This is a genomic window from Rhodococcus sp. D-6 (genome assembly GCF_040256695.1).
Taxonomy (GTDB): domain Bacteria; phylum Actinomycetota; class Actinomycetes; order Mycobacteriales; family Mycobacteriaceae; genus Rhodococcus; species Rhodococcus pyridinivorans.
The window spans coordinates 2983694-3445066 of sequence record NZ_CP132970.1 but is presented as its reverse complement, the minus strand read 5'-3'; the positions used below and the strand labels follow the sequence as shown (position 1 = coordinate 3445066).

Here is a 461373-nt window from a genome sequence, read left to right as displayed (position 1 = left end):
CAGTTCGTAGCGGTAGGCGTCCTGGTTGGGCAGATCGGCGAGCCGGTCACCGGGAGCGACGTCGATGCACACCAGCGCGCCGGGGATCCGTTCGCGGAGACGGGCGATGTCGGCTTCCGAAGGCACCGAGGTGACGATGCCGTCCTCGTAGTGCGGGATGATGCACTTCGCTGCGACGGCGTATTCGCCCTGCCGGTACGGCATGCGGGGCTGCCGGCCGAGGGCGATGTCGATGGCCACCTCGTGGTTGGAGCTGCCGTCGACCTTGGCGAACAATTCGCTGTGCGACTGGGAGATCCGGGTGTTGACCTCGATCAGCCAGAGCTTGTCGTTCTCCTCGTCCCACATGAACTCGGAGTTGAAGCAGCCGTTGTCGAAGCCGACGTGGCGCAGGTAGCGCTCGGTGATGTCGATCATGCGTGCCTGCACTTCTTCGGGCACGGTGCTCGCCGGGTAGTCGAGACGTTCGAAGCTGTGCCCGGCGGCGTCCTTGCGCATGTCGAACACGCCGTGGACGTTGAACTGTCCCTGGAACATCGTGCCCTCGGGGGCGGCCTGGATACCGCTGACGACCTGCTCGGCGAGGCAGGTGGTGCCCGAGCTCTTCCCGATCTCGTCGGGGAGGTCGACGCGGCGCAGGACCTCGTCGAAGGCGTTACCGACGAGTCCGATCTTCTCGCGGATCTCGACGAGGGCGTCGGCGAACTCCTGCTCGTTGTGGATCTCGAATCCGAGTTGCGACGAATGCGACTTCACCGGCTTGACCCAGAACGGGAAGTCGAGCTCGATGCTGTCGAGGGCGTTGTCGTCGAAGGGGTCGAACGAGTTGAACTGCGGGACGCACTCGGGAACCGATTCCTTCTGGGCGAGACGGCTCCAGTACTTGTGTTCGGTGGCGACGATGCTGCGCAGCGACGGCGAGGGGATGTTCCGTTCGGCGGCGAGGATCGGGGCGAGGACGCTCGTGGGGAAGTCCCAGTGGGCGATGATCCCGTCCACGCTGCCGGGGAAGTCGTCGAGTTCGCGCCGGCAGGCGTCGAGAAGATCGTCGAACACGTATTCGTCGGGCTCCACCAATGTTTCGTAGTCGAGGAGGCCGTGGAAGCTCAGCTGGTCGGCGCCGCGTACGGTCTCCAGTTCCTTGCGCTGGATGTCGGTGAGTCCGAGGACGAAAATGTTGGTGCTCATTGATGAAGCCTTCCCGCTCCCTCACGTCGCAAAACAAACCGGTAACGAAACAAACCGTCGAGAAGGTACTTTCACGCGCAACCGCCCCGGCTCACGGGGAGCCGGGGCGGTTGCATCGGAAGGAAGTATCAGGGATTGTCGGGGTCGAGGGCGTCCTTCATCTTGCCCATGAGTCCTTTCTCCGTTCCCATTGCGGCAGAACGGGGCTTGCCCTGCGATCCGTCGTAGCTCGCGTACAGCTTCGGGTCCGGCGGCGGTGCGCTCGCCACATCGCCCAGCGGGACCGGGTCGGCGAGGAACGACATGGGTGTCGTGCCGTCGGGACCGGTGCCGTGCGCCCAGCGACCCTGATCGGAGGCCGCGCCGTCGGACAGGTGCCACAGGCTCGATGCGTGCTCGGAGTGCTCCTCGTCGAACAACGCGTTCGGTGCGATCGGGCTGGGCTCGATACCGTCGGCCTTCAGTTCCTCGATGGCCGCGAGCCACAGGTTCTGGTGGTAGGTGTCGCGGGCGAGGTTGAACCGGAGCATGTCCTTGACGCCCGGATCGTCCGTCATGTTGTACAACCGGGCTGTCTGCACTCTGCCCTGCGCTTCGGCGGCGACGTTGGCGTGGAAATCGGCGAGAAGATTGCCGCTGGCCACGATGAAGCGGCCGTTCCAGGGCACACCGTTGCTGTCGGAGAGGGTGGGTCCGCCACCGGAGATGATGGCCTGCTGAGGATCCATGCCGCCGAGTACCGCTGCGACCACCGGATCGGCGGCGGCGTTCTTGGTGGACTCCGTGGCGGGTGCGCCTTCGAGGAGACGCGCCACCATGGTGGCGATCATTTCGACGTGCCCGATCTCCTCGGTGGCGACGTCCATGATCATGTCCTTGTACTTGCCGGGCATTCGACAGTTCCAGCCCTGGAACAGGTACTGCATGGTCACGGTCATCTCACCGTACGCGCCGCCGATCAGCTCCTGGAGTTTGCGGGCGTAGACGGGATCGGGCTTCTCCGGCTTGGCGTCGAACTGCAGATGGTCTGTGTGACGAAACATGTTGCTCCCTCGAATGCCGATTGTCGTGCGAAGACGTGTCGCGCGAGAAGGCGCGACTGTGCACACACCCCGTGACGCCTGGTCTCGACGCCGCCTCGGTTGGCTCGTGGTGCTATGTGCGGCTACCCCTGCTCGGGCAGCTCAAACGCCTGGGGATATCCACCGTTTGTCACCGGTTGTGTGTCAACGTGGAGGGATGGAGAACAGGCCCGAATCCACCCTCGACGACGTCGGGAAGGTGGCTCGCAGCAAGGGCGTGGCGCGGTTGCGGACCGCTGCGGCGGCCGTGCTCGTGATCGTGCTGGTGGCCGGAGTGCTGGGCTTTCTCGGCGTGCGGAGTTCGACGGCCACTGCGCAGGGCGGCGGGTACGAACTCGAACTGACCTATCCGCGCATCGCGCGCTCCGGTCTCGACGTTCCCTGGGAGGTGACGGTGCGCCGTGACGGTGGCTTCGACGGGGAGATCGTCCTGGCGATCGACACGTCCTACTTCGAGATCCTCGAGATGCGGGGCCGGCTGCCCGAGCCGTCCTCGGAGACCGCGGGGGAGGGGCTGGCGTACCTGACCTTCGACCCGCCACCCGGCGACGAGTTCACCTTCGCGCTCGACGTGCGGATCCGGGCCGGGAGGCAATGGGGCGAATCGGGCTCCGTCTCGGTGATGGACGGCGAGAAATCGGCAGTGACAATCTATTTCGATACCTGGCTGGTGCCCTGATGGAAATCGTGATCCGCGCGCTCGTCCTGTTCCTGTTCCTGTGGGGGATCACCCGCCTCGTCGGCCGATCGAGTGTCGGCGAACTGAGCACGTTCCAACTCGTGTTGTTCGTGGCCATGGGCGATCTCGTGCAGCAGGGGATCACCCAGGACGACGTGTCCATGACGAGTGCGGTCCTCACCATCGGTGTCTTCGCGGTGCTGACCCTGGCCCTGTCGATGATCAACGCCCGATTTCCGCGGATGCGCGGCATCACGCACGGGGTCCCCGTGGTGATCGTCCAGGACGGTGAACCCGACCTGCAGAACCTGAAACGGGAACGTCTGTCCCTCGACGACCTCATGGCCGCCGCGCGTCAACAGGGCATCCGGCGGTTCGCCGACATCGACCTCGCGGTGCTCGAGACGAACGGGAGGATCTCCTTCTTCGCCCGGACGAGCGCTCAGGACGGCGCGCCGGAGGAACCCGACCCGGCGTGACGGGGTGCCGCGCCGTCCTGACGCTCAGGTATTGCGTCCGGTCAGTGCGTCGCGCAGTCGGTCCACCATGCCGACCCCCGGTCCGACGGTCTTGTGGAACAGTTCGGAATGCGGCGCGGACGGATGCGGCCGGGTCGGGGCCAGCTTCTTGGCGGCCTGTACCTTGGTGCCGACCTCCACGAGGGTGTCCTGCCCGAGATGCGTCCTCAACGCCGGGAACTGGTCGGATTCTTCGTCGTTCGCGTGGTGGCGCAGAAGATCCTGCAACTTCTTCACCAACGTCGTGAACTCCGCACTCGATGCTTCCGCGCCCTCGAGTTGCTTCATCACCTGCACAATCTCGTCGTGCTCCTCCTTGTCGTGTTCGACGGCTTCCGTGCCACCGGGGAGGTGCTTCTCCATCTCGGGATAGACGAACATTTCCTCGGCGACCGAGTGCCTCATCACCTCGGCGATCGCCGCATCGGTGAGATCGCGGCGCTCCTCCGCGTCGAGCGTGGTCTCCGCTCGGCCCAGAAGCTCGAGCATCTCCCGATGGTCCTCGGTGAGGATGGTGACGACATCCGTGCCGCTGGAATTCGGTCCCTCGTGGGCGGTTTCGGTCATCGATGTCTCCTTCGAACGGTCAGGATCGTCCGGTATCGCCGGTCTCGTCCGGTTCGTCCTCGCCCTCCGCCTGGTCGGGCTGCTGCGGAGCCTTGGAGAGGAGGTTGTCGGGATCGGCGTCGGGATCTTCGGCTGCGTCGTACGGATCGGCAGAACCGTCTGTGCTGCTCATGTACCAAGGGGTTCACCACTACCGGCGAGGGCAAACACTCCGGCGACCGACGGGGATTCGCATCCTGCCGGGGTAGGTGGTTCGGGGAGCCGGGCGGGGGTAGTCCTAGGGAGACCGCCTTTCACCGAGAAATGTTCGGAGGAAGATCATGACCGGACCGCACGACACTCCCGATCTCGACGACGTGATCGACCCGACCGAGTCCGCGCCCAAGGATCGGCGCGAGCACGGCAAGTCGCCGGACCGCGTCGACGACGACTATCTCGAGTACCGCACGGAGCAGGAACGCATTGCCGCCGGCGTCGAGGACTACGACCCCGACCACGTCCCACCCGCAACCGAGTAGCCGCTGCGTTACAGACGGATTCTCGGCGAACCATCGGAAGGAGCAGAGAGATGGAACGAGGGAGCGACAAGCACGGTCCGAAGAAGGACGACGCGCTCGCAGAGGAAACCGAAGGAATGATCCGCGCCAACCGTCCGACCCGCGCCGACGAGGCACGCGATCCGGAGCCGCCGGCCGACGACGATCCGGATGTGCGGCCCTGGCACACCGAAGGTCCGGGCGGCGGAGCTTCGGAGGGCGGAGCTTCGGAGGGAGGGGGTCCGGAGGGCGGGGGTTCGGCGGGCTCTGCCTGAGTCGATGCGAGCGTGGCGCGTGGTGGAGCCCGGCCCCGTCGCCGGTCACCCTTTGCGGTTCGAATCCGTCCCGCTTCCCGAGACCGGACCGAACGATCTTCTGGTGCGCGTGCTGGCGTGCGGTGTGTGCCGCACCGACCTGCACGTCGCCGAGGGCGATCTCCCCGTCCACCGGGCGGGTGTCGTCCCGGGGCACGAGGTGGTCGGGGTAGTCCATCGAGCGGGGGAGGCGGTCGAAGGGTTCGCCGACGGCGACCGCGTCGGCGTGGCCTGGCTGCGTTCGACCTGTGGGCAGTGCCGCTACTGTCGTCGTGGCGACGAGAACCTGTGTCCGGATTCGAGATACACCGGTTGGGACGAGGACGGCGGGTACGCCGAGTTCGTCGCCGTACCGGCGGCGTACGCCCTCCCGCTGCCCGACGGATACGAGGACATCGAACTCGCTCCGCTCCTCTGTGCCGGCATCATCGGCTACCGCGCGCTGAAGCGCGCCTCGGTCCCCGACGGCGGCAAGCTCGGCATCTACGGCTTCGGCGGCAGCGCCCACATCGCGGCGCAGGTCGCCCTGGCGCGAGGTGCCGAGGTGCACGTCATGACGAGGAGTGAGGACGCGCGGAATCTCGCTCGCGAACTCGGGGCCGCGTCGGTGCAGGGCGCCGCGGACGCACCACCGGTGCCCCTCGACGCCGCCATCCTCTTCGCACCCGTCGGCGACCTCGTGCCGCCTGCACTCGAAGCACTCGACCGCGGCGGCATCCTCTCGATCGCCGGCATCCACCTGACCGACGTTCCGCAGCTGAACTACCAGCGGCACCTGTTCTACGAGCGCGAGATCCGGTCGGTGACCGCCAATACCCGTAAGGATTCCCGGGAGTTCCTCGCGTTCGCCGGGCAGCACCGCATCAGGGTCGCGACGATGCGATACGGGCTGGGCGACGCCGATCGCGCGCTGGCGGATCTCGCCGGCGACCGCGTGCGCGGCGCTGCCGTCCTCGTCCCCTGATGGTCCGGATCGATACGGTGCGCTCCGCCCGAGATCGCCAAGTCGGGACTTTCTACCCTACGGGAACATCCCGTCCGGGACGACGATAATGGTGTCGGACCCAGGAGGGCCCCTCGGACTTCTCACCCACGAGGAGATGAGGACAATGTCGACATCATCGGCTCATTCTGCAATGCACACCCATCCCGACATCGTCGAGATGCGCGAACGCTACGACCGGATGGGCGAACAGCCCACAGTCCAGGTCACCGACGGATTGATGATGGTTGCCGGTCTGTACGCGGCGGCATCCGCCTGGATCATCGGCTTCGCCGATCAGACGGCACTCGCCACCACCAATCTGATCTGCGGCCTCGCGGTCGCAGTGCTCGCCATGGCACTCGGTTCGGCCTACGGCCGCACCCACGGCCTGGCGTTCATCGCGCCTCTGCTCGGTCTGTGGCTGGTCGTTTCGCCGTGGCTGGTCAGCGGCGTCGATACCAGCACCTCCATGATCTGGTCCCACGTCATCGTGGGTGTGATCGTGTTCGTCCTGGGCGTGGCCACGGCCGCGATGGGAACCGGTCTGATGGACCGTTCACGCTGACCGGTTCGGTGCAGTAGCCCCGGGCGGTGCTGCCGGCTGCATGTCTGAACCGGCAGCACCTCACCGGGTGCGGCGTCCGGACACCGATTCCGGCTACCGAGGGCAATACCCCTCGGTCGAACGCTGCAACCCCGTCGCCGTTTCGATGCCACGATGCAGTATGGACACCGGTGAAGGCCGCGGCGCTCGTAGTGCGAACTCGGTGAGGTTCGAACGACAATTGCGAGAATCCATCGAGGAACTCGCTCGTGAGATGCACGACGACCGATGGCCCGCGTTCGCTTCCCGAGCGGCCCGTCTGGGTGCTCGCTCCATGCTTGCGGTCCGGCTGTACACGACGGACGACACGATCGGAGCCCTCAATCTGCACAGCTCGCAGGTGGGTGCGTTCGACGACGGCAGCGTCGACATCGCCTCGACCCTGGCGACGCATGCGGCCTTCGCCGCGGTGGCCGCGGTGCGCGAGGAGCAGTTCCGCGCGGCCCTGGCTTCGAGGGATGTCATCGGGCAGGCGAAGGGCGTTCTCATGGAACGCTTCGGCATCGACGCGGAGAGCGCATTCGAAATGCTGCGCAGGTTGTCCCAGGAGCGCAATCAACTCGTGCGCGACCTTGCCGTCGAGGTGGTCGAGACCGCCCGACCTCCGCGTGAACGGTAGAGCGAATCCTCCCCAGGCGGATGCGCCGGATCGTCCGGAACTGAGCACCGTGCGCATCCATCCAGTGTGTCGTGCATCACACCTAATCAAAATGATGCGCTGGAAAATCTTATGTTGACGAGTTCGCCTAGCTCAATCAACTATTGCTGTACCAAATGACGCGATCGAAGTGGCGCAGACACAATCGGACGCCGCGACGAAGGACGGGTGGTACGCAATGACCGAGACCGTAATCCGGGAGAGCGAACGACTTCCCTACGACCTCGACGACCGATATCGCTCGGGCTCCGGCACCGTGCTGCTCACCGGCGTCCAGGCCATCGCCCGGCTGTTCGTCGAACAGCAGGTACGGGCCATGCGGGACGGTCGCCGGGTGGCGATCTTCGTCTCCGGATATCAGGGCAGCCCCCTCGGTGGTCTCGACAAGATGCTCCACGGCATGCCGAAGGTCCTCGCCGAGCACGACATCACCTTCGTGCCCGGATTCAACGAGGAACTCGCCGCCACCGCGGTGTGGGGCAGCCAGGGACAGCTCGGCGCCGGCACACCGACTCACGACGGGGTCGTCGGCGTCTGGTACGGCAAGGGCCCCGGCCTCGACCGCGCCACCGACGCACTGCGTCACGCCAACATGTACGGCGTGAACCCGAACGGCGGCGTGCTGCTCATGGTGGGCGACGACCCCGCGTCGAAGTCGTCGACCGTGCCCGCCGTCAGCGAGCGATCCCTCGCCGCCCTCGGCATCCCAGTCCTGTTCCCGCGCAACGCCGCCGAGATCGTCACCCTGGGCCTGCACGGCGTCGCGCTGTCGCGTGCCTCGGGCTGCCTCGTCGCCCTCAAGATCGTCGCGGACGTCGCCGACGGCGCCTGGTCCGTCGACGGCTCTATCTCCGACCTGCCCATCACGGTCCCCGAGATCGAATGGGAAGGACGGCCGTTCGTCTACAAGCAGCGCCCCATGGCCGCGCCCGGCGACAGCGTCATCGCCGAGGCCGACCTCTACGGCCCGCGCTGGAAGATCGTCCAGGAATACGGTCGCCTCAACGGCCTCGACGTGATCGAGGTCGACCCGCCGCAGGCCCGCGTCGGCCTCGCCGCCACCGGCACCACCTTCGACGCCCTGCGCCAGGCCCTGCTCGACCTCGGTGTCGACGACGCCGCGCTGCACCGCGCCGGCATCCGCCTGCTGCGCATCGGCATGCCGTACCCCATCGGTCCCGAGATCGTCCGCGAATTCGCCCGCGGCCTCGACGAACTGATCGTGGTCGAGGACAAGACCGCCTTCGTCGAGACCCAGATCCGCGAGATCCTCTACGGCACCGCGAACGCCCCGCAGATCGTCGGCAAGAAGGACGCCGACGGCCGCCCGCTCGTGCCCGTCGACGGTGAGCTCACCGCCGGTCGCCTGCGCGGCCCGCTGCGTCGCGTGCTCCGCGGCCACGTCGAACTCGGCCCCGCACCGCTGCCGCAGTTGTCGCTCGAGGTGCTGTCGACCCAGCGCACCCCCTACTTCTGCAGCGGCTGCCCGCACAACCGATCCACCGCACTGCCGGAGGGTTCGATCGGCGGCGGCGGCATCGGCTGCCACACTCTCGTCACCCTGTCGGGCCGCAAGGACAGCGCCGTCACCGGCCTGACCCAGATGGGTGGCGAAGGTGCGCAGTGGATCGGCCAGGCGCCGTTCACCGACATCGGCCACATGTTCCAGAACCTCGGCGACGGAACTTATTTCCACTCCGGTCAGCTCGCCGTCCAGGCGTGCGTCGCCGCCGGCGTGAACATCACCTTCAAGCTGCTCTACAACGACGTCGTGGCGATGACCGGCGCGCAGGACGCCGAAGGCGCCCTGAAGATCCCGGCGCTGACCCACAAGCTCACCACCGAGGGTGTCCGCAAGATCATCGTCTGCTCCGACGAACCGAAGCGCCTCCGCAAGCGCACCCTTGCCCGCGGCACCGAGGTCTGGCACCGCGACCGGCTCGACGAGGCGCAGAAGCTGCTGCGCGAGATCGAGGGCGTCACCGTGCTCATCTACGACCAGCACTGCGCCGCCGACGCACGCCGTCAGCGCAAGCGTGGCACCCTGCCCGCCCGCACGACCCGCGTCGTCATCAACGAAGCGGTGTGCGAGGGCTGCGGCGACTGCGGCGTCAAGAGCAACTGCCTGTCGGTGCAGCCGGTCGACACCGAATTCGGTTCGAAGACCCGCATCGATCAGACCTCCTGCAACACCGACTACTCGTGTCTCGACGGCGACTGCCCGTCCTTCGTGACCGTCGAGACGTCGCCGGAGAAGCCCAAGCGCCGCAAGGCTCCGACCCCGCCGCGCATCCCGGACGCCGCCATCGACACCCCGAAGGGCACCCGCAACGTCTTCCTCGCGGGCATCGGCGGCACCGGCATCGTCACCGTCAACCAGGTGCTCGCCACGGCCGCGCTACGCGCCGGATTCGAGGTCGAGTCGCTCGACCAGATCGGCATGAGCCAGAAAGCCGGCCCGGTGGTCTCCCACCTGCGCTTCGCCGCCGACGGACTCGAGCCCGGCAACCGCGTCGGCCCGGGCGGTGCCACCGCTCTGCTCGCGCTCGACCTGCTCACCGCGACCGAGCCGAAGAACCTCGCCTACGCGAACCGTGAGGAGACCGTGGCAGTCGCGTCGACGAGCCGCGTCCCCACCGGCGACATGGTCTACGACCGCTCTGTCCGGCACCCCGACGAGCACGACCTGCTCGCCCGCCTCGACACCGCGACCCGCACGACCGTCTCGTTCGACGCCCTCGCCGCAGCCCAGGCGCTGTTCGGTGAGACCTCGGCCGCGAACTTCCTCGTCGTGGGCGCCGCCCACCAGCTCGGCGGACTCGAGATCCCCGCCGACGCCATCGAGGAGGCCATCGAGATCAACGGTGTGGCCGTCGCGACCAACATCGCCGCCTTCCGCTGGGGCCGGGTGGCCGTCGCGGATCCCGCGGCCTTCGCCGCCGCGACCGAACCGGCCCCCACGGAGCGCGCCGCCACCGTCGCACCGGAGCGTCTGTTCGCCGGCACCACCTTCACCGGCGAGGTCGAGCGGCTCGTGCGGATCCGCGCCGCGTCGCTGATCGACTTCCAGAGCGAAGCCCTCGCCGCCCGCTACATCGCGCAGGTGCAGGCAGCCTGGGAGGCGGAGCGCCGCGTCACGAACCGCACGGACTTCAGCGAGGCCGTCGCCCGCGGACTGTTCAAGTTCACCGCCTACAAGGACGAGTACGAGGTCGCCCGCATGCTCGTCGACCCGGCCTTCCTCGACGAGGTGCAGGGCCAGGTCCCCGGTGGGCGCAAGCTCACCTACCGCCTGCACCCGCCGGCGCTGCGCGCACTCGGCCGCGAGAAGAAGGTCGGCTTCGGACCGAAATCGCATGTCGCGCTGAAGGCTCTGGCCAAGGCGAAGCGTCTGCGCGGCACGAAGCTCGATCCCTTCGGCTACGCCCACGTCCGCCGCGTCGAGCGCGCTCTGCTCGCCCACTACACCGCCACGATCCAGCGGCTCGCCGCCGGCCTGGACGTCGACTCCTACGACCGCGCCGCCGAGATCGCGGCCCTGCCCGACATGGTGCGCGGCTACGAGGACGTCAAGCTCCGCTCCGTCGAGCAGTACCGGACCCGCCTCGCCGAGCTCGGCATCGACACCGACTTCTGACGCACGAACACCCTCTGCTGCAAAGGAACCCACCGATGACCACCTCTGCCCTCGACCTCCCCGAGTTCACCACGTCCGACGGCGTGTTCGGCCGCTCGGCCCGCCTGACCGACCGTCCGCACGAGCAGGTCGTCTTCCATCACGACGCGGCCACCGGCTTGCGCGCCATCGTCGCGATCCACTCCACCGCACTCGGACCCGCCCTCGGCGGCACCCGCTTCTACCCCTACGCGGACGAGATGTCGGCACTCGAGGACGTGCTGCGACTGTCGTGGGGCATGACCTACAAGGCCGCGGTGTCCGGTGTGAACCTCGGTGGCGGCAAGGCCGTCATCATCGGTGATCCGAAGATGGACAAGAACGACGAACTGCTCGCCGCCTACGGACGATTCGTCGAGTCACTCGGTGGTCGCTACATCACCGCCGCCGACGTGGGAACCCGCGCGGAGGACCTCGACGTGGTGGGTCGGCACACCGCCCACGCCGTGGGGCGCACCGTCGCCGCCGGCGGATCCGGTGACAGCTCGCCGCTGACCGCACTCGGTGTCTTCCAGGCCATGCGTGCCGGCGCTCGGACGGTCTGGGGCGAAACGACTCTCGCGGGTCGCTCGGTCGGTGTCGAGGGTCTCGGCAAGGTCGGCTACGAACTCGTGAAGCTGCTCGTCGCCGACGGTGCCGAGGTGATCGTCTCCGACGTGAACCCCGCCGCGGTCGCCCGCGTGGTCGACGAGTTCCCGGCGCAGGTCACCGACAACGTGGTCGCCTCGTCCGCCGACGTCTACGCCCCGTGCGCTCTCGGCGGCACGCTGACCTCGATCACCGCTGCCCACCTCGACGCACGTCTCGTGTGCGGTGCGGCCAACAACCAGCTCGCGCAGCCCGAGGTGGAGGGTCTGCTGGGCAAGCGCGGAATCGTCTGGGTACCCGACTATGTCGCGAACGCGGGCGGACTGATCCAGGTCGCCGGCGAGGTCGACGGATCCGCCGCCGACGTCGTCCGCACACGAGTGGAGTCGATCTTCGAGCGCACCGCCGAGATCTTCGACGTCTCCAGCACTCTCGGCGTCACGCCGGGCGCAGCGGCCAACCGGATCGCCGAGCGCCGCATCGATACTGCCTGATCCGCACAGGGGAACTGATCCGCACAGGGGAACTGATCCGCGCAGGGGAACTGATCCGCACAGGGGAACAAGGGGAGGCGCCGCGAGGTGCCTCCCCTTCTCGTGTCTTCAGGAGTTTCCGGCCGACGAGGAACGCCCGTGCCCCGCATTGCGGGTGATGTGCTCGACGAGTGGCTGCGTCCGGTACTCGATCGGCGTGGTGAGCGCGAGCGTCGTGGTGGTGTGCGCGACGCCCTCGATGGCGTGGAGCCGTTCGAGGACCAACAGGAGGTCCTCCTGGGACTGCGCCGCCATCCGGATCAGGAGATCCTCCCGGCCCGTTGTCGCGTGGACTTCCAATACCTCTGGGAATCGGCCTAATTGGGCGATCACATGCCCCATCTGTGCCTGGACGAGCTCGGCGCCGATGAACGCCTGCAGCGGCACACCCAGCTTCGGCAGGTCGACGACCGGTCGGTATCCGGTGACGGCACCGGACTCCTCGAGTTTTCTGATGCGCGACTGCACGGTGTTGCGGGCGATGCCGAGCTTCGCCGACAGGTCGACGATTCCTGCCCGGGGGTTGTGCGTGAGCTCTCCGAGGAGAGCTGCGTCGAGCCGGTCGAGACTGAACACGATGACACCCTTTCCGTTGTGATGCTCGTCACCACTCGAGCATAATGCTCAGCCGAACAGAAAGATATTGACACTTCACGAGCCAGTGCCATGATTGCTACATCAAATGCTCACGCAAACACTGCTTGCTGCAACGTAATGCGCGCGAAGTGAGCGACATGCCTACCCCTCGCCCGGACCGGGCGTGGCGGGCGCCGCAATCACCCCGAGGAGCACACAATGCCCGGAGTCGGCATCTGGCGGACCAAATCCGTCGAACAGTCGATCGCGGATACCGATGAACCCGGTTCGCGGCTACGACGAGAACTGACCGCCAAGGATCTGACCGTGTTCGGCGTCGCCGTCGTGGTCGGAGCCGGAATCTTCACCCTCACCGCCCGCACCGCCGGCAATCTCGCCGGACCGTCCATCTCGCTGGCGTTCGTCCTCGCCGCGATCGCGTGCGGTCTCGCCGCACTGTGTTACGCGGAGTTCGCCTCTGCGGTACCGGTCGCCGGCAGCGCCTACACCTTCTCCTACGCCACCTTCGGTGAGTTCGTCGCCTGGATCATCGGATGGGACCTGATCCTCGAGTTCGCCCTCGCCTCCGCGGTCGTCGCCAAGGGATGGTCGATGTATCTCGGGGGCATGTTCGGCGGGGACGCGTCGATCGACCTCGGACCGATCACGGTCGACTGGGGGTCGCTGCTCATCGTCGGCGCCATCACGATCATCCTCGCGATCGGCACCAAGGTCTCGTCGCGGGTCTCCGCCGTCGTCACCGCCATCAAGGTCGCGGTGGTCCTGCTCGTCATCGTCGTCGGCATCTTCTACATCGACAAGTCCAACTACTCGCCGTACGTCCCGCAGGCCGAAGAGGCGGAGAGCGCCGCATCCGGTCTGCATCAGTCGCTGTTCTCGGCGCTCACCGGCGCGGGCGGCAGCACCTACGGCTGGTACGGCCTCCTCGCCGCAGCGAGCCTGGTCTTCTTCGCCTTCATCGGCTTCGACGTCGTCGCCACCACCGCCGAGGAGACCAAGAACCCCCAGAAGGCCCTGCCCCGCGGCATCTTCGGTTCGCTGGCGATCGTCACCGTCCTCTACGTCGGCGTCACGCTCGTGCTCACCGGCATGGTGAAGTACACCGACCTGCGCACCGGCAGCGAGCTGGTCGGTGACGGCAGTGCCACGCTGGCCACGGCCTTCGAGGCACACGGCATCACCTGGGCGCAGATGGCCATCAACATCGGTGGCCTCGCCGGCCTCACCACCGTCGTGATGGTGATGATGCTCGGCCAGACCCGCGTGCTGTTCGCGATGTCCCGCGACGGACTCGTCACCCGCAAGCTCGCCGTCACGAACCACAAGGGTGTGCCCGTGCGCATCACCCTGATGGTCGGTGGTGTCGTGGCCGTCCTCGCCGCGGTGTTCCCGATGGGTGTGCTCGAGGAGATGGTCAACATCGGCACGCTGTTCGCCTTCGTCCTGGTCTGCGTCGGCGTGATGGTGCTCCGCCGTACCCGCCCCGACCTGCCCCGCGGATTCCGGGTGCCGCTCGTGCCGCTGGTCCCGATCCTCGCGGTCCTCGCCTGCGGCTGGCTCATGCTCAACCTCTCGGTCGAGACGTGGATCCGCTTCACCGTCTGGATGGTCCTGGGAGTGGCGATCTACTTCGTCTACGGCCGCCGCAAGTCGGTCCTCGGACAGCGCCTGAAGTTCGAAGCCGCGCAGCAGGAAGCCGCGAAGCACGAAGCGAAGGAACCGGAACCGGTATAGATCCGTCGCCTACGGGCCCGCCCGCGCCGATTCGGTGCGGGCGGGCCCGTGTGTTGCGGCGGTTGCGGGTACCCGACCGGGAGGAGACCGGACTCCGTCCGGTCGCGACGTCGGTAGAGGAGGAGAGTCATGGCCACCTGCGACACGTGCGGCAACGACTACGACAAGACCTTCACGCTCACGCGCGGGGACGTCTCGGGCACCTTCGACAGTTTCGAGTGCGCGGTCACCGCGATGGCACCACAGTGCGCCCACTGCCACTGCCGCATCCTCGGGCACGGGGTGGAGTCGGCGGATGCCGTCTACTGCTGCGCGCACTGTGCCCGTCAGGCCGGGCACACCGAGCTGACGGACCGTGCCTGACGGAAGGATGCGAAGCGCGCGAAAGCGGCAAAAAGGACTCTGCGAGTTGATCTTTCGGTGAACTCGAGAAAGATCTATGCACGCGAGTGAGCAGATTGCTCTATGCTGTGAACAGCGCCGCAGAGACGAAGGTCACAAGGGTTACCCGGCGTTTCGTCCGAACGCAGGACGAACCGGACATCGGGACCCGATTACCATTCGATCTGCCCCTGTCGTCGGGGAGGCCGACAGGGAAGGGCCCCCGCCAGCGATTCGAGGGGAGGAGCCGGCGGGGGCCTCGCGCTGTATCTCCTGTGTCGGGGAGGACTCTAGGGAGACACGGCCACCTACGCCGTGGCCGCTTTGGAGCTTAGGTGACGGCTGGGCACTCGTCCAGAGTCGATACTGAAACGAGACCTGGAAAATCTTCTCGGGGTCGAACCGGAACGCTCAGCCTGCTTTGCGGCGGATGGGGCCCGTTTCGACGTCGCTTCCCGCCGGAAAGACGGGGGTCGGCATGGCTCGGGACCCGTCGGGATGCCTGCGGTACGACGCCGGCCGCTGCGAACGCCGACGGCGCCGACGGTTCCGCGTCGTCCAGAAACCCCAGGCTGCGATGCACACGCCCACTCCCGAGAGCAGGTCGGCCTCGGTCAGTCCGTGGTTCGGCGTCACCGAGTGCAGCACACGACCCTCGAGAGGTCCGTTCATCAGCACCCAGAGCCCGGAGGCCACGAACGCGGCCGAGCTCGACAGCAGGTGGGGGCGCGAGAGGCACCACGTCGACGCGGCGAACAACGAACACATCGCGACGAGCGAGTAGAACACGGCGTTCTGCACGGTCGACTCCTCTCGCTCCTGCCGGATATCGATCAACTGTACTGGCGGAGGAGCCGGACCTACCGGGTCGCACGTGGTGACTCCGGCAACACGTGCATCAGGTCAACGGCAGGCGTCGCAGGGTGACCGTCGTCAGAGCAAGCACCTGATCGTCGGCTCCGGCGTCCACGAGACGCACGTCGACGACCGCGTGGTCCTTCGTCTCACGGACCACCGTGACGTGCGACCGCGCCGGCCCCACCTTCACCTGCGACAGATAGTGGGCCTGCATGTCGGTGGCCACGAAGCCCGGAAGAACGGTGTGCGCCGCCTGCTCGGCGAGCAGCGCCTGGGCGCCACCTTGGATGGTGCCGATCATGTTGGCCACGAATGGGGTGAGATCGAGTTCGAGTACGCCGGTGCGTGCGTCGAGGGTGCGCATCCCCAATCGGGAGTAGATCGATCCCTCGACATGCTCGCTCGGATATTCGCGGATGGTGCCCACCCATTCGCCGGGGTTGTAGTAATCCGAACCGGCCGCCGCGGTACGGGGAAGCCGCACGAAGGTGACGAGACCACGCCCCGCCGGTTGCAACGTGCCGTCGTCGAGGGCGGCGACGAGTTCCTCGAGGTCGGTGATGCCGCGCCCGTCGTAGATCTCCGCGGCGACGTGCACGGTCTTCTTGCCGACGCGCACCAGGTGTGTGTCGACGACGATCGGACCCTCGGTGAGCGGTTCCGCCGTGTGGATGGACAGGTCCTGGGTTGCCACCCAGTCCGGGCTGCACACGGCGAGTGGCGGGGTGGACGTGACGATGTCGACCACGGTGGTGAGCACCCCGAGTGCTGCGGCGCCGGCGTCGTTGCGCAGCTTGTCGTGCAGGTCGGCGCGCATGACCGCGCGTTCCTTGTTCAGTTGGAGCGACGTCAGGCCGAAGTCGGCGGTGAAGGTGTGCTGGCTCATCGTCACCGACGGCCGCTGGCTTGTGGAAATGCCATTCTCGCTCATGAGAGTGATATTGCCATTCTGTGGTCGACGACGGAAGGGTTACGTCGTTCGGAGGTTCACAACGCACAGGTGAGGTTCACAACCCTGATGGTCGACCATGGGCGTTGTGAGCCTCACTTCTCGGTTGTGAGCCTATTCGGGTCTCGGTGTCTCCGCGAACGAGTCGCGCTGCTGCACCATCCACACCGGAGCGATGAAGATGCCTTCCGCTTCCACGCAGATCCCCTCCGAGTCGGCGATGTGCCCCACGACGAACGCCTTACGTCCCTCGACGCGGTCGAGTTTCGCCTCCACACGCAGAGCGCCGAGGGGAGTGCGCTTGCGGTAGCGGATGGTGAGCGTGCCCGTCATCCCCGGATATCCCGAGATGCGCGCGGCGTCGCCGAGGATCTGGTCGAGCAGCAGTGCGGAGACCCCGCCGTGCACGTGTCCGGCCGGTCCTTCGTAGGCGGGACCGAGGTCGATGTCGGTCCACACGCGGCCGTCGTCCTCCTCGTGGATGTCGCCGATCGGCGCGATGGCGTTGCGCAGGCCTATTGCGGCGTTGCCCCAGTTGCGGAATCGGCCCGAGTCGTTGAACCGGGTGCCGTACGGGCCGTCCTCCCGGTCGCGTTCGAGGATCTCGCGCGCAGCTGCGAGATGTTCCCGCGCCCGCGCGACGTCGTCGGCATCCACACGCGTCTGCAGTGCGAGCTGGATCAGCTCGCGCACGTCCTCGGTGAGCGGACCGTAGGTGGCCCTCTGCTGATCGATTTCCTCGTCGGACAATCCGTCGTTGACGTAGAGCTCGAGGATGGAATCGGTCATCAGGGTTCTCCGGATCGTGAGCGTGGTGAAAGAAAGTAGTCGACCGCGCGCACTGTGGACGAGTCAAGTTCTGCTGCCGCTGTCCGGGATCGCCGCAAAATCCGTAAAACGGACCGTTCTGTACGAAAACGTGTGAACCGCGGCATAGACGGGAACCAATGAGTGAACCCCGTCGGCTCAACGAGGGGAGGGGCCGACGGGGTCCGTTCGTGCCGTGTCAAAGGGGAGGAGACACGGCACGCTTTGTTGCGAGGAGCAACAACGACTCCACGCTACCCACGATTCTTTCATCTGCCAACGTTGCCGACGGGTGATCGACGGGGTGAATTTGCCTATCTGCACCCATGGCGAGCGTGGTAATACAAGCGTACCGTTCGCTTCTGCGTGCGCGGGTATGCGCCGGACAGGAGTCGATGGTCGTGGCCGTAACCATCCACAAGGGCCGTGACAACATCACCAAACGGATGTTGCTGGGAAGGCCGCTGCGCAGCGACACCCTTGGCCACACCCTGTTGCCGAAACGCGTAGCCCTGCCGGTGTTCGCGTCCGACGCCCTGTCGTCCGTCGCCTATGCACCGGAGGAGATCTTCCTCGTGCTGTCGGTGGCGGGCCTGTCCGCCTACGCATTCTCCGGGTGGATCGGTCTCGCGGTCGCCGTCGTCCTCGTCGTAGTGGTCGCGAGCTACCGGCAGAACGTGCATGCCTATCCGTCGGGGGGCGGCGACTACGAGGTGGCGACGAAGAACCTCGGTGCGATCGCCGGCCTGACGGTGGGCAGCGCGCTGATCGTCGACTACGTGCTGACGGTCGCCGTGTCGATCTCGTCGGCCGCCCAGAACATCGGGTCGGCGATCCCCTTCGTCGAACACCACAAAGTGCTGTTCGCCATCACCGCGATCACACTCCTCACCGCGGTCAATCTGCGCGGACTCCGCGAAGCCGGAACAGCTTTCGCCATCCCCACCTACGCCTTCATGTTCTGCATCGGGGTGATGGTCGTCTGGGGCTTCGTGCGTCTCGTCGTGTCCGATGCCCCTCTGCGGGCCGAGTCGTCGCACTACGAACTCGCCGCTGAACAATCCCATCTGGCCGGACTGGCCTTCGCGTTCCTTCTCGCGCGCGCGTTCTCGTCGGGATGTGCGGCCCTGACAGGAGTAGAGGCCATCAGCAACGGGGTGCCGGCCTTCCGGAAACCGAAATCGCACAACGCCGCCACCACCCTGCTCATGCTGGGCGCCATCGCGATCACGCTGCTCATGGGCATCATCGTGCTCGCCGAGCGACTGGGCGTCGTCATCGCCGCAGACCCCGCGACGCAACTGCTCGGGGCACCGGAGGGATACCACCAGAAGACGCTGGTCGCACAGGTTGCCGAGACGGTCTTCGCCGGTTTCCCGCTCGGTTTCTACCTCGTCACCGCCGTGACCGCGTTGATCCTCGTCCTCGCCGCGAATACGGCATTCAACGGGTTCCCGGTTCTCGCGTCGGTACTCGCGCAGGACAAACACCTGCCGACCCAGCTGCGCACCCGGGGCGATCGGCTCGCGTTCAGCAACGGCATCGTCTTCCTGGCTCTCGGAGCGATCGTGCTGGTATGGGTGTTCGACGCCGAGGTCACCCATCTCATCCAGCTCTACATCGTCGGAGTGTTCGTCTCCTTCACGTTGAGCCAGACCGGAATGGTTCGTCACTGGACACGGCTGTTGGCCACCGAAACCGACTCGCGTCACCGCCGGAGAATGCAGCGTTCGCGCGTCGTCAACGGTGTGGGTCTGGCGATGACGGGGACCGTCCTGATCATCGTGCTCATCACGAAATTCCTCGCCGGCGCGTGGATCGCGATCCTCGCCATGGTGATCGTCTTCGTGACGATGCGGGCCGTCAACCACCACTACCGACGCGTGGCGGCCGAACTCGACGCCGGCAAATGGGACGGTCTGCTGCCCAGCCGCACGTATTCGATCGTGCTCGTGGCCAAGCTGCACCACCCGACACGTCGCGCGCTCGCGTACGCCTCGGCCACCCACCCCGACACCCTCGAAGCGATCACCGTCGACGTCGACGAGGAGGACACCCGCGCTCTCGTGCGCGAATGGGAAGCCAGCGACATCACGATTCCGTTGAAGGTGCTGGAGTCGCCGTACCGGGAGATCACGCGACCGGTACTCGACTACGTCAGGCGGGTGCGTGGCAACTCGCCGCGCGACGTGGTCACCGTCTTCATCCCCGAATACGTCGTGGGGCACTGGTGGGAGAATCTGCTCCACAATCAGAGCGCGCTGCGGCTCAAGAGTCGTCTGCTGTTCCAACCCGGGGTGATGGTGACGAGTGTGCCGTGGCGCTTGCACTCTTCGGATTCGAGTTAGGCGAGCGCGGAGTCCGGTTCCCGATCAGGTTCGCGATGTCTGCACCGGCCCGCAGCAACGCTTCGGACTGCACTGCGATGGCGTGCAGGCGCTCGTGGAGTGCGTCCCGAGCAGTATCGATGTCGTTGTCGGTTCCGATCGCTGCCATCGCCGCCCGGACCGCCGGGATGCGGTAGCCACCCGCGCGTAGTGCGGCAACGATCCGCGCATCCCGCGCCGCGGCGGGTGAGTACCTCCGCGCAGCGTTACGGTCGATCCGTTCGGGCGCGACCAATCCCTCCTTCTCCCAGAACCTCAGGGTGGACGATCGCACTCCGATGGCGTTCGCCAGCTCGGTGATGCTCAGGGCGTCGCCGGGTAGCGGAGGCGCGTCGTGGGCGGCCTCGTCGACGATGGTGTCGAGTGCGCGGAGCGCGGTGAGACTCTCGGCGCGTGCCCGCGCGAGCCCACTGTGGAGTTCGACGACACGAGCGAGTGCCTCGTCGTAGGGGAGTACCTGCACCTCGTGCATGACGCTGCGCGCCTCGACGGGGCCCACCGCGACAACCAGTGCGCGGTACGCATGCAGAGCCGTGACGTGTTCGGGGCCGAAGCTGCGATAGCCGTTGGGCATTCGTACGGCGGGAGGAACCACTCCGAGACGTTCGAGATCGCGCACCTGCTGCACGGAGTATCCGGCGGCTGCAGCCAGACGCCCCGTCGTCATCGTGTGCTCTACAGCCGAACCCTCCATAAGCACTTCAAGGTGACACTCGAAGTATGACCATGGAACAGATCCTTGCGGAGATCAGAAGTTTCGACGGTGTCCTCGAGCTCGCACCACAGGAGGGGAGTGGGCATCCCGAGGTCGCGTGGGGCGACCATTTCTTCTACTACGCCCCGGACGGCGAGATCCCACACAACCGGCAGCCCTACGCGACGATCGTGACGAAGAACTATCCGAACGATGGGGATTCACGCCTCGACGAGCCGGGCCGATGGCGCATGAACGTGCATGCGGGGTCGCAGCTGTTCACCGAGTTGCTCGGCTACCCGCCCCGGTCCGTCGACCCGACGATCGACTTCGCCGAGGCCGACGTCTTCATGCCGCACCCGCTCTACGGCGCACTGGGATGGGTCGCGGTCGTCGAACCCGGCGAGCGGACCACGCCGCGTCTGTTCGAAGTGCTGCGCGACGCCCACCTGGCCGATCGGCGTCGCGTCGAACGCAGGAACGCGCTGCGCGACACGGAGTGATCGTGCGAAAAAGCTTCTGCTGTCACCCATCCCGATCCGGATTGCTCTCGAAGAACGACGTCACGGTGTCGACGGTGAAGCGGTGACGCAGACGGCATGCCGAGTTCTGGTTCGCGAACAGGCCCGGGATGCGGAAGGCATCCTCGCGCGCGACGGTGTGCGCCCACTGCACCGGCACGATCCACTCGCGGTGGTCCTCGTGCGGGTTCGTGCCCTCGCTCTCGTGGGTGTACGGCGCCTTCAGGTCGAGGCTGCGGAACGGCACCGGGCGGCCGTCGACGACGAGCGTCGCCTCGTCGGCCGGAGCCGCAGGACCGGACACGACGCCGATGCCCACGTATCCGCTCTTCGGGATGTAGACGAAGACGCGGCCACCGACCGGCAACTCCTGCACGGAATCCGAATACCAACGGCCGCCGCCCGCGGCGAGGAAACCGTAGCGGCGGCCGTCGTCCCAATTCCGTGACGGGCTGCGCTCACCGAAGTTCACGTACCAATCCCGGCCGTTCCATTCGGACTCGGGACGATTCGACCCGGACGATTCCGCCACGCACACTCCTTCGTCGGGAACACCTCGTTCCACGGTAGGCGCGCGGCACCGTCGGTGTGATCAGTGCCAGTTGCTCTTCCTTCCGAGGGTCTCGACGGGAGTCGCGCCGGGCCGGGTCCACTGCGGCACCGGGCGGCTCGTCTCATCCCAGGTCGCGTTGCCGTCGGCATCGGCGCGCCAGAACCAGCACGGATCGTCTCCCTCCGGCCATCCCTCGGGTTTGTCCTCCCACCTCTCGCCGCGCCCGTAGGGGGTCATGTCGAGCAGGCCGGCAGAGCTGTTGGCCCGTTCGGTGCCGCGACCCGTCGTGGAGTAGGTGAGGAAGGTCCGGTCGCCGTCGCGGAGATAGGAGGTGAGGTAGCCCATCGCTCCGCCCACGGGTTCGTCGGCGTCGCGCACCGAGTACCAGGGCTGGGTGTAGCCCATGAACTCGACGAACGCTGACACCTCCTCCCAGGGGCCGGTGGTGACGAATGCGAGCGACACGCCGCGAGCATTGAGGTAGACGGCGTCGCGGACATGCCAGGCCGTGGTGGTGCAGCCCTCGCACTGGCCTTGCGGGGGTGCACCGTCGTACCACATGTGCTTGTAGACGACGAGTTCGTTGCGGCCCTGGAAGAGGTCGAGGAAGCGGACCGGGCCATCGGGCCCGACCACCTCGACCGTTCCGTCGAACTCCACCATCGGGAGTCGTCGGCGAGCCGCGGCGATGGCGTCGCCTTCCCTGGTGTGGGCTTTCTCGCGAACGAGGAGTTCGTCGCGCGCGGCCTGCCAGGTCGCGAGGTCGACCACGGGTGGACGGCCGGAATGCGGTTCGGGCATGGTGACCTCCGGAAGGCCGGAACCGCGACGCGCGCGGGAGCGGATCGGACGGGTTACACGCGGCTCGGTTGGAGCACGTCGCGGAGCACGGCGGCGAAAGCTCCGGGATCGCCGGACATACCCTCTGCGGCCCCCATGAAGCCACCGTGATCGCCGGGGAACAGCGTCGGAGTTGTGCCGAGCCGGTCGGCGAGCGCTGCCGAGGCGCGGCCGCACAGCTGGCGTACCGACTCGCGACCACCTGCGACGACGATGCGCGTGGACGCGTTCGCGAGAGCGTCGAGATCGGGGTGGTAGCCCGTGCACGACATCCAGTTCTGACCCAGCAGCACGTCGTCGCGGGTCCCGTCGTCCTCGCTGGGCAGTCCGAAGTCGGACGGGCTCGGAGCGGGCCGGCCGAGATAGTCGGAGTTCAGCTCACCTTCGTAGCTGACCAGGGCGATGAACTTCGCCATGGCCGGTCCGAGACCGCTGCGCTGATAGGTGTCGCGAATGTCGTCGCGCACCGCTTCGGCCCCGATGCGATCGGGCAACAGTTCCATGATCGGCGGTTCGTGCGCGACCAGCGTGCGCACCTGCTCGGGATGGCGCGAGACGAGTTCGAGGGCGTTGACTGCGCCGCCGCTGCTGGCGAAGACGTCGACGGGACCGAGATCGAGTTCGACGAGGATCCGGTGCAGGTCGTCGGCGTGCAGAGCGGGAGTGGACTGCATCGACGTGTCGGTGCGCGTACCGCGGCCCGTGCCGCGCGGGTCGTAGGTGATCACCGTCCGGTCGTCGAGGTAGGAGGCGAGGCTCGTGAAGCCGCTCGCGTCCATCGGGGATCCGGCGAGCAGCAGCGGGGTGGCGTCGCCGGGGACGGTGCGGACGTCGTAGACGAGAGTCGCGCCGGGGACGTCGATCGAGTGGGTGACGAATTCGGGCATGTCGGCTCCTTCTGGGGTCGGTGACCATACCGACTCGCGCCACCCGGAAAACTCATCGCACATACGACCGCGTCCGCACCCATCACGGATGCGGACGCGGTGTGCGCTGGCTCAGTGGGCGATGCCCGGTTTCGCAGGCAGTCCGCCGAGGAGCGCAAGAGATCCGAAGTGCATATGTGTTCCTCCTGTCGTTCGGTTATCCGGACTGCGTCCGCACCGGGACGCTGACCGAGGAGTACCCGCCGCCTCGGTGCGAAACACTGCCGCGGACCGAAAATTCACTTCGTTATGTTTTCGTGCCCTCGGGGAGTTTTCGCGCGGTCGGACCCGGCCGGGTCTGCGACTCGCTCGGCCGCAGCGGACCGTGGCCGTGGGCGCATTGCACGACCGCTTCGACCGGAGCGCCACAGTCGCGGTGTTCGATGAGCAGTGACGGGCCGTCGGGATCTGCACAGTATTTGTCCCCCCACTGGAGCAGGGCGACGAGGATCGGATAGAGATCGCGACCCTTGTCGGTGAGCCGGTACTCGTTGCGCGTGCGGCGGCCTTCCTCGCGGTAGGGGACGGTGTCGAGGATCCCGGCCTCGACGAGGGTGCGCAGTCGGGCGGACAGCACGGGGTCGGAGATGCCGGTGTGCCGGCGCATCTGCTCGAAACGTCGCACGCCGTTGAACACTTCGCGGAGAACGATCATCGTCCATTTCTCGCCGATGACGTCCATCGTGCGCTGGACCGAGCAGTTGTCGGTGCTGTAGTCGAGCCACTGCATGCCCACAGGGTAGCTGACTTAATCCTTGACAGTCAGCCTAGGCACTGGCTAACTGTGGATATCGAAGTCAGCGTGAACGAGGAGTTGTCATGACCGGAACTACCGAGGCCCGTCCGACCATCGAGGACTACAGCCAGAAGCCGCCGAGCCGATTCGTCGAGGCGAGCGGCTTCGTCGTCGAGGAAGCCACCGGAACGAAGGTCGCCGGATACGTCGACCTGGGCCCCGACCATCACACCCCGTGGGGAGTCGTGCACGGTGGGCTCTATGCGACCATCGTCGAAACTGCCGGCGGCATCGGCGCAAGCGCCGCGGTACTCGAGCGCGGCCAGTTCGCTGTCGGCGTCAACAACTCGACCGACTTCCTGCGTTCGACGACGGGATGCCGCGCGTCGGTCACGGCAGAACCGTTGCAGCAGGGGAGGACTCAGCAACTGTGGCTGGTGATCATCACCGACACTACGACCGGCAAGGTCCTCGCTCGCGGTCAGCTGCGACTGCAGAACGTTCCGTTGCCGGAGTAGTTGTTTGCGCGCATCGGTGTCGGGAATCCGTATCCATGGCAAGCATGGAACCGTTTCTCCCGATCAAGCACACCGGCTCCGACGAGATCGACGCGGCCGATCCCGGTCAGGGCGCACCGGCTACAGATCCCGGACCCGTCCCGGGTGAGGACGTCGACCCCGAGATGGCGCAGCGCGAGAAGGACGAACTCGAGAAGAGGATGTCCGAGAAGCGTAGTGAGGACACGGTTTTCCGGACGCCGGAAGTGAATCCGTCCGAATAGACCGAACCGCGCCCGCACGCAGGGGGTGGTGCGGGCGCGGAGTCGATCGTCCGGCCGTCAGAGAACGATGCCGAGGGCAACGAGCAGTCCACCGAGGGTCAGTGCGAGAGATCCGAGCAGCATAGGAATACCTCCATGTTGTTGTGGATGGGCACGCCCGCGAACGGACGCGGGAAGTGAAAGATCTGCAAGATCAATTCACTTCCGCCCCATACTTCGCGAAGGCCCCAAAGCCTGTTACCTGCCGTCACGAGTTGTTATGGTTCCGTGATAAATCTGTCCGATTAGACTGAAACACCCTTTTATCATGGGTGTTTCAGGACTTGGGGTTCACGGCGTTTTGGGACTTTCCACGTTCGATCACTGCCGCCCGCCTCTCGGCGACCCGCGACGGCGAGAACTCCCGCATCCACTCTTCCGAGGTCTGCTGCTCCACCCGTAGGGCCGGTTCGACGACGTGCTCCTCGGCCCGGCGGTACGACGCGAGCAACGCCCGCATACCGGATTGGTCGTTGCCGGCGATCGTCCGCGCGACCTCCACGGCCGTGCCGAGCAGTTCGTCATGCGCGACGACCTGCGTCACCAGACCCGCACGCAGCGCCTCCTCGGCACCCACGAAGTTGCCGGACAGGCTCATGCGACGCGCGAAGCCCGGACCCACCGCCGCGGGAAGGCGCTGGGTGAGTCCCCAACCCGGCAGGACGCCGACTCGCGCGTGGGTGTCGGCGAAGCGGGCGCGCTCGGACGCGATGAGGAAGTCGCACGCGAGTGCCATTTCGAGACCACCGGTGATGGCGGCGCCGTTCACCGCGCCGATGATCGGCTTGGAGATGGGCTTCCACGGATGACCGACGGGGAGGTCGGCGCCGGACACCAGCGACAGGTTGCCTCCCCCTTCCCCGAGTTCCTGCAGGTCGAGTCCGGCGCAAAAGGCCGGGTCGGTGCCGGTAAGGACCACGACGTTCGTCTCGTCGTCCGCCTCCGCTGCAGCGATCTCGGTGCGCAGGGCATCGATGAGCGCCGAGCTCAGCGCATTCCGCGCCTCCGAGCGGTTGAAGGTGAGAATGCGGACGGAATCGCGCTGCTCGACGAGCAGGATTTCTTCGGAAGTCATGGCCCGACAGTATCCGTAACTTCGGTGGATCCGACCTCGCTCAGCGGGGCTGAATCCACTGAACTTGTGCCTGCGTACGTTCCCCGATCCAGGAGCGCATCGAGTCGACGCTCTCCTGCAGCGCCTCGGCAGTGAGGCCGTCGGAGGGCGGCACCGACGCCGCCACCGCGTCGAGCACCTCGAGTGCCAGACCGTTGCCGTAGATCTGCTCGGACAGCTCCTGATACACCCGGTGGTAGATCTCTGTGAAGGCGTCGGAGTCGAGGAAACGGGTCTTCAAGGTATTACCGCCGCCTGGTCCGCGACTCTCACCTCCAGGCATTCCAGGTGGCATGGCCTGAGGCATCCCCTCCGGTAGCGCGGCGTCCGCCATGCCCTGCGGGCGACCGCCCGGTCCCATGCCGCCCATCATGGAGATGGAGTCGTCCGGGCCGGCGGAAGTATCACCCTGCATGGCCATGTTCAGATCCCACGAGACCACCGAGAGCTTCTTCGTGTCGAGGTCGTACCAGAGGTAGTAGTTCTGACCGGGTCCGGCCATGTCGTCGAAGTTGACGAGCAGGTTCTGTGTGGCGACGTACCGGGCGAAGGACTCGACGTCGACCCAGTCGGCGAGGTGCGCGTCGAACTCTGCGTCGTCGGCCGAGTCCATCCACTTCAGGAAGCTGATGATGGGTTGCAGCGTCCCGGAGTCGGCGGCATTGATCTCCTCGAACTGGTCGGCGTAGTCCGACTGGTCGTCGCCGACGTACTCGAACCGCGACGACGCATCGGCCTTGTAGAGATAGCCGGGGGAGTCGAACAGCGAGTTGGCGTACTGCTCATCGGGATGCTCGAGCACCAGTCGCGTCGCGGTGGCGCTGTCGTTGACCGAGTACACCGTGTACGCGTACCGCTGGGTCGGTTGATCGGTCTCGGCGGTGAGCGACAACGCCATCGCCTCATTGATCACCGGCGAGCCGGGCCGCACCGACAGTTCTGTCATGCCCTGATACGCGCGACCGTCGACGTACTCGTCGAAACGGATCAGCAAGGGCAACGAGGTCGGATCCTCCGGATCCACCTGAACCGTGCCCTCCATCCCGGGCGGGCCTTGCGCCTGATCGAAACCCTCGCCCTGCAGGCCGCGCAGCGTCGAGTTGCCCTTCAGGCGCACACCCACGTCGTCGATGCGGGTGCCGTCGATGACCACATCGGCGACCACCCACTCCTTGTCGCCGTCCTTCTCGTATGCGGAGATCATGTCGTCGTACTCGGCGTCGCCGATCTCGAGCGACAACTCGTGTGTGGCGGAGGTGTCGAACAGATCGACTGTGCCGGCGACGTTCTCGGTGATCTCCGAGGAGATGATCGTCGGGTCGCCTGTGATGTAGGGCCGCACGCGTGTCGCTCCGAATGCCGTGGCCACGATCGCGACGAACGCGATGAACGCCACTGGCAGTTTCCAGTGCCGCCGCAGCGAGGTCGGTATCCGGTGCCGCAGACGGCGCCGCGGGGTGGGTGCCGTCATCACAGGTCGGTCTGGTCGTATCCGGTCAGGACGCTCACCCGCTGGCCGGCATTGACGGCGCTCAGTGCCGCGATCAGGTCGTTCGAGCTCGTGCCCTTCTTCAGCTGCGCCGTGTAGTACAGCTCCACCAGAGCGCCGGCGCGGACGGATTCGGTGGACACCAACTCGTATTCACTGCAGTGCTTGATGAGAATGTCCTCGACGGTGCTGGTGTAGGCCGGCTCCGGCGGCACCTGCACCTTGACCACCTGACGCTGCACGTCGAGCGTGAACCAGTTGAACTTGTTCATGATCAGCAGTACGAGGCAGATCGCGACGGTCGCTGCGATGGCGAGCACGTAGAAGCGGGTACCGGTGGTCATGCCGATGGCCATCACCAGGAAGATGAACCCGACATCGCGAGTTTCTTTGATGGCGTTGCGGAATCGCACCACCGAGAGCGCGCCGACGAGAGCGAACGCCCGGGCGATGTTCGATCCGACCACCAGCATGATGAGCGCGATGACCATGCCGACCAGCACCAGCGTCTGTACGTAGGACTGGCTGTAGGAGACGTTCTTGTGCGTGTAGCGGTAGACCCACGCAATGACGCTCGACAGCACGAACGACAACGCCAGCGACACCACGATGTCGAAGGTCGTGAACGTGCCACTGAGATCTTGGAAATCGAAGTTCATATCCGTCCTTGTTTCGGAGAAGGGAAGGTCAGCGAGCCGGGATCGGTTCGGTGGACAGAAGATCGGTGGGTACCCGCGCGTCGGAGCCGTCCGGCGACACCAGTTCCGGTGCACCGAAACGGGACCTGGGTGCGAGCCCGAACGCTTCGACCGACTGGCAGTACTTCGACACCCGGATCACCGACATGTCCAGCCGGGCCGTCAAATCAGTCGCCCAGTAGGGCACCCGCTCGTTGGCCTTGAGCTCTACGACGGCCAGCTTCGGCGGGATGATGAAGCGGTTCTCTGCGCCGGACGCGAAGTGGAAGTCGCGGTCGCGGCCGTGCACCTTGTGGTCGATCGTCACGCGCAGGCCGAGGTCGGCGTCGCGTCCGACGAACGCCTCGCGCAGATAGCCGGTGGTCACGATCGGTCGCAGATCCAGATTCCCCACGAGACCGGAGACCTCGTCGACGAACGGCCGCTGCGAGTCGTCGCACTCGATGTCCTCGCGTCCGTTCAGCCATCGCAGGGCGACGCCGTACGGGAGGGCAGTGCGACGCTTCTGGGTCACCCGGTTGACGCGCTGCTTGATCTCGACCTGCACGGGAGAGTCGTCGGTGCATGCGGCCGGATCGCCGTACAGCCGCATGCGTACCTTGCGGCGGAACTTCAAGCCTTCGATCTTCTCCCAGTAGAACCGCAGATCCGGGGTGTCGTAGTACAGCGACGTCACCGGATAGCCCCCGTGTGGGGAGTACGGATCGGTGTCCATCCGGGCGGCGAGCTCGCGCCGTAGTTCGGGCACCTTCATCTCGTCGACGAAATACTTGATCTCGTACCGGTTGAACGCGTGCAGTCTGCTCGCGGTCTGTTGATAGCCGTTGTTCACCCCCACAGCACACACTCGTGATCTCGAGGTTCCGTGGAGTTCTCCTGGCAACTTCCTGACAATCGGAAAGCTCACAGGAACCTGCCAGGAAATCTCGAGCGCGGTGCCAGCCCTACCCGCGACAATCGAAGTCGTGACCGACCGGATTCCCGAAGCGCGCGTGCTCGTCGTCGACGACGAGCCGAGCATCGTCGAACTGCTGTCCGTGAGCCTGAAGTTCCAGGGCTTCGAGGTGGAGACCGCGAGCAACGGCGCCGAAGGACTGGACAAGGCGCGACGCTTCCGGCCCGACGCAGTGATCCTCGACGTGATGATGCCCGGGATGGACGGCATGGGCCTGCTGCGCCGCCTGCGCGCCGACGGCATCGACGCGCCCGTGCTGTTCCTGACCGCGAAAGACGCGGTGGAGGACAAGGTCGCGGGCCTGACGCTCGGCGCCGACGACTACGTCACCAAACCGTTCAGCCTCGAAGAGGTCATCGCCCGGCTGCGCACGATCCTGCGCCGCGCCGGCAAGGTGTCCGAGACCGAACGCAGTTCCCGCATCACCTTCGCCGACCTCGAACTCGACGAGGACACCCACGAGGTGTTCAAGGCCGGCAAGCCTGTGTCGCTGTCGCCGACCGAGTTCACGCTGCTGCGGTACTTCATGCTCAACGCCGGGACGGTGCTGAGCAAGCCCCGCATCCTCGAGCACGTGTGGAACTACGACTTCGGCGGTGAGGTCGGGGTTGTCGAGTCGTACGTGTCGTATCTGCGACGCAAGGTGGACATCGGCGACGTCCCCCTCATCCACACCGTTCGCGGGGTGGGCTACGTGATGCGGGAACCCCGCACATGAACCGGCTGCGGGCGCTGCCACTCCGTTGGACGCTGGTGGCCGCCCTGGTGCTCCTGGCCGGCATCGGTCTGCTCGCGTCGGGTGTTGCCGTCACCTCGGCTCTGCAGAACTCTCTGCTGTCGCGCGTCGACCGGGACCTCGAGGAGGCCGCACGGACCTGGGCGCGACCCGACCGACCCCCACTGACGCCACCGCTGGACGCCCCCACCTCCCGGCGACCGCCGAGCCCCTTCTACGTGCAGGTCGTCGACGCCGACGGACAAGTGCTGTTCGTCGTCAATGACGAGTCGACCGCACCGGATGTGCCTGAGGATCCGACGGGTAGGCCCGTCACCGTCGGATCCGTGGGCAACGACGGTCCGCACTGGCGGGTGATGAGCACCGAGAACGCGTCGGGTGTCGTGACCACCGTCGGGATGAGCCTGGCCGAGGCCGACGAGACGGTGGACAGCCTCGTCGTGCTGCAGACGGTGATCGGTGCGGTCGTGCTGGTCGCACTGGCGGTGGGCGGCGGTGTCGTCGTGCGGATGAGCCTGCGTCCCCTCGACGAGGTCGAGCGCACCGCCGCCGCGATCGCTGAAGGCGACCTCAGCGAGCGGGTGCCCGAGGGCGATCCCCGAACCGAGATCGGGCGGTTGTCGGTGACCTTCAACGCCATGCTCGGCAGGATCGAATCAGCCTTCGCAGCAACCGCAGCATCCGAGGAGTCGGCGCGACGCTCGGAGGAGAAGATGCGTCGCTTCGTCGCCGATGCCAGCCACGAACTCCGAACTCCGCTCACCACCATCCGCGGTTTCGCCGAGTTGTACCGGCAGGGCGCGAGTACCGACACCGGCATGCTCATGGACCGCATCGAACGCGAGGCCCGCCGCATGGGTCTGCTCGTCGAAGACCTACTCATGCTTGCGCGACTCGACGAACAACGCCCGCTCGACCGCTCCCCGGTGGACCTGCTCGCGGTCGCCGCCGACGCGGTGCACAACGCGCGTGCCGTCGCACCCGAACGGACCATTACCCTCGACATCATCGACGGCCCAGGCACTCCCGAGGTTCGCGGCGACGACGCCCGTCTGCGTCAGGTGTTGAGCAATCTCGTCACAAACGCCCTGACCCACACCTCACCAGACGCCGATGTCACGGTGCGGGTGGGTACCGCAGACACCGATGCGATCTTGGAAGTCGCCGACACCGGCCCCGGTCTCGATCCCGACGACCGCGAGCGCGTCTTCGAACGCTTCTACCGCGCCGACGCCTCCCGCACCCGCGCGTCGGGTGGGAGTGGTCTGGGTCTGTCGATTGTCGCTGCGCTGGTCGCGGCGCACGGCGGGAAGGTGGAGGTGGAGTCCGAGAAGGGTGTCGGCTCTACCTTCCGTGTCCGCATCCCCCGTCTACTTCCACGCGCCACTTCTCGATGAGGCGTGGTCAGTAGAGATCGTCGAGCTTGTCGAGATCGACGCCCTTCGTCTCGCGACTGGTGGCCACGGCGATCACGGTGATCGACATGGTAATCACCAGGTAGACGATGACTGCGGTGGCACTGAATCGGTCGACCAGCCACACCGCGATGAACGGGGCAGGCGCTCCGGCGATGATCGACGAGCCCTGGAACACCAGCGACGAACCGGCGAAGCGGTACTTGGTGGGGAACAGTTCCGTGATCCATGCGGCTTCCGGGCCGGCGAGCATGCCGTGCAGCAGCGCGCCGACGCACACACCCACACCGAGCGCGGTCATGTTCTCGGTGTGCACCAGGGAGAAGAAGATGGGCGCCCAGATGATGAGCGAGACGGCCGGGACGAGCATGGCGATCTTGCGTCCCACCCGGTCGGACCACCATCCGCCGCCGATCATTCCGAGGAACTGGCAGACCGATGCGAAGGCGACGGTGGTGACGATCGCGCCGCGGGTGTAGTCGAAATAGGTCGTGGCGTACGCGATGACGAAGATCGTGTAGACGTAGAACGCGATGTTCTCGCCCAGGCGCATGCCGAGGCCGTGGAGCAGCGGGCGCGGCTTACGCAGAGCCTCGATGATGCTGGACGATTCCTTGCGTGCAGCCTTGTTATCGGCGGACTCGGCCTTCTCCTGCGCGGCCCGGTAGACCGGAGATTCCTCGACGCCCCGACGGATCAGAAAGCCGATGACGAGCAACGGCACGGCGAGGAGGAAGGCGACGCGCCAGCCCCAGTCGTCGAATGCGTCCCCGGGGAAGACGACCGCGAGTATGCCCACCGTGACGGTGGCCAGGACGGTACCGGCCGGAGCTCCGGACTGCGGCCATGCCGCCCAGAATCCCCGGCGCTTGGGTTCGCCGTATTCGCTGACCAGGATCACTGCGGCGCCGAACTCGCCACCGAGGGCGAAGCCCTGGATCATGCGCAGGACGACCAGGGCGACGGTGGCCCAGATGCCGATCTGGCCGTAGGTGGGGAGCAGTCCGATCGCGGCGGTCGCGCCTCCCAGCATGAGGAACGTTGCAACCAGGATGGGCTTGCGTCCGAACTTGTCACCGAGATGACCGAAGACGATGCCGCCGAGAGGACGGGCGACGAACCCGAGTCCCTGTGTCGCAAGGGCCATCAACAAGGAGGCGACCGGGTTGCCGCTGGGGAAGAACAGAGGGCCGAGGACGGTCGCGGCGAGGATGCCGTAGATCGCGAAGTCGTACCACTCGAGGACGGCGCCGGCCATGCTGCCGGCCAGAACCCGTTTGAACGGCGTTCTGGTGGTCGGTGTGCCGGAGTCCGGTGGGACGGACGGCGTACCCGACTGCTCGATGGTGGTCATGTCGTGCCTTTCGGATCAGTTTCGAGGGTTGCTGTGTCACAGCTGGAGGGTCAGCTTGTCGCCGCATGCGCGGGAGCAGCAGGTCATCATGGTTTTTCCGGCTGCGCGCTCGGCCTTGGTGAGGACCAGGTCGCGGTGGTCGACCTCGCCGTCGAGGACAGGTACCTCGCATGCGCCGCAGATGCCTTCCTCACAATCGCTCTGGGCGTCGATGTTGGCGGCTCGAAGTGCCTGGAGCACTGTCTGATCGGCAGCGACCGGGACGGTGATGCCGGAATCCTTCAGCACCACCTCGAAGCCGTGCTCCTTGGACGGATCGAGTTCTTCGAGCGTGGAGGAGAAATGTTCGACGTGCAGGGTGTCGTCGGGCCAATGTGCGGTGGCCTCGCCGAGTGCGGAGAGCAGACGCTCGGGACCGCACGAGTACACCTGCGTGCCCTCTTCCGGGTCGGCGAAGAGAGCGGGAAGGTCCATGCGGGTGCCTTCGTCGCCGGGATAGAGCCGGACCCGATCGCCGTGGTCGCGTGCGAGACGGTCGAGAAATGCCATCGAGGTGCGTGAGCGGCCGGCGTAAAGGATCTCGTAGTCGACTTCGGCGGCCTTGACCTGATCGGCCATCGCGATTACCGGGGTGATGCCGATGCCACCGGCGACGAAGACATACCGTTTCGCGTCGGGGTCGAGCTTGAAGTGGTTGCGGGGACCCCGCACCCGAAGCGTGTCGCCGACGGACAGTTCGGTGTGGATCCACCGGGACCCACCTCGGCTCTCCTGATCGTGGAGAACGGCCACCTGGAAAGTGTTGCGGTCGTTCGGGTCACCGCACAGTGAGTACTGTCGCGACACTGCACCGCAGTCGACGTCGATATGCGACCCGGCGGACCATTTCGGCAGCGGCCGCCCGCTCGTGTCGCGCAGGGTGATCAGCAGGGTGTCGTCGGCAACGCGTTCGAGTCCGGAGACGGCCATGGTGCGAGCGATCGTGTTCTTCGACGGTTCGCCGATCTTGACCGGCTGCTGAAGGGACAGCAATTCCGGGTCGGCTCGTTCGGGGTTGCGTGTCGGATCCCAGCGAACCCACACATGATCGGGTCCGCGGAACGAGGTGTTGGGAAGGTAGGTGAATTCCTGATCCGGGACCAGCTCCATGTGTGGCAGGCGTCGGGTCAGTTCTTCGAGGAAGATCTGGATCTCCATGCGTGCGAGGTTTTTTCCCATGCACTGGTGGCTGCCGTACCCGAAGGTGAGATGGTCGCTGGCGTTGTCGCGCCGGATGTCGAAGTCGTCGGCCTGGTCGAAGTGGCGTTCGTCGTGGTTCGCGGACGAGTTGACGATCAGTAGCTTCGCCCCGGCAGGAATGGCGACACCGTTGATCGTGGTGTCCGCGGTGACGAGACGCCGCCACGCCGCTACCGATCCGGAATGACGCAGGCATTCTTCGACCGCGTTGGGGATCAGGCTCGGGTCGGCGCAGATCTCTTCCCACACGTCGCGATGTTCGAGCAACAGCCGCAAGGCATTCGCAGAGGCGTTGGCGGTCGTCTCGTGCGCGGCGACGATGCCGGCCATCATCATCGAGTGCAGGTAGGAGTCGGTGACGACGTCCGGCTGTTCCTGCTGAACGCGGATGCCGAAAGGCATCCAACCGTGCCCGCTGGGATCCTTCCGCATCTTGTCGAGAACGGTGCCCGCGAACTGCCAGAACTTCCCGACGGCATCGGCTACGGCGACCTGCTGCTCGGGAGCCGGACGTCCCCACGTGTTGACGGTGTGTGCGATCGAGTACTCGCGCAGGGTGTCCATGTCCTCCTCGGGCACACCGAGGAAGTGCAGTGCGACGGTGAGCGGAACCTCCCAGAGCATCTCGTCGACGAGGTCGACGTGACCGGCATCGATGAAACGATCGACGTATTCGCGGGTCAGTCGGCGCACCATCGGCTCGTGGTGGGCGAGCGCGGCGGGAGTGAAGGGCTCCATCAGCGCTCGCCGTCGCGGCATGTGTGCCGGTTCGTCCTCGTTGACGAGAGTGCGGTTCATGGCATAGCCGTATCGGGCCAGAACAGCGTTCGCCTCGTCGGAGGTCGGGGTGATCTTCTCGAGAGCGATCGAAGGCGAGAAGAGTTCGTTGTCGCGGAAGACGGCTTTGACGTCTTCATAGCGCGTGACCACCCAGTACCCGAGTTCGGGGCTGTAGAAGACGGGCTCTTCGTCACGCGACCAACGCAGAGATGCGGCGGGGTCCACCTGGTACGGCCCGGTGAAGGGATCGAACGATGCGGCGCGCGGGGAGACGGGGCAGCCGGTAGGGGAGGTGAAGGCGGTGTGGTCGATGGGGCAGCGGCTCTCCGCGGCGGGTTGCGGGGTGTCGAGGACGGTGCCGATCGACTGACTCGTCATAATGCTCTCCATCTGCGAACTGCGAATTTACTTTTATCGAACATATGTGTTCGTTGAACGCACATTCAGACGGTAACGGTGGTCACACTCGGCGTCAATGCCGGGGTTGGATCTCTGTGCTGAGGGCAAGAAAAGGACGCCCTCAGCGGGCGTCCTCGAGCGCGGCTGTACTCGTCAGGTATCGAGCAGGCTGTTGATCCGTGCGGCGGTCGCCACAACGGCGGTTGCCGCAGTGTCGGTATCGAGACCTTCGATCGCGACGACGCCGACGCTCGCCTCGAACCCCATCCCCTCATGGTCGACGGGAGAGCGCACGCCGGCTGCCACGCCGACAGCGCCGTGTTCGAGTTCGCCGGCGGTGATGCTGAAGCCGTCCTCGCGTGCGCGTCGGATCGCGTCGGTGTCGGACTCCGATGCGGGGCGACCGGCAAGGATGGCGATACCGGCCGCGCCCTTGGACACGGGATGTCTGGTGCCGACTCGGTAGCCCACTCGGAGGATGCCCGAATCGGGTTCGGCCACCGCGATCACTACGCACTCGTCGCCCTCGAGGGTCGACAGGAAAGCAGTGGCCGATGTCTGCTGAGCCAGGTCTCGCAGGAGCGGTTGCGTCACCTCGCGCAAGCGGGGACGGAAGCGCGAACCGAGTAGTGCGGCTCCCACCGCCAATCTGATCCGGCCGTCGTGCATTCGGGCTACGAGCGAGTGTGCTTCGAGAGTCGCGACGATTCGATAGCCGATGGCCCGAGCGACCTCCAGCTCGGCCGAGAGTTCCGCGATCGAGATTCCCCCTGGTCGCTGCGACACGATGTCCAGCGCGCGTAGACCGCGATCAAGGGTCTGGAGGGTGCTCAACAGTTCTCCTCGGGGCTCTCGCTAGCGATACCGAAGCCTATCCCGACCACATCTCCGGCTATCGGCATGGCGGTCGGGTTGCGCGGGCCGCGTGGTGTCCTCACCACCCGGCAGGGGGCGCTTGATGTTTCGGAAACTCGAAGTAACACTATTCGGCGCCCGGCCTTCTTCGATCTCGGGAAATCGATCGGGTCCCGGGTTGGAAAGAACGTCACATAAACGTGATTATCATCACTTACCGTATTCCCGCCGTTCGGACTACGCCCAGGTAGATGCACTCGAAGACCAAGGGATTCAACCGAACACACGACACGATCCCATGACCGGCTACCGAACAGGGTCTGGATTTCCCGGCTGATCTGCGACAAGACTTCGATTCACACGTAACGCTCAGTTATTTCTCAGGGATAGTTCGGGTAACGCTCGCTCGAGTCCGGTTCCAGCGCCGGGGCCGGATTCGTCGGGAAATAGTTTTGTCTCGGGGAGGAGACACATTCATGGGGAGGACTGCGGGATGACGACGGTCGATGATCGAGGGCTCGACCCGTCCGACGCTCCGCGGCGCGCACCTGACCGTGCGCCCGCGGACGCGTCGCCCGGCACCGGTGTCAACCGGTGGAAGTGGCAGAACGTGTACGTGAAGAGGCTGTGCCTCACGGACGCGATCACCGTGGTCCTCTCCGTGATCCTGGCGCAGACCGTCCGCTTCGGCTACGAGGATCTACTCCGCGCCGGAGGTGGCGGTCAGCTCGATTACACGGTGGTATCTGCCGTCCTCATCGTGGCCTGGCTGGGCGCGCTGAGTCTGTTCCGTTCGCGGTCGCGTCGCGTGATCGGCGCCGGCTACGACGAGTATCAGCGGGTCATCTCGGCGACGCTCGCCGTGTTCGGCACCATCGCCATCATCGCGCTCATCACCAACCAGCAGATCGCGCGTGGCTTCCTTGCTATCGCTTTGCCGGTGGGTCTTGCCGGTTTGCTGTTGTCGCGGTGGGTGTGGCGGAAGGTGATCGCGCGCAAGCGTGCTCGGGGCGACTTCCAGACGTCGGTGCTGGTGGTCGGTGGTGCTCGGGCGGTGCGGCACATGACCCGCACCTTTGCCCGTCAGGACGGGGAGGGCTATTGCGTCGTCGGCGTGTGCGTGCCGCGTTATTCGGGTGCGCCCGGTGATGTGATCGATGTCGACGGCCGGGAGATCACCGTCTACGGCGACGAACACTCCGTCGTCGAAGCGCTCGAGCTGTCGGGGGCGGACACGGTGGTGGTCACTGCCACCGAAACCTTGGGCAGTGAGGGTCTGCACGATCTGGTCTGGCAGCTCGAGCCGCTCGACACCGACCTGGTGGTCGCCACGGGTGTGGTGGATGTGGCCGGTCCGCGTATCGAGATGCGTCCGGTGGCCGGTCTGCCGCTGATCCACGTGGAAAAGCCCAGCTATCACGGGGCGAAGCGCTCGGGGAAGCGGATCTTCGATCTCGCCTTCGCCGGTGCGGCGCTGGTGGCGTTGGCTCCGGTGTTCGCGGTCGTCGCGCTGTTGATCAAACTCGAGGATCGGGGTCCGGTCTTCTACAAGGCGGAGCGCATCGGTATCGACGGCACGCCGTTCGGGATGATCAAGTTCCGGTCGATGGTGACCAATGCCGACACGATGGTCGACACGTTGCTGGCGCAGAACGAGGGCGCCGGCCCGCTGTTCAAGATGAAGGACGACCCGCGGGTCACTCGTATCGGCAAGGTGATGCGGCGGTTCAGCATCGACGAGTTGCCGCAGTTCATCAATGTCATTCGTGGCGAGATGAGTGTGGTGGGTCCGCGTCCGCCGTTGCGGCGTGAGGTCGAGGCCTATGACGGTCGGGTCAAGCGCCGGTTGTTGGTGCGCCCAGGGGTGACCGGGCTGTGGCAGGTCTCGGGCCGCTCGGATCTGTCCTGGGACGAGTCCGTGCGACTGGACCTGTCGTATGTGGAGAACTGGTCGATGGTGAGCGATGTGCTGATCATCGGCAAGACCGTCAAAGCCGTGCTCGCCAGCGACGGCGCCTACTGACACAAGCTCGAAAAAGAACGGCCTCGGGGTTTCGACTCCGGGGCCGTTCTCGATCTCCGACACCCAACCGTGATTTGACTTTCCGCTGTGATGACCCGCACAGTATGTACGCACAGCGTTCGTGACGTACGCAGTGCGTACGAATTTCGATTCCTTCGGAAGGAACCTCCGGTGTCACGACGCTCATTCGAATTCGGCCGACTCCGCACTGCGGCAATAGTGGGGTCGGGTGTGCTTGCGCTCGTCCTCGCAGGCTGCAGCACCGGAGAATCCGCTGCTCAGGAGACTGTGCAGGAAACGGCGGCGTCGGACGGTTCTGCCTCGGACTCCGCCCACCCCGCGGCCGACGCCCCTGCCGAGGGCGAAATGCGCGTGACGCTGCTCGGCACGGGCAGCCCGGTGCCGAGCACCGAGCGCTACGGCATGTCCACGCTGGTCCAGGCCAACGGCCTGAACCTCGTCTTCGATGCGGGACGCGGAGCCACGGTGCGCCTGACGCAGGCCGGCGTTCCGGTCGGTCAGGTCGATGCCGTCTTCCTCACCCACTTCCATTCCGACCACATCAACGGTCTGTCCGACCTCTGGATGAGCAGCTACGTCCCGGCACTCGGCGGGCGCGAGGGCGCCTTCCAGCTCTACGGACCCGTCGGCGTCCGGAACATCGGCGACGGAATGCAGAGCACCTACCGCAACGACATCGACGTGCGCGTCGCGGACAAGGAAGTCGATCCCGCGACCACGCCGATCGAATCGCACGAGTTCGCAGAAGACGGCGTCGTCTTCGACCAGGACGGCGTCACCGTCACGATGTTCACCGTGGAGCACGATCCGGTCGGTGCGATCCAGCCGGCGGTCGGCTATCGCGTCGACTATGCGGGCAAGTCGGTGCTCCTCAGCGGCGACACCGTTCCCACCGAGAACGTCCTGAAGTTCGGTGAAGGCGTCGACGTGCTGGTGCACGAGGTCGCCGACTTCGAGGATCCGTCGGCGCTCCCCAGCGTGTACGCGCATCACACGAACCCGCAGCAGGCAGGCGACATCTTCGAGCAGACCCAGCCGAAGATGGCGGTCTACAGCCACATCGTCAACGGCATCCCCGGCCGCGTCCCCGGCATCTCCGATGAGATGCTCGTCGAACGCACCCGCGAGAACTACGACGGCCCACTGACCGTCGGCACCGACCTGATGACCTTCCTCATCACCGACGACGAAGTGCGCGTCGACAACTGATCGACAGCACGGACCGAACCCCGCCGGCACCATCGGCGGGGTTTCGCCGTGCGGTATCCGGGGGCATCTGGTGGATGTACCGCGTTTCCGACGAGGAGGATCCGACATGGCGGCCAGCGTCTCCGACCGTTTCGACATCGACGCCACACCCGAGCAGGTGATGCGCGCCCTCGAGGATGTCGAGCGCATCCCCGAGTGGTCGTCGGCCCACAAGAGCGTCGAGGTGCTCACCCGTGACGACGACGGCCGGCCGCTCCGGATCCGCATGACCCTGTCGCTGCTCGGCTTCTCCGACACCCAGACGATCGAGCATTCGTGGACGGAGAGTTCGACGTCGTGGACGCTCGTCGAGAGTGGGATGCAGCGCAGCCAGGACGGGGAGTACGCCCTCGAACAGATTGCGCGCGGCACCCGGGTGCACGTCACCATGTCGCTCGAACCGAAGGTTCCGGTTCCCGGCTTCGTGCTGAAGCGCGGGCAGAAGCATGCGGTCGAAGCGGTCCGAAAGGGGCTGACCGAGTTCGTCCTGTCCAATTACGCCTGACTCGCCGTCGGCAGTTCCAGAGTGAACCGGGCTCCGCAGCCCGGTCCCTCACTGTGCGCGTGGATGCGACCATCGTGGGCTTCGACGAGTGCCCGCGCGATCGTCAGGCCGATGCCGCTGCCGCCGTGATTCCGGTCGCGGGCGGTGTCCGCGCGGTAGAACCGGTCGAAGAGGTGGTCGAGGTGATCGGGCGCGATGCCGGCGCCCGTGTCGGTCACGGTGATCTCCGTTCGGCCGCGGCCCAGGATGCGAGTGGCGACGGTGACGTTTCCTCCTGCCGGGGTGTGCCGTAGGGCGTTGTCCAGCAGGTTCGCCAGCACCTGTCCGAGCCGGTCGGGATCGACCGTCACCGGCGCAGATTCGACGACCTCGGCCTGCAACGTCACGCCTTTGCCGTCGTACTGCTCGCGCACCGCGTCGACCGCCGTGGCGACGAGGGTGCCGGTGGTAGTGGGCACCCGATGGATGCGGGTGAGGTGCTCTTCCGCCCGGGAGACCGCGGTGATGTCCTGTGCCAGGCGGTTCAGCCGGTGGGTGGCGGCTCGCAGAATCTGCCGGGTGTCGTCGTCGAGAGTGCGGACGCCGTCCTCGAGTGCTTCCAGATAGGAGTCGAGTGTGGCGATGGGGGTGCGCATTTCGTGCCCGAGGTCGGCGAGCATTCTGCGCCTTGTGATTTCGGTGGCTTCGAGGCGTCGTGCAAGCTCGTTGAAACTGGCTGCCAGTTCGTCGAATTCGTGACCGAGTCCGGGGCCGGGGACGCGGGTGTCGTAGCGACCTCCGGCGATCTGCGCGGTGGAGGTGGTCACCGTATCGAGCGAACGCTGGATCCGTCGCGCGATGTACCAACTGACCGCCGAGGCCAACAGCACCGCGATCGCGACCGCCAGACCCCACGCGAGGACGATGGCCCAGGTGAAGGCTTCTTCGACGTGAGCGGCCTGGCTCGAATCGTGATCGATCCCCGCTTGTCCGAGATGGTCGTGGAAGATCCCGGGAGCGAGAGCGGACGCGACGAGCCATGCGCTGACGGCACATCCGACGACGACGGCGACGAGCGCGAGGAACAGGCGGGTGCCGAAACTCGTCGCGCTGGGGGAGCCGGACGTCATCGCCCTGTTCCCATCCGGTAGCCGACGCCGCGGACGGTGCGCACGAAACGTCCCTGGTTCGCGTCGTCGCCGAGTTTGCGACGCAGATGCCCGATGTGCACGTCCACGAGGTGGTCGTCGCCCACCCAGTTCTGCCCCCAGACGGCCGCGATGAGCTGAGCACGGGTGAACACGACTCCCGGGTCCTGCGCCAGGGCAGCGAGGACGTCGAACTCGGTGCGGGTGAGTGCGACCGGCGTGCCGCGCACGGCGACCTCCCGTCCGTCGACGTCGAGGGACAGCTCCCCGAACGTCCGGGTCTGCCGACTCGCGGACGCTACGACCCGCGCGGTGGTCCGGGGACGACGCAGCATCGCTTGGATGCGGGCCATGAGTTCGCGCGGGCTGAACGGCTTCGTCAGGTAGTCGTCTGCCCCGACGGACAGACCGATCAGGGTGTCGACTTCCTCGGTGCGCGCGGTGAGCATCACGACGTACGCGTCGGAGAAGGTTCGCAGCTGCCGGCACACCTCGACACCGTCGAGTCCGGGTAGGCCGAGGTCGAGCACCAGGATGTCGGGGTCGACCTGCCGCGCGAGGGTCACGGCCTCGGATCCGTCGCCGGTGATCGTCACGTCGAAGCCGTCGCGTTCGAGATACGAACCCACGAGCTTCGCCAACGACCCCTCGTCCTCGACGACCATGGCTCGCATCCGGGCGGTCGAGCTCGGGACGGGTGCGGATCCGCCGGAAGGTCCCGTCACACGGGCAGAAGAAGGCATGGGATCCATCATCGTCACCCGCAGAGGTGCTGACGATGCGGCCGCAGATCTTGAGCAAATCTTCATGCGATCTCCATCGGATCCCGGGAGTACACCCGCGAGGGTGGACATCATGAACAAGAAGACTCTGGCTGCCGGTGCGATCGCGCTGGCGGTGACGTTCGCAGCGTCGGCGTGCAGTGATTCCGGTGGCGACGAAGCAACCACGGCGACCGCCACTTCGGCCCCGACATCCGCCGAGGCGAACTCCGCGCGGTTCGACCAGGACGATGTGATGTTCTCGCGCATGATGATTCCGCACCATGCGCAGGCCATCGAGATGAGCGACATGCTGCTGGCAAAGGACGGCATCCCGGAGCCGGTGAGGGCGCTGGCCGAGCAGATCAAGGCAGAGCAACAACCCGAGATCGAGCAGTTCGAGGCATGGCTCCAGGAATGGGGCATGCCCATGCGCGGTGACGACGCTCCTGGAATGAACGGCCACATGTCCGGCATGCCACCTGTCTCGGACATGCCGGGTATGGACGACATGCCGCACATGGACGGGATGATGAGCGAGCAGGACATGCAGGCACTGTCCGACGCGCAGGGCGTCGACGCTGCCCGCCTGTTCCTGGAGCAGATGATCGTCCACCATGAGGGAGCGATCGAGATGGCGCAGGACGAGATCGAGGACGGGCAGTATCCCGAGACCGTCGAGCTGGCCCGCACCATCGCCGACACGCAGCAGAAGGAAATCGACACGATGCGTCAGTTGTTGACCACTCTGTAGCCGATCCGCGTCGCGGGTTCGTCCCGTCGGCCGAGTCAGGAGCTGTCGATGTCCCAGCAGGTGCACGAACACACGCACGAGCACGAGCACGCCGGTCACGATCGTCACGCGGGACACGGCGCCCACGGCGAGATGTTCCGGCGACGGTTCTGGGTCAGTCTGATCCTGTCGGTGCCGGTCGTGGTCTTCAGCCACATGGTCGCCGAGCTCTTCGGCTACCACCTCCCGGATGTTCCGGGTACCGAGTGGATCCCACCGGTGCTGGGCACCGTCATCTTCTTCTATGGCGGCGTGCCGTTCCTGACCGGAGGCTGGGCCGAACTGCGTTCCCGCCAACCGGGGATGATGCTGCTGATCGCGATGGCCATCACGGTGGCCTTCGTCGCGTCGTGGGCCACGACTCTCGAGGTCGGCGGTTTCGACCTGGACTTCTGGTGGGAATTGGCGCTGCTGATCGTCATCATGCTGCTCGGTCACTGGCTCGAGATGCGGGCGCTGGGTTCGGCGTCCGGTGCACTCGAAGCACTGGCCGCGATGTTGCCGGACACCGCAGAGAAGGTCACCGACGATGGTGTCGTCGAGGTGCCGCTGCACGAAGTGTCCCTCGACGATGTGGTGCTCGTGCGTGCCGGAGCGCGCGTGCCCGCCGACGGCACCGTCATCGACGGGACCGCCGAGGTCGACGAGTCGATGGTCACCGGTGAATCCAAGACCGTCACCCGCGACGTCGGCGACACGGTGGTCGCGGGCACCGTCGCCACCGACAGCGCGCTCCGGGTGCGGATCACGGCGGTGGGAGAGGACACCGCATTGGCCGGCATCCAGCGCATGGTCGCCGATGCCCAGGCGTCCTCGTCCCGCGCGCAGGCTTTGGCGGATCGCGCCGCGGCCTTCCTCTTCTATTTCGCCGCAATCGCGGGTGCTCTCACCTTTGTCGTGTGGACGTTGCTCGGCAATCTCGACGAAGCCGTGGTGCGTACCGTGACCGTCCTGGTCATCGCCTGTCCCCATGCGCTGGGTCTGGCGATTCCGCTGGTGATCGCAATCTCGACCGAACGCGCGGCTCGCGCGGGTGTGCTCGTCAAGGATCGGCTGGCACTCGAACGCATGCGCACCGTCGACGCAGTGCTGTTCGACAAGACCGGCACCCTCACGCAGGGCAAGCATCAGGTCACCGGTGTCGTCGCGACGGCGGGAATCGACGAGGAACACCTAATCGCCCTGGCAGCTGCGGTCGAAGCCGACAGTGAGCACCCGGTCGCGCGAGCCATCGTGGCTGCCGCCGATGCCCGCGTCCCGTCGGCCGAGCGGATGGCGGTGACGGACTTCCGCTCGTTGCCCGGCCGCGGTGTGCGCGGACTGGTCGACGGGGCGGAGGTGACGATCGGCGGACCGTCCATGCTGAGCTCCCTGCAACTTTCGGTGCCCGACGACGTCGCCGCGGTCACCGACGGGTGGGTGCGACGTGGTGCATCGGTGCTGCACGTTGCCTCCGACGGTCGGGTGCTCGGAGCCGTGGCGCTCGAGGACACCGTGCGCGACGAATCGCGGCAGGCCGTCGACGCCCTGCACGCGCGGGGCGTGAAGGTCGCGATGATCACCGGTGATGCCCAGCAGGTGGCCGACGCCGTGGCCGCCGATCTCGGCATCGACGAAGTGTTCGCGGAAGTGCTCCCGGAACACAAGGACGCGAAGGTCGCCGAATTGCAGAAGCGCGGGCACACCGTCGCAATGGTCGGCGACGGGGTCAACGACGCGCCTGCCCTCGCGCGAGCCGACGTCGGTATCGCGATCGGAGCGGGCACGGACGTCGCGATCGAGTCGGCCGGTGTCGTCCTCGCCGCGAACGATCCGCGAGCAGTGCTGTCGATCATCAAGCTCTCGCACGCGAGTTACCGCAAGATGTGGCAGAACCTGCTGTGGGCAACCGGATACAACGTCGTCGCCGTTCCGTTGGCGGCCGGTGTGCTGGCCTTCGCCGGCATCGCGATCTCGCCGGCCGTGGCCGCGGTGCTCATGTCGGCGTCGACGATCGTCGTCGCGCTCAACGCGCAGACGCTCAGGCGCCTCGATCTCGACCCCGGGCACGCTACCGACGGACGAGTTTCCCGATAACTTCTCTTTTGTTGACGCGCGCGAGCGACACTTCTGTGAGACGATCTCAATCGCATAACGTATCGGAGTCGCTACGGAGGACGCGGCTTCGATATACGGGGTTGTCGACGTCCGAGTGCAGGGAGGTGCTCGAGCGTCGAAGCGTCTCGGGGAGGAGACACACTATGAGGGTTCTTTCGTCATGACCACAGTTCGTCACACGAACGACGATGCTGCACATGACCTTTCACTTATCGACACCAGTACCGGCGCTCCGGCCGGTACTCGGATGTCCACCAGGTGGAGCTGGCAGAAGTCCTACGTCAACACTCTGTTCGTCACCGACGCTCTGGTCGTCGTGCTTGCTATCGCGCTCGCGCATGTGATGCGGTTCGGGCAGGATTCGCTCGTCACCATGGACGGCGTCGGAACGCTGAGTTACACGCTGATCTCCGTTGCGTTCGGCGCGGCGTGGATCGCATTCCTTTCCCTGTTCCGTACCCGCTCCAGGCGGGTCATCGGCGCCGGCTTCGAGGAATATCAGCGCGTCGTTTCGGCGACGCTCAATCTTTTCGGTCTCGTTGCCATCGTGGCGCTCATCTTCCGGATGGAGCTTGCGCGCGGCTATCTCGCCATCGCTCTGCCCGTGGGTCTCGCGGGACTGCTGTTCTTCCGGTGGGTTTGGCGACGGGTCGTCGCACGTCGGCGCCGGAAGGGTGAGTTCACGACGTCGGTGCTGGTGGTGGGTGGCGCCCGCGCAGTTCGCCATATGGCCGGCACGTTCCAGCGCCGCAGTGGTGAGGGTTATCGCGTGGTGGGCGTGTGCGTGCCGCGGTATTCCGGTGTGCCGGGCGAGAGTATCGATGTGGACGGACGGAAGATCCCGATCCACGGCGACGAGAGCACCGTCGTCGAAGCGTTGCGTGCTTCGGGTGCCGACACCGTCGCGGTGACCGCCACCGAGACCCTCGGCCACGAAGGCATCCGCGACCTGCTGTGGCAGCTCGAACCCGAGCGCGCCGATCTGGTGGTGGCGACGGGCGTCGTCGATGTCGCCGGCCCGCGCATCGAGATGCGCCCGGTTGCCGGGTTGCCACTGATCCATGTGGAGAAGCCGAGCTATCACGGTGCGAAGCGCAGCGGGAAGCGTCTGTTCGACCTCGCGTTTTCCCTCGCCGCGTTGCTGTGCCTGGCCCCGGTCTTTGCTGTCGTTGCGCTGTTGATCAAGCTCGAGGACGGCGGCCCGATCTTCTACAAGTCCGAGCGCATCGGTATCGACGGCACCCCGTTCGGAATGATCAAGTTCCGCTCGATGGTGCAGAACGCCGACAAGCTGGTCGACCAATTGCTCGATCAGAACGAGGGCGCCGGCCTGCTCTTCAAGATGAAGGAGGACCCGCGCGTCACCCGTGTGGGCCGGGTCCTGCGCCGGTTCAGCATCGACGAGTTGCCGCAGTTCATCAACGTCGTGCGTGGGGAGATGAGCGTGGTGGGTCCGCGTCCGCCGCTGCGTCGCGAGGTCGAGAGTTATGACGGGCGGGTCAAGCGTCGTCTGCTGGTGCGTCCCGGCGTCACGGGCCTGTGGCAGGTCAGTGGCCGTTCGGATCTGTCGTGGGACGAGTCGGTGCGTCTGGACCTGTCGTATGTGGAGAACTGGTCCATGGTCTCCGACGTGCTGATCATCATGAAGACCGTGAAGGCGGTCGTCGCCAGCGAAGGCGCGTACTGACCTTCGATCGAGCGATTCTCGCCCCAAGATCAACTTCACGGTAGTGTCTCAGGCTGTCGCCGTCCCCTGCACGGTGACATCGAACCCCGCCGGAAGGTTACTCGCATGGCCTTCCGGCGGGGCTTCTGTTGTCTGTGGGCATACTTCCGCTGGTCCGGGGCAGGTCTATGCCTCGAGCGGCAGGGTGAATTCATCGGGTGATATCCGGCTCGTCAGGCTACGAAACACGAAGTTGGACCGTTGTCCAACTTGTGCAGTGGATTGTGTTCTTGCTCCTCGGTTGGGTTGTCGTGTCGATCGCCGTGGCCGTGATCTTCGGGCGAATCATTCGGGCTCGTGACCAGCGCGAGGTCCCGCCACCGTTTCCCGAAGACGGTGATACGCGATGGGAGGACGCCGGTTGAGCCGGTGATAGCTGCCTCGACGGTCTTCGGGCATCCGGGGGCGTTTGCGAGGCGGGTCCTGCGGGAAGCCGACTGTCAACGAGATCTGCACAGTTCGATGACTCCACCGATGTACAGGACGGTATTTCATGCCTGAGGAAGACGTACACACCACTAAGACCGATCAACTGAAGTTTCAGGATCCGACCACTCGCTACCCGTCCATCTCGCCTCCCAAGCAGGATCAGCCCGAGCCGGGCCTCGATGCCGACATGGTGCCCAAGGCCGACATCGGCGAGTTCTCGTATCGAGGCACGGGCCGGCTCGAAGGACGTAAGGCACTGATCACCGGTGGTGACTCGGGCATCGGTGCCGCCACGGCCATCGCATTCGCGCGGGAGGGTGCCGACGTCGCGATCTCGTACCTGCCGGATGAGGAGCCCGACGCCAAGAACGTCGCGCGCATCATCAGCGAGAGCGGTCGCAAAGCAGTCACTCTCCCCGGCGATCTGACGGACGCCTCGTTCTGCTCCGAGGTCGTGAACCAGGCGGTCGAACAGCTCGGCGGGTTGGACATCCTGGTCAACAATGCCGGCAAGCAGATCGCGGTCGAGGGATTGGACGACCTGCCCGACGATCAGCTCGAGCAGACCTTCCAGGTGAACATCCTCGCGATGTTCCGCACCACGCGTGCGGCGTTGAAGCATCTGCAGCCGGGTTCGACGATCATCAACACCACATCGATCGTGGCGTACCAGCCGTCACCCGCGTTGATCGACTACTCGTCGACGAAGGCTGCGATCAACAACTTCACGAAGAACATGGCGACCCAGCTGGCGGAGAAGGGCATCCGTGTGAACGCGGTTGCGCCCGGACCGATCTGGACGCCCCTCCAACCGTCGGACGGTCAGCCGAAGGAAGAGTTGCCCGAGTTCGGGCAGAACACCCCGCTCGGACGTGCGGGGCAGCCGACCGAGTTGGCGCCGGCCTACGTGTTCCTGGCGTCGCCCGAATCGAGCTATGTGGTGGGGGCGACGATCCACGTCAACGGCGGTATGCCCTCGCCGTAGAACGAGCCGAAATCAACGAGTCGTGCGCGCCAGTGAATCTCCACTGGCGCGCACGACTCGTTCTGGAGTTTCAGACTGCGCTGGATGCAGCGTGCCGGTAAGTGCTTCCCCGGGCTGTCGAGATCGGCACGACAGAAGCAACGTCGGCCGACGTTTCCGCCAGCGCTGCGAGGATCTGCTCGGGGCCGGCGCATGTGCTTGCGCATGTGATCCCACGAGCACGGAGCTTCTGAAGAATGAGAGCTTCGACGGCGGTGCAGTAGCCGTCGAGGATGTCCTCGGTGAGGATCGCGTAGTCCACTTCGCCTTCGAAAGCGGTGGTGGTCTCGATGCCTGCGAGGTCGAGGCGCTCCTGCAACTCTGTCCACCGGTCGAGTGCGACAGCGTTTGAGGGAGTGCCGAGGAAAAGTACCCGTGCCGGTCGGTCCGAAAGCGATGATGTCGTCACAGGCTGCTCCAGGGTGCGAGTAGGTCAGGTGAAACCGAATTGCCACTCCCGGTAGGGAGTTACACCTTCACCTGCGAAATGTGGTGTTTCACACTGTGTACAGCACCCGTTCACGCGCCGCTACCCAGGCAACCATCAGGAAACCCGAATGTGACAGAAGTGGTTACGATTCCGCCCGCGCATTCGGGACTTTCGTCCCGAAATTCTCCTCCAAACACGCGAAAGCGACAATCTCCCTCGTTGAACGTTCGGGACCTCTCGGGTCGGCTACTACCTACGGGGAGGCCCGAGCACGACCGCTCCGGGACCGATCCCGAGCGGTAGCGCAGCGAGAACCTCGATCACCGACCAAGCAGTGATCGCAGACGTGCGTCCACTCGACGCCGGGTCGATCGCGTTCTCGAGCGTCAGCTCGTACCGGCCGAGCGGCGACTCCCACTCGACGACGTGGCGCGTGTTTGCAGCGGCGGGGTCGGCAACGACCACCACCTCTACCCGATCGAGCCCGAGCGTCGCGAGGGCGAGAGCCACCGACGAGTTCGAGGTTCGCGGAAAGGCCAGGGCGGCTTCTCGCGCCGATCCTCGGAAAACGGTGCGTTCCGAGTCCAGACGTTCTTCGATGCGTAGTGCACTGGGTCGTTTGATCGTGGTGTGGGTCAGGCGTGCGTCGCGGGTTCCTGCTCGTGCCGCTGCGGCCAGAACATCGAAGCCGCCGATAGCGCCTGTCGGGAGCAGTACACGTCCCGGTCCGGAGCTGAACGACTCCACATCGAAGCCGCGCTCGGCGAATACGCCGCATGAACAGACGATGATGTCCGTTCCGCGTTTCACCACCTCGGGTACCAGGGCCCGAGCGGCGTCGACCGTGGCAGCTTCCACCACGATGTCGGCGGCGTCGAATGCGGCCGCGGTCTCCTCCGGGGTGCTTTGTGAGTCCAGCACGGCCGCGAGGCTCACATGCGGCACCACGTCGTCGCGCAGGGCGTCGATCACCGTCTGTCCGATCGCACCGGTCCCAACAACGCACACTGCTATCGGACGATGTTCGATTTCTTCGGGTGCCAGTTGCCTCACGTCCTCCGCGGCATGCCGCCGCTCGTTTCCACGAAATACGGCTCATGGTACCGAGAGAAGGGTTCGGCGATGTCTGATTCGCGACGTCGTCGTATCGCTCGCACTACCGTTCAAGGATCGGAATGTGTTGCTATGAGGGCAACTACGGCGCCAGTGCCCTGCCGACAGCGGTAAGTGCGCTCATGCTGCCAAGAGCATCGTCTCCTGAGGTGAAGTGGGAATCCTGTGCGACGACACTTGGCGGCATGGGCATCGCACTGCACGCCCGAGTTCGTCGTCGGGCAACCAGCCGTACTCGTCGCACCGACCGCATCGTGGCGGGAGTTTTGGGCGAGGTGGTTGCAGCGACTGCCAGAGCGGGATCCATGCCGCAGCGGAGCGAGCTGGGTCCCACGGTCGATGACGTTCGAGCGCGGCGCGGACGAGGGCATCTACGCCGTGAGTGTCGATCGATTGCTCGACGAGGGCACACTTCGCGGGCGTCAGGGTGTCGAACCGTGCAGACAAGCCGGCCCGGCGGCACGCCGTGGCCAGTCGGTCGATAGGGGATGGCTCCTGCGCACGTGTTGCATCGCGGGTGCGAATTGTCGGGCGGGGGAGTGCAGCAGGTTCATTTGTTGGTTCAAGGACGGTTCGGGTGACCGGGGTGTCACGCCGCTCGGTCGTTCCTGTCACCCCGGGGCGCTTCGTCTTGTCACCTCGTTCAGAGCTGCGGGGTGACGACGTGTCACCCCGCTTCATCGACAGGTTGTACAGGACGGGGCGGCGGTCTTCGCGAGGAATTGTCGCCGCGATCCGCTCTTGATCGCCTTTGGAAATGAGGCCGAGAGCGGCGAGCGCCTTCAAGCAACGCTGCACTTGGCGTTCGCTGATGCGGGCGTACCCTGCGAGCTTTCGCACGGACGGATACGCATCCGCACCATGTCGGGACGCATGGTTGGCCAGGCCGAGTAGCACCACTGTCAGCGCCGGTGCCGAGGGCATACCGGGAGGAGTGGGGGACGGAATGTCGGCGCGTTCGAGCGCCCAGGTGATCGCTTCTATGCTCACGACGTCACCTGCGCATAGGTATGCTGACGCATGTTCGACTCCCTATTAGTCGGACATCCGGCCCGTCGCGATGCCAGTCGCGGCGGGCCATCTGTTTTGATTTGTTCGCACACCCGTTCGGGTGTGGTTGCTCATCTTGGCACCGGGACCGAGGAGGCGTCAACGGTCTCCGCTATGGGCGACGCGTCTTAGGAAGGCGCAGATTGTCCCTCGTTCGGATGAAAGATGTGAGTGATTCAGCAAAATGACGTAACGGAAGAATCGGACACGGCGAAGATGCAGTGTCAGTGCATCTCCGATTGGAGTTCCATGAGTGAGCGTTCATTGGTCGACCACGCGGCCGATACGATCCAGTTCCAGCGCGTCGATGACCGTACGTTACGCCGCCACGCCCGTGCGTCTGTCGGGCTCGAGGTCGACGGTGAGGACCGGTTGCGATCGTCGGCCGGTCGTCCAGCTTCGAAGCGGGTCGTGTTCAAGGAGAGGAATGGCCCAAACTTGTGGCTTATCACCGCGATCGTGGCGTTGATGGCAGCAGTTGCGTTGTTTGTCGGAGGCGTGGCCGTGAATCAAGCTCGTGATTCGACACCGACGTATCAGTCTGTTTACGTTCCGGAGAACGTACTGGGCGGATCGCAGAAGTAGCTGCGCCAACGCCAAACGTAGCGAGACCCGCCGGCAAAGGGGAGGGGCCAGCGGGTCTCAGTTGCCGCCAATTCCCCGAAAGGGGAAGAGGCGTGTTGCGGGGAGGCAACACACTTGAGAGTTAACCAGAGCCGCTGCCATGCGGCACATCGAGGTAGGGACCTAAGTCCCATCGTTAGGGCTTGGCCGCATCTTGCTCAGTTGGCGCCTGAAGTATCCAGATCCAGCCGCTCTTGAAGCCACTTCCGGAGTCCATCGCCGTATTCCTCGCTGTCGAGTGCCGCATCGACGGCTGCGCGGAGGTAGCCACCCGGGTTCCCGAGATCGTGGCGGGTGCCTCGATGTACGACGACATGGACCGGATGCCCTTCCTCGATCAGCAGTGCGATCGCGTCGGTCAGTTGAAGCTCCCCGCCTGCGCCCGGCTTGATCCGACGCAGGGCATCAAAAATCTTGCGGTCCAACAAGTACCGGCCCGCGGCAGCAAGTGTGGACGGGGCGTCGGCAAGCGCCGGCTTCTCAACCATGCCGCGAACTCGCAGGACATCCGGATTTGCAACGTTGGGTACTTCCTCAACCTCGAATACGCCGTATGAGCTCACCTGGCTCTTCGGAACGTCGATGGCGCACAGCACCGTTCCCCCACGTTTGGCTCGGACACGAGCCATTGTTTCCAGGATTCCGCTCGGTTGCACGAGATCGTCCGGGAGAAGAACAGCGATCGCGTCTTCGTTCGGCTCCAGCGCAGCTTCCGCGCACCCGACAGCATGCCCCAGGCCGAGCGGCTTCTCTTGGACGACCGATTCGACCGTGAGCAGATTCGGTGCGCGACGTACCTTCTCGAGCAGCTTGAGCTTGCCCTTCGCCTCAAGGTGCTTCTCAAGGTCGAAGTCGTCTACGAAATGTGCAACGACTCCGTCCTTTCCGGGAGATGTCACGATGAGTAACCGTTGAGCTCCGGAACGGGCGGCTTCCGTCGCGACCAGTTCGATGCCCGGTGTGTCGACTACCGGCAGCAGCTCCTTCGGCACTGTCTTCGTGGCTGGCAAGAACCTGGTGCCCATCCCAGCGGCTGGTACAACAGCCGTCCGAAACGCTTTGCTCACTTCTACTTCCTTCATGGTCCTACCCCGCCTCCCCTGTCGAGCGCATGACCGCGCGGAGGTACCCGTAGCCGCTCGGCCCAAACATTGAACGCTCGGTGAGATACATCTCACCTCTGAAGTCTCGACCACCAGTTACTTCTCGAAAGGTGGTCGGTACGCGCAGTCTAGGGGGCTGTCTCCAGGTTCGCGAATCGAAAATGCACCGAAAGTGCAAGACAATAAGGGCCATTGCCCAAGTGGCGCCGCGACCGAGTAGGGACCGCGGCATGCTACTCAGTGGCATCTCCATCGGAAGCTGCATCCAAACTGGACGGACGTTCAAGCTGCCGCAGCTCGTAAGTAACGTTACAGTCTCAAAGAGCGTTTTCGCAGGGAAGCGATGCGCGCACAACTGGAGGAACTGCGCCCGACTGGGCACGCAATGGGCAGATCCGGCGACCGGGGAGGGTCTGCTGATCAGGTCCGGTGTTGCTTGTTCGTCGGAGCGCAGTATGTGTCTCGGGGAGGAGACAACCATGAGGGTGGTTGGGTTATGACTGCCGTCGGGGAGGCGAGTCGCGACGCACCCGATCCGCTCGTAGGCGAGGACGCCAATCCGGTTTGCGGGCAGCATCAACCATCGAGTTCGGCCAGTCGTCGAAAGTGGCAGCGGTCCTACATCAGCTGCTTATTCTGGTCCGACGCGATTGTCGTAGTACTGGCTGTGGTCCTAGCACACACAGTTCGTTTCGGTCAGAGCGATCTATTAATGACAGAGCCGGTGTCGGAGATCAGTTATGCGTTGATTTCAGCGGGGTTTGTGGGTCTCTGGTTGACCGCTCTCGTACTGTTTCGCACCCGGTCGAGTCGCATAGTGGGCGCAGGCCTGACCGAATACCAACGCGTGGTTACGAGTACCGCTCGGCTCTTCGGGTTCATCGCCATCATCGCGCTCATTTTCAGTCTGGAGTTGGCGCGTGGATACCTCGCTATCGCTTTGCCGGTGGGTCTTGCCGGTTTGCTGCTGTCGCGGTGGGTGTGGCGGAAGGTGATCGCGCGTAAGCGTGCTCGGGGCGACCTCCAGACGTCGGTACTCGTTGTGGGCGGCGCGCGGGCGGTGCGGCACATGACCCGCACCTTCTCCCGTCAGGACGGGGAAGGCTATTGCGTTGTCGGTGTCTGCGTGCCGCGCTATTCGGGTGCGCCCGGTGATGTGATCGATGTCGACGGCCGGGAGATCACCGTCTACGGCGACGAGCACTCCGTCGTCGAAGCGCTCGAGTTGTCGGGGGCGGACACGGTGGTGGTCACTGCCACCGAAACCTTGGGCAGCGACGGTTTGCACGATCTGGTCTGGCAGCTCGAGCCGCTCGACACCGACCTGGTCGTGGCGACGGGTGTGGTCGATGTGGCCGGCCCGCGGATCGAGATGCGTCCGGTGGCCGGTCTGCCGCTGATCCACGTGGAGAAGCCCAGTTATCACGGGGCGAAGCGGTCGGGGAAGCGGATCTTCGATCTCGTCTTCGCGAGCGCGGTACTGGTGGCGTTGGCGCCGGTGTTCGCGGTCATCGCGCTGCTGATCAAGCTCGAGGATCGGGGTCCGGTCTTCTACAAGGCGGAGCGCATCGGTATCGACGGCACGCCGTTCGGGATGATCAAGTTCCGGTCGATGGTGACCAATGCCGACACGATGGTCGACACGTTGCTGGCGCAGAACGAGGGCGCCGGCCCGTTGTTCAAGATGAAGGACGACCCGCGGGTCACTCGTATCGGCAAGGTAATGCGGCGGTTCAGCATCGACGAGTTGCCGCAGTTCATCAATGTCATTCGTGGCGAGATGAGCGTAGTCGGTCCGCGTCCGCCGTTGCGCCGTGAGGTCGAGGCCTACGACGGTCGGGTTCAGCGCCGGTTGTTGGTGCGCCCCGGAGTGACGGGCCTGTGGCAGGTCTCGGGCCGGTCGGATCTGTCGTGGGACGAGTCGGTGCGCGTGGACCTGTCGTATGTGGAGAACTGGTCGATGGTGTCGGATGTGCTGATCATCGGCAAGACCGTCAAGGCGGTCCTGGCCAGCGACGGCGCCTACTGAGATGAAAGTGCACACTGACCGGCTGATCGCTGGTGAGCGTCGCCAGCAACGAACTCCTTTTATCCGAGGAAATTGCAGCGTTGCCACCAAGCCGATCCGGATTGTCCCGTTCACCTCGCGGAAGAGGGCGAACTCAAGCAACACGCGATCGGCTGTGCGGAGCTGCCCGCTGCCAATGTCGGCACGAGGTAGGACTATTGGCAGCGAGCAGCAACAGGGTGCCAGTCACGTAGCACTAGGGAACAAGGCGCTCTCGGATTGCGTACGTTGCTTCGGTTTCCTGCTTCTGTGGCGTCCACCACTGCTCGTGGGCGCGGTACCAGTCGATGGTCGCGGCCAGCCCCTCACGGAAGTCGCGATAGCGGGGCGCCCAGCCCAGTTCGGTGCGCAGGCGGGTCGCGTCGATGGCGTAACGCAGGTCGTGGCCGGGGCGGTCGGTGACGAAATCGAACTCGTCACGGCCCTTGCCGCACAGCTCGAGGACGGTTTCGACGACGGTGCGGTTGTCGGTCTCCCCGTCGGCGCCGATCAGATAGGTCTCGCCGAGCCGGCCGTGTTCGATGATCGTCCACACGGCGCTGTTGTGGTCGTCGACGTGGATCCAATCCCGCACGTTGGTGCCGGTGCCGTAGAGCTTGGGGCGCACACCGGTGAGCACGTTGGTGATCTGGCGGGGGATGAACTTCTCCACGTGCTGATAGGGGCCGTAGTTGTTCGAGCAGTTGGAGATGGTCGCGCGGACGCCGAACGAACGCACCCAGGCGCGCACCAGCAGATCCGAGCCGGCCTTCGTCGACGAATAGGGGCTCGACGGATTGTAGGCGGTGGTCTCGGTGAACTTGATCGGATCGTTCAGCGGCAGGTCGCCATAGACCTCGTCGGTGGAGATGTGGTGATAACGCACGTCGTACTTGCGGACGGCCTCGAGCAGGGTGAAGGTGCCCACCAGGTTGGTCTGCACGAACGGCGCCGGGTTCGCCAGCGAGTTGTCGTTGTGGGATTCGGCGGCGAAGTGCACCACCAGATCGGTGTCGGCGACGAGCCGGTCGACCAGCTCGGCGTCGGCGACATCGCCCTGGACGAAGGTGATCGTGTCGGCGACGGGGTCGAGGGAGGCGCGGTTGCCGGCGTAGGTGAGCTTGTCGAGCACGGTGACCTGCGTGTCGGGTCGTTCCGCGACGGTCTGATGGACGAAGTTCGCGCCGATGAAACCGGCACCACCAGTCACAAGCACTTTCATATTCAAGACCTCCATCTATTTCTCAGCTCGTCATATCGATCGACAACGAAAGGCGCTTAGGTATGCGCGGCATCATTCTTGCTGGGGGAACCGGATCGAGACTTCATCCGATCACTCTTGGCGTCAGTAAGCAACTTGTACCGGTGTTCGACAAGCCGATGATCTACTATCCGTTGTCCACGCTGATGTTGGCTGGCATTCGCGACATCTTGATCATAACCACGCCTCAAGATTCCGAGCAGTTCCAGCGTCTACTCGGCGACGGATCTCGGTTCGGCGTCAGCCTGACCTACTGTGTCCAACATGAACCGAACGGTCTCGCGCAAGCGTTTGTTCTCGGTGCCGATCACATCGGAAACGATTCCGTCGCTCTTGTATTGGGCGACAATATCTTTTATGGACCAGGAATCGGATCACAGCTGGCTCGTTTCGAAACGATTGACGGGGGCGCCGTATTTGCCTACCGCGTATCAGATCCTAGCGCCTACGGAGTGATCGAATTCGACGACAGAGGTTATGCTATATCGCTTGAGGAAAAACCTGCAACGCCCAAGTCGTCGTATGCTGTGCCTGGGCTGTACTTCTATGACAATGACGTTGTCCAAATTGCGCGAAATTTGCGTCCATCGGACCGCGGGGAGTACGAAATCACTGATGTAAACCGCACCTACCTGGAGGCTGGAAAGCTGCAGGTGGAGGTTCTTCCGCGCGGGACAGCATGGCTCGACACGGGGACGTTCGATTCACTTTTGGATGCCTCAAACTATGTACGCACGATTGAGGACCGGCAGGGATTAAAGATCGGTGCGCCGGAAGAAGTTGCGTGGCGCCGAGGATTCATCGACGACCAACAATTGTCCGAAATTGCAAATCCCTTGCTCAAGTCAGGGTACGGGGACTATCTACTTGGTCTGCTCGAAGCGAAGAAGGGCGTTTAAAGATGGAATATCGAGAACTTAAAATTTCGGGCGCTTTTGAGATCTCTCCTCGGAAGTTTGGGGACGAGCGCGGAGAATTTCTTGAATGGTTCAAACAGGAGACGTTTACCGATGTTGTCGGGGCGAGTTTACCTATAGCCCAAGCAAATTGTTCGGTCTCCGAAGCTGGAGTATTGCGCGGAATTCACTACGCTGACGTGCCGCCCGGCCAAGCAAAATATGTTACTTGTGTGTCTGGCGCCGTATTCGACGTTGTGGTCGACCTGCGGGTCGGGTCGCCGACCTTCGGACAGTGGGACTCCGTAGTACTCGACACGAGCGATCGGCGGGCAGTCTTCTTGCCGGAAGGATTAGGCCACGGATTCTTGGCACTGGAGGAGCGATCGACCGTTATTTACATGTGCTCAACTTCGTACAACCCTGAGAATGAGCATGAGATCAACCCTCTGGACGAGACTATTGACATCGATTGGCCAATAATTAGTACGAGCGGCACTCCGCTTACGTACTTGCTTTCCGAAAAGGACCGGAATGCACCCAGTTTTATCGAGATGCGCGAGGCTGGGACCTTACCGCGATGGACCTTGTAGCGAACTGCACCGATCCGGGACTAAAGGAGATCGCCTAGCGTGAATGCGCACCATTGTGAGATCACGGACCCCCGGCTCGACCCGACAGGGCCGCCACCGGTACCAAAGGTAATACTGGCGACTTCAGTTTGGTCAACCAGCTGCCTAGCACGGCGCGCAGGTGTGACTTGCCGCACGTATCCGGTCGAATCGCCGGTCATGAGCGCCTACAGACTCGGATCGGGGATCAACGTCAGACACAAAGGGTGCGCGCGCGTCACGTATGGTCAAGGATGGTCAATTGCGGCTCGGCACGCGTTCAGCGCATTGCTATCTCCTGGGGAGGAAGATAGCCGAGTGCGTCGTGGAGGAGGACTGCTTTGCCTAGACAAAGGCGCAGTCAGAGGAGTTCGGGGAGGACTAATGGCGGCGAAGGACTCGGTCGTACGTTCAGTTCCTAGGCGTGGATGGACACACCAGTCGAAGGGCGCAGGACCCAGATTGCCGTTCGGCACTATTTCAGCGATGTGGCGGTCCCGCCTAAGAAGCCAGTAGACCAATAAATTGTGGACTCAACTGAGCGAATTATGAAATCAAATCCAAGTAGAGTTGGAGAATCTAATGGCGCGTCGAATTGCCGTCTTTGGTACAGGCTACCTGGGTGCTACCCACGCAGCGTGCATGGCTGAACTCGGACACGAGGTACTCGGTGTTGACGTTGATTCATCCAAACTTGCCAAACTCGCTGCCGGCCAGGTCCCCTTCTATGAACCCGGTCTGGAAGAACTACTGGTTAAGAACCTCGACAATGGACGCCTTCGATTTACCGATTCGTATGAGGAGGCAGCCGCCTTTGCAGACGTCCATTTCATCGGCGTAGGCACACCACAAAAACGGGGAGAATTCGCAGCAGACATCACCTTCGTCGACGCAGTCATTGAGACACTGGCGCCACTCTTGAGTGGCAATCACGTTATCTTTGGAAAGTCAACCGTTCCCGTTGGCACCGCTGAACGTCTCAGGAGGCGGGCACGACACCTAGCGGCTCCCGACGCCAATATCGAGCTTGCATGGAACCCGGAATTCCTACGAGAAGGATTCGCCGTTCAGGATACCTTGAGGCCCGATCGCCTCGTTCTGGGTGTCGCATCGGACGATCCCGGGAACGCGGAGTCCGCAGCGCGCGACGTGTACTGTGACCTCCTTCTGAACGAAACACCCTTCATCGTAACTGATTTGGCAACCTCCGAACTTGTAAAGACCGCAGCAAACGCCTTCTTGGCAACCAAAATCTCGTTCATAAACGCAATGGCAGAGGTCTGTGAAGTTGCAAATGCTGACGTTACGGTTCTTGCCGATGCGATCGGTCACGACAATCGGATCGGACGCCGATTTCTCAACGCCGGAATCGGATTTGGAGGGGGATGCCTCCCCAAGGATATCCGCGCGTTCATGGCGCGAGCAGGTGAGATTGGTGCCGATGAGGCACTTACATTCTTGCGCGAAGTCGACAACATAAATATGCGTAGGCGCGTTCGAACGGTTGAGATGGTTCGCGAGTTGGTGGGGGGATCTTTGCTGGGGACCCAAGTTGCAGTTCTCGGGGCAGCATTCAAGCCGGACTCAGACGACGTTCGCGACTCGCCTGCCCTAAGTATTGCCGGGCAGATTCAGCTACAGGGTGCGTCAGTGAACGTCTATGACCCGAAAGCGATCGAAAACTCCCGAAAAATTTTCCCCACACTTGGATACGCATCCAACATCGCAGATGCTTGTAAGCGAGCCGACGTTACGCTTGTTCTGACCGAATGGGACGAGTTTCGTAGCATGCAGCCGTCACTGTTGAATGAATTAGTTAATCAAAAGATTATCGTCGACGGTCGAAACTGCTTGGACCCTATTCAATGGCGCGCGCAAGGATGGACTTACAAGTCCCTCGGCCGGCGGTAGGCATCACGGGATCGTATCCCAAACAAATCGCAAAGGATTGTAGATGGGTAAATCCGTAGGAATTATCGGAACTCGAGGATATCCAAGTTACTATGGCGGCTTCGAAACAATGGTTCGAGAACTCGCGCCATATCTCGCCGATCGCGGCTGGGACGTGACAGTGTACGGTCGTCCCGGAGCGACCAGAGCCGACGACTCTCGCCGGGACGAACGTATTCGTACCTTAGTGACACCCGGACTAGAGACGAAGTCCCTCAGTACCTTGTCGTATGGATTGTCTTCCGCTATTCATTCGGCAGCTACACGTCCGGACGTAGCACTCGTTCTGAATGTTGCTAATGGCTATTGGCTTCCGCTTCTGAAAGCCAGGAATGTCCCAACGCTGGTCAACGTCGACGGAATCGAGTGGGAAAGGGCGAAATGGGGCAGGGCTGCGAAATTCGCATTCCGGGCCGGTGCACGCCTCACCGCGAAGTACGCGGACGACCTGGTCTTTGACTCTCATGCCATTGGGGATCGGTGGGCGGAGGAGTTCAATCGAAAAGGTCAATTTATTCCCTACGGTGCACACGCTCCTTTGTCGAGTCCGCCCCCAGATAAACTGCAGAGGGGGAAGTATATTCTCATCGTTGCTCGGTTTGTTCCGGAGAACACCGTAGTGGAGTTTTTCGACGCAGCGAAGAAACTAAGTCGCGATTGGGACGTCGTGATTGTGGGATCTAGTGGTTACGGTGGGGATTTAGATAATTGTGCGCAACAACTTTCTGAATCTGTAGAACGTATCCACTGGTACGGCCATGTTAGCGACGATGCTAAATTATTCGCTTTGTGGCAAAACGCCGGAGTATACTTCCACGGACATAGTGTTGGCGGCACTAATCCCGCGTTAGTGCAAGCGATGGCTTGTGGGATACCCATCATCGCCCGTGACACCGTATTTAACCGGGAGGTCCTCGGGCCTGATGGAGAATTTTTCCAGCCGTACCCAGAAGATATCGTCCGTTCGGTGAGTGCCGTCATGGCAGATCCGTCGAAGCGCGCCCGACTCAGCGCTACGGCCATAGCGCGCCAAAAAGCGGAGTACACCTGGGCTAGCGTTTGCTCTGCCTACCATGATGCGCTTGAAGGGTTGAAGAAGCAGTGAGGGCGGTGCGACAACCCAGTTGCTCGCTTTGCGGCGCGCCAGCCACCTCGCTTCATCCATCCCTAAGAAGTACGCGGATGATTATGGCTAACGCACAGGACGGTAGAACCATATGAACACAAAGGTTTTATATTGTCACCCTGGCGCGGAGCTATATGGTGCTGACCGAATGGCGCTGGTAACCGCTGAAGGGATTGCGCAATCAGGGAACGTCGTAAAGGTGGTGCTGCCGAACAGCGGACCGCTCGAATCCAAGATTCGAGACGTGGATATCGATATTGAGCTGGTGGATGTTCCGGTTTTGCGCAAGTCAGCTTTGACAATTACCGGGATGGCCAGGTTGTTCGCCGCTTCCGTAACGGGAGTTATCAAAGCTATCAGGACTATACGCGATTTCGATCCCGATGTCGTGTACGCAAATACGATAACCCAACCTATATGGTTTCTCGCAGCGAAAATATGCCGTCGCAAACTTGTGTGTCATGTGCGCGAATCAGAATCGGGCGCTCATCCGCTCATCCGAAAGGGCCTTCTATTACCTCTTGCGCTCGCGGACGACATAATCACGAACAGCATGGCAACACTGGAGTTCGTCAGACAATCGCTGTCATCTCGAGCGCATGTTGAGATGCACGTCGTATACAACGGAAAGGATTGGTCAAAATATTTCCGTAATGAACCCCGCCCGATACAGCAACCCGTGAGAATCCTGCTAGTGGGCAGAGTGAGTCCAAGGAAGGGTCAGGATGTCGCCCTACAAGCGGTCGGAATTCTCCGCCGCCGGGGTATTGATTGCACTCTTCGGCTAGCGGGGGACACGTTCCCTGGGTACGAGTGGTTCGAAGACGAATTGCTGGACATCGAGAGGCGCTTGGACCTCAGTACAAATGTGAAGCACGTCGGATTTGTGGATGACATCCCGAAAGAACTCGAATGGGCGGACATAGTACTTGTTCCATCTCGTCAAGAGCCATTCGGTACCGTCGCTGCGGAGGCGATGGCAGCGATGCGACCAGTGATCGTAAGCGGCGTCGAAGGGTTGACTGAGATCGTCGAGCAGGGACGAACAGGGCTCGTTGTACCGCCGGATAGCCCAGAAGAGCTTACACACGCGATTCTGCGTTTAGTCATGAACCCGTTAATCGCCGCGCAACTCGCGAAAAATGGTTACGAGCGCGTTAATCGAGACTTTTCACTGGCCAAGTACAAGCGCCAGATTGAGTCGGTTCTTATGTCCCGAAAGATCGGTGGGGACTGATAATGGGCAGCAAAGCGAGCGTTTTGAGCTTAACTGATCCGTATGCCTCAAGTCATGGAGGGACGATCCGCACTCGCGCGTTAATCAGGTCACTAGAGAATTCGGGGCTTGACACAGCAGTGTTGACGCCCTCCATGTCGCAACGGAATCCCAATCGATCCGGACCGGCAGGCGTCGCAAGCGAAGAATTGCGTCCATATGCACGCCTTGGGCGTCTCGCTGGAACGGTGAGTTCCCTCAAAAGACGCTTTCTTCCAATGCCGACCGAAGCCGGCGCCAGATCCGCCCATCTGCGCGATCAGGTCCTCGAAAGATCAGCGGACCTCATACTTGTCAGTATTATCGCGCACAGGCAATACGCACAGTTAGTGTCAAGTGTCGTCTGGCAAGACTACATGGATTTGTGGGGCCATTTCGGTAAACGTGAGGCAAGGAACAGGAGTGGGTTACCGAGGCTTACAGCGCAAGCCCAGGCAAGAATAATCGAAAAAAGAGAGATCCGCGCCGCCCGAGCCGCCGATATTGTGACGGTCACGGGTTGGAAGGACTGGGAATTCTTGTCGCAATATTCCGAGGCGAACTGGCTTCCGACTCCGCTTCCAGACGAGAGTTTTCGAACCGTCGACCGTGTTGGAACGGCGGACCAGGTGGCTGGTTTCATCGGAAACTTCGAGTACTGGCCAAATCGCGACGCCTACCGAATGCTCCTTGACTATTGGCTTCCCGCTTTGCGTTCTAAGGGATGGCGCATCGTCGTTGCGGGTCACCACACCGAAGTGCTGGGTACTCCTCCAGCTGGCGTTACATTGATGGGGTCGGTCGATGACGTCAATGACTTCTATCGCCAGCTCAACCTGTCTCTTGCCCCTATCCGTCTCGGTGGCGGTATGAAGGTCAAGGTTCTTGAGTCGCTCGCAAGGGGAATTCCCGTCGCCGGCACTTCAGAGGCTCTCGAAGGATTTTCACCCGAAGTAAAGAGTTTATGCATCGAATGGGGTGAAAGCGTGGACCTCCGCCAATTGGAGGATGTCCATCTGATCGATCCCACTTCGTCCGCGCTCGATCCATATAGGCAATCGTCATTCGAACGGACCGTTGAGGAGATCCTAAATGGCAAGTTCAAGTAATCGAGATTTTAAGAGCAGTCCATCGTCACGACTTCTACGCGTGGCACAAAGTTTGCTACGGTTATCGGGCAGAGACTACGAGATTTCTGCTGACCTCCCGGCTCGATATCTTGTCGGAGAAATGGCCTCTCGGGGGACTCAATTGCTCCGCGGATGCGTCCGTTTCCGCACATTTTCGTTTATTGGAAGTAGTGTAAAGATTCGGGGCATAGACCGCCTTCTTATAAAGCGTGGGGTTTCTATCGGCTCAGGCACGATAATTGATGCGCGTAGCAAGAATGGAGTTGTTCTGGGCGAAGGGAGCCGCCTCGGACGGCGAGGAATCATAACAACTACCAGCCATCTTTCACTCATGGGAGCTGGGGTGACGATGGGGGCGAGGTCAGGAATCGGAGACTACTTCCATTTGGGCGCGTCAGGCGGTATAACGATTGGCGAGAACGTCATTGTCGGCCCATTTTTTACTGTCCACTCGCAAGAGCATGTATTTTCTGATCCAAGTCGTCCTATTCGGGACCAAGGGACGCACGAATCGGCCGTCACTATCGGAGCCGACTGTTGGATTGGTTCGAGAGTAACTATTCTTGCCGGCGCAAAAATCGGTCCGAGAACCGTTATCGCTTCGGGCGCGGTGGTGCGAGGAGAGCATCCGGGTCACGAAATCCTGGCTGGTATTCCGGCGCGATCGATACGAGATTTGCGAGGAGTTCACGATGGTGGATAACGGTGGCAGATCGCCTGATGAAGATTACAGCAGGCTCAGTGGCATCGGGGCTGTGATTGTGCACTATCATCGCGAGAGGGATGCGCTTCGACTGGTGCGATCCCTTCAGGACATTGGTATCAGTTCGGCTCATATTGTATTTTGCAATAACGGTGCCACGCGAGAGTTTATCGACCATTTCAGCAGCGACTTCCCAGAAGTAAGGTTTTTGGATCTTAAGAACGTCGGATTTGGTGCTGCAATGAACGCCGGACTCCGCGCTCTTCCTGGCCGCGTCGAGTATGCGCTGTTACTCTCGCATGAAGTAGAACTGGAAGTATCGTGCTTGGACATACTCGTGTCCGAACTGCGCGACAACCCGACCACCGTCGCTGCCGGCCCGCGGCTGATGTCGAACGAAACCACCGTATGGTCTCTCGGTGGAGGCACAAGTCGATTCCTGCGTAAACCGGCAAATGTGGGGCGCGGTATGAGGATTGACGCCGTCACCGGGCCTACACGGCGCGAAGTAGACTGGCTTGACGGGTCGATCGTCCTTGTCGATCGCGCCAAATTAGCCGAGGTCGAGAACTATTCTGAATCGTATTTTCTTTACTTTGAGGATGTTGACCTCGGCTGGAAGATTCGCCAAGCAGGTGGGAAGGTTATCTGTCGAACAGATGCGCTTGCGTTCCAATCTCCAGGCGGTCACCTGAACCATCTCTATGCCGTGCGTAACCTTCTTTGGCTTCTGAGAAAGCAACGTTTCTACCTTGCTTACATCTCGTACATCTTCGAGAACATTTTTCGGCTCATGATCGGAGGCATTCTTAAACCCCGGGGTTATTGGAGTCGCGCAAGACTCCGTGCGAGCGGGCTGAAGCAAGGAATTTTTCCGGAGCCTTCCCAAGGAGAGAACTGAGCATTATGCCTCCCAATCAACGTCGACTGACGCCTCGATGGTCTTGGTCGCGTAGAGCGCCAGTCTGATATGCACGTGTCTTATTCGTACGGGAGGAGGGTAGACGTGGCGTCAAATGTGAAGCACCCCGCTACAGGGTTGGATCGCCAGATTGCGCCTCTGGCGTTATTACTCATGGGAGCGCAACTCCCAATAGCTCTTGGCGTCTCAACAATGACAGCGGTAGTTGTCGCACTTCTTCCCGTCACGCTACCCGTCGTCCTGTCCTCCAGGCCGGGGAGGGTTGCGACGCTACTAACGTTGCTTGCTGTCGGGAACGGGCTTTGGTTGTCGATGGTGTCCGATAGGCCGATTAACACATCGAACGCTGTGTTCATGGCAATCCTCCTGGTGAGTGGCTATGGCTTATACGCCACCGTGCTGTGGTCATCACGGGTGATTGGCACAGGGCGATCAGCAGTGTGGTTCTGTATCGGGCTCCTCGTACCACTCGTTGCGGGGATCATCACATTCGAAGAGAACGCGTGGAAGTACGGTTATTCGCTTCCTGTCGCCGCGCTCGTGTGTGTTCTTTTCTCGAGACAGCGTGCCATCGTGCAAGTGTTGGGTGTGCTCATCGTGGGTCTACTTGGAGCTTTCCTAGAGTCGCGGAGCTTCTTCGCGATATGTTTGGCGACTGTAGCCATCTACCTATACTCGTCTCGGAAAAAGGGCACGACGGGTAGATCCCGGGCTAATCGACTTCGTCCGATCCTCGTGCTTTCGTTTACTTTTGTGGGGATTTACATTGCCGGAACACGCCTGTTTTCCGGTGGATATCTTGGCGATGGAGCGCAAGCGGTCACGGCAGGGCAGCTCGCAGACGGGCGTTCATTGCTTGTTACCGCTCGACCCGAATGGTTCGCGACGTTTTCGCTAATGGAAGAATATCCTTGGGGCATGGGTATTGGGACTATCCCAACGCTTAAGGACTATCTAACAGCGGCGAAGGGTCTTGCCGATGTGGGGATCGACGCAGGCGGTCCGTACTATACTGACTATCTCTTTGGAGGTCATTTCAAGCTTCACTCGGTACTAGCTGACCTGTGGGTCAATTTTGGGGTTTTCGGACTCGTGACGGGTTTGACCATAACAGGCGTTATTCTGTTCGGTCTCCTTCGCGAGACGGCTGGAGGTCGACCGTCAACGCTCGCTATATTCGCATCACTGTCGGCGCTCTGGTTTGTATTCTTCGGGCCCATCATGTCGAACTTCGCCTGGGTCATGTTTGCCCTTGCCGTTGCTCATGCCCGTATTTCTGCAGAACACTCGCAAGACGGTGGAGAGCGATTGGGGCCCTATGATGCGCGAGACCCGTCCTTGGTTTCCGCTCGTAGTCGGTTGGACGGAGTTTGATGAAGACTAGCCGAGTGCTCGGTGGGATCTCAAGTAGCGCATTTGCTGGCGTTGCATTGATGATATCCGGGCTGCTTCTCATCCCGCTCAACATAAGCACGTTGGGTGCTGACGTATACGGTGTTTGGTTAACAATCAGCGTCACAGCGACCGTTCTGTATTATTCAGACTTAGGTATTGGGCTTGCCATAATCCATTATGGCTCGCAGTTCCGTGCGCGCTTGGTGACGCTGAGCTATTCTTCTCTGTTGTCCTGCGGAGTTGTGTGGGCCTTTGGGATCTGGCTTGTTGTCGGTGCTTGCTTCGCAGTCATTTCTGACCTTCTTCTCGACTCTCGATTCGAGGCGGCCGGAATTTCGACGTTTACAGCGGGCACGTTGATAGGGCTGGGGCTTCTACTTTTGGGCGCGCTGGTCATTAAGCCGTTCGAGTCGGTACTAATCAGCGCTGGGTACATAAACTATCAACGTCGAAGCCAAGTAGCGGGGGCGGTACTGCGGGTAGTTGGAACCGTTTTTGCCTGCGTCACTTTCGGAGATGTTGTTGCGGTTGCGGCGGCAGAGGTAGTAGCGATGTTGCTTCCGCCTGCTATTTCTGCCGGTCTTGTTCTGAAGTTTCGACTAGCTACTGTCAAATGGACTCTCGTGGACGTATCGACATTCCGTACGCTTTTCAGTTACAGTTTAAAATCTTTCGTTACTGGAATGGTCGGAGCGCTCGTTTTGCAGGCCGGAGCGATCGTCGCAGCAATCGTGGGATCACCAGCGGACGTAACGTACTTTACAGCGGCATTTCGCGTTTACAATAGCATCCGACAGATAATTTCATGGTTAACGGAACCTTTCCGGTCAATGATGAGTCGGCTCTGGCGACTCGACCCTGTCAGTGCCCAATCTTCGCTCGTTTTATTCCTATTTGTGACGTATAGCGTCACTATTACGGGATGTATTTCGATCGCCTTAGCTTCTGTCGATATTGTCTCGGTCTGGCTAGGAGAAAATGTCCCTATCGGAGCGGTGTCGCTCACGGTTTCGATTTTAGTCATGGGACTGGTTTTGAACGTTGTGCATATACCATTCATTCCCGCATTAGATGGTGCTGGCCGTCCGGGAATTTATTTTCCACTTCAGGTGCTGTGGCTGGTGATGTATCTAGCGGCCGCTATACCGCTAGGCAACCAGTATGGAATCGTTGGCATAGCAGTAGGTCTCTCAGCGCCCTTGATTTTGTTAGAGCCTCTCTACCTATGGAGGGCGCTCTCGGCCCTGGATCTGACCTTCGAAAGGTGGACGTGGGAGGCTTTGATCCCTACCGCTGCCGTTGTCGCCGCAGGCGCCTTGACCGTTGGCGCTCTCTCAGCCTTAGGTTTCATCTACGACTTTGATATCCAAGGATGGATCCTTGGGGGGGTGTTTGGGTTGGGAGCCGTTGCAGCTTTTGCCTGTGTTTCCAAGCGAATTGGCGTTGAAAGATTCCGAACCTTGCTAAGTGCAGAACTTTAAAGGGTACCGTCTCGCGGACAACTTGTATTTACGGGAGAATGTGTTGGACACCGTTAACGTTGTTTATCCTGCCCATGCCGGTAAAGAAGCATGGACTGAGCGACGAGAAAGCAATGGCGCTCCAGACCTCTGGCCTTACGGTCTAAATAGGCTGGGTAATTACGGGAAGAACGTGATTGCGTCTGATTTAGGGGTTGTCAGTCATTTCGAACGTATAAAAACTGTTTGTCGAGGCCGGTTGCCGGGACCAGGTGGTAATACCACTGCTATAGCATGGGATGAACGTACCGGGTTGCGAATGCTGAATTCTGTTCGTGCGGACCGCATGTATTGTGGCGTAATCTGGGCGACGGACAATCTAATGAGACGCGAGTCTCGTCTTAGCCTTATGGAATTAAGGCGTGCCCTGAAGACCTTCGATGGTGTTTGGTGCTTGTCGACGGGACAGGTCGCCTTGCTGCGGGACTGGTTAGGCTTCAGGGTCGATCAGGTAAGATATCTGCGTTTCGGCGTGGACGCGGACTTCTTTTCGTTCTCTTCCCTTCCAAACAACCGACCGCTCATTGTCTCTTTCGGCAACGATAGGGACCGAGACCCGAAGTCTTTATATGAAGCACTGGACATAGTGTTGAAAAGGATTCCTGATGCGCAGGCACTGGTGCAATGCGATACCTCCATGCCGGCACCAAAAGGCGTCAAAGTGATTGAACGCGTCAGCCATCAACGTCTTCGGGAAATCTACCGCCGGTCCTCTCTTGCTCTGATCGCAACGCGACCTAATTTGCATGCTTCGGGAATGACCGTTGCGCTGGAGGCGATGGCGACTGGTCGTCCAGTGGTAGTTACAGATACCCCCGGGATGTCAGATTATGTGCGGGAAGGTGAATCCGGTCATTTGGTACCGTGCGGGGACGTAGAGGGGTTGGCCTCCGCCGCAATCGCGGTGCTTGACTCTCCCGGTGTAGCGTCTGAGATGGGGTCAAAAGGCCGCAGATCGGTAGAAGAGATGTTTAATACCGAATCGATGGCGAAACGGATCAACGAAATCATTTCCTAGATGATTAAGTTTTGACTGGAGGATTTAAATGCTAGATAAGTTGGAAATGGTCCAGGAGCAGACGCTTTCGGTGCTTAGGTCGCATCTTGCTGTAGGCGAGCGCGTGGCCTTGCTGGATTTTCCCAATCATCAGAATTCTGGTGATTCACTGATCTGGCTCGGCGAACGGGAATACTTGGCCCAGGTTGGCGCGAGAATTGAGTTCGCCTGTGATATATTGAGATACGATCGTTCGTTCATAAATCGGCATGCTCCCGGAACAACGCTTCTGCTGCATGGCGGCGGAAACCTTGGGGATAGATGGACGGATTACCAAGAGTTTCGCGAGCGAGTGATTACGGATTTTCCGGATCGGAAAATTATTCAGCTGTCTCAGTCGATTGAGTTCTCTGAGGGAGATCGGCTTGATCGCGCAGTCGATACTTTTTCGGGCCATCCGAACTTTTCGCTGTTGTTACGGGACTCTGTCAGCATGGCGAAAGCAAGAAGGCTTTTTCCGGAAGTGTCGATCGATTTTTGTCCCGACCTGGCGCTGGGCTACGGACGACGTCAACCGTTCGGTCGTCCCGCTACTGAAGTGGTTGTCGTCAAACGTCGCGATAGCGAAGCAGTATTTTCTGGGGCGCTCTACGAGGGTGCGTTCTCGGAGACAGCGGAGTATTGGGACTGGGGATTGAGCGGATGGAAGCAGGGCGCATGGCGTGCGGTCCACGTTCCCGGGGGGGTGTGGCGCCGCATTCCCGCGTCGCGTCCGTTCTTGAAACCGGGGCTAGTGAAAATTTTTGACTTGCAAGCGAAGCTAAATGTCGGAAACGCGATCGGGATTCTCTCTCGGGGGCGTGTAGTGGTGACGGACCGATTGCATTCGGCCGTTCTGGCGATGCTGATGTCCAAACCTGTCGTTGTTTTGGACAACGCAAATGGCAAGATTTCTGCAATCTTCAAGGACTACCTCGGATCCATCGGCAGTGTTCGGTTTGCAAAGGATATATTCGAGGCCAGCGAGTTGGCGGACAATTTCGTGAATAATATGTGATAGTGATTTTGTTGTTCTGGTATTGCGGATCTTAATGGGAAGGTTTGGAATCGGCCCGCATTCGCGGATCGATCGCGATGGGTGCGGATGAAGAATCTCGACGTTCGTCTCCGGATCATACACAGTTTCGTACCCTTGCCGACCGAACGAGTTTGTCGGCAAACTTGAGCCGGGTGCCGTTATTCCGATTCGACTTGGGCCCGAGTTAGGTCATTACTGATGGATAGGTGACGCGGCGAGGCTGTGAGCTGCAGGTTCGCGACTGCGGTGGAGCGGATCGGGACACTAAGCAGGTAAGCTCGGGCGGTCGCATTCGTGCGGAAGGTGCGCACCGCGTCAGGGGGCTGTCGCGGTGCAGGTCGTGCGCAAATACCGCGGTCGGCACGAGATCATCGCTCATGTCGGGTCCGCGCACACGGACGCCGAGCTGGGCATTCTGCTCCAACGCGCCCGCCACCTGCTGCACGGCGATCAAGGCATGTTGGACCTGGATGTGCCGACGCCCGTCGAGCAAATCGCCGATGTGGCCGACTGGCGAACCGGTCAACTACCCGGCGCGACCACGAGCCCAGGGCGGGGAACGCGCCGGCCCGGGCCGGACCGTGCGCACCAGCGCCCGGTTGCTTTACGACGTGCTTGCTTCCGTCTACGACCGGCTCGGCTTCGACATTCTCGACGATGCAGTGTTCGAGCATCTGGTGATCGCCCGGATCGTGGAACCGATCTTAAAGGTCGACGCCCTACGCGTTCTCGACGATCTCGGTGCCCCGACTTAGGACATTTTTAGTACCCCGCGAAGTCGAGATCCGCGAGAATTCTTTGCTGAGCGGCTGGGATCTGCGGCGGGAACGACTCGGTGGCCCCGTTAATGACGATCGTGGAGGTCCGCAACGGCCGTAGCTGCTTGACGACATTGCCGATCGCCAGGCCGGTGTGGTCCTGGACTTCACGGGCGACGGCCAGCGCGGCGAACACGATGGTCAGGTGTGCCTCGATCGCATCGCGGGTGCAAGGCTGGTCAAACAACTCCGGCCGCTACGCACCTCCACCATTGCCATCAACGGTGCCGTCCAGGACTTCCCACCGCAGATCTCGGCCGCTGAACAGGAGATTCTCACCCGTCTCGGGTTCGAATCGGGGCACTAAGCCAAATGTCCTAGCTCGGGTAAAAAATCGGGGCTTTTATTGAGCGCATTTGAGTGTCGCGCTGCTTGCGATGGTGCGCATTTTCGTAATTATTTGGCTGCTACGCATGACAGTCAGAGACGACTAAAGAAACCAAGGAGATTTTGTGCGGGCGGCACGCCATCGATAATTTATGCTTGCATCCCGAGTGCCGATCGGTTTTGCGGGAACTCCTCCCACTAAAGTGTAAGGCTCGACATCCTCAGTCACGATTGCGCCAGCTGCCACGACTGCGCCCTCTCCAATAGTAACGCCCGGAAGGATAGTGCTGCGGAAACTAACCCAGGCTCGATCGCAAATTACGATCGGTCCTCCCTGAGTCGCAAAAGTCGGGCTGTTCAGGTCGTGCTGCATCGTCCAGAGGGCGACCTGGCTAGAAAGATTTACGCTATGTCCAATGGTGATACCGTTGCGGCCGTCGAGGATAGCGTCTGATCCGATAATTGTGCCGGCTCCAATACGAATGTTTCGGCCGCTACGGATCTCCCGCCATCGATATAGTTGTGCGGTCGGATCAATGGTCATTCTGAGTAAATGGGCGGCACTGGCTGTGCGAATGCGTTTGCTTGGTATCCTCCCAAGGAGTTCGGCTGAATAGATACTTGCTCCTGCTTTTGCTGCCCGAAGGTTTGACCAGATGTTTGTACTTTTGAGTCGATTTTTGATCAGATTCATAGTTCTCCCATCGCATCGCGTGGTTAGGTAAGGTGTTGGATAGGGTGTGTTTATCGCGACAATCTTCCTCGATCAATGTCGCAGCGATACCTATCGTTGGCATTTGTGGTCGGTTAGTATCGCAAAATCGAGTCCCTGCGAGGGGTGGTTTAGCGAAGATTCGGCGCAAACCTGAGAGAAAACGCACCCCCGACACCTCCGGCCAAAGTGAATATTTCTGGATGTCAGGGGCTTCCTCTGGAGAGGAGTGATGAGAATTGGGCGATGCCGGTCTCACCCAGATTCCATTTATCATTTGCATGCGGACAATTCGATATCCGGTGTTGGTGTGTCGATTAGCGGCTGCACCGGAACACGGGGGGCGCCCTTCGCTGCGGGTTCCGTTAGCTCGTAAATGATCTCAACGGTTTTTCCTTGCGGTATGGCAAGCTGTATGTTGAATAGCGGGTGGCCGCGTTCCTGGCTCGTGTACGCGAAGGTCGTTCTGCCGTCAACGGTAACTTTGCTCAACTTCGCGCCTTGGGTGGCGAGCAGCCCTACATCGGTGAGATTGGTGCCAATCGGCGCTCCAACCGGGTTGTCGAACATCCCTGCTACGTAGTTCGTGTAGTCGCCGGGCGGAAGTCCGTTAGTGAGCTGAACCGTCACAGTCGAGATGCGCGTTTCGTCGTCACATGATACTGCCTTGTACTCGATCTCCCGCTGGAGATAGTAGTCAAGCTTGTTACCGCCGAGATTGTTTATGACCACGTGGGCATAAGGAGCCGAATCATCAGGGACGACGTGGCCGAGAGGTGTTGTTCCAAGTACGTCTTGTTCCTCCGGAACGGAACTCCAGACCGCAAGTCGACCTTCACCCGCTGCGCGCCCCAGAGCCTCGAGCAATGCCCGCGGCTTGGAAATACTGCCGGTCAGCTTCTTCACCACGGTCTGCGCAACCGTTTCCAGATATGCCTTACGCGCCGCCTGGTCGTCGCCGAAAAGCGAGTAAGCGGTGGACTCGGTCAACTCCACCACATTCTCCGCGGTGATCTTTTCTCCACCCGGGAGCGTGACGTCACCGACCACCTCGAGGACATAGCTCAACGCCACCGGATCGGTCGCGATCGCACCGTCCACGCGCTGTCCTGTCTCCTGCTGCCACATCGACTGCCAAATCTGGCCCGCGTACGGGAAGTGCGGACTCACATTGCTGTTGCGGAAGTCCTGGGTGGGGCGGCTATGACCGTATGCGCGCTGAAAATCGGGGCCGAGGTCGATCGGGTCGTAGTCGAATCGGAATTCCCGATTGCTCGTGACGTCATCGACGGAGACTGCTCCGTCATTTGCTCGGATCACAGTGAAGCCGCCGAGCAGTCCACCGGTACCGCGTGCCTCTGCGTTCGTCTGGAAACCGACGAAATAGCTGCGCGGACCGTCTGCTCCGAGCATCGCCGGCGCGATCTGTGCTGCAAGCGAGGTGTTGTTCAACAGGCCGGACAACTCGGACACCTGCCCCTGCAGCTCGACCCGCGCGTCGTCGATCAATCCCAACCACGTGCTGTCGACATTCTGGGCTTGCTCGTCGAGGTCGCTGATCGCCGCGGAGGTCGTCTCGAGGACGGGCGCGGCATCGCGGAGAGCCGCAAGATTGATACGTGCACCGTCCAAAATCAACTGATCGGGAGACACGGCACTACCCGCGTCGACCGCGGGGAGGAGAACCTGCTCTGTGAGACCGCTCACAATGGTTGTCATCTGACGAGTGGAATCGAACGGACTCCCCAAGAATGGAACGGCGCCGGCAATACGCCACGGCACCGAGTCGACCGAACTCTGGGCGTCCTGGGCGTAACGATCGGCATCGCCCGCGGCGACGCGGGCCTTGTCGGTATCGCCTGCGAGCAGAGCGTCTTTCGCCTGCGTCGCGAAGTCCTGCGCCTTCTCCAGATTCGACTTCGCCTGCAAGCCTTCGTAACCCAGCCAGCCGATGAATCCGACGACAACGAGCGCGCCTACGCCGCAGCCGATCTGCACGCGCCGGCGCTTCCTGCGCTGAGCTGCGATCTCCTCGTCGGACAAGCGTCTGCGCACCTTACGTCGACGCGGTTCGGGCGAAACTGACTCACCGGTAACATCGTTCACGCCGCTTGTGCCCCCTTCGTGGTTTCCGCTCGAGACGATAACCCGATTTCGATCTGGCCGACCGTTCAAGTGGTGGGTAACCGTGACTGTAAGTAAACTTCTGCACGGTGATCGTGACCGTGGAGTTGGGAGGCTCCGTCCACGATCGCACGATAGGGGAGGATTCTGCACGTCCCCTGTCCTGAATTGTGTCGGGCGAGGGCGAGGGGAGCGTGGTGCATCTACTTCCGCTGTCCCCTAGTCAGCGGGGTCTCTGGTACGCGCAAGCACTCCATCCTGATGTGCCCTTCACGATCGCCCAGTACGTAGAACTTCGAGGCGAGCTCAATCACGACCTCGTTCGTAAGGCATGTGTGCAGGGTGCACGCGACGTGGAGTCCGGCTTCCTTTTCCTCGTCGAAAAGGAAGGGCTTCCAGAGCAGGTCGTCGATGTGGAGTTCGACGACGACGTCCCGTACGTGGATTTCCGTTCGTGCGACGACCCCGAAGCTGCGGCCCACCGGTGGATGAGCGAGCGGTTCTCGCGGCCCATCGATCCGCTGCGCGACCGATTGATCGCGACGGCGCTGCTCCATGTCGCCGACGGCCGGTACTTCCTGTCCAGCTATGTCCACCACATAGCTCTGGACGGGCACGGCGCGATGATCATGCTCAACCGCTCGGCCGAGCTCTACTCGGCGTGGATTGCGGGGGAGGAGACACCGCCCGTCACCTCGATGCCCGTCGAAAAGATCGTCGAGTTCGAGGTTGCATATACGGGGTCGAAACGTCAGACCGCCGATCGTGCCCACTGGCTCGAGCGGCTTTCCGACCTGCCCGAACCGATTTCGCTCGTCGATGGCGTCGCTCCGCCGAAGGTGCCGGCTCGCCATGCCGGTGCCGAGTTGCTGTCCGAGGTCGCCGACGCCGTGACGGCTCTGGCCCACGACGCGAATTCGACCGACGTCCCGATCGTCGTCGCCGCCTTCGCCGCGTTTCTGTCCCGCGCATGCGGCACCGACGATGTGGTGCTCACGCTTCCGGTCTCGGCCCGCACCACCGCGCCGTTGCGTCGCTCCGCCGGAGCCATCTCCAACGTCGTTCCGCTGCGGGTCCGCTTCGATCAGGCGGCGCCGGCCACCGATCTGATCCGCGACGTGCAGGTCGAACTCACCGGAGCCCTGCGTCATCAGCGCTACCGCTACGAAGACATGCTGGCCGACCTGCGCGAGATGGGCCGCGAGCACAGCGAGACCCGCAATGCGTTCGGTCCCGTCGTCAACCTGATGATGTTCCATCCGCAGATCGCGTTCGGCGACGTGATCGGTGATTACCACGTGCAGTCCACCGGACCGGTCGACGACCTGTCGGTCAACGTCTACCCGGGCGTCGCCGGCCGCACGATGCGCGTCGACTTCGAGGCCAACCCCAATCTCTACAGCGGCGAACACCTCTCGTCGCTGCACAGCCGTTTCCGCGGATTCCTGAAGGAGTTCGTGCAGAACGCGGGCGTCGCGGTGGGCGATCTCGCCCTCGCCGACCCGGCCGAACTCGACGGTCTGGCTCCCGCCCGCGGACGCACCGCGCCCGAGCCGGGACTGCTGCCCGACGTCCTCACCCGCCACGCCGCGAGCGACACCGTCGCCGTCGTGGACGGAAACGACAGCATCACCTACCGCGAACTCGACGCCCGCTCCGACGCGCTCGCTCATGCACTGGTCGCGGCGGGTGCCGGACCCGAAAAGCGCGTCGCGGTGCTGCTGCCTCGCTCGATCGATTCGGTGGTCGCACTGTGGGCCGTCGCCAAGACCGGTGCCGCCTACACCCCGCTCGACCCCGAACTTCCCGCCCGTCGCCTCGATCAGGTGCTGCGCGACGTGCGGATCGCCGTCGCCCACGACCACCCGGCGCTGCCCGAGCACGTCACCCGCATCGCGCCGCCTGCCGACGGTTCCGCTGAGACTTTCATCGCCGAGCATCGCCTGCGGCCGCTGCACGTCGACAACACGGTGTGGGTCATCCACACGTCCGGTTCCACCGGCACCCCGAAGGCCGTCGCGGTGGGCCACCGCGGTGTGTCGGCGCTCGTGTCGACGCTGCGCGATCGCTACCGCGCCGACGAGACGTCGCGCGTGCTGCACCTCGCGTCGCCGTCCTTCGACGCATCGCTGCAGGAACTGCTCCTGGCCTTCGACGCCGGCGCGACTCTGGTGATCTGCCCGCCCGACGCCGTCGGCGGACCGGCGCTGGCCACTCTGCTGCGCAGCGAAGGCGTCACCCACGCGATCACCGCACCGGCGATCCTCGCCGTCACCCCCGACGACGGCCTGCCCGACCTGCAGGTTCTCGACGCCGGGGGCGAAGCACTGCCGCAGGCCGTGGCCGATCGCTGGTCCACCGGCCGCACGATGCTCAATGCCTACGGGCCCACCGAGACCACGATTCTCGCGACCCTCAGCGACCCGCTGCAGCCCGGCGCGGGCGTGCCGATCGGCCGGCCGATCGACGGCACCACCGCCGTCGTCCTCGACTCCCGCCTGCATCCCGTGCCCGCCGGCGTGATCGGCGAGCTGTATCTCGGGGGACCGGGCGTCGCGCGCGGCTACCTCGGCGCGCCGGCCCTCACCGCCGAACGCTTCGTCGCCTCACCGTTCGGTGGGCGCATGTACCGCACGGGCGACCGCGCCCGCTGGACCACCGACGGCCACCTCGCATTCCTCGGCCGCGTGGACCAGCAGGTGAAGATCCGCGGTTATCGCATCGAACTCGGCGAGATCGAAGCCGCGCTCGTCTCCTTCGACGAGGTGCAGGCCGCGACCGTCACCGTCCACGGCGAGCACATCGCCGCCTACGTCGTGGGCGACGTCGACCCCGCCGATCTCACCGTCCGCCTCGCCGACGAACTGCCCACCTATCTGCGTCCGTCGTCGATCACCGTGCTCGAGGCGCTGCCGCTCACGCCGGGTGGCAAGGTCGACCGGCGTGCGCTGCCCGCACCCGAGCGTGCTGTGGCCGTCGGATCGCGGCCGCCCAACGGCCCGAGCGAGAAGATCGTCGCCGAGCTGTTCGCCGAGCTCACCGGCATCGACGACATCGGAGCCGACGACGACTTCTTCGCGCTCGGCGGTCACTCGCTCGGCGCCGCACAGCTCGCCGCCCGTCTCGGTGCCGCGCTGGGCCGCGACGTGCAGTTGCGCGACGTGTTCGCCCACCCGACCGTCGCCCGACTGGCGGCCGCTGCGGCGAAGCGACCCGAATCGGAATCGCGACCCGTCGCCACCCCCGACACCGGACCGTCGCCACTCGCTCCCGCGCAGCGCCGACTGTTCCTGCTCGCCCGGGCACACGGCGACCCTGCCGCCTACCACCTGCCCTTCGCGCTGCACCTCGACGGCGCCCTCGACCTGCCGGCGCTGCAGGCCGCGGTGGTGGACGTCCTCGACCGGCACGAAACCCTCCGCACACTGTTCCGCCTCGAGCTCGACGGCCCAGTGCAGGACGTACTGCCGCTCGAGCGTGCCGTCACCGGTCTCGCGCTCGAACCCGAAACGGCCGAGGGCGACGTCGAAGCGCTCATCACCGAGTGGGCAGCCGAACCGTTCGACCTCACCGCGCAGATCCCGTTCCGGATCCGCTTGCTGCGACTCGCCGACGACAAGCACGTGCTCGCCGTCGTCGCCCACCACATCGCACTCGACGGTGCGTCGTTCGTGCCGCTCACCGCCGACGTCGCCACCGCCTACCTCGCCCGCACCGCCGGGGAAGCGCCTGCGTGGACGCCGCTGCCGCTGCACTACCGGCACTACGCGCAGTGGCACCTCGACCGCCTCGGCGATCCGACAGCGCCCGACACCCGCGCCGGTCGCGAGATCGACTACTGGACACGCACACTCGACGGTCTCGCCGACGCGGCGCCGCTGCCCACCGACCGCCCCCGCAACGGCGGCTTCGGTCCCGCCGCGGCCGTGGACTTCACGGTGCCGGCCGAGCAGGTCGCGGCACTGCGGTCCGTTGCCGCCGCGCACGACGCCACCACCTTCATGGCCGTGCACGCCGCCGTCGCCGTGTGGCTGGCCGCCTGGACGTCCGGGCACGACATCGCCATCGGCACCGGAACGGCCGGTCGCGACCATCCCGACCTCGACGCGCTCGTCGGCATGTTCGTCGGCACCGTCACCCTGCGGACGAATGTCGACCCGGCGCAACCGTTCACGACGCTGCTCGCGCAGGCCCGCGACACCGACCTCGACGCCTTCGCGCACGCCACCGTGCCGTTCGACTACGTCGTCGACGCCCTCGGTTTCTCGCCCTTCCACGTGATGCTCGCCTACGACAACGTGGACGTGCCCGACCTCGAACTACCCGGCCTCACCGTGCGGCCGCAGGAGATCGCCTCGGCGCAGGCACGATTCGACCTCGAGATCTCGCTGCGCGAACTGCGCGACGGATCGCTCACCGGCCGCCTCGTCTACGACACGAAACTGTTCGACGACGACACCATTGCCCGCTGGGTGACCCGCCTGAGCGGAGTGCTCGAACAGGTTGCGCAGCATCCGTCGCTGCCCGTCGGCGATCTCGACCTCGGCACCCTCTCCGTCGAACCGGCCGAACCCGGGCCGGAAGCGACCTTCGCCGAGATCATCGACCGGTCGTCGGCCTGCGTGACCGAACCCGGGGGACAGGCCGTCGAGATCCGCACGGCGGCACGCCCGCTCGCGTGGACGCTGATCGAGCGGGGCATCGGGACGGAAGACCGGGTGGCCGTCGTGCTCTCGCGGTCGACGCGGTCGGTGCTCGCCGCCGCAGCCGTCGCGCTGAGCGGCGCGGCCTTCGTGCCCGTCGACCCCAACCAGCCCGCCGCACGCATCGCTCAGCTGCTCGGCGCATCCGGCGCGCGGTACGCGATCGTCGACGGCGACGTCGCGCTGCCCGCCGGGGTCGAGCCGATCACCTTCACCGTCGAGGGCGACACCCGCCCGATCACCGACGCCGATCGTGTGCGGCCGCTGCACGTCGACAACACCGCCTACGTCGTCTACACCTCGGGCTCCACCGGCCGGCCCAAGGGCGTGGTGGTCTCGCATCGCGGACTCGGCCCGCTCGCGCAGTCGTTCGTCGAGCGCTTCGACCTGCCCACCATCTCGGACACCGCAACCGACGCACGTGTGCTGCACTTCGCCACCCCCGCCTTCGACGGTGCGGTGCTCGAATACGTCCTGGCGCTCACCTCCGGCGGCACGCTGGTGGTCGCACCCGCCGACCTGTTTGGTGGCGACGAACTCGTGGAACTGCTTCGCACCGAGGGCATCACCCACTGGTTCTCGACGCCCTCGGTGCCCACACAGCTCGACCCCGCCGGACTCGACGCCCTGCGCACGATCGCGATCGGCGGCGAGGCGTGGCCGGTCGAGACCGCCGAACGCTGGGCACCCGGCCGCACCCTGCTCAACGTCTACGGACCCACTGAGACGACGGTGCTCGCCACGTCGAGCGAACCCTTCGCACCCGGCGACCGGCTCACCATCGGCACCGGCCTCGTCGGAGTCACCGCGGTGGTGCTGAGCGAACGCCTGCGGCCCGTGCCCGAGGGGGTGACCGGCGAGCTGTATCTCGGTGGACAGGGCGTCGCCCGCGGCTACCTCGACGCACCCGCGCTCACCGCCGACCGGTTCGTCGCCGACCCGTTCGGCACCGGACGTCTCTACCGCACAGGCGATCTCGTTCGCTGGACGGGACATGACGACGACCGCGCTCTCGAATTCGTCGGCCGCAGCGACCACCAGGTCAAGATCCGCGGTTTCCGCATCGAACTCGGCGAGATCGACGCGACCCTGCAGAACCACCCGGGTATCGGCACCGCCGTGACCGTGGTGCGCGGCGACACCCTCGCCACCTACGTGCACAGCCGCAACGGCCGCCTCGACCCGCACGAGATCCGCGAGTGGGCCGCCGAGCGTCTGCCGCGGCACATGGTGCCCGCGACCGTCACCGTGCTCGACGCGTTCCCACTCACCAGCACCGGCAAGATCGACCGCGCCGCACTGCCCGAGCCGGAGGTCACCGCGACCCGCACCGACGGATATCGCAGCGCCACCGAAGAACTCGTCGCCGGTGTCGTCGCCGACCTGCTCGACCTGCCGAGCGTCGCCGGATCCGACGACTTCTTCGCCGTCGGCGGCAACTCGCTGCTCGCGACCCAGCTCGCCGCGCGCCTGCGGGGAGTCGCGGGTCGCCGGGTGGGTGTGCGCGACATCTTCGAGCACCCCACCGTCGCCGAACTCGCGAACCTGCTCGCCGAGGAACCCACCGGCGAGCACCTGCCGCTCGTCCACATCGACGACGACAGCGACGCACCGCTCGCCCCCGCGCAGCAGCGCATGTGGCTGCTCAACCGGTTCGACGTGGCCGACGGCGTCGACGGTGGCGACCACATCGCCTTCGCGCTCGATCTCGACGCCGACACCGATCTCGACGCCGTGCGTGCGGCCGCCGCCACCGTGCTGTCTCGCCACGACTCGCTGCGCACGGTCTTCCCCGACAGTCCGTCCGGCCCGCGTCAGCACGTGCTGCCGTCGGTGACGCTCGACCTCGAGCCCGTCGACGCCGGCACCGACCTCGATGCGGAGCTGACCGACTTCGCTCGCGCGCGTTTCGATCTCACCGTCGACCCACCGATCCGCACCCGGCTGTATCGGACAAGCTCCGGCTACGTGCTCGCCGTGGTGATCGACCACATCGCCGCCGACGGCTTGTCGCTGCTGCCGCTCGGCCGCGACGCCGTCGCCGCTTACCGTTCCCACCGCGACGGGGAGACTCCGGAGCTGCCGGCACCGCCGGTCACCTACCGCGACTACGCGCGCTGGCACCGGGCCGCGCTCGGCGACGAGAACGACCCCGACAGCCTCGCGGCCCGACAACTCGCCTTCTGGAAGCAGACCCTCGACGATGCGCCGCCGCTGCTTGCGCTGCCCACCGACCGTCCCCGCACCGCGGCGACCACCGGTACCGCGGGTCGCGCGAGCTTCACGATCCCCGCCGAACTGCACGCCGCGATCGACAAGCTCGCCCGCGCCCACGACGTCACGCCGTTCATGGTGATGCACGCGGCCTTCGCGACGCTGCTGTCGGCGCTCGCCGCCACCGACGACGTCACCATCGGCACACCGGTCTCCGGACGCAGCGACGCCGCGGTCGACGACGTGGTGGGCATGTTCGTCGGCACCGTGCCGCTGCGGTTGCGGGTGCATCCGCGCCGCACCTTCGCCGACCTGCTCGCCGACACCCGTCGCGCCGACCTCGACGCCTTCGCCCACGCCGACGTGCCGTTCGATCGCATCGTCGACGCGGTGGGCGCCGGCACCGACGCGCACCACCCGTTGTTCCAGGTCATCCTGGCGTACGAGTCGTTCTCGCTCGACGAGTTCACGCTGCCCGGCAGCTCCACGACGATCCGCGAGATCCCGGTGGGCACGGCCCGCGTCGACCTCGAACTGACCGTGCGCGAACGCCGTTCCGAGACCGGTGTGCCCGCCGGTTTGGAAACGGTCCTCACGTACGCGGACGAACTTTTTGATTCGCACACGATTGTGCAGTGGCAGTCGTGGTTCGTGCGTATCCTCGATGCCGTTACCGCCGACCCGGCTGTGTCGGTCGGCGGTATCGAGTTGGGCGACGCCGACCTCACCCCCGTCGGCGTCGCCCAACAACTTTCGGCAGAGTCGCTGCCCGAGCTGGTCGCGCAACGCGTGGCCGACGATCCGGCGGCCGTCGCCGTGGTGGGGGACGGGTACTCCCTCAGCTACGGCGCGCTGTGGTCGCGCTCGGGCGCGCTCGCCAAACTCATCCGCGAACGCGGCGTCACCACCGAGGACGTCGTCGCCGTCGCGCTGCCGCGCACCCCCGAGCTCGTCGTCGCGATCCTCGCCGTCTCCCGCGCCGGCGGCATCTACCTGCCCGTCGACGTCACGCATCCCGCGACGCGCCTGCAGGCCCTGTTCGACGACGCGCAGCCCTCGCTGGTCGTCACCGACAGCGACTTCACCGACGTCCGCGTGCCGACGCTGCGACTCGACGACCCGGAGGTGGCCGGCCGCCTCGACGACGGGGCCCTGTTCGACTTCCCGCTCGTCGCGGATCTCGGCGCCTACATCGTCTACACCTCCGGCTCCACCGGAACCCCCAAGGGCGTGCAGGTCACGCACCGCAACGTGCTGTCGCTGCTCGCCGCGACCGTCGACGAATTCAGGCTGCGGGCCGACGACGTGTGGACGATGTTCCACTCGCCGGCCTTCGACTTCTCCGTGTGGGAGATGTGGGCACCGCTCGCCACCGGCGCTTCTGTGGTGGTGATCGACCACCTCACCGTGCGCGACCCGGCCGCCTTCGTGGACGTGCTCACCAGCAACCGGGTGACGGTGCTCAACCAGACCCCCACGGCCTTCTACCAGCTCGCCGCCACCGATCACGCGCCGCTCGAAGACCTGCGGCTGGTGATCTTCGGCGGCGAAGCCCTCGACCCGGAGCGCGTGCGCCCGTGGGCCGCAAGCCATCCGCATGTGCGGACGATCAACATGTTCGGCATCACCGAAACCACCGTGCACGTCACCTTCGGTGACGCCACCGCGACCGGCATCGGTGCGCCGCTGACCGGTCTCGCCGTGGATGTGCTCGACTCGTCGCTGCGACCCGCACTGCCCGGCGCGATCGGCGAACTGTACGTGCGCGGAGACCAACTCGCGCGCGGCTACCGCGGACGCCCCGGCCAGACCGCGACCCGCTTCGTCGCTGCTCCCGGTGGCACCCGCCGCTACCGCACCGGCGACCTCGGCCGCCGCGACACCAGCGGTGCCCTGCACTATCTCGGTCGCGCCGACCAGCAGATCGAACTGCGCGGCTACCGCATCGAACCCGGCGAGATCGAAGCCGCCCTGTTGCGCAGCGAAGGCGTGCGCCAGGCCGTCGTGCTGCTGCGCGACGACCGCCTCGTCGCCTATCTCGTCGGAGGCGACGCCATCGACGCCCTGCGCGACCTGCGACGCAGCCTGCCCGACTACCTCGTCCCGTCGGCCGCTGTGGTTCTCGACGCACTGCCGCTCACCGCCAACGGCAAACTCGACCGCGCCGCGCTGCCCACCCCCGACGTCACGGCCGGTGGGGGTGCGGCACCGCACGGACCGGTCGAGGAACTCGTCGCGGACGTGTGTGCCGAACTGCTCGGCATCACTGCCGGCACCCTCGGCGCCGACGACGACTTCTTCCACCTCGGCGGCAACTCGCTGCTCGCCACGCGCCTGGCCGGTCGCCTGTCGGACGTACTGGACACCGATGTCACCGTGAGAGACATCTTCGAGAACCGGACCATTACAGCCCTAACTTCACACATAACCAGTGGAAGCGATAAGCCCTCTCGCCGTGCGCGTCTCGTCGCCGACCCCGACGCACCCGCTCCGCTGTCGGCGGCGCAGCAACGCCTGTGGTTCATCAACCGCTTCGACCCGGCCTCCCCGAGCTACAACCTGCCCTTCGCGGTGCGGCTCGACGGGAACCTCGACCTCGACGCGCTCGCCGCCGCCGTGACCGACGTGCTCGAACGGCACCGCACACTGCGCACCGTCTACCCGGCCGCCGACGAGTACACCGTGCTGCCCGTCGCGCGCCCCGACCTCGACCCGGTGGCCGTGCCGGAGGACGCCCTCGACGAGTTCGTCCGCGACTACGCCACCACCGGCTTCGACCTCACCGTCGAACCCCCGGCCCGCATGCGGCTGTACCGGACGGCACCGGATCGGCACGTGCTGCTCGTCGTCCTGCACCACATCGCAGCCGACGGCTGGTCGCTGACGCCGCTGCTGCGCGACATCGCCGTCGCCTACGACGCCCGCCTCACCGGCGCGAGCCCCGAGCTGCCGGCGCTGCCCGTCCAGTACACCGACTACGCGCGGTGGCAGCGCAGCGTCGCCGACGAACAGATCCCGTACTGGCTGGGCGAACTCGCCGACCTGCCCGACGAGGTGACCCTGCCCGGCGACCGGCCGCGCCCCGCGCAACCCACCGGACACGGTGCCGCCCACACCGTCTCGCTCGACGTCGACCTCGTCCGCGGACTGCACACGCTGGCCCGTGAGGGTCGCGCGACGGTGTTCATGGTGCTGCACGCCGCACTCGCGGCGTTGCTCGCGCGGCACGGTGCCGGTCGCGACATCCCCATCGGCACCGCCGTCTCCGGTCGCGGCGACCCGCAGCTCGACGACGTCGTCGGCATGTTCGCCGGCACCCTCGTGCTGCGCACCGACGTCGACCCCGACGCCACCTTCACCGAGCTGCTCACGCAGGTGCACCGCCGCGACCTCGCCGCCTACGGCAACCCGGACGCACCGTTCGAGACGCTCGTCGAGAAGCTGCAGCCCGCCCGCAGCGAAGCACGGCACCCGCTGTTCCAGATCGCGCTGTCGCAGGCACGACCCGTTGCCTCCACCTTCGCGCTGCCCGGCCTGAACGTCACCGCCGCGCCTGTCGACACCGAAACGGTCAACGTCGACGTGCAGGTCACCGTCACCGAGCAGCAGGACGGCATCGACCTCGAATTCTTCTACAGCACAGACCTGTACGACGCCGACACCGTCGCCGCCTACGCCGACCGCCTGCGCACGATCCTGAGCGCCGCCGTCGCCGATCCGGGCGTGCGGGTCGGGGAGATCGACCTGCACGGCGACGCCGGCCTGCCCACCGTCGGTGCTGTGCCGGGTGCATCGCGGTCGCTGCGGCAGTGGCTCGCGCAGGGCGCGGCCGCCGGTGGCGAGGAACTCGCGATCGTCGACGGCGACCGCGAACTGTCGTATCCCGAACTGCTCTACTACTCCGACGCTCTCGCCGCGCGCCTCCAGCTCGCCGGGGTGCGTCCGGGCGATCCGGTGGCGTGCGCCTACCCGCGTTCGCTCGAATCGGTGCTCGCCGTGTGGGGCATCATCGGCGCCGGCGCCGCACCGATGCTCGTCGACCCCACCGCCCCCACCACGCGTCTGGGCGAGATGCTCGCCGACGTGCACGTGGGAGTCGGTGAAGCGCCGACACTTCCGGCGACCGTGCGGTGGCTCGAGGTGACCTCCGACGACGAGGAACCGCTCGCCGACGTCGTCGACCCCGCACCCGACGCACCCGCCTACTTCGTCTTCACCTCCGGCACCACCGGACACCCCAAGGCCGTCACCGTCACCCAGCGCGCCGCGAGCGCGTTCGCCGAGGACATCGGCGAATATCTCGCCGCCTTCCCGGGCGATCGCGTCCTGCACGTCGCGGCACCGTCGTTCGACGCCGCGATGCTCGAGATGCTCACCGCCGGCATCTCCGGCGCGACGCTCGTGGTGGCCGACGCCGACAGCTACGGCGGCGCTGCCCTCGGCGACCTGCTCGACAGTGCCGCGATCACCCACGCGGTGATGACGCCGTCGACGCTCGCGACCGTGCCGGTGCGCGACCTGCCGGCCCTGCGCACGCTCGTGCTCGGCGGTGACCGGCTCACTCGCGAGATCGTCGACCGCTGGGGAGACGGGCGCACCCTCGTCAACAGCTACGGCCCGGCCGAGGCCACGATGTTCGTCACCAACTCGCAGCCCCTGCGACCCGGCGACGACATCGTCATCGGCACCCCGGTCCGCGGCGTCACCGTCGAGGTCCTCGACGAGCGACTGCGTCCCGTGCCCGCCGGCGTGGTCGGGGAACTCTACGTCTCGGGACCGCGACTCGCGTCCGGCTACCGCGACGCCGCCGCGCGCACCGCGGCGCGGTTCGTCGCCGGACCCGACGGCCGCCGCTACCGCACCGGCGACCTCGTGCGCTGGACCCGCGCCGGTGCCCTCGAATTCGTCGGCCGCAGCGACAACCAGATCAAGCTGCGCGGCGTGCGCATCGAACCCGGCGAGATCGACACCGCGCTCACCGCTCTCGACGGTGTCGACCGAGCCGTGACCCTCGTGCGCAGCGGCCGCCTCATCTCCTACGTCACCGGTGAGAACCTCGACGGCGATAACCTGGACGACGCAGACCTGCGAGCCCAGCTGCGCACCCTCCTGCCCGCGCACCTCGTGCCCACCGCGATCGTGCCGCTCGCCGCGATCCCGCTCACCTCCCACGGCAAGGTCGACGCCGCCGCACTGCCCGAACCTGCCGCCGGGGAAGGCAGCGAACCCCGCACGGAGACCGAAGCCCTCGTCGCCCGCATCATCGGCGACGTCCTCGGCGACGGCACCGCCGTGGGACGCACCGACGACTTCTTCGCCGTCGGCGGCAACTCGCTGCTCGCCACCGTCCTCGTCGGCCGCCTGCGCGACGAGACCGGCACCGACGTGCCGCTGCGTACAGTCTTCGCGAACCCCACCGTCGACGCGCTCGCCGCCGCCCTCGACGCCGGTGGTTTCGACACCGACGCCGGACCCGTCGCGGTGTCGCCGCGACCGGAACGGATTCCGCTCAGCCGCGCCCAGCGTCGTCTGTGGGGATTGAGTTCGCTTGCCCCCGATGCCTACCGGCTGCGCAGCGTGGTCAACCTGAGCGGACCGCTCGACCTCGGTGCCCTGCAGGCCGCGCTCGGCGACGTCGCGCTGCGCCACGAGATCCTGCGCACCGACTACATCGTCGACGGCGACGGCGTGTACCAGCAGGTCCACGAGGCGCCGCGCAGCGACCGGTGGCGCGTGCGACTCGAACGCACCGGCCCCGACCAGCACGTGCTGCACCTCGACGTCGACCATTCGATCGCCGACGGCACGTCGCTGCGGCCGTTGCTGCGCGACCTCACCATCGCGTATCTCGCCCGCGTGAACGGTGCGACACCGCAGTGGGAACCGCTGCCGCTGCAGTACGCCGATTACGCCCTGTGGGAAGCCGAACGTGGCATCCCCGAGCACGATCTGGAGCACTGGCGACGCGCCCTCGACGGACTGACCGTCACCGAACTGCCCGCCGACGCCACCGGAATCGACACCGGTGCGCGCAGCGTCGGCTTCACCGTGCCCGCCGAGGTACGCGACGCGCTCGCCGACCTCGCCCGCGCACACGGCGCCACCGAGTTCATGGTGCTGCACGCCGCGCTGTCGGTGCTGCTCGCGCGACTCGGCGGCAGCGACGACATCGCCGTCGCCGCTGTTGTGGGCGGACGTCGCTGGGCGCAGCTCGAAGAGCTCGTCGGACCGTTCCTCGACACCCTCGTGCTGCGCGCCCGCGTGGCTCCGGACATGTCGTTCGCTGGGCTGCTCGGCCAGGTCCGCGATTTCGATGTCGCCGCCTTCGACCACGTCGCCGTGCCCTACGAGCAGTTGCTGTCGGAGCGGCAGAGCGGCGCACCGCAGGTCGCGTTGGCGTTGCAGGACTTCGGCTTCGACCCGATCAGCCTGGGAGAGCTCACCGTCGAGGCCCGCGAAGTCCTCGACGACACAACGAAGTTCGATCTGCAGTTCACGCTGGCCCCACGTCCCGACGGTTACACCGGCACGCTCGTGTTCGACGCCTCCCGCTTCGCCGGCCGCACCGCCGAACTGCTCGTCACCCGGTTCGTCGCGCTGCTCGGCAGCCTGGCGAGCGCACCCGACAGGGCCATCGGTGAAGTGGTCGTCGATGCCCCGGCCGCCGCCCTCGACAGCGGCGAACCGGCCCCGGCACGCACCCTCGCCGAGATGCTGCGCGCCACCGCCGCCGCCCATCCCGACCGGGAAGCCCTGCGCGGCGACGGCGAATCGCTCACCTACCGCGAACTCGACGCACAGTCCGACGCCCTCGCCGACGAACTGCGGGCCGACGGCGCGCGGGACGGGAAGATCGTGCGCATCGACGCACCGCGCAGCGTCGACTACATCCGCACCCTGTGGGCCATCACCAAGACCGGTGCGGCCTTCACACATTCGCGGCAGGCAGGGGAGACGTGCCTGCCCGGAACCGCCTACGTCGTGTCCACCTCCGGCTCCACCGGCACCCCGAAGCGGGTCGCGGTGACGCACCGCGGACTCGCCCCGCTCGCCGCCGAAGCGGCCGAGCGCTACCGGGTCGAGCCCGGAGACCGCGTGCTGCACGGCTATTCACCCGAGTTCGACGCCGCGCTGCTCGAACTGCTGCTCGCCCACACCACCGGCGCGACGCTCGTCGTCGCACCCCCGGACGTCTACGCCGGTCAGGACCTGCACCGCTACCTCACCGAACAGCGCATCACCCACTACCTGTCGACCCCCACGGTGCTCGGCACCCTCGACCCCGAGGGACTGCCCGACCTGAAGGTCGTCGCCTCCGGAGGCGAATCGCTGTCGCCGTCGCTCGCGGCGCGCTGGGCCGACGGCCGCGTGATGCTCGACGCCTACGGACCGACCGAGGCCACGATCGTCGCGACCCTCGTCGACATCGAACCCGGCACCCGCCCGAGCATCGGCAAGCCCGTGCCCGGCACCGTCGCCCACGTGCTCGACGCGCGCCTGCGTCCCGTGCCCGCCGGAGCCGTCGGCGAGCTGTACCTCGCCGGTGAAGGCCTCGCCGCCGGATATCTCGACGACCCCGCCCGCACCGCCGAACGCTTCGTCGCCGCCCCCGGTGGTGCCCGCATGTACCGGACCGGCGACCGCGTCCACCGCCGCGTCGACGACACCCTCGGCTATCTCGGCCGCACCGACCGCCAGCTCAAGGTGCGCGGCGTGCGCATCGAACCCGGCGAACTCGAAGCCACGCTGCTCGCCCAGCCCGGTATCCGGCAGGCAGCGGTGGTCGCGGTGAGCGGCACGCTCGTCGCGTTCGCGGCCGGACCGGACCTGTCGGCCGACGACATCACCGCGCGACTCGCGCTCGTCGTGCCGCCGCACCGCATGCCGACCCGCGTGCACGCGCTCGACCAGCTGCCCCTCACGTCCAACGGCAAGCTCGACGTCGCCGCCCTCGAACTGCACGACGCCGCCGCACTCGACGACGACGCCGCCCTCGACCGGCCGCTCACCGATGCCGAGGATCTCGTCGTGACCGTCGCCGAGGACGTGCTCGGTGCTCGCCCGGCCGCGCACCGGGGGTTCTTCACCGCCGGCGGCGATTCGCTGTCGGCCGTCGTGTTCGCCGCGCGACTCAGCGAGGCGTTCGGCACCGACGTGCCGGTGCGCGAAGTGCTCGCCGCCGCCACCCTCGCCGCGCTCGCTGCCCGCATCGAATCCGGCGACGACCAGCGTGTCGCGCTGCGGCACTACGACGATGACACCCCGGCACCGATCGCACCCGCGCAGCGCCGCCTCGGCATCGTCGCGCGGGCCGAGACCGGCACCGCCGGCTATGTCGTGCCGGTCGTGCTGACGCTGAGCGGCGACCTCGACGTCGACGCCCTCACCGCCGCGGTGGGTGATGTCGTCGACCGCCACCGCGTGCTGCGCACCGCCTTCACCGACGACGTGCAGGTACCCGTCGACCCGCCGGTGCTCGAACACTCCGCGCCGGTGGACGTCGCCGCGGCCGTGACCGCCACGATCACCACGCCCTTCGACATCACGACGCAGGCCCCGATGCGGATCCGGTTGTTCGACGTCGAACCCGGCCGCTGGGTGCTCGCTGCCGCCGTGCACCACATCGCGTTCGACGGCGCGTCCGTCGGTCCGCTGCTCACCGATCTCGCCGTCGGCTACGCCGCGCGTCGCGGGGCAGAAGCGCCGGTCTTCGAGTCGCTGCCCGTCACCTACGGCGACTACGCGCGCTGGCAGCACGAACTGCTCGGCGACGCCACCGACCCGAGTTCGCTCGCCGCGCGCCAACTCGACTATTGGACAACCACACTCGCCGGCCTGCCCGACAGCCCGCTTCCGCTGCCCGCCGACCGGCCGCGTCCCGCGCACCCGACCCACCGTGGCGCGCAGATCGTCTCGACCCTCGACACCGAGACCCACCGACGCCTCCGGGACGTCGCGCGCAGCCACGACGTCACCGTGTTCATGCTCGTCCACGCGGTGCTCGCCGCGATGCTCGCGCGTCGCAGCGGACGCACCGACATCGCCGTGGGCACGGCGATCGCGGGTCGCACGGATGCCCGCCTCGACCGGCTCGTCGGCATGTTCGTCGGCACCGTCGTGCTGCGCACCGCCGTCGACCCGTCGCGTCCGTTCACCGACCTGCTGCGCGACGTGCGGGCCACCGATCTCGGTGCGCTCGCGCACGCCGACGTGCCGTTCGACGAGGTCGTCGCCCGTCTCGCGCCGCGCCGCGACCCGTCGTACAGCCCGCTCTTCCAGGTGCTGCTCACGCACCGCGTCGAGGCCGGCGAGGTGCTGCCGCAACTGCCGGATGTGCAGATCGCCGAGACCGACGCCGGGGAACCGGCCGCGCAGTTCGACGTGGTCGTCGAACTCGTCGAGCGCGAGGCCGGACTCGACCTGCGCCTGGTCTATGCGACGGATCTGTTCGACGACACCACCGGCGACGCGATGCTCACCGACCTCGTCGCGATGCTCGCCGCCGCCCTCGCCGAACCCGACCGTGCCGTCGGCGATCTCGCCGTGCCGGTGCCCGCACCGCTGTCGGCTCCCGCCGTCGCACAGCGCACCCTGCCCGAGATCTTCGCGACCGCCGTCGAGCAGCATCGCGGACGCATCGCGGTGCGCTCCGGCACCGTCGCCTGGACGTACGGCGGACTCGACGCCCGCGCCGACGAGATCGCCTCCGTGCTCGCCTCCCACGGCGTGCGACGCGGCGACCTCGTCGCGATCGCCGTGCCGCGCAGCGAGTACTGGCCGCTCGCCGTATGGGCGATCACGAAACTCGGTGCGGCATGGGTGTCCGTCGACCTCACCCAGCCCGACGCGCGCAGCGCCGCGATCCTCACCGACTCCGGTGCCCGCATCGGCCTGACCGTCGGCTACCGCGAACTCGGCCACGTGACGTGGCTCGACCTCACCGCCGACCGCAGCATCGACTTCGACGCCGTCGAACCCCCGCGTCCCGCAGTCACATCCGACGACCTCGCCTACACGATCTACACGTCCGGCACCACGGGCACACCGAAGGGCGTCGACGTCACCCACCGTGGGCTCGCGGCGCTGCTCGACGTGCAGACCGCCCTGCTCGACCTCGGCCCGGAATCGCGCGTGCTGCAGGTCGCCTCGCACACCTTCGACGCCGCGGTCTTCGAACTGCTCTCCGCCCACGCGCACGGCGGCGCCCTCGTGATCGCCCCCGACCACACCTTCGCCGGGGAACCCCTGCAGGAGCTGATCGTCGACGAGCGCGTCACGCACCTCAACCTCACGCCCACCGTGCTCGGCACCCTCGACCCCGAGGCATTCGAGCCGACGACGATCGTCGCCGCGGGTGAGACCCTGCCCGGTGCACTGGTGGGCCGCTGGTCGCGGCACCGGATCGTCAACGGCTACGGACCCACCGAATTCACCGTCGCCGTCTCGTATTCCGCGCCGCTCACCGGCGACGAGAAGCCGAGCATCGGTGCGCCTGTCGCGGGAGCAACCGCCTACGTGCTCGACTCGCGTCTGCACCCCGTGCCGCGCGGTACCGTCGGCGAGCTCTACGTGACCGGTGACAGCACCGCCCGCGGTTACCGCTACGAATCCGGTCTCACCGCAACACGATTCGTCGCGAATCCGTTCGGCCACGGCGGGTCGCGGCTGTACCGCACGGGCGACCTGGTTCGGATCCTGCCGAACGGGGTACTGGATCACGTGGCCCGCATCGACGACCAGGTGAAGATCCACGGCATCCGCATCGAACCCGCCGAGGTCGACGCCGCGCTGCTGAACCGTCCGGGAGTCGCGGCGGCCGTGACCGTTCCGCATCCCGGACGTGACGGCGACACCGTGCTCGTCTCCTATATTCAGCCCGAGACCGGCACCGCACCCGACACGGCAGCGTTGGGTCGCGCGCTCGTCGCCGACCTGCCGCGTCACCTGCGGCCGGTGAGCATCACCGTCGTCGACGCACTGCCGCTGATGGCATCCGGCAAGGTCGACCGCGCGGCGCTGCCCGCCCACGACACCGCCGTCGACGAACCATATGTGGCGCCGCAGGGACACATCGCGCAGACCGTCGCCGCGGTGTTCGCCCGCCACCTCGACCGGCCGATCGACGAGATCTCCGCTGACCGAAGCTTTTTCGACCTCGGTGGCAGTTCCATCGCGGCCGTCACCGTCGCCGGTGAACTGCGCGACGAGCTCGGCGCCGACGTTCCCGTCGAGTGGCTGTTCACCAGCCCGGATCTCGCGTCGCTCGCCGGTCGCATCGACCACGGCCGCAGTAATGACGAACGCGACCCGCTCGGCAGCCTCGTCGAGATCGCCGGTCGCGGTGACGAGAAGCCGCCGTTGTTCTGCGTGCACCCCATCAGCGGACTCGCATGGATGTACGCCGGTTTCGCGCAGCATCTCGACGGCCGTACCCTCTACGGTCTCCAGGCAACGGGCTTCGACGACATTCCGGACAGCATCGGCGAACTCGCCGCGCGGTATGTGGCCGAAATCCGTAAGGTGAGGGCCGATGGTCCCTACCACCTGCTGGGCTGGTCGGTGGGCGGCACCATCGCACACGAGATGGCCGTGCAGCTCCGCGAGCACGGAGAGCAGGTCGGTGCGGTAGTGCTGCTCGACACGCTCACGCCCGAGACTGTGCCTGCCGAGCCCCACCCGACGGCAGAGAACGTACCCGACATCGCCGGGCTGCCCGAAGAACTCGTCGCCGAGATCCGGCGCCGCACCGACGCCGCCGCGCAGGCCGTCGAAGACGCGGTGCGCCGACACACCCTCAGCGAATACGACGGCGACATCGACCTGGTGGTCGCCGAACCCGATCTCGACCGGCACCCAGATATCGCCGCCACCTGGCAGCGATATGTGCGCGGTCTCGTCGTCGAACATCCGGTGCCGTTCACGCACTCGGAACTGGCCGATCCGGACGCGGTGCGTGCGATCGGCCCGGTGCTCGACAGCGTGCTCGAGCGCCACGACGACCCCCACACCGCGCCCGCCGGGTGCGCACGCAGTGTTACCGCAACGAGGGAGACGCCCTGATGGAAGTACATGATTACCTGCGAATTCTGCAGGCGAGGTGGAAGATCGTCGCCGTCACGACGGTGGTGGCGGTTCTCGCCGCCCTCGGCGCCTCCCTGCTGACCACGCCGCAGTACGAAGCCAAGACACGCCTGTTCGTGTCGACCTCGTCGGGCGCATCGGTGCAGGAGATCTACCAGGGCAACCTGTTCTCGCAGCAGCGAGTCACCTCCTACACCGAACTGCTCGAGGGCACCACCCTCGCGCAGCGCACCCTCGACAAGCTCGGACTGGACGATCTGTCGGCCGTCGATCTCGCCGGCAAGGTGACCGCCTCGTCGACCCCCGACACGGTGCTCATCGACACCGCCGTCACCGACGAGTCGCCCGAGCGTGCCCGCGACCTCGCCAACGCACTGTCGGACGAGTTCGTCGTCATGGCACGCGAGCTGGAGACCCCCGAGGACGGCGGCCCGCCGACCGCCCGCGTGGTGGTCGAGCAGTACGCGGCTACGCCGTCGGCGCCGGTGACGCCGAAGACCACACGGAACGTCGCGCTGGGTCTGGCCGTCGGTCTGCTGCTCGGCATCGCCCTCGCCGTGCTGCGCGATCGCCTCGACAACACCATCAAGGACCGCAACGCCGTCGAGGAGCTCGCCGGCACCGGTGTGGTGGGTGTGATCCCGCTCGACAAGGCCCGGCAGGAGGAGCCGGCGATCGTGTTCGCGGAAGCCAACAGCGGCGACGCCGAGGCCTACCGCGAGATGCGGACCAACCTGCAGTTCCTCGAGGTCGACAACCCGCCGCGCGCGATCGTTATCACCAGTTCCCTGCCCGGCGAGGGCAAGACCACCACGGCCGTCAACCTGGCCCTGGTGCTCGCCGAGGCCGGCCACTCCGTGGTGCTCGTCGAAGCCGACCTGCGCCGCCCGCGTGTGACCAAGTACCTCGGCACGCTCGGCGACGCCGGCCTGTCGAACGTGCTCGCACACACGGCTGCACTCGAGGACGTGCTCCAGCCGACGCGCTTCGACGGCATGTGGGTGCTCGCGGCCGGCGGTCTGCCGCCCAACCCGTCCGAGCTGCTCGGTTCCGCGCATGCGCGGGAGGTCGTCGAGGACCTGCGGTCGCGCTTCGACTACGTCATCATCGACGCGCCGCCGCTGCTGCCCGTCACCGACGCGGCGATCCTCACGAACATCGCCGACGGTGCGCTGCTCATCGCGCGTTACGGCAAGACCACCCGCGAGCAGTTCGCGCGGGCCGTCGGCAACCTGCGGGCGGTCAACGCGCCCGTGCTGGGCACGATCCTGGCGCTGACCCCGACCAAGGGACGCGGCACGGCCTACGAATACCGCTACTACTACAGCTCCGACAAGGACGGTGCTGCTCCGGCAGCCGCCCAGACGAGCACGCCGGCGACGCAGCGTGTCGGAGCGCCGGCACCGACCGCACCGGCCGCCCAGCCGGCTGCGCAGGCTCAGACGACCGCGTCGGCACCCGTCGAGGGACCGGCCCGGCCGCAGAACGGTCAGCATCATGTCGAGCCGCCGGCCACGCAGGCCCACCCGGCGCCGAGCAACGACGCCTACCACTACCGCGCTGCGGAGCAGTTCCCGCCGGCGCCGCAGCCGGCATCGGAGCGATACGGCAGCGAGCCCTACCAGGCGCCGCAGGCGTACTCCGCCGCCGAGCCGCTGTCGCGACCCGTGGTGCACGCACCGCGACGCCCGGTGAACGACTCAGGCTCGGAGAGCGGCGAGGAGAGGTAGCAACAGATCGGCGATCTCGGATCCGACCGTGACGAACGTCTCCTCGTCACGGCCGATCGGGTCGACGATGTCCTCCGGCCCGGGTGCAGACATCTGCGCCCGGGCCGTCGTCAGTTCTGCGATGGTCCGCGCACCGGTGGCGTTCTGCAGCCGGGCGGCCTCGCGCAGCGTGAACGTCACCCGCATCCTGCGCGGTGCGAGCTGGATGACCTTGGCGCGGTGCCGCTCGCTCATCGTGATGATCATGTCGGAGTCCTCCGCGATCGGCGGGGTGATCCGACGCGCAGCGAATCCGTCCGGATCGCCTCCGAGCTGCTGCAACACGAGTGCCGCGGTGGGTTCCATGCCGTAACCGACCATCGCCCGGGTGCCGGCGCTGTGCGCCGAAAGGTCCTCGCGACCGGCCTCGGCCGCGTATGCGGTGGTCAACCTCTCTGCGGTGGGTGATCGGCAGATGTTTCCGGTACACACATAGAGAATCCGCATTCGGCGATCCTATGGGAGACGCTATCCAGGCGCTCAGGAGCCATCTCCGGGGTGCTCGGTCCCGGCGTACGTCATACGAACGGCCCTCGTGACCCGCCGGTAACGTTCTGTACCATCGTCGGTGATTTCGGGCGCCGGGGGAAGCTGACGCGGCTGGCGCATCCAACGTCGAAGGCGGCTGATGAGTTCTATTCTCGGTGTGACCGTGGGGGAGAGCGCCGTTCGGGTGGTGCGGCCGGTGGATCGAACGACCCCGACGGCGGGGTTCCAGTTCCAAGTGGTCGAAACCGGTAAGGACGATCCGGCGCGGCTGGCGGCAGGCACCCTCGGGGTGCTCTTCCAGACCGGTGTGGCGGGCGATCCGATCGAGCGGGTGGGACTGGTCTATCGCGACCAGGCCCAGGGCGAGCGTCTGCGCGCGGCAATGGCCGTCGAGCACATCGACCGTTACCTGCTCGTCTCCGAACCCGAAGCCGCCGTCACCTATCTGCAGGCCACCGGCGAGCTCGGCAGCAACACCGCCGTCTTCTACGACCTCGGCGACGCCGGGCTCACCGTCACCGTCGTCGACCTCGTCTCCCGCGAGGTGCTCGCCGAACGCACCGACAGCATCGGCGGCCGCATCTTCGACAACGTGATCCGCGACCACCAGCTCGACACCAACGGTGTGTGGCGCCCCGACGACCCCGCCACCGACGACGAATTGTCGGCCCAGTGCCGCGAGGCCAAGGAGAAGCTCTCGCAGAGCGAGACCGTGGCCGTGCCGGGCGCGGCAGGGGTCGTGCTCATGTCGCGCGAGACCTTCGATCCGCTCATCGCGCAGTGCGTCGAGTCGTCGGCGCAATTCGTGCACCAGGTGATCTCCCGTGCCGGTCGCAACCCCGAGGCCGTGGTCCTGCTCGGCGGCGGCGCGCACATCCCGCTCGTGCAGGAGGTGCTGCGCTCCTGGCTCGGCCTGCCCCTGGTGGTGCCGCACGAGCCCGAACTCGTCCTCGCCAAGGGCGGGGCCCTGGCCGCCGCGCAACCGGCCACCTCGCAACCGGTGAGCACCCTCACGCGCATCGTGCCGGGTCAGCCCCCGTCGACGAGCGCCGACACCGAGCAGATCCCGGTCGTCGCCACCGCGGCCGCTGCGCCCACGGCTGCCGCCACCGGTGCGGAGTCCGCCGACGCGAAGAAGCCGTGGTGGTCGTCGCTGGCCGGTCGCGGTCCGTCGGTCAGCGGCAGGCAGATCTCCGGCGCCGGGATCGCGGGCACGGCTCTCGCGGTCGTCGCGGTCATCGGCGTGGCGCTGAGCACCGGCTTCACGAGTTCGTCGACCGACGAGACGAGCCCCACCCAGTCGTACATCCCGACGACCACCAACCCGCCGCGGCAGAACCCCGCGCCGGCGGTAGCGCCCACGCAGGTCACCACGACCACCACGGTCGAGCAGGAGCCGGCTCCGACCACCCATTCACCGCGCCCGGTTCCGCCGGCCCCCGAACCTCCGCCCGCTCCGCCTCCGACCATCCCGGGGCTGGGAGTGCCGGTCCCGACGCTGCCGCCGCTGCCGACGATCGAGCTGCCGCCGCTGCCGCAGATCCGGCTTCCCTGAGTCACCCGCTCACGCGCGTCGCGCGTGCCGGCCACCCGTCTGCTGTCCGGGGGCGTCGGTACGCGCGAGCACGGCGGCGATCGCCGTGGTGAGCGGCACCGACAACGTGAGCGCGATGCCGCCGACGCATGCGCGGACCAGCTCGATCGCCACGGCGTCGCTCGTGATCACATCGGTGATCGACCGCCCGGCCACCGAGAACAGCAGCAGGAGAGGCAGCGCGCCGCCCGCGTAGGCGAGGACGAGCGTGTAGACGGTGCTGGCGATGTGGTCGCGGCCCACGCGCATCGCCGCCGAGAAGATCTCACGACGCGACGACTCGGGATCGAGCCCGGCGAGTTCGAAGGCCGACGACGCCTGCGTGATGGTGACGTCGTTGAGCACACCGAGCGAGCCGATGATGAATCCCGCCAGCAGTAGGCCCGAGATCGACACGTGCCCGATGTACAGCTGCACGTCGGTGTTCTGTTCCTCCGACAGACCGGTCAGATGTGTCATGCGGATCGCGACGTAGGACAGCAGGGCCGCGACGACCATCGAGGCGAGCGTGCCGAGCAGCGCCGAACTGGTCCTCAGATTCACACCGTGCGCCAGATACAGCACCGCGTAGAGGATCAGTGCACCGCCGATCAGTGCGACCGGCACGGCGGGTTTGCCGTCCAGGAGCGCCGGGAGCATGAACACCACCAGCACACCGAACGCGACCACCAGGCCGATCAGGGCCCGCAGACCGCGCCAGCGGGCGATCGCGACCACCACGACAGCGAACACCGCGACCACCAGCGCGAGCGGGAAGCCGCGGGCGTAGTCGTAGAAGGAGTACTGGGTGGCGCCCGCCGGATCGGTCTGGCGGACGAGACGGATCTCGTCGCCGGCCTGTAGTTCGGGCTGACCCGGGCCGGGGATCACCTCGAGGAGGGTCCGGGCACCGTCGTCGGGACCGGATTCGATGGCGACGATGCTGCGTTCGCAGTCGAAGGCGTTGCTCGAGGGAGGGGACGGCTCACCGGTGAAGACGCGCCCGAAGGACGCGCTGCCGCACGGGCCGGTGTTCTGCTCGACGACCGTTCCGGCTTCGGTGACGACCGCGCCGCCGCTACTCGTCTGAAAGGGGGCGGGGATGTCCACGGCACGGCTGCTCGGCCATAACAGGGCGGTGCCGAAGAGCACCAGGAGACCGATCGCAGCCAGCAGGCCGACCACGATCTTCGCGGCGATGGGTCCGAGTGGGATGGGACTTTCGTCCTGCCCGTGGCCGTGTCCGTGGCCGAAATGGCCGTGTCCGTGATTCACCCGGACAGGCTAGCCAAGAGGCGAGATGGTTGGGGCTGGTGGTGGCGGGGAGCAGGGGGGGTGTCCCCGCCACCGTCACCTGATCTCGCACAGGGGGGATGGCGATCGATCAGGGAGCCCGGCACAGTGCGTAGTGCTTAGTGCCATAGCCAAATTACTGGTTCCGACCCGGGTTGGGGAGGGGTTGGCATGTGTCGATGGTCACGAAGCCGACAAACTGTCCGTTCGGGTAGGTCGACCGTGCCTCCAAACAGGGACTTTGGTCCCGAAAGGCACAACATAACTGTTCGGCAACGATTGCCAGCCCGGGGTCGGAAGCCCTGTTCCTACTGTTTGTAGGAGGACAGGAAGTTACCGATCCGCTCGATCGCCACCGCCAGGTCGCGTGCCCACGGCAGCGTGACGATGCGCAGATGGTCGTGGTTCGGCCAGTTGAAGCCCGTGCCCTGCGTGACGAGGATGCGCTCCTGCAGCAGCAGATCCTGCACGAGCTTCTCGTCGTCGTGGATGTCGTAGACCTCCGGATCCAGACGCGGGAAGGCGTAGAGCGCACCGCGCGGCTTCACGCAGCTCACGCCCGGGATGGCGTTGAGGCGCTCCCACGCGACGTCGCGCTGCTCGAGCAGGCGCCCACCGGGCCGTACCAGGTCCTCGATGCTCTGATAGCCGCCGAGCGCCACCTGGATGGCGTGCTGGGCCGGCACATTGGGGCACAAGCGGGTCGAGGCGAGCAGGTCGACGCCCTCGAGGAAGCCCTCTGCGTGATCCTTCGGGCCGGTGATGACCATCCAGCCCGACCGGTAGCCGGCGACCCGGTACGCCTTCGACAGGCCGTTGTAGGTCAGGCAGAGCAGGTCGGGGGCCAGCGACGCGAGGGAGACGTGCTTCGAATCGTCGTACAGGATCTTGTCGTAGATCTCGTCGGCGAGCAGCAGCAACTGGTGCTTGCGGGCGAGGCGCACGATCCCCTCGAGCACCTCGTGCGAGTACACGGCGCCCGTCGGGTTGTTCGGGTTGATCACCACGATCGCCTTGGTGCGGTCGGTGATCCGGGACTCGATGTCGTCGAGGTCCGGGTTCCAGTCGTTGGTCTCGTCGCACAGATAGTGCACGGGGGTGCCACCGGCGAGCGAGGTCATCGCCGTCCACAACGGATAGTCGGGTGCCGGGATGAGCACCTCGTCGCCGTCGTCGAGCAGGGCCTGCATGGTGATGGTGATGAGCTCGGAGACTCCGTTGCCCAGGTAGACATCGTTGATGTCGAACTTCGGGAAGCGCGGCACGAGCTCGTAGCGCGTGACGATCGCGCGACGGGCGGAGGCGATGCCCTTGGACTCCGAGTAGCCCTGCGCGTGGGGCAGCGCCGCGATCATGTCCTGCACGATCGTGTCGGGCGCCTCGAACCCGAACGGTGCGGGGTTGCCGATGTTGAGCTTGAGGATGCGATGCCCCTCGGCCTCGAGCCGCGCGGCGTGGGCGTGCACCGGCCCGCGGATCTCGTAGAGCACGTTCTGGAGCTTCGACGACTGCTCGAGCCGACGGCTGATGTGATGGTGAAGTTGGCCTTGCTCCTCGATAGTCACGGCTTACATCGTGCCACCGTGCCGCAACAGGATTTCATCCGCGTTTTGCCGGTTGCGGTAACGAGTTGGGAAACAAGGCGCGACGAATGTCCGGATCAATGCGATGATCGAGGTCCATCTAGGCCTCACGTCGGGGTGACGTGGGGGAATGCAAGGAGCAAGTGGTATGGCGCAGGGCACTGTCAAGTGGTTCAACGCGGAAAAGGGCTTCGGCTTCATCGAGCAGGATGGTGGGGGAGCAGACGTTTTCGTCCATTACTCCGAGATCCAGGGTTCGGGCTTCAAGACCCTGGACGAGGGGGCACGAGTCGAGTTCGAGATCGGCCAGGGGCAGAAAGGCCCGCAGGCTCAGGGTGTGCGCGCCATCTAGGTCGCACTCTTTCGAGAATTCCGCGTTCGACGGCGTCGCACTTCCGGTGCGGCGCCGTCGTCGTGTGCTCTCCGTCACAGCCGGGAGGCGTAGGCCTACCCGTCGGTAAGTACTGCTTGTAAGGTATATCCGGTTCGTGGGGGTAACAGTTTGTTTTCTCCGGTGCGGGGGGATTCGTACCGGACGGTTTTTCCTTCCTGGGGGATTGGTGTTTGTGGATTCGGCTACTCCTCGCAGTGCGACACACGATCGATGGACCGACCCCAAGAAACGCCTCTGGCTGTACGGACTCGTCGTCCCCCTGAGCCCCTTCATCGCCTACTTCCTCGTCGAATACCTCCACCTCGGCGTCTTCTGGGCCACCGGTGCACTGGTCATCGCCGTCGTCTGCCCGTTGGTCGACGCGTTCGCGAGGCTGGACACGAGCAATCCGCCCGAGAGCGTGATGCGGACGCTCGAGAACGACCGGTACTACCGCTACTGCACCTATCTCTATCTCCCACTGCAATACGCGGGCCTGACATTCGGGTGCTGGATGTGGGTGTCGCAGCCCATGGGCGGCGCCGAACGATTCGCGATGGCCGCCACACTCGGCATCGTCGGCGGTGTCGGCATCAACGCGGCGCACGAACTCGGACACAAGCGCACCACCATCGAGCGGCGCCTCGCGAAGATCGCGCTCGCCCAGTCGTTCTACGGCCACTTCTACGTCGAACACAATCGGGGGCACCACGCCCGTGTGGCGACCCCGGAGGACCCGGCCACCGCCCGCATGGGAGAGAGCTACTGGCGCTTCCTGCCCCGTTCGGTGTTCGGCAGCCTCCGTTCCGCGATCCGTTACGAGAAGGGCCGGCTCGAACGTCGCGGCACGTCGTTCTGGAATCTGCGGCACAACGACATCCTCAACGCATGGGCGCTGAGCGTCGTCCTCTACGCGGTGCTCATCGCCGTGTTCGGCTGGTCGATCGCCCCGTGGCTCGTCGTCCAGGCCGTAATGGCGATCATGTTCCTCGAAGGCGCCAACTATCTCGAGCACTACGGGCTGCTGCGCGAGAAGCGACCGGACGGCAGCTACGAACGCGTGCAGCCCCAGCACAGCTGGAACAGCAACCACGTGTGCTCCAACCTGTTCCTCTACAACCTGCAACGGCACAGCGACCATCACGCCAATCCGCTGCGCCGCTACCAGACCCTGCGGTCGATGCCGCAGGCGCCGCAGCTACCCGCCGGTTACGCGGTATTGATCATCCTGGCTCTGTTCCCGCCGCTGTGGCGGCGCATCATGGACCCGCGACTGCTCGAGCACTACAGTCACGATTTCTCGCGAATCAATATTGAGCCTGAGAAACGAAATGCGATTCAGGCACGATACGGTGGTCGCAGTTAGGCGCCATGTCGGGGAGACCGGCGACGGTTTCCCGCTCTCGTCGGCCCAACGCGGGATCTGGTTCGCCCAGCATCTGCTCGGCGACATTCCACTGACCATCGCCCAGTACGTCGACGTCCGAGGCGAATTCGATCCCGAGATCTTCGCCGACGCCGGCGCCGCCACCGCCCGCTTCTTCGGCAACCCGCTCAACATGTGGGGTCCGTTCGACGACCCCACCTGGGTCGCCAATGATCCCTACGTCAACGCCGAGAAACTGCGCGGCACCACCTTGTACCTGTCGTCGCGCACCGGCCTGCCCGGCCACTACGACAATCTCGAATCCGAGTGGATCAAGGACGAGGAAGACCTTACCGACGTGGTCATCAAGGGCGGACTCATCGAAGCCGCAGCGGCCGACTGCACCCGACGCATGGCGACGCGCCTCGACGAACTGGGCATCCCCGCCACCATCGACATCCACGACGACGGCACCCACAACTGGGGCTACTGGCAGGACGACCTGCACAACTCGTGGCCCGTCCTCGGCCCCGCGATCGGCGTCTCCTGACGGTTCATCCACAGGCGGTCGGTTCATCCACAGATCCGGCCGATTCGTCCTCGTAGGCACCTGCGGGCCCGGGGCGACGGGCGATGCTAGGCCCCATGGGGGAGTTACTCCTGCGGCGCGAGGCAAATGCGCGCGGCGTCACCGATGCGGAGATCCGACGTCTGGTGCGGAACGGAACGTGGACTCGGCTCGCGTCGGGAGTCTTCGTCCAGTCCGACCAATATGCGGGGGCCGACGATCACGCTCGACATGCTCTTCGGGCACGGGCGTTCATCGCCAATGCAGGACCGACCTCGGCGCTGAGCCACGTATCGGCCGCGGTGCTGCACGGGCTCGACGTCTGGCAGATCCCACTCGACGATGTGCACCTCACCCGCAACGCGCCGAGTGGAGCGCGGAGGACGCCCGGCCGCGCCATGCACGCGGCGCTCTTCCGTGAGGCGGACGTCGTGGATCGGAGGGGAGCGCGGGTGCTGTCGGTCGCACGGACGATCACGGATGTGGCCGCAACGGTGCCGGTGGAGCAGGCCGTCGTACTTGCCGACAGTGCGCTGCGAGCGGGGCTGGTTGCCTCCGACGAGCTGACCCGTGCCGTGGAACGGATGGGGAGTCATCCCCGCATCGCGCGAGCGCGTCGTGCCGTGCAGCTGTCGAGCGGGTGCAGCGACAGCGCCGGCGAGTCGCGGAGCAGGGTTCTGTTCGTCCGTGAGCAGATCCCGATGCCGCTCACGCAGGTGGACGTCTTCTGCGCCGACGGCAGGTGGCTCGCTCGCGTCGACTTCCTGTGGCCGGAGCACGGTGTGATCGGCGAGTTCGACGGTCGGATCAAGTACCGCCGCGACGGGGTCGCGACCACCGCCGCCGAGGACGTGGTCTACCGCGAGAAGCTGCGGGAGGACGCACTGCGTCACGCGGGGTGGACGGTGGTGCGGTGGACGTGGCAGGACCTCGGGACCCGCGGCGCCGTCGCAACGAAGGTGCGGGAGGCGTTCGCACGGGCGGCGCGGGGGAGTGGGCCGACGGGGAGGTACGCAACAAAGAAGTAAGGCTCGCAACGCCAGCAGTCACTGCCAGCGTTGCGAGCCTCAACCTCGCGTTGCGTACCTACTTGCGGCCAGGTGCCTTCGCTCCGGGCTTGAAGCCGAGCGCGCCCGGCTTCGCCTTCGGTGCCTCGACCTCCGGCTTCGCCGGGGTCGCGGGCGCCTCGGGCTCAGCCGGAGCCTCAACGACCGGCTCGGGTTCCGGCGTCGGCTCCGCCTTCGCCGGAGCGGCAGGCGCAGCCTTCTTCGCGCCCGGACCCTTCAGACCGCTCTTGAGCTGCAGTCCGCCCGGCTTCGCCTTCGGGATCACCGACTCCTTCGGCTGCTCCGCAGCAGGCGCCTCGGCCGTAGACGACTCCGCCGCGGGAGCCTCGGCAACAGGTGCCTCCTCGGCAGGTGCAGCCGGAGCTGCGGACGCCGCCGGAGCCGCATTCTTGGCGCCCGGTCCCTTCAGGCCGCTCTTGAGCTGCAGTCCGCCCGGCTTCGCCTTCGGCACCGCGGGTGCTTCGGCAGCGGGAGCGTCCGACGACTCGGCAGGAGCGGCGGGAGCAGCAGGTGCGGCCGGCTTCGCAGCGCCCGGGGCCTTCGCGCCCGGTGCCTTGAGACCGCCCTTCATCTGCAGCCCGCCCGGCTTCGCCTTCGGCGCTGCCGGTGCCTCGGTCTCAGGAGCAGAAGAAGCCTCGGACGACGCGGCCGGAGCCGCAGCCTTCTTCGCGCCCGGACCCTTCAGGCCGCCCTTCATCTGCAGGCCGCCCGGCTTAGCCTTCGGCGCTGCCGGCGCCTCGGCAGCTTCGGCAGCAGGAGCCTTCGCGCCCCCGGGAGCCTTCGGTCCGCCCGGAGCCTTCAGACCGCCCTTCATCTGCAGGCCGCCGGCCTTCGGGACACCGGTGGTCTTCGGAGCAGCCGGCGCTGCCGCTGCCGCCTCGACCTCCTCGACGCGCTCCTTCTCGACCTCTTCCGCGGTCTCCTCGACCTCGACCGGAGTCTTCGGCTGCTGGACCACCTTGAGGTTGTCGCTGAGCTTCGCGGCCTCGATGCGAGAGATCGACTCGAGCATGAGCTGCGCAACGTCGATGACCTCGACGCCCTCGCCCTTGCCCTCTTCCTGACGCGCCGTCACACCGTCGGTGAGCATGACGCGGCAGAACGGGCAGCCCGTCGCGATCTTGGCGGGATTCGTGGTGAGCGCTTCGTCGACACGGTCGATGTTGATGCGCTTACCGATCTTCTCCTCCATCCACATGCGGGCACCACCGGCACCACAGCACATGGACCGCTCGCCGTGACGCGGCATCTCGACGAGCTTCGCACCCGACGCCGCCATCAGCTCACGCGGAGCGTTGTAGACCTTGTTGTGCCGTCCGAGGAAGCACGGGTCGTGGTAGGTCACGTCCTGGCCGACGGCCTTGACCTGGACCAGCTTCTTCGCCCGCACCAGACGGTTGAGCAGCTGCGTGTGGTGGACGACCTCGTAGCTGCCACCCACCTGCGGGTACTCGTTGTTCAGCGCGTTGAAGCAGTGCGCACACGTCACGACGATCTTGCGCTTGCTCTGCTCGACGCCCTCGAACACACCGTTGAGGACCTCGATGTTCTGCTGCGCCAACTGCTGGAACAGGAACTCGTTGCCCGCGCGGCGAGCGGAGTCGCCGGTGCAAGTCTCCTCGGCGCCGAGGACCATGAACTTCACGCCGGCGGTCGCGAGGAGCTCGGCGACGGCCTTCGTGGTCTTCTTGGCGCGGTCCTCGTAGGCACCGGCACAGCCGACCCAGAAGAGGTACTCGTAGCCGTCGAAGCTGTCGGCATCCTGGCCGAAGACCGGGATGTCGAACTCCATCTCGTTGATCCAGTTGAGACGGTCCTTGGCGTTCTGCCCCCAGGGGTTGCCCTTGTTCTCGAGGTTCTTGAACAGACCCGCGAGCTCGGACGGGAAGTCCGACTCGATGAGCACCTGGTAGCGACGCATGTCGATGATGTGGTCGACGTGCTCGATGTCCACCGGGCACTGCTCGACGCACGCACCACAGTTGGTGCACGACCACAGGGTCTCGGTGTCGATGACGGGAGCGAGCTCGCCTGCTTCCAGCAGTCCCTCGGTCTCGCCGACGAGCTTGCGACCCGACTCCTCGCGAGCCGACGCCGGGATCTTCGCCAGCTTGGCCTCGTCGGGGTTGCCCTCGGCGTCGACCAGGCCGACCTCGTCGCCACCGAGATCGGTGCGACCACCGGCGAGCAGGTAGGGAGCCTTGGCGTAACCGTGGTCGCGCAGCGACGTGATGAGCAGCTTCGGCGACAGCGGCTTACCGGTGTTCCAGGCGGGGCACTGCGACTGGCAACGACCGCACTCGGTGCAGGTCGTGAAGTCCAGCCAGCCCTTCCACGTGAAGTCCTCGATGCGGCCGGCACCGAAGGTGTCCTTGTCCGGATCGGCGTCTTCCATATCGACGGGCTTGCCGCCGGACATCATCTGACGTGCGGCACCGAGGGCGGGACCGCCGTCGTCCTCACGCTTGAAGTAGATGTTGAAGAAGGCCGAGAAGCGGTGCCATGCGACACCCCACGTGATGTTGCGGCCGACGATGTAGAGCCACACCATGCCCGACATGAGCTTGATGAACGCGAAGACCGACACGAGTTCGGGGCTCTCCGGAAGGATCCGGGCGACCTGCATCGTGAAGAAGTCGGTGTAGGCGTTGTGGTGGTGGTAGGTGGCGATCTTGCCGGCCTTCACCAGGATCATGCCCAGGCCCTCGAGCAGCACGACCGCTTCGACGAAGTAGGCGGCCTTGAAGTTCGAGCCGCTGAAGCGCGACATCCGACCGGGCTGACGTGGATGATTGCGCTGGCGGATGTAGATCAGCGTCAGGATGCCGATCACCGTGCCGAGGCCGAGGATCTCGTCGATGAAGTGATAGACGACGGTGTCACCGATGAGGGGCCAGTGGAAGCTCGGGTCGAACGTCTGGCCGTAGGCCTCGAACCAGACGATCGCGCCGAGCATGAAGCCGACCATCACCAGCCAGTGCGCCCAGCCGACGGTCCGGAACTTGACCATCTTCGTGTGCGCGAGGAATTCGACGACCATCTGCTTGAAGCGCGGGAAGAACGGCCGCCAGCGGTCCGGGGCCGGCTGGCCGACCCGGATCGTGTTGACCATCTTCAATGCGCCGCTGATGAACGCGAACCAACACACGAGGCTCAGCAGCACGCCGATCGTGCCCAACGTAATCGTCAGGGCATTCATACGTGGCCTTTCGTGTCGGGGGCGGCGTCGTGCCGCCTGGTATGAGTCACCGCATCGTAACGCAAGCTAAGTTACCCACCGGTAACTTGGTCTGAACTGGAGTTACCCGCCAGTAGCAAAATCTGCGTCGAATCGGAGACCGTGTGCCCGGACACGCTAGAGGTCAAACGCGATACCGCCGTCGCGCAGGATGTCCTAACTCGCCCGAAACGAGGCGTATGTCACACGGAGGTCACGACACGCTCTACCGGCCACGATGCGGTGTCCATTCGGGCAAAGGGGTATAACGCTCCGGATGTGATGTCGGTTATGATTTGCCCGGTACGTGGGGTTCGCACGTGGGATGTACACGTCGGGGGACGTAGAACTCCAGGTCGATACAGCAGAATGGGGGCGTCTTAACAGGCGTGCGCCATGTCACAGAACGGAAAAAGATGAAGCTGAAGAAGCTTGCCGCTGTGGCGACGATGACGATCGCCGCCATGGGCATCACAGCCGGTACCTCGTACGCGGCGCCCGCTGCGCAGGACGAGATCAACTACGAGTCCAAGATCGAGGGCGACTCGGTGGTCACCGTCATCGACGCAGGCGAGTTCCAGGTCTCCGGTGACGGCGAGAGCGTCGAACTTCAGGACAACGCCGGCAACACTGTTCTCAGCCTGCCTCTGGCCATCCAGCTCGGCGATCTGCAGCTCCCCTTCGAGCGTCAGATCAGCGAGGACGGCAAGACCCTCACGCTGACCCCGGTCACCGACCTGTCGAAGGCCACCCCCGTCGACCCTGAGGACAAGGTCGGCGCGAGCCTCACGCCGGTCGCCCTGAAGCTGACCGATGTCGCTTCGCCGGACGAGAACCTGAAGGCTCAGCAGAACTTCGCGTCGCAGCTGGGTATCGCGACTGCGGTCGGCGGCCTGGCCGGAACCATCATCGGCGCCGTGGTGGGCGGTCTCGGCCTGCTCGGCGGCCCTGTGGGCCTGGCTTCGATCCCGCTGGGTGCCGGTATCGGCGGCGTCATCGGCACTATTGTCGCCGGTGGTCCGACGTTGATCATTGCAGGCATCGGTCTCATCCAGACCCTTGCCGCGCCCCCGGGCACCACGGTCTACGCCAACTGATTCCAGTCGGCTAGGCATTCGAACTCGAACGGCCGCTGTAAGGACGAGCTCCTTACAGCGGCCGTTCTCTGTCCGGGCGTCGGAACGCGCACAGAAAAGCCCTGTCCGGAAGTACGGACAGGGCTTTCAGCTCGAATTGGGTGTCTCTAGATGGACCCGATGAGTCGGCTGCCGTGGCGGATGATGTCCCAGACATAGCCAAGGATGTCGAAGCCGAGTTCGAGGCTGGTCATCAAGATCTCGCTGCTCAAGTGAAGTCCTTTCGAGGGATGGCGCTATCGGCCGGGGTGCGAGGATCGTAACCCACGCTAAACAGACATTCGGCGCAACATCCCGGACGTGGTCAGCTTCCTGGGAATCGTAGCTCGGAGACGTTTTACCATCAGGATTCAGGGCCATTCCGGGGCTTCCGCAAGCAGCCCCCGAGCCCGCGTCGACCGGCACGGCCGTACGCCCCGACGAACGACGAAGGTCCGCTCCCCGTGGGAAGCGGACCTTCGTGATGTTCTGGGGATTACCAGGTGCGGACCTTCAGGCCCGGGTTCTCGGCCAGGACCGTCTTGATCGGCGTGGCGAACAGTTCAGGGCTCTCACCGAGCAGGCCGCTGACGAACCCGGCGATCTCGCACATGCCGTACTGGCCGACGTTCGAGGCGCTGGAGATGCCGAGGGCGAGAGTGCCGGTGACGAGGGTGCCACCGCTGTCGCCCTGCAGGGCGCACAGGTTGGTGGAGATGCCGTTCTCGAGCACGCGGTGGCCGATCTCGACGTTCTGATTGGCGGCCGTCACGACACCGCAGCTGTAGCCGGTGCGCAGGCCCGACTTGCAGACCGGAGCGCCGACGACGGGATCCGCGACGCCCGTGATGGGCAGCGGAGCGGCGAACGGAACGCGCACGCCGTTGTTCTCGAAGCGACCCGCGGCAGCGGAGGCGGGGCGAATCAGCGCGTAGTCGCTGCGGTCGAGCACCGTCTTCTCGAACGAGCCGAGGTGCTGGCCGAGGTTGTCGCCGATGAGCTGGTGGACCTGGGACGCCCATCGCGTACCGGCCTGGGCGCGGTTGGGGTCGCAGTGGCCGGCGGTGATGTTCACGGGCTGTCCGCTGCCGTCCTCGGCGTTGAAGCCGAGCGAACAGCGGAGCCCTTCGCCGGCGCCGAGCGCGGCGTAGGCGTCGCCGCCGAAGAGCGCGTCGGGGGCGTCGAGGCCACCGGCGATGGGCTGCAGGTCGGTTGCGCCCTCCGGGGTCAGTTCGGCGGGAGCGAACAGCACGCGCACGCCGTCGAGGAAGTCGGGGAGCTCGACGCCGGACACGTTGTCGGTGCGCACGACGACATCGTTGTTGACCACGTCGATGGCGATGCCGCGGATGACGTCGGCGACGGCGGGCGGCTGGGTCTCGAGCCAGTCGCCCAGCGCGCCGAGCTGATCTTCGAGGGCGTCCTCGCTGCGCTCGGTCTCGGCGACGGTGAATCCGGCATCCTCGGCGGCCTTGCGGGCCTCCTCGAAGCCGTCACCTTCGGTGAGGCCGACGGTGGCGGTGCCCTGGTCGTCCAGCCACACACCGGCGAAGACGGCTTCGAACTGCTCCCGTGCCTTCTCGGCGAACGCGGCGAGATCCTGGCTGCGCTGCGCATCGGCGAGGAAGCGCTCGGCATCGATGTTCAGGTCGCGCTGCAACGCCTCGACGAGCTCGGCCGGCAGAGATGATGTCTGCGCCGGTTCGGTCTCGGGTTCGGCCTGCGCGATGGCAACGGCAGGGCCGAGGAGCAGCAGTGCGGTCGAACCGATGACGGCCGTCCGACGTGCGAAGGTGCGTCGCATGGATACCTTTCTCGTTCCTTCGCGCATGCACGCGCGAAGGCGCCGTTCCCCCGCGGATCGGCGTCCGTCCGATCCTAAGGGGTGATCGCGGAAGTACGTAGCTACTTCTCGGTTACGTATGAGACTCGTGTGACTGTTGTGACGAACGGCCCGGGTGTTCCGGGCATTATGACGGGTTCGCCGCAGTACGGACTCGGGCGCCGGTGGCGTTCTCGATCTCTTGGATCGGGATGCCGAGGCTGGAGGTGCCACCGTTGGGCGCGAGTACCAGATTCGCCTCGACGCAGTTCGGTGCGCCGGCGCTGTTCGATCCGCTGATCACGCCGAGGGCGAGGGTGCCGGTGACGATGGCACCACCGCTGTCACCCGCGAGGGTGCAGGCGGAGGTCGCGAAGCCGCGGATGGTGCTCGAGAAGCCCGAGTCGTAGGTCAGCTGGGTCTCGATGCGATCGGCGACGACGAGCCCGCACGTGAACGACGACGACTGTCCCGACTTGCAGACGGGCGCGCCGACGACCGGAACGGCCGTGCCGGTGACCGTGAGGGTCGAGCCGTTGCCGCCGCGAACCGCCGGGCGGTCCAGGCCCGCCTCGACGCCTGCCTTGTCGAGCGAGACGATGCCGTAGTCGAGGGTGCTGTCGGTACCGACCGTGGACTCGGTGAACTTGCCGATCCGGACGCTCTCGTCGATGTTGGCGCGATTGGGCAGGTAGACCGCCGAACCACCGTCGGAACGAGCCACCGCGTCGCAGTGACCGGCGGTGAGGTTGACTGCATTACCGTCGGCGTCGACACCGTTGAAGCCGAACGAGCAGATGCCGATGCGCTCGATGGGCGTGGCGCGGACGTCGCCGTCGGCGGTGATGTAGGTGTCGCCACCCATCGGGGCCGGATCGTTCGGCGGCATGCCCGGCGACAACTGGACCTGCACGTTCGCCACCAGCGACGGCAGGTTCAGCGCGCGCCCGATCGGGGAGTTCACGATGTCGAGGACGATCTGGTTGTTGAGCACATCGATCGACGCGGAGTTGATCTGCGACGACACCTCGCGCGGGAGCCCCGCCACCCAGCGGTTCAGTTCGGCGAGGGCCTGCTCGAGTCCGTCGGCCGAGACCGGCGCGACCGTCGCCCGGTAGCCGTCCTGGGCTGCCTTCTCTGCGGCCTCGGGGTTCGTGACGGCGATGACGGGCTTGCCGTCCTCGCCGAGCCAGGCGCCTGCGAACTCGGAGGGACGCTCGGAGCGGAAGTCGCGGGCGTAGTCACCGAGTTCCTGCGCCCGCGCGGCGCGATCGAGGTATTCCTCGGGCGTCAGACCCAGGTCGCGCTGGATCGCTTCGACGAGCTCGGCGGGAAGTTCAGCGGAAGGCAACTGTTCGGCGGGCGCGGCGTTCGCTGTGGCGCTCAGAGGCACAGCCAGCAGAACCGCGGAGGCCGCTGCGACTGCGACGCGGCGGGTGGTGGAACGGACTGCGGCGCGCGACGCCGACGAGAGACGCATGGAGGCCTTTCATGTGTGCTCGATGTGCTCTTGAACAGGTGCTTCGTGGAATCGGCGAGCCGACCCGCGGGACAGCCTACGGGACGGCCCGGCGACCGCCGATAGTGCCGTAGGTCACCACTCGGATACCCGCGCTGTCTAGCTGCCGGTCTCAGTCTCTGTCGTTTCCGGAATGTCCGTCGAGGGCGGTTCCTCAGAAGGGTCGGGATCGGTCGGGGCGGTCGTCGGCTGGGTCGTCGTGGTGGTGGTACTGCCACCGCTCCCGCCACTGCCACCGCTGCCGCGTCCGCCACCCGAGGAATCATCGGGCTGGTTCCGCCGCGACCAGCCGGTGCTCGAGGTGGTTGAGGACGTGCTCGAGGTGGTCGAGCCGGGCGACGACGACGAAGAGGACTGTTCGCTCGTGCCGGTGGTGGGATCGACCCAGGTCTGCTGCACGACCGGCGGGGCCACCGGGACCGCCTGCTCGGCGGTGGCCGGCTCGGTCGACTCCTCGGTGGTGGTCTCCTCGGTGCTGCGGGGAGCCGGCGGCTTGCTCGCCTTCGAGGGCGTCGTGGTTGCGGGAGCGGTCGGGGTCTCGGCGACCTGCGTGCCCGCGGTGGCCGTCGGGGAGTCCCGCAGCCCGAACACCAACGCGCCGACGCCTACCAGCAACGCGATCGCCGCAGCCGCCGCGATGGCCGTGACCTTCGACGAGCGACCCGAGGGCTTCTCGTCGGCGGCATCTCCGGCTGCGACGGCGGCGACCGTCGCCTTCGGCGTGTTCGCCGCGGCGGCAGCGGGCGTGGCGCCCGGAGGGGGAGTCGCGGTGATCTTCGAGATCACCGCGGTGATCTCGGGGTCGAGTTCGCTGCGTCGCGGTTCGGTGAGCTTGGCGGTGGGCAGGATCTGCGTCGAACCGAGGAGGTCGACCGAGCCGGCGGCCGCGGCGAGAGCGGCGCCCCGCACCATCGTCTGGTGCGGGGCGGGCGCCAAAGCACACCGCACACCGAGACCGGTCTTCACCGACTGTGCGACGAGCTGCGCGGCGCTCGGATCGACTGCTTCGTCGATCGTGACGACGATGGCGTCGAGGTTGCTCACGAGCCAGCCGAACGCGCCGAGCGCCGACGAGAGCTGCGCGGCGACCGACGGAGCGTCGTCCTCAGGGAATCGGAAGGCCTTACCCGCCGCGACTCCAGAGCGCACGAGCGTGACGGTCGAGCCCTGCGGGTCGATGTGGTAGACCGCGAGGAGCCGTCCGGTCTGGTGCGCGACCTGCGATTCGAACCATGCCGCGGCGGCCTCGGCGTCGGAGACGAGCGAGACGTGACGCAACCCGACGTAGTCGAGGGCGTTGCGCAGCACCGCGACCGTCGAGCTCGGCCAGTCGGTGGGATGCGTCGCCACAGCCGTGTACGGGGTGTCGCCGATGAGGGAGGCTGCGTCGGCGAGGAGACATTCCATGGCCGTTGCGACCAGGTCTTCGGCGCGGGAGAGTGACCCGTCGTTGGCGCGGACACCGCCGGAGTGGCCGAGGCGGTCGACGAAGCCGGTGAAGGAACTGGTGTGCCCGTCGACGACGTCGTGGTCGCCCAGCGTCGCGGTGCCGTCGGAATGCAGGTGGACGGCGGTGAACCGCTCGATCGGTGCGGGGTCCGGCCGTCCCGGCGTCGGTGAGGTGACCGCAACCGACGACACGGTGGTCCCCACCCTCAGGCCAACGCCTACGGACATGCCGGCTTTCCTCCATTCCGGTCGGAGTGCATGTGACGGGATACATCTGCGCCGTGCCCCATGGCTCGGAGCAGTGACAGGAGCTCCGAGCGGGAACCGGCACCGAGTCGGCGCCGGATACGGGCGACATGATGTTCCACGGTCTTCGCGGAAATGTACAGGTGGTTCCCGACTTCTCGGTAGGTGAGGCCCGAAACCACCAGGTCGGCCACCTGCGCCTCGCGCTCGGACAGTGCACCCGGTTTCTCCCGTGCGCCGAGGGGTGATTCGTCCGGAACGCTCGGGGGAGCGGCGAGGGCGACGTCGACCGGTGCGCGACCGGCCGGGCCGTCCTGCCGGATCGTCCGCGCGACCTGCAGCAATCCGGTGGCGACGGTGGTGTCGTCCGTCCGGAGCGCTGCTTCTCCCGCGAGCTTCGCGCCGTCCCACGGGAGACCCACGGACGCGAGGGACTCGGCCGCCTCGCGGATTCGCGTCGCGTCGACCTCACCGCGCAGCACCGAGAGCCATGCATGCCCGGCTCGCGCGAGCACCGCGGCGTAGGCAGTGGTCTCCGCGGCCAGGGCGAGCGCGCGGGCGTGCGGGACAAGGTCGGCCGGACGGTCCGCGGCGATCGCGGCCTGCACTCCGTACCAGTGCAGCGCCGCACCCCACAGCGGTGGCTCGCCGAGGGTGGTGAGCAGCGCACGGGCACCGACGACGAGGTGCGCGACCCGCGCGGACTCCCCGAGGCGGACGGCGGCCAGCCACAGTTCACCCAGGGGCAGCAATCCGAACAGGTCGACGGAGTACTCGGCGACGACCGCCTGCGCGGCCTGCCATCGCACCGTCAACGCTCCGAGGTCGGCGTTGCGTCGCGCCAGCCCGACCTGCAGGGCGTGGAAGAAGAGGAGATTGCGTTGCCCGGTCACCTCGGGAGCGACGGCTTCGGCGGTCGCCGCGGCGGCGGTGAGATCACCGCCGAGCATCTCGGTCCACGCCACCAGGATGCGATTGCGCACGGTGGGAGTCTCCGGACGGTCGAGGATCGCGCGTGCGTACCCGAGTTCGCCCGAGTGCAGACACAGCAGTGCGGCGACGGCGTCGACCGTGTCGGGCCAGGCGCGCAACGAACCGTCGGATCCGAGGCTCGTCAATGCGCGGGCGAGGTGATTCATCGCGATCCGGCCGTCGCCTCCGACGGATTCGCGCAGGCCCTCCTCGAGCAGTCGTGCGGCGGAGGCCGCAGAGGTCGGCGCACCCGAGACGGCGGCACCGCGGAGACGTTCTGCGGCCGAGGGGCGTCCGGCGGCGAGCAGCACTGTGGCGGCGAGAGGAGCGTCCGTACCGACCCGTTCGGGGCCGAGCCATTCGAACAGGTCGGCGCTGCGGTCGAGCATGCCGCGATGCGCGGCGATACTCGCGGAGATCCGGGTGGCGGCGCGCACGTCGTCGACGTCCACCGTGTCGGCGCGGTCGAGCAGCCGGTCGGTGACCTGCTCGGCTCGCTCGAGATCCCCTGCCGCAAAGGCGACTTCGGCGCGCCGCACTGCGAGGGCATCGGGATCGGCTCCCGCCGGTACCGCGGCGTCGAGAAGATCGGCGGCCTCGCGCGGCGTTGCGTCGACCGCGAACTCCACGAGCCGTCGGGCGAGATGCGGATCGGTGAGGCCGATCGTGGCGAGCCCCCGGGCGAGGTGCGGCGTGAGTGTTCCGGCGTCGATGCGTGTCGCGAGGAGGCGGCGGGCGACGGCGAACAGGTTGTGTCTCCCGAGGACCGCGGCGGGCACGCCGCTCGCTCCCGCAGTGAGACTCGCTGCATCGGCCCCGAGCAGACCGCTCGCGCGGGCCGCGTCGACGAGATCGAGGGCCCGCTCGGCGGGTACCTCGAGTACGGCGGAGAGTTCGCCGGGATCGAGAGCCGCACCGAGATCGACGAGCGCGAGGGCTGCGGTGAGATCGAGATCGGCGAGGAGTTGCCGGCCGATCCCCTCCTCGACGGCCTGCCGGACATCGGCCTCCGTCCGCACGGCTTCGAGGGCGATGTCGACGAGATGCGGTACGCCGCCCGTCAGGCGGTGCAGGGCACGCACCTGGGGTGGCGCGAGCCGAAGCTCGAACGATGCCGCGCGACCGGCGATCTCACGGGGCGTCCACGATCCCAGTTCCACCACTGTCCCGTTTCCCGCGAACGCTGCGGTCAGCGAACGCATCTCGGCTCGGTGGGGTCGAGCTTCGGTGGCCACGACGATTCCCGTCGGCGCATTCCGGACGTGGTCGACGAGCTCGTGCAGTTCCGCGGCGGTCATGCGGTGCGCGTCGTCGACGGTGCGGGTGTCGCCGAGATCGGTTCGGAGCGAAGCGAGTACGGCGGACTTCCCGCTTCCGGTGCCGCCGACGAGCAGCAGTCGCGGGGGAGCGGCCGCGGTCAGGGCACGCGTGACCTCCCGGGGGACCGGGCGTCGCGGAGGAGCGGGAGCGGACGTCATCGGGATCGGTCAGCGTCCGGTTCCGAGCAGTCCGCCGACGACCTGCCCCGTGCCGTCGAGGACACCCCCGACCACGTTGCCGGTGCCGTCGAGCACCCCGCCGACGCCGTTACCGACACCCTCGACGACCGCACCGGCACCCTGACCTGCGCCGGACAGGGCGTCGCCGACGCCGCTGCCACCCGTGCTCGGCGGGGTCGGTTGCGGCGCAGGCTGAGGGGCGGGCGCCGGGGCCGGAGCAGGAGCGGGTTGCGGCGCAGGCTGGGGTGCCTGCGGGCTTTGACCGGGTGCTACCGGCGCGGGTGCGGTCGGGTCCGGCGCAGGTACAGCGCCGGTGGGTGCGGCGCCGGAAGCGGGCGTCGCGGCGACCGGGACAGCGGTCACGGTGCCGTCCGGTCCCTGCACCCCGATCGGGACGGTGGTTCCCGCCTCGGACGGCTGCGCGCCGGTCGTGCCGGGAACGGTCGTACCGGGGACGGTCGCGGTGGTGGTCGAGTTGCCGGCCACGACCTCGCTCGACGGACCCACCTCCGAACCGGGTGTCTCGGCCTCCGACGACAGGGTGCCGATCGCCAGTCCACCCCCGGCGAGGACGACGACGGCAGCGACAGCGGCACCCACCAGCGCGAACGAGCGGGCACGGGCGCGTGAGGGTGTGCCGGACCCGGTGTCGACGACCGCAGGCCGATGCGCGGCGGCGACCGGCGGCGCCTCAGCGGCGGGCACCACCGGGAGCGCGACGGTCTCGGGCTCGTCGTCGACGACAGGTGCAGGAGGCGCCATCGGCACCGCGGCAGTCGGGGCACCGTCCGCGGCTGCCGCAAGCGCGGCCCCATGCGCTGCGGTGAAGGCCGGTCGCGCCGACGAGACGATCGGCAGACCCAGCTCCGACGAGATCAGTTCGGCGACGAGCGGGGTGGACGAGCCACCACCGATCAGCAGTACGCGTCCGATGTCCGCACGATCGAGCCCGGCCCCGCGGATCGCGTCCTGCACCACGGCGAGCGACGCCCCGAGCGGTTCCCGGGCGAGTTCCTCGAACTCGCTGCGCACCAGACGCAGGTCGCAGTGCAGGCCGGGCAGCGCGACCGGCACCACCGTCTCGGTGTCGCTGGACAGTGCCTCCTTCGCCGCGCGGCACCGACCGCGGAAGTCGGCGAGTGCCGCGACGGTCGCGGAATCGAACGGATCGAGGCCGGTCGAGTCCCCGCCGAGCGTTTCCAGCAGATAGGTCGTGACGAGATGGTCGAAATGGTCGCCGGAGACGTCGTCGCTGCTCAACGGGCGGCCCAGCAGCATGGGATGGGCGCCGCCCTGCACGACGGTGACGTCGAGGCTGCGCGCACCGAGGTCGTAGACCACCGTCACGTCGTCTCCCAGCGGCCCGTGTGTGGCGTCGAGCCAGCGCACCGCCGCGATCGGTTCGGGGATCGTCCGTGCGGTCACACCGGCGCGGACGAGTGCCGCCTGTAAGGTCTCGACGGTGTGAGCCGACCACGCGGCGGGATGTGCCAGCATCGTCGGCACATCGGAGGTGCCGGTGCGGTACTGCAGGCAGGCCACGGTCGACGCGACGAGATCCTCACCGAGATAGGTGGAGCCGTCGTCGGCGAGGATGCCGACCGGATCGCCGACCCGGGCCGCATAGCCGGAGAACACCTGCGCACCGGGGGCCGGGGTACCGGCGCCGAGGACGAAGGCTCCGCCCTCGGGGAGGTGGAGTTCGGTGGGGACCGACAGAACGCTGGGATCGCCGGCTCGGGGCTGGTCGAGCACGGTGAGGGCCACCGAGTTGACCGCCCCGATCGTGACGCCGAGTCCTGAATACATGCACGCTCCCGTGTTCTGGGCGGACATCGGTCCGCGATCTCGTTCCACCGTTCGGTCTCGATGAGCCTGTCGTTCGCGCCGCGCGGCCCGTTAGCGCCCACGCCGCCACCGGCCCGATCGTAGGGACTGTCCCCTAACGACCCCCACGCCCCCGAACCCCGATCCCCTAACGGGTGACGGCGGACAGGGGGCCGCACCCCCTGTGCCCGCGACCGGCCGTTTCGTAGCGTCGTCCGTAGATCCCGACGACTCAGGAGACACGCGATGGCCACCAACGCCGTACTCGACTTCATCCTCAGCCTGTTCCGTGACGAGAAGGAACTCGCCCGGTACTGCAACAACCCCGAGGCCGTCCTCGCCGAAGCCGGATTGGACAGCGTGTGCCACGCCGACATCGTCGCCGTCGCCCCGCTCGTTGCGGACAGTGGTCTGTTCGCCGGAACCGCCGCCGAACTGACCGCAGCGCTGAACGGTGCGGCGAACGTCGGGGCGTCGATCGCAGGCACCGCCGCAGCCGGTCTGGGCGGAGCAGCGGGCCTCGGTGGCGCAGTGGGCCTCGGTGGCGCCGCCGGCCTGGGCCTCGGTGGCGCCGCCGGCCTGGGCCTCGGTGTCGGAGCAGGCCTCGGTGGGGGCCTGGGTCTCGGTGGTGGACTTAACCTCGGCGGCGGACTGGACCTCGGCGGGACCGTCGGCGCGCAGACCGGGATCGTCGTCGACCTCGGTGCGCAGCTCGGAGCGGCGCTCGAAGCCGGTGGCGAACTCGGCGCTTCCCTGGGTGCAGCGCTCGGTGGTGCTCTCGACGCAGGCCTCGAACTCGGCGGATCCTTCGACGTCGGAGGTGCCGTGGCCGGAGCGCTCGAAGGTGGGCTCGGCCTGGGCGTCGGTGCCGCTGCAGACCTGGCCGCGGCGATCGACGCGGCCGTCGAGGCCTCGGGCGGCCTCGGCGCAGATCTCGCCACGACCCTCGAAGGAGCCTTGGGCATCGGCGGCACCCTCGGCGCCGACATCGGGCTTGCCCTCGGTGGCCTGCTGGAATCGGCCGTCGACGTCGGCGGCACCTTCTCGACCGAACTCACCGCGGCCCTCGAGGGCGGCGCCGAACTCGGTGCCGCACTCGGCACGACCCTCGGTGGCGTTCTCGGCGTGGGCACGGAACTGACCGGCGCGCTCGGCACGAGCCTGGGCGGCGTCCTCGGTGGTGTGGCCGATCTCGGCGCCGGACTGGGAACCGACCTTTCCGCCGGTCTCGACGCCGGTGTGGGCGCGACGCTCGGCCTCGGTGCGTCCCTCTCGGCCCTGCTCGGAGCGGGCGGTGGAGCTGCGGCCGATCTCGGCGCCGCGCTGGGGACCGTCATCGAGAACAGCGCGCAGGGCGGTCTGCTCGGCGGTGTCGACCTCGACGCGGTCCTCTCGGGTGGCGGTGAGATCGACGCTGAGGCCGGGGCGGGCGTCGAACTCGGCACGCTGGTCGGCGGGGTGCTCGGAGGTGCGCTCGGCCTCGAGACCACCGCGGCCACCGAACTGTCGTCGGCGCTGAACGTCGCCATCGGCTCGACCACCGGTATCGGCGCGACCGTCGATTCGACCGTGCAGGCGGGGACGAACCTCGGATCGGATCTGTCGTCAGTCCTCGGCTCGACCTTCGCGACCGGCGGCTCGGCCGGCGCCGAGCTCGGCCTGCAACTCGGCAGTGCACTCGAGACGGCCGCAGGGTCGGCGTCCCTCGATGCGGGGGCCGATCTCGGCACGCAGCTCGCGTCGACGATCGGCGGCAGCCTCGACGCCGGTGCCGAAGCCACCGGTCAGCTCGGCTACGCCCTCGACGGCGCACTGGACGCGGCGGCGGAACTCGGGGCCGGAGTGAACGTGGGAGCGGACCTCGGCGCGGCGATCGGCTCGGGGATCGGCGCGGCCGGTGGACTGGGAACGTCCGTCGATCTGGGTGCGGCCACCGATTTCGAGAACGGGTTGGATCTCGGTGGTGCAGCAGACCTGGGCGCGGCTGCCGACCTCGGTGTCTCCGGCGGTCTGGAGAGCGCAGCCGACCTCGGTGCCGAGCTGTCCACGCAGGTGGGGACGGCCCTGTCGGGCGGGGTCGATACGGCCCTGTCGGGCGGTGCGGACAGCTGGGCATCGGTCGGCGAGGACGTCTTCGGCTCTGCCTCGGGAGCTGCGGGCTTGTTCGGCGAGGGTGGTCTCACCGCGACCTCCGGTCTCGGCGGCGACTCCTCTCTCGGCGCCACCGATTCCACCGAGCTCGACGAACTGCTGCCCTGACCCGCAGCGGTGCGGGCTCCGGGACATAATGTCCGGAGCCCGCACCGACGGAAGGCGAGTCGACGCAGCCCATGCAGCATTCACCGGATACGCAGCATCCATCCGATCCTTCGAGACGCCGAGCGCTCCTCGACCTGATCGACTCCGCGATCGCGCGATCTCGCAGCGCCGGGCGCAACGATCTCACCGACCGGTTGACGGCCGCCCGCACGAAGGTCTCCGACCCGCGACTGCGGGTGGTCGTCGTCGGGGGTCTGAACCAGGGCAAGAGCCGGTTCGTGAACGCTCTGCTCGGCCTCGAGGTGTGTTCCGTCGGCGACGACGAGACCACCGCGGTCCCCACGCTCGTGCAACACGGGCAGGAGCCGTCCGCCGAACTCGTCCCGACCGGTTCGGCGCCGCGCATCGCCGTGCCCTTCGACGACCTGCAGCAGGTCGCGCCGCGCAGCGCCGGCCGGGACGTCGACCGGCTCGAGGTGAGTGTGCCGAGTCCGCTGCTCGCCGACGGACTCGTGTTCGTCGACACCCCGGGTGTGGGAGGCCACGGAAATCCGCACACAGCAGCCACCTTGACGCTCCTGGCCACCGCGGATGCGGTCTTCGTCGTCTCGGATGCGAGTCAGGAGTTCACCGCACCGGAGATGTCGTTCCTGCGACAGGTGCAGACGTTGTGCCCGGCGTCGGCGGTGCTCGTCACCAAGACGGACGTGTATCCGCACTGGCGCGCGATCGTCGACGCCGACCGCGAGCACCTGCAGCGAGCGGGGATCGACCTGCCGCTGCTGCCCGTCTCGTCCCTGCTGCGCGAGTACGCCCTGCGCACCGAAGACGCCTCGCTGCAGCAGGAATCCGGCTTCGACGCGATCTACGACTTCCTGCGCGAACAGGTGGTCGCGCGCAACGCCGACTCGGCGCGACTGTCGGTGGCGCACGACGTGAAGACCGTCGTCGACCATCTCGCGCTCGGATGCGAGAGCGAACTCGCCGCCCTGCGCGACCCCGACTCCGGGAACGCCGCGATCGAGGACTTGCACCGGGCACGCGCCGCGACCGAGGCATTGCGGACGCGGGCGGCGCGGTGGCAGATCACGTTGTCGGACGGCATCGCCGATCTCGCGGCCGACATCGACCACGACCTGCGCGACCGGCTGCGCACGGTGACCCGCGACGCCGAAGCGTCCGTGGACGACTGTGATCCGGGCAAGGAATGGCCGCGGCTGGGGCAGTGGCTCGCCGAACAGGTCGCCGAATCCGTCGGTGACAACTTCGTGTGGGCGCACGAACGCGCCGAGGCGCTCGCAGGCAAGGTCGCCGAGCACTTCGCACTCGACGACGACTCCTTGCCGTCGTTGCATCTCGGCGACCTGTCGAGACTGCTCGAGCCCGTCGAGAACCTGTCCGATCTTGAATCGGGCCGGATCGGTATCGGTCAGAAGGTACTCGTCGGCATGAAGGGTTCTTACGGTGGCGTGCTGATGTTCGGTCTCGTCACCACCCTGATGGGGATGGCGCTCGTGAACCCGATCTCGGTGGGAGCCGGCGTCGTCCTGGGTACCAAGGCGTATCGCGACGACAAGCAGGTGCGGCTCGCCAAGCGCCGCGTCGACGCGAAGAGCGCGATCCGCGCCTTCACCGACGACGTGAGCTTCCAGGTAGGCAAGGAATCGAAGGACCGGCTCCGGCTCATCCAGCGTCAGTTGCGCGATCACTTCACCGAGATCGCAGAGCAGACACTACGTTCGCTCGACGAGTCGCTCGAAGCGGCCCGCCAGGCCGCGACCGTGCAGGAACAGGAACGCCGCCGTCGGATCGGTGAACTCGACACGCAGGTCGCGGAACTGGGCCGATTGCGCGAGCGCGCCGCGGAACTCGCGGGAGTGTCGGCGTGACCCCGACTCTCTCGCGCGCCCGCGACCTGCTCGACCGGGCACGCGCGTCGTACGGCGGGAACCCGGCCGTCGCGGACCGGCTCGACCACTGCGCCGCGCGACTCGATCAGCCGTTGCGGATCGCGCTCGCCGGATCGCTCAAGGCTGGCAAGTCGACCCTACTCAATGCGCTTGTAGGACAGGACATCGCGCCCACCGACGCGACGGAGTGCACGCGCGTCGTCACCTGGTACCGCAACGGACCCGTGCCGTCGGTGAACGCCTGGTACGACGGGAACCGCCGCATGCCGGTGCCCGTGCAGCGTCCCGACGGCCGTTTGACCTTCGACCTCGGCGAACTCACCGCCGACCGCGTCGACTTCATCGACGTCGAATGGCCGGCCAGCGCGCTGGCGCAGACCACCATCATCGACACCCCGGGCACGTCGTCGTTGTCGCAGGACGTGTCGGCGCGGACCCTGGCGCTGCTCACCCCGGAGGAATCGGCCTCCGGTGCCGACGCCGTCGTCTACCTGATGCGTTCGCTCGGAGCCGCCGACGTCGAGTTCCTCGAACGGATCGGCCGGCACGTCGGCGGGGGATCGGGACCGCTCGGCATCGTCGGGGTGGTATCGCGCGCCGACGAGGTCGGTGCGGGTCGTGCCGACGCGATGATGTCGGCGAAGCAGGTCGCGGCGAGGTTCACCGACGAACTCGAACGCACCGGACTGTGCCAGGCGGTCGTGCCGGTCGCCGGCTTGCTCGCCCTCGCCGCACGGACCCTGCGGCAGAACGAGTTCGCGGCCTTCGAGGCGCTCGCACAGGTGCCGGTGGAACAACTGCAGGTCGCGATGCTGTCGGCCGACCGTTTCGCGCGGCCCGACGTCGACCTGCCCGTCGACCCCGGGATGCGGGCGCGTCTCGTCGACCGGTTCGGTCTGTTCGGCATCCGCACCGCAGTGCTGCTCGTGCAGCTCGGCGCGCGCGATTCACCGTCCCTCGCCGCCGAACTCGTCGCGCGCAGCGGGCTCGACGAGCTGCGTCAGGTCATCGACGTGCAGTTCGGTCAGCGTGCCGATCAGCTCAAGACCCATTCGGCGCTGCTGGCGCTCGAGCGGGTGTTGCACGCGTGCGGCGACCACGAGCTGCTGGGAGCCGTGCGACGCGAACTGGCCGACGACCACGGCTTCGCCGAACTCCGCCTGCTGGGCAGACTGCGGTCGTCGTCGGTGTCACTGCCCGACGAGGAGGTCCAGGCGCTGCAGCGCGTGGTCGGTGGATCCGGGATCGGCGCCACCCGGCGCCTCGGTCTCGCCGACGACGCGTCACCTGCCGAGATCCGCGCTGCGGCCGTCGATGCGGTGCGGCACTGGCGATCCCGCGCCGAACATCCGCTGCTCGATCCGTTCACTGCGAAAGCCGCAGCGGTGGCAGCGCGCAGTGCGGAAGGGCTGGTCGCAGGAGCCGGCCGACAGATGTGAGCTGTAGCCGAACGATTCGGCTTGCACCTCACGTAACGTGAGGTCATAACGTCGATCGTGCCGGCGCACGGAGTGCCGGTGGAAGTGGGTGGACGATGCCGGCGACTGGTTCCGGGCAGCAGACACGTTCCGGACAGCACTGGAAGGTGGGGCGTCTCGCAGCGGAGACAGGCCTGACCGTGCGGACCCTGCATCACTACGACGACATAGGCCTCGTGCGGCCGTCGGGTCGGACGGCGTCGGGCCATCGGCTGTACGAGGAGTCGGACGTCGAGAGGCTGTACCAGGTGCTGGCGCTGCGTCAGCTCGGGCTGTCACTGGACGCGATCGCCACGGTCACCGACGGCGACACCTCGCTGTCGGAGATCCTCGACGCGCACCGTGCCTACCTGGACGATCAGCTCGCGGCGACCCGCACGCTGCGTGCGCAGGTCGAGATGCTCTCCCGCACGGTCCGAACGTCGCCGGATGCATCGGTCGCCGACTTCCTTCAAGTGATCCGAGGAGTGATCGAAGTGGACGACATGTTCGAAAGGTATTTCGACAAGGGACAGATCGCAGACCTCGCGGAACGACGCGCGATGCTGGGCGACGACGTCATCACGGCGGCAGAGACGTCGTGGCAGGAACTCATCCCGCGTGTCGACGCTGCGCTGAGTTCGGGGATGGATCCGGCCTGTTCGGAGGCCCAGGAGATGGCACGGCAATGGATGGATCTGCTCGAGCAGTTCCACGGCGGCGACGAGGGCCTACGCGACAGCCTCTACCGCATGCACGAGGACAACGCGCAGCAGATCGAGCAGGAGTTCTGCGGGCCGAGTCGCGAACACATCGAGTTCATCACGAAGGCGAACGAGGCGCGATCTACGTAAGCACAGGGACGGATGCTCGATGTCGTCATCGAGCATCCGTCCCCGTGTGGTGCACCTACCGTCGGCGGGCTCTGCCGGCGGCGCGAACCAGGCGGGCGTGGACGGCCTCGAAGCGGAACAGATCCGCCCACGTCCATCGCACGACCTCGAAGCCCAGTGCCCGGATCGCATCCTCCCGCAGCTTCTCGCGATGGACGGTCTCGGCCGTCGCGCCGGGCTCGTCCGAACCGTACTTGCTCCTTCCGTCGAATTCCCCGACCACGCCTTCGTCCTCCCAGAGGAAGTCGGGACGAGCGACGAATGCTCCGGAAGGGGTCCGCAGCTCGTGCTGCAGCTTCGGCGCCGGTAACCCCGCCGACCGGATCCGTAATCGGCTGAGCGACTCGCCGGGACTTTCGCTGCGACCGTCGAGGAAAGCAACGGTCCGCCGGGCAGCGGCGATCCCGTGCCGCATGCCGGACGATGCCAGCGCATCGAGGAGCAGGGGCGCGATATGGGGATGCGCCCGCAGCGCCGCGTCGCCGGCGATGACTGCCGAGTCCACCGACAGTGTTCGTGCCAGGTCGACAACCGTCCGCGCGACGGTCGTGGTGCGCAGACCCGCGACGACGCAGACCTCGTCGGGTTGATAGGTGCACCTGTGTACATGGAGGGTCGGGGTGCGGCGTCCGCTCGACGGCCGTTCGCGGCTGATGTGCACCGGGGAGAGGTCGACGTCCCAGAGAGGCAGGCCGTGCAGCACCGCAGCGGAGACATGGCTGACGACGTCGTCCGGGGTGATCCGTCCTTGTCGCGCCAGTACGCGCGCATGGTGCAGGGTGAGCGGGTCGACGTCCCCGCCACCGTCGACGTACACACCGCGTGTGACGTTCCGTAGCCGTCCCGAGCGGACGGCCTGACGGATCTCGTCCGAGGTCGTCCCGCCGGCCAGCAGGTCGGAGCGCAGAAGGAAGTTCGGTTCGTCCATGCAGCGAGGGTCGTGTACGGCGACGACGGACCCGGAGCATCGAAGCCCTCGACCCGACCACCTGTGGATCGACGGGGTCCCTGTGGACAACCCGTCCTTGCGCACCGGTGCGGACAGTGGCGCGTTGTCGACATCGGGTATCGGTCCCCGAATCGAGCAGATGCGACCGATCGAAGTGATGTGCGCCACCCTCGGAACAAAAGTCCACGACCTGCCGTTGGATGAGTCAGACAACTTGAGCGCATAAGACTCAACTTCACTTGACGGCGTGGACCGCTCGGGTGCAGGCTTGAGTCGACCGCGCTCACCTGAGCCGAACGGGCTCAGGTCGGGCATGGAACGTTTTCGCGGCGCGCACGCGTCGCGGCAGGAACATTGGAGGAAAATTATGGCTCGTGCGGTCGGCATCGACCTCGGAACCACCAACTCGGTCGTTTCCGTTCTGGAAGGCGGCGAGCCCGTTGTGGTCGCCAACGCCGAGGGGTCCCGCACCACCCCGTCCGTCGTCGCATTCGCGAAGAACGGTGAGGTTCTGGTGGGTCAGCCCGCCAAGAACCAGGCGGTCACCAACGTCGACCGCACCATCCGTTCGGTCAAGCGCCACATCGGCACGGACTGGACCGTGGCCATCGACGACAAGAAGTACACGCCGCAGGAGATCAGCGCCCGCACGCTGATGAAGCTCAAGCGCGACGCGGAGGCCTACCTCGGTGAGGACATCACCGACGCGGTCATCACCGTCCCGGCGTACTTCAACGACGCCCAGCGTCAGGCCACGAAGGAAGCCGGCACCATCGCCGGTCTCAACGTCCTGCGCATCGTCAACGAGCCCACCGCGGCTGCCCTCGCCTACGGTCTCGACAAGGGCGAGAAGGAGCAGACCATCCTGGTCTTCGACCTCGGTGGCGGCACCTTCGACGTCTCCCTCCTCGAGATCGGCGACGGCGTCGTCGAGGTCCGCGCGACCTCCGGCGACAACCACCTCGGTGGCGACGACTGGGACGAGCGCATCGTCAACTGGCTCGTCGACAAGTTCAAGGCACAGCACGGCGTCGACCTGACCAAGGACAAGATGGCCATGCAGCGTCTGCGTGAGGCTGCCGAGAAGGCCAAGATCGAGCTGTCGTCCTCGCAGTCGACCTCGATCAACCTGCCGTACATCACCGTCGACGCGGACAAGAACCCGCTGTTCCTCGACGAGCAGCTCACCCGCTCGGAGTTCCAGAAGATCACCGGCGACCTCCTCGAGCGCACCCGCGCTCCCTTCCAGCAGGTCGTCAAGGACGCCGGCATTTCCGTCGGCGACATCGACCACGTCGTGCTGGTCGGCGGCTCGACCCGTATGCCCGCCGTCACCGACCTGGTGCGCGAGCTGACCGGTGGCCGCGAGCCCAACAAGGGCGTGAACCCCGACGAGGTCGTCGCCGTGGGTGCAGCCCTGCAGGCCGGCGTCCTCAAGGGCGAGGTCAAGGACGTGCTGCTGCTCGACGTCACCCCGCTGTCGCTGGGTATCGAGACCAAGGGCGGCGTGATGACCAAGCTCATCGAGCGCAACACCACGATCCCCACCAAGCGGTCGGAGACCTTCACCACCGCCGACGACAACCAGCCGTCGGTGCAGATCCAGGTCTTCCAGGGCGAGCGTGAGATCGCGGCGCACAACAAGCTGCTCGGCTCGTTCGAGCTCGGCGGCATCGCGCCGGCTCCGCGTGGCGTCCCGCAGATCGAGGTGACCTTCGACATCGACGCCAACGGCATCGTCCACGTCACCGCCCGCGACAAGGGCACCGGCAAGGAGAACACGATCAAGATCCAGGAAGGCTCCGGCCTGTCCCAGGAGGAGATCGACCGGATGGTCAAGGACGCCGAGGCGCACGCCGAGGAGGACCGCAAGCGTCGCGAGGAGGCCGAGGTCCGCAACCAGGCCGAGTCGCTCGTGCACCAGACCGAGAAGTTCATCAAGGAGAACGAGGACAAGGTCCCGGCCGACGTCAAGGAGAAGGTCGAGGCTGCGATCAAGGAAGCCAACGACGCCCTCGCCGGCTCCGACATCAACGCGGTCAAGGCCGCCGTCGAGAAGCTCGCGACCGAGTCGCAGGCCCTCGGCCAGGCCATCTACGAGGCGCAGGGCGCCGAGGGTGCCGCTGCCGGTGACGGCGCGGCCGCAGGTGCCGACGACGTCGTCGACGCCGAGGTCGTCGACGAGCCGAACGATTCGGAGAAGAAGTGAGTGCCGACAAGCCCGAGCAGGAACCGGTGACCGTCACCGACAAGCGACGGATCGACCCTGAGACCTTCGAGGTGCGCGACCCCGCCGAGGAGCCGCGCGCCGAGGAGGGCGAGGTGATCGAGTCGGTTCCTGCGGAGGGCGACGCCGAGAAGGCCGAGCGGACCGAAGGACAGTCGCAGGAGGCGAAGGAACTCGCCGAGCGCACCGCCGACCTGCAGCGCGTGAGCGCGGAGTACGCGAACTACCGTCGCCGCGCCGAGGCGCAGCGCACGGCGATCGCGGAGGAGGCCAAGGCCTCCGTCGCGGCGAAGTTCCTCGACGTCCTCGACGACCTCGACCGGGCACGCGCCCACGGCGACCTGGAGACGGGTCCGCTGAAGGCACTGTCCGGCAAGCTGACCGGTGTGTTCGACAGTGTCGGACTCGTCGCGTTCGGTGAGGAAGGCGACGCCTTCGATCCCGAGTTGCACGAGGCCGTCCAGATGGAAGGCGACGGTCACCACCCGGTGCTCGGGACGGTGCTCCGCAAGGGTTACCGCTTCGGCGACCGCATCCTGCGGCACGCGATGGTGACGGTCACCGACGGCGATCCGGCGGACACGCCGGGTGACGCGCGGTCGGCGGAGCCGGGCACAGAGTAAGAACAAGAAAACGCGAGAGGAGGAGACGCCCGGTGAGCCAGCGGGAGTGGATCGAGAAGGATTTCTACAAGGACCTGGGCGTCTCCCCCGACGCAACGCAGGACGAGATCAAGAAGGCCTACCGGAAACTGGCGCGGGACCTGCATCCCGACGCCAACCCCGGTGACGCCAAGGCCGAGGAACGCTTCAAGGCCGTCAGCGAGGCCAACGCCGTCCTGTCGGATCCCGCCAAGCGCAAGGAATACGACGAGACCCGGCGCCTGTTCGCCTCCGGCGGCATGCCGGGTGGCTTCCGTCCCGGCGCCGGCGGATTCTCCGGTGGTACCGGAGCGACCTTCGACATCGGCGACCTGTTCGGCGGTGGCGGCGACGGTGGGCTCGGCGACCTCTTCGGTGGCCTGTTCAACCGCGCCGGTGGCGGCACTGCTTCCACCGCCGGCCGGTCGCGTCCGCGCCGCGGATCCGATGTCGAGACCGAGACGACGCTCGACTTCCGCGATGCCGTCCAGGGCGTCACGGTTCCCCTGCGGATGACCAGCCCGGCGCCGTGCACCACCTGCCACGGCAGCGGTGCCCAGCCGGGAACGAGCCCGCGGGTCTGTCCGAACTGCAACGGAAGCGGTGTGGTCTCCCGTAACCAGGGCGCCTTCGGATTCTCGGAACCGTGCGACGACTGCCGGGGCAGCGGATCGATCATCGACAACCCCTGCAGCGACTGCCGCGGTACCGGCGTGCAGAACCGCACCCGCACCATCACCGTGCGGGTCCCCGCAGGCATCAAGGACGGTTCGCGCATCCGCCTCGCCGGTCAGGGCGAGGCCGGTCTGCGCGGCGCCCCGTCCGGCGACCTGTTCGTGACGGTGCACGTCCGTCCCGACCGCGTGTTCGGGCGTGAGGGCGACGATCTGACCCTCGTGCTGCCCGTCAGCTACGGCGAACTCGTCCTCGGCGGCACCGTCTCGGTGCCGACCCTCGACGGCCGCGTCGGGCTGAAGATTCCGCCGGGAACGGCCGACGGCCGGGTCCTGCGGGTCCGCGGACGCGGCGTCCCCAAGCGCGGGGGCGGCGCCGGTGACCTTCTCGTCACGGTGAAGGTCGCGATCCCGCAGAATCTCGACGAGAAGGCGACGGAAGCGCTGCACAACTATCTTCGTGCAGAAGAGGCAAGCGGTTTCGATCCTCGAGAGGGATGGGCAGGTGCGTGATGAGCGAGACGAGAATGCCACGGAATCTGTCACCGGATCCCGATGCGCGCGTCTACGTCATCTCGGTGGCAGCAGAACTCGCCGGGATGCATGCGCAGACGCTGCGTAACTACGACCGGCTCGGACTCGTCACCCCGCACCGCACCAGCGGCGGCGGCCGCCGGTACTCGCCGCGCGACGTCGAACTGCTGCGCGAAGTGCAGCGCCTCTCCCAGGACGAAGGTGTCAACCTCGCCGGGATCAAACGGATCATAGAGCTGACCAACCAGGTCGAGGCACTGCAGCAGCGCGTCGCCGAACTCAACGCCGAGGTCGCCCAGTTGCGTTCGACACGCGGCGATCTGGTGCCCATTCCGCGCAGCAACGCCCTCGTCGTGTGGAAGCCGCGCAACAGGCGCGACTGACCGCACCGCGGTCGAGCGCGACTGATCCGCCGGATCGGTCGAGAACGAAAATCTCCCGCCCAGCGAGACGATCGCCCTGTGGAGCCTCGACGTCTGCCTAGTGTGGCGTGTTCCACACGAACGGTCGACGGAAGGCAACAGTCATGGCGGAGTGGGCGGAAGAATGCGACGTCCTCGTGGTGGGGTCGGGAGCCGGAGGGTGCTGCGGTGCGTACACCGCTGCGCGCGAAGGACTGTCGGTAATCCTCGTCGAGGCATCCGAGTACTTCGGCGGCACCACGGCGTACTCCGGGGGCGGCGGCGTCTGGTTCCCCACCAACGCGGTCCTGCAGCGTGCCGGTGACGACGACACCCTCGAGGACGCACTGACCTACTACCACGCGGTCGTCGGCGACCGCACCCCGCGCGAACTGCAGGAGGCGTATGTCCGCGGCGGCGCCCCGCTGATCGACTACCTCGAGTCCGACGACGATCTCGAATTCATGGTCTACCCGTGGCCCGACTACTTCGGCAAGGCGCCCAAGGCCCGTGCCCAGGGACGTCACATCGTCCCGTCGCCGCTGCCCATCGCCGCCGATCCCGAGCTCAACGAGTCGATCCGCGGCCCGCTCGGCCGCGAACGCAACGGCGAACCCCTGCCCGACATGCTCATCGGAGGTCGCGCGCTCGTCGGACGATTCCTCATCGCCCTGCGCAAGTACCCGAACGTGGAGCTGTACCGGAACACCCCGCTCGAAGAACTGATCGTCGAGGACGGTGTGGTCGTGGGCGCGGTCGTCGGGAACGACGGCGAGCGACGGGCGATCCGCGCGCGCAAGGGTGTCGTCCTCGCCGCCGGTGGCTTCGATCGGAACGACGAGATGCGCAGCAAGTACGGGGTGCCCGGCGCCGCGCGGGACTCGATGGGCCCGTGGTCGAATCTCGGCAAGGCCCACGAGGCGGGCATCGCCGTCGGCGCCGACGTTGACTTGATGGATCAGGCCTGGTGGTCGCCGGGACTGACCCACCCGGACGGACGTTCGGCGTTCGCGCTGTGCTTCACGGGCGGCATCTTCGTCGACCAGGACGGTGCGCGGTTCACCAACGAGTACGCACCCTACGACCGTCTGGGCCGCGACGTCATCGCCCGCATGGAGCGCGGCGAGATGACGTTGCCGTTCTGGATGATCTACGACGACCGGAACGGTGAGGTCCCACCGGTCGGGGCGACGAATGTGCCGCTCGTCGAAACCGAGAAGTACGTCGACGCGGGACTGTGGAGGACCGCCGACACCCTCGAGGAACTCGCCGAGCAGATCGGTGTGCCAGCCGAATCCCTGAAAGCGACCGTCGCGCGGTGGAACGACCTGGCCGCGAAGGGAGTCGACGAGGACTTCGGCCGCGGGGACGAGCCCTACGATCTCGCCTTCACCGGCGATGGGTCCGCGCTGGTCCCGATCGAACAGGGCCCCTTCCACGCGGCGCAGTTCGGCATCTCCGACCTCGGCACCAAGGGCGGTCTGCGGACCGACACCGTCGGGCGGGTGCTCGACAGCGAGGGTGCTCCGATCCCCGGCCTGTACGCGGCGGGCAACACGATGGCCGCACCGAGCGGCACCGTCTACCCCGGCGGCGGCAATCCGATCGGCGCGAGCGCACTGTTCGCGCACCTGTCCGTGATGGACGCAGCGGGACGCTGACACACAGAGGCAGGACGCCGACGCACATACGAACCGGGCCCGGAGGATACGCAGGTATCCTCCGGGCCCGGTCCGTCGTCTCAGGGTCGGGTGACGGCGAAGTCCGCTGTCATGAACGGATATCCGTCCTCCACAGTGGTCGCGACCTCGAAGCCGTGCCGGTTGGCACCGCCGATGTGGGTGCCGTCGCCGTTCGCGACGCCCGTGCCGTAGTTGTTGGCCATGAGCGCCACGGTCGCGTCGCCGGGCATCGTGTAGTCGATCTGGATGCCGAACCCGCGCCGGTCGGCGCTGCTCGCCGAGACCGTCTCGGTGGAGCGGGCCGGCACCACGGTGGCCGGCTCGTCCACCCATGTTCCGTAAGGGTTCTCGGTCGACGTGAGCACCATCGGCGCATCGGTGTCGTTGTGGATCGTCAGCGTGATGGTGGGCCCGTCGGTGGGCAGGGAATCGGCGGCCGCAGTGGCGGGTGCGGTGATCGCCGCTGCAGCGGTCAGAACTGCCGCTGCGACAGCGCGGGTGCGGTACTTCATCGTGCTCCTGGCGGTTGACGACTCGTGGTTCTCAGCCGTGCCTGGCCGGCCGCTGAAGTGTACCCGCCGGTAGCCTGACGCGTAAGCCCTCGTCGATCAGGCCGGGACCAGGTCGCTGACCTGCGCAACAGGCTCCAGCGAACGCAGCCACGCGTCGCGTCCGGGAGCCGACGACACGACGATCAACTCGTCGGCCTGCGCGCGCTCGGTGAACCGGTCGAGGTAGTCGCGCACCTCCTGCGGCGTACCCACGGCGGTGTACCGAAGCATCTCGAGCACCTGCATGCCGGCGGGGGAGTCGAGCAGCATGTCGATCTCCTCCTCGCTGAACGTGCGCCCGCGTCCGACCATCTGGACGACCCGCGCCCGCTTGGTCGCCTCGAACAGCGACTGCGCCTCCTCGGCGGTATCGGCGGCGATCACACCGACACCCGCGATGACGTACGGCTCCGAGTGGTCGGGGGAGGGCTGGAACTCGCGGCGGTACAGCCGCACCGCGTCCTCGAGGGCCTGCGGCGCGAAGTGCGACGCGAAGGCGTACGGAAGACCGAGCAGAGCAGCGAGTTTCGCGCCGAACAGCGACGAGCCCAGGATGTACAGCGGCACATCGGTGCCCTTACCGGGGATCGCGTCGACTCCAGGGATCCGCGACTCACCCTTCAGGTAGGCCTGCAGTTCGAGGACGTCCTGCGGAAAACTGTCGGCCGACGTCGGGTCGCGGCGCAGCGCCCGCATGGTCTTCTGGTCGCTGCCGGGGGCGCGGCCGAGACCGAGGTCGATGCGGCCGGGATGCAGCGTGGCGAGAGTTCCGAACTGTTCGGCGATGGTCAGCGGCGAGTGGTTCGGCAGCATGATGCCGCCGGCGCCGAGACGGATCGACGAGGTGTGCGCAGCGACGTGCGCGATGAGCACGCTCGTCGCCGACGAGGCGATCGTCGGCATGTTGTGGTGTTCGGCGTACCAGATGCGCCGGTAACCCCACTGCTCGGCGAGCTGGGCCATCTTCACGCTGGCGTCGAAGCTCTCACGGGCGGTCTCGCCCTTGCCGATGTGTGCGAGGTCGAGGATGGAGAGGGGAACGGTCACCGGTAATCCTTCGCGTCGGGGCCCGGTATCGGCCGCCGGGCACACCTTCGGAGCAACCTCGACCGGTGACCGTCTATTCCCTCACCTGTCGTTCGGCGTCACCGCCGTTCGAAACCGCCGTAGGTGCCCTGGAAGAACAGGAGCGGACCGCGGGAGTGCAGCGACGTCAGCCCCGTGACCCGTGCCAGCACGATCGTGTGGTCGCCGGCCTCGTACTCGGTCTCCACGGTTGCCTCGACCCGCGCCAGGGCTCCCTCGATCGCCGGAGCGCCGTTGTCGCCCGGCTCCCAGCGCACCCCGCGGAACTTGTTTCCGCCGCTCACCGCGAACGCACCGCACAGGGTGCGCTGGCTCTCGGCCAGGACGTTGACGGCCAGGTTGCCGACCTCCCGGATCTTCGGCCAGGTCGTCGACGTGCGGGCGGGACAGAACGAGATGAGCGGCGGGTCCAGCGAGACCGACACGAACGACTGACAGGCGAATCCCAGCGGTTCGTCGCCGTCGAGCGCGGTGATCACCGTGACACCCGTGCAGAAGTTGCCCATCACGTCGCGGATCCGTCGGGGATCCAGTACCGCGTGTTCCGCTGTCATCGAAACTCCAATCGATCGGCGTTCGTTCCAGTGTCCGTCACCGACGACACAGTGTGCGAACCCTGTCCCGCCGACCGGTCAGCGAACACGCATGTCGCTGGGAGCCCAGACCGCCCGCATGCTGGTGATGCGTCCCTCGTCGTAGAACGTCATGACGTCGATGGGCTCGATCTCGTAGGTCTGCTCGCCCGCCTTCGTGACCACACGGAAGTGGAAGGCCGCGGTCGACCCGGCGATCCGGAGCGTGAGCAACTCGGTGGTGTTCTCGGTGGCCTCGACACCCTTGTAGAACTCGGCGATCGCTGCCCGGCCCACGCGAGGCTCGCTTCCGGCAGGATCCTCGAGGGTGGCGTCGTCGGCGTAGAGGGCGGCGATGTCGGCGGCCACGCCTGCGGCCACGGCATCGAGATAGGCATGCACGGTGGTGCGGATGCGCTGAGTGCGGGCGTCGGTGTCGGAAACGGTCACGGTCGCTCCTGTGTGGTGCGGGACGAAAGGTGTCGCGCCGACGCTGGCTAGCGACCCGCTGGCGCACCGCATCGCCGTTCTCCCGGCCAGCGGGAGATGCCGACCTCACCCCACCCCGAGATCGCCGAATTCCCTGCCGAACAGGTCGGCGAGGGCGACGAGCTGGTCGCAGTAGTGGTCGGCGGATCCGGCGTCCACACCGGCACCGACGATCGTCGCGCCCGCTGCGATCGCGCGGCCGAGTCGTCTGCGCGTCGCGTCGGGGTCACCGAGCGGGTCGAGCCGCGTCACCGACAGCACGACCTCGAAGCCGGGCGGCGGCTGCCTCTTCGCGAGCATCGTTTTCACGTCGTCGAAGGGGAGCCCGAAAGGTACCCAGCCGTCCCCGAACTCGCACGCGCGTCGCAGCGAACGCGGGGTGCGGCCGCCGATCCATAACGGAACTCGCGGCTGCACGGCGCAGGGATCGACCACCACATCCGAGTACTCGAAATGCTCTCCGTGATAGGAGGGTTCGCGTGTCGATAGAGATGCGCGCAGGGCGGCGAGAGCATCGTCGGCGCGTGCGCCGCGATCAGTGAAGGGGGCTTCGAGCAACGCGAACTCCTCCTCGAGCGAACCGACGCCGAGACCGAGGGTCAGGCGTCCACCGCTGACCGTGTCGAGCGTGCCGTAGCGCTTCGCGATCTCCAGAGGATGGTGGTAGCCGAGGACGAGAACCTGGGTGACCAGTCGGATCCGGTCGGTGCGCGCTGCCAGGAAGCCGAGGGTCGCCAGCGGATCCCAGTACGTCCCACCGCGCGTCGCGGCCACGGGCGCCGGTACGGCGACGTGTTCACTGCAGGTGAGGTGGTGGAATCCCGACCGATCCGCGGTGACCGCGATCTGCGACAGTTCCTCGATGCCCGCGCCGGCCTCCCAGTCGCCGGAGGCCCCGGGGACCCGGGTGACGACCGGGCTGGTGATCCCGATGCGTACTGCCGGCATGCGGTTCGATCCGTCGGTCATACGCTCTCCTTCGTCGATCGGTCCGTCAGGAGTGTGCTCTCGGACGGGCTCGCGGAGCACGTCCGGTCCCGCTCGCCGATACACGACCAGTGAGGTACACGATCTCGTCGTCGACGGACCGGGAGGCGGCCTCGCGTTGCGCCTCTACCGTCCCGAGTCCTCCGAGGCCGCGCGCCCGGTCGTCGTGTTCGCGCACGGTGGAGGGTTCGTCTTCTGCGATCTCGACAGTCACGACGAGTTCTGCCGGTCGATGGCGGAGGCTGTCGGGGCCGTCGTCGTGTCCGTCGATTACCGCCTCGCCGCCGAACACCCTGCCCCGGCCGCGCACGACGACCTGTACGCCGCGCTCGAATGGACGGCCGCGACCGTCGCGTCGTACGGGGGAGACCCGGCGCGCATCGTGCTTGCCGGCGACAGTGCCGGTGGAAACCTCGCCGTGACCGTCGCGATCGCCACCTGCGACAGGGGCGGACCGGCGGTGCTCGGTCAGGCGTTGTTCTATCCGGTGATCGACGACGACTTCGACACCGAGTCGTACCGGAAGTACGGGGTGGGCTACTACAACTCCGCCGCGGCGATGCGGTGGTACTGGGAGCAGTACGCACCGGACGGCACCGACGATCCCCGCCTGATCCCCACCCGCGCCGAGTCGCTCGCCGGGCTGCCCTCGGCGGTCGTCGCCACCGCCGAACTCGATCCGCCGTGTTCGTCCGGCGACGACTACGCCGACCGTCTCGCCGCGGCCGGGGTGTCCGTGCAGCACCGCAGATTCGACGGCCTGTTCCACGGATTCCTGACCTTCCCCGCGTTGTCGCTCAGCGAGCCGGCGCGGCAGGAGGTGTGGAAGATGGTGCGCGCCCTGGTCGACGGGCCGGATCTCCCGGTGACCGGGACGAGCGGCTTCGCGTCCTGAGCAACTGTCCTAGCGTCCCGCAGACAACGACGAGAAGGAGACTGTCGATGGCGCCGACATCCGTACCGCCCGTGGCACCCGCCCAGGACACCACCGTCGACCTGCTCGTGATCGGGTCCGGTACCGGCATGGCCGCCGCACTCACCGCGCACGAGGCGGGACTGTCCGCCCTCCTCGTGGAGAAGTCGGCCTACGTCGGCGGATCGACCGCCCGTTCCGGCGGTGCGTTCTGGGTGCCGGCCAATCCGGTACTCACCGCGGCGGGAAGCGGCGACACCGTCGAGCGCGGCCACACCTACGTGCGGACGGTCGTCGACGGCACGGCGCCGGTCGAACGGGGCGAGGCCTTCGTCGACAACGGTGTCGCCACCGTCGAGATGCTCCAGCGCACCACCCCCATGAAGCTGTTCTGGGCTGAGGGCTACTCCGACTATCACCCCGAACTGGCGGGTGGTTCGGCGGTCGGCCGCAGCTGCGAGTGCCTGCCCATGGACCTGTCGGTCCTCGGTGAGGAGCGGGGTCGACTGCGTCCCGGCCTCATGGAGGCGAGCCTGCCGATGCCTACCACCGGTGCCGACTACAAGTGGATGAACCTCATGTTGCGCGTGCCGCACAAGGGTTTTCCGCGTATCTTCAAGCGGCTCGCACAGGGGGTCGCCGGTCTCGCCGTCAAGCGTGAATACGTCGCCGGTGGGCAAGCGATCGCCGCCGGCCTGTTCGCGGGTGTGCTGAAGGCCGGTGTGCCGGTGTGGACCGAGACGTCGCTGGTGCGTCTGCTCACCGACGGGGATCGTGTCACCGGTGCCGTCGTAGCGCAGAACGGACGTGAGGTGACGGTGACCGCTCGTCGCGGGGTGGTGCTTGCCGCGGGTGGGTTCGACCACGACATGGAGATGCGGCGCAAGTTCCAGTCCGAGCGTCTGCTCGACCACGAGAGCCTCGGGGCGGAGACCAACACCGGCGACGCGATCAAGGCGGCCCAGGAGGTCGGTGCCGATCTCGCCCTCATGGATCAGGCATGGTGGTTCCCCGCCGTCGCGCCGACCCGTCCGGGCAAGCCTCCGATGGTCATGCTCGCCGAGCGTTCGCTGCCCGGCTCGTTCATCGTCGACCAGACGGGACGCCGGTTCACGAACGAGTCGTCCGACTACATGTCGTTCGGACAGTTGGTGCTCGAACGCGAGCGTGCCGGCGATCCGATCGAGTCGATGTGGATCGTCTTCGACCAGAAGTACCGCAACAGCTACGTGTTCGCGGCCGGGGTGTTCCCGCGCCGGCCGCTCCCGGAGGCCTGGTACGAGGCGGGCATCGCCCACCGCGGCACCACCGCTGCGGAACTCGCGGCGTCGATGGGCGTGCCGGTGGACACCTTCGCCGCGACGTTCGGAAGGTTCAACGAGGACGCCGCGGCGGGAACGGATTCCGAGTTCGGACGTGGCGGCAGTGCCTACGACCGCTACTACGGTGACCCGACCGTCCAGCCGAACCCGAACCTGCGACCCCTCACGCACGGCCCGCTCTACGCGGTGAAGATGACGCTGAGCGATCTCGGCACGTGCGGTGGCGTGCGCGCCGACGAGCGGGCGCGGGTCCTCCGCGAGGACGGCAGCCCCATCGCCGGTCTCTACGCCATCGGCAACACCGCGGCCAACGCGTTCGGCCACCGCTATCCCGGTGCCGGTGCCACCATCGGGCAGGGCCTGGTCTTCGGGTACATCGCGGCACGCGACGCAGCATCGTCGGACGCACCGGTCGCCTGAGTGGACGATCCGAAAGGTAGGGAGGGCATGTGACGATCACGAACGGGGACGTCCGTTCCCTCCCGACCGTGCTGTCCCTCTGGGGAGCCGGGCCCCGCCTCGAAGACGGCCCGGTGGACGAAGTGGACATCGTGTTCTTCGCGCCACCCACCACCGACGCGCTGGCCTGCCGGTCCCGCGACAACCGCGACGAGGCGTCCGGTCGGCTCGACCGGACACTCGGATACGTCGATGAGATCGGGCGGTTGGTCGCCGAGGTCTACGTGTCCGGATCGGCGCGTCCGGTCGGTGAGCACGGTGCGTCCGTCCCGCTCGCCGACGAACTGCTGCATTCGGTTGTCGAACGGTTCGACCTCGCCGATGTGCGGCGGCTCCGGATGCGGTTCTACGGACATTCCGCGGGTCCCGGATCACAGACCTGGTCGGTGACCGTGTTGCAGCGTTACCGCACCGATCACGAGGATGTCGAGGACGTCGCGCTCATCGGCACGGATCCTTCCGGATCCGTCGTCGCTCGTGCCTGGGTGACCGTCGCAGCCGATCGCTAGAGAGCCGGCCGGACGTCGGGCGCACTCAGTACGGGTCGTAGCGGATGTTTTCGACCGGGGTGCCGGTCTCGATCAGCCGCTGAGCGGTGGTGCGCACCATGGCCGCCGGGCCACACACGAGCACCTGGTGGTCGCCGAACGCACCGTAGGACGTGACGACCTCGTCGACGCTGCCCTCGAGCAGTTCGTCGGGGTCGGGTCCGAACTCGTCGATGCGCGGGGCGATGCGATCGAACCAGGGGTCGGGGATGTCGGGGATCTCGAGGGTCTCCACGACCGGCACCACCGTCAGCCACGGCAGCGCCTCGGACAGGAGCATGAGCATGTCGGCGGCGTACAGGTCGCGCGGGTTGCGGGCGCCCGTGAACAGGAAGGTGCGGGGCGGATCCGGGTGACGCGCCGTGTCGAGGATCAGCGACCGCAGCGGCGCGAGGCCCGTGCCGCCGGCCACCATGATGACGATGCGGCCGGTGTCGTCGATGTGGAGGTCGCCGCCGCGGGCGGCGCCGATCTGCCACACGTCGCCCGGTTGGGTGTCGGCGACGATCGCGCCGCTCACCCAGCCACCCGGGACCGTGCGCACGTGGAACTCGAGCTTGCCGTCCAGCGACGGTGGCAGCGCGGGGGAGAGGCGACGCGGCAGCGTGGGACGCTGCGGCACGGCCACGTCGACGTACTGCCCGGGGCGGAAATCGACGATCGCGTCGTCGCATTCGAGACGCACGACGGCGAGGTCGTGCCGGAGCCGATGATGTTCGACGACGGTTGCGGTGACTGCCGTTTCGGTCTCGCTCGGTGACGGCGTGGCCGACTGCATGCGTGATCCCCCGGTGGTGTGCTGTGACGTGCCCAAGACTCTAGGCGAGAAGTCGCCGAAAAGGCAGAGTGGAACGTGTTTCAGTTTTCGGTCTCGGGCGGTTATCGTGACGAACGGCAGGTGATGGTCACCACAGCGGAGAACGCCAACCGGTGACGTCACACAACGGACCGTCACAGCACACCGGAAGGACGACCATGCCCGAGGAGTACGCCGACCTCTACCGCCCCGCATTCACGCCCGATCTCCTCATCACCGCGCTCGACCGCAGCGCCGACCGGCCCGCCCTGCACCTCGGTGACGTCGTCCTCACCGGAGCCGAGATGCGCGCCGCCATCAGCCGGTTCCAGCAGGCGCTCGCGTCCGTCGGGGTCGGCCAGGGAACGGCGGTCGCGATGCTGTCCAAGAACCGGCCCGAGGTGCTCATCTCGATGGGCGCCACGATGGTCGCCGGCTGCCGCACCACGGCCCTGAACCCGATGGGCTCGCTCTCCGACCACCTGTACATCTCGACCGACGCCGAGATCGAGACCCTGATCTTCGATCCCCGCCACTTCGAGGAACGCGCAGCGGAGCTGCGCGAGCAGGTGCCGACCCTGAAGAACCTGTTCTCCCTCGGCCCGTCCTCGGTGGGCGCCGACATTCTTGCCCTGTCCGAGGAGTTCACCGAGCAGCGCCTCGTGTCCGCGCCCGTCGACATCGAGGACACCTCCTCCATCGTCTACACCGGCGGCACCACCGGGAAGCCGAAGGGCGTGATGGGCTCGTTCCGTTCGGGCGCGGCCCTGAACCAGATCCAGATGGCCGAGTGGCAGTGGCCCGAGCAGCCGCGCTTCCTCGTGTGCACCCCGCTCTCGCACGCCGGTGCGGCGTTCTTCGTTCCCACGCTCCTGCGCGGCGGATGCCTCTACGTGCTGCCGCACTTCGATCCTGCGCTCGTGCTCGAAGCGATCGAGAAGCATCGCATCAACGCGACCATGCTCGTGCCGACGATGATCTACATGCTGCTCGACCATCCCGATTTCGACAGCCGCGACCTGTCGAGCATCGAGACCCTGTTCTACGGTGCGTCGGCGATGTCGCCGTCCCGCCTGCGCGAAGGGATCGAGCGGCTCGGCCCGGTCTTCTTCCAATTCTACGGCCAGTCCGAATGCGGCATGACCATCTCGGTGCTGCGCAAGGAAGAACACCTCCCCGACGATCCGAGCCGCCTCGCGTCGTGCGGCCGCCCCGTGCCGTGGCTCGACGTCCGCCTGCTCGACGACGACCTGAACGAGGTGCCGCAGGGCGAACTCGGCGAGATCTGTGTGCGCGGCCCGCTCGTGATGAAGGGCTATCTGAACAAGCCGGAGGAGACCGCCGAGGCGCTGCGTGGCGGATGGCTGCACACCGGCGACGTCGCGCGCGCCGACAAGAACGGCTTCATGACGATCGTCGACCGCAAGAAGGACATGATCGTCACCGGCGGCTTCAACGTCTTCCCCCGCGAGATCGAGGACGTCATCTCGTCGCACCCGGCGGTCGCGTCCGTGGCCGTCGTCGGTGTGCCGGATACCAAGTGGGGCGAGGCCGTCAAGGCGTGTGTCGTGCTGCGCGACGGTCAGTCGGTGCCGGTCGAGGTACTGATCGAGAAGGTGCGTGCCGCAAAGGGTTCGGTGCACGCCCCCAAATCGGTCGACTTCCTCGACGCCCTGCCGTTGACGCCGCTGGGCAAGCTCGACAAGAAGACGCTGCGGGCGTCCTATCGCTGACCTCGTTCGCGTGGCGGTCGGTCCCGGCAACCGGTCGTGGTTGCCGGGGCCGGCTGTTTGTCACCAGGACTCGTGGATTCGGAATGCCGCTGTCCTGCCTCACCACTGGTGCGCGACGTCCAGCACCACCCGTGAACCGCTACCGGGACCGTCGAGGGTGAACACCCGGAACGGCAGCCGGGCCCGTACCCCGACACCGAGGGTGGTCTGGCCTTCGAAACTGTTGGCCCACGCCACCTGTCGCAGGGTGCGGTATCCGCTCACGTCGACGACCTCGCGCCGGTTCGCCGGTACGTGGTAGGCGGGCGCGAGGACGACCACCTGGAGGTAGGCGCCTCCGCGCAGCGGGACCTCGAACCCCGATCCGTCCTCGTGGACGGCGGGGACGTAGCCGACGCGGTAACCCGCGGCCGGCCCGGCGAGATCGACGACGATCCGGTCGAAGCACTCGTGCCGTCCTGCCCGCACGGCGGTGAACGGTGAGGCGACCATCGTCGGGTTCACCTTGTCCAGCGAACCCCAGTGGATGCCGCAATAGGGCGTTGCGGCCGACGCGGTCGGGCCCGTCAGCCCGATCCCCGCGATGACGACGATCATCGCGAGCCACACGTGAATCCTGCTCATGTCCGTTCCTCTGTGTGTGGCTGATGATGGATCATCGCGAGGAGTGTGATCCGCGTTACATTTGAGGGTCGGGACGCTCCTCGACGAGGTCCTCGAAGGTCGTCTCCTTCAGCGACTCGAAGACCGGGGCGACCAGACGGTCGAGCATCGACGAGAACACTTCTGTACCGGCGAGTTCCCGCACCCCCAGCTCACCCGACGTCACCTGCTCGACGAGCTTCGCGAAGGCCGGGTCGCCCGTGGCATCGGCGATCGACCGCAATGACGTGACGATCTCGCGGGACAGGGTGGCATCGCCGCGCGCGACGTCGACGACGATCTCGGATTCGTCCATGTCTTCTCGATTCCTGTGCGGCACCGTGGTGCCTAGACTGCGGGGAGGCCGGGGATCTCGATGTTCTCGATCTTCGCGAGATTTCCGGTGAGCACACCGATGAGGCCCTGGATGGACGTCCACACTGTGGTGTGGACGTCGATCGCCTTCCTCCACTGGTCGCTGATGATCACCAGGTCCACTACGGAGGACGCTGCAATGGCCGCCGAGCCCAGAACTCCGACACCGGTTGCGGCGGCGATACTCGTCGCCGCGATCCTGATCAGAACCCTGATGGCTGCATCGGTTATGACCGAGAGGATTTCGGCGAATGCTTGGTTCAGTTCGTACATCGACACGGCGATCTTCTCCAATTGCTCAGAGATCCCGTGAACGGCCCGGGCCTGTTCGTCGAGGGCGTTCTGCAGATCGGTGAGATAACGACCGGCGGCCCCGCCCGCCGATCCGTCCCACGGGGCAACCGTGCCGTGGACGTCGTCTACGGCCGTCGCGTACGCACGGTGGAAGGTGGCCAGCCTGTTCACGCCATCGCTCGTGCGCAGCACCGACTCCCAGTCGCCACCGCAGTGCTGGGCCGCGTACACCCACGGATCCGTGCCCACCACGAACTTGCAGAGTTCGGCGACGTAGAAGCTCGGGGAGAGGTAGTACATCCCCAGGGTGCGTTCGAGCAGGTCCGGTATGGGATCGGACGCGGTGGGTTCGACGAGCGCATCGTCCGGACGAGCGCTCACCAGCCGATGTCCGGACCGGTGCGCTCGAACTGTGCCGAAGTGCCCAGTTCGGTGTCCTCGTATGTCCGTGCGGATTCGGTCATCGCCGTCGCCGCTCGGCCGATCGCCACACCCAGCTCGTCGTAGAGAGCCGTCAGCCGGGCACGGGCCGTGTGCACCCGTTCGACGACATCGAAGTAGATCAGTCCCCCGGTCTCAGGAGGCGTCAGCCAGCGATCGGCGTAACGGCGTGCACCATCCGCCTGGTCGGCCAGATCGCGCAGATCATGTGTTGCAGCGCGCAGGTCGTCCGGGTCCACATACAGATTCGATCGTGTCAAGACATCCCCCAGTCGTGATCGGACGAGAGTGTAGGCCATCGCAACGGCGTTTGCGACGCCCGCTACAGTGCACGACGTGACAACCGGGGGGAACACGAAAAATGGTCTTGCGCATGTGCGTTTCGAGACACAGGACCGTGACGATGCGATACCGACACGACTGGGGGGCCGACCCGTCCAGCTGACGGTGAAGGATGAGCTTCCACCCGTGTGTCCTGTGCACGGGGTGCCGGAGGTCGAGCGCGTGCACACCTGGGTCACCACCTATCGCAAGATCCGGCACAGTCGCGCGCAGATCCGCATCATCGGTACCGAAGCTGCGGCGAAGGCCAGTACGTGGCGTGCACGTGCGCAGCACAAGCCACACGTGATCGCGTTCGATGTACCGATGTGTGCGCGGTGCGTCCGGATCGATCGGCTGACACGGTGGGCGATGTGGCTGTGCATGCTGGGCGGACTGGTCTGCCTGCTCGTCGCGGTGCAGATGGCGGCCCTCGGCTGGGCCCGCGAGTACATGGCCCTGTGGTCGCTGCTCGTGTTCGGAACCTTCCTCGTTCCGACCCCGGCGATCTTCGTCAGACAGATGCGTCAGGGCTGGTGGGGTTTCGAGGCTCCGATCGACGGGTCGGCCCTCGTTGTCGCGTACGCCCACCCGAACTTCGTGGCCGAGACGGAGAGGCGACGCGGCCGATAGATCCTCGGCTTTCACCGGGGAGTGCGGCCTGACATACTCCCTCGCATGGTGAACGGGGACGTCCAGCGGGTCGAGGTGCGGTTGGCAGTCGAATATCCGGGCTCGGGAGCGACGAGCACGCTCGGAGACGGTTCGATGCGACCGATCGATCCCATCCCCCCGATCTGCCCGCGCCACGGAGAGCCCGAGACCGGACGTGTCCGGGTGACGGTCGCGGCCGACGCATCGGAGCCCCGCCAGGGATCGAACCGGTTCGGTTCGGCGCTCGAGGCCGCCTACACGGTGCAGGTCGCCGCGGTGGACTGGCCCGTGTGTGCTCGCTGCGTCGCCGTCCGCACGCGCTGGCAGATCGCCGCCGCCGCGACCTGCACGGTCCTCGGCGTCATCTTCCTCGCGCTGGTGTTCGCGCTCGTGCAGGGCGCTCCCGAGATCTACGGTCTGGCGCTGCTCGGTGTCTTCGGTCTGTCGTTCCTCCCGATCTACGTCGCCTTGCGGGTGCTCGAGCCGAAGCGGGCCTCTCTGGGAATGTCCGTGGCCGAGGACGGTTCGGAACTCGTCATCTCGCAGGCGCATCCGGAGTTCGCGCGGGCGGTCGCGGCGCAGCGGATGTAACCACCGTTCCCTTCTCCTGCGGCGTTGACTTCTGGACCGGCCGGTTCATACTCGAACCGGGGGTCGATCGTCTCGTTTCACAGCAGGAGAAGTGCCGTGAAGATCGAACATTCCACTCCGGCGTCCACCCCGGAACTCGGATCCGAGGAGAAGAAATCTCTCGCCGTGCGGGCCCTGATGATGATGGCCGACGGTGATCGCAGCGTTTTCGGCGAGGTGCTGTCCGCGGACGCGGTCAATCGCGAAGCAAAGAGTGAACCGCCTCCCACCAGAGTCCACGGACCCGACGGTTTCTTCGCGACTGCACTGTGGTTGCGTGACGCCTTCGCAGATCTGAAGTTCGAGGTGAAGAACGTCGTGGAGCAGGACGATCTCGTCGTCCTCGACACCGTCATGTCGACGCGACACGAAGGACCCTTCGCCACCTACGACGAGCAGGGCCGCGTCGATCAGGTGTTCGCGCCGACGGGAAAGAGTTTCACGGTGCGTCAGGCCCATTGGATGCGGGTGGCCGACGGCAAGATCGTCGAGCATTGGGCCGTGCGCGACGACCTCGGAATGGCAAAGCAGGCGGGATGGGTGCCACCGAACCCGATCTCGCTGACGCGGAACGTTCTCGCAGCACGGAAGCTGCGCAAGCAGATCAGAGCGGGTCGAAGCTGATGTTCTGACGCGGGGTGCCTGCCGCCGACAGCGCGTACAGCGTCGTGCGGATCATCGACGGCGACCCGGCGATCTGGATCTGACGGTCGGCCCACGTGCCGAACTGCCCGGCGACCTTACCGAGCTTGCCGTACATCGGCCGGTTGAGGCCGGTGGGCGGTTCCTTCGCGGGAACCGGGTGCCACCAAGGGTTCTCCTTCTCCTCGAGCACCGGCACGATGGTCAGCCACGGGTTGGTCGTGGCGATCTGCCACAGGGTCTCGAGGTCGTACAGGTCGCACGGATACTTGCCCCCGTAGAACAGGTGGACGCGCGGGTTGTCGCCGCGCATCGCCATCTCCATGATCTGGGCGCGCATGGGTGCGAGACCGGTGCCGGACGCGATCATCAGCACGTCCCGGCCGCTCTCGCGGTCGACGTGCAGGCCACCGAGCGGTGGGCCGATCGTCCACCGGTCGCCGACCGCGGTCTCGCCGACGAGCGCGGGGCTCACCCATCCGGTGGAGACCCGTCGAACGTGGAATTCGATCTGCCCGTACGGATTCGGCGGGATCGCTGCCGACAGGTACCGCCACATGTGCGGGCGCTGCGGGATCTGCACGCTCATGTACTGGCCCGCGTAGTAGGGGATCGAGCTGTCGGCCTCGAGCCGGATGATGGCCAGATCGGGGAGCACGCGTTCGTGGCCGACGACGGTGGCCCCCCACGAGGCAGGCAGGTCGTCGGTGGCCGCGGCGGTCGCCATCGTCTCGACGACTCCGTCGACGACCTCGGCCCAGGTGCGTTCGAGCGCGGCCGTCCACAGGATCAGGGGAGTGCATTCGCGGACCGCGGCGAGCAGTGCGTTGCCCGCGACGCGGTAGTGCAGCGGCTCGACCCCGTACTTACGGTGGTCGCGCGCGAGCTGGGCGAGGAACCTGTCGACGGTGCCCGGTTCGTGGAGGCGGGCGACGACCCAGCCGACCGCGGTCGCGAACCGCTGTCGCATCGACTCCATGCCGGCGGGGAACAGTGAGCGGATGCTGGTGGACTCGCTCCACATGGCGTTGTAGAACGCCGTCGCGAACCGTTCGGCTCCGGTGGGGGTGGCGATGATCGACGCGAAGCTGAGCTGAACCCGGGCGATGGCGAAAGCCTCCACGCCATCCTCCCTGTATCCGTGCTGCGCGAACGCCGCCACTGTAGTCGGTTGCAGGGCGCCCGGCCACTGACCGCCGGGTCCGTCACAACCTGCGAGCGGTTTGTGAACAGAATCACTACACTCAGGAAAGTTGAGTGGAACAAACTCAACTTATGATCCGTTGAAGAATTCGACATCACCGAGACCTGTCCGAGGCAGGGAATCGGCTGCAGAATCGACATGGGGCACTCGCCTGCGCGGGGGGTGCACCGAGAAAGAAAGGGGCGCGCAGTGGACTCGTTCAATCCGACGACCAAGACCCAGGCCGCACTCACCGCTGCACTTCAGTCGGCGTCCGCTGCGGGCAACCCGGAGATCCGTCCGGCACACCTGCTCGTGGCACTGCTCGACCAGACCGACGGCATCGCCGGCCCGCTGCTCGAAGCGGTGGGCGTCGACCCGGCCGCGGTGCGCAGGGAAGCCGAGGACCTCGTCCGTCGTCTTCCGCAGACCAGCGGGGCGACCACCACACCGCAGCTCGGGCGTGAGGCGATCGCGGCCATGACCGCGGCACAGAAACTCGCCACCGAACTCACCGACGAATTCGTCTCCACCGAGCACGTCCTCGTCGGCCTCGCCGGTGGCGACTCCGATGTCGCGAAGCTCCTCGCCGGGCACGGCGCAACGCCGGCCGCCCTGCGCGACGCCTTCACGACCGTCCGCGGCAACCGCCGCGTGACCTCCGCCGATCCCGAGGCCAGCTATCAGGCCCTGGAGAAGTACTCCACCGATCTGACGGCGCGGGCGCGTGAAGGCAAGCTCGACCCGGTCATCGGTCGCGACAACGAGATCCGCCGTGTCGTCCAGGTGCTCTCCCGCAGGACCAAGAACAACCCGGTCCTCATCGGTGAGCCAGGCGTCGGTAAGACCGCCATCGTCGAGGGCCTCGCCCAGCGCATCGTCGCCGGGGACGTGCCCGAGTCGCTGCGCGGCAAGACCGTCATCTCGCTCGACCTCGGCTCGATGGTCGCGGGCGCGAAGTACCGCGGCGAGTTCGAGGAACGCCTCAAGGCCGTGCTCGACGAGATCAAGGAATCGGCCGGGCAGATCATCACCTTCATCGACGAGCTCCACACCATCGTCGGCGCCGGCGCGACCGGCGAGTCGGCGATGGACGCCGGCAACATGATCAAGCCGATGCTCGCCCGCGGTGAGCTGCGGTTGGTCGGTGCCACGACCCTCGACGAGTACCGCAAGTACATCGAGAAGGACGCGGCCCTCGAACGTCGTTTCCAGCAGGTCCTGGTGGGGGAGCCGAGTGTCGAGGACACCGTCGGCATCCTGCGCGGCCTCAAGGAGCGCTACGAGGTGCACCACGGCGTGCGCATCACCGACTCCGCGCTCGTCGCGGCGGCGACGCTGTCCGACCGGTACATCACCTCGCGCTTCCTACCCGACAAGGCGATCGACCTCGTCGACGAGGCAGCCTCGCGCCTGCGGATGGAGATCGACTCGCGTCCCGAGGAGATCGACACCGTCGAACGCGTCGTCCGTCGCCTCGAGATCGAGGAGATGGCGTTGCAGAAGGAGAGCGACGAGGCCTCGAAGGAACGCCTCGAGAAGCTGCGCGCCGAACTCGCCGACGAGCGGGAGAAGCTCAACCAGCTCACCACGCGCTGGCAGAACGAGAAGACCGCGATCGACTCCGTGCGGGAGATCAAAGAACAGCTCGAATCCCTGCGCGGTGAGGAAGAACGCGCCGAACGCGACGGCGACCTCGGCAAGGCCGCCGAGCTGCGCTACGGCCGCATCCCCGAGCTGGAGAAGAAGCTCGAGGCGGCCGCCGCCGCGTCGGGTACCACCGCCGGTGGCGACCTGATGCTCAAGGAGGAGGTCGGCCCGGACGACGTCGCCGACGTCGTCGCGGCATGGACCGGCATCCCCGCCGGCCGCATGCTCGAGGGCGAGACCTCCAAGTTGCTGCGGATGGAGGACGAACTGCGCAAGCGGGTCGTCGGCCAGGACGTCGCGGTGCAGGCCGTCTCCGACGCGGTGCGTCGTGCACGTGCCGGTGTCGCCGACCCGAACCGTCCGACGGGGTCCTTCCTGTTCCTCGGCCCGACCGGTGTCGGCAAGACGGAGCTGGCGAAGGCGCTCGCCGACTTCCTGTTCGACGACGAACGCGCCATGGTGCGGATCGACATGTCCGAGTACAGCGAGAAGCACTCGGTGGCACGCCTCGTCGGTGCGCCTCCGGGCTACGTCGGCTATGAGGCCGGCGGTCAGCTGACCGAGGCCGTGCGGCGCCGCCCCTACACGGTGGTGCTGTTCGACGAGGTCGAGAAGGCACACCCGGACGTCTTCGACACGCTGCTGCAGGTGCTCGACGACGGTCGTCTCACCGACGGCCAGGGCCGCACGGTCGACTTCCGCAACACCATCCTGATCCTCACATCGAACCTCGGTGCGGGTGGCGATCGGGAGCACATCATGGCGGCGGTGCGGGCGGCGTTCAAGCCGGAGTTCATCAACCGGCTCGACGACGTCGTGATCTTCGACCCGCTCTCGGAGGAGCAGCTCGAGAAGATCGTCGACATCCAGCTCGACCAGTTCGCCGACCGCATGTCGGCGCGGCGACTGACACTGGACGTCTCGAACACCGCGCGGTTCTGGCTGGCGGTGCGCGGCTACGACCCGCAGTACGGTGCACGTCCGTTGCGCCGCCTGATACAGCAGGCGGTCGGCGACCAGCTCGCCAAGAAGCTGCTCGCCGGTGAGATCAAGGACGGAGACACCGTCCACGTGGGCGTCAGCGAGGACGGCGACCACCTCGTGATCAGCGCCTGACGGCGCCCGTGCGCGGCCTCGGTGGCAGGAGCCGCCGGGGCCGCGCGCGCCTACTCTGGAAGGCGCTATGAAGAATCCCCAGGATCCGCGCACCCCGCAGGAACGGGCCTACGCACTCGACGAGTCGTCGAACGGGACGGACCCCGACGCGACCCGCGTGCTGCACACCGACGACGCGACCGAGGCGTACGGGCGGCCGGTCACCAACCCGACGGTCGCGTACACCCGCTACGAGCAGTGGGGCGCGCAGGGGAGCGAGTACCAGCCCACCCAGGCCTATCCCTCCCCGCAGGGTCCTCCGTCGCAACAGGGTTCTCCGTCGCAACAGGGTCCTCCGTCGCAACAGCCGTATCCGCCTCAGCCGGGCTACCCGCCCCCGCACGGCTATCAGCCCACACAGGTGCTCCCCGGATACGACCCCGGTAACCCGCAGACGGCGATGAACCCGGGACCGGGAACGCGGGGGCACGGAATCCCCGGGCAGCCACCCACGGGTCCGGCGCCCGGCACGGATGCCGGGAAGCCGCGCGGCCCGCGCTGGGGACTGATCACGCTCGCCGCGGTGGTCCTCATCGCGCTCGGCGGCACCATCGGGTTCCTGCTCAGCCGGCCCGACGACTCCACCTCGCGGGTCGCGTCGGATCGCGCCCCGGCCACCGTCGCGCCCCCGCCGACGGCGACTCTCCCGCCGGCACCCGAACCGACCACACCGGGACTGCCGCTCGACCGGATCCCCGGCGGACTCGGCGAGGTCATGGGCGACGCGGGCGCGGTCGTGGGCACGATCACCGCTAACGACGGCGGCAGCATCACCCTCGGCGTCATCGGTGGTTCGACGGTCACCGTCGTCCTCACCCCCGACACCGAGATCATCACCCTGACCGGCGACACCGCCGACAGCCTCGAGGTCGGAGCGACCGCCGTGGCGACCGGCAGTGCCGTCGAGCAGGGTCGGATGACCGCCGAGACCGTCGTCAGCGCGTCCCTCCCATCCTTCGGTGGTTCGGGCCGCTGACCCGCTAGGCTGACTCGACGATGACTGCCATGTGGTTCTCTCTGGCCGCGGTCGCACTGCTGGGTGCGGTCGCGCTGCTCTACGTCGACCGGACGCGGCGAGAACAGTCGGGTCGTATCCGGGAGATCTGGGCCAAAGCGCAGGGCTACAAGTACACCTCCGCCGAGGACCACCTGCCGTCCACCTGGCACCGCGCGGCGCTCGCCAAGCAGGAATATCTCGGCGCGATCGACATCGTCCGTGGGGTTCGCCGCGGCGAGGAGTTCGTCCTGTTCGACATCGAGGAGACCGCGACGATCATCGCGGTCCGGCGCAAGGTCGGCTCCGACGTCGACATCGATCTGCGGCTCAAGTCGACGCCGCCGCCGAAGGACCCCGACATGAACCTGCTCGGTTCGATCGGCCCGCGCATCGTCTTCGCCACCGACCTCGAGATCGCGCGACGCGTGTGCGACCAGCGGATGGTCGCGTTCACCGAGTCCATCCCCGACCACGTACAGATGCTGTGGAGCGAAGGCGAGTGGACGCTCGGCTCGATCCCCGTCGGCAGCTCCGGACGCGAATGGGACTCGGCCATCGAGACCGTCGCGCGTTTGTCGGGCATCCTCCACGTGCTGCCGCCCGTCGTGGAACCCGAGGAACTGGACCGGGGTTCGCAGGATCCGGGCCGGCCCTCCGCCCGTCACTGAGGCGGAACGCCGAGAATTGTCACTGAGGCGGAACGCCGAGAATTGTCACTGAGGCGAAACGCCGAGAATTGTCACTGAGGTGAAACGCCGAGAATTGTCACTGAGGTAGATCCTCGGGAGGTGGTCGCGCGCGTCGCGTGTCGTTAGTGTGGCGGCCATGACTTCCGTCCGCCCCGTCGCGCTCGTGACCGGACCCACCTCGGGAATCGGTGCGGGTTTCGCCCGCACCCTCGCGAGTCGCGGTTACGACCTCGTGCTCGTCGCCCGCACCCGTCCCGCCCTCGACGAACTCGCCGCCGAGCTGAAGCAGAAGTTCGGGGCGGCATCGGAGATCATCGTCGCCGATCTGGCGGCCGTCGACGGTCGCGATCTCGTCGTCGAACGCCTCGGTCGCGGTGTCGAGATGCTCGTCAACAACGCCGGCTTCGGCACGACCGGCGAGTTCTGGACCGCCGATCCGGGCCTGCTGCAGGCGCAGCTCGACGTCAACGTCACCTCGGTCGTCGCGTTCACCCGCGCCGCGCTCCCGTCGATGATCGAGGCGGGCAGGGGCGACATCGTCAACGTCGCGAGCGTGGCCGGTCTGCTGCCCGGTCGCGGTTCCACCTACTCCGGCAGCAAGGCCTATGTCGTGTCGTTCACCGAAGGGCTGGCCGGTGGCCTCGCCGGCACGGGCGTGCGGGTGCAGGCACTGTGCCCCGGCTTCGTGCGTACCGAGTTCCATCAGCGTGCCGGGATCGACATGTCGTCCACACCGAACCTGATGTGGCTCGACGTCGACGAGGTGGTGCGCACTTCGCTCGCCGACCTCGACAAGGGCAAGGTCCGCAGCATTCCGGGGCTGCAGTACAAGGTGCTCGCCACGGCGGGACGACTGGTGCCGCAGAACCTCGTGCGGAAGCTGACCAACACCTTCGGCAACGGTCGCGGCCGGACCTGATCGGCTGCGGCCGCGACAGCACCCGATCGCCACGGACGAACTGACGGCGGGCGTTGCCAGATCACGGTACGGATACACCGCGCAGGACACGCCGGGTGCAGTCTTCGACGCGATTCGTGCGCTCGGTACATTTCTGCGCGTGACGTCTGTGGCTGTGGTGCTCTGTGTTGCTGTCGTGGTTGCGGTGGTGCTGTGGTTGCGCGCAGGCGTGCGCCGTCTTCGGACGTTGCAGCAACGCCACCGGGAGAGCCTGCGCCTGCTCCTCCACGAACTCGACGACCGCTACGATCTCGTGCCCGCGCTCATCGCGGCGTCGGCCGGCGCCGGTGTAGAACGTGAGCGCATCCGGCCCGTCGTCGGCGCCCGCTCGCTCGCTATCGGTGTGCGCGACCAGCGCCTGGGTCTCACCGAACGCGCCGGTGCGGAGAACGCGCTGTCGGCGACGCTCCACGAGCTGATCGGTGGACTCGGAGGGGTCAACCACTGGCCGTTCATCCGGGTCGCCCGGGAACTGCAGACCCGCGAGCAGCGCATCGCCGGAGCCGTCCGCGTACACAACGACCTCGGTGGCGCACTGAACACCGCGGTCGGCGGATTCCCCACCTCGCTGTTCGCGAAGCTCGCGGCCGTCGGACCTGTCGTGCTGTTCGAGGCGCCCGCGCCCGTCGCCGCATCCGAGCCGGCCCGCAGGCACGAGACCGTCGATGCGGAGGTTGTCGAGAACGACGTCCGGTCGGAGTCCGAGGCGACCTCCGACACCGTCGCTGCCTGACCTGCGACCCGCAGCGACTAGGCTCGTTCCCCGACACGAGCGCGACCGCACCGGCGTCGCGCCGCCGAACGACGGGTGAGGACGCAATGAGTGACCGCGACGAACTGGCAGCACTGGTACGCGAGCTGGCGGTGGTACACGGCCGCGTGACCCTGTCGTCCGGTAAGGAAGCCGACTACTACGTCGACCTGCGCCGCGCGACCTTGCACCACAAGGCCGGCCCGCTCATCGGCACGCTCCTGCGCGAACTCGTCTCCGACTGGGACTTCGACGCCGTCGGAGGCCTGACCATGGGTGCCGACCCCGTCGCCCTCGCCGTCATGCACGCCCCCGGCCGGCCCATCGACGCCTTCGTCGTCCGCAAGGCCGCCAAGGCCCACGGCATGCAGCGGCAGATCGAGGGACCGGACGTCACCGGCAAGCGCGTGCTCGTCGTCGAGGACACCACCACCACCGGCAACTCGCCGCTCACCGCCGTCAAGGCGCTGCGCGATGCCGGCGCGATCGTCGTGGGTGTCGCGACCGTCGTCGACCGCGCGACCGGCGCCGACGAGGTCATCGCCGCCGAGGGCGTCGAGTACCGTTCCCTGCTCGGCCTCGCCGACCTGGGTCTGGACGACAAGTAGCCGCGTGGGGGCGCGGGTCCGGCAGACCGTCACGCATCTCGCGGACGGCCGGGAACTGATCTATTTCGACGACACCGAGCCGTTCGTCTCCGGTGCCGCGACCCGCGACCTCCACGACCGCCGCGACCTGCCGCCGGTCGCGGCGACCTCCGAGATGCGCGGCGACCCGCTGACGGGGGAGTGGGTCACCTTCGCGGCCCACCGCATGGACCGCACCTTCCTGCCGTCGGCCGTCGACTGCCCGCTGTGCCCGAGCAGGGCGGACGTGTGTACCGAGATCCCGGCCGACGACTACGACGTCGTCGTGTTCGAGAACCGTTTTCCGTCGCTCGGGGCGCCGTCGGCCGGTGAGGATCTCGTCGACGACGAAGGTCTGTGGCCGCGACGACCGGCGACCGGCCGCTGCGAGCTCGTCGCGTTCACCCCCGACCACGACGCCCGATTCGCCGACCTCTCCGTGCCGCGGGCGCGCACCGTCATCGATGCGCTCGCCGCCCGCACCGCCGCGCTGTCGAAGCAACCGGATGTCGAGCAGGTCTTCTGCTTCGAGAATCGTGGCGTGGAAATCGGTGTGACACTGCAACATCCACACGGGCAGATCTACGCCTACCCGTTCGTCCCACCGCGCTCACGCGCCCTGCTCGACCGCGCCCGTGAGTATCGGCAGCGGACCGGCAGGTCGCTGCAGGGCGCCATCCTCGACGCCGAACGACGCGCGGGCACCCGACTGGTGGTCTCCGGCGACGCGTGGTCGGCCTATGTCCCCGCCGCGGCACGCTGGCCCGTCGAGGTGCACCTCGTCCCGCACCGCGACATCCCGGATCTCGCCGCCCTCGACGAACACGAACGCGACGAACTCGCCGCCGTCCAGCGCGACCTTCTCGGCCGCGTCGACCGGTTCTTCCCCGGCGTCGACCGCGCCCCCTACATCGCCGCCTGGCACCAGGCTCCGGTCGGTGCACCTCGCGGGGACATGCGGCTGTTCTGCCAGATCTTCTCGTTGCGGCGGGCCCCGGACAAGCTGAAATATCTCGCAGGGTCCGAATCCGCGATGGGCGCGTGGATCAGCGACACCACCCCCGAACGGATCGCCGAACGCCTGCGTGAGGTGGCGCCATGACGCTCGCAGAGACCGCCCGCGCACTGTTCGCGACCGAGTTCGGCACCGAACCCGAGGGCTGCTGGTGCGCCCCCGGGCGCGTCAATCTCATCGGCGAGCACGTCGACTACGCCGGGGGTCTGTGTCTGCCGATGGCGATCCCGCAGATCACCGTCGTCGCGGTGCGTCGGCGCTCCGATCATGTACTGCGCGTGCGCAGTTCCGGTTTCGACGGCGTCGACCTGGATCTGCGCGACCGGCACGTCGACGGCTGGGCCGCCTACGTCGCCGGCGTGATCTGGACGCTCGACCCGCCGGGATTGACCGGTGCGGACATCGCGGTCGCGTCGGACGTGCCCGTCGGAGCGGGACTCTCGTCGTCCGCGGCGCTCGAGACGTCGGTCGCGGTGGCGCTCGCCGACCTGTGCGGGCTGCCCCTCGGCGACGACGGCCGTGATCGACTCGCCGCGGCGTGCGTGCGCGCGGAGAACGATTACGCCGGTGCCCCCACCGGTGGGCTCGACCAGCGGATCGCCCTCCACGCACGTCCGGGCCACGCGCTGCTCCTCGACTTCGCCGATGGCAGCAGCGAACACATCCCGTTCGACGCGGAAGCCCGCGGGCTGACCGTGCTGGTCGTCGACACCGGGACCGGACACGAGCTCGCCGACGGACAGTACGGACAGCGTCGCCGTGAGGTCGAGAACGCCACCCGGTTCCTCGGCGTGGAGAGCTTGCGCGACGCCTCGTCGGCGGACCTGATCGACGATCCCGTCCTACGTCGCCGCGCCCGGCACGTGATCGACGAGATCGCCCGCGTTCAGAAGGCTGCGGAGTTGCTGCGGGCAGGGCGGATCCGGGATCTCGGACCATTGCTCGATGCGTCGCACCGCTCGTTGCGCGACGACTTCGAGGTCAGCTGCCTCGAACTCGACACCGCAGTCGACGCGGCCGTCGCTGCCGGTGCACTCGGCGCCCGGATGGTGGGCGGCGGTTTCGGCGGGTCGGCGATCGCGCTGTGCGAGGACGACCGCGTGGACTCGGTGCGGAAGGCCGTCGCCGACGCCGCTGTGCAGCGCGACCTGCCGGCGCCGACCTTCCTGCGCGCCACGGCGTCCGGCGGTGCGCGCCGCTGCTGAAGCTTGCGGGACGATCGATGCAGCCGGGTACTGTGCGCGCATGGGTTGGTTCAGTCGCAAGAGGTGGGGCGTCGAGCACGCGGTGTTCGCGGCGGCGTCGGCCGCCACCGTCGTCGGGGGAGTGTCGGGGAACGAGAAGTTGCAGCAGATCGCCAAACCGCTCATCGCACCCGCGCTCGCCGTGCGGGTGCTGCGCCGCTCCCGCGACACCGATCGCGCCGACACCGCCCTGCTTGTCGCAGGTCTCGCAGCCGCCACCCTCGGTGACATCGCCATGATCCGCTCCGATGAGGACCGCCGGATCCTGAGCGGTGCAGCCTGTTTCGGTGTCATGCAGACCGCCTACTCGAGCATCCTCGTCCGGCGCGGTGCGCGGGTGTCGAAGCCGGTCGCGGTGCAGCGTGCCGGTGCCCTGGCCGGTGCGGCCGGTCTGCTCGCCGCCCGCAACCGCTCGGTGGCCGCGCCGCTGACCGGATACGGCGCCCTGCTCGCCACCACTGCGATCCTTGCCGGAGACCCCGCCCTCGCACCCGGTGCGCGAGTGCGCGCGGGTCTGGCCGTGCCGGGTGCCGACAGGCGCAGTCGGCTCGGTCTCGGCGGCCTGATCTTCACGCTGTCCGACGGATCGATCGTGGTGCGCCGCACCCTCCTGAAGGACGAGAAGATGCGCGCGGCAGCGGAAGGGTTCGTGCTCGCCACCTACACCGTGGCCCAGCTGTTACTCGTGGAAGGGCTCCTTGCTCTCACGAGCCGGAACAGTCAGGGATAGAGGACGATCCGGTCGCGGTCGAGCGGGTCCACCCAGATGCTCACGACCTCCCCGGGCGCGTAGCGCTGCAGGTTGCGACGGTCGACCTCGTAGACGACCGTGCCGCGATAGGACTCCGAGCCGGGCACCGTGAGCTCGAGATCGAGCCGGGTCAGCTGACCGGTCGAGGTCAGATCGAGCGGTGTCGCGGAACGGATGGTCGCCCATCCCTCGTACCCTTCGCGTTCGATACGGCGCATGACCTTCGAGCGGCGACCCGCGAGCGCCATCGACAGACCGAGCACGGTGCCGTACAGGCAGACGAGGAAGACCACCTGGAAGCCCTCGGTGCCGGGTTCGGAGATCGGCAGGAACAGGTGCATCCACAACGCGAGAACGACGACATATCCCACGGTGACGAACGCGACGGTGGCAACGATACGACGATTCACAGCTCCTCCGATCCCAGCCTATCCCCGCTGTGCGCCGTCGGCTCCCGCCCGTGACTAGGGTGATGCCATGTCTGCTCCCAGCGTGGTGATCACCGGAGCCGCCGCCGGTATCGGCCGCTCCACAGCCCTGTTCTTCGCCCGTCACGGTTACCGCGTCGGCGCCTTCGACATCGACACCGCGGGGCTCGCGAGCCTCGCCGAGGAGGGCGCCTCGGTCACCGCGGGGCAGATCGCCACCGGTGCCCTCGACGTCACCGACACCTCCGCGTGGACCCGCGTACTCGAGGAGTTCTGCACCGACGGCCGGCTCGACGTCCTCGTCAACAACGCCGGGCTGCTGTCGTCCGGGCCGTTCGAGGACACCCCGGCGAGCCGGCACCGGCAGCTCGTCGACGTCAACGTCACCGGTGTCGTCCTCGGCTGCCACGCGGCCTTCCCGTATCTCCGCGACACCCCCGGCGCGCACATCGTGAACATGTGCTCGGCGTCGGCGCTCTACGGACAGCCCGAGCTCGCCACCTACAGCGCCACCAAGTTCGCGGTGCGCGGCCTGACCGAAGCACTCGAACTCGAGTGGGCCCGCCATGACATCAAGGTGCAGGCGTTGTGGCCGCTGTTCGTCGACACGAACATGGTCGACGGGATGGACATCGGCTCGCGACGCTCCCTGGGCGTGAACCTCGGCGCCGACGACGTCGCCCGCGCGGTGTTCGACGCGACTCGTCCCACGCGGCGCTCGGGACGGGTGCATCGGCCCGTGGGCCGGCAGGCGACCGTGCTCGCCACGCTCGCCCAGGTGTCGCCCGGATGGATGAATCGCCTGGTGAACCGGCGCCTGACCGGCCACTGACGCCGCTCGATAGAGTGACACCCGCACGTCGTCGGGAAGGGTGTTGCGTGAGAATTCGGATGTGGCCGGTCGCAGTCGTCGCGGGTGTGGCACTGTTCGTCGCAGGATGCGGAGGCTCCGCGGACGGGCCGGAGGCCGACTCCGGAGCGACGTCGACGACGACCTCCGCGGCTGCCTCGACGACCCCCTCCACGACGGTCGCTGCGAGCACCACCGAGGAGGCGACCCCGTCGACGACCGAACCAGCTCCCGAGCCGGAGACCTCCCCGGAGGAACCGGCTCCGCTCGCGCAGGTCGAGTACCAGCGCAACGAGTCGTACTACTTCAGCAGCCCCGACGGCACCTTCGAATGCGGCATCGTCCGGCTGCCCACCCGCACCGAGGCGGGCTGCGAAGGACCGACCGATCCGATCCCGCCGCGCCCCGAGGACTGCATGGTCAACTGGGGACTCGGCATCCGCGTACAGGACTCCGGAGAAGGCGAGTTCGTGTGCTCGGGCGGACCGGTCTACCTCTCGCCCGACGGGGCGAGCCCCGTCCTGCCGCCGGGATCGTCGTTGTCGCAGCTCGGCTACACGTGCGCCACCACCGCAGCCGACGTGACCTGCACCAACGACGCCACCGGCCACGGTTTCCGTGTCGCAGCAGGTTCGAACGAGACGTTCTGACGGTGACCGACACGCATTCCGAACCGGCCGTCGAGAACGTGGCGGGCCCCACCGAATGGGGTGAGCACCCGCACGGCGTCGGACCGTGGATCGAGGAGTTCGGCACCGAGCCGCCCACCGACCCGCGCTACGACCCCGAGCTGCTCGCCCACGGCGACCGGCGCAACGTCGTCGACGCCTACCGCTACTGGACCCGCGAGGCGATCGTCGCGGACATCGACCGTCGCCGGCACCCGCTGCACGTCGCCATCGAGAACTTCGCCCACGACGCGAACATCGGGACGGTCGTTCGCACCGCCAACGCGTTCGCCGTGGGCACCGTGCACATCGTCGGGCGACGCCGATGGAATCGGCGCGGAGCGATGGTCACCGACCGCTACCAGCACCTGCTCCACCACTCGGATGTCGACGCGCTCGTCGCGTGGGCGGCCGAACAGGACCTCGAGATCGTCGCGGTGGACAACACCCCCGGCTCGGTCCGGTTGGAGACGGCGACCCTGCCGCGCCGCTGCCTGCTGCTGTTCGGGCAGGAGGGTCCCGGCGTCACCGAAGCGGCCCGCAACGTCGCCTCGATGACGGTCTCCATCGCCCAGTTCGGCTCCACGCGGTCCATCAACGCGGGTGTCGCCGCGGGGATCGCAATGCACGCGTGGATCCGGCAGCACGCCGATTTCTCGGACGCCTGGTAACACCTGCCCCGCAATCCGGGATGAAAGTCGCGCGGACCGTCGTCGGGGCGGCCGCCGGTCGGGCAGTGTGGAGGGTGATGAACACCGCAGCAGGACAGCGTTCGGACGGAGTCGAGGCCGCCCGGTGGTCGGAGCGGGCCGACGCCGCGGAGGGTGCGATCGTGTCTCGGCACATCCGTCGTCTCTGGGCACTGCCCGGCACCGCGCTCGGGGTGGTCGGATGGCCCGCCGTCCGACGTGAGCGACTGTTCCTCTCCTGGCACTACTGGTGGCAGGCGCACCTGATCGACGCCGCCGTCGACGCCGCCGAGCGCGACGCCACCCCGCGCCGCCGGCGCCGTGTCGTGCGGCTCGCACGCACCCACCGCATCCGCAACCTCACCGGCTGGACCAACAACTACTACGACGACATGGCGTGGCTCGGCCTGTCGCTCGAACGGGCCGAACGGCATCTCTACGTCGACCACCGCGGCGCGATCGCGACCCTCGTCGACGAGCTCGTCGACGCCTGGCAACCCGAGAGCGGCGGCGGCATCCCGTGGCGCCGGCGGGACACCTTCTTCAACGCCCCCGCGAACGGTCCGGCGGCGCTGCTGCTCGCCCGCACCGGCAAGGTCTACCGCGCCGAGGAGATGGCCGACTGGATCCACGACGTGCTGCTCGACCCCGAGACGGGCCTCGTCCTGGACGGCATCCGTGATGGCGTGCACGAACGCGCGATCTACAGCTACTGCCAGGGGGTGACGCTCGGCCTCGAGACCGAGCTCGCCCTGCAACTCGACGACTCCAGGCATCGCCGCAGGGTCCACGCGCTCGTCGCCGCGGTCGACGATCACCTCACCGAGCGCAGCGTCGTCACCGGCGGGGGAGGCGGCGACGGGGGACTGTTCAACGGGATCCTGGCCCGCTACCTCGCGATGGTCGCCACGACACTGCCCGTCGTCGACCGCGACGACATCCGCGCCCGCAACGTCGCGGCACGGATCGTGCTGGCGTCGGCGGAGGCCGCCTGGGAGAACCGGCTGCAGGTCGAGGAGCTGCCGGTCTTCGGCCGCGACTGGTCGCGGCAGGCGCGGCTGCCCGGCCTGGGCACCTCGGTCGCGCGGTTCGCGGGCGGCACCGTCCGAGAGTCGGCCGTCGCCGAACGTGACATGTCGGTGCAGCTCGGCGGGTGGATGCTCATGGAAGCGGCCTACGCTGTCGCGGCCTCGCGGTCCTGAAACGGAAGAAGGCGGATTCCGACCCGTTCGTTCGACGGGCGGAATCCACCTTCTGTGGTGCCAGGTTCGTTCCTACGTGCTCTCGATGCGGTTGATCGGCATCGTCGCGGCCTCGGCGGCCGGCGCCTCACCGTTCTTGGCCGCACGACGCGAGTTGAGCACGCGCTTGCCGACCTCCGTGATGATCGGGATCACCGAGACGAACACGATGCCCAGGAAGATGATGTCGATGTTGTCGGCGATGAAGCTGATCTGTCCCAGCAGGTAGCCGAGCAGCGTCACCCCGGCGCCCCACACGATGCCGCCGATGATGTTGTAGGTGATGAACACGCGGTAGGGCATCTTCGCGGCGCCCGCGACGAGCGGGGCGTAGGTGCGCACGATCGGCACGAAACGTGCCAGGAAGATCATCGCGGGTCCGTGGCGCAGGAAGAAGCGGTGCGCTTCGTCGATGTAGGCCTGCTTGAAGAGCTTCGAGTCCGGCTTGAACAGCCTGGTTCCGCCCTTCGCGCCGATGAGATAGCCGACCTGGTCGCCGAGGACCGCCGCGATGGGGATCGTCACCATCAGCACCCACAACGGGGCGAACGGTTCGACCTCCGCCGACTTGGCCGCCGCGATCAGGCCCGCGGTGAACAGCAGCGAGTCGCCGGGCAGCAGCGGGAACAGCAGACCGGATTCGATGAACACCACGAGCAGCAACCCGATGAGCATCCAGGTACCGAACGAATTGAGTAGATTGACAGGATCCAGAAACCCCGGTAGCAGGGCCAGATTGGTCACGGACTCCGAGGCTTCGAACACAGTCACGCGATCCAGGGTACCGGCGGCGTCCACCTCCCCCCGAATCCCGACACCCACCCCGGGCGGCCCGAGTATCGAACGGACGTGTCACTTGACATACTGCAAGGACAACCGGGCACCCACCACATCCCGGTGGGGTGCCGATCGACTCTCATCTGGAGGACAGCCGCTGTGCCTATCGCGACTCCCGAGGTCTACGCCGAGATGATCGCCCGCGCGAAGGAGCACTCCTTCGCGTTCCCGGCGATCAACTGCACGTCGTCCGAAACGATCAACGCCGCCATCAAGGGCTTTGCGGACGCCGGCAGCGACGGCATCATCCAGTTCTCGACCGGTGGCGCCGAGTTCGGCTCGGGCCTGGGTGTGAAGGACATGGTCACCGGCGCCGTGGCACTCGCCGAGTTCGCCCACGTCGTCGCCGAGAAGTACGACGTGACGATCGCTCTGCACACCGACCACTGCCCGAAGGACAAGCTCGACGGCTTCGTCCGCCCGCTCATCGCGATCTCGCAGGAGCGCGTGAACAACGGACAGAACCCGCTGTTCCAGTCGCACATGTGGGACGGCTCGGCCATCCCGATCGACGAGAACCTCGAGATCGCGCAGGAACTCCTCGCTGCCGCCAAGGCCGCGAAGATCATCCTCGAGATCGAGATCGGCGTCGTCGGCGGTGAAGAGGACGGCGTCGAGAACGCCATCAACGACAAGCTCTACACCACGGTCGAGGACTTCGAGAAGACCGTCGACGCGCTCGGCGCCGACAAGGGCCAGTACCTGCTCGCCGCTACCTTCGGCAACGTCCACGGCGTCTACAAGCCGGGCAACGTCAAGCTCAAGCCGTCCGTCCTCGCCGAGGGCCAGGCCGCCGCGTCGAAGAAGCTGGGTCTGCCCGAGGGTTCGAAGCCGTTCGACCTCGTCTTCCACGGCGGTTCGGGTTCGCTGAAGTCGGAGATCGACGAGGCGCTGAGCTACGGCGTCGTGAAGATGAACGTCGACACCGACACGCAGTACGCGTTCACCCGCCCGATCGCGGCACACATGTTCACCAACTACGACGGTGTGCTCAAGATCGACGGCGAGGTCGGCAACAAGAAGGCCTACGACCCGCGCAGCTACCTCAAGAAGGCCGAGGCGTCCATGACGCAGCGTGTCATCGAGGCCTGCAACGACCTCAAGTCGGCGGGACGCTCGGTCTCGGCCAAGTAAGGCCCCACCGATACCAGAAGGGCGCCGACGTTCTCGTCGGCGCCCTTCGTCGTCCCTACGGTGTGCAGAAATCGTCGCGACACGCCGAGGGCGAACGACGACTTCTGCACACTCGTGGTCGCTGTCGTCCCGTTATTCGCTGCAGACCTTCCACTGCTCACCGTCGAGCGTGAGGTCGAAGGTGCGGTCGGTGACATCGTCGGGATCGTTCACCGTGTGCGCGGTGACCTGCGCGATGGCGGTGCCCTCGGTGATCTGGATGCGATCGACGCTCGTCACCACCGGGATCTCGCCCTGTTCGACGGCGAGCCGGTGGATGTCGCGGAAGTTCTCCGGATCGACCGTCTCGTAGAAGTCGGAGAGCGCTCCGCAGGTCGACTCCCGCAGAGTCCCCAGGTCGCCCGATTCGAGTGCTCCGACGAAGGTGTCGATGCTCGCGCGGATCCGGCTCTCGGGGGAGTTGTCGGCGCGGTCCTTCAGGAACACGATCACCCCGGCCGCGACGATCGCCACGACCACCAGCACGGCCGCTGCTCCGGCAGCGATCAGCCGACGACCGCGGCTCTTGTCGCGGGCCGGCGGGATGCGCGTGGGCGTGGGCTGGACGGCGACGCGGACGGGCTCGGGCTGAACCGTCGGTTCCTCACGGCGCGGAGCGATGCGCTGCGGCGGCGCCTTCGGCACGTGGCTGCGGACCGGGATCTGCACCGTGGGCGCATCGGCGGTGACATCGGGCGCGGGCTCGGATTCGGGGGTCGGGCGGGACTCGACGGTCTCGGGTTCGACGACGGGAAGCGCCACGGTCTCGTCCGTGGTGACGCTCTCGTCTGCAGCCTGTTCCGGCTCATCGCTGCTCGCGTCCTCACCCGAGGACGCCGCATCGGTGGTCGGCTCCTCAGGTTTCTCGGAGACCTGCTCCGCCGGCTCGTCGGCCTTCTCGGTTCCCGCGCCCACTGCATCCTCGGGCACTGCATCCTGGGGCACTGCATCCTCGGATACCGCTTCTTCTGCGGCTGCTTCGTCGGTCGCCGCCGGCTCGACAGGGGGTTCGTTTTCCGCACTCTCGTCCGGTGTCTCGACAGAAGGGGTCGTCGAAGTCTGCTCGGGTGACTCTTCGTTCTTCGGGTCCGACAACGTGCTGCACCTCGCTCGACGGCCTGCGGTTACCCGGGGACTCTATCGAGCCTTCGCCACGGAAGGGCACAATGACCCCATGACGTCTTTCGGTGATCTTCTCGGACCGCAGCCCACCCTTCTCCCCGGCGACGACGACGCGGAGTCGGCCCTGCTGAACAACGAGGACCCGGCGAAGGTCGCAGCCGACCATCCCACCGCCTCGATCGCATGGGCGTATCTCGCCGAGGCCGCACTCGACCGTGGCGAGACGATCCAGGCCTACGCCTACGCACGCACCGGATACCACCGCGGCCTCGACCAGCTGCGCCGCAACGGCTGGAAGGGCTTCGGTCCCGTGCCCTACAGCCACGAACCCAACCGCGGTTTCCTGCGCTGCGTCGCCGTGCTCGCCCGGGCAGCCCGGACCATCGGTGAGTCGGACGAGCACGCCCGCTGCCTGGACCTGCTCGAGGACTGCGACCCGCGGGCAGCGGAAGAACTCGGCGTCGAATAGACGCCCGTACATGTCTGTGTTGAACAGACTGTCCGTGGCGACCCGGCGTCGACCCACCCGTCAGGGAGCTCGTAAACGCCTGACCGACTCGTTCGAACGGCTGCGCACATCGGCGCTGCCGATCGTGCAGTGCGCGCTGGCGGCGGGCCTGGCGTGGTGGGTCGCGAAGGATCTGGTCGGGCACCAACAGCCCTTCTTCGCCCCCATCGCGGCAGTCGTCTCCCTCGGGCTCGGTCTCGGCGCCCGGTTGCGGCGTTCCGTCGAACTCGTCTGCGGTGTGACCGTCGGGATCGGCGTGGGCGACCTGCTCGTCTCGCTGATCGGCAGCGGACCGTGGCAGATCGCGCTCGTCGTGACCATCGCGATGAGTACGGCGGTCGCGTTGAACAGCGGCCCGATCTTCGCGATGCAGGCCGGGAACTCCGCGGTGCTCGTGGCGACGCTGCTGCCACCCGGTGGCACCGGTGGGCCCGATCGGATGGTCGACGCCCTGGTCGGGGGTCTCACGGGCATCGCGGTCGTCGCGATGATCCCCACCCATCCGGTGCGGCGTGCCCGGCGCAACGCCGCCGAGATCCTCGCCACGGCGAGCGAGGTCCTGAGGAAGGTCGAGACCGGGCTCGTCGAGAACAACCCGAAACCGATCGAGGACGCCCTCAAGCAGGCGCGGGCCACCCAGCCCGCGATCGACTCGATGCGCACCCACCTCAAGGGCGGTCGGGAGATCAGCCGGATCTCGCCGCTGTACTGGAACAGCCGCAAGCGTCTCGCGGTCCTGACGGCTGCCGCCGACCCGATCGATCACGCGATGCGCAACATTCGCGTGCTCGCGCGCCGGTCGCTGACCCTCGTCCGCGACGACGAGATCCTCGATCCGCGGCTCGTGCAGCGGTTCGCCGAGGTGGCCGATGCGGTGGACGTGCTCCGCGAGATGGTTCTCGCGGAGCCGGGGGAGCAGCCCGACCAGGCCGAGGCTGCACGTGTGCTGCGCAGCATCGCCAAGAAGATGGATCCCGAACTCATCGCCGGGGCAGGAGTGTCGGCGACGGTGGTGTTCGCGCAGATGAGGTCGCTGATCGTCGACCTGCTGCAGACCGCCGGACTCAAGCGGATCACCGCGATCGCGACCCTTCCTTCCACCGTCGAACATCCGGCCTACGACCCGGACGAGTAAGCCCTCCGAGCCCGTCGGGAACGTAGCCGTTGAAACATATGCGCATTCGTGCATACGATGGCCCGAGTTTCGGAGAGGGAGTTCGATGGGTTCGGGTCACGGGCACTCACACGGCGTCGGTCACGGTCACGGTCAGGGCGCCGGTCCCACGCGCGCCGTCATCCGGCGCATGGCCTTCGCGCTGGGCATCCTCGGAGCGTTCTTCGTACTGGAGGCGTTCGTCGGTCTCCTGATCGGTTCTCTCGCCCTGCTCGCCGACGCGGGCCACATGCTCACCGACGTCGTCGGGGTGTCCATGGGCATGGTCGCCCTCATCCTCGCCCGACGCGGGAGCAGCGCGGCATCGCGCACCTTCGGCTGGCATCGCGCCGAAGTCCTCACCGCGATGGTCAACGCGGTGCTGCTGCTCGGCGTCGCCGGCTGGGTGTTCTACGAGGCGATCGACCGCATCGGCGACGCCCCCGAACTTCCCGGCCTGCCCATGATCGTCACCGCCCTCGCGGGACTGGCCGCCAACATCGTCGTGATGCTCATGCTGCGGGCCGACGCGAAGGACAGCATCGCGGTGCGCGGCGCCTACATGGAGGTGCTCGCCGACGCCGTCGGATCCGTCGGCGTCCTCATCGCGGGCGCGCTCGTCATGATCTTCGGCTGGAGCCTGGCCGACGTCGTCGTCGGTGTGCTCATCTCCCTGTGGGTCGTGCCGCGCGCCCTGCGACTGGCCGCCGAGTCGCTGCGCATCCTCACCCAGACCTCGCCGGCGCATCTCGACGTCGACCTGCTGCGCACCGACCTGCTCGCGCTGCCCGGCGTGTGCGGCGTGCACGACCTGCACGTGTGGACGCTGACCACCGGCATGGACGTCGCGACCGTGCATCTCGTCAGCGACCACGACCCGCAGTGGATCCTCGACTCGGCGCGCACCGCGCTGTCGTCGCACGGGCTCGAGCACGCCACCGTCCAGGTGGAGTCGACAGTCGACGGCAAGCAGTGCGAGAAGGACGTCACCTGGTAGCTCACCGCGCGAATCGGTTCGGCCGCAAAGTCCACCGACCCGGCCCGCCGTAGAGCCGGACGACGTCCAGCGGTCCCACGTCGACCCTCCGGAACGACGCCGCCGGAGCGTCGAGAGCGCACACCGTCGCCGCTCGCACGACCGCCGGGTGTGTCACCACCCCGACCCGTTCGTAGCCGTCGTCCTGTGCCGCCAGCCAGGTGCCGACCCGGCGGATGAGGTCCTCGACGGACTCGCCGCCGTGCGGTGCGGCCGCCGGCTCGGTCAGCCACATCGCCAGCTCGCCCTCGGGCACATCGCCCATCGCCGCCCCGCACCACCTGCCGTAGTCGAGCTCGCGCAGCGCGGAGTCGATCTCGGCGGGGGCACCGAAGGAGTGGACCGTGTCGACCGCGCGTCGCTCGGGTGCACATACCCACCGGTCGACGACCGGCACCGCGAAGCGTCCGAGTTCGCGGCGGCCCCGATCGGAGATCGGTTCGTCGCACGGAAATCGGGCCTGTTCCGTCGCATGCGTGGAAGCGTGTGCGACGACGAACAATCGGGTCACGGCAGGTACGTCCTCTCCGCTTGACATCGCACAACGCGCGGTGCGAAGGTGCGTCGGTAAAGATGTGCCGAGGTGTAGGCAATCCGGTGGAAAGCCGGAGCGGTCGCGCCACTGTAACCGGAGATGTCGAAATCTCCGGAAGCCAGAAAACTCCCGCGGCACATGACGGAATCGAATGGGGCGCGAAATCCCAGGAGGATTGTCATGGCTGTTGTCCATACCCCCGACGAGTCGCTCGGCTCCGCCGCACTCGCAGTCGCTCTCGCCGCAGTGATCGTCGCGGCATTTCTCGTTCTCTACCTGGTCGGATTCGATCAGGGCGCGATCTCGCGCACCGGCATGTTCATGCACGAACTGATGCACGACGGCCGGCATCTCCTCGGTCTTCCGTGCCATTGAGAACGGGGACCACGATGCCCGGAACCTACCTCCACCTGCTGCTGCGGGGCCTGCTCGCCGGACTCGTCGCGGGTCTGCTCGCCGGCGGTGTCGCCTTCGTCGTCGGCGAACCCCACATCGAATCCGCGATCGCGCTCGAAGAAGCTGCCGGCGAAGCGCATTCGCATGACCACGACCACGCTGCGACCACCGGGGAATCCCACGGTCACAGTCACGGCGAGGATGCGCTCGTCGACCGTACCGGGCAGAAGGCCGGACTGTTCCTCGCGACGACTCTCGCCGGTCTCGCGTTCGGCGCCCTCTACGCGTCGGTGCTGCACTTCGCGCGTCGCCTCACCGACATGCCGGGCTGGAAGCTCGGATTGTTCGGGGCGGCCGGAGCGTGGCTCGCCGTCGAGGCCGTCCCGTTCGTGAAGTATCCGGCGAATCCGCCGGCCGTCGGTGATCCCGACACGATCGATCAACGCACCCTGCTGTGGCTCGCCTCGGTCGTTCTCGGACTCGTCGCGATCGCCGTGGCCGTCGCGGTGGCGAAGGCGCTGGCCGCCCAGGATCTGCACACCGTCCGCATCGCAGGCCCGGCGGTCGCCTTCCTCGTCGTGGTGGGTCTCGGATATCTCGCCTTGCCGAAAATCGACGAGGTGGGGGAGGGCTTCCCCGCGACGCTGCTGTGGGAGTTCCGGGTCGCGTCGTTCACCGTGCAGCTCACCCTGTGGGCGGTGCTCGGTGTGGTCTTCGCGTACCTCACCGAACGCGCGTCCCGTCGCGTGACGATCCCGGCCTGACGGCATGGGTTCGGGTCTGCTCGTCGCCGGAACGACCTCGGATGCAGGAAAATCCGTGGTCGTCACCGGGATCTGCCGATCCTTGGCGCGGCGCGGCCTGAAGGTCGCGCCGTTCAAGGCGCAGAACATGTCGAACAACTCGATGGTGACGAGCGAGGGCGCGGAGATCGGGCGCGCCCAGTGGATCCAGGCAGTGGCTGCCCGTGCGATCCCCGAGGCCGCGATGAACCCGGTGCTGCTCAAGCCCGGCAACGACCGGCGCAGCCACGTCGTGGTTCTCGGGCGGCCGGCCGGAGCGCTGGAGGCGGGTGAGTTCGCCGGTGGACGAAAGCATCTCGCCGACGCGGCATTCGGTGCCTTCGACGACCTCCGGCGTAGATTCGACGTGGTGGTGTGCGAAGGTGCCGGGAGCGCGGCCGAGATCAATCTGCGCGACCACGACTATGTGAACATGGGTCTGGCGCAACATGGTTCGATGCCGACCGTCGTGGTCGGCGACATCGACCGCGGTGGTGTGTTCGCCTCGATGTACGGGACGCTGGCCCTGCTCGACGCCGCGGATCAGCAGTTGATCCGCGGCTTCGTGATCAACAAGTTCCGCGGCGACGTCTCGCTCCTGAAGCCCGGACTCGACTCGCTCGAACGGCTCACCGGCCGCCCGGTGCTCGGCGTGCTGCCATGGCAACGCGACCTGTGGCTCGACTCGGAGGATTCACTCGCCCTCACCTCCCGTCCCGCACACGATGGTGACGGCGCACTGAGCATCGCCGTCGTGATGCTGCCGCGGGTCAGCAATTTCACCGATGTCGACGCGTTGTGCCTCGAACCGGACGTGCGGGTCCGCTTCGTCGACGACCCGCGAGCGCTCGCCGGCGCCGACGTCGTGATCGTGCCCGGAACACGCGCGACCCTCGCGGATCTCGCGTGGCTGCGCTCGCGAGGACTCGACACCGCGATCGTCGACCACGCCCGCCGAGGTGGACCGGTCCTCGGTATCTGCGGCGGCTTCCAGATGCTCGGCACGCGCATCGACGACCCGCACGGCGTCGAGGGTGTTCCCGGCGCAAGCGCGGCGGGTCTCGGGTTGCTCCCGGCCCGAACCGAGTTCGGACACGAGAAGGCCCTCCGATTGCCGAGGGGGTCAGCGTTGGATGCGGCTGCCTCCGGATACGAGATCCATCACGGACGCGTCACCGTCGACGGTGGCACCGAATTCCTCGGTGGCACCCGAGAGGGTTCGGTGTTCGGCACCATGTGGCACGGCGCCCTCGAAGGGGACGCGTTGCGCTGGGCGTGGTTACGCGAGGTCGCTGCGGTGGTGGGCCGCGAGATCCGCACCGGGGAAGTGAGTTTCCCGGCCGCACGCGAGGTCCGCATCGAGGCGCTCGCGGACCTCGTCGACGAACATCTCGACATGGACGCTCTGCTCGCCATGCTCTCCGACGAGCGAACCCTGCCCGTGCTGAGGGGAACCCTGCGGTGACGGTCCTCATCCTCGGTGGGACGGGGGAAGCCCGTTCCCTCGCCGCGGCATTGGACGACGCGGACATCGCGTTCGAATCCTCCCTGGCAGGCCGGGTCCGCAATCCACGCCTGCCCGTCGGTCCGGTGCGCATCGGAGGGTTCGGCGGAGCGGACGGTCTCGTCCGGTACCTGACCGAGCGCGGTATCCGAGCCGTCGTCGACGCCACCCATCCGTTCGCCGCGGGCATCAGCGCGAACGCCGCCGCGGCATGCGCCGCCGCGAACGTGCCACTGGTGCGCCTGCAACGACCGGGCTGGCACGACGCGCACGGCCGGTGGACGTGGGTCGACGACCACGACGGCGCCGCGCACGTCGCCGCGACCGGCCGGAGGATCTTCCTCAGCACCGGACGGCAGACACTCGACCGCTTCGTCGGACCGCTCGCCGCGCACGACGTGCTCGTCCGCGTCGTCGATCCACTGACGACCGAACTGCCACCGAGCTGGTCGGTGCTGCTCGGACGCGGCCCCTACACGGCGAGTGACGAACGGAAGCTGCTGCTCGACAACGGGATCGATACCCTCGTCACGAAGGATTCGGGTGGTTCGCTCACCCGCGGCAAACTCGACGCCGCCGATGAACTGGGCGTGCGCGTGATCGTCATACGCCGCCCGCCCACACCCCGCGGTGTCGCCTCGGTGGAGACCGTGACGGTAGCGCGGGAATGGGTCCTCCGGGTGGCGGAGGTCAGACCTGCGGACCTTCGGAACGCAGATCGTCGACCTTCTTCATCGCTTCGCGCAGTTCCCGGAGCCAGTGCTCCGAGTGCTGCCCCACGAGCCTGACGGTCCACTTCAGTGCGTCCGAACGGGACCGCGCGACACCGGCGTCGACGAGGGTGTCGAGCACCTTCCGTTCGGGTTGGCGCAGTCGCGTCATGACCGGGACGGCGAGGTGGGTGAACAGGTCGGTCCGGTCGCCGACCGTCACGCCCCAGGCCACCTTTCGGCCGTAGCGGGCCTCGGCCTCGTCGGCGATGCGCATCCGGTCGGCGCGCGTGGTCTCGCGGAATCGAGCGATGCGTCCGTCGATCTCGGTGTCGCTCGTGCCGTCGGGTACCCCGAGGGGGCCGACGACGAAGATCTCTTCTCTGTCGATCTCGATGTCGGGCGGTCCGGTGAACCAGTCGTCGGGGAGCCTGCCGGCGAACCACTCGGCGGCATCGCTCGCGTCGGGGACGTCTGCCTGTTGCCAGCCGCCCGGTCGTCCGAATCCGTGGATGTGTGAATGTCGCATGATGTCCTCCTCGGGACGCGACCCGGTGCGTGTCGCACCGATCAACCTGTGCGCGTTGCACTGATTACAGTGTTGCACCGCAAGCGTGTCGTGCGCCACTGTCGAGCGGCGAACGGTGCGGTCAGCGACCGTTCCGGGGAGTCAGAACTCCGGAGGTGACCGGAGGGGCGCTGCGCAGGGGAGCGGTGGAGAGCACGACGGGTAACCACACCGCGGTGGATGCCATCACCGCGCCCCAGCACAGATACAGGCCGACGTGCGGTGCGTGAGAGGTGTGGGCGACCATCCCGGCCTGTGACCAGACGGCGAACAGTCCCACCATCGACGCCGCCCCCGAACCGAGCATCGCGAGCGTTGCGGCACCCCACCGGCGGCGGAGCAATGCGACGAGCGGTACGAGGATGCCGAACACCACCACGAAGACGTCGAAGACACGGAGGGGAAGGGTTGCGGCCTCGGAGTCCCAGCGCAGAAGGGTCGTCAGGGACGTCACCGAAGTGGCCTGGGGAAGCAGCAGACCCATGACCAGCAGCGCGACGCACCCGGCCAGGATCCGGACCCGCGAGCGGCCGACGACCACCTCACCGGCGACGCGGTGTTCGATGCGATCGAGATCGTGACGGAATTCCGCCAGGTCGTCCATGGTGCACCCCCGGAGCGCGGCGACGCTTCGGTCCCAGTATGCGACGCGGGTCACATCGGCGTGCGGGTTCGGGAAAGCAGTTTCGGGCAGGCGCGATCGGGCATGCTCCAAGGCGTGAGCCGATACGACGCGTACATCTTCGACGTGCAGGGCACGCTGATGGACTTCTACACCCCGGTCACCCGGGCGGTGGCCCATGCGCTCGGACCCGATGCCGATCCGGCGACCGTGGGCGACCTGGTGCGGGCCTGGAGGAGCGACTACTACGAACGCATCCTCCGTCTCGACCAGTCGGTGGAGAAGTGGTATCGCGTGCAGGACTCCTACGTCGACGGACTCGGCGACGTGTGCGAGCAGTTCGGGATCGACCTTCCCAAGGACGTGCGCGTCGAGACGGCGCGGGCCTGGCAACGCCTCGAGGCATGGCCGGACGTGCGGCCCGGACTGAACGAACTCCGTTCGCAGGCAGTGGTGGCGACACTGTCCAATACGGACATGGCCACGATGATCGCGCTCTTCCGCGACCAGCAGCTCGAGGCCGATGCCATCCTCACGGCCGAACTGTTCGGCGCCTTCAAACCCGAACGTTTCCTGTACGAGCGCACCTGCCGGTATCTGGGCGTCGATCCCTTCCGGGCCGCGATGGTCGCGTCGCATCCCTACGATCTGCGGGCCGCCCGCGAAGTCGGACTGAACACCGTCTTCGTGTACCGGCCGCTCGAGAACGGCCGCGTCGAGGACTCGGTCGACGACACCGAGGGGGAGTTCGACCATCGCATCGAGGACCTGCGGGACATTCCGTGACAGGTTGTCGGCCGTGGACGCCGACGTGTTGTCGGAGTTGACGCGACCGACTCGGCGTGGCGCAGTGCGCCATGTTCGTCGCGTACAGCAACCGGAGTTACGTTTCGGGCAGAACGAACACGGATTCACCCCGGAATTTCACCCTCGGCCGGAATTCCCGTCGTGGCTGGGAAATATCGGGGAGGCTATCGACGGACGAGGGCGACCGCGATGGCGGTCGCCACGGCTCCGAGTCCGACCTTGGAGGCGAGTCGCGCGGTACGGCCGATATCTTCCGGGGCCGGCGCGGGTCCGTCGCCGAGCGTGCCGCGATCCTCGACCACACCGTGATAGACGTTCGAGCCGCCGAGCCGGATCCCGAGAGCACCGGCGAACGCCGCTTCGACCGGACCGGCATTCGGACTCGGATGCTGACGGGCGTCCCGGCGCCACGCCCGGACCGCGCCCCGGCCGTCGTCACCGAGTGCGACAGCCAGCAGGGCGGTGAGGCGAGCGGGGACGAGATTGAGCAGGTCGTCGAACCGGGCCGAGGCCCAGCCGAACCGTTCGAGCCGCGGCGTGCGGTGACCGACGCGCGCGTCCAGGGTGTTCGCGGCGCGGTACCCGAGCAGGCCGGCCGGACCGAGGACCGCACCCCACCACAGCGGGGCGACGACGGCGTCGGAGGTGTTCTCGGCGACCGACTCGATCGTGGCGCGCGCGATCCCGTTCTCGTCGAGCCGAGACGGGTCGCGGCCCACCAGGTGGGTCACCTGTTGCCGCGCCGCGGCGAGATCGCCGTCGCGGAGTTGGGCGTCGATCGTCCGGGCCTCGAATCCGAGGGAGCGGCCGCCGAGCACGGTCCAGGTGGTCAGCGCCGTGACCGCCACCGCCGGCACCGGACGACCGCGGGTCGCGTGGTCGGCGACGTATCCGAGCGCTCCGGCAGAGCCGACCAGCAGCGAGGTGAACACCACCCCGGCAACGCGGTGGTCGGCATACAGCCGGCCCTCGGCGGCGCGCGCCAACTTCCCGAAGCCGCTCACGGGATGCCACCGCTGCGGGTCGCCGACGAGTTGGTCGGCGGCGTAGCCGAGCGCCAGTCCGAGTGCCCTGTGCTTCACAGGATCGTTCTCCACGCCTCGACGAGCGTTGCCGTGGTCGCCGCGTCGCGCACCGCGATCCGTACCCAGTCGTCACCGAGGCCGGGGAAGGTGTCGCCGCGACGCAACGCGAAGCCCTTCTCCCGCAATCTCTCCCGCGTTCCCTCTGGCGTTTCCGCCAGCACGAACGGGGCTGTCGCGGGGGAGACCACGTGGATTCCGAGTCCGGTGAGGGCGTCGACGAGAACCTTCCTGTCGCCGGCGATCTCCTGTGCGATCACCTCGGTCTCGCGTACTGCGTCACCGGATGCGCACGCGATCATCGCGGCGCCTGCGGGAGTGGACACCGACCAGGGTGGTTGCTGCGCGGCGAAATCCGCGAGCACTGCGGCGTCGCCGACCACGTATCCGGCGCGCAGACCCGGGATCGCCCACGTCTTGGTGAGCGACCGCAGCACCACGAGTCCCGGAACGAGCTGTCCCGTCAACGATTCGGTTTCGCCGGGAACGGCGTCCATGAACGCCTCGTCGACCACGACCACCCGTCCCGGTCGGGTCAGTGCCAGAAGCGTATCGGCCGGGTGCAGGACCGAGGTGGGATTCGTCGGATTGCCGACGATGACCAGGTCGGCATCCTCCGGGACCGCACCCGGATCGAGGACGAACCCGTCATCGCAGCGCAACACGACCCGCGTGACACGATGTCCGGCGGCCAACAGTGCGGCCTCCGGTTCGGTGAACTGCGGGTGCACCACCACCGGCTTCCGCCACGCCCGTGCCCGAGCGATCAATGTGAACGCCTCGGCACCTCCGGCGGTCGGGAGGACCTCGTCGACGCCGCGGCCGTGACGATCGGCGAGGGCGGAGCGTGCATCGCTCGGGTCGGGATACCGGGCGAGATCGTCCAGCGATGCACGCAGGGCGTCGTCGAGCCATGCCGGTCGCGGTCGGCGCGAGACGTTGACGGCGAGGTCGACCAGCCCCTCGGTCGCGTCGCGGTCGCCGTGATGGTGCAGGTCGGGTTCGGGTGTTCGACGACGCGCAGGTGCCGAGGTGGGTTCGGGGGCGGGATCCGCCGACCGTGCGGTGTCTGCGAAACGTCGCGCGAGATCGGGATGTCCGGCCCAGTGCGTGTGCAGGTACGACGCGTGCACGTTCGCGGTGGCGATGCCGTCCGGCCGGCCGTCGAGCAGCCACGCGGGAGACGAGCCGGAATCGATCACGGTGCGGTGGAACTCGTGACCGGTGACGCGGGTGCCGGCGGGGGCGAGCAGGGTGTCCTGCGGTGCGATCGCGTTGCGGTAACCGAGGGTCAGGCGCGGGGTCATCCGTGCCACAGTGTCGAAGGCGCCGACCATCTCGTGCCCGTCGACCTCGCGCCCCAGATAGAGCAGACCGGCGCACTCGGCGACGGTCGGAACTCCCGCCGCGATCGCCGCACGTAGATGCGCGCGCAGGGGGAGGTTTGCGGCGAGGTCGGCGGCATGTACCTCGGGGAACCCGCCGCCGAGGTAGATGCCCGCGGTGCCGGTGGGCAGTCGTTCGTCGCGCAGGGGATCGAAGGTCACCGATCGGCATCCGTGTGCGCGCAGCAGTTCCTCGGTCTCGGTGTAGCGGAAGGTGAAAGCGCGGCCTCCGGCGACGGCGATCACCGGTCCGTCCTCGGTGGGCGTGCCGGGTGACCACGGTGTTGCCGGCAGGTCGGGTGCTGCCGAGGCGATACCGAGGATCTCGGTGAGATCGATGCGCTCGGCGATCCGCGCGGCGAGCCGATCCACCTGCGCAATTGCTTCGTCGCGTTCCTGGGCGGGCACCAGGCCGAGATGGCGCGACGGAACGGTGACGCCGTCGTCGCGACCGAGCACGCCGATCACCGGGATGCCGGTCGGTTCGAGGGCGCGGATCACCTCGTCCGAATGTCGCTGAGATCCGGCCTTGTTCAGGATCACACCGGCGATCCGCGTGCCGCGGTCGTAGGACGCCATGCCGTGCACGATCGCCGCGATCGACCGGGAGGCGTGCGAGACGTCGACGACGAGGATCACCGGTGCGGACAGCAGGGCCGCGGTGTGGGCGGTGGACGCGTACCCGTCGGTGCCGATCATCCCGTCGTACAACCCCATGACCCCTTCGATCACGGCGATGTCCGCACCGGCGGCGCCGTGCAGGAAGAGAGGAGCGACGAGGTCCTCGCCGACGAGGTGCGGGTCGAGGTTGCGGCCCGGTCGGCCGGTGGCGAGCGAGTGGTAGCCGGGATCGATGTAGTCGGGACCGATCTTGTGCCCCGACACGATGTGGCCGGCGCGACGCAGTGCCGCCATGAGGCCCGTGGCGACGGTGGTCTTCCCGTGCCCGGATGCCGGTGCGGCGACGACGACGCGTGGAACTCTCACCACTCGATTCCTCGCTGGCCCTTCTGTCCCGCATCCATCGGATGTTTGACCTTCGTCATCTCCGTCACCAGGTCGGCGACCTCGACGAGTTTCGGGTGCGCACGCCGCCCCGTGATCATGACGTGCTGGTGTCCCGGCCGTGAGGTCAGCGTATCGACGACCTCGTCGATGTCGACCCAGCCCCAGGCGATCGGATAGGTGAACTCGTCCAGTATGTACAGGCCGTGCTGCTCCGCGGTGAGACGTCGCTGGATCTCACGCCACCCGGCGAGCGCATCGGCGGCATGGTCCTCCTCGGTGCCTTCCTTGCGCGACCACGACCAGCCGGAACCCATCTTGTGCCACTCGATCGGCCCCCCGGTGCCGCGCTCGGCGTGCAGATCGGCGAGGGTTTCGAAGGCGGTCTGCTCGCCGAGTCGCCACTTGGCGGACTTGACGAACTGGAAGACGGCGACCGACCAGCCCTGGTTCCAGCCACGCAGTGCGAGGCCGAATGCGGCTGTGGACTTTCCTTTTCCGTCGCCGGTGTTGATCATCAACAGCGGCCGGTTGCGGCGCTGCCGGGTGGTGAGACCGTCGGCGGGGACGACGGTGGGTTGTCCCTTCGGCATCAGGCGGCCCTCTCCCGGACGATTCCGGTCAAAGCGTCGGCATCGACCTCACCGACGGGCACATACTCGGCGCCGAGGCGTTCGGCGAGACGGGCCGCGAGACCCATCCGGAATCGCCCCGTCTCGGAATCGACCACCACGGAGGAGATTCCCTGTGCAGCGATGACGTCCGCGGCGTCGAGCGAGCGCTGCACAGCGTCCGGTCCGGCGGTGGCGCGACCGTCGGTGACCACGACGAGCAGGGCGCGTCGACGCGGATCCCGCAGGGAATGACGCCGAAGGGTGGTGGCCGCTTCGATCAACCCCTCCGCCAGCGGGGTCCGCCCACCGGCGGGAAGTTCTCGCAGCCGTGCGGCAGCCACGTCCACCGAATTCGTCGGCGGGAGTGCGACGGTCGCGCCGGTGCCGCGGAAGGTCACGAGTCCGACGGTGTCGCGACGGCGGTAGGCGTCGAGCAGCAGCGACAGGACAGCGGTCTTGACCTGCACCATCCGGTTGCGTGCTGCCATCGACCCGGATGCGTCGACGCAGAGCAGGACGAGATTGGTCTCGCGGCCTTCGATGATCTTGCGGCGCACCTGCAGACCCCGATCGGTGAAGGCGGACGCGCGGATCGTGGCGGGCAGATGAACCGGGCCGGTGTCGCCGCGGCGACTGCCCACGGTACGGCCGATCGTGGTGACCGCCCGTGACCGGCGACCGGCCGCCCCGCGCCCGACCCGATCGACGGAGAACACCCTGGCGCGAAAAGGATCCGTCGCCGACGCCAGGCTGGTGGACGACCGATCACCCGAACCGGAGGACGTCTCCGCCGCCGAGTCGTCGGGTGCGCTCTCGCCACCACCGGGATCGTCGTCGGGGCCAGGATCCGGATCGTCTCCACCGAGAAGTTCGTCGAGCAGATCGTCGCTGCTGGTGGGGGCGTCGAAGGGGTTGCGGCGCCGACGGTGTGGCAGGGCGAGTCGGGCCGCTGCCGCGATGTCCTCGCGTGTCACCTCGAGCCGGTCGTGCCAGGCCGCGTGTGCGATCGCCGTGCGGGCGGTGACCAGGTCGGCGCGCATGCCGTCCACGTCGAACGCCGCGCACACCTCGGCGATCGAGACCAATGCGTCGTCGCTCAGTGCGACCTGCGGGACGAGTTCGCGGGCGGAGGCGACTCGCCGCGACCACTCTGCGTCCCGATCCGCCCATCGCGCGGTGAACCCGGCCGGGTCGGCGTCGAAGGCCATCCGCCGCCGCACGATCTCGGCGCGCATGTGCGGGTCGCGGGGCGCGGTCACGTCCACGGCGAGTCCGAAGCGGTCGAGCAACTGCGGGCGAAGCTCACCCTCCTCGGGATTCATCGTTCCGACCAGTACGAATCGGGAGGCATGCTCGACGGAGACCCCGTCGCGTTCGACGGTCGAGCGGCCCATCGCCGCGGCGTCGAGCAGCAGGTCGACCAGGTGGTCGTGCAGGAGATTGACCTCGTCGACGTACAGCACACCGCGGTGGGCCAGGGCCAGAAGACCGGGCTCGTATTCGGCCGTGCGGTCGGCCAGCGCCTTGCCGAGATGCAACGCTCCCGTGACGCGATCCTCCGCCGCGCCGACGGGCAGTTCCACCAGCCGAACCGGCCGGATATGCGAGGCCGTATCGGCCGGATGGGGGCCGTCCGGGCAGGACGGATCGGGGGCGTCCGGATCGCACGAGAACCGGCACTCGTCCACGACGGTGACCGGCGGCAACAGTGCGGCGTGGGCACGCACCGTCGTCGATTTCGCGGTGCCCTTCTCGCCACGCACCAGCACACCGCCGATCGTCGGCGACACCGCACACAGGGTCAGGGCCAGCGCGAGGTCGTCGGAACCGACCACCGCACCGAACGGATACACATGCACTTCGACCTCCACAGGCTCCCGCTGGGATGTTTTTCGCGGCAAGCTGTTCGAAGGCCGGTATTCGGACTTCCCGGTCGGACGCCGTGCGATCGCCTTCCCGGACCGGACGGTCCAGTGGCTGCGCGGATGCGCGTGATCGACGACTCCCGGGTCACCGCAGCGGGCCTGTGCCGGATTCTCACCGGCTTCCCGATTATCCCCGTGAGGGGCACCTTCGATTGCCTTGCCACGGCCGAGTCTAGGCCATGGCGCGTGGGCTATGGTTCACCGCCATGGGACCGATACGACAGACGACAGGCATCACCGTTGTCGGAATCGGGGCGGACGGATGGTCCGGTGTGCCGTCCACCGTCCGGGAGCGGATTCTCGCGGCCGAGGTCCTGCTCGGCGGCCGGCGCCACCTCGACCTGGTTCCCGCCGGCACAGCGGTGCGCGAGGAGTGGCCGTCGCCGCTCCTGTCCGGGCTCGACGACCTCCTCGACCGGCACGCCGGCAAGGACGTCGTCGCGCTCGCATCCGGTGATCCGCTGGTCTCCGGGATCGGCACCACGCTGATCCGACGCCTCGGAGGCGACGCCGTGGAGGTGATCCCGGCGATCTCGTCGGTGGCACTTGCTCGTGCACGCATGGGCTGGTCCGCGGAGGAGTGCGAGACGATCACCGTCGTGGGTCGCGAGATCGATGCTCTGCGCAGAGTTCTGACGCGCGGACGCAAACTCGTCGTCCTCGTCGACGGTGCACGTGTCGCGGATGTTGCGACGCTCCTGGAGGCCGCCGGTTTCGGGAACTCACGGGTCGCGGTGTTGTCGCATCTCGGTGCTGCGGACGAGTCCCGGATCGATGCGAAGGCGACCCATCTGACCGATACGGGCGTCCGGTCTCTGAGTCTGATGTGCGTCGAGGTCGACGGCCCCGCTGGGTTGTCGGTGCTGCCCGGTCTCGACGACTCCCTGTTCGAGCACGACGGGCAGCTCAGCAAGCGGACCGTACGCCTCGCGGCGGTGTGCGCACTCGCACCGCGACCGGGCGAGTTGCTGTGGGACGTCGGTGCGGGAGCCGGGTCCGTCGGAATCGAATGGGCGCGAACCGATCCGCGCTGTCGTACTCTCGCGATCGAGAAGGATGAACGGCGCGCCGGCGCGATCGAACGCAATGCCGCCGCGTTGGGTGTGCCGTCGATCGTGCGCATCGTCCGAGGTGCTGCACCTGCCGCGCTCGTCGGACTCCCGGTGCCCGACGCGATCTTCGTCGGCGGAGGAGGAAGTCGCGAGGGTGTGCTCGACACGTGTTGGGACGCATTGCCTCCCGGCGGTCGGCTCGTCGCGCACGCGGTGACGCTGGAGACCGAGGCCGTCCTGGTGCAGTGGTGGAAGACGCACGGCGGTGAACTCACCCGTCTGTCCGTCGAACACGCAGATCCCATAGGAACATTCACCGGCTGGCGTGCGCAGCGACCGGTCGTGCAATGGAGCGCAGTGAAAGGCGAACGATGACCGTCCATTTCGTAGGATCCGGACCCGGAGCGGCCGACCTGCTCACACTGCGAGCGGTGAATTTGCTGCGCGAGGTCCCGGTCGTGCTGTACGCCGGTACCTATCTCGATGCCGACACCCTCTCGCACTGCCGTGACGACGCCGAACTGGTCGACACGCAACACCTGGACCTCGACGAGATCACCGCGCATCTCGTCGACGCGCACCGGCGCGGCCTCGACGCCGTGCGGCTGTGCTCCGGCGACACGTCGCTGTACTCGGCGCTCACCGAGCAGACGCGACGGCTCGACGCCGCGGGCGTGCCGTGGGACGTCACACCCGGTGTGCCCGCCTACGCCGCGGCCGCGGCGGCACTCGGTACCGAGCTGACGGTCCCCGAACTCGTGCAGACGGTCGTGCTGACCCGCACGCAGGCCCGATCGACGGCGATGCCCGACAGCGAGGCTCTGGCGCGGGTCGCAGGAATCCGGGCGAGTCTCGTCCTGCACCTGGCGATCACCCGCATCCGCGTCCTTGCCGAAGAACTCACTGCCGAATACGGCGCCGATTGCCCCGTCGCGGTGGTCGCGTTCGCGTCGCGACCGAACCAGGTCGTGCTGCGCGGCACCCTCGCCGACATCGCCGACGGTGTCGAGGCGGCGGGACTGAAGCACACCGCGGTGATCGTCGTCGGACACGCTCTCGGCGTGCGTGAACGGCCGGATGTGGCCTGTTCACACCTCTACGACCCTTCCCGCGAGCGCGCCGGTCTCGGATAGCTCCATCCTCGCGCGCCGAACCGGGGTTCGCCCCGGTTGCAACAGTGGCGAACCCCGGTTCACCGCGCGAACCTGTTGACAACCCGCGGGTGAACACCGCAGTCAAACGGTTGTCGAGGATCCCGAATGGCGACCGTCGACCGACCGTTTCGTCCACACCGCACCCGAAGGCATCACGAAGGTGCCCGCAGCGCCGACGATGAGCAGGCACTTCATGTCGATGCTCGCCGGATCGAGCTTCTCGAGCGTCGTGACCTCGAGCGACTCGCCGGACCGTCCCACATCGCGCCCGATCACGACGACGGTGTCGGCCGGACGATGCTTCAGCAGTACCGTTTTCGCGTCCGCGACCTGCGTCGTCCGAGACCGCGACGCCGGGTTGTAGATGCCCAGGACGAGATCGGCCTCGGACACCGCTGCCAGCCGCTTCTCGATCACGTCCCACGGCTTGAGTCGATCCGACAGGCTCATCACCGCGAAGTCGCCGCCGATCGGGGCGCCGGCACGCGCCGCGACGGCCTGCACCGCGGAGACCCCCGGCAGGACGCGGATCGGCACCGACGCGTATGTCTCGTCCTGCGCGGCCTCGAACACCGCCGACGCCATGCCGAACACTCCGGCATCACCGCCGGAGACAACGGCGACCTTCTCACCCGCCAGGGCGAGGTCGAGAGCGAATCGCGCGCGGTCCACCTCGACGGTGTTGCCGCTGGAATGACGGTGCAGGCCGGGACGTACCGGGACGCGATCGACATACGGTCCGTATCCGACGACGTGATCGACCTGTGCGAGTGCGTCGGCGGCCTCGGGGGTCAGCCACTTCTCGTCCGCCGGGCCCAACCCGACGACGAGCAGTTCGTTCGCGTCCGGATGTGTCGCCTCGACCGCGACGGACGGCCGCGATCGGTCGGCGACCGACCGATTCGTCGGAGAGCGATCACCGGCGGTGAGGATCACCGAGAAGTACGGCACCGCGTCGGCGTCGACCTCGGCGACCGGAAGGATGCGTTGCCGATCCATCGACGCGCGTTCGACATAGACGGCACCGTCGAGGCGCCCGGACTGGGCGAGAGCCTCCCGGACGGAGGGAAACGTCCTGCCCAGCTTCATGATCGCCGCACCGTCGGTGTCGGCGAGTCGCCGTGCGAGCTCCGGGGCGGGCAGTGTGCCGGGCAGGATGGTGAGGACGTCGGTGCGCCGCACCATCGGTTCGGCGGCTGCAGCAGAGGCGGCGGACACCGAGGTCACCCCTGGCACCACCTCCGTCGGATATCGCGGAGCGAGGCGGTCGTGCAGGTACATGTACGAGCCGTAGAACAGAGGGTCGCCCTCGCAGAGCACGACGACAGTGCGTCCCGCGTCGAGGTGGACGGCCAACCGGGCGGCGGACTCGTCGTAGAAATCGGCGATCGCACCGTCGTAGCCGCCCGGGTGATCGATGGTGCCCGTCGTCACCGGGTACACCAGCAGTTCCTCGATCACGCCGTCAGGGATCAGATCGGCGGCGATCGATCGGGCGATGGAGCGGCCGTGCGTACCGGAGTAGTACGCGAGGACGTCCGCTTCGGCGATCAGCCGCGCAGCCTTGCGTGTGATGAGTTCGGGATCGCCGGGGCCGAGACCCACGCCGTAGAACCTGCCTGACACCATCTCGCTCATTCCTTCTCCTGCGCAAGTGCATTGATCGCGGACGACGCCATCGCCGACCCGCCGCGGCGTCCCCGGACCACCAGATGGGGGATCTGCAGCCGATGGTCGAGCAGCGCCTCCTTCGACTCCGCGGCGCCGATGAAGCCGACGGGAACACCGACGATCGCCGCCGGTCGCGGGGCGCCGTCGTCGAGCATCTCGAGCAGGTGGAACAGGGCGGTCGGGGCATTGCCGATCGCAACGACAGCCCCCTCGAGGCGGTCGGCCCACAGTGACACCGCCGCCGCGGAGCGGGTCGTGCCCCAACGTTCGGCGAGTTCGGGGACACGCGGGTCGGCGAGCAGACACATCACGTCGTTGTCGGCAGGCAGGCGCGTACGGGTGACCCCGGAGGCCACCATGTTCGCATCCGTGAGGATCGGAGCACCTGAGTTCAGTGCAGTGCGCGCGGCCGGAACAAGATCGGGATGGATGACGAGGTCCCGTGCCAGATCGGTCTGTCCGCTTGCATGGATCATCCGGACCGCGACCTTCTCCGCACTCGCAGGAATCGCGGACAGATCCGACTCGCTGCGGATCGTCGCGAACGACCGGACGTAGATCGCGGCGCCGTCGGTGACGTAGTCGTACCGACGCGGGGGAGGTCGAAGGGTCACGGGGTGCTCCTGGCAAGAACGACGCGGTGAGGCGAGTGTGGTGCGCCGCAGACGCGCTCGCATCCGGCGACGTGAATTCGGGGATCGGTGGTATTTCCGGCGACGATCCGGCGAGCCAGCGCTCGGGTGTCACCTTCGGCGAGGCTACACCCGGGCGCTCCCGTGCACGCTGTCACCCGCTGCCACGCCGAATCCGGGGCCGTCTCGAAGCCGGTCTCGCGAAGCGCGACGAGATCCGACGCGGACGGGAGTATCAGGCCGCGCCAGGGCGTGACGACCACACCTCGATCGGGCAGCGCAGCAACCATGGCGGGGGTGAGGATTCCCAGGGGGACCAGCACCGACACCGCATCGCCGAGCACGCCGTACGGCATCGTGAAGGCCGGTGGCCGCGGAGCGGGATCGGTGCCACCGAGTTCCGCTCCCGCACGCGGGAGTTGACGCACGTGCCACACCGACTCGCGAATCTCGACGAACCGGCGAGCCTGGCGCAGGAGCATCTCGGGAACCTGGGTGAGCCGCACCGTCGGCCCGTCGAGTCCACCCACGACGATCCGTGCCGTCCCGCCGCCGAGCGCGACCGCGGTGAGATCGCACCGCAGCGTCACCACGTCGCCGCGGCCGTCGTCGAGGCCGAACAGGAACCGGCCGGGCAGATCGGCGAGGACCGGATCGGCGCACAGTCCGGCGTCGAGATCGCGGACGAGAGGCCGGACGTCGGTGAGTCCACCCACGAGTCCCGACAGCGGCGACGCGACGATGTTCCGCACCCGTTCGTGGCTCGCCGAGGGCAGCAGCCCGGCCGCCGTGACGGCGTCGGCCAGTCCCGCGGGGACGGCACCGCACTCGTCGAGGTCGATACCTCTGAGCTGCAGGTTCCCTCGCGACGTCAGGTGGACGTCGCCGTCGGCGTAGGCGGTCGATGCGTTGGACAGTGCTCGGAGCGCCCCGTCGGGTACCTGCCCTCCGGGCACGCGGAGCCGCACCAGCGCGCCGTCCGCCGCGACATGCGGGCGAAGGATTCCGGGGCACCGATCGGGAGGGAGAGGGGGTGGCAGAGCATCCACAGACGCACATGGTTGCACACCTTTCCGGCCGGGTGCGCTACTCTCGGCTTGCCGTGGTGCTCGGGAAGCCGGTGGGAAACCGGCGCGGCCCTCGCCACTGTGAGCGGATAGTTGCTCGCCCTCGTCCGTACCGGTCCGCCGGTGTGGAGGCCACTGGATCTCATCCGGGAAGGTCGGCGCAGCAGCGGTGACCCGTCAGCCAGGAGACCGGCCACGGCACGTGAGGTCCACGAGGGTTTTGGAGACTGAACATGGCTGTACGCCTGTGTTTTCGGGTTGCGTCGTGACGCGCCTGACTTTGTTGTCGACGTCCGACACCGACCTGCTGTCGGCTCGGTCGAGCGATGTCGAGTGGGCGCTGGGTAACCCGTCCCGACTCGACGTGTCCACCGAACTGCCCGGTCTGCTCAGCGGATCGGACCTGGTCGTCGTGCGGATCCTGGGGTCCGCGCGCAGTTGGCGCGACGGGCTCGACACCGTGCTCGCGACCGGCGTCCCGGTCGTCGTTCTCGGTGGTGAACAGACCCCGGACGCCGAGCTCATGGGGCATTCGACGGTGCCGATCGGCATCGCCGCCGAGGCGCACCGCTATCTCGCGTACGGCGGTCCCGCCAACCTCGCGCAGCTCCATGCCTTCCTCACCGACACCGTGCTGCTCGGCGGTGAAGGCTTCGATCCGCCCGTCGAATTGCCCGAGTGGGGTGTGCTCGACCGGCCCGAGGGGCCGGCCGACGACCGGCTGCCACTCGTCGGTGTGCTGTTCTACCGGGCCCACCACACCAGCGGAAACGTGCAGTTCGCGCACGATCTCGCCGACGCGATCGACGCGACCGGCAGGGCCCGCGGCGTCGTGATCCACTGCGCCTCGTTGCGGGGAGCGTCCGAGGATCTGCTCGCCGAACTCGGCACCCTGGATGCGCTCGTCGTGACGGTGCTCGCGGCCGGCGGAACCAAGCCCGCCACCGTGAGCGCGGGAGGCGAGGACGAGGCGTGGGACGTCGGAGCGCTCGCCGCGCTCGACATCCCGATTCTGCAGGCCCTGTGCCTAACGTGGAGTCGCGAGGACTGGGCGGAATCGGACGACGGTGTGTCACCGCTCGATTCGGCCACGCAGATCGCCGTTCCCGAATTCGACGGACGCATCATCACGGTGCCGTTCTCCTTCAAGGAACTCGACGCCGACGGCCTGCCCCGCTACATCACCGACCCGGAACGGTGTCGCCGCGTCGCCGGTATCGCAGTGGCACACGCACGATTACGACACGTACCTCCGGCACAGCGCCGGATCGCGATCATGTTGTCCGCCTACCCGACCAAACACTCCCGGGTCGGCAACGCCGTCGGCCTCGACACGCCGGTCTCGGCGATCCGGATGCTGCGCGCGCTGCGCGATGCCGGATACGACCTCGGCGACGGCTTCCCCGGCATGGACGTCGAGGACGATACCGAGGCCGGAAATACCCTGATCCACGCCCTGATCGATGCCGGCGGACAGGACGAGGAGTGGCTCACCGCCGAACAGCTGGCCGGAAATCCGGTGCGGGTGAGCACCTCCGACTACCTTCGGTGGACCGGTGATCTACCGGCAGAGCTCACCGATGCGATCGTAGAGGCATGGGGACCGGCACCGGGATCGCTGTTCGTCGACGGCGACGCCATCGTGCTGGCGACCCTGCAGGCCGGCAACGTGGTGCTGATGATCCAGCCGCCCCGTGGATTCGGCGAGAATCCGGTGGCGATCTACCACGATCCCGACATGGCGCCCTCACATCACTATCTCGCCGCCTACAAATGGGTCGAGCACGGTTTCGGTGCCGACGCCGTGGTTCACCTGGGCAAACACGGGTCGATGGAGTGGCTGCCGGGCAAGAACGCGGGTCTGTCCGCCGCTTGTGCGACCGACGCCGCGATCGGGAACCTGCCGCTGATCTACCCGTTCCTCGTCAACGATCCGGGCGAAGGGGCACAGGCCAAACGCCGAGCCCACGCGACGATCGTCGACCACCTCATCCCACCCATGGCGCGCGCCGAATCCTACGGCGACATCGCACGTCTCGAACAGCTGCTCGACGAATACTCGAACATCGCCGCGATGGATCCGGCGAAACTGCCCGCGATCCGGGCGCAGATCTGGACGCTCATCCAGGCGGCGAAGCTGGACCACGATCTCGGACTCGACGATCGCCCGCACGACGCCGAATTCGACGACTTCCTGTTGCACGTCGACGGGTGGTTGTGCGAGGTCAAGGACGCGCAGATCCGCGACGGCCTGCACGTCCTCGGTGCCGCGCCGACCGGCGAGGCGCGAGTGAATCTCGTGCTGTCGATACTGCGAGCCGCGCAGGTGTGGGGCGGCAGGAGCAACGCCGTCCCGGGTCTGCGCACCGCACTCGGGCTGAAGTCGGATGCTCCGTCGAAGGAGGTCGATGCCGTCGAGAGCGTCGCGCGGTCGCTCGTGCAGGCCATGGAGGACGACGGCTGGAACGCCGGATCATCTGCACGCATCGTCGAAACCGTGCTGGGCCAGCCTGATTCCGAGGTCGCGAGGGTGCTCACCTTCGCTGCCGACGAAGTGGTTCCCCGCCTCGCGGGCACGAGGGCCGAACTCGACGCGGTGCTGCACGCACTCGATGGTGGATACGTCCCGGCCGGTCCGTCCGGCTCGCCCTTGCGCGGCCTGGTCAACGTGCTGCCGACCGGGCGCAACTTCTACACCGTCGACCCGAAAGCCGTCCCGAGCCGGCTCGCCTACGACACCGGTGTCGCGTTGGCGGACAATCTGATCGGGCGGTATCTCGCCGACACGGGGGAGTACCCGCAGTCGGTCGGCCTGTCGGTGTGGGGGACCTCGGCGATGCGCACCGCCGGCGACGACATCGCCGAAGTGCTCGCACTCATCGGTGTGCGGCCGGAATGGGACGCCGAGTCGCGTCGGGTGCGCGAACTGACCGTGATCCCGCTCGAGGAACTCGGCCGGCCCCGCATCGACGTCACGGTCCGGATCTCCGGCTTCTTCCGGGACGCGTTCCCACACGTCATCGGGATGCTCGACGACGCGATCCGCATGGTCGCCGCCCTCGACGAACCCGACGAGCAGAACTACGTGCGAGCCCACGCTCGGCGGGACGAAGCCGAACACGGCGACGCCGACCGTGCGGTACGGCGCATCTTCGGATCGAAGCCCGGCTCGTACGGTGCCGGCATCCTGCAACTCATCGACTCCGGCAACTGGCGTACCGACGCCGATCTCGCCGAGGTCTACACGGCCTGGGGCGGATTCGCCTACGGGCGTGGGCTGCACGGTGTTCCGGCCGCCGACGACATGCGTGCGAACTACCGACGGATCGCGGTGGCGGCGAAGAACACCGACACCCGCGAACACGACATCGCCGACTCCGACGACTACTTCCAGTACCACGGCGGCATGGTCGCAACGGTGCGGGCGCTGACGGGCACCGACCCGAAGGCGTACATCGGCGATTCCACCACCCCCGATGCGGTGCGCACCCGCTCACTGGCGGAGGAGACCGCACGGGTCTTCCGCGCTCGGGTCGTCAACCCGCGGTGGATCGGTGCGATGCGCCGGCACGGCTACAAGGGCGCATTCGAACTCGCCGCGACCGTCGACTACCTGTTCGGCTACGACGCCACTGCCGGTGTGGTCGAGGACTGGATGTACGAGTCGCTCGCACAGAACTATGCGCTCGACCCGGAGAACCAGCAGTTCCTCCGCGAAGCGAATCCGTGGGCGCTGCGCGGGATCGTCGAACGGCTCACCGAGGCGGCCGATCGCGGGCTGTGGTCCGAACCGGATCCCGAGACGATGAACAGACTGCAGCAGTCCTATCTCGACGTCGAGGGCGATCTCGAGGACCGGGGGTGAGGGTTCGGCTCATCGGGATCGGCCCCGGGGGACCGGACGATCTCACGGTGGCGGCGGTGCGCGCCCTCGAGAGCGTCGACGTCTTCCTCGTGCCCGACAAGAAGCGGGGCGTGGACGATCTCGTGGCGGTCCGCGAAGAGATCCTGCGCCGTCACACTTCCGGTTCCTATCGGATGGTCGTGGTGCCCGACCCGCCCCGCGACCGGAACCCGGAGCGCTACGGAGACGAGGTGCGCGACTGGCACGCCGCCCGCGCCGAGGCATACGAGACCGTTCTGCTCGAACAGGTTCGGGAGGACGAGACGGTCGGCTTCCTGGTCTGGGGGGATCCGAGCCTGTACGACAGCACGATCCGCGTCGTCGAACGCATCCTCGAACGCGGGAGGGTGTGGTTCGACTACGACGTCGTTCCCGGTATCAGCAGCGTGCAACTGCTCGCGGCCCGACATCGTCTCGTGCTCAACACCATCGGTGGGCCGATCACCGTGACGACCGGTCGTCGGTTGCTTCGGGACGTCGCAGCGGGTGCGTCGAACATCGTGGTGATGCTCGACGGCGGCCTTGCCTGCGCCGACCTCGACGGGACATGGAGCATGTGGTGGGGTGCGAATCTGGGAACCGACGACGAAGAACTCGTCGCGGGCAAGCTGGCCGAGGTGCTTCCCGCGATCCGTGAGGCCCGTGTCCGGGCCAAGCAGGCCCGCGGCTGGGTGATGGACACCTACTTGCTGCGACGGGGTTGAGCGGTCCAGGCCAGGACCGCACTGCTTCCCACCACCCCGAACAGGGTGCCCAGCAGAAACCCCCCGAAATTGGCCGCAGGGAGTGCCACGAGCGCGACCAGCATCGCGACGATGCCCGCAGGAACACGCAGACCCGGTCGCACCAGCACGCCCACTCCGCACAGCGCCATGAACACTCCGAGGAACAGCGTGGAGACGCCCGAGATGGTGCTGATCGACACCAGGACGTCCCCGACGCGGAAGGTGGTGTAGGCGGGCAGCAACAGGAACACCGCCGAGACGCACAGCAGCATCGCGCCGATGAAGGGACGCTCGCGTCGCCATTCGCGGAACCGTTCCCGCAGGTTGCCGGTCGTGGCCGTCAGCATTCGTGGGTTCCGGTCCGGACGTTCATCTGCAAGCCCTGGACGCTCATGGAGGTCGCGGTCATGGATACCGCGCGGACCCGCGCTTCGGTCATCACCGAGCCGCCCATCGCCATGCCCGGTGTCAGGGAGGTCTCCACTCCCTCGAGCTGGGAGACGTCGACACCGAGGCGGACGTCGGCGGCATCTATCGACCCGCCGACGGAGACGGCGTCGAGCACCACGCTCCTCGCGGTGGTGTTGGGCCCCGGAACTCGGATCGTCATCGACACATCGCCCAGGACCGGCACGCCGTGAGCGATGGTGGCGAGGCAGACGTCGGACAGTACCGACGACTCGATCTGGAGCGCAGCGGTGGGAAGGGCGCCCGCCGCACTGTTGACGCGACGGGGAAACACCTGGATCCCTTCGGCTTCGACCAGTCCGATGGTCCCGGAGATGTCCTGGCCGGAGATCGCCAGATTCATCGGCAGGTCGCCGCGTGCGATACCCGCACCCAGCAGGGTTGCAGGAACGAGTCCGAGCAGTGTGAGCGCTGCGAACCGGCGTTTCCGGATGCGTCCCATGCACTTCCTCCCCTTGTGGTCGTCGACTCGGCCGAACGGACGGAATCAGACCACTGTGGAAGGGTATTCCGGAACCGTTCCCCGCGCATACCAGGCGCGGGCGTCGAGCGAGAACGGTCCGGACGGAAGAGCAGCCCGGCAGGCATCACGCACTGCGACGCGGTGCCTTTCGGCCATCGAGACCAGGTGCCGACCGGCCGGTCCCACACCGAACGTGAAGGGTTCCCAGAAGTCGGAGAAATCGGCGTAATCGGCGCGCGCGGACAGGGCGCCGCCGACCACCTCGTGCAGACCCGCCCGCCGAAACCGCTCGGCGATGTCGCCTTCGCTGGTACCGGGCAGTGTCCTCTCACCCGGAGTGCCGGGCTCGACCGTTCCCACTGCGGTCCAGAAGACGCGGAGCATCGTCATCCCGCCGGCCGTGGTGTCCCACATGCACGCGGCGACGGTGCCGCCCGGACGGGTCACCCGCACCATCTCCCGCACACCCAGTTCGGGATCGTTCATGAATCCGAGAACCAACGATGCCAGGGTGACGTCGAACGTTCCGTCCGGCCACGGCAGGTTCTCGGCCACCCCGACGCGAACGTCGATCTCCGGTGCTATCTGCCGGCACGCCGCTGCGAACTGGGGAGCCGGGTCGATCGCCGCGACGTTCGCTGCGCCGACCCGGCCGACCAGTTCACGGGTCAGCCCACCCGGCCCGCAGCCCACGTCGCAGACCCGATGCCCGGCCCTCACCCCGCTCGCGTCCGCCAAGGCGGGCGCGAGCGTCGCTGCGTAACGGCCCATGAAACGGTTGTACTGTTCGGCCGGTCCGGCGAACTGCATATGCCCAACATATCGGCCCGATCGGTGGCCTCGTGGCGGTTCACATCGTCCTGATCGAGATCACTTCTCGTCGTCGTCCGAGCGCTCGACCACCTCGGGAGCGTTCTCCCGCGTTGCCATGCCGCCGTTGCGACCGTGATCGACCGGCCCCGGTGGGTCCTTGCGCACCTCGTCGTCCTTCTTCGACGTCGTCACTTCTACCTCCGTACGCTGGGCCGACTCGTGTCCGGACGGATACCCGCAGGCGTGCACGCGCACACTTCGGGGTGGCGTCGGTGCTCCGGACCGGATTGACTGGACCCAACGACACAAGGAGGCAGCATGCAGATCCGTGACAGGGTTTTCGTCGTCACCGGTGGAGGCAACGGGATCGGACGCGATGTCGTCCTCGAACTCCTCGTGCGTGGCGCGCGGGTCGCGGCGATCGACTTCCGCACCGAGGCTCTCGACGGCACCCGTGCTCTGGCGGACGCCTATGTCGACCGTCTCACCACCCACACGGTCGACGTCTCCGATCGCGCCGCCGTCGAAGCCCTGGTGACCGAGGTGACCGCAGCACACGGGCGGGTTGACGGCGTCGCCAACGTCGCAGGCATCATCCAGAAGTTCGTCCCATTCGCGGACCTGCCGTACGACGAGATGAACAAGGTGCTCGACGTCAACTACTGGGGTGTCGTGCACATGTGCAAGGCGTTCCTCCCCGAGCTGCTGAGCCGTCCCGAGGCGAGCCTGCTCAACGTGTCGAGCATGGGTGCCTTCGTGCCGGTGCCGGGCCAGTCCGTCTACGGCGCGAGCAAGGCGGCGGTCAAACTGCTCACCGAAGGTCTGTACGCCGAACTGCGCATGACGAAAGTCGCGGTGACGCTGGTGTTCCCAGGCGCCGTCCGCACCGGCATCGCCGAGAACTCCGGTGCCGCCATCCCGGGACGCAGCACTGACGCCTCCGTCAAGATCACCTCGTCCGCCGAGGCAGCCCGCAGGATCGTCGACGCGATCGAGAAGGGCACCTTCCGGGTGTGCATCGGCAAGGACGCGACGATGCTCGACCTGCTCGCCAGGCTCATGCCGCGTCGCAGCATCGAGTTCCTGGCGAAGAAGATGGGCTCGCTCGTCGAGCGCTGACCTACCGGCGACCGGTCCGCAGCGGATGCGGCCGGGGCGGGACGTCCGTCGGCGACCGGCTCAGCACGATCGGCAACCACTGCGAGGTCATCACGATCATCACCAGCCATTCGGCGACCAACGCCACGGTCGGGTGATGCGGAGCGTTCGTGATCATTCCCGCCTGCGACCAGTACGCCAACAGCCCGAAGAACGACGACAGCCCCGAGCCGAGCATCGCGAGCGACGCCAGCTTCCATCGTCGCAGCCACAATGCCAGCGTCGAGATCACCACCCCGAACACGAGGGCCAGGGCCGCGAAGATCCGCAGCGGCACCGCCACGGGTGCGGTGTCGCCGAACCAACTACCGAAGACCGTCCACGACCACGCCGACGACGTCTGCGGAAGCACCATGCACACCGTCAGGACGACGACGCAGATCGCCAGGACCCGTCCGCGGCGACCGGCGTCGAACTCCCCGGCGACCTTCTTCTCGATCCGGGCGAAGTCGTTCCGATAGGCCGACAGGTCCGCGCTCGTACCGTCCGCGCTCATGCCTCGACCTCTCCGTTCCGACACATGGGTGGCCATTATGCGCCGCACACCGATGTGACCTCGCTCATGTCGTCCACCTGCGATTATGCTCCGACACATGCGTCCGGAGCGCTGCCGGTGTGGCGCCGTGGTGCACCGGGTATCGCCCCTTACGAACCCGATCGAGGGAGGGCGAGAATGCCGGACCAGGACCAGTACCGCATGCAGCACCCGGGAGAGCAGCACCCCGTTCCGCCGCTCGAGGAGCAACCGGAGATCGCCTACCCCGGCGCGACCGCCGATCTGCTCTCCGCCCCCGACCACGGCGAGACCACGTACCGGGGGAGCGGACGACTCGAAGGTCGCCGCGCTCTGATCACCGGTGGTGATTCCGGTATCGGACGGGCGGTCGCGGTGGCCTTCGCGCGGGAGGGCGCCGACGTCGTCTTGGCCTATCTCGACGAGGAGGACGAGGACGGCAAGCGGACCGCCGAACTCGTCGAACAGGCGGGACGCCGCGCGGTGCGCATGCCCGGCGACATCAGGGAAGAGGAGTTCTGCCGGCGATTGATCGACACGACGGTGTCCGAACTCGGCGGCATCGACATCCTCGTCAACAACGCCGCCTACCAGCACCTCGAACCCGGCGGCATCGGCGACATCTCCACGGAGCAATTCGACCGCGTGATGAAGACGAACCTCTACGCCCTGTTCTGGCTGTCGAAGTACGCGGTCACCGCCATGGGGCCGGGTTCGACGATCGTCAACACCACCTCTATCCAGGCGGTGAGTCCGTCGCCGGGTCTGCTCGACTACGCAACGACGAAGGCCGGCATCGTCGACTTCACCAAGGGCCTCGCCTCCGACCTGGCGAGCAAGGGTATTCGCGTCAATGCGGTTGCCCCCGGCCCGATCTGGACGCCGCTCATTCCCGCGACGATGCCGAAAGATGCGTACGAGCAGTTCGGCAAGGACACTCCGCTCGGTCGCCCCGGCCAGCCCGCCGAACTCGCCCCGGCCTACGTCTTCCTCGCCTCCCAGGAGTCGAGCTACATCACCGGGGAGACCATCGCCGTCACCGGCGGAGTCCCGTTCACCTGAGAATCAGAGCGCGAAATGGTCATCGGAGCGCGTAACAGCGCGCATCGATGACCATTTCGCGCCCCGGAGTTCACGAGGTCTGCATGTCGAGCAATTCCGACACCGTCACGAACCGGTAGCCCTCGGCGCGCAGGCCGTCGACGATCCCGGGAATCGCCTCCAGCGACGCTGTCCGGGAGGCGTACATGACGTGCAGCAGGATGATCGAGCCGGGACGGGTCTCGTCGAGTGTGGTCTGCACGATCGTCTCGGTGTCGGACGCATCGGAATCCGGTTCGACGTCCCACATCACGGTGGTCCGGTCGTGCTGGTCGAGATAGCGGGGGAGCGCGACGAGCTTCTTGCCGTAGGGCGGGCGAAAGGTGATCTCCCCGTCGAACCCGGTCTCGCGGATCGCGGCGTCGGTGCGCTCGATCTCCTCGGCCACCGTGCCGCTGCCGACGAGCATCATCCTGCGGTGCGTCGCGGTGTGATTACCGAGTTCGTGCCCGGCCTCGACGATGGCCCGGCCCAGCTCCGGTCGTTGTTCGAGTTCCGAGCCGGTGACGTAGAAGGTGGCGGGGACGTCGGCGTCCTCGAGGGTCTGCAGGACCTGCGGGGTGAGGACGCTCGGGCCGTCGTCGAGGGTCAGCGAGACCACCTTCTCGGGTGTCTCCACCCTATGGACGAGCGCCCCGAACAGCTGGAAGGTGCGGGAGTTCGAAAGCTGGAAGATCGCGACGGCGACGACGACCAGCACCACGAGCACGGCGGATACGACGACGAGGGTTCTTCGGCGGGATACCATTCGGACATGGTGCCTCATCCGGTGTCGATGGGTGGAGGACGCCCGGTTGCGCCGTTCCGGGACCGACGCCGGGTCTTGCACTGTTCGTAGCGACGTAGGGAACAACGGTGCGAATCCGTGGCTGTCCCGCAACTGTCACCGAGGAGTGATCCCCCAACAGCATGGTCACGGCCCACAGGGGTTGGAAGGCCGGGGCGAGCGTCGATCCGGGAGCCAGGACACCTGCGTCGCCGAAGCAGGACCCACGAGGATGGACATGAACAATTCGATATCGACCGCCCGCAAGGGCGGAATTCGGCGCTGCGCGCAGCCGGCGCACTGCTAGCGGCGGCGTTGGCCGTCTCCGGTTGCTCGTCGAGTGACGACACATCCGGGACAGTCGAACAGGACACCGCGGCATCGGTCTACCCGCTCACCATCGAGAACTGCGGCAGGACGCTCACCATCGACGCGCCACCACAGCGGGCGGTGTCCCTGAATCAGGGATCCACCGAGATCCTGCGGTCGCTCGGTCTCGCCGACCGCGTGGTCGGCACCGCGACCTGAACCGATCCCGTTCGGGAGAATCTCGCCGACGAGAACGCGAAGGTTCCGCGTCTGTCCGACAACAAGCCGTCCTTCGAGGTTGTGCTCGACACGGAACCGGATAGTGGGTGCAGATGTACGACATCCTCGAGAAGACCATGGCCGAGGCCACCGGCATCGAGCCGAATCCGGACTTTCCCACCGGGCCGGCCTACCACCTGATGGGCTTCGACATCGAGGTGTTCACCCCGATCTTCGTCATGAGCCGTATCACCGGGTGGACTGCACACATCATCGCGCAAGGTGAGTCCAACGCCCTCATCCGTCCGCTGAGCGAATACACGGGGGTGCCGCAGAGGTCGATCGTGGCCTGACACCCGCTCGAACTGCATCCCGGGATATTTCCGTCACCGTCTCCTGACCCCGGGATGCCTCCGATCGGGCCCGCAGCGTTCAACGCTGCGGGCCCAATCGTTTGCGGTCATGTCATGCGATGCGCTTCGTCGCCAACTCCGCGCCTCGGACCAGGGATTCGAGCTTGGCCCACGCGATCTGAGGATGAATGCGTCCGCCGAGTCCGCAGTCGGTGGAGGCGACCACATTCTCCGCACCGACGAGATTCGCGAAACGTTCGATGCGGTCGGCTACGAGTTCGGGATGTTCGACGACGTTCGTCGCGTGGCTGATGACGCCGGGCACGATCTGCTTCCCGTCGGGAAGCTCCACGTCCTCCCACACCCGCCACTCGTGTTCGTGACGGACGTTGGCGGCCTCGAACGAGTACGACCCGGCGTCGATGTCGAGCATGGTTTCGACGAGGTACTTGAACTCGAGATCGGTGGTGTGCGGGCCGTGCCAACTGCCCCAGCACAGATGGAAGCGGATCCGGTCCTGGGGCAGACCCCGCAGGGCGTAGTTCAGCGCTTCCACCCGGATGCGGGTGAAAGCCAGGTAGTCCTCGACCGTCGGCTCGGGGTTGATCTGGTCCCAGTTCTCGGCGATGGACGGGTCGTCGATCTGCAGGATCAGACCGGCGTCGATGATCGCTTTGTACTCCTCGCGCATGGCATCCGCGCATGCCCAGATGAATTCTTCCTCGGTTGCGTAGTGCTCGTTGCCGATCCGCGAGGCGCTACCCGGTGACAAGGAAGTCATGAAACCGTTCTCGACCCCTGCGGCCGCCAGCGCGGACTTCAGATTCGCGATGTCCGACGCGATGGCGTCGTGGCCGATATAGGTGACCGGTCCGGTCGCAGTAGGGAAGAGGGGTGCCTCCTTCCCGATCGACACCCCGCTGTCGGGATCGCCGTAGGCCTCAGCGAACAGCGTCCAGTCGCGCCGGTCGGGGAAGGTGGTCAGACGCACGTTGCCGGGTGTCGACCGGATCGGTGTACTGCCGAACGGTCCTCCGTCGGTCAACTGGAGACCGGACAGGCGCTGGAACGAGTACGACCACCAGGCACCGTAATCGACGGTCGAGGACATGGCCTTGCCGTACTCGCCGTCGCCGGGAATGCAGATGCCGAGGTCGACCTGGCGCCGAACCAGCGCGGTCACCTCGTTGCCGAGCAACTGTGCGAACTCCTCGGAGGTATCGAGGCGAAAGCCGTCTGCCGCTTCTCGTCGTGCTCGGTTGGCTTCGACGAGGGCAGTGGTGCGCGGGAGACTTCCCGCATGGGTGGTGCGAATGCGAGGGGTGGACATTGTCGACGACCTTCTTCGTAGTGCGGTAGTTATCGGTTCAGTTCGGCGCGCACGGTGGCGGCAGCGGCGACGAGATTCGCCAGTGAGGCCGCGACCTCCGTCGTGCCGCGGGTCTTGAGCCCGCAGTCCGGGTTGACCCACAGTCGCTCGGCGGGCACCGCCTGCAGAGCCTTGCGCAACAGTGCTGTGATCTCGTCCTCGCTCGGGACCCGCGGCGAATGGATGTCGTACACGCCGGGGCCCACGCCGAGGTCGAATCCCGCGGCCCCGAGCATGACTGCTGTGTCGAGGACGTGGTCGTAGAACGAGAACGTTCCGACCGGGATCGAGTCCAGCCCGGCTGTGTGTTGACGTGACCACGTGTCGGCGCGCAGTTGTGCGGCAACCGATTCCAGGCCACTGCGGTCGAGGCGCCCGGCCCAGTAGGCTTCGGTGGCCTTCTTCAGTTCGCGGTTCGGTCCGATGCGTGCGGAGCCGAGCACGGTGGCGGTGAATGAGGATGCTGTCGGAGCAGACATCAGGTTTTCTCCGGTGTTCGTCGCTGGGTGGTCTACCGCCCGATGAACGCGCATCCCGATACGAGCCCCGTGTTCTCGACCTGTGGTCGAGGTGTTGCCGATCGGCGCGCGCCCATTCCACGAGGCGGCATACCGTCGGGCACGGCGTGCCCGACACGATCGGCAGGTCTTCGGACTCGCAGGCACCCATTCCCGATTCCGTCGGGATGGACCTAGTGGCCGTCGCTTCCCAGACCTGGTGGTCCAGTGCTTGGTGACGGCGGTCGTTCCTGCATACCGCTGCGGGACAGTCCCGGATTCCCACCGGGTTCCCTCTCACACCCGATACCTGTCGGCATCGGGTGCTTCGGCGCGCACACGAGGTCTTCGGGGCTCCTCACGACGACATGCGGCGAACCGATCGCAGCGCCGACTATACAAGGATCGCCTCCTTCCTCGGCGTGCGTGGGCTCGACGACGCTCTACCAAGTCCGGAATGCGTTCCTCTGTATACGAACTCGGGAGTGTGAGGATTGCCCGGTCGGCTCGGATCCGGTGGCAGGATCCGAGCCGCCGGGCCGGAGACAGCGAGACTCAGCCGGTCGCGGAGGTCCCCTCGGGGGAGTGCTCGGGCGAACGCCGGCGCCGCAGCAGACCGACCGCGACGTCGACGAGCAGGAATGCGAGCAGGCTCAGTCCCAGCAGCGGAGCGAACCACCCGACGGTCACCGCAGCAGCGACCCCCGCGACGACGGTGACCGGGTGCAGGCGTCGCCACGTCCCACGCAGCGGTGGGCGCGCCACCCGGCGCGATCCGCGGGTGGGGCGACGCTGCCACCACAGCTGGTAGCCGCGCACGATGACCGTGCCCAACGCGACCGCGAGAGCGAGCAATACCAGCTGGTTGAGCAGCCCGAACAAGATGCCCATGTGCAGGGCGATGCCCCAGGTGGTGAGCTGGGCGGCCAGCGGCCAGTCCGCGAACGTGTTGGTGGCGGTCACCGCCCCGGTGGCCGGGTCGATCGCGACCGCGTCGGTGACGAACTGCCAGGGCTGGCGGGTTTCGGTGACGGTGACGGCAGTGTGGCCGTCGGCCGGGATGCTCATCTCGACGTGTTCGGTCACTCGATGCTCGGCAGCGGCGGCAAGGACGCGGTCCAGAGCGCCGATGTTGCGATCGAGTGCGCCCGTATCGGCAATTGCGGCAGTATGGCCGTCGTGGCCGTCGTGGCCGTCGTGTCCACCGGCTGCAGGCGCGGTGTCCGAGACGCCGAGGGTGGTATCGAGCGTCGGGGTGGTCCAGCTCAACGCGGTACGCAACTCGCCCACATTCGCCCCGGCATATGTGGACCAGGTCAACCCGGTGGCCGACAGGAAGATCAAGCCGACCGCGATCCACAGGCCGGTGGTGCCGTGCCAGCCGAGGGTGCGGTTGCGGCCCCGCGCGCCGCGGTCGAAGGTCAGCAGTCGCGCCGACTGCCGGGTGCGGGTGCGCTGGGTGCGGTAGCGCTGCACCCACAGGTACACCCCGCCCAGAGCGATGACCCACAACCAGGAGGCGGCCAGTTCGCTGTAGATCCGGCCGGGCTCACCCAGATGCAGGTGCCGGTGCAGCTGGGAAATCCAGGTGCGTACCGGCAGCGCGCTGCTACTGCCGTAGACCACCGACTGACCGGTCGACGAGGCGGTCGCGGGATCGATGAACACGGCAGTGCGCTCGGATTCACCGAGGGACGGATCGGTGAACAGCACCCGGGTGGTCTCACCGACCTCGGATGCGGGGCGTACCGCTGAGACGGTCAGGTCCGGGCGTAGCTGCTGGGCGGCGCGGACCTGCTCGGCGACCGGCAGTGCCGGACCGGTGGAATCGACGTGCAGCAGGTCGCGGTAGAGCACCTGTTCGAGGGTCGGGGCGATCGCGTAGAGGCCCCCGCTGATCGTCGCGATCAGCAGGAACGGGGCCACCAGGATCCCGGCGTAGAAGTGCAGCCGCATGATCAGCGGCCGCATGCTGCGCGGCGGTGAAGAATCCTGCGCCGCAGCCCGGGCGGGCTCGGCGGCGGAATTGTCCGCGGCGATGGTGCCGCGGTCGAGTTCGGGAACGGACATGAGTGTGTCTCGATTCGGCTGTCGTGAGGTGCTCACCGTGTGCGCGTTTTTCGGCGGTGTCCGTGCAGGAGCACGGGCACCGCTGGAGATGCGGTCGGTGAGGCGACCGTCAGGAAAGGCGGGCATCGAGGGGACTTGGCAGATCGAATCCGGTCGATGCCGCTGAGGGCACGCACGCCATACACTCGGCATCCCAGCACGGGGCGAAGGCAGGACGGCGGAAGAAGAATGTCGGACCCACCCGTCGGCGATCGCGTGCTCTCCCGCGCCGGGGACGGCGCAGCAGGCGGATCGGGTAGGGAGGCCGACTACGCCGCGGTCGGCGGTCCGCGGGTACCGGCGGCGGCGCCGGCCAGCAACCACAACGACAGCGTCGCCCGATAGAGCGGGGTCGCCGACCAGACCACGGTCTGCGCAGGCGGGACAGAAACGAGCACCAGCATCACGCGGGTGAACGCCCCCAACACGTGCAGGCACGCACCTTCGACGGCGCGCACCGCAGCGGCGGAGACCGCAACAGCGGCAAGGTGGGCGGCGATCATCGCGGGCGACAGTTCCAGCCCGTGCGCGTGGTCGTCGACCACCGAGAGGGTGGTGTGCCCGACCACCTGTCCGGCAGTCAGTGCCGCGAGGAGAAACACCCAGTTCCGATCGCGCACGGTGACGGCGGCGACCGCGGCACCGACGCCGGCGCACGCCGCCAGCAGCAACACCACCGCCGACTGGCTCGGCGGCATCCCGCCACCGGCCACACCATGGGCGGCGATACTCACCGCCCCCGACACCGACCCCACGGCAGCACCGCGCACCTGCGCAAGCACCGGCATCCGTGAGTCCACCCCGCGAGGATAGCGTTGATTCCCCTCGGGTCTCTTCTCCGGTGCCGGGACAGGGCCGGGCGATGACGTCGGTCTCCCGCACAGCGGTGGTACCGGCGTCGAACAGGACACAACCGCTACGCCGTTCGAATGGCGTTGCGCCACCACCGACCTGCACCGCCCCCGGCTCCTACTTCGGCCGAGCCGGGAATTCGGGCATGGTCGGCTCCTGCTAGCCTCAGTTCGTCCATCACGATGGGATCCGAGGAAGCCGGTGTGAATCCGGCGCGGTACCGCCACTGTGAGCGGCGCTTCGACAAGCGTCTGCGAGCCAGATACTCACCCCATTCGTACCTTTCAGCATCGGGGCGGCCTACCCCGAGAAAGGCTGCGCGAAGCCGTGCACCCATCTCTCTCCCATTCTGTCTCCGCTGTACCTCCTCGGCGTCCGGATCCTGTCGAAGGGCGCGCCATCGCGATCGCCCACGCACCGGGAATCAGTGATCAGGTCGCTGCGACCCGCACCTTCCATGCCTTGATCCGGCCCGAGTGCCGATTCCCCCAGCGCATCGAAAGGACGGCCGTCGCATGACTCCGCTGAACCGTCGGACGCTGAGCGTCGCCGCCGCATGTCTGACGCTGATCAGCGCGAGCGCATGTGGCGCAGACGAGGAGAACGCCGCGTCGGCCGACTCCATGACCGTCGAGAACTGCGGGATCGACGTCACCGTGGAAGCGCCACCGGAACGCGTGTATGCCGCCTACCAGCCGGCCATCGAGATTGCGCATGCGCTGGGCATCAGCGACCGCCTGATCGAGACCGCCTTCCTCGATGCTCAGGTGTTGCCCGAGTACGCAGATGCCCAGGAGCAGGTGCCGTACGTCGAGAAGCTCCCCAGTCGTGAGGCGCTTCTGGCCACCGGGCCCGACTTCATCCTGTCGGGGTACAACAACGTGTTCACCGAGGACGGCGCCGGCGACGAGAGCTTCGGCACGCGGGCGAGTCTGACCCGGCTCGGCATACAGAGCTGGATCCTCAGCCCGCTGTGCCCCAGCGCGGACGGACTGTCGGACGAGGCGATCGACCCCGCCACCGTGAGCGTCGAGACGATCTATGACGACCTGCGCGACCTCGGGGCCCTGTTCGACGTCGAGGAGCGCGCCGAGGAGGTCATTGCCGATCAACAGCAGCGCATCGCGGCGGTCGACCAGGTGCTGGCCGGGGCGGACCGCCCGAGCGTCGCGATCGTCCTACTCGATGAGGGCGGTGGCATCCGCGTCGCCGGTGGCATCGACTTCGGTACCCGGATCATCGCGCAGGCCGGGGGCGTGAACGCCTTCGCCGACCTCGTCGAGCGACGCCACGTCGCGATCGACCTCGAAGAGCTGATCCGTCGCGACCCCGATGTCATCTTGACCAGCACCTGCTGCGACGCCTCCTATACCCGCCAGGACGGCGCCGAGGAGGCGCAGACGATCGTGCAGAACCCGGCGCTCGCGGGCCTGTCGGCGGTGCAGAACGGTGCCGTGCATCCCTTCCTGTTCGCTGACCGCGCCGCCGGAGTCCGCATCGCCCATGCAATCGAGCTGCTGGCTTCGCTGCTGCACCCCGACCTGGCCATCCAGGACGAGACCGGACAAGACGGGGGCGAGTGAGGTAGGCGGTGACGACGGCGGCAACGACCCCGGAGCGGTCTGCGGACGGTCCGGCCCCGGCTGCCGGCGCGCCTGTCGTGCGTTCCGGCCTGCTGAGCGGCAACCGTACTCGCCTACTCGGGCTCGCGGTGGCCACGGCTGTTCTGGTGGCCGTGACCCTCGGCTCGGTCCTGCTCGGCACCCTGCCGGTCGGCCTCTCCGACGTGGTCGGGGCCGTTACAGGTTCGGCGGACAGTGACGTCGAGCGTGCGGTGCGATATATCCGCATCCCGCGGACCGTGACCGGATTGCTGGCCGGGATGGCGCTCGGCCTCGCCGGCGTGGTGATGCAAGGTCTGACCCGCAACCCCTTGGCGGGACCCGGACTGTTGGGCATCAACGCCGGCGCGGCGCTGGCGGTGGTTTCGGCGATGGTCGGTCTCGGCATCACGAGCGCTGCCGGTTATGTGTGGTTCGCCTTCGCAGGAGCTGCGGTGGCCGCCGTCTTCGTCTACATGCTCGGCTCGCTCGGTCCGGGTGGTGCCACGCCGGTGAAGCTCGCTCTGGCCGGGTCGGCGTTGACCGCGCTCCTGGGCGCGGTCACCACGATGATCACCCTCCAGGACGCCTCCACGATGGAGGACTTCCGCTATTGGGTCGTGGGATCGTTGACCCGTTCGGACAGTGACGCTTTGGCCGCGGTAGCGCCGTTCATCGCCGTCGGTGTCGTCCTGGCTGTTGGCCTGACCCGCGCGTTGAATGCTCTGGCTCTGGGTGAGGATCTCGCCCGCAGCCTCGGTGCCCGTGTGTGGGTCGACCGCATCGCGGGGGCTCTCGCTGTGGTTCTGCTTGCGGGTGGCGCCACCGCTATCGCAGGTCCGGTCGGGTTCATCGGGCTCGTGGTACCCCACATCGCACGGATGATCACGGGCTCGGACTACCGCTGGGTGCTCGCCTGGACCATCGTGCTCGCGCCCATGCTGCTGCTGATCGCCGACATCCTCGGACGACTCCTGGTCCAACCCGAACAGCTGCAGGTCGGGATCATCACCGGCCTGGTCGGCGCCCCGTTCTTCCTCTACCTGGTCCGCAACCGCAAGGTGGTCGGCACATGAGTTCGCCGGTGCGCCGCGGTCCAACCCGCGACACGCTCCTGGTGGCCCCGCGAGGTACCCCGGTCTCCTTTCGGATCAGTCGCTCCTCGGTGCTGCTCACCGTCCTCGCCGGCGTGGCCGCCGTTGCGGTCGCCACGGCTTCCTTGGTCCTCGGGGTGTACCCGATCTCGGTTTCCGACGCCGTCACCATCGTGGGAGGCGGAGGCACCCTCATCGAGCGCGAGGTCGTGCTGGGCGACCGCCTGCCCCGGGCACTGACCGGGCTCGGTGTCGGCGCGGCTTTTGCGCTCTCGGGGGCCATATTGCAGCGCATCGCCGCCAATCCGCTCGTCAGCCCCGACATCATCGGCATCAATTCCGGGGCGGCGATGGGCGCATTGACCGTGCTGCTTGTCGTGGGGGGCAGCGGTCTGCAGCTCGTGTTCGGTGCGCTGGCCGGCGCGGTCCTCGCTGCGCTGATGATCGTGCTCATCGCTTACCGGCGCGGTCTGCACGGCTTCCGGCTGGTGCTGGTCGGGATCGGTGTCGCGGCGATGCTTTCCTCCGCTATCTCCTATCTGCTCACCCGTTCCGACATCCACCGAGCCATGAGTGCCGCTGCCTGGCTGACCGGCAGCCTGGCCAATCGGAGCGGGCTGCACGTGACCATCATTGTCATCGCGCTGGCGGCGACGGTCCCGGTCCTGATCGTGGAGTCGCGGCACCTGCGGCTGCTCGAGCTCGGCGACGATCTCACCCGCACCCTGACCGGAGCCGGTCAAGGCCGCAAGGTGTTGTTGCTGCTGATTGCAGTGGTCCTCGCCGCGATGGCGACCGCAGCTGCCGGACCCATCGGTTTCGTCGCGCTGGTGGCGCCGCAGATCACTCGCCGCATCCTCGCCGAGCGGCAGATCGGCCTTGCGCCCTCTGCCGCCGTCGGCGCCCTTCTGGTGGTCGGCGCCGATCTGGCGGGCCGTTCGATCTTCGCGCCGTCGGAGATGCCCGTCGGAGTCCTCACGGCGATCCTCGGAGCGCCGGTCCTGCTCTATCTCCTCGCCCGCGCCCACCGCATCGGAGCCGCCGGATGACACCACAGCCAGCACACGCGATCCGGTCGGTCTCGTTGACGACCGAGCAGCTCAGCCTGGGCTACGGATCCTCGCTGATCGTCGACCAGGTGAGCACGAGCCTGCCTGCCGGCCGTATCACGGCGATCGTCGGACCCAACGGGTGCGGCAAGTCGACGCTGTTGCGGGGCCTGGCCCGCCTGTTGTCGCCGCAGCACGGCCGAGTCCTTCTGGACGGTACCGAGCTCACCGAGATGCCGGCGCGCACACTGGCCCGCGCCCTCGGTCTGCTGCCGCAGCAGCCCCTTGCCCCGGACGGCATCACCGTCGCCGATCTCGTCGGCCGGGGCCGGCATCCCCATCAACGGTGGTTCCGACAGTGGAGTGCCGAAGACGAGCGGGCGGTGGCTGCCGCACTGGCGGCGACCGCCGTCGACCAGCTGGCCGAGAGCCCGATCGAAGAACTGTCCGGTGGCCAACGCCAACGCGTGTGGATCGCGCTGGCGTTGGCCCAGGATCCCGACATCATGCTGCTCGACGAGCCCACGACCTTCCTCGACCTGGCCCATCAGATCGAGGTGCTCGATCTGCTCGCTTCCCTCAACCACCGGCTCGGACGCACCATCGTGCTGGTGTTGCACGATCTCAACATGGCCAGTCGCTATGCCCATCACCTTGTGGCGATGCGAGCGGGGACGCTGGTGACCGCCGGACCGCCCAGCGAAGTCATCACTTCCGAGATGGTGCGCGACGTCTTCGGTGTGGAGGCCACCGTGATCACCGATCCCGTCGCAGGCACACCGCTGGTCCTGCCCCACCGGTCGGTCGACATCGAGGCCGCCCGGTGACCGGGCGCGTTCTGCCTTCGCGGACGGACCGCTCCGCGCCGGACCTCGGTCGGCGCCCGGCTTCACACTCATGTGTGCCGGAAGCCCCTACCTGTGCGATCGCGTGGATCGGGTTCCAGCCCCAGAAATTCCGCGGATGCGGTCCCACGCCTCGAGGTGCTCCCAGACCGGTTCCTCCGTCAGTCGCTGGGTGTTGGTGAGAAACGGGGTGGGCAGCATGATCGTGAGCATCTGCTCGTCCCGGCCGTTGAACATGCGCAGACCCCAGGAGGTGACGGTGTCGTCCCTGCCGATCCTGCGGTACAACTCGGCGCGACTGCAGCGGCGGATCCGGCCGAGTTCCGGCCCACTCGCGGTGTGTTCGCCGATGCAGAGAGGGAAGTGCCACCGACCGAAGTCGACGGTGACGTACCCGTCGTACATCCCGATCTTCTTCGGTGCGTTCGGGGCCGCGACCTCCAGTGCCGAGCCTTCGATGAGCAGACCGAACCACATGTCGTTCCAATAGTTCTCGGGATCGAACACGACTGTCACGGCATCTCCTTCGAGCGGTCGTCCGGCGGGGTGGGGAAGATGCAGTCGCCGCAGACCCCGCCGGTGGGTGTGCGGTAGTAAAGACAGCAACTACGGCGACGGCCGGTCGCCGGGTCCACAGTGTCCGCCAGACGCGGATCGGACAGAAGGTCATCGACGAGAGGCTGTGCATCGGAACCGATCAGCCGCCCAGCGCCGATCAGGGCGGATGCCGTGTTGCCCCACAACAGGCCGGCCGCGACCACGTCGCGCCACGCATGGACGAGAGGTTCGATCTGCCGGTCGAGGACTTCCACCACGATGTCGTCGCCGAATCCGGGTTCGGTGATGTGCAGGTGCAGCCCGGCGTCGTTGCGCCACAGGAGTTGCTCGGGATCGAGCCGAATGCACCGTCCGGAATCGACGACGGAACCCATCGCCACCGACCACACGCGTGCGACGTATCCGAAGAAGAGGGTCGATGCCGCCACGCGCGGTTCGGCGGTCCCCATTCGCGCGGCGATATCGGCCACCAGAGCGTCGCGGGTCGCGGGGTCGGCCAGATCTGCGGTGGGACGCCATCTGTCGTCGGCAGGTCCGGTACTCACGCGGAAGTACGGGCTCCATACGGCGATTCGCTCGAGAACCCCGATCGCATCAGACACGGCTGTCCTCCGCTTCCAGGTCGAACACCATCCTACGAGGATCGAACCGCATGCGTCCGCGATCGAACGCCGCTCCGATACGGCCGGATTCGGCGAGAGCAGCGGGAGTGTCGCATGTCAGTGTGCGATCTGCTTCGAGCAGCCACATCCGGTCGGACACCCGTAGTGCGAGTTCGAGTTCGTGGGTGGACATGACGACCGCCAGATTCTGCTCGCGCGCCAGGCGTCCGAGCACGTCGACGAGCTCACCCCGTCGAGCAACGTTCACCTTCGAAGCGATCTCCGTGACCGTCCTGCCACGGAAGGCACGACGACGGGCGTGGCCGATGGTCGGATCGCGTAGTTCCACGCCGGTGGAGGTCACAGTGCCGCTCCCGGTGTTCCACGCCGTGAACGAATCAGGACGGCGATGACCACGGGCGCCTCCACGATGGCCGTGACGGCATTGAGGGGGAACACGGTGGCCCTGAGCGCCGCGGCGATCACCACACCGGCGCGGCCGAGTCCGGCCAGCCCCGCGGTGAACCCGCCGACGCCGCCACCCACGAGCCAGGTCGGGGCGTCGGCCGCCTGCGCGACCACGGCTTCGAAATCGAGGGGAAGGGAACCGGTGGTCGTCACGTCAATCGATGCGCCCGATCACGGCGGCGTCGGAGACGTACGAACCGTTCGAGACGCCGGTGAGCGCATCGAGTTCGTCGAGTTCGATCACCAGTGGCAGGTGGGTGGTCGAGCCGGTGTACAGCCTCGTGATCGGCACGTGGATCTGCTGGGCCGTGGCCAGCTCGCCCGTCAGTTCCGGGGCAGGCGCACCACACTTGACCAGCACGTACGACTCGGACTTCGCGCCTGTGAAGTCGGTGATGCACTCGTCCGAGGCGTCGTTCTCGGTGTCGGAACCCGCCGTCGAACATCCGGCGAGCAGAAGGCTCGAGGAGGTCAACGCGACAAGGAGCTTCGGGAAGGCTGCGCGTACACGCATGGCGATTACACCCTCTCTCGGGGAAGTCCGCCCCGGGCAAGGAGGTACGGCGACGTGAGTATCTGGCTCCCGGAGATCGCTCTACCGGTCACAGTGGCGGGACCGCGCCGGAATCACACCGACTTCCTCGTGCGTCGTCGCAATGACGGTGCCGAAATTAGCACACGGAACGAAAAGTCTTCACGGGCCGGTCGTCCGCACCTTCGTCCACCGCTGCGCGTCGGGGTCGAAGGAGACGAGTCCCGTCCGCTCGAACTCGTCGAGCCACCCCCGCATCGGCCACCACCCCCAACGCTGGTGGAACAGCGCGGCATTGGTGAGGATGTCGTCGAGATGCTCGACCGGCGGGCTCGACACCGGGTGGTACTGGTGGAAGGCGTGGGCGCCGCCGACCCAGGCCATCGGGACTCCGGCACGGGCGGCCTTCTGTCCGAAATCGGTGTCCTCGCCGCCGTATCCGCTGTATGCGGTGCAGAACCCGCCGATGCGGTCCCACACGAGCGACCGGGACGCGAACGACAGCGACCAGAACAATTCGTGTCTATCGTCCAGCACGATCTCACCCGAGGAGGGGAACGGACGGGCCGGATGCGGATCGATCGCGTCGCCCAGCCGGTCGAGGTCGTAGCCGTCGGCGCCCGGTTCGGACAGATAGGTGACCGGACCGTTGAGCAGCGCAGCCGGGTGCCGGCCGGCCGCCTCGGCGTACCGTTCGATCAGGTCGGGAGCCGGAATGCAGTCGACGTCGAGGAAGACGAGCAGATCCGACGACGCCGTCCGCGCGCCCAGATTCCGTGCCTCTCCGACCGGCAGTTTCGCGGAGTCGACGTCCATCTCCACCACTCGCGCCGACGAGCCGGCCGTGGCGACGACCTCCGTGACCTCCGGGTCACCCATCGCGACAACGATGTGCTCGTCGGGTGTCCGGGTGCTGCGTGCGAGGCCGTCGAGTTGGCGTCGCAGATGCGTGCCGCGACCCGCGGCGACCGTGACGACCGAGACGGTCACGATCGCTCCGCCAGGTCGTCCAGGATCGCCGCCGCGCGCGCCGCGGCACCGTCGACCTGCCAGCGTTTCCATTCGACGGGGTCGAGGCCGCGTGCTCGCTCGATCAGTTCGGGCCAGCGGTTCGGGTCGGGCCACCCGTCGAGACCCACCGCCAGTTCGGCCTTCTCCAAAGCAGTTGCGGTGGAACGCTGTTCGTCGAACGGACGGGGTTCGGCGATCACGACCGCAGGTCGCGCGGCGGCCGCGATGTCGGCGACGGTGTTCTGGCCCGCATGCCCGATCACGACGTCGGCGCCGGTGAGGACGGGCCACGGATCGTCGATCCACGGGCCACCCGCGACACCGAGACCCTCCCACTCGTATTGAGGGTAGCGCGACGAGAACCGGTGCAGATCGTCGACGGTGATCGACGATCCGCCGCTGCCGCTCATGACGAGGACCCTCGGCTTCTCACCGGCTGTGCGGGTGGGGGACGGGCGTCCGTCGAAACGGCTGATCCCGCCGACGTACGAGGTGGCGTACGAGCGCAGCCAGTGCGGATCGTAGACGTCCTGCGACCACGGTGCGATGAGATGGTCGGCGACGCGGTAGGCCAGCGTGTGGGCGGTATCGGTGCGCTCGCCCGGCATCGCGAGCACCACGACGGGGATCCCGTACAAGCGGGCGAGGAGCGTCACCTCCACCGACACATCCACTACCAGCAGGCTCGGGCGGGTCGCGGCGATCCACGACCCCAGCGCGTGCATGCGTTCGCGGAGACCGTCGTCGTGGGTGGGAACCCAGTGGAGGACGTCGTGGGCCGTCGTGTCCTGCGCGGTGTCGACGGCGAGGTCGTCGCGGGGGAGCAGCACGACGTCGTCGAAGGCGTCGGCGGCAGTGCCGAGCGGCGCCGACGACAATGCCGTCACCGGCGTCCGCAGATCCGCGCAGATGCTGCTCGCGCGGGTGCGGTGTCCGTGCCCGTGGTGATGGATGTAGTAGCCGATCATGCCGCTCCCGCGAGTTCCCGATACAGCGAGACGTAGGCATCGACCATCGTGCGTTCCGAACAACGCTCCTCCGCGCGGGCTCGGGCGGAGGCACGGGACAGACCGACAGCGCGGGGTACCGCCTCGGCCAGGCCGTTGATGTCGTCCGGCGCGACCAGGCATCCGCTGCTCTCGTCGACGACCTCCGGGATGCCGCCGCGCGCGAAGGCCACCACGGGTGTCCCGCATGCCAGGGACTCGGCGACGACGAGCCCGTACGGTTCGTCCCATTGCGGCGTGATGAGTGCTGCTGCCGAACGTCCCACCGCGGCAGCGAGATCCGGCTGGGAAAGATGACCGAGATAGATCACGTCGGGACCCAGGAACGGTTCGACGTGTTCCGCGAAGTACCCCCGGTTGCTGATCGGGCCCGCGATCCGCAGCCGGTAACCGACCCGGCGCGCGGCCTCGATCGCGAGATGCGCGCCCTTCTCCGGCACGAGGCGGCCGAACCAGATCAGATCCTCACCTCCCGAACCGACCGGCCACGCTCCGAGATCGACACCGTTGGGCACGACCGCCACCGGACCGGGCGTGACGTGTTCCCAGGCCGTCGCGGTGTGCCGGCTGACCGCGACGAACGTGCCCGGGCACCCACCCGGAGTCGCCATCGCCGACTCGAGCCACGGCGTCGGCGGCGTGTGCAGCGTGCAGAGCAGCGGGGTATGCAACATGCGGGCCATCGCTATCGGCAGGTAGTGCAGGCTGTGGTTGTGCACGACGTCGAAGGCATCGGCGGACGGTCCGGCGAGATCGAGCATCAGCGACAGGTAGGCGTGGTGGTCGCCGAGGAAGCCGTTCGCCGGGGGCATCGACACGTCGCTGCGTGCGAGTTCGCTGACCTCGAAGGACGGCACCTCGAGGAACGAGGCCGGAAGTTCCGGATCGGATCCGGGTGCGGCGAAGAGCGTCACCTCGTGGCCGTCCTTGCCGAGCGCGTGGGCGAGATGCCACACGTGCGCTTCGAGTCCGCCGGCGAAGGGCTGGCGGATCGGATATCTGTTCGACGCGATGAGTGCGATGCGCAACGGCGTCATGATCTGCTCCGGCTGCTCATCGCGCGCAGGTAGATATCGCGATGGGCGCGGGCCAGCGCGCGACGTTCGTCCATACGTTGCGACCAGTCGGCTCGCGGAAGATCCCTGCTCTCGTACAGTTCTCGCACGCAACGATCGAGCGAGTCGGCGTCGAAGGTGTCCTCGTCGTAGGTGTACACCCCGCACCGACGCTGCTCGCCGTAGAAGCCGCAACTCGGCGCGATCACAGCGGTGCCGAGGTCGAAACACGCCTCGAGCCAACCCGAATGGGTTCCGAAACGGTAGGGCAGCACCGACACCGACAGATCCGAGAGGTACTGCCACAGTTCGTCGTCGGAGAAGTACGGATGCATCCGCACGTCCACCTGGGGTTGCTCGCCGTACTGCAGGATGCGGGAACCGGCTTCCGGGTTGTACCAGTACGCATTGTCGGGATCGAAGATCTCGTCGTGCACGTTGATCTGCAACACCGCATCGGGTAGCGAGCGCACGGTCTCGGCCAGCGTGTCGAGCACCGGGAACAGATCCATGTTCGCGCGCAGGCTCTTCGCGTGGACTCCCACGACGAACGGACTTTCGTCGCGACGCGGTCGCTCGAGCCAGTGCTGGTCGACGACGTGCGGATGCGGCAGGACCGTCGCCTCCCGGCCCCAGCGCAGACGGATCCGCTCGGCGGCGCCCGGCGTGAGGGTGATCAGTTCGTCCGCGGCCGGAATCAGCACGTCGAGTTGCTTGTGGTGCTCACCGGGGGTGGGATGGTGCGGGTTCCGCAGGTCGTGCACCGTGTACACGAGAGGCTTGTCGTGCTCGGCGAGTTCGGCGACGACGTCCTGCAGCTGCTCCGCGCCGATCGCGTCGAATCCGAAATGGATGTGGAAGACGTCGAATTCCTCGTGGTGGTCGCTCACCCAGCCCGGTTCGAGCATCAACGGCGGCCACCAGCCCCCGGGAACCTTGCGGCCGTCGGCGGGAACCGGATCCGTCAACCGGATCACGTCGTCGCCCTCCGGGCAGGCGAGGTGCCGGACGTAGACGTGCGACGCAGGCACCGACGCGACTCGAATCACCACAACCGACCCTCTTCTCCCTCGCGCGACATTCGCCGTACACACCGAAAGGCCGGGAACGCCGTCCCCGGCCATCGTCCGGTGCCCTGCGGCTACCCCCGCGGGACGGCCTTCACACGTCCCTGCCCGACTCGTCCGGTCTTCACTAGGGTGGCGGTAGGCAACGATCATCGAGCGAGAGGATTCGGTATGGGTGTGAGCTTGGCCAAGGGCGGCAACGTTTCGCTGTCGAAGGAGGCTCCGAACCTGACGGCGGTGACGGTGGGTCTCGGCTGGGACGTGCGCGCGACGACCGGCGCGGACTTCGATCTCGACGCCAGTGCACTGCTGACGAGCGAGAACGGCAAGGTCCTGTCCGACCAGCATTTCGTCTTCTACAACAACCTGCGTTCGCCGGACGGCTCCGTCGAGCACACCGGCGACAACCTCACCGGTGAGGGCGAGGGCGACGACGAGAGCGTGAACGTCGACCTCGTCGCCGTTCCCGCGGAGGTCAAGTCGATCGTCTTCCCGGTGTCGATCCACGACGCCGACGCGCGGGGCCAGTCGTTCGGTCAGGTGCGCAACGCGTTCATCCGCGTCGTCGACCGCGCCGACGGCCGGGAACTCGCCCGCTACGACCTCACCGAGGATGCGTCCACCGAGACCGCGATGGTCTTCGGTGAGCTGTACCGCCACGGTGGCGAGTGGAAGTTCCGCGCCATCGGCCAGGGCTACGCCTCCGGTCTGGCGGGCATCGCACGGGACTACGGCGTCAACGTCGGCTGAGCCGACAGGGGTCAACGTCGGCTCAGGCCGACAGGGGTCAACGTCGGCTCAGGCCGACAGGGGTCAACGTCGGCTGAGCCGACAGGGGTCAACGTCGGCTGAAGATGGGTTTCAGCGGACGAGCTTCCACTTCTTGTCGTGCCGGTAGAAGGTCGACCGCTTGAGAGCCCGGGGGTTCGCGACCCCGTCGCGGGTGACGACTGCGGCGGGGGAACCCAACTGCATGGCCCGGCCCGTCAGCCACTTGTAGCCGCCGAACCAGCGCGGCCGGTCGATCGCGGCCCGCAGACCGGGCATCGCGGGTGTGGGTTCGACGCGGATGCCGGGCACCGTGCCGGAGAACAGGCGGGTGTCATCGACGTAGGCCTCCCCGACGAGCGCATCGCCGTTCTCACCGCACAGCAGCGCACGGCCGACGAGGGCGATACCGGCGTCGTCGCGGATGAGCGGCAACGGCTTCGCGACCCCCTGCAGGGCGACGGTGGCAGCCTTCGACCCCGTCCGCAACCCGTACGCCTCCGTGGCCGGGGTTCGTGTCTCCGGGACGTACGCGACCTCCAGGTCGAGGCGTTCGGTGCGCATCAGCCGTGTGACGGTCGCGGCGAACGCCGCGTCGTTGCCTACGAGGATCAGACGAGGGTCCTCTACCGACTCGAGATGCGCGAAGACGTCCTCGAAGTCGTCCTTCTCGGGGAGGGCAGGCGCAGACAGTGCGGTCACGGGGGTCAGCGCCAACGGCAATGGCACGTCACCGCATCTGAGCACTACCGGGGTCAACGGGTCTCCTCGAGGGGTCGGGTTCGTCGGGCTCTCGGCTGCGTCCACTGTAATGGGAAGGCGGTGGGGGAGGGCGGCGGCGACCCGCCACCGCGCGCCGCAGCTCCGGCGCTTCTGCAGTCCCGTCATTCGCGCTCGTCGGAGGGTGGACTACACTGTGGTCCCGGCTGCTGCCCGGTTGGGCAGGACCCTGCAGGCGAGACCGCCCGCACGTAGACACCTGCCTGAGGAGAGCGCGACATGCCGGCAATCGTCCTGATCGGAGCCCAGTGGGGCGACGAGGGCAAGGGCAAAGCTACCGATCTACTCGGCGGACGTCTGCAGTGGGTCGTGCGCTACCAGGGCGGCAACAACGCCGGTCACACGGTCGTGCTGCCCAACGGCGACAAGTTCGCCCTGCACCTGATCCCGTCGGGCATCCTGACGCCCGGCGTCAACAACGTCATCGGCAACGGTGTCGTGGTGGATCCGGGTGTGCTGCTCACCGAGCTCGAAGGCCTCGAGAAGCGCGACGTCGACACGTCCCGTCTGCTGCTCTCGGCCGATGCGCACCTGATCATGCCGTACCACGTGGCCATCGACAAGGTCACCGAACGCTTCCTCGGCAAGAAGAAGATCGGCACCACCGGACGCGGTATCGGCCCCTGCTACCAGGACAAGATCGCCCGCGTGGGCGTGCGGGTCGCCGACGTGCTCGACGAGAAGATCCTCACCCAGAAGGTCGAGGCCGCACTGGAATTCAAGAACCAGGTCCTCGTCAAGATCTACAACCGCAAGGCGCTCGACCCGCAGCAGGTGGTCGACGAGGTCCTCACCCAGGCCGAGGGTTTCAAGCACCGCATCACCGATACGCGCCTCGAACTGAACAAGGCGCTCGAGCGCGGCGACACGATCCTCCTCGAGGGTTCGCAGGGAACGCTGCTCGATGTCGACCACGGCACCTATCCGTACGTGACGTCGTCCAACCCCACCGCCGGCGGCGCCGCTGTCGGTTCGGGTATCGGCCCGGCGAAGATCTCGACGGTGCTGGGCATCCTCAAGGCCTACACCACCCGCGTCGGCTCGGGTCCGTTCCCGACCGAGCTGTTCGACGACCACGGCGCCTACCTCGCCAAGCAGGGTGGAGAGGTCGGTGTCACCACCGGTCGCGCCCGCCGCACGGGATGGTTCGACGCCGTCATCGCCCGCTACGCGACCCGCGTCAACGGCATCACCGACTACTTCCTCACCAAGCTCGACGTGCTGTCGGGTCTCGACACCGTGCCGATCTGCGTCGGCTACGAGGTCGACGGTGTGCGTATCGACGAGATGCCGATGACGCAGACCGACGTGCACCACGCCAAGCCGATCTACGAGGAGATGCCGGGCTGGTGGGAGGACATCACCCACGCCCGCACCTTCGAGGAGCTGCCGAAGAACGCGCAGAACTACGTGCTGCGTCTCGAGGAGCTCTCCGGCGCCTACATCTCCTGCATCGGTGTGGGGCCGGGCCGCGACGAGACGATCGTCCGGCGCGACGTCATCCGCTGACGGGGGTAGCTCCCGGCCCGCGCCGATTCGTCGTCGGACGGGCGCCGATCCCTCACTGCATGTTCACCGACGGTTCGCACGGACTGTGCACGCTCGTCCCGCACAGTCCGTCGGACCCCGGGGAGAACCATGTACGTGTCCCGTCGAACCCTGCTGCGCACCGTCGCGCTCGGAGCCCTCGCGGCTCCGGCGGTGGCGTGCTCGTCGGGAAGTTCCGTTGCAACGCCGAGCCTCGTCCGTGAGCGGCCGATCCTCACCCACGGTGTGGCCACCGGCGACGTGCGGGCCGACGGGGCGCTCGTGTGGGCGCGCTCGGATCGACCGGCGCGGCTCGTCGTGGAGACGGCGGCCACCGAATCCTTCACCGATCCCGTTCGGCACGTGGGTGGTCTGCTGACGCCCGAGACGGACGGAACCGGCCGACTGCGGCTGACGGGACTGCCGGCCGGCGAGCAGGTGCACTATCGTGTCGTCCTCGAAGGCGAGGACGGCGCCACGTCCGAGCCGGTGACGGGTCTGTTCCGCACCGCCCCGACCGCACCCGGCGACATCAGGCTGCAGTGGTCCGGCGACACCGCCGGTCCGGGCTTCGGTATCAACCCCGACATCGGTGGGATGACGATCTTCGACACGATGGCCCGTCGCGACCCGCACCTGTTCGTGCATTCCGGCGACGTCGTGTACGCCGACAATCCGCTGAAGGAGACCGTCGAGCTGCCGGACGGCCGGATCTGGCGCAACATCGTCACCGAGGCCAAGAGTGCTGTGGCGCAGACCCTCGACGAGTACCGCGGCCAGTACGCCTACAACCTCATGGATGAGAACTATCGGCGGTTCAACTCCTCCGTCGCGCAGATCGTGCAGTGGGACGACCACGAGACCGTCAACAACTGGTACGCGGGTGAGATCCTGGATCTCGAGCAGTACACCGAGAAGAACGTGGACGTCCTGTCGGAACGGGCTTTCCGTGCCTTCCACGAGTGGCTCCCGCTCGATCCGGCGGAGGCCGTCGACGGACGCATCCACCGGGTCGTGCGGTACGGACCGCTGCTCGACGTCTTCGTACTCGACATGCGGACCTACAAGGACGCCAACGGCACCAACGTCGGCGCGGCGGGGCAGGTGCTCGGCAGCGCGCAGACGCAGTGGCTCATCGACGAACTCACCCGTTCGACCGCCACCTGGAAGATCATCGCCGCCGACCTGCCGATCGGCCTGGTCGTACCCGACGGCGATACGGCCTTCGAAGGAATCGCGAACGGGGACAACGGCGCTCCCTCGGGCCGGGAATCGGAGATCGCGCGGGTCCTGTCGGCGGTCGAGGCGCGCAGGATCACCGGCACCGTGTGGTTGACCGCCGACGTGCACTACACGGCCGCGCATCACTATTCGCCGGACCGCGCCTCGTTCACCGACTTCGACGAGTTCTGGGAGTTCGTCTCGGGACCGCTCAACGCCGGTGCTTTCGGACCCAACGAGCTGGACGGGACGTTCGGTCCCGAGGCCGTCTTCGTGCACGCGCCCCCGGCGGCGAACACCTCGCCGATGGACGGATATCAGCACTTCGGGGAGGTGTTCATCGACGGCGCGACGAAGCAGATGCGGGTGGAGTTGCTCGACTCGCGAGGGACGGTCCTGTTCCGTCAGGTGCTCGATCCACCGGCCTGATCCCGCCCGCGCGATGCGGGGCATACTGGATCGGTGATCACTCGAGCGATCGGAGCCGTGTCGCTCGTCCGCGACCTCGGGAACTGGCAGGATTCGGGGCAGTCGCATTCCCGTCGCTCCGCTCGCCCCGATCCCAGACCCGCCTACCGGGCGCTCGCGGACAGCATCCGCCTGCTCGTGCACGACGGCCGCGTCCCGCTCGGGGTCGCCCTGCCCAGCGAGCGGGAACTCGCCGCGGCGCTGTCGGTGAGCCGCACCACCGTCGCGTCCGCCTATGCGGCGCTGCGGGAAGAAGGCTATCTGCGCAGTCGACAGGGTGCCCGCAGCACGGTCGCCGTGCCCGCTCGCCGGGGCGCGGAGAACACCGGGTCCCGGATGCCGATCGGCCCGGCGATCGATCTGAGCAACGCCTCGCTGCCCGCGCCGGCAGCGGAGATCGAAGCGGCGTATGCCGCGGCGCTGCGGTCGATGTCGACCTATCTGGACTCGCACGGCATGGAACCGATAGGGGTGTCGGTGCTGCGCGAGGTCATCGCCCGCCGCTACCGCGAGCGTGGACTGCCCACCTCGCCCGACCAGATCATGGTCACCTCCGGGGCGCAGCACGCGATGCGCCTGCTGCTCGGTGTGCTCGACGACCCCGGCGACCGGGTGGTCGTCGACCACCCCACCTATCCCAATGCGCTCGAAGCGATCCGCCGCTACGGCGCGCGCCCGGTGCCGGTTCCGGTGCGCCCGGAGAACGGCCCGCACGGCGGCTGGGATCTCGACGGTGTCGCCAGTGCCGTCCGGCAGACCGCGGCGCGCACCGCCTTCCTCGTCCCCGACTTCCACAACCCCACTGGCCTGTGCCTCGACGAGGACGGCCGCGCCGAACTGGCCCGCATCATGCGCGACACGCGGACCACGCTCGTCGTCGACGAGTCGATGGTCGATCTCTGGCTCGACGCCCCGCCGCCGCCTCCCGTCGCAGCCATGCCTGCCGGCGCGTCGGTGGTGACGGTGGGTTCGACGGCGAAGTCGCTGTGGGGTGGCCTGCGGGTGGGATGGATCCGCGCCGACCGCGACACGATCGTCCGGCTGGCCGGGGCACGGACCGCGGTCGACCTGGGCACGCCTGTCATGGAACAGCTCGCGGCCGCGCATCTGCTCTCCGAAGTCGACGAAGTGCTCGAACGTCGCCGCGCCGCGTTGAGGGAACGACGCCGTGCGCTGTGCGCAGCTCTGGACCGGCGATTGCCCGACTGGGAGTACACGCCGGGCCAGGGCGGGATGTCGTTGTGGGCACGGATGCCCGAGCCGGTGTCGACCTCGCTGGCTGCCGCCGCGCCGTCCCACGGTGTGCTGCTCTCCGCCGGTCCGCGCTTCGGTGTGCAGGGTGCGTTCGAACATTTCGTGCGCCTGCCGTACACGCAGGATGTCGAGGTCCTCGACGACGCCGTCGAGGCGATGGCCGCCGCCTACGAGCAGGTCGCCTCCGGGCGCACACCCGACGAGGCGCGGCTCGTCGTCTGATCCTGTGCGCCAGGACGATCGTCGGAGCGTCGGCGGGCTCGGGCTGCCGGATCAGACCCAGAGGGTGTCGATGTCGGTGGCCTCGGCCGCCGGACCGACCGGCTCGCCGGCGGGGGTGCGGGAGAAGCGCGGCGCTGGTGCGTGCTGCACGACGCCGTCGATCTCGATCAGCGACCCGCGTGCGACGAGATGCTCGTTCTTCTCCGCCTCGGCCCAGGTGAGGACCGGGGAGACGCAGGCATCGGTACCGAGGAAGATCTCGGTCCACTCGTCGCGGGTCTTCGACAGGAACTTGTCGGTGAAGATCTTCTTCATCTCCGCCCAGCGGGAAGTGTCGAGCTGGTGCGGCAGGTCGGCCGGATCGAGCTCGAGGCCCTGCAGCAGCAGCGCGTAGAACTGCGGCTCGATGGAACCGACGGCCATGTACTTGCCGTCCTTGGTCTCGTAGACCTCGTAGAACGGGGCGCCGGTGTCGAGCATGTTGACGCCGCGCTCGTCCGACCACGCGCCGCGACCGCGGAACGCCCACATCATGTGCGAGAGAGCGAGGGCGCCGTCGACCATCGCCGCGTCCACGACCTGGCCCTTGCCGGAGGTCTGACGCTCGACGAGGGCGGACAGGATGCCGAAGACGAGGAACATCGAACCGCCACCGAAGTCGCCGACCATGTTCAGCGGCGGCACCGGACGCTCGCCCTGGCGGCCGATGGCGTGCAGGACGCCGGTGAGGGAGATGTAGTTGATGTCGTGGCCGGCGGCGTTGGCGAGCGGGCCCTCCTGGCCCCAGCCGGTCATGCGGCCGTAGACGATGCGCGGGTTGCGCTCGAGGACTACGTCCGGTCCGAGGCCGAGTCGTTCGGTGACGCCGGGACGGAAGCCCTCGATGAGGACGTCGGCGCGCTCGAGCAGGGTCAGGACCTTCTCGATGTCGGCGGGATCCTTGAGGTTGGCCTCGACGATGCGACGGTTGCGCTGAATCGGATCGCGCTGTCCCTCCGGCGGGATCTCGCCGGGGCGCTGCACGATGACGACATCGGCGCCGAGATCGGCGAGCAGGGTCGCGGCGTGCGGGCCGGGACCGAGACCCCTGAACTCGACGACGCGGACACCCGCGAGCGGACCCTTCTTCTCAACAGCTTCAGCGGACACTCGACGAACCTCGCTCCGATGTGTAGGGACTGTCGCAACGGAGAGTACCTTAGCGAGCGTTCAGAATATGGCTCCGGTTGCTGGGGTTCCGGTCGTCGGGAGTGGATCACTCCTCGTAGAGGTCGGCCTCGCTCAGTCCGGTCGCCTCGAAGGCCTCGCCGAGATCGGCGTGGCGGACGACGGTGACCACCTGGTCGTCGACCACCCGGAAGGCGATCGCCTCGTCGCGAGGACCCGGATCGGACGCCCAGGTCGCCGTCTCCTCGACCACCACGATTCCGTGGTGGACGAACAGGCGGCCCGGTTGCAGCGTGACCCCTGCCGTCGTCGCCCACTCGCGCAGTTCGTCGAGTCCTTGGTCGGGATCGTCGTCGGGGGTGGGGAGCACGATGTCGTCGCTCGACAACTGCACGAGCGTGTCGATGTCGTTGCTGTTCACAGCGTCGTGCCAGGCCAGGACCGTAGCGATCTCCGAAGTACTCATGATCGAGAGCCTAGTCGCCGGATCGCCGAGGTGGGGGCGTGAATCCGCCGAATCCGCTGTCGCACTCGGGCGCTACGGAGCACAGTGGACGTATGACGATCACCGGCCAACTCGTGAGCTTCGTCCCGAGCACCGACCTCGACGTCTCGGAGATGTTCTACGTCGACACCCTGCGCTTCCGGAAGCTCTCCCGCGACCCCTTCGCGCTCGTCCTCGACGGAGGCGGCGGCGCACCGGTCCGGGTGACCCTCGTGCAGTCGCGCGAGGAGACCGGCTACACCGTGCTGGGCTGGCGGGTATCCGATCTGGACGGCACCGTCGAACGACTGCGCGAGCACGGCGTGGAGTTCATCCGGTACAACGGCATGGATCAGGACGACCACGACGCGTGGACCGCACCCGACGGTATGCGGGTCGCATGGTTCCGCGACCCGCACGGCAACGTCCTGTCGTTGCTCGAACACCGCACCTGACGCGGCCTCAGCTTGCGAAGGCACCCCACAGGAAGCCGGCGAACAGCACCGCGAAGCCACCCATCTCACCGACGATCAGCGCGGCCATCGCCGGACCCGTCCCGCGCACCGGATGCGCGAACTGATTCGTGGTGTCGCGCAGCGCACCGTGCACGACATAGCTCGCGATCGCGCCGACGAAGAACACCACGATCACCGCGGCCGCGGCGAGGTTCACTGCGGTGGGCCACGCGCTGAGCTCGACGAACACCGCGACCAGCAGCGTCGCGAAGGAATACATCAGGGCCGATCGGTGGGCGATGTCGACGTACGGGTGCGCGAGGTGGTCGTCGGACGTCGCCATCTGCCGGTACTTCCACACGCCGAGAGCGAGCGCAAGAAGGAAGACCGCACCCGCGGCCGTCAGTGTCAGTTCGGTGTCGACTCCCAGGACCATCCCGCCAGTATGGACGCAACACCTCAACTGCAGCCGCTGGTGTTCCCACAGGACGGGCAGGCGTGGCACGACCCGGCCCGTTGCATCTTCACTCCGCACTGCATGCAGTACGGCGCGTCCGGATTCGACGGTGACGGAGCAGCGAGACCACCCGGGGAGGACGTGCTCGCGCTGCTCGTGCTGTGCGTGCCCCGCGGCGCGGTCGCCGGCGGATCGGGCTCACGCACCGGCGGCGTGCTCGTGTACGGCGTGAGCGTGGGGGTGTCGGGCACCGAACGCTCGGCGCCGGTGAGGATGCCCAGTTCGGCGCGCTCGTCGGGTTCGAGATAGTCGATCGCCAGTCGCCGGAAGATGTAGTCGAGGATCGACGTGGCGATCCGCAGATCCGGATCGTCGGTGATCCCGGCCGGCTCGAAACGCGTACTCGTGAAGGCCCGGACGAAGGTGCGCAACGGGACCCCGTACTGCAGACCGTAACTGACCGACATCGAGAAGGCGTCCATGATGCCGGCGAGCGTCGAGCCCTGTTTGGACACGCGCAGGAACATCTCGCCGGGACGCCCGTCGTCGTACTCACCGATCGTGACGAAGCCCTTGCAGTCCGCCACCCGGAACTCGAACGTCCGAGAAGTGCGGGTGCGCGGGAGCCGCTCGCGGCGAGGCGCCGTGGACGGAGCCGCTTCTGCGACAGCAGGGCGCGACGCCGTCGACAACGGTTGTCCCAGTTTGCAGTTGTCACGGTAGATCGCAAGGGCCTTCACGCCCAGGCGCCACGCGTCGACATACATGTCGGCGATGTCGTCGACGGTCGCGGACTCGGGCAGGTTCACCGTCTTGGAGATCGCACCCGACAGGAAGGGCTGCACCGCGGCCATCATCGCGACGTGGCCGCGCGGCGAGATGACGTTGTCGCCCATGGACGTCGCGAACACCGGTGCGTGCTCGTCGCGCACGTGCGGCGCACCGGCGAGATCGTGATGCAGATCGAGGTGCGCCACGATATCGGCGACCTCCGACGGGCTGTAACCCAGACGCGACAGTGCGCGCGGCACACTGCGATTGACGATCGTGAGGCTGCCGCCGCCGACGAGCTTCTTGGTCTTCACCAACGCCAGATCCGGTTCGATCCCGGTGGTGTCGCAATCCATCGCGAGCCCGATCGTGCCGGTCGGTGCGAGCACGCTGACCTGGCTGTTGCGCACACCGTGGGCAGAGCCGTCGGCCACGGCGCGGTCCCACGCCTGTCGTGCCGCATCGAGCACGTCGGCCGGTGCGAGATCGGCGTCGATGTCATCGAGTGCGCCACGATGCTTGCCCAGCACGTCGAGCATCGGCGCGCGGTTCTCGTCGAAACCGTCGAACGGTCCGAGGCGCCTCGCCATGTCCGCCGACACGGCGTAGGCGTGACCGGTCATCAGGGCGGTGATCGCCGCAGCCGTCGCGCGTCCGGCCTCGCTGTCGTAGGGCAGGCCCGAAGCCATGAGCAGCGCACCGAGGTTGGCGTAACCGAGCCCGAGCTGCCGGAACCGCCGCGACGTCTCACCGATCCGCTCGGTGGGGTAGTCGGCGCGGCCGACGAGGATTTCCTGCGCGGTGAGCATCACCGCCACGGAGTGACGGAAACCGTCGACGTCGAAGGTGCCGTCCTCGCGCAGGAAGGTCAGCAGATTCAGGCTCGCGAGGTTGCAGGCCGAATCGTCGAGATGCATGTACTCCGAGCAGGGATTCGACGCGTTGATCCGGCCGGTCGCGGAGGCGGTGTGCCAGGCATTGATCGTCGTGTCGTACTGGATGCCCGGGTCGGCGCACTCCCAGGTGGCGGCGGCGGTGCGCTGCAACAACTCTCGCGCGCGGACAGTCCGGACCGTCTCGCCGGTCGTCACGGTACGCAGCGGCCACTCGGCGTCGGCCACCACCGCGTGCATGAACTCGTCGGTCACGCGCACCGAGTTGTTCGCGTTCTGGTACTGCACCGAATGGATGTCGGTGCCGTCGAGACCCATGTCGAAACCGGCCTCGGCGAGCACCCGCGCCTTGCGTTCCTCGATCGCCTTGCAGTCGACGAACTCCTCGATGTCGGGATGGTCGACGTCGAGGATCACCATCTTCGCGGCCCGCCGGGTCTTGCCGCCGGACTTGATGGTGCCGGCGGAGGCGTCGGCGCCGCGCATGAAGCTGACCGGACCCGATGCGCTTCCGCCACCGGTCAGCGGTTCGGCCGACGAGCGGATCCGGGAGAGGTTCACCCCGGCGCCCGACCCGCCCTTGAAGATCACCGCTTCCTGCCGGTACCACTCGAGGATCGAGTCGATGCTGTCGTCGACCGACAGAATGAAACACGCGCTGGCCTGCTGCGGAGTGTTCGGCACCCCGATGTTGAACCAGACGGGACTGTTGAACGAGGCCCGCTGGTGGATCAGCAGATAGGTCAGCTCGGCGGCGAACGCCTCCGGATCGTCGAGATGACCGTCGGTGTGCCCCCACGCCGTGATCGTGTCGACGATGCGCGCGATCACGTCGCGCAACGAGTGCTCACGATCCGGGTGTCCGAGCTGCCCGCGGAAGTACTTCTGCGTGACGATGTCGGTGGCGTTCTGCGACCAGAAGGCAGGAAACTCCACATCGGTTTGCTCGAAGACGACACGACCGGTGCCGTGGTGGACGATCCGCGCGTCGCGGCGCTGCCACTCCACCGCCTCGGCGGGATCGACACCGGGCGTCGTGAAGTACCGGACGTCGCCGCGCACCGCGGCGGCTGCGGCGTCCGATGCACTCTTCGGGCTGCTGTGAGGCCTGGTACTGCTCATCGCGTCCTCCCGGGGGCGTGGACCGGTGGCACATATAGTCCCACCATGCTGCCACCGCGTCCCGGTACTCCGCTGTCTTCCGCCCGCTCGACCCGCTCGGTGGCGCCGTGAGTGCCGGCGGCGAACTGCTCGTCGGGCTGGCGATCCTCGTCGGCCTGCTCGGGATCGTGCTGCCGGTCCTGCCCGGCGTCCTGCTGATCTTCGGCGCGATCGCCGTATGGGCGTTCCTCACGGGAGGCACCACCGCATGGATCGTGCTGGGCGTCGCGGCGGTGGCGCTGCTGGTCACCGGCATCGTGAAGTACACCTGGCCCGGCAAGCGACTGCAGCAGGCCGGGGTGCCGAACCGCTCGTTGATCCTCGCCGGTCTGCTCGGCATCGTCGGGTTCTTCGTCGTCCCCGTCGTCGGGCTGTTCCTGGGCTTCCTGCTCGGCATGTACCTGTCGGAGGTGCAGCGGCATCGCACCCACCGCGACGCGTGGGTCTCGACGGTCGCGGCGACCAAGGCGGTCGCGTTGTCGATCCTCGTCGAACTGTTCGGCGGACTCGTCGCGGCGTCGGTGTGGCTGGGCGCCGTCCTGTTCACCTGAGCGCACCCGGAAAGCCGAGCAGACCCGAAAGCGAGGAGGGACCCATCCGCGCGGATGGGTCCCTCGTCGTTCGTGCAGTTCAGGCTGCTGTCACGCCTTGTGCGGCTCGCTCGCGCGGAACATGTCCTCGCGCTCGACGACCTTCACGCGCTCGCGGCCCTCGGCCTCACCGAGGCTGCGCTCGTGCGCATCGAGGCGGTACCAGCCCTGCCAGGTGGTGTACGGCAGCTGCTTGTCCTCGAGGAACTTCACGATCGCGTCCTCGGACGGATCCTCGGGGGTGTTCAGACGGCCGGCGGCCCGGTCCTCGAGCAGGTTCGCGACGGTCTCGTTCGCGTCGCCCTTGGTGTGGCCGATCAGGCCGACGGGACCGCGCTTGATCCAGCCGGTGACGTAGGTGTGCGGCATGAACCGGTCGGGACCCTCGGCGTTCTCGTCGGCGAGCACCCGTCCGGCCTCGTTCGGCACGGTGCCGGCCTGCTCGTCGAAGGGCAGCTTGGCGATGTTCTGCGAGAGGTAGCCGACCGCGCGGTAGACGGCCTGGACCTCCCAGTCGTTGAACTTGCCGGTGCCGCGCACGTTGCCGGTGCCGTCGAGCTCGGTGCGCTCGGTGCGCAGACCGACGACCTTGCCGTCCTCGCCGAGGATCTCGTGCGGGGACTCGAAGAAGTGCAGGAACAGCTTGTGCGGGCGGTTGCCCACATCGCGGATCGCCCAGTCCTGCAGGGTGTTGGCGACCATGTCGACCTGCTTGGAGTTGCGACGTGCCTGCTCGGAGCCTTCGTCGTAGTCGATGTCCTCGGGGTCGACGATGACCTCGATGGTCGGGGAGTGGTCGAGTTCGCGCAGCTCGAGCGGCGTGAACTTGGCCTGCGCCGGACCACGGCGACCGAAGACGTGCACCTCGACGGCCTTGTTGTTCTTCAGACCCTCGTAGACGTTCGGCGGAATCTCCGTCGGCAGCAGCTCGTCGCCGGTCTTGGCGAGCACGCGGGCGACGTCGAGCGCGACGTTGCCGACACCGAGGACGGCGACCTTCTCCGCCTCGAGCGGCCAGGTGCGCGGCACGTCGGGGTGACCGTCGTACCAGGACACGAAGTCGGCGGCGCCGTAGCTGCCGTCGAGATCGATGCCGGGGATGTTCAGCGCGCGGTCCGCGTTCGCGCCGGTCGAGAAGATCACCGCATCGTAGAAACGCTGAAGGTCGTCGAGGTTGAAGTCGCTGCCGTAGTCGAGATTGCCGAGCAGGCGGATCTGCGGCTTGTCGAGCACCTTGTGCAGGGCGGTGATGATGCCCTTGATGCGCGGGTGGTCGGGCGCGACACCGTAGCGGATCAGACCGAACGGCGCCGGCATGCGCTCGAACAGGTCGATGCTGACCCCGGGATCCTGCGCAGTGTCGGACTTCATGAGTGCGTCGGCGGCGTAGATACCGGCAGGGCCGGCACCCACGATCGCGACGCGAAGGGGACGAGTCTGATCGGTCATCAGGGGATCAACTACCTCTTCGGTGTGCGGACGGACATATCCAGCTTAAATTAAGGCTGCCCTCAGTGGGCTCGGCGCAGGTCGCGCGGGGATGACGGCGAAGGAGGATGAATCGAGCCGTCGAGCGAATCGCTTCAGCGACAACACATGTGGGCACCCATACGACACAGGTCGACGGCGAGGCGTCGAACGAGCTGCGTGGTGGCCATGCGACAATTCCTACCTCGAGAGGGTTTTTAGGGCAAATGCGGTCGTGACGGGCTGCGACCTCGCGCCCACTAGGATCGGGCGCATGGCCAAGCGCGGAGCCCCCGAACCCGAACCCGATCCCGGCCCGGATCCCGACGGTCCCACCAGTAGCAGCATAGGGCCTTTCCTCGGAGCCCTCGCGGTCCTGGTGGTGCTCGTCCTCGTCGTCTTCGGCGCCCAGCTCTTCTCCCCGGCGGGCGACGACCTCACCGAGGACGAGATGGTGCGCCGCGCCGTCACCGACTACGTCTCCGCGCACAACGAGAACGACGGACCGATCCTCGACCGGCTGCGGTGCAGCGATCTGCCCGCCGAGGAAGCACCGCTCGCGGACGTCGAGGGACGCGTGGAGCTGCAGGCCACGCAGAACATCGCCGTGGACGGCGATCGGGCCACCGTCGACGTCCGGACCGGCCTCGACGGGGAGACGCAGACCGAGACGTGGCAGGTCGTCCGCATCGACGACGTGTGGCGGATCTGCCGGTTCTGACGTGTCGCCGTGCGTATACGAAGCGGTGCCCGCGTGTACGTCACAGTCCGACCTGTGAAAATATGTCCCGGTGAGCTACGCAGGTGATATAACGCCGCAGCAGGCATGGGACCTGCTGCAAGGTGATCCGGATGCCGTGCTCGTCGATGTGCGTACCGAAGCCGAGTGGAAATACGTCGGGGTCCCCGAGACCTCGTCGCTCGGTCGCCGGACCGTGTTCGTCGAGTGGGTTCGTTACCCCGACGGCGCCCCCAACCCGAACTTCGTCGAGGATCTGAGGGCAGCGGGTATCGGCAGCGGACCGGTGATCTTCCTGTGTCGCTCGGGGCAGCGCTCCATCGGAGCGGCCACGGCCGCCACCGCTGCGGGCCTGACCCCCGCCTACAACGTTCTCGAAGGATTCGAAGGCGCTCTCGACGGCGAAAGCCATCGCGGTGCCGAGGGCTGGCGGGCTGCAGGCCTGCCGTGGAGGCAGTCGTGAGTTCCATCCCCCAGGGCGGCGCGTTCGACAAGGCGCTGCCCGCCACCGTTCGCCCCGCCACGCTCGGCGTGCGCGGCGGCACCCTCCGATCCGGTTTCGAGGAGACCTCCGAGGCCCTTTACCTCAACTCCGGGTTCGTCTACGAGTCGGCCGAGGCCGCCGAGGCCGCTTTCACCGGCGACGTCGACCATTTCGTCTACTCCCGCTACGGCAACCCCACGGTGAAGATGTTCGAGGAGCGCCTGCGCCTGCTCGACGGTGCCGAGGGGGCGTACGCCACCGCGTCCGGCATGTCCGCGGTGTTCACCGCGCTCGCCGCGTTGCTCGGCAAGGGCGACCGCCTCGTCGCGGCACGCAGCCTCTTCGGTTCGTGCTTCGTCGTGTGCAACGAGATTCTGCCCCGCTGGGGCGTGGAGACGGTGTTCGTCGACGGCGAGGATCTCGACCAGTGGGAGAAGGCACTGTCGGTGCCCACCACCGCGGTCTTCTTCGAGACCCCCTCGAACCCCATGCAGACCCTCGTCGACGTGCGTCGCGTCTCCGAGATGGCACATGCGGCGGGCGCGAAGGTGGTGCTGGACAACGTCTTCGCCACCCCGCTGCTGCAGCGCAGCCTCGATCTCGGTGCCGACATCGTCGTCTACTCCGGCACCAAACACATCGACGGTCAGGGCCGCGTGCTCGGCGGAGCGATCCTCGGACCCGCCGACTACATCGACGGGCCGGTGCAGAAGCTCATCCGCCACACCGGGCCGTCGCTGAGCCCGTTCAACGCGTGGACGCTGCTCAAGGGTCTCGAGACCATGCCGGTGCGGTTGCGCGCCTCGGTCGATTCGGCGCTGCGCATCGCGCAGTTCCTCGAATCGCAGGATGCGGTGCGCTGGGTCAAGTACCCGTATCTCGAGTCGCACCCGCAGTACGAACTCGCGAAGTCGCAGATGAGTGGCGGTGGCACGATCATCACGTTGGAGCTCGACGCCCCCGAGGGCGAGGGCAAGAAGCGTGCCTTCGAGCTGCTGAACAAGCTGCGCATCGTCGACATCTCGAACAATCTCGGCGACTCCAAGTCGCTCATCACCCACCCGGCGACCACCACCCACCGGGCGATGGGACCGGAGGGCCGGGCCGCGATCGGTTTGTCCGACGGCGTGGTGCGACTGTCCGTGGGCCTCGAGGATCCCGAGGATCTGCTCGAGGATCTCCAGCAGGCGCTGTCCTGACCTGGGACGCCGTGAGCTACGCTGCGGGTGTCCTGCCGATCCGGTAGGGCACCCGCTGCGTTTTCGGTGAAGCCGGTGAGATTCCGGCGCTGTCCCGCAACTGTAAGTCCCGGTACGGGGTGAGCCAGGTCGGCCGGCGCGGAGGGTCCGTACGTACTGGTCCTCGGACGAAGGACGGTGGCGTGCCGCAACCGCCTGTTGCAGCCGTGCTGTTTTCGTCCTCCGAACAACGGAGGATGGCTGTGCCACTCGACAACCACCGACGGCTGCTCGCCGCCGGACTGACCGCTTTCGCGCTCCTCGCCGCAGGGTGCTCGAGCAGCGACGATTCGTCACCGTCCGGTGACACCGACACCACCTCCGCGGACGTCCCGCAGGCCATCGTGTCGCTGAGCCCCACCAGCACGGAGATGCTCTACGCCGTCGGTGCCGGCGACCAGGTGGTCGCGGTCGACGACCGATCCGATTATCCGGCCGACGCGCCCGTCACCGATCTGTCGGGGTACACCCCCAACGTCGAGGCGATCCTCGGTTACGAACCCGACCTGGTCGTCGCCAACGCCGATACCGCCGATCTCGTTGCGGGACTCGAACAGGCCGGTGTCGAGACGCTGATCCTTCCCGCGGCCGAGAACCTGGACGACACCTACGCCCAGATCGAGCAGCTGGGAGCCGTCACCGGACACGTCGGCGACGCCGCCGAACTCGTGGCGCAGATGAAGACGGACATCGACGAGATTCTCGCCGGCCTCCCCGAACGGGAGACCCCGCTGACCTACTACCACGAGCTCGACAACACCTTCTACACCGTCACCGACGACACCTACATCGGCGAGATCTACTCGATGCTGGGGCTGACCTCGATCGCGACCGGCGGCGACGGCTACCCGCAGCTGTCCGCCGAGTACGTCCTCGAACAGAACCCCGACGTGATCTTCCTGGCCGACGGCCAGTGCTGCGGCGTCACGCCCGAGGTCGTCGCGGAACGTGCCGGATGGGGCGAGCTCACCGCTGTCCGGGACGGCCAGGTCTACGTCCTCGACGAGGACATCGCCAGTCGCTGGGGGCCGCGCGTCGTGGACCTGATGCGTGAGGTCGCCCGGATCGTCGGCACCATCCCCGCGGTCCAGCCCACGCCTTGATCTCCGTGTCGCGAGGCAACACCCGCGCACTGCCACCCGGTGGTGCGCGGGTACTGCCGCGCAACGTGCTCGTGCTGACCGGCGCCGTGCTCGCCCTGTTCGCCGCGATGCTGGTCGGGATCCTCGTCGGGCCCGCCGGTCTCACCCCGGGCGGGGTGCTGCTCGACATCGCCGACCGTCTGCCGCTCGTCGACGTCGACTCCGGGTTGAGCACGCGTCAGCAGGCGATCCTGTGGAACATCCGGATGCCGCGCGTCGTGCTCGGGGTGCTGGTCGGTGCGATGCTGGCCATCGCCGGTGCGGCCTACCAAGGGGTCTTCCGCAATCCGCTCGCCGATCCCTATCTGCTCGGGGTCTCCAGCGGCGCCGGTCTCGGTGCCACCCTCGCCATCGTCGTGGGCGGCGCGGCCGGGTTCGCCGGTGTCCCGATCGCGGCCTTCGCCGGGGGCCTGCTCGCCGTCGGCGCGACGTATTCGCTCGGCCGCACCGTTGGCGGCAGCCGCTCGGAAGTCGTCATCATCCTCGCCGGTGTCGCCGTCGCGGCCTTCGCCAACGCGATCCAGACGTTCTTCATGCAGCTGCACGACGACACCCTGCGGCAGGTGTACTCGTGGATGCTCGGCCGCCTGTCCACCGACGGTTGGTCCGACGTCGTCGTGGTCCTGCCGTACGTCGTGGTCACCGTCGCGATCATCGCGCTGCATCGGCGCACACTCGATGTCATGGCGGTCGGCGACGTCGAAGCCGCGAGCCTCGGGATCAACCCGGCGCGCGTGCGGCTGCTGCTCGTCTGCGTCGCGACCCTCGGAACCGCGGCCGTCGTCTCGGCGAGCGGTCTCATCGGGTTCGTCGGCATCGTCGTCCCCCACGCGGTCCGGCTGCTCGCCGGACCCGGCCACCGTCTCCTGCTGCCGCTGTCGCTGCTGGTGGGTGCGTCCTTCCTCGTCCTCGCGGACGTCCTGGCCCGCACCGTCATGTCGCCCGCCGAACTGCCGATCGGTGTCGTCACCGCGGCGATCGGGGCGCCCTTCTTCCTCGTCGTGCTCAGACGGAGCCGAGGTGTCCGATGAAGAGCGATGTTCTCACCACCCCGACCATGACGGTGTCGTGCCGGCAGCTCAGCGCCGAACGCGGTGGCGTCGAGGTGCTGCACGGGATCGACCTGAACGTCACCGCCGGCTCCTGGCTATCGCTGGTCGGGCCCAACGGGTCGGGCAAGACCACCCTGCTGCACGTCCTCGCCGGTCTCGTGCCGGCCACCGGTCACCTGCAGGTCGCCGACATCGTGCCGGGGCGCGCCGGACGTCGGGACATGGCACGCGCGGTCGCGCTGATGCCGCAACGCCCCGTGGTGCCGGAAGGTGTCACCGTCAGGGAACTGATCCATCTCGGCCGCACCCCGCACATCCCGCGCTTCGGATCCGAGACCGCGCACGACCGCGAGGTGGTGGACCGGATCGTAGAACGGCTCGAGCTCGAAGCGTTCGCACCGCGACTCGCGACCGAACTGTCCGGCGGTGAGCTGCAGCGCGTCGTGCTCGCACGCGCTCTCGCCCAGCAACCGCGGGTGCTGCTCCTCGACGAACCCACCAGCGCACTCGACATCGGACACCAGCAGCAGGTACTCGAACTCGTCGATTCGATGCGCACCGAAGGCGACCTCACCGTCATCGCCGCGATGCACGAGCTGACCTCCGCCGCCCAGTACGGGGAACGGCTCGTACTGCTCGATCGCGGGCACGTCGTCGCCGACGGAGCGCCCGACGACGTCCTCACCGCCGAACGCATCGCGCAGGTCTACGGCGCCCGCGTCGAGATCCTCGACCGCCCGGCGGGTCGCGCCGTCCTCCCGCTCCGCGACAGCACGAAGGACCGCTGATGGAGGTCGTGCTCCTGGGAACCGGCGCGGCGGACGGGTGGCCGAACCCGTTCTGCACGTGTGCATCCTGCGCGGATGCCGCCCGTCGCGGCGAGATCCGCGGGCAGACCGCGGCACTCGTCGACGATGTGCTGATGCTCGACTGCGGTCCGGAGGCGCCCCGCGCGGCCGTGCGGCACGGCAGGTCGCTGGCGCAGGTGCGGCATATCCTCCTGACCCACGCCCATGCAGATCATCTGGGCCCGCAGGCATTGTTGTTCCGGTCGTGGGTGGCCGCCGGCGTCGAACTCGATGTGATAGGTCCCGCCGACGCGCTCGACACCTGTAGACCCTGGGTGGCTCCCGACGCGCCGGTGCGTTTCGTGCCGGTCGAGCCGGGGGACTCGCTCACCGTCGGCGACTACTCGGTGCGCGTTCTTCCCGCACGGCACAAGGTCTTCCGCGACGGCGACGCGGTGCTGTACGACCTGTCGGGCCCCGGCGGGTCGCGGTTGCTGTGGGCGTGCGACACCGGGATGTGGCTCGCCGAGTGGTTCGAGGCCGTGCGCGACGCCCGGTTCGACGCGGTATTCCTCGAGGAAACCTTCGGCGACCGTTCCGAATTGTCCGAGGGTCACCTCGGCCTGCCCGAGTTCGGCGCGATGGTGGATGGTCTGCGCGGTGTCGGTGCCGTCACCGAGAACACCGAGGTGGTCGCAGTGCATCTGGGTCACCACAATCCGCCCATCGACGAACTGCGGAATCGTCTGCAGCAGGTGGATGCTCGTCCCGGTCGTGACGGTGAGGTGGTCCACGTGGGTGAAGGGACTCCGGTCGTGCCGCATCGGACGCTGGTTCTCGGGGGAGTGCGGTCGGGCAAGTCGCGGCACGCCGAGGAACTACTCGCGTCCTGCCCGTCCGTCACCTACGTCGCCACCGGCGGGACACGAGAGGGTGACGCGGAGTGGGCGGAACGTGTTGCACTGCACCGGGAAAGACGTCCCGGTTCATGGTCGACGGTGGAGACGGTCGATGTCGCCGAGGTGCTGTGCACCGCTACGGAACCGCTGCTGATCGATTGTCTCGGAACGTGGTTGACGGCACGGCTCGATATCCACGGTGTCTGGGATGGTGGCGACCTCGACCCTGTCCACTCCGATGTGGACGAGTTGATCGCGGCGTGGCGGAAGTGTGCGGTGCCGGTGGTCGCCGTGAGCAACGAGGTCGGTAGCGGAGTGGTGCCCGCGACCTCTTCGGGCCGATTGTTCCGCGACATGCTCGGCCGGCTCAATGCGCGGGTCGCGGAGGCCAGTGAAGCAGCGACTCTCGTGGTGGCAGGAATTCCTGTTTCTTTGAAGCGGAATTGATTTCGAAGCATCAGCCTTCCGATCCGTCGTCGGCCGGCTCGCCCACAGGAGCATCGTCGCTCGGGGTCGGCGCAGGTTCGGGCGGCGTCTCCTCGGGGACCGGTGAAGGAGCAGGCTCGCCGGTCGGTGCAGACTCAGACTCAGGAGCAGGCGGGGGAGCCGGGAGCGGATCGACCACCGCGCTCCTCACCCACGAACCCGACGCCCTACTGATCACCCATTCCCCCGAACTTCCGGTGATGCGTAGCTCGTCCGTCTCGGCGGCCCAGGCCAGTACATCACCCTCTGAGGCGCCGGTGCGGTACTCCTCGCTGCCCGTCGCAGCAGTGATGACGGCGTACGTTCCGGCCTCGGATCGGACGAGCCGAGCGGAGTAGAGGCCGGACGGTGAGCGGAGCGCGGAGACAATGTCCGTTTCTGTCGGTGCAGACGGTGACCCGGACGTACTGGGACTCCCCTCGGTGGTCGTCGGACCGAGGGAGGTCGATGTCCCCGCACTTGCGGTCGGGGAGGACGTCGTCGACGTCGTGGTGGTGGAAGCAGAGGATTGCGGCAGTGAGCGTGCTCCTGTCGCTGGTGCCGAGCAGGTGACGCCCGTCGTCGACGTCGTGTCGAGCCTGTACGCGACGAAACCTGTGGAATACGAACTTCCTTGGATCGAGCGGATCTCGGCGTCAGCAATATTCGCGGTGATGAGAGCGGTGTCGAGGTTGGTCCGGGCGATCCTGGCGGTCACCGGTTGCCCCGCGGACGTCGGGGTGGTGGTCACCGTGGTGACGTAAGCGAAATTTCCGTCCGACGGATTGCGAACGGTGACCTGGTAAGTCACACCCGTGCCGACGTGCGGCCACGTCAATGTCGCTGCGGTGGCACTTCCTGTGCCGGTCGTGGAGCATGCGACGGAAGCCGGGGATGCCACATACGCCGGGGTCCCGTCACGTTCCCCGCTCGGGCTGCAGTTGAGGTCCTGGTTGTGGCTGATCAAGGACACTGGTTGGGAGACGAGGCGGCCCCTCCATGCTGCCGACACCGTGCCTCCCGGCAACATCGTGTGTATTTCCGCGTTGTACTGCCAGATGAGGCTGCGGCGAGGAAGATCTGTGCCGTACAGGTCGTACGAGATGGTGCCACCCGTCGCGGCGGTGATGTCGGTGATGTCGACGGTCCGCCAGACACGACCGTCCAGATCCCGCAGAATGATCCGGTACTGATAGGGCGACCCGAGATGCGTCCAGTTCAACGTGACAGGATCGGGTTGGTCGAGAATGAGTTTGCTGTTGCAGCCGACCGTTCCTGCAATTTGTGGTACGTACTCGCTCTTCGAGGCGAACGCTCCGCTTCGCGCGGTCGCGTTGTCGACGAAGGCCGCATCGGTCCCCGGCGTGTGTGAGAGGCCGACCGCAGACACGACGACGAAGACTGCCAGAGGAGTCACGGGGGCCTGGGCGTTCCGGAGGGGCGATCCGTCGGGACGCACCGCGATCCGGATGAGGGCGGCGGCGAGTATCGCCAGCACGACGAGGCCGGGAACGGTCCGGAGCCAGGCGGCAAGGTAGCCGAGGCCGTCGACATGGAAGAGCACCCGTTCGGCCGAGCTCACTCCGTAACTGCGGGGATCGGGTTCCGGATTCGCATCTCCTTGCAGCCGGAGGAGGGCCGTGTTTCCGGCGAACGACTCGACTTCCACGATCCGATGGGTGATGCGACTGCCTTGATCGTTGATCACACTCACCACGTCACCGGACCGAAGGTCGGCTGCGGGGACGGTGTGCGCTATCGCGAGGGAGCCCGAAGGAATCGCGGGTGCCATGGAACCCGAGCGGAAGATCAACGGCATCAGGCCGAACAGGGCCGATACCGCCGCGAGGAGAATACACAGGCTGCCGAGTACTGCACCGATCGTCAGGAGGGTGTCCCGCCCTCTGTGTGGGGGGCGTGCCTGGTGTGCGTGTTCGGTCATTGTCGCCTCACACCGTCGTCTGCGCCGTGAAGGTGAACACGAGGGCGGACACGCTCTGGTTCTGTGTGGGGAGCGGCGTCGACGTGGGCAACGTGACGACCATGCACAGTGTCTCCCTACCGGTCGTGGCCGCCAGGGGGCGAGCAGCAGCGACGATCGGCGCAGCGCCTCCCGCGATCAGGCTCGTCTGTCCGATTTGTGTTCCCGTGCATGTTCCCCTGCGGAGACCGCCGGCAGTGAGGTTCGACGGGGTTCCGTTGCTGAAGACCCGGAGTTGCAGGTTGTTCGCGAGGGCCGGACTTCCGGCGGGTGTCGCGACATTCACCGTGTACGTGACGTCCATCGTCGAGCGTGTGTTCTGCACCTGCAGACTCGCCGCTCGACTCTCGCCCGGCATCATGGAGGACGAGGTCAGGTCGGAGAACGTATAGGACTTCACGTCGTTCGCTCGCAGATCGACCGTGCCGGTGCTGAACGTCCCCGTCGCTACCGCCGAATTCGCCCACGCGGCGAAGGTTCCCACCGCGCCGAGCGCGAGGACCGTTCCGAGCGACAGTAGTGCGCGCACCCGGACGGTGAAGAGTGAAGGCGCTTTTCGTAGGTACTTGCGAAGGTGATCGAGGACTTCATCGCCGCGCATCGCTGCCTCCGCCGGTTCGTGCTGCCTCCCGCTCACGTCTGCCATCCCGGATACCGCTGGTGAACAGCACGGTGGCGTAGCCGAACAGTGCGATCGCGATGATCCCGACGGTCCACGAACGCTGTTGCCCCGTCAGCCAGTTGTTCACATAGCCCAGGTAGGGAATCGAATACCAGACTCGTCCCCGAATCTGTTCGTAGAGAACCGGTTTCTCGTCGGGCACAGTGTTGGCGTCGCCCTGGGTGATGTACGTGCGTTGCCCCTTCGCGGATTGGGTGGACGCGATGATCCGATGCGTCACCACAGTGGGATCCCCCGAACGCAACTGGTACGTCACGGGCATTCCGATCGCGAGTTCGTCGGGTTCGACGGGTTCGACGACGATGAGGGTGCCGGGTGGGTAGGTGGGGTCCATCGATCCGGTGAGCACGGTGAAGCGTTCGCCGCCGGCCACGGCCGGGATCAGGATGGTGACTGCCAGCAGGGTGAGCATGGCGAACAGCAGGGCCCAGGTGAGCATCGAGCCCATCCACCAGAGCGGCCCTGTCCGGTCGTCTTCTTCCCGGGATTCGGTCATATCTGTTGCTCCACTCGAAATTCGAGCGCAAGGGTGGTCGACCTGCCTTGTTCTGCCGCGGCTCCGACGGTCGCCCGGAGACACCACACCTCTGTGGTGCCCGGAGCGGCCGACCGTCCTTCCCCTGGAGCCGGAAAGGCCGTCCAAGGACCGCCGATCGTCGACGTCGGTGTAGCCACTGCTGCACCGGATGACATCGGGCATGCGTCGGCGGAACCGACGATCCACGCTGTCACCGCGATCGGCAGCCGGGTCGAGCTCTGACGTACGGCTTGCAATCGGTAACGAGCGTGGGCGTCACCCCGAATGCTGACCGTCAACGGCTGTTGCACCACGGATCCCTGCGCCAGGTTGGTACCGCCGAAGTTCGTCCATGTGTAGTCCTGGGAGCCCTGGGCCATGATGGTCAGGCTTCCCGAGATGATCGTGCCGCCCCTGAGTTGTGTGCTGTCGCGCCACAGTGCGCCGGTCTGCTGTGTGGACCAGAGGGTCACGAGCAGAACCGACGCGGCTGCGGCGATCCAGGCCCATCCCCGCTTCATGTCCTCACGCGGGAGCGGGGTTCGTGTTCTGCTGCAGATTCAGGCTCAGATTGCCGAGATCGACGGTCTCGTTCTGTCCGGTCGTCCCCGATGTGGCCGGATCGAACGTGATGGTGATGTCGACCGAAATGCCCTGAGGCGCACCGCCGTTTGCCACGACCTGAACACCGTCGGCTCCACCGGTGAACGACTGGCCGGCGTACTCGCCGTCGATGGTGGTGATCAGGGCGTTTCGCAAGTCGGTATTTCCCGTGACGCCATCCAGATTCGCGGTGAGTGTGGCTTCCAGATTGTCGCCCTGGGCGGTGAGCGTGGAGGCGCAGGTGTAACGCACCGTGTCGCCCGGGACGATTCGGAACGATGAAATGTCACCGATCGTCGCTCCACCATTGCCGACATCGGTCCACGTTCCGCCGCCGGCGCACTCCCCGAGCGTCAGCTGACCGGATGTGATGGTACCGGCGTCACCGTCGGTCTGATCGTTCCAGAACGCGAGGCTGCCCAGTCCGCCCAGGAGCAGGATGGCTCCGGCCCCTGCGGCGATGGCCCCTTTGGTCTGTTTCTTCATACGATTGCTCCCCTCGAAGGTCGTGCTCCCGACCTTCGTCAGGTACCCGTTGTGATCGACTCCATACCAACCATCTGGTATTTCTGTGACGGGTGTTGCCTCTGAGGCGATAGGAGACGATTTCGTTACCGCCGGGAAGAAATGACCGGCTCAGAACAACAGCCGGTACAGCCCGATCAGGCCGACAACGACGATGACGATCCGCAACGCGACCGGCGACAGGCGCCGGCCGTAGTGGGAACCGAGATAGCCACCGATCAAAGAACCCACCGCGATCAGTGCGGCCACGGTCCAGTCGATCCGGTCGAACGCCACCAGGATGTACGCGCACGCGGCCACGACGTTCACCACCAGCGACAGCAGATTCTTCACCGCGTTCTGTCGCTGGATGTGGTCGTGCAGCAACGCTCCGAACAAACCCATGAGCAGAATGCCCTGCGCCGCCGTGAAATAGCCGCCGTAGATGCCGACGGCGAAGGTGCCGACGACGAGCAGTGTCATCCGCACCGGTCCGAGGTGGCCGTCGGCGTCGCCGCCGGTTCTGCGGGCCACCCACGCCTGGATCTTCGGCTGGAACACGACGAGGGTAAGGGCCAGGAGGAGCAGGATGGGTACGACCGTCTCGAAGACGGTCTCAGGCAGGTGGAGCAGGAGCCACGCTCCTACCAGTGCCCCGCAGAACGACGCCGGGATCTGCCATCGCAGCCGCTCCCATTGCCCGCGCAGCTCGCGCCGATACCCCCAGGTGCCTGACACACCTCCAGCGACCAGGCCGATCGCGTTGGACATCGTCGCGGTCACCGGGGGCACACCGAACGCGACGAGCGTCGGGAAGGTGATGAGAGTGCCGGATCCGACGAGGGAGTTGATCGCTCCGGCGCCCAGTCCGGCCAATGCGACGAGGAAGAGTTCGAGCGGGGTCACCGAGGCGAGTCTACGGCGTACCGAAACCGGCCTTGTCGTCGATGCCGGGGCACCGCGTCGACATCGACATCGGTCTCGACGAGGAACGGATTTCCGTCACAGTGAGAGAAAGCCTTTCCGCGGCGTGCCGCACTCCGTAGCTTGAGGCGCGACCATCCAGAGCGACCGAGAGACCTGGCTCTACGACGTCGCAGCAACCCCCCGTACGCGGGTGCGGGTGCTACCGCCGGGATCGATGGAGGAACGAGCATGACCCGCTGGACCGAGCGCGCCTCGTGGTGCCGCCTGCACATCGACCTGTGCCGCGGTACTTCGCAGCGGTGTCACGGCGGTACTCCGCACCGGTGTCATAGCGGTACTCCGCACCGGTGTCACGGCGGTACTCCGCAGCGGTGTCATAGCGGTACTTCGCACCGGTGTCGTCGCTGAGCCGAGCCGCTCGCCGAACCTCCCGTCGTTCTTCGCCGCGTGAGTCCCGGCCCGTCCGCAGGGGGACGGGCCGGGACCCACGTCTGCACCCTCGCTTTCCCACACCCCGCATTCCCGAAAGGCCCATTCCGATGGCTCCCGCCCACAGGACGTCGCCGTGAGCACGTCCACCGATCTCCGCATTCCCGACGCCCCCGCCGACCACACCGACGACGAGAACCTGGTCGTCGCCCGGAAATGGCATCCGTGGCGCTGGGTGATCAGCGCCGCCGTGTTGATCCTCGTTGCCCAGTTCGTGCACGGCCTGGCCATCAACCCCGGCTGGGACTGGGCGACCTTCGCGCAGTACTTCACCGCATCGTCCGTGCTCTCCGCACTGTGGATGACGATCGAGTTGACGCTGTGGGGCACGGTCCTAGGCTTCGCGCTCGGTGTGCTCCTCGCGATCGGGCGGTTGTCGAACAATCCTGTTCTGCAGGTGGTCTCGTGGACGTACATCTGGGCGTTCCGATCGATCCCTCTCATCGTCCAGTTGCTGTTCTGGTTCAACATCGCCTACCTGTACAAGACGTTGTCGATCGGCATCCCCTTCGGCCCGGCCTTCTTCGAGTTCGGTGTCGCCGGGGTGATCTCCGGCTTCACCGCCGCTGTCATCGGTCTGGCGCTCCACCAAGCGGCCTACTCCGCCGAGATCATCCGCGCCGGCATCATCTCCGTCGACCACGGCCAGATCGAGGCGGCCAACGCGCTCGGCATCCCGCGTTACCGGCAGTTCGTGAAGATCGTTCTCCCGCAGGCCATGCGGGCGATCCTCCCAAACGCCGCCAACGAGGTGATCAGCCTGTTCAAAGGCACGTCGATCGTCTCCACCATGGCCATCGCCGAACTCTTCTACCAGGTACAGGTGATCTTCGGCCGCACCGGACGCGTCGTTCCGATGCTCATGGTCGCGACCGTTTGGTACATCATCCTCACCACGATCCTGTCGATCGGGCAGTACTACGTCGAACGGCACTACGCCCGCGGTTCGGCACGCGCACTACCGCTCACCCCGTGGCAACGTGTGGTCGCGAAATACCGCGAGATCCGCGACAGCGGCATCGGTGCACCACGGGGAGCGACGAAATGACCGCCACCCGGGACGACGTCGACCACGTCGTCGACGTGCGCGGAGTCCACAAGTCGTTCGGCACGCTCGAAGTCCTGAAAGGCATCGACTTGCAACTCCGCAAGGGCACGGTCACCGTGATCCTCGGTCCGTCCGGATCCGGGAAATCCACCCTCCTGCGCACCCTCAACCACCTCGAGAAGGTCGACCGCGGCACCGTCCGTATCGACGGCGAGCTGATCGGCTACAAGCGTCGCGGGAACAAGCTGCACGAGTTGCGTGCCCGTGACATCCTCCGTCAACGCTCCCGCATCGGCTTCGTCTTCCAGAACTTCAACCTCTTCCCGCACCTGACCGCCCTCGAGAACGTCGTCGAGGCACCGGTGTCGGCGCAGGGACGCGACCGCACGGAGGTCGAGTCGGAGGCTCGTGCCCTGCTCGACCGCGTCGGCGTGGGCGACAAGCTGCACGACTATCCGAAACAGTTGTCCGGCGGTCAGCAGCAGCGCGTCGCGATCGCGCGGGCCCTGGCCCTGCGACCCGCAGTGATCCTGTTCGACGAGCCCACTTCGGCGCTCGACCCCGAACTCGTCGGTGAGGTGCTCGCCGTCATCCGCGACCTCGCCGGCGACGGCGCGACCCTCGTGATCGTCACACACGAGATCGGTTTCGCCCGTGAGGTCGCCGACACCGTCGTCTTCATGGACGGCGGCGTCATCGTCGAACAGGGACCACCCCACGAGGTCCTCGACAATCCGCAGCAGGAACGCACCGCGTCGTTCCTGTCGCGCGTTCTCTGATTCCCCTCCCCACCACAGCACTCGAGAAGGTAACGATGTTCGCTTCCTCCCGCCGGGTCCGCCTGTTGACCTCGGCCCTGACCGCCGTCGCTCTCCTGGGCGTCGCGGCCTGCGGCTCCGACGCAGATGCCGGCACCGACACCGATGCCGCGACGACGGCCGGTTACAACCTCACCGCGGACCAGAACCGCATCACCACCGACCCGGTCGAGGAGATCGCCGCGAAGGTTCCTCAGGAGATCCGCGACCGCGGCACGCTGGTCGTCACCGGATCCGCCGGTACCGCACCGCCGCTGCGTTTCTACGCCGACGACGACACGACGATCATCGGATCCGAGACCGACTTCGCTCATCTCATCGGGAACGTGCTCGACCTGGACATCGAACTCACCGCCGCCGACTGGGCGCAGAACTTCGTCCGCGTCGACTCCGGTGAGGCGGACGTGTTCATCTCGAACGTCACCGTCACCGAGGAACGCAAGGAGAAGTACGACTTCGCCACCTACCGCCTCGACAGCCTCGCCGTCGAGGTCGGCAAGGACAGCGGCATCACCTTCGACGGACCCGAGGACATCGCCGGCCTGACGATCGGTGTCGGCTCCGGAACCAACCAGGAGTCGCTGCTCGTCGAATGGAACGAGCAGAACGTCGCCGCCGGGCTCGAACCCGCCGAGATCCTCTACTACCAGAACGCCGTCGACTACTACCTCGCGCTCGGCTCCGGACGCATCGACGCGTACGTCGGACCGAACCCGACCTCGGCGTTCCACGTCCTGCAGGCAGGTGAGACGGAGATCGCCGGCACGTTCTCGGGCGCGGGCCTCGACCTGCAGGGCGAGATCGCGGTGCTCACGAAGAAGGACAACGGACTGATCCAGGCGATCAACGAGGCGATCAACCACATCATCGAGAACGGCACCTATGCAGAGGTTCTCGAACGATGGGGCATCAGCAACGAGGCGATCGAGGTCTCACGCATCAACCCGCCCGGACTCCCCAAGACCGCCTAGGCCGGAAGCGAGAGGAAGACGGCATGACTCGCGTCAGCAGACTCGTCGACGTCGTGGTGATCGGTGGCGGTGTCATCGGCTCTGCGGCGGCCTGGCGACTCGCCGCACGTGGCCGAACGGTGGTCCTGCTCGAACAGTTCGAGCAGGGACACCACCGCGGTGCCTCGCACGGCACCTCCCGCATCTACCGGCAGGCCTACGGCGGGCAGTTCTACACCGCACTCGCGGCCCGCACCCTGCCGCTCTGGCGGCGGCTCGAGGAGACCACCGGCAGCCGGGTCCTCGAACTCACCGGGGCGGTCGACCACGGACTCCCGACGGCCGTCCACGCCAAGGCGAAGGCGCTGTATCAGCTCGGTATCGCGCACAGTGTCCTCACACCGGCGGAGGCGCAGCGCCGCTGGCACGGCATCAGATTCGACACCACGGTGCTGCACCACCCCGACGCCGGCCGGTTGCACGCCGACCGTTCGGTGACGGCACTGCAACAGGCCGCGGCGCAGGCCAGCGCGGACGTCCGGCACACCACCCCGGTCCGCACCGTCCGCGCGTCCGATCGCGGCGTCGAGATCGTGCTCGACACCGAGGTGATCACCGCGCGGCACGTCGTCGTCGCGGCGGGAGCATGGACGCGGACCGTCCTGGACGGGCTTACCGGTGGCACAGCACCCCACCTGCCGGCCCTGCGCACGACACAGGAACAACCGGCGCACTTCGTCCCGTTCACCGACGCGCAGTGGCCGAGCTTCGTCCACCACCGCGGTGCCGAACTCGACGGGGAGGGCATCTACGGCCTCGGTTCCGTCGACGGCATCAAGATCGGTGAACACGGCACCGGGCCGCATGTCGAACCCGACAGCCGCAGCTTCGTGGCGGACCCGGACGGTGTGCGCCGGCTCGTCGACTACGCGCGCACGTGGCTGCCGGGCGTCGATGCCGAGAGCGCACGGGTGGATACCTGCCTGTACACGACGACACCGGACTCGAACTTCGTCGTCGACCGAGCAGGCGCCGTCACCGTCGCCGCCGGATTCTCGGGGCACGGCTTCAAATTCGCGCCCGCCATCGGCGAACTCGTCGCCGACCTCGCCGACGGCACCGCCACCAGCCCCGAACCGTTCCGATTCGGCACGCGGCAACCGGCGGTGGCCTCGTGAGCGGGACCAGCAGACTCGAGGTCAGGGCGGTGCGTCAGGACGATCCCCTCGCCGCACCGCTGCTCGAGGAACTCGCGGTCGAGTACAGCACCCGCTACGAGCACTCCTTCGACGAACAGTACGAGAGTCTCGTCGGCTACCCGGAGGACCGGTTCGCGCCACCCGACGGTGCCCTGCTCGTCCTCATCGAGGACGGGGTGCCCGTCGCCGGTGGCGCCTTCCAGCGCTACGACGAGAACACCGCAGAACTCAAACGGATCTGGACGTCGAAGGACCATCGACGTCGCGGTCTCGGTCGCATCGTGGTCGCCGAACTCGAAGCCGAGGCCCTGCGTCGCGGATACACCCGCATCTACCTCACGACAGGGTGGCGGCAACCCGAGGCCGTCGCGCTGTATCTCGCGGCCGGATACACCGCCCTGTTCGACTCCCGGCGACCCGCAGAGGAGATCGGTCCGCATCCCTTCGAGAAGTTCCTGGTCGGAAAGGCGGTCTCCGCATGAAGTTCCTGCTGCTCAGTCTCATCACCCACCATCCCGATCCCGTGACGGGAGAATGGCTCTCGCCGTCCGAACGGATCCGGGAGGTCGTCGACACCGCCGTGCTCGCCGAACAACTCGGATTCGAAGGATTCGCGGTGGGGGAGCGGCACGAGAAGCCGTTCCTCGCGTCGTCGCCTCCGGTGATCCTGGCCCACATCGCGGCGCGGACCAGCACACTCGAACTGTGGACCGGCGTCACGACGCTGAGCCTGCTCGACCCCGTCCGCGCGTTCGAGGACTACTCCACGCTCGACAACCTGTCGGGTGGGCGCCTGCAGCTCATGATCGGCAAGGGTAACGGCACCGCCCAGGCCGACCTGTTCCACGTCACGCCCGACGACCAATGGGACCGCAACCGTGAGGGTTACGAGCTGTTCCGGGCACTGTGGGAGAACGAGACGGTCACGTGGGAGGGTCGGTTCCGGCCGCCGCTCACCGACGCCGTCACCGTACCCCGGCCGCTGCAGCAGCGCCTGACCATCTGGCACGGCAGCGCTACCAGTCGCGAATCGGTCGATCTCGCAGCCCGATACGGTGACCCGATCTTCTCCGCGAACGTCACCAACCCGATCGAACCGTACGCCGAACTCATCGACCACTACCGGGAACGGTGGGCCGCCTACGGTCACGATCCCGCCGAGGTGCGGGTCGGTGCCGGGACGGCGGGACTGTACGTCGCGCGCACCTCGCAGGAGGCGATCGAGGCCTACCGTCCCCAGTTCGAACAGCGACGCGAATTCGCTCGCGAGAACGGACTTCCCGTCGTCTTCGAGACCGTCGAGGACTTCGTCGAACGCAGCTCCGCGCTCATCGGGAGCCCTCAGCAGGTGATCGACAAGGTTCTCCGCTACCACGAACGTTTCGGCCACGAGGTCATGCACGTGACCGCCGACCGCGGCGGGTTCCACGTGGCGGAGCAGCGCGCGAGTCTCGAACTGTTCCAGGCGGAGGTCGCTCCTGGATTGCGCGCGGCGGTCCCGCACCGCGATGCCCTCACCGTCTGAGACCGCTGTCCCGGGAACCGTTTCGATCGCAGTGAAAAAAACGGTGTGCCCGATCCGCGAGACTCCGTAACCTCGGGAAGCGAGCCACCCAGAGCGGCCGCAATCCCCGCTGACATCCCGTTCCACAGGGACGACATCCCACCCCCGCCCGCTCGGCGGCATCCGCACGGTGATGCTGCCGGAGGCCTGTCCAGATCACGGAGCCCGTCGTTGTCCATCTCGTCCTCCTCCGCGTCCCGGTTCGTCGTCACGGCCGCCGCCACCGCCGTACTGGGCGCAGCGCTGACCGCCTGCGGAACCGGTGCCGCGGCGAACTCGGAGCCCACCGGCGACCCGCAGCCCGGCGGCACCCTGCGGTACGGATTGTCGGTCCCACCCACCTGCGCCGATCCCGCGCAGGCCGCCAGCAACCAGACCATCTACGTCGCCCGGCAGGTCGTCGACTCGCTCACCGACCAGGACCCCGCGACCGGTGAGATCGTGCCGTGGCTGGCGGAGAGCTGGGAATCGAACGCCGACGGCACGCAGTTCACTTTCCGGTTGAAGGAAGGCGTGACCTTCAGCGACGGCACCCCGCTGACCGCGGACTCCGTGAAGAAGAACTTCGACGCGATCGTGAACACCCTCGGCGGGGTGAAGGCGCCGCAGGCCGTGGGGTATCTCGCGGGATACGCCGGCACTACGGTCGTCGACGACCGGACCGCACAGGTGAACTTCTCCGTGCCGAACGCGCCGTTCCTGCAGGCCACCGCAAGTCATCAGCTGGGCCTGCTCTCGGATGCCGACACCGCCAAGAGCGCCGAGGAACGCTGCGCCGGTGACCTGTCGGGCACCGGCCCGTTCGTCTACGAGGACTACCAGCAGGACAAGTCCGCCACCCTCGTCAAGCGCACGGGTTACTCGTGGGGTTCGGAGGCATTCGGGCACGACGGTGAGGCCTATCTCGACCGGATCGAGTTCACGATCGTCCCCGAATCCGGTGTCCGCACCGGATCGCTCGCCTCCGGTCAGCTCGACGCCATCTCGGATGCGCTGCCGCAGGACGCGGCGCAGATCGAAAGTGCCGGCGGCCGCATCCTGACCACTCCGAATCCGGGTATCCCGTTCGGCTTCCAACCCAACCTCAGTCGCGGTGTCCTCACCGACCCGGCCGTGCGCAGCGCGATCGTCCCGGCGATCAACCGGCAGGAACTGGTGGACACGGTCCTCGGACCGGAATTCCGCCCCGCGACCAGCACGCTCGCGTCCGCGACCCCCGGTTACGTCGAACTCGCCGACGTCACCTACGACCCGGCGAAGGCCGAGAAGATCCTCGACGAGGCCGGCTGGGTGCCCGGTCCCGACGGCATCCGAGTCAAGGACGGGCAGCGCCTGAGCTTCCCCGTGCTGTTCAGCTCGGTGTTCGCCGGCAACCAGGCCATTCTCGAACTGGTGCAGCAACAGCTGCGGGCGGTGGGAATCGACCTGCAGCTCGACCTCGTCTCCACTCCGGAGAACACCGCACGCCAGAATGCCGGCGACTTCGAGGCGTCCTACTACAACAGCACCCGGGCCGACGGCGACATCCTGCGCACGGCATTCGGGCTCGACGGGCGGAACCTCAACCAGCGCAATCCCATTCCGGATCTCGACGACGTGCTCGCCCAGCAGCTGTCCACGACCGACCCGGCCGCACGTGCCGAGCTCATCGGCCGGGCGCAGCAGCTCGTCCTCGACAACGGACTGTGGATCCCGACGGTCGAACTGTCGCAGGCGATCGGTGCCGGACCGAACGTCGCCGACCTGAAGTTCGAGGCGTCGGCGCGACTGCAGTTCTTCGACACCTGGCTGGGCGAGTAGATCATGCTGCGCTATCTCGGTTTCCGTGTGCTCCAGGCCGTCGGGGTGCTGTGGGCGGCGTTCACGGTGTCGTTCGCGGTCCTGTTCCTGCTCCCCTCGGATCCGGTCTCCCTCGCCGCCGGTGCCGACGCCGGAACACCGGTCGATGCCGCCGCTATCGAACAGCTCCAGGCGCGGTACGGCCTCGACCAACCGGTCGCGGTGCAGTACTGGAACGCGCTGAGCAACGCGGTCCGAGGCGATTTCGGTATGTCCATCTCCACCGGACAGCAGGTGACCGATGCGATCGCTGCCGCCCTGCCGAGCACCCTCGTCCTGGCGGGCACGGCCCTGGTGTTCGCCCTGGTGTTCGGCACGGCGGTCGCCTTCCTCGCGACCTACACCCGGGCGCAGCGGCTCCGTAGCCTGCTGTTCTCGCTACCACCGCTGGGTGTTGCGGTGCCGACCTTCTGGGTGGGCCTGATCCTGTTGCAGCTCTTCTCGTTCCGATTGAGACTGTTCCCGGCTTTCGGTGACCAGGGCATCGAGCACGTGATCCTTCCTGCGATCACCCTGGCGCTGCCCACCGGCGCGGTGATCGCCCAGGTCCTCGCGACCAGCCTGCAGACGACCTGGCGGCAGCCGTTCATCGAAGCGGCGCGTGCGAAAGGCGCGTCCCGCCTGCGTATCCAGACGCGGCACGCCCTGAAGCTGTCGAGCATCCCCGCCTTCACGATCGCCGGCGTCATCGTCGGGAACCTCCTCGCGGGGTCCGTGGTGGTCGAGACGGTCTTCTCCCGGGCCGGTATCGGGCGTCTGACCCAGATGTCGGTGATGGCGCAGGACATTCCGGTGGTGCTCGGCATCGTCGTGTTCTCGTCCACCGTATTCGTGCTCGTCAACCTCGCCGTCGACCTGCTCTACCCCCTCATCGACCCGCGGATCACCCACGGCATCGACCGGGGTGGCGCAGCCTCGACCGAGGACGATCCGACCCACGACGACACTCTCCTGGAGGTCGAGGCACGTGTCTGACACTCTCGTCCGCGAAACACTTCCGGCAACGCCGCTACCGGAACCTCATTCGCGCAGAAGAATCCGGATCACGTCCGTCGCGGCAGGGGTGCGGCGCAACGCCGTGCTCGTCGTGTCGTCGATCGTGCTGCTCCTCGCGGTGGGCTTCGCGCTGTTCCCGTCGCTCTTCGCTTCGGGCGACCCGCTGCAGGGTGTGCCCGCCGAGAAGCTGCAGGGACCGAGCGTCGCGCACTGGTTCGGCACCGACAATCTCGGCCGAGACGTGTACACGCGCGTCGTGCACGGATCCGGTCTGTCGCTCACCGCGACGCTCGTCGCGGTCGGCCTCGCCCTCGTGGTCGGCTCGTCGATCGGGCTGCTGTCCGGTGCGGTCGGCGGTGCCATCGACGCCGCACTCATGCGCCTCGTCGACGTCCTGCTGTCCATCCCCGCGCTGTTGCTGTCCCTCGCGCTCGTCACGGCCCTCGGTTTCGGCACGATGAACGTCGCGATCGCCGTGGGCGTGAGCCTCGTGGCGAACTTCGCGCGCGTCATGCGTTCGGAAGTGCTGCGGGTACGCAAGGCGCTCTACGTCGAAGCGGCGTTCGCGTGCGGAGTCCGGTGGCACACCGTGCTGCGCCGGCACGTGCTGCGCAATTCGTACGCCCCCGTCGCGGCCCTCGCCGCCGTCGAATTCGGTATGGCCGTGCTGGCCGTGTCGTCGCTGAGTTTCCTCGGATTCGGTGCCGTGCCGCCGACACCCGAATGGGGGTCGCTGATCTCGGAGGGCCGCAACTATCTCGCCGCGGCCTGGTGGATGACGACCCTGCCGGGCCTGGTCATCGTCGCCATCGTGCTCTCGGCCCACCGCATCGGCCACGCCCTCGAGGACAGGAGCGCACGATGAGCCTCCTCGAAGTGCGCGACCTGCAGGTCGCCTACGGGCCGTCGCGCGAACCGGTGGTCGCGGTGAACGGTGTCGATCTCACCGTCGGTCGCGGCGAGGTCGTCGCGGTGGTCGGCGAGTCGGGATCGGGCAAGTCCACGACGGCGCACGCGATCATCGGGTTGCTTGCCGGAACCGGTCGCGTCACGGCCGGGTCGGTGTCCTTCGACGGCACGTCGCTGAACGACCTGTCCGAGCATGCCTTCGAACGCATCCGCGGCGCCCGGATCGGATTCGTTCCGCAGGACCCGACGACCTCCCTCAATCCCGTCATCCGCATCGGCGACCAGATCGCCGAGGTGCTGCGCATCCACGGTCTCGCCGACCGGCGCACCGCCCGGATCGAGGCGCTGCGCATCCTCGAGGAGGCCGGGCTCGACGACCCGCAGCTGCGCGCGAAGCAGTACCCGCAGGAACTGTCCGGCGGTCAGCGCCAGCGGGTGCTCATCGGTATCGCCCTCGCCTGCCGGCCCGACCTCGTCATCGCCGACGAACCGACCAGCGCACTCGACGTGACCGTCCAGCGCCGCATCCTCGACCACCTGGACACGCGGATCGCCGAGACCGGCACCGCGGTCCTGCTCATCACCCACGATCTGGGCGTCGCGGCGGATCGCGCCGACCGCATCGTCGTGATGCAGGGCGGCCGGGTCGTCGAGACCGGACCGGCGGCGCAGGTCCTCACCGACCCGCAACACGAGTACACGAGCGCGCTCATCGCGGCCGCGCCGAGCCTCGCGGAACGGGCCGTGCGACCCGCCCTGAAAGAGGCCACTCCGATCCTGTCGGTGTCGAAGGTGTCGAAGACCTTCCGCATCGACCGGAAGTCCTCGCTGCACGCCGTGCGGGATGTGTCCTTCGACGTTCCCCGCGGCGGCACCCTCTCGCTGGTCGGGGAGTCGGGTTCGGGCAAGTCCACGGTCGCGCGCATCGCGATCCGGCTCGAGACCCCGACCGCCGGATCGGTCCGGTTCGACGGTGACGACATCACCGCGCTCGGGGGCCGTGCCCTGCGGGCGCTGCGACGCCGGGTGCAGATCGTGCATCAGAATCCCTACGCCTCGCTCGACCCGAAGTTGAGGATCCGCGACATCGTCGCCGAACCCCTCGAGGCGTTCGGTGTCGGCACGAGAGCCGAACGCGCCGAGCACGTCGCCCGCCTCCTCGATCAAGTGGCGTTGTCGACGGCACATCTGGACCGCAGACCCGCCGAACTGTCCGGTGGGCAACGGCAACGCGTGGCCATCGCACGGGCCATCGCTCTGAACCCCGAGCTGCTGGTCCTCGACGAGCCCGTCTCGGCGCTCGACGTGTCGGTCCAGGCTCAGATCCTCGACCTGCTCACCTCGCTGCAGGCCGAACTCGGACTCGGCTACCTGTTCATCTCGCACGACCTCGCCGTCGTCCGGCAGATCAGCGACACCGTCGCCGTGATGCGCGCCGGTCGGGTCGTCGAATACGGCTCCACCGCAGAAATTTTCGACAACCCCCAACACGAGTACACGCAGACGTTACTCGAGGCCATCCCCGGGAAGGTCCATCATGTCCGATAGTTCAGAGTTGTTGCTGGCCGTCGACTTCGCCGGCACCGGCATTCACCCCTCGTCCTGGCGACGCGACGACTCGCGCGCCGAGGAACTGTTCACCCCACGCTACTGGGCAGACCTCGTCGGTGCCGCCGATCGCGCCGGCGTCGACTTCGCGTTCTTCTCCGACACCTTCGGCGTCGTCTCGGACGCGACCACGGTGCGCGGCCGGCTCGAAGCCGTCGGCCTCGCGGCGCGACTGACTACCGCAACCACGCGCATCGGCCTGATCCCCACGGCCACCGTCACCCACACAGAGCCGTTCCACGTCGCCAAGGCGATCCAGACGATCGACCACACCACATTCGGTCGCGCCGGGTGGGAGGTCGCGGTGACACCGGGCGTCGTGGAGTTGTTCGGCCGCAAGGACGATCAGGACACCGCGTCGCTGTGGGCCGAGGCGCACGAGGCCGCCGAGGTCGCGGCGCGACTGTGGGACAGCTGGGAGGACGACGCCGAGATCCGCGACGTCGCCACCGGCCGCTTCATCGATCGCGACAAGGTCCACTACATCGACTTCGTCGGCGAGTACTTCTCCGTCAAGGGATCGTCGATCGTGCCGCGATCCCCACAAGGACAACCGCTGGTCGCGGTGACGGTGACCAGTGCCGACTCCTTCGGATTCGCCGCGCAGCGAGCCGATCTCGTCCGTATCCGCGCCACCGACCTCGCCGCCGCATCCGAACTGGCCGGCCGCATCCGGGCCGCGGCGGGCGACCGGCCGATCTTCGTGCTGCTCGACGTCGACGTCCTGCTCGGCGACGACGCCGCAGCGGATCTCGCGCAGCTCGAGGCGTGGGCGGGGGAGCCGTACCGCTCCGACACGCTCGTCCACGTCGGTACGTCCGAGGACCTGATCGAACTGCTCGGCGACGCAAAGGGTGTGGACGGGGTGACCCTGCGGCCGCTCGCTCTGCCGTCCACCCTCCGCCGCCTCGTCGAGAACGTGCTACCCGTCGTCCGCGCCGAGGTCGCACCCACCACCGGAACCCTCCGCGACAGGCTCGGTCTGCCCCGTCCCGCCAGCCGCTTCGCGGCTGCTCACTGAAGGAACGATCATCGTGTCCCGCAACATTGTTCGTAAGCAGATCCACCTCGCCGCGCATTTCCCCGGTGTCAACAACACCACGGTGTGGGCCGACCCCGCGTCGAAGAGCCAGATCGACTTCTCGTCGTTCCTGCACCTCGCCCACACCGCCGAACGCGGTAGGTTCGACTTCTTCTTCCTCGCCGAAGGACTCCGGCTGCGTGAGCACCGCGGCCGCATCCACGACCTCGACGTCGTGGGGCGCCCCGACACCCTCACGGTGCTCGAGGCCCTCGCCGGTGCCACCACCCGCCTCGGCCTGGCCGGCACCATCAACACGACCTTCAACGAGCCGTACGAACTGGCCAAGCAGTTCGCGACCCTCGACCACCTCTCGGACGGTCGCGCCGCGTGGAACCTCGTCACCTCTTCGGATGCGTTCACCGGCGAGAACTTCCGTCGTGGTGGTTTCCTCGAGCACTCGCAGCGGTACGTCCGTGCCGCCGAGGTCGTCGACGTCGTGCGGGAACTGTGGGACGGCTGGTCGGCCCGCGGTCCCGAGATCGACCGTGGGGCCGGGATCTTCGCTCCCGACGGCGACATCGCGTCGTTCGACATCCACACCACCCAGTTCGACATCGCGGGTCGCTTCGAGGTGCCGCGCAGTCCCCAAGGGCATCCCGTCCTCCTGCAGGCCGGCGACTCCGATGAGGGTCGTGAGTTCGGTGCCGCCAAGGCCGACGCCATCTTCAGCCGGCACGGCACGCTCGAGGAGGGGCGCGCGTTCTACACCGACGTCAAGAACCGCCTCGCGAAGTACGGACGCAGCTGGGACGAGCTGAAGATCCTGCCCGCCGCGACCTTCGTCCTCGGCGACACCGAAGCCGAAGCGCACGAGCGGGCGCGGCAGATCCGCCTACAGCAGGTCGGTCCGCAGACGGCCATCGCCTTCCTCGAACAGGTGTGGGGCAAGGACCTGTCGTCGTACGATCCGGACGGCCCGCTGCCGGAGGTCGACCCCGAGGACAACGTCACCATCACGCGCGGCCGCGTGCGCCACGCCAAGGATCCGCTCGCCGTCGCCCGGCAGTGGAAGGAGAAGGCGGACGCCGAGAACCTGAGCATCCGCGAACTCGTCATCGAGGTCACCGCACGCCAGCAGTTCATCGGAACGCCGCAGCAGGTCGCGGACGAGATCGACCTCTACGTCCAGACCGACGCCAGCGACGGCTTCATCCTCGTCCCGCACCTCACCCCCGGCGGCCTCGACGAGTTCGTCGACAGGGTCGTCCCGCTGCTGCAGGAACGCGGCAGCTTCCGCACCGAATACGACAGCACCACCCTGCGCGGCCACCTCGGCCTGCGCGACCCGCACGCCGTCACCGAAGGAGCCCGCGCGTCATGACCGCAACACTCGATCAGTTCGTCGACGAATGGCAGCGGTGGCATGCCGAGCGCAACGACGGCCTGCGGCAACCGCTCGGCTGGCTGAGCCTCACCGCCCTGCACTGGCTCGACGAGACCCCCAACTCCTTCGACGAAGCGCCGGGACGGTGGCATGTCGACGGCGGATCGGTGGTCCACGAATTCGACGGTGAGACAACCACCTACGAGCCGGTCGAGGGTGCGCCCGGTCTCGAAGCGGAGTTCGACCGCGGCTTCGTCGAGATCATCAAGCGCACCGGACGATTCGGCATCCGCATCCACGACCGCACGGCACCGGCGCTCACGTCGTTCACCAGCGTCCCGGCCTACGAACCCGACCAGTCCTGGGTACTGACCGGCCGGTTCGAGGCATTCGACGAACAGCAGGTCGTGACGACGGGCTCGGTCGTCGACGGACTCGAACACCACCACCCGGCGGCGGGCGTGGTCCGATTCGGATACGACGGCGCCGCACACGAACTCGTCGCCTTCGGTGAAGCCGGCGGTCCGCTGCGGATCCTGTTCACCGACGCGACGAGCGGGGTGACGACCTATCCGGCAGCGCGGATCCTGCAGGTCGACACGCCGGCGGCCGACGGCACCGTCACGCTCGACTTCACCCGCGCCGCGAACCTGCCGTGTGCGTTCACCGACGCGGCGACGTGCCCGATCGCGCCGCCGCAGAACCGTCTTCCGTTCGCCGTCGAAGCCGGTGAACGCACTCCGCATGTCGGGGAGTCGTCGTGAACGCCGTGAATCCGGTTCCGCTGTCCGTGCTGGATCTTTCGCCGGTCAGCGAGGGGTCCTCGGTGCCGGAGGCGCTGCGCAACACCATCGACCTGGCGCGCCACGTCGAAGCGTGGGGGTACAAGAGGTACTGGGTCGCCGAGCACCATTTCGTCGCTGTCGCCTCGTCGGCACCCGACGTGCTCATCGGCGCGATCGCCGCCGCGACCCGCACCATCCGCATCGGTGCCGCCGCGGTTCAACTCGGACACAACACCGCGATCGGCGTCGTCGAATCCTTCGGCACCCTCGACGCCCTGTACCCGGGACGCATCGATCTCGGTCTCGGCAGGTCGGGGCAGCGACGAGCGGAGGCATTGACGGGGACGGCTCCCGAACCCGCTCCGCGGGCGACGGAGATTCGCGACGGACTGATCATCCCGCCGCCCTTCTCGCCGGCGAAGCTGCTGTCGTCGTCCCGGTCGGCCGCGAGCTTCGGCATCTTGCAGCAACCCGGTGCGCAGTCGCCCGACTTCACGCAGCAGGTCGAGGACATCCTCGCCTTCCTGGACGGCACCTACACAGCACCGGACGGAACGGATCTGCACGCCAGTCCGGGAGAAGGCGCCGACCTCGAGCTGTGGGTGTTCGGTTCGAGTGCCGGACCCTCGGCGGAACTCGCGGGTCGCCTGGGGTTGCCGTTCGGTGCGAACTACCACGTCAGCCCGGGCACGACAGTCGAAGCGGTCGAGGCGTACCGGTCGGCGTTCCGTCCGTCGCCGATCCTGAGGAAGCCCTACGTGGTGGTCTCGGCCGACGCGGTGGTCGCCGACGACGACGCCACCGCACGCGAGTTGGCGTCGACCTACGGGCATTGGACGCACAGCATCCGCTCGGGCCACGGCGCGATCCCGTACCCGGACCCGGAGACCACCCCGCCGCTGACCGACGAGAAGCGAGCCCTCGTCGACGACCGCATCGTCACCCAGTTCGTGGGGGCGCCGAGCACGGTGGCGGAGCGTCTCGACACCCTCCGCCGAGTAACGGACGCCGACGAACTCGTCGTCACCTCGGTCACCCACGGCCACGAGGACCGTCTGCGTTCCTACGAACTGCTGGCCCGCGAATGGGGATTGGCGCGGGTCCGCGCCGCGTGATCGTTCGTCGAGACCGGTGTTGTTGTCGATAACTCGCGAGAAATCGACAACAACACCGGTCTCGATTCGGCGCGTCTGGGGATAACGTCGAAAGTTCTCCACAGACGGCGGATTCGGGGTACCGGGAACGCAGGAGACCGGGCACGCTCGCGCTCATGGTCGACTTCCACGAACCGTTCGCCGGCACCGATGCACTGGCGGCCGGATCGGTGACGCGGTATCAACTTCGGCACCACTTCGTGAAGCTTCATCGCAATGTGTACGTCGCTCCGGGAGTCGAAGCGACCGCGCTGCTACGCGCGAAGGCCGCCTGGTTGTGGGCCGGAGGCGCCGGGGTACCGGCCGGACCGTCCGCAGCCGCCGTGCACGGGACCCGTTGGCTCGACGCGTCGTTGCCCGCGGAGATCGTGCGGCCCGGAAAACTGCACTCGACGCCGGGCATCATCGTTCGCAGCGTCGACGACATCGAATCCTGCGTCGTCGACGGAATGACGGTGACGATACCGGCCCGAACGGCCTTCGACCTCGCGCGCGGTGCGGACCTCGATCGGTGCGTCGAAATGGTGGACGCGCTCTGCAATGCGACCGGAACGAAGGTCCACGAGATCGAAGCGGTGGCCGCTCGGAACAAGGGCGCTCGGCACCTCGCGTCCGTACGGAAGGTTCTCGAACTCGTCGACGGAGGTGCCGCGTCACCACCGGAGACGCACACGCGGCTGCTGATCGTCCGGTCCGGTCTGCCCGTGCCGGAGACGCAGATCGAGATCTACGACGGTGGGCGGTTCGTGGCACGTGCGGACATGGGCTGGAAGCAGTGGAGGGTCCTCGTCGAGTACGACGGTGCGCAGCACTGGACCGATCGAGTACAGCGGACCATCGACATCGACCGCTATGCGTTGCTGTCGGAGCTCGGTTGGACCGTGGTGCGTGTCGGCGCCGACCTGCTGTATCGGCGACCTCGAGTCCTCGTCGAAAGGGTGCGACGCGCGTTGCACCGCGCCGGTGCCCTCGGGTGACCTGTCGAGACCGGTGTTGTGTGCGATTTTTCGGTGAATTTCGAACACAACGTCGGTCTCGACCGACGACGAGCGTCCGGTGGGCATACTCGGGGACATCGGAACGCGAACGGTCGGAGGAATCTGTGGCTCAGGGTTTGAAGTTGGGATACAAGGCGTCGGCGGAGCAGTTCGGGCCGCGCGAGTTGGTGGAGTTGGGTGTGTTGGCCGAGGCGCACGGGATGGATTCGGCGACGGTGTCGGATCATTTCCAGCCGTGGCGGCACAACGGTGGGCATGCGCCGTTCTCGTTGGCGTGGATGACCGCTGTGGGGGAGCGCACCGAAAGGTTGCAGCTGGGCACGAGTGTGCTCACGCCGACGTTCCGGTACAACCCGGCGGTGATCGCGCAGGCCTTCGCGACGATGGGGTGTCTGTATCCGGGACGGATCTTCCTCGGGGTCGGCACCGGGGAGGCTCTGAACGAGATCGCCACCGGTTATGCGGGCCAGTGGCCGGAGTTCAAGGAACGCTTCGCCCGGCTGCGTGAGTCGGTGCGGTTGATGCGTGAGCTGTGGCGTGGAGACCGGGTCGATTTCGAGGGCGAGTACTACACGACGAAGGGGGCGTCGATCTACGACGTGCCCGAGGGTGGCATCCCGGTCTATGTCGCCGCCGGTGGCCCGGTCGTGGCTCGCTATGCCGGACGCGCGGGGGACGGGTTCATCTGCACCTCGGGTAAGGGCATGGAGCTCTACACCGACAAGCTGTTGCCGGCCGTGGCGGAGGGGGCGGGTAAGGCGGAGCGGGATGTGGCGGGGATCGACAAGATGATCGAGATCAAGATCTCGTACGACACCGATCCGGACAAGGCGTTGGAGAACACCCGGTTCTGGGCACCGTTGTCGCTCACGCCGGAGCAGAAGCATTCGATCGATGATCCGATGGAGATGGAGGCGGCGGCGGATGCGTTGCCGATCGAGCAGGTCGCCAAGCGGTGGATCGTGGCGTCGGATCCGGACGAGGCGGTCGAGCAGGTCAGGGCGTATGTCGATGCGGGGTTGAATCATCTGGTGTTCCACGCGCCGGGTCATGATCAGAAGCGGTTCCTGGAGTTGTTCGAGCGCGACCTCGCCCCGCGCCTGCGCGCACTCACCTGACGTCCGACCCGCAAGATGCCGCTTCTCCGCTGAGTAGGAGCGGCACCGAGCAGCCCGACGCCCCGCGCGTGCTGCAGACCCAGTCCTGACATCCCGCGACTCCCATGCCCGGCCGGACACCTCCGGCCGGGCGTGTGCGCGGGTACGCGGGACGGAGCAAAGTTTGCAGTTAGGGTGGAATCCATGAGTGCTGCTGCAGGGTCCGTCTCGAGCATCTACATCGCAGCTCCGGAAGGGGACACCGGGAAGTCGACGGTCGCCCTGGGCGTGCTGCAGACGCTGTGCGCGTCCACCGCCCGCGTCGGTGTCTTCCGTCCCATCGCGCGCTCCGACAGCGACATCGACTACATCCTCGAACTGTTGCTCGAACACACCACCGTCGACCTCGCCTACGAGGACTGCATCGGCGTCACCTACGACGACGTCCACGACGACCCGGACGCCGCGCTCAGCGACATCGTCGGCAAGTACCACGCGGTGGCGGACCGCTGCGACGCCGTCGTCATCGTCGGCAGCGACTACACCGAGATCGCCAACCCCAGCGAACTGTCGTACAACGCCCGCATCGCGGCGAACCTCGACGCCCCGGTACTGCTCGTCCTGCGCGGTTCCCGCCGCACGCCCTCGGAGATCGCCCAGCTCGCCGGTGTGTGTGCGAACGAGCTCGCGGGACAGCACGCGCATCTCGGCGCGGTGGTGGTGAACCGCTGCGACCCCCACGCACTCGACGAGATCGCCCGGGCTCTCGGCGACCGCACCGAACCGGTGTGGACGCTCCCGGAGGTGCCCGCACTGGTCGCGCCGACGATGGCCGAGCTGCAGACCGCGATCGGAGGCGAGCTCTACAGCGGTGACCCCGACCTGCTGCAGCGGGAAGCGCTGCGGATCATGGTCGGTGGCATGACCGCCGAACGGATTCTCGAGCGGCTCACCGACGGCGTCGTCGTCATCGCTCCCGCCGACCGCTCCGACGTCATCCTCGCGCTGGTCAATGCCAATGCCGCCGAAGGATTCCCGACGCTCGCCGGCATCATCATGAACGGGGGCCTGCTGCCGCACCCGATGATCGCGCAGCTCGTCACGGCCTTGAAGCCGTCGCTGCCGATACTCACCACCGAACTCGGCACCTTCGACACCGCCTCGGCTGCCGACCGCACCCGAGGCCGCATGGCCCTCGGCGCACAGCGCAAGATCGACACGGCACTCGCGCTCATGGAACGACACGTCGATTCCCGTTCTCTGCTCGACCGGTTGCGACTGCCGCGACCGTCCGTGACCACCCCGCAGATGTTCGAATACCAGCTCATCGACCGCGCGCGGGCCCAGCAGCGGCACATCGTGTTGCCCGAGGGCGAGGACGACCGCATCCTTCGAGCCGCCGGACGCGTGCTCCAGCGTGGCATCGCGAAGCTGACGATCCTCGGCGACGAGGCAGCCGTCCGCCAGCGGGCGTCGGAACTCGGGGTGGACCTGTCGCAGGCGCAGATCCTCGACCCGCGCACTTCCGAGCACGCCGACCGGTTCGCGGAGGAGTACGCGCAGCTGCGTGCCCACAAAGGCATGACCGTCGAACGTGCGCGCGAGATCATGCGCGACATCTCATATTTCGGCACGATGATGGTGCACCTGGGACTGGCCGACGGCATGGTTTCGGGCGCGGCCCACACCACCGCCCACACGATCCGCCCCGCCCTCGAGATCATCAAGACCGAACCGGGCGTCTCCACGGTGTCGAGCATCTTCCTGATGTGCCTCGCCGACCGTGTCCTCGCGTACGGCGACTGCGCCGTCGTCCCCGACCCGACCGCCGACCAGCTCGCCGACATCGCGATTTCGTCCGCCGCGACCGCCGCCCGGTTCGGCATCGACCCGAGGGTCGCGATGCTGTCGTACTCCACCGGCGAATCCGGTTCGGGTGCCGACGTCGACAAGGTCCGCTCGGCCACGACGTTGGTGCGGGAGCGGCGACCCGACCTGCTGGTGGAAGGTCCGATCCAGTACGACGCGGCGATCGAACCGACGGTCGCGAGCGCGAAGCTGCCCGACTCCGACGTCGCCGGACGCGCCACGGTGTTCATCTTCCCGGACCTGAACACCGGCAACAACACCTACAAGGCCGTGCAGCGCAGCGCCGGTGCCGTCGCCGTCGGACCCGTCCTGCAAGGCCTGAACAAGCCGGTCAACGACCTCTCGCGGGGCGCCCTGATCCAGGACATCGTCAACACCATCGCCATCACCGCGATCCAGGCGCAGGAGGAAGACGCGTGAGCAGCCCGAACCCGGTCACCGCAGGCACCGTCCTGGTCCTCAACTCCGGATCGTCGTCGATCAAGTTCCAGCTGATCGAACCGGAGAGCGGAAAGTCGCTGGCGCACGGACTGATCGAGCGGATCGGGGAACCGGAGGGCCGGATCGTCTTCCACCACACGGCGGGGGCGGACGAACGCAACGACGCCATCGCCGACCACCGGACCGGACTGCGTGCGGTACTGGAGATGCTCGAAGGGCTGGGCCGTCCGCTGCACGAGGTGGGCATCGTCGCCGTCGGACACCGACTCGTGCACGGCGGCAAGGTCTTCTACGAACCGACCCTGATCGACGACGACGTGGTCCGCGCCGTCGACGAATTGTCGATCCTTGCGCCCCTCCACAATCCGGCGAACGTCGTGGGAATGGAGGTCGCGCGGGAGGAACTGCCCGACATCCCCCATGTGGGTGTCTTCGACACCGCCTTCTTCCACGGTCTTCCGCCGCACGCGGCGACCTATGCGATCGACCGCGACATCGCCCACAAGCACGACATCCGGCGGTACGGATTCCACGGTACTTCACACGAATACGTGTCGGGGCGTGCCGCGGAGTTCCTCGGACGCGACATCGCGGACCTGAATCTGGTTGTGCTCCATCTGGGTAACGGTGCGTCGGCGTCGGCGGTCGCAGGTGGGAGCCCGATCGACACCTCGATGGGACTGACCCCGCTCGAGGGTCTCGTCATGGGCACGCGCAGCGGCGACATCGATCCGGGTGTCGTCATGCACCTCAACCGAGCGGCCGGGTTGAAGGTCGACGCCATCGACGACCTGCTCAACCGGCATTCGGGCCTGAAGGGGCTGTCGGGTGTCAACGACTTCCGGGCTCTGCTGAAGCTCGTCGGCGAGGGCGACGAGGACGCGCGACTCGCGTACGAAGTCTACGTGCATCGCATCCGGAAGTACGTGGGCGCCTACACCTTCGAGCTCGGCGGCGTCGACGCGATCGTGTTCACCGGTGGGGTGGGGGAGAACAACGTCGACGTCCGGCGCGACAGCCTCTCCGGCCTCGACCGGCTCGGCATCGTCGTCGACGATGCGCGCAACACTGCCGACGACGACGGGGAACGCCGGATCTCGGCCGACTCGTCGCAGGTGGAGGTGCTCGTGATCCCCACGAACGAGGAACTCGCCATCGCCCGCGCGGCCGTGCAGTTCGCCCGGCGCTGACTTCTGATCAGGTCAAACTGCGCGGCCGGATCGCGTTCGCGAGGTCGACGAGGGTGTAGCGGTGTGTGCGGGAAGGGGCGTTGCGCGCCAATTGCCGCAGCGCCGCCTCGGTGCCCAGGCGGAGTCCCTTCTCGGTGAACGGTACGTCGAGGATGCGGTCGTACTCGCGACTCGATGCCCGTCCACTGCGCACCCATTCGAGCGCTGTCCCGAGGACCAGTGCGCGCATCTGCAGGGCGCGACCCTCGTCGGGAGGCAGCGACGCGATCCGGTGCGCGGCCTCGCGCAGATCCGCCTCGGAGATCTCCTCGACGCGACCGCCTCGTAACAGGATCAGCGCGGCGGTCATGGTCGCGGCACTGTGGTGCCGGGAGGTCGTGGGGACCTCGTCGAGCACGTCCACGGCGGCGCGGATCTCGTCGCGGGCGGTGAGCTGGCGTGCCAACCCGAAGGCCGCGCTGACGACGGCGTGATCGGTGCGCCACACGACCCGGTAGGACTGCTCGCAGAAGCGTCGCCACGCGTCGGGGTCGTCGCTCTCCCAATGCTGCAGCGTCAGTTCGGCGGTGGCCCCGAGTGCGATCTTCGGGGCGATCTCACCCGGAAGCGCGTGCAGCACCTTGTCGAACCGGGTGAACGCTGCCTCGTAGTCGTCCTGCAGCAGTTCGGCGATGCCGGCGTACCAGTCCATGCGCCAGTCGTCGCCGGACTCGCGCTCGAGGCGGGTGAGGATCTCCACCGCGCTGTCGACCTGCCCGAGATCGAGATGGGCGCGGACCTCGGCGAGGGTGATCTCCTTGGAGAACGACACGTCGGATGCTCCGACGACCCGCCCGACCCCGTTCTCGCGCGCGTGCCGGAGCGAGTCGAGGGTCTGCTGCGGTTCGCTGTGCACCGCGGCGGCGAGGAGCGCGGCACTCGGATCGTTGGGGTCGAGCAGGGGGACGGGCAGTGCCGCCGCGACATCCTGGCCCCGCAGTTTGGGGTCGCGCTCGATCCCGTCGGCGTACACGTCGGTGGGGACGAGTGCCTCGTCGGTGCCGAAGGTCGTGCGGGGCGGGCTGAACAGCCGGGACAGTCCGGGGTGTTCGGTGCCGAGTTTCTTCGACAGGATCTCGCGCAGCACACCGGTGAGCTGTCCGTGCAATTCGTCGGCGGACGAGAAGCGCTGCTGCGGATCGGGGTTCGTGGCCCGCAGGAGCAGGCGGTGGAAGGAGTCGAACTCGTCGAGCAGGGGAGCCTGCTCGGGGGTGGGCAGACCGTCGCGGTAACGGCCTTTGTCCGAGGGCATGTCGAGGGTGAGCACCGCGAGTGTGCGTCCGACCGTGTAGATGTCGCTCGCGACCGTCGGCCCGGTCCGGACGATCTCGGGTGCTTGGTATCCCGGCGTCCCGTACAGATAGCCGTATCCCTCGATCGCGGAGACGGCGCCGAGGTCGATGAGTTCGATCTGCTCGTCGGTGACCATGATGTTCTCGGGCTTGAGGTCGTTGTAGACCAGTCCGATGTCGTGCAGATACTGCAGTGCCGGTAGCACTTCGAGCATGTATGCGATGGCCTGCTCGACGGGGATGCGGTTCGGTGGGGGATAGTTGTCGAGCACGGTACGCAGGGTGTGACCACCCAGGTACTCCATGACGATGTATCCCATCGGGGTGCCGTCGGGTGAGGGGTGCTCGACGAAGTTGTAGATCTGCACGATGCTCGGATGGCTGACCTCGGCCAGGAACTGGCGTTCGGCCACCGCGACCGCCTGGGCCTCGGCGTCGCCGCCCTGCAGCAGGCCCTTCAGCACTACCCAGCGGTCGCTCACGTTGCGGTCGATCGCGAGGTAGATCCATCCCAGTCCGCCGTGGGCGAGACAACCCTGCACCTCGTACTGCCCGGCGACGAGGTCCCCGCGGTGCAGGGCCGGAGTGAACTGGAAATGTGTTCCGCACTGGGGGCAATCACCTTCTGTGGGACCCGGCCCCGACGGGGTGCTGCGTCCCACCGGTTGTCCGCACTTCGCGCAGAACCTCTTGCCTTCGGAGACGTGAGGATCGCGGAGGACGGCGTCGACCGGATCCTTCGTGGTGGGGACCGGCACGTCGACGAGGCCGGCGATGCGGCGACGCTGGGTTCCGCGCGGCCGGATGCGGCGGTTCGACGAACGTTGGGAGGACGAACGCTGGGAGGACGAGCCGGACCAGATCGACGAGCGCTGGGTGGATTCGGGCCGCGTGGCGGGGACGGGGCCGGGGCCGCGTTCGGTGGCGGGGCCGGAATCGGCCGACGGGGTATCGGCCGGTTCGGGTTCGTCGGACATGGCCGTCACTTCCGGTAGTTCGGTGTCGGGGGTGACGGAGTGGGACCGAGCACCCGCAGGTACTTCTCGTACAGCGCCGTCCACGTCCCGTCGGAGCGGATCCGTTCGAGGGTGGCGTTGACGAAGCGTACGAGCTCGTCGCTGCCCAGCCGGATTCCGATTCCGTACGGCTCCGATCCCAGGGAGGGGCCGACGAGTTCGAGATAGGGGTCCTGTGAGGCGAGTCCGGCGAGGATCGTGTCGTCGGTGCTCACGGCGTCGACCTGCTGTTGCTGGAGGACGACGAGGCAGTCGGCCCACGACGGCACGGTGAGGATCGACGCCGACGGCTGCACTTCTCGCATCCGGAGCAGCGAGGTGGTGCCCTCGACGATGCACACGCGCCGGCCGGCGAGATCGGCGGCGGAGCGGATGTCGGATCCCCGGACGACGAGCACGCGCTGCTGGGCTCGGAAGTACTCGGTGGAGAAGTCGACCTTCTTGCGTCGGGAGCACGTGATGCTCATGGTCTTCGCGACGATGTCGACGGTGGAGTCCTGCAGCGCCTTCTCGCGCTCGGCCGACGACAGGATGCGGTAGTCGACGAGGTCGGGATCGCCCAGGAGGTCGCGGGCGATCTCACGTGCGATGTCGACGTCGAAACCGGTGATGCGCCCGGTCGCGGTGTCGCGGTAGCTCATGAGGTTGCTGCCGGTGTCGAGGCCGACGATCAGCCGGCCGCGCGTGCGGATCCGATCGATCGCAGGTCCGGTGGCGTTCGGATCCGGGGGAAGCGAGGCGGTGGGATCGCCGCAGTCGGGGGCGGGCGGTGTGGCCACCGACGACTCGAGCATCCGCGCGTTCTCGGGAAGCGGGAGAGAGGTCGTCGTCCCTTGGAGGCCGGGGGCGCGCGGTGGGGGGTCGGTCGCGCACCCGCCGGCGAGTGCGGCGACGACGCACAGGCCCGCGACGAGAACGCGCTCTCTCACTGGTACTCCTTCAACCGGGGCCGGAGACCGACCCACACGCCGACCAGCGCCACCGTCAGCAGCACCACCGACATCGGTGCGAGGCCGGCGAGGGTGCGGGCGGCGCGGAACTCGTTGTCGCGCAGTTCGGTGCGGGTGTCGTCGATTCCTTCCGTCAGGGCCGCATCGAGAGCGACGAACCGGGCGGTGGACTCGCCGGGACCTGCACCGACCGCGAGGACCGAGGCCGCTGCGTAGTCGCCGCGGACGAGGGCGTCGACCATGCGTGCATGCGAGTTGATCCATGCGTCGTGCGCCGACCGGGCGGTCTCCACTGCCTCGGCGCCCGCCTCGAGGGCGGAATCGCGACCGTACTCGTCGAGGATGTTGCCGAGCCGCGCCATGTTGGTCTCGAAGGTGTCGTCGTACGCGCCGGTCGTGTCGCGCCGGGCGATCAGCAGGGTCTCGGCGGTACGCGACTGCTGGGCGAGGATCCGGCCCTCGGTGAGATCGGCGAGCGGTGCCGCACCGCGCTCGATGGCGCGTTCGGTGGCACTCGACGAGGCCAGGCCCGCGACGAGCAACCAGCACAGCAGCGCGCCGGTCGCGCCGATCGCGACGAGGATTCCGGGATTGAGGGTGCGACGACTGCGGCGGCTCACGACGGCGTGCGCCACGCACAGGGCAGCGACCGTGACGAGGAGCAATCCGATCGCGAGCCAGGGCGGTCGCACCGCGTCGCGCTGGGTGTCCTCGACCGCGGCGACGCCGCGCGTGTGCAGTTCCTGCGCGGCGGGGAGCAGTTCGGTCTGCATCAGGTGCGAGGCCTCGCCGAGATATGCGGCGCCGACCGGATGCCCGGTGCGGTTGTTGGTGCGAGCCGTCTCGATGAGACCCGTGTAGACGGGCAGCAGCCGCCCGATCTCCGTCAGGTTGTGCGCGGTCTCGCGGTCGGCATCGGTCAGGCCGGTCGCCGCGATGACGAGATATTCCGCGGCCTCGTTGGTCGCCCGGATGTAGCGACTGCGCACCGCCTCCGGTTCGAGTCCGCCCGAGATGAAGCCCGTCACGGCGGCGGCGTCGGCCACCGACAGCGCGCTGTAGAGATTCTGGGCCGCGCTGGCGAGCGGCTCGATGGACGCGAGGAGACGATCGTGGGTGGCCTGCCTGCCGGACACCATCGTTGCGGAGACCGCTGCCGAGGCGACGAGCAGCACGGTGAGCACCACCCCGAGGACCACCAACCGGACCGGCGTGGACCGGAGCAGGGCACGAGCGTCGTCGAACCGGGCGTCCGGAGTGTCCGTATCGGCGTCGTCGCGGATGTGGCTCTCGACAGGAGCGAAGGGAGGGGTGATCCGTACGTCCACCGGGCACTCCCTTCCTCGTGTCGAGCGGTCTGAGGGGAGCATATAAGCAGCCCGGCGGTATTGTTGCCGTCCACGGACGGCGGGGATCCGGTACCGGGTACAGGTCCGGGCGAGGGCGGGTCGGAGAGGCGGACGCAATGCGTGGAGACGGTGACGGCTGGGCGGTCGGACCGGACGGCGAGAAGCGCTGGGGACGGCACGGCGCCGCAGGTCTGCTGCTGCGCGCTCCGCTCGCGGACGGTCGCCCCGCGGTTCTCCTGCAGCATCGGGCGGCATGGTCGCACCAGGGCGGGACGTGGGCACTTCCCGGTGGAGCGCGCGACTCGCACGAGAGCACCGTCGACGCCGCCGTGCGGGAGGCCCACGAGGAGGCCGGCATCGATCTCGCGGCCGTGACGGTACGCGCCGAACGCGTCACCTCCGGTCTCGCGGGCGGATGGACCTACACCACCGTCGTCGCCGACGCCACCGAAACTCTCGTGACCAGTCTCAACCAGGAGAGCACCGAACTGCGCTGGGTGCCCGAACCGGAGGTCGAGGCGATGCCGCTGCACAGCGGCTTCGCCGAGGCGTGGCCGTCGCTGCGCACCTCACCGGTACGCATGCTGCTCGACACCGCGAACGTGCTCGGAGCGAGCGGCCCCACCGGATGGTGGCGCGACCGCCCCGGCGCGACGAGCGCCCTGCTCGCCGACCTCGCCGCGGTCCTGCCCCGCACCGTCGAAATTCCCGACGGGACGTTCGGCTGGGTCCCCCGCGTCGAAGCGGTCCTCGAAGGGCATGCCCGCGACGCGACGATCGACGACGTCCGGATCCCGGTGCACAGCGCGGACGGCAGCGGCGACGACGAGCTGGCACGGCTCGCCACCGCCACGGCCGTGGTCGACCCCGGTGTGACGGTCGTGGTCACCGCGGATCGCGGTCTGCGCGCACGGTTGCCCGAGGGCACGATCGCGATGTCGCCCTCGGCCGTGCTGGGCTGGCTGTAACGCCTCAGGTCGGGAGTGCGGCCTTCAGCGCCGCCGCGGCTGCCCGCGGATCGGATGCCTTCGTGATCGCCCGGACCACCGCGACCCGCGTGGCACCGGCGTCGAGCACCTCGGGGAGTCGCTCGAGATCGATGCCGCCGATCGCGAACCACGGCCGTGCCGGCTGCGACTGCGCGACCTCGCGCGTCACCTCCAACCCCGCCGCGGTCCGTCCCGGCTTGGTCGGTGTGTCCCACACCGGCCCGGATGCGAAGTAGTCGACGCCCGCCTCGATGTCGGCGAGCGCAGCCTGCGCGCGGCTCGACGTCGAGCGGCCGATGACGATCTCGTCGCCGAGGATCTGCCGCGCGTGCCGCACCGGCAGGTCGCCCTGACCGAGATGCAGGATGTCGGCGCCCGACGCGAGCGCGATGTCGGCGCGGTCGTTCACGGCCAGAAGCGCACCGTGGCGTGCACACGCCTCGCCGATGATCTCGAGGGCGGCGAGTTCCTCGCGTGCCTCGAGGCGTCCGAACTTCTTCTCGCCGGCCGAGTCCTTGTCGCGCAACTGGACGATGTCGACCCCACCGGCGAGGGCCTCCTCGACGAACCGTGCGAGGTCGCCGGTGTCCCGGCGAGCGTCGGTGCACAGATACAACCGGGCGGTCGCGAGGCGGCCGCGCGGGTCGGGATGGTTGCCGCGATAGGTGGTCACGACCAAGACGGTAGCCTCTAAGCAGAAAGTGACGACACGGGAGTCCCGAGGTTCGCGGGGCTGAGAGGGGGCCTGCCGGCCCCGACCGTTATGACCTGACCCGGATCATGCCGGCGCAGGGAGTGAGGTGGACCAATGGCAACTGTGGCCGTCGTGGGTGGCGGAGTGATCGGGCTGTCGATCGCATGGCGCGCGGCCCGCTCGGGGCACATCGTGACCGTGCACGACCCGAATCCCGGCAGTGGCGCCTCGTGGGTGGCCGGCGGGATGCTGGCCCCGCTGTCCGAGGGCTGGCCCGGTGAGGACCACGTGCTGTCCCTGGGTGCGGCCTCGCTCGACCGCTGGCCCGGATTCGCGGATGCACTGCGCGCGGAGACCGGCGTCGACGTGTTCACCGCCGAGGAGTCGCTGACCGTCGCGCTCGACGCGGCGGACGCGGCCGACTTGCGGACCGTCGCCGAATGGGTCGGGGAGCGGGGGCACGAGATGCGTCTGCTCTCCCGTGCGGAGATCCGGGAGTTCGAACCGTCGCTCGGGCCGAAGGTGCGTCTCGGACTGCTCGCGCCCACCGAGTCGTCGGTCGACAACCGTACGCTCGTCGACGCCCTGCGCGTCGCGGCCACCGCGGCCGGGGTGCGTTTCTCCGACGCCGCCGTCCACGATCTCGCCGACCTTCCCGACGATCAGGTGGTGCTCGCCGCCGGCTCGGCGTCGGCGCGACTGTGGCCGGGCCTTCCGGTCCGTCCGGTCAAGGGCGAGATCCTGCGCCTGCGGGTGCGGCCGGGCGCGACTCCGCCGCCGCAGCGCACCGTGCGCGCGAGTGTCCACGGACGCCCCGCCTATCTGGTGCCCCGCCACGACGGCCTCGTCGTGGGCGCCACACAGTACGAGGCGTCCGACACACAGGTCACGGTGGCCGGGGTGCGCGATCTGATCGCCGACGCCGAGAAGATCTTTCCTGCGCTCGGCGAGTACGAACTGTTCGAGGCGAGCGCGGGCCTGCGCCCGATGACCCCCGACAACCTGCCGCTGATCGGCCGGCTCTCCGATCGTGTCGTCGCCGCGACCGGCCACGGCCGCAACGGTGTGCTGCTCACGCCGCTCACCGTCGACGCGGTGCTCGCCGAACTCGGTGGGCGGTCGCTGGCCGACGCGCAGTACGCCTGTCCTGGACGAATTACGGAAGCGAGTGTGGGATGACGAACGTATCCGTGGGCATCACCGTCAACGGTGAGGACAAGTACTACGACGCGGCCCCGACCGTGTCACAACTGCTGAACGAGCTCGGTCTGCCCGAGAAGGGCATCGCGGTCGCCGTCGACGGTGTCGTGTGCCCGCGCGGCCGCTGGTCGGAGCCGGTCACGCGCGGAGCGAGCATCGAGATCCTCACGGCGGTCCAGGGTGGCTGACACACACGATCCCGGCGCCGACCTGCCGCAGCTGACCATCGCCGGCCGCACCTTCGGGTCGCGGCTGATCACCGGCACCGGTGGCGCGGCGAACCTGGCCGTGCTCGAGGAGGCACTCGTCGCGTCGGGCACCGAACTGACCACCGTCGCGATGCGCCGCGTCGACGCGGCCTCCGGAACCGGTGTCCTCGACCTGCTGCGCCGCCTCGGCATCGAACCGCTGCCGAACACTGCCGGGTGCCGCGGCGCGAAGGAAGCCGTGCTGACCGCGCAGCTCGGGCGGGAGGCGCTGGAGACCGACTGGGTGAAACTCGAGGTCATCGCCGACGAACGGACGCTGCTGCCCGACGCCATCGAACTCGTCTCCGCGGCCGAACAACTCGTCGACGACGGCTTCGTCGTCCTGCCGTACACGACCGACGATCCCGTCCTCGCGCGACGCCTCGAGGACGTCGGTTGTGCCGCGGTGATGCCGCTCGGCTCGCCGATCGGGACCGGCCTCGGTATCTCGAACCCGCACCACATCGAGATGATCGTCGAGGCTGCGGGTGTGCCGGTGATCCTCGACGCGGGAATCGGAACCGCCTCCGACGCGGCGCTCGCGATGGAACTCGGTTGCGACGCCGTGCTGCTCGCGACCGCCGTCACCCGCGCGAAGGATCCGGCGCTGATGGCGTCGGCGATGCGTCACGCCGTCGAAGCGGGATTCCGTGCCCGGCACGCCGGCCGGATCCCGAAACGCTTCTGGGCCCAGGCATCTTCGCCGATGGAGCCGTGACCGGTACTGGAAACCCCTGAGCACCTTGGTGTTCAGGGGTTTCCGATTGTCGCGCGACGGGTTACCGATCGGTCTGTACGATCCCCGGGCATGACAGTTGCACACAGAATTCTCGCTGCCGCCGCTGCCGGGCTCATGGGCACTGTCGTCGCTGTCGCGGCGCCGGGTGTCGCGGGCGCCCAGGAACCGTGTCAGATGGGCTGGTCGAACACCGGACCGAGGTCGTGCGCGACGACGGAGTTGTCCACGCCACCCGTGCTGACATTGGGCGACGGCATCTGCGCCGGCATCGTGCGCGCCGGTGGAACCGCATTCGACGGCCCGCTCTACGAGTACTCCTCGGCGCCGGGTGCCACCCACGGGATCGAACTGCGGATCACGCAGGGCTACTCGCTTCTCGGCGAGTGGACGCCGAGCATCCTGAACTGCGACGTCACCGTCGCTTTCGACTGGCACAACCTCGACACCGGTGCCCGCGGTACGGAGACCCGCTTCGTGCCGGCCTTCCACACGAGCACCCGGCCGTTGGTCATGCACGTGTTCCCCGGGCCCGGCCGCGTCGCCCTGACGATGCGTACCGAGCGACCGAGCATCCCGGTCACCACCGAGGTCTTCGTCCCCTGACGCACCGCGTGCGGTTCCGGGGAGTGTGATCGGATGCGCTCGCCGGAGCCGCACGTAGGGTGGTGCGCATGATCGAAGTGACCGGCTTGACCAAGACCTTCGGGTCCACGACCGCGGTCGACGACCTGACGTTCACGGTCCGTCCCGGCATCGTCACCGGCTTCCTCGGCCCCAACGGCGCGGGGAAGTCCACCACGATGCGCATGATCCTGGGGCTGGACCGGCCGACCTCGGGAACCGCACTGATCGAAGGGAAGCCGTACAGCGAGCTGACACGGCCGCTCACCACCGTCGGGGCGTTGCTCGACGCGAAGTGGGTGCATCCCAACCGGTCGGCGCGGTCGCATCTCGCCTGGCTGGCCGCGTCGAACGGTCTGCCTGCCTCGCGTGTCGACGAGGTTCTGCGCCAGGTGGGACTGACGGAGGTCGCGGGCAAGCGCGCCGGCGGCTTCTCGCTCGGCATGTCGCAGCGACTCGGTCTCGCCGCCGCACTGCTCGGCAACCCGCGCGTGCTGCTGTTCGACGAACCGGTCAACGGCCTCGACCCCGAGGGCATCGTGTGGATCCGGAGGTTCATGCAGGCGCTCGCCGCGGAAGGCCGCACGGTGCTCGTGTCCAGCCACCTGCTCTCGGAGATGGCGCAGACCGCCGAACATCTCATCGTCATCGGCCGTGGACGGCTCATCGCCGACACCTCGGTGAAGGCGTTCGTCGACCGCGCGTCCGACTCGTTCGTCGTCGTGCGCAGCCCGCAACTCGACGAGCTGCGCACCGCGCTCACCGAACGCGGGCACACTGTGCGGGAGGACGACGGTGCCCTGCACGTCTCGGGCGCTCCGGCGGCGGAGATCGGCGAACTCGCTGCGACCCGGTCGATCGTGCTGCACGAACTCGCGGGACGCAACGCGTCGCTCGAGGAAGCGTTCATGAAACTGACCGGTGGCGAGGTCGAATACCACGGATCCGGAGTCGACGACGTCATGAAGGGTGGACTGTGATGAGTACGGCGCTCGACACACTGCGGGCCGAACGGATCAAGCTCACGTCGGTGCAGTCACCGCTGTGGTGCACCCTCGTCATCGTCGCCCTCGGCCTGGGTCTGGCCGCGATCCTCGGGTCGGTCTCCCGCGCGTCGGCCGGGATGGACGACGAACTGGGACGGTTCTATCCGACCGTGGACGTCGCGGTCAGCGGCGTCACCGGCTTCGGTGTGCTGGTGCTCATGATCCTCGCGGCACTGTCGGTCACCAGCGAATACCGTTTCGGGGTCATCCGCACGACCTTCCAGGCCACCCCGAACCGCACCCTGCTCCTGACGATGAAGGCCCTGCTCATCGGTGTGCTGGGCGCGGTGCTGACACTCGCGGTCTCGTTCGGTGCCTTCTACCTCGCGAAGGCACTGGCCGGGCCCGACGCAGGTCGCGAACTCGTCCTCAGCGGCGACACGGCGTGGCGCGCGGTCTACGGCACCGCGATCTACGCGTTCCTGTGCGTCTTCCTCGCGGTCGGTGTGGGCACGCTGCTGCGGCAGTCGGCCGGCACGATCGCGCTGCTGATGCTGTGGCCGCTGCTGCTCGAGTCGTTGTTCGCGCTGTTCGGTTCGGTGGGCCGCGAGATCCAGCCGTTCCTACCGTTCGCGAACGCGAACAACTTCCTGGGTATCGGGCAGGGAATCGAATTCCACTGGGGTCCATGGGGATCGCTCCTGTACTTCGCGGCCTTCTCGTTCCTTGTGTTCGCGGCCTCACTCGTGGTGGTCAACCGCCGCGACGCCTGAGGTACTGTCTCGACACGCCGCAGGTTCTGCCTCCGCACACTGCGCCGCACGGTTTCCCCGTGCGGCGCAGTGCTTTTGTGTACGCTCGGTCGATGGCGCGGGCGCAGACGAGATACGGCATGCGGGGAGCGGCCCTGATCGCCGCCGGTGTACTGCTGACGGCGGGATGCTCGGAGGCGGAGGCGCCGCCCGTCGACCCGACGGCGCTCGCCGACGCCGTGCAACTCGATGCCGTCATGACGCACCTGACGGAACTCGAACGGATCGCCGGCGAGAACGACGGAAACCGTTCGCTCGGGACCCCCGGCTACGACGCGAGCGTCGACTACGTCGCCGGAGCCCTGCGCGACGCCGGATTCGACGTGCAGACACCGGAGTTCGACACGACCCTGTTCGCCGTCGAGAACGAGCAGCTCACCGTCGACGGGGAGCCGATGGGCGTGAGCGCACTCGGCATGTCGCCGTCGACGGGACCGGAGGGGCTCACCGCGCGCGTCGTGCGCATCGCCCCCGACGACACCCCCGGCTGCGAGGCCACCGACTACGACGGCATCGACGCGACCGGCGCGGTGGTGATCGTCGATCGCGGCGTGTGCACCTTCGCCGTCAAGGAGCAGGTCGCCGCCGAACGGGGAGCGGCCGCGCTGCTCGTCGCCAACAACGAGGACGGCCCGCTCGCCGCCGCCGGTCTCGGGGCGGAATCGAACTCCCGCATCCCGGTCGGAGGCGTGGCCGGGGCCGACGCCGAGCGCCTGTCCGCCGCGACCACCGTGACGGTGACACTCCAGACCCGCACCGAGGACCGGAAGTCGCGCAACGTGATCGCGCAGACGCGCACCGGCTCGACCGACGACGTGGTCGTCGTCGGCGCGCACCTCGACAGCGTCCCCGAAGGACCGGGGATCAACGACAACGGAACCGGCGTCGCCGCCGTCCTCGAGACCGCGCTGCAACTCGGCAGCGAGCCGGGCGTGACCCACGCCGTGCGGTTCGCGTTCTGGGGCGCCGAGGAGGTCGGACTGGTCGGCTCCACGAGGTACGTCGAGTCGCTGTCCGACGAGGAACGACTCGACATCGCCCTGTACCTGAACTTCGACATGCTCGGCTCGCCCAACGCCGGATATCTGGTGTTCGACGGCGACGACTCCGACGCCGTCGGTGAAGGACCCGGACCGGAGGGCTCGGCGGGTATCGAACGGACCTTCGCGCAGTTCTTCGACGAACGCGGAATCGAGGTCGGCGGAACGGATTTCGACGGCCGTTCCGATTACGGTCCGTTCGTCGCCTTCGGCATCCCCGCGGGCGGGGTGTTCACCGGCGCCGACGACGTCAAGACCCCCGAACAGGCCGGCCTGTGGGGTGGCACCGCCGACCAGCCCTTCGACCCGAACTACCACACCCCCGAGGACACCCTGGCCGGCATCGACCGCGACGCGTTCGCCGCGGCGGCCGCCGCCGTCGCCTACGGCACGGCTGTCTACGCGAATTCGATCGACGGACCCGACGGGGTGCCCGCAGGTGACCAGCGGGCCGAGGTGCGCGCCGAGTTCACCGAGTGAAGACGGGCGCGATCAGCGCTCGTGCAGTCGCCACAACGGGTTGACCGGGCCGTGGCCGTGACCGAGGTCGTAGGACCACTCGAGGCACTTCGTGATCCATTCCTTCGCGAACTTGACTGCCTCGGGCACCGACCGGCCATGCGCGAGGGCGGACGCGATCGCGGCTGCGAGCGTGTCGCCGCCGCCGTGGTCGTTGCCGGTCTCGATGCGCGGCGTGCTGAACTCGAGGAAACGGTCGCCGTCGAACAGCAGGTCGGTGCTCTTCTCCGAGCTGCGCAGATGACCGCCCTTGACGATCACCCATTGGGCGCCGAGCGCATGGAGCGCTTCGGCGGCGCGCCGGGCCGACGCGTCGTCGACGACCTCGATGCTCGTGATCAGCCGTACCTCGTCGAGATTCGGGGTGACGACGGTGGCGAGGGGGATGAGCACCCCGCGGATCGCGTCGAGCGCGTCGGAGTGCAGCAGCGGGTCGCCGTGCATCGATGCGCAGACCGGGTCGACGACGAGCGGTACCTCCATGTCGCGGCCGATGCCCACCTCGGAGCACACCTGTGCGACGGCCTCGATGATCTGCGTGGAGGCGAGCATGCCCGTCTTCGCTGCGGACACCCCGATGTCCTCGACCACGCACCGCACCTGGTCGGCCACGGTCTCGGCGGGGATCTCGTGGAACCCGCGGACGCCGACGGAGTTCTGGACGGTGACGGCGGCCACCGCGACGCATGCGTGCACACCGCACATCGCCATCGTGCGGGAATCGGCCTGGATGCCGGCTCCGCCTCCGGAGTCGGTGCCGGCGATGGTGAGGGCTCGAACCGGGGTCTCGCCTCGAGGCGACAGGGGCAGAAGGTCCACGCGGACACCCTACCGAGGGTGTGTTCGAACACGGCCGGGAGGCGCTGAGGCGGGTGCACTTTGCGAAACACGACAGCGTTGCTGCCGGTGGTCGCCTCGTTGCTCTATAGTGGCATAGGTCACAGTTCGATCACGCAACACCCCTATTGGAGGCGCTCATGAACACGAGTTCGCCGGACCTCGCCGTGTCGGACAACGCCGACCAGAACCGGTTCGAACTGCGCCTCAACGGCGATCTCGTCGGCATCCTGGCGTACTACGACTTCGAACGCGTTCCGGCGCCGAATCCGCCGGTCGTCGACTTCATGCACACCGTGATCGTCGAGGATTTCGGTCATCGGGGTCTCGCGGCCGTCCTCGTCGGTGGTTCGCTCGATCTCGCTCGCAGCCGAGGCTGGCGGGTGCGGCCGGTGTGCACCTATGTGCAGCGATTCGTGTCGTCGCACGAGAACTACCGCGACGTCGTCGTGGCTCTCGAGCTGCCGCGCACGGACCCCCACCGCAAAGAGACCCGGCGCAAGCAGCCGCAGCGCAAGGTGCCTGCCCGCAAGGCCTGATGCCTGTGCGGGCGGTCCACCCGACGCGGGACCTGCTCAGAGGTCGAGGTCGACGACGACCGGTGCGTGGTCGCTCGCGCCCTTGCCCTTGCGTTCGTTGCGGTCGATCTCGGCGTCCGTCACCCGTGCCGCGAAGGCCGGTGATCCGAGGACGAAGTCGATCCGCATGCCCTGCTTCTTGGGGAAGCGCAGCTGGGTGTAGTCCCAGTAGGTGTAGACCCCGGGGCCGGGCGCGTACGGACGGACGACGTCGGTGTAGCCGACGTCGGCGAACGCGTGGAAGGCGTCGCGCTCGGGCTGCGAAGTGTGCGTCTTGCCCTCGAAGAAGGCCGGATCCCACACGTCGTCGTCGGTGGGGGCGACGTTCCAGTCGCCGACCAGCGCGATGGGCTGCCCGGGCGCTGCGGTGGCCCAGGCGTGCGCGTCGGCGCGCAGCTTGGCGAGCCAGTCGAGCTTGTAGGTGTAATGCGGGTCGTTGAGGTCGCGGCCGTTGGGGACGTACAGGCTCCACACGCGCACACCCGCGCACGTCGCCCCGATCGCCCGCGCCTCGAGCGCCGGATCGACCTCCGGGTCCTTGGAGAAACCGGGCTGGTCCTCGAAGCCGATCTGCACGTCGTCGAGGCCCACGCGCGACGCGATGGCCACACCGTTCCACTGGCTCAGTCCGACGTGCGCGACGCGGTAGCCGAGTTCCTCGAAGCGTTCGTACGGGAACTGCTCGTCCTTGCACTTGGTTTCCTGCATCGCGAGCACATCCGTGTCGGTTCGCTGCAACCAGTCGAGGATGCGGTCGGTACGGGCACGGACGGAGTTCACATTCCAGGTAGCAAGGCGCACACGCCCACTGTAGGCGACCTATCCGACGGGTTCGGAGGCGTATCGGTAGCGGTGGTGGTCGACGAAGCCGAGTTCGCGATACAGGGCGCGCGCCGCGGTGTTCGACTCCTCGACCTGCAGATATGCGTGGGTCGTGCCGTGCTCGCGTGCCCAGCGCAGCAGGGCACCGCACACGAGTGTGCCGAGTCCGCGACGCCGGTGTTCGGGAGCGACCTCGACGGTCGACAGACCCACCCAGCGGCGTCCGTCCGGCGCATCGGTGATCGCCGCGCGGCAGATCGCCAGGGGCGGCTGCCCGGGTGCACCGATGCGGCCGAACCCGAGGATCCCCGCGGCCACCGAGCCGAGCACGTCCTGCGCGAGCAGCGGGTCGGCGTCGGCGCGGTGGAGCGACATCCAGTCGGCGTCCGGCCGCTCGGTGATCGTGATCGGGGTGGGCTCCGGCGGCAAGGGGATGTTCGCGAGGTCGGCGCCCATCACGAGCACCGGCTCCGAGGTCGGCCACCCCTCGGGGATGCGGGCGAGTCGATCGGGCACCAGCAGCCGCAGCGGCAATCCGCGTGCCGCGAACCATTCACGGAGCCGGGCGCGCACCGCCGGATCGGCGGGGTCCGCCACGGAGCCGCGTTCACCCAGCGGCGTTGCCGAATTGGCGCGCCGGGTGAAACCGTGTCCGGCGCGCACGAGCCAGCCGTCCACCCAGGCCGATTCGAGACCGGGCCACCCCGCGGCGGCGGCGTGCTCGAGCGCGCGGATCTCCGAGACGCGGATCGGCCGCGCCGCGATCGGCTTGAGCGCGACGACCGAGGTGGGGGACACCTGGACGACACGACCGTCGGCGGTGCGCACCGCGACCACCGGTTCGACGGAGACGAGTTCACCGATGACATCGGTCATCGGGTGGCTGTAGCCGGCGGGCAGGCGGTACCGCAGCACCACCCGGGTACCGAGGGGTACGGACGGGGCCGGACGGTCGGTCGTCATCGACGGTTCGCCGGTCGCCTCGTCAGTCGTCCTCCTCGTGGCCGAACGGGTCCTCCACCGAACCCGGGAGCCAGGTCAGGCCCGGGACGCCCCATCCGGCGCGCTTGATGGTCTTCTTCGCGGCGCGGGCGTTGCGCCCGATCAGAACGTCGACGTACAGGAAGCCGTCGAGGTGCCCGACCTCGTGCTGCAGCATGCGAGCGAAGAATCCGTGGCCCTCGATCTCGACGGGCTCACCGTTCTCGTCGGTACCGGTGACCTTCGCCCAGTCGGCGCGACCGGTGGGGAAGTTCTCGCCCGGCACGGACAGGCAGCCCTCGAGATCGTCCTCGGGGTCGGGCATCGTCTCGGGGATCTCCGAGGTCTCGAGGATCGGGTTGACGACGACGCCACGCCGGCGCGCGACCTTGCCGGACTCGTCGCGGTCGGGGCAGTCGTAGACGAACAGTCGCTTGTCCACACCGACCTGGTTGGCGGCGAGGCCGACGCCGTTGGCCGCGTCCATCGTCTCGAACATGTCGGCGATCAGCTGAGCGAGTTCGGCGGGTGACTCGGTCACCGGCCGGGTCGGGTTGTGCAGGACGGGGTCGCCGACGATGACGATGGGAAGAATGGCCATGGTGACACAGGATAATGGGATCGACTCGCGGCGTTCTCGAACCGGTATGTGTCCCCACCCCGTGATTGAATGACTTCCGCCGAGACGCAAGGACTCTTCGTCACGGTGTGATCCAGTCAGTCGAGGAGGGAAATGGACGGCGCAGCAGCGCACGGCAACGACCGGTCCGATCTCGTGTCCCAGCAGGGCGACGGCGCATCCGCGCAGGAACCCACCGGCGACGAGGCGAACGGCCTGAGCCGTCGCGATCTCGACATCCTGGCGTTCGAACGGCAGTGGTGGAAGTACGCCGGTGCCAAGGAGGACGCCATCAAGGAACTCTTCGGTCTCTCCGCCACTCGCTACTACCAGGTGCTCAATGCTCTGGTGGATCGTCCCGAGGCGCTCGCCGCCGATCCGATGCTGGTCAAGCGGCTGCGGCGGTTGCGTGCGAGCCGTCAGAAGGCCCGCGCGGCCCGCCGGCTCGGTTTCGACACCCGTTAGACGGGCGGCCGTCGGGCCGGATAATGCGATATCGACACGCGCGGCCGGTCGGCAGCGCTGCGTGTGCTCGGGCAACTATGGTCGAGGTCGTGAGCAGAACCCCCGAGATCCCCAGCCGCGCGCCCGCACCCTCGGGACCGCCTCTGCGTGCGTTCGCGATGGTCCTGATCTCCTTGGGCATCCTGTTCGCCGGTCTCGGTTTCGCCTCGCTCGGTGATTCCGACGACGAACCCGCTCCCGCGGCGGCACCCACGACGACGACCGCTGCTGCGCCGGCCGCACCGTCCACGCGCTCGGCCGCGGTGCCCACCGCGCCCGCGCCCGCTGCCGCGAACGGGGGCACGTCCGCCGCCGGGGACGGTGCGACCACCACCACGGCCGTGTCTTCGGCTCCTTCCATGCCCGTGGGGAGCGGAACCGCGTTCGCGTCCGACACCTCGGCCTCCGCGACGGCACCGGTGCGCGTGTTCAACAACTCGGAGGTCGCGGGCCTCGCCGCGCAGACCGCGGCCTACCTCGAGGACGAGGGGTACACCATCAGTGAAACGGGCAACTACAGCGAGGGCTTGCTCCAGCAGACCTCGGTGTTCTACGGGTCGTCTCCCGGAGAGCAGCAGACCGCGACAGCCGTCGCCGAGTCGCTCGGTGTCACCGCGCAACCGCGCTTCGAGGGCATCCGCGACGCCGCCCCCGGAGTGATCGTCATCGTCACTTCGCGTTAGCGCCGGAACCGTGTCGGTCCGCCACCGGGTGGTCGCCGGAGACGCCCGGTTATGATCGGGTGACTTTTCGGCACTTCGAAGGAGCGGTTTGATGGTCTCCAGTTCCACCCGTCGCATGTCCTGGCGTGCTCTGGCCCCGATCGTCGCGATCGCCGCGGTGGGCCTGACTGCGTGCTCGAACAGCGAGGAGGCGAGCACCGAGCCGGGGACGACTCCGCCGGTGTGGACGGGATCCGCCGCGCCCGCTTCCGAGGCCCACGGCGACGACCACGGCACCGAGGGTGGGAGCGAGTCGCACGCCGGTGGCTCCGCCTCCGCTGCTGCGCTCACCGCGGAGCTCACCACGGTCGACGGCGAGTCGGCCGGCACCGTGTCGTTCGCCGAGAACGGCGGCGACGTCGAGGTGACCATCGAGGTCGAGGGTCTCGAGCCCGGCTACCACGGTGTCCACATCCACGAGTTCGGCCGTTGCGAGCCCCAGTCCACCGCGCCGAACGGCGGCGAGCCCGGCGCCTTCCTGTCGGCCGGTGCCCACCTGCAGGCCGGTGGCAACACCTCCGTCCCGGAGAGCGGCGACCTGGTCTCGCTCGTCGTCCACGAGGACGGCACCGCCACCGCCACCGTCACCACCTCGGCCTTCGGCCTCGAGGACCTCGAAGGTGAGGACGGCGCCTCTGTGGTCGTGCACCAGGACAACCTCGGCGCACGCCTCGCCTGCGGCGTCATCGGGTGAGCAGGGTTCGAATCCCCTGAAGCTCGGTACCCGGGTAATTCCTGACACGGGGCCCCGCGACGGACATCCGTCGGCGGGGCCCTGTGGTTGGATCGAGACGTGGCAGTCGCGTTTCCGGGATCACCTCGTCCCACGATCGGCGTGGAATGGGAGATCGCTCTGGTGGACAAGACCACCCGCGATCTCTCGAACAGCGCGGCGGTCGTCTTCGACAGGGTGGAGGAGATCGCCGGGGAGACCCCGCGGCTGACCAAAGAGTTCCTGCGCAACACCGTCGAACTCGTCACCGGTGTACACGACACCGTCGCCGAGGCCGTCGACGATCTGTCCGAGTCGCTGTCGTTGCTTCGCCGCGCCGCCGATCCGCTCGGAGTGGACCTGATGTGTGCCGGCACCCATCCGTTCGCGCAGTGGACCGACCAGACCGTCACACCCTCCCCGGACTACGAGGAGATGATCAACCGCACCCGCTGGTGGGGACGGCAGATGCTCATCTGGGGAGTGCACGTCCACGTGGGAGTCTCCTCCGCGGAGAAGATCATCCCGATCCTCAACGCCATGCTCGTGAAATATCCCCACATGCTCGCGTTGTCGGCCTCGTCGCCGATCTGGGCGGGCTACGACACCGGCTACGCGAGCAACCGCGCGCTGATGTTCCAGCAGCTGCCGACCGCCGGCCTGCCCTACCACTTCGCCGACTGGCCGCAGTACGCGAAATTCATCGCCGACCAGCTCGAGTCCGGCGTCATCAGCCACCCCGGAGGCATGCACTGGGACATCAGGCCCGCGCCGAAATGGGGCACCCTCGAAGTCCGGGTCTTCGACGGCATCACCAACCGCGCCGAACTGGCCGCCCTCGTCGCGTTCGTGCATTCACTCGTCGTCTACTTCGACGAACTTCTCGAGCGCGGTGAGGAACTTCCTGTGCTGCAACCGTGGCACGTCAAGGAGAACAAGTGGCGTGCGGCGCGGTACGGACTCGATGCCGAGGTCATCCTCGACCCGGTGTGTACCGAACGGCTCGTCACCGACGACCTGAACGATCTGCTCGAGCAGATCATGCCCACCGCGGTACGGCTCGGATGCGCCGACGAACTCGCGCGAGTTGCGGACATCCCGGTGCGGGGAGCGTCCTATCAGCGTCAGCGCCGGCTCGCGGAACGGACGGACGGCGATCTCGTCGCGGTGGTGGACTCGCTCGTGCAGGAACTGAAGGAGTGATCGTCCGAGGACGTCCCGGCCGTCAGCTCCTCGTCACCTGTCACGCACCGCCGGGAGCGTCCTCGTCGAGCAGGCCGTCGCGACCGAGCTGCTCCCGGTAGGCGACGCGACCGACGCGGTGCGCGATCACCGGTGCCGTGAGGACCATGAACATGCCCGCCAGCGCCATCATCCAGATGTCGACGGAACTGCGCAGGATGATCATCGCGCCACCCAGCACGAACAACAGACCCACCACCTGCGGCTTGGTGGCCGGATGCATGCGCGACAGGGTGTCGCGGAAACGCACCACGCCGATCGCAGCGGTCAACGAGATGACCGCCCCGATGAGGATCAGGAGGTGGGCGAAGGTGTCGATGATCGTCGTCATCCTTCGTCACGCACCCGGAATCGAGCCACGGACACCGACCCGATGAAGCCGACCAGGGCGAGGGCCACGGTGGCGGGCAGCACCGACGTGTCGCGTGTGTACACCGCCCAGATCGCGATGCCGCAGATGCCGAGCGCGAGCAGGGCGTCGACGCCGACGAGCCGGTCGAGGGAGTTGGGGCCCGCGATCACGCGGTAGGTGATCAGGATTGCGGAGACGAACAGCAGTGCCCCCGCGATCGCCAGTGTCACGGTCACGTCAGTTCCTCCGTTCCGCTGCGCCAGGGGCTGGCCTGCCATTCCGACTCGCGTTCGAACGTCCGGATGAGAAGACGTTCGATGAGGCGGGCGGAACGGTAGAAGTCGGCCACGGCCTTGTCGGTACCCACGTCGAGGACGTGCACGTACATGATCCGCCGCACCTGGTCGATCTCGAGCACCATGGTGCCCGGGATGTTGTTCATGATGTCCGTCCACAGTGTCAGCACCAGGTCGGACTTGATGGTGAGCCGGCAGCGCAGCACGCCGGTGACCGGCGGCGGGGACGGCCGGATCGCGAGCCATGCCACGTTGATCGTCGAGCGGATGGTCTCGCCGAAGATCACCACGCCGAGCCGCATCGCGGACCAGACGTGCACGCGACCCTCGACGGGTACACGCGGCAGCGGCAGCACGAACATGACGACGAGCGAGACGACCACACCGCCGAGGATGTTGGCGATGCTGAAGGTGCCCCACAGCAGGACCCAGACCAGCGTCGTCCATCCCACGACGAACATGCGCAGGACGTTGGCGCGTTTCATCATTCCTGCTCACCCCCCAGCACGGCCTCGATGTACACCGTGCGGTCGCGCAGGTTCTCCGCGGCACGGTTGCTGATGTCGAGCAGGGGACCGGCGAAGACCGTCAACGACACACCGATCGCGACGAGCCAGACCGTGGGGACGAGCATCGCGGCCGGCATCCGGCCGACGTCCGGGCGTTCCTCGAAGGAGATGTCGGTGGCGGATTCGTCGATCAGCGCCGAGGGGCCGATGTCCGCGAGATCGCCCTCGGGCGCGTCGGCGCGTGCCCGCCAGAACGCCTTCGTCCAGATACGCGCGACGACGTACAGCGTCAGGAGGCTGGTCACGACACCACCGCCGACGAGGACCCAGGCCAGGACCGAACCGTCCTCCGCGCCGGCCTGCAGCAGGGCGACCTTGCCGATGAACCCGGAGAACGGCGGGATACCGCCCAGGTTGAGCGCCGGGATGAGGAACAGGACCGCCAGCAGCGGAGACATGAGCGCGAGGCTGCCGAGGCGTCGCAGCGACGCCGACCCGGCCTGGCGTTCGATGAGACCCACCACGAGGAACAGGGTGGTCTGCACGAGGATGTGGTGGCCGACGTAGTAGACGGCGCCCGCGAGACCGGTCTGCGTCGACAGAGCGACACCGAAAATCATGTAGCCGATATGGCTGACGAGCGTGAACGACAGCAGACGCTTGATGTCGTTCTGCGCGATCGCGCCGAGGATGCCGACGATCATCGTGAGCAGACCCGCGACGAGCAGGACGTCGTCGAGTTCGCCGCCCGGGAACAGCAGGGTGTGCGCCCGGATGATCGCGTACACACCGACCTTGGTCAGCAGGCCGGCGAAGACGGCCGTGACCGGTGCGGGCGCGGTGGGGTAGGAGTCGGGCAGCCACGACGACAGCGGGAAGACCGCGGCCTTGATACCGAAAGCCACGAGCAATACACCGAAGATCGCGGCCCGGGTGCCGGGTGAGATCTCGTCCATCCGCAGTGCCATCTGGGCGAGGTTCAAAGTGCCCGTGGCTGCGTAGGCGAAGGCGATGCCCACGAGGAAGACCAGCGAGGACACCATCGAGACCATGACGTACGAGACGCCCGCGCGGACGCGGTCGGCGCTCGCACCCAGGGTCAGCAGGACGAACGAGGCGGCGAGGAGCACCTCGAAGCCGACGAAGAGGTTGAACAGGTCGCCCGCGAGGAAGGCGATGTTGACACCCGCGGTGAGCGCGAGATAGGTCGGCAGGAAGATCGAGACGGGCTGCTGATCGTTGCCGTCGTGGATACCCTGGCCGACTGCGTACAGCATCACCGACAGCAGCACGATCGCCGAGACGACCAGCATCAACGCCGACAATCGGTCGACGACCAGCGAGATGCCGATCGGCGCCTCCCACCCACCGATCTGCAGTACCGCGATGCCGTCGGCGTCGGCGTAGTACAGCAGCGCCACGCACACGACGAGCGAGGCGACCAGCGCGAAGACGGTGATCCACCGTTGGACGCGCGGACGGCGGCCGACGATCAGGGTTGCGGCTGCGGCGAGCAAGGGGATGAGGACGGGGAGGGGAACGAGGTTCGCGACGCTCGGGTTCATCGGCGATCCTCCTTCCCGTTCTTCTCGTCGTCTCCGGTCCGCTCGTCCTCGGCAGGGTCGGGGGCCTCGGGGTCGGGATCGTCCGCGCGGACGTCCTCGACATCCTCGATAGAGCCGGCCCCGCCCGAATCTTCGGCAGAGCCGGACTCGTCCGTCCCCCCCTGGTTCTGCGTGTAGGCCGAGTCGGTGGGGTCGTCGAAGTCGCCGTCGTGCAGATCCTCGTACGCCTCGATGTCCTCGATGTTCTTGAGCTGATCGAGCGGGATCGGGTTGCCCGCGGCGTCGAAGGCGTCGCCGCTCTTGCTGGGGATACCGGTGAGCGGGTCGTCGGAGCGGTCTCGCGACGGTAGATCGGCGAGACTGCGCCGCTGCGACACGAGGGTGTCCTCGGGGTCGTTCTCGATCTCGTCCCGTGCGCGGTAGGTGTAGGAGCGGTAGGTCAGTGCCAGCACGAACGCCGCCACACCCATCGTGATGACGATCGCGGTGAGGATCATCGCCTGCGCGAGGGGATCGGCCATGTCCGGCTCGACGTCGCTCTCCACACCGACGATGGGTGCATGACCTGCGGGGCCGCCGAGGGTGAGCAGCAGCAGGTTGATTCCGTTGCCGGCCAGCAGCAGGCCCAGCAGCATCTTGATGATGCTGCGTTCGAGCAGCAGGTACACACCGGCCGCGACGAGCACACCGACGACGGCGAGGAGCGTGATGTTCGCGGTCATCGGCGCTCACCCACGGTCTCGGCGTCGAGGCGAGCACCGAGGCTGCGCAGCACGTCCAGGACCAGTCCGACGACGATGAGGTACACACCGAGGTCGAAGAACAGTGCGGTCACGAGCTTGATGTCGCCGAGCAGAGGCAGCGTGAGCTCGAGGGTCGCCGACGACAGCGCCGGGGCGCCGAGGAACATCGACACCAGTGCGGTGCCCGCGGCGAAGGTGAGTCCGATGCCGAGGATCTTGCCGGCGTCGATGGGAACCGCCTCTCCGAGCTCGTAGCGTCCGCCGGCCAGGTACCTCAACACCAGCGCGAGACCGGCGACGAGACCGCCCGCGAAACCGCCACCGGGCGCGTTGTGCCCGGAGAAGAAGAAGTACACCGACAGGATCATCATGGTGGGGAAGACCAGTCGCGTGGTGACCTCGAGGACCAGCGATCGGTAGCGCGGATCGATGAGATCGCCGCCGAGCAGCCAGGTCGTCTCGTTGCTGGCGGAGACCGCGTCGAGCTGCGCCGCGGGTGCGTCCGCCACACGCGGGGCGGTGCCGAAGCGGCGGGTGCGGAAGACCAGGCTGGCCACGCCGGTCGCGGCGACCAGCAGCACCGAGATCTCGCCCAGCGTGTCCCAGGCGCGGATGTCGACGAGCAGGACGTTGACGATGTTCTTGCCGTCACCGCCGTAGTAGGCGGCGTCGGGCAGCAGCAGCGAGATCGGATCGGTAGTGCGTGCCGCGACGGCGTAGGCGCCGATCCCGGCGACCACCGCGCCCACGGCGATGCCGAGCATCGCGCGGGCGAACTTGCTGCCCATCACCGCGGCCGGGTCGGTCTCGGCGGGCAGCTTGCGCAGGACCAGCACGAACATCACGAGGGTGACGGTCTCGACGAGGAACTGGGTGAGCGCGAGGTCGGGAGCTCCCTGGAGGGCGAACAGCACCCCGAGCCCGTAACCGGTCACGCCCACGACCAACACTGCGCCGAGACGGTTGCGCAGGGCCGTCGCGGTGATCGCGGCGGCCATCATGATCAACCCCACCCCGAGCTGCCAGATCGAGTCCCACGCGCGCGTCGACGGCATCGTGCTCAGCCCGAAGAAGAACATCAGCACCGTCGGGAGCGCCACCAGGGTGATGAGGATGGTCGCCTGGGTCAGGGGGAGCGAACCGCGCTGCAGGAAGGCGGTCAGGCGCAGGGACAGGGTGTCCATGCCCTGGAGGGTCGCGTCGTACATCCGGTCGGCATTTCCGAGCGGCGGGTGCTCGAAGCGCAGACGCGCGATGGTGCGGTGCGCGAGGAACAGGACCGTGCCGCCCACGATCACCACGCCGGTCAGACCCAGCGGCAAGGAGAATCCGTGCCACAACGCCAGGTGGTAGGGCTTGTCGAGTTCGGTGGGCAGCTCGTCGGCGTAGGGGGTGATCAGATGGTCGATCCACGAGCTCGCGAAGCCCGCGGCGAGACCGGCGAACGCGAGGACGCTCGGGGCGGTGAGCAGCAGCGGGCCGGGCGCGTGCAGGTTCTGCACCGCGGGGCTCGGACGTTTGAGCTGCTTACGACCGAAGGCGCCCCAGATGAACCGGATGCTGTAGGCGAGGGTGAGGATCGAGCCCACCACGATGCCCGCAGTCATGGCGATCCGCGCCCATTCGGGGAGCACCTCGGCCACCAGCGACGACTCGAGCGCGGCTTCCTTCGCGACGAAACCGATGAACGGCGGCAGACCGGCCATGCTCGCCGCCGCAAGTATCGCGATCACCATCAAGTAGGGGGCGGCAGAGCCGAGATGCGCGAGTTTGCGGATGTCGCGGGTGCCGGTGGAGTGGTCGATGATGCCGACCACCATGAACAGGCATGCCTTGAACAGGGCGTGGGCGATCACCATCGCCAGGCCCGCCAGGGCCGCTTCCCGGCTACCCGTACCCACCAGCGCAGTGAGAAAGCCGAGCTGGCTGACGGTGCCGAAGGCCAGGATGAGCTTGAGGTCGAAGGCGCGGAACGCTCGCCAGCCGGCGAGGATCATCGACGCGAGACCGAGACCGATGACGATCGGCCGCCACGCGGCGCTGTCAGCGAAGCCGGGTGCGAGCCGGGCCACGAGGTAGATGCCGGCTTTGACCATCGCCGCGGCGTGAAGATATCCGGACACCGGGGTGGGGGCGGCCATCGCGCCGGGCAGCCAGAAGTGCAGCGGGACCACGGCGGACTTCGACAGTGCGCCGACGAGCACGAGCACCACGGCGACGCCGGCGAGCCATCCGTGAGGTGCCGCCGCGACGACGTCGGACAGGTTGTAGCTGCCGACCATCTCGCCGAGGATGATGATGCCGACCAGCATCGCCAGACCACCGGCCGTGGTGACGAGCAGGGCCTGGGTGGCGGCACGGCGACTCGAAGCGCGTTCGGCGTAATGCCCGACGAGCAGGAACGACAGGACGGTCGTCAGTTCCCAGAAGGTGTAGAGCAGCAACATGTTGTCGCTGACCACCAGACCGAACATGGCGCCGGCGAAGGCGACCATCTCGGCGGCGAACAAGCCCAGGCGGGGCTCGTCGTCCTCGAAATAGCGCGAGCAGTAGAGCAGGATCAACGAGCCGATGCCCAAAACGAGCACGCACATGATCGCCGCGAGCGTGTCGAAGCGCAGATCGAAATTCATCGACAGCGTCGAGGCCCACGCGATCTGCAGTTTCTGATCGGTTCCCCAGTTGGTGACGACCCAGCCGAGACTCGCGAGGGGCACCACCGCGAGCGGCAGGAATGCATTTCTCCCCATGACTCGGACCAGAAGCGGCGCCAGAAGGGCAGCGACCGCATGGGCAACGAGTATGGCGATCAAAAGGCACTCCGTCGGGGTCGGGCCTGTCGGCGGGGTGAAACTGACTGCGGTCTGTGGGACTCGCTGTCGTCACAGCGGACGGCACACCGCCGAAACGGGGATCGCCCCGACATGCACGCCGCTCGCCGTCATCGGGCAAAACGGATTGTGCACATCCTAACGGTTGTCTTCGCACGCTTGCGAATCGGGGAGGTGAGAGCGCTAGCGCACCTGCCACGCACAGATCACGGCCGCGGTAAACAGTGCGAGCGCCGACCACTGCGCATCCGCCGGAAGCATCCACACCGCCCCGACGACGGCCGTCGCCGGCACCGGCAGCGCCAGGCCGAGAGCCGCGACGGACGCCGAGCCCGGCAACGATGCCCCGAGTGCGAGACCGGTGCCCAGCGCGACGAGCGCCACCCGCACCGCAAGAGGGATTCCCTCGCCGATCTCCGCCGGCCACCACACCGTCGCCGCCGAGATCGACGCGGCGAGAATCAGCCCGGGAAGCGCGTACGGCATGGAGGGGGAGAGCCGCACCCCGGCGACCACGGCGGCCACCGCGACGAGCAGCACCCACCACGGCACGGTCGCCGACTGCATACCCGACCACAACTCGACGAGGACGGGGTACGCCGCGGCCACGGCCCCGGTGACCGCGAGGACGAACCGGTCGTCTCCGGGCGGGACGAGGCGCGCGACGATCTCGGCACCGACGACCGCCACCGCGAGCGCCCCACCGGCGACCAGCCACAGGAGCACACCCGTGTCGCTCGCGCGGGAACCCACGAATTCACCCAGCAGTCGGTAGCCCACCGAGAGCACCACCGCGGCGGTCACCATGATCGCGAGCAACCGCGGATCGGCCCGCTGCACGCGCATCCCGGCAGGCACCGTCAGCGCGGCGGCGACCGTTGCCACGAGTGCGAAGGCCAGCGCCCACTGGGGAACCGTCCAGCGCATGGCCTCCACGGGGACCTCGGAACCGACGGCCGCGGCGGTGAGGAAGGCCGCCCACCCACCGGCGATCAGGGCCCACTGACCGGTCGCCGAACCCCACGAGCCCGCGGTCGCCGCCCCGAGCAGCACACCGGTGATCGCGGCGATCACCCATCCGACGACCGTCAGGCTGTCGGCCGAGATGCCGGCGGGAACGAGATAGCGGATCGACCCGAGGACCACGATCGAGGCGGCGGCCAGCATCCAGGCGGTACGTCGGGAGCCGGTCCGCTGCAGCCCGGCCGCCGAGAGAACGGCGAGCGCGGCGGTGACCACGGGTGCCCATTCGCTGCGCGCACCCTCAGGGAGGACCGATTCGCCCGCGGCCGGGACGAGGATCGCGACCCCGGCGGCGAGGAAGGCCGCGAGGACGGCTGCCGGTCCGGCGACGCGGACCGCGGTGGTCACGGCCATCTCAACGGCCCTCCGCGTAGGCCTGCAGATGAGCGACCTGCACGGGATCGAGCGAGGGGCGCACCTTCTCCCGGGCCACCGCGACGTCCTCGGCGGTGACCACGGCGGCGTCGACGTTGCGCCGCATCGCCGCGAGCGCGGCCTCGCGCAGCAGAGCCGAGCAGTCCGCGGCCGAGTAGCCGTCGAGTCCGGCGGCCAGGTCGTCGAGGTCGACGTCGTCGTCGAGCGGTACCGATCGGCCCGCGGTCTTCAGGATCGCGGCCCGGGCCTCGGCGTCCGGCGGCGGCACGAACACGAGACGTTCGAGCCGGCCGGGACGCAGCAGAGCCGGGTCGATGAGGTCGGGCCGGTTGGTCGCTCCCACCACCACGACGTCGCGCAGCGGCTCGACACCGTCGAGTTCGGTGAGCAGCGACGCGACGACCCGGTCGGACACCCCGGAATCGGAGCTCTGCCCGCGGCGCGGTGCGAGAGCATCGATCTCGTCGAGGAACACCAACGCCGGTGCCGAATTGCGGGCACGCTCGAACAACTCGCGCACCGCCTTCTCCGACGCACCGACCCACTTGTCCATCAGTTCGGCGCCCTTGACGGCGTGGACGCTCAGACGTCCCGTGCCGGCGAGAGCGCGGACGAGATAGGTCTTGCCGCAACCGGGCGGGCCGTACAGCAGCACACCGCGCGGCGGATCGACACCGAGACGCTCGAACGAATCGGGATGCTGCAGCGGCCACAGGACGGCTTCGGTCAGGGCCTGCTTCGTCTCGACCATGTCGCCGACGTCGTCGAGGCTCACGCTGCCGATCGCCAGCTCCTCGGAACCCGATCGCGACAGCGGACGGATCACCTCGAGCGCGCCGAGCAGGTCGTCCTGGACGAGCGAGGGTTCGTCGTCGTCGCGGTTCGCCCGCGACGCCGCGCGCAGTGCCGCCTCGCGACACAGCGCCGCGAGGTCGGCGACGACGAAACCGGGGGTGCGACCCGCGACGGCGGCGAGGTCGAGACCGGTGGACGGCACCGAGCGCAGCAGCACGTCGAGCAGGGCGCGGCGGGTCGCGCCGTCGGGCAGCGGCAGGGACAGTTCGCGGTCGCAGATCTCCGGGGCACGCAGCCGGGAGTCGACGTCGTCGGGATGCGCGGTGGTCGCGATCAGCACCGCGCCCTCGGTGTCGACCACCCGCCGCAGCTCGTCGAGGATCAACGTCGCGACGGGTTCGGTGTCGGCGGGGAGCACGGCATCGACGTCGGTGAGCAGCAGGACGCCCCCACCGCGCACCGCTTCGGCCGCCGCGGAGATCCGGCGCAGCCGCTCGTCGGCGGCGAGTGCACCCACACCCGGCCCGTCGACCTCGACCAGACGCCGGTCGGCGACCACCGAGCGCACGAAGGTCGCCTTACCGACCCCGGCGGGACCGGTGACGAGCACCCCGAGATGCGGCGACGCGCCGAGGGTGCGCAGCAGTTCGGGTTCGTCGAGCGAGAGGGTGAGCCACTCGGAGAGCTTCGCGACCTGGGCCTGCACACCCACGAGATCCTCGACCGGCGGTGGCGGAGGCGTGGCGGGGGCCGATTCGGGACGGTCGGTCGCGGGGGAGGAGGCGACGAACCCCGACGAGACGAATCCGGAAGCGGACGGCACGGAGGACGGCAGGGCACCCGGGCCACCGCCCCACACGACGGCGGTGTTCGGCTGCACGCTCACCGGTCCGGCCGGATCGACCGAGGAGACGGTGAGCAGTTCGGTGGTCCACGCGATCGCGAACGTCCGCGACAGTGCCCGCGTCGTCTCGGCGTTGCTCGTGCCCGGTCCGAGATCGCGGGGGAGCAGCGACACCGCGTCGCCGACGGTGAGGACCTTCCCGAGCAGCGCCTGACGCAGGGTGGTCTCCGGGATCGACTGCCGCGCGAGGGTGGACCCGGTGACCGTCACCGTGCGCGCGCCGTAGACCGTCACGGGCGCGACGACGACCGTCGCGTCCTCCTTCAGGCCTGTGTTCGACAGCACCACGTCATCGAGCAAGATCGTGCCAGTCGGGGTGCCGGCCGGGGCGAGACCCGCCACGACCGCCGTGCGACGCGCTCCCACCAGCGCGATCGCGTCCCATTCCCGCAGGCCCAGCGCGGCCAGCGCCTCGGGGTGCAGACGCACGACACCGCGCCGCGAGTCGGCGGCGGAGGTGTTGAGCCGGACGGTGAGTGAGAGTTGTGGGGTCGTCACCCCGCCGAGCCTAGAACGTGACTAGCGTCCTCGCGGGTCGTGCATGTCATCGTCCTCGCGGACGGCGCAGCCCGAGTCGCGCCTGAGATCTCGCCGACGTGGCGACACGCCGGGCGGCGACACGACGCGGACGCTGCGCGCGGTTGCGGGCACGCAGTGCGCGTCGCTCCGAGGGCTTGATGTCCCAGGTCTCGGGCCGGGCCGCGACCCAGCGCCGCGATCGCACCGCGAAGGGGATGTGCGCGAGGTAGACCGCGACCAGCACGAGCATGAGGATGAACGGATAGGTGACCAGCGCGGCCGCCGCCATCGCGACCAGCACGAGCAGCACCACGGCGAGTCGCGCGGGCACGGACGCCGACTTCATCGCGAAGGTCGGGATGCGGCTGATCGCGAGCCCGGCCGTCCCGAGGATCCACACCGCGACCAGCCCGTAGGCGGTCCACCAGCCGTCGCCCCACTGGATGTGGGCGGCGACGGGTGCGAGCGCGATGAGGGCGGCCGCCGGTGCGGGCACGCCGACGAAGTACTCGCGTGCGTAGGCGGGGACGCTGTCGTCCTCGAGCAGGGTGTTGAAGCGCGCGAGTCGCAGCACGAGGCTCACTGCGTAGAGCAGGGCGACGATCCAGCCGAAGGGGCTGCCGTCGAGCAACGTCACGTAGAGCACGAGCGCCGGGGCGACACCGAACGCGACGGCGTCCGACAGCGAGTCGAGTTCGGCGCCGATCTTGCTGGTCGCGTCGAGCATGCGGGCGATGCGACCGTCGAGCGAGTCGAGGACGGCCGCGGCGCCGATCATGCCGAGCGCGGTGCCGAGTTGTCCGTCGAGCGCGAACTTCACCGCCGACAGTCCGGCGGAGAACGCCAGGACCGTGATGACGCTCGGCAGCAGGCGGACGACGTTGGGCCGATTGCGGGACCGCCCGGTCGCGACCGCACGCGAACCCTGCGTGTGCGGACTCACGACACCGTGGGCAGCTGAGCGAGGACGGTCTCGGCGCCGATGGTGCGCTGACCGCGTTCGACCAGCAGGGTGCTCCCGACCGGCAGGTAGGTGTCGACCCGGGATCCGAAGCGGATCAGGCCGTAGGTGTCGCCGATCGGCAGGGTGTCGCCGATCTGCGCGTCGTTGACGATGCGCCGTGCCAGCAGCCCGGCGATCTGGACGACGGCGACCTCGGCGCCGTCGCGCGTCTCGATCAGCATGCTGGTGCGCTCGTTGACCTCGCTCGCGTCGGCGAGATCGGCGGAGAGGAACTTGCCCGGGGTGTGGACCACCGAGCGGACGGTGCCGCCGACGGGGCTGCGTTGCACGTGCACGTCGAGGACGGACAGGAAGATGCTGACCCGGGGGCGCTCCTCGCTGCCGAGCCCGAGTTCGGCGGGCGGCACGGCATGGTCGACGAGAGCGATCTCACCGTCGGCGGGAGCGACGACCACTCCGGCGCGGTTCGGCGGCACGCGGTGCGGGTGCCGGAAGAAGGTGGCGCACGCCAGTGCCGATGCGAGACCGGCGCGGCGCAGCCAGGGCTTGCGGCGGCCGAGGGTCGCCACGGCCAGCGGAGCTGCGACGAAGGGGATACCGCCCGGATGCATGGGCGGTACGACATGCCTGACCAGGTCGACCATGTGGGCTACCCCGCTGGTGGGGGGTGTTCCGGCGGGCGTCGGCTTACGTGCCACGGGCTCCTCTTATCGCTGGCGATCGGTGGTCCGGGACCGCAGGGGACCCGCCCGTCTCGCGGGCGGGTCCTGTCGGTCCACAGGCACTCCAGCGTACGTGAGCCGAGGAGGGAAGGTCAGACCCGCGCGGCCGCCTCGATCTCGTTCTTGAGACGGGCGAGAGTCGCGTTCATCCCCATCGTCAGTTCGTCGTCGAACGCCTCGGTGCCGCCGAGAACATACTTGACCAGGGTCTGCGAGACCTTGCTGGTCCCGGTGGGCGCCTCGCGCCGCTGGGTGACCCGCGTGCCGGTGGCGGTGGGTTCGAGGGTGAACGACCAGATGGAGCGGTTCTCGTTGATCCGGAAGCTCAGGCGACGGCCGGGTTCGAAGTCGATCACCTTCGACGTCGTGGGCCACACCAGCAGCCCCTTCTTGTTGATGTTGATCGTGGTGGTGCCGGCCGACACCGGCCCACCGCGCACGATCATCCGACGGCACTGCGGGCTCCACTCGCCCATCCGCTTCAGATCGGACACCACGCGCCACACCTGCTCGGGGGAGGCGGTGATCTCGATCGTGGCCTCGAGGGTCTTCGACACGTGTACTCCTGTGCTCGGGGGACCGGGTCTTCTCCGGGGGACCGGGTCCCGTGTATCTGCTACCGGAGGTAACAGGATCGTCGTCGATCCTAACGGACGATGTGAGTGCGGTCACGCCCCGGTCGGGTCGGCTCCGGTCAGCCGCATGAACGCCCCGAGTTCGATCAGGCCGTCCGGTGTCGACGGGAGGTGATCGGTCAGGGCGCCGGACCGGACGATCACCGCCGACCACTTGCCGCGTGAGAGAGCCACGTTCGACCGGTTGCGGGACAACAGGAACGACATGCCCCGCGGCACGTCCTCGACGGCGGAGGCCGTCATCGACACGAACACCATCGCCGCCTGGCGGCCCTGGAACTTGTCGACGGTGCCCACCTGGACCCGGTGCAGACCCGCGGCGGCGAGATCCTGCCGTAGGCGGGTGACCTGAGCGTTGTACGGTGCGACCACCAGGACGTCCTCCTCGCCGAGAGGTCGCGGCGGGGAGCCGGCGTCGTCCGTCCACGCCGAGCCGAGCACGGCTGCGATGGCGCGCACGATCTCGGCGCTCTCCTCGGGCGAGCAGGTCGCATTGCCCTCGTGCGCGACCTCCACGAGCCGGACGCCGGGCGGGACGCCGTCGAGCGCGCGGCGCGTGGTGATCTCGGACTTCGACTGCAGTCGTCCCTCGTAGGACAACTCGGACACCCGCGCGCACAGATCCGGGTGCATCCGCCAGGTCACCGGAAGGAAGTAGCCGCGATCGGTGGGCAACGCACCGTGCCCTTCGGCGAGCCATCCGAGGGCGGACTCGTCGACCGGCTCGGGGTGGGTGCCCTGCGAGACCTGCGGCAGTTGGCGGGGATCGCCGAGCAGCAGCAGATTCGACGCCGCCGTGGCCACGGCGATGGTGTTGGCGAGACAGAACTGACCGGCCTCGTCGACCACCAGCAGGTCGAGGCTGCCGGGCTCGATGTAGTTCGGATTCGTGAAGTCCCAGGCCGTTCCGCCCACCACATAGCCGGTGGCGGATGTACCGATATGCGCCGCAAGGGACTTCGCGTCAGGGAAGGCGGTCCACGTCGGATCGGGGCTCTGGCATTTCGCCTTGGCGACCCGTTCCGGCGACACTCCCGCGGCGACGATCCCGGCCAGCATGTTCTCGACCACCGAATGCGACTGCGCGACCACGCCGACGCGCCGGCCGTGCTCGTTCACGAGCGCCGCCACCACCCGGGCCCCGGTGTACGTCTTGCCGGTGCCGGGTGGGCCCTGCACCGCCAGGTACGAATTCTCCAGGTTGAGAACGGTCGTGACGATCGTGCCGGCCGCGTCGTCGCCGAGCGGCGGCAGCGCGGCACCGGAGCGCAGGCGGGGAGGGATGCGGCGCAGTACGTCCACCGCCGCGGTCGACGGCAGAGCCGGCAACTCGCTGCACATCGCCTCGGCGGCGGAGGCGATCGCCGCTTCGATGTTCTTCGACGAGATCGGCGCGCCGGGAGTGACGGCCACCGGTAGCACGGAGTACTCCTCGTCCGTCCGTAGCGACTCGTCCACGACGAGCACGTCGGGATGGTCCGTCCCCGTGGTGCGTTCGACGACCACGCCGCGCGACCACGCGCGCGTCCCGGTGCCGCCGTCGGGCAGTCCGTCCGGTCCCGGAGCGTCGTACAACAGGAAGACGTCCTGCCCGGCGCGCAATGTGCTGCCCGGCTCGAACTCGCCCGCGAGGCGCAGCCGACGCCGGAGCAGTCGCCGGCGGGGCGTGGCCTTGTGCCAGTCGGTCTCGAGTGTGCACGTCGCCGCGACCAGCGTGTCGCGGGCGTCCGCCCACTCGTCGGGAGCCGTCGCCAGACGATCGAAGTGTCCCCACCAGAAAGGTTTCCGCTCGCGCCGGTGGTAGCCCATGGCCGCGGCGACGAGTGCGGCCGCCTGCTGTTCCGGGGTGCGGTCGCCCGCCAGTGCACCGCCGACGTATTCGAGGAGTTTCGTCTCGACGGGGTGTGCCTGCGCGTCGGGAGCGGCCTCGTCGTGGGTCGTCTCGGTGGGGGAGATGCCGTGGTCGCGGGCGTGGGTGAGCAGCCAGTCGCGCAGACGCAGGGTGGAGATGCAGTCGGCCTCGTTGTAGGAGGCGATCGACGCGAGTTCGCGTTCCGCATCCTCGAGGTGCCCGGCGTCGCGCAGTGCGCAGTAGTCGGCGTACGCGACGATCGAGGCGCCCGCGTCGGCGACATCGCCGTCGCGTGCCTCGCTCTCCTCGGTGTAGAGCGGTTCGAGTTTCTTCAGTCCGTACGTCCGGGCACCCACCCGGATCGAGTTGCGCACCACGGGGTACAGGTCGACGAGCACACCTTCGCGCAGCAGGTCGTCGACGATCTCCTCGCCGACGCCGTAGCGCCCCGCCAGCCGCAGCAACGCCGTCTTCTCGTACGGGGCGTAGTGGTAGACGTGCATCCTCGGGTGGCGACGCCGGCGGTCGGTGACGTAGTCGAGGAAGTCCAGCAGTGCCTGCCGCTCCTGCTCGCGGTCGTGTGCCCAGAAGGGCCGGAAGATCGGTGCGTCGGCCGGTCCCTCCACGACGCCGAACAGGTACTCGAGTCCCCACTCGGAACTGCCACCCTCGGACCACAGTGGGTCGCCTTCGAAGTCGAAGAAGATGTCGCCCTCGTCGGGCGCGGGCAGGATGCCGAGCGGGGTGGCGTCGTAGACCTCCGCATAGGGACTGTCCCGCCTCTCCTCCTCGAGCTGCGCCCGTGCCTGGGCGCGCAGGGCGTCGAAGGTGCGGCGCGCCATCCCGTCGACGGGTGCCGCGCATGCGGCGAGGTCGTCGATGGTCGACACGCCCGCCTCGATCAGCCGCAGCCGCTGGGTACTGCGCATCCCCGTGACCAGCAGCAGGTCGCGGTGACGTTCGAGTTCCGGAGTGCAGTCGTCGCAGCGACCGCAGGCGGTGTGCCCACCCGCTCCCCACCGCACCGGCCCGGGGGCAGCGCGGTGCGACGTGAGAAGGGTTTCGAGGCAGGCGCGTCGGTGCCGATAGACCGGCATGATCTCCGCGAGCGGGTAGGAGGCGATCGAGCCGTCGCCGAGGACGAGATGCGCGTGCGAGGACACCGGCGTCCCGGTGCGCGCGAGTGCGTCCGCGTAAGCGGCGAGCTGGAGCAGGGCCTCGACCTTCGCGTGCCGGGAGAGTTTGCTGTCGTAGACGGCGTAGCCGTCGTCCTCGAGGACGAGGAAGTCGGAGAAGCCGATCATGCCGAGCGGATCGGGGGCAGTGTCGGAGAAGCCGGTGTCGAAGAACGCGCCCTGATAGACGACGGGCGCGCCGGCCCGGACGGCGTCGAGGGTGGCCTGCGCCGCCTCGGTGAGCGCCTGCGCGGTGTACTCGGGCCGGGCGATCTCGACGACCTTCTCCGCACCCACCTGCGCGCGGAAGCGGTCGAGGACGCGCTGCTCGTGGCGGCCGCCGAGTGCGGCGACACGGTCGAGCATTGCGTCGGGTTCGGTGTCGGGGCGCGGGAGCCGACCGAGCGTCGAGTCGAGGTTGCGGAGCACTGCGAACTCGCACGAGGCGGCGCGGGTGAGATCTCCGGCGCCGAAGACCAGCCTGTCGTCGAGAAGAAACATCGGCAGCTCCGTCTCCGGCGTGCGGGATGCCCGGGATGGGCACGGCTGGTCCCGACTATTGCAGACAGGTCGGACCCGCCGGACCATTGTTCTCGCGCCCACCGGGCACACTGCGGCGGCCGGGCCCGCCCTCGACCCCGAGCGCGGTGCGCACCGCCAGCACGATGCCCCACGGAACGACGACCCAGATCGGCCAGAAGTAGATCGACGAGGCCGTTCCGAGCGAGACCAGTGCCCACACCACGAGATTGATCGATCCCACGGTGGTCCATGCTCCCCATTCGATGCGCTGGTGGAGCGGCAGGCGCAGACGTGGGAACGGTTTGCCGGCCGGCGGGGACGGGGTGGGAACGAGTGTCGACGGCAGGTCGGCGAGAACGGCGCCGGCGTCGTCCTGCGTCACGGCGCGGTAGACCCGGGCCACACGCTCGTCGAACTCGCCGATCGTCAACCGTCCGGCGGTGAGATGGCGCCCGAGCTCCTCCACGATCGTTTCGCGCTCGACATCGGAGACGCGCAGCGGCGATGTCGCGATACCGGGGCCGGTGGTGTCCACCGCACAGGCGCGCATCGGCAAGTTCTGGTCGCTGACGACGAGCCAGGTCTACCGGGAACTGGCCGCGATGGAACGACAGGGACTGATCGATGCAGGGGAGAAGGGCCCGCGCGACGGCAAGCCCTACCTGCTGACCGAGGCCGGACGCACGGCTTTCGCCGAATGGATCGACCGCGAACCGGGCGATGAGAACATCCGCCATCCGCTGCTGCTGACCGTCGCCTTCGGCGATCACCTCTCGCCCGAGCGCCTCGCCTCGATGCTCGCCGAGCATCGCCGCAGACACGAGGAGCAGCTCGCCGCCTACGAACAGCAGGCGGCGGCCGACATCCTCCCGCCGCACGCCGCGGCGACCCTCGACTTCGGCATCCTCTACGAACGGGCCGTCCTCGAATGGTTCGACCGCGTGCGCGACCGTCTCGAACCCGGACCGGTCAGCGCAGCGGATCGAACGACCTGAGCAACGGATCCGGCTCGCCGGTCATCGACCCGGCGAGCAGCCGTCCGGTGAGGGGACCGAGCGCCACACCCCACATCCCGTGCCCGCCGGCGACGTACACCCGATCCGAACGGGTGCGGCCGATCAACGGGAGCCCGTCCGCCGTGCACGGCCGTGAGCCCACCCACTCCTCGCTGCGCCCGTCCCAGTCGACCTCACGCAACAGCGGACGGGTCGCGTCGACGATCGCCCGGATGCGTCGCGGGTCGAGCGGGGCGTCGGGACTGCGGAACTCCATCATTCCCGCGACCCGGAAACGGTCCTGGAGGGGTGTGCACGCCACCCGCTGGGCCGGGAAGTAGACCGGGTTCTTCGGCAGGCTCGGCGGCCGCACGCTGAAGCTGTAGCCGCGACCGGCCTGGACCTGCGTGCGCACGCCGAACGGCCGGGCGAGCGACCCGAGCCACGCTCCGTTCGCGAGTACCACCGCATCCGCCGACCGCGAGTGCCCACCGGCCACGACGACATCCACCCCGCGACCGGTGTCGCGCACCTCCTCGACGTCGACGTCGGTGACGATCTCCGCACCCCGGGCGCGGACCGCGTGCGCCAGCGAGGCGACGAACCGCGGCGGATCGATGAACCGCTGCCCCCGGATCCGGAGACCCACCCGCACCGAGTCCCCGAGCAGCGGTTCGAGCGAATGCAGCGTGTCGGTGTCGAGCAGGTCGAAGTCGATCTCGCTGCCGGCGGCACGCGCGTGCTCGAACTCCTCGACCAGCAGCCGACGGTCGTCGTCCGAGGTGAACGCCGCGAGGAACGGATCGGCGACCCGCGTCGGTTCGGTGACGATCGTGTCGCCCGACCCGCGGGCGAGATCGTCGTAGGCATCGAGGGCGAGGCGGTTGGCGCGCGCGAAGACCTTCATCGACGACGTCCACTGCCGTCTCGTGCAGTGCCGGGCGAAGTCGGCGAGGAAGCGCAGCAACCGCACATCCGTCGTGGGCGGCACGTAGACGGGCGACGACGGCCGGAACATCGAGCGCAAGCCGTAACGCAGCACCCCCGGCTCGGGTAGCGGCAGGGTCAGTGCCGGCGCGAGCCACCCGGCGTTGCCCCACGAGGCGTCACCCGCCACGCCGACCCGATCGAGCACCGTGACCTCGATGCCTCGATCCTGCAGAAACCACGCGGTGGACAGACCCACGATGCCCGCACCGACGACCACTGTCCGACGAACCGTCATCGCAACCTCCTGTGAACGACGAAGTCTGCACCTCCATCATGGACCCGGAAGCGCGAACGGGCCGGACTCGCGGACGGCTTACTATTTCCGGGGAAGTTCTGCTTGTGGAAAGGGAACCCGGAATGAGTACGAACGTCGAACAGCGTGAATTCCAGGCCGAGACGCGGCAGTTGCTGGATCTGATGATCCACTCGATCTACTCGAACAAGGACACCTTCCTGCGCGAGTTGATCTCCAACGCGTCGGACGCCCTGGACAAGCTCCGGCTGGAGTCTTTCCGAAACAAGGATCTCGACGTCGACACCTCCGACCTGCACGTCGAGCTCGAGGTGGACAAGGATGCGCGCACCCTGACCGTGCGCGACAACGGCATCGGCATGAACCGCGACGAGGTCGTCGATCTCATCGGCACCCTCGCGAAGTCCGGCACGGGCGAACTCCGGCAGAAGCTGCGCGAGGCCAAGGACGCCGCCGCTTCCGAGGAGTTGATCGGCCAGTTCGGTATCGGCTTCTACTCGTCGTTCATGGTCGCCGACAAGGTCACGCTCGTCACCCGCAAGGCCGGGGAGAAGACCGGTACGCGCTGGGAGTCCAGCGGCGAATCCACCTACACGATCGCCGAGGTCGACGACGCGCCCCAGGGCACCTCGGTGGTCCTGCATCTCAAGCCCGAGGATGCCGAGGACCACCTGTTCGACTACACCTCGCAGTGGAAGCTCGAGGAGATCGTCAAGAAGTACTCGGATTTCATCGCGTGGCCGATCCGCATGGAGGTCTCGCGCACCACGAAGTCGGAGGACGGCACCGACGAGGTGACCTTCGAGACCAAGACCCTCAACTCGCAGAAGGCGTTGTGGGCGCGCTCGAAGGACGAGGTCTCCGAGGAGGAGTACACGGACTTCTACAAGCACATCGCCCATGCCTGGGACGAGCCGCTCGAGGTCATCCCGCTCAAGGCCGAGGGCACCTTCGAGTACCAGGCGCTGCTGTTCATCCCGGAGCACGCGCCCTTCGACCTGTTCGCCCGCGAACGGCGCACCGGCGTGCAGCTGTACGTCAAGCGCGTGTTCATTATGGACGACTGCGAGGATCTCGTCCCCGAGTACCTGCGTTTCGTCAAGGGTGTGGTCGACGCGCAGGACCTGTCGCTCAACGTCTCTCGTGAGATCCTGCAGCAGGACCGGCAGATCCGGGCCATCCGCCGCCGCCTGACGAAGAAGGTCCTCGCGACCGTCAAGGACATGGCCGCGAAGGAACCCGAGAAGTACACGAAGTTCTGGCGCGAGTTCGGCCGGGTCGTCAAGGAAGGTTTGATCTCCGACACCGACAACCGCGACACGCTGCTGGCGATCTCGTCGTTCGACTCGACGGCGAGCGAGGAGGAGCAGACCACGCTCGCCGGCTACGTCGAGCGCATGAAGGACGGCCAGGACGCGATCTACTACCTCACCGGCGAGTCGCGGCAGCTGCTCGAGAGCTCCCCGCACATGGAGGCGTTCCGCGACAAGGGCATCGAGGTGCTGCTCCTGACCGACCCCGTCGACGAGATGTGGGTGACCTCCGTTCCGGAATTCGAGGGCAAGCGCTTCCAGTCGATCGCCAAGGGCGACGTCGACCTCGGTACCGAGGACGAGAAGAAGGCCGCCGAAGCCGAACGCGAGGAGAAGGAGAAGGAGTTCGGCGACCTGCTGTCGTGGATGAAGGAGACCCTCGACGAGCAGGTCAAGGACGTGCGGCTCTCGTCGCGCCTGACGTCCTCCCCGGCGTGCATCGTCGGCGACACCTTCAGCATGTCGCCCGCCCTCGAGCGGATGTACAAGGCGTCCGGTCAGCCGGTGCCGCGGGTCAAGCGGATCCTGGAACTCAACCCCGATCACCCGCTCGTGTCGGGTCTGCGCACGGCCCGGGAACAGCGTCCGGACGACGCCTCGCTCGCCGACGTCGCCGAGCTGCTCCACGGCATGGCGCTGATCGCCGAGGGTGGCGAGGTGGAGGATCCGGCGCGGTTCACCCGCCTGCTCGCCGAGCGTCTCGCCGGAAGCGTGTGAGCCGAGCCTGTCGCCGTAGGCACGCACGCGGATAGGCTCGATGCATGACGCGTGTAGACGGGGTGTTGTTCGATATCGAGGGCGTGCTCGTCACCGAGTGGCAGCCCGTCCCGGGCGCGGCGGATGTCCTGGCACGACTGCGTGCCGACGGCGTCCGCCGCGCCTTCCTCACCAACACCACCTCCCGGACGTGCGCCGAGATCGCGCAGCGGCTCACCGATCTCGGGATGGAGGTGTCGCCGGACGAGATCGTCACCGCGGTGTCCCTCACCGTCGACCACGTCCGGCAGACCTATCCGGGTCTGCGCTGCTGGGTCCTCAACGAGGGCGACATCGCCGCGGATCTCGACGGTCTCGTGCTGGACGAGGACGATCCGGAAGTGGTGATCCTCGGTGGCGCGGGGGATGCCTTCACGCACCGGGCGATGAGTCGCGTCGCCGAACTGATGCTCGAGGACGTTCCGGTGGTCGCGATGCACCGGGCGCTCGCGTGGCAGGCCGCCGACGAGTTGCGCATCGACACCGGGGTCTACCTGGCCGGACTCGAGGAGCTCACCGGCCGGTCGGTGGTGGCGGTGGGCAAGCCGTCGCTGCGCGGCTTCCTCGTCGCGTCGGAGCGGATGGGTGTCGAACCGGATCGGATGGTGGTCGTCGGCGACGACATCGCGGGCGAGGTCGTCCCGGGGCAACGCCTCGGTATGACGGGAATCCTGGTGCGTACCGGAAAGTTTCGGCAATCCGTCCTGGACCTGGCGGTCGATCGTCCCGACCACGTCATCGACTCCGTCGCCGCTCTCCCGGGGCTCCTCGACAGTCTGTGACAGGCGGTCTCGCGTGAGATGCATGTGATCGGTACCCTACCGCCGGGGCGCCGGCCCCCCGTTCGCGCGGGGCGCTCGTTCCCCAGTTCGCGCAGACGCAGCCTTTCGCGAAGAGGCACTCCAGTGCAGAGGAGCCCGTTCTTGTCCATTCGTTCCTTCCGATCCGTTCTCACCGCGCGCCGTTCGTTCCGGGCCGGTGTACTCGTCGCCGTCGGTGTGGCCTCGGCCGCGCTGTTCGGTGGGGGTACCGCCGCAGCGGCGCCGGTGACCTGTGTGTCGCCTCCTTCTGCCAACGACATCCTGGTGTCCGATACCGCCAGCTGCGGCGCCACCGCCGAGGACGCCTTCGCTCGCGCGTATGCCGCCGACAGCGGCACCGCGGTGTCGGTCGCCGAGTCGGCCGGTGCCGCCGAAGCCCACGCGACGGGCTTCGGCACGGCGCTCAGTGCAGCCCGTGACGGCGGCCGGTCGTTCGCCTACGCGCTCGGCGGCGGACTGAGCCACTCGTGGGCTCAGGGTCCGGCGACGACCCTGTCGGTGGCCGGCTACGGGTCGGGCGCCACGGCCGACACCACCGGCGTCACGTGCGTCGGAGCCCAGTCGTTCGCGGTCAACACCGCGACGGGACAGTGGTGCGCCGTGGGGGTCGGTTCGACGCCGCGTTGAGCGAGCGCGGCACCGATGATCCGGACGACCGTGTAGTCGGTCTTTCGCGGATTTCGTGACGGGGGTGGCAGGTGCCGGTAGTCTTGCACTCGCCACCCCCGAGTGCTAAAAATGCACTTAGCACTCGCAACACGTGAGTGCCAGGTCGGTAGGGTGAGACCGGGTTTTCGACACCCCTGGTCGTCCGTCGCGGGCACTGCTTCCGGCCGAAGGCGTACATGGAGCGATCCGACGAGCGATCGCTCCGGTGTCACCCCCATACCCGGAGGATCACTTCGCAATGGCCAAGATCATCGCGTTCGACGAAGAGGCCCGTCGCGGCCTCGAGCGGGGCCTCAACAGCCTCGCCGACGCAGTCAAGGTGACGTTGGGCCCCAAGGGTCGCAACGTCGTTCTCGAGAAGAAGTGGGGCGCCCCCACGATCACCAACGATGGTGTGTCCATCGCCAAGGAGATCGAGCTCGAGGATCCGTACGAGAAGATCGGCGCCGAGCTGGTCAAGGAAGTTGCCAAGAAGACCGACGACGTCGCGGGTGACGGCACCACCACCGCTACCGTGCTCGCCCAGGCGCTCGTCCGCGAGGGTCTGCGCAACGTTGCTGCGGGCGCCAACCCCCTCGGCCTGAAGCGCGGCATCGAGAAGGCCGTCGAGGCCGTCACCGCCAAGCTGCTCGACACCGCCAAGGAGGTCGAGACCAAGGAGCAGATCGCCGCCACCGCAGGCATCTCCGCCGGCGACCCCGCGATCGGTGAGCTCATCGCCGAGGCCATCGACAAGGTGGGCAAGGAAGGCGTCATCACCGTCGAGGAGTCCAACACCTTCGGCCTCCAGCTCGAGCTGACCGAGGGCATGCGCTTCGACAAGGGCTACATCTCCCTCTACTTCGCCACCGACGCAGAGCGTCAGGAGGCCGTGCTCGAGGATCCCTACATCCTGCTCGTCAGCTCCAAGATCTCCACGGTCAAGGACCTGCTGCCGCTGCTCGAGAAGGTCATCCAGTCGGGCAAGCCGCTGCTGATCATCGCCGAGGACGTCGAGGGCGAGGCTCTGTCCACTCTGGTCCTCAACAAGATCCGCGGCACCTTCAAGTCGGTCGCCGTCAAGGCTCCGGGCTTCGGTGACCGTCGCAAGGCCCAGCTCGCCGACATCGCCATCCTCACCGGTGGCGAGGTCGTCAGCGAAGAGGTCGGCCTCTCCCTCGAGACCGCCGGCATCGAGCTGCTCGGCCAGGCCCGCAAGGTCGTCGTCACCAAGGACGAGACCACCATCGTCGAGGGCGCGGGCGATCCCGACGCCATCGCCGGTCGCGTCAACCAGATCCGCGCCGAGATCGAGGCGTCGGATTCGGACTACGACCGTGAGAAGCTGCAGGAGCGCCTCGCGAAGCTGGCCGGCGGCGTCGCCGTCATCAAGGCCGGTGCCGCGACCGAGGTCGAGCTCAAGGAGCGCAAGCACCGCATCGAGGACGCCGTCCGCAACGCGAAGGCTGCCGTCGAAGAGGGCATCGTCGCCGGTGGTGGCGTGGCCCTGCTGCAGGCCGCTCCGGTTCTCGACGACCTCAAGCTCGAGGGCGACGAGGCTACGGGTGCCAACATCGTCAAGGTCGCTCTCGAGGCGCCGCTGAAGCAGATCGCCTTCAACGCCGGCCTCGAGCCCGGCGTCGTCGCCGAGAAGGTCCGCAACCTCGAGGCCGGCCACGGCCTCAACGCTGCGACCGGCGACTACGAGGACCTGCTCGAAGCGGGCATCAACGACCCGGTCAAGGTCACCCGCTCGGCGCTGCAGAACGCTGCGTCGATCGCGGCCCTGTTCCTGACGACCGAGGCCGTCGTCGCCGACAAGCCGGAGAAGGCCGCCGCTCCCGTGGGCGACCCGACCGGCGGCATGGGCGGCATGGACTTCTGATCCGCCCCTGCGGGCGGAGAGGACTTCTGATCCGCCCCTGCGGGCGGAGAGGACTTCTGATCCGCCCCTGCGGGCGGAGAGGACTTCTGATCCGCCCCTGAGCCACACGAGGCCCGATCCCACTCCGGTGGGGTCGGGCCTCGTGCTGTTCCCCGACGATTCCGGCCTCCGGTACGGAACGATCACATATTCGTTACGAAAGGGGCTCCGCGGACGATGAATGTCACGAAAGTGTCACTTCATCCGGTTCCGGAGGTTCGTGCCGATCCGCAACCGGTCCGAGGTGCGCAGCCAGACGGATCGACGAGGGGAAGAGAATATGCGGTCGTCCTGGTTACGGCGGGTACTGCTCACGGTGGCGATGGGAACGTCGATGGTCCTCGCGGCTCCCGGAGGCGCTCTCGCGCAGTCGGTAGAAGCCGACGATCAGCGACCGGTGGGAGAGCTGACCTCTGTCGAGCACGAGAGCGACCGCACCGTCATCGCGAACGTCTACTCACCGTCGATGGACAAGGTGATCCCCCTCCGGATCCGGACGCCCGCCGACTCGAGCGAACCGCGTCCCACCCTCTACCTGATCAACGGCTCGGGAGGCGGGCAGGGGATCGCCACCTGGGAGAAGCAGACCGACGTCGAGGACTTCTTCTCGGACAAGAACATCAACGTCGTCACGCCGCTCCTCGGCGGCTACAGCTACTACACCGATTGGCGCAACGACGATCCCGCACTCGGCCGCAACATGTGGACGACCTTCCTGACGCACGAACTCCCGCCGGTCATCGACACGGAGTTCGGGACATCGGGACGCAACGCCATTGCGGGAGTGTCGATGTCGGGGACGTCGGTGCTCGGCCTCGCCACGACGGCCCCCGAGCTGTACGAGGCGGTCGGGGCGTACAGCGGATGCGCCGAGACGAGCACGCCGCTGGGGCAGTCCTACGTGCAGGCCGTCGTACGCGTCAAGGGTGGCGACCCCGAGAACATGTGGGGCCCGGTCGGTGATCCGGCCTGGATCGAGAACGATTCCTACCTCCAGGCCGAGAAGCTCCGCGGTATCGACCTGTACATCTCGTCGGGTTCGGGTCTGCCCGGCAGTACGAGCGGCTCGGATCGCGGTCGGTGAACAACGACCCGATCGGGCTCGTCGGGCAGGTGGTCGTCGGCGGCAGCATCGAGGCGGCGGTCCACCACTGCACCCAGCGGATGGCCCAGCGACTCGAGGAGTTGGACATCCCCGCCCGGATCGACCTGCGTCCGGCGGGTACGCACTCCTGGGACTACTGGGAGGACGATCTGCGCAACTCGTGGCCGCTTCTGTCGCAGGCGGTCGGACTGTAGAGGTCCCGCACAATCCACCGGAAATGCCCGATTCGATCCCGGTCGAATCGGGCATCTTCTTTCGGTCGTCATTCAACCGATAAATCGGTCGATTCGCCGTAATCGGTCGGTGAACGGGATGAATCGGGCCGAACGGAAATATCGAATTCAAACAGAAATAAATGGGTACGGACGTTCCGTTTTCTTTCCTTGACGCTGTGAGCTGGTCATATGCTGGCCCGTCCTAGCTTTCCTGCTATTGTGAATGTCATCACATCCCGATTTGCGCACTCTCGGGTCGCGCATACACGTCGAGTGTGTTGAGAATTGATGCGAGCCCGACGGAATTCCGATCGGAATTCCGGGTAGGCGAAAAGCAATCGGACGAGACCCGTCCGGTATGTGATCGGACGAAGGAGATTCACATGGACGTCATCGAACTCATCGGCTCTGCCCTCGAACTGCTCGGCGGCACCGAACTGCTCGGCACCCTGCTCGAGACCGGCAGTGCCGTTCTCGGCCTCGGCCAGTAGTTCCTGCGAGCTGAACAGCTGTGCCGCTGCCTCGCAGCGGAATACGACACCCCCGGCGGATCTCCGCCGGGGGTGTCGTCGTCTCGGCCGACCCCGTGACCCGGATCAGTTCTCGGGGATCAGCATCCACAGGGCGAGGTAGAGCAACACGGCGGTGCCGCCCGTGACGAAGGCTGCGAGGACTGCGCCTGCACGCACGAGGTTGAGGTCGACGTTGAAGTACTCGGCCAGTCCGGCGCACACACCACCGAGCATGCGCTGGGACGAGGAGCGGGTGAAGGGACGGGGTGCCTGGTTCTCGAAGTTCATGTATTCATCCTGTCGCCGTAACGGTCTCGGCACATCCGGGAACGGCCCGGATCTTCACCCTGATCTTCGTCTCGGGGTCGGTCGGACGAGCCGGCCCGAACAACGCAGAAATCACGCTGAGGGCAATGCTCGGCGACCGGGGCGCGAGGAGGCAGACTCGACCGTCGGTACTGCCGATCAGAAGGAGATCTCCCGTCATGACCGACGTCGTCCTCGACGAACAGCTCGCCGCATTGCGCCGCAGGTACGGCACCCGGGCCGCCGAGCAGGTGGCCGGACACGGTGGTTCCGGCGCGTGGAACGACGTCATCGCTCTCCAACTGGCGCATCGCTCCGTGCGAAAGTTCCTTCCCGAAGCCGTCTCCGAGGACGATCTGCGCGCGATCGTGGCCGCGGCCTCGTCCGCCGCGAGCTCGAGCAACCTGCAGTTGTGGAGCGTCGTGGCCGTCACCGACCGCGACCGGCTCGCCCGGATCGCGACGCTCGCCGGCAACCAGCCGGCGGTGTGTGACGCTCCGCTGCTGCTCGTATGGGTGGCCGACCTCGCCCGTGCGGCGCGAGTCGCCGAGCAGCACGACAAGGACCTTGTCAACGTCGACTACGTGGAGTCGGCGCTGCTCGGGGTGGTCGATGCCGCCCTCGCCGCACAGAACGCGGTGCTCGCCGCGGAATCGCTCGGCCTCGGCACCGTCTACATCGGGGCCATCCGCAACCATCCGCGTGACGTGGCCGCAGAACTGGCTCTGCCCGACCACAGTTTCGCTGTGGTCGGGCTGGTGGTGGGCCGTCCCGATCCCGAGGTGGAGTCGGAGGTCAAGCCTCGGTTGGGTCAGGATGTGGTGCTGCATCGCGAGCAGTACTCGACCGAGGAGCGGGATGCCGGCCTCGCCGCGTACGAGGAGGAGATCGCCGGCTTCTACCGCGATCAGGGTCTGGCGGAGAGCTGGGTCGAACGTGTACTCGGGCGCTTCGCGTCGCCCGGCGCGCTCGGGAGCAGGGAACAGATGCGGGAAGCTCTGCGGGAGCGAGGTTTCGGTCTGGACTGACCGCAGGGAGGCGTCAGCGGCACACGACCGTCAGGCCGACCCCGCGCCACACCTGACGTTCGACACGATCGAACTCGTTGTCGTCACTGTCGTATTCGTACTCGACCTCGGTCCGGTATCCCCGGTCGCGCTGAGCGGTCACGGTGCAGTCGCCGCCGGCGGAACCGGACCGGTTGACGATCGAGTACGGCACACCCTCCGCGGCGAGCACGGCGACCGCGGCCTGCTCGCTCGAGCCGACCACACCGGGCGCGGGTTGTGCTGTGGCAGTTCCTGTTCCGAGCAGTACTGCGGCGGTGCCGAGCGACAGGACGGCGGCGGTCGCGAGACGGGAGCGGGTGACAAGAGTACGCATGGGTTCCTCCGAAAGGGTGCTGGACCGGACATTTCGATCGTCCGCCGCGACCCCGCCCGAGCACATCCGGGCACGACCCCCATCCCGACCCTGAATTCCGGACTCGGGGTGGCAGGAACACTGGGGAAACCGGCACCCGCCGCGTCCGGATCGGCCTAGTCTGGGCCGGTGGAGACCGTACCGATCCAGCTTCCCGGGGGCACCACGGCCCCGGTGCGCCTCTTCGCGGGACCCGACCACGAGCACGAGACACGCCGCGACGCCTCCCGCGCCGTCGTGGTGATCGTGCCGGGGCTCGGCATCCCTGCCGGTTACTACGAGCCGTTCGGGCAGGCGATCACCGAGCACGGATTCGACGCGGCGATCTGTGAACTGGCCGGCCAGGGCGACAGCCGTCCGAGGCCCGGACCCGACAGCACCTACGGCTACCACGAGATCGTCGCGACGCACTTCCCCGCTGTCTTCGAGGTGGTGCGGGAGCGCTTCCCCGACTCGACGCCGTACCTTCTCGGCCACTCCATGGGCGGCCAACTCGGGGTGCTCTACGCCGCGCGCATCCGCGGCCGGCTCGGCGGACTGATCCTCGTCACCTCGGGCACGCCCTACTACCGCCAGCACGTGGGCATCCGCGGACCGGGACTGTGGCTCGGGTCGACGGCGATGTCGCTGACCGCCGCGGTGGCCGGTTTCTGGCCCGGCGATCGCATCGACGTCGCCGGTTTCGGCCGGCAGTCGCGCGTGCTGATCTCCGACTGGGCGCGACTGGCCCGCACCGGCCGGTTCGAACCGGCCGGTGCGGACATCGACTACGAGGAACGGGTCGGGCGTCTCACGCTGCCCGTCCTGTCGATCACGATCGAAGACGACGACCTCACCCCGGTCGCGTCGGCGCAGCACCTGCTCGAGAAGCTGCCCTCCGCCGACGTCGCCCGGTGGCACAACCCGCGGGCACTGGGCCACAACGGATGGATCCGCGACAACAACGACACCGTAGCGAAGATCGTGGCCTGGCTACGCGACCGCTGATCCCGCGCGGGCAGCAGCGGCGAGCCGGACGTGCGCGTTGGGGGAGCCGTATCCGGTGTAGCCGCCGCGCCGTTCGAGGAGTTCGACCTGGAAATTGCCCTGCACCGGGAGCGTGTAGGCGTGCAGGAATTCGCCGCCGTCGTCGTTGCGGTCGTAGAGCAGGCCGTTGTCCTGCAGGACGGCGAGCAGGTCGGGGTCGAGCACGAACCGCGCGTCGAGATCCGCGTAGTAGTTCGCGGGCGGCCGGAGGAACTCCACGCCGCGCGCACGTGCGTGGCGTACCGAGTCGACGACGTCGGCCGTGGCGAAGGCCAGCTGGGTCACACCGTGCAGCTGGGGCGCAGCACCGGTCTCGGAGACGTTCAGCGCGACCCGCAGGTCACCCTTCTCCGCGCGCAGTGCGCGGATGCGCAGGCGGCCCTGCGGCTGGATGTACTCCTCGGGGTCTTCCGGCCGCAGTCCGAACAGGGTGCGGAAGAACGACAGCTCCTGGTTCAGGTCGTCCGCCGCGACCGTCACGTCGACATGGTCGAGACCGAGCCATCCCTCGTCGGCCGGGGGAGTGGCTGCCGCGTCGTCGGACACGAAGTCGTTGTGCCAGTCGTCGGTCTGCCCCGGCTCGGCACTGACGAAGACGTGCAGACCGGAGGGCGAGGTGATGCCCGGCAGGCCTGCTTCACCCTCCCCTCGGGTGCGGTCGACCGCGGGCCACAGCAGGTTCGCGGCGCGTTCGGCCACCGCGGCGACGTCGGGGGCGACGAGACCCAGCGCGGTCGCGGCGGGGCCCGGCGCGGGCTCCTCGTTCAGGACGACGTTCGCGCCGCCGTTGCGCCACCACACGACGGGCTTGCTGCGGTGCCGGCCGGCGACATGGAATCCGAGTCCGGTGAGCAGCGCCGGGTAGTCGGTGCGGTCGGGGTCGGCGAGTTCGACGAACGCCGCGTCGGTGTGCGCCGGAAGCGGCGGTGCGACCGTCACCTTCTCGCGTGCGGGCCCGGTGACCCGCGCACCGAGCCGGTCCTCGAGGAACAGCAGCGACCGCATCGCGTCGCGCGCGGTCACATGCGGATCCGCTTCGCGCACCACGTCGCTGAAGACCTCGAGCGAGAGCGGACCGTCGTAACCGGCGTCGAGCACGGCCGCGACCACCCCGGAGACGTCGAGCATGCCCTGCCCCGGGAAGCACCGGAAGTGGCGGCTCCATTCGAGGACGTTCATGTCGAGCACCGGGGCGTCGGCGACCTGCAGGAAGCCGATGCGTTCGCCGGGGATGCCGGCCAGGGCGCGTCCGTCGTCGCCGCGTGCGAGCATGTGGAAGGTGTCCACGGCCAGCGTCACGGCCGGGTGGTCGGCGCGTTCGACGAGATTCCACGCCTGCCCGACCCGGTTGACGTGGCGTCCCCAGGCGAGGGCCTCGTAGGCGAAGGTGACCCCGTGCGAGGCGGCGAGATCGCCGACGGCGCGCAGCTGTTCGGCGGACAGTTCTGGATCGTCGATCGCGGTCGGCAGCGCGTTCGAGCACGCCAGGAAGGTCGTTGCGCCGAGCTCGTTCATCACCTCGAGCTTGCGGCGGACGCGGTGCAGGACGTGGGGGAATCGCCGCGGGTCGACGCCCTCGATGTCGCGGATCGGCTGGAACAGGTCGATCGACAGACCGAGATCGGCGCAGCGCCGCGCTACCTCGGCGGGTGACAGCGGCGACGCGATGAGGTCGTTGTCGAAGATTTCGATCCCGTCGAATCCTGCAGCGGCGATCGCGTCGAGTTTGTCGGCGAGAACACCGGAGAGCGAGACGGTGGCGATTCCGCGGCGCATCAGCTGGTCAGCTCCTCGAAGTGTCGGACCATTCGTTCGGCGTCGGGTTCGACGCCCGTGAAGTACTCGAAGGCACCCACGGCCTGGAAGACGGCCATGCCGCCACCGGGCACCACGCGGCATCCGCGGGAGCGGGCGAGGTGGATCAGTTCGGTCTCGAGCGGGAAGTACACGACGTCGGAGACCCACAGGTCCTCGCGGACGAGCTCGGCGGGGACGGGCAGGCCGGGGTGGCCGGTCATTCCTGTGGGGGTCGCGTTGACCAGACCCTGCGCCGAGGCCAGAGCGCCGGCGAGATCGGTGGTCGCGCGGACCCGGTCGTCGCCGAAGCGTTTGGCCAGGCGGGTCGCGCAGGCCTGCGCCTTCTCGATGTCGACGTCGACGATGGACACGTGCGCGGAGCCCTGTTCGAGCAGCGCGTACCCGACGGCCGAACCGGCACCGCCGGCCCCGACCAGCACGGCGCGGTCGGAGACGGCCTCGGGCAGCCGGCGGCGGAACGCGCGCCCCCAGCCGGACCAGTCGGTATTGCGGCCGAGTGCGCGACCGTCCCGGAACACCACCGTGTTGACCGCGCCGAGATCGTGGGCGTCGTCGGACAACTCGTCGAGCAGGGGGATGACGACCTGCTTGAAGGGGTGCGTGATGTTGAGCCCGTCGAAGCCGAAACGCTGTGCCCAGTCGAGCATCTCGGCCAGGTTCTCGGCGCCGTAGCCGAGGCGCTCGGCGTCGACGAGGCGGTAGGTCAGGTTCAGTCCCGAGGCGAAGCCCTCCCGTTCCTGCATGGCCGGGGTGAGCGAACCGTTGATCCCGGCGCCGAACAGGCCCAGCAGGAAGGACGTACGTGCGGGCGCTGCGGTGGTCATCGGGAGCTTTCCTTCTTCTCGGTATCGAGTGCGAGTGCGGCCAGGTGACGGACGGCGAACTCGTATCCGTCGGGGCCGCATCCGGCGATCACGGCCTTCGCGACGGGAGCGACGAACGAACGGTGCCGGAACTCCTCGCGGGCGTGGACGTTGGTCAAATGCACTTCCACGATCGGTGCCGCGACGGTCACGAGCGCGTCGTGCAGTACGACCGAGGTGTGCGTGTAGGCCGCGGCGTTGACGACGAAACCGGCTGCCGATTCGCGGAGTTCGTGGACGGCGTCGATGAGTGCGCCCTCGTGGTTGCTCTGCCGGAAGTCGATGTCGAAGCCCAGGTCGTCGGCGGTGCGGCGGCACGACTTCTCGATGTCCGCCAGTGTTGCGGTGCCGTAGAGACGGGGTTCGCGCGTGCCGAGCAGGTTCAGATTGGGCCCGTTGAGCACGGCGATGATGGGACGCGCACTCACGATGCGGCTCCGGCGGGGACCGGCGTGGTGTTGCGGTCGTGGGGGAGCAGGCCGATCTCACGGGTGGGGACCTTGTGGGTTCCGGACGGTCCGGTGGCCACCGCGATCAACGAGATGACGACGGCGCCGACACAGAACAGGGCCACGCGGTACCAGTTGTCGGCGTTGCCGTCCATGAGCGACCCTGCGATGGCCGGGGTGAAGCCGGCGAGCGCGAAGCCGAACTGGGTGCCGATCGCCATGCCCGACAGTCGGACGCTGGTGGGGAAGTACTCGGCATAGGTCGCGGGCCACACCGCGTTCGGCATGCTGTAGATCACGCCGGCGAGAAGGATGCCGGTGACGAGGACGAGCGGCACGTCGCCCCGCGAGATCGACCACAGGAAGGCCGTCACCATCACGGCGCTGCCGATCAGGCCGGAGACGAAGACCGGTTTGCGGCCGATGCGGTCGGACAGCATGGCCCACAGTGGGATGGTGCCGACGGCGATGATGTTGGCGACGATTGCCAGCCACAGCATCGTGGTGTCGCTGATGCCGATGCCGTATTCGTCGGCCGTGGCGAAGTTGAGGGCGAACACCTGGAAGGCCGTGTTCACCATGGCGATGAAAGCCGCGAAGAAGACCCGCAGGACGCCGGTCCAGTGGTGGCGGAAGAGCACCGCCAGCGGCGCCTTGGGTGCCTCGGCGTGCGCCTTCTCGGCGTGGAACTCGGGGGTCTCGTCGAGGCTGCGGCGGATGAGGAAACCGATCAGCACGATCACGGCGCTGATCCAGAAGGGCACTCGCCAGCCCCACGACTGCAACTGCTCCTCGGACAGCAGGGCGATCACCGGCAGGAACATCAGCGGTGCGAGCACCTGGCCGCCCTGCGTGCCGCTCAACGTCCAGCTGGTGAAGAAACCACGCCTGTCGTCGGGGGCATGTTCGAACGACATGGAGTTCGCGCCGGCCTGCTCACCCGCGGCGGACAGTCCCTGGAGCAGTCGCAGCACGACCAGCAGGATCGGTGCGAGCATGCCGATCTGTCCGTAGGTCGGCAGACAACCGATGAGGAAGGTCGAGACACCCATCAGCAGCAGCGTGCCGACGAGGATCAGCTTGCGGCCGAAGCGGTCGCCGATGTGGCCCATCAGGATGGACCCGAACGGGCGCGCGACGTAGGCGACGCCGAAGGTGGCGAGCGACGCGACGGTCGCGACCGCCTGGTTCCCTTCGGGGAAGAAGATCTTGGGGAAGACGAGCGCAGCGGCGGTGCCGTAGATTGCCAGGTCGTAGTACTCCAGTGCGCTGCCGCTCCACGCGGCGAGGGCCGCCTTGCGGGGCGTGCGCTGCACCGTGGTGTTTTCAGTCATCGGATGCCTCGGGGGTGGGTCTTCAGTATCGGATACACGGACGTTATGGGTGTGGCGCAGCCCACGACAATCGTTTGCCATTTTTTTGCCATACTGTCCGTATGTCGGCCTCTCCGCGTTCACGGAAACGCGCCACCATCACCGATGTGGCCCGCGAGGCAGGGGTCGCGGCGTCGACGGTCTCGCGCACGTTCACCAAGCCCGGTCGCGTCAACGCCGCCACTCGCGACCACATCCTCGAGGTCGCCGACCGGCTCGGCTACGCACCCAACCCCGCCGCCCGCGCCCTCGAATCGGGACGCACCAACACCCTGGCGCTGCTGGTCCCCGACATCACGAACCCCTTCTTCTCGGGCGTGATCAAGGGGGCCGAACGCGCCGCCGTCGCCTCCGGCCGGACCCTCGTCCTCGCCGACACCCAGGAGAGCGCGACCACCGAAGCGCACATTATCCGGCGGCTGGGGCCGGCCGTCGACGGTTTCGTCCTGGCGGCCGCCCGTATGCCGGACGACGAGCTGCGGCGCGTCGCCGAATTCGACGCCGTGACCCTGGTGAACCGGGCGATCCGCGGAATCTCCTGCGTTGTCGCCGATTACGAGACGGGCACGCGGCAGATCGTCGACCACCTCGCGTCGCTCGGGCACCGCTCGTTGCTGTTCCTCGGCGGTCCGCCCGAGTCGTGGTCGGGAGCGCGGCGCTGGGCCGGTCTGCAGGCCGCGGCGCAGGCTCACGGCATCGCGGTGCGTCGCTTCGGCCCCTACTCGCCGACGCTCGGTGGCGGTGCCGCCGCGGCCGACGCCGCCGTGGCGGCCGGTGCCACCGCGGTGGTGTGCCACAACGACATGCTCGCCATAGGGGTGCTGCGCCGGATGCGGGAACGCGGGGTGTCCGTCCCGGAGCACGTGAGCGTGGTCGGATTCGACAACATCTTCGGCTCCGACCTGTGCCGGCCGTCGCTCACCACGCTCGCCGAACGCACCGAGGAAGCCGGGGCGCGCGCCATCGAGATGCTCGCCCGGCAGGCCTACGAGCGGGTCGCGGTGGCCGACGAACTCGTGCTCCCGACGCAGCTCCTCGTCCGCGAGTCCACCGGACCGGCGAGATGAGGGAGGTTGTGTGCGTCTTTCTCGACGAGAACGCACACAGCCTCCCCGAAGTTCACCGGTTCGCGAGCTTGTCCGCCAGGAAGGTGAACGTCAGCGCCGACTTGAACGCCGCCTGGGCGTTGTCGGCAGCGCCGCCGTGGCCGCCCTCGATGTTCTCGTAGTACCGGACCTCGTGACCCTGCTCTTCGAGCCGCGCCACCATCTTCCGCGCATGGCCGGGATGCACCCGGTCGTCGCGCGTCGACGTGGTGATGAGGATCGGCGGGTAGTCGGCATCCGGGTCGGTGTTCTGGTACGGCGAGTACTTCGACAGGAACTCCCACTCCGCGGGGTTGTCGGGGTCGCCGTACTCGGCCATCCACGACGCACCGGCGAGCAGCAGGTGGTAGCGCTTCATGTCGAGCAGCGGCACCTGGCACACGATCGCCCCGAACAGTTCGGGATAGCGGGTGAGCATCACGCCCATGAGCAGACCGCCATTGCTGCCGCCCTGGGTGCCGAGCTGCTCGGCCGTCGTGATCCCGCGCGCGACGAGATCCTTCGCGACCGCGGCGAAGTCCTCGAAGACCTTGTGCCGGTTTTCCTTCAGAGCCTGCGTGTGCCAGCTGGGTCCGTACTCGCCGCCACCGCGGATGTTCGCGATGACGTAGGTGTAGCCCTTCTCGAGCCACGCCCGCCCGACGCCGCCGCTGTAGGCCGGCACCATCGAGTTCTCGAACCCGCCGTACCCGTACAGCAGTGTGGGCGACGGGGTTCCGGTGTTGCTGCCGACCACGAAGTAGGGCACCTGCGTGCCGTCGTCGGACGTCGCGAAGAACTGCTCGACGGTGATGCCCTCGGCGTCGAAGAACGACAGGGCCTGCTTGATCGCCTCCACCGGGCCGCCGACCGTCCCCGACAGCAGGGTCGCAGGGATCGTGAAACCGCTGGAGTTGAGGAAGAAGTCGTCGCTGTTGAGCGGATCGACGTCGATGATCGAAGTCGACGTGGCATCGGGGACGTCGGGCAGTTCCTCGTCCGACCAACCGTCCTCACCCGGTGTGAGCACCCGCACGCGGGTCTGCACGTCGCGCAGTGTGACGACGAGCAGGTGATTCTGCGTCCACGCGTACTGCTCGAGCGAGGTGTGCTCGTCCGGGGCGAACAGCACCGTCACCTCACGCGAGCCGGCGAGGAAGGCCGGATAGTTCGCGGCGAGCAGCGTGCCGGCGGGATGGCCGAGCCATTCGGAGCGGGTGCGCACGAGCAGGTGGTCGCGGTACACGCTCACCCGCGCGTCGTCGGGAACATCCAGTTCGACGAGCTCGCCGTCCGCGGTGAGTTCGAAACGCTGCGCCCGGTAGAAGTCGATCGCGCGGTCGACGAAGCTGCGCTCGTATCCGGGAGTGTTGTCGTACCAGGCGGAGACAGCGACATCGGTGCGCTCACCTTCGAAGACCGTCTCGGCCTCATCGATCGGAGTGCCGCGCCGCCAACGCTTCGCGAGTCGCGGATAACCCGAGTCGGTGAGCGACCCGTCGCCGAAATCGCTTCCCACATAGACGGTGTCGGAGTCGATCCACCCGATGTCCGTCTTCGCCTCGGGTAGTTCGAAACTGTCCGGGCCCGAGACGAATCGTCGCTCGACGAGATCGAACTCGCGGATCACACTCGCGTCGGCACCACCGCGCGACAAGCTGATGAGCGCGCGGGTCTGATCGGGCCGCAGCACCTGGGCACCCGACCACACCCAGTTCTCGCCCTCTTTCTCGGCGACGGCGTCGAGGTCGACGAGGACGTCCCATTCGGGTTCGTCGCGCAGGTACTGCTCCATCGTCGTGCGACGCCACAGGCCGCGTACGTGCTCGGCGTCCCGCCAGTAGTTGTAGAGGTACTCGCCCCGCCGACGCGCATAGGGGATGCGGGCGTCGGTGTCGAGGATCTCGCGGATGCGGGATTCGAGGTCGGTGAAGCTCTCGGTGCGGGTGTACTCCTCGACCGTTCGGTCGTTCCGGGCACGCACCCAGTCGAGTTGTTCCTCGCCGGTGACGTCCTCGAGCCATAGGTACGGATCGGTCGTGTCGTCGCTCATGATCCATTCATACCCGCCCCGCACGTGCCTCCGGCGGCAGGCAGACTGTGACCTCGTGCAGATGCATCCGTCGGACGCGCGCCGGGAATGGCTCGGCGACCGCATCCCGGGCGACCTGTTCGCCCTCTACTGTTTCGACGCCCCCGCGACTCCGGTCGCCGACGTGCTCGACGAACTGCGGTCGCGGGCGGCGGTGATGGGGGAGCTGCAGGTACGGATGGTCGAGGTACCCGCGGGTCTCGACTATCCCTACTGGGCAGCGCACACCCCAGCAGAAGACCGGTTCGTCGTCCACGAATCCGGCAGCTACGAACAGATGCTCGTCGCGCTGTCCGGGCTCGTCGCGACCCGCGTCGACGTCACCGTCTCGCCGTGGCGACTGCACGTCTTCCCACATGTCACGGGTGCTCCGCGCGGGAACGGTCCCGCCCTCGTGGTCGTCCTGCAGATGTCGCACGCCTTCGCCGACGGGGTGCGCACCTCCGCGCTCGCCCGCGATCTGCTGGCGGGCACCGCGACACCCACGACACCGCCGCGCGCCCTCTCGCCCGCCGGGATGCTTACGCGTGCCGTCCTGCGGCTGCCGTTCTCGATTCCACGGGTGATCGCCGACGGGCGGCGGTCGGTGGATGCGGCGCGACAGCTCGCCGACCCCTCGGTGCCGCCACCCACCCCGGGGAGGCCGCTGGTCGCTGTGAACACCGCACCTGGGCCGCGGCGGACGGTCCGCACACTCGTGTTCGACTCCGCCGCCCTGCGCAGCGTCGGCACGGTCACCATCGGCGCGCTCACGGCCATCGGCGCCGCCCTGTCGCAGTTCCTCGGCGTCGACGAACTGTCCGCCGAGGTGCCGGTCGCGGTGGCGCCGGGCACGGCCCGCAACAGCTACCGCAACGTCGGCGTCGACCTGCACTGCGCGCTCCGCGAACCGCACGAACGTGCCGCGGCGATCGCCGCCGACCTGGCGTTGCAACGGATCCGTGCGCGGCACCCCGCCATGGCGATCCGGGTCCGCACCGACGACCACGTCCCCGCACCGTTGCTGCGGTTCGGTACCGACCGACTCGACCTGTCCGTCGTCCCACCCACCGTCACGGGCAACACCGTCGTGTCGAGCGTCTACCGAGGTCCGGCCGACCTGGAACTCGGTGGCGGGCGGGTGCGGTTCACCTCGGGCTTCCCGGGCCTGTCGCCCGTGCAGGCGCTCACCCACGGCGTGCACGGGATCGGCGACACCGTGACCCTGTCGGTGACGACCTCCCCGGATGTCCTCGACGCGGCAGGTCTCGCTCGGTACGTCGCCCTGCTGCACGAGGCGGTCGCCTCGCTGTAACGTGCCCCGAATCCAACGATGGAGGGGCACATGGCGGCTTATGCGGTGACGGGTGCCGCCTCGGGAATGGGCCGGGCGAGCGCGGAGCGGCTGCGGGCCGCCGGGCACACGGTGATCGGCATCGACCTGAAGGACACCGAGGTCACGGCGGACCTATCCACTCCGGAGGGTCGTTCCCACGCCGTCCGGGCCACGCTCGAGCTGGCGGGCAGCCGTCTCGACGGTGCCGTGCTCGCCGCGGGCCTGGGCCCCACCCCCGGCAAGGAGGAGATCATCGCGCAGGTCAACGTGCGCGGCGTGATCGACCTGCTTGTCGGATGGCGAGCAGCTCTGGCCGCCTCCGCGAACAGCAAGGTCGTGGTGTTCGGATCCAATTCGACGACCACGACTCCCGGCGTGCCGAACTCGGCGGTGAAGGCCTTCCTCGCCGGCGACATGGACAAGGGCGTCGCGCGCACCACCCGCATCTCGCAGGCGGGCCCGCCGTTCACCTATGCGGCGTCGAAGATCGCCGTGACCCGATGGGCGCGACGCGCCGCGGTCACCCCCGAGTGGGCGGGTGCCGGCATCCGCCTCAACATCCTCGCGCCCGGAGCGATCTCCACCCCGCTGCTCGACGCGCAACTCGAGAGCCCCCTCGGGAAGGTGGTGGAGAGCTTCCCCGTTCCGCTCGGGGGCTTCGGGAAGCCCGACGAGATCGCGCAGTGGGTCGAATTCATGCTGTCCCCGGCGGCGGACTTCATGACGGGCAGCGTCGTGGTGGTCGACGGCGGCACCGAGGCGTACTTCCGTCCCGACGACTGGCCGGTGCGGGTCCCGTTCCGGTCGATCCCGCGCTACCTGCTCGGCATGCGCAGGTTCGGGCGCCGCAAGTGAGGTTCCGCGCAGCGCGGATCCCCACCGCGCTCCCGTATCAGGCAAAGTAGTCGCCGAAACCGTAGATCGCGTCGAACGCGCTGGTGGGCAATACATCCACCGCGTTCACGCGGTAGGACGAGTACGAGTCCTGCGTCAGGTCGCGCACGAACCGCAGGGCGTGGATCGCGTCGACGGCGTCGACGGTGATGACGAGCTGGGCGCGACCGTCGTCGCTGCGGCCCACCGCCCCGTGGTGCGGGACGATCGGTTCGATGAGGTCGACGGTCTCGTCGTCGGTCAGGAGATCGAGGTCGGCGTCGATTTCGATCATTGCGTTGTATTCCATGTGGGTTCTCCCGGTTCGAACACCCGAGCGGCCTCGCGCCGCGCGGGTTGATCTCGACGGGGAACACGCACGGCGACATCATGCCCGAACCGGATGACCCTCGCCATCATCCGATCGGGGGACATCCGATCGAGACGGACGGACGATGTGCGGGACCGGTGCTCCGCGCGACGCTCGATGCATGCCGATCGTCGAAGTGAACAATCTGCACAAGTCGTACGGAGGTCGCGCCGTCGTGGACGGCGTGAGCTTCGAGATCCACGAAGGTGAGATTTTCGGGGTCCTCGGTCCGAACGGGGCCGGGAAGACGACCTCCGTCGAACACATCTCGGGTCTGCGAAAACCCGATGAGGGCACCGTCCGCGTCGCCGGCCTCGACCCGGTCCGCGACCACCGGGCCGTCACCGAACTGCTCGGCACGCAGTTGCAGCAGAGTGAGCTGCAGCCGAAATTGACCGTGCGCGAGGCCCTCCGGTTGTACGCGGCCTTCTACGCCCGACCCGCGGACGGCGATGTGCTCGCCGAACGCCTCGGGCTCGGCCGCATGCTCGACACCCGGTTCACGAAACTGTCCGGGGGCCAGAAACAGCGGTTGTTCATCGCACTGGCACTCATCGGTTCACCGCGCGTCGTCGTCCTCGACGAACTCACCACCGGACTCGACCCGCGTGGGCGCCGTGACACCTGGGAACTGATCGAGGAGGTGCGTGATTCCGGCGTCACCGTCCTGCTCGTCACACATTTCATGGAAGAGGCACAACGCCTCTGCGACCGTGTCGCGGTCTTCGATTCCGGGCGCATCCGTGCGCTGGGGACGCCGGCCCAGCTGATCGGGCAGTCGTCCGCAGCGATCGTGGTCTCGTTCCACCCGTCCGGTCCGCTCGACCCCGCGCTCCTCGAAGCCCAGCCCGGCGTCGTCTCCGTGCACACCGCCCGGGAACGGGTGGCCGTCGAAGGCAGTGAGGAGTCGATCCACGCGGTACTCGGCCTGTTGGCACGCCTCGGCGTCACGGCCGAACGCCTCCGCATCGCCGAAGCGACCCTCGACGACGCCTACCTCGATCTCACCGACACCAGGAGCACGTCATGACCGACCCGACCGTCCGCACCAGGCTCGTCGAGACGTCGACGACGAGCACCCCGACGATGTCCGCATCGACCGCCGTTCTGCGTACCGAGGCACGACTGTTCACGCGGGAACCCGGGGCGCTCTTCTGGATCCTCGTCTTCCCCACGCTGTTGCTCGTGATCCTCGGCCTGATTCCCGGTTTCCGGAAACCGGATCCGGACCTCGGTGGTCTGCGGGTGATCGATCTGTACGTCCCCGTGGCGATCCTCCTCGCGATGATCGTGGCCGGTGTCCAGACGATGCCCGCGGTGTTGTCGTCGTACCGAGAACGGGGAATCCTCCGCAGGCTCGCCGTGACCCCGGCGAGTCCGTCCCACCTGCTGACCGCACAGATCGTGGTGCACGCGATCGCGGTCCTGGCGTCGGTCTTCCTCGCACTGATCGTCGGTCGGGCGGCCTTCGGAGTCGCCTTCCCCGCCCAGCCGTGGGGATACGCACTCGCGGTACTCGTCACTCTCGCTGCGGCACTGAGCGCGGGAGGGACACTGGCTGCGGTGGCACCGTCCGTGCGGATCGCTCAGACGCTGGGCACGATCGTGTTCTTCCCGTTGATGTTCAGTGCGGGCGTATGGCTGCCGGTGCAGGCGATGCCCGAGCTGCTGCGACGGAACGTGGAGCTGACACCCTTCGGTGCCGCAGCGCAACTGCTCGACGAGACCGCCGCGGGCGACCTGCCGAATCTCGGTGGCATCGCGGTCGTGGTGGGTTGGACCGTCGTCCTGACCGGCGTGGCGATCCGGTGGTTCCGTTGGCAGTGACGGCGTCGACCGTCATCCTGGAAGCCATGAGGGCACCGACGACCACCGACGATCCGTGGCTTCGGACCTACAGATGGGCGCCGGTGGGGATGCTCGCGACCGGCACCGTCCTGTCCGTCGGCACCGCGACGTTGTTGATGAGTCCCGCCGAGCGGTACACGGCAGCGGTGCTCACCGCGGTGGCGGTGGGTCTGGAACTGTGGCGCGGTCGCCGCCGCCGGTCGGTGCCGGAGGGCGACGCGGTCTACTACCTGCTCCGGTCCGCCCTGGCGTTCGTCCTGAGCTGGCTCAACCCGTTCTTCGCGATCTATGCGGCCTCCGGCTACTTCGATGCCCACGCGATGCTGCCGGACCGCTGGATCCGGTTCGGGCTGATCGTCACCGCCGTGACGGTGGCGGGTTCGCAGGCGGGTGGTCTGCCGCCGGACGACACGACGATGTGGATCGCGTTCGGGCTCCTCGTCGTGCTCAACGCCTCGATTTCCATGCTGATGATGAGGCTCGCCGAACGCGACGAGCAGCGAAGTCTCGAACGGCTCGCTGCGATCACCGAACTCGAACGCACCAACGTCCGACTCGAGAACGCGCTGTCCGAGAACCAGGCCCTGCACGCGCAGCTGCTGGTGCATGCCCGGGAAGCGGGGATCGACGACGAGCGCCGCCGGCTCGCCGCGGAGATCCACGACACCCTCGCCCAGGGCCTGGCCGGGATCGTCACGCAGTTGCAGGCGGCACAGGACACCGCCGATCCGGAGGCGGCGCGGCGCCACGTCGAGAGGGCCACGGACCTTGCGCGACGCAGCCTCGGCGATGCCCGCCGCTCGGTGCGCAATCTCGCTCCCGAGGCACTCGAGCACCGCACGCTCGACGACGCGCTGGCCCACGAGGTGGAGAGATGGTCGGCCGAACACGGGATCCGGGTCGATCTCACGGTCACGGGCACCACCGAACCGTTGCACGACGACATCGGCGTGACGTTGTTCCGCATCACCCAGGAGGCCCTCGCGAACGTCGCCAAGCATTCCTCCGCACACCGTGCCGGTGTCACGGTGTCCTATATGGACGACGAAGTGAGTGTGGACATCCGGGACGACGGATGCGGTTTCGATCCGTGCGCGACACCGGGCGACGGATTCGGGTTGCGGGGCATGCAGTCCCGTGCCGACCGGATCGCCGGCGTCGTGGACGTCGAGTCCGAACCGGGTGTGGGGACCGCGGTCTCGGTGCGGGTGCCGCTGATCAGGGCCGGGAGGATGTCGTGACCGACGCGGACGAGATCACCGTGCTGATCGTCGACGACCACCCCGTCGTGCGGGACGGCCTGCGCGGAATGTTCGCCGCATCCCCGGAATTCGACGTGGTCGGAGAGGCTGCCTCCGGTCCGGAGGCCGTGACCCTCACGCTCGAACTCGACCCCGACGTGGTGCTCATGGACCTGCGGATGCCGGGAGGCGGGGGAGTGCAGGCGATCACCGAACTCGTCGCGCGAGGTGCGCGCAGTCGCGTCCTGGTGCTGACGACCTACGACACGGACGCCGACACCGTGCCTGCGATCGAGGCCGGCGCGACCGGCTACCTGCTCAAGGACGCTCTGCGGGACGACCTGTTCGCCGGGGTGCGGGCCGCGGCGGAGGGACGGACCGTCTTGTCGCCGGTGGTCGCGTCGCGGTTGATGAACCACATGCGGACACCCACCGCCCCGCAGGCGCTCAGCGCCCGGGAGCGTGAGGTGCTGGCGCTCGTCGCGAAGGGCACCTCGAACCGGGCCATCGCCCAGGAGCTGTTCATCAGCGAGGCGACCGTGAAGACCCACCTGACCCACGTCTTCGCGAAGCTCGAGGTGAAGGACAGGGCGGCCGCGGTCGCAGTCGCCTACGACCGCGGGATCCTGGGTTAGCCGAACAGCAGGGTCAGCCGAACAGCAGGGTCAGCCGAACACCGCACGCTCGCGGCGTCGTTGCCGACGGGAGAAGACCGCGACCATCAGTCGCACCGGAAGGGGCAGTTCGCGGCGGACCCGCTCGGTCTCGTCCTCGGTCATCACGGCGAAGAAGCGGGTGAGGTCGAAGTCGGCCCGGCCACCGCGCTGGGCGTCCTTCTCGAACCGCTGCCACGCGTCGGCGGAGACGTGCCCGGTGATGAGCGGGAAGACCGTTCGCTCCTCGTCCGCGATGTGCTCGTGGAGGTGCTCACTCAGCGTGCGGAGGGTGCGTGCGAAGCCGGCCACTGCCGCGGGGTCGGGGAGCCCGCGGGTGAATTCGCCGAGTTCGTCGAGGAGCGGGTCGAGTTCGTCGTGGTCGTCGGTGAGTTCGGTGAAGTCGACGTGGGGTCCGGCCGACGCGGTGATCAGCGGCCAGAGTGCGAGGTCCTCCACGTTGTGATGGTGGTAGAGACTCGCGACGAACAGTCCGACATAGTCGGCGGTCGCCGCGTAGCGGGCCCTGTCGAAGCTCGACGGATCTGCGAGGATCCGGTCCGCCAGTTCGCGGAGCCGGGTGACGTCGCGGAGGATCACGCGGTGCGCGAGCCGCATTCCGAGCAGGTCGTCGTCGGTGGTGAGGCGCGGGGTGAGGGATGCGGAAGTCATGTCGGTAGCGTGCGCGGCCGGACTTGGAACCGGCTTGGTGCCGAGCGGGCGCCGGAGATCGTCGCGCACCAAGTGGTCGCCAAGAATGTCTCCGCGCGCTCGGTCCGTGATCATCACTCCGGCGCTTGCAGGGAGCCGGCAGGCGATGTCAGCGGGTCGGCGCGATGCCGAACAGGAGCGCGTCGATGCCGGCGCGGAACGCACGGTCGTTCGCATCGGATCCGTCGTCCGCACCGCTGCGGCTGTCCGCATCTGCGACATCACCTGCGGATCCTCCGGCGGACGCGCCGGTCATCAGGGTGGTGAGATGCGGGTAGTCGCCGTGCTCAAGCATCGCGGCGATGTGCGCGGCTCCGCCGCCGGCCGCCCCTGCAGACATCCCGGCGGCCTCCTGCGCGGCGAAGTTGGTGACCCACCCCGACAGGAGGGCGACTCCGGTCATCGTCGCGGTCGGGTCGAGTCCGGCGGGGGCGAGGGCGCCGACGAGGTGGTCGAGATACCGCATCGAGTTCGGGCCGAGCGTCGATGCCGTGACCTGGCTCAGCCAGGGATGCCGGCGGTGGATTGCGCGGGACTGTTCGGCGACGTCGAGTACGTCGGCGCGCACGTCACCGGTCAGCGGAGCGAAGCGGTATTCGGCTCCGGCCCGGTCGACCATGAGATCCACGAGATCGGTCTTGCCGGAGACGTAGCGGTAGAGCGACGCGGGGGCGGTGCCGAGGGCGTCGGCGAGCCTGCGCATGGACAGGGCGCGGATGCCGTCCTCGTCGGCGATCCGCACGCACGCGTCTGCGAGCTGGTCGAGCGTGTAGGCCGGTCGCGGGCCGGGGCGCCCGGTGTCGGACCGCAGCCAGATCGAGTCGGAGACCGTCATGCAGGACAGCATGCCCCCTCGAACGAGTTGCGAACGATGTTCGCAGATGCGTACCCTCGAACTGCGAACGGTGTTCCCAATTGAGAGGTGGATCGTGACCGAGATGGCACTCGAGGCGGAAGGCCTCACCCGGGCGCTCGGCGATCGCATCGTCGTCGACGACGTCCACCTGCGCGTCCCGCCGGGGCGCGTCCATGCGCTCCTCGGTCCGAACGGATCGGGGAAGACCACCATCGTCCGGATGCTCGCCACCCTGCTGCGGCCCACGGCCGGACGTGCCCGCGTACGCGGCTTCGATGTGGTGCACGACGCGACCCAGGTTCTCGACACCGGTCAGTCGTAGATCCACCGCGTGGTACTGGCCGACGAAGCCGATGCAGCGCTTCACGCGGGCCCACATCGACGAGGCCGTCGCCGTCATCGGCGCATTCGGCCTGCGCCACAACGGCATCCAGGTGCCGGTCGAGAACGGCTCGGTCCGGCTGTCCTTCACGACCGACGCCCACTCGGTGCCGCTGCTGCCCGTGCTGCGCGCCCTCGACGACGCGGGTGTCCCCGTCGACGACATCGGCCGTCGCCGCGTCGGTCTCGACGAGGCATTCCTGACCCTGACCGGACGCGAGCGAATCGAGGAGTCCGCATGACCACCATCCACGAGTCCGGCCACGGCAGTTCTGCCCTCACCGGCACCCGGACGTTGCTGCATCGCGTCCTGCTGACCTACCGGCACTCGCCGGCCCAGCTGTTCGTCACCCTCGCCGCACCGCTGGGCATGATGCTGCTCTTCGGATTCGTCTTCGCCGGCGCCCTGTCCGGTGGCGAGGGCGCCGCCTACCGCGCATACCTGATGCCGGGTGTGCTCGTCCTCGTGGCGGCCATGGGCCTCGCGACCACCGCCGCCACCGCGAACGCCGACATGCGCAGCGGACTGTCGGATCGCTTCCGGACCCTGCCCACCTCCCCGGTGGCCGCGCCCGCCGGACTCGCCTTCGCCGAGACCCTGACGTGTGCGGTCACGCTGGCGCCGATGGTCGGCATCGGATATCTCGTCGGCTGGCGGATCGAAGCGGGCGCCGGGGAGATCGCCCTCGCCGCGGTGGTGCTGCTGTTGTTCCGGTTCGCATTCTCGTGGGCAGGTGTGTGGCTCGGCGTCTCGATCCGGGACGAGCAGGTCCTGCAGCAGTGCGCACCGATGATCTTCGGCGCGATCATGTTCTCGAACATCTTCGTGCCCACCGACACGATGCCGGTGGTGGTCCGGCAGATCGCGGAGTGGAATCCCGTCAGTGCCGTCGTGGGTGCGCTGCGTGAGCTGCTCTCGGCGTCCGCGCCGGTACCCGCGGATGTGGCGTGGCCGCTGCACCATCCGGTGTGGTCGGCGTTCGGCTGGTGCGTCGTGCTGCTCGTCGTGACGGTCCCGCTCGCGGTGCGCCGATACACGGCCGATCACCGGATCCGGTAGCTACCGGCCGGTAACCGGACCATCGGCAGACACCGGAATCGGGCGGGACTACCCTGTATATCCGTGACCTCACACTATGACGTCGTTGTCCTCGGAGCCGGTCCCGGTGGGTACGTCGCTGCTATCCGCGCGGCACAGCTGGGACTGAGCACCGCCATCATCGAGCAGAAGTACTGGGGTGGTGTCTGCCTGAACGTCGGCTGCATCCCCTCGAAGGCACTTCTCCGCAACGCCGAGCTGGCACATCTCTTCAACAAAGAGGCCAAGACCTTCGGCATCTCGGGAGACGTGTCCTTCGACTTCGGTGCCGCCTACGACCGCAGCCGCAAGGTCGCGGACGGGCGCACCAAGGGCGTGCACTTCCTCATGAAGAAGAACAAGATCACCGAATACGACGGTAAGGGCTCGTTCGTCGACGCCAAGACCATCGAGGTGGCCCTCACCAAGGGCGGCACCGAACAGGTGACCTTCGACAACGTCATCATCGCGACCGGTTCCGTCACGAAGCTGCTGCCGGGCACCGAGCTCAGCGACAATGTCGTCACCTACGAGGAGCAGATCCTCACCCGCGACCTCCCCGAGTCCATCGTCATCGTCGGTGCCGGCGCCATCGGCATGGAGTTCGGCTACGTCCTGAAGAACTACGGGGTCGACGTCACCATCGTCGAGTTCCTCGACCGCGCACTGCCCAACGAGGACGCCGACGTCTCCAAGGAGATCGCCAAGGCGTACAAGAAGCTCGGCATCACCATCAAGACCGGTGCCGCGGTGCAGAAGATCTCGGACGACGGTTCGAAGGTGACCGTCGCGATCAAGGACAACAAGTCCGGCAACGTCGAGACCGTCACGGTCGACAAGGTGCTGCAGTCGGTCGGCTTCGCGCCGCGCGTCGAGGGCTACGGCCTCGAGAACACCGGCGTCGAGCTCACCGACCGCGGTGCCATCGCGATCGACGAGCGTATGCGCACCAACGTCAAGGGCATCTACGCCATCGGCGACGTCACCGCGAAGCTGCAGCTCGCCCACGTCGCGGAGGCGCAGGCCGTGGTCGCGGCCGAGACCATCGGCGGTGCCGAGACCCTCGAGCTCGGCGACTACCGCATGATGCCGCGCGCGACCTTCTGCCAGCCGCAGGTCGCCTCCTTCGGTCTCACCGAGGAGCAGGCGAAGGCCGAGGGCTACGACGTGAAGGTCGCGACCTTCCCGTTCACCGCCAACGGCAAGGCGCACGGTCTGGGTGATCCCAACGGCTTCGTCAAGCTCATCGCCGACAAGACCCACGGTGAGCTCATCGGCGGCCACCTCATCGGCCCCGACGTCTCGGAGCTGCTGCCCGAGCTGACCCTGGCCCAGAAGTGGGACCTCACGGTCAACGAGCTCGCGCGCAACGTCCACACGCACCCGACTCTGAGCGAGGCGCTGCAGGAGGCCATCCACGGTCTCGCAGGACACATGATCAACTTCTGAGGATGCGGGGCCGACCCGAGGCCCCGCGTTCACCCTTCTTCCGTGTGGGCGGATCCCCGCTCGGATGTACCGGCTCAGCCCGTGACGACTCGACCGTCGTCGCGGGCTGACGTCGTTCCGTCCTTCTCCGGGCGCAGCACCAGCTGCACGAGACAGTTACCGTCCTGCGGGTCGGGCCGGACGTCGACGGCGTAGCGGCTGCGCAGCAGGTCGGCGTGGTCGTCGAGGACACGCTGGATCAATCCGCGTTGGATGCCGCGCACCACTTCGGGATTCGTGCGGGCGATCTCCGCGAGCGGGCACGTGCACAACGTGAGGCTGTGGGTGCCGAAGGCGTTCGTCGCGCTCTGCGTCTCGAAACCCAACTGCTGCAGGGCGTCGATGACGAGCGTGCCGGCGTCGACGGTCGGCGCGGGTGCGAGGGCGAGGGCGAGGATGCCCGCCCAGTCCGAGCCCACCTCGAACGCCTTGTCCTCGCGCTCGGTGGGGGTGCCCCCGATCCGCGCGGCGAGCAGCGCGACGAGATCGGTGTAGGACGGTTCCTTCACCGCGACGTAGCCGAGGCGCGGGCGCCCGACCCGCTCGGTCGGAAGTTGCCGGGTGCGGACGAGACCTTCCTTCCCGAGGCCCGCGAGATGGAAGCGGACGGTCGTGACGTGCAGGTCGAGCGTGGCGGCGAGATGATGGGCGTCGACCGGGCCCGAGGACTCCCGCAACAGGCCGAGAATCCGCTCGCGTTGCTTCACCCGCCGTGCCAAGTCCGCTCTCCCGTCGCGCCCGCGGTGACTCTCAGGTGAGGGTCACCTTATTAAAAGGAGGAAAATCCTCTATAGTCGGCGCCATGGAGGCGACAACCGACGCACCGTCCACGTTACGACCGGTCCGGAGAGCCTCGGAACCGTAGCCACCCTTGCCCTCGCGAGAAGGAGTGCAGAACATGGCGGACAAGCACGCATCGGAAGACGCTCTCCCCCTTGCGGGTAGGGACACCGCCCACCTGCCGGGACACTGGCTGCTCGCCCGCCTGGGCAAGCGTGTGCTGCGGCCCGGCGGTAAGGAACTGACGGCACGCGTGCTCGCCGACGCGAGGTTGCGTGGCGCGGACGTCGTCGAGTTCGCGCCCGGCCTCGGCCGGACGGCGCAGGAGATCCTCGCGTACTCGCCGGGCAGCTACACCGGAGTCGAATCCGACGAGACGGCAGCCGAACTGACGCGCAAGGCCATCGCCGGCGGAGGCAGTGTGGTCAGCGGCGAGGCGTCGAAGACCGGACTCGACGACGAGGTCGCCGACGTCGTGGTCGGCGAGGCGATGCTGACCATGCAGACCGACAGGCACAAGGCGGAGATCGTGCAGGAGGCCCGCCGGGTGCTCCGTGTGGGCGGCCGGTACGCCATCCACGAACTCGCGATCGAACCCGACGAGGTCGATGACGAGGTCAAGACCGAGATCCGCACGTCGCTCGCGCGCTCGATCAAGGTCAACGCCCGCCCGCTCACCGCGGCGGAATGGCGGACCCTGTTCGAGGAGAACGGATTCGAGGTCGAGAAGATCGGCTTCGCTCCCATGGCGCTGCTCGAACCCAAGCGCATCCTCGCCGACGAGGGCCTGCCCGGCACCCTGAAGTTCGTTCGCAACGTCCTTCGCGACTCCGACGCCCGCAGCCGGGTGCTCCAGATGCGGTCGACGTTCACGAAGTACAAGAAGCATCTGGTCGCGATCGAGATCGTCGCCACGAAGAAGGAAGCGTGATGAGTACACAGCAGGTCGAGGGCAAGCTCACCCGTATCGAGGGGCTCGCGGAGCTCAACGCGGGCGAGGGGAGCGGGCCACGCATCGAGAAGCTCGCGGCGGTCACCGGTGCCACCGTGGTACGTCTGTCCTTCGTCGCCGGGCAGACGATGGACGACCACAAGGCCGGCGCTCCGATCCTCGTGCAGGCCGTCACCGGCGACATCTCGTTCAGCACCGCCGACGAGACCGTGTCGCTCGTACCGGGTACCGCCGTCCACGTCGACGCCGGCATCGTGCACCGCCTCGTCGCGAACGCCGATTCCGTGGTGCAGCTGACGATCCTGCGCTGAGCTGTCACCGATCCCACGTCGGCGACGAATGTGCACGTGAGGTGTGCGCGCCCGCGTAGTGTTGCGCCATGGCGGAACGCGGCGCTCGCCCACACGTGCACCCGGTTCGGAGATGGTTGCTGCGAACGGTGCGGCACCTGTTCACACCTCTGCGGCCCGACGACTATCTCGAGATGATCAACCCGCTCTGGACGACCCGCGAACTGCGCGGCCGTGTGGAGCGGGTCGTCCCCGAGGGCGGCGACGCCGCATCGGTGCTCATCCGCCCGGCCTACGAGTGGCGCGGTCACGAGCCGGGCCAGTACGTGCGGCTCGGGGTGGTCATCGACGGGGTCTACCACTGGCGCGCGTACTCGCTCACCTCCGACCCCGATCCGGTCGACGGGCTCATCAGCGTCACACCCAAACTCGTCGAGAACGGCGTGGTCTCGCCGTACCTGGTCCGCAAACTCGAGCCCGGCGACATCGTCCGCCTCGGTGAGGTCGAGGGCGTGTTCACCCTGCCCGACCCGCTGCCCGCGAAGATGCTGTTCATCAGCGCGGGCAGCGGGATCACCCCGATCATGAGCATGCTGCGCAGCCTCGACCACCGCGACCGCATCGACGACGTCGTCGTCGTGCATTCCGCCCACACCGAGGACGAGGTGATCTTCGGCTCGACCCTGCGCGGCCTCGACGAGCGGCATCCCGGAATGCGTCTCGAGCTGTGGCTCAGCGGCGACCGCGGCCGCATCACCCCCGACGACCTCGGCGATCTGTGCCCCGACTGGCGCGAACGCGACGCTTTCTGCTCGGGCCCGCGCGACCTGCTCGACGCCCTCGAAGAACACTGGGACGAACACGGTGATCCCGAAAGATTCCACCTCGAACGTTTCCAGCCGATCATCGGTGGGAATGCCGGGAGCGGCGAGGGCGGCACCATCCACTTCCTCGACAGCGAGAAAGAGGTGGAGTGCGACGGGGGAACACCCATCCTGGTCGCAGGCGAGAACGCCGGCCTGAAGTTGCCATACGGCTGCCGTATCGGCATCTGCCACACGTGCGTCGGAACGCTGAAATCCGGGCAACTCCGGGACCTGCGGACCGACGAGGTGAGCGAGCCCACCGGGGCTGCGGTGCGTACCTGTATCCACACCGCGGAGGGTGACATCGAAATAGAACTGTGAAGCAACCGGCTTCGAAGCAGGGGGCGTCGTGACGAGAAGCATCGACAGGACCGACACCGGGACACGGGAACCACAGAGTCCGCTCGCGCATCTGAGCGACGACGATCTCGAGCAGATCGCCGAGGAGTTCGACGCCATCCACGACGAGGTGTACTCGAGTCTCGGCGACAAGGACCGGCAGTACATCAAGAACGTCATCGCCACGCAACGGCAGTTGGTCGTCGCGGGGCGGTTACTGCTCTTCGCGTCGTCGTACAAGCCCGCCTGGGTGGCCGGGACAGCCTGTCTCGGAGTGGCGAAGATCCTCGAGAACATGGAGATCGGCCACAACGTCATGCACGGCCAGTGGGACTGGATGAACGATCCGGACATCCACTCGTCGGTGTGGGACTGGGACACCGCCTCCACCGCGGAGGCGTGGAAGCACTCGCACAACTACATCCACCACACGTTCACGAACATCCGCGGCCTCGACAAGGATCTCGGCTACGAGATCATGCGGATCGACCCGCACCAGAAGTGGCACCCCGTCTACCTGGCGCAACCTCTCTACAACGCGCTGCTCACCGTGCTCTTCGAATGGGGTGTGGCGCTGCACGACCTCGACCTCGAGGCGTTGTGGGCCGGCGAGAAGTCGACCGGTCAGGTGATCGAGGAGCTGAAGGGCATCTTCGGCAAGGCCCGCGCGCAGTTCGTCAAGGACTACGTCGGCTGGCCGCTGGTGAGCGCCGCGCTGTTCGGTCTCGCGCAGGTCGCGCTGCAGGGCCGGTTGCCCCAGCCGAAGACCTCGCGTCTGGGCCGGCGACTGCGGTCGATGAGCAAGGGACCGATGGGCAAGGGCCGGTCCGGAAAGTTTCGTACCGCAGCCCATCTCGCCGACCGGTATCTGCCCGGTGTCGAGAAGACCTTCCTCGCGACGGTTCTCGCCGACATCACGGCCAACATCATCCGCAACGTGTGGGCGCACGCGATCATCTTCTGCGGGCACTTCCCGGACCAGACCTATACCTTCTCGAAGAAGGAGGTCGAGAACGAGTCGCGTGGAGGGTGGTACGTGCGGCAACTCGTCGGCGCCGCGAACATCGAAGGCACCCCGCTGTTCCACATCCTCAGCGGCAATCTCGGCTACCAGGTGGAGCATCACCTGTTCCCCGACATGCCGAGCACCCGTTACGCGGAGGTCGCGCCGAAGGTCAAGGACATCTGCGAGCGTTACGAACTGCCCTACAACTCGGGGCGATTGGGCAAGCAGTGGTTCATGGTGCACCGCACCATCGCCCGGCTCGCCTTCCCGGGCGGCAAGCCCCGTCCGAAGCCCGGACCGTATCGTCGTTCGCAGGACCCCACCGGCGGTCCCGTTCCCAGCGAGGCCGCACGGTTCCGCGACCGTCTGCCCGCCGACCATCCCGACGCCGGACCAGAACACGAGGGCGGCGGCGTGAAGGTCGATCCGCCACCCCGCTGATCACGTCGTCCGGTGTGCAGTTGTCGTCGACGATGCGCGAATTCGCCGATGAGAACTGCACTCCGGAGCCGGGGTCAGGACGCCCGGTATGCCTTCCAGCCGCCGAACTCGGTGATGTCCACCGCGTCGGCGGCTGCGTCCTGCGTGCAGCCGAAGCCGACGACCCACCGTCCGTCCGCCAGTTCGACACTCGTCAACGTCATCGGGGCGGGCAGCGCGGCGAGGAACCGACCCAGTCCGGCCTCCGACAACCGGAACAGTTCACCGACGATGGCGGCGCCCTCGCCCGGTGCGTGACGCACCAGGCCCGGCTTCGGCGGCGTCGTGTTCAACGCGGCGAGGCGGTACGCGTCGGAGGTGTACACCTCCTCGACGAAGCGCGCCCCGAGTTCCTCGAGCTGGAAGTGCAGCGGCTGACCGCGCAGGTGCGCTCCGAAGACCGCGAGTTCGACGCCGGACTCGACCACACGCGGTGCGTCCACACCGTTCAGCGCGGCCGCGACGTCCACGGCCACCTGGTCGCCGAAGGCCGGGACCACGACCATGACCCCGAACGGCTCACCGGCCGGTGTCGGCGCACCGGGCACCGCCACCGCCGTCATGTCCAGCAGGTTGCAGAAGTTGGTGTAGGTGCCCATCCGACGATTGATGGCGATCGGATCGGCCTGCACCGCGGCGATCGTCGGGTGTTCCGTCGTCGTCGGGAGCAGCAACCCGTCGAACCCGGCGAGCAGTTCACGCGCGAACGCCTTCACGTGGATGAGGGTGTCGAGATCCTCGACGAGTTCGTAGGCGGCAGGCTTCTTCGCGCCGGCGACGATCGCGGCGACCGTGGGATCGGCACCCTCCGGTGCCGTCGACAGGAACTCGCCGACGGCCGCGTAGCGCTGGGCCACCACGGCACCGTCGTAGAGAAGCAGGGCAGCATCGAGCAGCGGTGAGATGACCACCTCCGCGATCTCGATGCCGGATTCGCGTGCCGCGGTCACCGTGCGGGCGAAGGCGTCGCGGTACTCCTCACACAACGCTTCGAGATCCTCGGCGCGCGGCACCGCGACGCGCAGAGTGTTCGGCGCGGCGAGTCGTACATCCGCGGGCCAGGTCCTGCTGCGCGGGTCGCGGGGTTCGGGTCCGGCCATGATCCGGACCGCGGTCGCCGCCAGGTCGAGCGACGTCGCGAAGACCGTGAGGCAGTCGTAGTCGACGCAGGCCGGGACCACGCCGTGCGCCGGGATGACGCCGAGAGTGGCCTTGATGCCGACGATTCCGTGCAGCGCGGCGGGTACCCGTCCCGAACCGGCCGTGTCGGTGCCCAGCCCGATGTCGGCGATGCCGAGCGCCACCGCGGCCGCCGAACCGGAACTCGAACCGCCCGAGACCTTCTCGGGATCCCACGCGCACCGCACCGCCCCGTACGGGCTGCGGGTGCCGACGAGACCGGTGGCGAACTGGTCGAGGTTGGTCTTACCCAGCACGACGGCGCCGGCGGCGACCAGACGCTCGACACCCGAAGCGGTTTCCTCCGGGACGTACGCGAACTCGGGACATGCCGCAGTGGTCGGGATTCCCGCGACGTCCACGTTGTCCTTGACCGCCACGACCAGACCGGCGAAGGGAAGGGACTCACCGGCGGCGACCCGTGCGTCCACTTCGGCGGCGTCGGCGAGAAGATCGTCGGCGCTGCGCAGCGTGATCCACACCTCGGGTCGATCCACCTCGTCGATGCGGCCCAGTGCGGCACGAACGCGATCGGTGGCGGACACCCTCACCGGGGAGACGGGCGCCGCAGCTGTATACATCTTTGTGGACATGGCTGTATACGCTATGGACCAGCAATGACGCTGCTGTGACGTTGTGTAACAGCCTTGTTAGGGATCGCGCCGAACCGATGCCGGCCGGTGCGGACGGATCAGAAGTCGCGTTCGATCCGCAGCACACCGATGGTTGTGGCAAGGGCGTCGTACTGCGTGACCAGCAGACAGAACTCGATGAGCCTGCGGTCGTCGTAGAACTGCGCGAGCGACGCCCACGTCTCGTCGGACAGATTCTTCGTCGCCACGAGTTCGTCGACGGCGGCGAGAAGAGCGCAGTGCCTTGCCTGCCAGCCGGGAGCGTCGGGTCCGGCAACGATACGCTCGCGCACCTCGTCGGTGATGCCGGCACGGCGACCCAGGCGGGTGTGGTGGTCGAATTCGTAACCGCACTCGCGCAGATGCGCGACGCGCAGGATGACCATCTCCGATTCGAACCGGCCGAGACGGCCGAACGGCATGAGCATGCCGGCGTAGTGCAACCACCCGCGGAACAGCCGTCCGGTGCGGCCGAGGGTGCTGAACAGGTGGGCGTCCGAGGTGCCGCCGGCGGCGGACAGGGCCTTCCATGTCACCCAGTTGATCGGGCCGAGTTCCTTGAAACGTCCGGGCGGGATGCGGGGTGTCATGAGCGCCAGTGTGCCGCACCGGACCCGTCCGGTCACGTGACACGACCGGAAGTGTCAGTCTCGGACGGCCCGGGCCATCCGCGCGAAGGCGCGTGCCTCCTCGGCCCGGCGCACGACCACCGATCGCGAGGTGTCGATGTGGGCGAGCAGCAGGTCGTGGGCGTCGTCGAGCTTGTCGGCGAGAACCAGCTCGGCGACCTCGATGTGCTCGTCGACGGTCGCGACGATGCGGTCGGGGGTCAGATAGTCGAACATCCGCACCGGGCGCACCTTGGCGTTCACCGAGGCCAGCGCGTCGCACAGGGCACGGTTGCCGGAGGCGGCGAGCAACGTCATGTGGAAGCGCTCGTCGAGCGTGACGAAGCCGGCGTCGGGCTCGGGCGGATCCTCGCGGATCTCATACCAGCGGTCGAGCTCGGGACCGAGGACGTCGGGATCGTGCCGCACCGACTCGCTGTCGAGTGCGCGGCGAATCCCGCGCAGCTCCAGGGTGGTCCGCAGCTCGTACAGGTCGGCGAGGTCGTCGAAGCGCGGACGGTAGGGGTACAACCCCTGGTCGCGGCGTTCGACGAGCCCGTCGGAGACCAGTCGGGCGAGGGCCTCGCGTACCGGCGTGCGCGACACCTCGTACTGTTCGGCGAGGCGTTCTTCACTGAGTCGTTCGTCAGGGGAGGCGGTCCCGGACATCAGACGATCGCGCAGGGCCTTGTAGACCCACTCGCGCCGTGTGTCGGCGGCCATCAGATCGCCATCGCCGCACGGACGGTGGAGGCGGCGTCGACACCACCGTCACCCGTCGAGGTGATGCGCCCGGATTCGAGGACGTAGTAGTGCAGGGCGTTGTCGAGGGCGAAACCGATGTGCTGTTCGACGAGCAGCACCCCGAGGTCGCCGCTGCGGCCGAGTTCGACGATGGTGTTCTCGATCTCGGTGACCACCGATGGCTGGATGCCTTCGGTGGGCTCGTCGAGGATGAGCATGCGCGGCTCGGTGATCAGCGCGCGGGCGATGGCGAGTTGCTGGCGCTGACCGCCGGAGAGCAGGCCGGCGCGGCGGTCGAGTAGCGGGACGAGGGCGGGGAACAGGTCGAGCATGTCGGTGACCAACTGCCGGCCGTTGCGGCGCGTGTCGGCGACGACCTGCAGGTTTTCCCGGCAGGTGAGCTGACCGAAGGACTGTTGCCCCTGCGGGACGTAGGCCAGGCCGCGGGCGACGCGGGCAGATGGTCGCAGCGAGGTGATGTCGTCACCGTCGAAGAGGATCTTTCCCTTGGTGACGGGCAGCAGGCCGACGGCGGCGCGCAGCAGTGTGGTCTTGCCGGCACCGTTGTGGCCCATGACCGCGACGGTCTTGCCGGTCGGCACGGTCAGGGAGATGCCGTGCAGGATCTCGGTGCGACCGTAACCGGCGCGGACGTCGACGAGTTCGAGCATCATGCCTCCTGAGCAGCGGTGGCGGTCCCGAGGTAGACCTGCTGGACCTGCGGGTCGTTCTGGACCTGGTCGACGGTGCCGTCGGCGATGACTTTGCCGCGGGCGAGGACGGTGACGGAGGTGGCGAAGGCGCGCATGAAGTCCATGTCGTGCTCGACGACGACCACCGTGCGCTGCGCGCCGATGCGGCGCAGCAGCTGCCCGGTCTCCTCGCGTTCGTCGCCGCTCATTCCGGCGACGGGTTCGTCGAGGAGCAGCACGTCGGCGTTCTGCACGAGCAGCATGCCGATCTCGAGCCATTGCTTCTGCCCGTGGGCGAGGATGCCCGCGGGGGTGTCGCGGTGGGCGGTCAGGCCGATCGTCTCGAGTGTTTCCTCGATCTCGGGCAGAACGTTGTTGCGGCGGCGCAGCAACTGCCACGGGGAGCGGCTCGCGCCGGCGGCGATGTCGAGGTTCTGCAGAACGGACAGTTCCTCGAAGACCGAGGCGGTCTGGAAGGTGCGGCCGACACCGAGGCGCGCGATCTTGTGGGTCTTCTTGCCGAGCAGTTCGACGCCGGATTTGGTGATCGAGCCGGTCGCTGGGACCAGGCCGGTGACGGCGTCGACGAGGGTGGTCTTGCCGGCGCCGTTGGGGCCGATGAGGAACCGCAGGTCGCCTTGGAGGAGGGTGAGGTCGACGCCGTCGACGGCGGTGAAGCCGTCGAAGGTGACACGCAGGTCGCGGATCTCGAGGTAGTCGCTGCTCATTCCGGCGTTGCCGCCGTAGACGGGTTTGCTCATCGCACGGGCTCCATCTCGGGAAGGTCGGCGGGCTCGGGTTCGGTCGGGGGTGTGGGTTCGGTCGGGGTGGTGCGGCGGCGCCGGCGGAGCAGGGTGATGACTCCGGCGAGGCCGGCGGGGAAGAAGCCGACGACGACGATGAACAGCAGGCCCTGCGCGTAGGTCCAGGCCGACGGGAAGTTCTCCGACAGGGTGGTCTGTGCCCACGCCACGCCCACCGCGCCGAGGACCGGGCCGAGCAGGGTGGTGCGTCCGCCGATGGCGACACCGATGAGGAACGCAATCGACGGGACGATGCCGACGTCGGCGGGGGAGATGATGCCGACGATGGGCACGAACATCGCCCCGGCGATGCCGGCGAAGAAGGCCGCGACGGTGTAGGCGGCCACCTTGATCAGGGCGGGGTCGTAGCCCAGGAAGCGGACCCGCTCCTCCTGGTCGCGCACGGCGACGAGCAGTTCGCCGTAGCGGGACTGCATGAGCTGGCGGGTCGCGGCGACGACGAGCAGCAGGATCGCGGCGACGATGAAGAACAGCATCCGCTTGTTGACCGGATCGGACAGGTCGTAGCCGAAGAAGGTGCGGAAACGGTTGAGGCCGTTGGATCCTCCGGTGGACTGCTGGCCGATGAGCAGGATCGCGAAGGCGGCGGCCAGTGCCTGGGAGAGGATGGCGAAGTAGGCGCCCTTGACGCGGCGGGCGAACACACCGAAGCCGAGCAGGGCGGCGAGCAGGGCCGGCACGATCAGGATCGCCAGCAGCGTGACGGCGGGGGAGGCGAACGGGGTCCAGTAGGCGGGTAGTTCCCGGATGCCCGCGATCTGCATGAAGTCCGGGACGGTGTCGCCGCGGAGCTGCGCGTCGGAGATCTTCAGGTGCATGGCCATGATGTAGGCGCCGAGGCCGAAGAAGACACCCTGGCCGAGGGTGAGCATGCCACCGCGGCCCCAGGCCAGGCCGATGCCGGCGGCGACGATCGCGAAGCACAGGAACTTGCCGAGCAGGCCGAGACGGAAATCGGAGAGGACGGCGGGGGCGAGACCGAACAGGACGATCGCGGCGATCGCGAATCCGCCTGCTGTGCGTACGGGTCCGGGTCGGGTGAAGGTGCGGGTCGAGAAGGTCGCGGGCATCAGACCAGGCTCCTCGTCTGGACGGCGAACAGGCCCTGCGGACGGACCTGCAGGAAGATCACGATGAGCACGAACACGATGACCTTCGCGATCGACGCGGTCGTGGAGTACTCGATGAACGAATTGAGCAGGCCCAGTGCGACGGCCGCGAGCACGGCGCCCTCGATGCGGCCGAGACCGCCGATGACGACCACGAGGAAGGCGTCGATGAGGTACGACTGGCCGATGGTCGGGCTGGTCGAGCCGATGAGTGTCAGGGCCACACCGGCGAGGCCGGCCAGGCCCGAGCCGAGGAAGAAGGTCGTGATGTCGGTGCGGCGCGACGAGATGCCCACCGTCTCGGCGAGATCGCGGTTCTGCACCACGGCCCGGATCCGTCGTCCCATCGGGGTGTACTTCATCGACGCGATCAGGGCGACCACGCAGACCACGGCGAGGGCGAGGATGAACAGGCGGGTCTTCGGGACCACCGCCCCGAAGATCTCCACACCACCGGAGAGCCAGGACGGTGCGACGACGTTGACGGCGGGGGCGCCGAAGATGTCGCGGGCGGCCTGCTGCAGCAGCAGGCCCACACCGAAGGTCACCAGCAGGGTGTCGAGCGGGCGGTGGTACATGCGGCGGATGAGGGTGACCTCGAGGATCACACCCATCACGCCGCCCACCAGGAAGCCGACGAGCAGGGAGACGAACAGGGACATCCCGGCCGAGGAGATCACCTGCTGCACGACGAAGGCGGTGTAGCTGCCGGCCATGATGAATTCGCCGTGGGCCATGTTGATCACGCCCATCTGGCCGAACGTCAGCGACAGCCCCAGTGCTGCCAGCAACAGGATCGATCCGATACTCAATCCTGTGAAGAGCTGTCCTACAAGGACATCCATGTCGTCTCCCTCTTCGGCTTCCGTGCTCAGTTACCGGACAGGCCCGACGCCCAGTCGTAGGACTCGAGGTACGGGTCGGGCTCGATGGCGCCGTCGGACTCCCAGACGGTGTAGATCAGGCCGTCGCCGCGGATCTCACCGATGCGAGCGGTCTTGGTGATGTGGTGGTTGTCGCCATCGATCGTGACGGTGCCCTCGGGGGCGTCGAAGGTCACGCCGTCGGCGGCTTCGACGACGTCGTCGACCTCGAAGGACTCGGCCTTCTCGACGGTGTTCTTCCACAGGTAGACCGAGGTGTAGGCGGCCTCCATGGGATCGGAGGTCGGCTTGTTCGCGCCGTACTTCGCCTTGTACGCCTCGACGAACGAGGTGTTCTCGGGGGAGTCGACGGTCTGGTAGTAGTTCCACGCGGTGAGCTGGCCCTCGATGTTCTGCGCGCCGATGCCGCCCACCTCCTCCTCGGCGATGGACACCGACACGACCGGCATGTCCTTCGCGTTGAGGCCGGCGTTGGTGTACTCGCGGAAGAACGCGACATTGGAGTCGCCGTTGAGTGTGTTGAACACCGCGTCGGCGTCGGCGGTGCGCACCTTGTTGACGATGGTGGAGAAGTCGGTGGAGCCGAGCGGGGTGTAGTCCTCACCCTTGATCTCGATGTCGTTGGCCTCGGCGTACGCCTTGATGATGCGGTTGGCGGTCTGCGGGAAGACGTAGTCGCTACCGACGAGGTAGAGCGACTTCACGCCCTGTTCCTTCAGGTAGTCCAGGGCCGGCACGATCTGCTGGTTGGTGGTCGCGCCGGTGTAGAAGATGTTCGATGACGACTCGAGGCCCTCGTACTGGACGGGGTAGTACAGCAGCGCGTTGCGGTCCTCGAAGACCGGCAGCATCGCCTTGCGACTCGACGATGTCCAGCCACCGAACACCGCTGCGACGCAGTCGGATCCGATGAGCTTTTCGGCCTTCTCCGCGAACACCGCCGGCTCGGATGCGCCGTCCTCGGAGACGATCTCGATCTGCTTGCCGAGCACACCGCCGTCGGCGTTGATCTCCTCGACGGCCAGCGCGATCGAGTCGCGGACGGTGACCTCGGAGATCGCCATCGTGCCCGACAGGGAGTTGAGCGAGCCGACCTTGACGGTGTCGCCCGAGGTGTCGACGCACGACGCAGCACCGGAGGCGGCCGTGCTGCCCTCGTCACCTGCGCGGCTTCCGCAGGCGGACAGCACGAGTCCGACTGCGACGAGTGCTGCGGGGGCCGCGATGGCGCGGGTGGCGAGCCTGGACCTGACAACAGACATGTAGAGCCCTTCCTTCGAAGGTGTGGCCTGAGGGGACCCCGGTGTATCCGGGAGGCGTATACAGCGCTGTATCCGTGAGGCCACACAGTAGAAGGGAGTTGTTGCGCGGGAATATCTTCCGGTCACGGTCTCGTGACACAGATTTCGTGGGCGTTACAAAGTGCGCACAAGCATCAGCTACGACCTTCGCTATCCGCTACGGCAATCGCTGCGGCGGATAGCTGACGGTGTAGCGAACTGTTTGTCCACAGGTGGCGAGATCATCCACAGGCGACGCGAATACCGGTGTTCGCACCGCGTCTGCACCACGACGATCGGGCACGGTTGTCCGCATGCGACCGACACCTTTCCTGCGGACCACCGCTCTCGCTTGCGGGATGACCGACTCCGAGATCCGTCGTGCGGTACGCGCCGGTGAACTCGAGCGACTCGAACCCGGCGTCTACCTCCACCGCGACGACTCCCTCGACGAACTCGATCGCTATCGCGTGCGCGTGCGATCCGTCGGGGCAGTGCTCGCGCCCGGCACGGTGATCAGCCACGAGTCCGCCGCCGTCCTGCACGGGCTCGCCCTGTGGAAGCCGGATCTCACGCGGGTCCACGTCACCCGCGGCAGATCGGGTGGTGGTCGGAGGAACGCGAACCGTCACCTGCACGTCGCCCCTCTGCGTCCTCACGACCTGTCGGAGGTCGCGGGCATAGCGTGCACCTCGCTCGCCCGGACCGTCGTGGATCTCGCCTGCACACTCGACTTCGACGAAGCCGTGATCGCGGGTGATTGTGCTGCGGCTCGTGATGCCGAGTTCGGCTCCGCGTTGCTCTGTTGTCTCGACGAGTCCGGGCCGCGTAGGGGTATCGCCGCGGCGCGACGCGTGGCTGCATTTCTCGACGGTCGCAGCGAGAGTCCGGGAGAATCGCTGAGTCGCATCCGGATGCACCAGGCCGGCATGCCCGCACAGACGCTCCAGAAGGAGATACGAACACCCGACGGGCAGTTCGTCGCCCGGGTCGACTTCCTCTGGGAGGACGAAGGAGTCGTCGGTGAGTTCGACGGGATGGGCAAGTACGACGAGGGAGGCGTCGAGGCCCTACGGAACGAGAAGCGACGGGAGGACGCCCTGCGCGACCTCGGCTTCGAAGTGGTCAGGTGGACGTGGCCCGAACTGTCCCGGTTCGACGTCGTCCTCGCTCGCTTCGACCGTGCCGTCGCCCGTGCGTGGCGGTAACCGCTACCGTCCCAGCTATGTGCCGCATCTGCTTCCGCTGCGGATGGCAAACAAGCGAGCGGATGCGTCAGGCGGGGTCGAGGACCGAGCCCATCACGCGCTCGACTGCGATCTCGATGACGACGCGGCGAGGGTTGGGGCGGGGTTCGCGGTAGCGGGCGGCGTAGCGACGCTCGCCCTCGCGGACGTCGGCCGGCTCGCGCGTAACGCGGGCCGGGCCCTCGAGGGTGAGCCAGCGACCGCCGTCGACCTGGCTCACCACCGCGTAACCCCCGCGCTCGACGTTGAGGGTCTTCTGGGAGCCCTCGAAGGTGATGACGCGGACGAGGCCGGCCTCGCCGTCCCACGTGAACCCGACGGCGACGACGTGCGGCGAGCCGTCCTTGCGGAGGGTCGTGAGCGTCGCGAGGTGGTACTCGGACAGGAACTCGAGTGCCTTCGCGCCTATCGCGTCGGGGGTGCGTGCCATGCGACGAGCCTACCGACGCTCAGCGCACCAGATACGGCGAGACCGACGAACGGTGCTCGTTGATGTCGATCTCCTTGCCCAGGGGCGGGAAGGCACGCTGCGGGCAGTTCATCCGCTCGCACACGCGGCAACCCGAGCCGATCGGCGTGCCGGGGTTGGACTCGTCGAGGTCGAGACCGTCGGCGTAGACGAGCCGATGCGCGTGCCGCAGTTCGCAGCCGAGACCGATCGCGAACGTCTTCGACGGCTGGCCGTAGCGCGCGGCACGACGCTCGACCGTGCGCGCGACCCACAGATAGCGACGACCGTCGGGCATCTGCGCGATCTGCGTCATGATCTTGCCGGGATAGGCGAAGGTCTCGTAGACGTTCCACAACGGGCACGTACCGCCGCTCGTGGAGAAGTGGAAACCGGTGGCGGACTGGCGCTTCGACATGTTCCCCGCGCGGTCGACACGCACGAACGAGAACGGGACGCCCCGTAACTTCGGACGTTGCAGGGTCGACAACCGGTGCGCGATCGTCTCGTAGCTCACGCCGTAGAAGGCCGACAGACGCTCGACGTCGTAGCGGAAGTCCTCGGCGATCTCGTGGAACTGCGTGTACGGCAGGATCAGTGCGGCCGCCCAGTAGTTGGCGAGCCCGAGCCGGGCCAGCGCGCGCGAGGCATCGCTCGTGAACGCACCCTCCTCGACGAGGCGATCGATGAGTTCCCCGCACTCCAGGTACGCGAGTTCGATGGCCAGCTTGAAGACCTGCTGCCCGCCGGACAGCTGCGGCGCGACCTCGAGGACACGGGTCTCGGGGTCGTAGCGGTGCAGGATGTTCTCGCCGAGATCGATGCGCTTGACGATCTGCACGTCGTGGACCGTGGTCATGCGGCGGGCGATCTCGCCGCCGACGTCGCCGCGGTGGAACCGGATGCGGTTGGCGAGTTCCTCGGCCGCGGTGTCGAGATCGTGCAGGTAGTTCTGCCGCTGGTAGAAGTAGTCGCGCACCTCTTCGTGGGGCATGGTGATCGCACCGCTGCCACTGCCGTCGCTGTACCTCTCCTCGGTCGCGACGGCGAGCTGGGCGGTGGTGTTGCGGAAGCGCCGGTGGAGGTTGACCATCGCGCGCGCCAGAGTGGGGTGCGCCGCGACCATCTCGGCGATCTCCTGGGCGTCGGCCTCGATGCCCATCTCCCGGTCGAGCGCGACCTCCCGCATCTCCGCGATCAGTCGGGTGTCGTCCTGCGAGGAGAAGAAGGTGGCGTCGACCCCGAAGACCTCGCTGATGCGGAGCAGGACGGGCACGGTCAGAGGCCTGACGTCGTGCTCGATCTGGTTGAGATAGCTCGCCGAGATCTCGAGGGTCTTGGCGAGGGCAGCCTGGCTGAGTCCTCGCTCGGTGCGTAGCTGCCGCAGCCGGGCGCCTACATAGGTCTTGGCCATTCGCCCAGGGTAGAACTGCCTCGCAGCCTTCGCAAGGCGGCGTTCGCAGCGTGTTAATCGACGGTCACCGGGGGAGCTTCGAGGCCGAACCACGAGCCCGGCGCGAACGCCTCGAAGTGGATCGACCCGGGGGACACACCCGACGCGACGAGATCGGAGCGGATGGCACGCATGAACGGGATCGGACCGCACACGTAGGTGCTGGCGTCGCCCGGAATCGTCAGCCCGGACAGGGGAGTTCGCCCGTCGCTGCGGATCTCGTCGTACTCGGTGTAGCGCACGTGCAGCCGGGCGTCCGGCAACGAGTCGACCAGGATGCCGATCTCGGTCCGGTGCGGTTGCTCGTAGGGGGTGCGGTCGACGTGGACGACGTCGACGCTCCGGTCGTCGCCTCGGGACTGCATGTCGCGCAGCGCCGCGACGGTCATCGTCACGCCCACGCCCGCCGAGACGAGCAGCAGCGGTTCGCTGCCCCGATCGACGACGACGCTGCCGAAGGGCGGCGACACGAGGAGGTGATCGCCGACGCGCAGGCCGTCGCACAGCACGGGGGAGACGAGTCCGCCGGGCACTCGCTTGACGGTGACGGCCCACTCGCCGCTCACCCTGCCGGGGAACACGGTGTACTGGCGGATCTGCTCGGAGCCGTCGGGCAGCGCGACTCGCACCGAGATGTACTGGCCGGGAAGGAAGGCCGGCAGCGGCTCGCCGTCGACGGAACGGAGGTGGAGGGTGGCCGCGTGCGCGCCGTCGTACTCGTGCTCGGTGACGACCACGCGACGCCAGATGTCGCCGGGCGCCACACCGGCCCGCCGGTACAGCTCCGTCTCCTGCTCGACGAGCGAGTTCGCCATCAGCGTGTACACCTCGTGCCAGGCCACGGCGACCTGCGGTGTGACGGCGTCACCGAGGACCTCGGCGATCGCGGCGAACAGGTGCGTCCGCACGATCCCGTAGTGCGCTGCCTGCACGCCGAGGGACGCGTGCTTGGCGGCGATCCGCTCCATGATGGGGTCGATATCGGTCGGTGCATGGGTGACCAGCAGTGATGCGAAGGCGGCGACCGAGTCGGCGAGTGCCCGCTGCTGGGCCCCGTTGGCCTGGTTGGTGCGGTTGAAGGTGTCCCGCAGGGACGGGACGGCCCGGAAGAGCCGGTTGTAGAAGACACGTGAGATCGTGCCGATCTCGGCGCCGACCACCGGCAGGGTCGCTTCGACGATCGACCGCGACGTACTCGAGAGAATGTCGACTCCTCGTGTTCGGGGGCTGTTCGGCCGGGGCCCTGAGACACGAAGGCGCTACGACGCACCGGCCCCGATCCGGCCCGAGACATGTTACGGATGGGATTCCAGGGGTCAATGGGGATCACAAACGGCGATCAACGCTTGTGAAGGCAGTCACAGACAGGTGTCCGGTCCGTCCCGCGGTGGGTGATTCGTCGGGACGGGTCGTTCCGACGGCGTGGGCCGGACGACAGCGGCAAAAGCCGAGGTAGTTGCTACTCGCGGGTAATAAACGCGTGCCCGATTCGGGTAGTTGGACCGACCATCGATTAGCAATCTTCGCAATGCCTGCAACGAAAATAACCGAGATTGGCATTAGCAACAGGTAGACGGGTTTTTTGGACTGTGTCATTGTCGTTCTTGTACATCCGAACGGCACGCAAAGGATGTGAAGTCGTACACGCGTACTGCTTCATCCCGAGCGGGGCAGATCTAGAGAGTGGAGATTTGATGTCGACCACCGGCACCCCGAGGACTGCAGAAGAGATCCAGAAGGATTGGGACACCAATCCGCGCTGGAAGGGGATCACCCGCAACTACACCGCCGAGCAGGTCGCCAAGCTGCAGGGCAACGTCGTCGAGGAGGCCACCCTCGCTCGCCGCGGTTCCGAGATCCTGTGGGACCTCGTCAACAACGAGGACTACATCAACTCGCTGGGCGCCCTCACCGGCAACCAGGCGGTCCAGCAGGTCCGCGCCGGCCTGAAGGCCATCTACCTCTCCGGTTGGCAGGTCGCCGGCGACGCCAACCTGTCCGGCCACACCTACCCGGACCAGTCGCTGTACCCGGCGAACTCGGTTCCGCAGGTCGTCCGCCGCATCAACAACGCGCTGCTGCGCGCCGACGAGATCGCCAAGGTCGAGGGCGACACCTCCGTCGACAACTGGCTCGCTCCGATCGTCGCCGACGGTGAGGCCGGCTTCGGTGGCGCCCTCAACGTCTACGAGCTGCAGAAGGCCATGATCGCGGCCGGCGTCGCCGGTTCGCACTGGGAGGACCAGCTCGCGTCGGAGAAGAAGTGCGGTCACCTCGGTGGCAAGGTGCTCATCCCCACGCAGCAGCACATCCGCACCCTGACCTCGGCTCGCCTCGCGGCCGACGTCGCGGACGTCCCGACCGTGGTCATCGCCCGCACCGACGCCGAGGCCGCGACCCTCATCACCTCCGATGTCGACGAGCGCGACCGCCCGTTCATCACCGGTGAGCGCACCGCCGAGGGCTTCTACCACGTCAAGAACGGCATCGAGCCCTGCATCGCCCGTGCGAAGGCCTACGCTCCGTACTCCGACCTCATCTGGATGGAGACCGGTGTGCCGGATCTCGAGGTCGCCAAGAAGTTCGCCGAGGGCGTCCGCAGCGAGTTCCCGGACCAGCTGCTGGCCTACAACTGCTCGCCGTCCTTCAACTGGAAGGCGCACCTGGACGACGCGACCATCGCGAAGTTCCAGAAGGAGCTCGGCGCGATGGGCTTCAAGTTCCAGTTCATCACCCTCGCCGGCTTCCACTCGCTCAACTACGGCATGTTCGACCTGGCGCACGGCTACGCCCGCGAGGGCATGACGGCCTTCGTCGACCTGCAGGAGCGCGAGTTCAAGGCGGCCAAGGAGCGCGGCTTCACCGCCATCAAGCACCAGCGTGAGGTCGGTGCCGGCTACTTCGACACCATCGCCACCACCGTCGATCCCAACACCTCCACGGCTGCCCTGAAGGGCTCCACCGAGGAAGGCCAGTTCCACTAGGAACAAGCGCCACCGAAGAGGCCACCACCCCGCGGCGGGATCCACAGGTCCCCATGTCCTGCCGCGGGGTGCGTGCGTATCAGGGGCAGTTCTGCACCCGCGCACCCGATGGGTCCGCACCTGTACTTCCGGCCTCGGCCACGACCCCCACAACGAGAAGGAGCTGACGTGACCAGCGAAAAGATTCAGCGCGTCGGCGTGATCGGCGCCGGCATCATGGGCGCAGGTATCGCCGAGGTGTGCGCACGCGCTCATGTCGACGTACTGGTGTTCGAGCAGACCCGCGAACTCGCGGCTGCCGGACGCGCCCGCATCCTCCGGTCGCTGGACCGGGGTGTGAGCAGCGGGAAGATCACCGAACGGGAGCGTGAGCAGGCCGCATGGCGTCTGCGTTTCACCTCCGATCTCGGTGACTTCGCCGATCGGCAGCTCGTCGTGGAGGCCGTCGTCGAGGACGAGAAGATCAAGAGCGAGATCTTCGCCGAACTCGACAAGATCGTCACCGATCCCCACGCGGTGCTCGCATCGAACACCTCGTCGATCCCGATCATGAAGCTCGGTATCGCGACCGGTGCCCCCGAGCGTGTCATCGGCATGCACTTCTTCAACCCTGTGCCGGTGCTCCCGCTCGTCGAGCTCGTCACCACCCTGAAGACCAGCCCCACCGTCACCAAGCGCGCCGAGGCGTTCGCCGCCGACGTACTGGGCAAGCAGGTCGTGCGGTCCTCCGACCGTGCAGGTTTCATCGCCAACGCACTGCTGGTGCCGTACCTGCTCTCGGCGATCCGGATGGTCGAGTCCGGTTTCGCCACCAAGGAGGACATCGACAAGACGATGGTCCTGGGTTGCGCCCACCCGATGGGTCCGCTGGCCCTGACCGACCTCGTCGGTCTGGACACCGTCAAGTCGATCGCCGACTCCATGTACGAGGAGTTCAAGGAGCCCCTGTACTCGGCCCCGCCGCTGCTGCAGCGCATGGTCGAGGCGGGACTCGTCGGCAAGAAGTCGGGCGCCGGCTTCTACGAGTACGCCGACAACGGTCGCACGGTCAAGAAGGCCGGCTAGCCAGGTAGCACCACCGCACACGGCGCCCGTGCCCGGCGACAGTGTTCCGAACACTGGTCACCGGTGCACGGGCGCGATGTGCATGAGGGAAAGGTCGACGCCGACATGGCAACTCTCGCCGACGGATACGGATCGAGCATCCTCGGGTACCCGCGCATCGGGCCCCGCCGCGAGCTCAAGTTCGCCCTCGAGGCCTACTGGCACGGTGAGGGCACGCGCGACGAACTCGTCGCGGTCGCTCGCGAGCTCCAGGAGAACACCTGGCGCGAGCTCGCAGCCACGGGTCTGACCCAGGTACCCGGCAACACGTTCTCCTACTACGACCACGTCCTGGACAACGCCCTGTTGTTCGGAGCGCTGCCCGAGCGGTTCCGTCCGCTGGCCGACGAGCTCGACCCGCTCGATCTGTACTTCACGCTGTGCCGTGGACGCGAGGACTTCCCGCCGCTCGAGCTGGTGCGGTGGTTCGGTAGCAACTACCACTACCGCCAGCCCGAACTCGACGAGAACACCGTCTTCGAGCTGAACTCGGCGACTGTGCTCGACGAGTTCGAGCGTGCGAAGGCCGAGGGCGTCGAGCTGCGGCCGGTGGTGCTCGGCCCGGTCTCGCTGCTGCTGCTGTCGAAGGTCGCGCCGACGTCGACGAAGGAGGGCTTCCGCACCCTCGACCTGCTCGACGCGCTGCTCCCCGAGTACGAGAAGCTCTTCGAGCAGCTCGCCCGCGCCGGCGCGACCTGCGTGCAGCTCGACGAGCCGTCGTTCACCGAGGACCGCAGCGAGGAGGAGCTCGCAGCCCTCGCGCGTGCCTACGACGTGCTCTCGCACGCTCCGCTGCGTCCGCGTCTGCTCGTGACCGGCCCGTACGGGCATCTCGGCGAGGCGTTGCCGATCCTGGCCGCGTCGAAGATCGAGGCGATCGGCCTGGACCTGGTCGACGGCCGCATCAGCGCGGACGAACTGGCCGCCGTGCCCGGACTCAAGCGCAAGCGCATCTACGCCGGTGTCGTCGACGGCCGCAACGTGTGGAAGGTCGACCGCCACCGCACCCTCGAATACCTGAAGTCGATCGTCGCGGTCGCACCGGATCTCGTCGTGTCGACCTCGTCCTCGCTGCTGCACGTGCCCTACGACGTGCTCGTCGAGTACGACATCCCCGGCGACGTCGCCGATCGTCTCGCGTTCGCGAAGCAGAAGGTGGGGGAGGTGGTCTCCCTCGCCAAGGCACTGACGACCGGTGCCGAGGAGCGGTGGCGCAAGCCGCCCGTGTCGGTGCACTTCAAGCAGAAGCACACCGTCCGTGCACGTCTGAACGCGATCACGCCCGCCCATCGGGTGCGTGCGCCGTACGAGGAACGCCGCGTCGCGCAGCAGAAGCGCCTGGATCTGCCGCCGGTGCCGGCGACGACCCTGGGCTCGTTCCCGCAGACCGCGGAGATCCGCAGGGCACGAGCAGAACTCGGTCGTGGCCGGATGTCGTACGACGAGTACGTCAAGCGCATCCAGGAGGAGATCGAGTCCACCATCCGTCTGCAGGAGGACATCGGTCTCGACGTCCTCGTCCACGGCGAGCACGAACGCAACGACATGGTGCAGTACTTCGCCGAGCTGATGGAGGGCTTCGCCACCACGCACTTCGGCTGGGTGCAGGCCTACGGTTCGCGCTGCACGCGTCCGCCGATCCTCTACGGCGACATCGTGCGCCCGAAGCCGATGACGGTCGAGTGGATCTCGTTCGCACAGTCGCTGACCGACAAGCCGGTCAAGGGCATGCTCACCGGTCCGGTGACGATGCTGGCGCGTTCCTACGTGCGTCAGGATCAACCGCTCCACGAGACGGCCGACCAGCTCGCGCTGGCCATCCGCGACGAGATCACCGATCTCGAGCGGGCGGGCATCGCGATCATCCAGGTCGACGAACCGGCCATCCGTGAGTTGCTGCCGCTGCGGCAGGACGGACGCGCCGAGTACCTCGACTGGGCCGTCGACGCCTTCCGTCTCGCCACCGGTGGTGCGAAGCCGGAGACGCAGATCCACACGCACCTGACCTATTCGGGTCAGGCGTCGGTGGTCGACGCGATCGAGCGGCTCGACGCCGACGTCACGGCGATCGTGGCGACGCGCTCGATCCGCTGGGTGCTCGAGGCGATCAAGGACCGCGCGCTGTCCCACGGTGTCGGTCCCGGTGTCTACGAGTCGCGGTCGGCCCGGATCCCGGACATCGACGAGCTCGACGAGTTGCTCACCGAGGCGGCGGAATCGGTGGAACTCGACCGGTTGTGGGCCAATCCGGACGGTGGCCTCAAGACCCGTCATCACTGGCAGCTCGAGCCGTCGTTGCGCAACCTCGTCGCCGCGGCGCGACGACTGCGCCGCCGGGCGGCACAACAGGCCGACCAGGCCGGATAGCCGAACCGTCTCGACGACGCGCACCCGCGGGAGTCCCCCGCGGGTGCACGTCGTCGTGAGGCGGAGTAGTTGTGGAGGAATGACGTCCACAACCGGTACGACCACCGTCGCCGCCTACGCCGCCACCGCGCCCGATGCGCCCCTGTCGAAGACCACCGTCGAACGACGTGCCCTCGGCCCGCTCGACGTGCTCATCGAGATCGAGTTCGCCGGCATCTGCCATTCCGACATCCACACCGCCCGGAACGAGTGGGGTGGAACCAAGTACCCGATCGTGCCGGGTCACGAGATCGTCGGTACCGTCGCCGCCGTCGGGTCCGAGGTCACGAGACATGCCGTCGGCGACCGTGTCGGCGTGGGCTGCTTCGTGAACTCCTGTGGCGAATGTGATCCCTGCCGAACGGGATTCGAACAGCATTGCACCAATCGGGTGACGGGGACCTACAACTCCGTCGACCGCGACGGCACCGTCACCCAGGGCGGCTACTCGACGCACATCGTCGTCACCGAACACTTCGTCCTGAGGATTCCCGACGGACTCGACCCGGCCGCCGCGGCACCTCTGCTGTGCGCGGGAATCACCCTGTACTCGCCGCTGAAGCGATGGAATGCCGGGCCGGGGAGCAAGGTCGCGATCATCGGCATGGGCGGCCTCGGGCACGTCGGCGTGAAGATTGCGGCAGCCATGGGGGCGGAGGTGACGGTGCTCGGCCACTCGCTGTCGAAGCGGGACGACGGCCTGCGATTCGGTGCGGTCGACTACCGGTCCACCGAGGACGAGTCGACGTTCAAGGAGCTGCGCGGGAAGTTCGACCTGATCCTCAACACCGTCTCGGTCAACCTCGACCTCGACCGCTACCTGTCGCTGCTGCGGCTGCACGGCACCCTCGTCGGCCTCGGCCTGCCCGAGAAGCCGCTGTCGGTGCGGGCGTTCTCGCTCGCGATGAACGATCGTGCGATGGCCGGATCGAATGTCGGCGGCATCCCCGACACGCAGGCGATGCTCGATTTCTGCGCAGAGCACGGTATCGGTGCGGAGATCGAACTGATCTCCGCAGACCGGATCAACGAGGCATACGACCGTGTGGTCGCCAGTGATGTGCGCTATCGCTTCGTGATCGACGCCTCGACGTTCTGACCGTGTCGACGTCCCGGGTAACGAGAACCCGGGACGTCGACCCCGTCAGAAGTTGTCGCCGAGCTGATCGCGGAGCTGCGCGAGGGTCTTCGTGAGCAGACGCGACACGTGCATCTGCGAGACACCCACGCGCTCAGCGATCTGCGTCTGCGTCATGTTGCCGAAGAAGCGCAGCAGCACGACCGTGCGTTCGCGGGCCGGAAGGGCCTCGAGCAGCGGACGCAGTGCCTCGTGGTTCTCGACCTCGTCCAGCGCGGCGTCGTAGTCGCCGAGCGTGTCGGCGAGGGTGAGCCCGTCGTCGCCCGACGGGGACGATCGGTCCACCGACACCGTCTGGTAGGCGTTACCGGCCACGAGACCCTGCAACACCTCCTCCTGATCGATGCCGAGTTCCTCGGCGAGCTCGGAAGCGGTGGGCGCACGTCCGAGCTGCTGGGAGAGCTCGGAGGTGGCCTTGCTCAGGGACAGGTGCAGTTCCTTCATGCGCCTCGGCACACGAACGGCCCAGCCGGCGTCCCGGAAGTGCCGGCGCACCTCGCCCATGATCGTGGGGACCGCGAAGGAGACGAAATCCGAGCCGCGTTCGGGGTCGAACCGGTCGACCGCGTTGACCAGGCCCAGACGCGCGACCTGCAGCAGGTCCTCGAAGGCCTCACCACGGCCGTCGAAGCGCCGGGCGATGTGCTCGGCGAGCGGAAGGCACCGCTCGACCACTTCGTCGCGGATGCGGATGCGACCGGGGTCGCCCTCCTCGAGTGCGAGGAGTGTTCTCAGCGTTTCGGTGACGTCGGCGTACTCGTCGCTCGACCTACCCGTGTTGCGCGTCACCGATCGGCGCTGCCTTCGGCGATGGACATGTCGATCGTGGCGCGCGAGTCGTCGCTCGTCACCGAGATGGACTCGGTCAGCGAGTTGAGCACGTGCCATCCGAAGGAGCGCGGCTGCCCGATTGCGGAGGCATCGTTCGTCGGTGCCGAGAGGCTGATGTGCAGCAGAGGAAGGGCCGCCCGGAAGGAGCATGCCAGAACGGCGTCCTCGGGAGCGCCCATGATCAGCCGCGTGGCCGCTTCGTCGACGGCGAGCTTCACGTCCGCCACGGTATCGAGGTCGAAGTCGTGCTGCAGCGCGATCGCGGCGGCTACCGCTCGGAGCACTGCGAGCTGATCGGGATGGGCCTCTACTCGAAGTTCGACTACCGGGGGATTGTGGTCGCGTGCCGATTCGATCGACGCGGATTTTGCCATGAGCCTGATGTCTCCAGTACGGGGAGTGGGGGTACGAGCGGGTCGTGTCTGTCTGGTCGTCGGAGAGATTACCCAGATATCGCGAATTCAATCCATCCGCCGTGACCTGGGCAGGGGTCCGCAACATGCCCGAAATGCACGTTCGATGTGTTGAGCGCCGATGGTTCGTGGACTACTGTTGGGGCAGAAGGTTGAGCACACAGCCGAGAACACGGAAGCACCCCCGTTTCGGGAGGGTTCCGATCGGTCACCGGTTGTGCCTGTCTCGTAGGTCGTGCTTCCTGCAATTTTCGATGTTGGGAAGTGCTATGACAGTTCCTCAGCGAATTGCCGCACAGGTAGATTCCGTCCCATCCGCATGGTCGGCTCGGCCGATCAGGTCCGATATCCCCGCAGAGCGGGTCGTCGGTGCGGAATTCAGTGCTCAGAGGATCGAGCCGGACCTCGTCTGGATCGATGTGCGCGGCGAGATCGACATCCGTAACGCACACGCTCTCCACGCGTTCACCCATCGGCAGCTCGAAGAATCGATCCGTATGGTCGTCGACCTCGGGGCAGTCGAATTCTTCGGTGCGGCGGGATTGTCGGTCTTCGACGATCTCGACGAGCGCGCGCGTGCCCTGAACGTCCGCTGGGCTCTTCTGAGTGGGCGACCGGTGGAACGGTTGCTCCGGGTCGCCGATGCCGCCATCGCCGCCAAGGCCTGCAGGACACGTGAAGCAGCGCTCGCTGCGGTCGCTCCTGTGATGTAAGAGGAGAGTCGACCACACGGCGTGGCACGCGATGCGCCACGCCCCTCCATACCGTTGCCGTTCGGGACACCCGGGCGGCAACGGTTCTGTTTCGGGACGCCTCCGATCCACCGACCGGCCCGACCTGCCCGTTTCGTCACTTCGACCCGGGGGAACCCGCTGATGAACCCGAGGAGGTCGAGATGAGCACGAACGACTGGATTCTGCTGGTGATAGCGGTGGTCGTCGCGTTGGTGGTGCTGGCCGTGCTGGTGTGGACGCTTCGCAACCGGCGCGCCGAGCGACGGCGTGCCGAAGCCGAACGTCTGCGTCGCAGCGTCGAAGAGAACAGGCCCGGTGTCGAACAACGGACCGCGTCGGCCGAACGCACCGAAGCGGAGGCCCGCCGCGCCGCGGCGGAAGCCGAAGCCAAGGCAGCCGAGGCCGAGCGGCTGCGTGCTCGCTCCGAGGACGAACGCCGTACCGCCGAAGCGGCCCGCGCCGAACTCGACGAGCGTCGTCGCCGTGCGGAGGAACTGGATCCCCGTTCCGCAGAGCGTGCCGATCGCGGTGACCACCGCGGGGAATCGGCTCCGGGAACGGCAGGTTCGCCGACCTCGAACTCGGTGCCCGGCGGCGAGGGCCGGATCGGCGAGGTCGGTGGGGCGGGTGCGCACTGGAACGATCAGGACTTCCGTCGCTGATCGTTCCAGTGCATGTGCCGAGTTCGATGGGCGCTACTGCACACCGGTCCGTGCGGTCCGGTGTGCAGTACGCCTGACCGGCACGCACCGTTCGTAGGCGCGAAGAGTGTCCTCCGCCACGCGATCCCAGGTGTACCGGGCGAGCACGCGGTCGCGTCCGGCGATACCGAAGGTGGCGCGTGTCGTCGCATCGGAGAGAAGCCGGCGTGCGGCGGCCGCGACGGCCTCGGGGGAGCGGGTGGGCACGAGAAGGCCTGTGGCGTCGTCGAGCACGGTGTCGAGCATTCCACCCGAGGCGGTTGCGATGACCGGGCGACCACACGACATCGCCTGCAGGGCGAGCATCCCCGATGGATCGTGCCAGGGGGTGGAGACCACGGCGTCGGCGGACAGGAGCAGACCGGGCATCTCGTCCCGCCCGACGTCGCGTCGGATCCGGACGCGTCCCTGCACACCGCGTACGCGTGCGAGCTTCACCAGACGGGACTTCTCCTGCTCGTCTGCTCGGCGCGACAGGTACGGCGGAGCGGGATGCGCGGCGATGACGAGTTCGGTGTCGGGAATGCCCGCCAGCGCTTCGATGGCGATGTCGAATCCGGAGCCCGGTTCGAGAGGACCGGCTGCGAGCAGGCGATGCTTGCGGGTCCTCGTGGTGTCGGGAGCGGCGGCGGTGCTGTAGTGCGCGGCGTCCACTCCACTCGGCACCACTGTGGTCCGCGTGCGGGGGAGTCCCATGCGCGCCAGCTCGAACACCTCGTCGGAACTCGTCGCGATCATGCGCGTCGCACCCCGGGCGATGAGTCGCTCCAAGCGGATTCGGTCGCGCGCGGATGCGTCCATCGCCGTCTTCTCCCGGATGCGGTGCTCGACCGTGCCGAGGGAGTGGAAGGTCTGGACCGTGGGGATGCCCAGTGAGCGGGTGGCGAGCTGGGTGGCCAGTCCGGACAGCCAGTAGTGGGCGTGGGTGATGTCCGGTGGTCGCTGACGCCACTCCCGATCCAGGAAGCTCCCGAATTCGCCCATTGCCGAGGCGGTTTCGTCGGGGCGCAGCGGGGACGGCGGTCCTGCCGGTACCTGCACCACTTCGTATCCACCAGGGGCGGAGATCCGGTCGGGGCCGTCGCGGTCCTCGCGGCGGGTGTAGACCACCACCTCGTGGCCGGCCCCGGCGAGGGCGGAGGACAGTTCGGCCAGGTGGACGTGCAGTCCTTGCGGCGCTGCACCTGCGTGCGCGCCGTGACCGAGCAGGGGATTCACTTGTCCGGCAACCATCGCGATCTTCACCACAGCGGTATTCCCGTGTGTGGTGGGGGATAAACCGGTCACGGCGCGTCGGTACGAACCGAAATACGCTGCTGTCCCGCCTGTTCGTTCGTGCGGGTCGGTGGCTCCGGCCGTCCCGGGCCGGGACGACCGGGCGCCGGATCAGATGATGGCGCGGGCGGAGATGGTGGCGTAGGCGACCATCAGCACCAGCAGTGCCCATCCTGCGCCCTGCCAGATCGGCCAGCGACCGCCGCGCTTCCATGTGCGGTACGCCGTCCACAGTGCACCGAGACCGCCGAGCAGGAGCACGAGTGTGGGGCCGAAGACGAGGATCTGGCGGGCGGGATCGGTGCACACCGCGAATGCGGCGTCGCTGCAGTCCTGTCCGGAGTTCGTGCCCCAGAGGATGGCGACGCCCATCACCACGAGTGCAGCGACGATCACGCCCCCGGCGTACATCGTGGCCTTACGGGCCGTGCGGGGGTCGTTCCAACGTTTCTCCACATCCTGGGTCATGGCTCTCCTCACGTCGAAGGGCGCGCGGGCGCAGCGACCGGCGCGGCGCCGGGCGCGGCGCCGGGCGCGACTCCACCTTCGGGTACCCCCGAGCGGGTCGCTCAATCGGGGAGGGGAGCGGGTCGCTCAATCGGAAGGGAGCGGGTCGCCCGAGCGGACTCGCTCGTGCACGGTGAGGAACAGGTGATCGAAACGGCCGCGGAACTCTTCGAGGAGCCCGGGGGTGGTCGAGATCTCGTGTACGAGCCGTTCGGCGAGTGACCGCAGCTTGAGGTTCGTCTCCTGGGAACGCCACGCCAGGATCTCGAACGCGCGCTCGGCCGGGATCGTGTATGCCAGCATGAGAGCGCCCTTGGCCTGTTCGATGACGGCGCGGGCGTCCGCCAGGGACGACATCGCCGCGTCGACCGCTGCCCGCAGGTCCTCTTCGAGAGCGTCGGTCAGGTCGAGATAGAACCCCGACGTGCCGAGAACCGAGCCGTCCTCGTCCACGATGCGATCACCGATCACGACGACATGTCTGATCGTGCCTCGGGTGTCGACGATCCGGTGCCGGCTGCTGAAGGGCTCACCCGTGGTACGGACGGAGGTGAGGAGCGTCGTGATGTCCTCCCTGTCGTCGGGGTGTTTGTGCCGGAGGACGAGTTCGGTCGTGGGTACGACGGTGCCGGGTTCGTAGCCGTGTATCCGGGCGACGGAAGCCGACCATTCCCACGAGTCGTCGGTCGACAGGTACCGGAAACTTCCGACGTGCCGGGAGACGTCGTCGGCGAGGATCCGGCTCAACGCTTCATCGACGGGCGGATCGGTCACAAGAGAAATTATGCCGGTACTCCTACGCGATGGTGCACACCCGGATGTACAGAGAGGTGCTGCGTCCGGTATGGCCGGATCATGTTCCTCGGTGCGTTTGTTCGATTTCCACCTCGGGTATTGCTACCCGGCCGGACGGTCCGGCGTGTGGGACGGATCGAGGTGAGATCGTGCGATTGTTGAGTCTCGTGGTCCTGGTCTGGTTGATCATCGGTGCGGTGGCGGCCGGTCAGCGGGGCTACTTCAGCGACTCGGACCAGAACTGCAGCAGTCTCGCGACGGTGGCGGTCACGGTGGTGGCCGGGCCGCTCAACTACGCGGGCGTCAATCCCCAGGTCGAGTGCGAGGTACCGCAGCCGAGCCAGTAGGTCTGCACTTCTTCGGGCCTGCGGTTCTTCGAGGTTCGGGGCACGCGGGTCCCTCTCCGGTACGCGCCGGAGAGGGACCCGCGTGCCCTAGTTTTCCGCGGCAGCGACGTGCGCACCCGAGGTGTCCCGTAGATCCTCGAGGAAGGTGCGCGACCAGCGGGCGACGTCGTGCTCCATGACGTGCGCGTGCATGGTCTTCATGCGCCTCTTCCGTTCGGCCGGATCCTCCTCGATCGCCTCGACGATCGCGCGCTTGACGCCTTCGAGATCGTGCGGGTTGACGAGGAGGGCGCGACGGAGTTCCGCTGCCGCCCCGGCGAATTCGCTGAGAACCAGCGACCCGCTGCCGTCGCCGTGGCAGGCGATGTACTCCTTGGCGACGAGATTCATGCCGTCGCGCAGGGGAGTGACCAGCATGACGTCGGCACCGGTGTACATCGCGAGCAGCTCGTCGCGGTCGACCGAGGCGTGGAGGTAGTGGACGACAGGGGAGCCGAGCCGGGCGAACTCGCCGTTGATCCGTCCCACTTCGCGCTCCACCTGGTCCCGGAGCTGTGCGTATGCCGTCAAGCGCTCCCGGCTCGGCGTGGCCAACTGCACCATCACGACCTTCTCGGGATCGAGGGTGCCGTCGGCGAACAGCTCGTGCAGTGCCTCGAGCCGTACGTCGATGCCCTTGGTGTAGTCGAGACGGTCGACGCCGAGCAGCATGACCTCCGGATCGCCCAGATCCCTGCGGATCTCGGCGGCGCGCTCGCGAATGGCCTTGTCGCTGGAACGTTCCCGGAGCTGCGCGGAGTCGATGGAGATCGGGTAGGCGCCGACGCGGACCTGTCGATCGCCGAGATCGATGGTGCCGCCGGATGCGGTCCCGCGCGGTGCCGGGAGTCCGAAGAGCCGGTTGGCGAGGTAGAGGAAGTTCTGTGCCCCACCGGGGAGGTGGAAACCGACGAGATCGGCGCCGAGCAGACCGTCGACGATCGCCTTACGCCACGGCAACTGCAGGAACAGTTCGGTGGGCGGGAAAGGGATGTGGAGGAAGAAGCCGATGGTGACGTCGGGCCTGAGCTCGCGCAACATCCGGGGAACGAGCTGGAGCTGGTAGTCGTGCACCCACACCGTCGCCCCGGGGGCGGCGGCGCGGGCCGCGGCCTCGGCGAATCGCTGGTTGACCGCGCGATAGGTGCGCCACCAGCGTCGATCGAAGGTGGGTGGAACGAGCGCGTCGTGATAGAGCGGCCACAGGGTGTCGTTCGAGAAACCCTCGTAGTATTCCTCGACTTCCTGGGCGGACAGCTCCACCGGATACAGCGAGAGCCCGTCCTCCTCGAAGGGATCGACCGTCACGTCGGGAGTGCCGGGCCAGCCGACCCAGGCGCCACTGTTGGACCTCAGGACGGTCTCCATCGCGGTCACCAGGCCACCGGGGCTGCGTCGCCAGACCGGCGGGCCACCGTCGGTCGGCGTCTCGAGGTCCACCGGCAAACGGTTGGCGACCACGACGAAATCGTCGGAGTTCGGTTCGTTCATAATCCCGCCTTCGTGCAACTGCCTTACGGCGAACCAATCCCACATGTTCGAAATCGACTACTTCTTGTTATCAAGGCGGGTAGGGGGCCGCAAATTGCGTGCACCGCTGCGGGCCTTCGACCAGCAGTTCTCCGGAAAATCAGCTTTCGCTCGGCAGGGGAGCAGCCGGGTTGTCGAACATTTCGTCGATACGCTTCTTGATCTCCGCGGTACTGAATCGCACGCCCTGGTGGAGGGCTGCGGGCGGGAAGAAGGTGGCGCCGGAAACGGGGCTCTGCTCGAGCATCGTCGAGGTCCTTTCGGAAAACAGGCGGAGATGGACCGGGACCTTTGTGGTCGCGGTCGGTGAAGTGACGAGGATCGGCCTGCGTCGTGGCCCGAACGATTCAGCTCGCGGGGTTCGCCGCGAAGAGATCTATGAGTGCCTTGCAGAATGCCGGCAGGTCGCCGGGGTTGCGGCTCGAGGCCAGGTTGCGATCGACGACCACCTCTTGATCGACGACGTTTCCGCCGGCGTTGCGGATGTCGGTACGAACGCTCGGATACGACGTGAGGGTGCGGTCGCGCACCACGTCGGCCTCGACGAGCATCCACGGTCCGTGGCAGATCACGCCGACCGGGCGCCCGGAGGTGACGAACTCCCGCACGAACGACACGGCCTTGTCGTCCTGGCGCAGCTGATCGGGATTCGTGGTTCCACCGGGAAGCACCAGGCCGTCGAAGTCGCCGGGGGAGACCTCCGAGACGAGGTGATCGACGGTGTATTTCCCTGCGGCGTTGACGTCCTTCTCCATTGCCTGGATCTCGCCCTGCTCGATCGAGACGAGTCGGACCGTGGCGCCCTCGTCCTCGAGAGCTTTACGCGGCTCGACGAACTCGACCTCCTCGACTCCGTTCGTCGCGAGAATTGCGATGGTCAGTCCGGACAGTCGTGCCCCATCGGCGGAATTCATGTTCGTGTGTCCTTTCTCGGCTGCTGTCGGAATTACCCGGCTCGGATGGTGTGAAACGCGGGCTCTCACGCCTTTTTCCACCCTCGGCGTCACCTGGGGGAAAGGTTGCCGGTCGCGGGCCCCTCCAGCAGAGTGCCGTCGGCAGTGAATCGGGAGCCGTGCAGCGGGCAGTCCCACGACGACTCCGCGTCGTTCCACCGCAGGATTCCGCCGAGGTGCGGGCAGACCGCGCTCACGCGGTGCGTCCGGCCGTCGACCGTGGACACGCCGACGGGACGTCCGCAACTGCGTACCACCCGTCCCTGTCCTTCTTCCGGCTTTGATCCGGAGGACGTCGCGGCCTGCAACCAGCCCTTGGCCATGTGCAATGCGACGGTGGCATTGAGTTTGGCTGCGGTGGGAATGCCGGTCACCAGTTCGGTGCGCCATGCCGCCATGGCGGGCGCCCACGCCTCGACCTCGGGATCCGGCGACTCCGAGAACCGGGACGCGATGATGTGCGCCGCCGCGACCCCGCCGGTCATGCCCCACTTGCCGAAGCCGGTCGCCACCCAGATCCGGTCGGCACCGGGCAGGACGGGCCCGACCTCGGGGAGGCTGTCCATGTTCGTGTAGTCCTGCGCCGACCACCGGTACAGTTCGTGGGCGCCGGGGAAGGTCCGTTGACTCCATCGCAGCAGGTCGTCGTATGCGGAGCGGGTCGAATCGTGCCGGCCGACGACGTGTCCGTTGCCGCCGACGAGCAGTAGTCGATCCGCCGACGAGGACGTTCCCGCCGCAGAGGCGGTGCGGAGCGACCGGGTGGGACTGTCCGCGGACAAGAACATCCCTTCCGGCGGGCCACCGGGCACTTCGACGGCGATGGAGTACGAGCGGTCGGGTTCCATCCTGGCGAAGAATGCACCGCGGTCCAGGATGGGGATGCCGGTTGCAAGTACGACGCGATCTGCACGGATGTTGCCGTCGTCGGTGCGGACGATGCATCCTGCGTCCTCGGTGTCCACGGTCTTCACGCGCCGCCCGACGAACACTTCGGCGCCGCACGCACGCGCCCGGTCGACCGCCGTGAACAGAATGGGCATGGGATCGACCTGCACCTGGTCGGGAATCGTGACTGCCGCGGCCACGCCGAAGGGCAGCGGGATCTCACCGACCCTCTCGGCCGGTAACCCGGCGGCGCGACAGTGGTGGTATTCCGCGTCGATCATGCTCACGTTCGACGGATCCTGCGCGTAGGTATAGGCGTCCGCACGGTCGAAGTCGAGTCCGTGCCGCGTGCAGAAATCGACCACCCATCGTTGTGCCGCGAGGGTGCCGTCGACATATCCCTGACGGATCGTACCGGAATGTCTGCGGCCGATCTGCGACAGGCGTGTGCCCTGCAGGACGCTGACCTTGCCGGTGGTGTTCCCGGTGGTCACCGCCCCGATGTCCCGGGCTTCGAGCACCGCAACGCGCAGTCCCCTCTCAGCGAGGAGCAGCGCCGTCACGGTGCCCGTGATCCCGGCGCCGACGACCACGATGTCGTAGCGCTCCCGGCGGGCCGTCCAGTCGTCGTACGTCGCGATGTGCGGGGCGCGATCCCGCCAGAGGGACACCGTGGTCTCGGTAGGCATATGCGCTGGTTACCTCCCCGGCCGGACCGGTAAACGGGGCGCTGCGGGAGCCTCTCGCATCGTTGTTTCCGGTTCGTGATCCGAACCGGGTGTTTCGATGCCGGACAGGTGTGGGTAAACCGCAGTACCACGTCGCGTAAGGCGAAATAAATCAACCGGTTTCGTGGGTGTCCCACGGGAGGTTCCAGTGCTGTCTTCTGAGATCGACGATTTCGGTGGAGGTGAGGGCGTCAGCCGCACCCACCGAGGTGGAAGCGTGCGCTCCCGAGTCGTTCGGGGCGCGGTACGCGCACTCGCGAAGCCGGTCGTCGGGGCATGGATGGCCCGGCCCGACCTCGCGTGGCCACTGTCGGTCGTCGACGGCGCTGCGTCCCTCCTCCCCAAGCCCTCCGGAGCCCAGTACGTGGACGTCGACCTGGGCGCGTGCAGTGCAGAGTGGATCCGCGCGGAAGGACGATCGACCAAGCGCGCGGTGCTGTACCTGCACGGCGGCGCTTTCCTGATGTGCGGACTCAACACTCACCGTTCGCTCGCCGTGAGCCTGTCGGATCGCGCCGACGGCGCGGTTCTCAGCGTCGACTACCGGATGCTGCCGAACGCTCCCATCGCACACGCGGTGGACGACGCGGTACGCGGCTACGAGTGGTTGTGCGAGAAGGGTTATCGGGGAGAGGACATCGTCATCGCCGGCGATTCCGCCGGGGGATACCTGTCGTTCATGACGGCCCTGGCCATCGCGGAATCCGATCTGCCCCGCCCCGCCGGCATCGTCGCGCTGTCGCCGCTCGTCGACCTCGATTCGGATCGCCGCGCCGAACACGACATGCAGGCGGCCTGCCCCATGTTCCCCGGATCGGCCGTGCAGTCGCTCGTGTGCTACATCGAGGGCACCCACACGCGTCTGACCGTCGACGGGGAGCCCGGACCGCTGATGTGCCCGCTGGACAACGACCTCAGTGTGCTGCCGCCGGTGATGATCCACGCCGGTCACGACGAATTGTTGCGCAGCGACGCCGAATCCATGGCACGGGCCGTGCGGGAGGCCGGGGTCAGCTGCGACCTGCACCTGTGGCGACACCAGGTGCACGCGTTTCCGATATTCGCCGACAGTCTTCCCGAGAGCCGGCGCGCGCTCGCCGAGGCCGGCAGGTTCGTGCAGTCCGTGACGGACACGGCCGGTCGCGCCGAACGGTCCGTCGTCACGCCGATCTCCCGCTACGTCTCGAATTCCGCCGTGGCCTGATAACCGCAGTGTCCTGAGAACTACAGTGCCCTGAGAATCGCAGGGAACGATATCTTTTCACGGCCGGGACCGCTCGGTCGCGGCGTCCGCGACCGAGCGGGATCCGAACCTACGACTGCGCACTGTCCGAATGGGCGAACTCCAGGGTGTCGAGATCGGTGTCCGCCACCTCGAAGGGCATCGTCAGCACGGTCGCGGTGGCCCATCCCTGGCAGACGAGAACGGCGTCGCTGTCGTGGGATTCGTCGAGTTCGACGGCCCGGAAGGTGATGGGCAGGGCGCGGGAGATGTCGCCGTCGTCCTCGACCTCCCCGATCTCGGCCTGGACGGCACCGAACTCCGCCAGCGGGGCACTGCGCAGTCCGCGCAACTCGTGGACGGGTATGTCGGGGATGTTGACGTTGAGAACCGCACCCGGACGGCTGTGTTCGACCGCCCACTCGAGAGCGTGACGGGCCACCAGTTCGGCGGTCTCCCATTGCGACGGAGCCGTCCCGTTGAGGGACAACGCGACCGCGCGGGCGCCGTGGCTGGCCGCGGTCAGGGCCGCGCCCACCGTTCCCGAATGCAGGATCGCGTGACCGGTGTTGGGGCCCAGATTGATCCCGGCCAACACGATGTCGGGTGCCGTCCCGAACGCGCCGTACGAGGCGAGGAAGGTGATCAACGCCGGAGATGCTTCCACCGCATAGGATTCCACCTCGGGCAGGTCGTCGAGCGGGCGACGGCTGAGCAGGAGTTTTCCTTCGTCCTGGAGAGCGGTCAAGGATGCACTGGCGCCGCTGCGCTCGACATGGGGCGCCGCGACCTGCACGTCGAATCCCGCCTCGACCGCGAGACGGGCGAGCAGGGCGAGACCGGGACTGTCGATGCCGTCGTCGTTGACGATCAGTGCTTTCATGAACGCTTCCCCTTCACCTTCCGGACCTCCACCTTCTCGGCCATCTTCTCCACAGCGCCACGATGCCCCGTCGCCAGACCGCGGCGCGTGACGTTGACCGCACCTGCTGCGGCGCCGAGACGCAGCGCGTCCTCGAACTTCGCGCCCGCGGCGTAGGCCGACGCGATGCCGGCGGTCATCGAATCTCCGGCACCGTGGTGGTCCACGGTCTGCACCGAGGGTGCCTCCACCTCCCAGATGGTTCCGTTGTCCAGTGCGATCGCCGGATCGCCGGCGCGGGAGATCACCACCGAGGCGGCACCTTCGTCGTGGAGACGGTGCAAGGCCTCGATGAGATCGTCGAGATCCTCGGACTTCGCGCGACCGTCCTCGATGAGATCCTCGTGGCTCACCTTCAGCACGGTCACCCCGCCTTCGAGGGCCGCACCGAGGGTGGGGCCGGACAGATCGGCGACGACCGGGATGCCGAGGGCTCCCAGATCGGCGCACAGGCGCGTGTACACCTCGCTCGGTACGGCGTCGTCGTTGTGCGGTCCGCCCAGCATCGCGACCTTCGCGCACATCGCGGACGCCAGCGACGCGCTGAACAGATCGTCGGTCTCGTGACGGGTGAGTGCCGGCGGGTCGATCTCCACGATCTCCTTCCGTTCGCCCTCGCGCCGGTCGTGGATGTAGGAACCGTTGGGTGATGCGGTCTCCACGGCATGCACCGTCACGCCTTCGCGGTTGATCATGTCGACGAGGATCGTGCCGGACTCGCCGCCGAACGGTCCGCACAGGTGCACGTCCATTCCCAGGGTCGCCGCCATGCGGCCGATCCAGAATCCCTGCCCGCCGGGATGGACGTGCAGTTCGGTGCTTCCGTCGGGTGCCTTCTCGAGGGTTACCGTGAGGAGCGGGGACGGCGCGAAGACGAAGGCGTACGGGTTGGAGGAGGGGATGTTCTCGGCTTCCATGCCCGCCCGGATACCCCCTCCGAACAGCGATGACACCCGGCGTCGTGTGACACCTGCGGAAGCGGGGTATGCGTCTGCCGCAAGCTAGCTGTCGTCCAGAGGATGAGGAGCGGGCATGGCCAGGATCGCGACGATCGAGACTTCGGTGGCACCGGCGCGTGTATGGGAGATCCTCGCCGACGGCTGGCGGTACGCGGCATGGGTGGTGGGTGCGTCGCGCATCCGGGCCGTCGACCCCGCCTGGCCGCAACGGGACACCCGGATCCATCATTCGGTGGGTCTGTGGCCTCTCCTGCTCGACGACCACACCGAGGTCAGCGAGGTGGTGCCCGAACGGCAACTGGTGCTGCGCGCACGTGCCTGGCTGTTCGGCAAGGCCGAGATCGCGATCTCGCTCGAACCCACCCACGACGGCGGCACCCGCATCACGATGGCCGAACACGTCGTCGAAGGACCGTACGCCCTCGTCCCCGATCGCGTACAGGAGGAAATGGTGTTGCCACGGAACCAGGAATGCCTGAGACGGTTGGTGCTGCTGGCCGAAGGCGCCACCGAATGAGCGACGCGACGGTCGATGCGGTTGTCATCGGCGCCGGACCCAACGGTCTGACCGCCGCCGCGGTGCTCGCCGACGCCGGATGGGACGTCCTCGTACTGGAGGAACAACCCGAACCCGGTGGAGCGGTGCGCAGCGCAGAACTTCACCCGGGATACTGCGCCGATCTGTTCAGCGCGTTCTATCCGCTCGGTGTGGCCTCACCGGCCTTCCAAGCCCTCGATCTCGCGTCGCACGGCCTCCGCTGGGCGCGTTCCCCGAAGGCCTTCGGTCACCCGCTGGGCCCCGACGACGAGGACGCGATCGTCGTCTCTCCGGATCCGACCGACACGGCGGCCGACCTCGAGCGTCGCTACGTCGGTGACGGGGAAGCGTGGCTGGCGCTGTTCGACCAGTGGAAGCAGGTACGCGGCGCGCTTCTCGAACTGCTCCTCGGTCCGTTCCCGCCGGTCCGGGGTTCCGTGGACCTGCTGCGCACCATGAAGACGGGAGATCTGCTGCGCTACGCGCGCATGCTCGCGCTGCCCGTCACCCGGATGTCGTCCGAGTTGTTCGGCGGTTCGGCGGCGCGGCTGCTGCTCCTGGGCAATGCCATGCATGCCGACACACCGCCCGAGGCGCCCGGCAGCGGCGTGATGGGTTACATGCTCACGATGCTCGCGCAGGACGTCGGATTCCCCGCGCCGGTCGGCGGCGCGGGAGCGCTCACCGACGCGCTGGTCCGGCGCGGCGCCGCAGCGGGTGCCCAGCTGCGGTGCGACTCGCCGGTCGTCGGCGTGGAGGTGCAGGGCGGGAAGGTCTCCGCAGTCCGGATCGCCGGTGGCGAGCGGGTGAAGGTGCGACATGCCGTCCTCGCCGATACCTCGGCCCCGGCCCTGTACACGCGGCTCCTCCCGGCCGACGCCGTCGGGTCACGGGTACTCGACGACCTGCGCAAGTTCGAATGGGACACCCCGGTCGTGAAGGTGAACTACGCGCTCGACGGCCGCGTGCCGTGGCGTTCGCCCTCGTTGAGCGGGGCCGGCACGGTGCACGTCGGTGCCGATACGGACGCGATGATCCGGTGGTCGGCCGATCTGTCCACCGGGGTCGTCCCCGAGTCGCCCTTCCTCCTCTTCGGGCAGATGACCACCACCGACACGACGCGGTCGCCCGAGGGAACCGAAAGCTGCTGGGCATACACACATCTGCCGCGGGGCATCACCGACGACGCGTCCGCCGACCACCTCGCCGAACGCGTCGACGCGCAACTCGAGGCCTACGCACCGGGTTTCGGTGCACGCGTGGTCGGCCGGCACGTCCAGCGACCCGGCGACCTCGAAGCGGCCGACGCAAATCTCGTCGGCGGCGCCGTCAACGGTGGAACCGCGCAGGTCCACCAGCAGTTGTTCCTGCGGCCCACTCCCGGTTTCGGTGGACCGCGGACCCCGGTCGAAGGGGTGTATCTCGCCAGCTCGGGTGCGCATCCGGGCGGGGGAGTCCACGGCATGGGTGGCTGGAACGCCGCTCACGCCGCACTCGCGGACGGCAAACGCACCGCTCCGGTGACCCGACGCGTGCGAAATGCCGCTCGCCGGGTGCTGTTCTCGTGATTGCTGGGCCTCCCACGCGGAACGGTGGCGTGTTTCACACGGAAGTCGCGCGGGTATCCGCCCGCGAACGGACGGATCCGGGTTTTCGGCCCGGGGTGGTGGAGATGCCGTCGAACTCGAGATACCGAGGTGGTGTGACGTGACAGCTTCCCTGGCGCTGGACGGATCGGATTCGCCGCGGGTATGGCGTCTTCCGGGGGTGTACCGCCCCCAAGAGGATTCGTATCTGCTCGCAGGCGCGCTTGCGGACGCAGGCGGTACGAAGGGTGCGAAGGTGCTCGACTTCTGCACCGGGACAGGGTTTCTGGCGGTGAACGCCGCCATGCTCGGTGCTTCGTCGGTGACGGCCTTCGACATCGACCCGCGAGCCGTGTTCAGCGCCCGCGTCAACGCGTGGTCGCGCCGGCTGCCGATCCGTGCCCGGCAGGGAGGCCTGGACGAGGCGTTGCGCCACGGTCCGTTCGACATCGTCTTGTCGAATCCGCCGTACGTTCCGTGCGACGGGGAGAACCGCGACCCGCGCTGGGATGCCGGCGCCGACGGACGCTGCGTGCTCGATCCGTTGTGCGACAGCCTGCCCACCCTGCTCACGCCCGGCGGATTCGCGCTGATCGTGCACTCCGAGTTCACCGGTGTGGAGGCGACACTGTCCCGGCTGCGTGAGGCGGACCTCAAGGCATCCGTCGTCGCCCGCAGCCGTATCCCCTTCGGACCGGTCCTTCGCAACCGCACGGACTATCTGTACTCGTCGCAGCTGGCGGAGCCCGGGGCACTGACCGAGGAGGTGGTCGTCGTCCGCGCCGACCGCCCCCGCACGAGGAGTTGAGAACGTGAGCAAGGCACCGAAGATCACGCAGCTCACCGCCGACGGAGAGTGCGAAGCACGGGTCGTGCGGCAGGTGAGGGGCGGTCCCACCCTCGTCGAGGGCCCGGTGCGGATCGTCGAGGACGACGGCGCCGAGACGGTCTCGGACCGTTTCGTGGTGGCCGTGTGCCGGTGTCACCGCAGCGCGCTGTACCCCCTCTGCGACACCAGCCATCGCGCACTCCGTACGCCGAAGGCGGCGGCGCGCACCGACACCTAGGCATCGAACCAACCTTCCGGTCCGGGCCGGTCCCTGCACAGGGGCCGGCCCGGACGTCGTTCCGGGACCCCGGGCCGCCGGTCGGCCTGTCGTATCGGGGCGGGGTCGTAAGGGTCCGGAAACGACGGATCCCGGGTGCCGTGAGCACCCGGGATCCGCAGTTCTGCCTCGTGCCGGACGTCTCCTTCCGGCACGGACGATCGACATGGGGTCAGTACCAGTGCGCGCGTCCGCCGATCGCCCGGCCCGTCGCGCCCAAGATCGCAAGGATCACGCCGATCACCAGAAGTATCACTCCGAGTGTGGTGAGGATCGAGATACCGGTGAAGAACCCCACCACCAACAGAATCAGACCCAGAATGATCATTGTCGCCACCTCAGATGTCATGACCGAAACCTGGAAGCCTCGGTGCCCGGCGATCGAATAACCGGGTTGGTCCGTTTCCAAACGTTTGTGACTCGCCTGATCCGGACAAATTCATTCGACGCAGGTCACGGGACGTCCGGTGCGCCCGGATGTTTGGATTCCACCGTGCCTCGGGTATTCGCCTTCCGACACACCCGAGAGCATTCCGGAGGAAGAATATGTCGAACTCGAGCTATACGGTTCCCGGTCTGAGCGATGCCGACGGCTCGCGCACCGCGAAGATTCTCCAGGAGCGCCTGAGTGCCTACAACGACCTGCACCTCACGCTGAAGCACATCCACTGGAACGTCGTCGGTCCGAACTTCATCGGCGTCCACGAGATGATCGACCCGCAGGTCGAGCTCGTGCGCGGATACGCGGACGAGGTCGCCGAGCGGATCGCCGCGCTCGGTGCGTCGCCCAAGGGCACGCCGGGCGCCATCGAGAAGAACCGCACGTGGGACGACTACTCGGTCGGCCGCGACACCGCGCAGGCGCACCTCGCTGCGCTGGACCTCGTCTACGACGGCATCATCACCGACAACCGCAAGGCGATCGACGAGGTCGGCAAGCTCGACCCGATCACCGAGGACGTCCTGATCGGCCAGACCGGCCAGCTGGAGAAGTTCCAGTGGTTCGTCCGCGCCCACCTCGAGAATGCTGCCGGTATTCTCCCGAACGCCGATGCGCAGACGGAGAAGGACGCAGCGGAATCGGCCCGCTGACCGGGACATTCGGACGATACCGACGATGCCGATGGCTCCCACGCCCCGAACCGGTCTGCCACGACGCATCGTCGTCACCGGAGCGAGCGGAAATGTCGGCACGGCGCTCCTGCGCAGGCTGGCCGCTCACCCCGCAGAACTCGATATCGTCGCGATCGCGCGCCGGATTCCCCCGGCGCGCGATCCGTATGCGGCGGCGAAATGGTGCGCCGTGGACCTCGGGGCTCCCGACGCCGCCCGGGTCCTGACTCCGATCTTCGCGGAGGCCGACGCCGTTGTGCACCTGGCCTGGGGATTCCAGCCCTCGCACCGTCGCGACTATCTCCGGCGGGTGGCGGTGGACGGCACCCGCGCCGTCATGACGGCCGCCGCCGACGCCGGTGTCGCGCACGTGATCCACATGTCCTCCGCCGCCGTGTACTCCGAGGGCGCCTACCGTCGGGAGGTCGACGAGTCGTGGGCCCGCGAAGGCGTGCCCACCTGTGTCTACAGCGTCGACAAGGTTGCGGCGGAGACATTCCTCGACGACTTCGAGTCCGGCACGAACGTGCCCGTCCTCACCCGTTTCCGCCCGGGATTCATCGGGCAGCTCGTCTCCGGCTCGGGCCTCGAACGCTACGTGCTGCCCGAGTTCGTGCCCGCCGGCATCACGAACCATCTGCCGTTGATCCCGATCGATCACACGCTCACGATTCCCGCCGTGCACTCCGACGATGTGGCGGACGCGCTGGTCGCAGCGCTCGAGCGACGGGTGCCCGGTCCGTTCAACCTGGGTGCACCGACCCCGGTGGGAGCGCGGGACTTCGCCGCTCCGTTCGACTGCCCGACGATTCCGGTGCCGCGATGGGGTCTGTCGGCGCTCGCCGAAGCGACCTGGCGCCTACGGTTGCAACCGGTGCAGGGCGGATGGATCGACCTCGCCTACACCTGCCCGATGCTCGACTGCAGAAGGGCCCGCGAGGAACTCGGATGGTCGCCGAAGTACGACGGTCCCGAGGTGTGGTCCGAGACGGTGCGCGGCATGCGCAGCGCGACGGGCACCGACAGCCCCGTCCTCTCTCCGCGCAGCGCGCGCGAACGACTCGCCGCGCTCGTCGAACGCGGGCCCATCGGCCGGCGGATACCGCCGTAACACTCTCGGCCGTAACGCTCTCCTGCGCAGAACCATCCGCCGCCCTCCGTCGTCTCCTGCTGGGCCGTGGAGGGCGGGTTCGTGGAGGGCTGGTTTCGTGGAGGGCCGGATGCGGTATCCACCACCATGACGAAACCATCGAATCGAGCTCACGCTCCCACCACTGCGTCCCGAGCTTCGGGCTGGGTCGGATACGCCTGCATCCTCGCGGGGATCGCTGTCGTCGCTCTCGTCCTCTACGCGGCGGGCGACGGATTCGAGGGATGGGTGATCGTCGGAGCCATCGCTGCCGCCGTGCTCATCGTCGTCGGCGTGGTGATGTCCGCGCTCAACCTCCGTCGACGCCGCCTCCGCGGGTCCGGTGGCACCCCCACACACGAACCCGGCCTGATCGACTGAGCCGGGACCCCGGCACCGACGAGTGGAGCCCCGGGACGCACTGTCCCGGGGCTCCACTCGCTGACTCGTACCCGAGTGTCAGGCCGGTGCCTCCGCCGACGTGAGGAGCGAGCTGTGACCGGCGGTCCAGCTGCCCAGCAGATGGCTTCCGAGCCGGCCCTCGAGGAACTCGATGGCCTGCGCACCGAACGAGATGTCCTGCGCCCGAGCCGGATCCTGTTCGATCATGTAACCCACCACGTCGTGCCGCAGGACGAGTTCGTGGACGGCGTCGGCCTCGATGTGCTCGGAGTAGAAGAGGACGCACGCGTCGTCGGCGCCCAGACGCTCGAGAGCCTCGACCATGCGGCGGGCGCTGGGGGCGGTGGTGATCTCGGCCGCGGCGAACATCCCGACCAGCATCGGCGTATATGCGCGGTGCAGACCGCACAACGACATGAAGTTCACCGTTGCAAGGGTGACGGCGGGAACGACGTCGAGATAGCCCAGATAGTCGTCCTTCAGGCCGGCGGCGAGCAGCAGGTCGGCGAACAACCGCGAGTGCATGCGCTCGGCCCGACCTCCGCCGTACTCGTCGAACTCGACGGCGACCAGCGCGGCTTTGGCGCGACCGGACAGTCGCGGGATCGCGAGGGCGTGCGGGTCCGCTTCCTTGAGGTGGTAGATCGAGCGATGCACGAAGAACTCGCGCATCATCTCCCACGTGCCGTTCGCGGCGAGCTCGTGGGAGACACCCCACGAGTCGTCCGGCTCGCGGCACAGGTCCTCGAGGACACCCTGCGGATCGTCGGAAGCCGGGACGTCGGCGCGCAGCCGATCGAGGAAGATGCGCTCGAGACGCGCCCGGACCCCGAGCGGGCCCGGTGCCCATTCCCAGGCCGGATCGACGCCCGCGAACCCGCGGTAGTGGAGCTCGTAGAGAACGGCCAGGGCGAGTTGGACGTCCTCGCCGTAGGCATCCGCGCCGTCGGTCGCGACGTCCCACACGGCATCGTCCACCGGGCCACCGAGTCGCTCGACGATCTCGGCGGAGATGGGTCCGCGGGGCGTGGGTAGCGGAGCGTCGTGCACGTCGCACATCCGGGTCTCATGAGCCATACGCCGGGGTTACCCTCTCGGAGCAGTGCAGAAACGACCCGTCGGTCGGTGCAGAAACGACCCGTCGGTCGGTGCAGAAACGACCCGTCGGTCGGTGCGGACCGGGGAAACGGGCGTGAATATCGGTGCAGCCTGTGGGTATCCGGCGGCCATGAGCGAGGACCGCGAACGAGAACCACACACCATCGACTATCCCGGTGAGACCGACGAGATGGCCGAGCGCCCCGCCGACGAGATGCGCGGTTACGTCGGCCGCGGGTTGCTGTCCGGCCGCAAGGCCCTCGTCACGGGCGGCGACTCCGGCATCGGACGGGCGGTCGCCGTCGCCTTCGCGAAGGAGGGTGCCGACGTCGCGATCGCGTACCTCGAGGAACACCGCGACGCCGAACACACCGCCGACCTGGTGCGACGCGAGGGCCGCACATGCCACGTGATCGCGGGCGACCTCGGCGACGCGCAGCACTGCCGGGCGGTGGTGGCCGAGACGGTCGAGCAACTCGGTGGCCTCGACATCCTCGTCAACAATGCCGGCACCCAGCAGCCCGTCGACGATTTCGCCGAGTTGAGCGAGGAGCAGTGGCGCCACACCTTCGCCGTGAACATCGACAGCTTCTTCCACGTGACGAAGGCGGCCCTGCCGCATCTGACGCCGGGCGGTTCCGTCATCAACACCGCGTCGGTCAACGGTCTGCGCGGCAACAAGACGCTCATCGACTACTCGGCGACCAAGGGCGCGGTGATCGCCCTGACCTACTCGCTCGCGCAGGCACTGCAGGACAGGCAGATCCGCGTGAACTGCGTGGCGCCCGGACCGGTGTGGACACCGTTGATCCCGGCGACGATGGACGCGGAGAAGGTCTCCGAGTTCGGGCAACAGGCCCCTTTCGGCCGCGCCGCGCAGCCCGACGAGATCGCCCCGTCCTACGTCTTCTTCGCATCGGAGACGATGTCGTCGTACTACAGCGGTGAGGTACTCGCCCCGCTCGGCGGCGAGACCATGCCGGGCTGACCGGGTGAGCCGGTAGAGAGCAAGAACGGTCGGGCGGCGGCCGGGGTCTGCGCGCGACACTGAACGCATGACCTTCGGCCGTGACCGACTGCGGGAACTGCTCGACGCCGTTCTCGACGAGAACAACGCAACCCTCGAACGGATGGCGCAGCACGCCTACGCGTCGCAGTGGCACTTCAGCCGCACCTTCGCGGTGGGCACCGGCGAGTCGCCGGTGGCGTTGCGGCGCCGGGTGATGCTCGAGCGTGCCGCCTGGCAACTGCGTCACGGCAGTTCGGTCACCGATGCGGCGTTCGCCGCCGGCTACGACAGCGTCGAAGGGTTCGCCCGGGCCTTCGTCCGTGCCTACGGATATCCGCCCAGCGAGGCCGCCCGGGTGCTCGGCACCGGCCGTAGGGATCCCGGGGCGCCTGCGCCCGTCGATCACTGGTTGCCCGCCCCCAACGGCGTACATTTCCATCCGCCCACCAATCTCTGGGTCGAGGAGGACGGAGAGCGGTCCACCGCGCCCGACTACCCGGCCGCCGAGGTCCTCGCGCAGATGGTGCAGCACGACCTCGCGGACACCCGCTATCTCCTCGAGCGCGCCACCGAGCTCGACGACGACGAGCGCGACCGGATCAGGTTCCCCGGACTGGTGGTCCTCGAATGGGACGGTCCCGAGGAATCCGTCTCACGTGTGCTCGGCAACCTGGTACGTGCCAAGGAGATGTGGTTGGCCTCGATGGCCGGCGCTGACCACCCCGAGGATTCTGACAACGGGATCGACTCTCTGACAGTGCGTTTCGAGGACGTTGCTCCGCGCTGGGTGGAGACGATCCGCGACATCCATCGCCGCGGCGCCTGGGGCGACGTGCTCATCGACGCCCTGTGCGACCCTCCCGAGAGCTTCGTCCTCGGGGGAGTGGTCGCCCACGTCCTCACCTTCGCCGCACACCGCCGTCAACTCGCGCGGCACATGATGCGGGCGGTCGGGCTCGACGTCGATCACGGAGATCCACTCGACTGGAACAGGAGCAGCTCATGACCCGGATGATCTACTACACCGCAAGCACACTGGACGGCTTCCTCGCCACCGAGGACCATTCGCTCGACTGGTTGCTCACCCGGGAGTCCGGTGACGGCGGGCCGTTCGACTACGAGAAGTTCATCGCCGGTATCGGCGCCATCGTCATGGGATCGTCCACCTACCGCTGGGTGCTCGACCATGCAGGCGAGGACAAGTGGGAGTACGACCTGCCCTGCTGGGTGTTCACGCATCACGACGACCTGCCCGTCGCCCGGGCAGGCGACGAACCCGGCGACATCCGCTTCACGCAGAAGGACGTCCGTCAGGTCTACGACGAGATGGCCGAGGCCGCGAACGGCCGCGACCTGTGGATGGTGGGCGGCGGTGATCTCGCCGGACAGTTCGCCGAGCGCGGTCTGCTCGACGAGCTCGTCGTCTCCTTCGCGCCGGTGACCATCGGTTCCGGCCGTCCGTTGCTCCCGCTACACGTGGAGATGCGCCTCACCGAGCTCGGGCAGAGCGGCGAGTTCGCCGTCCTCCGCTACGAGGTGCTGAAGGAATCCACCGGTCGGTTGTGATGCGAGTCACGTGCAGGTACCGTCGGCATCGAGAGGGACACACCTCGTCCGAGGAGGCCGGTCGTGAAACTCAATCTGTTCGTAGCCTGGAGCGCCTATGCGCTCGCACTCGCCTCGATCCTGATGATCGCCCTGACGATCGTCGCCGCGGGGTACGGATTCTCGGGCTGGGCGCTCGTCGCGGCGCTCGGCGCTGTCGTCGCACTCGGCGCGGCATTCGGCATGATGGCCGGAACCGTGCGCCGAGACCACAGACGGCACTACGACACCCCGCATCTGTTCTGAGGGTGATACCTGACGCGAGTCGGTGAAAGCCGACTCGCATCACTCACACGACATCACGACTCTGCGAGTCTGTGACATCACGACTCTGCGAGTCTGTGACATCACGACTCTGCGAGTCGGCGCTTCTCCGTTTCGATGTCGAAAGTCGGCTCCGGCCAATCGAGGTCGAGACGTTCGAACGCGTCGATGAGCAGTTCCGTCACCGCGAGGCGGCTGTACCACTTGCGGTCGCACGGTACGACGTACCAGGGCGCCTCGTCGGTGCTGGTCCGATCCAGCACGTCCTGATAGGCCTGCTGGTACTGCGGCCACAGGGCGCGCTCCGAGACATCGCTCGGGTCGTACTTCCAGTGCTTGTCGCGGCGCTCGAGGCGCTCGGCGAGGCGCTTCTTCTGCTCGTCCAACGAGACGAACATCGCGACCTTCACGATGGTCGTGCCCTCCCGGACGACTTCGCTCTCGAACCGGTTGATCTCGTCGTAGCGTCCGCGCCAGACATTCTCCGGCACCAGTGATCTCACCCGCGCGACCAGCACATCCTCGTAGTGCGACCGGTCGAAGACGCCGAGCTGACCGTTGCGGGGGAGGGCCTTCGCGATCCGCCACAGGAAGTGGTGCCGCTTCTCCTCCTCCGTCGGCACCCCGAAGGCCTTATGGTCGACGCCCTGCGGGTCGATTTGGCCGACGACGTGACGCACCATGCCGCCCTTCCCGGCGGTGTCCATGCCCTGCAGGATCAGCAGCACCGAGCGGGTGCCGCCGGTCCGCCCCTCGGCGAACAGCATCTCCTGCAGATCGGAGAGGATGGCACCACGTTCGGCGAACAGACGTTCGCCGAGCGCCTTGTCGCCGTCGAATCCCGGGGTGCCGTTCGTGTCGATGTCGGCGACGCGGGTCTCGGGCGTCGCCCGGAGGGCTTCGACGATCGATGCGGGCCGGAAGACGTCGTCCTTCGTCATCCCGCCAGCGTGTCACACGCAGGCGTCATCGGGCGTGTGCCACACGCAGTCGTGATCAGGCGGGATCGACACCGTCGGTCTCGGTTGGCAGAGGGTAGGGCGGTCGCGAGATGCCGTCGACCATGTGGCTGCCCCACAGGTCGACCTCCGAGATGCGGGCGGTCGCGGTCTCGGGGGCGTCGGGCACCGTAATCGTCACGGTGGTGCCGGGGGCGGGCGAGGCGTCTGCTCCGAGGGTCTCGGCGAGCCTGCGGAGCCGGCCGCGCCACACATGCCGGCCGAGCAGGGGGTCGAACCGTCCGGAGATCTCGACGTCGACGGCGACCGTGCGGTTGCCCACGGTGACCTCGGCGGGACCGCGGTAGCCGGGATCGTCCTCGTCGTGCAGGTCGTCGGCGTGGTCGCTCATGTCCGCACTATACATGCAACTTCGAGTAACAGTAAAGGTGTCGATCAGGGAGTGGTCGACGACTCCGGCAGGAGTGGATGCGGTTGCGACTTGAAGCGCACCGGAGATCCGGCGACTCCGGCGATGCCGTTCATGCCGCCCCAGATCATCATCGTCAGATAATCGATCAGGTCCTCGGCGGTCATCGACTTGTTCGAGATCCACCAGTGCGTCGCGAGCTGGATGCCGCCGACGATTCCGTACGCCCACGGCACGGCACCACCCGAATCCATCTCGAGCAGCCGCAGCCGTTCCCCGAGGACGGTAGCGACGAGCTCGGCGATCATCCGCTCCGAATCGGCCACCACGTCGCGCCCCGCCGACGCGCTGTTGCTCATCACGTACAGATAGAGCTCGGGATCGTCGGCGACGGTCTCGACGTAGGCGGTGATCGCCTCCCGGGTGAGCTCGTACTCGTCGAGATCCTCCGCGACCGCCGCGTAGATCCGGGGAGCGAGGACCGTCTCGACGTACCGCAGCATCGTCGCGGTCGTCAGGTCGCTCTTGTCGGTGAAGTAGCGGTAGAGCACCGTCTTCGACACGCCGATCTCGGCGGCGATCTCGTCCATGCCGATCTCGTGGCCGCGGGAGCGGATCGCGTTGATGGTGCCGTCCACGAGCTCTTCCCGGCGGGCGATCTTGTGCTCGTGCCAGCGCCGTTTGCGGCCGTCCTGCTTCACGGGCGGGGCGGCCTCGCTCGAGGTCGTGGTCGAAGTCGTCTGCGGTCTGCTGGACACTGTGTGGCACATCCGTTCGGTTTCGATCGTCGGCTCAGTCTACGATCCGGCCCCCCGTCCTTCAGAACTCGAGGGCGATCCGTCCGCCGAGTGCCGACTTTCGGCACAATCGATCGGGTGCAGCTCCTGACGACCGACGACGAGATCAAACGCCGAGAACTCCGCCGTATGAAGGCGGTCGCGACCGGCTTCCTCGTCGCCGCCGCGATCATCTATCTCTTCTGTCGCTGGCAGGAAACCCGCGGCGCCGGCGCATGGGTGGGTTACGTGCGCGCGGCTTCCGAGGCCGGCATGGTCGGCGCGCTCGCCGACTGGTTCGCCGTGACCGCCCTGTTCCGGCACCCACTACGGATACCCATCCCGCACACGGCGATCATCAAGCGGAAGAAGGACCAGCTCGGCGCCAACCTGAGCTCGTTCGTCGGAAACAACTTCCTCGCACCCGAGGTGGTGTCGGCCAAGGTCGAGTCGGCGCAGATCCCGCTGCGGGTCGGTACCTGGCTCGCCGAACCCGAGAACGCCCAGCGTGTGGCCAAGGAGACGTCGACGGTCCTGCGCGGCGTGGTCGGAATCCTGCGCGAGGACGACATCCAGCAGATCATCGACCACACCATCGTCAAGCGGATCGCCGAACCGGAATGGGGACCGCCCATCGGGCGTGTCCTCACCGAACTCCTCGCCGAGAACCGCCACCTGCCGCTCGTCGACATGCTCGCCGAACGCGCGCACCAGTGGGCGCTCGGGAGTCAGGAGACCATCGACCGCGTGATCAGCCGCGACTCGCCGTCGTGGTCGCCGAAGTTCGTCGACCTGCTGCTCGGCGAGAAGATCCACCGCGAACTCGTGGAGTTCACGTGGAAGGTGCGGTCGAATCCCGATCACGAGGTGCGGCTCGCGGTCAACAAGTTCCTCGCCGACTACGCCCGCGACCTGCAAAGCGATCCCGTGACCATCGCCAAGGCGGAGAAGGTCAAGGCCGAGATCATGGGCCGCGACGAGATCACCGGGCTCGCCGCGGCGACCTGGCGGACGGCCAAGCGGATGATCCTCGACTCGGTGGACGACCCGAACAGCACCCTGCGCACGAAGATCGCGGAGAACGTCATGGCGTTCGGCATCCGGGTGCGTGAGGACGCCGAGCTGCGCACCAAGATCGACGGTTGGTTGCTCGACGCGGTGCGTTTCGTCGCGTCCAACTACGCCGACGAGATCACCTCCGTCATCCGCGAGACGGTCGAGCGCTGGGACGCCGAGGAGGCCAGCCGCAAGATCGAACTCGCCGTGGGTCGCGACCTGCAGTTCATTCGCATCAACGGCACGGTGGTCGGCTCACTCGCCGGGTTGACGATCTACACGGTCTCGGAGTTGCTGTTCGCGTGACGACGGTCACGTGCTAGCAAGGTGCTTGCTGTAGCTAGCACTTGTCCGTAGACTGGTCGGTGTGTCCACGGAACCAGATCCGATCGAGGGCTCGGACACGCCGGACGACAGCGCCGGACCGGGGGATATCGCCGTTCGGGTGGTCAACAACGCCGCCCAGGACATCGGTGCCTTCATTCGGTCGCAGCGCGAGGCTGCGCAGGTGTCGCTCCGCCAGTTGTCGCAACTGGCCGGTGTCAGCAACCCGTACCTGAGCCAGATCGAACGGGGCCTGCGCAAGCCGTCCGCGGAAGTGCTCGCCCAGATCGCCAAGGGGTTGCGGCTCTCGGCCGAGGTTCTCTACGTGCGAGCGGGGATCCTCGAGCATCGAGCGGAGAGCGCCGTGCGCGACGCGGTGCTCGTCGACACCGTTCTCACCGAGCGGCAGAAGCAGGTCCTGCTCGACATCTACGACTCGTTCTGCCGAGAGAACCAGCAGAACACCGGCGAGGCCCGGCCCGACCATCCGACAGACTTCGACGAGGAGAAAACTCCATGACCGATCCCACCAACATCCGTACCTCCCTCTACGCCGCGGTCGGTGCCGGCGACGCCGTCGTCCAGGCCGTCGCCGACCTCGTGGCCCAGGCGCGCCGACGTGCGGAGACCAACCGCACCGAGGTGGCCGAGCGAGTCGAGACCGCCCGCGACCGCTTCGCGACCCTGCCCGCCGATCTCACCGAGACCGTCGAGTCCCTCCGCGAGCGTCTCGCCGAACTCCCGGCCGAGCTGCCCGAGGAGATCGCGGAGCTGCGCGAGCGCTTCGGCACCGAGGAGCTGCGCAAGGTCGCCGAGGCGTACCTGAAGGTCGCCTCCGACCTCTACACCGCACTCGCCGAGCGCGGTGAGGAGACCATCGAGCGTCTGCGCTCCCAGCCGGCCCTCGAGGACGGCCTCGGTCGCGCCGAAGCCGTGCTCGGCGACGCCGCCGACCTCACCGAGGAAGCCCTCGGGACGGTGGCCCGCCGGACCCGCGAGGTCGGCGAGCAGGCCGCTAAGCTCGCGGGTCGCGCGGCCGGCCGCATCTCCGAGACGAGCGACGAGGTGAGCGAGGCCGTGTCCGACGCCGGCGACAAGGCCGCCGAGCGCGTCGTCGAGCTCGGTGAGCGTGCCGAAGAGACGGGCTCCGAGACCGCCGGACGGGTCGAGTCGGCCCGCGGCGAGGTCCGCGAAGCGGCCGACAAGGCTGCGGAGAAGGTCGAGTCGGTGGCCACCCCGGTCGAGCCGGTCGAGGTCACCCCGGCCAAGGCTCCGGCCAAGAAGACTCCCGCCAAGGCTCCGGCGAAGGCCCCGGCCAAGACGGTTGCCAAGACGCCCGCCGCCAAGGCTCCGGCCAAGACCGCCGCCAAGACCCCGGCGAAGAAGACCCCTGCCAAGAAGGCGGCTCCGCGCAAGACCAGCGGTTCCTGACCTGCAGTGATCGATCGGCCCTCGTGCGAACTCGCACGAGGGCCGATTCTCGTAGACTGGTGTGGTGACCAATGTCGATTCACTTGCCGGTCTGATCATCCTCGCGCTGCAGATCATCGCCATCGCCGGGGCGGGATTCGCGCTGTTCCACGTCGTGCGTCAGCCCGCCGAGGCGTTTCCGGCCGTCGACAAGCTGACCAAGCCCGTCTGGCTCGGCATCCTCGTGGCCGCGTTGCTCGTCCTCGTCGTCTTCGGCGCGGTGGGTCTGCTCGGGATCATCGCGGTCGTCGCCGTGTGCGTGTACCTCGTGGACGTCCGTCCGCGGGTCGAGGAGGTCCAGCGCCCTCGGTGGTAGGGGGTCGGGCCTCCCTTTCGCTTGACAAGTGTGATCCAGATAATGACACTTCGGGTAACGGATAATTTTCCGAGACGAGGTGATCGGCGATGACGCTCTTGCGAAAGCACGACAGCCTGCCGGGTGAACACTCCACGGATCACCGGCAGGAGACCGCGCAACGCCTGCTCGATTCGTCGGCGCGGCTCTCCTACGATCCCGAGCTCGAGATCGACTGGGACGCGCCGCTCGTGGACGGCAAGTACGGCATGACCCCGGAGTGGTGCAGTCTCTACGGCACCGACCTGTGGGAACGCATGTCGGAGGACCAGCGCATCACCCTCACCGAGCACGAGGCCGCGAGCATCGCCGGCACCGGGATCTGGTTCGAGATGATCCTCATGCAGATGCTCGTCCGCGATCTCTACCGGCACGATCCGGCAACCCCCTACGTGCAGTTCGGGCTCACCGAGATCGCCGACGAATGCCGGCACTCGATCATGTTCGCGCGGTCGGCGCAGCGATACGGCATCCCCTCCTACCGGCCCAAGCGTTGGATCCGCGAGACCGGCCGGCTGTTCAAGGCCGTCGCGCGCGGCGCCCTCGCCTACGGCGGCACCCTGTTCGCCGAGGAGATCCTCGACATGATGCAGCGCGATTTCATGCGCGACGAGCGGGTGCAGCCCATCACCCGGACGGTGAGTCACGTCCACGTCGTGGAGGAGTCGCGGCACATCCGCTACGCCCGCGAGGAGACACGCAGGCGCTCGGCCCGGCTCGGACGTCTCGAGCGGGCATGGATCCGGATCCACCTCGGGGTGAGCGCGTACTTCGTCGTCACCAGCCTCGTGAACGACCAGGTCTACGCCGCGGCCGGACTCGACGTCGCCGAAGCGAAGAAGGCCGCACAGGAGAACATGCACTACCACGACAAGCTCCGTCAGGGCACTCGCCGCACGGTCGAGTTCCTCGACGAGGTGGGACTGATCGGCGGTCCGTCCACTCTGCTTCTGCGTCGCGCGCACGTCCTGTGACGTCGCGCTGCTCCACCGAACCGACAGGAGAATTCCACCCGTGAGAAAGCCGTCCCCGACCGCGTCGATCGCCGCGGGCTCGATCGTCCTCGCTGCCGCGGCGACCACCGCCGTGCTCGTCCGCCGGCGTCGTCGGACGGTCGTCCGTACCGAGGACGTCGCCCCGCACGAGCTGCTGCGCGAACCGGAACTCGAACCCGAGATCCTCGACGTCCGCGCCGACGACGGTGCCCGGCTGAACGTGCTCGCCTATGGCGACGCGGACGCTCCCGTGCTGGTGTTCTGTCACGGCTGGACGTGCAACGCCGCGTACTGGACCCCGCAGATCAACGCCTTCGCGGAGAACTACCGGGTGGTGGTCTACGACCAGCGCGGGCACGGCGACAGCGAGGCCGGGGCGCGGACGCTGGGAGCAGACGTGCTCGCCGACGATCTCCGGACGGTCCTCGACGCTGTGGTCCGGCCCGGTTCGAAGGCCGTGCTCACAGGTCACAGCATGGGCGGGATGAGCATCATCGCGTGGGCCGAGAAGTACCCGGAGAACGTCGGCCGCACGGTCGCAGGCGTGCTGCTCGCGAGCACCGGCACCGACCGGCTGGTCGCGGACTCGGCGATCGTGCCGCTGCCGCAACGCTTCCCGCGGGTGCCGGTGCCCGTCGCGAGCCGGCTCATGGGTGCGACCGTCCCGTTGGCGGCGTCCCCGGTGACGACGCGGGCCCTGCGCTACGTGGCCCTGTCGCCCGGTGCGAGCGCCGCCGAGGTGCAGTTCTGCGAGAAGATCGTGCTCGGCTGCCCGCCGCGCACGCGGGGCGGCTGGGGCAGGGCACTGAGTGCCCTCGACATCCGTGAGGGTCTGCGCAATCTCACCGTGCCGACGACGGTGCTGGTCGGCACCGCCGACCGTCTCACCCCGCCTGTCCACGCCCGGCGTCTCGCCGAGGAACTCGACCGTGCGGGCAACCTCGAACGTTTCGTGGTGCTCGACGGCATCGGCCACATGAGCTCGGTCGAAGCGATCGACCGGTTCGACGAGGAGCTCGCGCACCTTGTCGAACGAGCCGGTGTGCCCGTCGGCTGAGCCGATCACTCGCACGCACGTCGGCTGAGCCGATCACCCACGCACGAAAGACCGGTCCATCCGCTCGCGGGTGGACCGGTTTCGGCTCGGGGGATCTACCGGAAGACGACGGTCTTACTGTCGTGCACCAGCACCCGATCCTCGAGGTGCCAGCGCAGACCGCGCGAGAGGACCAGCTTCTCGACGTCGCGGCCCTGACGGACCATGTCGCTGACGCTGTCGCTGTGACTGACGCGGATGACGTCCTGCTCGATGATCGGGCCCGCGTCGAGTTCGGCGGTGACGTAGTGGCAGGTCGCGCCGATGAGCTTCACGCCGCGCGTGAAGGCCTGGTGGTAGGGCCGTGCGCCGATGAACGACGGCAGGAAACTGTGGTGGATGTTGATCGCGCGGCCGGCCCAGTGCTCGCACAGTTCCTCCGGGAGCACCTGCATGAACCGGGCGAGGACCACCGCGTGCGGGTCGTGGGCGTCGACGAGCTTGCGGACCTGCTCGAAAGCCGGTCCGCGCTCGGCGGGATCCTTCGGGAACGACACGTAGTGGAAGGTGATGCCGTGTCGCTGCGCGACCGGTTCGAGATCGCGATGGTTGCCGATGACCGCGCAGATCTCGGCGTCGAGTTCCCCTGCGGCGACCCGTCCGAGGATGTCGTGCAGGCAGTGCCCTTCCTTGCTGACGAGCAGGACGACGCGCTTGCGCTTGCCGGTGTCGGAGAGCGTCCATTCGGTCTGCGGGCCGATGTCGGCGGCGACGCTCGCGAACTTCTCGCGCAGCTCGTCGAGTCCGAACGGGATCGACGACGCCCGGACGGCCTGCCGGGTGAAGAACCAACCGGTGTCTTGATCGGCGTGGTAGGCCGCCTCGACGATCGAACCACCGACCTCCGCGAGGAAGGTCGCGATGCGGGCGACGATCCCGGTGGTGTCCGGGCAGCCCAGGGTCAGAACGTAACGTCGATCGTCGGCGGATGAGGCGAGCGTCATGCCCCGATTCTCTCAGGTGACACACGGCGTCCTACTTCCGGTCGGCCCTGCTCCCGGTAGACCCTGGCTCCGGTCGTCAGCCCGAGACCGGAGGACGTCGAACCGTACCCGTGGCGACGAGAGTGGTCGCATCGATCGTGCGCAGTCCGCGTGCGGTGACCTCCTCGGCGATCTGCTGCCGCACCGCCGCCACCTGCCCGGAGTCGAGCCCGGTCAGCACCGCGCGCAAACCGGCGCCCGTTACGAGCGACCAGCACAACTCCTCCGTCGCCGGAAGGAGATTCGACAGGGTGCGGACCTCCACGGAATCGGTTCCGGCGTCCGCGAGCCACGCCTCGAGTGTGTCCGGAGTGTCGATCCGGTGCAGGGGTGTGCGGTCGCGCAGGACGCCGCGCTCGCGCAGCCCGGGGGAGTAGCGCGACGCGACATCGAACACGATCGACGAGAACTCCTCCATCGCGCCGCGTCGCCAGACCGTCACGCCGGCGCGTCCGCCCTGCCTCACGAGCGAGACCAGACGCCAGAAGGTTCGGTCCATGTCCGGGAGGAAGAACACCCCGTAGGAGATCGACAGCACGTCGTAGCCGGCGTCGGGTACGTCCGACGGTGCCTCCCACTGCGAGGCGTCCGCACAGACGAATTCGATGTTCTTCAGGCCGCGGCGTTCCGCGGTCAGGCGGCCGTGTTCGAGCATCTTGTCGGCGACGTCGACGCCGTGGACGAGACCTTCGGGTCCGACGGCGGCGGCGGCGGGAAGCGCGGACGATCCCGTTCCGCAACACGCGTCGAGCACCGCCTCGTCGGGGGCGACGCCGAGCTGGAAGACCAGTGCCTGCCCGGCCGGTCCCCACACCGTCGGGGTCAGCTCGTCGAAATCCCCGCTCGCCGCGTCGAAGGTGCGTGCGGTCTCGGCGGAATCGGCCCAGGGGTTCTCGGGATCGTCGTTCATGCCTGCTCCTCGAAGGCGTAGAACGGCTCGGCGTACCGAAAGGTGCCCCGCAGCTCGGGGTCGTGTGCCGTGAGCGCCCGTGCCTGGAAGTGGGACGCCCACTCCTCGACGTCGGGGGAGATCCCGAGTTCGGCGGCGGGCACGAAACCGAAGCGGGGGTAGTAGTCGGGATGTCCGAGCAGGAGCACGATCGACTCGTCCAGGGCATCCGCCGCACCGAGCACGGCGTGCATGAGAGCGGCGCCCACGCCGGAGCGCTGGAAATCGGGACGGACACCGAGTGGACCGAGGCCCAGGGCAGGGGTGGCGCCGACGTGACCCCGGGTGGCGACGACCTGGCCGACGATCGCGCCCGAGGCGTCCTCGGCCACGAGCGACAACGGCGGCAGCCATGCGTCGCTCGCCCGCAACGACGCGACCAGACCGGGCTCGACCGGCTCGCGACCTTCCGGGGCGAACGGCGCGAACGCGGCGCGATGCACGTCGGCGGTCGCACGGACGTCGGCGGGGAGTTCTCGACGGATCAGCACGCGATCATTGTCGTGGCCGAAGCGGTGCGGCGGTATCGAATTATCGCCGTCTGCTGTTCCTCCGGACCACCACGACGGCCACAACTGCGACGAGAAGCGCGATCACCAGGATTTCCATGGGAATCGACTACCCGGCACGGGGCGAAGCCTGCTGAGCACGGCCGTCGGATCTCGCCGTGTGGAAAGCTGCAGTCATGTCCGGAACTACGTTGACCCGCGCGCAGGTCGCGTCGATGATCGACCACACCCTCCTCAAGCCCGAAGCGTCCTCGCAGGACGTGCGGGCCCTCGTCGACGAAGCCGTCGAACTCGGCGTGTACGCGGTGTGCGTGTCGCCGTCGATGCTGCCCCTGCGGGCCGAGGGGGTCACGGTCGCGACGGTCGTCGGTTTCCCTTCCGGCAAGCACCATTCCCTCATCAAGGGCGCCGAGGCGCGACTCGCCGTCGACGAGGGCGCACGCGAGATCGACATGGTGATCGACGTGGGCGCAGCGGTGGCCGGCGACTACAACGCCGTCCTCGCCGACATCCTCACCGTGCGTGAAGCGATCGGTTTCGACCCTGTCCTCAAGGTCATCATCGAATCCGCGGTGCTCTGCGACGAGGCGATCGTCGAGGTGTGCCGCGCCGCGGAGAAGGCCGGGGCGAACTTCGTGAAGACCTCCACCGGTTTCCATCCCGCGGGTGGCGCCACCACCCACGCGGTCGCGCTCATGGCGGAGACGGTGGGCGGCAAGCTCGGCATCAAGGCGAGCGGCGGCATCCGCACCGCCGAGGACGCGGTCGCAATGATCGAGGCCGGAGCGACGCGACTCGGACTGTCCGGCAGCCGCGCGGTGCTGGACGGGCTGCAGAGCTGACGACAGCTCTCGACGGTCTGCCGGACCGGCCTCCTCGCTCACGACAGGAGGCCGCAGCTGCCCTCCTGCTGTTGCTGCTGCTGTCCCTGCGGGGCCTCCGGCAGCACGAAGCGGCCACCCTCGAGGCGGAGATCGATACCGCTGTCGGTGACGTTCACCTCGGTGGCCTGCATACCCAGCGGGTACTGCTGCAGACCTGAGGTCAGGATCTCCACGACGCCGTCGACGAGGGCCGTCGGGAGCCCGATGCCGAGGATCGTCGCGTCGGTCGTCTCGACCGTCACCACACCGCCGTTCACCACCGGTCGCGCGGTGAACTCCGCGAGACCCTGGCCGCCGACCGTGAACGTCAGGGTGCCCGCGTTCTCGTCGGCCGTGACATCGGTGACGAGGCCGCCGACCGACTGGCTCTGCACGGTCGCGAGGATCCCGGAGGTGGGCCACGAGACGTCGGCACTCGAGCTGCCGATGGTGCCGGCGCCCTCGGCGGAGTCGCGCAGGTCGACGTCGTTGACCTCGGCGTGCACCTGCATCTGCTGGGCCGGACCGAAGGCGGTGTCGTCGCTGTCGAGAGCGACCGAGGGAACCTGCCGGTCGAGCAGCTGGAGCAACACCGGCTTCCAGCTCAGGTCGACGTCGACTCCCGTGCCGAGCTCGCTCTCGAAGGACTGGGCGAGGCAGGCCGTCGCGCGGTTGCGGACGTAGACCTCCGCGCCCACCAGGACTGCGACCAGCGCCGCGACGAGAACGACGGCGATCGTGACGGTGCGGTTGCGCTTCCGTTGCGTCATGGTCGCCGATTCTTCCGGACGACGCTGAGGATCGACTGAGCACACGGCCACAGGATGAGGAAAATATGTGAGGTGTACCACATTCTTCGGCTACGCTGGGCGCCATGACAGGGTGGACGGATTCAGGTTACGACGCAACCGGGCGGGCCGATGCCGACGACTCGCTGCGGCGCCTCGCCGCCACACAAGCCGGGTTCTTCACCGCACGCCAGGCCGTCGGTCACGGAATAGCAGCTCACGACTTCGCGGAACGCATCGAGGCGGGACTGTGGATCCGCGTCGAGACCGAACTGTTCCGCCTCAGCGACAGCCCACGGACGAAGTTCGACGAATTCGCCCAATGGTGCACCTGGTACGAGGGGGAAGCGGTCGTCTCGCACCAGAGCGCCGCCGACCTGCACGGCATGGGCCACCTGCAGCCCCGCTTCCTGCACCTGTCCACACCCGACCAGCGCACCGTGCCGAGCAACCGGCTCGCGCTGCATCACCGGACGCTGGCAGAGGAGGACTGCGAGGTCGTCGGGGCCTTCCGGATCACCACACCCGCCCGCACCGCGGTCGACCTCGCGGCCGGCGGCGTGTCCCAGGAAGTGCTCGACGAACTCGTCGGCGACGCGATCGCGCTCGGCCGGGTCGACTCCGACCAGCTGCACGCCGCCGTGGCGAACCAGCCGGCCGCGGTGGCCGACCGGATCGAGCTCGCGCTCCTCGCCGCGGGCTGACCGACCGGAGCGACGACGAACTCGGACAGACGGTCTCAGACCGCGACCAGCTCGGATGCAACGGATGCGCCGGCGGGCGCGACCGCGTCCCATGGCACCGTCAGCACGCAGTCACGCAGACGGCGGCGGGGCGGAGACACCGGGAAGCCCTGATCTCGCAGCAGCTCGAGCGTCGCCTTCCATCGGATCCGCGGCCCGAACGCCGCGTGCGGAGCGCTCGTCGCCCACGCCCGGTCGGCCGCGCGGAGCAGCGCGTGGATCGGCTCGCCCGGGACGTTCCGGTGGATCAGCGCCTTCGGCAGCCGTTCGGCGACGTCGGACGGTCTCTCCACGTGGAACGGGCTCCACGCCAGGGTCAGCGAACGGGGACCGTGCTCGTCGAGGAGCACCCAGGCGCAGCGCCGGCCCAGCTCGTCGCACGTGCCGTCGATGAGCAGGCCGCCGGGAGCGAGACCGGAACGCAGGTGCGCCCACGCCGGTTCGACCGCCTCCTCCGGATACTGCCGGAGCACGTTGAAGGCCCGGACCAGGGTCGGGCGCAGGCCCGCGAGCTCGAAGCCGCCCCGGGCGAACTCGACACCGTCGCGGCCCGGGACCACACGGTCCGGATCGATCTCGAGACCGACCACGCGCAGATCGCTGCGGACCCGACGCAGGCGCGCGGCGAGTTCGAGGGTCGTCACCGGCATGGCGCCGTAACCCAGATCGACCACCAGCGGGTCGGTGGCGTGCGTCAACGCCCTCATGATGTGGGGGTCGTGCATCGCCCAGCGGTCGCTGCGGCGCAGCCTGTTGATGCCGGTGGTGCCGCGCGTGACGACACCGACGGGTCCTCGATTCCGCACGCGCTACCGACCGGCGAGCCAGTCGGCGGTGATGGCCGCTTCGGTGCGGAACACGTCGACGAGATTGGTGAGGATGAGTTCTTCGAGTTTGCCGCCGACGAACGGGATGTGCACCTTGGCCTCGGAGGTGGTGCGGAGCGTGGCGCCATGGTCGTCGCCGAAGAGCTCCATCGTGCCCGTGAGGCTACCCGGACCGCCGGGGATCGACGCCTGGTAGGTGCCGGTCGCGCCGTCGGTGAACGGCCCGTAGTTCTCCTTGCGCGTGATGACCATGTCCTTCTTGATCACCGTGCGGGCGATCTCCGGCAGGTCGGAACGCGGCAGGACGTGGTGCAACACCAGCGCGATGCCCGATTCGGAGACCGTGAACTCGCGGACGTGGTTCTCCGAGTACTTGCGCATCTCGGTCATCCGCGCTTCCCAGTGGGCGGGGTCGGCGAGAGCCTCGTACACCCGCTCCGGTGGATGAGGGAAGCGGGCGGAGTAGTCGATACGCCGTGCCACGACCGGCCAGGTTACCGCGCCGGACGGCCTGCCCGGAAATCGCGACCGTCCACGGAGAGCTCAGCGGGGGTGCGATCAGGCCGAGTGGTCCCCGTTCAACCACTGCTCGGTGAAGGTGCGCTCCGCGTCGAACAGCTCGACGAGCTGCTCGACGATCATCCCCTCGATCTTGGAACCGAGGAACGGGATCTTCACCTCGACGGTGCCCTCGATGACGACGGACGAGCCCGCGCCGTCGGCGATGAGCGTCATCCCACCGGTGACCTCGCCGGGCATGCCGTCGACGTGGGCCGAGAACCTGCCCTCGGCGCGGCCGTCGGCGAGCGCTCCCCACGATTCGTGACGCCGGATGACGAGATCGCCCGGGCGGAGGCTCGTGACCATGCTCGGCAGGTGTTCGGCCGGGATGGCCTGATGGAGGTCGAGCTCGATCGTGCCGTCGCCGGTGTCGGCGCGTTCGACCGCCGCACCCGGGCCACCGACCTCACGCAGCCGGGTCTGCCAGTACTGCGGATCGACGAACGCCGCGTGGACCGCAGCAGGCGGGGACGAGTAGTTCGCAGTGTGGTCGATAGGGCTGCCCATACGGGGCACGCTACCGTTTGCTGGTGCTTGATCCACGTACCAGGGCCCGGCTCGTCGAAACGGGAGCCACGGTGTCCGAGCAGGTGTCGCTGTCGGAATTCACGACCCTCCGGCTCGGTGGCCCCGCCCGGTATCTCGTCGAATGCACGTCCACCGCGTCGTTGATCGAGGTCGTGCGCCTGCTCGACGAGCAGGAAGTGCAGCTGCTGCTCCTCGCGGGTGGCTCCAACCTCGTGATCGGCGACGACGGCTTCGACGGCGTGGTGGTGCGTGTCGCGACCACCGGTGTCGAACTCCGCGACGACCACGTCCGGGTGGACGCGGGAGCCGAATGGGACGCCGTCGTCGCGGCCACCGTGGAGGCCGGCCTCGGCGGCCTCGAATGCCTGTCGGGCATCCCCGGCTCCACGGGAGCGACGCCGGTGCAGAACGTCGGCGCGTACGGCGTCGAGGTGGGCTCGATCCTGCGTCGCGTCCGCCTGTTCGACCGCGCCACCGGCCAGGACTCGTGGGCCGGCCCCGAGGCACTCGGTCTCGGCTACCGGACCAGCATCCTCAAGCACACCGACGCAGCGGTCGTCCTCGAGGTGGAACTGGACGTGCGGAGCGACGGTTCGTCCGCACCCCTCGCATACCGGGAGCTCGCTGTCGCGCTGGGTGCGGAGGAGGGCGAGCGCCGGCCGGCGGCGCAGGTACGCCAGCACGTGCTCGCGTTGCGCCGCAGCAAGGGCATGGTGCTCGACGCCGACGACCATGACACCTGGAGCGCCGGATCGTTCTTCACGAATCCCGTCGTCCCCGACGACCGCCTGCCGCAGGTGCTCGCGGCCATCGCGGCGAAGGTGGGGGAGGACGTGCGCATCCCGCAGTTCCCCGCGGACGGCGGCACCAAACTGTCGGCCGGATGGCTCATCGAGCGGGCCGGTTTCGTGAAGGGTTTCCCCAGCGCCGACGCACCGGCGCGGTTGTCGACGAAGCACACGCTGGCGCTCACCAACAGGGGAACGGCATCGGCCGCGGACCTCGTGGCGCTGGCGCGGACGGTGCGCGACGGCGTCGAGGACGCCTTCGGGGTCCGTCTGCATCCCGAACCCGTCACCGTGAACTGCGTGATCTGACGGACGGCCCGCCCGTCGCCCCCGGTCGAACACCCCGAAGGCGGTGGCGGGATCGAAGACCAGCTCCCGCCCACCCACGGTGACCGTGACAGTACCGACGGGGGTGGGCGCGACCGCCTCGCCGCGCCCACCACCGCGGTGGGTCAGTCGGTGACGCGGTGGAACCGGCCGGCATTGGCCTGGTCGCGCGGCTTGACGATGATCTGGTCGAGGTTGACATGCGACGGCCGCGACGCGACGAAGCCGATGATGTCGGCGATGTCCTGGGCGACGAGCGGGGTGATGCCCTCGTACACCTTGTCGGCCCGATCCTTGTCGCCCTCGAAGCGCACCAGCGAGAACTCGGTCTCGACCGCGCCCGGCGCGACTTCGGTGAGGCGGACGGGCTGTCCGAGCAGTTCGCCGCGCAGCGTGCGGTGCAGCACGGCCTGCGCGTGCTTCGCCGAGGTGTAGCCGGCGCCGTTGTCGTAGGCCTCGAAGGCCGCGACCGAGGTGATGGTGACGATCAGGCCGTCGCCCGAGGCGATGAGCTTGGGGATCAGCGCCTTGGTGATGCGCATGGTGCCGATGACGTTGGTCTCCCACATCCAGCGCCAGTCGTCCTCGACGGCCTCGGCCACCGGTGCGAGTCCCTTGGCGCCACCGGCGTTGTTGACCAGCACGTCGACCCGCGGCAGCACCGTGGTGAAAGCGTCGACCGAATCCTCGTCGGTGACGTCGAGCTCGAGCGCGGTACCGCCGATCTCGTCGGCGAGCTTCTGCAGGCGGTCGAGGCGGCGTGCGCCCACCACGACGTGGAAGCCCTGTGCGGCGAGCGTGCGGGCGGTCGCCTCGCCGATTCCGGAGGAGGCTCCGGTGACGACGGCGACGCGGGAATCGGGAGAGATGCTCATGGGGGCAATCGTAGTGTCGGGCACCGGATGCCGCCGTACGTCCCGGCCTGCGAAGTCCTTTCCGTGCGGCTACCCTGCGGCGTATGACCACCACCCGCGGTCGATACAGTTCGGGCGAACAGACCCGGATCCGGCTCGTCGAAGCCGCTGAGCGACTCTTCGCCCGCAGTGGATACGACGGGGTCACCCTCGCCGACATCCGCAAGGCCGCCGGACAGCACAACTCGTCCGTGGTCGGTTACTACTTCGGCACCAAGGAGGGGTTGCTCGAGGCGGTCTTCTCCCACCGGTTGCCCGCCCTGAACTCCCAGCGGGAAGCGCTCCTCGCCGAGATGCTGCGGACGCGGGAGACCCTCTCGGTCCGCGACCTGCTGTGGGTGATCATCCGCCCCCTGGCCGGCACGCTCGGCCGCAACAACCACTACGTCGCCTTCCTCGACCGGCTGTCGAACCACGACCGGTTCGCCGAGTGCTTCCGCGTCACCGGACCGACGGGAACCGAGAGCGGCCGCCGGTCCGACACCGCGCTACGGACCCTGCTCGGGCCGTTGCCCGACGATATCGCCGGGCAGCGTCTGCGGCTGGTCTACTCCGGCACCGTCGGTGCGCTGGCGCGGTGTCACCGTGCAGGCGAATCACCCACCACGGCAGAACTCGCCGCGCTCGTCGACGCATGGGAGGCGTTGTTGCTCGCCCCGGTGTCGGCGGAGACCGCGCACGCACGCGGGGACGTGCAGGAAGATTTCCCACCGGATCGGTGAGGATTGGACACGACGCGGTTCGGGCGATAGTTTGAGCGACATGTCAGTCGGCCACGCCTCCGCACCGCGGGTCACCTATGTGACCGCCGCGCTGGGATCACGGCTGCCTCTGGCGCGCGAACTCTGTTGTCGCTGCTGCGGAAAGTAACTCCGCACCGATCCCGCCCTCGTTGTGCGGGTCCGTCTCCGATCATGTTCTCCACGTCGGGGTCTCGGTGCGTCGATCGTCTCCCGCCCGTTCTCCGGTCATCACGTCCGGATCAGCAGCCAAGGATCAGCGCCGTGTCGGTTCCCACTCTCTCGCCGTCCGTTTCCCTTCCCTCGCGGTCGTCCGCGCCCCGTCGCGCCGCCGGTTCCGCCGTCCGTGGATCCACGCGTGCGACGGTCGTCCGTCCCCGCACCTCCCGTGTGTCGAGCCCCGTCAGGATCGTTCCGCCGGACCTGCGTATCGCCGACGGCACCGGGGCGTCGGTCTTCCGTGTCGCCGCCAACCGCGGCCCCGTCTCGCGCGACGTGATCGCCAAGGTCACCGGTGCGAGCATCGCCACCGTCAATCGTCAGGTGTCGGCCCTGCTCTCGGCAGGTCTGCTGCGTGAGCGCGCCGACCTGACCGAACCCGGCGCGGTCGGCCGGCCGCGTGTTCCCGTCGAGGTCGACCACGAGCGGTACCTGACGGTCGGCATTCACATCGGTGCCGTCACCACCGGCATCGTCGCCAGCGACCTGCGCGGTCGCATCATCGGCGCCGTCGAGGTCCCCACGCCGACCGGCGACCAGGACGCCGCGCTCGCGTCGATCACCGCGAGCGCCAAGGCCTTCGCCGGGCGGTGGCACCGTCGCGCCCCGTTGTGGGTCGGCGTCGCACTCGGCGGGCGGGTGGACTCGAACACCGCCGTCGTCACGCACCCGCGACTCGGCTGGGTCGACGCCCGGGTCGGCGCGATCGTCGGTGGCGGTATGAGGCTTCCGGTCTCGGTGGCCGCGCACGTCGAGGCGATGGCCGCCTCCGAACTGCTCCTCACCCCCGATCGCGACGCCCCCGAGGCCAAGGGCACCGGCCTGTACTTCTACGTTCGTGAGACGGCCGGTGTGGCAATCACTTTCGAGGGCAAGGTGCACACCCCTGCCGGCGGTCCGGGTTCGGTGACGCATTTCCCCACCGGTTCGTCGACCCGGTGCTCGTGCGGCGGCACGGGTTGCCTCGAGGCGACGGTGAGCGATCGGGCGGTCGTGCAGCGCGCGGTGGCCGAGGGCATCCTCGCCGACGGCGACAACACCATTCAGTCGCTCTACCGCCTCGCACGCGGCGGTTCCGAGGCCGCCCACGGTCTGCTCGTCGAGCGGGCCACCGTGCTCGGCCGCACCGTCGGAATGCTGCGCGACCTGTTCAATCCCGACCGTGTGATTCTCGGCGGACAGGCCTTCACCGAGTACCCGGCCGCGGTTCCGCACGTCGCCCGCGCGTTCGCCGCGTCGACCACCCTGCCGCGCAAGGACATCCGCATCACCGGCTTCGGCAACCGGGTGCAGGCCCACGCCGCGGGTGTCGTCTCGCTCAGCTCGTTGTTCTCGGATCCGATCGCGGCGATGAAGCGCACCGAACTCTGAGCGATCCCGTCGGATTCACACGCTCGGTGGGGCGTCCGTCGCGTCCGCAGCGGCGCCCCGCCGGTCGAGTTCCGCCCGGGCCCGGTCCAGCCCGCCGTGTTCGAGTGCGGCCGAGTGCGATTCGTCGGCCCACACCAGTTTCCCGCGTTCGTGGACCGTCACGGTCATGCGACCGCCGAGATGTTCGATCGAACCGGCGACGTTCCGTCGTTCCGCGGGCACGGGGACCGGCAGGACGTGTGCCGCTCCGAGGGGTGAACTTCCCGAGATCTCCACGCTCCAGCGGGCATTGCGGCCGCGCAGGTGCCAGCTCTCGTCGGTGACCGTCGCCCGGACCGGGGATGTGACGGGATTGCCCAGCCGCACGATGCGCCCGTCGGCTAGTGCGACGACGACCGCCGTGACCTCCGTGTGCAGCGGACCCGAATGCACCTGCCCGCCTGCGAACGCCACACACGCCTGCGGGTCGGCGAATCCCTGCGCCTGACCCCACCACCACGACTCGGGGAAACCACCCTTGCCCCAGTTCTTCTCGCCGTAGACCTGGGCGCCGGTCAGATCCCACTTCTCGTCGCCGAGGATCGCGTGCCCTTCCACCCGGCCGCCGAGCAGCCAGGAATGCCAGTACTGGTTGAGACCGGGGACGGAATGGAACACGCTCGACGCGCCGAAGCGGCGTCGCGGCCAGAGCCACAGATCCGACAACCGGATGTCGAGACGGGCGTCGTCGCCGAGATCCATCCACACGCGTTCGCTGTCGCCGCAGAAGACGTCGCCGGCCGATGCGCCGAGCCGATCGGGATCGGAAGCGGCCACCGGATGCGCGGCGGTGCGCAGGAAACCCCCGGGATGGGCGGCCAGACCGAGCGTCGCCCAGTGCGAGCCGGGCCCTCCCGAGTCGTCCGCACGGTTTACGCCGCACAGAGCGATGACGACGCGGCCGGTTCCGGGCTGGGTGAAGCGCCAGAAGTAACCCTCCATCGCGACGCCGTGCGCGGCGAGAGGATTCCCGAAGGGCAGATCCGCTCCCGACGCGCGGTAGCGGGTCCACAGACTCCTCGGTGAGAGTTCCTTCGGTGAGAGCCGCCCGTGTCGTTCGTGCACCGCCATGCCCGCTCCGTTCCGTAGATCCGTCCTGTCCGTTCCCCGGATGTACCCAGCATGGCCGTTCCCGTCACGGAACGTGCGGAATGGGGCGGCGACGTCCGGAGGTCGGGAGGTACCTGCACCTCGCGTGGTCGGTCGGCCATAACGTTGACCGGACCGGATCGGACCGAAGAGAACGCGAGAAGTACGTGACAGGAGAGAAGGGCGGCTCGTACCGCGAGTTGTTCGCAGCGTCGGGGGCAGCCGCGTTCTGCCTGGCGGGATTCGTGGCGCGCCTGCCGATCGCGATGGTCGGGATCGGCATCGTCACGATGTTCTCCCAGCTCGAGGGGAACTACGCGGTCGGCGGCGCACTGTCCGCGGTGTTCGCGCTGTCGTACGCCGTGCTCACCCCGCTCGTCTCCCGCGCGGTCGACCGGTACGGCCAGCGACGGGTCCTGCCCACGGCCGCGGCCGTCAGTGCGGTCGCCACCCTCGCGATGCTCGCCGGCGTCCGGTTCGAGGTGCCCACGGTGTGGCTGTTCGTCTGCGGGATCCCGGCGGGACTCATGCCCACGATCGGCGCGATGGTGCGGGCGCGGTGGACACAGCTCTACGGCGGCACCCCGCGACTGCGCACCGCCTTCGCGCTCGAAGCGGTGGTCGACGAGGTGTGCTTCATCGTCGGCCCCGTCCTGTCGGTGGGCCTGAGCGTGGCAGTCTTCCCCGAGGCCGGCCCGCTGCTCGGCGCCGTCCTGCTGCTCGTCGGCACCCTCGCCCTCGCGGCGCTGCGCAGCACGGAGCCTCCCGTGCAACCGCACACCGACGACCGTGCGCGGACGAACATCCTGCGCATGCCCGTCCTCCTGTCGATCGTCGTGGTTATGGTCGCGATGGGTGTCGTCTTCGGGGTGATCGATGTCGCGGCCGTCGCGTTCACGGCCGAACAGAACTCTCCGGGATCGGCCACCTTCGCGCTCGCGCTGTTCGCGACGGGTTCGGCGACGAGCGGCCTGATCTTCGGTAGCCGGGTGGGATCGAGTGCTCCGACCCGCCAGTTGTTCGCCGCCACCGGCACTCTCGCCGTCCTGCTGTGCCCGTTGCTGCTCGCCGGTTCGGTGCCGATGCTCACGGTGCTGTACTTCGTTGCCGGATGCGCGATCTCACCCATCATGATCGTGGCGACATCGCTGACGCAGCAGATCGTGCCGCCCGACCGGCTCACCGAGAGCATCACCTGGACGGTCGCGGGTCTCGGCGTCGGCGTCGCCGCGGGTTCGGCGCTGGTGGGACAGGTCATCGACCGGACCGACGCCGGCACCGGATATCTCGTGGCGGTTGCCGCGGGCATCCTCGCGGTCACCTGTGCCGGCGGGATCCATGTGCGAGCACGGTTAGAGTGACGCGCATGGCAGTTCGTGAAGTGGCCGGTATCGACGGCACCTCCCTCGTCTATCGCGCATTCGGCTCCGAGACGGCACCGGTTCTGGTGTTGCTCCACGGGTGGGCGCAGTCGTCACAGTGCTGGGGCGACGGGGTTCTCGACGCACTCGCCCGCGACTTCCGGGTGGTCGCCGTCGACCTGCGCGGACACGGTTATTCGCAGGCCCCCGAGACCGGATACGCCGATCGCAGCCTGTGGGCCGGCGACCTCGCCGCGGTGCTCGCCGCCGAGAACGTCTCCGAGACGAACCCGGCGGTGCTGCTCGGCTGGTCGTACGGCGGCCTGGTGATCTGCGACTATCTCGCCGAACACGGCGCGGGAGCCGTCGCCGGCCTGGTTCTCGTGGGTGCCATCACGAGCATCGGCCGTGGCGAGAAGGGCGGACGCGTCGGTGCCTCGATGCGTGCCGCGATTCCCGCCGCGATGTCGGAGGACCCGAAGGAAGCGGTGCGCGCGCTCGGCTCCTTCGGCAACGCCCTCACCGGTCCCGTCGTCGAGGGCAGCGCTCTCCTCGAAGGCAAGGGTGCGGTGTCGCAGGCCTTGTTCGGCGCGAGCCTGTCCACCCCGCCGCGCGTCCGTGCGGCGCTGTTCGACCGGGCGGTGGGCAACGACGACCTGCTCGCCGGCCTGGACGTGCCGGTTCTCCTCCTGCACGGCGACGCCGACTCGGTCGTCGACGTCTCCGCGGCGCACCACGCGGCGTCGCTGCTGCGACGCGCCACGACCTCGATCTGGGAGGGCGTCGACCACGGTCCGTTCGTCGAAGATCCCCACCGATTCGTGTCGGAGGTCGGAGAGTTCGCTCGCACCGCGACGGCGGAGGCGGCGACACGCGAAGATCGGCAGCAGGGCAGTATGGAGGGGTGACGTCCCAGCCCAGCCGCCCGCACCGCGTGGCCGTGATCTCGGTCCACACCTCGCCGCTGGCGCAGCCCGGAACCGGGGACGCAGGCGGTATGAACGTGTACGTCCTGCAGACCGCCGTCGAGCTCGCGCGTCGCGGCGTCGAAGTCGAGATCTTCACCCGCGCGACCTCGTCGGCCGATCCGGCCGTCCAGCAGGCCGCGCCCGGGGTGCTCGTCCGCAACATCGAGGCCGGCCCCTTCGAAGGCCTCGACAAACACGACCTGCCGACGCAGCTGTGCGCTTTCGCTGCCGGCGTGCTGCGCGAGGAGGCACGGCACCCGCAGGGCTACTACGACCTGGTGCACTCGCACTACTGGTTGTCGGGGCAGGTCGGTTGGCTCGCCCGCGACCGCTGGGGTGTGCCGCTCGTGCACACCGCCCACACGCTCGCCGCGGTGAAGAACGCCTCGCTCGCCGAGGGCGACACCCCCGAACCCGCAGCCCGGCAGATCGGGGAACAGCAGGTCGTCGCGGAGTCCGACCGCCTGGTGGCCAACACCGCCGACGAAGCGGGGCAGCTCGAACGCATCTACGGGGCCGATCCCGCGAAGATCGACGTCGTCGCACCGGGCGCCGACCTGAACCGCTACCGGCCCGGCGACCGCGCGGCCGCCCGCGCCGAGCTCGGACTCGATCCGCGCGAGACCGTCGTGGCGTTCGTGGGCCGCATCCAGCCGCTCAAGGCTCCCGACGTGCTGCTCGAGGCCGCGGCGCGGGCCCTCGCCGACGACCCCGGCATGCCGCTGCGGGTCCTCGTCGTGGGAGGCCCGTCGGGAACGGGTCTCGAGCGCCCCGACGCGCTCATCGAACTCGCGTCCGCACTGGGTATCGCGTCGCGGGTCACCTTCCTCCCGCCGCAGCCGCCGGACCGTCTCGTCCAGGTCTACCGGGCTGCGGATCTCGTTGCGGTGCCGAGTTATTCGGAGTCCTTCGGTCTCGTCGCGATCGAGGCGCAGGCCTGCGGCACGCCCGTGCTGGCCGCGAACGTCGGTGGTCTCGGCGTCGCCGTGCGCGACGGGGAGACCGGCGTGCTCGTCGACGGGCACCGCATCGACGACTGGGCGACGGCGTTGCGGTCGCTCGTCGGCGATCCGGATCGTCTCGCCCGATTCGCGGCGACCGCGCCCGTGCATGCGGAGTCCTTCTCGTGGGAACACACCGCGGAAGGACTGCTCGACAGTTACCGACGGGCCGGGATGCGCCGCAACCGCGCCTTCGGTACCGGCGAGCACTCGCTGCGACGGCAGCGTGGAGTGTGGAAGTTGCGACGGACGAGGGGAGTCACGGCATGAGCGACCGGCTCATCGAACTGATCGAATCGACGCTGCGCGATCGCGAGCTCGAGTTCTCCGTCAAGGAGGGCGGGCACTTCGTCGTCGAGCTCCCGGGCGAGAAGAAGCTCAAGACGACCACGCTGCTCAGCGTCGGACAGCACGGTGTGCGGGTCGAGGCGTTCGTGTGCCGCAAGCCGGACGAGAACTTCGAATCGGTGTACCGCTACCTGTTGCGCCGCAACCGTCGCCTCTACGGCGTGGCGTACACGCTCGACAAGGTCGGCGACATCTATCTGGTGGGACGCATCGCCGCGCACGCGGTGACCCCCGAGGAGATCGACGCGGTCCTCGGGCAGGTCCTCGAGGCGGCGGACCACGACTTCAACATCATCCTCGGTATCGGGTTCATCACGTCCATCAAGCGCGAATGGGAGTGGCGGGTCTCGCGCGGCGAACCGTTGCGCAATCTCGAGCCGTTCCGTCACCTCATCGAGGAGGAGACCGGCACGCCGTTCGAGCCCGATGTGGACGACGACGAACCCGAGGATCGGCGCGAAGCGAACGGGTGACGGCGTTGCCGGACACCGTTATCTCGCCGTGAACATGTCCGGTTGGAGAGGTCTGCACGGCCGTATGGTGTGACCATCACCACAATCGAAATCCGCTGGAAACGTCCGGGAAACGGTGCGTTCCCGCGAAGCGACCTGGGGTTTTGTCGATCGCCGGTCCGGTTTCTCGCACAGCCGTACCGGAAAATCGACCCGTGACCTCGCCGTGATGAACCCTTACCGTCGATGTAGGCCCGATACCGACGGGCGTTACACACCGGCCCCGCAGCCGCTCGTTCCACCCCCGCGGGATTGTCGGATCCACAACCTGCCGAGGGGTGGAGCGAGAGAGCGACCGGGCGTGCGCGAGCACCGCACCGTGTCGCCGGCACCGACCGTCCAGCCCACATGTGGCGGACCCATTGCGTCGGGGGCCTCGCAAGCAGCCGGAAAGGATTCATCCACATGGCAAAGTTCACGATCAAGCGCGCCCTGGGCACCCTCGCTGCCTCCACTGCACTCGTTGCGACCCCGTTCGCTCTGGGTGCCGGTACCGCCAACGCCGCATCCGGCAACTGGGATGCCGTCGCACAGTGCGAGAGCGGTGGAAACTGGGCGATCAACACCGGTAACGGCTACTACGGCGGTCTGCAGTTCTCGCAGAGCACCTGGGAGGCCTACGGTGGCTCGGGAACCGCGAACAACGCCTCGCGCGAGGAGCAGATCCGCGTCGCCGAGAACGTCCTCGCCGGACAGGGCGTCGGTGCATGGCCGGTCTGCGGTCAGTACCTCTGACCGCAGCGCCCTCGGGCGTAGGGAGCGCAGCTCACACGACATCGTGAGCGCAGCTCCAGCAGCTTCCGAACCCCGCGTGCGATCCGTCGCACGCGGGGTTCGTGCTCTCCGGCAGGCGAACCGCGCCGGGAACGGTATCCTCGCAATCCTCACACAGCGCGTGTGACGGGCTTCACAACCGCTGCGGTAGTGTGGACTCGACCGAAAGTCGGCACGGCGTGCCAGCAGAATGCTCGGAGGATGAGTAATGAGTTTCCGCAGTCCCTTTCCCGACGTCGACATCCCGGCATCGAGTGTCTACGACTTCCTGTTCGGTTCGCTCGACGAGTCCGAGCTCGATCGACCCGCGCTCATCGACGGCGCGTCCGGCACCGTGACGGACTACCGCACGCTCGTGGCCCACATCGACGCCGTCGCCGGAGCGCTGGCCGCCCGGGGCATCGGTGTGGGGAAGGTCGTCGGGCTGCTCGCACCCAACGTGCCGGCCTTCGCCTCGGTCTTCCACGGCATCCTGAGGTCCGGCGCCACCGCGACCACGATCAACGCCCTCTACACAGCCGGGGAGATTTCGAAGCAACTCGACGACTCGGGGGCCGTGGCACTGTGCACGGTGTCCCCGTTCCTGCCGCAGGCGAAGGAGGCCGCCGCGGCCGCCGGGATCCCCGACGAGTTGCTCTTCGTGCTCGACGGCGCCGAGGGCCATCCGTCCCTGCGCGACGTGCTCACCGAGGGTTCACCGGCTCCCGCCGTCGAGTTCGATCCGGCCACCCACCTCGCGGTACTGCCGTACTCCTCGGGCACGACGGGCCGGCCCAAGGGCGTGATGCTCACGCACCGCAATCTCGTCGCGAACGTCTGCCAGATCACCCCGCGGATGGGTATCGCCGCCGACGACCGCGTGCTCGCACTGCTGCCGTTCTTCCACATCTACGGCATGACGGTGCTGCTGAACGCCGCGCTGTACAACCGCGCGTCGCTGGTGACGATGCCGAAGTTCGACCTCGTCGACTTCCTCACCTACATCTCGGAACACAAGTGCACGTACGTGTTCATCGCGCCGCCGGTCGCTGTCGCGCTCGCCAAGCACCCCCTCGTCGACCAGTACGATCTGTCGAGCGTGCACACGGTCTTCTCCGGTGCTGCACCGCTCGACAAGGAACTCGCCGGATCGGTCGCGAAGCGCTTGGGCTGCAACGTCCGGCAGGGATACGGCATGTCGGAGATGTCTCCCGTGTCGCACGCAATTCCCTTCGAGGACAACGAGACCGAACTCGATTCGGTGGGACCGACGATCGCGAACATGGAATGCAAGATCGTCGATCCCGCCACCGGCGAGGAAGTCGAATATCCCACCGGCGACGGCGTTTCGGCGCCCGGCGAACTGTGGTGCAAGGGACCGAACGTCATGGTCGGTTATCTCGGCAATCCCGAGGCCACGGCCGACACCCTCGACGAGGACGGCTTCCTCCACACCGGCGACATCGCCACGGTCGACGGGAAGGGTGCCGTCCGGATCGTCGACAGGCTCAAGGAACTCATCAAGTACAAGGGCTACCAGGTGCCGCCGGCCGAGCTCGAGGCTCTGCTGCTCACGCACCCGCAGATCGCCGACGCCGCGGTGATCGGCGTCCGTGACGCCGAGGGCGAGGAGGTTCCGAAGGCCTTCGTCGTCCGGCAGCCGGATTCGACGATCGACGAGGACGAGGTCATCGACTTCGTGGCCGCGCGGGTCGCGCCGCACAAGAAGGTCCGCCAGGTCGAGTTCATCGACACGGTGCCGAAATCCTCTGCGGGCAAGATTCTTCGGAAGGATCTGCGCGCCCTGAACGCCTGACGGGCGCACCGGCGACGTGTGGATCCCCGGGAGATCGTGTGTCTCCCGGGGATGCCGCTGTCCGGCCCCTGCTACGGAACCGCCGGGCCTCGACCTCTCGGGCCGTGGAGGACCCTGCCCGATCAGGCGAGCATGTGTGGTTGTCCCGCTCGGTACCGGTCGGCGTTGATGCGCCGCAAGGGTTCCAGTTCGGGCGGTTCGTGCAACTTGTACAGTGCCGGCGGTGCGGCGGGGGAGCCCGCAGTCTGGAGCAACGCACCCACCGCCGCCCGCGCCGATTCGTTCGCGCTCTCCATCGTCGCGAGGTCGATGTCGTTGCGGACGTAGTCGCCCGCGAGGAACAGGTTCGGGATCGCGGTGTGTGCCTCGGGCCGGTTCGCGAGCGACCCCGCGGGATGTGCTGGTTGAAGCCAGGGAAGAAGCGGAAGCCGTGTTCACCGGGCAGATCGAGGCGGCCGCCTGCCGCGGTGCCGGGGGAGGGGATGCTGCGCGCCTTGCCGCCGAGCGCGGTCGGCTCGAAGACGGTGACCTCGAAGCCGCGTTCGATCAACTCGTGCGCGGCGGCCGGTCCGGCCATCCCGCCGCCGAGGATCGCGACCCGGCGTCCGCCGGAGTGCACCGCCGGTGCGCGGCGGCTCGGCTGTGCGCCCGCCGTGACAGGCAGGGCTGCGGCCCCGAGCGCGCCGAGGGCGGTGCGGCGGGACATGCGTCCGTCGGGCTGCGGACCCCGGTGTGGCTGCGGACCCCGGTGTGACATCGAATCCCGTGTGTGTCGGTGATGACGAACTGTGGTGCGCGGCGCCGACTCCCGCGTTCCTGGCAACGTACATTGTCAGATATGGCCCACGATCGGGGGCGCCCGTGGCGGAATCCCCATCCGTGCATGTCAGGATTGGGTCATGACTATCGGAACACTTGTTCTGCTCCGCCACGGCGAGAGCGAATGGAATGCGATGAACCTGTTCACCGGCTGGGTGGACGTGCATCTGACCGACAAGGGGATCGCCGAGGGCAAGCGGGCCGGTGCCCTCCTCGCCGAGCACAATGTGCTTCCCGACGTCTCCTACACCTCCCTGCTGCGCCGCGCGATCAGCACCGCCAACTTCGCGCTCGACGCCGCCGACCGGCACTGGATCCCCGTCATCCGCGACTGGCGTCTCAACGAACGCCACTACGGCGCGCTCCAGGGCAAGAACAAGTCCGAGATCAAGGACGAGTTCGGCGAGGAGCAGTTCATGCTGTGGCGTCGCAGCTACGACACCCCGCCGCCGCCGATCGAGCCGGGTTCGAAGTACAGCCAGGACGCCGACCCGCGCTACGCCGACGTCGACGAGGTTCCCCTCACGGAGTGCCTGAAGGACGTCGTCGCCCGTTTGATCCCGTACTGGGAGTCGACGATCTCCCAGGACCTGCTCGCGGGCAAGACCGTGCTCGTCACCGCGCACGGCAACTCGTTGCGCGCGCTCGTCAAGCACCTCGACGGGATCTCCGACGACGACATCGCGGGCCTGAACATTCCGACGGGCATCCCGCTGCGCTACGACCTCGACGAGAACCTGCGCCCGCTGAACCCGGGTGGCACCTATCTCGACCCCGAGGCCGCAGCTGCCGGTGCGGCGGCGGTCGCGAACCAGGGCGCCAAGTAGCAGCCTCACGGAAGCGAGATCCGACCCCGTTGCCGTTCGGTGACGGGGTCGGTTCGTTCGTGCAGGTCCGTCGCAGAGTGGTCCGTTCTGGGCGAACAAAGGGTGAACAACACTCCAACATCCGAAAAATGGGGTGTGACGTGCGGGAAATGCCGTCGACCCGCTGTCCGGTGGGGTACCGGTGTCATTACGATTCGAAGTGTGAGTGTTACGCAGGCCGTGTTGCTGGCCGTGGTCGCAGCGGTCCTCGGCGGGATCGTCACCGTCGCCGCCGGGAGGCTGGTGCAGCGCCGGGCCCACGGTAGCGACCAAGCCGACCTCACGATGTTCGACGTGCTCGACCGGGTCGTGCACGGGGCGTCGACCGGTATCGCGGTGGTCGACAAGTTCCACGACGTCGTCCTGTCGAACCCGCGCGCCGAGGAACTCGGCCTCGTCCGCAACCGGCAGATCGACGACCGGGCCTGGGCGGCCGCCTGCCAGGTGCTCGAGAAGAGGAAGCCGATCGAACTCGACCTGGGCGCGAAGGCATTGTTCGGCCGCGAGCCCGTCGCGGTGCGCTGCACCGTCCGGCTGCTGCTCGACCAGGACCCGCGCTTCGTCGTGCTCTACGCCTTCGACGACTCCGAGCACGTCCGCATGGAGGCCACCCGGCGCGATTTCGTGGCCAACATCAGCCACGAACTGAAGACCCCCGTCGGCGCGATGGCGTTGCTCGCGGAGGCGCTGCTCGAATCCGTCGACGATCCCGAGACCGTCCGCCACTTCGGCGAACGGGTCCAACGCGAGGCGACGCGCCTCGGCAACATGGTGACCGAACTGATCGCCCTCTCGAAGCTCCAGGGTGCCGAGAAACTGCCCGATCTCGAGGTCGTAGACGTCGACGACGTCGTCGACGAGGCTCTCGACCGCACGCGCCTGACCGCCGAGAACGCCTCGATCACCATCAGCACCGACCGGCCGAGCGGTCTCGAGATCCTCGGCGACCGAACGCTGCTCGTCAGCGCCCTCACCAACCTCATCGAGAACGCGATCGCCTACTCCCCGGCCGGCTCACCGGTGACCATCAGCAGGTCGCTGCGCGACGGCAAGGTCGCTATGGCCGTCACCGACCGGGGGATCGGTATCGCCAAGGAGGACCAGGAGCGGGTCTTCGAGCGCTTCTTCCGCGTCGACAAGGCCCGGTCGCGGGCCACCGGAGGCACCGGCCTCGGGCTGGCCATCGTCAAGCACGTCGCTGCGAACCATCACGGCGAGATCACCCTGTGGAGCAAGCCCGGTACCGGCTCCACCTTCACCCTCCTCGTCCCGGCCCACGTCGAGGACGCCGAGGACGACGAGAACCACACCGCCGACCGCACCGAGAAGGTGGTCGGATCGTGACGCAGACCCCACCCGGGTTCCCGGGCGGACGGATATCGAGAAACAGACGGAGGACCAGCTCGTGACGCGTGTGCTGATCGTCGAGGACGAGGAATCGTTGGCGGATCCGCTCGCCTTCCTGCTGCGGAAGGAGGGGTTCGAGACGACCATCGCCGGCGACGGCCCCTCGGCCCTCGCCGAGTTCGACCGGGAGGGCGCCGACATCGTCCTGCTCGACCTGATGCTCCCCGGGATGAGCGGCACCGACGTGTGCAAGCAGTTGCGGACCCGCTCGGGTGTGCCGGTCATCATGGTCACCGCTCGCGACAGTGAGATCGACAAGGTCGTCGGGCTCGAACTCGGCGCCGACGACTACGTCACCAAGCCGTACTCGGCGCGTGAACTCATCGCCCGGATCCGTGCGGTCCTGCGGCGCGGGGCCGACACCGAGAGCGAGGTAGCGGCGGACGACGGACTGCTCGAGGCCGGACCCGTGCGGATGGACGTCGACCGTCACGTCGTGCACGTCAACGGTGAGCCGGTTGCCATGCCGCTCAAGGAATTCGACCTGCTCGAATATCTCCTGCGGAACTCCGGGCGGGTGCTCACCCGCGGACAGCTCATCGACCGGGTGTGGGGCGCCGACTACGTCGGCGACACCAAGACCCTCGACGTCCACGTCAAGCGTCTGCGCTCGAAGATCGAGGAGGATCCGGCCAAGCCGCGTCACCTCGTGACGGTGCGCGGTCTGGGTTACAAGCTCGAGGCCTGATCGGAGCCGGCATCGGAGCCCGCCTGTGCTGCCGACGTCGCGGGATGGATCGCGATCAGACCCAGTCCCTGGCGTCGCCGGCACAGGCGCGCGAGCTCGTCGTAGGCCGCCGCACCGAGGAGTTCGGTGAGCTCGGGGGCGTACGACTGCCAGACCGGACGCTCGCCGACGTGCGCGTCGGGAGAGCCCGAGCAGTACCAGTCGAGGTCGTGTCCACCCTCACCCCAGCCGCGTCGGTCGTACTCGGTGATGACCGTGCGCAGGATCTCGGTGCCGTCGGGACGCTCGACCCAGTCCTGGGTGCGGCGGATCGGGAGCTGCCAGCACACGTCCGGCTTCATCTCGAGCGGTTCGATGCCGCGTCGCAACGCCATGGTGTGGAGGGCACAGCCCTGGCCGCCCTCGAATCCGGGACGGTTCAGGAAGATGCACGCACCCTTGTAGCGGCGGGTGCGCAGGGCGGGCTCGTCGTCGATCTCGTCCTCTTCGAGGTAGCCCTTCTTGCCCAGGCCCTTGTCCATGAACTGCCAATCGGCCGGCGTGAGGTGTTTCACTGCCTTCGCCAGCTTCTGGCGATCGTCGTCGTCGGACAGGAACGCACCGTGCGAGCAGCACCCGTCGTCGGGTCGCTCGGCGATGATGCCCTGGCACGCCGGAGTGCCGAACACGCAGGTCCACCGCGAGAGCAGCCATGTCATGTCTGCGGCGATGACGTGTTCGTCGTTGTCGGGGTCGGTGAACTCCACCCATTCCCGAGGAAAGTCGAGAGGGACTTCCGGGGCCGGGTCGAGTTTGTGTGGGGCATGGGACATACCTGCTGTCACAGGTTCCGACGGTAGACCCAGTACCGTATTGATGTGCGCTTAGGGGTACTCGACGTCGGAAGCAACACCGTTCACCTGTTGGTGGTGGACGCCCATCGTGGTGGGCACCCCACGCCGATGAGTTCGACGAAGGCGACGCTGCGGCTGTCCGAGAACATGGACGACAACGGCGACATCACCTCCAACGGCGCCGATCAGCTCGTCGAGACCGCCGCCGAATTCGCCAGCATCGCCCGCACCTCGGGATGCGGCGAGCTCATGGCGTTCGCGACGTCCGCGGTGCGCGACGCCGGCAACTCCGAGGCCGTCCTCGAGCGGGTGCGCCGGGAGGCCGGGGTGTCGCTGGACGTGCTCTCCGGCGAGGACGAGGCGCGGCTGACCTTCCTCGCGGTGCGCCGCTGGTACGGCTGGAGCGCCGGAAACATCCTCGACCTCGACATCGGCGGTGGTTCGCTCGAGCTCACCTTCGGTGGCGACGAGGACCCCGAGATCGCCTACTCGCTCCAGCTCGGTGCGGGACGGCTCACCCGCGACTGGTTCCGTGAGGACCCGCCCGGCAAGCGCCGGATCTCGGCGCTGCGCGACTGGCTCGACGCCGAACTCGCCGAGCCGGCGAAGGCCATACGCAACGCGGGCGACCCCGACCTGTGTGTGGGCACCTCCAAGACCTTCCGGACCCTCGCCCGCCTGACCGGCGCGGCCCCCTCGTCCGCCGGCCTGCGGGTACAACGGACCCTGACGGCCAGCGGACTGCGCCAGCTCATCGCCTTCATCTCCCGGATGACCACGGCCGACCGCGCAGAACTCGAAGGCGTCAGCTCGGACCGGTCCGAGCAACTCGTCGCCGGCGCCCTCGTCGCGGAGGCGAGCATGCGTGCCCTCGGAGTGGAGACGCTGCAGATCTGCCCGTGGGCGTTGCGCGAAGGCCTGATTCTTCGGAAGCTCGATACGGATATGGGTGGCGAACTGGTGGTGGCAACCGGATGAGCGAGAATCGCAGCAACGACACGGGGCAGATCTCCGTGGCCGAGCTGTTGGCGCGTAACGGCCAGAAGGTGGGAACACGGGCCGGGGGACGACGCCGACGAGGTGCGAGCGGCGGCATCTCCGTCGCCGAACTGACGGGCGAGATCCCGATCACCCGCGCAGACAGCAAGGTCGAGCGGCACACCCCGACCGATGCGGAAAGCGCTGCCGGGCAGGCGGATTCGTCGTCCTCGACGGCTGCTGTCGAGGCGGATACCCCGCCGAAGGCCGTCCCGGCGCCACGCAAGGTCGAGACCCCGAAGCTAGAGACGCCGAAGGCGGCGACCTTCGCGCTGTCCGACATCGAGAAGACCACCGTGACCCCGCGGGTTGCCGTCGAGACGAAGACGCCGCCGGTGAAGACCGGAACGAGCACGCCTGCCGTCACGAAGACGCCGCCTGCCGCGAAAACACCACCCACTGCGAAGGCGCCGTCCGGCCCGGCGGCGAAGGTGCCTGCAGCCGCGGATGCAGTGTCGAAGACGGACACGGTGTCGAAGACGGACACGGTGTCGAAGACGGCCGCATCGACGAAGGCAGCGTCCAAGGCGGCGCCGCCCAAGATCGAGTCGCCGACCGAGGTCATCCGTCCCGAGGCGCTTCCCCGGCGCGCGCGGGCGCATCTCGGAGCGGCAGCGCCCGGCTCGCAGTCCGGTGAAGGAGCAGCGGTCGCCGACAAGAAGGCGGACAAGAAGTCCGAGAAGGCGAGCGCCCCGGCGGTGTCGGTGCGCAAGGCCGACGTCGCCGAACCGCGACTACTGTCCGGCCCCGCCAGCGACCTGCAGGGCACCGGTGCCGACGCCGACGACTCGACCGACACCATCGGTGCTGCGGGTGCCGCGCCCGACGCTTCGGAGGGAGTGGCATCGTCGCGGTCGCGGAAGTCCCGCGGCAAGGGTGGGAAGTCGACGTCCGACGCCGCCGACGACTCGGCACGGAAGAGTGCGGACGACGAGTCCACCGACGCGGAGCAGGGCAGTGGCCTCAAGCAATGGGCGTTGCTGATCGGCGAGAGCGTCGCCGCGATCGTCGCGGGCGGATTGCTCTTCAAGGGCTTCGAGCGGTTGTGGGACCTCATGCCGTGGGTCGCCTTCGCGCTCGCGCTGCTGGTGATCGTGGGCCTGGTCGCGCTGGTGCGTGTCCTGCGGCGCACCGACGACATCACGAGTCAGCTCATCGCGCTCGCGGTGGGAGCATTCGTGGCCTTCGGGCCGCTGTTGTTCCTGCTGCCCGGGTGAGCCGATGCCGACCGCGCAGGGAATCCGGGTAGGGCTGTCCTCCGCTTCGGTCTACCCGGAGAACACCGAAGCGGCGTTCCGCTTCGCGGCCGATCTCGGTTTCGACGGGGTCGAGCTGATGGTGTGGGCCGAACCGGTGAGCCAGGACCCCACCTCGGTGGAGCGTCTGGTCCGCGAGTACGGCGTGCCGGTGCTCGCCGTGCACGTGCCCTGTCTGCTGATCTCGCAGCGCGTGTGGGGATCCGATCCCGCCGCCAAGCTCGACCGTTCGGTGCGTGTCGCCGAGATCCTCGGTGCGGAGACCGTCGTGGTCCATCCGCCCTTCCGGTGGCAGCGTCGCTATGCGGAGGGATTCTCCGACCAGGTCGCGGCGCTCGAGGCCGACAGCCACGTGGTGCTCGCGGTCGAGAACATGTACCCGATGAGGGCCGACGTCGTCTTCGGCGGTCGTGATCGCGGCGCCGAACGTCTGCGCCGGCGCGGTCCCGGCCGCGCGGTCTCGGCCTACAGCCCGTCGCTCGACCCCACCGACACCGGTTTCGCGCACTACACGCTCGACCTGTCGCACACCGCGACTGCGGGGGCCGACGCCCTCGCGCTCGCGGATCGGATGGGGGAGGGGCTCGCCCACCTCCATCTCGCCGACGGCCGGGGCTCCTCGCTCGACGAACACCTCGTCCCGGGAACGGGCACGCAGCCGTGTGCGGACGTGTGCCGCCGGCTCGCCGCGAGCGACTTCGGCGGGCACGTGGTGCTCGAGATCAGCACCCAGAGCGCACGGACGCGTGCGGAGCGCGCCGGGATGCTGGCGCGTTCGCTGGCCTTCGCGCGCACGCACCTGGATCGCTCGGCGACGCGCGCGATCACCGCCGGCCCCGAGAGTCCCCGGCACACGGACATCGCGCGCGTCCCCGCCTCAGAGGGCAGCGATTCCGGCGGCGAGCACGGCGACGCCTGAGATCAGCACGCCCGCGGTGAGGGAGACGGCGCCGAGCCGGACCGCCGCGAACATCCGGCCGGGCCGCGTCGGATCGGGCCCGAGCACCGACAGGAAGAAGCCTGCCGGGATCAGGATCGCGGCGACGAGCACGGCGATGGCGCCGGCCGCCGACCAACCGGGTGATGCGCCCACGACGTGCGTGAGAACGGCGATGAGCAGCCCGAGGGTGACGAGTACTCCAGCGTGGGCGTGACCGGCACGGAAGAACGTCTTCTGCAGGTCGTTGGTGGGTACGCCGCCCGCGGCGACGCGTAGCAGGAAGGTGCCTCCGAAGGCGATGCCTGCGACGGTGAGCACGGTGCTCCCGAGAACGATGGTCACGAGCGGATGCATGAGGGCCTCCTCGGCCGGTACTCCGTGACCGGATACTACAACTATCCAATACTGGATAGTTGTAGTATCCGGTGTCGAGGAGCGGAGGTGATCGGTGCGTATCTCGGAACTCGCCGAGCGTTGCGGCATACCGCTGCCGACGGTGAAGTACTACCTGCGCGAGGGGCTGCTCATGCCGGGCGTGGCGACGAGCGTCACCTCGGCGACCTACGACGACCGGCACGTGCGGCGCATGGGTCTGGTCCGGTCACTCGCCGCGCAGGGTCTGCCCCTCGAGAAGATCAAGACCGTCGTGGATCTCGTCGACAATCCCCGCGACGACCTCTTCGTCGAACTCGGCCACGCCATCGCCGCGCTGCCACCCTACGTCGAGGACTCGGCCGGTCCCGGCTATCCCCGCGCCCGCCACCTGCTCGAACGCCTCGGCCAGATCTACGACCCACGGTTCGCGGCCGTGGCGCAACTCGAACACGCGCTCGCGGCACTTGAAGCCGCCGGCCTGCGGATGGACGACCGCCGGATCGACGCCTACGGCCGTCACGTCCGCGCCATCGCCGAACTCGACCTCGAACTGCTGCCGACGCACTCCCGGGAAGCCACCGTGGAAGCGGCCGTGCTCGGGACCGCCCTGTACGAACCGGTCCTCACGGCCATGCGCCGGTTGGCCCACCAGCATCTCGCCGCCCGCATGTTCGGGTCCGGTGGACCCCCCACGACCGGCGCCGATCCGGCCCCGAACGACGACCAGGAGCAGCAGTGACCCTCACCGACCAGCCCTTCCTCGACCTGACCTCGGTCACCCGGGTGCCGGGAGAGCACCCGGATGGCACGGCGGCCTGGCAGGCGCACATCGATCCGGTGTGGACCATCGGGCCCAAGGTGCACGGCGGATGCATGCTCGCGGTCTGCGCGTCCGCGGCGCGCAGGTCGGTGCTCGACGCCGGCGTCGACCCGCTCACCCAGCCCCTCGCCGTGAGTGCCTCGTTCGTCGCCGCGCCCGACCCCGGCGACGTCGAACTCACCACCGTCCTACGCAAGCAGGGCAAGCAGATCGCCCTTGTGGACGTCGAACTGTCCCAGGCCGGGCGTGTGGCGGTGCGGGCGAGTGTCACCCTCGGCACGCCGGATACCGAGGAGCCCTTCCACACGGTGCCGCACCGCGCGACCACCATGCCCGCCGACCCGCCGGCCGAGTCGGTGCTCGTCACCCCCGAGCACCCCATGGGGCAGATCGTGAAGTTCGCCGCCACCTCCCACCTCCGGATCGACTCCGCCACCGCGCGTTTCCTCGACGGGCAGCAGGGCGAACCGCTCGTGTCGATGTGGACGCGGCCGTCGCCGGGCGACGAGGCCGACGTCGACACCTCGGTGCTGTTCGCGCTCATGTGCGGCGACGTGTCGGCTCCCGTCGCGATGAACCTCGGCCGTTTCGGCTGGGCGCCGACGGTGCAACTCACCGCCTATCTGCGGCGGGTCCCGGCTCCGGGATGGCTGCGGGTCATCGCCGAGAGCAGCGTGCTCGGCAGCACCTGGTTCGAGGAGGACCACACCGTCGTCGACTCGACCGGCCGGGTGGTCGTGCAATCGCGTCAGCTGGCCATGATGCCGCGCTGATACGCCCGAACGCGGTAGGTCCCGACAGGCGGTGACCGTGGTGTAGGCCGCACGGACGGTCGTGGCAGGCTGTCCCCATGACGAGAATCGCAGTGATCGGTGGCGGCAGGATCGGCGAGGCGCTGATCTCGGGTCTGCTGAAGAACGGCTTCGCGACCAAGGATCTCGTGGTCGCCGAGAAGTTCGAGGAGCGGCGTGAGGAACTGTCCCGGGCCTACTCGATCCGGGTCACCGACAGCACCTCCGACGCCGCGGAAGGCGCCGACGTGGTGGTCGTGGCCGTCAAGCCCAACGACGTGGACGTCGTCGTCACCGCCCTCGCGGCGGTCGACGCCGGGAACGACGACGAGCAGATCCTGGTGTCGCTTGCCGCGGGCATCCCGACGGTCCGCTACGAGACCAAGCTCCCGGCCGGCTTCCCCGTCGTGCGCGTGATGCCGAACACCCCGATGCTCGTCGGGGAGGGCGCGAGCGTGCTGTCCGCCGGTCGGTACGTCAAGCAGCAGCATCTCGACACGGTCCGCGAGATCCTCGCGAGCGTGGGAACGGTCTCGGTGGTCCCGGAGGCGCAGATCGACGCGGTCACCGCGGTTTCCGGATCCGGGCCCGCATATTTCTTTCTCGTCGCGGAGGCGATGATCGACGCCGGTGTCTCGCTCGGCCTGACGCGGGCGGTGGCCACCGATCTGGTGGTGCAGACGATGACCGGCTCGGCCGCGATGCTCACGCGCTCGGGGGACAACGCTGCCGACCTGCGCGCCGCGGTCACCTCGCCGGGTGGCACCACGGCGGCCGCGATCCGCGAACTCGAGCGTGGAGGCCTGCGTACGGCCTTCTACGAGGCGCTCGACGCTGCGAAGCGCCGTTCCGCGCAACTCGGGGCGGCATCGGATCAGCCGTCGCCTGCGGCCCGCGAGGGGCTCTCCGGGACGGCCTGACAGGGCATCCACCCGAGGCACTGACAGGTGTCACTGCGGAACGCTGACAGACGTCACCGTAGGGCGTAGCGTGGCGACGAACAGCCGCCCGCCGGAAATTCCCCAGCTGCATCGTCGCACAGGAACCATTCGTCACGCTAAGCTCGAATCAGCACGTGCGTGTCTGTTCCGCCGGAGGGGAAGCCGGCGGCGCGGGCGTGCCGGAGGTGTGTAATGGTTTCAGGAAACACGCCGTCGAAGGGTCAACCTCAAGACGGACAGTCGGTTCTCGCCGGTACCCAGTTCCTGACGGTTGCCGAAGTGGCAGCTCTCATGCGGGTGTCGAAGATGACCGTGTACAGGCTGGTGCACAGTGGCGAACTACCCGCAGTGCGTGTGGGACGCTCGTTCCGCGTGCATGCGAAGGCCGTCCACGACTACCTCGAGACGTCGTACTTCGACGTCGGATAGAGGTCGGACAGGGACGATCGGCGCATCGTCGGGGACGACGGTACGACGAACGGATCCGGTGCGCGAGGGAAGTCGCGTTCCGGGACGGACCTCGGTTTCACGCCGGGTGGGCCGCCCCGGTAGGATTGCTTGTCGTCGTACCGGCCAGCCGGTGTCGTGAGGCGCTGTTACTCGTCGCCACGAGGCCCAGCGTCGACATACATCAGGCGTACGTCACCGGCGTGCGCAGGAACGCTACAAGGAACGTGAGGGATGCCCACATGGGATCTGTGATCAAGAAGCGCCGTAAGCGCATGTCGAAGAAGAAGCACCGCAAGCTGCTCCGCCGCACCCGAGTGCAGCGTCGTAAACTCGGCAAGTAAGCCCTGCGCCTATCCGATGCCCGTCACCTTCCATGGTGGCGGGCATCGTTCGTCTGTGCATCCCGGTACACGAAAGTTCACCCACGAGTCGTGCGATGGCGGCGAAGTGGCCGTATTGTGGGACGGCATACCGCGTCGGGGCGAATGTGACCGATGACGCGTGCGGTGCAGCAGGGGGTTTCACGAGTGGTTTCGCAGGGGCACGAAGTGGCACGTCCACGAGTCGTGCTGGTCACCGGAGCAAGTCGGTTCCTGGGTGGTTTCCTCGTCACCAGGCTCGCCCAGAATCCCGACATCGAGCGGGTGATCGGCGTCGACACCCAGTCGCCGTCGAAGGACATGCTCCGGCGCATGGGGCGGGCCGAGTTCGTGCTCGCCGACATCCGCAACCCACTCATCGGCAAGATCATCCGCAACATGGACGTCGACACCGTCGTCCACGCGTCCGCCGTCACGAAGGCCCCGAAGTCCGGGAGCCGCACGGCGATGAAGGACATGAACGTCCTCGGCGCGATGCAGCTGTTCGCGGTGTGCCAGAAAGCACCCTCGGTGCGCAGGATCGTGCTGCGCTCGTCGTCCGTCCTCTACGGATCGAGTGCCAAGGACCCCGCGAAGTTCACCGAGGAGATGAGCGCCCGCCGCCGGCCCACGGGCGCCTTCGCCCGCGACATGATAGAGGTCGAGGGATATCTGCGCGGCGTCGCCCGGCGGCGCAGCGACATCGCGACCACCATCCTCCGGTTCGCACCCACCGTCGGGAACCGGCTGCCCGGCTCGGTGTCGAGCTATCTCACCTCCCCGCTCGTCCCCAACGTGCTCGGCCGCGACGCGCGACTACAGTTGCTGCACGAGGAGGACGCACTCGGTGCGCTCGAACACGCGGTCGTCGCCGGACCGTCAGGGACGTACAACATCGCCGGTGAGGGGATCGTCACGATGACCCAGGCCGTGCGCCGGGCCGGTGGCGTCACCGTGCCGATGCCCTACGCGCTGTTCCGCACGGTCGGGCACGCACTCATGGGTTCCGTGATGAACTCCTTCACCAAAGAAGAACTCGACTATTTCCATTTCGGATGCGGACTCGACACCACGCGCATGCGCAACGCGTTCGGATTCGAACCACGCTGGACCACGAGAGAAGCGCTCGACGATTTCGCCCGGGGCCTCGCCCTCACCCGCATCGTGAAGACCGAATGGGTGGACAAGGCCGAGTCGATGGCGCTCTCCGTGCTCGGAGAGACGAGGGAGACGCGATGACGGAGGTCGCGAAGGTCATCCCGTTGCACGCCGGCAACCGCCGTCCCGGCGAACGGGTCACACGCACACCCCATCCGTCGATGGGGCCACCGCCCACCCCCGAGCAGGTGAACCGCACCGATCGATTCCTCGACGACCTGCGCGGCACGCTCGCACAACAGGTCACCGCCACCGCCGAGTTCGTGCGCCGCCGGATGACCGGCGACTACGAAGTCGACGACTTCGGCTTCGACCCGCACTTCACCGAGAACGTCGTCCTGCCGGTGCTGCGACCCCTGTTCGACAAGTGGTTCCGCGTCGAGGTCCGCGGCGTCGAGAACATCCCCGCCGAGGGCAGCGCACTCGTCGTCGCCAACCACGCCGGCACGCTCCCCGTCGACGCACTGATGACCTCCGTCGCCGTGCACGACCACGCGGATCGTCACCTGCGGATGCTCGCCGCCGATCTCGCCTTCGGTATGCCCGTGGTGGGGACGGTGACGCGCAAGGCCGGCCACACCCTCGCGTGCCATCCCGACGCCGAACGACTCCTCCGGCAGGACCAGGTGGTCGCGGTCTTCCCCGAGGGGTACAAGGGACTCGGCAAGCCGTTCAAGGAGCGTTACAAACTGCAGCGGTTCGGCCGCGGCGGTTTCGTGTCGGCGGCCCTGCGCACCCAGGCGCCCATCGTGCCGTGCTCGATAGTCGGCTCCGAGGAGATCTACCCGAACATCGCCGACCTCACCTCGCTCGCGCGCCTGCTCGGCCTGCCCTACTTCCCGATCACCCCGCTGTTCCCGGCGCTCGGCCCGCTCGGGATCGTGCCGCTGCCGTCGAAGTGGTACATCGAGTTCGGCACACCCATCGTCACCGACGTGTACGACGAGGCCTCGGCGGAGGATCCGATGGTGTTGTTCGAGGTCACCGACCACGTGCGCGAGACGATCCAGCAGACCCTCTACAAACTGCTCACGCGCCGGCGGAACGTCTTCCTCGGCTGAGCACCTCGAAAATCAAGCCGCTCGGTCGCGGCTGTACTGTCAGGCCGCTCGATCGCGGCGGCGACCCACGAGGACCGCGACAGCACCACCCGCGGCACCGAGACCGAGCGCCGTCGGCACCCCGACCCTCGCGGCCTTGCGCGCCGTCCGGAAGTCGCGGATCTCCCACCCGCGTGTGCGAGCGACCTGCCGTAGATCCGGATCGGGATTGATCGCGACGGCCGTGCCGACCACCGAGAGCATCGGCACGTCGTTGTGGCTGTCCGAATAAGCCGTGCAGCGCTTGAGATTCAGACCCTCACGGATCGCGAGGGCCCGCACCGCGTGCGCCTTGCCGAGACCGTGCAGGATGTCGCCGACGAGACGGCCCGTGAAGACGCCGTCCTTCGACTCGGCGACGGTGCCGAGCGCACCGGTCAGGCCGAGGCGTTCGGCGATGACGTCGGCCAGTTCGACCGGCGTCGCGGTCACGAGCCACACCTGCTGGCCCGCGTCCAGGTGCATCTGCGCGAGCGCGCGGGTGCCCGGCCAGATCTTGTCGGCGATGATGTCGTCGTAGATCTCCTCGCCGAGCCGGCGCAGTTCCTCCGTGGAGCGGCCCTGCACGAACGACAGCGCCTTGTCGCGACCGGACGCGACGTCGTTCATGTTCTCCTTGCCCGTCAGGCGGAACTTGACCTGCTGCCAGGCGAACTCGAACAGGTCGGACTTGTCGAAGTAGTTCCGGGCGACGAGGCCGCGGGCGAAGTGGATGATCGACGCGCCCTGCACCATCGTGTTGTCGACGTCGAAGAACGCCGCCGCGGTCAGATCGCGCGGGACGGGAGCGGTATCGGGGGAGGGCTCGGGTTCGACGCGGGATTCCTGCAACGCGAGGGCGGCATCGGCGCTCGCCTCACCTGCGAGATTGGCGCGGACCTCTTCCTCGCTGGGTCCGAATTTGCGAGAGAAGAGCCGACGTCCGGGACGGATGATGCTCGCCCACGTCTCACCCATGCCCCATCCGTAGGGAAACGAACGTCCTGGCACTCGCACCTCCGGTGTCGTAACGGGCGGGGCTGTCGAAACGGGCGGGCCCCGTGTGACCCCTGCACTTCCGGGCGCCGCACATATGGCGACCGCATGCACGGGCGACCCGCGCCAAGCCTAGCCCGCGACACCGCCCCTCACCGGGAGGCCGTCGCCCCCGTGACGGGGTGTGACGTTCATCTCGACAGGTCGTGCCGCACAGTGGAGGCATGAGTGAGCAATCGTCATCGGCAACGAGCGGCTCCGCGAGCCGTCATCACCTGACCCTTCTCGTGCGCGCCGGGTGCGGTGCGTGCGGTCCTGCGCGCGAGCAGCTCGAGGCGCTCGCGGAGGAACTCGGCGTCGAGGTCACCTGCATCGACGTGGATGTCGCTGCCGCAACCGATCCCGATCTGAGGGCCGAATTCGGGGACCGTCTGCCCGTCGTTCTGCTCGACGGACGCGAGCACAGCTACTGGGAGGTCGACGAGCCGCGACTGCGCGCAGATCTCGCTCGGTGAGTCGGCAGGTCCTCGTCGTACAGCAGGTGGGAAGCACATTCGGGGTGCTTCGAGCAACTTTGTGCATGGCTTCACAAGCGGTTACCGTGGTGTGAACGAATTCCCGGATCACCGTGAGGCCAGGTGTGTATCCACCGGCCGGACGAGGAGCCACGTACCGTGACGCAGTTGCACCCACCGCAGGGCGAGGACGCTCGCGGCACCGCCGAGTCCGGCGAGGGTGCCACTCCCACTCCTCCGGTCCGCGATATCCCACAGGCTACTGTGACGCGTCTCGCGACCTACCTCCGGGTCCTCGGTGCGTTCGCCGAAGCGGGCACTCTCATCGTCTCCAGTGAGGAACTCGCGGCCGCCGCCGGGGTCGGTTCGGCCAAACTGCGCAAGGATCTGTCCTTCCTCGGACCCAACGGAGTGCGCGGCGTCGGCTACGACGTCCTGCGCCTCCAGTCCCGCATCGAAGCAGCTCTCGGACTCGACCGGGGCCATCGCGTCGTGCTCGTCGGAGTTGGCAGCCTCGGCCGCGCCCTCGCCCGGTATCCGGGCTTCGACCGCCGCGGTTTCACGATGGCCGGACTCTTCGATTCCGATCCCGACGTGGTGGGCACACGTGTGGGCGATCTCGTCGTGCGTCACGTCGACGATCTCGAGAACGGAGCCCATGAACTCGGCGCGACCATCGGTGTCGTCGCCACCCCCGACGAGGCAGCACAGCAGGTGTGCGATCGGCTCGTGCTCGCAGGAGTGCGCAGCATCCTGAGCTTCGCTCCCGTCGAACTCGATGTCCCCGACCACGTCGAGATCCGACGCGTCGATCTGTCCGTCGAGATGCAGGTCCTGTCCTTCAACAGCACCCGCAACGGGGAGACCCCCCGGGCCGCGACCGCTGACGTTCGTCCTGCTGCCGGCGACGTACGCCCCGCCGGCATACCGCGGGTGTCCACCCGAAGCTCTGCTCGGCGTACCACAACAGGAAAGGCGGGTCCGATGGGCTCGGCCGCGACCAGAAACGGATCGGTGATCGCACCGTGAGTGTTCTCCTCGTCGGGATATCGCATAGGAGCGCACCGGTCCCGGTGCTCGAGAAGGTGGCGGTCACGGACACCGACCGCCCCAAGCTCACCGACAAGATGCTGGCGTCGGACAAGATCTCCGAAGCGATGATCGTCTCCACCTGCAACCGGGTGGAGATCTACGCGGTGGTCGACGCCTTCCACGGCGCGCTCGCCGCGGTCAGCGAACTGCTCGCCGAGCACTCGGGTCTGCCCGTCACCGAACTGCACAAGCACGCCTACGTCCGCTACAGCGAGGCCGCTGCCGAACACCTGTTCTCCGTCGCCAGCGGGCTCGACTCGATGGTCGTGGGGGAGCAGCAGATCCTCGGCCAGATCCGCACCGCCTACGCCGCCGCCGACGCTCAGCAGGCCGCCGGCCGCACCCTGCACGAACTCGCCCAGCAGGCGCTGCGCGTCGGCAAGCGGGTGCACTCGGAGACCGGCATCGACGCCGCCGGTGCATCCGTCGTGTCGGTCGCGCTCGACAAGGCCTCGAACTTCCTCGGAGGCGCCCTGAAGGGCCGCACCGCCGCGGTGATCGGTGCCGGCGCCATGGGTGGTCTCGCCGTCGCGCATCTCGTCCGGGCCGAGGTCGGCTCGATCGTCGTCGCCAACCGCACCCGCGACCGTGCCGAGCGACTCGCCGAGACCGCACAGGCCGCCGGTGTCGACGCCGAGGTCGTCGGATTCGACGATCTCGCGACCGCACTGAGCCGCGCCGACGTCGCCGTCACCTGCACCGGAGCCGTGGGCGCCGTCGTCACGCTCGCCGACGCGCACCGCGCACTCGCGCAGCCCGGCCGCGGCGAACGCCCCCTCGCGATCTGCGATCTCGGTCTGCCGCGCGACGTCGACACCGCCGTGGCCGGTCTTCCCGGTGTGCAGGTCTTCGACATGGAGTCGCTGCAGCGCGACCCGTCGGCCGGCGCCGCCGCGACCGACGCGGAGGCCGCCCGCACGATCGTCGCCGCCGAGCTGTCGCAGTACCTCACCGCGCAGCGACTCGCCGAGGTCACCCCCACCGTGACGGCACTGCGTCAGCGCGCCGCCGAAGTGGTCGAGGGCGAACTGATGCGCCTCGAATCGCGACTGCCCGATCTCGACGACGGCCAGCGCGGCGAGGTCGCCCGCACCGTGCGCCGGGTCGTCGACAAGCTCCTCCACGCACCGACGGTGCGCGTCAAGCAGCTCGCGTCGACGCCGGGAGGCGACCAGTACGCCGAGGCCCTGCGCGAGCTGTTCGAGCTGCGCCCGGGCTCGGTCGAGGCGGTCGCGACACCCACCAAAGATCTGAACTCGCTGACCGATCCCACCCTCTCGGGGGATCTGTCCGCCGCACTCGACCCCGCTGTCACCACCGAACTCCAGGCCTCACGAAAGGACGGCACCGCATGAGCACCGAAGCCGCATCGGTTTCCCGCGACGATGTTGCTCGGCAGGATCGTCCCCTGCGGATCGGTACCCGCGGCAGCGTGCTCGCCACGACCCAGGCCGGTACCGTGCGCGACGCACTGATTGCCGCCGGTCGCCCGGCAGAGCTCGTCATCATCACCACCAAGGGCGATGTGACGCCCGGCCCGGTGCAGCGCATCGGCGTCGGCGTGTTCACCGCCGAGCTGCGCGAGGCGCTGCTCGCAGGTGAGGTCGACGTCGCCGTGCACTCCTACAAGGACCTGCCGACCTTCCAGGATCCGCGCCTCGTCGTCGCGGCCGTCCCCGAGCGGGAGGACCCGCGCGACGCGCTCGTCGCCCGTGACGGACTCGTCCTCGGCGAGCTGCCGCCCGGCTCCAAGGTCGGTACCTCGGCGCCGCGCCGGCGGGCACAACTCGCTGCGCTCGGCCTGGGACTGCAGATCGAACCGCTGCGCGGCAACATCGACACCCGCATCGGCAAGGTCGACTCCGGCGAACTCGACGCGATCGTCATCGCGCGTGCCGGACTGTCGCGGATCGGACGCCTGGACCGGGTCACCGAGTCCCTCGAACCGGTGCAGATGCTGCCCGCGCCGTCGCAGGGTGCGCTCGCCGTGGAGTGCCGGTCGGACGATCCCGAGATGATCGAGCTGCTCGCCGGACTCGACCATGCGCCGAGCCGCGCCGCAGTCGTTGCGGAGCGCTCGCTGCTCGCCGAACTCGAAGCCGGATGCACCGCACCGGTGGGGGCGATCGCCGAGGTCGTCGAATCGCTCGACGACGACGGCCGGGTGATCGAGGAACTGTCGGTGCGCGGATGCGCCGCCGCCATGGACGGATCGGATGTGCTGCGAGCGAGCGCGGTGGGGGCGCCGGAGAAGGCCGAGGAACTCGGTCGCCGTGTCGCCCGCGAACTGCTCGACCTCGGTGCGCGCGAGCTCATGGTCGAGCACGGGGTCCTCCCCGAGACGAGACCTGCCGATGATTGACACAGCCGTCACCGTCACCCGATTTGCCCTTACCGCTGATTTGACCGCACTGGAGAATGACCGATGAGCCGAGTCCGTAAGCACAACCCCGGGCGCATCCTGTTCGTGGGATCGGGCCCGGGCGATCCTGCGCTGCTCACCGTGCGCGCGCGTGACGTGCTGGCGGGCGCCACGATCGCCTTCACCGACCCCGATGTCGACAAGGGTGTCGTGGCCCTCGTCGGTGTCGACCACGGCACCGACCCGGAGACCGGTGAGCCCGTCGCCGAGGTCCGTCCCGCGCTCGGCGAGCCCGCCGAGGTCGCCAAGACGCTCGTCGCCGAGGCGAAGGCCGGTCGCGACGTGGTGCGCCTCGTCGCGGGCGACCCGCTCACCACCGACTCGGTGATCGCCGAGGTCAACGCGGTCGCCCGCACCCAGGTGGTCTTCGAAGTCCTGCCGGGCCTGCCCGCCGGATCGTCCGTGCCGAGCTACGCCGGTATGGCGCTCGGCTCGTGCCACACCGAGGTCGACGTGCGCGGAGAGGTCGACTGGGCCGCGCTCGCCGCCGCCCCCGGCCCCCTCGTCCTCCATGCGACCTCCGGCCACCTCGCCGAGACCGCCAGCGCGCTGGTCGAACACGGCCTGGCGCCGCAGACCCCCGCCGCGATCACGGTGCGCGGCACCACCCGTCAGCAGCGCACCGTCGAGGCCACCCTCGCGACCCTGAACGACGCGGGTTCCGAGCTCGTCGGACCGCTCGTCGTCACCGTCGGCAAGGTCGTCTCGCACCGCAACAAGATGTCGTGGTGGGAGTCGCGCGCCCTGTACGGCTGGACCGTGCTCGTGCCCCGCACCAAGGATCAGGCCGGCGAGATGAGCGAGCGGCTCGTCACGCACGGCGCGATCCCGATGGAGGTGCCGACCATCGCGGTCGAGCCGCCGCGCAGTCCCGCGCAGATGGAACGCGCGGTCAAGGGCCTGGTCGACGGTCGCTACCAGTGGGTGGTGTTCACTTCCACCAACGCGGTGCGTGCGGTGTGGGAGAAGTTCGAGGCGTTCGGTCTCGACGCGCGCGCGTTCTCCGGCGTCAAGATCGCGTGCGTCGGTGAGGCCACCGCTGCGAAGGTGCGCTCGGTCGGCATCATCCCCGAGCTCGTGCCCAGCGGCGAACAGTCCAGCCTCGGCCTGCTGGCCGAGTTCGCCCCGTACGACGACGTCTTCGATCCGGTCAACCGGGTGCTGCTGCCGCGCGCCGACATCGCCACCGAGACCCTCGCCGAGGGTCTGCGCGAGCGCGGCTGGGAGATCGACGACGTCACCGCCTACCGCACCGTGCGTGCCGCTCCGCCGCCGGCCGCGACCCGCGAGATGATCAAGACCGGTGGTTTCGACGCGGTGTGCTTCACCTCGTCGTCGACGGTCCGCAATCTCGTGGGTATCGCCGGCAAGCCGCACGCCCGCACGATCGTCGCGTGTATCGGCCCGAAGACGGCCGAGACGGCGATCGAGTTCGGCCTGCGGGTGGACGTGCAGCCCGAGACCGCGCAGATCGGGCCCCTGGTCGACGCGCTCGCCGAGCACGCGGCCCGGCTCCGCGCGGAAGGCGCACTGCCTCCGCCGCGGAAGAAGTCCCGCGCCCGCCGCTGATCTCTGGTGATCCGATGATCCGTGCGCGGTCCCGGTAGTCGCCACTACCGGGGCCGCGCACGACCCGTATGGAAGGTGTTCTCCCCATGTTTCCCGACATCCGTCCCCGCCGGCTGCGCAGCACACCCGCCATCCGACGGCTCGTGGCAGAAACCTCCCTCGAACCCCGCCACCTCGTGCTCCCGATGTTCGTGGCCGACGGCCTCGACGAGCCGCGCGAGATCGCGTCGATGCCCGGGGTGTACCAGCACACCGCCGATTCGCTGCGCAAGGCCGCGGCCGCGGCCGTGTCCGCCGGTGTCGGCGGCCTGATGCTCTTCGGTGTGCCCAGCCCCGAGGACAAGGACGCCCGTGGTTCCGCGGCGAGCGATCCCGGCGGTGTGCTCAACCGCGCGCTGCGGTCGCTGCGCAGCGAACTCGGCGACTCCACGGTGATCATGGCCGACACCTGCCTCGACGAGTTCACCGATCACGGCCACTGCGGTGTGCTCACCGACACCGGCGTCGTCGACAACGACGCGACCCTCGAGCGTTACGCCGAGATGGCCGTCGCGCAGGCCGAGGCCGGGGCGCACCTGCTCGGCCCGAGCGGCATGATGGACGGCCAGATCGGTTTCATCCGGTCCGCGCTGGACGAGGCCGGGCACACCGAGGTCGGTCAGCTCGCCTACTCCGCGAAATACGCCTCGGCGTTCTACGGTCCCTTCCGCGACGCCGTCGGCTCGTCCCTCGAGGGAGATCGCCGCACCTACCAGCAGGATCCGGCGAACCGTCGCGAGTCGCTGCACGAGGTGGACCTCGACCTCGCCGAGGGCGCCGACATGGTGATGGTCAAGCCGGCGATGTCGTACCTCGACGTGCTGCGCGAGGTGGCCGACCGCTCGCCCGTCCCGGTGGCCGCCTACCAGATCTCGGGGGAGTACTCGATGATCACCGCGGCCGCGCAGAAGGGCTGGATCGATCGCGATGCGGCGATCCTCGAATCGCTGGTCGGCATCCGGCGGGCCGGTGCGGACGTCGTCCTCACCTACTGGGCCGCCGAGGTCGCGGGTCGTCTGTCATGAGCTTCCCCGCACCTCCTGTCGGGCCCGGCCCCGCGGCGAATCGTCCCGTTCCCGGAGACGTCACGACGGCCCACCAATTGTGGTGCGGGGTACTCGCTCTCGCCGTCGTGAGTTTGGCGGCAAGTCTCGCCGATCTGCTGAGTCGACGCGAGGAACTGCTCGACCTCATGACCACGATGGCCGCCGAGCAGGCCATCGAGGGCGTCACCACGGAGCAGCTCGAGTCGGCGGTCCCGCTGCTGGTCGCGCTGACCGCAGGCATCGGCCTGGTGATCGTCGGACTGCTCTATCTGGTAGTCAGGCAGCTGTTGAAGGCCAAGAACTGGGCCCGGATGCTGCTGACCCTGCTCGGGGTGTTCATGTCGCTGTCGACCCTGCCCACCGTCTTCGGTGTGGGCGTCGGGGAGGGCGGCGCGGGCTGGATACTCGGTGTGGTGGGCATTCTGCAAGCCGTCGCGACCGTCGGAGCGATCGTGCTGATGCACCGGCGGGATGCCAACCGCTTCTTCCTGCGACTGCCGGAAGAATAGACGTACCACTCGGTTTCGTCCGGCGCGACCGAAGAGTACGGTGGGCTCACCATGTGGGCCGCACGGCCCTTTCCGTCGAGCGAATAAGGACGTCATGCAGGTGGAACCGCGGCCCTATGGGCGCCGTCGCGAATTGGTGTTGATCGCTCTCATCGCCCTCCTCGGACTGGTGACCACCGTGCTGCTGGTGATCCCCGGCGCGTTCGCCGCTTGACCGACCCGACGGCCCCCGATCCGGCGACCCCTGATCCGGCAACCCCTGATCCGATGGGCACCGACCCGGCCGGGCCGCTGTTCCACGAACCCGGAGCGCGCTGGCGCACGGTCGCCATCGGCCCGCTGGTCTGCGTCGTGGCCCTCGTCGTCGAACTGTTCACCGGCCCCGTCGTGCACTGGGTCGCGCTGCCGATCATCGCGATCGTGCTCGCCGGCTTTTCCTACGTGATGGTCGTGGCTGCTCGTCGGCACGTCAGCGTCGAGCTCACCTCCACGGTCCTGCGGCAGGGCACCGAGGAACTGCCGGTCGCCGAGATCGAGGCGGTGCTGCCGCCGCCACCGGACGACCGGCGCGATCCGGAACGCTGGGAGACCGCCCGGAGCCTCGGCGAACTGGCGGATGTGCCGCGCGGCCGCAAGCCCGTCGGACTGCGGCTCATCGGAGGAACGTTCGTGCGGGCGTGGGCGAAGGACGCCGACGAGCTGCGAGCACGGCTCGGCGAGCTCGTCGGCGAACCCGGTCAGACTGCGACGTCCTGAGGTGGGACGACCGCTCCCTCACGGTCGAGCATGGCCGAGCCGAGCAGGTAGTCGGGCACACCCAACCCGTCCACGAGCGTCAACGCGTGCGGACGCAGGCTGCGGCACCGCTCGTTGATCCCGCGTGTGACGGCCTTGGCGCGTTCGACCGACAGCAGGCGGTGCTCCATGAACCACGCCTTGTCCTCGTCGATGATCGTCAGCGCGTAGAGATCGCACAGCTCCGACAGCAGGTCGCGGGCGGTCTCGTCCTTGCAGTCCTCGATCGCGGCGACGAACGCCTCGAGCACGACTCGGTCGATGTGCGCGCGGGCGGCGTGCAGAACGTGGTCCTGCACGAAGTTGAAGGCGTCGAACGGGTTGTCCTCACGCTTCATCGCGGCCTGCAGGCGCCGGGCCGCAGTGGACAGCAGGTACTGCTCACGGTCCTCGAACATCGTCACCTGGGTGCCGCGGTCGAAGAGGCTGCCGTCCTCCTCGTTGTCCTGGCGGGTGTCGACGATCGTCTGGATGATCTGCTGCGCCGCGGTGCGCTTCTTGACGATGTCGGAGATGGTGGTCGCGGCGAAGCGCATCCACTCCACCGGGCTCATGCCCTGCACCTCGTCGGCGTAGGCCGTGAGCAGTTCCTTCGCGACCAGCTGGGTCAGGACGTGGTTGTCGCCCTCGAAGGTCGTGAACACGTCCACGTCCGCGCGCAGCGCCGTCAGCCGGTTCTCGGCCATGTAGCCGGCACCACCGCACGCCTCGCGGCACTCCTGTATCGCCCGCGACGCGTGCCAGGTGTTGGCGGCCTTGAGGCCGGCCGCGCGACCCTCGAGTTCGCGCTGTTCCTGCGCGTCGAGTTCCTGCAACGACGTCGACTGCAGCCGGTGCATCGTCGTGAGCAGCTCGTTCTGGGCGAAGCCGAGCGCGTACGAGCGGGCGATCAGCGGGAGCAGGCGCCGCTGGTGGACGAGATAGTCCATGATCGGCACCTCGCCGTCGCGCCCGGGGGCGTCGAACTGGCGACGCTTCTCGGCGTAGCGGGTGGCGATGCTCAGCGCGACCCGCGCCGCCGCACCCGCCGAGCCGCCGACGGTGATGCGCCCGCGGACCAGCGTGCCGAGCATCGTGAAGAACCGTCGGCTCGGGTTGTCGATGTCCGAGGCGTAGGTGCCATCCGGTTCGACGTCCGCGTACTTGTTGAGCAGGTTCTCCCGGGGGATGCGCACCTGGTCGAAGACGATGCGGCCGTTGTCGACACCCGGCAGGCCGCCCTTGTAACCGCAGTCGGAGGTCGTCACACCCGGCAGGTCGTTGCCGTCCTCGTCGCGGATCGGGACGACGAAACAGTGCACACCGTGCGTCTCACCCTGCGTGACGAGCTGCGCGAAGACGGCCGCGAACCGGGCGTGTTGCGCCGCGCCACCGATGTAGTCCTTGCGGGACGACGGGGTGGGGGAGTGGATCACGAACTCCTGGGTGTCCGGATCATAGGTCGCCGTGGTCTCGAGCGACTGCACGTCGCTGCCGTGGCCCGTCTCGGTCATCGCGAAGCAGCCGAGCACGTCGAGGTCGATGAGCTGCTTGACGTACTTCTCGTGGTGCCGCTCGGTGCCGAGGTTCTCGATGGCACCGCCGAACAGGCCCCACTGCACGCCCGCCTTGACCATCAGCGACAGGTCGGACATCGCGAGCATCTCGATGGATGCGACCGCGCCGCCCGCGTCGCCCGTGCCGCCGGACTCGACGGAGAAGCCCGCCGCGGCATAGCCGTGTTCGGCGAGGATGCGCATCTGCTCGAGCGTGATGGCGCGCGCCTTGTCGGTCTCGGGGGTGTAGTGCGGTGCGAACTTCTCGTGCGCGAGATCCTTGCGTGCGCGTTCGCGTGCTTCGTGCCACGCACCGTCGAGTGCGATGCGCAGGTGTTCGGCTGTCGTCGGCATGCCTCAGACGATAGGTGCGACAAGTCACTCACGGTGTCCCTTTTTCCTGGTAAGGGAGAAAAAACACATGAGGTTTGAGGACCACTGTTTTTGGCAAATCCCGCGAAACTACGGACACTGGAAGTCGTGACTGCGACCCCCGATGCTTCGTCCACCCACGACACTCGATCCGCCGCACTCTTCCACCGGGCATCGAAGGTGACACCGGGGGGCGTCAACTCTCCGGTCCGCGCGTTCGGATCGGTCGGCGGCAATCCTCCTTTCTTCGCATCGGGATCGGGTCCGCTGCTCACCGACGTCGACGGAAAAACCTACGTCGACCTGGTGTGTTCTTGGGGCCCGATGATTCTCGGGCACGCGCATCCGGCGGTCGTCGAGGCCGTCCGATCCACCGCGCCGGCGGGTCTGTCGTTCGGTGCCCCCACCGAGGGTGAGGTCGAACTCGCCGAGGAGATCGTCGCCCGCATCGCACCCGTCGAGCAGGTCCGGCTCGTCAACTCCGGCACCGAGGCGACGATGAGCGCCGTCCGTCTCGCGCGCGGATTCACCGGACGGTCGAAGATCGTGAAGTTCGCGGGTTGTTATCACGGTCACGTCGACGCGCTGCTCGCCGACGCCGGTTCCGGCCTCGCCACCTTCGGTCTGCCCACCTCGCCCGGCGTCACGGGCGCCCAGGCGGGCGACACCATCGTCGCCCCCTACAACGACCTCGCCGCCGTGCGCGCCGCCTTCGAGGCGAACCCCGGTGAGATCGCCGCGGTCATCACCGAGGCCGCCGCCGGCAACATGGGCACCGTCCCGCCGGTGTCCGGCTTCAACGAGGGCCTGCGCGAGCTCACCCGTGAGCACGGCGCGCTGCTGATCATGGACGAGGTGATGACCGGCTTCCGCGCGAGCCCGACCGGCTGGCACGGCATCGACGGTGTCTCCGGCGACCTGATGACCTTCGGCAAGGTCATGAGCGGAGGTCTGCCCGCCGCGGCCTTCGGTGGCCGCGCCGACGTCATGTCCCATCTCGCCCCGAGCGGACCGGTCTACCAGGCCGGCACCCTGTCCGGTAATCCCGTCGCCGTGGCCGCCGGCCTCGCGAGCCTGCGTGCCGCCGACGCCGAGGTCTACGCCAACCTGGACCGCAACTCCGAGACCCTCGGGCGTCTGCTGGGGGAGGCACTCGCCGCCGAAGGGGTGCCGCACCGCGTCCAGAATGCCGGCACGCTGCTGAGCGTCTTCTTCACCGATGAGCCGGTGACGAACTACGAGCAGGCCAAGGCCGCGCAGACCTGGCGCTTCCCGGCCTTCTTCCACGCGCTGCTCGAGCGCGGCGTCTACGCACCCCCGAGTGCCTTCGAGACGTGGTTCGTCTCGTCCGCGCTCGACGACGACGCGTTCTCGCGGGTCGCCGACGCGCTGCCGCACGCCGCGCGCGCGGCCGCCGCGGCGACCGCGCCGTAGCACCGCTCTCCTGCCTGCCCAGCCCGATCCGCCCCTCCCACACCCCTCGAGGAACATCGACGTGACCGACGCCGCCCCGTCCGAGACCCGCACGATCGTGCACGTGCTCCGCCACGGAGAGGTCCACAACCCCTCCGGAATCCTCTACGGCCGCCTGTCCGGCTTCAAGCTGTCGGTGACCGGTGAGGCCCAGGCACGTGCGGTCGCGGCGTCGCTCGCCGACCACGACATCGCACACGTGGTCGCGTCCCCGCTCGAACGGGCCCAGCAGACCGCCGCCCCGATCGCGGAGAAGCACGGACTGCAGATCCGCACCGACGAGAACCTCATCGAGGCGGCCAACGACTTCGAGGGCTTGAAGGTCTCGGTCGGCGACGGTGCGCTCAGCCGCCCGCGCCACTGGTGGAAGCTGCGCGATCCGTTCACCCCTTCCTGGGGCGAGCCCTACCTGCAGATCGCCCACCGCATGCTCGCCGCCGTCCACGCGGCCCGCGTGGCCGCGGTGGGGCGGGAAGCGGTGTGCGTGAGCCACCAACTCCCGGTGTGGACGCTGCGCCGCTTCCTCGAGGGCGAGCGACTGTGGCACGACCCGCGTCGCCGCCAGTGCAGCCTCGCCTCGCTGACCTCCCTGGTCTACGAGGGTGACACCCTCGTCGACCTGGTCTACTCCGAGCCGGCCGGCGCCTCCGACCCGAACGTCCACGGCGCATGAGAAAGGTGTTCCGGGCGACGGTCGCCGCGATCTGCGGTGCCGTCCTTCTCACCTCCTGCGCCACCGGGGACGACGCCGTCGCCACCGGGGGAACGTTCGACTTCGTCTCGCCCGGCGGGCAGACCCGCATCTTCTACGACCCCCCGGCCGACCGGGGCACCCTCGGTGAGCTCACCGGCGAGGACCTCATGAACGAGGGCGAGACCATCTCCCTCGACGACTACGAGGGCCAGGTCGTCGTGCTCAACGTGTGGGGCCAGTGGTGCGCGCCGTGCCGCAGCGAAGCCGACGATCTCGAGGAGGTCTACGAGGCCACCAAAGATCTCGGGGTGCAGTTCCTCGGCATCAACGTCCGCGACAATCAGCGCGACAAGGCCCAGGACTTCGTCACCGACCAGCGGATCGGCTACCCGTCGATCTACGACCCGCCGATGCGGTCGCTGCTCGCCCTCGGCCGCAACTACCCGACCTCGGTCGTGCCGACGACGGTCGTCCTCGACCGTGAGCACCGCGTGGCTGCGGTCTACCTGACCGAACTGCTCGCCGAGGACCTGCAACCGGTCGTCGAACGGGTCGCGGCGGAACCGGATTCGGAGCAGTAACAGTGATCCTTGCGTCGGGTGTCGGGGAGACCTTCCAGAACGCGGCCCTGTCGGGTCCGCTGCTGCTGGCGATGGGCGCGTGCCTGCTCGCCGGTCTCGTCTCCTTCGCATCGCCGTGCGTCGTGCCGCTCGTTCCCGGCTATCTGTCCTACCTCGCCGGAGTGGTGGGAGCCGAGGCCCCCGCCGTCACCGCCGAGCAGGCCGGTGCCCGCACCACGACCGTCCGCAGCGACGGCCGCCTCCGGGTGGCCGGTGCCGCCGGGCTGTTCGTCCTCGGATTCACCGTGGTGTTCGTCCTCGCGACGGCCTCGGTGTTCGGGGCGATCTCCGCGCTCGCCGTCAACCGCGAACTGCTCATGCGGATCGGTGGTGTCGTCACCATCGTGATGGGTCTGGTCTTCATCGGTCTCATCCCAGTCCTGCAGCGCGACACGCGTCCGGCGCCCCGGCGCATCTCGAACCTTGCGGGAGCCCCGCTGCTCGGCGCGGTGTTCGCGCTCGGGTGGACCCCGTGCCTCGGTCCCACCCTCGCCGGCGTCATCTCGCTCGCGGCGGGCACCGAGGGCACCACCGCGGCACGCGGGGTGACGCTGATCGTCGCCTACTGCCTCGGCCTCGGGTTGCCGTTCGTCGTGCTCGCGCTCGGTTCGGCGCGGGCGCTGCGCGGGGTGGGCTGGCTGCGCACCCACGCGCGGACCGTGCAAATCGTCGGTGGCCTGATGCTCATGGCCGTCGGCATCGCTCTCGTCACCGGTGCGTGGGACCTGTTCGTGTCCTGGGTCCGTGACTCGTTCATCTCGGAAGTGACTCTGCCCGTATGACCGCGACACACACCCCGACCCCCGCACCGCAGCCGTCGCCTCCGCCGCGACAGGCCGCGTTCGGACGTGCCACGGCCTTCGTGCGGAACACCTGGCGCGGCCTGACGTCGATGCGGACCGCGCTGGTCCTGCTGTTCCTGCTCGCGCTCGCCGCGATCCCGGGCGCACTCCTGCCGCAGCGCAGCCTCAACACCCAGAAGGTCGACGAGTACATCGCGGCCCGGCCGACGCTCGGACCGATCATGGACCGCTTCGAGCTGTTCGACGTCTTCGGAAGCTTCTGGTTCACCGCCGTCTACGTGCTGCTGTTCGTCTCGCTGGTCGGCTGCATCCTGCCGCGCTGCGTCGAGCACTTCCACGCCCTGCGCACCCCGCCGGTCGCCGCGCCGCGCAACCTGCAGCGCCTGCCGCACCACACACAGACGATGGTGGCCGAGGCCCCCGCCGACGCCCTCGACCGGATCCAGAAAGAGCTGCGCGGTTGGAAGGTCGTGCGCCGCGAGGGCGGTGCCCGCGGGCGTGACGGCGAGGTGACCCTGTCCGCCGAGAAGGGTTATCTGCGCGAGGCCGGCAACCTGGTCTTCCACATCTCCCTCGTCGGGCTGCTCGTCGCCGTCGCCGCCGGCAAGCTCTTCGGTTACGAGGGGCAGCGCATCCTCGTCGCGAACGGTGAGGAGTTCTGCACCACCTCGCCCGCCTCCTTCGACTCGTTCCGCGCCGGCAGCACGCTCGACGGCACCGGTCTGAACCCCATGTGCGTGCGGGTGAACACCTTCGTCGCCGACTATCTCGACAACGGCCAGGCCGAGATGTTCACCTCCGACATCGAGTACCAGTACGGCGACGACCTCGTCACGAACACCTGGCGCGACGCGCAATTGAAGGTCAACCATCCGCTGCGGGTCGGCAGCGACCGCGTGTACCTACAGGGTCACGGTTACGCCCCGACCTTCACGGTCACCTGGCCGAACGGCGAGACCCGCACCGAAACGATGCAGTGGGCGCCCGACGACGCGACGACCTTCCTCAGCAGCGGCGCCATGCGCTTCGACCCGCCCGGTGGCATGTACCCCGACGCCGACGAGCGCCGGAAGAACCAGATCGCGATCGAGGGACTGTTCGCGCCGACGGCGTCCTTCCACGGCACGCTGCTCACATCGATCTTCCCCGCCCTGACGGACCCGGCTGTCGCCATCGACATCTACAAGGGCGACTCCGGTCTCGACACCGGCAACCCGCAGTCGCTGTTCTCGCTCAACAAGGAACTGATCAATCAGGGACGCCTCGTGAAGCAGGATCGTGTCAACCTGCGTCCGGGGGAGAGCGTGACGCTCGCCGACGGCACCGAGGTGCGATTCGACAAGGCCACCGACTTCGTCAACCTGCAGGTCTCCCACGACCCGGCTCAGCAGTGGGTGCTGGTCGCGGCGATCTTCATGATGGGCGGACTGCTCGTGTCGCTGCTGGTCAAACGACGCAGAGTGTGGGCACGCGCGTACCCGGACGGTACAGTGAGCGACGGCGAACGACGGACCGTAGTAGAGCTCGGCGGTCTCGCACGAACCGATCAGGCCGGATGGGGAGACGAGTTCGACCGGCTGGTCGAGCGCCTTCTCGGCGACGATGCACCCTCCGCCCCGGCGGCACAGGAGAAGAAGAACTGATGACAGAGAACGACACCCTCGCGCAGTACAGCGACTGGGCCTTCGAATCGGCGTTCGCGGTGCTCGTGCTGGCTCTGCTGCTGCTCATCGCCGAGTACGCGACCCACCGGGCCGACGTCGTGGCGGAGCGGGAACGCGAACTCGTGGCCGCCGGAAGGCAGCAGGCCCCCGCCGAGCGCGCGACCGGGCCGGGACGGATCGACCAGACGCCGAAGCGCACCGTGTCGCAGCGTCTCGGCAACATGGGACGCGCGCTCGTCGTCGTGGTCGCGGGCCTGCAGCTCGCCTCGATCGTCCTGCGCGGCCTGGCCACCGAGCGATTCCCGCTCGGCAACATGTACGAGTTCGTCGCGATGGCGTGCACCGCCGCCGTGATCTTCGGCCTGATCGTCCTGCGCAAGCCGGCCTACCGGACCATGTGGGTGTACCTGCTGGTCCCCGTCCTGATCCTCATGTTCCTCGCGGCGACCGTGCTCTACGCCGACGCCGCTCCCGTGGTTCCCGCGCTGCGCTCGTTCTGGCTGCCGATCCACGTGACGATCATCAGCGTCGGCAGCGGCATCTTCCTCGTCTCGGGTGTCGCGAGCCTGCTGTTCCTGCTGCGCATCCGCTTCCCCAAGGGTGAGGAGCGCAGCGGCGTGTTCGCGGCGCTCGCCGAGCGTCTGCCCGACGCCCAGACTCTCGACCGGCTCGCCTACCGCACCACGATTATCGGTTTCCCGCTGTTCGGTGCCGGCATCATCCTCGGTGCCATCTGGGCCGAGGCGGCCTGGGGACGATTCTGGGGCTGGGACCCGAAGGAGACGGTCTCGTTCATCACGTGGGTCGTCTACGCCGCCTACCTGCACGCACGTGCGACCTCCGGTTGGCGCAACACCCGCGCGGCCTGGATCAACGTCGCCGGTTTCATCGCGATGCTGTTCAACCTGTTCATCATCAACATGGTTGTGTCGGGCCTGCACTCGTACGCCGGGCTCAACTGAGGCTGCTATCGTCGCGCCGTCGTCCGTGACAGTCGACGGGGGGGAACGCGGTGAATGGGGCCGGTAACGGGTCGTCGGGGCTCGACGGACACGCATTGGACGCGACGGCGCTGGACTCGTCGCTACTTGTACGTCCGGTCGCCGCGCCGCCGCGGAAGGGCTGGCGGCGGGTCGTCTACCGGGCGACCGGTGGTCGCGTGCACGTGGGGGAGAGTTCCCGGCAGCAACGCAAGGAGGAAGCGGCCGAGCGGGTGCGTGCACCGCTGCACGGCTGCCATCGGATCGCCCTGCTGAGTCTCAAGGGCGGGGTGGGCAAGACGACCACCACGGTCACGCTCGGCTCGACCTTCGCGGAGCTGCGTGGCGATCGGATCGTCGCGGTCGATGCGAATCCGGACCGCGGGACGTTGAGTCAGAAGGTGGCCGAACAGACGCCGGCCACGGTGCGCACGCTGCTGCGCGATCAGTCGCTGCTCGAGACATATGCGGACGTGCGCGCCTACACCTCGCAGAACACGCATCGTCTCGAGGTGCTCGCCTCGGACACCGATCCGGCGGTCTCGGAGGCCTTCAGCGCCGACGACTACGAACGGACGTTGGGTCTTCTCGAGCGGTTCTACAGCATCGTGCTCACGGATTGCGGGACCGGGCTCATGCACTCCGCTATGACCGCGATCCTCGAGAACGCCGACACGCTGGTCGTCATCAGTTCCGGTTCGGTGGACGGCGCCCGCAGCGCGTCGGCCACGCTCGACTGGCTCGACGCGCACGGCTATCGCGAACTCGTCGAGCGGTCGGTGGCCGTCGTCAACGCGGTGCGGCCGAGGTCGGGCAAGGTCGACCTCGACCTCGTGGTGCGACACTTCGAACAGCGGTGCCGCGCGGTCCACGTCCTGCCCTTCGATCCCCACCTCGAAGAAGGGGCGGAGATCGACCTGGACCGGTTGCAGTCGGGTACGCGGCGCGCCCTGCTCGGACTCGCCGCGGATATCACCGACGGTTTCGCCGCGCGGTGACAGACCGCTCGGCGTAACGCGAACGGTCAGTCGCCCCGCTCCTGATCGGACTCGCCGGTGCCGTCGCCACTCCGGCGGCGGTGCACCTCGCGATCGACCTTCCACAGGAAGTCGGGATCGTCGTCCGGGCCCATCACGCGGGACGGCGGACGAGATGTGGGACCGTACGCCTTCCACAGCAGGACGGCGAGTGTCACCGCACCGATGAGTGCCAACAGATAGAGCACGTTGCACCTCCTGACCGTGGTGGTGCCGGACGAGGACGTGCCCTCGCCGTGCACCTCCGGGCCGCGGCGACCGCAGACCGGTTCGTCCACATTCTAGGTGGGAGGAACCCGGTCCGGCACGTGGGTTCCGCGGGTGGTCGGCCGGGATCCGGCAGGTGTACGCCGGAGGTGCGGATTCTGCTGTCTCGGATCAGCGTGTCGCTTCGGTCGTGAGGGAGCGGAGAAGCGCCAGGACCTCGGACTCACGGAAGCGGCGATGGCCACCGGGGGTCCGCAGCGAGCCCAATCGGCCGGCGTGGGCCCACCGGGTGACGGTCTTGGGATCCACATGGAACAGTGCCGCCACCTGGCCCGGGGTCAGCAGGGATTCCTTCGCGCCGTTGAAAGTGGGTGCGCTCATTGCGAATGTCCTCCCGGTTGTCGTGATCGTGTTGTTCGACGCGATCGAGTTGTTCGATCGGGATGTCCAAGCCCATGGTGGCACCGATACCCCTGGTTGCTCGAACGGTCTACGGTTGGTAAAGCGGAAGTAATAGACAAAACGGACGGATGTCCGACTTACGGAAATCGACGCGGAGCTCGTCGTCCGGGCGGCCGGTTAACCTGGAGTGGTGAACGACGAACGCCGGAACGAACCCTCGGATACCCCCTCCCAGCGCACTCCACACCCTCACGGTGAGGGCGCCACGGCCGCCGACGGTCAGGCGGGGGCCGGGTCTCTGATCCGGGACGTCGCGTTGTACTCGGTGGCCCGACTCGCCCTCGTGGTCGTGCTCACTCTGCTCATTCTCTACGTTCCTCGGGCATTCGGGGTGGAAATCCCCCTCCTCGTCGCGGCCCTGTTCGCCGTGCTCATCGCCCTGCCCGTCTCGCTCGTGCTCTTCGCGTCGCTTCGGCGCCGCGTCAACGTGGGCATCGCCGCGGTCGATGAGCGTCGGCGCACCGAACGCGCGGACCTCGAGAAGCGCATGCGCGGCGAGAACGGGCGGTGACGGCGACCGGTGCGGTCGTCGACCGCAGCGCACCCCGGGACTGGGTCGACAACGCGGTCCGGCTCATCGAGGCCGACGCCCAGCGCAGCGCCGACACCCACCTGCTCCGCTACCCCCTCCCCGCGGACTGGGGCATCGACCTGTACTTGAAGGACGAGTCGACGCACATCACGGGCAGCCTCAAGCACCGTCTCGCGCGCTCGTTGTTCCTCTACGCCCTGTGCAACGGCTGGATCCGTGAAGGGACCCCGATCATCGAGGCGTCGTCCGGGTCCACCGCGGTCAGTGAGGCGTACTTCGCGCGACTCCTCGGCCTCGACTTCGTCGCCGTCGTACCGCGCCGCACCTCACCGGCGAAGGTCGCGCTCATCGAGGCGCAGGGCGGCCGGTGCCACTACATCGACCGCCCGCCCGAGATCTACACCGAGGCTCAGCGGCTCGCCGACGAGCTCGGGGGCTGCTTCATGGACCAGTTCACGAACGCCGAGCGGGTCACCGACTGGCGGGGCAACAACAACATCGCCGAGAGCATCTACTCGCAGATGCGTCTCGAGCGTCATCCCGTGCCGGAGTGGATCGTCGTCGGCGCCGGAACCGGCGGCACGAGCGCGACCCTCGGCCGCTACATCCGCTATCGCCGTCACCGGACACGGCTGGCGGTCGTCGACCCGGAGAACTCGGCGTTCTTCGGCGGGTTCGAGACGGGATCGGCCGACTACACGACCGGCATGCCCTCGCGTATCGAGGGGATCGGACGTCCGCGCGTCGAGCCGTCCTTCGTGCCCGAGGTCGTCGACCGAATGGTGCGGGTGCCCGACGCGGCGTCCATCGCCGCCATGCGGCACGCGAGCACCGTGCTCGGACGTCGGGTGGGCGGCTCGACCGGCACGAACCTCTGGGGAGCCTTCGGCCTGATCGCCGAGATGCTCGCGGAGGGCCGTGAGGGCAGCGTCGTGACGTTGCTGTGCGATGGCGGCGAGCGCTACGCCGACACTTATTTCTCCGACGAGTGGGTCGCTGCCGAGGGGATGGACCTCGCAGGGCCGCTCGCGGTGCTGGAGAAGTTCGCGACCACCGGCGGCTGGTGCCGGTAGAGCCTTCACCACCTGCGCAGATTCCGTTTCTGTCAATCGTCGTTGACGTGCCCTCGGTGTCAACTTATATTGACAACATGAGTGAAGCCACCACCCTCGCCGCTGCCGCCGCGAGCTCCGATCCCGCAGTGGGCCTGCGCGCCGTGCGTGCCCTGCGCCGGCTGCTGGAACGGCTCGAGGAGGTCCAGGTCACGAATGCCCGTGAGCGAGGTTGGTCCTGGCAGGCCATCGCCGACGAGCTCGGTGTCAGCCGCCAGGCGGTCCATCAGAAGCACAATCGGAAGCGCAGGTGATCGACATGTTCGAACGATTCGCCGACGGTGCCAGATCCGCCGTTGTCGCAGCGCAACAGGAGGCGATCCGGGTGTGCGATCCCCGGATCGAGGCGTCGCACCTGCTCATCGGGGCCGCTGTCGCTGCGGACGAACCGCTGCGGGTCCTGCTCGCAGAGGAAGGTCTCACGGTCGACGGGCTCCGCTCCGACCGGGCCGCCCGCACCGCCGACGCCCCGCTCGGTGACGAGGACGCCGCGGCGCTCGAAGCGATCGGGATCGATCTCGACGAGGTCCGGAGCCGTCTCGAAGCGGCCTTCGGCAAGGGGGTGCTCGACGGGAAGAACGCCGATCGGCGGGGCGTCGCGAACCGGCTCGGTCACATCCCGTTCGACCGGGCGGCGAAGAAGTCGCTCGAACTCGCGCTGCGGGAGGCCATCGCACGCCGCGAACGGGTCATCCGTCCCGAACACATCCTGCTCGGACTGCTGCGCAGCGACGATCCGGCGACCGGCGCCCTCGTGGAAGCGCACGTGCCGCGCGCGCAGCTCCGTCAGCGCCTGAGCGGCCACCTCGACGCCGCTGCCTGAGGTCGTCGAGCCTTCGGGTGGTTACCGGGTCGGCTGCGCGGGGGCGACGGCGAGCGGACGCCCGGCGACGAGCGGGACGACCGTCGCCGCGACGAGCAGCAGCGTGCCGACCGCGATCGTCGCGAACGGCCACCACTGACGATCCGATGTCGCCGTGACCTCCGCAGCCTGCGTGTCCGTAGCGGCCGGCGCGGTGCGCGGCAGCGCTTCGGTGGCCGACCGGACGTTGTCGGCGATGCCACCGACGACGTCGGCCACCGGCCCCACACCGTCGACCAGCTGTCCGGTGCCGTCCGTCAGGGCTCGGCCACCGTCGTCGAGGAGAACGAGGCCATCGCGGAGCTGTCGCGAGCCGTCGGCGGCCTGCGCCACGCCCGCAACGAACTGCGCGTTCGGATCGGTGAGTTCGTAGGCGAGCTGCCGTGCGCCGTCGCGCAACTGCCCGAGCTGGGCGAGGGTGTCCGGTCCGAGGCCCTGCGTGTCGAGGGTCTCGACGAGCCCGCGCAGTCGGCCGGCCGCGCCCTGCGAGACCGGATCTGCAGACGCACCGAGCGTGTCGGCGACAGCTGCGAGTTGCGCGGTGACGTCGCCCTGCATCTCCCCGAAACCGGAGAGCCGGTCGACCACCTCGTCGACGCCACCGCTCACCTGGCGGGCACCGTCGCCGAGCATGTCGACACCGCCGTCGAGTTGTCCGAGACCGTCGGCGAGCTGCTCCCCGCCGTCACGGGCCTGCCGGAGACCGTCGGAGAGCTGGTGGGCACCGTCGTCGAGCTGGGTGCTGCCCTCCGTCAGCTGACCGACCCCGCCGTCGAGCACCGACAGCGGAAGTCCGGCCCGCTGCAGATTGCTCCGCGCCTCGTCGACGCCGTCCGCAGAGGGACTCGGCTCTTCCGAGACGGTCGCGACCGTCGTCTGGGGGCGGTCGAGCCAGGCGAAGACCGAACCCGTGCCCACGAGGAGCAGACCGGCTACAGCGAGAAGCAGGGGGAGAAGACGTGAACGCACGCCGGCCGACGCTACCGTCCGTCGCTGAGAGGCCCCTGAGGGGGAGGGGCGATCCCGGATGGGCCCGATTTGCCCGTTACGAGACCGAGTTCGGTGTGCCACAGTGGCACCATGATTTCTCTGATACTGCGGTTGATCATCAACGCGGTCGGTCTGTGGCTCGCGGTCGAGCTGGTCGACGGGATCGACTTCACCGATCCCGCAGGCACCTCCGACACGACCCGCAAGGTCATCTCGCTCGTCGTGCTGGCCGCCATTTTCACCGTCGTCAACGCACTCGTGAAGCCGCTGGTGAAGCTACTGTCGCTGCCGCTGGTGATCCTCACCCTCGGGCTCTTCCTGCTCGTCGTCAACGCGCTGATGCTCATGCTCACCGCGTGGCTGAGCGGGTTCACCGAGTACGGCCTCACGATCGACGGTTTCTGGGCGGCGCTGTGGGGCGGCGTGATCATCGCGATCGTCAACTTCGTCCTCGGCCTGGTCGTCCCGGACCGCGACTGATCCCGTCCGCCCGCGACCCGGTCCGCCGCGCCCGCGTCATGGTCAGCCGAAGGCCAGCGCGGGCGCGGTGGCTACCGCCCACACGAGCATCGCGACACCCGAATCGCTGAGCGCCGGGATCAGCGCGAGACCGAGGGCACCGGCCCGCACCGGTTTGTGCGCGCGGACCGCGAACGGTGCGGCGAGGAAGCCGGCGAGCGCCCACGGCGTCGCCGCGACCAGCACGAGCGACATCACGAACGGCACGACGACCAGCACCAGGTGGAGCGTGCGGGTCCTCGGGTCGCCCAGCTTGACCGCCAGGGTCCGCTTGCCGGTCTCCGCGTCGGTGGCGATGTCGCGGAGATTGTTCGTCACCAGGACGGCCGTCGAGATCGAGCCGACGGCGACCGCGCAGGCCAGACCCACCCAGTCGACGCGACCGGCCTGAACGAACTGGGTGCCGAGCACCGCGACCAGCCCGAAGAACACGAAGACGCCGATCTCACCGAAGCCGCTGTAGCCGTACGGGTTCTTTCCGCCGGTGTAGTACCAGGCCCCGGCGATGCAGACCGCGCCGACGAGCACGAGCCACCAGGCGGTCGTGACGGCGAGAGCGAGTCCCGCGACGGCCGCGATGCCGAAGCACACGAACGCCGCGCGCTTGACAGCGCCGGGGCTCGCCGCCCCCGAACCCACGAGCCGCATCGGGCCGACCCGCTCGTCGTCGGTGCCGCGGATGCCGTCGGAGTAGTCGTTGGCGAAGTTCACGCCGATGATCAGTCCGAGCGCGACGACCAGTGCCAGCAGCGCCTTCCACCACACGGCCTCACCGAGCCACGCCGCAGCGCCCGTGCCCGCCAGGACGGGTGCGATCGCGTTGGGGAGGGTGCGCGGACGAGCGCCTTCGAGCCATTGACCAGCCGTTGCCATGGATCGATCTTCGCACCCGGGCCTGCCTGCCGCGTCGTGCGCACCCCGTCAGGAGAAGCGCGAGACGAGGGCGCGGCGATCGACCTTGCCCGGTCCACGCAGCGGCAGCGTGTCGACGACCTGCAGCTCACGCGGCGCAGCAGTGGGATCGAGCGTGGCCTCGACGTGGTCGCGGAGTTCGGCGAGCGTCGGCGTCGCGCCGGGGACGGGCACGACGACCGCCGCGACGCGCTGACCGAGCCGGGCGTCGGGCAGACCCACCACCGCGACCTCCCGGACGGCCGGGTGCTCGACGAGCACGGCCTCGACCACCTGGGGGACCACGGTGAGCCCACCGGTCGAGATGGCCTCGTCGAGCCGTCCCAGGATGCGCAGGACCCCGTCGTCGAGCATGCCCGCGTCGTCGGTGCGGAACCAGCCGGGTTCGGCGAAGGCAGGATGGTCGGGCAGGTTCCGGTAGCCCGAGGCGAGCGTGGCGCCGCCGAGCCACACCCGCGAGTCCCCGTCGACGCGCACGTACACGCCGTCGAGCGGCACGCCGTCGTAGACGCAGCCGCCGCAGGTCTCGCTCATGCCGTAAGTGCGCACGACGGTGATGCCGGCCGCGCGGGCGCGGTCGAGGATTGGCACGGGAGTCGCGGCCCCACCGAGCAGGATCGCGTCGAGGCGGGCAAGCGCCGCGGTGGCGTCGGGATGGTCGAGGGCCTTGATCAGCTGCGTGGGAACCATCGAGCTGTACCGGCGGGGGCCCGGCACGGCGTCCACCGCCGCCGGCAGATCCGCAGGATCGAAACCGGCGGACACGTCGACGACGACGGGTTCGGTTCCGGAGAGCAGACTGCGCAGCAGCACCTGCATGCCCGCGATGTGATGGGCGGGCAGGGCCAGGAGCCACGAGCCCGTCCCGCCCAGCCGGGCGTGGGTGGCGTCGCCGCTCGCGCGCAGCGCCTGCGCGGACAACATGGCACCCTTCGGGGTCCCGGTCGTGCCGGAGGTCGCGACCACCAGTCCCACACCGTCCGCGACGGGTTCACCGGGGCTCAGTGCTGCGGTGAGTCGGAGCGTCTCCCGCTCGTCCCCGGCGGGGACGGGGAGCAGCGCCGGTCCGTCACCGTCGAGCATGCGCTGCAGGGTGGGCAGCACGGAGCGGACGGCGGACCCGGCAGGGACGGGCAGGAGCTCGAGTGTGGTCACAGATCGTATTGTGTCGTGTCCCATCCGCCTGCCTCGAGCTGGCGGCGGACCCGGTCCACATCGTCGGGCGACGGCATGTTGTTGGTGATCTTGCTGATCAGGACCGCGATGTCGATGCGGTTGATCGACAGGTCACCGTCCTCGACCAAGGTGTCGGCGACCTGGGCGACCTCCTCGTCGGACAGGCGCCGCGCGAGCAGTGCGAACAGGGGTACGTAGTCCTGTTCCGGTACCCCTTCGGGGTAACCGGCGCGGAGCCACTCGACGATGGAAGCGAGAAACGGCGGGAGAGCCACCCGTCACTCCGATCAGAAGATGTCGATGCCGAACGTTCCGGCGAGGAAATCGGACGCCAGCAAGAGGATTCCCGCCAGGATCGCGCAGGCGACCACGGCGAAGCACAGCACCGCGGCGGTCCGCGCCACGGGGTTCGGTATGCCGTCGCTGCCCCGACCGGCGTCGAGCGTGCGGACCCCCAGGGCGAACAGGGAGGGCAGGCCGGCGCCGAGCAGCAGGCCCACGAGAACGACCTGCCAGAGGGAATCGAGGGTGTGCGTCAACAGGTTCACAAGCGTCCTTCCCCGCTGACCGTTTCGGAGGCACCCGGCGCCGAGGCGAGCTTGTCGTCCCAGTCGGCGGTGACGTTGGAGGCGTCGACGGGCTGCCGGCGCGAGCGCAGCCACATGAACAGGGCCAGGGCGCACAGGATTGCGAACACGACGAGCACGCCGGACATGCCGCCGATGAGGTGGGCGAGCGCCCAGCAGATCGCTCCGACGACCGCGGCGCACGGCAGGGTGATGACCCACGCGACGACCATCCGTCGCGCCACCGACCAGCGCACCTCGGCGCCCTTGGTGCCCAGACCCGTTCCGAGGATCGACCCCGTGGCGACGTGCGTGGTCGACAGCGGCAGACCGAAATGGCTCGAGGTGAGGATGATGGCGGCCGACGACGACTCGGCGGCCAGGCCCTGCGGCGGGGCGATCTCGACGAGGCCCTTGCCCAGCGTGCGGATGATGCGCCAGCCACCGAGATAGGTGCCGAGTGCGATCGCGACGGCACAGGCGACCTTCACCCAGAACGGCATCTCGGTGTCGGCGGTGATGGTGCCGTGGGCGACGAGGGCCAGGAAGATCACGCCCATCGTCTTCTGCGCGTCGTTGGTGCCGTGCGCGAGGGACATCAGGGACGCCGTGCCGATCTGTCCCAGCCGGAAGCCGCGGTCGCGGTGCTCGGCGGAGACGGGGCGGGTCAGGCGGTGCATCGACCAGATGCCCACCGTGGACACCAGCCCCGCGATGACGGGCGCGAGCACGGCGGGGATCAGGACCTTGCCCAGCACTCCGTCCCACACCACGCCCTGGACACCGATCGACGCCAGTGCAGCGCCGACGAGACCGCCGAACAGGGCGTGCGACGAGCTGGACGGCAGGCCGAACAGCCAGGTCGAGATGTTCCAGAGGATCGCTCCGACCAGACCGGCGAAGACGATGAGCAACAGATCGGTACCGCCGACGGTGTCGAGGTCGACGACACCCTTCGCGACGGTCGCGGCGACTTCCACGGACAGGAAGGCTCCGACGAGGTTGAGGGTCGCGGACAAAGTGACCGCGGTTTTGGGTTTGAGGGCGCCGGTGGCGATGGATGTCGCCATGGCATTGCCGGTGTCGTGGAAGCCGTTGGTGAAATCGAATGCGAGGGCAGTGACGACCACCACCAGGAGCACGACGAACTCTGCGGTCACGTCTGTCGATTGTGGGGTAGCGGGCACGTGAATGTACAGCGACGAGGGTGTGAATTCTGCGTCTCGCCGTCACGCCCGACCGGTTCTTTCGGACTCCGACCATGAGCGGAGTGCAGAGCAGACCACGCGGCTTGTGTGCAAGATCACCGGTGCCGCGCGACTGCCTGCGGTCGTGCCCGGGTACCTCCGTTCGTCAGCGGAGGTCGCGCCGCAACGGATGGTCCTCGGGAATCTGCACCAGGACGATCGGAACCCCGTCGGGATCCGCGATCCACAGCTCGTGCAGTCCCCACGGCTCCTGCTTCGCACCCCGGACGATGCGCACACCCTTCAGTGCCAGCTCGGCCTCGGCGTCGTAGACGTCGCGCACCTGGAGCCACAGGGCGCCGTGGAACACCTCGTCGCTGTCGTCGGACCGGCCGTGGGCGGCGATCTCGATGAGCGACTGCCCCGCGAAGAAGACGGTTCCGCCGGGATACTCGCGGGCGATCGCCAGTCCCAGCGTCGAGCCGTAGAACTCGAGAGCGGCCTCCTGATCGCGCGGCCGGAGGATGGTGCGGCTGCTGAGGATCTCCACCGTCACTGCTCCTCGGCCGGGCGGGCCTCGTGATGGCGGCGGCCGTGTGTGCGCCGCGATTCCTTCATCTCAGCTTCGAACAGATGGCGCCGGCCCTGCACGAGTTCGTCACGCACCTCCTTCTCGAAGGTGCGGAAGTCCGACCAGTAGCCGTCGTCGAACTCCTCGACGAGCTGGAAGGTCCAGCGGCCCTCGGCGATGTTGCGTCCGATGATCTCGGTGCCGAGACGCTCGGCGATCTCGTCGTGCCCGGCCTCGCGGAACAACTCCTCGGCGTCGCCGGTGAGCAGATCGGCGCGGCCCATCAGCTGGTGGAAGGCATAGAGATGGCCCCGCGCCTGCTCGACGGTCTCGAGGGCCTCGGACAGTTTGCCGGTCGCTTTCACGGTGGCGTCGGAGACGCCTTCCGGGCGGGTGTGGGCGGTTCGCGGACTCTGGCGATCGGTCATGTCCCACAGTGTGCCCGAGAGCACACAGTTCGAACGTAACTGGACATATGTGTTTGACGAAGCTTCGGGTGGGACATTACTGACGGCAACGGTGCCCATGACAGCGCCGGCCTGCCACAGCGGGTCCGACGCAGCCGTAACCCGCGACTGCGCGGCACCGCCGACAACGAGTGAGGAGAACTGCCATGGCGACCGACTACGACGCTCCCCGCACCACCGACATCCTGGGCGGCGGTGGCACTGCCCTGGACGAGCTGGACATCAAGCCCACCGCGGCCGCCGACACCGACGAGGGCGAGATCCTCGAGACCCTCGACCTGCCCGGCGCCGACCTCTCGGCACTGTCGGCGGAGGAGCTCTCGGTCCAGGTCCTGCCGAAGCAGTCGGACGAGTTCACCTGCATGGGCTGCTTCCTCGTCCAGCACCACAGCCGTCGCGCGACGGGCGACGGCGAGCAGGCCTTCTGCCGCGACTGCGTCTGACCTTCCGTCCGACGACCCCTCCTTACGCGGCGAACCGGGCCTTGCACCTGCTGTAGCAGGGGCGAAGCCCGGTTCGTCGCGTCAGGATCAGTAGTAGTGGGGGTACGGCGACCAGTCGGGATCGCGCTTCTCCAGGAAGGCGTCGCGACCCTCGATCGCTTCGTCGGTCATGTAGGCCAGGCGCGTGGCCTCGCCCGCGAACAACTGCTGGCCGACGAGTCCGTCGTCCTGCAGATTGAAGGCGTACTTGAGCATGCGCTGCGCCTGCGGCGACTTGCCGTTGATCTTCTGCGCCCACTCCAGCGCGACGTTCTCGAGCTCGTCGTGGTCGACGACCTTGTTGACCGCACCCATGTGGTGCATCTCCTCGGCCGTGTAGGTGTCGCCGAGGAAGAAGATCTCCCGCGCGAACTTCTGGCCGACCATCTTGGCGAGGTAGGCGCTGCCGTAGCCACCGTCGAAGCTGCCCACGTCGGCGTCGGTCTGCTTGAAGCGGGCGTGCTCGCGGGAGGCGAGCGTCAGGTCGCACGTGACGTGCAGGCTGTGCCCGCCACCGGCGGCCCAGCCGTTGACCAGAGCGATGACGACCTTCGGCATGAACCGGATCAGCCGCTGGACCTCGAGGATGTGCAGTCGGCCGGCGCGGGCCTTGTCGACGGTGTCGGCCGTCTCGCCGCTCGCGTACTGGTAGCCGCTGCGGCCCCGGATCCGCTGGTCGCCGCCGGAGCAGAACGCCCATCCGCCGTCCTTCGGGCTCGGGCCGTTGCCCGTGAGCAGCACGACGCCGACGTCGGAGGTGGTCCGCGCGTGGTCGAGCACGCGGTAGAGCTCGTCGACGGTGTGCGGACGGAAGGCGTTGCGCACCTCGGGACGGTCGAACGCGACGCGGACCGTGCCCTGCGTGACGTGTCGGTGATAGGTGATGTCGGTGAGGTTCTCGAACCCGGGTACCGGGCGCCACAATTCTGGATCGAAGGTCACCTCGTCACCATAAAGGGCCGGGCATCGCGACGACGTGCGCCGCCGCCCGATAACGTGCACAACCATGAGCGAGCAGACCGATCCCCGCGACGACTACGAACACCACGGTGGATTCCCGGTCTACGAACCGGTGAAGGCGGGGCCGAACTACGGACGCTTCGTCGAGACCTTCCGGCGTCTGCAGGATCTGATGGTCTCCACGAACCCACCGGACGAGGTCGTCGACCGCGCGATCGAGCAGACCGAGGCCCTGGTCGATCTGCTCGCCGAGCACGCCGTGCCCGAGGGCCGCTCGCCCGCCGGCTTCAACGTGGACCTGCCCGGACGCGGCAGTGCGCTGCTGCTGCCGTGGACGATCGAGAAGTACGGACCGGACGGTGTCCGTGAACGCGGCGTCTTCCGCCGCTACCACCTCGGAGGCAACGGGGCCGCGCACGGCGGCACGTTGCCGCTGCTGTTCGACGACCTGTTCGGCATGGTCATCCACGCCAACGGCCGGCCGATCGCCCGCACTGCCTATCTCCACGTCAACTACCGCAGGATCACCCCGATCGAGACCGAACTCGTCGTCGACGGCTGGGTCGACCGCGTGGACGGTCGCAAGGCCTTCTGCAAGGCCGAACTGCGCGATGTCGACGGCAACCTCCTCGCCGACTGCGAGGCGCTGATGGTCCAGTTGCTGCCGGGCCAGCCGTGACCTCCCTACCCCTCCCGTCCGCGGACGAGCTGCTCGACGGGGCGGTCGTCGTCTCGATGCCCATGCGCGTCCGGTTCCGCGGCATCACCGAACGCGAGGTGCTGCTGCTGCGCGGACCCGCCGGGTGGGGCGAGTTCGGGCCGTTCCCCGAATACGGTGACGACGAGGCGGCGCACTGGTTGCAGTCGGCGATCGAATCCGCCTGGCAGGGCCATCCGGCTCCGCGCCGCTCCCGGATCGCTGTCAACGCGACCGTGCCCGCCATCGGCCCGGAGCGCGTCCCCGAGGTGCTCGCCCGGTTCCCCGGCGCGCGCACCGCGAAGGTGAAGGTCGCCGAGCCGGGCCAGGATCTCGCGCAGGATGTCGCTCGTGTCCGGGCCGTGCGCGAGCACGTGCCCAACGTCCGGATCGACGCGAACGGCGGCTGGAGCGTGGACGAGGCCGTCCGTGCGCTCACGGCACTCACCGCCGACGGTCCGCTCGAATACGCCGAGCAGCCGTGCGCGACCGTCCCCGAACTCGTCGAGGTGCGCCGGCGACTGCCCGGGGTGCGCATCGCGGCGGACGAGAGCATCCGCCGCGCCGAGGATCCCCTGCGGGTCGTGCGGGCCGGGGGAGCGGATGTCGCCATCGTGAAGGTCGCGCCGCTCGGCGGGGTCCGACGCCTCGTCGCGCTCGCCGACGAACTCGCCGGACACGGCGTCGAGGTGGTCGTCTCGAGCGCTCTCGACTCGGCGGTGGGAATCGCCACCGGTCTCGCGGCGGCCGCTGCCCTGCCCGACCTCCCGTACGCCTGCGGGCTGGGCACGGGTGGCTTCTTCGAAGCCGACGTCGCGCCGGCTCTGCACATGTCCGACGGAGCGCTCGACGTCGTCGCGGTCGAGCCCGAACCCGAGCGGCTCGATGCGCTGCGGGCCGATCCCGATCGAGTCGAGTGGTGGTGCGAACGGGTGCGTCGGTGCCGTACGGTGCTCGCCGGACGCGGACTGTGACGACCTCGCCGGACGCGGACTGTGACGGCACGGAATCGTCGTATATCGTTCCCCGCGTCCCAACGGTCACAAGTGTCACATCTACGGAGGCAGTGAAAGTGGTTGCAGCTCTGGGCGATGCCCTCCTCGGCGCCGACAAGTTCCCGGCGGTCAAGGCAGACGTCGAAGCCCTGATCGATGCTGAGGTGTCGGACAAGAAGGGTGCGTCCGGTCTCGCCCTCAAGGGTGGCTACGCAGCAGTGAAGAAGGTCGGCCCGGGCATCGTGCCGGGTGCCGTCGAAGGTCTGCTGCCCGAATTCGTCGAGAAGCTCCAGCCGTTCTGGGTGGAGTACGCAGGCAACGGTTCGTTCTCGGACTTCCTGGTCGCCCGCGGCGAGGTCGTCGCCGACGCTCTTCTCGGGGTGACCGACGAGCGCATCGCCGGCACGTCGAAGTCCGGCGTCAAGAAGGTCTACGACTCGCTGCGCCCCTCGGCCAAGAAGCACGTCGTCGAGGCCCTGCCGCGCCTGGGTGATCTCATCCAGAAGCACGCCGGCTGAGCCGACACCAGCGACATCCGGACGTCGCGGTCCCGAACCGGTTCGCCGGTCGGTACCGCGACGTTCGTCGTTCCGGGGAAGATTCGGACCGTCAGTAGACGGGCTCGCCGTACTTCCAATATCCGATGAAGGTCACCGCCGACCGGTCCCAGCCGCACTCGCGCACGAGATGACGGCGCACACCGGTCGCGAGCGACGACTCGCCCGCGACGAACGCGTGGGTGGAATCCGACGACGGGGTCGCCTCCCGAACCGCATCGACGACGAGACTGCCCGGTACCGCCTCGGCATCGGTCCTGATCACCGGATGAACCCGCACGTTCTCTCCCGTCGGCAGGTCCTGGGCGGTGAGGTCGTCGGGGTGCGGAACCTCGACGAAGACCTCGACGGACGCGAGCGGATCGAGGGCGAGGATCGAGTCGAGGATGCCGGCCACGGCGGGCACGGCGCTCTCGTCACCGACGAGCAGCCACGACCGCGCCTCGTCGAGAGGGAGGTTGCTGATGCCCTCGTCGAGGATGCCGATCTCGTCGCCGGGCTGTGCCCGCTCCGCCCATGCCGAGGCCGGGCCCAGATCGCCGTGCGACGCGAAATCGATCTCGATCTCGGAAGTCGGGCCGAACAGCCCGGTTCCCGCAGGTCGCACGCGGCGGAACGTGTAGTTCCGCAGCACGGGCCGCCGCTCCTCGGGGAGCTCTTGATATTCGGGCCACCAACGGTCGTCCGTCGCCCCGGGGAGGGTCAGTTCCTGCTGCTCCGGGGTGGGGAAGAACATGCGGAACCAATGGTCGAAGCCCATCGGTGCGATCGAGTCGACGTCGTCGCCGCTCACGGTGATGCGCACGAAGGTCGGGCTGATGCGTTCGGCGGCGAGTACCTGCGCGCGCACCATCCGCCGCGACCCGGGCTTGAGATAGGGGTTGCGCCGTGCGGTTCCGGTGCTCTTCGCCATGCGGCCCTCCGAGGTTGCTCGGATGCCATCACTGACGACGTGCAGCATCCCGACGATCGTTCAGCGGAGCCTAACCTGTGTTCTCACCCGGGAGTGCCGGGCCGCTCCAGTCTCCGCACCGCGGGCGTCAGGCCCCATTCCGTCCGCCCCAACCGGCTCACCGCGCCGAGCGCCGCGAAATCCGGGGCACCGTCCTCCGCCAGCACCTCGGGGTCGACCGTCACCGCGAGGACGTCGCCCATCACGACGAACGAGTCGCCGATCTCGATCACTCGATGCAGCCGGCACTCGATCGAGGCGGGTGCCTCCGCGACCCGCGGGGGCCGCACCCGCTCGCTCGGCTCGGCGTGCAGACCCACCTCCGTGAACTCGTCGATGTCGTGCGGGAACGCCGCCGACGAGGCGTTGACCTTCTCCATCAACGGCACGGTCGCGATGTTGATCACGAACTCGCCCGTCTGCTCGATGTTCCGCAGGCTGTCCTTGCGGCCCACGGACGTGAACTGCACGACCGGCGGGGCCGTACTCGCCACCGTGAAGAAGCTGTACGGAGCGAGATTGAACACACCGTCCTCGGCCTCGGTCGACACCCATGCGATCGGTCTCGGCACGATTGTCGCGGTGAGAAGGCGGTAGAAGCGGCCGGGACTCGACTCGGCGGGATCGAAGACTGTGCGCACGGCCTCCATTCTGACCACACCTGGACCCGGCCACACTTCCGGCGCAATTACCCTGGACTCCGTGAATCCGTCCACTGCCCAGGCCACTGCTGTCGTCGACGAACTCGCCCGGGGCGGTGTTCGGGACGTCGTGCTGTGCCCGGGCTCGCGCAACGCGCCGCTCGCCTTCGCGCTCCAGGCCGCCGACAACGCAGGACGTCTGCGCCTGCACATGCGTATCGACGAGCGCACCGCCGGATTCCTCGCGATCGGCCTGGCCCTCGCCTCGGGTCGTCCCGTCCCGGTCGTCATGACCTCCGGGACCGCCGTGGCCAACCTCGCACCGGCCGTGCTCGAGGCGAACTACGCCCGCGTCCCATTGGTCGTGCTCAGCGCCAATCGCCCCTACGAACTGCTCGGATCCGGCGCGAACCAGACCGTCGAACAGCTCGGAATGTTCGGCACCCAGGTACGCGCGACCATCAGCCTCGGACTCGCCGAAGGCACCGAACAGAACAGCCAGTGGCGTTCGGCGGTCTCCCGAGTGCTCGCCGCCTCCCGCGGAACCCGCTCCGGCAACGCCGGCCCGGTCCACTTCGATATCCCGCTGCGCGAACCGCTCGTGCCCGAGCTCGACGCGAAGGGACCGGTGCCCGAGGGGCGTCCCGACGGCAAGGCCTGGACCACCACGGTGAACGCCACCCTCGACGTCCCGCTCGAGATCGATCTGACCCCCGACACGATCGTCGTCTCCGGTCACGGTTCCGCTCACCGCCCCGAGCTGTCCGGGCTGCCGACCGTCGCCGAACCCACCGCACCGCTGCACGGCATCCCGGTGCATCCGATGGCGCTGCCGCACCTGAAGCCGCGCCAGGCGATCATCACCGGCCGGCCCACGCTGCATCGGCCGGTGTCGAACCTGCTCGCCGACCCCGCCGTCACCGTCTACGCGCTGACCACCGGGCCGCGCTGGCCCGACGTCTCGGGCAACGTCATCGCCACCGGCACCCGCGCCGTGGTGTCGGGAGCACCCGACGAGGCGTGGCTCGAACGATGCCGCCAGCTCTCGGCGCACACCGACAAGGCCGTGCGCGCCCAGCTCGACGGGCATCCGAAGGCCACCGGACTGCACGTCGCCGCGGTGGTGACGGATTCACTGAAGCCCGGCGACCAGCTGCTGCTCGGGGCGTCGAACCCGGTGCGCGACGCGGCGCTCGTGAGCTACCCGAAGCCGGACGTGAAGGTGCTGTCCAACCGCGGTGTCGCCGGGATCGACGGCACGGTCTCCACCGCCGTCGGTGCCGCACTCGCCTACGAGCAGGGACGGACCGTCGCGCTGCTCGGCGACCTGACCTTCCTGCACGACGCGTCGGGCCTGCTCATCGGACCGTCGGAGCCGCGTCCGCAGAACCTCACCATCGTCGTCGCGAACGACGACGGCGGCGGAATCTTCGAATTGCTCGAACAGGGCGACCCGCAGTACGCAGGTGTCTTCGAGCGTGTATTCGGCACGCCGCACGGCATGGACCTCGCGGCACTGTGCGCGGCCTACCGCGTCCCGCACGAGCGGGTGGATCTGCAGGGCCTCGCGCTGGCGCTCGCGGACGACACGGTGCCGCCCGCAGGCATCCGTGTGGTCGAGGTCACCACGGATCGGGCCGGCTTGCGCGAACTGCACGCGGCGGTGCGGGCGCAGCTGTGAGCGGACCCGAGCGCGCGCGGCGCGCGGTTCTCATCGTCGCGGCGGCGATCTCCGCCCTCGCGGTGATCCTGTTCCTCGGCGCTCTCCGCAACGACCTCACCATCCGCTCCGACACGGGTACGGCCGTCGCCGAGGTGCTCTCGGCCGGATCCCTCCGGTCCGCGGTGAGTTTCGTCACTCCTGACGGTGTGACGCACAATCCGGAGCTCGGCGTTCTGTACCCGACGGGGCTGACCACCGGGCAGCGGATCGCCGTCGAGTACGCCCGGAGTGATCCCGATCTCGTTCGTGTGACCGGTCGCGACGCCCGTGTCGCCCTGATCCCGACCGGATCGGTGATCGTCGTCACATGGTTGATCGCCACGCCGGTGCTGATCTGGCTGCGGCGGAGGGCGACCGCCGCACCCGCTGTCGCTCCCGACGTGAAGGATCGACAGCTGCAGGTGTGACGAACGAAACGTTCGTCGCGACTTCGTCCATCGGTCACCGAGCTCGCACCTGCTCGACTCGCAGGCTCGCCACGCTGTCGGCGTGCGAGTAGCCATCGTCGCGGAATCCTTCCTCCCGAACGTCAACGGCGTCACCAACTCGGTGCTCCGCGTCCTCGAGCACCTCGACCGCACCGGACACGACGCGTTGGTCGTCGCACCCGACACGGTCGCAGGCAGGCCACCCGCTCCGTCCGACCATCACGGGACACCCGTCCACCGCGTACCGGCGGTGCGCGTACCGAGGATCAGCTCCCTCCCGGTGGGCGTGCCCGGCCCGGAACTCCTTCCGGTGCTGCGCACTTTCGCGCCGGATGTGGTGCACCTCGCGTCCCCGTTCGTGCTCGGTGCCGGCGGTCTCGCCGCCGCGGGACGCCTCGACATTCCGACGGTCGCGATCTATCAGACGGACGTGGCCGGATTCGCCTCCAGCTACGGGCTCGGCCTCGCCGCGCGTGCGTCCTGGCGGTGGACTCGGCGCCTGCACCGCGGCTGCGATCTCACCCTCGCTCCCTCGACCTCCGCCGTGGACGACCTCGTGGCCCACGGCATCCCGCGCGTGCGGCGCTGGTCGCGGGGCGTCGACACCGACCGCTTCGCGCCGTCCCGGCGGGACGAGGACCTGCGCTCCTGCTGGTCGCCGGACGGCCGTCCGATCGTCGGTTTCGTGGGACGCCTCGCGCCCGAGAAGCACGTCGAGCGGCTCGCGATCCTCGCCCACGACCCGCGGCTGCAGCTCGTCGTCGTCGGCGACGGTCCCGAACGGTCGCGGCTCGAACGTCAGCTGCCGTCGGCCGTGTTCACCGGGCAGCTGGGGGGCGAGGAACTGGCCCGCGCCCACGCGAGCCTCGACGTCTTCGTCCATCCCGGCGAACACGAGACCTTCTGCCAGGCCGTGCAGGAAGCCCTGGCGAGCGGGGTCCCGGCGATCGTGCCGGACGCGGGCGGACCACGCGACCTCGTCGCCCACTGCCGCAACGGTTACCGCTTGCCGGTGGACCGCTTCGTCGAATTGCTGCCCCGAGCCGTCGATGCGCTGCTCGCTCCTGGGGTCCGGGACGAGTTCGGTGGTGCGGCACGCAGTGGAGTGCTCGGCCGCACCTGGCCCGTGCTGTGCGACGAGTTGTTCGCCCATTACCGGCGGGTGCAGGGCCTTCCCGCGCACGCGCTCCGCCGCGCCGCATGAGCGCCGGCGTCCACTAGGGGAGCGGGTAACGTTTCGGCCGTGGCAACAACTCACGGATCACGCGCGTCGCTCGACAAGGACCCGCGTGAGGTCGCGTCCATGTTCGACGGGGTCGCTGCACGCTACGACCTGACCAACACCGTCCTGTCGTTCGGGCAGGACCGCGGGTGGCGTCGCGCGACCCGTGCGGCTCTCGACCTGAAGCCCGGCGAGCGGGTGCTCGACCTGGCCGCCGGCACCGGGGTCTCCACCGTCGAACTCGGACGGTCCGGCGCGTGGGTCGTCGCCACCGACTTCTCCAAGGGCATGCTGCACGCCGGTGAGTTCCGCAACGTCCCGATGGTCGCAGGCGACGCGATGAAACTGCCGTTCGCCGACGCGGTCTTCGACGCCGCGACCATCTCCTTCGGCCTGCGCAACGTCGCCGACCCGGACGAGGGACTGCGCGAGATCGCCCGGGTGGTCAAGCCGGGTGGACGCCTCGTGGTGTGCGAGTTCTCCACACCCGTGCGGGAACCGCTACGCACCGTCTACATGGAGTACCTGATGCGGACGCTGCCGCGGGTCGCGCGGGCGGTCAGCAGCAATCCCGACGCCTACGTCTACCTCGCCGAATCGATCCGGGCCTGGCCCGATCAAGAGCAGCTCGCCCGGCGCATCGAGGCCGCGGGCTGGAGCGACGTGAAGTGGCGCAATCTCACCGGGGGCATCACCGCCCTGCACCGCGCGGTACGCAAGTAGCCGGGCGCATCGGCACCGCGCGGTACGCAAGTAGCCGGGCGCATCGGCACCGCGCGGTACGCAAATTGCCGCGCGGCGCTGTATCGGCGCTCAGGCGAAGAGGGGCTGACGGTCCCAGCGCATCGAGAGATGACCGCTCGTCCGCCACACCCGGGCCACGAAGTCGGCGTCCTCGTCGGTGACGAGATTGCCCATCACCCGCACCGCGACCGACATCATCGTCCGCGACCGCATCGCGATCGGGCCGGTCGCCGGCAGGAACTTCGGGATCGTGAGCAGGCTCGCGAGGCGACGCGCGGTGGAGAACGCCCGGCCGTAGTGGGAGCGCAGCGTCGCCGGCCACAGGTCGGTGAGGTCGTCGGAGTCGAGCAGCCCGGCGAGCAACCGACCGCCTTCGAGTCCGTAGTCGATGCCCTCGCCGTTGAGCGGATTGACGCACGCCGCGGCGTCGCCGATCAGCGCCCAGTTCCTGCCCGCGACCCCCGACACGGCTCCGCCCATGGGCAGCAGCGCCGACGCCACACGCGTCACCTCGCCGAGTTCCCATTCCGTGCGGCGCTGCCGCGCGTAGAGGTCGATGAGATGCCGCAGCGATCCACTCGCCGGTCGCGAGGCGGTCGCGAGGGTCCCCACTCCCAGGTTCACCTCGCCGGTGCCGAGCGGGAACACCCAGCCGTAGCCCGGCTGGACGGCCCCCGCGTCGTCGCGCAGTTCGAGGTGCGAGGTGATCCACGGATCGTCGCTGCGCGGGGAGGTGGCGTAGGCCCGCGCGGCCACGCCGTAGGTGGTGTCGCGGTGCCAGCGACGACCGAGCACCTTGCCGAGGGGAGAACGCACCCCGTCGGCGACGATCACCGTGCGGCAGCGGACGGTCCGCGGTCCGTCGGCGGTGCGGAAGATCACGGCCGAGACCCGGTCGCCGTCGCGTTCGACGTCGACGGCCTTCGTTCCGTCCACGGCGCGGGCACCCGAGTCGAGCGCGGCCTGCCGGATCCGGGCGTCGAGTTCGGTGCGCGGCACGGCGCTGCCCACGACCGGGAACGACGAGTCGGGCCAGGGGAGTTCGAAGCGGCCACCGAAGCCCTCGAGACGCAGACCGCGGTTGACGGTGCGGGTGCGCAGCCAGTCGCCGAGGCCGAGTTCGTCGAGTTCGGCGACGGCACGCGGGGTCAATCCGTCACCGCAGGTCTTGTCGCGAGGGAAGGTCGCGGCATCGACGAGCAACACCTCGCGACCGGCGCGGGCAGCCCACGCGGCGGCGGCGGAACCGGCTGGACCGGCACCGACGACGAGAACATCGGTACTGTCGGGAACGCAGGACTGGGATTGCCGCGGATCTCGCGCGGAGTGTTCGGCCACCACCGCTCCATCTTCTCAGGCCGCGATCGGCCGCCTCGACGAGGTGGATCGGGGAACGAACGGCTAGGTTCACTACGGTGAAGTCGAGGCGACAGAACAGGATGGGTACGTCATCGTGAGCACTGAGGGGGCGGCTCGGACCGCTGGTTCGGCCGATGCGGCGCCGAGCACCGTCGTGGCCGGTGTGGAACTCGGCGATCCGGTCCTCGCCGCGACAGTCGGGGACGGCCTCGCGAGCGTCGAGAAACTCCTGGTCGAGGAACTGTCCGACGGTGAGGACTTCCTGACGGAGGCCGCACTGCACCTTGCGAAGGCGGGTGGCAAGCGGTTCCGGCCGCTGTTCACTATCCTCACCGCGCAGCTCGGGCCGAAGCCCACCGATCCCGCCGTGGTGACGGCGGCGACCGTCGTCGAGCTCGTGCACCTCGCGACGCTCTATCACGACGACGTGATGGACGAGGCGACGATGCGTCGCGGCGCCCCGAGCGCCAACGTGCGCTGGGGCAACAGCGTCGCGATCCTCGCCGGCGACTATCTGTTCGCGCACGCCTCGCGGTTGGTGTCGACGCTGGGTCCGTCGGCCGTGCAGATCATCGCGGAGACGTTCGCCGAGCTGGTCACCGGTCAGATGCGCGAAACCATCGGTGTGCGTACCAACGACGACCCGGTCGAGCACTACCTGCGGGTGATCTGGGAGAAGACCGGTTCGCTGATCGCCGCCAGCGGTCGCTTCGGCGGTACGTTCTCGGGCGCTGATCCGGAACATGTAGAGCGTCTCGAACGGCTCGGCGACGCCGTCGGCACCGCTTTCCAGATCGTCGACGACATCATCGACATCGCGTCCGACACCACGGAGTCGGGCAAGACCCCCGGAACCGATCTCCGCGAGGGTGTGTACACCCTGCCGGTGCTCTACGCGCTGCGGGAGACCGGACCGGAGGCGGATCGTCTGCGTGAACTGCTCGTCGGTCCCATCGAGGACGAAGCACACGTCGCGGAGGCGCTCGAACTGCTCGTCCGCTCGCCGGGGATGGATGCGGCGAAGGCGACTCTCGCGACCTACGCCGCCCGCGCTCACGCCGAACTCGATGCCCTGCCGCAGGGGTCGGCGAACGAGGCGTTGCGTCGCCTCGTGGACTTCACCGTCGCCCGCGTCGGCTGACGGACCGTCGTGTCGTCCCGCCCCGGTCGGGGCGGGAACCGCGCCGTTCGCTCGTTCGTTGGACGAATGAGTGGGAAATCGTGGTGCGGAAGGGGTGCGACGTGCACGGATACTCGAACCGTCTCAAGACGGCCGGTCTGTTGATCGGAATGTCCGCGCTGATCGTGTTCGTCGGAGCGTTGTTCGGCAATTCGACGATCCTGCTGATATCGATCGTGCTCGCCGTCGGCATGAACGGCTACGCGTACTTCAACAGCGACAAGCTCGCCCTGCGGGCGATGCACGCCCAGCCGGTCACCGAGGTGCAGGCACCGGCGATGTACCGGATCGTGCGTGAACTCGCGACCGCGGCGCACCAGCCCATGCCGCGGCTCTACATCAGCCCCACCAACGCCCCCAACGCGTTCGCCACGGGTCGTAACCCGCGAAACGCCGCCGTGTGCTGCACGACGGGCATCCTGGAGATCCTGAACGAACGGGAACTGCGCGCGGTGCTCGGCCACGAACTCGCCCACGTCTACAACCGCGACATCCTCATCTCGTCGGTCGCCGGTGCGATGGCTGCCGTCATCTCGGGCCTGGCGAACTTCGCGTTCTTCGCCTCGGCCTTCGGCAACCGGGAGGGTGGCGCGAACCCACTGGCGCTGCTGCTGGTTTCCCTGCTCGGCCCCATCGCGGCGTCGGTCGTCAAACTCGCTGTGTCGAGGTCGCGCGAGTACCAGGCCGACCAGTCCGGTGCCGAGCTCACCGGCGACCCGCTGGCCCTCGCGTCGGCGCTGCGCAAGCTCGCTCTCGGCACGCAGGCCGCGCCGCTGCCACCCGAACCGAAACTCGCGGCCCAGTCGCACCTGATGATCGCCAACCCGTTCCGGGCGGGCGACAAGATGAGCCGGCTGTTCTCGACGCACCCGCCGATGGCCGACCGCATCGAACGGCTCGAGCGCATGGCCGGGATCCGCTGACCGGACGGCACCCCACAGACGAAATCCCAGACGACTCCGCCCGCGACGACGGTCGCGGGCGGAGTCGTAGGAGAGGGCGTCGTCGGCAGTGGTCGACGTACTAGCGGTAGTTGACGAACTGCAGGGCGATGTCGAGGTCGGCGTTCTTGAGCAGCGAGATGACGGCCTGCAGGTCGTCGCGCTTCTTGCTGCTCACGCGCAGCTCTTCGCCCTGGATCTGCGCCTTGACGCCCTTCGGGCCCTCGTCACGGATGAGCTTGGAGATCTTCTTGGCATTCTCCTGGCTGATGCCCTGCACCAGCGTGCCGGTGATCTTGTAGACCTTGCCGGACTGCGTCGGCTCGCCGGCGTCGAAGGACTTGAGGGACAGGTCGCGGCGGATCAGCTTCTCCTTGAAGACCTCGAGCGCGGCGAGCGCGCGGTCCTCGGTCTCGGCCGAGATCGTGATGGCCTCGTCGCCCGACCACTCGATGTGCGCCCCGGTGTTCCGGAAATCGAAGCGGTTGGCGATCTCCTTCGCCGCCTGGTTCAGCGCGTTGTCCACTTCCTGGCGGTCGACCTTGCTCACCACATCGAACGACGAATCAGCCACGTCTCACTCCACTTCGGGGTCGGTCTGTAAGGGTTCTGTCCACCCGACGCTATCGGGTCGCGCGGAGCTGTGACCACTCGGTTTGCGTTTCGGGGGGGTATGCGTTGTATTCTTCCAAACGCATCGAGGACGCGGTCCCGATCGCACCCCGGCAGGTTGCCCGAGCGGCCAATGGGAGCGGACTGTAAATCCGTCGGCTTACGCCTACGTAGGTTCGAATCCTACACCTGCCACCGGAACGGCCCCGGTTCTTCGGAACCGGGGCTGTTCTGCATTCCCGGGCCCTTCGGTGCGGGCTCCGGAGTGTGGGTCCTGCTCTCCCCGAGGTTCCGGGCGGCTCGGCACGCGGTGCCGTTCCGCCTCGCGCCCGATGCCTCCCGCCGGCCCGCCGCGCGCGTATGTGTGGGCACGGGTGGGTGCGGGTGGGCAGAGCTCGGAGAGGAGCGGCGTTTATGCGCCTCTACCAGCGGATTTTGCACCAGGACCGAGTGTGTGTAATCTTTTGGAGGCCGCAGCGAGCAGAGATGCTCCGGAGGCCACGCCCCCTTAGCTCAGTCGGCAGAGCGTTTCCATGGTAAGGAAAAGGTCGACGGTTCGATTCCGTCAGGGGGCTCGCTGGATTGAGGTGCCGCCTTCGTAGCGACACTCGGCACCGAGGCGGTGTAGCTCAGTTGGTAGAGCAAACGACTCATAATCGTTGCGTCGCCGGTTCAAGTCCGGTCACCGCTACCAAAAGTTCATTGATCCACCCTGATCGATACTGATCGGATTGACGCGAAAGAAGGCATCCCGTGGCCTCCTCTACTGACGTTCGGCCGAAGATCACCTTGGCCTGCGAGGTGTGCAAGCACCGCAACTACATCACGAAGAAGAACCGTCGCAACGACCCCGACCGGCTCGAGCTGAAGAAGTTCTGCCCGAACTGCGGTACGCACCAGTCGCACCGCGAGTCCAAGTAGCCGGTCGCAACGACGTCGACGCATAAGGTCTCCGCAATACCGACCGTGCCAGTTGGCGTCGTCGGAATTGCGGAGGTTTTGCGTATGACGAACATACTCGAGAACCAGGAATCGGTGGACGCGACCGAACAGGCCGGGATCCCGTTCGATGCCGCCGCGCACGCCAAGTCCATGGTCGGTCACCACTACCGGGTGGGCGACTACTACGAGGTCGGTCGCGAGAAGATCCGCGAGTACGCCCGTGCCGTGCGCGATTCGCATCCGGCCCATCACGACGACGACGCAGCCCGGGGGCTGGGATATGACGGAGTGATCGCGCCGCTGACCTTCGTCTCGATCGTCGGCATGATCGCGCAGCGCAAGCTGTTCGAAGAGGTCGTCACCGGCTACGACCTGAGCCAGATCATGCAGACCGACCAGCGGATGGTCTACCACCGCCCGATCCAGGCCGGCGACAGGCTGTTCTGCGACGTCTACCTCGACGATTTCCGGCAAGTTGCCGGCAGCGACATCATCACCACCAAGAACGTGATCACGGATCAGTACGACAATCTCGTGCTCACCTCCTGGACGACGCTCGTCGCCCGTTCCGGTGGCGAGGTCGACGACAACATCGCGCACGCGGTCAAGGATGTGGTGATGCACAGTGACACTCCGTAGCTTCGCGGATGTCGCGGTAGGGGACGAGCTTCCGTCGAAGGTCGTCACGCTCACGCGCGGAAATCTGGTCAACTATGCAGGTGTGTCGGGTGATCCCAACCCGATCCACTGGAGCGACAAGGTGGCCGAACTGGCCGGCTTGCGCGACGTCGTCGGGCACGGCATGCTCTCGATGGGCATCGCGGCCGGCTTCGTCACGGAGTGGCTGGGAGACCCCGGCGCGGTGACCGAATACAATGTTCGGTTCACCAGTCCGGTATATGTGGAGGCCGACAAGGCCGCCGAGATCGAGTTCACCGGCAAGATCAAGTCGGTGGACGCGGAGAGCAAGACAGCAGTGGTCGCTATCGTGGCGAAGTCCGACGGTCGTAAGATCTTCGGTCGCGCCACGGCAACGGTCCGTTTGGCCTGACGGCCGAGCGGATTGGGTTTGTCCCGGGGCAATGCAGTACACTTAGGCTTCTGGGATCGCATAGCAGCGCGCTGCTCTACGAAGGCCGTAACGGCCCGACGGGGTAGCGCGCGTGTCATGTGGTCGCAGATGGGGCGGTTCCGGACACTCGCTTCGTACGAGTGTGGATGTCCGACCAGAGGGGCGTAGCTCAATTGGCAGAGCAGCGGTCTCCAAAACCGCAGGTTGCAGGTTCAAGTCCTGTCGCCCCTGCCCCCGGACTGCCAGCGACCGAGAGGAACGATGTGAGCGAGGAGCGCGGTCAGCGCCACAGCGGCACCGCAGGGAACATTCCCGGCGACGCTGGAACGGCTACCGGCGCGACCCCCGACGGTTCTTCCGCGGCTGCTCGGCCGACCGGCAAGCGGGCCACCCGTCGTGGTGCAGCCGATCCCTCGGCATCCACGACGAGTGCGGTGTCCATGAAGAAGACGTCGCGTTCGGCCACGGCCGTGAGCGATCGTCCCGCCGCGAAGTCCGAGAACATCTTCAAGCGACTCGTGCGCTTCTTCCGTGAGGTCATCGCCGAGCTCCGCAAGGTGATCTGGCCCAACCGCAAGCAGTTGACCACCTACACGCTCGTGGTCCTTGCGTTCGTGACCGTTATGACGGCGTTCATCTTCGGATTGGATCTGGCGTTCGTACAGGGCGTCAGCTGGTTGTTCGGTTAGCGCCTGTCCGCGCGAGACGAAAAATGTGATCGACGAGAGGAAAGTGCCCGGTGAGCACCCCCGAGAACGACTCGTACGAGGCTTCGGCCGAGGAGCACGTTTCGGACGAGGCCTTGGTTGACGACGTGACGGCCGAGTCGGCGGATGCGGACACCGAGGTCTCCGAGTCCGACGCTGCTGTCGAGTCCGGCACCGATGCCGAGACCGATGTCGAGGTCTCCGACGCAGCGGAGGGCACCGACGACGCCGCCGCCGAAGAGGACGAGGTCGACCCGGCCGAGGCCCTCGAGAAGCAACTGCGGCGCGAGCCCGGCGACTGGTACGTCGTGCACTCCTACGCCGGCTACGAGAACAAGGTCAAGACCAACCTCGAAACCCGCGTCCAGAACCTCGACCTCACCGAGTACATCTTCCAGGTCGAGGTGCCGACCGAAGAGGTCACCGAGATCAAGAACGGTCAGCGCAAGCAGGTCAACCGCAAGGTCCTGCCCGGCTACATCCTCGTCCGGATGGAACTCAACGACGAGTCGTGGGGCGCCGTCCGGAACACCCCCGGCGTGACCGGCTTCGTCGGAGCCACGTCGCGTCCGTCGCCGCTGACGATCAAGGAGGTCGTGAAGTTCCTCCTCCCGCAGCAGGCGAAGAAGAAGCCGGCGGCCGGTGCTTCGACCGCAGGCGAGCAGGCTCCCGCCGCCGCTGCGAAGCCCGCCATCGAGGTGGACTTCGAGGTCGGCGAGTCGGTCACCGTGATGGACGGCCCGTTCGCGACGCTGCCCGCCTCCATCAGTGAGGTCAACGCCGAGCAGCAGAAGCTCAAGGTCCTGGTGTCGATCTTCGGCCGTGAGACTCCCGTGGAGTTGTCGTTCAACCAGGTGTCGAAGATCTGACGATCCCCAGGATCCGACGGCGCCGGCATCCGGCGCGCACAAGCTTGCAGTAGCAGTACGCAAGAACCACACCGAGCACGAAACTAGGAATAGAGATGCCCCCCAAGAAGAAGAAGATCGCCGGGCTCATCAAGCTCCAGATCCAGGCCGGCCAGGCCAACCCGGCTCCGCCGGTCGGCCCCGCGCTGGGTCAGCACGGCGTCAATATCATGGAGTTCTGCAAGGCGTACAACGCGGCGACCGAGTCGCAGCGTGGCAACGTCGTGCCGGTCGAGATCACGGTCTACGAGGACCGTTCGTTCGACTTCAAGCTGAAGACTCCGCCGGCCGCGAAGCTCCTGCTCAAGGCCGCAGGCGTGCAGAAGGGCTCCGGCGAGCCGCACAAGACCAAGGTCGCCAAGGTGACCATGGATCAGGTGCGCGAGATCGCCAAGACCAAGCAGGAAGACCTGAACGCCAACGACATCGAGGCTGCCGCGAAGATCATCGCCGGCACCGCTCGGTCGATGGGCATCACGGTCGAGGGCTGAGCCCCTCGCTGTTCCGGGGCTCCGTCCCCGGGCTTGCATAGCACTCGTGGGAGGGCCGGCCAGGCCCGCTACCACGCCCGAACCATTCACCTGCCGGTGAGAAGTTAGGAAAGAACATGGCAAAGCGCAGCAAGGCATACCTCGCCGCGGCCGAGAAGATCGACTCGGACAACCTGTACAGCCCCCTCGCAGCTGCGAAGCTCGCGAAGGAGACCAGCTCGAAGAACTACGACGCCACCGTCGAGGTCGCCATGCGACTCGGTGTGGATCCCCGCAAGGCGGACCAGATGGTGCGCGGCACGGTCAACCTGCCGCACGGCACGGGTAAGACCGCTCGCGTCATCGTCTTCGCGGTGGGCGAGAAGGCTGCCGAGGCCGAGGCCGCAGGTGCCGACGTCGTGGGCGCCGAGGATCTGATCGAGCGCATCCAGGGCGGCTGGCTGGACTTCGACGCCGCGATCGCGACCCCCGACCAGATGGCGAAGGTCGGTCGTATCGCCCGCGTCCTCGGTCCCCGTGGTCTGATGCCGAACCCGAAGACGGGCACGGTCACCCCGGACGTCGCGAAGGCCGTCACCGACATCAAGGGTGGCAAGATCAGCTTCCGCGTCGACAAGAACGCCAACCTGCACTTCGTGATCGGCAAGGCCTCGTTCGACGAGACCAAGCTGGTCGAGAACTACGCTGCTGCTCTGGACGAGGTGCTCCGCGCCAAGCCGTCCAGCGCGAAGGGCCGCTACATCAAGAAGGTCACGATTGCTACGACCACCGGCCCGGGCATCCCGGTGGATCCGCAGCGCACCCGCAACCTCCTCGAGACCGCGGAGTAATTCGCACTGCACGCAGTGGATGTGCGTCCTGAAGCGGCCGGTACAGCATCGCTGTGCCGGCCGTTTTGCATCTCGTGCACATCGTCCGCTACAGTGGTGGGGTAGTTCGGCGTGCGCCGATCTTCACCCCGATCATGTTCTACCCAAGACCGTTGGTCACCGAATCCGCGTGCGGATCGGTTGAAGGTCCGGAGTTGTCCGGCGGCCCACGCAGGAGGACGAGGTTAGGGGAGATACGAACCGCGATGTGCCTTCCGGGTGCATTCGAGTTCCTCCTCCTTGTATGCCCCGTGTGCCCTGCGCCGGGGCGTTCGTCGTTTTCCGGTCCCGGCGGTCGTCCGGTGGGGCGTCCCACTCGGGACACCGGGAAAACGACTGTTACTGAGAGGAGGCGAAGTATGGCAAAGCCCGAGAAGGTTTCCGCAGTTGCGGAGATCACCGAGCAGTTCAAGACCTCCACCGCTGCCGTGATCACGGAATATCGTGGTCTGTCGGTGGGAAGTCTGACCGAGCTGCGTCGCGCTCTCGGAGAGGGTGCCACCTACTCCGTCGCCAAGAACACCCTGGTCAAGCGTGCCGCCGCTGAGGCGGGCGTCGAGGGTCTCGACGATCTGTTCGTCGGTCCGACCGCCATCGCGTTCGTCAAGGGCGAAGCGGTGGATGCTGCGAAGGCTCTGAAGAACTTCGCGAAGGACAACAAGGCTCTCGTCATCAAGGGCGGCTACATGGACGGCGCTGCGCTGTCCGTGGAGCAGGTCAACCAGATCGCGGACCTCGAGTCCCGCGAGGTGCTGTTGGCCAAGCTCGCCGGCGCGATGAAGGGCAACTTGGCAAAGGCCGCAGGCCTGTTCAACGCCCCCGCTTCGCAGGTGGCCCGCCTCGCGGCCGCTCTGCAGGAGAAGAAGGCGGGCGAAGAAGCCGCCTGACGCTGATCCGCATCACTGCGAATCTGCATCACCGCGAAAGATACATCCACGCGTGCTCCGGCACGCACCATCCCATCCGGTCGCGGATCAGCGACATGGGACTTATCAGGAAGGACCGCCACCATGGCGAAGCTCACCACCGAAGAGCTGCTCGACGCGTTCAAGGAACTGACCCTGCTCGAGCTCTCGGAGTTCGTCAAGGCATTCGAGGAGACCTTCGAGGTCACCGCTGCTGCTCCGGTTGCCGTCGCTGCCGCCGGTGCTCCGGCCGCTGCTGCCGAGGCCGAGTCCGAGCAGGACGAGTTCGACGTCATCCTCGAGGGTGCCGGCGACAAGAAGATCCAGGTCATCAAGGTCGTTCGCGAGATCGTCTCCGGCCTGGGCCTGAAGGAAGCCAAGGACCTCGTCGAGGGTGCTCCGAAGCCGATCCTCGAGAAGGTCGCCAAGGATGCTGCCGACGCTGCCAAGGCCAAGCTCGAAGAGGCCGGCGCCAAGGTCACCGTCAAGTAAGACGGTTTCCGAACTTTCCGTCGAGCGTTCCGACGCTCTCCGGAACGGTTCCGCACAGGGCCGTTTCCGCGAATTCATTTCGCGGAAACGGCCCTTCTGCATTTCGGGCATGAATGCCGAGTGATATGTCCGTTATCGGCAGAAATCGACATCTACGCCGTGTTCATGCAGGTCACGGCGTAAGTCGAGACACGCGTACCCCCTTGTGCAACGTCCTTACTCATGAGTAGGATCGCGTGTCACAGGTACCACTATCCATGCGATAGAGTGGCCCAACCCACACGGGGGCGACGGTATCGGACAGCGGAGGTGATCGTGGGAGTCGAGGTTTCCGTCGAGGGACTGACCAAGTCCTTCGGCTCGCAACGTATCTGGCAGGACGTGACGTTGACGTTGCCGGCCGGTGAGGTGTCCGCGTTGCTCGGGCCGTCGGGTACCGGTAAGTCGGTGTTCCTCAAGTCGTTGATCGGTCTGCTGCGCCCGGAGGAGGGCTCGATCGTCATCGACGGCACCGACATCCTGCAGTGCTCCTCGAAGGAGCTCTACGAGATCCGCAAGTTGTTCGGGGTGCTGTTCCAGGACGGTGCGTTGTTCGGGTCGATGAACCTCTACGACAATGTCGCCTTCCCGTTGCGTGAGCACACCCGCAAGTCCGAGTCGGAGATCCGGCGGATCGTGATGAGCAAGCTCGAGCTCGTCGGTCTGCTCGGCGCCGAGGACAAGTTGCCCGGGGAGATCTCCGGAGGGATGCGGAAGCGCGCCGGTCTGGCGCGGGCGTTGGTGTTGGATCCGGAGATCATTCTGGTGGACGAGCCGGATTCGGGTCTCGATCCGGTGCGCACGACCTATATTTCGCAGACGTTGATCGATATCAATGCGGAGATCGATGCGACGATCCTGATCGTGTCGCACAACATCAATCTGGCGCGCACGGTGCCGGACAACATCGGGATGTTGTTCCGCCGGCAGTTGGTGATGTTCGGTCCGCGTGAGGTGTTGCTGACTTCGGATGAGCCGGTGGTCAAGCAGTTCCTCAACGGCACGATGATCGGTCCGATCGGGATGTCGGAGGAGAAGGACGAGGCGACGATGGCGCACGAGCAGGCGCTCGTCGAGGCGGGTCATCATGCCGGTGGTGTGGACGACGTCGAGGGGATCGTGCCGCAGATGCAGGCGACTCCGGGGATGCCGGAGCGGCAGGCGGTGGCGCGTCGGCAGGAGCGGGTGCGGTCGATCCTGCACAACCTGCCCCCGGCCGCCCAGAGCGCCATCCTCGAGTCGCTCGATCACAACGGCGCGCCCCACACAGCCCGGGGCTATGCCGACGACGACACCCAGATCATTCCCGCCTATACCGGAGAGAGATACGAGCAGCAGGCCCAGCAGTAGCACCAGCCGCAGCAGTGGTACAGCGTCAGCAGTGGTACAGCCGCAGGCTGGAGAAGTAGGAGAGTAGATGGGGGCGGGCAGCTCGCTCGTGCGGCCGGTTCACGGCGCACTCACCCAGGCCGGCAACATCGTCGAACTGTTCGTCGACGTCGTGCGGAACACCTTCCGCCGACCGTTCCAGTTCCGGGAATTCATCGAACAGGCGTGGTTCATCGCCAGTGTCACGATTCTTCCGACGGCGCTCGTCGCGATCCCGTTCGGCGCCGTCGTGTCGCTGCAGACCGGCTCGCTGATCAAGCAGCTCGGCGCCGAATCGTTCACCGGTGCCGCGAGCGTCCTGGCGGTCATCCAGCAGGGCAGTCCGATCGTGACGGCTCTGCTGATCGCCGGTGCCGCCGGCTCCGCGGTCACCGCCGACCTCGGATCGCGGACGATCCGCGAGGAGATCGACGCGATGGAGGTGCTGGGCATCAATCCCATCCAGCGCCTCGTCGTCCCGCGAGTACTGGCGATGGTGCTCGTCGCGCTCCTGCTCAACGGTCTCGTCTCCGTGATCGGCATCGCCGGCGGCTACTTCTTCAACGTGGTGCTGCAGGGCGGTACCCCCGGCGCCTACCTCGCCTCCTTCTCCGCCCTGGCGCAGCTACCCGACCTCTACGTCGCCGAACTCAAGGCTGCGATCTTCGGGTTGATCGCCGGCGTCGTCGCGTCCTACAAGGGGCTGCACCCCGGTGCAGGCCCGAAGGGCGTGGGGGAGGCCGTGAACCAGACTGTCGTCATCACGTTCCTGCTGCTCTTCTTCGCGAACCTGATCCTGACGATGGTGTACCTGCAGATCGTTCCTGCGAAGGGATCCTGACCAGATGACAGTCTCCAGAGGCCGCGGAGATCTCGTTCTTCTCCGGGGTCGCCGAGCGGTGCGCGCACCGCTGAACGTGCTCGACCGCGCGGGGGACCAGATGTCCTTCTACGCGCGCGCCGTCGCGTGGACCCCGCGAACCCTCACCCACTACCGCAAGGAAGTCCTGCGGTTGCTCGCCGAGGTCACCTTCGGCAGCGGTGCACTCGCCGTGATCGGTGGCACCATCGGCGTCATCGCGATGATGTCCGGCTTCACCGGCGTCGTCGTGGGTCTGCAGGGTTACGCCGCGCTCGAGCAGCTCGGCTCGTCGGTGCTCACCGGCTTCCTCTCGGCCTACGTCAACACCCGTGAACTGGCCCCGATCGTCGCGGCGCTCGCGTTGTCGGCGACCGTGGGCTGCGGCTTCACGGCACAGCTCGGTGCCATGAGGATCAGCGAGGAGATCGACGCCCTCGAGGTGATGGCCGTGCCGTCGCTGCCGTTCCTGGTGACCTCCCGGATGATCGCCGGCTTCGTCGCCGTGATCCCGCTGTACATCATCGGTCTCCTCGCGGCCTATCTCGCGACCCGCACGATCAGCACGCTGTTCAACGGCCAGTCGAGCGGCTCGTACGACCACTACTTCTATCTGTTCCTCCCACCGGAGGATGTGTTGTATTCGTTCGCGAAAGTGCTGGTCTTCGCGTTCGTGGTCATCCTCATCCACTGCTACTACGGTTTCCACGCCAGCGGCGGTCCCGCCGGCGTCGGGGTGGCCGTGGGCCGCGCGGTGCGTACCGCGATCGTGACGATCGCGATCCTCGACTTCTTCCTCAGCCTCGCGATCTGGGGCACGACGACCACGGTGAGGGTGGCCGGATGAGCGACACGACCACTTCGCCCTTGCGTCGCCGCACCCTGGGATTGATCTTCTTCGTGGTGCTGGCGCTGTTCCTGTACGTCACGATCGCGATGTACAACAAGACGTTCACGAAGGTCGTGAAGGTCGACCTCCGCACCGACAGCATCGGCAACGCCCTGCCGCTCAACGCCGACGTCAAGGCACGCGGTGTGCTCGTCGGCGAGGTCCGCGGAACGAGCGCGGAAGGCGGCGACGTCACCGCGCATCTTGCGCTCGACCCCGACAAGGCCGAACTGATCCCGGTCAACGCCACCGCACAGCTGCTGCCGAAGACCCTCTTCGGTGAGCGCTACGTCTCGCTGATCATCCCCGACGATCCGGGGCGTCCCGTCACGAACGGCGATGTGCTGGTGCAGGACACGAGCGAGCGCACAGTCGAACTCGGCGACGTGCTCGACGGGCTGCTCCCGCTCCTCGAGGCCGTCCCGCCGCAGGACCTCGCCAACACGCTCGGCGCCCTGGCCCAGGGACTGAGCGGACGCGGCGAGAAGCTGGGACAGACGGTCGACGACCTCGAACAGATCTTCCGCGAGGTGAACGGCGAACTGCCCACACTGCAGGAGGATCTGCGCGGACTCGCCGATTTCTCGCAGACCTACTCCGAGGCCGCACCGGATCTCGTCGAGGCGCTGAACAACCTGCGCACGACGGGTGGCACGGTCGTCGAACAGCAGAACCAGATCCGCACGCTGCTTGCGAGCGCGACGGGAGCGTCGTCGCAGACGGCCGATTTCATCGAGCAGAACTCGAACTCGATCATCACGCTGTCCGCCGATTCGAAGGAGGCGCTGCAGCTGCTCGCCCGTTACTCGCCGTCCTTCCCGTGCACCTTCGAGGGATTCGCCGACGCGAAGCCGGCCGCCGTCGATCTGCTCGCGGCCGACGATCCGTTCCCGGGTGTGCGCGCGAACATCCAGTTCACGAACCCGAAGGGCCGCTACCTGCCGAACCAGGACGAACCGCGTCTGCTCGACGATCGCGGACCGGCCTGCTACGACGACGTGACCGCGCCCGGCCGCAACTTCCCGCAGTATCCGGGCGGTTCGATCAACGACGGTTCGTACCAGGTGCCGTCGCGTAATCCCGGCCCCGAGACCATCGATTTCTTCCCTGCCCCGGCAGGATCCGGCGTCCCCGACGACGTCGGTGAGATCATCGGCACCTCGGACGGCGGCGCGACTCCCGTCTCGTACGCCGGCTCGCGTCTGGAACAGGACACGCTCGACGTCATCTACGGACAGGCCACCGGTGTCGACCCCGAGGAGGTCCCGTCCTGGACCACCCGGCTCGGCGCTCCGGCGATCCGCGGTACGGAGGTGAGCTTCCAGTGAGAGGTCTCGCAGCACCCCTGATCAAACTCATCGTGTTCGCCGTGGTCACCGTCCTCGCGACCGGTGTCCTCGCCGCGACCATCGCCAATGTCGGCGGTGGGGGAGGAACGAAGTTCCACGCGATCTTTTCCGACGTCACCTCACTCAACAAGGGCGACGACATCCGCATCGCGGGTGTCCGCGTGGGGCAGGTCGAGGAGATCTCGGTCTTCGACGAACGGCAGGCGCGGGTCACCTTCTCGCTCGAGGAGCGCGACTGGCTCCCGGCCGGTGCCACCGCGACCATCCGGTTCCGCAATCTCGTCGGCCAGCGTTACATCGCGCTCGGTCAGGGTGAGGGCGCGCAGGGCGAGAAGATCACGGGCGGCGATACGATCCCGATCGAGCGTACGAAGCCGGCGGTGAACCTCACGACGCTCTTCGACGGCTTCCGGCCGTTGTTCCAGACGCTGAGCGCCGACGACGTCAACAAGCTCTCGTTCCAGATCATCCAGGTCTTCCAGGGTGAGGCCGGAACGATCGACGATCTGGTGCGCAGCACCGCGTCGCTGACCAACACCATCGCCGACAAGGACCGCGTGATCGGTGCGGTGATCGACAACCTCAACACCGTCCTGGCCACGATCGACCAGCGCGACGAGCAGCTCGATTCGCTGCTGGTCAACACGCAGGCACTCGTCAGCGGGTTGTCGGCCGACCGGGCGACCGTCGGTTCGGCCGTGGCGTCGATGGCGGGGCTGACCGACGCGGTCTCCGACGTCCTCGAGCCCACCCGCCCGTCGATCGCACAGTCGATCACGGCGCTCGAACAGGTCACTTCGAATCTCAACGCGAACCGCGACGAGGTCGACCGCGTCCTCGAGACGTTGCCGGTCAAGCTCGACAAGCTCGGGCGCGTGGCCAGCTCCGGTTCGTGGTTCCAGTACTACCTGTGCGGTATCGACATCATCGCAGGTCCCGGTTCGGTCCCGTATCTGAATCTGCCGACGGGGCTGCCCACCGTGAACCAACCCATCTACACGAATGCGGCGAAGCGTTGCTCGCAAGAGGGGATGCAGGAGTTGCAGGGACGATGAGCAAACGTCGCAGTCCGGCCGCCGCCGGTGCCCTGGGCATCGTCGTGGTGCTGCTGGGGACACTGTCCGCCTTTTTCCTCGACGAACTGCCCATTATCGGGGCGGGCGCGACCTACGAGGCCGAATTCAGCGAGGCCGCGGGTCTCAAACCCACCAACGAGGTGCGTATCGCCGGCGTGAAGGTCGGCAAGGTCACCGGAGTCGACCTCGAGGGCGACCGCGTGATCGTCTCGTTCAAGGTCCAGGACGCATGGGTCGGGAACGACACGGCGGCCTCCATCCAGATCAAGACGATCCTCGGACAGAAGTATCTGGCACTCGAGCCGCGGGGTACGGAGGTGCTCGACCCGGACGACCGGATCCCGCTCGACCGGACGGTCGCGCCGTACGACGTGATCGAAGCGTTCTCGTCGGCGGCCACGACCCTCGGCGAGATCGATTCCGAGCAGCTCGCGACCGGCTTCCAGACCCTGTCGGAGGCGTTCTCGGAGACACCCGACGACATCCGGGCCTCGCTCGACGGCATCAGCCGCCTGTCCGAGACCGTCGCGAGTCGTGACCAGGAGCTGAAGAAGCTCCTCGACGCGACCGGCAATGTCTCGAAGGTGCTCGCCGACCGCAACGCCGAGTTCAACCGGTTGCTCTCCGACGGTGCGCTGCTCGTCGCGGAACTGAACAATCGGCAGGAGGCGATCTCCCAGTTGCTCGATGGCACCAAGCGGTTGTCGGCCGAGCTCTCCGGGCTCGTCGAGGAGAACCGCGAGACCATCGGTCCCGCCCTGCAACAGTTGCGCGGCGTCGTCGACGTCCTCCAGGAAAACAACGACAACCTCGATCGGGCCATGGAGCTGTACGAGCCGTTCGTGCGTGTCTACACCAACGTCGTCGGCAACGGCCGGTGGTTCGACCAGGTCGTCGTGAACCTGACCCCGCCGGGCCTACCGGAGATCCCCGGTTACCGCGAGCCCGGTCGCCGCCTGGAAGGGGGCAACTGATGGCACACGCCGAGAACGGCGAGTCCCGCAGCAATCGCGGGCGCATCGCGCTGCTCGCAGCCGTCGTCGCGGGCGTGGTGGCCCTGGCCGGAGCGGGGTGGTGGATGTTCACCCGGCTGGGCACCACCGAGATCACTGCCTATTTCGACAAGGCCGTGGGCATCTACGAGGGCTCCGACGTCCGGGTGCTGGGCGTCGAGGTGGGGAAGGTGACGTCCGTCGAACCGCAGGGCGACCTCGTGAAGGTCGGGCTGCGGGTGAACCGCGGCGTCGACATCCCGGCCGACGCCCGCGCCGTGCAGATCACCCCGTCGGTCGTCGCCGACCGTTACGTGCAGCTCACCCCTGCCTACACCGGTGGCGACACGATGAGCAGCGGTGCGGTGATCGACCGCGA

439 protein-coding genes, 4 tRNA genes, 6 pseudogenes and 10 riboswitches (2 of these 459 only partly in view) are annotated in these 461373 nt (G+C 67.7%); of the genes and pseudogenes, 264 read left to right on the top strand and 185 right to left on the bottom strand.

Annotation, left to right across the window (positions count from 1 at the left end):
* On the bottom strand, positions 1-1188 hold the 5' portion of the coding sequence (locus tag RBB84_RS16020; RefSeq protein ID WP_064256178.1) for an ATP-grasp domain-containing protein. Its footprint begins 105 nt before the window's first position; 1188 of the gene's 1293 nt are visible here — the first part of the coding sequence; the start codon lies at positions 1186-1188; the stop codon falls past the left edge of the window.
* A gap of 128 nt (positions 1189-1316) precedes the next feature.
* Positions 1317-2231, bottom strand: a complete 915-nt coding sequence (locus tag RBB84_RS16015) for a manganese catalase family protein (RefSeq protein WP_064256179.1) — start codon at positions 2229-2231, stop codon at positions 1317-1319.
* Between the two features lie 196 nt (positions 2232-2427).
* Here RBB84_RS16015 and RBB84_RS16010 point away from each other — a divergent pair, with 196 nt between their 5' ends.
* The gene (locus RBB84_RS16010; RefSeq protein ID WP_064256180.1) at positions 2428-2949 is read left to right on the top strand and encodes a hypothetical protein; all 522 of its coding nucleotides are present in this window, start codon (positions 2428-2430) and stop codon (positions 2947-2949) included.
* Entirely contained in the window at positions 2949-3428 is a 480-nt protein-coding gene (locus RBB84_RS16005; RefSeq protein WP_024101989.1) for a YetF domain-containing protein, read from the top strand. The genes RBB84_RS16010 and RBB84_RS16005 overlap by 1 nt, the downstream gene beginning before the upstream one ends.
* 24 nt (positions 3429-3452) lie before the next feature.
* Here RBB84_RS16005 and RBB84_RS16000 read toward each other — a convergent pair whose 3' ends face one another.
* Complete coding sequence (locus RBB84_RS16000) at positions 3453-4034, bottom strand: hemerythrin domain-containing protein (protein WP_064256181.1); 582 nt, start codon at positions 4032-4034, stop codon at positions 3453-3455.
* 19 nt (positions 4035-4053) lie between these two features.
* Positions 4054-4206: a hypothetical protein gene (locus tag RBB84_RS15995; RefSeq protein ID WP_019290944.1), complete on the bottom strand. Its 153-nt coding sequence runs from the start codon at positions 4204-4206 to the stop codon at positions 4054-4056.
* A 148-nt stretch (positions 4207-4354) separates the two neighbouring features.
* On the opposite strand from RBB84_RS15995, the gene RBB84_RS15990 reads away from it, so the two are divergent.
* The 7 genes from RBB84_RS15990 to RBB84_RS15960 all read left to right on the top strand — a co-directional run bounded on the left by RBB84_RS15990 (position 4355) and on the right by RBB84_RS15960 (position 11889).
* Positions 4355-4552: a hypothetical protein gene (locus RBB84_RS15990; protein WP_006552608.1), complete on the top strand. Its 198-nt coding sequence runs from the start codon at positions 4355-4357 to the stop codon at positions 4550-4552.
* Positions 4553-4602: 50 nt separating this feature from the next.
* Positions 4603-4845 (top strand): hypothetical protein, encoded by a 243-nt coding sequence (locus RBB84_RS15985; RefSeq protein WP_064256182.1) that lies wholly within the window; start codon positions 4603-4605, stop codon positions 4843-4845.
* Positions 4846-4849: 4 nt separating this feature from the next.
* The gene (locus tag RBB84_RS15980; RefSeq protein ID WP_064256183.1) at positions 4850-5848 is read left to right on the top strand and encodes a zinc-binding alcohol dehydrogenase family protein; all 999 of its coding nucleotides are present in this window, start codon (positions 4850-4852) and stop codon (positions 5846-5848) included.
* Between the two features lie 172 nt (positions 5849-6020).
* Positions 6021-6434, top strand: coding sequence for an SPW repeat protein (locus RBB84_RS15975; RefSeq protein WP_064256184.1), 414 nt, complete (start codon positions 6021-6023; stop codon positions 6432-6434).
* 40 nt (positions 6435-6474) lie between these two features.
* Positions 6475-7092, top strand: a complete 618-nt coding sequence (locus RBB84_RS15970; protein WP_082921013.1) for an ANTAR domain-containing protein — start codon at positions 6475-6477, stop codon at positions 7090-7092.
* Positions 7093-7309: 217 nt separating this feature from the next.
* Positions 7310-10768, top strand: a complete 3459-nt coding sequence (locus RBB84_RS15965) for an indolepyruvate ferredoxin oxidoreductase family protein (protein WP_350246273.1) — start codon at positions 7310-7312, stop codon at positions 10766-10768.
* Positions 10769-10803: 35 nt separating this feature from the next.
* Positions 10804-11889 (top strand): Glu/Leu/Phe/Val dehydrogenase dimerization domain-containing protein, encoded by a 1086-nt coding sequence (locus RBB84_RS15960; RefSeq protein ID WP_064256186.1) that lies wholly within the window; start codon positions 10804-10806, stop codon positions 11887-11889.
* 108 nt (positions 11890-11997) lie between these two features.
* On the opposite strand, the gene RBB84_RS15955 is transcribed toward RBB84_RS15960, so the two are convergent.
* Positions 11998-12504 carry an Lrp/AsnC family transcriptional regulator gene (locus RBB84_RS15955; protein WP_006553105.1) on the bottom strand — a complete coding sequence of 169 codons (507 nt, stop codon included), beginning with the start codon at positions 12502-12504 and terminating at the stop codon, positions 11998-12000.
* A gap of 219 nt (positions 12505-12723) precedes the next feature.
* Between RBB84_RS15955 and RBB84_RS15950 the strand changes: the two genes are divergently transcribed.
* Together RBB84_RS15950 and RBB84_RS15945 are read left to right on the top strand one after the other, a co-directional pair.
* The gene (locus RBB84_RS15950; RefSeq protein ID WP_064256187.1) at positions 12724-14259 is read left to right on the top strand and encodes an amino acid permease; all 1536 of its coding nucleotides are present in this window, start codon (positions 12724-12726) and stop codon (positions 14257-14259) included.
* A 129-nt stretch (positions 14260-14388) separates the two neighbouring features.
* Positions 14389-14622, top strand: a complete 234-nt coding sequence (locus tag RBB84_RS15945; RefSeq protein ID WP_064256188.1) for a hypothetical protein — start codon at positions 14389-14391, stop codon at positions 14620-14622.
* Between the two features lie 429 nt (positions 14623-15051).
* On the opposite strand, the gene RBB84_RS15940 is transcribed toward RBB84_RS15945, so the two are convergent.
* The 3 genes from RBB84_RS15940 to RBB84_RS15930 form a co-directional block, all read right to left on the bottom strand.
* Positions 15052-15441: a hypothetical protein gene (locus RBB84_RS15940; protein ID WP_064256189.1), complete on the bottom strand. Its 390-nt coding sequence runs from the start codon at positions 15439-15441 to the stop codon at positions 15052-15054.
* A 97-nt stretch (positions 15442-15538) separates the two neighbouring features.
* The gene (locus tag RBB84_RS15935; protein WP_231912003.1) at positions 15539-16429 is read right to left on the bottom strand and encodes an acyl-CoA thioesterase domain-containing protein; all 891 of its coding nucleotides are present in this window, start codon (positions 16427-16429) and stop codon (positions 15539-15541) included.
* Positions 16430-16561: 132 nt separating this feature from the next.
* Entirely contained in the window at positions 16562-17236 is a 675-nt protein-coding gene (locus RBB84_RS15930; protein ID WP_064256191.1) for a PaaI family thioesterase, read from the bottom strand.
* A 413-nt stretch (positions 17237-17649) separates the two neighbouring features.
* On the opposite strand from RBB84_RS15930, the gene RBB84_RS15925 reads away from it, so the two are divergent.
* Positions 17650-19602, top strand: coding sequence for an APC family permease (locus RBB84_RS15925; RefSeq protein WP_064256192.1), 1953 nt, complete (start codon positions 17650-17652; stop codon positions 19600-19602).
* Here the strand turns inward: RBB84_RS15925 and RBB84_RS15920 are convergent.
* Complete coding sequence (locus RBB84_RS15920; RefSeq protein WP_064256214.1) at positions 19523-20308, bottom strand: MerR family transcriptional regulator; 786 nt, start codon at positions 20306-20308, stop codon at positions 19523-19525. The genes RBB84_RS15925 and RBB84_RS15920 overlap by 80 nt on opposite strands.
* Positions 20309-20361: 53 nt before the next feature.
* On the opposite strand from RBB84_RS15920, the gene RBB84_RS15915 reads away from it, so the two are divergent.
* On the top strand, positions 20362-20838 hold the full coding sequence (locus tag RBB84_RS15915; RefSeq protein WP_064256193.1) for a DUF6194 family protein: 477 nt from the start codon (positions 20362-20364) through the stop codon (positions 20836-20838).
* Between the two features lie 22 nt (positions 20839-20860).
* Here RBB84_RS15915 and RBB84_RS15910 read toward each other — a convergent pair whose 3' ends face one another.
* The 4 genes from RBB84_RS15910 to RBB84_RS15895 form a co-directional block, all read right to left on the bottom strand.
* Positions 20861-21388, bottom strand: coding sequence for a hypothetical protein (locus RBB84_RS15910; protein ID WP_231912004.1), 528 nt, complete (start codon positions 21386-21388; stop codon positions 20861-20863).
* 60 nt (positions 21389-21448) lie between these two features.
* Complete coding sequence (locus RBB84_RS15905; protein ID WP_064256195.1) at positions 21449-22210, bottom strand: DUF899 family protein; 762 nt, start codon at positions 22208-22210, stop codon at positions 21449-21451.
* Positions 22211-22263: 53 nt separating this feature from the next.
* Positions 22264-23136, bottom strand: coding sequence for an alpha/beta hydrolase (locus tag RBB84_RS15900; protein ID WP_064256196.1), 873 nt, complete (start codon positions 23134-23136; stop codon positions 22264-22266).
* Between the two features lie 286 nt (positions 23137-23422).
* Entirely contained in the window at positions 23423-23905 is a 483-nt protein-coding gene (locus RBB84_RS15895) for a helix-turn-helix domain-containing protein (protein WP_024101971.1), read from the bottom strand.
* 89 nt (positions 23906-23994) lie between these two features.
* Between RBB84_RS15895 and RBB84_RS15890 the strand changes: the two genes are divergently transcribed.
* On the top strand, positions 23995-24429 hold the full coding sequence (locus RBB84_RS15890) for a PaaI family thioesterase (protein ID WP_350246269.1): 435 nt from the start codon (positions 23995-23997) through the stop codon (positions 24427-24429).
* Positions 24430-24473: 44 nt separating this feature from the next.
* A complete protein-coding gene (locus RBB84_RS15885; RefSeq protein ID WP_138844501.1) occupies positions 24474-24692 on the top strand; it encodes a hypothetical protein in 219 nt (72 codons plus the stop codon).
* Between the two features lie 316 nt (positions 24693-25008).
* Here RBB84_RS15885 and RBB84_RS15880 read toward each other — a convergent pair whose 3' ends face one another.
* The 4 genes from RBB84_RS15880 to RBB84_RS15865 are packed head-to-tail and all read right to left on the bottom strand — an operon-like array spanning position 25009 to position 28864.
* On the bottom strand, positions 25009-25806 hold the full coding sequence (locus tag RBB84_RS15880; RefSeq protein ID WP_064256198.1) for an enoyl-CoA hydratase: 798 nt from the start codon (positions 25804-25806) through the stop codon (positions 25009-25011).
* Positions 25807-25846: 40 nt separating this feature from the next.
* The gene (locus RBB84_RS15875) at positions 25847-27316 is read right to left on the bottom strand and encodes a CotH kinase family protein (protein ID WP_064256199.1); all 1470 of its coding nucleotides are present in this window, start codon (positions 27314-27316) and stop codon (positions 25847-25849) included.
* Positions 27316-27993: a DUF4956 domain-containing protein gene (locus RBB84_RS15870; RefSeq protein ID WP_006553093.1), complete on the bottom strand. Its 678-nt coding sequence runs from the start codon at positions 27991-27993 to the stop codon at positions 27316-27318. The genes RBB84_RS15875 and RBB84_RS15870 overlap by 1 nt, the downstream gene beginning before the upstream one ends.
* Positions 27994-28021: 28 nt before the next feature.
* A complete protein-coding gene (locus RBB84_RS15865) occupies positions 28022-28864 on the bottom strand; it encodes a polyphosphate polymerase domain-containing protein (RefSeq protein ID WP_019290963.1) in 843 nt (280 codons plus the stop codon).
* A 133-nt stretch (positions 28865-28997) separates the two neighbouring features.
* Between RBB84_RS15865 and RBB84_RS15860 the strand changes: the two genes are divergently transcribed.
* Positions 28998-29705, top strand: coding sequence for a response regulator transcription factor (locus tag RBB84_RS15860; protein ID WP_024101966.1), 708 nt, complete (start codon positions 28998-29000; stop codon positions 29703-29705).
* Positions 29702-31120, top strand: a complete 1419-nt coding sequence (locus RBB84_RS15855) for a HAMP domain-containing sensor histidine kinase (RefSeq protein WP_064256200.1) — start codon at positions 29702-29704, stop codon at positions 31118-31120. Before RBB84_RS15860 ends, RBB84_RS15855 begins: the two co-directional genes overlap by 4 nt.
* Before the next feature lie 7 nt (positions 31121-31127).
* Here the strand turns inward: RBB84_RS15855 and RBB84_RS15850 are convergent, their stop codons facing one another.
* From RBB84_RS15850 to RBB84_RS15840, 3 genes are all read right to left on the bottom strand, one after another.
* On the bottom strand, positions 31128-32492 hold the full coding sequence (locus tag RBB84_RS15850) for an MFS transporter (RefSeq protein WP_197481830.1): 1365 nt from the start codon (positions 32490-32492) through the stop codon (positions 31128-31130).
* A 36-nt stretch (positions 32493-32528) separates the two neighbouring features.
* Positions 32529-34889, bottom strand: a complete 2361-nt coding sequence (locus tag RBB84_RS15845) for a cytochrome P450/oxidoreductase (protein ID WP_064256216.1) — start codon at positions 34887-34889, stop codon at positions 32529-32531.
* Between the two features lie 174 nt (positions 34890-35063).
* On the bottom strand, positions 35064-35744 hold the full coding sequence (locus RBB84_RS15840) for a helix-turn-helix domain-containing protein (protein WP_006553075.1): 681 nt from the start codon (positions 35742-35744) through the stop codon (positions 35064-35066).
* A gap of 514 nt (positions 35745-36258) precedes the next feature.
* Between RBB84_RS15840 and RBB84_RS15835 the strand changes: the two genes are divergently transcribed.
* The 3 genes from RBB84_RS15835 (at position 36259) to RBB84_RS15825 (ending at position 39562) form a co-directional block, all read left to right on the top strand.
* Positions 36259-37788 carry a sugar transferase gene (locus RBB84_RS15835; RefSeq protein WP_350246264.1) on the top strand — a complete coding sequence of 510 codons (1530 nt, stop codon included), beginning with the start codon at positions 36259-36261 and terminating at the stop codon, positions 37786-37788.
* 171 nt (positions 37789-37959) lie between these two features.
* The gene (locus tag RBB84_RS15830) at positions 37960-39018 is read left to right on the top strand and encodes an MBL fold metallo-hydrolase (protein WP_231912122.1); all 1059 of its coding nucleotides are present in this window, start codon (positions 37960-37962) and stop codon (positions 39016-39018) included.
* A gap of 106 nt (positions 39019-39124) precedes the next feature.
* Positions 39125-39562, top strand: a complete 438-nt coding sequence (locus tag RBB84_RS15825) for an SRPBCC family protein (RefSeq protein ID WP_033096261.1) — start codon at positions 39125-39127, stop codon at positions 39560-39562.
* On the opposite strand, the gene RBB84_RS15820 is transcribed toward RBB84_RS15825, so the two are convergent.
* A complete protein-coding gene (locus tag RBB84_RS15820) occupies positions 39553-40671 on the bottom strand; it encodes an ATP-binding protein (protein WP_064257528.1) in 1119 nt (372 codons plus the stop codon). The genes RBB84_RS15825 and RBB84_RS15820 overlap by 10 nt on opposite strands.
* Complete coding sequence (locus RBB84_RS15815; RefSeq protein ID WP_064257529.1) at positions 40668-41354, bottom strand: response regulator transcription factor; 687 nt, start codon at positions 41352-41354, stop codon at positions 40668-40670. Before RBB84_RS15815 ends, RBB84_RS15820 begins: the two co-directional genes overlap by 4 nt.
* A 190-nt stretch (positions 41355-41544) precedes the next feature.
* Here RBB84_RS15815 and RBB84_RS15810 point away from each other — a divergent pair, with 190 nt between their 5' ends.
* The 4 genes from RBB84_RS15810 (at position 41545) to RBB84_RS15795 (ending at position 47480) form a co-directional block, all read left to right on the top strand.
* Positions 41545-42204: a DUF305 domain-containing protein gene (locus RBB84_RS15810; RefSeq protein ID WP_082921170.1), complete on the top strand. Its 660-nt coding sequence runs from the start codon at positions 41545-41547 to the stop codon at positions 42202-42204.
* Positions 42205-42252: 48 nt separating this feature from the next.
* Positions 42253-44319 carry a heavy metal translocating P-type ATPase gene (locus RBB84_RS15805; protein ID WP_064257530.1) on the top strand — a complete coding sequence of 689 codons (2067 nt, stop codon included), beginning with the start codon at positions 42253-42255 and terminating at the stop codon, positions 44317-44319.
* Between the two features lie 268 nt (positions 44320-44587).
* Positions 44588-46027 (top strand): sugar transferase, encoded by a 1440-nt coding sequence (locus tag RBB84_RS15800; protein WP_064257531.1) that lies wholly within the window; start codon positions 44588-44590, stop codon positions 46025-46027.
* 532 nt (positions 46028-46559) lie between these two features.
* On the top strand, positions 46560-47480 hold the full coding sequence (locus RBB84_RS15795; RefSeq protein ID WP_064257532.1) for an SDR family oxidoreductase: 921 nt from the start codon (positions 46560-46562) through the stop codon (positions 47478-47480).
* A 70-nt stretch (positions 47481-47550) separates the two neighbouring features.
* Here RBB84_RS15795 and RBB84_RS15790 read toward each other — a convergent pair whose 3' ends face one another.
* From RBB84_RS15790 to RBB84_RS15780, 3 genes are all read right to left on the bottom strand, one after another.
* On the bottom strand, positions 47551-47838 hold the full coding sequence (locus RBB84_RS15790; RefSeq protein ID WP_033096256.1) for a hypothetical protein: 288 nt from the start codon (positions 47836-47838) through the stop codon (positions 47551-47553).
* A gap of 360 nt (positions 47839-48198) precedes the next feature.
* Positions 48199-48957 carry an aspartate dehydrogenase domain-containing protein gene (locus RBB84_RS15785; RefSeq protein ID WP_064257533.1) on the bottom strand — a complete coding sequence of 253 codons (759 nt, stop codon included), beginning with the start codon at positions 48955-48957 and terminating at the stop codon, positions 48199-48201.
* Between the two features lie 225 nt (positions 48958-49182).
* Positions 49183-49986 (bottom strand): helix-turn-helix domain-containing protein, encoded by an 804-nt coding sequence (locus tag RBB84_RS15780; protein WP_350247680.1) that lies wholly within the window; start codon positions 49984-49986, stop codon positions 49183-49185.
* 375 nt (positions 49987-50361) lie between these two features.
* Between RBB84_RS15780 and RBB84_RS15775 the strand changes: the two genes are divergently transcribed.
* Positions 50362-50697: a hypothetical protein gene (locus tag RBB84_RS15775; protein ID WP_156666251.1), complete on the top strand. Its 336-nt coding sequence runs from the start codon at positions 50362-50364 to the stop codon at positions 50695-50697.
* Between the two features lie 197 nt (positions 50698-50894).
* Here RBB84_RS15775 and RBB84_RS15770 read toward each other — a convergent pair whose 3' ends face one another.
* Positions 50895-51818: a UTP--glucose-1-phosphate uridylyltransferase gene (locus RBB84_RS15770; RefSeq protein WP_064257535.1), complete on the bottom strand. Its 924-nt coding sequence runs from the start codon at positions 51816-51818 to the stop codon at positions 50895-50897.
* A 643-nt stretch (positions 51819-52461) separates the two neighbouring features.
* On the opposite strand from RBB84_RS15770, the gene RBB84_RS15765 reads away from it, so the two are divergent.
* Positions 52462-53868, top strand: coding sequence for a sugar transferase (locus RBB84_RS15765; protein WP_350247679.1), 1407 nt, complete (start codon positions 52462-52464; stop codon positions 53866-53868).
* Between the two features lie 235 nt (positions 53869-54103).
* Here RBB84_RS15765 and rfbB read toward each other — a convergent pair whose 3' ends face one another.
* Positions 54104-55108 carry a dTDP-glucose 4,6-dehydratase gene (gene rfbB, locus RBB84_RS15760; RefSeq protein ID WP_350246261.1) on the bottom strand — a complete coding sequence of 335 codons (1005 nt, stop codon included), beginning with the start codon at positions 55106-55108 and terminating at the stop codon, positions 54104-54106.
* Between the two features lie 62 nt (positions 55109-55170).
* Between rfbB and rfbA the strand changes: the two genes are divergently transcribed.
* The 13 genes from rfbA (at position 55171) to RBB84_RS15695 (ending at position 69485) form a co-directional block, all read left to right on the top strand.
* Positions 55171-56046: a glucose-1-phosphate thymidylyltransferase RfbA gene (gene rfbA / locus RBB84_RS15755; protein ID WP_064257576.1), complete on the top strand. Its 876-nt coding sequence runs from the start codon at positions 55171-55173 to the stop codon at positions 56044-56046.
* A 2-nt stretch (positions 56047-56048) separates the two neighbouring features.
* Entirely contained in the window at positions 56049-56636 is a 588-nt protein-coding gene (gene rfbC, locus RBB84_RS15750) for a dTDP-4-dehydrorhamnose 3,5-epimerase (RefSeq protein ID WP_064257575.1), read from the top strand.
* Between the two features lie 600 nt (positions 56637-57236).
* Positions 57237-58565, top strand: coding sequence for a UDP-glucose/GDP-mannose dehydrogenase family protein (locus tag RBB84_RS15745; protein WP_082921183.1), 1329 nt, complete (start codon positions 57237-57239; stop codon positions 58563-58565).
* Between the two features lie 43 nt (positions 58566-58608).
* Positions 58609-59709, top strand: coding sequence for a glycosyltransferase (locus RBB84_RS15740; protein WP_082921182.1), 1101 nt, complete (start codon positions 58609-58611; stop codon positions 59707-59709).
* A gap of 169 nt (positions 59710-59878) precedes the next feature.
* A complete protein-coding gene (locus RBB84_RS15735) occupies positions 59879-60967 on the top strand; it encodes a glycosyltransferase family 4 protein (protein ID WP_197481943.1) in 1089 nt (362 codons plus the stop codon).
* 257 nt (positions 60968-61224) lie between these two features.
* Positions 61225-62094 carry a glycosyltransferase family 4 protein gene (locus RBB84_RS15730; protein ID WP_197481942.1) on the top strand — a complete coding sequence of 290 codons (870 nt, stop codon included), beginning with the start codon at positions 61225-61227 and terminating at the stop codon, positions 62092-62094.
* Complete coding sequence (locus tag RBB84_RS15725; RefSeq protein ID WP_082921180.1) at positions 62078-62818, top strand: acyltransferase; 741 nt, start codon at positions 62078-62080, stop codon at positions 62816-62818. Before RBB84_RS15730 ends, RBB84_RS15725 begins: the two co-directional genes overlap by 17 nt.
* Complete coding sequence (locus RBB84_RS15720) at positions 62808-63719, top strand: glycosyltransferase (protein WP_082921179.1); 912 nt, start codon at positions 62808-62810, stop codon at positions 63717-63719. The genes RBB84_RS15725 and RBB84_RS15720 overlap by 11 nt, the downstream gene beginning before the upstream one ends.
* 375 nt (positions 63720-64094) lie before the next feature.
* Positions 64095-65114 (top strand): hypothetical protein, encoded by a 1020-nt coding sequence (locus RBB84_RS15715; protein WP_156666258.1) that lies wholly within the window; start codon positions 64095-64097, stop codon positions 65112-65114.
* A gap of 14 nt (positions 65115-65128) precedes the next feature.
* Positions 65129-66616, top strand: a complete 1488-nt coding sequence (locus RBB84_RS15710) for a hypothetical protein (RefSeq protein WP_350246257.1) — start codon at positions 65129-65131, stop codon at positions 66614-66616.
* Positions 66617-66656: 40 nt separating this feature from the next.
* Entirely contained in the window at positions 66657-67673 is a 1017-nt protein-coding gene (locus RBB84_RS15705; RefSeq protein WP_064257577.1) for a glycosyltransferase family 4 protein, read from the top strand.
* Between the two features lie 103 nt (positions 67674-67776).
* A complete protein-coding gene (locus tag RBB84_RS15700) occupies positions 67777-68709 on the top strand; it encodes a polysaccharide pyruvyl transferase family protein (protein WP_350246255.1) in 933 nt (310 codons plus the stop codon).
* A 521-nt stretch (positions 68710-69230) separates the two neighbouring features.
* Positions 69231-69485, top strand: a complete 255-nt coding sequence (locus RBB84_RS15695; RefSeq protein WP_350246253.1) for a hypothetical protein — start codon at positions 69231-69233, stop codon at positions 69483-69485.
* A gap of 7 nt (positions 69486-69492) precedes the next feature.
* On the opposite strand, the pseudogene RBB84_RS15690 reads toward RBB84_RS15695, so the two are convergent.
* The 3 genes and pseudogenes from RBB84_RS15690 to RBB84_RS15680 all read right to left on the bottom strand — a co-directional run.
* A pseudogene (locus RBB84_RS15690) lies at positions 69493-69744 on the bottom strand (hypothetical protein); the annotation flags it as partial.
* A 234-nt stretch (positions 69745-69978) separates the two neighbouring features.
* Positions 69979-70569 carry an acyltransferase gene (locus tag RBB84_RS15685; protein WP_197481854.1) on the bottom strand — a complete coding sequence of 197 codons (591 nt, stop codon included), beginning with the start codon at positions 70567-70569 and terminating at the stop codon, positions 69979-69981.
* Between the two features lie 291 nt (positions 70570-70860).
* Complete coding sequence (locus tag RBB84_RS15680) at positions 70861-72642, bottom strand: DUF4012 domain-containing protein (protein WP_064256514.1); 1782 nt, start codon at positions 72640-72642, stop codon at positions 70861-70863.
* Between the two features lie 239 nt (positions 72643-72881).
* Between RBB84_RS15680 and RBB84_RS15675 the strand changes: the two genes are divergently transcribed.
* Both RBB84_RS15675 and RBB84_RS15670 read left to right on the top strand, forming a co-directional pair.
* The gene (locus RBB84_RS15675; protein WP_350246252.1) at positions 72882-91688 is read left to right on the top strand and encodes an amino acid adenylation domain-containing protein; all 18807 of its coding nucleotides are present in this window, start codon (positions 72882-72884) and stop codon (positions 91686-91688) included.
* Complete coding sequence (locus RBB84_RS15670) at positions 91688-93439, top strand: polysaccharide biosynthesis tyrosine autokinase (RefSeq protein ID WP_064256584.1); 1752 nt, start codon at positions 91688-91690, stop codon at positions 93437-93439. The genes RBB84_RS15675 and RBB84_RS15670 overlap by 1 nt, the downstream gene beginning before the upstream one ends.
* Here RBB84_RS15670 and RBB84_RS15665 read toward each other — a convergent pair.
* A complete protein-coding gene (locus tag RBB84_RS15665) occupies positions 93410-93925 on the bottom strand; it encodes a low molecular weight phosphatase family protein (RefSeq protein WP_024101937.1) in 516 nt (171 codons plus the stop codon). The two genes, RBB84_RS15670 and RBB84_RS15665, sit on opposite strands and share 30 nt — an antisense overlap.
* A 181-nt stretch (positions 93926-94106) precedes the next feature.
* Between RBB84_RS15665 and RBB84_RS15660 the strand changes: the two genes are divergently transcribed.
* Complete coding sequence (locus RBB84_RS15660) at positions 94107-95522, top strand: Hsp70 family protein (protein WP_064256515.1); 1416 nt, start codon at positions 94107-94109, stop codon at positions 95520-95522.
* 9 nt (positions 95523-95531) lie between these two features.
* Here the strand turns inward: RBB84_RS15660 and RBB84_RS15655 are convergent, their stop codons facing one another.
* Positions 95532-96815, bottom strand: a complete 1284-nt coding sequence (locus RBB84_RS15655; protein WP_064256516.1) for a YibE/F family protein — start codon at positions 96813-96815, stop codon at positions 95532-95534.
* 326 nt (positions 96816-97141) lie between these two features.
* Complete coding sequence (locus tag RBB84_RS15650; protein ID WP_051121643.1) at positions 97142-98392, bottom strand: pyridoxal phosphate-dependent aminotransferase; 1251 nt, start codon at positions 98390-98392, stop codon at positions 97142-97144.
* A 172-nt stretch (positions 98393-98564) separates the two neighbouring features.
* On the opposite strand from RBB84_RS15650, the gene RBB84_RS15645 reads away from it, so the two are divergent.
* From RBB84_RS15645 to RBB84_RS15630, 4 genes are all read left to right on the top strand, one after another.
* Positions 98565-98768, top strand: a complete 204-nt coding sequence (locus tag RBB84_RS15645) for a cold-shock protein (protein WP_006553044.1) — start codon at positions 98565-98567, stop codon at positions 98766-98768.
* A 214-nt stretch (positions 98769-98982) separates the two neighbouring features.
* Positions 98983-100155: an alkane 1-monooxygenase gene (locus RBB84_RS15640; RefSeq protein WP_064256517.1), complete on the top strand. Its 1173-nt coding sequence runs from the start codon at positions 98983-98985 to the stop codon at positions 100153-100155.
* Positions 100142-100705 carry an alpha/beta hydrolase-fold protein gene (locus RBB84_RS15635; protein ID WP_231912033.1) on the top strand — a complete coding sequence of 188 codons (564 nt, stop codon included), beginning with the start codon at positions 100142-100144 and terminating at the stop codon, positions 100703-100705. Before RBB84_RS15640 ends, RBB84_RS15635 begins: the two co-directional genes overlap by 14 nt.
* 95 nt (positions 100706-100800) lie before the next feature.
* Positions 100801-101751 (top strand): hypothetical protein, encoded by a 951-nt coding sequence (locus RBB84_RS15630; RefSeq protein ID WP_082921042.1) that lies wholly within the window; start codon positions 100801-100803, stop codon positions 101749-101751.
* 58 nt (positions 101752-101809) lie between these two features.
* Here RBB84_RS15630 and RBB84_RS15625 read toward each other — a convergent pair whose 3' ends face one another.
* Entirely contained in the window at positions 101810-104989 is a 3180-nt protein-coding gene (locus tag RBB84_RS15625; RefSeq protein WP_350246249.1) for a (Fe-S)-binding protein, read from the bottom strand.
* Between the two features lie 434 nt (positions 104990-105423).
* Between RBB84_RS15625 and RBB84_RS15620 the strand changes: the two genes are divergently transcribed.
* Positions 105424-106104: a hypothetical protein gene (locus tag RBB84_RS15620; protein ID WP_064256520.1), complete on the top strand. Its 681-nt coding sequence runs from the start codon at positions 105424-105426 to the stop codon at positions 106102-106104.
* Positions 106105-106618: 514 nt separating this feature from the next.
* Here RBB84_RS15620 and RBB84_RS15615 read toward each other — a convergent pair.
* The 5 genes from RBB84_RS15615 to RBB84_RS15595 all read right to left on the bottom strand — a co-directional run bounded on the left by RBB84_RS15615 (position 106619) and on the right by RBB84_RS15595 (position 115438).
* The gene (locus RBB84_RS15615; RefSeq protein WP_064256521.1) at positions 106619-107926 is read right to left on the bottom strand and encodes a S1 family peptidase; all 1308 of its coding nucleotides are present in this window, start codon (positions 107924-107926) and stop codon (positions 106619-106621) included.
* A 166-nt stretch (positions 107927-108092) separates the two neighbouring features.
* Entirely contained in the window at positions 108093-109424 is a 1332-nt protein-coding gene (locus RBB84_RS15610; RefSeq protein ID WP_064256522.1) for a S1 family peptidase, read from the bottom strand.
* Between the two features lie 138 nt (positions 109425-109562).
* Positions 109563-111140 (bottom strand): hypothetical protein, encoded by a 1578-nt coding sequence (locus tag RBB84_RS15605; RefSeq protein ID WP_064256523.1) that lies wholly within the window; start codon positions 111138-111140, stop codon positions 109563-109565.
* Positions 111131-113608, bottom strand: coding sequence for a LuxR C-terminal-related transcriptional regulator (locus RBB84_RS15600; protein ID WP_064256524.1), 2478 nt, complete (start codon positions 113606-113608; stop codon positions 111131-111133). The genes RBB84_RS15605 and RBB84_RS15600 overlap by 10 nt, the downstream gene beginning before the upstream one ends.
* A 9-nt stretch (positions 113609-113617) precedes the next feature.
* Positions 113618-115438: an Hsp70 family protein gene (locus RBB84_RS15595; protein ID WP_064256586.1), complete on the bottom strand. Its 1821-nt coding sequence runs from the start codon at positions 115436-115438 to the stop codon at positions 113618-113620.
* Positions 115439-115702: 264 nt separating this feature from the next.
* Here RBB84_RS15595 and RBB84_RS15590 point away from each other — a divergent pair, with 264 nt between their 5' ends.
* The 4 genes from RBB84_RS15590 to RBB84_RS15575 all read left to right on the top strand — a co-directional run bounded on the left by RBB84_RS15590 (position 115703) and on the right by RBB84_RS15575 (position 121936).
* Entirely contained in the window at positions 115703-117715 is a 2013-nt protein-coding gene (locus tag RBB84_RS15590; RefSeq protein ID WP_064256525.1) for an IniB N-terminal domain-containing protein, read from the top strand.
* A gap of 71 nt (positions 117716-117786) precedes the next feature.
* On the top strand, positions 117787-119604 hold the full coding sequence (locus tag RBB84_RS15585) for a dynamin family protein (protein ID WP_024101924.1): 1818 nt from the start codon (positions 117787-117789) through the stop codon (positions 119602-119604).
* Positions 119601-121064, top strand: coding sequence for a dynamin family protein (locus tag RBB84_RS15580; protein ID WP_064256526.1), 1464 nt, complete (start codon positions 119601-119603; stop codon positions 121062-121064). The genes RBB84_RS15585 and RBB84_RS15580 overlap by 4 nt, the downstream gene beginning before the upstream one ends.
* Before the next feature lie 95 nt (positions 121065-121159).
* Positions 121160-121936 (top strand): MerR family transcriptional regulator, encoded by a 777-nt coding sequence (locus tag RBB84_RS15575; protein ID WP_024101923.1) that lies wholly within the window; start codon positions 121160-121162, stop codon positions 121934-121936.
* A 55-nt stretch (positions 121937-121991) separates the two neighbouring features.
* On the opposite strand, the gene RBB84_RS15570 is transcribed toward RBB84_RS15575, so the two are convergent.
* The gene (locus RBB84_RS15570) at positions 121992-122903 is read right to left on the bottom strand and encodes a hypothetical protein (protein WP_064256527.1); all 912 of its coding nucleotides are present in this window, start codon (positions 122901-122903) and stop codon (positions 121992-121994) included.
* Positions 122904-123291: 388 nt separating this feature from the next.
* On the opposite strand from RBB84_RS15570, the gene dnaK reads away from it, so the two are divergent.
* From dnaK to RBB84_RS15545, 5 genes are all read left to right on the top strand, one after another.
* On the top strand, positions 123292-125133 hold the full coding sequence (gene dnaK / locus RBB84_RS15565) for a molecular chaperone DnaK (RefSeq protein WP_024101921.1): 1842 nt from the start codon (positions 123292-123294) through the stop codon (positions 125131-125133).
* A complete protein-coding gene (gene grpE, locus RBB84_RS15560; RefSeq protein WP_024101920.1) occupies positions 125130-125774 on the top strand; it encodes a nucleotide exchange factor GrpE in 645 nt (214 codons plus the stop codon). The genes dnaK and grpE overlap by 4 nt, the downstream gene beginning before the upstream one ends.
* 32 nt (positions 125775-125806) lie before the next feature.
* Positions 125807-126979: a molecular chaperone DnaJ gene (gene dnaJ, locus RBB84_RS15555; protein ID WP_064061281.1), complete on the top strand. Its 1173-nt coding sequence runs from the start codon at positions 125807-125809 to the stop codon at positions 126977-126979.
* On the top strand, positions 126979-127383 hold the full coding sequence (locus tag RBB84_RS15550; RefSeq protein WP_024101918.1) for a helix-turn-helix domain-containing protein: 405 nt from the start codon (positions 126979-126981) through the stop codon (positions 127381-127383). The genes dnaJ and RBB84_RS15550 overlap by 1 nt, the downstream gene beginning before the upstream one ends.
* Positions 127384-127526: 143 nt before the next feature.
* Positions 127527-129062, top strand: a complete 1536-nt coding sequence (locus RBB84_RS15545; protein ID WP_350246247.1) for an FAD-binding protein — start codon at positions 127527-127529, stop codon at positions 129060-129062.
* Between the two features lie 80 nt (positions 129063-129142).
* On the opposite strand, the gene RBB84_RS15540 is transcribed toward RBB84_RS15545, so the two are convergent.
* The 5 genes from RBB84_RS15540 to RBB84_RS15520 all read right to left on the bottom strand — a co-directional run bounded on the left by RBB84_RS15540 (position 129143) and on the right by RBB84_RS15520 (position 132750).
* Positions 129143-129595 carry a hypothetical protein gene (locus RBB84_RS15540; RefSeq protein WP_252173113.1) on the bottom strand — a complete coding sequence of 151 codons (453 nt, stop codon included), beginning with the start codon at positions 129593-129595 and terminating at the stop codon, positions 129143-129145.
* 96 nt (positions 129596-129691) lie between these two features.
* Positions 129692-130681 carry an LLM class flavin-dependent oxidoreductase gene (locus RBB84_RS15535; RefSeq protein ID WP_350246245.1) on the bottom strand — a complete coding sequence of 330 codons (990 nt, stop codon included), beginning with the start codon at positions 130679-130681 and terminating at the stop codon, positions 129692-129694.
* A 98-nt stretch (positions 130682-130779) separates the two neighbouring features.
* Positions 130780-131274: a flavin reductase family protein gene (locus RBB84_RS15530; protein ID WP_006553021.1), complete on the bottom strand. Its 495-nt coding sequence runs from the start codon at positions 131272-131274 to the stop codon at positions 130780-130782.
* A gap of 78 nt (positions 131275-131352) precedes the next feature.
* Complete coding sequence (locus RBB84_RS15525; protein WP_064256530.1) at positions 131353-131742, bottom strand: nuclear transport factor 2 family protein; 390 nt, start codon at positions 131740-131742, stop codon at positions 131353-131355.
* A gap of 105 nt (positions 131743-131847) precedes the next feature.
* Positions 131848-132750, bottom strand: coding sequence for an LLM class F420-dependent oxidoreductase (locus RBB84_RS15520; RefSeq protein WP_024101912.1), 903 nt, complete (start codon positions 132748-132750; stop codon positions 131848-131850).
* A 31-nt stretch (positions 132751-132781) separates the two neighbouring features.
* On the opposite strand from RBB84_RS15520, the gene RBB84_RS15515 reads away from it, so the two are divergent.
* From RBB84_RS15515 to RBB84_RS15505, 3 genes are read left to right on the top strand one after another with little or no spacing between them, the layout of a single operon-like run.
* The gene (locus RBB84_RS15515) at positions 132782-133663 is read left to right on the top strand and encodes an alpha/beta hydrolase (RefSeq protein ID WP_064256531.1); all 882 of its coding nucleotides are present in this window, start codon (positions 132782-132784) and stop codon (positions 133661-133663) included.
* Positions 133664-133710: 47 nt separating this feature from the next.
* Entirely contained in the window at positions 133711-135423 is a 1713-nt protein-coding gene (locus RBB84_RS15510) for a 3-ketosteroid-delta-1-dehydrogenase (protein ID WP_037217964.1), read from the top strand.
* 29 nt (positions 135424-135452) lie between these two features.
* Positions 135453-135971: a hypothetical protein gene (locus RBB84_RS15505; RefSeq protein ID WP_064256532.1), complete on the top strand. Its 519-nt coding sequence runs from the start codon at positions 135453-135455 to the stop codon at positions 135969-135971.
* Positions 135972-135996: 25 nt separating this feature from the next.
* Here the strand turns inward: RBB84_RS15505 and RBB84_RS15500 are convergent, their stop codons facing one another.
* Complete coding sequence (locus tag RBB84_RS15500) at positions 135997-136788, bottom strand: FAD-binding oxidoreductase (protein ID WP_019291028.1); 792 nt, start codon at positions 136786-136788, stop codon at positions 135997-135999.
* A 197-nt stretch (positions 136789-136985) separates the two neighbouring features.
* Here RBB84_RS15500 and RBB84_RS15495 point away from each other — a divergent pair, with 197 nt between their 5' ends.
* Entirely contained in the window at positions 136986-138539 is a 1554-nt protein-coding gene (locus RBB84_RS15495; RefSeq protein WP_064256533.1) for an AMP-binding protein, read from the top strand.
* 99 nt (positions 138540-138638) lie between these two features.
* Here RBB84_RS15495 and RBB84_RS15490 read toward each other — a convergent pair whose 3' ends face one another.
* Genes RBB84_RS15490 through RBB84_RS15475 form a run of 4 tightly spaced genes read right to left on the bottom strand, consistent with a single transcriptional unit; the run spans position 138639 to position 140551 of the window.
* Positions 138639-139163 carry a hypothetical protein gene (locus tag RBB84_RS15490; RefSeq protein ID WP_231912034.1) on the bottom strand — a complete coding sequence of 175 codons (525 nt, stop codon included), beginning with the start codon at positions 139161-139163 and terminating at the stop codon, positions 138639-138641.
* Positions 139164-139218: 55 nt separating this feature from the next.
* A complete protein-coding gene (locus RBB84_RS15485) occupies positions 139219-139497 on the bottom strand; it encodes a hypothetical protein (protein ID WP_024101905.1) in 279 nt (92 codons plus the stop codon).
* A gap of 32 nt (positions 139498-139529) precedes the next feature.
* Positions 139530-140231, bottom strand: a complete 702-nt coding sequence (locus tag RBB84_RS15480; protein ID WP_024101904.1) for a hypothetical protein — start codon at positions 140229-140231, stop codon at positions 139530-139532.
* A complete protein-coding gene (locus RBB84_RS15475) occupies positions 140228-140551 on the bottom strand; it encodes a hypothetical protein (RefSeq protein ID WP_231912035.1) in 324 nt (107 codons plus the stop codon). The genes RBB84_RS15480 and RBB84_RS15475 overlap by 4 nt, the downstream gene beginning before the upstream one ends.
* Before the next feature lie 244 nt (positions 140552-140795).
* Here RBB84_RS15475 and RBB84_RS15470 point away from each other — a divergent pair, with 244 nt between their 5' ends.
* The 3 genes from RBB84_RS15470 (at position 140796) to RBB84_RS15460 (ending at position 142520) form a co-directional block, all read left to right on the top strand.
* Positions 140796-141245: a hypothetical protein gene (locus tag RBB84_RS15470; protein ID WP_254707502.1), complete on the top strand. Its 450-nt coding sequence runs from the start codon at positions 140796-140798 to the stop codon at positions 141243-141245.
* 45 nt (positions 141246-141290) lie between these two features.
* A complete protein-coding gene (locus RBB84_RS15465; protein WP_019291034.1) occupies positions 141291-141857 on the top strand; it encodes a hypothetical protein in 567 nt (188 codons plus the stop codon).
* Between the two features lie 96 nt (positions 141858-141953).
* Positions 141954-142520: an ester cyclase gene (locus RBB84_RS15460; RefSeq protein ID WP_064256536.1), complete on the top strand. Its 567-nt coding sequence runs from the start codon at positions 141954-141956 to the stop codon at positions 142518-142520.
* Here RBB84_RS15460 and RBB84_RS15455 read toward each other — a convergent pair.
* On the bottom strand, positions 142501-143661 hold the full coding sequence (locus tag RBB84_RS15455; RefSeq protein ID WP_064256587.1) for an FAD-binding oxidoreductase: 1161 nt from the start codon (positions 143659-143661) through the stop codon (positions 142501-142503). The genes RBB84_RS15460 and RBB84_RS15455 overlap by 20 nt on opposite strands.
* Positions 143662-143931: 270 nt before the next feature.
* Between RBB84_RS15455 and clpB the strand changes: the two genes are divergently transcribed.
* The 9 genes from clpB to RBB84_RS15410 all read left to right on the top strand — a co-directional run bounded on the left by clpB (position 143932) and on the right by RBB84_RS15410 (position 153536).
* Positions 143932-146487 (top strand): ATP-dependent chaperone ClpB, encoded by a 2556-nt coding sequence (clpB, locus tag RBB84_RS15450; RefSeq protein WP_024101899.1) that lies wholly within the window; start codon positions 143932-143934, stop codon positions 146485-146487.
* Positions 146488-146554: 67 nt separating this feature from the next.
* A complete protein-coding gene (locus RBB84_RS15445) occupies positions 146555-147502 on the top strand; it encodes a hypothetical protein (RefSeq protein ID WP_064256537.1) in 948 nt (315 codons plus the stop codon).
* 29 nt (positions 147503-147531) lie between these two features.
* Positions 147532-148191 (top strand): hypothetical protein, encoded by a 660-nt coding sequence (locus RBB84_RS15440; protein WP_006553002.1) that lies wholly within the window; start codon positions 147532-147534, stop codon positions 148189-148191.
* Positions 148192-148348: 157 nt separating this feature from the next.
* Positions 148349-149131, top strand: a complete 783-nt coding sequence (locus tag RBB84_RS15435; RefSeq protein ID WP_019291039.1) for an SDR family oxidoreductase — start codon at positions 148349-148351, stop codon at positions 149129-149131.
* 184 nt (positions 149132-149315) lie between these two features.
* Positions 149316-149903: a LemA family protein gene (locus RBB84_RS15430; RefSeq protein WP_019291040.1), complete on the top strand. Its 588-nt coding sequence runs from the start codon at positions 149316-149318 to the stop codon at positions 149901-149903.
* 86 nt (positions 149904-149989) lie between these two features.
* A complete protein-coding gene (gene pyrE, locus RBB84_RS15425; protein ID WP_006552999.1) occupies positions 149990-150529 on the top strand; it encodes an orotate phosphoribosyltransferase in 540 nt (179 codons plus the stop codon).
* Positions 150530-150533: 4 nt separating this feature from the next.
* Positions 150534-151649: a galactose-1-phosphate uridylyltransferase gene (galT, locus tag RBB84_RS15420; RefSeq protein WP_064256538.1), complete on the top strand. Its 1116-nt coding sequence runs from the start codon at positions 150534-150536 to the stop codon at positions 151647-151649.
* Positions 151646-152767 carry a galactokinase gene (gene galK, locus RBB84_RS15415; RefSeq protein ID WP_064256539.1) on the top strand — a complete coding sequence of 374 codons (1122 nt, stop codon included), beginning with the start codon at positions 151646-151648 and terminating at the stop codon, positions 152765-152767. The genes galT and galK overlap by 4 nt, the downstream gene beginning before the upstream one ends.
* Positions 152768-152807: 40 nt before the next feature.
* On the top strand, positions 152808-153536 hold the full coding sequence (locus RBB84_RS15410) for a lysoplasmalogenase family protein (RefSeq protein ID WP_033096220.1): 729 nt from the start codon (positions 152808-152810) through the stop codon (positions 153534-153536).
* On the opposite strand, the gene RBB84_RS15405 is transcribed toward RBB84_RS15410, so the two are convergent.
* Positions 153527-153967 (bottom strand): hypothetical protein, encoded by a 441-nt coding sequence (locus RBB84_RS15405; protein ID WP_019291044.1) that lies wholly within the window; start codon positions 153965-153967, stop codon positions 153527-153529. The two genes, RBB84_RS15410 and RBB84_RS15405, sit on opposite strands and share 10 nt — an antisense overlap.
* Before the next feature lie 67 nt (positions 153968-154034).
* Here RBB84_RS15405 and RBB84_RS15400 point away from each other — a divergent pair, with 67 nt between their 5' ends.
* From RBB84_RS15400 to RBB84_RS15385, 4 genes are all read left to right on the top strand, one after another.
* Positions 154035-154817 (top strand): SDR family oxidoreductase, encoded by a 783-nt coding sequence (locus RBB84_RS15400; RefSeq protein WP_033096219.1) that lies wholly within the window; start codon positions 154035-154037, stop codon positions 154815-154817.
* Positions 154818-154876: 59 nt separating this feature from the next.
* On the top strand, positions 154877-155485 hold the full coding sequence (locus RBB84_RS15395; protein WP_019291046.1) for a hypothetical protein: 609 nt from the start codon (positions 154877-154879) through the stop codon (positions 155483-155485).
* 2 nt (positions 155486-155487) lie between these two features.
* Complete coding sequence (locus RBB84_RS15390; RefSeq protein WP_024101891.1) at positions 155488-156174, top strand: RNA methyltransferase; 687 nt, start codon at positions 155488-155490, stop codon at positions 156172-156174.
* 77 nt (positions 156175-156251) lie between these two features.
* On the top strand, positions 156252-157394 hold the full coding sequence (locus RBB84_RS15385) for a glycoside hydrolase family 76 protein (protein ID WP_033096379.1): 1143 nt from the start codon (positions 156252-156254) through the stop codon (positions 157392-157394).
* A gap of 72 nt (positions 157395-157466) precedes the next feature.
* On the opposite strand, the gene RBB84_RS15380 is transcribed toward RBB84_RS15385, so the two are convergent.
* Entirely contained in the window at positions 157467-158204 is a 738-nt protein-coding gene (locus RBB84_RS15380) for a VTT domain-containing protein (protein WP_024101889.1), read from the bottom strand.
* A 165-nt stretch (positions 158205-158369) separates the two neighbouring features.
* Here RBB84_RS15380 and fbaA point away from each other — a divergent pair, with 165 nt between their 5' ends.
* Positions 158370-159404 (top strand): class II fructose-bisphosphate aldolase, encoded by a 1035-nt coding sequence (gene fbaA / locus RBB84_RS15375; RefSeq protein WP_024101888.1) that lies wholly within the window; start codon positions 158370-158372, stop codon positions 159402-159404.
* A 132-nt stretch (positions 159405-159536) separates the two neighbouring features.
* Here the strand turns inward: fbaA and RBB84_RS15370 are convergent, their stop codons facing one another.
* The gene (locus RBB84_RS15370) at positions 159537-160388 is read right to left on the bottom strand and encodes a hypothetical protein (protein WP_231912037.1); all 852 of its coding nucleotides are present in this window, start codon (positions 160386-160388) and stop codon (positions 159537-159539) included.
* A 229-nt stretch (positions 160389-160617) separates the two neighbouring features.
* Between RBB84_RS15370 and RBB84_RS15365 the strand changes: the two genes are divergently transcribed.
* The 3 genes from RBB84_RS15365 (at position 160618) to RBB84_RS15355 (ending at position 163223) form a co-directional block, all read left to right on the top strand.
* Positions 160618-161034 (top strand): DUF3151 domain-containing protein, encoded by a 417-nt coding sequence (locus RBB84_RS15365; protein ID WP_064256541.1) that lies wholly within the window; start codon positions 160618-160620, stop codon positions 161032-161034.
* A gap of 10 nt (positions 161035-161044) precedes the next feature.
* Entirely contained in the window at positions 161045-162208 is a 1164-nt protein-coding gene (locus RBB84_RS15360; protein ID WP_197481855.1) for an FUSC family protein, read from the top strand.
* An 85-nt stretch (positions 162209-162293) separates the two neighbouring features.
* Positions 162294-163223 carry a cation diffusion facilitator family transporter gene (locus tag RBB84_RS15355; protein ID WP_006552984.1) on the top strand — a complete coding sequence of 310 codons (930 nt, stop codon included), beginning with the start codon at positions 162294-162296 and terminating at the stop codon, positions 163221-163223.
* 1 nt (position 163224) lies between these two features.
* Here the strand turns inward: RBB84_RS15355 and RBB84_RS15350 are convergent, their stop codons facing one another.
* Entirely contained in the window at positions 163225-163773 is a 549-nt protein-coding gene (locus RBB84_RS15350) for a histidine phosphatase family protein (RefSeq protein ID WP_082921044.1), read from the bottom strand.
* A gap of 80 nt (positions 163774-163853) precedes the next feature.
* A riboswitch (cobalamin riboswitch) is annotated at positions 163854-163923 on the top strand.
* A gap of 54 nt (positions 163924-163977) precedes the next feature.
* On the opposite strand from RBB84_RS15350, the gene RBB84_RS15345 reads away from it, so the two are divergent.
* Genes RBB84_RS15345 through RBB84_RS15330 form a run of 4 tightly spaced genes read left to right on the top strand, consistent with a single transcriptional unit; the run spans position 163978 to position 167267 of the window.
* Positions 163978-164172 carry a CbtB domain-containing protein gene (locus RBB84_RS15345; protein ID WP_006552982.1) on the top strand — a complete coding sequence of 65 codons (195 nt, stop codon included), beginning with the start codon at positions 163978-163980 and terminating at the stop codon, positions 164170-164172.
* 14 nt (positions 164173-164186) lie between these two features.
* The gene (locus tag RBB84_RS15340; protein WP_019291054.1) at positions 164187-164957 is read left to right on the top strand and encodes a CbtA family protein; all 771 of its coding nucleotides are present in this window, start codon (positions 164187-164189) and stop codon (positions 164955-164957) included.
* A gap of 4 nt (positions 164958-164961) precedes the next feature.
* Positions 164962-166440: a cobyric acid synthase gene (locus tag RBB84_RS15335; RefSeq protein ID WP_064256543.1), complete on the top strand. Its 1479-nt coding sequence runs from the start codon at positions 164962-164964 to the stop codon at positions 166438-166440.
* Positions 166437-167267, top strand: a complete 831-nt coding sequence (locus RBB84_RS15330) for a cobalt-precorrin-6A reductase (RefSeq protein WP_064256544.1) — start codon at positions 166437-166439, stop codon at positions 167265-167267. The genes RBB84_RS15335 and RBB84_RS15330 overlap by 4 nt, the downstream gene beginning before the upstream one ends.
* Here the strand turns inward: RBB84_RS15330 and RBB84_RS15325 are convergent.
* Positions 167170-167718: a hypothetical protein gene (locus RBB84_RS15325; RefSeq protein WP_082921052.1), complete on the bottom strand. Its 549-nt coding sequence runs from the start codon at positions 167716-167718 to the stop codon at positions 167170-167172. The genes RBB84_RS15330 and RBB84_RS15325 overlap by 98 nt on opposite strands.
* 121 nt (positions 167719-167839) lie before the next feature.
* Complete coding sequence (locus tag RBB84_RS15320; RefSeq protein ID WP_019291057.1) at positions 167840-168361, bottom strand: hypothetical protein; 522 nt, start codon at positions 168359-168361, stop codon at positions 167840-167842.
* A gap of 102 nt (positions 168362-168463) precedes the next feature.
* Here RBB84_RS15320 and RBB84_RS15315 point away from each other — a divergent pair, with 102 nt between their 5' ends.
* On the top strand, positions 168464-169165 hold the full coding sequence (locus RBB84_RS15315) for a haloacid dehalogenase type II (RefSeq protein WP_019291058.1): 702 nt from the start codon (positions 168464-168466) through the stop codon (positions 169163-169165).
* Between the two features lie 185 nt (positions 169166-169350).
* Here RBB84_RS15315 and RBB84_RS15310 read toward each other — a convergent pair whose 3' ends face one another.
* From RBB84_RS15310 to RBB84_RS15295, 4 genes are read right to left on the bottom strand one after another with little or no spacing between them, the layout of a single operon-like run.
* A complete protein-coding gene (locus RBB84_RS15310) occupies positions 169351-170268 on the bottom strand; it encodes a cobalamin biosynthesis protein (RefSeq protein WP_024101880.1) in 918 nt (305 codons plus the stop codon).
* A complete protein-coding gene (locus tag RBB84_RS15305; RefSeq protein WP_064256589.1) occupies positions 170265-172640 on the bottom strand; it encodes a cobyrinate a,c-diamide synthase in 2376 nt (791 codons plus the stop codon). Before RBB84_RS15305 ends, RBB84_RS15310 begins: the two co-directional genes overlap by 4 nt.
* Positions 172637-173251: a cob(I)yrinic acid a,c-diamide adenosyltransferase gene (gene cobO, locus RBB84_RS15300; RefSeq protein ID WP_064256546.1), complete on the bottom strand. Its 615-nt coding sequence runs from the start codon at positions 173249-173251 to the stop codon at positions 172637-172639. The genes RBB84_RS15305 and cobO overlap by 4 nt, the downstream gene beginning before the upstream one ends.
* Positions 173251-175131 carry a VWA domain-containing protein gene (locus tag RBB84_RS15295; protein ID WP_231912038.1) on the bottom strand — a complete coding sequence of 627 codons (1881 nt, stop codon included), beginning with the start codon at positions 175129-175131 and terminating at the stop codon, positions 173251-173253. Before RBB84_RS15295 ends, cobO begins: the two co-directional genes overlap by 1 nt.
* Positions 175132-175165: 34 nt before the next feature.
* Positions 175166-175362: riboswitch (cobalamin riboswitch) on the bottom strand.
* A 41-nt stretch (positions 175363-175403) separates the two neighbouring features.
* Between RBB84_RS15295 and RBB84_RS15290 the strand changes: the two genes are divergently transcribed.
* Both RBB84_RS15290 and RBB84_RS15285 read left to right on the top strand, forming a co-directional pair.
* Complete coding sequence (locus RBB84_RS15290; RefSeq protein ID WP_064256590.1) at positions 175404-176624, top strand: bifunctional cobalt-precorrin-7 (C(5))-methyltransferase/cobalt-precorrin-6B (C(15))-methyltransferase; 1221 nt, start codon at positions 175404-175406, stop codon at positions 176622-176624.
* Positions 176621-177382 (top strand): SAM-dependent methyltransferase, encoded by a 762-nt coding sequence (locus tag RBB84_RS15285; protein WP_064256548.1) that lies wholly within the window; start codon positions 176621-176623, stop codon positions 177380-177382. Before RBB84_RS15290 ends, RBB84_RS15285 begins: the two co-directional genes overlap by 4 nt.
* Before the next feature lie 102 nt (positions 177383-177484).
* On the opposite strand, the gene RBB84_RS15280 is transcribed toward RBB84_RS15285, so the two are convergent.
* The 3 genes from RBB84_RS15280 to RBB84_RS15270 are packed head-to-tail and all read right to left on the bottom strand — an operon-like array spanning position 177485 to position 180662.
* A complete protein-coding gene (locus RBB84_RS15280) occupies positions 177485-179041 on the bottom strand; it encodes a precorrin-2 C(20)-methyltransferase (protein WP_039958237.1) in 1557 nt (518 codons plus the stop codon).
* Positions 179038-179688, bottom strand: coding sequence for a precorrin-8X methylmutase (locus RBB84_RS15275; RefSeq protein ID WP_006552968.1), 651 nt, complete (start codon positions 179686-179688; stop codon positions 179038-179040). Before RBB84_RS15275 ends, RBB84_RS15280 begins: the two co-directional genes overlap by 4 nt.
* Positions 179685-180662, bottom strand: a complete 978-nt coding sequence (locus tag RBB84_RS15270) for a cobalamin biosynthesis protein CobG (RefSeq protein ID WP_231912039.1) — start codon at positions 180660-180662, stop codon at positions 179685-179687. The genes RBB84_RS15275 and RBB84_RS15270 overlap by 4 nt, the downstream gene beginning before the upstream one ends.
* 130 nt (positions 180663-180792) lie before the next feature.
* Positions 180793-180986: riboswitch (cobalamin riboswitch) on the top strand.
* Positions 180987-181038: 52 nt separating this feature from the next.
* On the opposite strand from RBB84_RS15270, the gene cobN reads away from it, so the two are divergent.
* Together cobN and cobF are read left to right on the top strand one after the other, a co-directional pair.
* Positions 181039-184638 (top strand): cobaltochelatase subunit CobN, encoded by a 3600-nt coding sequence (gene cobN, locus RBB84_RS15265; RefSeq protein WP_064256550.1) that lies wholly within the window; start codon positions 181039-181041, stop codon positions 184636-184638.
* Positions 184635-185381, top strand: coding sequence for a precorrin-6A synthase (deacetylating) (gene cobF / locus RBB84_RS15260; protein WP_064256551.1), 747 nt, complete (start codon positions 184635-184637; stop codon positions 185379-185381). Before cobN ends, cobF begins: the two co-directional genes overlap by 4 nt.
* Here cobF and RBB84_RS15255 read toward each other — a convergent pair.
* From RBB84_RS15255 to RBB84_RS15240, 4 genes are read right to left on the bottom strand one after another with little or no spacing between them, the layout of a single operon-like run.
* A complete protein-coding gene (locus RBB84_RS15255) occupies positions 185360-185749 on the bottom strand; it encodes a DUF6114 domain-containing protein (protein WP_024101871.1) in 390 nt (129 codons plus the stop codon). The genes cobF and RBB84_RS15255 overlap by 22 nt on opposite strands.
* Positions 185743-186312, bottom strand: a complete 570-nt coding sequence (locus RBB84_RS15250) for a DUF6230 family protein (RefSeq protein ID WP_064256552.1) — start codon at positions 186310-186312, stop codon at positions 185743-185745. The genes RBB84_RS15255 and RBB84_RS15250 overlap by 7 nt, the downstream gene beginning before the upstream one ends.
* Positions 186313-186357: 45 nt before the next feature.
* Positions 186358-187143: a class I SAM-dependent methyltransferase gene (locus tag RBB84_RS15245; RefSeq protein WP_024101869.1), complete on the bottom strand. Its 786-nt coding sequence runs from the start codon at positions 187141-187143 to the stop codon at positions 186358-186360.
* 60 nt (positions 187144-187203) lie between these two features.
* Positions 187204-187338, bottom strand: a complete 135-nt coding sequence (locus RBB84_RS15240) for a hypothetical protein (RefSeq protein ID WP_006552963.1) — start codon at positions 187336-187338, stop codon at positions 187204-187206.
* 126 nt (positions 187339-187464) lie between these two features.
* On the opposite strand from RBB84_RS15240, the gene RBB84_RS15235 reads away from it, so the two are divergent.
* Entirely contained in the window at positions 187465-188265 is an 801-nt protein-coding gene (locus RBB84_RS15235) for an SDR family NAD(P)-dependent oxidoreductase (RefSeq protein ID WP_019291067.1), read from the top strand.
* 1 nt (position 188266) lies between these two features.
* Here RBB84_RS15235 and RBB84_RS15230 read toward each other — a convergent pair whose 3' ends face one another.
* Positions 188267-188800, bottom strand: coding sequence for a hypothetical protein (locus tag RBB84_RS15230; protein WP_006552961.1), 534 nt, complete (start codon positions 188798-188800; stop codon positions 188267-188269).
* Positions 188801-188977: 177 nt separating this feature from the next.
* Between RBB84_RS15230 and RBB84_RS15225 the strand changes: the two genes are divergently transcribed.
* The gene (locus RBB84_RS15225; RefSeq protein ID WP_024101868.1) at positions 188978-189880 is read left to right on the top strand and encodes an SDR family oxidoreductase; all 903 of its coding nucleotides are present in this window, start codon (positions 188978-188980) and stop codon (positions 189878-189880) included.
* A gap of 70 nt (positions 189881-189950) precedes the next feature.
* Here the strand turns inward: RBB84_RS15225 and RBB84_RS15220 are convergent, their stop codons facing one another.
* The gene (locus RBB84_RS15220) at positions 189951-190667 is read right to left on the bottom strand and encodes a polysaccharide deacetylase family protein (RefSeq protein ID WP_064256554.1); all 717 of its coding nucleotides are present in this window, start codon (positions 190665-190667) and stop codon (positions 189951-189953) included.
* 48 nt (positions 190668-190715) lie between these two features.
* Positions 190716-190912, top strand: a riboswitch (cobalamin riboswitch).
* Between the two features lie 55 nt (positions 190913-190967).
* Here RBB84_RS15220 and RBB84_RS15215 point away from each other — a divergent pair.
* Positions 190968-191315: pseudogene (locus RBB84_RS15215) on the top strand (ABC transporter substrate-binding protein); the annotation flags it as partial.
* A gap of 2 nt (positions 191316-191317) precedes the next feature.
* Positions 191318-191566: pseudogene (locus tag RBB84_RS15210) on the top strand (citrate/2-methylcitrate synthase); the annotation flags it as partial.
* 112 nt (positions 191567-191678) lie between these two features.
* Here RBB84_RS15210 and RBB84_RS15205 read toward each other — a convergent pair.
* From RBB84_RS15205 to RBB84_RS15190, 4 genes are all read right to left on the bottom strand, one after another.
* Entirely contained in the window at positions 191679-192896 is a 1218-nt protein-coding gene (locus RBB84_RS15205; RefSeq protein WP_064256557.1) for a cobalamin-independent methionine synthase II family protein, read from the bottom strand.
* A 29-nt stretch (positions 192897-192925) separates the two neighbouring features.
* Positions 192926-193414, bottom strand: coding sequence for a hypothetical protein (locus tag RBB84_RS15200; RefSeq protein WP_064256558.1), 489 nt, complete (start codon positions 193412-193414; stop codon positions 192926-192928).
* 143 nt (positions 193415-193557) lie between these two features.
* Positions 193558-193761: riboswitch (cobalamin riboswitch) on the bottom strand.
* 226 nt (positions 193762-193987) lie between these two features.
* Positions 193988-195502, bottom strand: coding sequence for a PepSY domain-containing protein (locus RBB84_RS15195; protein ID WP_064256559.1), 1515 nt, complete (start codon positions 195500-195502; stop codon positions 193988-193990).
* A gap of 308 nt (positions 195503-195810) precedes the next feature.
* Positions 195811-196341, bottom strand: coding sequence for a hypothetical protein (locus tag RBB84_RS15190; RefSeq protein ID WP_024101862.1), 531 nt, complete (start codon positions 196339-196341; stop codon positions 195811-195813).
* A 243-nt stretch (positions 196342-196584) separates the two neighbouring features.
* A riboswitch (cobalamin riboswitch) is annotated at positions 196585-196661 on the top strand.
* Between the two features lie 247 nt (positions 196662-196908).
* On the opposite strand from RBB84_RS15190, the gene RBB84_RS15185 reads away from it, so the two are divergent.
* Genes RBB84_RS15185 through RBB84_RS15170 form a run of 4 tightly spaced genes read left to right on the top strand, consistent with a single transcriptional unit; the run spans position 196909 to position 200964 of the window.
* Positions 196909-197976 carry an ABC transporter substrate-binding protein gene (locus tag RBB84_RS15185; protein WP_006552954.1) on the top strand — a complete coding sequence of 356 codons (1068 nt, stop codon included), beginning with the start codon at positions 196909-196911 and terminating at the stop codon, positions 197974-197976.
* Positions 197977-197984: 8 nt separating this feature from the next.
* Positions 197985-199070, top strand: a complete 1086-nt coding sequence (locus RBB84_RS15180) for an iron ABC transporter permease (RefSeq protein ID WP_197481858.1) — start codon at positions 197985-197987, stop codon at positions 199068-199070.
* On the top strand, positions 199067-200137 hold the full coding sequence (locus tag RBB84_RS15175) for an iron chelate uptake ABC transporter family permease subunit (RefSeq protein WP_006552952.1): 1071 nt from the start codon (positions 199067-199069) through the stop codon (positions 200135-200137). The genes RBB84_RS15180 and RBB84_RS15175 overlap by 4 nt, the downstream gene beginning before the upstream one ends.
* A complete protein-coding gene (locus RBB84_RS15170) occupies positions 200134-200964 on the top strand; it encodes an ABC transporter ATP-binding protein (protein WP_064256560.1) in 831 nt (276 codons plus the stop codon). The genes RBB84_RS15175 and RBB84_RS15170 overlap by 4 nt, the downstream gene beginning before the upstream one ends.
* Before the next feature lie 87 nt (positions 200965-201051).
* On the opposite strand, the gene RBB84_RS15165 is transcribed toward RBB84_RS15170, so the two are convergent.
* The 9 genes from RBB84_RS15165 to RBB84_RS15125 all read right to left on the bottom strand — a co-directional run bounded on the left by RBB84_RS15165 (position 201052) and on the right by RBB84_RS15125 (position 207264).
* Complete coding sequence (locus tag RBB84_RS15165) at positions 201052-201498, bottom strand: hypothetical protein (protein WP_197481859.1); 447 nt, start codon at positions 201496-201498, stop codon at positions 201052-201054.
* Positions 201495-202142 (bottom strand): (2Fe-2S)-binding protein, encoded by a 648-nt coding sequence (locus RBB84_RS15160; RefSeq protein WP_064256561.1) that lies wholly within the window; start codon positions 202140-202142, stop codon positions 201495-201497. Before RBB84_RS15160 ends, RBB84_RS15165 begins: the two co-directional genes overlap by 4 nt.
* Positions 202135-202410, bottom strand: a complete 276-nt coding sequence (locus RBB84_RS15155) for a hypothetical protein (RefSeq protein ID WP_255025535.1) — start codon at positions 202408-202410, stop codon at positions 202135-202137. The genes RBB84_RS15160 and RBB84_RS15155 overlap by 8 nt, the downstream gene beginning before the upstream one ends.
* 92 nt (positions 202411-202502) lie before the next feature.
* Positions 202503-202763 carry a hypothetical protein gene (locus tag RBB84_RS15150; RefSeq protein ID WP_064256562.1) on the bottom strand — a complete coding sequence of 87 codons (261 nt, stop codon included), beginning with the start codon at positions 202761-202763 and terminating at the stop codon, positions 202503-202505.
* A gap of 1 nt (position 202764) precedes the next feature.
* Positions 202765-203124, bottom strand: coding sequence for a hypothetical protein (locus RBB84_RS15145; protein ID WP_064256563.1), 360 nt, complete (start codon positions 203122-203124; stop codon positions 202765-202767).
* A gap of 35 nt (positions 203125-203159) precedes the next feature.
* Positions 203160-203287, bottom strand: a riboswitch (cobalamin riboswitch).
* Positions 203288-203304: 17 nt separating this feature from the next.
* Positions 203305-204132, bottom strand: a complete 828-nt coding sequence (locus tag RBB84_RS15140) for a glycosyltransferase (RefSeq protein ID WP_064256564.1) — start codon at positions 204130-204132, stop codon at positions 203305-203307.
* Entirely contained in the window at positions 204129-205121 is a 993-nt protein-coding gene (locus RBB84_RS15135) for a glycosyltransferase (protein ID WP_064256565.1), read from the bottom strand. Before RBB84_RS15135 ends, RBB84_RS15140 begins: the two co-directional genes overlap by 4 nt.
* Entirely contained in the window at positions 205118-206197 is a 1080-nt protein-coding gene (locus RBB84_RS15130; RefSeq protein ID WP_024101850.1) for a glycosyltransferase, read from the bottom strand. Before RBB84_RS15130 ends, RBB84_RS15135 begins: the two co-directional genes overlap by 4 nt.
* Positions 206194-207264 (bottom strand): glycosyltransferase, encoded by a 1071-nt coding sequence (locus RBB84_RS15125; protein ID WP_064256591.1) that lies wholly within the window; start codon positions 207262-207264, stop codon positions 206194-206196. The genes RBB84_RS15130 and RBB84_RS15125 overlap by 4 nt, the downstream gene beginning before the upstream one ends.
* A 189-nt stretch (positions 207265-207453) precedes the next feature.
* On the opposite strand from RBB84_RS15125, the gene RBB84_RS15120 reads away from it, so the two are divergent.
* Positions 207454-208032 (top strand): TerD family protein, encoded by a 579-nt coding sequence (locus tag RBB84_RS15120; RefSeq protein ID WP_006552942.1) that lies wholly within the window; start codon positions 207454-207456, stop codon positions 208030-208032.
* A gap of 111 nt (positions 208033-208143) precedes the next feature.
* Here RBB84_RS15120 and RBB84_RS15115 read toward each other — a convergent pair whose 3' ends face one another.
* Positions 208144-208797, bottom strand: coding sequence for a hypothetical protein (locus tag RBB84_RS15115; RefSeq protein WP_024101848.1), 654 nt, complete (start codon positions 208795-208797; stop codon positions 208144-208146).
* Between the two features lie 252 nt (positions 208798-209049).
* Between RBB84_RS15115 and RBB84_RS15110 the strand changes: the two genes are divergently transcribed.
* From RBB84_RS15110 to RBB84_RS15100, 3 genes are all read left to right on the top strand, one after another.
* Positions 209050-210339 (top strand): adenylosuccinate synthase, encoded by a 1290-nt coding sequence (locus RBB84_RS15110; protein WP_006552940.1) that lies wholly within the window; start codon positions 209050-209052, stop codon positions 210337-210339.
* A 129-nt stretch (positions 210340-210468) separates the two neighbouring features.
* Positions 210469-212007 carry an alkaline phosphatase D family protein gene (locus tag RBB84_RS15105; protein ID WP_064256566.1) on the top strand — a complete coding sequence of 513 codons (1539 nt, stop codon included), beginning with the start codon at positions 210469-210471 and terminating at the stop codon, positions 212005-212007.
* A gap of 33 nt (positions 212008-212040) precedes the next feature.
* Entirely contained in the window at positions 212041-213522 is a 1482-nt protein-coding gene (locus tag RBB84_RS15100; RefSeq protein ID WP_019291084.1) for a PLP-dependent aminotransferase family protein, read from the top strand.
* A 51-nt stretch (positions 213523-213573) separates the two neighbouring features.
* Here RBB84_RS15100 and RBB84_RS15095 read toward each other — a convergent pair whose 3' ends face one another.
* Positions 213574-214671, bottom strand: coding sequence for a CaiB/BaiF CoA-transferase family protein (locus tag RBB84_RS15095; RefSeq protein ID WP_064256567.1), 1098 nt, complete (start codon positions 214669-214671; stop codon positions 213574-213576).
* 106 nt (positions 214672-214777) lie between these two features.
* On the bottom strand, positions 214778-215155 hold the full coding sequence (locus RBB84_RS15090) for a nuclear transport factor 2 family protein (RefSeq protein ID WP_064061243.1): 378 nt from the start codon (positions 215153-215155) through the stop codon (positions 214778-214780).
* A gap of 92 nt (positions 215156-215247) precedes the next feature.
* Between RBB84_RS15090 and RBB84_RS15085 the strand changes: the two genes are divergently transcribed.
* Entirely contained in the window at positions 215248-215628 is a 381-nt protein-coding gene (locus tag RBB84_RS15085; RefSeq protein WP_006552935.1) for a VOC family protein, read from the top strand.
* Positions 215629-215635: 7 nt separating this feature from the next.
* On the opposite strand, the gene RBB84_RS15080 is transcribed toward RBB84_RS15085, so the two are convergent.
* Together RBB84_RS15080 and RBB84_RS15075 are read right to left on the bottom strand one after the other, a co-directional pair.
* Positions 215636-216064, bottom strand: a complete 429-nt coding sequence (locus RBB84_RS15080) for a hypothetical protein (RefSeq protein WP_016933753.1) — start codon at positions 216062-216064, stop codon at positions 215636-215638.
* A gap of 23 nt (positions 216065-216087) precedes the next feature.
* Complete coding sequence (locus RBB84_RS15075; RefSeq protein ID WP_006552933.1) at positions 216088-218871, bottom strand: vitamin B12-dependent ribonucleotide reductase; 2784 nt, start codon at positions 218869-218871, stop codon at positions 216088-216090.
* 107 nt (positions 218872-218978) lie between these two features.
* Between RBB84_RS15075 and RBB84_RS15070 the strand changes: the two genes are divergently transcribed.
* Positions 218979-219461, top strand: coding sequence for a DUF456 domain-containing protein (locus RBB84_RS15070; RefSeq protein ID WP_006552932.1), 483 nt, complete (start codon positions 218979-218981; stop codon positions 219459-219461).
* 90 nt (positions 219462-219551) lie between these two features.
* Here RBB84_RS15070 and RBB84_RS15065 read toward each other — a convergent pair whose 3' ends face one another.
* Entirely contained in the window at positions 219552-220949 is a 1398-nt protein-coding gene (locus RBB84_RS15065; protein ID WP_033096189.1) for an FAD-dependent oxidoreductase, read from the bottom strand.
* Positions 220950-221241: 292 nt separating this feature from the next.
* On the opposite strand from RBB84_RS15065, the gene RBB84_RS15060 reads away from it, so the two are divergent.
* From RBB84_RS15060 to cobU, 7 genes are all read left to right on the top strand, one after another.
* Complete coding sequence (locus tag RBB84_RS15060) at positions 221242-221688, top strand: membrane protein (RefSeq protein ID WP_006552930.1); 447 nt, start codon at positions 221242-221244, stop codon at positions 221686-221688.
* A gap of 70 nt (positions 221689-221758) precedes the next feature.
* A complete protein-coding gene (locus RBB84_RS15055) occupies positions 221759-222169 on the top strand; it encodes a rhodanese-like domain-containing protein (protein WP_006552929.1) in 411 nt (136 codons plus the stop codon).
* Positions 222166-223389, top strand: a complete 1224-nt coding sequence (locus RBB84_RS15050) for an O-succinylhomoserine sulfhydrylase (protein ID WP_006552928.1) — start codon at positions 222166-222168, stop codon at positions 223387-223389. Before RBB84_RS15055 ends, RBB84_RS15050 begins: the two co-directional genes overlap by 4 nt.
* 19 nt (positions 223390-223408) lie before the next feature.
* Positions 223409-223538, top strand: a riboswitch (cobalamin riboswitch).
* Positions 223539-223625: 87 nt separating this feature from the next.
* On the top strand, positions 223626-224531 hold the full coding sequence (locus tag RBB84_RS15045; RefSeq protein ID WP_024101844.1) for an ABC transporter substrate-binding protein: 906 nt from the start codon (positions 223626-223628) through the stop codon (positions 224529-224531).
* A gap of 107 nt (positions 224532-224638) precedes the next feature.
* A complete protein-coding gene (locus RBB84_RS15040; protein WP_228045161.1) occupies positions 224639-225601 on the top strand; it encodes an iron ABC transporter permease in 963 nt (320 codons plus the stop codon).
* Positions 225602-225627: 26 nt separating this feature from the next.
* Positions 225628-226410, top strand: coding sequence for an ABC transporter ATP-binding protein (locus RBB84_RS15035; RefSeq protein ID WP_082921053.1), 783 nt, complete (start codon positions 225628-225630; stop codon positions 226408-226410).
* The gene (gene cobU / locus RBB84_RS15030) at positions 226410-227756 is read left to right on the top strand and encodes a bifunctional adenosylcobinamide kinase/adenosylcobinamide-phosphate guanylyltransferase (RefSeq protein WP_064256570.1); all 1347 of its coding nucleotides are present in this window, start codon (positions 226410-226412) and stop codon (positions 227754-227756) included. The genes RBB84_RS15035 and cobU overlap by 1 nt, the downstream gene beginning before the upstream one ends.
* 10 nt (positions 227757-227766) lie before the next feature.
* Here the strand turns inward: cobU and RBB84_RS15025 are convergent, their stop codons facing one another.
* From RBB84_RS15025 to RBB84_RS15000, 6 genes are all read right to left on the bottom strand, one after another.
* Positions 227767-229716, bottom strand: coding sequence for a hypothetical protein (locus RBB84_RS15025; RefSeq protein ID WP_064256571.1), 1950 nt, complete (start codon positions 229714-229716; stop codon positions 227767-227769).
* 7 nt (positions 229717-229723) lie between these two features.
* Positions 229724-230356, bottom strand: coding sequence for a SipW-dependent-type signal peptide-containing protein (locus RBB84_RS15020; protein ID WP_082921049.1), 633 nt, complete (start codon positions 230354-230356; stop codon positions 229724-229726).
* Positions 230343-230933 (bottom strand): signal peptidase I, encoded by a 591-nt coding sequence (locus RBB84_RS15015; protein ID WP_064256572.1) that lies wholly within the window; start codon positions 230931-230933, stop codon positions 230343-230345. The genes RBB84_RS15020 and RBB84_RS15015 overlap by 14 nt, the downstream gene beginning before the upstream one ends.
* Positions 230930-231427: a hypothetical protein gene (locus tag RBB84_RS15010; protein ID WP_156666105.1), complete on the bottom strand. Its 498-nt coding sequence runs from the start codon at positions 231425-231427 to the stop codon at positions 230930-230932. The genes RBB84_RS15015 and RBB84_RS15010 overlap by 4 nt, the downstream gene beginning before the upstream one ends.
* A 52-nt stretch (positions 231428-231479) precedes the next feature.
* On the bottom strand, positions 231480-232043 hold the full coding sequence (locus RBB84_RS15005; protein ID WP_064256574.1) for an alternate-type signal peptide domain-containing protein: 564 nt from the start codon (positions 232041-232043) through the stop codon (positions 231480-231482).
* 150 nt (positions 232044-232193) lie between these two features.
* Positions 232194-232967 (bottom strand): sulfite exporter TauE/SafE family protein, encoded by a 774-nt coding sequence (locus RBB84_RS15000; protein WP_060650549.1) that lies wholly within the window; start codon positions 232965-232967, stop codon positions 232194-232196.
* A gap of 149 nt (positions 232968-233116) precedes the next feature.
* Positions 233117-233209, top strand: a riboswitch (SAM riboswitch).
* Positions 233210-233577: 368 nt separating this feature from the next.
* Here RBB84_RS15000 and RBB84_RS14995 point away from each other — a divergent pair.
* The 18 genes from RBB84_RS14995 (at position 233578) to RBB84_RS14910 (ending at position 254350) form a co-directional block, all read left to right on the top strand.
* A complete protein-coding gene (locus RBB84_RS14995; protein WP_041803812.1) occupies positions 233578-234525 on the top strand; it encodes an amino acid ABC transporter permease in 948 nt (315 codons plus the stop codon).
* Entirely contained in the window at positions 234522-235304 is a 783-nt protein-coding gene (locus RBB84_RS14990) for an amino acid ABC transporter ATP-binding protein (protein WP_024101839.1), read from the top strand. Before RBB84_RS14995 ends, RBB84_RS14990 begins: the two co-directional genes overlap by 4 nt.
* A gap of 35 nt (positions 235305-235339) precedes the next feature.
* A complete protein-coding gene (locus RBB84_RS14985) occupies positions 235340-236314 on the top strand; it encodes an ABC transporter substrate-binding protein (protein WP_060650551.1) in 975 nt (324 codons plus the stop codon).
* A 23-nt stretch (positions 236315-236337) separates the two neighbouring features.
* Positions 236338-237471, top strand: a complete 1134-nt coding sequence (locus RBB84_RS14980) for an FAD-dependent oxidoreductase (RefSeq protein WP_064256575.1) — start codon at positions 236338-236340, stop codon at positions 237469-237471.
* Positions 237468-237974: a GNAT family N-acetyltransferase gene (locus tag RBB84_RS14975; RefSeq protein WP_041803440.1), complete on the top strand. Its 507-nt coding sequence runs from the start codon at positions 237468-237470 to the stop codon at positions 237972-237974. Before RBB84_RS14980 ends, RBB84_RS14975 begins: the two co-directional genes overlap by 4 nt.
* Positions 237971-239017, top strand: coding sequence for an LLM class flavin-dependent oxidoreductase (locus RBB84_RS14970; RefSeq protein ID WP_064256576.1), 1047 nt, complete (start codon positions 237971-237973; stop codon positions 239015-239017). The genes RBB84_RS14975 and RBB84_RS14970 overlap by 4 nt, the downstream gene beginning before the upstream one ends.
* A 210-nt stretch (positions 239018-239227) precedes the next feature.
* Positions 239228-240856, top strand: coding sequence for an ABC transporter substrate-binding protein (locus RBB84_RS14965; protein ID WP_064256577.1), 1629 nt, complete (start codon positions 239228-239230; stop codon positions 240854-240856).
* Positions 240857-240859: 3 nt separating this feature from the next.
* On the top strand, positions 240860-241870 hold the full coding sequence (locus RBB84_RS14960; RefSeq protein WP_064256578.1) for an ABC transporter permease: 1011 nt from the start codon (positions 240860-240862) through the stop codon (positions 241868-241870).
* Positions 241863-242756, top strand: coding sequence for an ABC transporter permease (locus RBB84_RS14955; RefSeq protein ID WP_064256579.1), 894 nt, complete (start codon positions 241863-241865; stop codon positions 242754-242756). The genes RBB84_RS14960 and RBB84_RS14955 overlap by 8 nt, the downstream gene beginning before the upstream one ends.
* On the top strand, positions 242753-244348 hold the full coding sequence (locus tag RBB84_RS14950) for an ABC transporter ATP-binding protein (protein WP_064256580.1): 1596 nt from the start codon (positions 242753-242755) through the stop codon (positions 244346-244348). Before RBB84_RS14955 ends, RBB84_RS14950 begins: the two co-directional genes overlap by 4 nt.
* Positions 244338-245429: an LLM class flavin-dependent oxidoreductase gene (locus tag RBB84_RS14945; protein WP_064256581.1), complete on the top strand. Its 1092-nt coding sequence runs from the start codon at positions 244338-244340 to the stop codon at positions 245427-245429. The genes RBB84_RS14950 and RBB84_RS14945 overlap by 11 nt, the downstream gene beginning before the upstream one ends.
* A gap of 13 nt (positions 245430-245442) precedes the next feature.
* Entirely contained in the window at positions 245443-246813 is a 1371-nt protein-coding gene (locus tag RBB84_RS14940; RefSeq protein WP_024101829.1) for an NtaA/DmoA family FMN-dependent monooxygenase, read from the top strand.
* A complete protein-coding gene (locus RBB84_RS14935) occupies positions 246810-247580 on the top strand; it encodes a DUF1684 domain-containing protein (protein WP_024101828.1) in 771 nt (256 codons plus the stop codon). Before RBB84_RS14940 ends, RBB84_RS14935 begins: the two co-directional genes overlap by 4 nt.
* Positions 247577-248716, top strand: a complete 1140-nt coding sequence (locus tag RBB84_RS14930) for an LLM class flavin-dependent oxidoreductase (RefSeq protein ID WP_064256582.1) — start codon at positions 247577-247579, stop codon at positions 248714-248716. The genes RBB84_RS14935 and RBB84_RS14930 overlap by 4 nt, the downstream gene beginning before the upstream one ends.
* 155 nt (positions 248717-248871) lie before the next feature.
* Complete coding sequence (locus tag RBB84_RS14925) at positions 248872-249732, top strand: DUF559 domain-containing protein (RefSeq protein ID WP_350246222.1); 861 nt, start codon at positions 248872-248874, stop codon at positions 249730-249732.
* A gap of 125 nt (positions 249733-249857) precedes the next feature.
* Positions 249858-250871 carry a glucose-6-phosphate dehydrogenase (coenzyme-F420) gene (fgd, locus tag RBB84_RS14920; RefSeq protein ID WP_024101825.1) on the top strand — a complete coding sequence of 338 codons (1014 nt, stop codon included), beginning with the start codon at positions 249858-249860 and terminating at the stop codon, positions 250869-250871.
* A 183-nt stretch (positions 250872-251054) separates the two neighbouring features.
* Positions 251055-253139 carry a phosphate acetyltransferase gene (gene pta, locus RBB84_RS14915; RefSeq protein WP_064255561.1) on the top strand — a complete coding sequence of 695 codons (2085 nt, stop codon included), beginning with the start codon at positions 251055-251057 and terminating at the stop codon, positions 253137-253139.
* A complete protein-coding gene (locus RBB84_RS14910; protein WP_006553664.1) occupies positions 253136-254350 on the top strand; it encodes an acetate kinase in 1215 nt (404 codons plus the stop codon). The genes pta and RBB84_RS14910 overlap by 4 nt, the downstream gene beginning before the upstream one ends.
* Before the next feature lie 7 nt (positions 254351-254357).
* Here the strand turns inward: RBB84_RS14910 and RBB84_RS14905 are convergent, their stop codons facing one another.
* Genes RBB84_RS14905 through RBB84_RS14895 form a run of 3 tightly spaced genes read right to left on the bottom strand, consistent with a single transcriptional unit; the run spans position 254358 to position 258975 of the window.
* On the bottom strand, positions 254358-256667 hold the full coding sequence (locus RBB84_RS14905) for a serine/threonine-protein kinase (RefSeq protein ID WP_156666041.1): 2310 nt from the start codon (positions 256665-256667) through the stop codon (positions 254358-254360).
* The gene (locus tag RBB84_RS14900; RefSeq protein ID WP_082920943.1) at positions 256664-257626 is read right to left on the bottom strand and encodes a glutamate ABC transporter substrate-binding protein; all 963 of its coding nucleotides are present in this window, start codon (positions 257624-257626) and stop codon (positions 256664-256666) included. Before RBB84_RS14900 ends, RBB84_RS14905 begins: the two co-directional genes overlap by 4 nt.
* Positions 257623-258975: a hypothetical protein gene (locus RBB84_RS14895; protein WP_064255551.1), complete on the bottom strand. Its 1353-nt coding sequence runs from the start codon at positions 258973-258975 to the stop codon at positions 257623-257625. The genes RBB84_RS14900 and RBB84_RS14895 overlap by 4 nt, the downstream gene beginning before the upstream one ends.
* Before the next feature lie 137 nt (positions 258976-259112).
* On the opposite strand from RBB84_RS14895, the gene RBB84_RS14890 reads away from it, so the two are divergent.
* The gene (locus RBB84_RS14890; protein WP_033096182.1) at positions 259113-259964 is read left to right on the top strand and encodes an NUDIX hydrolase; all 852 of its coding nucleotides are present in this window, start codon (positions 259113-259115) and stop codon (positions 259962-259964) included.
* Between the two features lie 4 nt (positions 259965-259968).
* On the opposite strand, the gene thiE is transcribed toward RBB84_RS14890, so the two are convergent.
* Positions 259969-260658, bottom strand: coding sequence for a thiamine phosphate synthase (gene thiE / locus RBB84_RS14885; RefSeq protein WP_064255552.1), 690 nt, complete (start codon positions 260656-260658; stop codon positions 259969-259971).
* Between the two features lie 26 nt (positions 260659-260684).
* A riboswitch (TPP riboswitch) is annotated at positions 260685-260797 on the top strand.
* Between thiE and thiO the strand changes: the two genes are divergently transcribed.
* The 7 genes from thiO to RBB84_RS14850 all read left to right on the top strand — a co-directional run bounded on the left by thiO (position 260794) and on the right by RBB84_RS14850 (position 266805).
* Positions 260794-261858 carry a glycine oxidase ThiO gene (thiO, locus tag RBB84_RS14880; protein ID WP_039585483.1) on the top strand — a complete coding sequence of 355 codons (1065 nt, stop codon included), beginning with the start codon at positions 260794-260796 and terminating at the stop codon, positions 261856-261858. Its footprint overlaps the riboswitch before it by 4 nt.
* Positions 261855-262067, top strand: a complete 213-nt coding sequence (gene thiS / locus RBB84_RS14875; RefSeq protein WP_006553656.1) for a sulfur carrier protein ThiS — start codon at positions 261855-261857, stop codon at positions 262065-262067. The genes thiO and thiS overlap by 4 nt, the downstream gene beginning before the upstream one ends.
* Positions 262060-262845, top strand: coding sequence for a thiazole synthase (locus RBB84_RS14870; protein ID WP_006553655.1), 786 nt, complete (start codon positions 262060-262062; stop codon positions 262843-262845). Before thiS ends, RBB84_RS14870 begins: the two co-directional genes overlap by 8 nt.
* A 90-nt stretch (positions 262846-262935) precedes the next feature.
* Positions 262936-263469: a hypothetical protein gene (locus RBB84_RS14865; RefSeq protein ID WP_231911920.1), complete on the top strand. Its 534-nt coding sequence runs from the start codon at positions 262936-262938 to the stop codon at positions 263467-263469.
* Positions 263470-263537: 68 nt separating this feature from the next.
* A complete protein-coding gene (locus RBB84_RS14860; RefSeq protein WP_006553653.1) occupies positions 263538-264467 on the top strand; it encodes an ABC transporter ATP-binding protein in 930 nt (309 codons plus the stop codon).
* Positions 264467-265246, top strand: a complete 780-nt coding sequence (locus tag RBB84_RS14855; RefSeq protein WP_006553652.1) for an ABC transporter permease — start codon at positions 264467-264469, stop codon at positions 265244-265246. Before RBB84_RS14860 ends, RBB84_RS14855 begins: the two co-directional genes overlap by 1 nt.
* A 92-nt stretch (positions 265247-265338) precedes the next feature.
* Positions 265339-266805, top strand: a complete 1467-nt coding sequence (locus RBB84_RS14850; protein ID WP_231911921.1) for a M20/M25/M40 family metallo-hydrolase — start codon at positions 265339-265341, stop codon at positions 266803-266805.
* Between the two features lie 12 nt (positions 266806-266817).
* Here RBB84_RS14850 and thiD read toward each other — a convergent pair whose 3' ends face one another.
* Positions 266818-267663 (bottom strand): bifunctional hydroxymethylpyrimidine kinase/phosphomethylpyrimidine kinase, encoded by an 846-nt coding sequence (gene thiD / locus RBB84_RS14845; RefSeq protein ID WP_064255554.1) that lies wholly within the window; start codon positions 267661-267663, stop codon positions 266818-266820.
* A 158-nt stretch (positions 267664-267821) separates the two neighbouring features.
* Between thiD and RBB84_RS14840 the strand changes: the two genes are divergently transcribed.
* A complete protein-coding gene (locus RBB84_RS14840) occupies positions 267822-268220 on the top strand; it encodes a GNAT family N-acetyltransferase (RefSeq protein ID WP_019291107.1) in 399 nt (132 codons plus the stop codon).
* Between the two features lie 36 nt (positions 268221-268256).
* On the opposite strand, the gene RBB84_RS14835 is transcribed toward RBB84_RS14840, so the two are convergent.
* Genes RBB84_RS14835 through RBB84_RS14825 form a run of 3 tightly spaced genes read right to left on the bottom strand, consistent with a single transcriptional unit; the run spans position 268257 to position 270663 of the window.
* Positions 268257-269060 carry an exodeoxyribonuclease III gene (locus RBB84_RS14835; RefSeq protein ID WP_033096178.1) on the bottom strand — a complete coding sequence of 268 codons (804 nt, stop codon included), beginning with the start codon at positions 269058-269060 and terminating at the stop codon, positions 268257-268259.
* A gap of 18 nt (positions 269061-269078) precedes the next feature.
* The gene (locus tag RBB84_RS14830; protein WP_006553647.1) at positions 269079-270044 is read right to left on the bottom strand and encodes a GNAT family N-acetyltransferase; all 966 of its coding nucleotides are present in this window, start codon (positions 270042-270044) and stop codon (positions 269079-269081) included.
* A 22-nt stretch (positions 270045-270066) separates the two neighbouring features.
* A complete protein-coding gene (locus RBB84_RS14825) occupies positions 270067-270663 on the bottom strand; it encodes a peptide deformylase (protein ID WP_006553646.1) in 597 nt (198 codons plus the stop codon).
* Positions 270664-270795: 132 nt separating this feature from the next.
* On the opposite strand from RBB84_RS14825, the gene RBB84_RS14820 reads away from it, so the two are divergent.
* From RBB84_RS14820 to RBB84_RS14805, 4 genes are all read left to right on the top strand, one after another.
* Positions 270796-271146 carry a DUF3263 domain-containing protein gene (locus RBB84_RS14820; protein ID WP_006553645.1) on the top strand — a complete coding sequence of 117 codons (351 nt, stop codon included), beginning with the start codon at positions 270796-270798 and terminating at the stop codon, positions 271144-271146.
* 77 nt (positions 271147-271223) lie between these two features.
* A complete protein-coding gene (locus RBB84_RS14815; protein WP_033096177.1) occupies positions 271224-271868 on the top strand; it encodes a LytR C-terminal domain-containing protein in 645 nt (214 codons plus the stop codon).
* Positions 271869-271959: 91 nt separating this feature from the next.
* Positions 271960-272601 carry a superoxide dismutase family protein gene (locus RBB84_RS14810; protein ID WP_019291110.1) on the top strand — a complete coding sequence of 214 codons (642 nt, stop codon included), beginning with the start codon at positions 271960-271962 and terminating at the stop codon, positions 272599-272601.
* A gap of 99 nt (positions 272602-272700) precedes the next feature.
* The gene (locus RBB84_RS14805; protein WP_033096176.1) at positions 272701-273822 is read left to right on the top strand and encodes a glutamate--cysteine ligase; all 1122 of its coding nucleotides are present in this window, start codon (positions 272701-272703) and stop codon (positions 273820-273822) included.
* A gap of 40 nt (positions 273823-273862) precedes the next feature.
* On the opposite strand, the gene mnhG is transcribed toward RBB84_RS14805, so the two are convergent.
* The 13 genes from mnhG to RBB84_RS14740 form a co-directional block, all read right to left on the bottom strand.
* Complete coding sequence (gene mnhG, locus RBB84_RS14800; protein ID WP_006553641.1) at positions 273863-274192, bottom strand: monovalent cation/H(+) antiporter subunit G; 330 nt, start codon at positions 274190-274192, stop codon at positions 273863-273865.
* Positions 274189-274449, bottom strand: coding sequence for a monovalent cation/H+ antiporter complex subunit F (locus RBB84_RS14795; protein WP_006553640.1), 261 nt, complete (start codon positions 274447-274449; stop codon positions 274189-274191). The genes mnhG and RBB84_RS14795 overlap by 4 nt, the downstream gene beginning before the upstream one ends.
* Positions 274446-274994, bottom strand: coding sequence for a Na+/H+ antiporter subunit E (locus RBB84_RS14790; protein ID WP_033096175.1), 549 nt, complete (start codon positions 274992-274994; stop codon positions 274446-274448). The genes RBB84_RS14795 and RBB84_RS14790 overlap by 4 nt, the downstream gene beginning before the upstream one ends.
* Positions 274994-276583, bottom strand: coding sequence for a Na+/H+ antiporter subunit D (locus tag RBB84_RS14785; protein ID WP_033096174.1), 1590 nt, complete (start codon positions 276581-276583; stop codon positions 274994-274996). Before RBB84_RS14785 ends, RBB84_RS14790 begins: the two co-directional genes overlap by 1 nt.
* Positions 276580-277305 (bottom strand): Na(+)/H(+) antiporter subunit C, encoded by a 726-nt coding sequence (locus RBB84_RS14780; protein WP_033096173.1) that lies wholly within the window; start codon positions 277303-277305, stop codon positions 276580-276582. Before RBB84_RS14780 ends, RBB84_RS14785 begins: the two co-directional genes overlap by 4 nt.
* On the bottom strand, positions 277302-280139 hold the full coding sequence (locus tag RBB84_RS14775; RefSeq protein ID WP_033096172.1) for a Na+/H+ antiporter subunit A: 2838 nt from the start codon (positions 280137-280139) through the stop codon (positions 277302-277304). The genes RBB84_RS14780 and RBB84_RS14775 overlap by 4 nt, the downstream gene beginning before the upstream one ends.
* A 201-nt stretch (positions 280140-280340) precedes the next feature.
* Positions 280341-281534: a hypothetical protein gene (locus RBB84_RS14770; RefSeq protein ID WP_033096171.1), complete on the bottom strand. Its 1194-nt coding sequence runs from the start codon at positions 281532-281534 to the stop codon at positions 280341-280343.
* Between the two features lies 1 nt (position 281535).
* On the bottom strand, positions 281536-283752 hold the full coding sequence (locus RBB84_RS14765; RefSeq protein WP_033096170.1) for an AAA family ATPase: 2217 nt from the start codon (positions 283750-283752) through the stop codon (positions 281536-281538).
* 46 nt (positions 283753-283798) lie between these two features.
* On the bottom strand, positions 283799-284716 hold the full coding sequence (locus tag RBB84_RS14760) for a phosphatidylcholine/phosphatidylserine synthase (protein ID WP_006553633.1): 918 nt from the start codon (positions 284714-284716) through the stop codon (positions 283799-283801).
* Positions 284713-285435, bottom strand: a complete 723-nt coding sequence (locus RBB84_RS14755) for a phosphatidylserine decarboxylase (protein WP_024101805.1) — start codon at positions 285433-285435, stop codon at positions 284713-284715. Before RBB84_RS14755 ends, RBB84_RS14760 begins: the two co-directional genes overlap by 4 nt.
* Before the next feature lie 116 nt (positions 285436-285551).
* Complete coding sequence (locus tag RBB84_RS14750) at positions 285552-286016, bottom strand: SRPBCC family protein (protein ID WP_006553630.1); 465 nt, start codon at positions 286014-286016, stop codon at positions 285552-285554.
* A 111-nt stretch (positions 286017-286127) separates the two neighbouring features.
* Positions 286128-289622, bottom strand: a complete 3495-nt coding sequence (locus RBB84_RS14745) for a bifunctional RecB family nuclease/DEAD/DEAH box helicase (RefSeq protein ID WP_064255555.1) — start codon at positions 289620-289622, stop codon at positions 286128-286130.
* A 55-nt stretch (positions 289623-289677) separates the two neighbouring features.
* The gene (locus RBB84_RS14740; protein WP_052039951.1) at positions 289678-290193 is read right to left on the bottom strand and encodes a DUF1707 domain-containing protein; all 516 of its coding nucleotides are present in this window, start codon (positions 290191-290193) and stop codon (positions 289678-289680) included.
* On the opposite strand from RBB84_RS14740, the pseudogene RBB84_RS14735 reads away from it, so the two are divergent.
* Positions 290168-290638: pseudogene (locus RBB84_RS14735) on the top strand (helix-turn-helix transcriptional regulator); the annotation flags it as partial. The gene RBB84_RS14740 and the pseudogene RBB84_RS14735 sit on opposite strands and share 26 nt — an antisense overlap.
* Here the strand turns inward: RBB84_RS14735 and RBB84_RS14730 are convergent.
* Positions 290613-291863 (bottom strand): FAD-dependent oxidoreductase, encoded by a 1251-nt coding sequence (locus RBB84_RS14730; protein WP_033096167.1) that lies wholly within the window; start codon positions 291861-291863, stop codon positions 290613-290615. The pseudogene RBB84_RS14735 and the gene RBB84_RS14730 overlap by 26 nt on opposite strands.
* Positions 291864-291985: 122 nt before the next feature.
* On the opposite strand from RBB84_RS14730, the gene htpG reads away from it, so the two are divergent.
* The 5 genes and pseudogenes from htpG to RBB84_RS14705 all read left to right on the top strand — a co-directional run bounded on the left by htpG (position 291986) and on the right by RBB84_RS14705 (position 298642).
* Positions 291986-293911: a molecular chaperone HtpG gene (gene htpG / locus RBB84_RS14725; protein ID WP_033096166.1), complete on the top strand. Its 1926-nt coding sequence runs from the start codon at positions 291986-291988 to the stop codon at positions 293909-293911.
* A gap of 44 nt (positions 293912-293955) precedes the next feature.
* Entirely contained in the window at positions 293956-294732 is a 777-nt protein-coding gene (locus RBB84_RS14720; protein WP_024101800.1) for an HAD-IIA family hydrolase, read from the top strand.
* Between the two features lie 141 nt (positions 294733-294873).
* Positions 294874-295398, top strand: coding sequence for a DUF6764 family protein (locus RBB84_RS14715; protein WP_016691625.1), 525 nt, complete (start codon positions 294874-294876; stop codon positions 295396-295398).
* A gap of 280 nt (positions 295399-295678) precedes the next feature.
* The gene (gene groL / locus RBB84_RS14710) at positions 295679-297304 is read left to right on the top strand and encodes a chaperonin GroEL (protein WP_024101799.1); all 1626 of its coding nucleotides are present in this window, start codon (positions 295679-295681) and stop codon (positions 297302-297304) included.
* A gap of 319 nt (positions 297305-297623) precedes the next feature.
* Positions 297624-298642, top strand: a pseudogene (locus tag RBB84_RS14705) (alpha/beta hydrolase family protein).
* A gap of 617 nt (positions 298643-299259) precedes the next feature.
* On the opposite strand, the gene RBB84_RS14700 reads toward RBB84_RS14705, so the two are convergent.
* Positions 299260-299463 carry a PspC domain-containing protein gene (locus RBB84_RS14700; protein WP_006553621.1) on the bottom strand — a complete coding sequence of 68 codons (204 nt, stop codon included), beginning with the start codon at positions 299461-299463 and terminating at the stop codon, positions 299260-299262.
* A 197-nt stretch (positions 299464-299660) separates the two neighbouring features.
* Here RBB84_RS14700 and RBB84_RS14695 point away from each other — a divergent pair, with 197 nt between their 5' ends.
* Positions 299661-300509, top strand: coding sequence for an NADPH-dependent oxidoreductase (locus tag RBB84_RS14695; RefSeq protein WP_033096165.1), 849 nt, complete (start codon positions 299661-299663; stop codon positions 300507-300509).
* A 13-nt stretch (positions 300510-300522) separates the two neighbouring features.
* Here RBB84_RS14695 and RBB84_RS14690 read toward each other — a convergent pair whose 3' ends face one another.
* A complete protein-coding gene (locus RBB84_RS14690) occupies positions 300523-300864 on the bottom strand; it encodes a hypothetical protein (protein WP_006553618.1) in 342 nt (113 codons plus the stop codon).
* Between the two features lie 168 nt (positions 300865-301032).
* On the opposite strand from RBB84_RS14690, the gene RBB84_RS14685 reads away from it, so the two are divergent.
* Complete coding sequence (locus tag RBB84_RS14685) at positions 301033-301890, top strand: alpha/beta fold hydrolase (protein WP_006553617.1); 858 nt, start codon at positions 301033-301035, stop codon at positions 301888-301890.
* On the opposite strand, the gene RBB84_RS14680 is transcribed toward RBB84_RS14685, so the two are convergent.
* The 4 genes from RBB84_RS14680 to RBB84_RS14665 are packed head-to-tail and all read right to left on the bottom strand — an operon-like array spanning position 301876 to position 306393.
* The gene (locus RBB84_RS14680; RefSeq protein ID WP_033096164.1) at positions 301876-303705 is read right to left on the bottom strand and encodes a sugar phosphate isomerase/epimerase and 4-hydroxyphenylpyruvate domain-containing protein; all 1830 of its coding nucleotides are present in this window, start codon (positions 303703-303705) and stop codon (positions 301876-301878) included. The two genes, RBB84_RS14685 and RBB84_RS14680, sit on opposite strands and share 15 nt — an antisense overlap.
* Entirely contained in the window at positions 303705-304571 is an 867-nt protein-coding gene (locus tag RBB84_RS14675; protein ID WP_033096163.1) for a shikimate dehydrogenase, read from the bottom strand. The genes RBB84_RS14680 and RBB84_RS14675 overlap by 1 nt, the downstream gene beginning before the upstream one ends.
* A complete protein-coding gene (gene aroQ, locus RBB84_RS14670) occupies positions 304568-305038 on the bottom strand; it encodes a type II 3-dehydroquinate dehydratase (protein ID WP_033096162.1) in 471 nt (156 codons plus the stop codon). The genes RBB84_RS14675 and aroQ overlap by 4 nt, the downstream gene beginning before the upstream one ends.
* Positions 305035-306393: an MFS transporter gene (locus tag RBB84_RS14665; RefSeq protein WP_033096161.1), complete on the bottom strand. Its 1359-nt coding sequence runs from the start codon at positions 306391-306393 to the stop codon at positions 305035-305037. The genes aroQ and RBB84_RS14665 overlap by 4 nt, the downstream gene beginning before the upstream one ends.
* A 101-nt stretch (positions 306394-306494) precedes the next feature.
* On the opposite strand from RBB84_RS14665, the gene RBB84_RS14660 reads away from it, so the two are divergent.
* Complete coding sequence (locus RBB84_RS14660) at positions 306495-307499, top strand: LacI family DNA-binding transcriptional regulator (RefSeq protein WP_033096160.1); 1005 nt, start codon at positions 306495-306497, stop codon at positions 307497-307499.
* A gap of 52 nt (positions 307500-307551) precedes the next feature.
* Here RBB84_RS14660 and RBB84_RS14655 read toward each other — a convergent pair whose 3' ends face one another.
* Positions 307552-309570, bottom strand: coding sequence for a prolyl oligopeptidase family serine peptidase (locus RBB84_RS14655; protein WP_033096159.1), 2019 nt, complete (start codon positions 309568-309570; stop codon positions 307552-307554).
* Positions 309571-309631: 61 nt separating this feature from the next.
* Between RBB84_RS14655 and RBB84_RS14650 the strand changes: the two genes are divergently transcribed.
* Complete coding sequence (locus tag RBB84_RS14650) at positions 309632-310903, top strand: wax ester/triacylglycerol synthase domain-containing protein (protein WP_230826399.1); 1272 nt, start codon at positions 309632-309634, stop codon at positions 310901-310903.
* A gap of 30 nt (positions 310904-310933) precedes the next feature.
* Positions 310934-311779, top strand: a complete 846-nt coding sequence (locus RBB84_RS14645; protein WP_033096158.1) for an SDR family oxidoreductase — start codon at positions 310934-310936, stop codon at positions 311777-311779.
* A 37-nt stretch (positions 311780-311816) separates the two neighbouring features.
* Here RBB84_RS14645 and RBB84_RS14640 read toward each other — a convergent pair whose 3' ends face one another.
* The gene (locus RBB84_RS14640) at positions 311817-312107 is read right to left on the bottom strand and encodes a hypothetical protein (protein WP_033096157.1); all 291 of its coding nucleotides are present in this window, start codon (positions 312105-312107) and stop codon (positions 311817-311819) included.
* Between the two features lie 181 nt (positions 312108-312288).
* Between RBB84_RS14640 and RBB84_RS14635 the strand changes: the two genes are divergently transcribed.
* From RBB84_RS14635 to RBB84_RS14620, 4 genes are all read left to right on the top strand, one after another.
* Positions 312289-313197: an ABC transporter ATP-binding protein gene (locus tag RBB84_RS14635; RefSeq protein ID WP_019291133.1), complete on the top strand. Its 909-nt coding sequence runs from the start codon at positions 312289-312291 to the stop codon at positions 313195-313197.
* Positions 313194-313994 carry an ABC transporter permease gene (locus RBB84_RS14630; protein WP_156666042.1) on the top strand — a complete coding sequence of 267 codons (801 nt, stop codon included), beginning with the start codon at positions 313194-313196 and terminating at the stop codon, positions 313992-313994. The genes RBB84_RS14635 and RBB84_RS14630 overlap by 4 nt, the downstream gene beginning before the upstream one ends.
* A gap of 26 nt (positions 313995-314020) precedes the next feature.
* On the top strand, positions 314021-315256 hold the full coding sequence (locus RBB84_RS14625; RefSeq protein WP_052039949.1) for a sensor histidine kinase: 1236 nt from the start codon (positions 314021-314023) through the stop codon (positions 315254-315256).
* 68 nt (positions 315257-315324) lie between these two features.
* Entirely contained in the window at positions 315325-315891 is a 567-nt protein-coding gene (locus tag RBB84_RS14620) for a response regulator transcription factor (protein WP_229579808.1), read from the top strand.
* A 30-nt stretch (positions 315892-315921) separates the two neighbouring features.
* On the opposite strand, the gene RBB84_RS14615 is transcribed toward RBB84_RS14620, so the two are convergent.
* The gene (locus tag RBB84_RS14615; RefSeq protein ID WP_033096360.1) at positions 315922-316581 is read right to left on the bottom strand and encodes a hemerythrin domain-containing protein; all 660 of its coding nucleotides are present in this window, start codon (positions 316579-316581) and stop codon (positions 315922-315924) included.
* Positions 316582-316729: 148 nt separating this feature from the next.
* On the bottom strand, positions 316730-317455 hold the full coding sequence (locus tag RBB84_RS14610; RefSeq protein WP_231911923.1) for a TetR/AcrR family transcriptional regulator: 726 nt from the start codon (positions 317453-317455) through the stop codon (positions 316730-316732).
* Between the two features lie 103 nt (positions 317456-317558).
* Here RBB84_RS14610 and RBB84_RS14605 point away from each other — a divergent pair, with 103 nt between their 5' ends.
* The 4 genes from RBB84_RS14605 to lpdA all read left to right on the top strand — a co-directional run bounded on the left by RBB84_RS14605 (position 317559) and on the right by lpdA (position 320384).
* Positions 317559-317798 carry an ATP-binding cassette domain-containing protein gene (locus RBB84_RS14605; RefSeq protein ID WP_231911931.1) on the top strand — a complete coding sequence of 80 codons (240 nt, stop codon included), beginning with the start codon at positions 317559-317561 and terminating at the stop codon, positions 317796-317798.
* Positions 317799-317829: 31 nt separating this feature from the next.
* Positions 317830-318099 carry a hypothetical protein gene (locus RBB84_RS14600; RefSeq protein ID WP_231911924.1) on the top strand — a complete coding sequence of 90 codons (270 nt, stop codon included), beginning with the start codon at positions 317830-317832 and terminating at the stop codon, positions 318097-318099.
* Positions 318096-318917 (top strand): ABC transporter permease, encoded by an 822-nt coding sequence (locus tag RBB84_RS14595; RefSeq protein ID WP_033096155.1) that lies wholly within the window; start codon positions 318096-318098, stop codon positions 318915-318917. The genes RBB84_RS14600 and RBB84_RS14595 overlap by 4 nt, the downstream gene beginning before the upstream one ends.
* Before the next feature lie 63 nt (positions 318918-318980).
* Positions 318981-320384, top strand: a complete 1404-nt coding sequence (gene lpdA / locus RBB84_RS14590; protein ID WP_033096154.1) for a dihydrolipoyl dehydrogenase — start codon at positions 318981-318983, stop codon at positions 320382-320384.
* Positions 320385-320458: 74 nt separating this feature from the next.
* Here the strand turns inward: lpdA and RBB84_RS14585 are convergent, their stop codons facing one another.
* Positions 320459-321142: an ArsR family transcriptional regulator gene (locus RBB84_RS14585; protein ID WP_231911925.1), complete on the bottom strand. Its 684-nt coding sequence runs from the start codon at positions 321140-321142 to the stop codon at positions 320459-320461.
* Positions 321143-321321: 179 nt separating this feature from the next.
* On the opposite strand from RBB84_RS14585, the gene RBB84_RS14580 reads away from it, so the two are divergent.
* The 4 genes from RBB84_RS14580 (at position 321322) to RBB84_RS14565 (ending at position 325097) form a co-directional block, all read left to right on the top strand.
* Positions 321322-322134: a methyltransferase domain-containing protein gene (locus RBB84_RS14580; RefSeq protein ID WP_024101783.1), complete on the top strand. Its 813-nt coding sequence runs from the start codon at positions 321322-321324 to the stop codon at positions 322132-322134.
* Positions 322134-322466 (top strand): hypothetical protein, encoded by a 333-nt coding sequence (locus RBB84_RS14575; protein ID WP_006553595.1) that lies wholly within the window; start codon positions 322134-322136, stop codon positions 322464-322466. Before RBB84_RS14580 ends, RBB84_RS14575 begins: the two co-directional genes overlap by 1 nt.
* Positions 322467-322534: 68 nt before the next feature.
* A complete protein-coding gene (locus RBB84_RS14570; RefSeq protein ID WP_033096152.1) occupies positions 322535-323632 on the top strand; it encodes a ferredoxin reductase in 1098 nt (365 codons plus the stop codon).
* A gap of 28 nt (positions 323633-323660) precedes the next feature.
* Positions 323661-325097, top strand: coding sequence for an acyl-CoA desaturase (locus RBB84_RS14565; protein WP_033096151.1), 1437 nt, complete (start codon positions 323661-323663; stop codon positions 325095-325097).
* A gap of 74 nt (positions 325098-325171) precedes the next feature.
* Here the strand turns inward: RBB84_RS14565 and atzF are convergent, their stop codons facing one another.
* From atzF to urtA, 8 genes are all read right to left on the bottom strand, one after another.
* Positions 325172-326896: an allophanate hydrolase gene (gene atzF / locus RBB84_RS14560; RefSeq protein ID WP_050993574.1), complete on the bottom strand. Its 1725-nt coding sequence runs from the start codon at positions 326894-326896 to the stop codon at positions 325172-325174.
* Positions 326897-327006: 110 nt separating this feature from the next.
* Positions 327007-327537, bottom strand: coding sequence for a carboxymuconolactone decarboxylase family protein (locus tag RBB84_RS14555; RefSeq protein WP_024101778.1), 531 nt, complete (start codon positions 327535-327537; stop codon positions 327007-327009).
* Between the two features lie 54 nt (positions 327538-327591).
* The gene (locus RBB84_RS14550; RefSeq protein ID WP_033096149.1) at positions 327592-328278 is read right to left on the bottom strand and encodes a GntR family transcriptional regulator; all 687 of its coding nucleotides are present in this window, start codon (positions 328276-328278) and stop codon (positions 327592-327594) included.
* Positions 328278-328970: an urea ABC transporter ATP-binding subunit UrtE gene (urtE, locus tag RBB84_RS14545; RefSeq protein ID WP_064852239.1), complete on the bottom strand. Its 693-nt coding sequence runs from the start codon at positions 328968-328970 to the stop codon at positions 328278-328280. Before urtE ends, RBB84_RS14550 begins: the two co-directional genes overlap by 1 nt.
* On the bottom strand, positions 328970-329752 hold the full coding sequence (urtD, locus tag RBB84_RS14540; RefSeq protein ID WP_024101775.1) for an urea ABC transporter ATP-binding protein UrtD: 783 nt from the start codon (positions 329750-329752) through the stop codon (positions 328970-328972). The genes urtE and urtD overlap by 1 nt, the downstream gene beginning before the upstream one ends.
* Positions 329749-330885 (bottom strand): urea ABC transporter permease subunit UrtC, encoded by a 1137-nt coding sequence (gene urtC / locus RBB84_RS14535; RefSeq protein ID WP_033096147.1) that lies wholly within the window; start codon positions 330883-330885, stop codon positions 329749-329751. Before urtC ends, urtD begins: the two co-directional genes overlap by 4 nt.
* On the bottom strand, positions 330885-331769 hold the full coding sequence (gene urtB / locus RBB84_RS14530) for an urea ABC transporter permease subunit UrtB (RefSeq protein ID WP_252173046.1): 885 nt from the start codon (positions 331767-331769) through the stop codon (positions 330885-330887). Before urtB ends, urtC begins: the two co-directional genes overlap by 1 nt.
* A 26-nt stretch (positions 331770-331795) precedes the next feature.
* Positions 331796-333070, bottom strand: a complete 1275-nt coding sequence (urtA, locus tag RBB84_RS14525) for an urea ABC transporter substrate-binding protein (RefSeq protein WP_064255556.1) — start codon at positions 333068-333070, stop codon at positions 331796-331798.
* A 332-nt stretch (positions 333071-333402) separates the two neighbouring features.
* On the opposite strand from urtA, the gene RBB84_RS14520 reads away from it, so the two are divergent.
* The gene (locus tag RBB84_RS14520) at positions 333403-334296 is read left to right on the top strand and encodes a type IV toxin-antitoxin system AbiEi family antitoxin domain-containing protein (protein ID WP_033096145.1); all 894 of its coding nucleotides are present in this window, start codon (positions 333403-333405) and stop codon (positions 334294-334296) included.
* A 67-nt stretch (positions 334297-334363) separates the two neighbouring features.
* Here RBB84_RS14520 and RBB84_RS14515 read toward each other — a convergent pair whose 3' ends face one another.
* From RBB84_RS14515 to RBB84_RS14505, 3 genes are read right to left on the bottom strand one after another with little or no spacing between them, the layout of a single operon-like run.
* Positions 334364-334765: a PPOX class F420-dependent oxidoreductase gene (locus RBB84_RS14515; RefSeq protein ID WP_033096144.1), complete on the bottom strand. Its 402-nt coding sequence runs from the start codon at positions 334763-334765 to the stop codon at positions 334364-334366.
* Positions 334766-334784: 19 nt separating this feature from the next.
* Positions 334785-336197 carry an acetate metabolism transcriptional regulator RamB gene (ramB, locus tag RBB84_RS14510; protein ID WP_016693078.1) on the bottom strand — a complete coding sequence of 471 codons (1413 nt, stop codon included), beginning with the start codon at positions 336195-336197 and terminating at the stop codon, positions 334785-334787.
* A 53-nt stretch (positions 336198-336250) separates the two neighbouring features.
* The gene (locus RBB84_RS14505; RefSeq protein WP_052039930.1) at positions 336251-337396 is read right to left on the bottom strand and encodes a globin domain-containing protein; all 1146 of its coding nucleotides are present in this window, start codon (positions 337394-337396) and stop codon (positions 336251-336253) included.
* A 534-nt stretch (positions 337397-337930) separates the two neighbouring features.
* Here RBB84_RS14505 and aceA point away from each other — a divergent pair.
* The 4 genes from aceA (at position 337931) to RBB84_RS14485 (ending at position 343829) form a co-directional block, all read left to right on the top strand.
* Positions 337931-339220 (top strand): isocitrate lyase, encoded by a 1290-nt coding sequence (aceA, locus tag RBB84_RS14500; protein WP_006553580.1) that lies wholly within the window; start codon positions 337931-337933, stop codon positions 339218-339220.
* Between the two features lie 168 nt (positions 339221-339388).
* Complete coding sequence (locus RBB84_RS14495) at positions 339389-340285, top strand: 3-hydroxybutyryl-CoA dehydrogenase (RefSeq protein ID WP_016693080.1); 897 nt, start codon at positions 339389-339391, stop codon at positions 340283-340285.
* A 105-nt stretch (positions 340286-340390) separates the two neighbouring features.
* Positions 340391-342691 (top strand): 5-methyltetrahydropteroyltriglutamate--homocysteine S-methyltransferase, encoded by a 2301-nt coding sequence (gene metE, locus RBB84_RS14490; protein WP_033096358.1) that lies wholly within the window; start codon positions 340391-340393, stop codon positions 342689-342691.
* Positions 342692-342770: 79 nt separating this feature from the next.
* Positions 342771-343829 carry an NAD(P)-dependent alcohol dehydrogenase gene (locus RBB84_RS14485; RefSeq protein WP_016693082.1) on the top strand — a complete coding sequence of 353 codons (1059 nt, stop codon included), beginning with the start codon at positions 342771-342773 and terminating at the stop codon, positions 343827-343829.
* 45 nt (positions 343830-343874) lie between these two features.
* Here RBB84_RS14485 and RBB84_RS14480 read toward each other — a convergent pair whose 3' ends face one another.
* Positions 343875-344657 (bottom strand): SigB/SigF/SigG family RNA polymerase sigma factor, encoded by a 783-nt coding sequence (locus tag RBB84_RS14480; protein ID WP_016693083.1) that lies wholly within the window; start codon positions 344655-344657, stop codon positions 343875-343877.
* A complete protein-coding gene (locus RBB84_RS14475; protein WP_026061321.1) occupies positions 344654-345073 on the bottom strand; it encodes an ATP-binding protein in 420 nt (139 codons plus the stop codon). Before RBB84_RS14475 ends, RBB84_RS14480 begins: the two co-directional genes overlap by 4 nt.
* Before the next feature lie 458 nt (positions 345074-345531).
* Between RBB84_RS14475 and RBB84_RS14470 the strand changes: the two genes are divergently transcribed.
* Both RBB84_RS14470 and RBB84_RS14465 read left to right on the top strand, forming a co-directional pair.
* Complete coding sequence (locus RBB84_RS14470; RefSeq protein ID WP_231911926.1) at positions 345532-345825, top strand: STAS domain-containing protein; 294 nt, start codon at positions 345532-345534, stop codon at positions 345823-345825.
* Positions 345826-346007: 182 nt separating this feature from the next.
* Positions 346008-346508 carry a membrane protein gene (locus RBB84_RS14465; protein ID WP_033096141.1) on the top strand — a complete coding sequence of 167 codons (501 nt, stop codon included), beginning with the start codon at positions 346008-346010 and terminating at the stop codon, positions 346506-346508.
* A 33-nt stretch (positions 346509-346541) separates the two neighbouring features.
* Here RBB84_RS14465 and RBB84_RS14460 read toward each other — a convergent pair whose 3' ends face one another.
* From RBB84_RS14460 to RBB84_RS14450, 3 genes are all read right to left on the bottom strand, one after another.
* On the bottom strand, positions 346542-347780 hold the full coding sequence (locus RBB84_RS14460) for a glycosyltransferase (protein ID WP_202400222.1): 1239 nt from the start codon (positions 347778-347780) through the stop codon (positions 346542-346544).
* 153 nt (positions 347781-347933) lie between these two features.
* Positions 347934-348290, bottom strand: a complete 357-nt coding sequence (locus tag RBB84_RS14455) for a hypothetical protein (RefSeq protein ID WP_033096139.1) — start codon at positions 348288-348290, stop codon at positions 347934-347936.
* Between the two features lie 126 nt (positions 348291-348416).
* A complete protein-coding gene (locus tag RBB84_RS14450; protein WP_231911927.1) occupies positions 348417-349103 on the bottom strand; it encodes a PAS and ANTAR domain-containing protein in 687 nt (228 codons plus the stop codon).
* 167 nt (positions 349104-349270) lie between these two features.
* Between RBB84_RS14450 and RBB84_RS14445 the strand changes: the two genes are divergently transcribed.
* Complete coding sequence (locus RBB84_RS14445) at positions 349271-349471, top strand: hypothetical protein (protein ID WP_033096357.1); 201 nt, start codon at positions 349271-349273, stop codon at positions 349469-349471.
* An 87-nt stretch (positions 349472-349558) separates the two neighbouring features.
* On the opposite strand, the gene RBB84_RS14440 is transcribed toward RBB84_RS14445, so the two are convergent.
* The 4 genes from RBB84_RS14440 to RBB84_RS14425 all read right to left on the bottom strand — a co-directional run bounded on the left by RBB84_RS14440 (position 349559) and on the right by RBB84_RS14425 (position 353570).
* The gene (locus RBB84_RS14440; protein WP_033096137.1) at positions 349559-351001 is read right to left on the bottom strand and encodes a trehalose-6-phosphate synthase; all 1443 of its coding nucleotides are present in this window, start codon (positions 350999-351001) and stop codon (positions 349559-349561) included.
* 139 nt (positions 351002-351140) lie between these two features.
* On the bottom strand, positions 351141-351287 hold the full coding sequence (locus RBB84_RS14435; RefSeq protein ID WP_019291152.1) for a hypothetical protein: 147 nt from the start codon (positions 351285-351287) through the stop codon (positions 351141-351143).
* Positions 351288-351387: 100 nt separating this feature from the next.
* The gene (locus tag RBB84_RS14430; protein WP_019291153.1) at positions 351388-351954 is read right to left on the bottom strand and encodes a type 1 glutamine amidotransferase domain-containing protein; all 567 of its coding nucleotides are present in this window, start codon (positions 351952-351954) and stop codon (positions 351388-351390) included.
* A gap of 89 nt (positions 351955-352043) precedes the next feature.
* Entirely contained in the window at positions 352044-353570 is a 1527-nt protein-coding gene (locus tag RBB84_RS14425; RefSeq protein WP_033096136.1) for an FAD-dependent oxidoreductase, read from the bottom strand.
* A gap of 187 nt (positions 353571-353757) precedes the next feature.
* On the opposite strand from RBB84_RS14425, the gene RBB84_RS14420 reads away from it, so the two are divergent.
* Positions 353758-354813 carry an alpha/beta hydrolase gene (locus RBB84_RS14420; protein WP_019291155.1) on the top strand — a complete coding sequence of 352 codons (1056 nt, stop codon included), beginning with the start codon at positions 353758-353760 and terminating at the stop codon, positions 354811-354813.
* A gap of 109 nt (positions 354814-354922) precedes the next feature.
* Here the strand turns inward: RBB84_RS14420 and RBB84_RS14415 are convergent, their stop codons facing one another.
* Positions 354923-355714, bottom strand: a complete 792-nt coding sequence (locus RBB84_RS14415; protein WP_019291156.1) for a 5'/3'-nucleotidase SurE — start codon at positions 355712-355714, stop codon at positions 354923-354925.
* Positions 355711-356670: a PfkB family carbohydrate kinase gene (locus tag RBB84_RS14410; protein ID WP_006553564.1), complete on the bottom strand. Its 960-nt coding sequence runs from the start codon at positions 356668-356670 to the stop codon at positions 355711-355713. The genes RBB84_RS14415 and RBB84_RS14410 overlap by 4 nt, the downstream gene beginning before the upstream one ends.
* Before the next feature lie 115 nt (positions 356671-356785).
* Here RBB84_RS14410 and RBB84_RS14405 point away from each other — a divergent pair, with 115 nt between their 5' ends.
* The 4 genes from RBB84_RS14405 (at position 356786) to RBB84_RS14390 (ending at position 359903) form a co-directional block, all read left to right on the top strand.
* Positions 356786-357229, top strand: coding sequence for an SRPBCC family protein (locus tag RBB84_RS14405; protein WP_006553563.1), 444 nt, complete (start codon positions 356786-356788; stop codon positions 357227-357229).
* A complete protein-coding gene (locus RBB84_RS14400; RefSeq protein ID WP_019291158.1) occupies positions 357226-358818 on the top strand; it encodes an NAD(P)/FAD-dependent oxidoreductase in 1593 nt (530 codons plus the stop codon). Before RBB84_RS14405 ends, RBB84_RS14400 begins: the two co-directional genes overlap by 4 nt.
* 199 nt (positions 358819-359017) lie before the next feature.
* Complete coding sequence (locus tag RBB84_RS14395) at positions 359018-359644, top strand: HemK2/MTQ2 family protein methyltransferase (protein WP_006553561.1); 627 nt, start codon at positions 359018-359020, stop codon at positions 359642-359644.
* Positions 359645-359648: 4 nt separating this feature from the next.
* On the top strand, positions 359649-359903 hold the full coding sequence (locus tag RBB84_RS14390; RefSeq protein WP_019291160.1) for a CDGSH iron-sulfur domain-containing protein: 255 nt from the start codon (positions 359649-359651) through the stop codon (positions 359901-359903).
* 211 nt (positions 359904-360114) lie between these two features.
* Here RBB84_RS14390 and RBB84_RS14385 read toward each other — a convergent pair whose 3' ends face one another.
* On the bottom strand, positions 360115-360270 hold the full coding sequence (locus tag RBB84_RS14385) for a DUF6131 family protein (RefSeq protein ID WP_006552398.1): 156 nt from the start codon (positions 360268-360270) through the stop codon (positions 360115-360117).
* A gap of 218 nt (positions 360271-360488) precedes the next feature.
* Between RBB84_RS14385 and RBB84_RS14380 the strand changes: the two genes are divergently transcribed.
* The 3 genes from RBB84_RS14380 (at position 360489) to RBB84_RS14370 (ending at position 362565) form a co-directional block, all read left to right on the top strand.
* Complete coding sequence (locus tag RBB84_RS14380; RefSeq protein WP_006552397.1) at positions 360489-361034, top strand: DNA starvation/stationary phase protection protein; 546 nt, start codon at positions 360489-360491, stop codon at positions 361032-361034.
* 25 nt (positions 361035-361059) lie between these two features.
* The gene (locus tag RBB84_RS14375) at positions 361060-362166 is read left to right on the top strand and encodes an NAD-dependent epimerase/dehydratase family protein (protein ID WP_033096135.1); all 1107 of its coding nucleotides are present in this window, start codon (positions 361060-361062) and stop codon (positions 362164-362166) included.
* Positions 362167-362292: 126 nt separating this feature from the next.
* Complete coding sequence (locus tag RBB84_RS14370) at positions 362293-362565, top strand: hypothetical protein (RefSeq protein ID WP_006552395.1); 273 nt, start codon at positions 362293-362295, stop codon at positions 362563-362565.
* A gap of 78 nt (positions 362566-362643) precedes the next feature.
* Here RBB84_RS14370 and RBB84_RS14365 read toward each other — a convergent pair whose 3' ends face one another.
* Entirely contained in the window at positions 362644-363663 is a 1020-nt protein-coding gene (locus tag RBB84_RS14365) for an iron-containing redox enzyme family protein (protein ID WP_082920948.1), read from the bottom strand.
* Positions 363664-363814: 151 nt separating this feature from the next.
* Between RBB84_RS14365 and RBB84_RS14360 the strand changes: the two genes are divergently transcribed.
* The 4 genes from RBB84_RS14360 to RBB84_RS14345 all read left to right on the top strand — a co-directional run bounded on the left by RBB84_RS14360 (position 363815) and on the right by RBB84_RS14345 (position 366544).
* Entirely contained in the window at positions 363815-364672 is an 858-nt protein-coding gene (locus RBB84_RS14360) for an SDR family oxidoreductase (protein WP_019291163.1), read from the top strand.
* 67 nt (positions 364673-364739) lie between these two features.
* Positions 364740-365699 carry a helix-turn-helix transcriptional regulator gene (locus tag RBB84_RS14355; protein ID WP_033096133.1) on the top strand — a complete coding sequence of 320 codons (960 nt, stop codon included), beginning with the start codon at positions 364740-364742 and terminating at the stop codon, positions 365697-365699.
* Positions 365696-366259, top strand: a complete 564-nt coding sequence (locus RBB84_RS14350) for a dihydrofolate reductase family protein (protein WP_019291165.1) — start codon at positions 365696-365698, stop codon at positions 366257-366259. The genes RBB84_RS14355 and RBB84_RS14350 overlap by 4 nt, the downstream gene beginning before the upstream one ends.
* Before the next feature lie 63 nt (positions 366260-366322).
* Complete coding sequence (locus tag RBB84_RS14345; protein ID WP_006552390.1) at positions 366323-366544, top strand: hypothetical protein; 222 nt, start codon at positions 366323-366325, stop codon at positions 366542-366544.
* 101 nt (positions 366545-366645) lie between these two features.
* On the opposite strand, the gene RBB84_RS14340 is transcribed toward RBB84_RS14345, so the two are convergent.
* The 3 genes from RBB84_RS14340 to RBB84_RS14330 are packed head-to-tail and all read right to left on the bottom strand — an operon-like array spanning position 366646 to position 368700.
* A complete protein-coding gene (locus RBB84_RS14340; RefSeq protein WP_019291166.1) occupies positions 366646-367503 on the bottom strand; it encodes a polyphosphate kinase 2 family protein in 858 nt (285 codons plus the stop codon).
* A 55-nt stretch (positions 367504-367558) separates the two neighbouring features.
* Positions 367559-367912 (bottom strand): DUF4873 domain-containing protein, encoded by a 354-nt coding sequence (locus RBB84_RS14335; RefSeq protein ID WP_019291167.1) that lies wholly within the window; start codon positions 367910-367912, stop codon positions 367559-367561.
* 44 nt (positions 367913-367956) lie between these two features.
* Entirely contained in the window at positions 367957-368700 is a 744-nt protein-coding gene (locus RBB84_RS14330; RefSeq protein ID WP_033096132.1) for a TetR/AcrR family transcriptional regulator, read from the bottom strand.
* Positions 368701-368796: 96 nt separating this feature from the next.
* Between RBB84_RS14330 and RBB84_RS14325 the strand changes: the two genes are divergently transcribed.
* The 6 genes from RBB84_RS14325 (at position 368797) to RBB84_RS14300 (ending at position 373963) form a co-directional block, all read left to right on the top strand.
* Entirely contained in the window at positions 368797-370068 is a 1272-nt protein-coding gene (locus RBB84_RS14325) for a DUF445 domain-containing protein (RefSeq protein WP_174556268.1), read from the top strand.
* Positions 370069-370129: 61 nt separating this feature from the next.
* Complete coding sequence (locus RBB84_RS14320) at positions 370130-370606, top strand: helix-turn-helix transcriptional regulator (RefSeq protein WP_006552384.1); 477 nt, start codon at positions 370130-370132, stop codon at positions 370604-370606.
* On the top strand, positions 370603-371517 hold the full coding sequence (locus RBB84_RS14315) for a hypothetical protein (protein ID WP_019291170.1): 915 nt from the start codon (positions 370603-370605) through the stop codon (positions 371515-371517). The genes RBB84_RS14320 and RBB84_RS14315 overlap by 4 nt, the downstream gene beginning before the upstream one ends.
* Positions 371518-371581: 64 nt before the next feature.
* The gene (locus RBB84_RS14310; RefSeq protein WP_024101750.1) at positions 371582-371872 is read left to right on the top strand and encodes a DUF2516 family protein; all 291 of its coding nucleotides are present in this window, start codon (positions 371582-371584) and stop codon (positions 371870-371872) included.
* 89 nt (positions 371873-371961) lie between these two features.
* Positions 371962-372885, top strand: coding sequence for a diiron oxygenase (locus RBB84_RS14305; protein ID WP_019291171.1), 924 nt, complete (start codon positions 371962-371964; stop codon positions 372883-372885).
* Between the two features lie 67 nt (positions 372886-372952).
* Entirely contained in the window at positions 372953-373963 is a 1011-nt protein-coding gene (locus tag RBB84_RS14300) for an alpha/beta hydrolase (RefSeq protein WP_230826450.1), read from the top strand.
* Positions 373964-374058: 95 nt separating this feature from the next.
* Here the strand turns inward: RBB84_RS14300 and purU are convergent, their stop codons facing one another.
* The 3 genes from purU to RBB84_RS14285 form a co-directional block, all read right to left on the bottom strand.
* Positions 374059-374946 (bottom strand): formyltetrahydrofolate deformylase, encoded by an 888-nt coding sequence (gene purU / locus RBB84_RS14295; protein ID WP_006552379.1) that lies wholly within the window; start codon positions 374944-374946, stop codon positions 374059-374061.
* A 76-nt stretch (positions 374947-375022) separates the two neighbouring features.
* Positions 375023-375895: a class I SAM-dependent methyltransferase gene (locus RBB84_RS14290; RefSeq protein WP_033096131.1), complete on the bottom strand. Its 873-nt coding sequence runs from the start codon at positions 375893-375895 to the stop codon at positions 375023-375025.
* Entirely contained in the window at positions 375892-376425 is a 534-nt protein-coding gene (locus tag RBB84_RS14285) for an N-acetyltransferase (protein WP_006552376.1), read from the bottom strand. The genes RBB84_RS14290 and RBB84_RS14285 overlap by 4 nt, the downstream gene beginning before the upstream one ends.
* A 194-nt stretch (positions 376426-376619) precedes the next feature.
* Between RBB84_RS14285 and deoC the strand changes: the two genes are divergently transcribed.
* Positions 376620-377285 carry a deoxyribose-phosphate aldolase gene (gene deoC / locus RBB84_RS14280; protein WP_033096130.1) on the top strand — a complete coding sequence of 222 codons (666 nt, stop codon included), beginning with the start codon at positions 376620-376622 and terminating at the stop codon, positions 377283-377285.
* Positions 377286-377323: 38 nt separating this feature from the next.
* On the opposite strand, the gene RBB84_RS14275 is transcribed toward deoC, so the two are convergent.
* A complete protein-coding gene (locus RBB84_RS14275; RefSeq protein WP_033096129.1) occupies positions 377324-378076 on the bottom strand; it encodes a DUF2993 domain-containing protein in 753 nt (250 codons plus the stop codon).
* Between the two features lie 104 nt (positions 378077-378180).
* Between RBB84_RS14275 and RBB84_RS14270 the strand changes: the two genes are divergently transcribed.
* The gene (locus tag RBB84_RS14270) at positions 378181-378798 is read left to right on the top strand and encodes a type IV toxin-antitoxin system AbiEi family antitoxin (protein WP_006552373.1); all 618 of its coding nucleotides are present in this window, start codon (positions 378181-378183) and stop codon (positions 378796-378798) included.
* 35 nt (positions 378799-378833) lie between these two features.
* Here RBB84_RS14270 and RBB84_RS14265 read toward each other — a convergent pair whose 3' ends face one another.
* The 3 genes from RBB84_RS14265 to RBB84_RS14255 form a co-directional block, all read right to left on the bottom strand.
* On the bottom strand, positions 378834-379643 hold the full coding sequence (locus RBB84_RS14265) for a methylase (RefSeq protein WP_033096128.1): 810 nt from the start codon (positions 379641-379643) through the stop codon (positions 378834-378836).
* A gap of 3 nt (positions 379644-379646) precedes the next feature.
* On the bottom strand, positions 379647-380147 hold the full coding sequence (locus RBB84_RS14260; protein WP_033096127.1) for a DUF2505 domain-containing protein: 501 nt from the start codon (positions 380145-380147) through the stop codon (positions 379647-379649).
* Between the two features lie 75 nt (positions 380148-380222).
* Positions 380223-380732, bottom strand: a complete 510-nt coding sequence (locus RBB84_RS14255; RefSeq protein WP_006552370.1) for a DUF2505 domain-containing protein — start codon at positions 380730-380732, stop codon at positions 380223-380225.
* Positions 380733-380803: 71 nt separating this feature from the next.
* Here RBB84_RS14255 and RBB84_RS14250 point away from each other — a divergent pair, with 71 nt between their 5' ends.
* Positions 380804-381850 carry a UDP-N-acetylmuramate dehydrogenase gene (locus tag RBB84_RS14250; protein WP_033096126.1) on the top strand — a complete coding sequence of 349 codons (1047 nt, stop codon included), beginning with the start codon at positions 380804-380806 and terminating at the stop codon, positions 381848-381850.
* Between the two features lie 143 nt (positions 381851-381993).
* On the opposite strand, the gene RBB84_RS14245 is transcribed toward RBB84_RS14250, so the two are convergent.
* Positions 381994-382743: an SDR family oxidoreductase gene (locus RBB84_RS14245; RefSeq protein WP_006552368.1), complete on the bottom strand. Its 750-nt coding sequence runs from the start codon at positions 382741-382743 to the stop codon at positions 381994-381996.
* Between the two features lie 83 nt (positions 382744-382826).
* Here RBB84_RS14245 and RBB84_RS14240 point away from each other — a divergent pair, with 83 nt between their 5' ends.
* Positions 382827-383504: a TetR/AcrR family transcriptional regulator gene (locus tag RBB84_RS14240; protein ID WP_033096125.1), complete on the top strand. Its 678-nt coding sequence runs from the start codon at positions 382827-382829 to the stop codon at positions 383502-383504.
* A 408-nt stretch (positions 383505-383912) separates the two neighbouring features.
* Positions 383913-385112, top strand: coding sequence for an ROK family transcriptional regulator (locus tag RBB84_RS14235; RefSeq protein ID WP_231911932.1), 1200 nt, complete (start codon positions 383913-383915; stop codon positions 385110-385112).
* A gap of 15 nt (positions 385113-385127) precedes the next feature.
* Here the strand turns inward: RBB84_RS14235 and RBB84_RS14230 are convergent, their stop codons facing one another.
* Positions 385128-386222 (bottom strand): tocopherol cyclase family protein, encoded by a 1095-nt coding sequence (locus tag RBB84_RS14230; protein ID WP_052039929.1) that lies wholly within the window; start codon positions 386220-386222, stop codon positions 385128-385130.
* A 185-nt stretch (positions 386223-386407) separates the two neighbouring features.
* Between RBB84_RS14230 and RBB84_RS14225 the strand changes: the two genes are divergently transcribed.
* The 6 genes from RBB84_RS14225 (at position 386408) to RBB84_RS14200 (ending at position 392999) form a co-directional block, all read left to right on the top strand.
* Positions 386408-387601, top strand: coding sequence for an MFS transporter (locus tag RBB84_RS14225; RefSeq protein ID WP_033096123.1), 1194 nt, complete (start codon positions 386408-386410; stop codon positions 387599-387601).
* 5 nt (positions 387602-387606) lie between these two features.
* A complete protein-coding gene (locus tag RBB84_RS14220) occupies positions 387607-388509 on the top strand; it encodes an alpha/beta hydrolase (protein WP_033096122.1) in 903 nt (300 codons plus the stop codon).
* Positions 388506-389840, top strand: coding sequence for a D-inositol-3-phosphate glycosyltransferase (gene mshA / locus RBB84_RS14215; protein ID WP_006552362.1), 1335 nt, complete (start codon positions 388506-388508; stop codon positions 389838-389840). The genes RBB84_RS14220 and mshA overlap by 4 nt, the downstream gene beginning before the upstream one ends.
* A complete protein-coding gene (locus RBB84_RS14210) occupies positions 389837-390391 on the top strand; it encodes a YbjN domain-containing protein (protein WP_006552361.1) in 555 nt (184 codons plus the stop codon). The genes mshA and RBB84_RS14210 overlap by 4 nt, the downstream gene beginning before the upstream one ends.
* Positions 390392-390835: 444 nt before the next feature.
* Positions 390836-391165, top strand: coding sequence for a transglycosylase family protein (locus tag RBB84_RS14205; protein ID WP_006552360.1), 330 nt, complete (start codon positions 390836-390838; stop codon positions 391163-391165).
* A gap of 247 nt (positions 391166-391412) precedes the next feature.
* Positions 391413-392999 carry an AMP-binding protein gene (locus RBB84_RS14200; protein ID WP_033096121.1) on the top strand — a complete coding sequence of 529 codons (1587 nt, stop codon included), beginning with the start codon at positions 391413-391415 and terminating at the stop codon, positions 392997-392999.
* A gap of 122 nt (positions 393000-393121) precedes the next feature.
* On the opposite strand, the gene RBB84_RS14195 is transcribed toward RBB84_RS14200, so the two are convergent.
* Together RBB84_RS14195 and RBB84_RS14190 are read right to left on the bottom strand one after the other, a co-directional pair.
* Positions 393122-393295 carry a hypothetical protein gene (locus tag RBB84_RS14195; protein WP_197481783.1) on the bottom strand — a complete coding sequence of 58 codons (174 nt, stop codon included), beginning with the start codon at positions 393293-393295 and terminating at the stop codon, positions 393122-393124.
* A gap of 95 nt (positions 393296-393390) precedes the next feature.
* A pseudogene (locus RBB84_RS14190) lies at positions 393391-393705 on the bottom strand (FAD-dependent oxidoreductase); the annotation flags it as partial.
* A 193-nt stretch (positions 393706-393898) separates the two neighbouring features.
* Here RBB84_RS14190 and RBB84_RS14185 point away from each other — a divergent pair.
* The 3 genes from RBB84_RS14185 (at position 393899) to RBB84_RS14175 (ending at position 396779) form a co-directional block, all read left to right on the top strand.
* Positions 393899-394645: a phosphoglyceromutase gene (locus tag RBB84_RS14185; RefSeq protein ID WP_019291191.1), complete on the top strand. Its 747-nt coding sequence runs from the start codon at positions 393899-393901 to the stop codon at positions 394643-394645.
* A gap of 201 nt (positions 394646-394846) precedes the next feature.
* Positions 394847-396028: an ATP-binding protein gene (locus tag RBB84_RS14180; protein ID WP_052039928.1), complete on the top strand. Its 1182-nt coding sequence runs from the start codon at positions 394847-394849 to the stop codon at positions 396026-396028.
* A gap of 61 nt (positions 396029-396089) precedes the next feature.
* The gene (locus RBB84_RS14175; protein WP_006552355.1) at positions 396090-396779 is read left to right on the top strand and encodes a response regulator transcription factor; all 690 of its coding nucleotides are present in this window, start codon (positions 396090-396092) and stop codon (positions 396777-396779) included.
* Here RBB84_RS14175 and RBB84_RS14170 read toward each other — a convergent pair.
* Entirely contained in the window at positions 396761-397591 is an 831-nt protein-coding gene (locus tag RBB84_RS14170; protein ID WP_024101732.1) for a hypothetical protein, read from the bottom strand. The genes RBB84_RS14175 and RBB84_RS14170 overlap by 19 nt on opposite strands.
* Before the next feature lie 45 nt (positions 397592-397636).
* Here RBB84_RS14170 and RBB84_RS14165 point away from each other — a divergent pair, with 45 nt between their 5' ends.
* The 3 genes from RBB84_RS14165 to RBB84_RS14155 are packed head-to-tail and all read left to right on the top strand — an operon-like array spanning position 397637 to position 400825.
* The gene (locus RBB84_RS14165; RefSeq protein ID WP_082920950.1) at positions 397637-398590 is read left to right on the top strand and encodes a Ppx/GppA phosphatase family protein; all 954 of its coding nucleotides are present in this window, start codon (positions 397637-397639) and stop codon (positions 398588-398590) included.
* Positions 398587-399867, top strand: a complete 1281-nt coding sequence (locus RBB84_RS14160) for a hypothetical protein (protein ID WP_033096118.1) — start codon at positions 398587-398589, stop codon at positions 399865-399867. Before RBB84_RS14165 ends, RBB84_RS14160 begins: the two co-directional genes overlap by 4 nt.
* Positions 399868-399871: 4 nt before the next feature.
* Complete coding sequence (locus RBB84_RS14155) at positions 399872-400825, top strand: sugar phosphate isomerase/epimerase (RefSeq protein ID WP_033096117.1); 954 nt, start codon at positions 399872-399874, stop codon at positions 400823-400825.
* On the opposite strand, the gene RBB84_RS14150 is transcribed toward RBB84_RS14155, so the two are convergent.
* Positions 400784-401200 (bottom strand): hypothetical protein, encoded by a 417-nt coding sequence (locus RBB84_RS14150; protein WP_019291196.1) that lies wholly within the window; start codon positions 401198-401200, stop codon positions 400784-400786. The genes RBB84_RS14155 and RBB84_RS14150 overlap by 42 nt on opposite strands.
* 94 nt (positions 401201-401294) lie before the next feature.
* Between RBB84_RS14150 and RBB84_RS14145 the strand changes: the two genes are divergently transcribed.
* The 7 genes from RBB84_RS14145 to RBB84_RS14115 all read left to right on the top strand — a co-directional run bounded on the left by RBB84_RS14145 (position 401295) and on the right by RBB84_RS14115 (position 406801).
* Entirely contained in the window at positions 401295-401960 is a 666-nt protein-coding gene (locus tag RBB84_RS14145; protein ID WP_019291197.1) for a MerR family transcriptional regulator, read from the top strand.
* Complete coding sequence (locus tag RBB84_RS14140; protein WP_033096116.1) at positions 401957-402814, top strand: thioesterase family protein; 858 nt, start codon at positions 401957-401959, stop codon at positions 402812-402814. Before RBB84_RS14145 ends, RBB84_RS14140 begins: the two co-directional genes overlap by 4 nt.
* A gap of 77 nt (positions 402815-402891) precedes the next feature.
* Positions 402892-403752 carry a pyrroline-5-carboxylate reductase gene (proC, locus tag RBB84_RS14135; protein WP_024101725.1) on the top strand — a complete coding sequence of 287 codons (861 nt, stop codon included), beginning with the start codon at positions 402892-402894 and terminating at the stop codon, positions 403750-403752.
* 213 nt (positions 403753-403965) lie between these two features.
* Entirely contained in the window at positions 403966-404202 is a 237-nt protein-coding gene (locus RBB84_RS14130; RefSeq protein WP_006552345.1) for a helix-turn-helix domain-containing protein, read from the top strand.
* A gap of 260 nt (positions 404203-404462) precedes the next feature.
* On the top strand, positions 404463-404564 hold the full coding sequence (locus RBB84_RS14125; protein WP_003402602.1) for an AURKAIP1/COX24 domain-containing protein: 102 nt from the start codon (positions 404463-404465) through the stop codon (positions 404562-404564).
* A 225-nt stretch (positions 404565-404789) separates the two neighbouring features.
* On the top strand, positions 404790-405821 hold the full coding sequence (locus RBB84_RS14120; protein WP_033096115.1) for an NAD-dependent epimerase/dehydratase family protein: 1032 nt from the start codon (positions 404790-404792) through the stop codon (positions 405819-405821).
* A complete protein-coding gene (locus RBB84_RS14115) occupies positions 405818-406801 on the top strand; it encodes a lysophospholipid acyltransferase family protein (protein ID WP_006552343.1) in 984 nt (327 codons plus the stop codon). Before RBB84_RS14120 ends, RBB84_RS14115 begins: the two co-directional genes overlap by 4 nt.
* 39 nt (positions 406802-406840) lie before the next feature.
* On the opposite strand, the gene RBB84_RS14110 is transcribed toward RBB84_RS14115, so the two are convergent.
* Positions 406841-407797, bottom strand: a complete 957-nt coding sequence (locus tag RBB84_RS14110) for an HAD-IB family hydrolase (protein ID WP_019291200.1) — start codon at positions 407795-407797, stop codon at positions 406841-406843.
* A gap of 242 nt (positions 407798-408039) precedes the next feature.
* Here RBB84_RS14110 and RBB84_RS14105 point away from each other — a divergent pair, with 242 nt between their 5' ends.
* The 8 genes from RBB84_RS14105 (at position 408040) to RBB84_RS14070 (ending at position 415763) form a co-directional block, all read left to right on the top strand.
* Positions 408040-408330 carry a glutaredoxin family protein gene (locus tag RBB84_RS14105; protein WP_006552340.1) on the top strand — a complete coding sequence of 97 codons (291 nt, stop codon included), beginning with the start codon at positions 408040-408042 and terminating at the stop codon, positions 408328-408330.
* A 159-nt stretch (positions 408331-408489) separates the two neighbouring features.
* A complete protein-coding gene (locus tag RBB84_RS14100) occupies positions 408490-409359 on the top strand; it encodes a redox-sensing transcriptional repressor Rex (protein ID WP_019291201.1) in 870 nt (289 codons plus the stop codon).
* Complete coding sequence (locus RBB84_RS14095) at positions 409356-410777, top strand: glutamyl-tRNA reductase (RefSeq protein ID WP_024101721.1); 1422 nt, start codon at positions 409356-409358, stop codon at positions 410775-410777. The genes RBB84_RS14100 and RBB84_RS14095 overlap by 4 nt, the downstream gene beginning before the upstream one ends.
* Positions 410774-411784, top strand: coding sequence for a hydroxymethylbilane synthase (gene hemC / locus RBB84_RS14090; RefSeq protein ID WP_006552338.1), 1011 nt, complete (start codon positions 410774-410776; stop codon positions 411782-411784). Before RBB84_RS14095 ends, hemC begins: the two co-directional genes overlap by 4 nt.
* Before the next feature lie 63 nt (positions 411785-411847).
* On the top strand, positions 411848-413413 hold the full coding sequence (locus RBB84_RS14085) for a bifunctional uroporphyrinogen-III C-methyltransferase/uroporphyrinogen-III synthase (protein WP_033096113.1): 1566 nt from the start codon (positions 411848-411850) through the stop codon (positions 413411-413413).
* An 86-nt stretch (positions 413414-413499) separates the two neighbouring features.
* On the top strand, positions 413500-414477 hold the full coding sequence (hemB, locus tag RBB84_RS14080) for a porphobilinogen synthase (RefSeq protein WP_006552336.1): 978 nt from the start codon (positions 413500-413502) through the stop codon (positions 414475-414477).
* Positions 414474-415007: a hypothetical protein gene (locus tag RBB84_RS14075; RefSeq protein ID WP_024101717.1), complete on the top strand. Its 534-nt coding sequence runs from the start codon at positions 414474-414476 to the stop codon at positions 415005-415007. The genes hemB and RBB84_RS14075 overlap by 4 nt, the downstream gene beginning before the upstream one ends.
* Positions 415008-415274: 267 nt before the next feature.
* Positions 415275-415763 (top strand): hypothetical protein, encoded by a 489-nt coding sequence (locus RBB84_RS14070; RefSeq protein ID WP_006552334.1) that lies wholly within the window; start codon positions 415275-415277, stop codon positions 415761-415763.
* On the opposite strand, the gene RBB84_RS14065 is transcribed toward RBB84_RS14070, so the two are convergent.
* Positions 415745-417691, bottom strand: coding sequence for an acyl-CoA dehydrogenase (locus RBB84_RS14065; RefSeq protein ID WP_019291205.1), 1947 nt, complete (start codon positions 417689-417691; stop codon positions 415745-415747). The genes RBB84_RS14070 and RBB84_RS14065 overlap by 19 nt on opposite strands.
* 126 nt (positions 417692-417817) lie before the next feature.
* On the opposite strand from RBB84_RS14065, the gene hemL reads away from it, so the two are divergent.
* The 7 genes from hemL (at position 417818) to RBB84_RS14030 (ending at position 424941) form a co-directional block, all read left to right on the top strand.
* Complete coding sequence (hemL, locus tag RBB84_RS14060) at positions 417818-419143, top strand: glutamate-1-semialdehyde 2,1-aminomutase (protein ID WP_019291206.1); 1326 nt, start codon at positions 417818-417820, stop codon at positions 419141-419143.
* 61 nt (positions 419144-419204) lie between these two features.
* Positions 419205-419855, top strand: a complete 651-nt coding sequence (locus RBB84_RS14055; RefSeq protein ID WP_006552331.1) for a histidine phosphatase family protein — start codon at positions 419205-419207, stop codon at positions 419853-419855.
* Positions 419852-420457, top strand: coding sequence for a TlpA disulfide reductase family protein (locus tag RBB84_RS14050; RefSeq protein ID WP_006552330.1), 606 nt, complete (start codon positions 419852-419854; stop codon positions 420455-420457). Before RBB84_RS14055 ends, RBB84_RS14050 begins: the two co-directional genes overlap by 4 nt.
* A gap of 2 nt (positions 420458-420459) precedes the next feature.
* A complete protein-coding gene (locus RBB84_RS14045) occupies positions 420460-421278 on the top strand; it encodes a cytochrome c biogenesis CcdA family protein (protein ID WP_006552329.1) in 819 nt (272 codons plus the stop codon).
* The gene (locus tag RBB84_RS14040; protein WP_019291208.1) at positions 421275-422942 is read left to right on the top strand and encodes a cytochrome c biogenesis protein ResB; all 1668 of its coding nucleotides are present in this window, start codon (positions 421275-421277) and stop codon (positions 422940-422942) included. Before RBB84_RS14045 ends, RBB84_RS14040 begins: the two co-directional genes overlap by 4 nt.
* Positions 422942-423925 (top strand): c-type cytochrome biogenesis protein CcsB, encoded by a 984-nt coding sequence (gene ccsB / locus RBB84_RS14035; protein WP_019291209.1) that lies wholly within the window; start codon positions 422942-422944, stop codon positions 423923-423925. Before RBB84_RS14040 ends, ccsB begins: the two co-directional genes overlap by 1 nt.
* 50 nt (positions 423926-423975) lie before the next feature.
* A complete protein-coding gene (locus tag RBB84_RS14030) occupies positions 423976-424941 on the top strand; it encodes a MinD/ParA family protein (protein ID WP_033096112.1) in 966 nt (321 codons plus the stop codon).
* 26 nt (positions 424942-424967) lie between these two features.
* Here RBB84_RS14030 and RBB84_RS14025 read toward each other — a convergent pair whose 3' ends face one another.
* Both RBB84_RS14025 and RBB84_RS14020 read right to left on the bottom strand, forming a co-directional pair.
* Positions 424968-425168: a hypothetical protein gene (locus tag RBB84_RS14025; RefSeq protein WP_024101710.1), complete on the bottom strand. Its 201-nt coding sequence runs from the start codon at positions 425166-425168 to the stop codon at positions 424968-424970.
* 190 nt (positions 425169-425358) lie between these two features.
* Positions 425359-425568: a BldC family transcriptional regulator gene (locus RBB84_RS14020; protein WP_006552323.1), complete on the bottom strand. Its 210-nt coding sequence runs from the start codon at positions 425566-425568 to the stop codon at positions 425359-425361.
* Between the two features lie 208 nt (positions 425569-425776).
* Here RBB84_RS14020 and RBB84_RS14015 point away from each other — a divergent pair, with 208 nt between their 5' ends.
* The 4 genes from RBB84_RS14015 (at position 425777) to RBB84_RS14000 (ending at position 428116) form a co-directional block, all read left to right on the top strand.
* Positions 425777-426160 (top strand): DUF4229 domain-containing protein, encoded by a 384-nt coding sequence (locus RBB84_RS14015; RefSeq protein WP_006552322.1) that lies wholly within the window; start codon positions 425777-425779, stop codon positions 426158-426160.
* Positions 426157-427254, top strand: a complete 1098-nt coding sequence (locus RBB84_RS14010; protein WP_006552321.1) for a PLP-dependent cysteine synthase family protein — start codon at positions 426157-426159, stop codon at positions 427252-427254. The genes RBB84_RS14015 and RBB84_RS14010 overlap by 4 nt, the downstream gene beginning before the upstream one ends.
* Positions 427255-427331: 77 nt before the next feature.
* Positions 427332-427547 carry an HTH domain-containing protein gene (locus RBB84_RS14005; protein ID WP_006552320.1) on the top strand — a complete coding sequence of 72 codons (216 nt, stop codon included), beginning with the start codon at positions 427332-427334 and terminating at the stop codon, positions 427545-427547.
* Positions 427548-427552: 5 nt separating this feature from the next.
* Positions 427553-428116, top strand: a complete 564-nt coding sequence (locus RBB84_RS14000) for a Clp protease N-terminal domain-containing protein (protein WP_033096353.1) — start codon at positions 427553-427555, stop codon at positions 428114-428116.
* Between the two features lie 21 nt (positions 428117-428137).
* Here RBB84_RS14000 and RBB84_RS13995 read toward each other — a convergent pair whose 3' ends face one another.
* Entirely contained in the window at positions 428138-429124 is a 987-nt protein-coding gene (locus tag RBB84_RS13995; protein ID WP_064255559.1) for a hypothetical protein, read from the bottom strand.
* 111 nt (positions 429125-429235) lie between these two features.
* Between RBB84_RS13995 and RBB84_RS13990 the strand changes: the two genes are divergently transcribed.
* Complete coding sequence (locus RBB84_RS13990; protein WP_033096110.1) at positions 429236-429625, top strand: phage holin family protein; 390 nt, start codon at positions 429236-429238, stop codon at positions 429623-429625.
* Between the two features lie 42 nt (positions 429626-429667).
* Here the strand turns inward: RBB84_RS13990 and RBB84_RS13985 are convergent, their stop codons facing one another.
* From RBB84_RS13985 to RBB84_RS13955, 7 genes are all read right to left on the bottom strand, one after another.
* On the bottom strand, positions 429668-430537 hold the full coding sequence (locus RBB84_RS13985; RefSeq protein WP_006552316.1) for a 1,4-dihydroxy-2-naphthoate polyprenyltransferase: 870 nt from the start codon (positions 430535-430537) through the stop codon (positions 429668-429670).
* 48 nt (positions 430538-430585) lie between these two features.
* Positions 430586-431731, bottom strand: coding sequence for an o-succinylbenzoate--CoA ligase (gene menE, locus RBB84_RS13980; RefSeq protein ID WP_006552315.1), 1146 nt, complete (start codon positions 431729-431731; stop codon positions 430586-430588).
* The gene (locus RBB84_RS13975; protein WP_006552314.1) at positions 431728-432027 is read right to left on the bottom strand and encodes a DUF3349 domain-containing protein; all 300 of its coding nucleotides are present in this window, start codon (positions 432025-432027) and stop codon (positions 431728-431730) included. The genes menE and RBB84_RS13975 overlap by 4 nt, the downstream gene beginning before the upstream one ends.
* 12 nt (positions 432028-432039) lie before the next feature.
* Positions 432040-432300 carry a hypothetical protein gene (locus tag RBB84_RS13970; RefSeq protein WP_019291216.1) on the bottom strand — a complete coding sequence of 87 codons (261 nt, stop codon included), beginning with the start codon at positions 432298-432300 and terminating at the stop codon, positions 432040-432042.
* Entirely contained in the window at positions 432297-433478 is a 1182-nt protein-coding gene (locus tag RBB84_RS13965; RefSeq protein ID WP_019291217.1) for an inorganic phosphate transporter, read from the bottom strand. Before RBB84_RS13965 ends, RBB84_RS13970 begins: the two co-directional genes overlap by 4 nt.
* Positions 433479-433671: 193 nt before the next feature.
* Positions 433672-434055 carry a VOC family protein gene (locus RBB84_RS13960; protein ID WP_033096108.1) on the bottom strand — a complete coding sequence of 128 codons (384 nt, stop codon included), beginning with the start codon at positions 434053-434055 and terminating at the stop codon, positions 433672-433674.
* A 2-nt stretch (positions 434056-434057) separates the two neighbouring features.
* The gene (locus RBB84_RS13955) at positions 434058-434504 is read right to left on the bottom strand and encodes a hypothetical protein (protein WP_033096352.1); all 447 of its coding nucleotides are present in this window, start codon (positions 434502-434504) and stop codon (positions 434058-434060) included.
* A 185-nt stretch (positions 434505-434689) separates the two neighbouring features.
* On the opposite strand from RBB84_RS13955, the gene RBB84_RS13950 reads away from it, so the two are divergent.
* On the top strand, positions 434690-434986 hold the full coding sequence (locus RBB84_RS13950) for a DUF4193 domain-containing protein (protein ID WP_016694322.1): 297 nt from the start codon (positions 434690-434692) through the stop codon (positions 434984-434986).
* An 87-nt stretch (positions 434987-435073) separates the two neighbouring features.
* Here RBB84_RS13950 and RBB84_RS13945 read toward each other — a convergent pair whose 3' ends face one another.
* Positions 435074-435967 (bottom strand): 1,4-dihydroxy-2-naphthoyl-CoA synthase, encoded by an 894-nt coding sequence (locus RBB84_RS13945; RefSeq protein ID WP_016694321.1) that lies wholly within the window; start codon positions 435965-435967, stop codon positions 435074-435076.
* 64 nt (positions 435968-436031) lie between these two features.
* Here RBB84_RS13945 and RBB84_RS13940 point away from each other — a divergent pair, with 64 nt between their 5' ends.
* The 3 genes from RBB84_RS13940 to RBB84_RS13930 all read left to right on the top strand — a co-directional run bounded on the left by RBB84_RS13940 (position 436032) and on the right by RBB84_RS13930 (position 438195).
* Complete coding sequence (locus RBB84_RS13940) at positions 436032-436664, top strand: PaaI family thioesterase (RefSeq protein ID WP_016694320.1); 633 nt, start codon at positions 436032-436034, stop codon at positions 436662-436664.
* Complete coding sequence (locus tag RBB84_RS13935) at positions 436661-437656, top strand: o-succinylbenzoate synthase (protein ID WP_019291219.1); 996 nt, start codon at positions 436661-436663, stop codon at positions 437654-437656. The genes RBB84_RS13940 and RBB84_RS13935 overlap by 4 nt, the downstream gene beginning before the upstream one ends.
* 98 nt (positions 437657-437754) lie before the next feature.
* Positions 437755-438195 carry a hypothetical protein gene (locus RBB84_RS13930; protein WP_033096107.1) on the top strand — a complete coding sequence of 147 codons (441 nt, stop codon included), beginning with the start codon at positions 437755-437757 and terminating at the stop codon, positions 438193-438195.
* A 91-nt stretch (positions 438196-438286) separates the two neighbouring features.
* Here RBB84_RS13930 and RBB84_RS13925 read toward each other — a convergent pair whose 3' ends face one another.
* Both RBB84_RS13925 and RBB84_RS13920 read right to left on the bottom strand, forming a co-directional pair.
* Complete coding sequence (locus RBB84_RS13925) at positions 438287-439147, bottom strand: siderophore-interacting protein (protein ID WP_033096351.1); 861 nt, start codon at positions 439145-439147, stop codon at positions 438287-438289.
* A gap of 83 nt (positions 439148-439230) precedes the next feature.
* Positions 439231-439836, bottom strand: a complete 606-nt coding sequence (locus RBB84_RS13920) for a flavin reductase family protein (RefSeq protein ID WP_019291222.1) — start codon at positions 439834-439836, stop codon at positions 439231-439233.
* A gap of 52 nt (positions 439837-439888) precedes the next feature.
* Between RBB84_RS13920 and menD the strand changes: the two genes are divergently transcribed.
* From menD to RBB84_RS13900, 4 genes are all read left to right on the top strand, one after another.
* Positions 439889-441508 carry a 2-succinyl-5-enolpyruvyl-6-hydroxy-3-cyclohexene-1-carboxylic-acid synthase gene (menD, locus tag RBB84_RS13915; RefSeq protein ID WP_019291223.1) on the top strand — a complete coding sequence of 540 codons (1620 nt, stop codon included), beginning with the start codon at positions 439889-439891 and terminating at the stop codon, positions 441506-441508.
* Complete coding sequence (locus RBB84_RS13910) at positions 441505-441957, top strand: DUF3592 domain-containing protein (RefSeq protein WP_019291224.1); 453 nt, start codon at positions 441505-441507, stop codon at positions 441955-441957. The genes menD and RBB84_RS13910 overlap by 4 nt, the downstream gene beginning before the upstream one ends.
* Before the next feature lie 82 nt (positions 441958-442039).
* Positions 442040-443182, top strand: a complete 1143-nt coding sequence (locus RBB84_RS13905) for a glycosyltransferase family 1 protein (protein ID WP_006552301.1) — start codon at positions 442040-442042, stop codon at positions 443180-443182.
* 39 nt (positions 443183-443221) lie between these two features.
* Positions 443222-443923 (top strand): demethylmenaquinone methyltransferase, encoded by a 702-nt coding sequence (locus RBB84_RS13900; RefSeq protein WP_071935515.1) that lies wholly within the window; start codon positions 443222-443224, stop codon positions 443921-443923.
* A 90-nt stretch (positions 443924-444013) separates the two neighbouring features.
* On the opposite strand, the gene RBB84_RS13895 is transcribed toward RBB84_RS13900, so the two are convergent.
* Positions 444014-445285 (bottom strand): geranylgeranyl reductase family protein, encoded by a 1272-nt coding sequence (locus tag RBB84_RS13895; RefSeq protein ID WP_050993579.1) that lies wholly within the window; start codon positions 445283-445285, stop codon positions 444014-444016.
* Between the two features lie 112 nt (positions 445286-445397).
* Here RBB84_RS13895 and RBB84_RS13890 point away from each other — a divergent pair, with 112 nt between their 5' ends.
* Positions 445398-446444, top strand: a complete 1047-nt coding sequence (locus RBB84_RS13890) for a polyprenyl synthetase family protein (RefSeq protein WP_006552298.1) — start codon at positions 445398-445400, stop codon at positions 446442-446444.
* Positions 446445-446545: 101 nt separating this feature from the next.
* On the top strand, positions 446546-447406 hold the full coding sequence (gene htpX, locus RBB84_RS13885; RefSeq protein ID WP_024101689.1) for a zinc metalloprotease HtpX: 861 nt from the start codon (positions 446546-446548) through the stop codon (positions 447404-447406).
* 100 nt (positions 447407-447506) lie between these two features.
* On the opposite strand, the gene RBB84_RS13880 is transcribed toward htpX, so the two are convergent.
* A complete protein-coding gene (locus tag RBB84_RS13880; protein WP_006552295.1) occupies positions 447507-447998 on the bottom strand; it encodes a YajQ family cyclic di-GMP-binding protein in 492 nt (163 codons plus the stop codon).
* A gap of 150 nt (positions 447999-448148) precedes the next feature.
* Between RBB84_RS13880 and RBB84_RS13875 the strand changes: the two genes are divergently transcribed.
* From RBB84_RS13875 to RBB84_RS13780, 20 genes are all read left to right on the top strand, one after another.
* Positions 448149-448231 (top strand) — tRNA-Tyr (locus RBB84_RS13875).
* Positions 448232-448538: 307 nt separating this feature from the next.
* Positions 448539-448611, top strand: a tRNA-Thr gene (locus tag RBB84_RS13870).
* Positions 448612-448654: 43 nt separating this feature from the next.
* A tRNA-Met gene (locus RBB84_RS13865) sits at positions 448655-448730 on the top strand.
* A 59-nt stretch (positions 448731-448789) separates the two neighbouring features.
* Positions 448790-448957: a 50S ribosomal protein L33 gene (gene rpmG, locus RBB84_RS13860; protein ID WP_003941903.1), complete on the top strand. Its 168-nt coding sequence runs from the start codon at positions 448790-448792 to the stop codon at positions 448955-448957.
* Between the two features lie 84 nt (positions 448958-449041).
* Positions 449042-449617, top strand: a complete 576-nt coding sequence (gene hadA, locus RBB84_RS13855) for a (3R)-hydroxyacyl-ACP dehydratase subunit HadA (protein WP_033096105.1) — start codon at positions 449042-449044, stop codon at positions 449615-449617.
* Entirely contained in the window at positions 449604-450029 is a 426-nt protein-coding gene (gene hadB / locus RBB84_RS13850) for a (3R)-hydroxyacyl-ACP dehydratase subunit HadB (RefSeq protein ID WP_019291230.1), read from the top strand. The genes hadA and hadB overlap by 14 nt, the downstream gene beginning before the upstream one ends.
* A 179-nt stretch (positions 450030-450208) precedes the next feature.
* Positions 450209-450281 (top strand) — tRNA-Trp (locus RBB84_RS13845).
* Between the two features lie 32 nt (positions 450282-450313).
* Positions 450314-450739 (top strand): preprotein translocase subunit SecE, encoded by a 426-nt coding sequence (secE, locus tag RBB84_RS13840; protein ID WP_024101687.1) that lies wholly within the window; start codon positions 450314-450316, stop codon positions 450737-450739.
* 50 nt (positions 450740-450789) lie between these two features.
* Positions 450790-451626: a transcription termination/antitermination protein NusG gene (gene nusG, locus RBB84_RS13835; protein ID WP_006552291.1), complete on the top strand. Its 837-nt coding sequence runs from the start codon at positions 450790-450792 to the stop codon at positions 451624-451626.
* A 95-nt stretch (positions 451627-451721) separates the two neighbouring features.
* Positions 451722-452156: a 50S ribosomal protein L11 gene (gene rplK / locus RBB84_RS13830; protein ID WP_006552290.1), complete on the top strand. Its 435-nt coding sequence runs from the start codon at positions 451722-451724 to the stop codon at positions 452154-452156.
* A 116-nt stretch (positions 452157-452272) separates the two neighbouring features.
* The gene (rplA, locus tag RBB84_RS13825) at positions 452273-452986 is read left to right on the top strand and encodes a 50S ribosomal protein L1 (protein WP_006552289.1); all 714 of its coding nucleotides are present in this window, start codon (positions 452273-452275) and stop codon (positions 452984-452986) included.
* Between the two features lie 398 nt (positions 452987-453384).
* On the top strand, positions 453385-453912 hold the full coding sequence (gene rplJ, locus RBB84_RS13820; RefSeq protein WP_006552288.1) for a 50S ribosomal protein L10: 528 nt from the start codon (positions 453385-453387) through the stop codon (positions 453910-453912).
* A gap of 123 nt (positions 453913-454035) precedes the next feature.
* Complete coding sequence (gene rplL, locus RBB84_RS13815) at positions 454036-454422, top strand: 50S ribosomal protein L7/L12 (protein ID WP_003937621.1); 387 nt, start codon at positions 454036-454038, stop codon at positions 454420-454422.
* Between the two features lie 312 nt (positions 454423-454734).
* Positions 454735-455811, top strand: coding sequence for an ABC transporter ATP-binding protein (locus RBB84_RS13810; RefSeq protein WP_033096350.1), 1077 nt, complete (start codon positions 454735-454737; stop codon positions 455809-455811).
* Between the two features lie 67 nt (positions 455812-455878).
* Positions 455879-456670, top strand: coding sequence for an ABC transporter permease (locus RBB84_RS13805; RefSeq protein ID WP_006552286.1), 792 nt, complete (start codon positions 455879-455881; stop codon positions 456668-456670).
* 4 nt (positions 456671-456674) lie between these two features.
* The gene (locus tag RBB84_RS13800; protein ID WP_024101684.1) at positions 456675-457535 is read left to right on the top strand and encodes an ABC transporter permease; all 861 of its coding nucleotides are present in this window, start codon (positions 456675-456677) and stop codon (positions 457533-457535) included.
* On the top strand, positions 457532-458905 hold the full coding sequence (locus RBB84_RS13795) for an MCE family protein (protein ID WP_006552284.1): 1374 nt from the start codon (positions 457532-457534) through the stop codon (positions 458903-458905). Before RBB84_RS13800 ends, RBB84_RS13795 begins: the two co-directional genes overlap by 4 nt.
* A complete protein-coding gene (locus tag RBB84_RS13790; RefSeq protein WP_033096104.1) occupies positions 458902-459981 on the top strand; it encodes an MCE family protein in 1080 nt (359 codons plus the stop codon). The genes RBB84_RS13795 and RBB84_RS13790 overlap by 4 nt, the downstream gene beginning before the upstream one ends.
* Positions 459978-460976, top strand: a complete 999-nt coding sequence (locus RBB84_RS13785) for an MCE family protein (RefSeq protein WP_006552282.1) — start codon at positions 459978-459980, stop codon at positions 460974-460976. The genes RBB84_RS13790 and RBB84_RS13785 overlap by 4 nt, the downstream gene beginning before the upstream one ends.
* A protein-coding gene (locus RBB84_RS13780) for an MCE family protein (RefSeq protein ID WP_019291234.1) crosses the window boundary here: on the top strand, positions 460976-461373 show its 5' portion. The gene runs 853 nt beyond the window's last position; 398 of the gene's 1251 nt are visible here — the first part of the coding sequence; it begins with the start codon at positions 460976-460978; its stop codon lies beyond the right edge, outside the window. Before RBB84_RS13785 ends, RBB84_RS13780 begins: the two co-directional genes overlap by 1 nt.

Coding starts and splice junctions, on each gene's coding strand:
- RBB84_RS14925 (WP_350246222.1), top strand. CDS start 248,872: ATGGTCGACTTCCACGAACCGTTCGCCGGCACCGATGCACTGGCGGCC.
- RBB84_RS15410 (WP_033096220.1), top strand. CDS start 152,808: ATGGGTTGGTTCAGTCGCAAGAGGTGGGGCGTCGAGCACGCGGTGTTC.
- RBB84_RS15695 (WP_350246253.1), top strand. CDS start 69,231: ATGTGGCCGACTGGCGAACCGGTCAACTACCCGGCGCGACCACGAGCC.
- RBB84_RS15395 (WP_019291046.1), top strand. CDS start 154,877: ATGTGGCCGGTCGCAGTCGTCGCGGGTGTGGCACTGTTCGTCGCAGGA.
- RBB84_RS15130 (WP_024101850.1), bottom strand. CDS start 206,197: ATGACGCCGTTGCGCATCGCACTCATCGCGTCGAACAGATATCCGATC.
- urtE (WP_064852239.1), bottom strand. CDS start 328,970: ATGCTCGAACTCGTCGACGTCCGCGCCGGTTACGGTCGCACCGAGATC.
- RBB84_RS14675 (WP_033096163.1), bottom strand. CDS start 304,571: ATGACCACCGCAGCGCCCGCACGTACGTCCTTCCTGCTGGGCCTGTTC.
- RBB84_RS14740 (WP_052039951.1), bottom strand. CDS start 290,193: ATGCGCGCCTGTGCGGTGGACACCACCGGCCCCGGTATCGCGACATCG.
- RBB84_RS14810 (WP_019291110.1), top strand. CDS start 271,960: ATGGTCTCCAGTTCCACCCGTCGCATGTCCTGGCGTGCTCTGGCCCCG.
- RBB84_RS15920 (WP_064256214.1), bottom strand. CDS start 20,308: ATGACGACGGGGCGTCTGGCTGCAGCCGCCGGATACTCCGTGCAGCAG.
- RBB84_RS14430 (WP_019291153.1), bottom strand. CDS start 351,954: ATGAATTCCGCCGATGGGGCACGACTGTCCGGACTGACCATCGCAATT.
- RBB84_RS14840 (WP_019291107.1), top strand. CDS start 267,822: ATGAACACGAGTTCGCCGGACCTCGCCGTGTCGGACAACGCCGACCAG.
- RBB84_RS14865 (WP_231911920.1), top strand. CDS start 262,936: ATGACAGTTGCACACAGAATTCTCGCTGCCGCCGCTGCCGGGCTCATG.
- RBB84_RS13800 (WP_024101684.1), top strand. CDS start 456,675: ATGACAGTCTCCAGAGGCCGCGGAGATCTCGTTCTTCTCCGGGGTCGC.
- RBB84_RS14240 (WP_033096125.1), top strand. CDS start 382,827: ATGACCACCACCCGCGGTCGATACAGTTCGGGCGAACAGACCCGGATC.
- RBB84_RS15020 (WP_082921049.1), bottom strand. CDS start 230,356: ATGCGCGGCGATGAAGTCCTCGATCACCTTCGCAAGTACCTACGAAAA.
- RBB84_RS15400 (WP_033096219.1), top strand. CDS start 154,035: ATGTCTGCTCCCAGCGTGGTGATCACCGGAGCCGCCGCCGGTATCGGC.
- RBB84_RS15725 (WP_082921180.1), top strand. CDS start 62,078: ATGGCAAGTTCAAGTAATCGAGATTTTAAGAGCAGTCCATCGTCACGA.
- RBB84_RS15235 (WP_019291067.1), top strand. CDS start 187,465: ATGCAGATCCGTGACAGGGTTTTCGTCGTCACCGGTGGAGGCAACGGG.
- RBB84_RS14185 (WP_019291191.1), top strand. CDS start 393,899: ATGACTATCGGAACACTTGTTCTGCTCCGCCACGGCGAGAGCGAATGG.
- RBB84_RS14690 (WP_006553618.1), bottom strand. CDS start 300,864: ATGCGTACTCTTGTCACCCGCTCCCGTCTCGCGACCGCCGCCGTCCTG.
- RBB84_RS14205 (WP_006552360.1), top strand. CDS start 390,836: ATGGCAAAGTTCACGATCAAGCGCGCCCTGGGCACCCTCGCTGCCTCC.
- RBB84_RS13940 (WP_016694320.1), top strand. CDS start 436,032: ATGAGCGAGCAGACCGATCCCCGCGACGACTACGAACACCACGGTGGA.
- RBB84_RS14850 (WP_231911921.1), top strand. CDS start 265,339: ATGGCGCGGGCGCAGACGAGATACGGCATGCGGGGAGCGGCCCTGATC.
- RBB84_RS14305 (WP_019291171.1), top strand. CDS start 371,962: ATGACGCTCTTGCGAAAGCACGACAGCCTGCCGGGTGAACACTCCACG.
- RBB84_RS14935 (WP_024101828.1), top strand. CDS start 246,810: ATGACCGCAACACTCGATCAGTTCGTCGACGAATGGCAGCGGTGGCAT.
- RBB84_RS14245 (WP_006552368.1), bottom strand. CDS start 382,743: ATGAGCATCTCTCCCGATTCCCGCGTCGCCGTCGTCACCGGAGCCTCC.
- RBB84_RS15630 (WP_082921042.1), top strand. CDS start 100,801: ATGGGGGAGTTACTCCTGCGGCGCGAGGCAAATGCGCGCGGCGTCACC.
- RBB84_RS15815 (WP_064257529.1), bottom strand. CDS start 41,354: ATGGTCGTCGAGGACGAGGGGTCGTTGGCGAAGCTCGTGGGTTCGTAT.
- RBB84_RS14700 (WP_006553621.1), bottom strand. CDS start 299,463: ATGAACTTCGAGAACCAGGCACCCCGTCCCTTCACCCGCTCCTCGTCC.
- RBB84_RS15145 (WP_064256563.1), bottom strand. CDS start 203,124: ATGCGTGTACGCGCAGCCTTCCCGAAGCTCCTTGTCGCGTTGACCTCC.
- RBB84_RS14790 (WP_033096175.1), bottom strand. CDS start 274,994: ATGAAACGCGCCAACGTCCTGCGCATGTTCGTCGTGGGATGGACGACG.
- RBB84_RS14220 (WP_033096122.1), top strand. CDS start 387,607: ATGGCAGTTCGTGAAGTGGCCGGTATCGACGGCACCTCCCTCGTCTAT.
- RBB84_RS15995 (WP_019290944.1), bottom strand. CDS start 4,206: ATGAGCAGCACAGACGGTTCTGCCGATCCGTACGACGCAGCCGAAGAT.
- RBB84_RS14745 (WP_064255555.1), bottom strand. CDS start 289,622: ATGTTTCTTCTCGACGACAGGCTGGTCTTCGGCGCCGGAGATCTCACC.
- RBB84_RS13985 (WP_006552316.1), bottom strand. CDS start 430,537: ATGGCAACGGCTGGTCAATGGCTCGAAGGCGCTCGTCCGCGCACCCTC.
- RBB84_RS15660 (WP_064256515.1), top strand. CDS start 94,107: ATGAGTTCTATTCTCGGTGTGACCGTGGGGGAGAGCGCCGTTCGGGTG.
- RBB84_RS14860 (WP_006553653.1), top strand. CDS start 263,538: ATGATCGAAGTGACCGGCTTGACCAAGACCTTCGGGTCCACGACCGCG.
- RBB84_RS15845 (WP_064256216.1), bottom strand. CDS start 34,889: ATGACGAGTCAGTCGATCGGCACCGTCCTCGACACCCCGCAACCCGCC.
- RBB84_RS15325 (WP_082921052.1), bottom strand. CDS start 167,718: ATGCGACATTCACACATCCACGGATTCGGACGACCGGGCGGCTGGCAA.
- RBB84_RS15965 (WP_350246273.1), top strand. CDS start 7,310: ATGACCGAGACCGTAATCCGGGAGAGCGAACGACTTCCCTACGACCTC.
- RBB84_RS15685 (WP_197481854.1), bottom strand. CDS start 70,569: ATGAATCTGATCAAAAATCGACTCAAAAGTACAAACATCTGGTCAAAC.
- RBB84_RS15810 (WP_082921170.1), top strand. CDS start 41,545: ATGAACAAGAAGACTCTGGCTGCCGGTGCGATCGCGCTGGCGGTGACG.
- RBB84_RS14275 (WP_033096129.1), bottom strand. CDS start 378,076: ATGACGCAACGGAAGCGCAACCGCACCGTCACGATCGCCGTCGTTCTC.
- RBB84_RS14065 (WP_019291205.1), bottom strand. CDS start 417,691: ATGCCGACGACAGCCGAACACCTGCGCATCGCACTCGACGGTGCGTGG.
- RBB84_RS15600 (WP_064256524.1), bottom strand. CDS start 113,608: ATGACGTCCGCTCCCGCTCCTCCGCGACGCCCGGTCCCCCGGGAGGTC.
- RBB84_RS15950 (WP_064256187.1), top strand. CDS start 12,724: ATGCCCGGAGTCGGCATCTGGCGGACCAAATCCGTCGAACAGTCGATC.
- RBB84_RS14515 (WP_033096144.1), bottom strand. CDS start 334,765: ATGGCACGCACCCCCGACGCGATAGGCGCGAAGGCACTCGAGTTCCTG.
- RBB84_RS15890 (WP_350246269.1), top strand. CDS start 23,995: ATGACCGGAACTACCGAGGCCCGTCCGACCATCGAGGACTACAGCCAG.
- RBB84_RS15915 (WP_064256193.1), top strand. CDS start 20,362: ATGACCATGGAACAGATCCTTGCGGAGATCAGAAGTTTCGACGGTGTC.
- RBB84_RS14230 (WP_052039929.1), bottom strand. CDS start 386,222: ATGGCGGTGCACGAACGACACGGGCGGCTCTCACCGAAGGAACTCTCA.
- RBB84_RS14825 (WP_006553646.1), bottom strand. CDS start 270,663: ATGGCCATTCTTCCCATCGTCATCGTCGGCGACCCCGTCCTGCACAAC.
- RBB84_RS15590 (WP_064256525.1), top strand. CDS start 115,703: ATGGCCACCAACGCCGTACTCGACTTCATCCTCAGCCTGTTCCGTGAC.
- RBB84_RS14665 (WP_033096161.1), bottom strand. CDS start 306,393: ATGACTGAAAACACCACGGTGCAGCGCACGCCCCGCAAGGCGGCCCTC.
- RBB84_RS15025 (WP_064256571.1), bottom strand. CDS start 229,716: ATGACCGAACACGCACACCAGGCACGCCCCCCACACAGAGGGCGGGAC.
- urtD (WP_024101775.1), bottom strand. CDS start 329,752: ATGAGCAAACCCGTCTACGGCGGCAACGCCGGAATGAGCAGCGACTAC.
- RBB84_RS15775 (WP_156666251.1), top strand. CDS start 50,362: ATGAGTGAGCGTTCATTGGTCGACCACGCGGCCGATACGATCCAGTTC.
- RBB84_RS15120 (WP_006552942.1), top strand. CDS start 207,454: ATGGGTGTGAGCTTGGCCAAGGGCGGCAACGTTTCGCTGTCGAAGGAG.
- rplK (WP_006552290.1), top strand. CDS start 451,722: ATGCCCCCCAAGAAGAAGAAGATCGCCGGGCTCATCAAGCTCCAGATC.
- RBB84_RS14605 (WP_231911931.1), top strand. CDS start 317,559: ATGGCACTCGAGGCGGAAGGCCTCACCCGGGCGCTCGGCGATCGCATC.
- RBB84_RS15625 (WP_350246249.1), bottom strand. CDS start 104,989: ATGAATGCCCTGACGATTACGTTGGGCACGATCGGCGTGCTGCTGAGC.
- rplL (WP_003937621.1), top strand. CDS start 454,036: ATGGCGAAGCTCACCACCGAAGAGCTGCTCGACGCGTTCAAGGAACTG.
- RBB84_RS14160 (WP_033096118.1), top strand. CDS start 398,587: ATGAGCGAGAATCGCAGCAACGACACGGGGCAGATCTCCGTGGCCGAG.
- RBB84_RS15195 (WP_064256559.1), bottom strand. CDS start 195,502: ATGTCCGTTCCCGAACTCGACCGCGGCACCATCGCCGCGGACAATTCC.
- RBB84_RS14440 (WP_033096137.1), bottom strand. CDS start 351,001: ATGAACGAACCGAACTCCGACGATTTCGTCGTGGTCGCCAACCGTTTG.
- RBB84_RS15540 (WP_252173113.1), bottom strand. CDS start 129,595: ATGAAGTACCGCACCCGCGCTGTCGCAGCGGCAGTTCTGACCGCTGCA.
- RBB84_RS15110 (WP_006552940.1), top strand. CDS start 209,050: ATGCCGGCAATCGTCCTGATCGGAGCCCAGTGGGGCGACGAGGGCAAG.
- RBB84_RS14335 (WP_019291167.1), bottom strand. CDS start 367,912: ATGAGCGACCACGCCGACGACCTGCACGACGAGGACGATCCCGGCTAC.
- RBB84_RS15315 (WP_019291058.1), top strand. CDS start 168,464: ATGCTCCAAGGCGTGAGCCGATACGACGCGTACATCTTCGACGTGCAG.
- RBB84_RS14020 (WP_006552323.1), bottom strand. CDS start 425,568: ATGAGCGCACCCACTTTCAACGGCGCGAAGGAATCCCTGCTGACCCCG.
- RBB84_RS15670 (WP_064256584.1), top strand. CDS start 91,688: ATGGAAGTACATGATTACCTGCGAATTCTGCAGGCGAGGTGGAAGATC.
- RBB84_RS15870 (WP_006553093.1), bottom strand. CDS start 27,993: ATGAACTTCGATTTCCAAGATCTCAGTGGCACGTTCACGACCTTCGAC.
- RBB84_RS14990 (WP_024101839.1), top strand. CDS start 234,522: ATGACCGCCACCCGGGACGACGTCGACCACGTCGTCGACGTGCGCGGA.
- RBB84_RS14580 (WP_024101783.1), top strand. CDS start 321,322: ATGGCGGACAAGCACGCATCGGAAGACGCTCTCCCCCTTGCGGGTAGG.
- RBB84_RS16005 (WP_024101989.1), top strand. CDS start 2,949: ATGGAAATCGTGATCCGCGCGCTCGTCCTGTTCCTGTTCCTGTGGGGG.
- RBB84_RS14570 (WP_033096152.1), top strand. CDS start 322,535: ATGGCGGAACGCGGCGCTCGCCCACACGTGCACCCGGTTCGGAGATGG.
- RBB84_RS14365 (WP_082920948.1), bottom strand. CDS start 363,663: ATGGCTCATGAGACCCGGATGTGCGACGTGCACGACGCTCCGCTACCC.
- RBB84_RS15795 (WP_064257532.1), top strand. CDS start 46,560: ATGCCTGAGGAAGACGTACACACCACTAAGACCGATCAACTGAAGTTT.
- RBB84_RS13990 (WP_033096110.1), top strand. CDS start 429,236: ATGATTTCTCTGATACTGCGGTTGATCATCAACGCGGTCGGTCTGTGG.
- RBB84_RS14695 (WP_033096165.1), top strand. CDS start 299,661: ATGACCGACGTCGTCCTCGACGAACAGCTCGCCGCATTGCGCCGCAGG.
- urtC (WP_033096147.1), bottom strand. CDS start 330,885: ATGCCCGCGACCTTCTCGACCCGCACCTTCACCCGACCCGGACCCGTA.
- RBB84_RS15895 (WP_024101971.1), bottom strand. CDS start 23,905: ATGCAGTGGCTCGACTACAGCACCGACAACTGCTCGGTCCAGCGCACG.
- RBB84_RS14520 (WP_033096145.1), top strand. CDS start 333,403: ATGCGACCGACACCTTTCCTGCGGACCACCGCTCTCGCTTGCGGGATG.
- RBB84_RS15925 (WP_064256192.1), top strand. CDS start 17,650: ATGGTCGTGGCCGTAACCATCCACAAGGGCCGTGACAACATCACCAAA.
- thiS (WP_006553656.1), top strand. CDS start 261,855: ATGACGAACGTATCCGTGGGCATCACCGTCAACGGTGAGGACAAGTAC.
- RBB84_RS15035 (WP_082921053.1), top strand. CDS start 225,628: ATGACGGTGTCGTGCCGGCAGCTCAGCGCCGAACGCGGTGGCGTCGAG.
- RBB84_RS15905 (WP_064256195.1), bottom strand. CDS start 22,210: ATGCCCGAACCGCATTCCGGCCGTCCACCCGTGGTCGACCTCGCGACC.
- RBB84_RS15225 (WP_024101868.1), top strand. CDS start 188,978: ATGCCGGACCAGGACCAGTACCGCATGCAGCACCCGGGAGAGCAGCAC.
- galK (WP_064256539.1), top strand. CDS start 151,646: ATGACGCTCGCAGAGACCGCCCGCGCACTGTTCGCGACCGAGTTCGGC.
- RBB84_RS15520 (WP_024101912.1), bottom strand. CDS start 132,750: ATGACCGACGGATCGAACCGCATGCCGGCAGTACGCATCGGGATCACC.
- atzF (WP_050993574.1), bottom strand. CDS start 326,896: ATGTATACAGCTGCGGCGCCCGTCTCCCCGGTGAGGGTGTCCGCCACC.
- RBB84_RS15285 (WP_064256548.1), top strand. CDS start 176,621: ATGACCGTCCATTTCGTAGGATCCGGACCCGGAGCGGCCGACCTGCTC.
- RBB84_RS14550 (WP_033096149.1), bottom strand. CDS start 328,278: ATGGCCGCCGACACACGGCGCGAGTGGGTCTACAAGGCCCTGCGCGAT.
- RBB84_RS15800 (WP_064257531.1), top strand. CDS start 44,588: ATGTCCACCAGGTGGAGCTGGCAGAAGTCCTACGTCAACACTCTGTTC.
- RBB84_RS14855 (WP_006553652.1), top strand. CDS start 264,467: ATGAGTACGGCGCTCGACACACTGCGGGCCGAACGGATCAAGCTCACG.
- RBB84_RS15250 (WP_064256552.1), bottom strand. CDS start 186,312: ATGGGACGCATCCGGAAACGCCGGTTCGCAGCGCTCACACTGCTCGGA.
- RBB84_RS15935 (WP_231912003.1), bottom strand. CDS start 16,429: ATGAGCGAGAATGGCATTTCCACAAGCCAGCGGCCGTCGGTGACGATG.
- RBB84_RS15015 (WP_064256572.1), bottom strand. CDS start 230,933: ATGACCGAATCCCGGGAAGAAGACGACCGGACAGGGCCGCTCTGGTGG.
- RBB84_RS14610 (WP_231911923.1), bottom strand. CDS start 317,455: ATGACGGTCTCCGACTCGATCTGGCTGCGGTCCGACACCGGGCGCCCC.
- purU (WP_006552379.1), bottom strand. CDS start 374,946: ATGACGCTCGCCTCATCCGCCGACGATCGACGTTACGTTCTGACCCTG.
- RBB84_RS15885 (WP_138844501.1), top strand. CDS start 24,474: ATGGAACCGTTTCTCCCGATCAAGCACACCGGCTCCGACGAGATCGAC.
- RBB84_RS14730 (WP_033096167.1), bottom strand. CDS start 291,863: ATGACGGTTCGTCGGACAGTGGTCGTCGGTGCGGGCATCGTGGGTCTG.
- RBB84_RS14210 (WP_006552361.1), top strand. CDS start 389,837: ATGAGCGACCGGCTCATCGAACTGATCGAATCGACGCTGCGCGATCGC.
- RBB84_RS15245 (WP_024101869.1), bottom strand. CDS start 187,143: ATGCAGTTCGCCGGACCGGCCGAACAGTACAACCGTTTCATGGGCCGT.
- pta (WP_064255561.1), top strand. CDS start 251,055: ATGAGTGCTGCTGCAGGGTCCGTCTCGAGCATCTACATCGCAGCTCCG.
- groL (WP_024101799.1), top strand. CDS start 295,679: ATGGCCAAGATCATCGCGTTCGACGAAGAGGCCCGTCGCGGCCTCGAG.
- RBB84_RS15900 (WP_064256196.1), bottom strand. CDS start 23,136: ATGCCCGAATTCGTCACCCACTCGATCGACGTCCCCGGCGCGACTCTC.
- RBB84_RS14330 (WP_033096132.1), bottom strand. CDS start 368,700: ATGTGCCACACAGTGTCCAGCAGACCGCAGACGACTTCGACCACGACC.
- RBB84_RS14650 (WP_230826399.1), top strand. CDS start 309,632: ATGCATCCGTCGGACGCGCGCCGGGAATGGCTCGGCGACCGCATCCCG.
- RBB84_RS13925 (WP_033096351.1), bottom strand. CDS start 439,147: ATGGCGAAGAGCACCGGAACCGCACGGCGCAACCCCTATCTCAAGCCC.
- RBB84_RS14970 (WP_064256576.1), top strand. CDS start 237,971: ATGAAGTTCCTGCTGCTCAGTCTCATCACCCACCATCCCGATCCCGTG.
- RBB84_RS14595 (WP_033096155.1), top strand. CDS start 318,096: ATGACCACCATCCACGAGTCCGGCCACGGCAGTTCTGCCCTCACCGGC.
- RBB84_RS15105 (WP_064256566.1), top strand. CDS start 210,469: ATGTACGTGTCCCGTCGAACCCTGCTGCGCACCGTCGCGCTCGGAGCC.
- RBB84_RS15850 (WP_197481830.1), bottom strand. CDS start 32,492: ATGACCACCATCGAGCAGTCGGGTACGCCGTCCGTCCCACCGGACTCC.
- RBB84_RS14075 (WP_024101717.1), top strand. CDS start 414,474: ATGAGCTTCCCCGCACCTCCTGTCGGGCCCGGCCCCGCGGCGAATCGT.
- cobO (WP_064256546.1), bottom strand. CDS start 173,251: ATGCCGAAGGGACAACCCACCGTCGTCCCCGCCGACGGTCTCACCACC.
- RBB84_RS14465 (WP_033096141.1), top strand. CDS start 346,008: ATGAGCACGAACGACTGGATTCTGCTGGTGATAGCGGTGGTCGTCGCG.
- RBB84_RS15615 (WP_064256521.1), bottom strand. CDS start 107,926: ATGCGACGCACCTTCGCACGTCGGACGGCCGTCATCGGTTCGACCGCA.
- RBB84_RS15720 (WP_082921179.1), top strand. CDS start 62,808: ATGGTGGATAACGGTGGCAGATCGCCTGATGAAGATTACAGCAGGCTC.
- RBB84_RS15645 (WP_006553044.1), top strand. CDS start 98,565: ATGGCGCAGGGCACTGTCAAGTGGTTCAACGCGGAAAAGGGCTTCGGC.
- RBB84_RS15220 (WP_064256554.1), bottom strand. CDS start 190,667: ATGGTATCCCGCCGAAGAACCCTCGTCGTCGTATCCGCCGTGCTCGTG.
- RBB84_RS14785 (WP_033096174.1), bottom strand. CDS start 276,583: ATGAACCCGAGCGTCGCGAACCTCGTTCCCCTCCCCGTCCTCATCCCC.
- RBB84_RS13950 (WP_016694322.1), top strand. CDS start 434,690: ATGGCGACCGACTACGACGCTCCCCGCACCACCGACATCCTGGGCGGC.
- RBB84_RS15435 (WP_019291039.1), top strand. CDS start 148,349: ATGACTTCCGTCCGCCCCGTCGCGCTCGTGACCGGACCCACCTCGGGA.
- RBB84_RS15530 (WP_006553021.1), bottom strand. CDS start 131,274: ATGACAGCGGAACACGCGGTACTGGATCCCCGACGGATCCGCGACGTG.
- RBB84_RS15365 (WP_064256541.1), top strand. CDS start 160,618: ATGACGTCTTTCGGTGATCTTCTCGGACCGCAGCCCACCCTTCTCCCC.
- pyrE (WP_006552999.1), top strand. CDS start 149,990: ATGAGTGACCGCGACGAACTGGCAGCACTGGTACGCGAGCTGGCGGTG.
- urtA (WP_064255556.1), bottom strand. CDS start 333,070: ATGTCTGTTGTCAGGTCCAGGCTCGCCACCCGCGCCATCGCGGCCCCC.
- RBB84_RS15585 (WP_024101924.1), top strand. CDS start 117,787: ATGCAGCATTCACCGGATACGCAGCATCCATCCGATCCTTCGAGACGC.
- RBB84_RS14355 (WP_033096133.1), top strand. CDS start 364,740: ATGACCTTCGGCCGTGACCGACTGCGGGAACTGCTCGACGCCGTTCTC.
- RBB84_RS14385 (WP_006552398.1), bottom strand. CDS start 360,270: ATGATCATTCTGGGTCTGATTCTGTTGGTGGTGGGGTTCTTCACCGGT.
- RBB84_RS14950 (WP_064256580.1), top strand. CDS start 242,753: ATGAGCCTCCTCGAAGTGCGCGACCTGCAGGTCGCCTACGGGCCGTCG.
- RBB84_RS15990 (WP_006552608.1), top strand. CDS start 4,355: ATGACCGGACCGCACGACACTCCCGATCTCGACGACGTGATCGACCCG.
- RBB84_RS15745 (WP_082921183.1), top strand. CDS start 57,237: ATGGCGCGTCGAATTGCCGTCTTTGGTACAGGCTACCTGGGTGCTACC.
- RBB84_RS13785 (WP_006552282.1), top strand. CDS start 459,978: ATGAGCAAACGTCGCAGTCCGGCCGCCGCCGGTGCCCTGGGCATCGTC.
- rplJ (WP_006552288.1), top strand. CDS start 453,385: ATGGCAAAGCCCGAGAAGGTTTCCGCAGTTGCGGAGATCACCGAGCAG.
- RBB84_RS15510 (WP_037217964.1), top strand. CDS start 133,711: ATGGCGCCGACATCCGTACCGCCCGTGGCACCCGCCCAGGACACCACC.
- RBB84_RS14630 (WP_156666042.1), top strand. CDS start 313,194: ATGACCGACCCGACCGTCCGCACCAGGCTCGTCGAGACGTCGACGACG.
- RBB84_RS15495 (WP_064256533.1), top strand. CDS start 136,986: ATGCCCGAGGAGTACGCCGACCTCTACCGCCCCGCATTCACGCCCGAT.
- RBB84_RS14290 (WP_033096131.1), bottom strand. CDS start 375,895: ATGAACGACGATCCCGAGAACCCCTGGGCCGATTCCGCCGAGACCGCA.
- RBB84_RS14315 (WP_019291170.1), top strand. CDS start 370,603: ATGACCGATCCCACCAACATCCGTACCTCCCTCTACGCCGCGGTCGGT.
- RBB84_RS15185 (WP_006552954.1), top strand. CDS start 196,909: ATGACTCCGCTGAACCGTCGGACGCTGAGCGTCGCCGCCGCATGTCTG.
- RBB84_RS15770 (WP_064257535.1), bottom strand. CDS start 51,818: ATGAAGGAAGTAGAAGTGAGCAAAGCGTTTCGGACGGCTGTTGTACCA.
- urtB (WP_252173046.1), bottom strand. CDS start 331,769: ATGGATGTCCTTGTAGGACAGCTCTTCACAGGATTGAGTATCGGATCG.
- ramB (WP_016693078.1), bottom strand. CDS start 336,197: ATGGCCAAGACCTATGTAGGCGCCCGGCTGCGGCAGCTACGCACCGAG.
- RBB84_RS15665 (WP_024101937.1), bottom strand. CDS start 93,925: ATGCGGATTCTCTATGTGTGTACCGGAAACATCTGCCGATCACCCACC.
- RBB84_RS15825 (WP_033096261.1), top strand. CDS start 39,125: ATGGCGGCCAGCGTCTCCGACCGTTTCGACATCGACGCCACACCCGAG.
- RBB84_RS14105 (WP_006552340.1), top strand. CDS start 408,040: ATGAGTGAGCAATCGTCATCGGCAACGAGCGGCTCCGCGAGCCGTCAT.
- RBB84_RS14400 (WP_019291158.1), top strand. CDS start 357,226: ATGAGCGACGCGACGGTCGATGCGGTTGTCATCGGCGCCGGACCCAAC.
- RBB84_RS14600 (WP_231911924.1), top strand. CDS start 317,830: ATGCAGCGCTTCACGCGGGCCCACATCGACGAGGCCGTCGCCGTCATC.
- RBB84_RS15880 (WP_064256198.1), bottom strand. CDS start 25,806: ATGACTTCCGAAGAAATCCTGCTCGTCGAGCAGCGCGATTCCGTCCGC.
- RBB84_RS14155 (WP_033096117.1), top strand. CDS start 399,872: ATGCCGACCGCGCAGGGAATCCGGGTAGGGCTGTCCTCCGCTTCGGTC.
- RBB84_RS14050 (WP_006552330.1), top strand. CDS start 419,852: ATGAGAAAGGTGTTCCGGGCGACGGTCGCCGCGATCTGCGGTGCCGTC.
- RBB84_RS15065 (WP_033096189.1), bottom strand. CDS start 220,949: ATGACCGATCAGACTCGTCCCCTTCGCGTCGCGATCGTGGGTGCCGGC.
- RBB84_RS14985 (WP_060650551.1), top strand. CDS start 235,340: ATGTTCGCTTCCTCCCGCCGGGTCCGCCTGTTGACCTCGGCCCTGACC.
- RBB84_RS15855 (WP_064256200.1), top strand. CDS start 29,702: ATGAACCGGCTGCGGGCGCTGCCACTCCGTTGGACGCTGGTGGCCGCC.
- RBB84_RS15360 (WP_197481855.1), top strand. CDS start 161,045: ATGTCTGTGTTGAACAGACTGTCCGTGGCGACCCGGCGTCGACCCACC.
- RBB84_RS15930 (WP_064256191.1), bottom strand. CDS start 17,236: ATGACCGATTCCATCCTCGAGCTCTACGTCAACGACGGATTGTCCGAC.
- RBB84_RS14620 (WP_229579808.1), top strand. CDS start 315,325: ATGTTCGCCGCATCCCCGGAATTCGACGTGGTCGGAGAGGCTGCCTCC.
- RBB84_RS15805 (WP_064257530.1), top strand. CDS start 42,253: ATGTCCCAGCAGGTGCACGAACACACGCACGAGCACGAGCACGCCGGT.
- RBB84_RS15280 (WP_039958237.1), bottom strand. CDS start 179,041: ATGAGCGAGATGGTGTCAGGCAGGTTCTACGGCGTGGGTCTCGGCCCC.
- RBB84_RS14425 (WP_033096136.1), bottom strand. CDS start 353,570: ATGCCTACCGAGACCACGGTGTCCCTCTGGCGGGATCGCGCCCCGCAC.
- RBB84_RS15490 (WP_231912034.1), bottom strand. CDS start 139,163: ATGAGCAGGATTCACGTGTGGCTCGCGATGATCGTCGTCATCGCGGGG.
- RBB84_RS14830 (WP_006553647.1), bottom strand. CDS start 270,044: ATGACGACCGACCGTCCGGCCCCGTCCGTACCCCTCGGTACCCGGGTG.
- RBB84_RS15780 (WP_350247680.1), bottom strand. CDS start 49,986: ATGCCCTCGGCACCGGCGCTGACAGTGGTGCTACTCGGCCTGGCCAAC.
- RBB84_RS14960 (WP_064256578.1), top strand. CDS start 240,860: ATGCTGCGCTATCTCGGTTTCCGTGTGCTCCAGGCCGTCGGGGTGCTG.
- RBB84_RS15620 (WP_064256520.1), top strand. CDS start 105,424: ATGAAGCTGAAGAAGCTTGCCGCTGTGGCGACGATGACGATCGCCGCC.
- RBB84_RS15320 (WP_019291057.1), bottom strand. CDS start 168,361: ATGGACGACCTGGCGGAATTCCGTCACGATCTCGATCGCATCGAACAC.
- RBB84_RS14360 (WP_019291163.1), top strand. CDS start 363,815: ATGAGCGAGGACCGCGAACGAGAACCACACACCATCGACTATCCCGGT.
- RBB84_RS15985 (WP_064256182.1), top strand. CDS start 4,603: ATGGAACGAGGGAGCGACAAGCACGGTCCGAAGAAGGACGACGCGCTC.
- RBB84_RS14410 (WP_006553564.1), bottom strand. CDS start 356,670: ATGGAAGCCGAGAACATCCCCTCCTCCAACCCGTACGCCTTCGTCTTC.
- RBB84_RS14945 (WP_064256581.1), top strand. CDS start 244,338: ATGTCCGATAGTTCAGAGTTGTTGCTGGCCGTCGACTTCGCCGGCACC.
- RBB84_RS14370 (WP_006552395.1), top strand. CDS start 362,293: ATGACGAAACCATCGAATCGAGCTCACGCTCCCACCACTGCGTCCCGA.
- RBB84_RS15230 (WP_006552961.1), bottom strand. CDS start 188,800: ATGAGCGCGGACGGTACGAGCGCGGACCTGTCGGCCTATCGGAACGAC.
- RBB84_RS14350 (WP_019291165.1), top strand. CDS start 365,696: ATGACCCGGATGATCTACTACACCGCAAGCACACTGGACGGCTTCCTC.
- hemC (WP_006552338.1), top strand. CDS start 410,774: ATGAGCACCGAAGCCGCATCGGTTTCCCGCGACGATGTTGCTCGGCAG.
- RBB84_RS14170 (WP_024101732.1), bottom strand. CDS start 397,591: ATGTCCCATGCCCCACACAAACTCGACCCGGCCCCGGAAGTCCCTCTC.
- RBB84_RS15485 (WP_024101905.1), bottom strand. CDS start 139,497: ATGGACGAATCCGAGATCGTCGTCGACGTCGCGCGCGGCGATGCCACC.
- RBB84_RS14070 (WP_006552334.1), top strand. CDS start 415,275: ATGGGCACCGACCCGGCCGGGCCGCTGTTCCACGAACCCGGAGCGCGC.
- RBB84_RS13920 (WP_019291222.1), bottom strand. CDS start 439,836: ATGGAGGCCGTGCGCACAGTCTTCGATCCCGCCGAGTCGAGTCCCGGC.
- RBB84_RS16015 (WP_064256179.1), bottom strand. CDS start 2,231: ATGTTTCGTCACACAGACCATCTGCAGTTCGACGCCAAGCCGGAGAAG.
- RBB84_RS15970 (WP_082921013.1), top strand. CDS start 6,475: ATGTCTGAACCGGCAGCACCTCACCGGGTGCGGCGTCCGGACACCGAT.
- proC (WP_024101725.1), top strand. CDS start 402,892: ATGACGAGAATCGCAGTGATCGGTGGCGGCAGGATCGGCGAGGCGCTG.
- RBB84_RS15975 (WP_064256184.1), top strand. CDS start 6,021: ATGCACACCCATCCCGACATCGTCGAGATGCGCGAACGCTACGACCGG.
- thiO (WP_039585483.1), top strand. CDS start 260,794: ATGGCAACTGTGGCCGTCGTGGGTGGCGGAGTGATCGGGCTGTCGATC.
- RBB84_RS15570 (WP_064256527.1), bottom strand. CDS start 122,903: ATGGACGAACCGAACTTCCTTCTGCGCTCCGACCTGCTGGCCGGCGGG.
- aceA (WP_006553580.1), top strand. CDS start 337,931: ATGTCGACCACCGGCACCCCGAGGACTGCAGAAGAGATCCAGAAGGAT.
- RBB84_RS14460 (WP_202400222.1), bottom strand. CDS start 347,780: ATGGTTGCCGGACAAGTGAATCCCCTGCTCGGTCACGGCGCGCACGCA.
- rplA (WP_006552289.1), top strand. CDS start 452,273: ATGGCAAAGCGCAGCAAGGCATACCTCGCCGCGGCCGAGAAGATCGAC.
- RBB84_RS14115 (WP_006552343.1), top strand. CDS start 405,818: ATGACGGAGGTCGCGAAGGTCATCCCGTTGCACGCCGGCAACCGCCGT.
- RBB84_RS15355 (WP_006552984.1), top strand. CDS start 162,294: ATGGGTTCGGGTCACGGGCACTCACACGGCGTCGGTCACGGTCACGGT.
- dnaK (WP_024101921.1), top strand. CDS start 123,292: ATGGCTCGTGCGGTCGGCATCGACCTCGGAACCACCAACTCGGTCGTT.
- RBB84_RS15445 (WP_064256537.1), top strand. CDS start 146,555: ATGAAGAATCCCCAGGATCCGCGCACCCCGCAGGAACGGGCCTACGCA.
- RBB84_RS15005 (WP_064256574.1), bottom strand. CDS start 232,043: ATGAAGAAACAGACCAAAGGGGCCATCGCCGCAGGGGCCGGAGCCATC.
- RBB84_RS14040 (WP_019291208.1), top strand. CDS start 421,275: ATGACCGCGACACACACCCCGACCCCCGCACCGCAGCCGTCGCCTCCG.
- RBB84_RS15205 (WP_064256557.1), bottom strand. CDS start 192,896: ATGTCCACCCCTCGCATTCGCACCACCCATGCGGGAAGTCTCCCGCGC.
- RBB84_RS15575 (WP_024101923.1), top strand. CDS start 121,160: ATGCCGGCGACTGGTTCCGGGCAGCAGACACGTTCCGGACAGCACTGG.
- RBB84_RS14005 (WP_006552320.1), top strand. CDS start 427,332: ATGAGTGAAGCCACCACCCTCGCCGCTGCCGCCGCGAGCTCCGATCCC.
- RBB84_RS14720 (WP_024101800.1), top strand. CDS start 293,956: ATGACGCGTGTAGACGGGGTGTTGTTCGATATCGAGGGCGTGCTCGTC.
- rfbA (WP_064257576.1), top strand. CDS start 55,171: ATGCGCGGCATCATTCTTGCTGGGGGAACCGGATCGAGACTTCATCCG.
- RBB84_RS14000 (WP_033096353.1), top strand. CDS start 427,553: ATGTTCGAACGATTCGCCGACGGTGCCAGATCCGCCGTTGTCGCAGCG.
- RBB84_RS15170 (WP_064256560.1), top strand. CDS start 200,134: ATGACACCACAGCCAGCACACGCGATCCGGTCGGTCTCGTTGACGACC.
- RBB84_RS15440 (WP_006553002.1), top strand. CDS start 147,532: ATGTGGTTCTCTCTGGCCGCGGTCGCACTGCTGGGTGCGGTCGCGCTG.
- RBB84_RS15730 (WP_197481942.1), top strand. CDS start 61,225: ATGCCGACCGAAGCCGGCGCCAGATCCGCCCATCTGCGCGATCAGGTC.
- RBB84_RS14405 (WP_006553563.1), top strand. CDS start 356,786: ATGGCCAGGATCGCGACGATCGAGACTTCGGTGGCACCGGCGCGTGTA.
- RBB84_RS14770 (WP_033096171.1), bottom strand. CDS start 281,534: ATGGCCGTGACCACCGCGGTCCGCGTCGCCGGACCGGCAGCCGTCCTC.
- RBB84_RS14435 (WP_019291152.1), bottom strand. CDS start 351,287: ATGCTCGAGCAGAGCCCCGTTTCCGGCGCCACCTTCTTCCCGCCCGCA.
- RBB84_RS15345 (WP_006552982.1), top strand. CDS start 163,978: ATGGCTGTTGTCCATACCCCCGACGAGTCGCTCGGCTCCGCCGCACTC.
- RBB84_RS15740 (WP_082921182.1), top strand. CDS start 58,609: ATGGGTAAATCCGTAGGAATTATCGGAACTCGAGGATATCCAAGTTAC.
- RBB84_RS15290 (WP_064256590.1), top strand. CDS start 175,404: ATGGGACCGATACGACAGACGACAGGCATCACCGTTGTCGGAATCGGG.
- RBB84_RS15135 (WP_064256565.1), bottom strand. CDS start 205,121: ATGATCGGCTACTACATCCATCACCACGGGCACGGACACCGCACCCGC.
- RBB84_RS14615 (WP_033096360.1), bottom strand. CDS start 316,581: ATGACTTCCGCATCCCTCACCCCGCGCCTCACCACCGACGACGACCTG.
- RBB84_RS15735 (WP_197481943.1), top strand. CDS start 59,879: ATGGCGCTGGTAACCGCTGAAGGGATTGCGCAATCAGGGAACGTCGTA.
- RBB84_RS14130 (WP_006552345.1), top strand. CDS start 403,966: ATGGTTTCAGGAAACACGCCGTCGAAGGGTCAACCTCAAGACGGACAG.
- RBB84_RS15715 (WP_156666258.1), top strand. CDS start 64,095: ATGGCAATCCTCCTGGTGAGTGGCTATGGCTTATACGCCACCGTGCTG.
- RBB84_RS14485 (WP_016693082.1), top strand. CDS start 342,771: ATGACGTCCACAACCGGTACGACCACCGTCGCCGCCTACGCCGCCACC.
- RBB84_RS14780 (WP_033096173.1), bottom strand. CDS start 277,305: ATGACCGCGAACATCACGCTCCTCGCCGTCGTCGGTGTGCTCGTCGCG.
- hadA (WP_033096105.1), top strand. CDS start 449,042: ATGACGAACATACTCGAGAACCAGGAATCGGTGGACGCGACCGAACAG.
- RBB84_RS14555 (WP_024101778.1), bottom strand. CDS start 327,537: ATGACACCCCGCATCCCGCCCGGACGTTTCAAGGAACTCGGCCCGATC.
- metE (WP_033096358.1), top strand. CDS start 340,391: ATGGCAACTCTCGCCGACGGATACGGATCGAGCATCCTCGGGTACCCG.
- RBB84_RS14380 (WP_006552397.1), top strand. CDS start 360,489: ATGTCGAACTCGAGCTATACGGTTCCCGGTCTGAGCGATGCCGACGGC.
- RBB84_RS16010 (WP_064256180.1), top strand. CDS start 2,428: ATGGAGAACAGGCCCGAATCCACCCTCGACGACGTCGGGAAGGTGGCT.
- RBB84_RS14820 (WP_006553645.1), top strand. CDS start 270,796: ATGGACGGCGCAGCAGCGCACGGCAACGACCGGTCCGATCTCGTGTCC.
- RBB84_RS14680 (WP_033096164.1), bottom strand. CDS start 303,705: ATGCGCCGCGGAATCGCCACCGTCTCGCTCTCCGGTGTTCTCGCCGAC.
- RBB84_RS14645 (WP_033096158.1), top strand. CDS start 310,934: ATGGCGGCTTATGCGGTGACGGGTGCCGCCTCGGGAATGGGCCGGGCG.
- RBB84_RS14455 (WP_033096139.1), bottom strand. CDS start 348,290: ATGACCCAGGATGTGGAGAAACGTTGGAACGACCCCCGCACGGCCCGT.
- RBB84_RS15060 (WP_006552930.1), top strand. CDS start 221,242: ATGGCCAAGCGCGGAGCCCCCGAACCCGAACCCGATCCCGGCCCGGAT.
- cobU (WP_064256570.1), top strand. CDS start 226,410: ATGGAGGTCGTGCTCCTGGGAACCGGCGCGGCGGACGGGTGGCCGAAC.
- RBB84_RS14340 (WP_019291166.1), bottom strand. CDS start 367,503: ATGACGAAGGACGACGTCTTCCGGCCCGCATCGATCGTCGAAGCCCTC.
- RBB84_RS13955 (WP_033096352.1), bottom strand. CDS start 434,504: ATGACCGATCGCCAGAGTCCGCGAACCGCCCACACCCGCCCGGAAGGC.
- RBB84_RS15875 (WP_064256199.1), bottom strand. CDS start 27,316: ATGACGGCACCCACCCCGCGGCGCCGTCTGCGGCACCGGATACCGACC.
- RBB84_RS15090 (WP_064061243.1), bottom strand. CDS start 215,155: ATGAGTACTTCGGAGATCGCTACGGTCCTGGCCTGGCACGACGCTGTG.
- htpG (WP_033096166.1), top strand. CDS start 291,986: ATGAGTACGAACGTCGAACAGCGTGAATTCCAGGCCGAGACGCGGCAG.
- RBB84_RS15820 (WP_064257528.1), bottom strand. CDS start 40,671: ATGACGTCCGGCTCCCCCAGCGCGACGAGTTTCGGCACCCGCCTGTTC.
- deoC (WP_033096130.1), top strand. CDS start 376,620: ATGTCCGGAACTACGTTGACCCGCGCGCAGGTCGCGTCGATGATCGAC.
- RBB84_RS14110 (WP_019291200.1), bottom strand. CDS start 407,797: ATGGGTGAGACGTGGGCGAGCATCATCCGTCCCGGACGTCGGCTCTTC.
- RBB84_RS15040 (WP_228045161.1), top strand. CDS start 224,639: ATGCTGGTCGGGATCCTCGTCGGGCCCGCCGGTCTCACCCCGGGCGGG.
- RBB84_RS15335 (WP_064256543.1), top strand. CDS start 164,962: ATGGGTTCGGGTCTGCTCGTCGCCGGAACGACCTCGGATGCAGGAAAA.
- RBB84_RS14815 (WP_033096177.1), top strand. CDS start 271,224: ATGGTCGAGGTCGTGAGCAGAACCCCCGAGATCCCCAGCCGCGCGCCC.
- RBB84_RS14195 (WP_197481783.1), bottom strand. CDS start 393,295: ATGGAGAGCGCGAACGAATCGGCGCGGGCGGCGGTGGGTGCGTTGCTC.
- RBB84_RS15340 (WP_019291054.1), top strand. CDS start 164,187: ATGCCCGGAACCTACCTCCACCTGCTGCTGCGGGGCCTGCTCGCCGGA.
- rfbC (WP_064257575.1), top strand. CDS start 56,049: ATGGAATATCGAGAACTTAAAATTTCGGGCGCTTTTGAGATCTCTCCT.
- RBB84_RS14125 (WP_003402602.1), top strand. CDS start 404,463: ATGGGATCTGTGATCAAGAAGCGCCGTAAGCGCATGTCGAAGAAGAAG.
- RBB84_RS15595 (WP_064256586.1), bottom strand. CDS start 115,438: ATGTATTCAGGACTCGGCGTCACGATCGGGGCGGTCAACTCGGTGGCC.
- hemB (WP_006552336.1), top strand. CDS start 413,500: ATGTTTCCCGACATCCGTCCCCGCCGGCTGCGCAGCACACCCGCCATC.
- RBB84_RS15960 (WP_064256186.1), top strand. CDS start 10,804: ATGACCACCTCTGCCCTCGACCTCCCCGAGTTCACCACGTCCGACGGC.
- RBB84_RS15465 (WP_019291034.1), top strand. CDS start 141,291: ATGGTGAACGGGGACGTCCAGCGGGTCGAGGTGCGGTTGGCAGTCGAA.
- RBB84_RS14150 (WP_019291196.1), bottom strand. CDS start 401,200: ATGCATCCGCTCGTGACCATCGTTCTCGGGAGCACCGTGCTCACCGTC.
- RBB84_RS16000 (WP_064256181.1), bottom strand. CDS start 4,034: ATGACCGAAACCGCCCACGAGGGACCGAATTCCAGCGGCACGGATGTC.
- RBB84_RS15545 (WP_350246247.1), top strand. CDS start 127,527: ATGGCGGAGTGGGCGGAAGAATGCGACGTCCTCGTGGTGGGGTCGGGA.
- RBB84_RS14635 (WP_019291133.1), top strand. CDS start 312,289: ATGCCGATCGTCGAAGTGAACAATCTGCACAAGTCGTACGGAGGTCGC.
- RBB84_RS15945 (WP_064256188.1), top strand. CDS start 14,389: ATGGCCACCTGCGACACGTGCGGCAACGACTACGACAAGACCTTCACG.
- RBB84_RS14200 (WP_033096121.1), top strand. CDS start 391,413: ATGAGTTTCCGCAGTCCCTTTCCCGACGTCGACATCCCGGCATCGAGT.
- RBB84_RS14475 (WP_026061321.1), bottom strand. CDS start 345,073: ATGGCAAAATCCGCGTCGATCGAATCGGCACGCGACCACAATCCCCCG.
- RBB84_RS15085 (WP_006552935.1), top strand. CDS start 215,248: ATGACGATCACCGGCCAACTCGTGAGCTTCGTCCCGAGCACCGACCTC.
- RBB84_RS15080 (WP_016933753.1), bottom strand. CDS start 216,064: ATGGTCCTGGGAGTCGACACCGAACTGACACTGACGGCCGCGGGTGCG.
- RBB84_RS15385 (WP_033096379.1), top strand. CDS start 156,252: ATGAACACCGCAGCAGGACAGCGTTCGGACGGAGTCGAGGCCGCCCGG.
- RBB84_RS14625 (WP_052039949.1), top strand. CDS start 314,021: ATGAGGGCACCGACGACCACCGACGATCCGTGGCTTCGGACCTACAGA.
- RBB84_RS15200 (WP_064256558.1), bottom strand. CDS start 193,414: ATGTCTGCTCCGACAGCATCCTCATTCACCGCCACCGTGCTCGGCTCC.
- RBB84_RS15835 (WP_350246264.1), top strand. CDS start 36,259: ATGACGACGGTCGATGATCGAGGGCTCGACCCGTCCGACGCTCCGCGG.
- RBB84_RS14655 (WP_033096159.1), bottom strand. CDS start 309,570: ATGAGCGACGACACGACCGATCCGTACCTATGGCTCGAGGACGTCACC.
- RBB84_RS13805 (WP_006552286.1), top strand. CDS start 455,879: ATGGGGGCGGGCAGCTCGCTCGTGCGGCCGGTTCACGGCGCACTCACC.
- ccsB (WP_019291209.1), top strand. CDS start 422,942: ATGACAGAGAACGACACCCTCGCGCAGTACAGCGACTGGGCCTTCGAA.
- RBB84_RS14085 (WP_033096113.1), top strand. CDS start 411,848: ATGAGCCGAGTCCGTAAGCACAACCCCGGGCGCATCCTGTTCGTGGGA.
- RBB84_RS15045 (WP_024101844.1), top strand. CDS start 223,626: ATGGCTGTGCCACTCGACAACCACCGACGGCTGCTCGCCGCCGGACTG.
- RBB84_RS14270 (WP_006552373.1), top strand. CDS start 378,181: ATGACAGGGTGGACGGATTCAGGTTACGACGCAACCGGGCGGGCCGAT.
- RBB84_RS13795 (WP_006552284.1), top strand. CDS start 457,532: ATGAGCGACACGACCACTTCGCCCTTGCGTCGCCGCACCCTGGGATTG.
- RBB84_RS14660 (WP_033096160.1), top strand. CDS start 306,495: ATGTCGGCCTCTCCGCGTTCACGGAAACGCGCCACCATCACCGATGTG.
- RBB84_RS14415 (WP_019291156.1), bottom strand. CDS start 355,714: ATGAAAGCACTGATCGTCAACGACGACGGCATCGACAGTCCCGGTCTC.
- RBB84_RS15610 (WP_064256522.1), bottom strand. CDS start 109,424: ATGCGTCTCTCGTCGGCGTCGCGCGCCGCAGTCCGTTCCACCACCCGC.
- RBB84_RS14980 (WP_064256575.1), top strand. CDS start 236,338: ATGACTCGCGTCAGCAGACTCGTCGACGTCGTGGTGATCGGTGGCGGT.
- mnhG (WP_006553641.1), bottom strand. CDS start 274,192: ATGACGACGATCATCGACACCTTCGCCCACCTCCTGATCCTCATCGGG.
- RBB84_RS15500 (WP_019291028.1), bottom strand. CDS start 136,788: ATGCAGTCGGCCACGCCGTCACCGAGCGAGACCGAAACGGCAGTCACC.
- RBB84_RS14575 (WP_006553595.1), top strand. CDS start 322,134: ATGAGTACACAGCAGGTCGAGGGCAAGCTCACCCGTATCGAGGGGCTC.
- RBB84_RS14890 (WP_033096182.1), top strand. CDS start 259,113: ATGCGTGGAGACGGTGACGGCTGGGCGGTCGGACCGGACGGCGAGAAG.
- rfbB (WP_350246261.1), bottom strand. CDS start 55,108: ATGAAAGTGCTTGTGACTGGTGGTGCCGGTTTCATCGGCGCGAACTTC.
- RBB84_RS14255 (WP_006552370.1), bottom strand. CDS start 380,732: ATGGGCAGCCCTATCGACCACACTGCGAACTACTCGTCCCCGCCTGCT.
- RBB84_RS15980 (WP_064256183.1), top strand. CDS start 4,850: ATGCGAGCGTGGCGCGTGGTGGAGCCCGGCCCCGTCGCCGGTCACCCT.
- RBB84_RS15175 (WP_006552952.1), top strand. CDS start 199,067: ATGAGTTCGCCGGTGCGCCGCGGTCCAACCCGCGACACGCTCCTGGTG.
- RBB84_RS15255 (WP_024101871.1), bottom strand. CDS start 185,749: ATGCTGACGGCCACGACCGGCAACCTGCGGGAACGGTTCCGCGAATGG.
- RBB84_RS15075 (WP_006552933.1), bottom strand. CDS start 218,871: ATGAGCAGTACCAGGCCTCACAGCAGCCCGAAGAGTGCATCGGACGCC.
- RBB84_RS15605 (WP_064256523.1), bottom strand. CDS start 111,140: ATGTCCGTAGGCGTTGGCCTGAGGGTGGGGACCACCGTGTCGTCGGTT.
- RBB84_RS14375 (WP_033096135.1), top strand. CDS start 361,060: ATGCCGATGGCTCCCACGCCCCGAACCGGTCTGCCACGACGCATCGTC.
- RBB84_RS14640 (WP_033096157.1), bottom strand. CDS start 312,107: ATGGAATACAACGCAATGATCGAAATCGACGCCGACCTCGATCTCCTG.
- RBB84_RS15550 (WP_024101918.1), top strand. CDS start 126,979: ATGAGCGAGACGAGAATGCCACGGAATCTGTCACCGGATCCCGATGCG.